The following is a 392,909-nucleotide window of genomic DNA, read 5'->3' as shown; positions in this document are numbered from 1 at the left end:
GCCCCGACTGCGGCTCGGCTGGATCCCCAGCACCTGGCCTACGTCATCCACACCTCCGGCAGCACCGGCACCCCCAAAGGCGTGGCCATCACCCACGCCAACCTGACCGGCTTCCTGCACGCGATGGACACCCTGCACCAACCACACACCGCCCCGCAGACCTGGCTCGCCCTGACCAGCGCCAGCTTCGACATCTCAGTGCTGGAACTGATCTGGACGCTGAGCGCGGGCTGTCGCATCGTGCTGCCCGGCGACACCGACCTGGCCACCGTGATCCGCACCCACCAGGTCACCCACCTGCAGACCACCCCGTCCTTCGCCACCCGGCTGCTGGAAGACCCCGATACCCGATCCGCCCTGAGCTCGCTGCAGACACTGATGCTGGGAGGCGAGGCCTTCTCCCCCGCCCTCCTGACCCACCTACGGGAATTGCCCGCCACTCAGATCATCAACGGCTACGGGCCGACCGAGGCCACCGTCTACGCCACCACCCATGAGCTGGCCACCCCACCCGAAGACGCCCCGATCGGCCTGCCCCTGCCCGGCACTGAGGCCTACGTGCTGGACCGGCACGGCCAGCCCGTACCCACCGGCACCCCCGGCCACCTCTACCTATCCGGCACCAGCCTGGCCCGCGGCTACCTCAACCAACCCGCCCTCACCGCCGAACGCTTCACCCCCAACCCCCACGGCACCCCCGGCAGCCGCCTCTACCACACCGGCGACCTCGCCAAACACCGCCCCAACGGCACCCTCGACTACCTCGGCCGCACCGACCACCAAGTCAAAATCCGCGGCTACCGCATCGAACTCGACGACATCAACGCCACCCTGCTCACCCACCCCCACATCACCGCCGCCCACACCACCACCCACAACAACCAACTCATCGCCTACATCACCACCACCCACCCCCACGACCTCCACCCCATCCACACCCACCTCCGCACCCACCTGCCCACCTGGATGCACCCCACCCACCTCATCCCACTGCCCCACCTCCCCCTCACCCCCAACGGCAAAATCGACCCCACCCAACTCCCCCCACCCCCCACCACCACCGCCACAACCACCACCCACCACCCCCCCACCACCCCCACCCAACAAGCCGTTGCCGAGATCTACCGCCACATCCTCGGCACCCCGGAACCGAGCATCCACGACAACTTCTTCGACCTGGGCGGCCACTCCCTGGCCGCGACCCAGGCCATCTCCCGCATCCACCACGGCCTGCACGCCGACCTCCCGCTGCGGGCCATCTTCGAACACCCCACCATCGCCGAACTGGCAGAACTGATCGATCAGACACGAGCGGAGAACCCGCCCGCATCGACCTTGGAAAACCCGCCTTCGCTGACCTTGTGGCAGGGTGCGCGGCCCGAACGGATCCCGCTGTCATCGGCCCAGCAACGGCTGTGGTTTCTGGATCAACTCACCCCCGGCACCACCACCTACACCGTGGCCGGCATCCTGGCCCTGCCCGCCACCGTGGACCCGACCGTGCTGCAGGCCGCGCTGACCACCATCACCACCCGGCACGAAAGCCTGCGCACCAGCTTCCCCACCGACGCCCACGGCCCCTACCAGCACATCCAGCCCCCCCCCCCCCACCTTCTGCCCCACACCCGCCTGGAACACCCCGACCAGCTCCACGACCTGGCCACCGAGCTGATCGCCCAACCCTTCGACCTGGCCACCGGCCCCCTGCTGCGCACCCACCTGGCCAGCACCGGCCCCACCGACCACCACCTGATCATCGCCGCCCACCACATCATCTGCGACGGCTGGTCACTCAACGTCCTCCTGGACGAACTCACCACCCTCTCCACAGACTTCGGCACCCAGCACAACACAGTGCGACCACTGGCTCCTTTGCCGATGCAGTACGCCGAGTTCACCCTGTGGCAGCAGCACTGGCTCACCAGCCCCGAACGCGAACACGAACTCACCTACTGGCACCACCAGCTCGCCGACCCGCCCCCGGCCCTGGACCTGCCCACCGACCGGCCCCGCCCGGCCATCCCCAGCCACCGCGGCGCCACCCACACCCACACCCTGCCCACCGAACTCAGCACCGCCCTCACCGACCTGGCCCAGCAGCGCGGCAGCACCCTCTTCATGACCCTGCACGCCGCCTTCGCCGTCCTGCTCTCACGCCTCAGCGGTCAAGAAGACCTCATCATCGGCACACCGATCGCCAACCGCACCCACCCCCACCTCGAACCCCTGATCGGCTTCTTCGCCAACACCCTGCCACTACGCACCCGCCTGAGCGACGACCCCACCTTCCACACCCTGCTGGAGCGCACCCGCACCCACACCCTCAACGCCTACCACCACCAGCACCTGCCCTTCGAGCACCTGGTCGAGCACCTGCCGCTGGACCGCGACCCCACCCGCAACCCGCTGTTTCAGGTGATGTTCACCCTCAACCCGGCCCTCCCGGCCACCATCACCCCCCTGACCACCGCCACCGCCAAATTCGACCTCACCCTGACCATCACCCCCACCCCCACCGGACTGCACACCGCCTGGGAATACAACAGCGACCTGTTCGACGCCGAAACCATCACCCGCTACGCCCAGCACTTCCACACCCTGCTCACCCACCTGACCACCCACCCCGACCAGCCCATCACCACCCACCCCCTGCTCACCCCCGCCCAACACCACCACAACCTGCACGCCCACAACCTGCACGCCCACAACCCCGCCCACAACCCCCGCCCCGACACCCCGGCCTTCGCCCACGACCTGATCACCGCCCAGGCCAGCGCCCACCCCCACGCCACCGCCCTCATCGACGACAACGGCCACCACCTCACCTACCACCAGCTCAACCAGCAAGCCGACCACCTGGCCGCACACCTGACCGCCGCCGGCGCCGGCCCCGACACCCTGATCGGCCTGCACGCCCCCCGCAGCCCCGAACTCATCATCGCGCTGCTGGCCACCCTCAAAGCCGGCGCCGCCTACCTCCCCCTCGACCCCACCTACCCCCACCACCGCCTCACCCAGATCACCACCAACGCCAAACCCCTGCTGATCCTCAACCACGCCACAACACCACCCGACCACACCCCCACCCTCGACATCACCACCCTGCTCACAACCCCACCCCCACCCCCGGCCCCGGACCTGACCGCGACTCCGACCCCGACCGCGGACCCAGATCCGACTGCCACCTCGGACCCGACCGCGACACCGGCCCCGACTACGGCCCCAACCCCGACCCCGGACCTGACCGCGACTCCGACCCCGGCCCCGGCCCCGAACCCAGATCCGACTGCCACCTCGGACCCGACCGCGACACCGGCCCCGACTGCGGCTCGGCTGGATCCCCAGCACCTGGCCTACGTCATCCACACCTCCGGCAGCACCGGCACCCCCAAAGGCGTGGCCATCACCCACGCCGGCCTCAGCGCCTCGACCGCCGCGCGCAGCCTGGTCTACGACCGCCCGCTCCGAGGCTTCGTCCTCCTGTCGTCGGTCTCCTTCGACACATCGGTGGCGTCGATCTTCTGGAGCCTGTGCAACGGCGCGGTCCTGCACCTCCCGGCCGAGGGCAGGCAGTTGGAGCTCGACCATCTGGTGGCCCTGGCCAAACGGGACGACGTCAGCCACCTGGTCTGTCTCCCGTCGCTGTACAAGCTCCTGCTGGAGCGCATGCGGGGGGAGCAGGTGGGCCTCGAAACGGTCGTCGTGGCGGGTGAGGCCCTCATGCCCGACTTGGTCGAACGCCACTACGAGCTGCTGCCCGCCGTATCGCTCTACAACGAGTACGGCCCGACCGAGGCGACGGTCTGGAGCACGGTGGAGCTGTGCCGCCCGGGCGACCCGCGGGGGAAGGTGCCGATCGGCCGCCCGATTCCGGGCATCCACGCCTACGTGCTGGACCGGCACGGCCAGCCCGTACCCACCGGCACCCCCGGCCACCTCTACCTATCCGGCACCAGCCTGGCCCGCGGCTACCTCAACCAACCCGCCCTCACCGCCGAACGCTTCACCCCCAACCCCCACGGCACCCCCGGCAGCCGCCTCTACCACACCGGCGACCTCGCCAAACACCGCCCCAACGGCACCCTCGACTACCTCGGCCGCACCGACCACCAAGTCAAAATCCGCGGCTACCGCATCGAACTCGACGACATCAACACCACCCTGCTCACCCACCCCCACATCACCGCCGCCCACACCACCACCCACAACAACCAACTCATCGCCTACATCACCACCACCCACCCCCACGACCTCCACCCCATCCACACCCACCTCCGCACCCACCTGCCCACCTGGATGCACCCCACCCACCTCATCCCACTGCCCCACCTCCCCCTCACCCCCAACGGCAAAATCGACCCCACCCAACTCCCCCCACCCCCCACCACCACCGCCACAACCACCACCCACCACCCCCCCACCACCCCCACCCAACAAGCCGTTGCCGCCGTCTGGCAGGGCCTCCTCCACACCACCACCCCTCACCTCGACGCCAACTTCTTCGACCTGGGCGGCCACTCCCTCCTGTTGATCGAGGCGCACGAGCAGTTGAGGGCGCTCAAGCCGGATCTCCAGGTCATGGACCTGTTTCGCTACCCGACCCTCCGGACCTTGGCCGCCTATCTGGACGGAGACACGTACACCGGCCCCACGGCCGAGAACCTCGACGAGCGGCGCGCCGGGATGTCGCGGCTGAAGCAGCGCCGCCGGCGTCTGCGCGATGAGCCGAAGGAATAGGACACGTGGACCACGAATACGACGACTACGACGACGACTTCATCGCCGTCATCGGCATGGCGGGCAGGTTCCCCGGAGCTCCCGACGTGCGCGCGTACTGGGACAACCTGCTGCAGGGCGTGGACTCGGTCTCCGCCGCCCCGCGGTCCTGGTCGACTCCCAAGGGAGTGCTGGCGGACCACGACCTGTTCGATGCGGAGTTCTTCGGCTTCAGCCCCAAAGAGGCCGAGCGGACCGATCCGCAGCAGCGCCTGTTCCTGGAGTGCGCGTGGGAGGCGTTGGAGCACGCGGGGTACGGCGACGGCGCAGACCGTCCGGTCACCGGGATCTACGCGGGTTCCTCCACCAGCCGGTACATGCTGGACGTCCTGTCCAGCCCGCACCACCGGGACCTGCTCGACGACTCGCAGCTCCTCATCGGCTGTGACAAGGACTATCTGACCACCAGGACGGCGCACAAGCTCGACCTGCGAGGACCGAGCGTGGTCGTGCAGACGGCCTGTTCCACATCGCTGGTCGCCGTGCACATGGCCGTGCAGGCGCTGCTCGCCGGTGAATGCGACATGGCGCTCGCGGGCGGCGTCGCGGTCCGCGGGGCCGAGGGTCTCGGTCGGGGCTCCATCCGGCCCGATGGCATGCTCTCGCCCGAGGGGCGCTGCCGTGCGTTCGACGCGAACGCCACCGGGATGGTCAACGGCGACGGGCTCGGCCTGGTCGTGCTCAGGCGTCTCGAAGATGCGCTGCGGGACGGCGACACCGTCTACGCGGTGGTGCGGGGTTCGGCGATCAACAACGACGGCGCGCTCAAGGCCGGTTTCACCGCACCGGCCATCGAGGGTCAGGCGCGGGTGATCCGCGCCGCCCACGCCGCCGCGGCGGTGGACCCGGCCACGATCGGGTACGTCGAGGCGCACGGGACGGGCACCCGGCTCGGCGACCCCATCGAGGTGGCGGCGCTGGCCGAGGCGGTCGCGGGGGTGGAGCCGGGCGACCGGTGCGCCCTCGGCTCGGTGAAGACGAACATCGGGCATCTCGACGCCGCGGCGGGCGTGGCCTCGCTGATCAAGGTCGTGCTGTCCCTTCGCAACCGCGTCATCCCGCCGACGCTGCACTTCGAGCGGCCCAATCCCGAGCTCCGCCTCGACTCCACCCCCTTCTTCGTGAACACCGAGGCCAGGCCGTGGGAGCCGATCTCCGGCGTACGGCGGGCGGGGGTCAGCTCGTTCGGTATCGGAGGCACGAACGCGCACGTCGTGCTGGAGGAGGCACCCGCCGTACCGCCGTCGGACCGGGGCCGGCCCTGGCAGCTCATCCCCGTCAGCGCGCGGACCGCCGCGGCGCGGGACCGGGCCCTCGCGGCTGTGGGCGATGCCGTACGGGATATGGACGGGCCGGGGTTCGCCGACGCGGCCTACACGATGCAGGTGGGCCGGCATGGGTTCGGGCACCGGGGCGTGGTCGTCGCGCGGTCGGGCGCCGAGGCCGCGGCCGGCATCGCGGCGGGCGACCGTCGGCGGGTCGTCGTGGGCGAGTCGCCTGCGGCGTCCGCTCCGCTGCCGGTGGCGTTCATGTTCTCCGGCCAGGGGACGCAGTACGTGGGCATGGCCCGCGGCCTGTACGAGGCGGAGCCGGTGTTCCACGATGAGCTCGACGCGTGCCTGGACCTCGTCGCCGCCGCGGGCGTGGACCTGCGCGGGGTGCTGTGGCCGGCCGGGGCGGACCTCGACGCCGAGCTCGCCCTGCAGCGCACCTCGATGACCCAGCCCGCGCTGTTCGCGATCGAGTACGCGCTGGCCAGGCTGTGGATGTCGTGGGGGATCGAGCCGGCCGTGCTGATCGGGCACAGCATCGGCGAGCTGGTCGCCGCCTGCGTCGCGGGCGTCATGTCGCGCGAGGACGGCGTGCGGCTGGTCCTGGCCCGCGGGCACGCGATGGCGGAGAGCCCGAACGGTGCGATGACGGCCGTCACGCTGGCCGAGGAGCAGGTGCTCGCCGGGCTGCCGGACGGGGTGGAGATCGCCGCGGTCAACGCGACGTCGCAGACCGTGGTCGCCGGCGACGCCGCGGCGATCGCCGCGCTCGAGGCGGACTACCTCGCGCGCGGTATCGGCTACCGGCGGCTGCGGACCTCCCACGCCTTCCACACTGCTGCGATGGACCGCGCCGCCGAGGCGGTCGCGAAGGCCGCGGCCGGACTGACCCTGTCGCCGCCCCGGCTGGTGGTGGTCTCCAATGTCACCGGCCGGCCGCTCACCGCGGCCGAGGCGACCGACCCGGGCTACTGGGGCCGCCAGGTGCGCGCGACCGTGCGGTTCGCCGACGGCCTCGACGCAGCGGCGGCGGCCGGTGCCCGGCTGCTGGTCGAGATGGGTCCCGGCCGCGCCCTCTGCGATCTGTCGTCCGTACGGGATCCGGCGGTCGCGTTCGCCGCGGCCGTGCCCTCGCTGCCGGGGCCCGCCCGCACCCGGGAGGATCTGGAGGTCATGCTGGGGTCGGCCGGGCGGTTGTGGCTGCACGGTGCCGCCGTGGACTGGACCGCCCTGCACGGCTCCCAGCGGCGCCGCCGGATCGCCATGCCCGCCTACCCGTTCGAGCGCCGCCGCTACACCGTCGAGGGCGGTGCCGATCCGTGGCCGGACGGGGAGGCCGAGACGGCCCCGGCGCTGGACGTCGCCGGATTCAGCGAGACCGAGCAGGTCGTCGCCGGGGTGTGGACGCGCCTGCTGGGCGTCGGCGGGATCGGCAGGGACGAGTCGTTCTTCGACATCGGCGGCCACTCGCTGCTGGGCATGCAGGCACTCGACGAGCTGTCCCGGCTGTTTCAGGTGGAGCTCCCGCTGGCCGCGTTCTACGAGCACCCGACGATCGCCGAGCTCGCGGTCCTGATCGAGGACACGATCCTCTCGACGCTGGATGTGAAGGCATGAGCGCGGTGGAGCGGAGCCGTACGGAAGGGGCACGTGCCGAACTCGCCGCGCGGCTGCGGCAGGCGCGGCTGCGCAGCGCCGGACCGGCCGCCGTCGGTGAGACGATCACGCGCCGCGGCGGCGGGCCGGCGCGGCTGTCCCCCACCCAGGAGCGGTTCTGGCTGCGGCAGAAGCTCTTCCCCGGGGACGTGGCGGGCAACGTGTTCATGGCGCTGCGCCTGCGGGGACCGCTCGACGTCGCCGCGCTGCGTCTGGCCTGCCAGGAGCTGACCCGACGGCACGAGGTGCTGCGGGCGAGGTTCGTGGAGGTCGACGGCGTGCTCACGCAGCAGGTGGCCGACGCGGACGGCCTGGTCGAGAAAGAGTCGGCGGAGGGAGAGCTGGCGCGAATCGCCGCCGAGGAGGCGGGGCGGCCCTTCGATCTGGAGACCGGCCCGCCGTTCCGGGCGGTGCTGGTGCGCGTGGGCGACGACCACCACGCTCTGATGATCACCATTCATCACATCGCCACCGACGCGTGGTCCAACACCGTGCTGCTGGAGGAGCTGGCGGCCTGCTACGCCGCCGCGCGGGACGGACAGCGCGCGTACCCGCCCGCGCCCCGGTTGCAGTTCGCCGACTACGCCGAATGGCAGCGGCGGCGGCTCGCCCCCGAGGACTCGGCCCGCCTGGCGGACCACTGGTCCGAGGTCCTGGCCGGGGCGCCGGGGACCCTGGACCTGCCGACGGACCGCCCGCGGCCGCCCGGTGGGACGAGCCGTTCGGGACGAGTGATCACGACCGTCGACCCCGAGGTGTCGGACCGGTTCGGGCTGTTCTGCGGTTCGATCCGCGTCCCGCTGTTCGCCGGACTGGCGGCGGCGCTGCAGGTCCTGCTGCACCGCTACTCGGGGGCGCGGGACTTCGTGGTCGGCGTGCCGTTCGGCGGGCGGCGGCGGCCCGAGCTCGCCCGGGTCGTCGGCCCGCTGTTCACGACGCTCCCGCTGCGGGCCGACCTGTCGGGGACGCCGTCCTTCCGGGAGCTGGCGCTCCGGGTGCGGTCCTCGGCGGCAGATGCCTTCGCCCACGCGGACGCGCCGGCCGATCCCGCGCCGGTGCGGGGTGCCGAGCGCGCCGCACCGTACGACGTGCTGTTCGCTCTGCAGGACGCGCCGCTGCCGCTGGTCGAGGTGGCGGACCTGGCGGTCGAGCGGATCGAGCTGGGGCCCGGCACGGCCCAGTGCCCGCTGACCTTGTCGATCGTGCCCGAGGCCGGCGGCCTGCGGATCACCACGGACTACGACCGGGAGCTGTTCGACCAGGAGACGGCCGAGCGCGTCGCGTTCCACTACGGCCGCCTGCTGGAGACGCTGGTCACCCATCCCGACACGCCGGTCGGGCGGGTGCCGCTGCTCAGCGAGGACGAGCGCGACACGACGCTGCTGAGCTGGAACGAGACTGCGGCGCCCGCCGGCGATCCGGCCGTGATCCATGAAGCGTTCCTGCGGCAGGCGGACCGGACGCCGGACGCCCCCGCGCTGCGCTGCGGGACCGCGCGCCTGTCGTACGCCGAGCTGGCGGGACGGGTGCGGCGGCGAGCCGGCGAGCTGGTGGCGCTCGGCGTCGGCCGCGGCGACGTCGTGGGCGTGCACGCGGAGCGGACGCCGGAGCTGGTGACGGCGCTGCTCTCGGTGATGGCGGCCGGCGCGGCCTACCTGCCGCTCGATCCGGCCCATCCCGCCGAGCGGAACCGGCGGGCGCTGGCGGACGCCGGCGCCCGGTTCCTGATCGTCGGGCGGGGCCCGGGCACGCGGCTGGACGCACCGGGGGTCCGCGTGCTGGACGCGGCCGCCTCCGGCGGCCCGCGGGCGGACCTGCCCGCCGTGAACGGGCGGGATGTGGCGTACGTGATGTACACCTCCGGCTCGACCGGATCGCCCAAGGGCGTCATGGTCGCGCACGACGGGGTGTGCAACGACCTGGAGTGGCGGCGCCGGGTCACCGGCATCGGCCCCGGCGACCGGCTCCTGCACACCGTCTCGTTCTCCTTCGACCCCTCGGTCTGGCAGCTTTTCGGACCGCTGGCCGCGGGGGCGGAGGTGGTGCTCGCGGGCCAGGAGGACGCCGCCGACCCCGCGTCGGTCGTCTCGCTGGTCCGCGAGCACCGGATCACCGTCTGCGATTTCGTGCCCTCGACGCTGGCCGGGGCGCTCGACGCGGCGAGCCCCGGTGACCTGGGCTCCCTCACCCACGTGTTCTGCGGCGGCGAGCGTCTCCCCCGCGACCTGGCCGCGCGTTTCCACGGGCGGCTGCAGGCACGGCTGTTCAACCAGTACGGCCCGACCGAGGCGACCATCGACACCACCTCGCACCCGGTCACCCCGGCCGACCCCGGCCACGAGACGGCCATCGGCCGGCCGATCGGCAACAAGCGGGTCTACGTACTGGACGACGAACTCCAACCGCTGCCGGTCCGGGTGCCGGGCGAGCTGTGGATCGGCGGGACGGGGCTGGCCTATGGCTACATCGGTTCGCCCTCCGCGACCGCCGACCGCTTCCGCCCCGACCCGTACGGTCCGCCGGGCTCGCGGATGTACCGCAGCGGTGATCTGGCGCGCCACCGGCACGACGGCACGCTGGAGTTCCTGGGCCGCGTCGACGACCAGCTCAAGCTGAACGGCGTACGGATCGAGCCCGGGGAGATCGAGAGCGCGCTGCGCCGGCACCCGGACGTGACCGACGCCGTGGTGGTCCTGCGGGACGTGCGCGGGCGCCCGGCGCTGGTGGGCTACGTGGTCTCCCCCCGCGAAGGGTCCTTCGAGACGTCCTCGCTCCGCGGCCACCTCGTGGAGCGGGTGCCGCCCTCCTTCGTACCCGCCCATCTCGTCCGGGTGGACGAGTTCCCCCGCGGCGTCACCGGCAAGGTCGCCGCGGCCCGGCTGCCCGACCCGCCGGCCGCCGCACCGGTTGCGGGGAACGGGCCCGCGCCCGGCTCCGTCGAGTGGACGCTGGCCGAACTGTGGGCGGAACTCCTCGGCACGGAGACCGTGCCGGGCGACGCCGACTTCTTCCAGCTCGGCGGCGACTCGATGCTCGCCGTACGGCTGGTCGCCGCGGTGCGCGACCGGTTCGCGACGGAGCTGGCTCTGCACGAGTTCTTCACCGCTCCGACGCTGGCGGAGCTGGCGGATCTGGTCCGGGCCAGGGGTGCGGACAGTCGACGACCGGCACCCGCGCCGGTCAGGAGGGATGCCGGCCGGGTCCCGCTGTCGTACGCGCAGGAACGCGTCCACCGGCTCGCCGAGGCGGGCGCCGGAGCCGAGGAACTCCACGTTTCGCTGGTGGCCGGGCTGCGCGGTCCTCTGGACCTCGACGTGCTGCGCCAGGCTCTGGAGACGGTCGTCGCCCGCCACGAGGCGCTGCGGGTCGCGGTCGTGCCTGCGGCCGGCCCCGGCCGCCCGGCCGAGCAGGTCGTGCGCGAGCCGTACCCGGTCCGGCTCGGGCCTGACGCGGCCGAGCCGTCGCTGGACAGCGGTGAGCTGCTCACGGCGCGGGTCACCCGCCTCGGCCCGGACGAGCACGAGCTCGCGCTGACACTGCACCGCATCGCCGTGGACGGCGCCTCGACCGCGATCCTCGTCGAGGAGCTCGCGGCCGCCTACGACGCGCTGCGCGCCGGCCGTACCCCGGAGTCGGCGGAGCTGGGCCTCCAGCACCCGGACTACGCCGCCTGGGAGCGTTCCTGGCTGACCGGGGACGTCGTCGCGGAGGCGGTGCAGGACTGGCTGTCGGGGGGGTGGTCCCCCGCCCCGCCCCCGGCGTACGGCGCCCGCAGGCTGCATCGGGTCTTGACGCTCGACGGCGACACGACCCGCGCGCTCGGCGCGCTGGCCAGAGAGCGGCGGTGCAGCCTGCGCACGGTCCTGCTCACCGCGTGGGCCACCGCGTGCGCCAGGACACTCGGCCGCGACCCGATCGTGTGCGTGCCGGTGAGCGGCCGCGACCACCCGGACTTCCAGCGGGTGATCGGCCGGTTCGTCAACCTGGCGGTCCTGCGCATCGAGCTGGACGGTACCGAGGACCTCGCCCTGCGGATCGAGCGGGTGCGGGCCGCCGCCGTCGACGCCTACCGGCGGCAGGGCTCGCTGCCCTTCAGCGCCCTGGAGCTGGCGGTCGGCGGCGGGCGGGCACCGCTGTTCCCGATGATGTTCGACCTTGACGACCGGGCGACCGGCCTGCCCCGGGTCGGTGGCCTGGACATCGTCGTCCGGCCGCCGCGGGAGCACCGGACGGACTTCGGCCTCGCCCTCCACGCACACCACCACTCCGACACCTTGGAGCTGACCATGCTGCACGACCCGGACGCCCACGGTCCCGAGCCGATGGCCGACCTCTTCGACGAACTCCGCGCGACGCTCGGCCGTGAGGACAGCCGATGACGGCGCCCAGGACGCGACTGGCGGAGATGCTCGGCGGATACCGCCGGACCGCCCTGGTCCACCTCGCGACCCGGCTCAGCCTCCCCGACCTGCTGGCCGGAGGGCCGCGGACCGGCACGGACCTCGCCGCGCTGACCGGCGTCCGCGAGGACCGGCTCCACCAGGTCCTCCGCGCCCTGACCGCCCTGGGCCTCCTCTGCCAGGACGACGAGGAGCGGTTCGCCCTGACCGAGGTGGGCGAGCTGCTGCGCACCGACCATCCGGAGACGTTCCACGGCCAGGCGGTCTACTTCGGTGGCCTCAGCTACCGGGCCTACGCCGGGCTGCCCGAGAGCCTGGCCGACGGCGGCATCGCCTTCGACCACGTCTTCGGCACGGACTACTACGACCATCTCGACCGGCACCCCGACCTGGCCGAGCACTACCACAAGATGATCGCTCTGGCTCCGGGAGCGGCAGAGCTGATCGGCGGCCTGTTCGACTTCACCCCGCACCGCACCATCGTCGACGTCGGCGGCGGCAACGGGTCGCTGCTGGCCGAGATCCTCTCGCTGAGCCCGGCCTCGCGGGGGGTCGTCTTCGACCTGCCGCTCAGCGCGGCGGCCGGAGAGGAGACGCTGGTCGGCCGCGGGATCGGCGACCGCTGCGAGGTGGTGTCGGGCGACTTCCGCGTCTCCGTGCCGCCGGGCGGCGACGTCTACATCCTGTCCCGGGTGCTGGCCAACTGGCCGGACGAGACGGCCGTGAAGATCCTGTCGAACTGCCGGGACGCGATGGGCTCCGACTCGACCCTGCTGGTCTTCGAGCTGCTGATGCCGGAACGCGTGCGGGAGGCGACGTTCGCCGTCGACGGCGACATCAACGCGCTGGCGCACTTCGGCGGTGCCGTGCGCACCCGCCCGCAGTTCGAACGGCTGCTCGCCGAGAGCGGATTCCGCCTCGACGAGGTCAGGGAAGTGGTCGAGGGCACCCACTGGTCGCTGCTGCGCTGCACGCCGGAGGCCGCCCGGTGAAGAGGTTCTCCGGCCCCCCGCTGCTGGGGCTGAACCATCGTTTCCTGCGCGACCCGATCGGCATGTTCATGGAGGCGCACCGGAGATACGGCGACCTGGTGGAGCTCGACCTGGGGGTCTCCGGGCCGCTCTACGCCGCCTTCCATCCCGACGGCGTCAAGCAGACGCTGCTGAAGGGGCGGCGCGTGCACCGCGCGCTGCTCAGGGAGCTCCTCGGCAAGGGACTGTTCACCTCGCCGAGCGGCGACGACTGGCTGCGCCGCCGCCGCCTGATCCAGCCGCTGTTTCGCGAGGACCGTCTGGCGGCGATGGTCCCGCTCCTGCTGCGCTCGCTCGACGAGGTGCTGGAGGGGCACTGGCGGCAGTCCCGCACGATCGACCTCGCCAAGGAGATGAAGCGGGCGACGGTCGCGATGATGATCGACGCGACCTTCGGCAAGCACGGCGACTTCGACCGCCGGGTCGCCCGCGAGGAGCTGAGCTTCCTGCTCGGATACGTGGATGAGCGGCTGTTCACCCTGGTCAAGCCGCCCAGATCCTGGCCCACCCCGGACAACCGGCGCTACCGGCGGTCGATCGGCACGCTCCGCGCCGTCATCGCCGAAGCGGTGCGCGACCGGCGGCGACGCGGCGGGGACGAGCCCACGTTCCTGGACGGCCTGCTGGAGAGCAGGGGTGCCGACCCGTCGGTGCGGTTCTCCGACGAGGAACTCGTCGACGAGGTTCTGTCGATCTTCATCGCCGGGACGGAGACGACCGGCACGGCGCTGACCTGGTCCCTGCACCTGCTCGGCGACGACCCCGCCGTCTCGGCCGCCCTGCGGGACGAGGTGCGGGACACCGTCGGCGGCGGGCCGCTCACGGCCTCGGCTCTCAGCCGGCTGACCTGGCCCAGGGCGGTCGTCCAGGAAGCCGTGCGGCTCTACCCCCCCGCGTGGGCGCTGCGCCGCGTGATCGACGAACCCGTCGAGATCGACGGGGTCGAGCTGCCCGCCGGATCCCGGCTCATCGTCTCGTCCTACGTCACCCACCGGCACCGGGAGGTGTGGGCCGAGCCCGAGCGGTTCGATCCGGCCCGCTGGCTGCCCTCCCGCGCGAACGAACGCCCCCGCTTCTCCTATTTCCCCTTCGGTGCCGGAGCCCACCAGTGCATGGGCAACATGTTCGCCCTGCTGGAGGGCGAACTGATCATCACCCGGCTGGTCCAGAACTTCCGCATGGCGCCGTGGGGAACCGCGCCGGCCGGCACGCGCCCGGCGATCGCCCTGGCCCCCGTCCCCGGTCCCCGACTGGAGGTGACCCCCCTCTGATGAGAACACCGTTGAGCACAAGCGAGGTCTCGCACGCCGGGCAGGTCCTGCAATGGCTGCGCTCGTACGTCTCCGAACCGCACCGGGAGCTCGGGCGGAGCGGTCCCGTCTGCCCTTTCGTGCCGCTGTCGCTGAAGACCGGCGCGCTGACCTTCGTGGTGCATGAGGAGATCGACGGCTCCGACCCGCAAGCGATGTCGGACCTGCTGCGCGCCTACATGGCCGACTTCGCCGCCACCGCGCCGGAGTCGAGCACCGAGCTCAGGCGGAGGAGCCTGATGATCGTCGTACCCAACGTCCCAGACGAGCGCCTGCACGTGCTCGACCTCGTCCACGGCGAGATCAAGGACGAGATGGTGCGCAACAGCCTCATGCTGGGTCAGTTCCACCTCCGGTGCCCCGACACCGCCGTCCGCAATCCCGAATTCCGGGTGTCGATCGCACCGCTGCCGTGCTTCGCCATTCGCCACATGGCGCCGCACGACATTCTTTTTCTGCACGACGAGAAGAGCTGGTTCGTCGAATACAGGCGGAAATTCGGCAACGAATATCTCCTGGGCAGGATAAAGGACCCCCTGATGCTCGACCTCTATCACAGTGCTCAGAACCGACTGGAGGAAGAATGACCCCCACCGCTGGTGCCTTCGATCGGGCACGACTGCCCGTCGTCGGCGTCGTCGCCGCACTACTGCTCTCGGCTTGCGCATCGCTGCCGCCGGAGACCGAGTTCGGGCCCTCGGCCTCGATCACCGCCGGCATGGGCCCGGCAGGCCTGGTGAGCGCCGACGTCAACGGGGACAACAAGCCCGACCTCATCACCGCCGACTTCGGGTCCAACACCATCTCGGTGATGCTGACCAGCGGCAACGGCGGCACGGCCAAGCGCGCGAAGTTCTCCGCCGGTGTCGTTCCCTCCGACCTGGGAGTGGGGGACTTCAACGGCGACGGCAACATCGACGTGGTCACCTCGGACTTCGGGCCGGACAGCGTGTCGGTGCTGCTGGGCGACGGCAAGGGGAGGTTCCGCCCGCCGAAGGCCTACCGGACCGGTGGCGGCGACCCCAACCGGATCATCGTCGCCGACCTCAACGGGGACAAGAACCCCGACGTGGCCACGACCAACTTCCACACCGACAACGTCTCGGTGCTGCTGGGCGACGGCAAGGGCGGGCTCGGCAAGGCGACGGAGTTCCCCGTGGTCTTCGACCCGATCCGGATCGTGGCTGCCGACATCGACGACGACGGCGACTCCGACATCCTGACGGCGAACTTCGGCTCCGACGAGATCGGCATTCTGCTCGGCGACGGCAGCGGCGGTTTCAAGGCCGGGGAGAGCCTGCCGACCGGTGGCGACCCGTCGGCGCTCCTCGCCGCCGACGTCAACGGGGACAAGGTGCTCGACCTGGTCAGCGGCAGTTTCGACGAGCACGACCTGTGGGTGTACCTGGGTGAGGGCGAGGGCCGGTTCTCCTCGCCCTCACGCTACGCGACCTCGGGCAAGGCCCCGTCGGCGCTCCTCGCCGCCGATCTGAACGGCGACGAGATCGTGGACCTCGCGACGGCGAATTCGGCCTCCAACGACGTGAGCGTGCTCCGCGGCGACGGGAACGGGCACTTCAGCGAGGGGGCGACGTTCCCCATCACCGGCAAGGACCCGCGCGGCGGAATCGTGGCGCTCGACCTGGACGGCGACGGCTCCCTGGATCTGGCCACCGCCAATCACAACTCCAACGACGTATCACTTCTCCTCAATCAGGGATCAAGCGACAAGAAGTAACAGCTTTCAGACATATCGGAGTTAACAGTGCACATCGGCGAGCAAGATCCATGTAAAGTCGTGGTCAACCACGAGGGCCAGTACTCGATCTGGCCTCCGGCTCAGGAGAACCCTCCCGGATGGAATGACGCCGGAAAAGAAGGAACGAAGCGGGAATGTCTGGAATGGATTGACGTGAACTGGACAGACATGCGCCCGCTGAGCCTGCGCCGACTCACCGAACCGGCCGAACACGTCACCGGAAACCCTCAGTGACCGACAGGGACGTGCCCCCGGCCGCAGTCCCCAAGCCGAGGAGAGAACAGAGCATGTCAGCCTCTGATGCAAGCGCGGGAACCGAGGAGCAGCGGGCGGGCGCACTCCGCCTGCTGCGCGACAACCCGGGATTCCTGTCGCTGTGGTCGTCACGGGTCGTGTCCGTCAGCGGCGACACGCTCAGCCTCGTCGCGCTGATGCTGCACGTGGCCGAAACGACGGGGCAGGCGATCGCGGTCTCCTTGCTGTTGCTCGTCGGGGATTTCGTCCCTTCCCTGCTCGGCCCGATCACCGGCGCGATCAGCGACCGGTTCGACCTGCGGCGGGTGATGATCACCTGCGAGATCGTCCAGGGCGTGGTCCTGCTGCTGATCGCGCTCTCGCTCCCTCCGCTGCCGCTGCTGCTGGTTCTGGTGGGGGTCCGCGCGATCGCGGGGCAGGTGTTCCTGCCCGCCTCGCGGGCCGCGATCCCGGGCCTGGTCAGGGACAGGGATCTGGAGACCGCCAACTCGACGCTGGGGTTCGGCACCAACGCCGCCGAGGCCGTAGGACCGCTGATCGCGGGCCTGCTGTTCCCCTTCATCGGGGTGCGCGGCGTCCTCCTGGTCGACGCGGTCTCGTTCCTGCTGGCGGGAGCGATCCTGCTCACGCTCAAGTCGCTCCCGCCGGTGCCGGCGGAGGACGGTGAGCGGCTGTCGCTCCTGCAGGACGCCAAGTCCGGCCTGGGCTACATCTGGTCGGCCAAGGCAGTCCGGATCATCGCCCTGGGCTTCTGCGCCATCGTCGCGTTCAACGGCGTCGACGACGTCGCCCTGGTGCTGCTGGCCAAGGTGACCTTCGCGGCCGGGGACTCGGCGGTCGGCCTGCTGCTGAGCGCGGTCGGCATCGGACTGCTCCTCGGGTACGCGCTGATGGCCCGCTACAGCGCCCGCGTTCCGCTGGTGACCCTGCTGGTCGCCGGCTTCGCGGTGAGCAGCCTGGGCAACCTCCTGACCGGTGTGGCCTGGGCGGTCGCCGCGGCGTTCACCACCCAGTTCATCCGGGGGTTCGGCATCGCGGCGATGGACGTGGCCACCAACACGCTGGTGCAGCGCATGGTCCCGCCGCAGATGCTCGGCCGGGTGTTCGGCAACTTCTACGGAGCCGTCGGCGTGGCCGCCGCGTTGTCCTACATCGGCGGCGGCTTCCTGCTCGACGCCACCTCGGCGCCGACGACCCTCATCGTCGCGGGTGCCGGCGGCATGGTGGCGACCGTGCTGGTCGCCCTGACCCTGCCGGGGGTGATGCGCAGGAATCCCCCGGCGATGCAGGACGACCAGCGGAAGGTCAGGGAGTAGCGACGCGCCGCAGGGCTGCGGCGAGCTCGCCGCAGCCCCGGTAACGGTCATCGGGATCGGCCGCCGTCGCCCTGGCGACGATCCGGTCCACCTCCGGCGGGAGGTCCGGGCGCAACGCGGTGAGGGAAAGCCGCCGCGCGCCCTCACGGAAGGGAGCCGCCGCAGTCAGACACGCATAGAGCACGCACCCGAGGGCGTAGACGTCGGCCCGGCGGTCCACCGCCTGCGCGGCCGTCTGCTCGGGCGCCATGTAACCCAGTGATCCGACGAAGAAACCGGACAGGCCGGCTCCCGGCCTCCGCGCGGCGGCCTCGCTCGTGGCGATGCCGAAGTCGCAGAGGTGGCAGTAACGGTCCGCACGCGTGTCGACCAGGATGTTCTCCGGCTTGACGTCCCGGTGGACCAGTCCCCGGGCGTGGAGGTGCTCCAGCGCCTCACCCGTCTGCGTGATCACCGACGCGGCCTGCTGCAGCCGGAGCGGGCCGCGCGACCTGAGCAAGGACCACAGATCTCCACCGTGAATATAGGGCATGACCGCATAAAGCGATCCGCCCGCCTCGCCAAGACGATGGACCGTAATGATGTGAGGGTGGCGGAGAGCCGCCGTCGTGCGCCATTCACGGAGAAACCGCTCGCGAAACATATCGTCCTCCGAATAGGCCGGAAGCAGTGCCTTCACGGCCACCCTCCGACCCAGATGCACGTCTTCTGCCAGGTAGACGGCGCTTGTCGCTGATCGGTACAGCTCTCCTTTGACCAGGTAGTCGGGAGACAGAAAACCACCGTCAGCCATCGAGTTCAATTTGGCAACCCTTCTTTATCATTACAGATGTGCAGGCCGTACAAAATCCTTGAATTCAATTCGAAGGCTATGCAAGGCATTATTCTTGCGCTTAAACTGGCGCCGAAAAATGGCACCGGAAGAGTGGAGGTGGCGATTGTCGCCCGTGCGTAACAAATTATCCCCGGCCGAGCGGGCGGAGTCGGCGACGGACCGCGATGCCGGCGACCTCTCCCCCGAGCTGCTGTCGTCGCCGGTGTGGACGGAGGAGCAGCTCACCCGGGCCGGCATCCCCATCGTCGACGCCCCCTTCGTGAGCATCGGCGGCGGCATGGGGTCCTTCGCGATGGTGGACCTGCTGCGGATATCCGGCTTCCCGCTGGAGTCCGTCAAGGTCCTGACGACCCTCGACTACCCGTGGGAGAACTACGAGTACCTGACCGGGGTCGCCCAACTCCCGCCCGGGTACCGGATCCGCTCCGACTCCGCCTCCTGCCCGGACAACATCTGGGGTTTCCCCAGCTACGCGGTACGGGCCGCCTTCTCCGCCCGCTCCCTCGACGGGTTCATCGCCCCCTTCTGGAACGTCTTCACCGAGAACCTGCTCACCGACTACTGGACCCCGCTGGCGGGGCAGGTGTTCGAGAGCCTCAACCGTGAGGCCGACCGCATCGGCTACTGGCAGACGATCGCCAAGGGGCAGGCGCGGATGGTCCGCAGGCGGGCCGACGGCGGCTACTTCTCCATCCTGACCGTGACCGAGGGCGGCGTCCGCAGGGTCGCCTACCGCAGTTCCTTCGTCCACCTGGCCGTCGGCTACCCGAGCGTGCGCTTCCTGCCCGACCTGCAGTCCTACCGGCAGAAGTACGGCGATGCCTACCGCTTCGTCAACTCCTACGAGCCGCACGAACACGTGTACGACGACCTCGTGAAGCAGCCGGGCACGGTCCTCGTGCGCGGCGGCGGCATCACCGCGTCGGCGATCCTGCACCGCCTGCTCAACGATCGCGAGCGGCTCGGCGCGCAGACCCGGATCGTGCACCTGCTGCGTACCCACGTCGACTCATCCCACGGCCCGTCGATCTTCATGCGGCGGCGGGGCGGCGACGGGTGGGCGTACCAGGGGTTCAACTGGCCCAAGTCGAGCTGGGGCGGGCAGCTCAAGGTCCGCATGGAGAAACTCGACGACGAGGAGCGGCTGCAGCTGTGGAAGACCCTCAAGGGGTCCACCACGCCGTACCGCAAGGGCTGGCAGAAGCAGCTCCGCAGGGGAAGGGCCGAAGGCTCCTACCACACCATGGCCGGCCAGATCGACCATGTCGAACCCGGTCCGGACGGGAGCCTGACCGCCTTCGTCTGGCAGAACGGCTCGGGCGGGGCCACCAGGCTCGACGTCAACTTCATCATCGACGCGACCGGCCTGGTGGGCGATATCAAGGAGCACCGCGTCCTGGCCGACCTGCTCGACCACTCCGGCGCCGAGCGCAACGGCCTCGGGAAACTGCAGGTGTCGCGCACCTTCGAGGTGACCGGCGCCCGCAACGGCGGCGGCCGGCTCTACGCCGCCGGCGTCACGACCGAGGGTTCCTACTACGCCCCCGTGGACTCACTCCTCGGGTTGCAGTACGCGGCCCTGACCATCTGCGACGACCTCGCCCGGCAAGGGTTCTGTCGCCCGATCGGCCCGATCAGGTCGGTCGCCCAGTGGTGGAAGTGGATGAGGAACGTGGCGCCGTGACCCCTACACTCGCAGGCCGCATACAGTCGCGGATCTTCCTGCTCTGCACCGTCGGGCTGGTGTGGACGCTGCTGATCACGCTGGTTCTGCCGGTGGGGTTCGCCCCGCTGAGCCGGACGTACATGGCGACCCTGACCGCGCTGGCCCTCGTCGGGGTACTCGGCACCTTCCTGTGGGAGCCGCTGTACCACCTCCTCCAGCAGTTCCGCTGGGAGAAGGACTGGCCGGCCGTTCTGATCCTCCTTCAGGGACTCCCGGAGGGCTGGCTCGTCTACGTGGTGCTGCGGAACGTCGTCGGCATCCCCGTCGACGTGCTGCCGTTCGTCATCCACTTCGCGACCACCTGGTTCGTGGTGTTCGCCTGTCTTCACGGCCCCCTACGTGTCCCCTTCATCCGTTGGCGCTTCCGTGGCGGGAGATTGATTTGAGAATCGACGAGTACAAACTGTCCGTACAGCCGGGCGAAGGCATCATCGGGCGCTTCCCCTCGGCGGTGTTCCTGCTGGTGAGCGAGGACGACGCGGCCGAGCCCGACAAGCTCATCAGCCTCTTCGACGGCCCGGCGGGACCGGTGGAGGATCTGGGCGACCGGCTGGAGGAACTGCTCACCGCGGACGGCTCCGACGCCATCGCCGCCTTCGCCGCACTGGTCGAGACCGACCAGCGCATGTCGCTGTACCTGCACGGCCCGGTCGAGGTCGTCGCGGACGGGCCCAACGTCGACTTCCGCGCCTGGGGGCCGGGCGAGCGGCCGCTGCTCAAGTACGAGGTGCCAGGCGCCGCAGGATCGCTGTCGGTCCGCTACACCGAAGGTTCGGCGACCGAACGGACCTGGGCCTCTCTCGACTTCCGGGGCGGCGCCGTACCGGGCAACGGATTCGTCCTCAAGCGGCTCGACATGGCCCCATCAGACATGGCACAGCAACCGGACATGATGGACACGGCGATGCTCGCTCCCACCCCCCTCGAGGAGATGACCAGGGAGCAGCCCCGGCAGATGACCAGGGAGCAGCCCCGGCCCGTCCTCCCGACGCCGAGCCGAACGCGGCAGCCGTACATCACCCCGTCGCCGCAGATTTCGCAGACCCTCCCGACGGCTCTTCCGACAGCTCTCCCCGGCCCTGCCGCCTCCCAGGAGACGGTGACGACCGGGCACCCCCGACCCACCTACCTGTCCCGGCTGCTGTCCCGCCTGCTGGTGTCGGCCACCGTCGGAGCCGCATGGACGGCCGCCGTCGCGCCCTTGCTGCCCGGCGGGTTCGCCCCGCTGAGCGAGATCTACACCATGGTGACCATCTCGCTGGGACTGCTGGTGGTGCTCGGGATCGTGCTGTGGGACCCGATCTACACCCTCGCTCAGCGCTCGCGGCGGGAGAAGGACTGGCCCGCCGCCCTGTTTTTGCTGCAGGCCGTACCGGAGGGACTTCTGGCCTACGGCGTGCAGGCACTGGTGCTCGACGCCTTCGTGGTCAGCCAGCCGACGCTGGTCGTCCATCTGGCCACGACGAGCATCCTGCTGGGGCTCGGGCTCTTCTGCCTGAAGTTCCTGGGGTTCGCCCGCCGCAGGCTGCTGCGCTCCGAGACCACGCAGCCGGCGACCATGATGCCCGGGAACACCGCGGCGGCGCCCAGGACAGGCATCTCCCCCGACCCCGCCCAGGCCCCCCTGGTCTGGGGCGTCAACTGCCAGCAGGGACACTTCAACCGGCCGGACGCGCGTTACTGCGGCTCCTGCGGGACCGCCATGCACGGCCTCACCAGGGAACCGTTCCAGGCTCCCCGCCCGGTCCTGGGATACCTGGTCTCCGACGACGGGACCGCGTACGCGCTCGACGCCGACTACGTCGTGGGCCGGGCGCCGCAGTCCGACGAGAAGGTGCGCGACGGCCGCGCCAGAGGCCTGGTCACCGACGGCGACCTGACCGTCGGGGAGGCCCACGCGGACGTGGCTCTCGACCAGTGGGACGTGCTGATCACCGATCGCGGCCAGGGCGTCGGCACCTTCCTCCGCGAGTCGGACAGCACCAACTGGATCCGGCTGACGCCTGGCCAGGCGTTCGCCATGCAGTCGAGCACTCAAATCAGAATCGGCAACCGCGAGTTCGTCTACCACGCCATCAACCGTCGCTGAGCGAGGAGCACCGATATGACCGCAACGTACGACTCCAGCACCACCAAGTCCTTCTACAACTCCTGGGGTTCCAACGAGTGGGAGCGGCTGGAGAGCTCGCTGGAGAACCGCATCAACTACCGGATCCACCGGACCCTGCTCGCCGAGCACGTCCGGCCCGGGGACAAGGTGCTGGAGGCCGGCGCGGGCCCCGGCAGGTTCACCATCGAGCTGGGCAAGGCCGGCGCCGAGGTGACGGTCTGCGACCTGTCCGACGTGCAGCTCGGCATCAACCGCGAGAAGGTGGCGGAGGCCGGGCTCACCGACCGGGTCACCGGCTGGCACCAGGCCGACATCGTCGACCTCTCCCAGTTTGAGACGGCCGCCTACGACGCGGTCGTCTGCGTCGGCAGCGTGCTGAGCTGCGTGCTCGACCGCGTCCCCGACGCCCTGGCCGAGCTGGCCAGGGTGACCAAGCCGGGCGGGGTCGTCATCGTCAGCGTCACCTCGCGCTACGGTTACCTGCGCGCGGGGCTGGGGCCGATCCTGCAGATGGCCGCCGCCGGGCAGCTTCAGGCCATCGACGACGCGGTGGCCAGCGGCGACATCGTCGGGATCAACGCCGAGATGGAGCTGCTGACCACCCACTTCTTCACCTGGGACGAGCTGCGCGGCGCCTTGGAGGACGCCGGCCTCGAGATCGTGACGGCCTCGGCTTCGAACTTCCTGTCCGCGGACTCTCCCGAACTGCGGGCGGAACTCCTGGAGGACCCCGAGGTGATGGAGGCGTTCGTCCGCTGGGAGCTGGAGGCCTGCCGTGCCCCCGGCGCCGTCGACGGGGGCACGCACATCATCGCCGTGGCCCGTCGGCGCGGATGACCGGGGAACCCATCGTGCACGACTACGAGAAGGCGACGTACGGCGAGCGCATCGCCGACATCTACGACGACTGGATGCACAGCGCCTGGGAGCCCAGGGAGACCGTCGACGCCGTGGCGGAATGCGCCGGGGGTGGCGCGGTACTGGAGCTCGGCGTGGGCACCGGCCGGATCGCCCTGCCGCTGGCCAGGGCCGGTCTCAAGGTGACCGGCGTCGACGTCTCCCCCGCGATGCTCGCCAAGCTGCGCGAGAAGGACCCCGACGGCCTGGTCGAGGCGGTCGAGGGGGATTTCACCGAGCTGCCCGTGGACGGGGCCTTCTCCGTCGTGTTCGTGGTGAACTCCCTGCTGCAACTTTCCGATCCGGCCGACCAGATGCGCTGCCTGGTCAAGGTCCGCGAGCGGCTCGAACCCGGCGGCGTCTTCGTCATGGAGGAGGCCAACCCGGCCGCCTTCACCGGCGGCGGGCTCCAGGTGGCCCACATGACCACCGACGAGCTGCACCTCATCGCCTCCGAGTACGACTCCGTCCGACAGCTCTACCGCGCCCAGCACGTGATCCTCCGGAACGACCGGACCCGGCTCAACCCCGTCACCCTGCGCCTCACCTCCCCCGCCGAGTTCGACCTCATGGCGGAGAAGGCGGGAATGCGCCTACGCGAACGCTGGGGCAACTGGGCACGCACCATCCCCTACCTGGCTGAGAGCCGAGCACACATCTCGTTCTACGAGGCCGTGTGAACCCCCCGACAACACAGGAGCACCTCATGACCGCGCAGGACTACGACGCCCTGATCAAGCAGTACGAACAGCTCACCGACATCTCCCAAGTCATCCTGGGCGACAACCTGCACGTCGGCTACTGGGAGGGCGCCGACGGTGACGACTCGATGCAGAACGCCACCGACCGGCTGACCGACCTGCTCATCTCCAAGCTCGACGTCACCCCGGGACAGCGGGTCCTCGATGTCGGCTGCGGCACCGGGCGGCCCGCCGTCCGCCTGGTCAGGACCCGGCAGGTGCGGGTCGAGGCGATGGACCTGGGCAAGCACCAGGTCGAGCAGGCGATCGCCCGCGTCCGCGAGGAGGGGTTGGAAGACTCCATCACCGTGCGGCACGGGGACGCGATGGACCTGGAGGACTACCCCGGCGCGTCGTTCGACGCCGCCTGGGCCATCGAGTCGCTCCCGCACGTGCCCGACCGCGCGCACGCGCTGCGCGAGATCGCCAAGGCGCTGCGCCCCGGCGGGCGCCTGGTGTTCACCATCTGCGTGGAGCTCGTGCCCACCACCGGGGACAAGCGCGCGTTCCTCGACAACTACTACCGGACGTTCAACGCCTCCTACCCGGCCTTCGACAGCCTGCCCGGGCTCATCGAGCAAGCTGGCCTGGAAGTCGTCGAGCTGCTGGAGATCGGCCGGCACGTCTTCGACAAGACGATGGCCGCCGTGGCCAAGGGCTTCCGGGAGAGCGCCGACGAGCTGGAGCGTAGCGTGGGCCTGCCCACCGAGCGCACCGAGCTGATGGCCGAGTCCGCGCTGCGGTTCGGCTCGATGGCCGAGACCGGTTACGCCGTCGCGGTCGCGCGCCGACCGGTCGCGTAGCTCCCACCCCTCCATCTCGTACGGCTGCGCGGCCCGCCCCCGCGGCGGGCCGCCACCTGAGGAGCTCCCCCATGACAGAACACATCGCCCCCGCGCGACCCCTCGGCGCTGCGCGAAGCGACACGCGACGCCACCGCCCCGGCGTCGCGCTCGCCCTCATCCTGACCGCCCAGCTCATGTTCGTCCTCGACGCGATGTTCGTCACCATCGCCCTGCCCGACATCGGCAGAGATCTCGGCATGTCCGCGAACGGCCTGTCGTGGGTGCCCAGCGCCTACGCCCTGGTCTTCGGCGGGCTCCTGCTGCTCGGCGGCCGGGCGGGGGACGCCTTCGGCCGTCGGCGAGTGTTCGCGGCCGGCGTCCTGGTGTTCGCGGTCGCCTCGCTGCTGGCCGGGCTGGCCCCCTCGGCGCCCTGGCTGATCGCGGCCCGCGTGGCGCAGGCGGTGGGGGCGGCGTTCGCCGCGCCCAGCGTGCTGGCTCTCATCATGACCGGTTTCCGAGAGGGCCCCGAGCGCAACCGCGCGCTCAGCGTGTTCTCCGCGCTGTCCGGGTCGGGCATCGCCATCGGCCTGATCGTCGGCGGTGTTCTGACCGACCTGCTGTCCTGGCGGTGGGTGCTGTTCATCAACGTCCCACTGGGCCTGGTCACGGCCGTGCTGACGCCGCGGTTCGTTCTGGACTCCACGCGCCTGCCCGGCCGGCTCGACGTGACCGGCGCGCTCACCTCGACGCTGGGCGTGGCGTCACTCGTCTACGCGGTCATCCGCACCTCGGGCAGCGGGTGGACCGATCCCCTGACCCTGGCCGCCTTCACGGGGGCCGTGCTCATGCTGGGGCTGTTCCTGATCGTCGAGACCAGGGCGAGCCAGCCGATCATGCCGTTGCGGCTGTTCGCCGACCGCGGCCGGGCCGCGGGCTTCCTGGGCATGCTGCTCATCCCGGCGACCATGGGCAGCATGTTCTTCTTCCTCACGCAGTTCCTGCAGACTGCGCTGGGATTCAGCCCGATCCGCACGGGCTTCGCCTTCCTGCCGTTCGCGGTCGGGTTCATCGCGGTCTCCACCGTGACCCCCTGGCTCTCGGTGCGGCTGGGCGCCAGGCCCGTCACCCTGGCGGGCACCCTGCTGGTGGCCGGCGGCACAGCCTGGCTCACCCGGATCTCAACCGCCAGCCAGTACTTCCCCGATCTCGCGGTGCCGATGGCGTTGATCGGCACGGGCTCGGGCGCCGCGTTCCTGGCGCTGAACATCGCCATCATGACGAGCGTGCCCGCCGCGGACTCGGGCGCGACCTCGGGCACGCTGCAGGTCCTGCAGAACGTGGGCGCCTCCCTCGGGCTGGCGATCCTCGTGACGGTGTTCGAGGCCGGCACCCGGGCCGCCACCGGTCCGGCGAACCAGGTCATGGCCGACGGGCTGAGCCGGGCGTTCGGCGTCGGACTGGTCTTCGCGGCCGGCGCGATCCTGGTCGCCCTCACCGTCAAGTCCCGGCCACCGGCCACGTGAGAAACGGAGACCGGTGGATCAGGCGCTTCGGCATGGGCGACGAGGCCCGTGTCCGGCTGGTCTGCTTCCCGCACGCCGGGGGCGCGGCCGGCTACTTCCACGGCCTGGCCGCCGCCGTGCCGTCGGCGGTGGACGTGCTGGGCGTGCAGTATCCCGGCCGCCAGGACCGGCTGGCCGAACGCCCGGTCGACCGGGTCGAGGAACTGGCCGAGCGGATCGCCGAGCGGCTGCTCCCATGGCGCGACGTCCCGCTGGTCCTGTTCGGGCACAGCATGGGCGCGCTGGTCGCCTCCGAGGTGGCCAGGCGGCTGGACCGGGACCCGGCCGGGCTGATCGTCTCCGGTCGGCCGGCGCCGTCGTCCCGGCCGGAGACGGTCTTGCCCGATCGGGACGACGAACTCCTCGCCCACCTGGAGGAGCTGGCCGGCACCGACGCCCGCTTGCTGGCCGATCCCCAGATGCGGCAGATCATCCTGTCCGCGCTCCGTGCGGACTACCGGGCGATCGATGCCTACGAACATGTGCCGGGACCGCCGGCGGGCTATCCGATCAGCGTGATGGTCGGCGCCGCCGACCCGGCGGTCACCCCCGCCGAGGCCGGAGGCTGGCTGGGCCACTCGTCGGCCCCGCGCGCCCTCCGTGTGTTCTCCGGCGGGCATTTCTATCTCGACGCGTGGCCGGCCCCCATCGTCGCGGCCATTGTCGCCGATATTTCAAGTTTCATCGATTTCAATCCGTAGGTTCGGGCCCGGGTCCCAGGCGCCCTACCACCCGACTCCTCCGATCGTTCAGTCCCCCAGGGTGGCGACCATGACGGCCTTGATCGTGTGCAGACGGTTCTCGGCCTGGTCGAAGACGATGGACCGGGACGATTCGAAGACCTCCTCGGTCACCTCCAGCGCCTCGTGGCCGGTCCTGGCGAACAGGTCCCGGCCGACGGCGGTCTGGCGGTTGTGGAAGGCCGGCAGGCAGTGCATGAACTTCACCGCCGGGTTGCCGGTCGCCTCCACCAGCGCGGCGTTGACCTGGTACGGCATCAGCAGCTCGATGCGCTCCTCCCACACCTCCTCGGGCTCTCCCATGGAGACCCACACGTCGGTGTAGAGGAAGTCGACGTCGCGCACGCCCTCGGCGACGTCCTCGGTGATGGTGATGCGTGCGCCGGTGGTCTCGGCCAGTTCCCGGGCGGGTTCGACGACGGCGACCTCGTCGGGCCACAGCGAGCGGGGCGCCACCAGCCGCACGTCCATGCCGAGCATCGCGCCGGTGACCAGCAGCGAGTTGCCCATGTTGTTGCGGGCGTCGCCGAGGTAGGCGTAGGAGATCTGGTGCAGGGGCTTGTCGCTGTGCTCGGTCATGGTGAGCATGTCGGCGAGCATCTGGGTGGGGTGCCACTCGTCGGTCAGGCCGTTCCAGACCGGCACGCCGGAGTGGGCGGCCAGTTCCTCGACGTGGGCCTGCCGGTGGCCGCGGAACTCGATGCCGTCGTACATCCGCCCCAGCACCCGGGCGGTGTCCTTGACCGACTCCTTGTGGCCCATCTGCGAGCCGGACGGGTCGAGACAGGTGACGTGGGCGCCCTGGTCGAAGGCGCCGACCTCGAAGGCGCAGCGGGTTCGGGTGGAGGTCTTCTCGAAGATCAGGGCGATGTTCCTGCCCTTCAGCCGCTGCTGCTCGGTGCCGGCGTACTTGGCGGCCTTGAGGTCGGCGGCGAGCCTGATCAGGTGACGGAACTCCTCCGGGGTGAAGTCGAGTTCCTTGAGGAAGCTGCGGTTGCGCAGGTCGAATGCCATCTCGTGTGCTCCGTGGCGGTGCGGGGTCAGATGCCGTCGCGCTCGATCGGGCAGCTCATGCAGCGCGGACCGCCCCTGCCCCGGCCGAGCTCGCTGCCGCGGATGGTGATGACCTCCACCCCGTTGGCGCGCAGGTGGTTGTTGGTGGTGGTGTTGCGCTCGTAGGCCACCACCACCCCGGGCTCGACGGCCAGCACGTTGCAGCCGTCGTCCCACTGCTCGCGCTCGGCGGAGTAGACGTCCTGGGTGGCGGTCAGCACCCTGATGTCGTCCAGGTCCAGGGCTCGCGCGATGGCCTTGTGCATGTCCTCCGGAGCGTGATCGGTGATCTTGAGTTCCTTCTCGTTGTCACCCGGTTCGATCGTGTAGGAGGGCAGCATGCCCAGACCGGCGAACTTGGTGAAGACGTCCGCGTCCACCTGCGTCATGACCGTGTCCAGGTGCATGAACGCCCGCGCCTTCGGCATGTTCAGCGCGACGATCTTCCTGGCCGCACCCTGGGAGAACAACCGGCACGCCAGCATCTCCACGGCCTGGGGCTGGGTGCGCTCGCTCATCCCGACCAGGACGGCGCCCCGCCCGATGACCAGGACGTCCCCGCCCTCGATGGTGGCCGGGGCGGCGGCCGTACCCGGCATCCAGACGTGGTAGCCGCCCTCGGTGTCCGGGCGGTCGTAGCCGGAGGCGAACATCGGGTGGTAGCGGTAGACGGCCTCGTAGTTGACGGTCTCGCGCTTGCGGGCCTTCTTCTTCATCGCGTTGATCGAGACGCCGCCGTAGATCCAGCAGGAGGTGTCACGGGTGAACAGGTGGTTGGGCAGCGGAGGCAGCACGAAGTCGTCGGCCGTCATCGCGTGGAAGACGACGCTCTCCGGCTCGCACCCCAGCTCCATGATCTCCCGCTTGGTGATGCCGCCGGTGAGGAACCGCGCCAGCATGACGGTGTCCAGGCCGTCCAGGGTGTTGCGGATGGCGTCGGTGGCCATCGGCCCGAGGTAACGCTCGTCGACGCTGCCGTCGAGGATGTGCTTGCGCGCTTCGGGGATGTCGATCGTGGTCCGGATGAGGTCCGACAGCATGTGGACGGTGACGCCGCGGTCGCGCAGGACCTGCTGCCACTCCTCGTGCTCCTCCACCGCGCGCTGCACCCACAGAACGTCGTCGAAGAGCAGCTCGTCCTTGTTGGAGGGGGTCAGCCGCTTCAGCGACAGCTCGGGCTTGTGCAGGATGACCTGGCGCAGCGTGCCGACCTCGGAGTCGACGTGGAACGTCATCGGAGTCCTCCCGTGGTTCGCTTGATTTCCCTCGGCCGTACTCGCCGCGCGAGGCCTTGACCCGGATCCGGACGGGGGTGCCGGCCAGGAGCGTGGGCGTCCCCCGGAAGACCGCGTCGCCGTCGCCGGCGGGGCATGGACCGGATCCGCTGCCGGATCACCCGGAGTCAGCCTCTCATCGTGCATCTCTCCCACATACCCCGAAAAGCGATCACACTTCGCGACCGCCGCCGTCCCCCCTCCTCCCCGTTCCCCGAGGAGGCGGACGGTCCGCCGCTCGGATCCCGTCAGGGCCCGCCCGCCTCCTCCGCCTGACCCGGATCGTCGCTGATGACCACGGCGTTTCCCTTTACGGTGTAGATCAGGTCCTCCTGGCGTCCGCCACCGAGCCCCGTCCCCCAAAAGTTGGGCCTTACCGGAAAGAATCTTTACTATTAACCTCGCCGTGTGGAACTAGAAGTTCGTCATCTACGAGCGATATGCACCATCGCCGAGGCCGGCAGCATCTCCCGGGCGGCGGTCGTCCTGAAGATGTCCCAGCCCGCCCTCGCCGCGCAGCTTCGCCGCATCGAGCGGATGTTCGGCGGACCGCTGTTCGAGCGCGGGCGCGAGGGCGCCCGGCCCACCCAGCTGGGCTCGTGGGTGCTGATCCGGTCCCGATCCCTGCTGCCCGCCTTCGACGAGCTGCGGCGCGACGGCATGCGCTACGCCGGGCAGGCCGCCGAACGCCCCAGGATCCGGGTCGGCTGCATGTCGAGCCATCTGGCGATCACCGTCATCACCTGCCTGAGCGAGCTGTTCCCCGGCGCCGACGTCCTCGCGCGCACCGAGGAGGCCATGGACCTGCTGCCCGGGCTGCTGGAGTCCGAGCGGCTGGAGCTCGCCACCCTCGGCGACTACCCCGGTCACGAGCTCTCCCCGCCGCCGGGCGTGTCCTACGCGAGCATCGCCGACGAGCCGATCTTCGTCGGGCTGGCCGCCTTCCACCCCCTCGCCGGTCGGGAGGAGATCGAGCTGCGGGACCTCGCCGACGAGGACTGGGGAATGCACGCGCTGGCCGAGGCGGGGCACCGCGAGCACTTCTGGACGGCCTGCGCCCTGCAGGGTTTCGAGCCGCGGGTCGCCTACTCCGCCGACCTCAGCCTGGCGCTCGACCTGATCGCCTCGGCCAGGTGCGTGGGCATGTTCCAGGCGACCAGCAAGGGCTATCCCGGAATCGCCATCCGCCCGCTCGCCGGAACCCCGCTGCGCTTCCGGCACCTGGTCGGCTGGACCGAGCAGGGCCCGGTGGCCCGCCTCGCCCCCGAGCTGGTCACGGCGGTCACCACCGCCTACTGGGCCGAGGCGCGGCAGGCTCCCGTCTACGCCGCCTGGCTGGACCGGCACGGCCCTCTGCCCGCACCGGTGTGACGCAACCGTCCGCCCGCCATATCGCGGCGTTATGGAATTTCGTGGGCTACTCGGCCGCGCACTCCCGATGTCAGCTTTGGTCCAGCCCGAACCGTCGGGGGAACGCCCGGCCGGGCGCGGTCGTCGCGCAGTGCGGCCTGCCCGGCCGGGCTCCCCAGGGCTCCTTGCATCCCTCCACCCCCCAAGGGACATCGAGAGGAGTCACCCCGAGTGAATCCCAGAGCTCGGACGGGCGCGGTCGCCGTACTGGCCGCCGTCGCCCTGACCACGACCTCGGCCGTGAGCGCCACAAGCGCGACCGCGGCCCCGGCGGGGCCCGGTACCCCCCGCACCGCCGTCCAGGCACCCCCCGCACCCGACCCCGAATCCCGCAGGCGCGCACTCGCCAGCGCGCAGAGCGCACTGATCGTCGAATCAGCCGCCCTCCGCAAAGGCGCCGGCGACGAATTCCGGCTCAAGGACACCGCCTCGGGCCCCGGCGGCCTGCAGTTCCTGAACTACACCCGGACCTACCGCGGGCTGCCCGTCCACGGCGGCGACGTGATCGTCGCCACCGACGGCACCGGCCGGCAGGTCGGGCTCGTCGACACGGCCCAGACCGTCGAACTGAAGCTGGACACCGCGACCAAGGTGACGGCGGACGCGGCGGCGGTGACGGCCCGCGGGCGGCTGGCCTCCGTCGAGAGCACGGGCACGCCCGCCCTGGTCGTGCACGCGACCACCGCCAAGCCCCGCATCGCCTGGGAGGTGGTGGTCACCGGCCGCACCGAGGAGGCCCCGAGCGTGCTGCACGTCTTCGTGGATGCGAAGACCGGCAGGGTCATCGACTCCTGGGACGAGGTTCGGGCCGGCACCGGTCACGGCTTCTACAACGGCCCCGGGCTGAACGTCACCACCTCCGGCTCGGGCGGCTCCTACTCCATGACCGACGCCACCCGTCCGGGCCTGCGCTGCGGCGGCCAGAACGGCTCGGCCTACACCGGCACCGACGACAACTGGGGCAACGGCCAGGGCACCAACCTGGAGACCGCCTGCGTCGACGCGATGTACGCGGCGCAGAAGGAATGGGACATGCTCCGCGAGTGGTTCCAGTACAACGGCTTCAACGCCGGCGGCGGCGCCTTCCCCGCGCGGGTCGGGCTCAACCAGGTCAACGCCTTCTGGAACGGCTCCTACACCAACTTCGGCCACAACCAGGCCAACAACCAGCAGGCCACCCCGATCGACGTGGTCGCCCACGAGTACGGCCACGCGATCTTCCAGTTCGCCGGAGCCGACGGCGCGGGCAGCGGCAACGAGGCCGGCGGCCTCAACGAATCCACCGGCGACATCTTCGGCGCGCTGACCGAGCACTACGCCAACAACCCCAACGACCCGCCGGACTACCTGGTCGGCGAGGAGGTCAACCTGGTCGGGCAGGGACCGATCCGCAACATGTACAACCCGGGCGCGCTCGGCGACCCCAACTGCTACAGCTCCTCGATCCCCAACACCGAGGTGCACGCCGCGGCCGGCCCGCAGAACCACTGGTTCTACCTGCTGGCCGAGGGCACCAACCCGCCCGGCAAGCCCGCCAGCACCGTCTGCTCCGGCCCGTCGACGCTGACCGGCATCGGCATCCAGAACGCGGGCAAGATCTTCGTGGCCGGCCTGGCCATGAAGACCGCCGGGTCGCGGACCCACGCCCAGGCGCGCGCCCACACGCTGGCGGCCGCCAGGCTGCTGGACCCCAGCTGCGCCCAGTTCAACGCGACCAGGGCGGCCTGGACCGCGGTCAACGTCCCGGCCGGCGCGAACGAGACCTGCACCCCGCAGGGCGGGAACAACGACTACTCGGCCTCGATCAATCCGGCCTCGGCCACCGTGGAGCCGGGACAGTCCGCCACCGCCACCATCAGCACCACGGTGACCAGCGGAAACGCCCAGTCCATCACGCTGCGGACCGGCGCCCTGCCGGCAGGCGTGACGGCCTCCTTCAGCCCTGCCGCCATCAGCTCCGGGCAGACCTCCCGGCTGACCCTGACCACCTCGCCCACCACGCCGGCCGGCGCGCACTCCGTCACGGTCACCCTCGACGGAGCGGACGCCGACAAGCAGCTCGGCTTCAGCCTGGCCGTCGGCGGCGGGCCCGGCGGCGGTGCCCCGGACATCCCGGTCGCCAACGTCACCGCCCACCTGAACCAGCTCCAGTCGATCGCCACCGCCAACGGCGGGACCCGGGTCTCCGGCGGTGCGGGCTACACCGCCTCCCTGAACTACATCAAGGGCAGGCTGGACGCGGCCGGCTTCCAGACCAGGACCCAGCCCTTCACCTCCGGCGGCCGGACCCACACCAACCTGATCGCCGACTGGCCCGGCGGCCCGGCCGGCCAGACGATCATGCTCGGAGCGCACCTGGACAGCGTTCAGACGGGCCCCGGCATCAACGACAACGGCTCGGGCTCGGCCACCCTGCTGGAGGTCGCCCTCGCCCTCTCCGCCCAGAACCCCACGCTCACCAAGCACGTGCGCTTCGGCTGGTGGGCCGCCGAGGAGGCCGGCCTGGTCGGCTCGACCTACTACGTCCAGAACGGCGGGGCGTCCGGCGTCGAGGCGTACCTCAACTTCGACATGACCGCCTCCCCGAACCCGGGCTACTTCGTCTACGACGACGACCGGACGATCGAGGGGCACTTCAAGGAGTTCTACACCTCGATCAACGTCCCGACCGAGATCGAGACCATGGGTGACGGCCGCAGCGACCACGCCCCCTTCAAGAACGCCGGGGTCCGGGTCGGCGGCGTCTTCACCGGAGCCGAGGGCCTCAAGTCCTCGGCCCAGGCCGCCAAGTGGGGCGGCACCGCGGGCCAGGCCTTCGACCGCTGCTACCACTCCGCCTGCGACACCTCCGCCAACATCAGCGCCACCGCACTCGACCGCAACGCCGACGCCACCGCCCACGTGCTGTGGAAACTCGCCGTCGGCGGCACCCAGGAGCCGGAGGACGACTACTCGGTCTCGGTCACCCCGGCCGCGGCCACGGTCGAACCCGGCCAGTCGGCGACCGCGACGCTGAGCACCACCGTCACCTCCGGCGACGCCCAGAGCGTCACGCTGACCGCGAGCGGCGCGCCCTCCGGCGTGACCGTGGCCTTCGGTCCGGCGACGATCACCTCCGGCCAGTCCTCCGCGGTGACGGTCACCACCTCGGCGGGCACCCCGGCCGGGACCCACCGGATCACCCTCAACGCGGACGGCGCCAGCGCCGACCGGTCAGCCACCTTCACCCTCACCGTCGGCGGCGGGCAGGGCGAGACGGACTGGGCGCCGTGGAAGCCGTACGCCGTGGGTGACGTCGTGACCTACGACGGCGTCAGGTACCGGTGCCTGCAGGCCCACACCTCCCTGCCGGGCTGGGACCCGCCGAACGTCCCGGCGCTCTGGCAGCGGATCTGACCGGGACCTGACGCGTCCGGGGACGGCCCCGGACGCGTCAGGCCGGCGGGCCGGTACGGCGGGCGGGCATGGCCGCCCGCCGTACCCTGCTTTCCGCCCTTCGAACTCCGGCGGGGGAGGAGTCCGCTGCGGCCCGGGGGAAGCCGGCCCCCGGCCGTCCCGGCGGTGGCCTACGGTTTCGGCGCCGGTGGGGCCAGCAGGGTGACGTGCACGCAGGTGCCTTGGTGCGGGGTGCTGGTCATGTGCACCTGGCCGCCGTGCAAAGCGATGATCTTCTTGACGATGGACAGGCCCACGCCGATGCCGCTGATCGCCTGGGACTCGGCCTCGGACGTGCGGTAGAAGTCGTCGAAGACGCGCTCGACCTCGCCGTCGGAGACGCCGATGCCGGTGTCGTGGATCTCCACCGACGGAACCGGCCCGTCGGTGACGAGCACCTCGATGCGGCCACCGTCCGGGGTGAACTTGATCGCGTTGTCCAGCAGATGCACCAGGGCGTGCCACAACCGGCCCGCATCGGCCCAGGCCATCACCGGTTCCGGTGCTTCCAGGGTCAGGGTGTGGCGCTTGTGGCGGGCTTTGGCGTCGGCTTCGGCAACGGCCGTGCCGACCAGGGCGACCAGATCGACGACCTCGGGGGCGAACGCGACGGTCTGGGCGCTGAGGCTGGCCATCAGCAGCAGTTCGTCCAGTTTCTCCAGCAACCGGTCCGAGTTGCGTTCGATCACGGTCAGGAACTGTTCGGTGGTGGCGGCGTCCAGGCCGCCGTCCTGGATCAGGTGCAGATAGGAGCGGATCGAGGTCAGCGGGGTGCGCAGCTCGTGGTTGACGCTGCGCAGAAACAGCTGTTTGAGGTCCTCGACGTCCTCCCGATGCCGACGGGCGCGATCGGACTGGTGGTCGTGGTGGTGGCGTTCGACCAGCGCGGCCACGCAGGTGGCCAGCGCCTTCAGCGCGCCGCGCTGTTCGGGGTTCAACCGGCGGGAACGCCGGTCCATCACGCACACCGTGCCCAGGGCGTGGCCGTGGCTGCTGACGACCGGCGCTCCGGCGTAGAAGCGCACGTCCGGGTCCCCGGCCACCAGCGGATCGGTGCAGAACCTCGGGTCGGCCAGGGCATCGGGGATCTCCATCAGCCGCCGGTCGCAGATCGTGTACGGGCAGAACGCGATGTTCCGGTCCATGACCTCCATGCCCACTCCGATACGGCCTCGCAGGTGCTGAAGACGCTCACTGATCAGGTTGACCAGCGCGATCGGGGTGTGGCAGATCCGCGCGGCCAGCTCGGCGACCGCCGTCAGGATCGACTCCAGGGGCGCCTCGACGGCCTCCAGCTCGGCCAGCTCGCGCAGTCGCTCGATCTCGTCGGCCGGGGTCGGGGGCGGTGTGCTCGCCCCCCGGCCGGCGCCTGCGGCGCAGCCGTCCTCTCCCCCACCGGGCTGATCGGCCGTGCTCACCCGCGCGCCAGCCGAGTGCGGATGATGCGGCCGGCGACGGCGTGCGCCCGGTGACCGGCCCGTTCCCGGGGGAAGGCGGTCGGATTCCGGATGCCTGCGTCGTCTTCGACGACCAGCACACTGGACATGGTCTCCTCACTCCCGGCTCCCGACGTGCGCCGCCCCGGGCCCCTGCCGGATAGAGCCGGTGTACCCGGATGATCGACTCACGCACGGCCTGGAAGGTCAAAAATCTTCCTGATCATCCGTCCGTTCCGGGCCGGGCGGCGACCGCCGCTCCCCCGGCAGGATGGCTACGCTGACCTGCCATGCGCATCGCATTGATCGATTCAGGGCTGGGACTGCTGGCGACCGCGGCCGCGTTGCGCACCGCACGCCCCGATGCCGATCTGGTGCTGTCGATGGATCCCGATGGCATGCCCTGGGGCCCTCGCACGCCCGGCGAGGTGATCGACCGGGTCCTGGCCGGAGTCGAAGCGGTCGCCGGCCATCACCCGGACGCCATCGTGCTGGCCTGCAACACCGCTTCGGTGACGGCGCTGGACCGGGTCCGGGAGGAATGCGAGCCGGACGTGGCCGTTGTCGGCACGGTGCCCTCGATCAAAACCGCCGCCGGCGGCCGGCCGGTCGCGGTCTGGGCGACCCCCGCCACCACGGTCAGCGCCTACCAACGCGACCTTGTCGACCGCTTCGCCGCCGGCGTCGACGTCACCCCGGTCTCCTGCCCGGGGCTCGCCGACGCCGTTGAGACCGCCTCCGCCGAGGCGATCACCCTGGCGGTCGCGGCCGCGACCGCCGCCACTCCCTCCGACGTCACGGAGCTCGTGCTCGGTTGCACCCACTACGACCTGGTCACCGACCGGATTCGAGCCGCCTTCGGCCGCGAGATCCGCATCCACACCTCAGCGGCCGCGGTCGCGCGCCAGACGCTGATCCGCATCGGCGCGGAGCCCAAGCCGCAGGCCCCGCCCGTCGGCACGCTGACCGTGCTCCGCAGCGGCCGTCTCACCGCGCTGCCCCAGCACGCCCTGGCCTACCCCGAAGGGCGGCTGCTCTGCCCGCGGCACTGACCGACGCGGGGAACGGTCACCGCCACGCCTGCGGACGAGCCGGCGGGGTGAAACCCGCTGCCGCTCGGCGTGCGGATGACGCCGGCGTCGTCGACCGGTACCGTCGAGGCACCGGCGCCGCCGGTGCCTCGACGTCCTGCGGCATCCCCGCCTATGCCGCGTCCTTGCCCGGCCCCTCCCAGCCCCGACCGCACGAGTCGCTCAGCACCCGGAAGGTGATCCCGGCCCGCCGGAGGCGCTCGATCAGGGCCTCGCCCATCGCCACGGCGGTGGTCACCTGGCCCGAGACATCCGGAAGGTCGTCTTCGGCGAGGCAGAGCGCCGACTCGCCGAGCATCTTCGCGGTCTCGCCGTAGCCGGGGTCGCCGCCCGCGACCTCGGTGACGACCCGCTCGCCGCCGCCCCGCCCGTCGAAAGTGACCTTGAACCAGCTCGCGGCCCGCTGCTCGGGGGTGGGTCCCTCGCCGGGCCGGACACGATCCAGCAGCCACGACCTGGCCGGCGGCAGCTGGGCGAGGGCCGCCAGCGCCCCCGCTCCCGCGGCGAGGCCGAGGGCGGCGGGCAGACGCCTGACCGCCACGTGGTGCCGGTAGGCGAAGTCGGGACCGTAGCGTTCCAGGGCGCGGGCGGAGCGGCCCACGATCTGCGGGTCGATCGTGGGCAGCGGCAGCGCCCAGCCGCCCACGTAGCGGAACGTCCCGGGCATCCCCCGCGCCCTGCGCCCGGAGGGACGATCTTCCACCCTGCGCCGGCCGAGCGCGGCCCGCGCGGTCTGCCGGGCGCGGGAGAGCGCCGTGACGGCCGAGTGCACGGTCCCGCCCGACGGCCTGCCACCGGCCCGCAGGTAGCCGTCGACCCGGATCGCCGCGTCCTCCGGGAGCCGGCCGACGGTGAAGTAGACCCCCAGATCGTGCGGGATCGAGTCGAACCCGCAGGCGTGCACGAGCTTGGCGCCGGTCTCTCTCGCCTGCTCGTGGTATCGGGTGAACATGAGGTCGACGAACTCCGGCTCGCCGGTGATGTCTGCGTAGTGGGTGCCCGCCCGGGCGCAGGCGGCGACCAGCGGCTCGCCGTACGAGATGTAGGGGCCCACGGTGGTGGCGACCACGCGGGTCTGCCGCGCGAGTGCGGCCAGGGAGGCCGGATCGGTCGCGTCGGCGTGCAGCAGGGGGAGGTCGGGCAGGCCGATCCGCTCCCTGACGGCCTCGAGCCCGGCCCGGTTGCGGCCGGCCAGCGCCCAGCGGCGGCCGGGACCGGCACTTCGGGCGAGGTACTCGGCGGTGAGGCCGCCGGTGAACCCGGTGGCGCCGAACAGGACGATGTCGTACGGACGGTCGTCGGTCATGGATGAGAGTCTCCCTCCTCGATGACCACCTTGGTACACGGTCGCCCGAACTCGTCCCAGGAGATCACCGCTTCCCGGCGGGCTCCGGCCGCCGGACGAGTCCACCCCGGCAGCCGGAATCCGCCGGGGTGGCGGAGGGTTCAGCGTTCACGGCCGGGGACCGGGACGGGCAGCCGGGGCAACGCCGCCATCGCGTCACCGCCCGACTCAGGGTCATCGAAGTTGATGACGGAGCGGGCGGGCGGGGCCTTGACCCTGACCTCGGCCCCCCAGCCGCGGAACGTGGCGGTGCTGGTGAAGACCGTGCGCCACCGGTCCCCGCCGGGAGTGCCCGCCGACGCCTCGGTGTAGGAGCCGGTCAGCTTGCGCGTGTTCTGCTGGGCGTCCTGCCACAGCCTCCACCGGATGGCCAGACTGCCCGCCAAGCCGCGCGGCCTGGCTCCCCTCATCGCGCGGTAGGTCGGCGAGACGGCGTACAGCCGCCGGGCCGTGATGGTGCCCTGGTATCGGGTGGTGGACACACCGCCCACCTGCCCGCCCGGGCGCACACGCCGTGTGGTGGCCAGCAGTCCCCTGAGCGTGGCGGGCTCCAGAACGTTGATCATCTGGATGGAGAGCAGACCGGGGTTCTCGAGACGCAGCCAGCTCGTACGGCGGGGACGGTTCGGCAGCAGGCCTTCCATACCGAGGTAGATCCCCTTGCGCAGCAGGATGATCCGCACCGGTTCGTTCAGGTCCCTGACCTCCGGGGGAAGGGTGCGGGGATCGGTCCTGTGCGTCAGGCGGGAGGCGACCACGCCGGAGCGGCCGAACCGGTAGACGCCCTTCACCCGATATCGGTCCACGCCGACTCGCCGGCCGCCGATGAAGTGCCGGGTGGTGACCTTCTCCCGGAACCTGACGCCATGGCCGGCGACGAACTGACTTTTGAGCGCGGCGACCGGTCCCGGCTCGTCGGGACGCGCATGCGCGGACACCGCCGATGCAGACGCGGGCGCGATCACCCCCGCGGCGGTCACGGTGGCGGCGACGGCGACGGCGACGGCGACGGCGATCCACCGCCTCATGAATGTGCTCCCATGGGGCTCCATCCTCCCCGCAGCGATCGCTCCGGCCGGGTGCACCGGTCCCAAGGCCCGCAGACATGTGCTCAAAGAGTTGACCACGACGGCTCCTGGAGGCTCTCCGTCCTCTCCCTCCGACGGGAGGAAGGCCGCCGTCGGCGTGAACCGCCCCGGTCTCCGGTACGTCATGGTCATTGGCGGTCCCGGCAATTCCAGGAGGTCTCATGCGCCGCGTTCTCGGTCTCGCCGCAGGTCTGCTCCTCACCTCCACCGCGCTGGCTCCGGTCGCCCCGGCCGCGGCGGCTCCGGCCGGAACCGCTCGCGACGCGGCCGCCTGCCGTACCGCCGCCGGGAAGTGCGAGCGCGACCCGTTCATCGGCATCACCGTGAAGGTGCGGGCCACGCCCGTGGCCCGGGCCGGAGGCAAGGTCACCTACGTCGTCGACTACTCCCAGGTCTGGACGCCGTCCTTCGCCCCCTACTGGGGGGCGTTCTGGGTCGGGGGCAGGTTCCCCGCGGGAGCGCGCGGCCCGGCCAGGGCCGTCCTCTACGACACGGCGGGCAAGCGCCTGGCCGTCCTGCCGTGCCGGCGCCACGCCGACGGCACCTGGTGCGACGCCCACGTCCAGATGCCGCACCAGGGACGGGTCGTCATGACCGTCCGCCTGCCCGCCGCGGCGAGGGGGAAGGCCGCGGCAAGACTGGGCTTCGACAGCTTCGAGACGCTGAACGAGGCGGAGTACGCCCGGCACTACGGCAGGAAGAGACTGCGGGAGAAGTTCTGCGAGTTCCGCTTCACCAAGACCGCCACCACGAGGGTGGTCGCCGGCTGACCCGTCCCGTGCACCGCCGGGCCGCGGCGCCCGCACCTCGCGATGCCTCCTTGCGGGTGCCGCACCGGCCCCGCCGCAGGCCGGGCCGGTGCGGCACGGGAGCGAACGCGCGCACACCGGTTGGTAGTTTCTTGGTGAGACGACCGGCACAGGGACGAGCGGAGGATCGGCGCGGTGGAAGTCGAGCAGACGGTGCTGCCCGGGATAGGACTGCGGCACGAGTTCACCACGCGCGCCGGACGGCGGATCGGGATCGTGTCCCACCGCACCGGCCGCCGCGATCTGGTGATCTACGATCTCCATGATCCGGACCAGGCCTGTGAGACGGTGAAGCTGAACGACGAGGAGGCCGACGCGCTGGTCGAGCTGCTGGGCGCCCCGCGCATCGTGCAGCGCCTCAACGCCCTGCACCGCGACGTGGAGGGGCTGGTCAGCCTGCAGCTGCCGATCCCGTCCGGCTCGCGTTACGCCGGGCGCCCGATGGGCGAGGCGCGGGTGCGCACCCGCACCGGCGCCTCCATCGTGGCCGTGGTCCGCGCCGGCCAGGTCGTCGCCAGCCCGGGGCCGGAGTTCACCCTCGCCGGGGACGACGTCGTGGTCGTGGTGGGCAGCCCGGAGAGCACCGCCGCCGTCGCCGACATCTTCTCCCACGGATAAGGGCCGCGGGTGCACCACACGGCAATTCTGTTCCTGGAGTTCGGCGCGGTCCTGCTGGGCCTGGGCATTCTCGGGGCGCTGGCCCTGCGCGCCGGCATCTCGCCCATCCCCCTCTACCTGATCGCCGGGCTGGCCTTCGGCACCGGCGGCATCGTGCCCCTGGCCACCAGCGAGGAGTTCATCGCCACCGGCGCCGAGTTCGGCGTCATCCTGCTGCTGCTCACCCTCGGTCTGGAGTACAACGCCGACGAGCTGGTGACCAGCCTGAAGAGCAACGCCGCGGCCGGTCTTGTGGACCTGGTGCTCAACGCCGCGCCCGGCGCGATAGCCGCGCTGCTGCTGGGCTGGGGGCCGGTCGCCGCCGTGGCCATGGCCGGCGTCACCTACGCCACCTCCTCGGGCATCACCGCCAAGGTCCTGTCCGATCTGGGCTGGATCGGCAACCGCGAGACCCCGGTGGTTCTCTCGCTGCTGGTCTTCGAGGATCTGACCATGGCGGTCTACCTGCCGGTGCTGACCGCGATGCTGGCGGGGCTGAGCTTCGCCGGCGGGGCTGCCACCGTGGGCATCGCGCTGGCCACCGTCAGCGTGGTGCTGCTGGTCGCGCTGCGCTTCGGACGCTTCATCGAGGCGTTCGTCTCCAGCCCCAATTCCGAGGTGCTGCTGTTGAAGGTGGTCGGGCTGGCGCTGCTGGTCGCCGGGATCGCCCAGCACCTGCAGGTCTCGGCCGCGGTGGGGGCGTTCCTGGTCGGCATCGCCCTGTCGGGGGAGCTGGCCCACGAGGCGCAGGCGCTGCTGGCCCCGCTGCGCGACCTGTTCGCCGCGGTCTTCTTCGTCTTCTTCGGCCTGCAGACCGACCCGGCGAAGATCTTGCCCATGGCGGGGCTGGCCGCGGCGCTGGCGCTGGTCAGCATGGTCACCAAGCTGCTCACCGGCGTGTACGCGGCCCGGCGGGCGGGCATCGGCCGGGCGGGCCGGGTGCGTGCGGGCATCGCGCTCATCCCGCGCGGCGAGTTCAACATCGTCATCGCCGGGCTGGCGGTGGCCGCCGGAGCCCACCCCGACCTGGGCCCGCTGGCCGCCGCCTATGTCCTGATCCTGGCGGCGTTCGGCCCGCTTGCCGCCCGCCTGGTCCAGCCGTTCCTCACCGCCATCGCCAAACGCGCCTGAGTCCCTTCCGCCCACCACGGGCCGCGGGCGGAAGGGACTCCACGGAGCCGGATCTCACGGTGGGTCGTCCTCCGCCCACGTTCCGTCCGTATCCCGGCCCGGGATTCCTCAGGGGGGCCGCGATCGTGCCGATGGTGACTTCACGACAACGGTCCGCACGACGACGCAGGAGGGAAGGCGATGGAGAGCACGCTCTTGACCCTGCTCTTCCTGCTGTCCACGATCACGGCCTCCGCCGTGGCGGTGGTCGGGTGGCGTCGGCGGCGGGTGACCCACGCGGTCGGCACGCTGGCGGTCGTCGCGGCGGCCATCGCCGCATGGGCCGCCACCGACGCGTTCCTGATCGCGGCCGACGTCCTGGCGACATCCCATCTTGCGCTGACGGCCAAACTCCTCCCGGCGTGCGCCGTCACGGCGGGTTTCTTCTGCCTGTCGCAGGCCGTACTCGATCGCACCTGGCGGCTGTCACGCCGCACGGCCCTGTGGCTGGCGGTGGAGCCCGCGCTCATCGTGACCACTGTGGCGAGCGACCCCTGGCACCACCTGCTCTTCCCCCCGACCGGCCCCGGTCTGCAGGACGTCCGGCAGTCGGGGATCGCCCCGCTGTTCTGGGCGCACACCGCCTACAGCTACACGCTGCTCGCCATCGGCCTGGCGGCTTTGCTGCGGGCGTGGATGCGGGGTCCGCGCTCGCAGCGCGAGCTGTACGGCCTCGTCCTGCTCGGCACCGTCCCCCCGCTGCTGATCAACGTCCTGAGCACGGTGGGGTTCGTGCGGCCGCATCTGACCCCGCTCGGGTTCTGCGTCACCGTGGTCGTGGGTTACTGGGCCCTGGTGCGCCGCGCCCTGCCCGAGCTGGTCTCGGTGGAGCGCAGCCACCTCTTCGACATGATCAGTGACATGGTGATGGCGGTCGACTGCTCCGGCCGGCTCCTGGACCTCAACCCGTCGGCCGAGCGCATGCTCCGGGACCTGGTGCCGGACCTGCCCGAGCGGCTGGCCGGGCTGCCGGTCACGGGGATCCTGGGCGATCCGCCGCTCGGTGACGACATGGAGACCGACTCCACCGTGACCGACGTCAACGGGCGCCGCGTGGACCTGAACGTGCGGGTCAGCGCGCTGCGCAACGGCCAGGACGAGCATGTGGGCTGGGCTCTCGTGACCAGGGATGTGACCGCGCTCAACGCGCAGCGCCGGGAACTGCAGGAGACCAACGATCAGCTGCGCGAGCAGGTGCGCACCGTCGAGGCGCTCCGGGCCGACCTGGCCGAGCAGGCGGTGCGCGACACGCTGACCGGGCTGCACAACCGCCGCTTCCTGATGGAGTCGCTGGGACGCGAGATGAAGCTGGCGGCGGCCGAGGGGACGCCGCTGAGCGTCGCTCTGCTGGACATCGACCACTTCAAGCAGATCAACGACCGTTACGGGCACACCGCGGGCGACCAGGTTCTGATGCGCTTCGCCAAGCTGCTGGGCGGCCGGGTACGGCAGGGCGACGTCCTGGCGCGCTACGGCGGCGAGGAGTTCGTGGTCGTCCTTCCCGGGGCGACGGGAGAGCAGGCCCAGGCGCGGGTGGACGAGCTGCGGCAGTGGGTGACGGCCGGACGGATACCGGCGGGCGGCCACACGCTGTCGGTGACGTTCAGCGCGGGGGTGGCGGCCCTAGACGCGGGGCAGAACCCGGGCGAGTTGCTGCACGTGGCCGACGAGGCGCTGTACGAGGCCAAGCGAGCCGGACGCAACCGGGTGCAGCTGGCGGCTCCGGAACCGGATCCGTCCGCCGCGGCCGCCTGACGGCTCGCGCCGCCCGGATCTGGTAGGCATGGGCGGGTGATGCGCTTCCTGGCCGCCCCGGCGGCCGTCATCCTGGCCCTGACCGCCGCCCCGGTTCCCGCCGCCGGCTCCTCCCCCGGCAAGCCGAGGGTCCCGCCCGGGACGACCGCCGGATACGTGGTCTTCGACCGTCAGGCGGGCAGGATCGTCGCACACCGCTCCGCGCACCGGAAGTTCAGGTCCGCCTCGGTGGTGAAGATCCTGATCGCGATCGACTACCTGGAGTCGCACCCGGCCGTGCCCGAGCGCGACCGCACCCTGCTCAAGGTCATGCTGCGGGTCAGCGATGACGCCGCCGCGACCGTGTTCTGGAACCGCGGCGGCCAGGGCAGGATCATCACGCGGACGGCGCGCAGGCTGGGCCTGACCGACACCGCTCCCCCGCCGGCCGACAAGCCTGGATTCTGGGGTTACACCTCGCTCAGCGCGCTGGACGTCGCGCGTACCTACCGCTACCTGCTCGACCGGGCGGACCCGGAGGTGGGCGAGCTCATCTTCGGCCACCTGCGCCGGGCCGGGCGGTGCGGCTCCGACGGCTTCGACCAGTTCTTCGGGATCCCGCGCGCGGTTCCCGGCCCGTGGGCGGTCAAGCAGGGCTGGTCCGGGTACGGCTCCACGCCTCCGGTCCGCTGCGTCCGTGCGGCCTCGGCCCCTGCGGTCCCTCTCCCGGCACCCGGCCCCGGGACGCGACCTCCCGCCGCAGCCGGGTTCGCGCCGGTCTCCGCCGCGCACGCGCCGGTCGCCCCGGCGGGCGTGCCCGTCCCCGACCTGGGACGACCGGTGCTGCACACCACCGGCCTGGTCGGCCCGGGAGAACGGTGGATCATGGTGCTGCTCACGGCCCATCCCGCCGGGATCGGCTGGCAGCGCTCCACCGAGCGGACCACCAAGCTCGCCGGGGAGCTCTACCGCAGCACGACCGGCTGAGGCCCGTCAGCCTGCGCCGGCAGAACAGGATTGTCAGCACAGGCTGACACAATGGAATTGTCAGCGTAGACTGACATCATGGAAGCGGTTGACGAACTCGCCCGGGCCGCGGGCGGCGGGGACCCGGTCGCCGGCCTGGCGGCTGTGACCGCGCTGCGGCGGCTGCTGGAGGAGCTCGAGGCGGCGCATGTGGTCAACGCCCGCGCGCAGGGCGTGTCATGGGAGACCATCGCCGGCGCCCTCGGCGTGAAAAGACAGTCCGCGCACAGGAAGCACGCACATCGGATCTTCGACGGCGGGAGCTGAACATGTTCACGAGATTCACTCCGCAGGCACGCCGGACCGTGGTCAGGGCCGGTCTGCTCTCCCGAGACAGCGGCAGGGCCGCCCTCGACGAGGACATGATCCTGCTCGCCCTCTCCGAGGACTGGCCGGGGCGGAGCACGGGCGTCACCCCCGAGGCCGTCCGCGCGGAGCTCGCGGAGCCCGGTGCCGGACCGGGCGAGCGCGAGCTGCTCGCCACGCTGGGAATCGACCTGGACGAGATCCGCCGCCGCATCCCGGTCCGCCGCGACGATCCGGCGGTCTGGCGGCTGCGCCGCTCCCGGCTCCGCCCTCTGAACGTGACGCTCGTCGGCCCGGCCGGCGACATACCGCTCACTCCCCGGGCCCGGAAGGTGATCGAGGTGGCGATGTCCCTCGGCGCCCCGGCGACCCGTGAGGATCTGCTGAAGGGGATGCTCGCGGACGGCTCCAACCGCTCGGTCGCGATCCTGCACCGCCTCGGCGTCGATCTCCCCCGGCTCGCAGGGGAGCTGGGTTTCCTCCGCCGACCTGCCTGATCATCGCTGGCAGCCGCCCGCCGTACGGGCGGGAGACGCCGGCCGGCGGGCGGGACCGGGGCCCGGTGCGCCGAATCACTTGGGCCCCTGGACGTCAACCGCTGCGCAGACCTGGTAGGACAGAGGCAGCCCGCCCTGCCACCCGCGGGCGGAGGAGTATGGCATGCCCTTTTTCACTGTCTCATCGGATCTGTACGGCACAACACTCGTAGTCCACGCCAGCGGCGAGCTCGACTACGGTCATGCCCCCGTCTTCCGCAGCGAGATGACCAGGGTCTGGGAGACCGGGGCCCCGGCGACGGTCGTCATCGATCTCACCGCGCTCACCTTCTGCGACTCCGCCGGAGTCGCAGAACTGATCTGGAGCCTCCAGCGGAGCCGCGCCCTGGGCACCCGGCTGATCCTCGCCGGCGTGCACGGCACCCTGGAGCGGATCCTGGCCATCACCGGTCTCCGCCCCTCCTTCGAGGTCTCCCCCACCGTCGAGGAAGCCCTCCGGGAGAGCTGATCCGGCCCGGAGGGATGCCCGGAGAAGTACTCAGCCCTTGCGCTCGATCTTCTCGGCCCCCAGCACGCGCGGCGCGTCCACGATGACGTCGGAGAAGATGTCGACCAGCAGGGCGATCACACCTCCGACCGCGACGATGCCCGCGCCCGCCCAGACCAGCGGCCAGTTGGGGCCGAGGCACAGCGCCACGCCGCCCACCGTGAATCCCGCCAGGATGACGATCACCGCGAGCCAGGACTTGGGGCTTCCTGCGTGACTTCCAGCCATGACGTCTCCCTGTTCCTCTCAATATGAGTCAGATGTCCGCGCCGTTCGCGGCGGCGCCCACCCGGGTCGGCACCCGGCGAGGCTCCTGCGGCTCACAGGCTCCACACGCGGACGCACCACGATCGTAGGCGGTGGGTGCCCCGCCTCGCTCCGCAGGTCCCTTCACCGCGAGCGCCGGTCGCGCGGAGGGCCGTCCGCGACCCGTCCGCGGTCCGTCCGCCGCGGCACCGCGGTGTCCTCGCCCCGGCCGTGACGGTGCCACCGGATGCGGGGGGCCGCCTCCGGGAACGCGGGGAGAGCCTACCCGGATCGGGCGCGGGCAACCCGCCGGGCCCCTCGCGGATGCCGTAAGTTCCCCAAGTATGCAGGACATATGATATTAGGGGGCAAACCACCCGTATCCCCATACCTGGCCGGCTCGAGGAGCTCCATGTTTCACAGCAAGTCCATCGAGGAGCGGATCGCCGAGCGGCAGGCACAGCGTTCCCCTCTGAAAGAGGGCAAGCACTTCGAGCATGGGCCCGCGAAGTTCCTCTTCGTTTTCATCATCGTGTTCGTCGTCGTCGGCCACCTCGCAGGGCTGCTCTTCCTTATGGCCATAGGCGTTCACTGATGGCCGCAGGCGTTCACCGACTCGCCGTCCTGCCGTCCGGAATGTGATTTCGGACATGAGAGGATGATGATCCGGTTGGCCGGAGTCGCACCACCCGTCCAGATCAGGAGGTCCGCATGTCTGACGTCACACCGGAGCCCGAGGGCTCCGAAGACGAACTGAAGCGCAAGTTCCGCGAGGCCCTGGAGCGTAAGAAGATCGCCCAGACGGAGGCGAACGCCGGCAACCGGGGGAAGGGCTCCTCGAAGATCCACGGCGCCCACGGCCCCGTCGGGGGCAAGCGCTCCTTCCGTCGCAAGAGCGGCTGAGCCGGCCCCGCCGCCCGCCCGGGCGCCGCTGCGGCGGGCGGCGGGCGGCGGGCGCCCCCGCCCGCGGCGACCGGGCCGATCGTCGGCCGCGGCGCCCCCCGGGTCGGTGAGTCCTGCCCGCTCTCAGGTCGTGTCCTCGATGATCTGGAACGCCGCGGTGGAACCGGAGGCGGCCGCCTCGATCGCGCTCTGCTCCTCGGTGGTGAGATCACCCGCGGCGTAGAGGCCGGGCACGTTGGTACGGCAGGCCGCGTCGATCTTGACGTAGCAGTCCTCTCGCACGGCCAGGCCGAGGTTCTCCATGAGCCGGGCCACCAGGGGGACCGGCCGCTGGCCGGGCTGCCAGAGCAGGGTCTGCCGGACGACGACCCTGCCGTCGTCCAGTTCGACCGCGTGCAGGTCCCCTTCGGTGTGGTGCAACGTGCGGATCTTGCCCTCCACCACCTCCACGCCGTGCTCCCCCTCCGGCATGGCGCCGTCGGAGAAGACCACCACGTTGTCGCTCCAGGCGGCGAACCCGGCGGCGGCGGTCCGCGCGAACTCCGGGTCGGAGGTGACAACCCCCCAGGCGCGGTCGCGGTTCTCCCAGCCCATGCAGAGCGGGCAGTGGATGACCGTCCTGCCCCAGCACTCGGCGAACCCCTCCACATCGGGGTGAATGTCGGCCACACCGGTGGCGAGCAGCACCCGCCGGGCCCACACCGCAGGGCCGTCCTCGACGGCCACGTCGAATCCGCCCGCCGCGGCGGGCGTCACGTCGGTGGCCACCGCCTCGCGCAGCTCGGCCATGCCGTACTTCTCCAGGTCCTCCCAGGCCCGGCGGCGGTACTCCTCGTGGCTCACCCCGTCCAGCCCGACGATGCCGTGCACCCCGTGGGAGGCGGCGTTGCGCGGCGGCGTCGGCGTCTCCAAGACCACCACGCGGCGCAGGGACCGGCTGAGCGTCATCGCCGCCGTCAGCCCGGCCGGGCCGCCGCCGATGATCGCGACGTCATAGTGCTGCATGCCGGTCTCCCTGCCCGCCCCCGGGCGACCGTCACCTTTTTGAGCCAAGCTCATATTTCTATTGACTCGTTCCTTGACAGGGCAGATCATGAAGCACCCCAGCCCATCCGTGCGCCCAGAGGTGCCCATGGCCATCATCACCAGGCTCACCAGGTCTCTTGCCGTCGCATTCGTCCTCGTCGGGGCTCTGACCATGGCGGGAACCGCCGCCACGGCCACCCCCGCCCCTCCCGAGTCGGAGGTCGGCACCATCGGCGAGCCGCCGGGAAGCGCCGACCCGGTCCGCGGGTTCGTCGACGGACACACCCACCTCATGTCGTATGAGGCGTTCGGCGGCATGCTGCTGTGCGGCAAGCCGTTCGACCCCGACGGCATCGACCACGCCCTGACCGACTGTCCCGACCACTTCCCCAACGGGGAGGCCGCCTGGTTCGAGAACTTCACCCGGACCGGCTCCCCCACCGGCACCCACGACCCGGTCGGCTGGCCGACCTTCCGCAGCTGGCCGGCGAACGACTCGCTCACCCACCAGCAGACCTACCACCGCTGGGTCGAGCGGGCCTGGCGCGGCGGCCTCCGCGTCCTGGTCAACCACCTGGTCGCCAACCGTCAACTGTGCGCGATCTACCCGCTCAAGCGGAACGCCTGCGACGAGATGGACTCACTCCGCCTCCAGGCCCAGCGCACCTTCGAGATGCAGGACTTCATCGACGCCCGCGCCGGCGGCCCCGGCCGGGGCTGGTTCCGGGTCGTACGGTCCCCCGCCGAGGCCCGGCAGGTGATCGCGGCGGGCAAGCTCGCGGTGGTCCTCGGCGTGGAGACCTCCGAACCCTTCGGCTGCCGCCAGACCCTGGGCATCCCGCACTGCACGAAGGCGCAGATCGACCGGGGCCTGGACGAGATGCAGTCGCTCGGTGTGCGCAGCATGTTCGTCTGCCACAAGTACGACAACGCGCTGTGCGGCGTGCGCTTCGACTCCGGCACCCAGGGCGTCATCGTCAACCTGGGCAACCTCCTGTCCACCGGCAGGTTCTGGAGCGCCCGGACGTGCACCGGGCCGGAGCACGACAACACCATCGAGAAGGCCGGGGTGCTCCCGCCCGAGCTGGCCCGGCTGCTGCCCCGGGGCGTCGGGCTGCCGCTGTATCCCCCGGCCCCGCACTGCAACACCAGGGGTCTGACGAGCCTGGGCGAGTACATGGTCAAGGGCATGATGCGGCGCGGGATGATCATCGAGATCGACCACATGAGCGTCAAGGCCGCGGGCCGGACCCTGGACCTGCTGGAGGCCGAGGGATACGCGGGGGTGGTCTCCTCGCACAGCTGGACCGACCCGGGCTACCTCCGCCGGATCTACCGGCTCGGCGGGATGGTCACGGCCTACGGCCACCAGGCCGAGGAGTTCGCCGCGACCTGGCGGGCGAGCCTGCCGCTGCGCCAGGAGTTCGGGCGCCCCGGATACGGCTACGGCCTGGACGCCAACGGCCTGGGCTCGCTGCCCTCGGTCCGCCCCGGCGGCACGGCCGGCCCGGTGACCTATCCGTTCACCTCCTTCGACGGCGCGGTCACGCTGGAACGGCAGCGCACCGGCGAGCGGGTCTGGGACGTCAACGTCGACGGGGTCGCCCACTACGGCCTGGTCCCCGACTGGATCGAGGACATGCGGCTGGTCGCGGGCGACGAGCTCGTCCAGGACATGGCAGCCGGAGCCGAGGCCTACCTGCGCACCTGGGAGGCCGCGGCGTCGCGGGCCCCGTGAGGTGACACGGCCGACCGGCCGGGAAAGCGCTGGCGCCGCCCCGGCCGGTCGGCTACCGTGGCGGGCATGAAGCGCGCCCATGTGACGACGACGCCGGAGACCGTCCCGGCGCGCTGACATCTGTCGTGAAACGAAGCCCCGGGCGAGCGCCCGGGGCTTCGTCGTTGGTCGCTCGCCTTTCCCGAAGCGAGGAGACCGCCATGCTCGACCACCAGTCCGACCAGCACCGGCCCGACCACCGCCGCCTGGGCCGCGAGCTCGACCTGTTCGACACCGACCCGCTGATCGGCAAGGGCCTGCCGTTCTGGCTGCCGGCGGGCGCCGCGGTACGGCACGCGGTGGAGGACTACGTCCACCGGGCCGAGCGGCGCGCCGGCTACCGGCACGTCCACTCCCCCGTCATGGGAAAACGCGAGCTGTACGAGATCTCCGGCCACTGGGCGCACTACCGCGAGGACATGTTCCCGCCGATGACCGTCGGCGGCGAGGAGTTCGTGCTGCGGCCGAGCCTGTGCCCGCACCACGCGCTGATCTTCCGGTCCCGGCCGCGCAGCCATCGGGACCTGCCGCTGCGCCTGGCCGAGCTGGGCGGCATGCACCGCGCCGAACTGTCGGGGGTCCTCGGCGGGCTCGCGCGGGTGCGGGCCGTCCAGCTCAACGACGGCCACGTGTTCTGCGCCGCCGAGGACGCGGGCCGGGAGGTGGCGGCCGCGCTGGCGATGATCGAGGAGGCCCACCGGGCGCTGGGCGTCACCGCCTCCGGTCACCGGCTCTCGCTGCGGGGCGGCGGGGGCAAGTACATCGACGACCCGGCCATGTGGGGACGGGCCGAGGCGATCCTGCGCGGGGCGCTGGAGGAACGCGGCCTGCCGTACGAGGAGGCGGCCGGGGAGGGCGCCTTCTACGGCCCGAAGATCGACGTGCAGGTCACCGATCCGGCCGGGCGCGAGTCGACCCTCTCGACTGTGCAGGTGGACCTGTTCCAGCCGGGCCGGTTCGGCCTGGAGTACATCGGCCCCGACCAGCGCATGCGCCGGCCGGTGATGGTGCACCGCAGCGTGGTCGGCAGCCTGGAGCGCCTGGTCGCCCACCTGATCGAGCTGTACGGCGGGGCGTTCCCGGCCTGGCTCGCCCCGGTCCAGGTGGTGGTGCTGCCGGTCTCCGAGGCCGAGTTCCCCGCGGCCGCGGACTTCCTGCGCTCGTGCGAGGAGGCGGGGCTCCGTGGCGAGCTGGCGGGACCGGAGCACGGCACCCTCGGGGCCCGGGTCAGGGCGGGCAGGCTGGTGCCGTACCAGGCGGTGGTCGGGCCGAGGGAGGCGGCGGCCGGGCAGGTCTCGCTCCGCCTGCGCGACGGCTCCCGCCTGGAACCGCGCCCCGCCGCCGAGGTGGTCGCCCTGCTCCTGCGGGAGGCGGCCCCTCGCTGACGCGGCACGGGTGGCGAGGCATCACACGGGTAATACCCCATAGGGCGTGAAAGCACACAAAAGGCATGCGGTTCTGGGGGAGGGGATCATCGTGGGAGCAGCCAGCATGGGCCGGACCGCATACCCGTCGGCTGCCGGGCTGCGGGACGGGCCGGTGGCCGACGGGCTGCATCGGCTGGTCCGCCTCACCGCCGCCTCGCTGCACGCCCCGGCTGCGGTCGTCTCCCTCAGCGACGGCGGCGGTCAAGTGGTGGTCGCCGCGACGGGCATCGACGACACGGCCAGGCCTGTGACGGCGTCGGTGTGCGCGCGTGTCGCGGCCCGTGACGCGGCATCGGTCGTCACCGACGCCCGCGTCGGCCGGCGTGAGCGGGCGGCGCAGGGGAAGGGCGCGGCCGCCTGGGCGGGGTTGCCGCTGCACGACGCCGACGGGCGCGTGCTGGGAACTCTGTGCGCGCTCGACACCCGGCCGCACGTGTGGGACGCGGCGCAGCTGGCACTGGCCGATGATCTGGCACACCTGGCCGAGGACGAGATCGTGGCCCATCGGCAGGTCTACCGGTTGCGTGCGGTCCTGGAACACGCCTACGAAGCGGTGGTCGACATCGACGCCGCCGGGCGGATACGCACCTGGACCTCGGCGGCCGAGCAGCGCTTCGGCCGGTCCGCGGCCGAAGCGCTGGGCCGGCCGCTGGGTGAGCTGGTCTTCGTGTCCGCTTCGCGGCCGACCTGGCAGTACGCGTTGCAGCAGGTTCGCGCCGACGGCACGGACGTGTCCGTGGAGGCGACGCTGTGCGACCGCGACGGACGGGCCTTCCCCGCCGAGGTGAGCGTCCGCACCGGCATCGCCCCCGTCGCAGCCGACGGGTTCGGCGGGCAGGCCGGGCCCGTGCTGTCGGTGTGCGTGCGCGACATCAGCGACCAGCAGGCCGCCAAGCAACTGGAGGAAGAGCGCACCTTCCTCCGCGCGCTGCTCGACAGCCTGGACGTGGCGGTGATCGCCGCTGCCCCCGATGGACGCGCGGTGTTCGCCAGCCGGACCATGCGGCAACTGCACTCCCACGCGCCGCTGCCTCCCACCATCAAGGGGGCGGCCGCGTCCCTCCACCTGTTCGAGGCCGACGGGCGCACCCCGCTGCGCGACGAGCAGACCCCCCTGGCCTGCGCCCTGGCCGGCCAGTACCTGCAGGGCCGGCAACTCGTCACCCGCCCGCCCGGCCAGACCTCGCGCTACCTGTCGGTCAACGCCCGTCCCATCACCGGTGACGACGGCCGGACGCTGGGAGCGGTGATCGCCGTGCACGACATCACCGCCCAGCGCCGCACGCAGATGCTTCGCCAAGCCCAGCACTCGGTTGCCCAGGCGCTGGCCGAGGCCGCCGACAGCGAGCAGGCCGCCACCGGAGTGCTGGCGGGGGTGGTCCAGAGCCTGGGCTGGGTGTGCGGCGAGTACTGGGAGGTCGAGATCGGCGGCGACGCCATCACCCGGCTCGCCTCCTGGAACACCCCCGGATGGGATGTGTCGCGCTTCACCGGCGACCGGACGCTCACCTTCGAACGCGGCCACGGGCTGGCAGGCCTGGTGTGGGCGCGCGGCGAGGCGATGTGGTCGGCCGACCTGCCGGCCGACCGGCGCGACGTCACCCGCATCCGGCAAGCCCTCCAGGCGGGGCTGCACACCGCGATCGGACTGCCGGTCCACAGCGGGGGCCAGAAAGTGCTGGGCGTACTGACCTTCTTCACCGACGCCGTCCAGGAACCCGATGCCGACCTGACGGACATGCTGAAGGGCATCTGCGCCCAGATGGGCCGTTACCTGGAACGCCGCCACGCCGAGGAGCTCACCGTCGCCCTGGCCGAGAACCGCCGCCAGTTCGAACGTCTCGTCGCCCAGGTCAACGACAACATCTGGACCGCGGAGATCATGGCCGACGGCAAGGCCCGGCCGGTCTACATCAGCGCCTCCGGCCTGGGCGTGCTGGGACAGCGGGTCGCCACCGAGAGCGACGACATGATCGACTTCCTGACCCGCCTGGTGCACCCCGAGGACCGGCCGGCCTTCGACGCCTACTGCCGCACGCTGCGCGGAGGACGGCCCGCCCAGCTGGAATACCGGCTCACCGGCCTGGACGGCCGCACGCGGTGGATCTGGACCCGCGCCCTGCCCCGCCGCGAAGGGGAGCGGTTGTTCGTCGACGGCGTCTCCACCGACGTCACTTCCCGCCACCTCATCGCCGAAGAGCGGGAACGCCTGCTGGCCCGGCAGCAGGAGCAGGTGCGGCGACTGCGCGAGCTGGATGCGATGAAGGACGAGCTGATGGCGCTGGTCACCCACGAGCTGCGCAATCCCATCGGCGCCATCCGCGGCTACGCCGAGATGCTCGCCGACGATACCGGCCTCACCTCCGGGCAACGGCGCTTCGTCGAGGTCATCGACCGGAAAACCGCCCATCTGCAGCACCTGGTCGACGACCTGCTGGAGCTGGCCCGCTTCGAATCCGGCTGCATCGCCCTCACTCCGCAGCCGGTGGCGCTGGGCGAACTGGTCGCCGACGCCGTCGTCGAGCACCGGCCCGCCGCCCAGGCCAAGCGGCTCACCGTCACGGCCGAGGTGGCCGGCGAGCCCACCGTGCACGGTGACCCGGTCCGGCTGCGCCAGGTGCTCGACAACCTGCTGTCGAATTCGATCAAGTACACCCCCGGCGGCGGCAGCGTCGCCGTCACCGTCCGCAGCGACGACAACGGCGGTGGCGGGGAGGACGCCCGTCCTCAGGTCGTGCTCAGCGTCGCCGACTCCGGCATCGGCGTCCCTCCCGAGCAGTACGACCAGCTGTTCACCCGGTTCTTCCGCGCCTCCACGGCCCTCGATGCCGGCATCGAGGGCACCGGCCTGGGATTGTCGATCACCAGGGCCATCGTGGAGGCGCACGGCGGCGCCGTCGCCGCCGCCCCGGGTGCGCAGGGCGGCACCGTCTTCACCGTCCGCCTGCCCGCCGCCCCCGTGGCGTCGTCCTCGCACTGACGGCGTCGGGCCGGGGCCGGGGGTGCCGGAGGCGCACGTCGCAGGTCCGCCTGCTCCGAGATCCCCGTGGATGTCCGTCCCTGCGCGTTCCACTCGGCCTGTCACACCTCTTGTTTTCCCACACACTCGGGTGTAAACAAATGGGAAACAACATGGAAATGGCGGTGAATCACAACTATGTACGCCGAGGAGCGGCAGCAGGAGATCCTGCGGCGCGCGCGGGAGGCCGGGCGGGTCGACGTGGTGACGCTGGCGGAGGAGTTCGCCGTCACCACCGAGACCATCCGCCGCGACCTCACCGCGCTCGAGCGCGCGGGTGTGCTGCGGCGGGTGCACGGCGGCGCCATCCCGGTGGAGCGGCTGGGCTTCGAGCCGGCCCTGGCCGCCAGGGACGAGGTGATGACCCAGGAGAAGGAGCGCATCGCCAAGGCCGCCCTCGGCGAGCTGCCGGACGACGGGGCGATCATCATCGACGCCGGGACGACCACCGCCCGGCTGGTCCAGGCCCTGCCCGCCGACCGGGAGCTGACGGTCATCGTCAACTCCCCGCCCCTGGCCACCGTGCTGGCCGTCCGGCCCAACCTGAGCGTGATCATGCTGGGCGGCCGGGTCCGCGGGCGGACGCTGGCCACCGTCGACGACTGGGCCCTGCGCCCGCTGGCCGGTCTGCACGTGGACGTGGCGTTCATGGCGACCAACGGCTGCTCGGCGGCCAGAGGGCTGACCACGCCCGACCCGGCCGAGGCCGCGATCAAGCGGGCGATGATCGGCGCGGCCCAGCGCAGCGTGCTGCTGGCCGACCACACCAAGTTCGCCAACACCTACCTGGCCCGATTCGCGGACCTGCCCGAGATCGACGTCGTGATCACCGATACCGGCCTGGACGCGGCGATCGCGGCCGACATCGCGGCGGCCGGGCCCGAGGTGGTGCGGGCGTGATCGTCACCCTCACCATCAATCCCAGCCTGGACCGGACGATCGAGGTCGGGTCCCTGACCCGCGGCGCGGTCATCCGCGCCGCCGCGGCCCACCTCGACCCCGGCGGCAAGGGGGTGAACGTCTCCCGCGCGCTGCTGGCCAACCGGGTGCCGTCCTGCGCGGTCGTGCCCTTCGGCGGCGACGAGGGCAGGCGGCTCGTCACCCTCCTCTCGGCCGAGGGCATCGACATGGTGACCGTCCCGGTGACCGGACCGACCCGGTCCAACGTCGCACTGGCCGAGTCCGACGGCACGGTGACGAAGGTCAACGAGCCGGGCACGGCCCTGTCCGCGGCCGAGTTGGACGCGGTGGCCGAGGCGGTGCTCGGCGCCGCGCGCTCGGCGGACTGGGTGGTCGCCTCCGGCAGCCTGCCCCCGCGGGTCCCGGCCGACCTCTACGCCCGGCTCTGCCGCCGCTTCGCCCGCGCCGGGATCCTCGTCGCGGTCGACACCAGCGGGCCCGCCCTGACCGCCGCACTGCCCGCCGGACCCGCGCTGGTCAAGCCGAACCGCGAAGAGCTCGCCGAGGCGACCGGCATGGCGATCACCACGCTCGGCGACGCGGTCGAGGCGGCGCGCAGGCTCCGGGCGATGGGCGCGCGCACGGTCCTGGCCAGCCTCGGCGCCGACGGCGCGGTCCTGCTCCAGGATGACGGGACCTGGTACGGCGAGGGCCCGGTCTCCGAGCCGCGCAGCACCGTCGGAGCCGGCGACGCCATGCTGGCGGGCTTCCTGGCCGCCGGGGCCCGCGGTGAGGAAGCCCTGGCCGAGGCGCTGGCCTGGGCGAGCGCCGCGGTGGCGCTGCCCGGCAGCCGGATGCCCGGCCCCGCGGACATCGCCGCCGTCCGCCGCGACCGCATCCGCACCTCCACCGCCGACCCCGCCCTGCCGCTGCGGCCCGGGGGCTGACAGCGCCGCACCACCACCCCCCTGACCGGTCCCCCCGCCGGTCGCCCCGGAAGGAGCACCACCATATGACCACCGACTACACCCCGGCCGTCCGGGGAACCGGGATGAGAGCCTCCATCCAGCGCTTCGGCGGGCACCTCGCCGGGATGATCATGCCGAACATCGGCGCCTTCATCGCCTGGGGCCTGATCACCGCGCTCTTCATCCCCACGGGCTGGCTGCCCAACGAAAGCCTCGCCGCCCTCGTCGGCCCGATGGTCACGATCCTGCTTCCCGTGCTGATCGGCTACACCGGCGGACGGATGGTCCACGGCCAGCGCGGCGCCGTGGTGGGCGCGATCGCCACCATGGGCGTGGTCGTCGGCTCCGAGGTCCCGATGTTCCTCGGCGCCATGATCGTCGGCCCGCTCACCGCCTACCTGCTCAAGCTGGTGGACGGCTTCACCGAGCAGCGCACCAGGGCCGGCTTCGAGATGCTGGTGGACAACTTCACCGCGGGCATCGTCGGCGGCGCCATGGCGCTGCTGGGCGTGTGGGGCATCGGCCCCGTGGTCCGGGCGGTCACCGAGGCGGCGGGCGACGCCGTCGGCTGGCTGGTGGGCAACAACCTGCTCCCGCTGGCCTCGATCCTGATCGAACCCGCCAAGGTCCTGTTCCTCAACAACGCCATCAACCACGGCGTGCTCAGCCCGCTGGGCGTGGCCGAGGCCGCCGAGCAGGGCAGGTCCATCCTGTTCATGCTGGAGACCAACCCGGGCCCCGGCCTCGGGCTGCTGCTGGCCTTCCTGTTCTTCGGCCCCCGTGCGCTGCGCCCCAGCACCCCGGCCGCGATGATCATCCACTTCCTCGGCGGCATCCACGAGATCTACTTCCCGTACGTCCTCATGAAGCCGCGCCTGATCCTCGCCGTCATCGCCGGCGGCGCCGCGGGGATCCTCACCTTCCTCCTCACCGGCGGGGGCCTGGTGGCCCCGCCCTCCCCCGGTAGCGTCTTCGCCTACCTCGCGGTGACGCCCAAGGGCGGCTGGTTCGCCTCCGTCGCCGGAATCCTCATCGCCACCGCCGTCTCCTTCGCGGTCGCCGCAGTGCTCATGGGCTTCGGCCGGGGCGAGCGCGAGGCCCCCGAAGAGGACTCCGCCCAGGGGCCGGCCGAGCCCGCGACCCCGTCCACCAGCAAGGAGGCATGATCCGTGAGCGGCATCGAGCGCAAGGACATCCGCAAGATCGTCATAGCCTGCGACGCGGGCATGGGCAGCAGCGTCATGCTCGCCACCCAGGTCCGCAGGCAGCTCAAGGGAGAGGGGATCGAGGTGGTGCACACCCCGGTCAACTCCATCCCCGGCGACGCCGACGTGGTGCTCTGCCACGCCGGCCTGGCCGCCCGCGCCAGGGCCGTGATCTCCGCGAAGGCCCCGGACACCGTGCTGATCCCCTTCCAGGTCTTCATCGGCGACCCCGCGGTGACCCGGCTGATCGACGCGATCAAGAAGGGCGGGACCGTCGATGCCTGAGACGGCCCCGCTCCCCCTCGACCCGCGTGCCGTACGGCTGGACGCCACGGCCTCGGGCCGCGACGACGCCATCCTGCAGTGCGGCCGGGCCCTGCTGGAGGTCGGTGCGGTCGAGGCCCCCTACCTCGACGCGATGCTGGAGCGGGAACGCACGATCTCGACCTACGTGGGCGAGGGGGTGGCGATCCCGCACGGCACGCTCGCCGCCAAGGACGTCGTCCGCCACGACGCGATCTGCGTGCTCCGTTTCCCGGAGGGCGTCGACTGGGACGGCGAGCGGGTGACGGTCTGCGTCGGCATCGCCGCCCGCGGCGACGGCCACGTGCGGCTGCTGTCCGAGCTCGCCCGGATCCTGATGGACCCCGGCCGCGCCCGGGCCCTGCGCGAGGCCGCGGAGGTCGCCGAGGTGGTCCGGCTGCTGCAACCGATCGAGGAGGACCAGTGAAGGTCGCCCGTTTCCACGCCCCCGGCGACATCCGCATCGAGGACGCGCCCGAACCCGTGGCGGGCCCCGGCGAGCTGCGGATCCGCGTGCGGAACTGCTCGACCTGCGGCACCGACGCCAAGATCCTCAAGCACGGCCACCACCACATCAGGCCGCCGCGCGTCATGGGGCACGAGATCGCCGGTGAGGTGGTCGACGGGACCGGGCCCTGGGCGCCGGGCGACCGGGTGCAGGTGATCGCCGCGATCCCCTGCGGGACGTGCGGGGAGTGCCGCCGGGGCCGGATGACGGTCTGCCCGAACCAGGAGTCGATGGGCTACCACTACGACGGCGGCTTCGCCGAGTACATGGTGGTGCCCGCGAAGGTCCTGGCCGTGGACGGCGTCAACCGCATCCCGGACGAGGTCGGCTTCGCCGAGGCGTCGGTGGCCGAACCGCTCGCCTGCGTGCTCAATGGCCAGGAGCTGGCCCGGGTCGGCGAGGGCGACGACGTCGTCGTCATGGGCTCGGGTCCCATCGGCTGCCTGCACGTACGGCTGGCCCGCTCACGCGGGGCGGCCCGGGTCTTCCTGGTGGACGTCAACGCCGAGCGGCTGGAGACGGCCGCGGCGCTGGTGCTGCCGGACGCGGCCGTGCACGCCGAGGGCGGTGACTCCGCCGTGGAGCAGGTCCTCAAACTGACCGAGGGCCGGGGCGCGGACGTGGTCGTCACCGCGGCGGCCTCCGGGGCGGCCCAGGAGCAGGCACTGCGGATCGCCGCCCGCCAAGGGCGGATCAGCTTCTTCGGCGGCCTGCCCAAGGACGATCCGATCATCCGGTGTGACTCCAACCTGGTGCACTACCGGGAGCTGACCATCGTCGGAGCCAACGGCTCCAGCCCCGCGCACAACGCCCAGGCGCTGCGGCTGATCGCCGACGGGGCGGTCCCGGTCACCGACCTGATCACCCACCGGCTGCCGCTGCCCGAGGTACTGGACGGGATCGGCATCGTCAGCCGCGGCGAGGCCATCAAGGTCACCGTCGAGCCCTGACCCCGGACCGGGACCGTCCCCCGATCCCCCGAACCACTCCCGGAGAGGAGATCCCAAGATGCCGGAGAGGACAGTCACCGTCGCATCGCGCGCGGGCCTGCACGCCCGTCCTGCCAAGCTCTTCGTGCAGGCCGCGGCGGCCCAGGAGGTGCCGGTGCGCATCCGCGTCGGCGACGGCAGGCCCGTCCCCGCCACCAGCATGCTCGCCGTACTGGCGCTCGGCGTCGTGCGCGGGACGCAGGTCACCCTCGACGCGGAGGGACCGGGTGCGGAAGCCGCGCTCGACTCCCTGGCCGGGCTCCTCGCCCGCGACCTCGACGCCGAGGAGATCTCCGGTGGCTGAGACGAGCGGGTTCCCTGCACCCGGGACCGGACCCTCCCCGGCGACCGGGACGGAGCGGGGCCCGGCGACCGGGACACTGCGCGGTCTGGGCGTCAGCCCGGGACGGGCGGCCGGCCGGGTCTGCCGGATGGCGGGCCCGCCGCGCCTGCCGGACCCGATCGCGGTCGCCGACCCGGCCCGGGAGCTCGGCCTGGCGCTGCGCGCTCTGGAGACCGTCGCCGCGGAGCTGTCCGCGCGTGCGAAGAAGGCCGCGGACTCCGAGGCGGCCGCGATCCTGGACGCGCAGTCGTTCATGGCCGCGGACCCGGAGCTGCGCCAGACGACCGAGGAGAACGTCGCGGCGGGGATGGACGCCGGGCACGCCGTCGACGCCGCGTGCGCCCACCACCGGGAGGCGCTGCTGGCCGCGGGCGGCCACTTCGCCGAGCGCGCCGCCGACCTCGACGACGTCCGCAACCGGGCCGTCGCGGCGGTGCTGGGGCTGCCGGTACCCGGCATCCCCGATCCGGGCCACCCCTTCGTCCTGGTCGCCGAGGACCTCTCCCCCGCCGACACGGTGACCCTGGACCCCGGGACCGTGCTCGCCCTCGTCACCGAGAGGGGCGGGCCGACCAGCCACACCGCCATCCTGGCCCGCGCCCGCGGCCTGCCCGCCGTGGTCGCCTGCCGGGGCGCCATGGAGATCGGCGACGGGACGTGGGTCGCGGCCGACGGCACGACCGGGAGGGTCGAGACCGGCATCGGAGAGGAGACCGCCGCGGGCGTCCGGCGGGAGGCCGCCGCCGAGCGCCGCCGCCTGGCGGCGAGCTCCGGTCCCGGCCGGACCTCCGACGGCCACCCGGTCGAGCTGCTGCTCAACATCGGCTCGGCCACCGACCTGGGCGGCGGAGTGGAGGCCGAGGGCGTCGGACTCTTCCGTACCGAGTTCCTCTTCCTGGGCCGCCGGGACGCTCCCGGGTTCGAGGAGCAGGTCGCCGCCTACGAGGCGGTGCTGCGGGCCTTTCCCGGCGGCAAGGTCGTGATCCGCACACTCGATGCCGGGACGGACAAACCGCTGCCCTTCCTCGGCCTGCCCGAGGAACCCAACCCCGCGCTGGGCGTGCGGGGGCTCCGGGTCGGCCGGGTGCGGCCGGACGTGCTCGACGTCCAGCTCGACGCGATCGCCGAGGCCGCCCGGGCCTGCGGCTCGCGGCCGTGGGTGATGGCACCGATGGTGACCACCGCGGCCGAGGCGGCGGCCTTCGCCGTACGGGCCCGGGAGCGGGGGGTCACCCGCGTCGGGGCGATGGTCGAGGTCCCGGCCGCCGCGCTCTGCGCGGACCGGCTGCTGCGGGACCTCGACTTCCTCAGCATCGGCACCAACGACCTCAGCCAGTACGCCTTCGCCGCCGACCGCCAGCACGGAGAGCTCGCCGACCTGCTCGATCCGTGGCAGCCCGGCCTGCTCCGGCTGGTCGGCGGGTGCGTGCGGGCGGGCCGGGCTGTGGGCAAGCCCGTCGGAGTGTGCGGAGAGGCCGCGGCCGATCCCCTTCTGGCCACGGTCCTGGCCGGCCTCGGCGTCACCAGCCTGTCCATGTCGGCGCCGGCCGTCGCGGCGGTGCGCGAGGCGCTCGCCCGGCGCTCCCTGGCCCGGTGCGAGGCGGACGCCCGTATCGCCCTCGACGCCGACGACCCGGCGGTGGCGCGCGAGGCCGTGGCCCGGGAGGAGCCGGCGTAGACCACCGATCCCCTGAAGCCTCGCGGGAGGGAGACACCTGCCTCCGTTGGCGCTGACCGCCCGGCAGCCGGAGCCGGAGAAGATCGGATTCCATGCCTGAGAGGCGCTGCCCCTCCCGGCGGACGACGGGCGAGGGGCGGATCAGCCCGCGGAGGCCGTACGGACCGGGCCGAACACGGCGCGGGTGTCGATCACCTTGCCGAAGGGCGACCAGCGGCCGTCCTCGAACCTGGACAGCATCATCGACTCGATCGGGAAGCCGTCCCCGGGACCGGTGGAGAGTGTGATCCCGGGAAGCAGGGTGTCGACGGGCACGTCGTCGAGGTGGCGGACCGCCTCGCGCAACCCCTCGCGGGTGGGGCACCGCATCCGCTGGAGCGCCTTCACGAACGCCTGCGCGGCGGTCCAGCCGAACATGGCCTGCTGGCTGGCGGGATCCGCCTCGGGGGCGTACCGCAGCAGGCTCTCGCGGTAGGCCCCGACCGCGGGATCGTCCGCCCACTTCGGATCGGCGGCGTCCTTCTGGTAGGCGGCGCTCATGATCTCCCCCACCTTCCGCACGTCCACACTCGCCATCACGGCCGGAGAGACGGCCACGCTGTTGACGATGTGCAGGGGGTTCCAGGAGGTGATCGCGGCGTCGACGGCGAACGCCTGCGCGGCGAACTTGGGCGTGGTGACGCTCAGCAGGACGTCCGCACCCGAGGAGGCGAGGTTGGCGAGCTGCCCCTGCACGCCCGGATCGGTGACCTCGTAGCTCTGCTCCGCCACGACCCGCACCCCGCTGTCGCGGACCGCGTCGGCGAAACCGTCGCGCAGATCCCTGCCGAAGTCGTCGTTCTGGTAGAGCACCGCCACCGTGGCCTGCGGCGCGGTCTCCTTCAGGTACTGGGCGTAGACCCTGGCCTCGGCCACATAGCTGGGCTGGTAGCCGATGGTCCAGGGGTGCCCGGCGTCGACGCCCCACCGGGAGGCCCCGGTCGCCACGAAGACCTGCGGCACCCGGCGGCGGGCCGCGTAGTCGCGCACTGCCGCGGTCGACGGGGTGCCGACCGTCTGGAAGATCGCGAAGACCTCCTCCAGCTCCACCAGCCTGCGGGCTTCCTCCACCGCGCGGGCGGGCTGGTAGCCGTCGTCGCGGACGACGAACTCGATCCGCCGGCCGTCCACCCCGCCGCCGGCGTTGACGTAGCCGAAATAGGCCCGCACACCCGAGGCGATCGCCCCGTAGGCGGAGGCGGGCCCGGACAGCGGGTAGACGCCTCCCACCCTGATGGCGTCCCGGGTGATGCCGGTGCTCTGCTGCCCGGCGCAGGAGCCGGTGCGGACGACCTCGTCCGCACCGGCCAGACGGCACCCGCCCAGAAGGAGGGCCGGGAGGAGCACGACGACCGCCGGAAGCATCCGCGCTCCGGTTCCTCGCAGCATCCGCGCTCCGGTTCCTCGCAGCATCCGCGCTCCGGTTCCTCGCAGCATCCGCGCTCCGGTTCCTCGCACGGTCACTCCCTCCCGAGCCGGCGCGCCACCGCACCGGCGGCCATGCGCAGCAGCCCGGCCAGGCCGGCCGGGGCCGCGCAGACGACCAGGATGATCACCAACCCCGAGACGAGGCCCGGAACCGCGTCGCCGGCCCCCTGCGCAGCGGCCGGGACGAACGTCATGAAGATCGCGCCCAGCAGCGGCCCGGCCGGCGAGTCCGGCCCGCCGACCACCGCCGCGGCGAGCAGCACGATCGAGAGCGTCACGGTGAAGGAGTCCGGGGAGACGAACCCGACGACCCACGCGTAGAGCGTCCCCGCCACGCCCGCGTACATCGCGCTCCACGCGAACACGAGGGTCCGGTGGGCGGCGATCCGCACACCCAGGACCTCGGCCGCCTCGGGGTTCTCCCGGATCGCCGCCAGTGCCCGCCCGGCACGCGAGCCGAGCAGGTTGCGCACCGCCGCGAACGCCACGGCGGCCACGGCCAGCACCAGCAGGTACAGCCACTGATCGTCGGCGAGCCCGCTCCAGGACGGCGCGGACGGCGCGGACACGGACAGCCCCATCGAGCCGCCGGTCACGGCCCCGAACCTCTTGATCACAGGTGGCACGACGACGGCGATGGCCAAGGTCACCACCGCCAGATACACCCCGCGCAGCCGCAGGGCGGGCAGGCCGAGGGCCAACCCGAGCCCGAAGGCCAGCAGCGCCGAGAGCGGGAGGGCGACCGGGTGCGGCAGGCCGAGCGGGCCCGTCGCGACCGCCGGGACATAGGCGCCGAGCGCGAGGAACGCCCCGTGCCCCAGGGAGATCTGACCGCTCTGGCCGACCACGAGGTTCAGCCCGAGAAGGGCGACGCCGTACACGAGCACCATGGTCAGTTGGAAGACCCGGTACGGGTTCAGCAGGAACGGCACGGCGCACGCGGCCACGGCCAGCACCGCCAGCGTCAGCCGCGGCCAGGGCCACACCTGCCTGCGGTCCCCCGCCTCCCACCCGACCGCCAGCCTGCGCCTGCCGGTCCGCTCGGCGATGTTCACCCCGCCCTCACCCCGCCCTCACCTTTCCCTCACCTTTCCGGAGCCGTCTCCGCCGCGCGCCGGGGCAGCAGCAGGACGGCGACGATGACCAGCAGTGGTACGGCCACCTTGAGGTCTGCGCCGACGAACCCCACGTAGGTTCCGGCCAAGGTCTCGGCGACGCCGAGCCCCAGCCCCGCCGCGACGGTCACCACCGGGTCCCTGAAGGCGCCCAGGACGGCGGCGGCCAGGGCGTATACCAGGACGCCTCCCATCATGTTCGGCTCCAGGAACAGCAGCGGGGCGACGAGCACTCCGGCGACGGCCCCGACCCCGGCGGCGAGCCCCCAGCCGAGGCCGAGCACCCTGCCGACCCGGATGCCGGCCAGCCGGGCCGAGACCGGGTCGGCCACGACCGCCCGCATGATCAACCCGGCACCGGTGTGCCGGAACAGCACATAGAGCGCTAGCATCACGACGGCGACCACGCCGAGCACGCCCAGCGCGGAGAACCCGCTCTGCGCGCTGCCGAAGCCGAGCGCCGCGGGAAAGGGGTTGGGGAAGGAACGGACGGCGAAGGACCACACGAGCCCCGCGGCCGCGTTGACAAAGATCAGCAACCCCACCGTCACGGCCACGAGCGTCAGTTCCCCGCCGCCCTCGACCCGCCGGATGACCAGCCGCTCCACCAGCATGCCGCCGGCGACCGAGACGGCCAGGGTGACCGGAAGCGCAGCCCAGAAGGGCATGCCCGCATCGAGGAGCTGCCAGGCCACGTACGTCGAGAGCATGGCGAGCTCGCCCTGCGCGAAGTTGACGATCCCGGTGAAACGGTGGACGAGCACCAGCGCCAGTGCGAGTCCCGCGTAGACGGCCCCCAGACTGAGCCCCTGGACCACCTGGAGCAGCAGATCGGACATCGGCGGTCACCTCCGCGGGCCGAGGTAGGCGGAGGCGACCCGGCGTCCGGGGCCGAGCCGCCCCGCCTCGCCGGCCAGGGCCAGCCGTCCCGTCTCCATGACGAGGGCGCGGCTCGCGAACTCCAGCGCCAGTTGGGCGTTCTGCTCCACCACGATCACGGTGACCCCGTCGTGGAGGTTGACCGCGCGCAGGACGTCGAACAGCCGCCGGGTGGTGACGGGCGCCAGCCCCCGGGACGGCTCGTCGAGCAGGAGCAGCCGGGGCTGCGCCATCAGTGCGCGGCCGACCGCGAGCATCTGCTGCTCGCCACCGCTCAGGCTCCCCGCGGGCTGGCGCAGGTGAGCCTGCAGGAGCGGGAAATAGGCCAGGACGCGGCGCATGTCCTCGGCCACGTGCGACCTGCGCCGCAGATGCGCGCCGATCCGCAGGTTCTCCTCCACGGTGAGGGGGGCGAACGTGCCCCGCCCCTCCGGGACGTGCGTCACCCCCAGGCGGGCGACCTCCTCCGGAGCCTTCCCGAGGATCTCGGTTCCGCGCAGGCGGACCGAACCGCGGCCCCGCACCATGCCGGACAGCGCTCGCAGCAGGGTCGTCTTCCCCGCACCGTTCGGTCCGAGGACGGCGACCATCTCCCCCTCCCCGACCACGAGTTCGATCCCGTTCAGGACCCGCGCGGGGCCGTAGCCCGCGCGCAGCCCGCTCACCCGGAGGAAGGGCGGCCCGGCGGGCCCTCCGCCCGCCGATGGATCGTTCCCACCCTGCGGGCCGCCATCGGGGAAGGCAGCGGAACGCCTCCGCACCGCGCTCACGGGACGATCCCCAGGTACGCGTCGACGACGGCCGGGTCACGTCGCACCCTGCCCGGCGTCCCGTCGGCGATCTTCTCCCCGGAGTCGAGGCAGACGACCCGCTCGCAGAGGTCCATGACGAACCCCATGTGGTGCTCGACCACGACGATCGCGACGCCGGACTCGGCGTGCACCTCCTGGATGACGCGGGCGAATTCCACCACCTCGTCCTGCGTGAGGCCGCTGACCGGCTCGTCGAGCAGGAGCAGACGGGGCCGTACGGCGAGCGCGCGGGCGATCTCGATGCGTTTGAGCGTCCCGTGCGGAAGGTGCCCGGCAGGATGATCGGCCAGCGGGAGCAGGCCCATCCGGCCCAGGACCTCGTCGGCGATCTCCCTGAGCCGCCGCTCCTCCCGCCGCATCCAGCCCGGCCTGAGCACGGCCGCGCCGAATCCGGAGCGCCCGTGGCGGTGGGCTCCGATCATGACGTTCTCCCGCACCGAGAGCCGGGGGAAGAGGCCGAGATGCTGGAAGGTCCGGGCGATCCCGCGCCCGGCGATCTCGTCGGGGGGCAGCCCGTTCAGGTCCCTGGCCTCGAAACGCATCCGGCCCGACTCCGGGACGCGCCGCCGCGTCAGGCAGTCGAACAGGGTGGTCTTGCCCGCCCCGTTCGGGCCGATCAGGCCGACCAGCTCACCGGGGCGGACCGTGAGGTCGATCCCGGACAGCGCGGTGACGCCACCGAAGCGCACGGTCAGCCCGTCGATCTCGAGTGTCACCGTCTCTCCTGAGGGATAACGACCGGGGCCGGGGTGACGGAAAGGATCAGGGAATTGTCGGGGTGCCGCCCCATGCCGCGCATCGGTGAAATCACCAGTCCCACGAGCACCCGCACCGATGCCGGAGCCGCCCGGCAGCCACCCGACATCGGCTCTTCTCAGACACGACATCCGCGCGTAACACTGGGCCATGCTCTCTGCCTCTCCCGCCACCCGGGCGACCGCGCTGCACGGCCGTGACACGGAGCTGGAAACTCTTCACCGGCTGCTCGGCGGCGCCCTCTGCGGAGCGGGCGGCGCGCTGTTCCTGGCGGGCGCCCCGGGAACGGGCAAGTCCGCGCTGCTCGACTTCGCGGACGCTCTCGCGGCGCGGCTCGCCCCCGAGTTCGTCGTGCTGAGGACCCGTGGAGTCCGCGAGGAGGAGCGCCTGCCGTACGCCGGGCTGCACGCCATGCTCCGCCCCGTCGCCGACCGGCTGCCGTCGCTGCCTCCGGCGCAGGCCGCGGTGCTCCTCGAGGCGCTGGAGCTGGGTACGGCCGGCAGCGGGCTGGCGCTGCCGGCCGCCGTCCTCAATCTGCTGCTGGCCATGGGCCGCCCGGTCCTGGTCTGCGCCGACGACGTCCACCGTCTCGACGCGCCGAGCCGCGAGGCGCTGTTCTTCGCGGCCCGGCGCCTGAGCGGGGGGCCGGTCGTGCTGCTGGCCGCCGGGGAGGACGACGGCGTCCCCGGTGACATCCCCCGGATGCCCCTCGGGGAGCTCGGCGAGGAGGCGGCCCGGCAGGTGATCGACGATCTCGCGCCGGGACTGACCGACGACCTGCGGGCCTCGCTCGCCCAGACCGCCCGGGGCAACCCGCTCGCTCTGCGCGAGCTCGTCGGCTCGCTGAGCCCCGAGCAGCTGAGCGGCGTCGCCCCGCCGCCGGAGACGCCGCCGCCCGGCGGGCGGCTGTGGCGGGCCTACGCCGACCGGATCTCCCGGCTGCCCTGCGACACCGCGGACCTGCTCCTGCTGGTCGCGGCCGACCCGGACCTGGACACGGCCACGCTCCTGCGTGCCGCCGGCCGGGAGGCCGGCGAGCCCGCCGTACCGGGGGCCGCCGGGCCGGGCCGCGTTCTCACCGCCCTGGAGGCGGCCGAGAGGGCGGGGGTCGTCGCTCACCTGCCCGGAGATCGCTACGGTTTCCGGGAACCGGTGATGCGGTCCGTCGTGTACGGCGAGGCCTCCCTCGCCCGGCGGCGCACGGCGCACCTGCTGCTCGCGAGCGTCCTGGACCAGGGCCACCAGCGCCTGAGGCGGGCCTGGCACCAGGCGGCCGCGCTGGACGGTCCCGCCGAGCGGCTGGCCGACGAGCTGGTGGAGGCGCTGGACGGCACGGCCGGGCGCCAAGGCTGTTTCCCCGAGCCGTTCCGCGCCTTCGAGCGCGCCGCCGAGCTGACGGCCCGCGGCGACGTCAGGGCGGCCCGCCTGGCCGCCGCCGCCCGGCACGCCTGGCACGCGGGCCTGCCACAGCGCGCCCGCTCGCTGCTCGCCCGCCTGAACTCCCTGACGGTCTCCGAGGAGGTGCGGGGCCGGGCCGAGCTGGTCCGGGGCAGCCTTGATCTGCGCAGCGGCCGTACGGCCAACGCCTGCAACGAGCTGCTGGCCGCGGCCGAGTGGCTGCTCGACCGCGACCGGGAGCAGGCCGTGCGCGCGCTCATCAGGGCGAGCGAGGCGAGCTACCTGGCCGGTGACACCCACCGTTTCCTCGCCATCACGCGGCGCGCGGCGGCGCTGCGGCACCCGGACGACCCGCCGGCCACCCAGCTCATGTACGAGTACCTGGCGGGCATGGCGGCCACCTTCCGCGGGCGGCACCAGGAGGCGGCCGCGCCGCTGCGCCGCGTGCTGGAACTCGCCCCCTCGGTGGACAGCCCCTCCGTCCTGGTCTGGGCCTGCGTCTCCAGCCTCCTGCTGGGCGACGACGCCCAGGCCCTGAAGCTGTCCACGATGGCCATCGAGACCGCACGCGCCCAGGGAGCGATCTCCATCGTGCCGCAGGTGCTGGAGTTCCTGATCCAGGCGGAGTTGTGGATGGGCCGCTACACCTCCGTCACCGCCAACGCGTTGGAGGGCCTGCGGCTGGCCCAGGAGACCGGCCGGCTCAACAGCGCGGCCCAGCACCTGGGCTGGCTCGCCCTCACCGCCGCCGTGGAGGGCGACGAGGAGACGTGCCGGATCCGGGCCAGGAGCGCGATCGAGCTGGCCGACGCCCACGGCCTGGGCGTCGCCGGCGCACTGGCTAACTGGGCGCTGGCCCACCTGGACGTCGCCGCGGGCCGCCACGCGAGCGCGGCCGGCCGGCTGCGGGCGACGGCCCGGGCCGACGGGACCGGCGGCCACCTGGTCGTCCGGGTCATAGCGACCCCCCATTTCGTCGAGGCGGCCGTACGAACCGGCGACGTCGAGCAGGCCCGGGCGGCGCTGGCCGTACTCGACCGGTGGGCGGACAGCACGGGCAACCCGGACCGGCTGGCGCTGGCCGTGCGCTGCCACGCGCTGCTGGCCGATCCCGGCGAGGCCGAGGAGCGTTTCCGTGAGGCGCTGGAGCTGCACCACCGGGGTTCCTGCGCCTTCGAGACAGCCCGCACGCAGCTGCTGTTCGGCGGCGTGTTGCGCCGCAACCGGCATCCCGGGGCGGCCAGGGAGCACCTGCACGGCGCACTGGAGACCTTCGAGCGTCACGGCGCGCGTCTCTGGGCCGAGCAGGCCCGCGGCGAGCTGCGCGCCTCGGGAGAGTCCCTGCCGTCGGCCCGTTCCCGGACCCGGGCCACCGGGGTGCCGGAGGAGTCGTCCGCGGCCCGGGCGCTGACGGCGCAGCAACTGCAGATCGCCCGGCTGGTCGCGGACGGGGCGACCAACCGGGAGGTGGCCGCCCAGCTCTACCTGAGCCCGCGCACCGTCGAGCACCATCTCAGGAACGTCTTCACCCGGCTCGGCATCCGCTCCCGGGTCGAGCTGGCCCGGATGCTGTCGGGGTGAAGCCCTCGCCGGGGCGGTGAAGGGCTCCGGCGGGGTCCTCTCCTGCTGATCCATACGGCAGACCGGTGATTTCACCGATGCACTGCCGGCTCTGACAGCGCGAAAGTATCCCCGTCAACGATTCCGCAGGAACCACTGAGCATCGTTGCCGCAGGCCGTCGCATCTGGCGGCCGAACGTGCCGGACGGCCGTCAGCGCGGACGCCCGTCACGTGGTTCCCCCTATGACAGGGAGTACGTCACCGTGCAGTCACACCCCCCGATCTCCGCGAGCCGTCCGATGCGGATGCTCGCCAAGCTGACCCTGGCGCTGGCCCTCGTCGGCGGCACCGGTGCGATCGCGCCCACCGCCCAGGCGGCGGCCGGCTACGAGCGCGGCCCGAACCCCACCAGCTCCGCCCTCGAGGCCACCCGCGGCCCCTTCGGCATCGCCAGCACCACCGTCTCCTCGTTGTCCGCCGACGGCTTCGGCGGAGGGACGATCTACTACCCGACGGACACCAGCCAGGGGACCTTCGGCGGCGTCATCATCGCCCCCGGGTACACCGCGAGCAGGTCCACCATGGCCTGGCTCGCCGAGCGGCTCGCCTCCCACGGTTTCGTGGTCTTCAACATCGACACCAACAGCCGCTACGACCAGCCCGACAGCCGCGGCCGGCAGATCCTGGCCGCCGCCGACCACCTGGCCGAGGAGAGCAGCAGCACGGTCCGCAGCCGGCTCGACGCGAGCCGTATCGGCGTCATGGGACACTCCATGGGCGGCGGCGGCACCCTCGCCGCGGCCGACAGCCGCCCGTCCCTGCAGGCGGCCGTCCCGCTCACCCCGTGGCACACCGACAAGACCTGGGGCGACGTCCAGGTGCCGACGATGATCATCGGTGCCGAGAACGACTCGATCGCCCCGGTGGGCTCACACTCCGAGCCGTTCTACGCCAGCCTGTCGGCCGCGCCGGAGAAGGCGTACCTGGAGCTCAACGGCGCCAGTCACTTCGCGCCGAACAGCGACAACGACACGATCGCCAAGTACGGAATCTCGTGGATGAAGCGCTTCGTCGACGACGACCTCCGCTACGACCAGTTCCTGTGCCCCCCGCCCGCACGTAGCACGACCGTCGAGGAGTACCGCTCCTCCTGCCCGCACTCCTAGAGACGACTGACGGCGGCGGCCGCCCTGCCGGGTGGCCGCCGCTTCCGCGTGCTCTCAGGTGAGCAGCCGGTAGAACCGCCAGAAACCGAAGTCCTCGATCGGCAGGACCTCCACGTCCCGGAACCCGGCTTCGACGGCGTAGCGGCGGAGGGTGTCCGGGCGCATCACCGTCCCGGTGCCCGCCGAGGGCTGGTGGGCCATGCCGTCCGGCAGGCAGACGAGCAGGCTGAAGCCGTACAGCAACCGCTCGGTGTCACCGGCCGGGGCGGTGAAGGCCTCGGCGGTGGCCTCGTCCATGACGACGACCGCGCCGCCGGGCCTGATAGCCCGCCGCACCGCGGCCAGGGTCTCCACCGGCCGGGACATGTCGTGCAGGCACTCGAAGGCGAAGATCGCGTCGTAGCGGCCCTCGCCGAGCAACGTGGCGTCGCCGTGGTGGAAGGCGAGGCGCCCCTCGTCGAGGCCCGCCTCCTTGGCGTTGCGGGCGGCCAGCTCGATGGAGGGCGCGTCGACGTCGACGCCCTCGACGGTCGCCTCGGGATAGGCGCGAGCCAGGGCGATGGAGGACCAGCCCCCGCCGCAGCCGACGTCGGCGACCCGCGCGCCGGGACGGCGGAGCACCGCGTCGAGGTCGGCCACCCCGGCCAGGGCCGCCGGGAGCGCGCGCTCGTACCAGGGCCGGTTCATCTCGGCCTGGGATTCACGCATGTCCGCCCCGAACGTGGCCCAGCCGACGCCGCCGCCGTGCCGGTAGGCCTCCAGGAGAGCCGGTGTCTGCACCGCGGCCCCGGCGAGCATGCGGGCCAGAGGGGCGAGGTAGGCCAGGCTCGACTCGTCGGTCAGCACCTCTGCCGCGCCCGGGGGAAGGGCGAAGCGGCCGTCGGGGTCCGCGGTCAGGATGCCGCTGACGGCCTGCTGCTCCAGCCACTCGCGGGCGTAGCGCTCATGGCCGCCCGCGCGGGCGGTCAGCTCCGCGGGGGTGGCGGGACCGTGCGCGGCCAGCGCGCGGTACCAGCCCAGACGGTCGCCGAGGTGGATCGTGAGGATCTCGATCGCACCGAGGGCGGACCGGAACAGGCGGTCGGCGAACTCTTCCGTGGTCACGGGAACGGGCGTGGTCATGGTCGTCTCTCCCTGGGTCATGTCGCTTCGCCGATGGTGGGGAGAGGCACTGCCGAAACGCTGCCACCAGCCTTTCACAGCCGTCCCGCCGTGCGATGCAGGTGTCCGGAGTTACGGCCGGTGCCGTAGTGGCAATAGGGTTTACGAGCTATGACCGGGAACGTAGACAATCATCGAGGTAAGCCCCTTTTGCGGCTGCTTGTCTTCACCGGTACGGCGACGCTTCTGGTCAGCGGAAGCACCGTCGTGACCGGGCCAGCCGCCCCGGTGGCCGCCCCGGTGGCCGTCCCGGTCCTGGCTCGGACCACGCCCCCGCCACCCGCGACATCGCTGCCCTCCCCGCCCACGACGGCCCCTTCGGGGACGCCTCTGCCCACGGGATCCCCGCCGGTGGCCGCTGCTCCCTCCGCCACCGTGCCCTCCGCCACCGTGCCCTCTGCCGCTGTGCCCTCCGCCACCGTGCCCCCGTCCGCCGCCGTCGCCCCCTCCCCCACCGCCACCGCCCTCGCCCCGGTGACCCCCTCCGTCACCGGGCCTCCGGTGCTGGTCACGCCGACCCCGCCGCCGGAGCCGACCACCGGCCCGCAGGGGACGCGCCTGTTCGCCAACGGCCGGCGGCAGCCGCGGCAGGTGTCGGTGCCGGCCTCCGCGAGCGGCCGTTACCGCGTCGCCCCCGGCGAGTCCCGGCCGCCCCGGGGCAAGGGGAAGGTCGTCCGCTACGTGGTCGAGGTCGAGCGGGGCCTCCCGTTCGACCGGAAGGAGTTCGCCCGGGAAGTGCACCGGATCCTCAACGACCGGCGCGGCTGGGGCTTCCGCTTCCACCGGGTTTCACGCGGGCCGGTGCGGATCCGGGTCTCGCTGTCCAGCCCGGCGATGACGGACCGCCGGTGCCTGCCGCTGCGCACCTTATCCATGCTGTCCTGCTGGAACGGCGGGCGCGCGGTCATCAACGCGGTGCGCTGGAACGAGGGCGTACCCGGCTACCGGGGCGACATCGCCTCCTACCGCGAGTACGTGATCAATCACGAGGTCGGCCACGGCCTGGGGCACGGCCACGTCCCCTGCCCCGGCCCCGGCCGGCGCGCCCCCATCATGCTCCAGCAGACCAAGTCCCTGTACGGCTGCCGCCCCAACCCCTGGCCCTTCCCCAAACGCTGACGCCGGGCGCGCGAGGATCCCCGCGCCGGGCGTCCCGCGCCGGGTGTCAGAGCGCCTTGGCGAAGCAGAACGTCGTGGGCACGTTCACGTACTTGCCATAGGGCGGGATCGGCTCATAGCCGGAGCCCCGGTACAGCCGGATCGCCTCCGGCTGGAGGTGGCCCGTGGCCAGGCGGAGCACCGCGTGCCCCTGCGCCCGCGCCAGATCCTCCAGCGCGCCCAGCAGCGACCGTGCGACCCCCCGGCCGCGGTGGTCCGGCACGACGTACATCCGCTTGAGCTCCCCGGTCGCGGAGTCCACCGGCTGCACGGCCCCGCACCCCACGGCCCTGTCGCCGGTCACCGCGACGAGGAAGCGCGCCTCGGGATGCACCCCCGAGCGGCCCTCGGCGCCGTACTTGGCGACCAGTTCCTCGAAGGCCGCGGACACCAGACCGGAGAGGGCGTCGTCGTCCGCAGGCCGTTCCTCGATCAGCATGGTGATCATTTTAGGGATGTCCGCCCACCGGCGCCAGCAGGCCATTCCTCCGGGGATCTTGTCTGTCCGGCCGTCGTCCCCCTTAGATTGATGGATCACCCCAGAGGGAGGATTCGTGGACACAGGGGAAGACGCCGAGATCCTGGACAACCCTACGGACTGGGTGGCCAGGCACATCCGCTCCTACGTCGAGTCGGACGGCGCCAAGGGCCATCTCTACCAGGGCATACCGACCCTGCTGCTGACCACCCGCGGGCGGAGGTCCGGCAAGCTGCGCCGTACCGCGCTGATCTACGGCAGGGACGGCGACCGGTATCTCGTCGTGGCCTCCAACGGAGGGTCGGAGAACCACCCGGCCTGGTACCTCAATCTGGCGGACGACCCGCACGTCGGGGTCCAGGTCGGCGCGGAGAGGTTCGCCGCGCTGGCCCGCACGGCCACGCCGGAGGAGAAGGCCGGGCTCTGGCCGGTGATGGTGGAGGTCTTCCCCACCTACGACCGCTACCGGGCCAAGGCCTCCCGGGACATACCCGTCGTCGTTCTCGAAAGGGCTTGAGGGGTCACCCCCGGGGGGTGGGCTGCAGCTCCCCGCTCGCCAGCCCGTCGAGCACGAGCCGCCCCAGCAGCTCGCCCGCCTCGTTCGCGCGGCGGAGCGCGCTCTCGAAGCGTTCCAGCTGCCGGAACACCTCCCCGTACCGCCGCTGCTCGGCGAGGGAGAGCCGGGGCAACTGCGCGCGGCGTACGTCCATCCGGGAGGCGCCCGAGAGGGAGCCCGCCGACTGCCGGGCCGAGACCTTGAGGAACCCGGCGACGAAGTAGGGGTCGAAGAAGTCCGGGTCGGGCCGGACCAGGGCCAGGTGGGAGCCGAGCGTGATCTCCTCCTCGACCACCCTGGCGGCCGGGGCCCGGCCCGCCACCGACACGACGACGTCGCCCGGGCCGGCGACGACCAGGCCGGGCTCGTCGCCGCCCCGGCCGGTCGGGCTCCGGCCGAGCAGCACGTCCTGGGCGGTCAGCAGTGTCAGCTCACCGCCGGAGGTCTCCATCCGCATCGGGGTCTGCACGATCTGCAGGCTCCCGGCCCTCGCCAGCTCGCCCAGGGTGGCCATGGAGAACGGCTCGTGCGGTGACTCGACGGCCGACGGCGCCAGACCGGCCAGCTCGGCGGCCAGGCTCAGCAGTTCCTCGCGGGCCCTGCCGACGCCGCCGGGGCTGACGGCCGACCGGACCAGGTAGCGCGCGGGGGTGAGGTCGACCTCGTCGTCGAGCAGGTCGATGACCGGGACGGCACGGCTGCCGCCCGCCGTCTCGCGCTGGGGGTCCGCCACGAAGGAGTGCCAGGCCGAGATCACGGACTCCCGCGACCCGGTGGCATCGATCATCAGAACGTGCGAGGGGATCCGGTCACCGGAGTCCGGCCGCCGCAGCAGCCACAGGTGGGGAGGCATGGCCGACTGGGGCGCCGCCCCGGAGGGCAGGGCCACCACCGCGCGCAGAGCTCCGGTCCGGATGAGCTGGGAGCGGACCCGCCGGCCCGACCTGCGGTTCGCCGCCGCGGGCGGCATGAGGACCACCACCTGCCCGCCCGGCCGGGCGTGGGCGAGGCAGTGCTGGACCCAGGCCAGCTCGGACTCCCCGCGCGGCGGCAGGCCGTACTGCCAGCGCGGGTCTCCGGCGAGCTCCTCGTATCCCCAGCCGCGCTCGCTGAACGGCGGGCTGCACAGCACCGCGTCGGCCTGCAGGTGGGGAAATCCGTCACCGGTCAGAGCGTCTCCCGGCCGAACCTCGGCGTCGATGCCGCGCACCGCCAGCCGGGCGCCCGCCAGCCGGGCCGAGGCCTCGTCGCGCTCCTGGCCCACGGCCCGGATCCTCCCGGGGTCGCTCCCCGCGGCGATCAGGAGCCCGCCGTGGCCGCAGGAGGGGTCGAACACCTCGGTGGCCCGCGGCTCGACGAACGCCGCCATGAGCCGGGCGACCTCGGGGGAGATCGCCTGAACCCGGCGCGAGTGCGCCTCGGCGTAGCGGGCGTAGAGGAACTCCACCATCTCCTCCGGCCCGCGGGCCTCGGCGAGCGCGGCGGTGGCGCGGATCAGCGGGACGTCGCTCGTGCCCACCACCAGTTCCGGCAGGGCCTCGGCGACCTCGGAGTCCTCCCCCCGCAGGAGCGACCCCAGCCTCCGGTGCGCGATGGCCGCCGCCAGCCTGCTGACGAGGGAGAGCAGGTGGAGGTCGTCGGCGGAGTTGCGGACCTGCTGCCAGAGGAGCTCGTCTTCGGGGAGCTCATGAAGCTTTCCCTGGGCGCGCAGCCACGCCTCGACCTCGGCGAGTGAGAACAGCGGGCTCGACGCGGTGCCGCCGACGGGTTCGGGGAAGTCACCGAACCGCCTGCGCCAGTTGCTCACCGCGGCCCTGCCGACCCCCGCCAGTCTGGCGATGTCGCCCGCAGTCACCGTCGCGCCGTCCTCCGTGGCCACTCTCACCCCTCCAGTTGATCGGCAGTCTTGGGCCGAGATCCTCGCCGCGATGCCGTACCAACCCGAATACTGGCCGACGAAAGCGGTTCAGGCGTGCATCTTCGCACTCTCCGAAGCCTCTTTCACATCGTTTCGTACCGGTTCAGACAACGGTGGGCGGGGCGGGATCAACGGCGGTGGACGACCGTCCTCTTCGCGCCGCAGGGGAAGACGGGCGATCGGAGCCGCACCCTACCTACTTGATCGATCCCGCGGTCAGACCGCCGACGACCTTCCTCTCGATGAGGGCGAACAGGATGATGACCGGGATCGTGGCGATCACCGAGCCCGCGAAGAGATTCTGCCAGTCGACCTGGTACTGGCCGATGAAGGAGTTCAGCGCCACCGTCAGCGGCTGGTTGGCCGGGGTCGTGGTCAGCGTCAGCGCGACGACGAACTCGTTCCAGGCGGCGATGAAGGTGAAGATCAGCGCGGTCACCACGCCGGGCATCGCCAGCGGGAGCGTGACCCGGAACAGCGCGCCGAAGCGGCCGTTGCCGTCGATGAACGCCGCCTCCTCCAGCTCGCGCGGGATGGAGGAGAAGTAGGCGTGCAGGATCCACACCGCGAAGGCCAGGTTGAAGCCGCTGTTGACCAGGATCAGCGACCAGACCGAGTCGACCAGGCCGAACTGGTAGAACTCCCGGTAGATGCCGACCAGCATCGCGGTGGGCTGGAACATCTGGGTGATCAGCACCAGGACCATGAACGCCGTGCGCCCCCGGAACTCATGCCGCGCCGTGTAGTAGGCGGCGGGCAGGGCCACCAGCAGCACCAGGAGCGTCGATCCGGCCGCGACCTGCAGGGTCACACCGAGATTCTGGGCCAGCCCGCCGGTCCAGAAGTTCGCGAAGTTGGACCAGGCGAACGTCTGCGGCAGGTAGGTCGCCTCGCGCAGTTCCTCCTGCGGGCGGAGGGCGGTGAGGATCATCACGAGGTAGGGGAAGAGGAAGACGAACGCGATCAGGTAGGCGCTTCCCGCGACGAGCGCGGTCCGGGCCGACGGGAGCCGCCGCGCGGGAGCGGGCGGCCGGACCGCCTTCGGGCGGGCCGCGGGGGCGCTCTGGGTGAGGGTCATGAGAGCTCCTTCGCCGGCCTCGTGACCAGGGTGCCGTGCCGGTTGATGACCTCGCTCCGTTCGGTCATGAGACTTCCGTCTTCCACTTGCTGACCTTCAGGAAGATGACGGTCAGGACGATCACCATGCCGAAGTTGACGACGGACATGGCCGCGGACTCCCCGATGTCGGAGCCCTTGAGGATGTACATGAAGATGGTCGAGGTGGCGGTGGAGTAGCCGGGCTGGCCGTGCGTCATGGCCCAGATGATCGGGAAGCTGTTGAAGACGTTCATCACGTTGATGAGCGTCGCCACGACCAGGGCGGGCCGGAGCAGCGGCAGCGTGACCGACCAGTAGGTGCGGAACCTCGACGCTCCGTCGATCTTGGCCGCCTCGTAGACGTCGGCGGGGATCGCGGAAAGGCCGGCCAGCAGCGCGTAGGTGGTGAACGGCACCGAGACGAAGACCGCGACGAAGATCAGCCACGGCATCGCGGTGGCGGCGTTGCCGAGCGGGTCGGCGCCGGCGCCGCCGAGAGCGTCCAGCAGGCCGAGATCGCGCAGGACCATGTTGATCAGGCCGACCTCGGGGTCGAGCATCCACTTGAAGATGATCGCCGTCATGAGCACCGAGGCGGCCCACGGCGCGATCAGGGCCCAGCGGGCGAGGCGGCGGCCGGGGAAGCGCTGGTCGAACAGCTGTGCCAGACCCAGGGAGATCAGCACGGTGATGGTCACCACCGCCACCACCCACACCAGGCTCCTGGCCATGACGCCGCCGAAGTCCGGTTCGGCGAACAGCTTGGTGTAGTTGTCGGCCCCGTTCGCCCCCTGGACCACGCCGAACCGGCTGATCCTCAGGAACGACGACTGGATCATCACCACGACCGGCCAGACCACGACCACGCCGATCAGCGCCACGGCGGGGCCGATCCAGGCCAGCGGGGCCAGCGCGCGCATCACCCGAGCCGGGGTGAGTGTCTGCTGCATAAGTCCTGCTTTCGGTTGGCGCCGGTACGGCATGCGCCCCGAGACGCACGCCGTACCGCTCGCCGGGGATCGGGGCGGGTGGTCAGTTGGCGGTCGCGACCTTCTGGATCGCGCCGAGGACCGCCTTCGGGTCACCGTCGATCGCGCCACCGATGGTCTGCTTGATCTGGGTGTTCACCTCGGACCACTTCGGGTCCTGGAACGGGTAGAACGTCGCGTTGGGCAGGGCGTCCAGGAACGGCTTGAGCTTCTCGTCCGACGACAGCTTCTCGATGCCGGACTTGGTGACCGGGAGCAGCTTGTAGGTGTCACTGATCTTCTGGGCCGCGGTGCCGCCGTAGAAGAAGTCGAAGAACTTCTTGATCTCCTCCTTGCGGCCGTTCTTGTTGAACGCCATGATCCAGTCCTCGACGCCGAGGGTGGTGTCGAGCGGGCCGGTCTTGCCCGGGATGGGCGCGACGCCGAAGTTGGTCAGGCCGCCCTTCTCGAAGATCGGGATCGACATGGGGCCGCCGTTGACCATGCCCACCTTGCCCGCGGCGAAGTCGGCCCAGACGTCCTTGCGGTTCTTGGTGCCGGGGTTGGGGGTGGTCAGGCCGGCCGAGACCATGCCCTTGAGGTACTCGAAGGCCTCGACGTTGGCCGGTGAGTCGATCGCCCAGTTGCCGGAGGCGTCCTTGTAGCCGCCGCCGTTGCCCAGGAACCACAGGAACGACTCGGCCTGGGCCTCCTCGTTGCCCAGCGGCAGGCCGAACGGCTGGGTGACCCCGGCGGCCTTGAGCTTCTCGGCCGCGGCCTTGACCTCGTCCCAGGTCTTGGGGGCCTCGGCGATGCCGGCCTTGTCGAACAGGTCCTTGTTGTAGAACAGCGCGCGGGCGGAGGAGACGAACGGGATGCCGTAGCCGGTGCCGTCGACCTTGCCGAAGTCGGCGAACTTCTCCAGCAGGTCGGAGGAGGTCGCCGGTGAGAGGACCTCGTCGGTCTTGTAGAGCAGGCCGTCCTTGACGAAGCCGGAGTAGTCGCCGGTCTGCAGGATGTCGGGCACCTGCCCGTTCTGCACCATGGTGGCGACCTGCTTGTCGATGTCGTTCCAGTTGATGACCTGGACGTCGACCTTGATGCCGGGGTTGGCCGCCTGGAACTCCTCGACGACGCCCTTCCAGAACTTGTCACCGCTGTTGTCGGCGGTGGGGCCGTCGCCGTAGTCGGCGGCGACGAGCTTCAGCCTGACCTCGCCGCCCGCCGTCGCGTCCCCGCCGGAAGGGCTCTCGGAGCCGCAGGCGGTCAGGACCAGTGCGGCGGACAGCCCGAACGTGACCGCGCCGACGAGTCTCTTTTTCACGTGACTACCACCTTGATCGCTATACGGGCCATACTGGTCCGTACCAGTTGGGATGCCGAGAGACGTCTCGGCCCGTGATGTTTCTGCGATACAGCCGTTCAGAGCTTCGACTGAGAGACCTGAGCCTCTGTGATGCGGACCACGCTAGGCGGCGGCAGTCGATTGGTCCATACCGGGCGGTATCAGTTTCGCAACATCGCACCCCCATTCATAAAACTGGTCTATACCAGCTAGAAGCGAGGCTTGTGATTCCTTGTTTGTTTTTGCGTTGAGGGGCACAGGTTCAATCACTTCTGAGCAGCAGGTCCTCGATGAGACGGACACCCCGGTACCGGCCCCTGCTCGTCCAGCGGGTGGAGCGACCACAGCCGCCGCATCTCCGGACGGGTCTCCAGCAGCCCGGCCTCGGCGAGCACGGCCCGCAGGCGCTCGTCGCCGGGCTCCGGCCGGAACAGCGTGAGGTTGTCCCGGACGGTGGCGGCGAACACCTGCACGTCCTGGGTGACGACGCCGATCCTTGCCCGGACCGACGCGGCCTCGGTCTCGCGCAGGTCCAGGTCCCCCACCCGGACGGCGCCCGCCGTCGGGTCGTACAGGCGGTCCGCCCGGCGGACAACCGGTTATTCGCGGGTCTCCGGCGGGGGCCCGCGGCCCGCGGCCCCGGTCTCCCGCCGCGCGGAGCGAGATCCCCGGGTGAGATGTCCCGTCGTCCGGGCAGGGACAGGCCATGACGACGCAATCTTTCTGGATCGACTCCGCGGCGGGCCAGCCGTACCCGGCGCTCACCGGGGACATCGAGGTCGACGTGGCCGTGGTCGGCGCGGGGATCGCCGGGCTGAGCACGGCCTGGGAGCTCACCCGGGCGGGGCGGTCGGTGGCGGTGCTGGAGGCCGGGCGGGTGACGGAAGGGGTCACCGGGCACACCACGGCCAAACTCTCGGCCCAGCACACCATGATCTACGCGAAGCTGAGCAAGTCGGCCGGGGCCGACGCGGCCCGGCTCTACGCCCACTCCCAGCAGGAGGCGATCGAGCACGTGGCGCTGACCGCCGCCGAGCTCGGGATCGACTGCGAGCTGGAGCGGGTTCCCGCGTTCACCTACTCCGAGTCGGCCGACGGGACCGCGGAGCTCCGCGCCGAGGCGGAGGCCGCGGCGGAGGCGGGGCTGCCCGCCTCGTTCACGACCGAGTCACCGTTGCCCTTCCCGATCACCGGGGCGGTCCGGGTCGACGGCCAGGCCCAGTTCCACCCGCGCAAGTACCTCCTCGGCCTCGTCGAGGCGATGACCTCCCGGGGCGTGCTCGTCTTCGAGGACAGCCGTGTCGTGGCGCTCGACGAGGGCGAGCCGTGCCGGCTGCGGACCTCCGGCGGGGTGACGGTCACGGCCCGGGACGTCGTCGTCGCGACCCACTACCCCGTCTTCGACCGGGCCCTGCTGTTCACCAGGATGGAGCCCCGGCGCGAGCTGGTGGTCGCCGCGGACGTCCCTGCAGGACGCGACCCCGGCGGCATGTTCATCACCTCCGAGCAGAACACGCGCTCGGTCCGCACGGCGCCGTACGGGCAGGGGCGGCGGTTGCTCATCGTCACCGGCGAACCGTTCAAGCCCGGTTCCGGCGGGGTGGAAGAGCGCTTCGAGCGGCTGGCCGCGTGGACCGCCGAGCGGTTCGGCGCGACCGACATCGCCTACCGCTGGGCGGCCCAGGACAACAGCACCACCGACGGCCTGCCCTTCGTCGGCCCGCTGCACCCCGGCGCCCGGCACGCCTACGTCGCCACCGGCTTCGGCGGCTGGGGCATGAGCAACGGCGTCATGTCGGGCCTGCTGATCGCCGAGCTGATCGCCGGACGGGAGCTGCCCTGGGCCCGGCTGTACGATCCACGGCGGCTGCACCCCCTCCGGGAGGCGGGTCCGGCGCTGAAGATGCAGGCCTCCGTCGCGGCGCACTTCGTCGGGGACCGGCTGGGCGCCGGCCCTGCCGACGAGGTGGGGCGGCTCGGCCGCGGCCAGGGCGCGATCCTCAAGGTGGGCGGGAAGCGCTGCGCGGTCTACCGCGACGAGGACGGCCGGGTGCACGCCGTCTCGGCGATCTGCACCCACCTGGGATGCGTGGTGGGTTTCAACGACGCCGAGCACACCTGGGAGTGCCCCTGCCACGGCTCACGGTTCGGCGTGGACGGCTCGGTCCTGCAGGGACCGGCCACCAAGCCCCTCGACCGGTTCGACCTGCCGGACGGCGAAACGCAGGGTGAAGTGGTCGAGTGAGTACGGCAGGTCACGGTCGGATGCGAGCGACCCCGGGGACTCGACCCGGAAACGACCTCTCGCGAGCAGCGCGGCGAGGGTGCCCGTGGTGACGTCCAGGACCAGGTTCTCACCCGCGCACCGCGCCCCGCCCCGGCTGAAGGGGACGATCGACCAGCGGTCGGCGGCGGTGCCGTTCAGCCAGATGTGCGGGGTGAACCGGTTGGCCGACGGGTCGCTCTCCTCGTCCCGGTTGACGAACGCGCTGAAGATCAGGAACGGGGTCTGCCTCGGCAGCGTCCCACCGTCCCAGTGCGTGGCCGAGGTGCTGTCGCGCAGGATCGCCAGCGTGGTCGGCCAGAGCCGCACCGACTCCTGGACGCAGGCGCGCAGGAACGGCCTCTCGGCCGGGGGGCCCGCTTCGCCGGACGGACCGCCCGTCTCGGCGCGGGCGCTGTCCTCGTGCTCCGGGTGGACCGCCAGCAGGGCCAGTGCGCGGAAGAGCGCGATCCCCGCGGCGTCGAAGGCGAACAGCCAGTGCGGCACCTGACCTTCCGGGCGGGTCCGCTCCGAGACGGGGGCCTGCGCCACGAGGGCGGCCAGGCTGCCCGGTTCGGCCCGGTCGAGGTGGATGCGGAGGCGGGAGGTGAAACGCCGGTACGTCCCGCTCCGCCGAGGACGGGCGTAGGACCAGTTGGCGTCGGCCCGCAGCCGGTTGAGCAGGTCGGTGAGCTCGGTGTCGTCGCGGGCGCCGTCGCCCAGCACGATCCGCCGCACGGCGCGCCACCAGGCGGGGGCGAACTCCGCCCAGGTCAGGGTCGGCGCCTGCGCCAGCGGCCCGACCTCCTCCCGGATCACGGCCTGGAAGGTGTCCGAGAGCCGGTGCACGATCCGCCCGCTGTCCAGGACGGTCTCGTTGAAGCGCCGCCGGTCCTCGCGCAGCCGTCCGTGCGAGACCAGCACCGCGTCCGGCTCGAAGTGACCGAGCGCGGCCCGCTTCTCCCGGTTGTCGGTGGCGAACGGCTCGGGAGTGTCGGTCAGCACCCGCCGCACGTCCTCGGGGGTGAGGACGAGGGCCAGGGGCCGGAGCGGGATGCGCACCAGCAGCGGCCCGCCGCCGTACTTGGTGCGCATCCGGTGCAGCAGGCGTACGGCCCGGCGGTCGGCGTCCAGGGCCTGCGCCAGGGCCGTCATGCGAGGCCGCCGCAGGATGACGCCCTGGGCCAGCACGGGCGCCAGGACCGTCGCCCCCAGCCGCAGGCTGTCCACCACCGATGCTCGAGCAATACGTCCCACATCTCCCCCTTATCACCTTGAATGCGATACATCACCTTGAATGCGACACGCGAGATCCGTACCCGGGAACATCGGGCCCACACAACGGGACATCACCCTCGGTTCCGCCCTCCGCGCTCTTGACCGGCGTGCCGGGCGGTCGCATTATTGACATAATGTCTAATAAAATTCCGGAGAAGCCCGTGGCCGCGCGACGGGTCGAGGGCGACGGCGTCGGCCTGGCCGTATACGAGCGGGGCGACCCGGCGCGGCCGACCGTGGTCCTGGTGCACGGCTATCCCGACGACCACCGGATCTGGGAGGGGGTCGCGGCGGAACTCGCCGGGCGCTTCCACGTGGTGGCCTACGACGTCCGGGGGGCGGGGGCCTCCGACCGGCCGCGCGGACGGGAGCCGTACGTCCTCTCCCGTCTGGTCTCCGACCTGCGGGCGGTGGCCGACGCGGTGCGCCCCGGCGAGCCGGTGCACCTGGTCGGGCACGACTGGGGATCCATCCAGGGCTGGGAGGCGGTGTGCACGGCGCCGGACCGCTTCGCCTCCTACACCTCGGTCTCAGGGCCGTCCCTCGACCACGTGGGCCACTGGATGCGGGAGGCGAGCCCCCTGCGGACCCTCCGGCAGGTGCTGTCGTCGTGGTACATCGGGTTCTTCCGGTTGCCGCTCCTGCCGGAGCTGGCCTGGCGGTCCGGGCTCGGCGGGCTGCTGCTCTCCCTCGCCGAGCGGCACCGCCCCTCCTCCCGGCACGACGCGGTGGCGGGCCTGGAACTCTACCGGGCCAACGTCCGCCCGCGCCTGCGCCGCCCGCTGGAGCGGCGCACCGGGGTCCCGGTGCAGCTCGTGATCCCGGCCCGGGACGCCTACGTCACGCCGGAGGCCGCCGAGACCGCCCTCCGGTGGGCACCGGGAGCACGGGTCCGCCGGGTACGCGCCCGGCACTGGCTCCCGGCGACCCACCCCGCCCTGCTGGCCCGGCTGGTGGCCGAGCACGTCGAACACGCCGTCGCGGACGGGCGGACCGCCTGATCCGCGGGCGCTCGACGTCAACGGGGCCGGGATCCGCCCTTCCACCGCGACGAGCGGAACAGGTCGCGGCGCTGCAGGAGGTAGGCGAGCTTGGCGGCGGCGACGCGGACGGCCTCCTCGTGACGGGGGCGCTTGGCGGGGACGGCGGTGCTCCAGCGTTCGAGCACGCGGGTCATCTCCTCGGCGACCTCGCCGATCACGCGGTAGCGGGTGCTGAAGGCGTAGAGGTCGCCGTGGACCTCCTCGACCAGTTCCTCGTCGACCCGGCGGGTCAGCGGCTTGATCTTCTGGAGGATGCCGGCCTCCATCGCCGGGGTCACCGGGGCGCGGCGGGCGTCGTCCTCCGGGACCATGATCAGCGCACGTACCCGGGCCAGGGCCAGGGCTCGCTCCGGCTGTGGGGTCGCGGCGTGTCCGGCGAGATCCAGCAGGCGGCGCAGGGTCTCCTGCGTCTTGTCGTCGAACATCAGAAAACCCGTCCCCGTCGCGTGGTGTCGGTAGATGTTATTCGACCAGGGCGCAGCGGGTTCCGGTGCAGGTGGTCGGCATGCATCGGTTGCGGTGGGCGCACGCCGAGACGGCGGCCCTGCCCTTTTACCCGGCAGGCGCCTGGGAGCAAGAGGCGCCCGGCGAGGGCGGCACATCGTAGACGACGGGGCGCTCCAGGTCTCGCCATCCATCGAATCCGGCATTCATAACCTAATCGCCCTTCTTATCCACGTTTATCTGAATAAAGTTCGGCGTTATCGGACGGTGACCACCCCCTTCGCTGAAGGGCGGAGGCGAGGGGACGGAGCGGCGGACGGCCATGGATCCGATCGGCGACGATCTGCTGAAGGTCATGGTGGCGGAGCTCGGATACCGGGAGCGCCCCGGACAGCACACCAAGTTCGGCGAGTGGTACTCCACCGAGGTCGTCCAGGACGCCCAGTACCGGACGGCCCCCTGGTGCGACATGTTCATCGCCTGGGCGGCGGAGCGGGCGGGGGTCGAGCAGTACGTCGGCCAGTTCGCCTGGACTCCCTCCCACGCCCGCTGGTTCGAGACCCAGGGCGCCTGGTCCAGCACGCCGGAGCCGGGAGCACTGGTCTTCTTCGACTGGGCCGGGGGCGAGGACATCAAGGGCATCGACCACGTCGGCGTCGTCGAGCGGGTCGAGGGTGGAACGATCCACACCATCGAGGCCAACGTCGACCGGGTCTGGCTCAAGCGCAAGGTCCGCGACGAAAGCGACGTCGTCGGCTACGGCCTGCCGCGCCAGATCAAGGAGCGCCTCTCACAGAGCTCCGCCCAGGAGGTGCGGGAGCCCGGCCCGAAGGCGGTGGAGGTGCACTCCTCTCCCGCCGCCGACTCGGTCTCACTGACCCTGTACAACCCCGGGGGGACGTTCCCGCTCCTGGAACCCGGGCCGCTGGGGACGCTGATCGCCCTCGTCCTGGGCTGGACCTTCCTCGTGGCCCGCTGGCAGCCCCGCCCCCCGGGCGGCGGCAGGCATCGCAGGCACGCGCAGCGGGCCCAGCGGCCCCGCGTCCCGGGCGGATCCGCGAGCGCCGAGGAGACCCGCAGGGGCTCCGGAACCGGGAAGGACCGCACGGGTTCCCCCGCCCCTCCCGAGTTGATTAATTAGGATAGGCAAAGCTAAGTTGCTCTCACCGGCATCTCCGAGTGAAAGCAGTCATCGTGAGCAGCGAGCAGACCCTGGAGCGGGCCGCCGAAGGCGCCGCGCAGGAGGCGGCGGAGATCCCCGCCTACCGCCCCTTCCACCTGCAGGTCCTGCGGACGTCGCGGCTCAGCCCGAGCTTCGTGCGGGTCACCTTCACCGGCGACGACCTGGCCGGCTTCGCCGACAACGGCTTCGACCAGCGGATCAAGGTGATCCTCCCGCTGGCCGACGGCACCTTCACCCCGCTCGGCGACGGCGCCGACTGGTACCTGCGGTGGCGGGCGCTGCCGGAGGCGCTGCGCAACCCGATCCGCACCTATACCGTGCGCGCCCTGCGGCAGGCGCCGCGCGAGCTCGACGTGGACTTCGTCCTCCACGGCGACATCAGCCCCGCCTCCCGCTGGGCGACCTACGCCGCCCCCGGTGACCGGGTCGTCGTGGTCGGCCCCAACGCCGCCTGCCATGGCCCGACGGGCGGCCAGGAGTGGGCTCCCCCGCCCGGGGCGGCCCGCCTGCTGCTGGCCGGTGACGAGACCGCGGTCCCGGCGATCGCCGCGATCGCCGAGTCCCTCTCCGGGGACGTGCGGGCCCGGGTGCTGCTGGAGGTTCCGCAGGCCGCCGACGCGCTCCCGCTCAGCGTCCCGCCGGGGGTCGAGGTCGCCTGGCTGCCCCGCGAGGGGGCCCGCCACGGCGAGCTGCTCGTGCCCGCCGTACGGGAGGCCCTCTCCGGGCTCCAGGCGTCCGGCGGTGCGGCCGGCCCGCTGGAGGACGTCGACGTGGACGCCGAGATCCTCTGGGAGGTGCCCGAGCCGGTCTCCCACGGCGGCGACGGGTTCTACGCCTGGCTGGCCGGGGAGGCCGGGGTGGTCAAGGCGCTGCGCCGCCTCCTGGTGCAGGAGGCGGGGATCGACCGCTCGTCGGTGGCGTTCATGGGCTATTGGCGGCAGGGCCGATCCGAGGCCGGCTGACGCTCCTCCCCGTCGGCGGGGCGAGCGGCTCGATGGGGGCCCGCCGTTCTCGTCCCGCGCCCACGGCTCCGGACGGGTCCCGCCGTTCCCGCGGCCACCCGCAGCCGGCCCCCGGCGGCGATGACGGAGTCCGCGACGCGGAGCGGACCGCCCGCGAGACATGCGCGTTCACCGGGAAGCCCCCCGCGCTCGCCGCAGCAGACGCACCCACAACGACCAGCGTGCGGGACGGCGGCTGAGGCGGCCGGCCGCGATGCGTTCGGCGTTGTCGAAGAGGTCGTGCATCAGCGCCTCGTGCATCCAGCGGATCACCAGTGGCCACAGCATCCTCATGCGGCCCTGCGCGGTGCCGGTGAGCGTGTGGGTGAGGCGGCAGCGCTCCGGGCCTTCGGCGGTGACGAGGAGTTCGTGGTAGCCGTCGATTCCCGTAGCCGGATCGAAGGCCAGGCGGACGCGGCGGCCAGGTTCGTAGTCGGTGACGCTGTAGCGGATCGGGCCGTGACCGCCGCGCGAGCCGGGAGTCAGGCCCGCGTCGAGGATGAGAGGCGGCCACGCCGGTTTCGGCCAGAGCCGGTCGCCGTCGGTTCCCAGCCGGTCCAGCAGTGTGCTCAGGCGCTCAGCGGGCGCGTCGATGAGCCGGTGCTGGATGTTGCGCATCCGAATCCTCCATACGGTGGCGTATTCATACGGTACCGTATTGTCGTGACCTCCAGACGTCGGCGGTTGTCCGCCCACGACTGGGCGGAGGCGGCCCTCGAAGCGCTCGGCACCGGCGGGGTGGCGGCCGTCGCCATCGAGCCGCTGGCCGTCCGCCTCGGCACCACCAAGGGAAGCTTCTACGCCCACTACGCCAACCGCGAGGCACTCGTGTCCGCCGCGCTGACGCTGTGGGAACAGCGCTCCACCGAGGCCGCGATCAGCACCCTGGAGACCGAGCCGGATCCCGAGGCGCGGCTGCGGAGATTGCTGACCCAGGCGGCCCGCCGCGCCGGCCAGAACCTGAGCGAGACCAACATCATGGCGTCGGCCGGACACGAGCCGGTGGCCGCCGTCGTGCGACGGGTGATGCAGCGGCGCGTCCAGTACCTGGTCTCGCTGTTCGAGCAGGTCGGGTTCCCCCGGACCGAAGCCGTCCACCGCGCGGCGCTGGCGCACACCGCCTATGTCGGGCTCATCGAGATGATGGCCCGCCTGCCGGGCGCACTGCCCATCGACAGCCCCGGCGCAACCGCCGGGTACGTCGAGTCCGTCGTCGCCCTGCTCCTGCACCGCACAGGAGGCGGCGACCCGCAGGAGAAGCCCGAAGGGCTCCTGCCCTGAATGCGGGCAGCGGACGGGTGATGTCGCCGGCCACCGCCGCGTCCCCCCTGCAACAGGAGGACGAGGTCATGGTGCTCTGCGGTGCCGGATTTCACCGGGGAGTTCGAGACGCGTCCAACCGTACGGCCGGGCGGCGGTGAGGCCGATGACGAGCCGTTCCGCCGCCGGGTGCGGGATTCTGGCCGGCGACCGATGGACGCACCGGGACTGATCGGCCCGGAGAGGCACCGGCTGCGGTCGCGTGAACCCGCGGACATGTGCGCGTCGACCCGGAAGACGAAGGTTCAGGTTTCCTGCACGGCCCGGAGGGCCGCAGCGACGAGCATCTCGACGGCATGCTGCTGGTCCTGCGTGGTGCAGCCGAGTTGCTCTGCGTATCTGCTGGTCAGCAGGGTCCACGTCGCTGCGGGGCCGTACTGGGCGAGAAGCCTCTCCGCCTCCCCGACCACCAGGTCGAAGCCGCTGCTCGCCTCCTGGAACTGCTGGCCGGCCACCGCGAAAGCGACGGCGAGCCCATCCCTGTCGTCTTCCATGCGCATCTCCCTTCGAGGCCCTCATCCTGACAGCCTGGCAGCGGTGCGGTCCCAGCGGCTCCGGAGGAGCCGGTGAACGACAGGTGCGCGGGGCTGAGCGGCACGGTGCGGGCCTGTCGGCGCTCGGCGCGAGCGAGGCCCGAGGGCGAGGGCGATCTGGCAGACCGGGCTGGACAGAGTCCTGCCCCAGCGGGTTGACCTTCCCCCAGGTCCGGTGTCCGTTCTCAAACGATCTGAGCCACGAGCCAGGCAACGCTGTGACCCGCGGTGGCTCAGATCCCGCGAGAAACACACCGGCCGTCCTTCTCATCCGGTCTGAGCCATTGGGGCAAGACTCTTCGGCCGGGCACACCGGCAGGCCCGCAGCAGGAGACGCCGCCCGTCACCGCTCCACCGGCAGGGCGACGGTGAAGACGGTGCCGCCGCCCTCCCGAGGGGCGGCGGTGATGGTGCCGCCGTGGGCGGTGACGATCGAGCGGACGATGGCCAGGCCCAGACCGGTGCCCTTGATCCCGGCGTCTTTGGCGGTGGAGGCCCGGAAGAACCGGGAGAACAGGTGCTCGTACTGCTCGGGCGGGATGCCGATACCGGTGTCGGCGACGGCGAGCACGGCCATCGCACACTGATCCTCGTCCTGGCCGGAGTCCTGGCTGGCGTTTCCGACGGCCGCCGCGGTGGCGGTGACGGTGACGGCACCCTGGTCGGGGGTGTACTTGATCGCGTTGGACAGCAGGTTGTCCAGCACCTGGCGCAGCCGCAGCGGATCGGCGTGGATCGGCAGCCGCGCCGGTAGCCCGGCGGTGAGGGTGAGCTGTTTGACCTGGGCGGCGGGCCGGTGGTCCTCCAGAGCCTGACGGGTCAGCCGGGCCAGATCGACCGGCCGCAGGTCGATGGACAACTGGCCGGTGTCCAGCCGGGCCAGGTCCAGCAGGTCGTCGACCAGACGTTGCAGCTGGGCGCTTTTACGGTCGATGACGTCGACGAACGTCTGCTGGCCCGAGGTCAGGTCCGCATCGTCGGCCAGCATCTCGGCGTAGCCGCGGATGGCGCCGATCGGGTTGCGCAGCTCGTGGGTGACCAGCGCCATCAGCTCGTCCTTCATCCGGTCCATCTCCCGCAGCCGCCGCACCTGCTGTTGCTGCTGGACCAGCAGTTGCTCGCGCTGCTCGGCCAGGCGGTGGCGTTCGGTCACGTCGGTGGAGATGCCGTCGATGAACAACCGGCCGTCGTCGCGGCGCGGGGTGGCACGGATCCAGATCCACCGGATGACGTCGTCCAAGCCACGGATGCGGCACTCGATGTCGGCCCGCTCACCGCGGCCCAGCGCCGCGGTGAAGGCGGCGTAGGCGGTCCGGTCGTCGGGGTGGACGCGGCGGGCCAGCACCTCGGCCAGATCCGCGTCCTCGGGCAGTGGGCGGCCGAGCAGCGGGGCGGCGTTCTGGCTCTGGTACACCGAGTGCATCGAGCCGTCGGGGGCGACCTCGGCGGTCCACACGTTGTCGTTGATCTGGGTGATGACCTGTTCGAAGTGGCGGCGGCTGGTGGCCAGCGCCGCGGCCAGCTCCTCAGCCCGGCGCCGTTCCATGTACCGGCTGACGTGGGCGCAGATGCCATCCAGCAGCCTGGTCAGGTCGTCCTCGGCCGGCTGGACGGTGTCGGTGAAGAAGGTCAGCACACCCAGCACCTGACGCCCGCTGCGCACCGGCAGGCCGATGGCGGCCCGCAGGCCGGCCTGCAGCGCCTGCTGTTTGCTGATGATGGCGCGCGGATCATCGGCCAGGTCACTGATCCACAGCTCATGGCCACCGGCCCACGTGGTGCCGGCCACGCCCTGGCCGGGGTGCATTATGTCCGGCCGGCTGGCCAGGAAGGCCGACAGATCCCGGCCCGGCGCCGTCCAGGAGCCGATCCGGGCGATCGCCGCCTGGTCGGGGGTGACCTGCCAGTACTCGCCGCAGCTCCAGCCCAGCGCCTCGGTGACCGCGGCGACCACGGCGACGGCGGCCTGCTCGGCGGAGGTGGCGTCGGCCAGCACGTGGGCCACCGCGTGCTGGGCATCGGCCAGCACGCCTGCCCGGTGGGTCTCGGTGATGTCGTCCAGGACCACCATCGCGCCCAGGCGCTGCCCGTCCGGGGCATCGATGGGCCGGCCGGTGACGGCGAAGCGGTGCGGGCGTCGGCCGGGCGGGTGCACGGTCACCTGCTCAGCGTTAATGTGTTCCCCGGCCAGCGCCCGCGCCAGCGGCACCTGCTGCGGCTTCAGCGGAGTGCGCCCGTCGGCGGCATACAGGTGAAAAGCGGCGGCGATGTCGCGGATGTGCAGGCCGGGGATGTGCGGGCGGGACTGGCGCATCGGCTGGTTGAACACCACCACGTACCCGTCGGCGTCGCAGGCCACCACCCCCGAGGCCAGGCTGTCGAGCAGGGTGTGCAGGAACATCTGCTGCCGCTCCGGCGGCATGCGGGCTAGGGCGGCAGGATCCGGTTCCCCTGCCGGTGCCTGCGGTCCCGAAGGATCCAGCGGCCGATCCTCATCCTGCTCTGGCTGCCCGCCCATGACGCTCATCCCCCCGACATCACCAGCACCCTTCTCGTCCCCCCTGCCCCCGATCGCAACCCCACCGCTCAGCCACGGCGTCTTCTGCGCTCAACAAGTGGCTCAGATGGCTGACAAAACCGGCCCTATGACTCAGATCGAGTGATAATGGTCAACTTTCCATAAAATGGACACTTTAGGCCTCGCAGTCGGATACATCCCTCTTTGCTAGCTAGCTGGCTTGGAGTATGCAGTTCACAGCGTTGCCAGCAGACGGATCAGAGTCCCCTGTCGGCGTCCCGACCGTCGTGCTCGGCGGCACGGAAGCCGAAGCGTTCGAGGTCATCGGCCGTGCCGCCGCGTTGACCGCCGCGGGCATCCCGTTCGGGCACCGCGACGACGACCACGACCGGTCGATCCAGCTCGTGTTGGCCGGGCGCGGACCGCTTACCGCTTGGTGTAGTCCCGGGTGTACCAGCGCTCCGGGCGCACGCGGACCATGACCATGGTGCCGGCGACATCCTTCGTGGCCTCAAGGTACTGCGCGGCGCCTTCGGGGCCCAGGTAGCGCTCGGCCAGCGTTCTGCGATCTTCCGGCCGTACCGGGTCCTGGACCGCCACGACCGGCCCTCCACCGAGGCGTACCGGTAGGACGGCTCCCCGTCCTGCGCGACCAGGCTCACCCGGCCCGCCTTCCGGACCAGCTCCATCTTGCGACTGTCCCGGGCGGTGATGAAGGCGATGTCGCCGCCGGGCTCGTACAGGTACCAGACCGGTATCGCCATCGACGCTGGGTTCCGCTACCCCGTGCCGAACTGGAGAGGAGATCCCGTACCTCGTCCAGTGCGGCGGCGGATGGGGGATCCGTACTGACATCAGCCAGGCACATGATCACTGGCAACAACCGGGTGGGCAACAGTGGCTGGGGTCGCCCGCAGCGATGTCCCAGGATCCCGGCTGGACTCGAGCAGGCCCGCCACCCACGGCCGCCGCCAGGTCGCCCCGAGGTCTGGCTCCACCAACGCATCCGGCGCCGCGAGCAGCCCGGGGCCGGCCTGCTCAGTGCGCTTGCTACCCGCTCCGGAGCGACGCATCCGGCCGGCGGACGGCACCCTCGTTTGAACGGTCTCACATCGAGTAGGCGCCGGAGGCGAGGGCGATGACGCCGACCACGGTCATCAGCAGCGCCGAACCGGGGTGCATGGCGATCGAGATGCGGATGTCCTGCTTCTTCCAGGCGAGCCAGACGCCCGGGTAGAGGAAGACGAGCTTCGACAGGACCGTCCAAGGCGCCCAGAAGTGGTACACCGAGAAGAAGAAGGTGTTGAAGAACGGAGCCCACTTGCCGAGCTGCGGGAGGCGGGGCAGCAGAAAGCCGCGGAAGTAGTACTCCTCGAGCAGGGGCAGGGTGAAGCCGGTGAACGGCGCGCAGATGAGCAGCGTGGTGAGCACGAGTTGCTGGGAGTAGCCCTGCAGGTAGGCGGTGCCGTCGGGGCCGGCGCCCTGGTAGTCCACCCAGGTGAAGAACCAGTCGTAGACGATGGCATCCAGCGGGAGCAGCGAGAGCGAGACCACGGTCATCCACACCAGGCACACGGCCCCGAGCCAAAAGACCTTGCCGCGCGAGACCGGCTTGTCGCGGTAGTGGATGACGCCCTTCATCGTGAAGCGGCCGGTCTGCTTCCTGCCGAGCCACAGCAGGAATAGCTGGAGCGGGAAGAGCACAACCGCAAGGGCGATGGCCCAGGCCAGGAAGATCGGGAAGTCCATCGTCCGGACCAGGGGAGCGGCGATGAACGCGTACACCGCGACGATGACTGCGCCGGGTGCCAGGTGCAGTGCGATGGAGAACGGGATGGAGTGACGCTCGGCGAGGAGCTTGGCGACGAAGCCTGTTGGCTGGGCGCCTCGGGTGTCGGCCGAGGGCCGCATTGCTGTATCCATGCCGAGAACTGTGGCCCTATCACCTAACACGGACCTGACATCGCTCTGATACGGCGTCGAGTCGCCGTGGAAGGCACAAGTCATGGCGGGTGCGGCGATCAGTGGTGCCGAGCGTCATTGACATCAACCGGCGCACGACACGACGACGCCCGGCATCACTGACGACAAGTCCGCGCGAGGCACTGACGACAATCGGCTCTGGCCCGCTTTCGATGATTGGGCGACAGAGCGTGATGCGGGGTCAGCGATAGTGGAGTACGCGGATGCGGAGCAGGCCGAAGGTGACGCGACCGAACATCCGACGCTCCAGAAATTTGATCTTGTTGACGATGCCCTCGACCGCGCCGCTGCGGTAGGGGCGGTGTCAGCCCGGCGGCCACCCCGGCGTGGTCGCGGCGCAGGCCCGGCGAGGCGCGACAGCGAATGTCAGTAGTCGGCGAGCGTTGACGGCCTCACCGGATGTCGAAGCCGGTGAGGCCGTCAGCAGGCTCGTCATCGGAGCCGACGCGCGGCTATCCGACAGGCGTGAAGGTGATCCGGGATCGCACGGGTCGGAAGCCAGCGCGTTCCAGCCCGGCCACCACCCCTGCGAGGCACGCGTCCACGTCGGCCACCACCTCGTGGGCGCCGCCGGCGTGCAACACTGCGACGACGTCGGCCAGCAGCGCGTCCAGCGCGTCCGGATCGGTCAGACCGAGATAGGCGATCATCGGGTGACAGACGTCGCCCGCAGCCGCTGCGAGGCCAACCGGTGCACCGTCGCGCAAGGCGACCCGCCAAGTCTGCGGCGGACCGGGAAGCCACGCCAACGGGGCGGTGGCCAAGTCGATACCGGCAACCGCCCGGGCCGTCTCCGCCCCGGTCAGAATCTGCGGGGCAGCGGTCCTGGCAACCAGTGTGGTGATCTCCGCACGGTCGGTGGCCGGGCGGAAAGCGTACCGGCCCGGTGGCACCGCCCTCGGCGTACCGGTCCAGGCAAAACGCAGCCGTTCGCCCTGCTCGGCCAGCCCGGCGAGCCGCGCGGCCGCCATCGGCGGCATGGCAGCCGGCTCGTGCCGCCAGTTCGGTGGCATCGCGGCGTGGTAGAGCGTCGGACCGCCGAGCGTCGCGTGCGCAGCTCGCAGCAGCTCGGCGCCCACTTCGGGCTCGGCGCTCAGATCGAACCATTCCAGCCACGGGCGGCCGACCGAACCCGGCGGCAGGACCCAGGCGGCGCGGCCGACCACCTGGCCGCCGCGCAGGGCAACCCAGGTGCGCTCCGGCCGATAGCCGCCGCTGGCGATGCCGTCGATGTAGCTGTTCTTGGGCACCTCGGGCAGTGGGTCGGGCATTGATGTGAACAGGTTTTCCTCGCCCGCGACGAGCGGACGTATGACCAGATCGGTCAAGGCGTGATCCTTTGGCAGCGAGCGCCCCGGTCAGACCCGCGAGTACGCCGGGATGCGGGAAGGGCGCAGAACATCGGACATGGTGTTCTGACCTCCTTCCAGCTCATCGGCGTGCCAGAAACCTACTCGATGACCGCTGAGGAGAACAATCCCCCATGGGGGAGCTCACCCTGGCCACCGATCACCGAGAGCGAGCCAGAGCCCGAGTTCTGGCCCCTCCTCGACGACGGTCACGTGCTCATTACCGTCGCCCGCCGAACTGCCAGTCGTGGACCTCGATGTCGGCGTACCGGTCCAGGGTCAGGATGGCGCGTGCCGCGTCCGGGTCCGGCGCCCGGACCAGTGCCGCCGTACCCAGCCAGGTGGTGCTGTCGTCGGACAGCAGCGGCCCGTACGCGATCAGCTCGTCCCGGTCGGGCGGCGGGACAAGGTCGGCAGCCTGTCCGGAGCCGAGGCCCAGCACCAGATACCGGTTGCCGCCGTCCCTGCCGCCGGGGAAATCCCACATGGTGCGCCCCAGCACGTTGCGCCATCGGCGCAACACCACGTCCCGGTACACACCGGCCTGGTAGTTGGGCTCATCGAAGACGAATGCGCGTGCGGTGGCGAGGTCCGGCAGGTCGACGATGTGCACGCTGCCGGTGGCCGTCTCGCCGTCGGGGGTTAAAGTGGGGCCGCGGGCGATCAGCTCCGCTGAGTACCGGTCCATGTAGGACCAGTGCTCCTCCACCAACTGGTCGCGGAGGGTCGCGGAGCCGGGGCGATCACGGTGGTAACAGAAGAACTCCATGCCGAGTAGCTACCATGGACCGCAGCGACATCTCCATTCCGGTCATCTGAGCCATCGGCCGTCCGCGGTGGCCGTACTGCGCCCTGGGCGAGGCGATCAACGGTCCCGGCGGCTACTTCGGCTGGAACCTCGCCGCGCTCGATGACTGCCTGCGCGGCCGGTGGGGCGCCCGGCCGCCGTTCCGGCTCATCCGGCGCCACGCCGAGGGGGCCCGCCGCCACCTCGTGCCGGGCTATGACCGTCCGCCCTACACCCAGCGGACCTGGGGCCCGGCGATCGGCCTGCAAGAGGCGGTCCCCCGGTGAGGCGGCCGCGCCGGTCGCGTCCTGCGATCGGCGCGGCCCTCGGATCCGTGCGCATGGGTGCCGGGCTCACCCGGCCGTGCAGGACACCTGGGGAGCGGCGGGGGCGGAGCCTGCGGCGGTGAAGCCGAAGGAGGTGCTCGTCCCCGCCGCCAGGGAGCCGTTCCAGGAGACGTTCTTCGCGGTCACGGCGGAGCCTGACTGCGTGACCGTGGCGTTCCACACCTGACTCACCCGCTCCTCACCCGAGGTCCAGTTCGCGGTCCAGCCGGTGATCGGCGAGGTGCCCGTGTTCTTGACGGTCACATCGCCCTGGAAGCCGCCCGGCCACTGGTTGACGACTTTGTACGTGGCCGTGCAGCCACCGCCTGTGGTGGGGGTGGCCGTGGGAGTGGGGGTGGGGGTAACGGTCGGGGTGGGGGTAACGGTCGGGGTGGCCGTCGACGCGGGCCCGAGCAGGGGGGTCAGAGCGGGGAACCACCGGTCGGCGATCTTCCGGTCCCCCGACGCGTCGGGGTGCACGCCGTCGCCGGTGTCGGTGGAGGTGTCGAAGCCCGTCCACTGGTCGACCACCACGATGGGCGACCTGGCGGTGGTCTTGTCCGCGGCCCAGCCGGGGATCGCGGCGTTGAGCGCCGACACGCGCCGGGCGCATTCGCCGCACGAGCTGGGGTTCATAGGGATGATCTGGGCGACCAGGACCTTCATGTCGGGGTTGCTCGCGCGCATCTGGTCGACCAGCTTGCCGTAGGCGGCCAGGATGGTCGAGGGAGAGCGGTTGCTCCACACGTCGTTGGTGCCGAAGTGCATCAGCACGATGTCGGGACGGGCGGCCGACAGCCAGGCGGGAAGCTGGTTCTGGTCGGCCACATTGGTGACCAGGGCGCCGCCGTGGCCCTCGTTCTCGCCGTCGTGGGCGAAGCCGCACCCCTGGGGGGGGCAGCGTGCCGACGAAGTCCACGTCCGTGAGGCCTGCCGCCTGGAGCCGCTGCCAGAGCAGGGCACGCCAGCAGCCGGGTGAACCGGTGATCGAGTCTCCCAACGCCATGATCCTGGTCGCCTCGGCCCCGGCGGACAGGGCGGTGCTCGCCGTACCCGCCAGGAGGAGTCCGAGGCCGGCGACCGCCGCCGCCAGAACCGTCGCAATCGCCTTACTCCATCGCATTTCCGCTCCTTGCCGTCGCCCGCGCCGATGGTAGGCAGCCCATCGGGAAACGGGAAGCGGCCGGTCCACCGGCATCGCGCCGACCTGCGGCGCGGTCTGCCGAGGGCCTGTAAGTTTCAGCCGTCCCCGCCCGGGCGACAGGGTGACGCCCCCCGGAAGGCTCGGGCGGCTCCCGGCCGGCGGCTCCGCCGCGCCCGGCACCCCGTCGAGCCCGCCAGTCCTTGATCTACTTCTGACGCGGCCCTCGGGCCCGGCGGGCGTAGTCGTCGAGGCGGGCGGCCAGCTCCTGCGGGCGGGAGAGCATGACCATGTGACTGCCGCCGATCTCGTCGGGTGTGATGCCCAGGCGCTCGCGTGCGACCTCGCGCATGAACTCCGGGCGGAAGAACCGGTCGTCGCGGCAGATCAGGAGCCTGGTCGGCACGTCGGGCCAGGCCTGCAGCGGCCAGGGCTCGACCAGCGAGCGCTCGGCGTGGCCCTGGCCGCGTCCCATGACCTCGGCGGCCAGCTCCGGCGGGAGGTCGTGGCAGAACGTCGCGACCGGGTCGTCTCCCCCGGGGTCCTCGAAACCGGTCTCGGTCCACCAGTCGCCCGGCGGCTCGCCCGGCGCGGGGATCATGCCCGCCAGCAGCACCAGCAGATCGGCCCGGACCCGGTCGCACACCAGCGGGCCGACGAACCCGCCCCAGGAGTGGGCCACCACGACCAGGTCGGTGCGCTCGCCGACGGCGTCGACCACCGCGTCGGCGAGCTCGGCCAGCCCCGCCGTCTCCTCCGCGAGCGGCAGGTCGACGGCGACGACCTCGTGCCCCCGTGCGCGCAGCTCGGGATCGAGCAGGTGCCACTGCCAGGCGACGCCCCCGCCGCCGTGGATCAGAACGAACGTGGCCATCGTCTTGCCGTCCTCTCCGGTGCGAACGGCGGAGCCTCCCGCCGTTCCGTCGCGCGTGGGACGATTCTGGCCGCCGCCACCGACAGTTCCGCGCCGCCGCCCGCGCCGGGAGCCGCCCGCCTGCGCCGTCCTCATCACTCCGCTCCCCGCCGGGCGTCCCGGACCGGAGGCGTGGCTCACCAGGCCAGAGGGAGCCGCTCGGGTGAGCGGTGGAGCATGGTCGGAGCCATGGTGACCGGCTCGTTCCCCGCCGGCCGCAATCCCGGCAGCTCGCGGACGAGCAGTTCCAGGGTGATCCGGACCTGGTGGCGGGCCAGCTGCGAACCGGGGCAGCCGTGCACGCCGTGCCCGAAGGACAGGTGACGGGCGGAGGACTCGCGCGTGATGTCGAACCTCTCCGCGTCGTCGTGCACGGCCTCGTCCCGGCCCGCGGAGCCGTACGCCGCGAAGACGACGTCACCTGCCTTCAGAGGGGTTCCCGACAGCTCCAGCGACCGGGTGACCGTACGGCGGAAGCCCTGCACAGGGGCGTCGTAGCGGGCGGCCTCCTCGATCGCCGCGGGGATCAACTCCGGCCGTTCGCACAGCAGCTCCCACTGGCGGCGGTCGCGCAGCAGGTGAAGCAGGCTCGTGCCGAGCAGCGCGGTGGTGGTCAGGTGTCCCGCGAGCAGGAGGTTCTGCAGGTTCGACACCACCTCCCCGCGCTGCTCGGCGGTCGGCTCGCCGTCGCCCGGCGCGAGCGCCCGCACCATCTCGCTGGTCACGTCCTCGCGCGGCTCCCTCCTGCGGCTGCGGGCGTAGCCGTCGAGAAGCCGCTGCAGGGCGACGACCCTGCGCGCGGCGTCCACCTGCTCCTCCTCCGCCAGGGGCCGGAACAGCAGATCCTCGGCGTGCTCGCCGCCGAGGATCGCCTCCTGCACGTCGCCCGGGTCCAGGCCGAACAGGTGGCCGATGACGTCGGCCGGAAGCGGCCGGGCGTAGGCGGACATCCACTCGACCTTCCCGGCGCCGGCGAAGGAGCCGATGAGCGCCGCGGCGCGCCCGGCGACGAACGGCAGCGCGGCGGCGACCCGGGCGGGCGAGAAACCTCTGGTCAGGGGCCGGCGCAGGCGCTGGTGTTCGGGTCCGTCGGCGGTGAGCACGACCTTCCCCCCGCCCACTCCCCCGGCCAGTTCGGCGAGCGCGGCCCGCCCCGGCACGACGTCCGGCCGCAGCGCGCCGGCCGAGGAGAAGTCCTCCGGCCTGGACAGCACCTCGCGCACATCGGCATGTCTGGCGACCAGCCACGCGTCGAGTTCGGGGACGAAGGTGAGACCCGGTGCCCGCCTGGCATCGGCGTAGACGGGGTAGGGGTCACGGTAGAACGCGTCGAGTCTGTCCACGGCCTCCATCCTGGGCGGCGACGTGCGAGCCGTACAAGATCCGGAATTTCCTGACTCGTCGTGAGATGAGTAGGCGAACCAAGCGATTCGGCTCAAGGTTCCCGGCGCGGCGCGGAGTCACCCGCGCCCCTCCTCCAGGTCCCCCTCCGCCTTGAGGTAGACCTCCTGGAGGCCGGCCAGGATGTCGGGATCCGGCTGCTGCCACATGCCCCGTTCGGCGGCCTCCAGCAGGCGCTCGGCGATGCCGTGCAGCGCCCACGGGTTGGACTCGGCCAGGAACGCCTGGTTCTCCGGGTCCAGCACGTACGCGGCCGCGAGCCTGTCGTACATCCAGTCGGCGACGACGCCGGTGGTGGCGTCGTAGCCGAACAGGTAGTCGACGGTGGCGGCGAGCTCGAAGGCCCCCTTGTAGCCGTGCCTGCGCATGGCGGCCAGCCAGCGCGGGTTCACCACGCGGGCGCGGAAGATCCTGGAGGTCTCCTCCGAGAGCGTCCGGGTGCGCACGGCCTCGGGGCGGGTGCTGTCGCCCACGTAGGCGGCCGGGGCCCGTCCGGTGAGGGCGCGGACGGTGGCGACCATGCCGCCGTGGTACTGGAAGTAGTCGTCGGAGTCGGCGATGTCGTGCTCGCGGGTGTCGACGTTCTTGGCCGCCACGGCGATGCGCCGGTAGGCGCTCTCCATGTCCTCGCGCGCCGGGACTCCGTCGACGCCCCGGCCGTAGGCGAACCCGCCCCAGACCGCGTAGACCTCGGCGAGGTCGGCGTCGTCGCGCCAGTTGCGGCTGTCGATGAGCGGCAGGAGCCCCGCGCCGTAGGCCCCGGGGCGGGAGCCGAAGATCCGGTAGGCGGCCCGGTCCCCTCGGCCGGCGTCGGCCAGCACGTGGGCCCGGACGTAGTTGTCCTCCTCGGGCTCCTCCAGCGCGGCGACCAGCCGCACGGCGTCGTCGAGCATGGCCACGACGTGCGGGAACGCATCCCGGAAGAAGCCGCTGATGCGGACCGTGACGTCCACCCGGGGACGGCCCAGCTCGCCGGCGGGGATCGCCTCCAGCCCGGTCACCCGCCGCGAGGCCTCGTCCCAGACGGGCCGGACGCCGAGCAGCGCGAGCACCTCGGCCACGTCGTCGCCCGCGGTGCGCATGGCGCTGGTCCCCCACACCGACAGCCCCACGGACCGGGGCCACTGGCCCGTGTCGGCCCGGTAGCGCTCCAGCAGCGAGTCGGCCATGGCCTGCCCGGTCTCCCACGCCAGCCTGCTCGGCACGGCCTTGGGATCGACCGAGTAGAAGTTCCGGCCGGTGGGCAGCACGTTGATCAGCCCGCGCAGCGGGGAGCCGCTCGGCCCGGCGGGCACGTACCCGCCGTCGAGCGCGTGCAGGATCGCGCCGATCTCGTCAGTGGTCCGCGCCAGCCTGGGCACCACCTCGGTCGCGGCGAACCGCAGGATCCGCTCCACCGCTCCCCGATCCGCCAGGTCCGCCCGGCCGCCCGTGAGAACGGCCTCGGTCACCCCGGCGGCGGCGCCGGGATCCCAGCCCCGGGCCTCCATGGCCTCCACCAGGGACCGGGCCACGGTCTCGGCCTCGTCGACGCCGGTACGGCTCGCGGTGCCGTCCTCCGCCAGGCCCAGTGCCTCCCGCAGGCCGGGAAGCGCCTGGGTCCCGGCCCAGAGCTGACGGGCCCGGAGCATGGCCAGGACCAGGTCGACGCGGGCCGGGCCCTTCGGGGCCGCGCCGAGGACGTGCAGGCCGTCGCGGATCTGGACGTCCTTGACCTCGCAGAGCCAGCCGTCCAGGTGCAGCAGGAAGTCGTCGAACTCGGCGTCGTGCGGGCGGCCCTCGACCCCGAGGTCGTGGTCGAGCCTCGCCGCCTGGATCAGGGTCCAGATCTGGGCGCGGATCGCGGGGAGCTTGGCCGGGTCCATGGCGGCGATGGAGGCGTGCTCGTCGAGGAGCTGCTCCAGCCTGGCCAGGTCTCCGTAGGCGTCGGCGCGGGCCATCGGCGGAACCAGGTGGTCCACCAGGGTCGCGTGCGCGCGGCGCTTGGCCTGGGTGCCCTCACCGGGGTCGTTGACCAGGAACGGGTAGATCAGCGGCAGGTCGCCGAGGGCGGCGTCCGGTCCGCAGGAGGCCGACATCCCGGCCGACTTGCCGGGCAGCCACTCCAGATTGCCGTGCTTGCCGACGTGCACCACGGCGTGCGCGCCGAACCCGTCGGCCAGCCAGCGGTAGGCGGCCAGGTAGTGGTGGCTGGGCGGCAGGTCCGGGTCGTGGTAGATGGCGATCGGGTTCTCGCCGAAGCCGCGCGGCGGCTGGACCATCACCACGACGTTGCCGGCCCGGAGCGCGGCCAGCACGATCTCGCCCTCGGGGTCGCGCGAGCGGTCCACGAACAGCTCGCCGGGGGGCGGGCCCCAGTGCCGCTCGATCCCGTCGCGCAGGTCGCCGGGGAGCGTGCCGTACCACTCGGCGTAGGCTCTCGCCGCGATGCGCACCGGGTTGGCGGCGAGCTGCTCCTCGGTGAGCCACTCCTGGTCCTGCCCGCCGGCGGCGATCAGCGCGTGGATGAGCGCGTCGCCGTCCTGCCCGGCCACACCGGGCAGCTCGCCGTCCGCCCCGATGTCGTAGCCGTGCTCGCGCATCGCGGCCAGCAGCCGCACCAGGCTCGCGGGCGTGTCCAGGCCGACGGCGTTGCCGACGCGCGAGTGCTTGGTGGGGTAGGCCGAGAGCATCAGCGCGATCCGCCGCTCCGCCGCCGGGACGTGCCGCAGCACGGCGTGCCGGACCGCGATCCCGGCCACCCGCGCGGCCCGCTCGGGGTCGGCGGCGTAGACCGTCAGCCCGTCGGGATCGATCTCCTTGAACGAGAACGGCACCGTGATGATCCGGCCGTCGAACTCGGGGATCGCGACCTGGGTGGCGGCGTCCAGCGGCGAGAGGCCGTCGTCGTTGGCCTCCCACGCCGCGCGGCTGCCGGTCAGGCAGAGCCCCTGCAGGATCGGCACGTCCAGCTCGGCCAGCGCCCCGACGTCCCACGCCTCGTCGTCGCCGCCGGCCGACGCGGTCGCCGGGCGGGTGCCCCCGGCCGCGAGCACCGTCACCACCAGGGCGTCCACCTGCCGCAGCGTCGCGAGCAGCTCCGGCTCCGCGCTGCGCAGGGAGGCGCAGTAGACGGGCAGCGCGCGCCCGCCCGCGTCCTCGATCGCCGCGCACAGGGTCTCGACGAACGCGGTGTTCCCGGCCACGTGGTGGGCCCGGTAGTACAGGACGCCGACGACCGGCCGCCCCTCTCCCCCGCGCGGCTCGCGCTCCAGCACCCCCCACGGCGGCGTGGGCTCGGGCGCGGCGAAACCGTGGCCGGTGAGCAGCACGGTGTCGGACAGGAACCGGTGGAGCTCGGCGAGGTTGGCGGGGCCGCCGTGGGCGAGGTAGGCGTGCGCCTCGGCGCAGACGCCGCCGGGCACGGTGGACAGCTCCATCAGCTCGGCGTCGGGCGCCTGCTCGCCGCCGAGCACGACGACGGGCCGGTCTCCGGCCAGCAGGGCGTCCAGGCCCTCCTCCCAGGCGCGGCGGCCGCCCAGCAGCCGGACCACCACCAGGTCCACGCCCTCCAGCAGCGGCGGCAGGTCCCCGGCGGCGAGCCGGGCGGGGTTGCCCAGCCGGTAGGCGGCGCCGCTGGCGCGGGCGCTGAGCAGGTCGGTGTCGGAGGTCGAGAGCAGGAGGATCACGCGCCACGCTCCACAAGGGTCGCGGCGGGGGACGGCGAAAAGCGCACAGCGGGTTCCTCCCTCGGGGTCCTCGCCCCGGGTCGTCGTCGGACGCGACGGCTGGAGTCTCCTGGCTCCCGGATCAGTGCTCCCCCCGGCCTTCCCACCCGTCCGGGCGGTGGCCGTGGTGGGGTTCGCTCCCCGGTCACAGTGGCGGGACCGCGCCGGATTCGCACCGGCTTCCTCCCTCTGCCATCGATCACCATGAGACTACGGCAGACCGATCCTCACAAGAAACTGGCATTAGCATCCCCTCCGTGGTCAATGTTGACTTATCCGGACGAACCCGGCTTGACGCATGTCCGGGAGCCCTCCAGGTCCATGCCGCCGCCGACGGGGGGCTGGCGCGCGTCCGGGTTCCCGGAGGCAGACTCACCGCAGCCCAGCTGCGCGAACTCGCCCGGGCCGCCGCCGGGCACGGTACGGGCGTCATCGAGCTGACCTCCCGGGCGAACGTCCAGGTGCGCGGTCTGCGAACCGGGACGGGCACCGGGGGCGTTCCGGAGGACGGCGAGCGGCTCCCCGAGCCGGACGCACGGATCCCGTCCGGATTCGCGGCCCGGATGGCGCGCGCCGGGCTGCTGCCCTCTCCCACCCACGAACGGGTCCGCAACATCCTGGCCTCCCCGCTGACCGGCTGCGACGGGGCGGGCACGGTGGACGTCGGCCCGCTGGTCTCCGAACTGGACCGGCTGCTGTGCGCCCGTCCCGCCCTGGCCGCCCTCTCCGGCAGGTTCCTGTTCGCTCTCGACGACGGGCGGGGGGACGTCGCCGGGCTCGGCGCCGACGCCGGGATCCTTCCCGTCGGCGCGGACGGGACCGGACTGGTCGTCGCAGGTGCCGACAGCGGCCTTCGGGTTCCCCTCGACGCAGCGGTGCCCGCCCTGCTCGCCGTGGCCGAGGCGTTCCTCGCGGAGCTCGCGGAGCTCGCGGATTCGGCCGACCGGGAGGTCACCGCCTGGCGGATCAAGGAGCTCCCGGACGGCCCCGCCCGCGTGACGGCCCGCGTCCGCGCCGCTCTGAGCGCGCGGGTCCGGGAGCCGGTACGGCTCCGCCCCGCCGTCGCGGGGCCACTGGGCGTCCTCCCCGGCCGGGACGGCCGCGTCGCCCTGGGGGTGGGGGCGCCGCTGGGACGCCTGACCTCGGCCCAGGCGGAGCTGCTCGCGGACCTCGCCGGTTCCGCCTCTCCGGACGGCGCACGCTCCGGCGGCGAGGTACGGCTCACGCCGTGGCGCGGAGTGGTGCTTCCCGGTCTGGCCGGCCACGAGGCCGGCGCGGCGATCACCCGGCTGGCGGACGCCGGGCTGGTCACCGGCCCGGGGTCGCCGTGGGCCGGTGTGAGCGCCTGCACCGGCCGTCCCGGCTGCGCCAAGTCCCTGGCCGACGTCCAGGCCGACGCGGCTCTCGCGGTCGCGGCCACCGCCGGCTCCGGCTCCGGGCACGGGGGCGGTACGCTCCCGGTGCACTGGGCGGGCTGCGAACGGCGCTGCGGTCGCCCCAGGGGGCGGGTCGTGGAGGCGGTCGCGACCGGTGACGGCTACCGGGTGGAGCTGGGCGGCCAGAGCCTGGCCTGTGCGGACATCGAGCAGACCGCGGCCGCGGTGGCGGCCGCCAGAGGGGAAAAGTGATCGACTACATCCGCGACGGCGCGGAGATCTACCGCCGTTCCTTCGCCACCATCCGCGCCGAGGCCGACCTCGCCGGGCTGCCCGGGGACGTCGCCCAGGTGGCGGTCCGCATGATCCACGCCTGCGGCATGGTGGATCTCGTCTCCGACCTCGGCTGGTCGCCCGGCGTCGTCGCGACGGCCCGGACCGCGCTGCGCGCCGGGGCCCCGGTGCTGTGCGACGCCATGATGGTGGCCTCCGGGGTCACCCGCCGCCGCCTCCCCGCCGGGAACGACGTCGTCTGCACGCTCGGCGATCCGCGGGTGCCGGAGCTGGCCGAGCGACTGGGCACCACGCGCAGCGCCGCCGCCCTGGAACTGTGGCGGGACCGCCTGGAGGGCTCCGTCGTCGCGATCGGCAACGCGCCGACCGCGCTGTTCCGGCTGCTGGAGATGGTCGAGGAGGGCGCCGGGCGGCCGGCCGCCGTCCTGGGCGTCCCGGTCGGCTTCATCGGCGCCGCCGAGTCCAAGCAGGCTCTCGCCGAGCATCCGGCGGGCCTGGAGTACCTGGTCGTGCACGGCCGCCGCGGCGGCAGCGCGATGACCGCCGCCGCCATCAACGCGATCGCCTGCGAGGAAGAGTGAGATCGGTATGACTGACCAGATTGCGGGCCGGACTGCGGGCACGGCGGGGCGGCTGTGGGGAGTGGGGCTCGGGCCCGGCGATCCGGAGCTGGTGACGGTCAAGGCGGCCCGGCTGCTCGGCGAGGCCGACGTGATCGCCTACCACAGCGCGCGGCACGGCCGGAGCATCGCCCGCTCGGTCGCCGCGCCGTACCTCCGCGAGGGCCAGATCGAGGAGGCCCTCATCTACCCGCTCACCACGGAGACCACCGACCACCCCGGCGGTTACCAGGGAGCGATCGACGACTTCTACGCCGAGTGCGCGCTGCGGCTGGCCGCCCACCTGGACGCCGGGCGCGACGTCGTGGTGCTGTGCGAGGGCGACCCGCTCTTCTACGGCTCCTACATGCACATGCACAAGCGCCTGTCGCACCGGTACGTCACCGAGGTGGTCCCCGGCGTGACGTCGGTCAGCGGGGCGGCGGCGGTCCTCGGGCGGCCGCTGGTCGAGCGGGACGAGACGTTGACGATCCTGCCGGGCACCCTCTCCGCCGAGGTGCTGGCCGAGCGGCTGGCGGCCACCGACTCGGCGGCGATCCTCAAGCTCGGCCGGACGTTCACCAAGGTCCGCGGGGCGCTGGAGAAGGCGGGCCGCCTCGGCGAGGCCTGGTACGTGGAGCGCGCCACCACCGGCGCCCAGCGTCTGGCCCCGCTGGCCGAGGTGGACCCGGACAGCGTGCCGTACTTCTCGCTGGCCCTGATCCCCAGCCCGGTCAACGCGGCGATGCCCGCACCGGATGCCGGACCGGCCCGTACGGCGGACGCCGGGACGGACGGCCGGGGCCTGTCCGGTGAGGCCGTCCGGGCGAGCACGGCGGGCACGGCCGGGCGGGGGGCCGGGGCCGGCGAAGTCGTGGTGGTCGGGCTCGGCCCGGCGGGGAGGCCGTGGCTGACCCCGGAGGCGCAGGAGGCGCTGGCCGCCGCCGACGAGCTCGTCGGGTACGGCCCCTACCTGGACAGGGTCCCGCCCAACCCGCGCCAGCGCCGCCACGCCACCGACAACCGGGTGGAGGCCGAGCGGGCCGCGCACGCGCTGGAGCTGGCCATGGCCGGGTCCCGGGTCGCGGTGGTCTCCTCCGGCGACCCCGGCGTGTTCGCGATGGCGAGCGCCGTGCTGGAGGTGGCCTGCGAGCCCCGTTTCTCCGGGGTCCCGGTACGGGTGCTGCCGGGCCTGACCGCGGCGCACGCCGTCGCGAGCCGGGCGGGCGCGCCGCTGGGGCACGACTACTGCGTGCTGTCGCTTTCGGACCTGCTCAAGCCGTGGGACGTGGTGGCGGGACGGATCAGCGCGGCGGCCAAGGCCGACCTGGTGCTGGCGATCTACAACCCGGCGTCGAAGAGCCGGACCTGGCAGGTGGCCGCCGCCCGCGACCTGCTGCTGGAGCACCGTGCGCCGCAGACCCCGGTCGTCATCGGCCGGAACGTCGGCGGGGCGAAGGAGAGCGTGACGGTGACCACCCTCGCCGACCTGGACCCGGCGGCGGTGGACATGCGCTGCCTGCTGCTGGTCGGCTCCTCGACCACGCGGGTGGCCGACCGGGGTGACGGCCGCCGGGTGGTCTTCACCCCCCGGCGCTACCCGGCATGACCCGCCGCGCTCCCCACGGCCTCCAGCCAGCCGGCCGCCGCTTCGACGGTCTGCACCGCGGGCACGCCCGCGGGCACGGGCGGGCGCCGTACGACCACGACCGGCAGGCCGAGCTCGCGGGCGGCGTGCAGCTTGGCCGTGGTCATCCGCCCGCCGCTGTCCTTGGTGACCAGCACGTCGATCCGGTGCTCGCGCATCAGGGCGAGCTCGCCCTCGACGGTGAACGGGCCCCGGCTGAGCAGCACCTCCACCCGGCGCGGGAGCGGGGGCTCGGGCGGGTCCACCGAACGGGCCAGGAACCACAGCCCGTCCAGCCCCGCGAAGACCGGCAGGCTGCGGCGTCCGGTGGTGAGGAAGACCCGCTCCCCCAGGGCGGGCAGCAGCTCGGCCGCGGCCTGCAGCGACGGCACCGGACGCCAGTCGTCGCCGGGGCCCGCCTCCCAGCCGGGCCTGCGCAGGATCAGCAGGGGAAGCCCTGTCATCCGGGCCGCCTCGGCCGCCGAGGCGCTCATCCGGGCGGCGAACGGGTGCGTCGCGTCCACGACGGCGCCGATCCGGCGCTCCGCCAGCCAGGCCGCGAGCCCTGCGGAGCCGCCGAAGCCGCCCTCGCGCACCTCGCCCACCGGCAGTTTCGGATCGCGCACCCGTCCGGCCAGCGAGGACACCACATGCGTCCCGGGCCGCCCGTCGAGCGCGGCGGCCAGCCGCCGCGCCTCGTCGGTACCGCCCAGCACCAGGACGTTCAGCACCCCGCCACCTCTCTCCCGCCTCCTGCCCCGCGGAACGGCCGGGGCCTTCCGCGTTCCCGCAACTCTGGGACACCATTGCGGCCCCGCAACTCTGGGACACCATTGCGGCCCCGCAACTCTGGGACACCGTACCGGCAGGCGGACGGACCGTGAGCGCGCCCCTGCGCCACGGCTGGACCACCGGCGCGTGCGCCACCGCGGCGACCACCGCCGCCTACACCGCGCTGCTGACCGGCGGCTTCCCCGACCCGGTGGAGATCACCCTGCCCCGGGGACAGCGCCCGGCGTTCGCGCTGGCCCGCGAGGGCCTGACGGACGGTACGGCGACGGCCTCGGTGGTCAAGGACGCCGGTGACGACCCCGACGTGACGCACGGCGCGCTGATCTCCTCGACGGTGCGGCACGGCGCCCCGGGCACCGGCGTGGTGTTCGCCGCGGGTCCCGGCGTGGGGACGGTCACCAAGCCGGGCCTGCCGCTGGAGGTGGGCGAGCCGGCGATCAACCCGGTGCCCCGGCGGATGATGCGCGAGCACGTGGCCGCGGTGGCCGCCCGGCACGGCGGGACCGGGGACGTGGTCGTGGAGATCTCCGTCGAGCACGGCGAGGAACTGGCCAGGAAGACCTGGAACCCCCGGCTGGGCATCCTGGGCGGGCTCTCCATCCTCGGCACGACCGGAGTCGTGGTGCCGTACTCGTGCTCGGCCTGGATCGACAGCATCCGCCGCGGGATCGACGTGGCCCGCGCCGCGGGGTACACGCACGTCGCCGGGTGCACCGGGAGCACCTCGGAGCGGGTCGCGGCCGAGCTGTACGGCCTGCCGGAGGACGCCCTGCTCGACATGGGCGACTTCGCGGGCGCGGTGCTGAAGTACCTGCGCAGGCATCCGGTCCCCCGGCTGACGATCGCGGGAGGCATCGGCAAGCTGTCCAAGCTCGCCGACGGCCACCTCGACCTCCACTCGGGCCGCTCCCAGGTCAGCCCGGAGCTGCTCGCCGAGCTGGTACGCGAGGCGGGCGGGGACGGGGAACTGGCCGGGCGGGTCCGTGCCGCCAACACCGCCCTGCACGCCCTGCGCCTGTGCCAGGAGGCCGGCCTCCCGCTGGGGGACCTGGTCGCCGCGCGTGCCCGCCGTACCGCCGAGGGCGTGCTCCGGGGGGCCCCGGTCGCCGTCGACGTCGTGGTCATCGACCGTGCGGGCGTGATCGTCGGCCGCGCCTGACGGTGCTCGCCCGGGCCACCGCGCCTCGAATCCGCACCGGGCTCGGCGGCGGGCGTTTCACCCTGTACAGCCGTTGAGACCGGACTAGGATGCCCTCGAACTAGTGTCCGATGCCCGTGGATGCGAGGCAAGGACGTCGCCGCCCCCGCCGCCCGGCGTCACGAGCCTTGAGAAGGAGCGATCGCATGACCGAGTCCGCGACCCACACCCTTGAGGTGCCCGGTGCCGTCGTCCGCTACGACGTACGGCAGGCAGAGGGGGACGCCGCGCCGATTCTGCTGATGATCGGATCGCCGATGGACGCCAGCGGGTTCACCACCCTGGCCGGGCACTTCCGGGACCGTACGGTGGTGACCTATGACCCGCGCGGGGCCGGGCGGAGCGAGCGGACCGACCGCGGCGGCGAGTCGACCCCCGATCAGCATGCGGACGACCTGCGCCGGCTGATCGACGCTCTCGGCGGCGGGCCGGTGGACATCTTCGCCAGCAGCGGGGGCGCCGTCAACGCGCTGGCGCTGGTGGCCCGGCACCCGGAGCAGGTCAGCACGCTCGTGGCGCACGAACCGCCGGCCGTCCAGGTCCTGCCGGACCGGAAGCAGGCGCTGGCCGCGGTGGCCGACATCCGCCGGACGTACGAGCGGGACGGCTTCGGACCGGCGATGGTGAAATTCATCGCGATCACCAGCCTGCGCGGAGAGGTTCCGGCCGACTTCGCCGGTCTGCCCGTTCAGAGCCCGGCGGATTTCGGGATGCCGACGGAGGACGACGGCTCCCGTGACGACGTGCTGTTCGGGCAGAATCTCATGACGTGCACGCACTACGAGCACGACTTCGACGCGCTGCGCGGCGCGTCGACCCGCATCGTCGTCGCCGTCGGAGCCGAGTCGGAGGAGACCCTGGCCTACCGCGCGGGCGTGGCGGTCGCCGAACGGCTCGGCGTGGAGCCGGCGGTCTTCCCCAGCCACCACGGCGGTTTCCTCGACGGTGAGTTCGGCATGAAGGGAGACCCGGACGCCTTCGCCGTCGCGTTGCGCCAGGTCCTGGCCGAGTAGGACCGCGACCGGCGGCGATCCGAGCGGGCCGGGGTGCCGAGGTCGTCCGCCCTGAGGGGATGCGCGCCCCGCCCGATCGACTGCTCGGCCGGGAAGCCGAACCGGCGCTCGACCCGGCTGGCCGCCACGAGGCGAAAAGGCCGCGGACCGCACCGGATGAAGGCCCCGGTACGGCGGACCACGACCCGGCCCGGTTTCCCACCGGCCTGTTATGACCGGAATCGACAGGGAACCGAGGGGAGGGTAGAGGAAAACCGCAGGCAGGAGTGACTATGAGGGAGCACGCGCCGGAGCACGATCCTCATTCGCGGTTCGAGGACGAGGGGATTCCGGATCTGCAGGACGGCACTCCGCAGCAGCAGTGGGCGGTGGACCCGCAGGAGGCTCCGCTGCCCGGGGACCGGCCCATGGCCGTCGACGATTTCGGGACCACCGTCGACGAGCAGATCCAGGGCGAGTCCCTGGAGGGCCGGATCCGCAGGGAGGAGCCCGAGGAACAGCCGATGTTCGGGGTCGCCGACGAACCGGCCGGCGGGCCCCGCGGTGACCGGGACGACCTGGAGATGGGGTCCGAACCCCGCCAGACGGCCGAGAGCGGCCTGGGCGTGGGCTCCGACCTCGACACCGACTACGAACCGGACACCGGTGTCGACCAGGACTGGCCCGCCCAGCCCGAAGAGCCGTCGGGCGCCGTCTGGGACGAACCCCGCCAGGCGGGCCGGCTGGTCGCCCCCGATGAGGGCGTCCGGCAGGACACCGAGACCGACCTGGTAGCCGAGGAGGTGGGCCCGGACGCGGGCGGCTACTCGGCGGAGGAGGCCGCCATGCGGGTGGAGCCGGAGTGAGCGGCGCGCGGGACGGCCGTCGAGCGGGAGGGAGCACCGTGAACGAGGACAAGCGGGAGAAGGAAAGGGAGAGCCTGAAGGGCACCACCTTCGACCCCGAGCTGCACAACATGGGCGGCGACATCGGCCCGGCGTCGATCCGCGGCTCCAACGCCAAACCGGGTGGGCGCCCCGATGACGACGCCGAGCCCAAGAGCGGCTGGTCCCGGTCGATGGGGTACGTCGCCGGCCGCGACGACGAGCAGCCCGGGACGGCGGGCTCGGACGAGAAGGCGGTGGGCGCGCGGACCGACGAGATCGAGGGGCACACCGAGACGGTGGCCGGCCCGAGCCCGCGTCCCATGCCCGGGGACGAGGGCGAGCCCTTGGACAACCCGGACGCCGGACGCCGGGCGAAGGGCCCGGTGGAGGGCGGTCCGGGCGACGACGGGCCTCTGCCTGGCCGTACGGCCTCGCCCGCCGGCGGGCAGGTGGGAGCCGACCTGGACTGGGTCGCCTCCGACGAGGAGGATCCGGACGCCGGATCCGGCCGGACGGCGGAGGACGACGGCGGCTACCTGCCCGGCGAGGGGACCGGCCGCCCCGTCACCTGAGCGCGGACGGGTGCGGCGGCGCGGCGGAAGCGGCCGGCACTCCGCTGCGCGGCCCGCCCGAGGCAGGCGTGCCCGCAGAACCGGCGATCAGGGGGTCAGGCCGTGTCGCCGTCCGGCGCCCGCCTGCGCGGCAGAGCCCGGCGCCGGTCGCGAAAGCGCCTCAGCGCAGCGTGATCCCCTTGATGATCCCGGCCAGTTCCGCGACGAGCGGCTCGCTGGCCATCACCGTGATCACGACTCCCTTCCGCTCGACCCAGCCGGCGTACCGTCCGTGACCCAGCGCGCCATCTCCTTCCTTGGTGAGCACCGTGCGCCCGCCGATCCTGATCTGCCGCATATCGTCCGAGAAGGTTCCCTCGACGAAGGGGACCCCGCTCAGCTGGGCCGGTCGGGCGGCTTCGGGCCAGCACGCGACCCGCACCCACAGCAGCCTGTGCGCCCGATCGGTGTCGTCGCGGTCGTCGGACCAGACATAGCCGTACTCACCCAGGCCGTCGTGCTTGTAGACGTTGACCCGCCCCCAGGAGAAGCCTTCCGGGATGCGGCCGACACGAAGCCCTCTGACCGCCTTCGCACCCCTCGGCGGCCGGTCGACCCGGTTCTTCGCGGATCGCTGGACGTCGGCCTCGGCAGGGACCGGACAGGCGGACTCCGTGCCGGCCCGGGCCGGTGATGCGGCCACGATGCCGCCCATGGCCAGCGTCAGCGCGGCCAGGGCCTGACATGTTCTTCTCATGGATCGTTTGGACTGCGGCGCGCGGCGAAAGGTTCACCGTTCGGGGTCCGGGCGTGTCATCGGAGAGCGGCGGGCGCCTGCGACGGTCAGGGCCTCGCGGTCAGGAGTCCCGCGGTGGGTCGGGGTGGCCGGCGGCTCGTTCGGGGAAGGGGCCGAGTCCGGCCAGGTAGCTGCGGCCGACCGCGACCAGGATGAGCGAAGACGTGCTGCGCGATTAGTCGCGCATGATTCGCGAGACCGCTCGAGACGAATGCACACCGAGCACGGATTCTCCGATTTCCGCCTTCCCGTTCCAGCCTTCCGATGAATCGCCGAGAACCGGTCCCGCGGAAGACGAAGGAGAGATTTCACTTCTTGCTTCGCATCCCGCTCCCTCAACAACAGACAAGCTGCCGACCTGGGTATATGCAACCCCATGAACCGCCTGTACCGTCGCGTCGATGGGCGTGGCGGCCATTCTCCCCACCCATTTCCTCCGGCTTGCGCCTCAGGCGAATCTTTCCTCTCTGTGCAATAGGACGCAGATCGGGAGCCACTCCCGGGCTGTACTGGATTCGGGTCAGGCACCCGCGGTGAATCACCGTCGCGGGTGCACCACCATCGATGCACCAGAGAGGCAGAAATGTACCCGAACACAGAAACGCACCCGAACGCGGCGATCACCGCTCACCGGCGGTCCCGCTCGATCCGCAGGACCGTGGCCCAGGCGCTGGCCGTCGGCGCGCTCGCGGCCGTCTCGGTACTGGCGCTGGGCGGCTCCGCGCACGCCGCCACCGGCGTCACCGTCTCCGGGAGCACCTTGCTGGTCAACTCCGGAAACGTCGCCGACCGCATCACGATCAGGAAGCTGGGCACCGTCCCCGACTTCTTCGAGGTGGCCAACACCGCCGACTCGATGACCGCCGGCGGCACCTGCACCAAGATCACCTCCACCACGGTCAGATGCCCGGTCATCGGGGTGAACGGCATCCAGGTCAGCACCCAAGGCGGCGACGACATCGTCACCAACTCCTCCGGCGTGAACCTGCGCGGGTTCATGGGGGCGGGCGGCGACGAGTACACCGGCGGCTCCGGCAGGGACATCGTCAACGGCGACGACGGTGACGACCTCCTGCGCGGCGGCGGCGGCAACAACGACATCGTGAGCGGAGACGCCGGGTTCGACCGCGGCAGCGGCGGCCCGGGCGTCAACGACGTCTGCGAGACCGAGTTCCGCAGCAGCACCTGCGAACTCTGACACCGGGGCCGGCCCAGGCGCCGGGCCGGCCCTCGTCCATGGGCCCGCCGCACCCGGCCCGCCACCGTCCGGACGCCGCGGACAAGGACGGCCGCCTCCAGAACCTCCAATCGTCAACTGTGGGTTGACGATCGGTGTTCGTCAACCTATGGTTGACGCATGACGGAACCCACACGCACGACCAACGCAGTACGGCTCGACGACCTGATCGAGGCCATCAAGAAAGCGCACTCCGGCGCCCTCGAGCAGCTCGCCGGTGCGGTCGTCGCCGCCGACTACCTCGGGGACGTGGCCGACCATCTGATCGGCCACTTCGTCGATCAGGCGAGGCGCTCGGGCGCGTCCTGGACCGACATCGGCAGGAGCATGGGGGTCACCAAGCAGGCGGCCCAGAAGCGCTTCGTGCCCAAGGCCTCCGGCGAACCGTCCGGCCTCGACCTCGACCAGGGGTTCACCCGGTTCACCCCGCGGGCGAGGAACACCGTGATGGCGGCGCACAACGAGGCCCAGGCCGCCGGCAACGACGAGGTCCGCCCCGAGCACCTCGTGCTGGGACTGCTGAGCGAGCCGGACGGGCTCGCCGTGAAGGCGCTCGTCGCACAGGGGGTGCCGCCGGAAGCCGTCCGGCAGGCCGTGACCGCGGCGCTGCCCGCGGGGGTCGACCGGGTGCCCGGCCTCATCCCGTACGACTCCGGGGCGCGCAAGGTGCTGGAGCTCACCTTCCGGGAGGCCCTGCGGCTGGGTCACAACTACATCGGGACCGAGCACATCCTGCTCGCGCTGCTGGAGCTCGAGGACGGCACCGGCGTGCTCGCCGGCCTCGGCGTCGACAAGGCGAGAGCCGAAGCCGACATCGCCGCAGCCCTGGCGGCCTTCGTGGCCGCCCAGAAGCAGGAGTGACCTCCGAGCGGCGTCGGGCGGATCTCCCGGGCGGCCCGGAAGATCCGCCCCGCGGACGGCCCCCGGGTCCGGCGGCCGTCAGCCGAGCCGCTTGTAGAAGAAGCTGCAGTCCCGCAGGCGGCCCGCCGGGTCGGCGGCGTAGTCGGGGACGACGCCGTAGCGGGTCCAGCCGGCGGAGCCGTAGAGGCTCTCCGCGTGGCTGCCGGTCTCGGTGTCCAGCAGCAGCAGGGACACTCCGGCCTGGACGGCCGCCCGCTCGGCGGCGGTGAGGAGGTCGCGCCCCACACCCCGGCCGCGGGCGTGCCGGTGGACCATCAGCTTGACGACTTCGGCGCGGTGCCGTCCGTTGGCCTTGCCCTCGAAGGCCAGACTGACGGTGCCGTTGACGCCTTCAGGGCCGCGGGAGACCCAGACGACGAGGCTGCCGTCGGCCACGGCGGGCGCCCGGGTGTGCCACCAGTCGGCCGCCGAACTCCGGTCGAGGGACGCGAGGAAGCCGAGGGAGGCGCCTCCGTCGACGGCGTCGGCGAGGAGCTCGGCGAGCTCCTTCACGTTGTCGCGGAAGTCGCCGGCGGACAGGCGGGTGATCGTGTGCGTCATGCGGATCCTTCGCTGGTCACGGCAGGACGACCATCAGGGCGTAGCGAACCGGTTCGGAGCCCGGGCAGCGGAAGCGCGAGCGGCCCCACAGACGGAACCGCAGGCAGTCACCCGCCCGGACCCGGTGCGCGTGGCCGTCGGCGGTGACCTCGAGCGTCCCGTGCAGCACCCAGATGTGCTGCTCCAGCCCCGGTACGGGCGGCCCCTCGTAGGAGATGTCCGCGCCCGGGCTCAGGACTCCCTCGATGATCTCGCCGCGCAGGCCGGCGTGGGGTGGGGACACCGAGCGCCGGACGAATCCCGACGCCTCGTCCCGCCACACCGTCTGCTCCCCCGCGCGCACCAGCAGCGGCGGCTCCGGCTCCACCTCGGCCAGGAGCCTCGACATCGTCCGCCCGTAGGCGGCGCACAACCTGCCCAGCAGGGCCGCCGTCGGGCTGATCTCCGCACGCTCCAGCCGAGACAGGGTCGAGCGGCTCACTCCTGTCCGCTGCGCCAGCTCCTCCAACGACCAGCCACGCTCCACCCGGAGCTCCGCGAGGCGGGCCGCCAGCCGGACCTCGACTTCCTCGGGCTCGGGCCCCGGGGACGGCCCAGTCCTACCTTCTCTCACATGAGAGACAATATCCCAAATATGGGACACCTCTCCATGGCGGTGACCGTTGACGCGGCGTCAGGTCACGCGAACATGCGTGCCGGTGGGCCCGGTACCCCACGCCGCCTCTCTTCGCGGGTCGGGTGCTCCCAGCCGGCGACGATCCCGGCGGCTGAGGCGGTGACCCCCGTTCGGGGTGCCGGCTTTACCTCCTTCACCCCCGCCTTTCCTGCCCTGGGGTCATGGGCCGGATCGACCACCAGCGCCGACGTCCGCGAGTTCCTCAGCTCACGGCGGGCGCGCCTCACCCCGCAGCAGGCAGGGCTACCCGTCTACGGCGGCAACCGCCGCGTCGAGGGACTGCGGCGGAAGGAGGTCGCGATGTCGGCGATCGTCAGTGGCCGTGGCGCTTGCTGCTCCGTCGCCGGTACTCGTTCTTGTTCGCCCCCGACGGGGTCTTGTGGTCCGAGCCAGCCTTGGCGCTGGGGCGGTTCGGGTCCGTGGCCGCCTTGGACCGGGTTCGCTGCTTGGCGTTCGGGTCCGATGAAGTCGACTTCTGCTTGTTCATGTCCTGGGTGTACCCGCAGGGCCGGGATTCTTTCGGCAACCGTCTCCGCCAGCTCGGCACTGGCCCCTGCGGCCTCGCGCATGACGTCCGACCTGCGGTCTTCCCCTCGTAACGTGGAGACCGAACCGGAAGGGTTCAGTGGCAGCAGCCACGCGACGGCGCTTTGATCCGGGGTTCCGAGGAGCCCCCAGCAGGAGGTGACCACCGGATCCCGGCGCAGGCCCTCCCGGTGCGCTGCGGCCGGAGGCCCCGGGCGGGGGCCCGGACCGGGTCCGCACGAGCGGTCAGCGGCACTGGAGCACGGCGCCCGCCCTGGGCGTGACGGCTCCGTAGTAACGGACCTTGGCACAGTTGACGGTGTTGCCGTCGACCACGACGTCGGTGATCGGAGCGCCCGCCGCGTCGGCCCTGATCGCCAGGGCGTCACGGTCCCCGATGCCGCTCACCCGGTTGCCGGTGATCTCGACGGTCGCCAGCGGCTGGTTCTGGATCGACTTCACGTAGATTCCGCCCGCGCAGCCGGTCACGGTGTTGCCGGTGATGCGGACGTTCTTCGCGTTGAGCGTGCCGATCGCGTCCCAGCGCGTGTTGGCGACGGTGTTGTTCTCGATGCGGACGTTGGCGTGAACGTGACCCGCGTAGGCGGTGTGGGAGCCGGTGAACTGCCCCCACCCGGCCTGTGATCCCGAGGTGTCGCAGACGTTGCCGGTCAGCAGGATGTCCCGGCAGGGGGTGCGGTCTTCGAGGCCGGCCCAGGCGGTGCCCTCGGCCGCCAGGTCGAGCTGGACGGCCTCGCCGTGCCACAGACCCACACCGGGATCGGCGATCCAGCCTTTGAGGGCGCAGCCGCTGACCGTGCCGCGCCGGACGGCGTTCAGCTCGATCGCGTGCCACCACTTGACGTTCCAGATCGTTACGTTCCTGACCAGCACATCGCTGGTGTGGACGAAGGTGAGCACATTCATCGCGGGAGCCTGGGAGAGCACGCCACGCTGGACGAAGTCCCAGACCGGATCCCAGCTGCCACCTGTGACCGCGATGTTGCCGCGCCCGGAGTAGCCGCCGGTCGTGTCGGCGACCGAGTTGAGCAGCATCGTGTGCTTCACACCGGTGGCGGGGAAGCGGGCGACGATCCTGGCCTCGGTGGCGTCGAGATGGGTGCCGCCATGGATGATCAGCGGTCTGGTGAGCAGGTAGGTGCCCTTGGGCACCTTGGCGATGCGACGGCCGGCCGCGTCCGTGGTGCCTGCGCCGTCGCGGGCGGCGTCGAGCAGTCTCTGGATCACCGAACCACTGACGTAGTCGGGCAGCGCGGTGGGACCGGCGGCGCCCAGCGTGCCGGCGACGGCGACCCCCGCGGCGCCGCCGAGGAAGGCCCTTCGATTGATCATTGCTTTGAATCGCCTCCGATTGAAAGGACGGGGCCTGGCCGTATGCCGTTCGTTGCCGCTCTGGTCGCGGATGCCGTAGCGATGTGAAACAGCCGGGCGATCAGCTCGGCGATCCGGACCAGAGTCCAGCGCCGGCCTTCCGGCCGACCACGCCTGGCCGGTTCGGCCTGCAGTTCGGCTTCCAGCCGGCCGGGCTTCTGGAGACCGGCTCCCGCAGCCCCCTCCGGACTTCCAGGTCCGGCGCCAACGGCTGGCCGGACCGATGGGACCCGCGGCTGCCGGGCCGCTCGCGACATCCCGTTCGGGGACATATGGCCGCGCGTAGCCGTACCACCTCATGTCGGGTGTCAGCCGGCCATCCTCGAGATATCCCGTGAACTCGATATCAGACATCGGTTTATGGAGCGGACATGAACGACTCCGGTCATCTCACTTTCGAGTCACAGCACGTTGCGGGACCGCCTCCGGCCCCAGCCGCCGTCGAGGCAGTCCCACCGGACGGCATAAGCACCGTTGGCGGCACCGGAATTATCGGTCACCAGAAACTTGACGCTGCCGCCGTTGGCGACTCGAATTGTTTCGCTTACGGGAAGCCGTTCATCTGAGGAACTCACTCCCGCTTCGGCCGCCGGCGCCTGCGGCGCCTGTGTCGTCACCACTGCGGACGCGACGGCGGGGCGGACACCGCAGGGAAAACTTGGGCTGTCTCATCGGGTCCCTCCAGTGGGCGAGGCCTGCTGAACGCGTCTTTCCCGGCGAGCCGGCGGAGCACGCCCATTTCCGTCTCTTACCCGATGGCCGTTCAGGGAATTATCGAGAACTTTAGGGGAGGAAAGTCAGAGAAGCCATACCGCGCTAGTTTGAAAAACTCCTCCACCTAGTGGTGTACACGCCCCCTGACCGCTCCTCCTCGCCAGCGAAGAAGAGGCGTACCAGCACGTACGGGACCGGCGGCCGGCCCCGGCGCACACCACTGGGGTCTGACCGACCAGGCCCCAGGTGGTGCCGATAAACCGGGCGCTGCACCGACAGGCCCAGCTCGCGCGGCAGCCGCACGGCCGATGCCACCGACAGGGCGGTCCCGCGCCAGGCGGCGATCACCAGCGCCACCAGTGCCCGAGTCCGCAACACCACCACGCTGCCCGGCACCTGCCAGGGCGTCCCGGCGGTTGCCGTGGACACCCCGAATCCAGCTGGGATCCGCGCAGTCCTGTTCAGAGGATGAAAAGGGGGCACTGTGCTGACCTGTCGGCTGCGATGCAAGCCCGACCAGGCCCACCGCAGGTTGTCCGGAATCACCGTGCGATTTCGGGACTATAGAGAGCCTCGCCGAACGATCAAGCCCCCAGACACCAGTCGACAGGCGTCATGTCGGCGCGGTACCAGACACACGGCCAGTAGCTGTCATCGGGGAAGTAGCGGCCGCTGACGTCCTGGAAATGGACTTCGAAGTCCGCCGACCGGTACACGATCAGATTGGTGGGCACTATCGCGTCGGGGAGGCCCGCCCGCTCCTCCTCGGATTCGGTGCCGTCGACGCACCTGTTCCAGAGGAAGTCGGTGCCGGCGCGGCTGATGCGGTCGAACGCCGCCAGAAGCCGGTGGGTGTGCGGAAGCAACTCGGCGACCTTCTCCGGTCCGGCATGATCGAAGCCCACCCACAGGTCCCGGCCCGCGGCCGGGACCTGCACCGTGCCCTGCACGACGTCGTCGATGTGGTGCCCGCCCAGCATGGGCTCGGCGAGTGACGCGTACGTGCCCGGCGGTGGCGGATGAGGCGGCAGCAGGTGGGTCGCCAGGAACGCCTCTTCGAGGTGTTCCTGGTAGGAGGGATTGTGCTCCGCAGGAAGGATCTTCGGGTAGGCCGCGAACTGCCGCGGCGTGCCGTGCACGGATCGTCCGTCGGTGCTGGTCAGGATGAAGTGTTCGCGGTCGTGGTCGATGCGGTGCACCGGCCACGAACGGGGCAGTTCCACGCGCGTGATGCCACGCGGGTATGCGAGCGTTCCCTGCTGTGTTCCGTCGGCGGTGACCTCCACCAGGAACACGCTGCACAGCTCGGCGGCGATGCAGAAGACGCCGTCCGGTCCGGCAAGATCCCGCACTTGTGTGTCATCCCCGTTCAGCGCCGCGGCGAAGACGCTGCAATCAGGCGTGATCGGTTTCACCCGGCCAGGATAGTTGTCCGGCACCGGTCGTCGCGTGCCGTGACCCCTGGCGGGCACCCGGTTGGTGGGCTCTGGCCCCCTCTCGATGACGGGTGGCCTTGTGCGAGAAAACCCGTCCAGGAGAAGCCTGGATGCGGGTTTCGGCCTCCTACGGGTGCGTTTCCTGTCGCCTGGCGACCGCTCTCCCTCACCCCCGCTACCGCAGTCATCGAAAGTGGACCAGAGCCCGAGTTCCGGCGCCAGATGTCGCTGAATTCGGGCGCCAGCGAGATCTTGCCGATCTCGATGTTCGTGAGTTTCGGCGCCACCGTCACCTGGGACGCCCTCGCCCGTCGTCGAACGGGCTCCCCGCTCACCCATGGTGACGAGCCGCTCGGGCGGCCCGCATCTTGTCTGCGGTAGGTAAGGGCGTTGCCATGTGACGCCGAGCCGCCGTAGCAGCTTGATGCGAGTAATCAAGTTGACACTTTATAAAGCAGATGTTTGAGTATCTGCATGGGAACCATAGTCGAGGATCAGCAGCTCGATGCCCTGTTCACAGCGCTCAGCGACCGCACCAGGCGAGACATCGTGGCCCGGCTGAGCAAGGGCGAGGCGACGGTCAAAGAGCTGGCGGAGCCGTACGCCATGAGCATGCAGGCCGTGTCGCATCACATTCGGGTGCTCGAGCGGTCCGGCCTGATCAGCCAGGGACGGCACCGGCAAACCCGGCCATGTCGGCTCGAACCCGCGGCGCTCGAGGCCGCGCTCTCATGGGTCGAGGAGAGCCGGCGGGCGTGGTCAGACCGGATGGACCGGCTAGAGACGCACCTCGCCCGCCTGCAGGAGGGCGAGAATCAGTGAACGCCGACGAACTCGTCTACCGGCGGGTCTTCCGCGCGCCGCGCGAGCTGGTGTGGCGGTGCCTCACCGAGCCCGCCGAGCTCGCGCGCTTCTGGGGCCCGAGCGGCATGGCCACGCCGATCGACGGCATCGTCGTCGAACTTCACCCCGGTGGCCGGTTCGAGACCCTGATGCTCGGCGAGTACGGCAGCCATCGGATGGTTGCCACCTTCACCGAGATCGTCCCGCCCGAGCGGCTTGCCTGGGTCGAGTCAGCGACCGGGATGCACACCACCAGCACGCTGGAAGACCTCGGCGATGGCAGAACTGCGGTCGTCATCCACCAGCGCAACGTACCCGAGACGATGCGTACGCCCGAGTCCCGCGCTGGCTTTCTCACCTCCCTCGACAAGCTCGAGGAACATCTGGCTCACCTCATACAAGGGGAGCGATCATGACCGACCTGCAGTCCTGGGTGGCGCCGACCTACAGTGGGCTCGCCGATTCCCTCGCCGCCGCGCCCGTCGAGACGTGGGACGCCTCGTCGCTGTGCGAGAAGTGGCTGGTGCGCCATGTGATCGCGCACGTGACGATGCCGATGCGGCTGACTCCCGAGCAGTTCGGGGCTGAGATGGCGGCGGCCGGCGGCGACTTCACCGTACTTTCCGACACCGTGGCCACGCGGGACGCTGCGCTGCCCGTCGCCGACCTCCTCGTCCAGCTCCGATCGCCGAGACTGCACGCGTGGCAGCCGCCGGGCGGCGGTGCAGCCGGCGCACTGAGCCATGCCGTCATTCACTCCCTGGATGTGACGATCGCGCTCGACCGGCCCGCGATCGCACCGGCAGAGGCTGTGACCGCCGTCCTCGATCAGCTCACCGCCGCAAACGGCACCTTGTTCGGCATCGACCTGACCGATGTCCGGCTCGAGGCCGCCGACACCGATTGGAGCTGGGGAAACGGCCGGCTCGTTCGCGCCGACAGCGGCTCTCTGGTGGCACTTCTGAGCGGCCGAGCCCTGCCCGACGGCCGGACACTGCCCCACGGCTGACACCCAGGGCCGACACACCCTCCCGTGGGGACCAAGGGCATATGTCTGCAACGTCCAACACGGCCTCCACGTTGGCCCGATGTCCGCTCATCGGTAAAAGTACGCATCGACCCATCGTTCACCATCACGCTGCCGCCCACGGAGAGTGGCCTCGCAACCCTGCGCTAACCTCGTCGCTGCCTTAGCCATGGTCAACAAGTGGCGCTCGTTCTCACGAGCATTCGCGCGGGACGGGCCGGAGAGGTGGCGCCGAAAGTGACGAACATCTGGCTCCCGTTCTCGCGGATAAAATCAAGGAGCTGGAGGCCGCCCGGGATGAGATCTCCCGCCGCATGGACCTGACCCCGGACCGGCGCCAGGTCGAGCACCAGGCCCGCGCCGAGCACGCAGACCACCGGCGCCAGGCCCCGCCACCGGAGCCGAAGCGGCCCACGCCCGGCCGTACGGCCAAGCGCGGCCGCAGCGCGGAGCCATACCGGCCGCCGCACTCCCGCCGCGACGGACCCGGTCAGGGCCGGCGAAGCGGTTTCGGCCGGTAATCCGCAGGCCGTACCGCCATCGGTAAGGCCAGCATTTCTGTAGGCGGAAATGCTGGCGGTACGCATGCACGGCCGCCTCGTCACCTCTGTCCAGGTCATCCTCGGTCGTTTCTTCGGCGAGAAAGGCCCGAAGCTATTCCTCCAGGGATAAGCCGAACCGGCGGATGCGGTCTGCTTCCTCTGGATCGCCTTGATCGGCCAACGCGGTGACCAGTTGGTCGGCCAGGCGGTCGGCGGAGAAGGAGTGGCCGGCGTCGATGTGGGGGCGTAGGACGGTGATGGCGCCGGTGTAGTCACCGCGCTCGGCCAGCACGCCGGCTAGTGTCCTGAGTCAGTAGTTCGTCTAGTGTTCGGTTATGGCGCGTCCTGGACCGAAGCTCGCACCACTGGATTTGACCGCCAACGAGCGGACAGAGCTTGAGCGCTGGGCGCGGCGACGCAAAGGCGCCCAGGACATGGCCCTGCGAGCCCGGCTGATCCTGGCGTGTGATGCGCCGGCGAGGACGGGCTCCCCGTCTCCACGAAGATCGTCGCTGATCAGATCGGGGTGTCCCGGGAGACGGTGTCGAAGTGGCGCAGACGGTTCCTGTCCGACCGGCTGGAGGGCCTGTCGGACGAGCCACGCCCAGGGCGGCCGCGCACCGTCAGCGACGAGCAGATCGCCGAGCTGATCGCGCGGACGCTGGAGACCAAGCCGAAAAACGCCACCCACTGGTCGACGCGGTCGATGGCTCGGCAGGTGGGCCTGTCGCAGTCGACGGTCTTTCGGGTGTGGCGGACCTTCGGCCTGCAGCCCCACCGCTCGCAGACCTTCAAGCTGTCGACCGACCCGTTCTTCGTCGACAAGGTGCACGACGTGGTGGGCCTGTACCTCGATCCGCCTGAGCGGGCCGTGGTGCTGTGCGTGGATGAGAAATCGCAGATCCAGGCCCTGGACCGGTCTCAGCCGGTGCTGCCGATGATGCCCGGCGTTCCCGAGCGGGCCACCCACGACTACATCCGCTCGGGAACCACGACGCTGTTCGCCGCCGTCGACGCGGCCTCGGGCAAGGTGATCGGTTCCCTGCACCGGCGGCACCGGGCGGTGGAGTTCAGGAAGTTCCTGATCAAGCTGGACAAGGAGGTTCCCGCGGATCTCGACGTCCACCTGGTTTGCGACAACTACGCCACCCACAAGACCCCCGTGATCAGGAGGTGGCTGCTTGCGCACCCGCGGTTCCACATTCACTTCACCCCGACCGGCGCGTCCTGGCTGAACCTGGTCGAGCGGTGGTTCGCAGAACTGACGACCAAGTGGATACGGCGGGGCGTGCACAGGTCGGTCCAGGCGCTGGAGAAAGACATCCGCGCCTGGATCACCATCTGGAACGAGGACCCGAAACCGTTCGTGTGGACCAAGGCGGCCGAGGAGATCCTCGACACTCTCGCCTCCTACTGTCGGCGAATTACTGACTCAGGACACTAGGCCGGGTCGCGGTACATCGGTGCCGGCTCTCCGTAGTGCACCCGTCGAACAGCACCGGGCAGGGCTTTGGTCAGAGCCTGGGACGCGTCGACGGAACATCCGACGGTGAACTCGACCTCCTCGTCGACCTCGCAGGCCAGGCACCAGGCCTGATCTTCGGGCCACACGAGGTGTGGGTCTTGATAGCCCCGCGCAGAGCCGTACCAGGCGAGGGCGGGCGCGTCGCTCAGTACGTCGACAGGGCCGGTGAAGAGCAGCATCTCTCGATTCGGAATGGCCACCTGTGGCGCTTCAGGAGCCGGCGGGCGCCCGCCCCACCCCTCCCAGATCGCCGCATATCCGCTGGACGGCGTGGCCGTGTATGCCGCGAGAGTCGCGAGTGCCACGCGAACGGCGCGATCTTCTCCCTCCGGGTCGACACTCTCCACCCCATGGGCAAAGGCGATACGCACGTACACGTCGAAGCCCGGTGGGCCGTAGCGAACAAGATCCCACCAATCGACATCAGCCCGGAGCAGCCATCGAGCCGCGTCGGCATTCGGAGCGGGTCGCACCTCGGTCATGTCCTCAGTCTGTCGCAACCGCAGGCGGTAACCGAGACGGGGCTTGAAATGCGCCCGTCAGCCGGTCAGCCCTGGCGGCGGACGGGTAACGGGAAGTCCTTCCCCGTGAATTGGCTGATGCTCATTCCTGGGCGGGCGGGAACCGCTTCAGCAAGGCCAGGACCCGCGCGTGGAACTCCCGATGGCTGATCGGCTTGAGGACGAAGTCGTCGGCCCCCGACCAGGCGGCCTCCTGCGCGGCGTTGTTGACACCGTCGCTCACCCAGGCGGTCACCATCAGCACCGCCGCCTCCGCCGTCTCGGGCGCGGAACGCAGCCGCCGACAGATCTCCGTCCCCGGCAGACCCGGCAGCCGCCAGTCCAGCACCACCAGGTCTGGGCGCACCTGCCGGGCCAACTCCACGGCTTGGGCACCATCCGCCACGGCGTGCACCCGGCAGTCGGCCTGCTTCAACAGCCGGACCAGCAACTCCCGGTGATCGGGGTCATCTTCGACGAGCAGCGCAACCGGCATGTCCCTCCCGTATCCCTCCACCGGCCCCTACCCCTGCGGGCCTCCTCATGAACCCCCTGACCAGGCGGTTCCCTAGGGCTGGGTCGATACAAGCCTGAGAGGCCTGCGGGAGGCGAAGCACTCAAGGGTCCAAAGAAGCGGGGTCGTCCACCCGCTGCGCGGCGCGGGAGGGGTCACCTGCACGCCAGGCGATGCCTACCGCACCGCGACTCTTGTCTCGGCGACAGACGGCCTACCGTCCGGGGATGAGCGGGAGGCGAACGACACGGGTCCGCGAACACATCCGAAGACTCAAGGACGGACGGACGATCAGGGTGCGGGCGCATGACCGCACCATCTCCCCGGGCGCCGTGGCGGCGGAGGCGGCTTCATCATCGCGGCCCTCCTCGCCTTCGCCCTGTTCTCATCGTGCAGTGCCTCTGTGGGTGCGCCTGAGCAATCACCGATTCCAACGGTGTCCACACAGACGCAGGGGGCATCGATGCCTGATCCGACCACTGAAGCCCCGCCGCCTGAGCCATCGACCGAACCCCCGCCTCCTGATCCCACCTGACCAGCGGTTGAGCCTGGCCGCTCGGGTTGGGCTTGTGCAAGGCCGCGTACCAGCGCCCCGACACTGCAAGGTGATTCCGGACAACCTACGGCGGTTCTGTCCGGACCTACATGGCGTGCCGGCAAGAAACGTGTCATGAGCCCCAAACGAGCATGATCAGGGGAACAAGTCCCAGGATCGGCCAGACCGTTTCTCTTCAGGAAATGGCCCTTCCGCGAAGTAATGTGGCTGCATGCTGTCCTCCACCTCCAGCGCGGCGTCCCTGCTCGCCGGGTAGGATCACGCCGAAATCACTTCACGAAAGGTGGTCGGGCTTCCCGAACGCCTCGATCCGGCCGACGACAGCCTCCCAGTCTGGACGGAGCGCTACCTCGATCTCGCCGTGCGCGGAGTCCGCTCAGCTGAGGTCACCGCCAAGATCTCCCGGCACCTGGAGCGCTTCGGCGCCTGGATCACCGGCGGCCTCGGGCACGACCGGCTCTCGGCCGTCACCCCGCGCGAGATCACAGCCTGGCGCGACCACCTGGCCGCCGCCGGCAACTGCGGCCGCGACAACATGCCCGCGCCGATGGCGCCAGCGACCGTCAACAACCACCTCGCGCACCTGTAGCGCTGTTCACCTGGATCACCCCCCCGAAGGGTTGCTGCGCCACGGCGACCCGACCAAGAAAGTCCCCCGCTACCACTGCCTGCCCCGCAGCCGCGAGCGCTGGCCGCCACCCAGGTGCGCACCGTCAAGAACGTCGTGGACCGGATCGAGACCTTCCACGAGCTCAAGGGCCGCCGTCACCGCGGCGCCGCCACACCCCGGGTGCACGCCCACGCTCGCCCGCTGCGGGACCGGGCCATCATCTACCTGCTGTTCGGCACCGGGCTGCGCCGCGCGGAGCTGGTCGGCCTGGACCTGGACCAGCTGGAGCCGGCCGTCCCCGAGCGGCTGCGCCAGGCCAAGAAGGCGCGCCTTGTCGGCGTGCGCGGCAAGGGCCGCACCAGCCGCACCGTGTTCCTGGGCCGCGACGCCCAGATGCCCGACCCCGACCGCAAGCTCGGCACCCTGCGCCCGCACGACGCCCGGCACACCTTCGCCTACGGCCTGTCGCAGGCCTCCGGCCACAACCGCGCCGAACTCGAGCGCCGCCTCGGCCACGCCAACGACCGCTACCTGCGCCTGTACACCAACCCACCCGACGACATCGCCGCCGACTACGTCGAAGGCCTATGACCGCGACACCTGGTCACACCTCAACACGACGGGCAGCGTAGCCATCCGCCCAGTCGACGATCCGGTCGGCGAGTGCTATGACGGCAGCCGCGACGCCGGGAGCGCCTGGACCGCCGGCTGCGTCGATGACGCTGAGTGTGAGCCGAGTATGGAACACCGCTTGGCCTGGCGTCGGTTCGACCAAGCTGTACCGATACCACATCACCATGGTGGTGGCGCGCTCCGCGCCGGCTGCTGATCCAACTCAACCGCCACCAGATCTCGGCCCGCCGGGGCGCGATCATCTGACGCGGCCACCATCGCCAGCGCCGTTGCGTTGCTTCCTGGACTTCCCGGTGGCGCCTACGACCCCGTAGCCGATACTCGGGCGCGACGCTCAGGAGTCGCGGCGGACATTCCTTCGCGGCGCGATGAAGACGGCCCAGGCGGCCACCCCCAGGCCCGGACCGAAGGTCGAACCTAGCCCGACACCGTAAGTGAAGTTGTCGAAAAAACCCCCGACGATGACGCCGACGAGGAGGCCGAAGGCAGCGCCAAATGCGATCCAGATCCCGAGATTTGCCCAGATCCCGAGACCTTCGGCGGGCGGGGGCGTGTTGTTGTTCGTCATTGCATCTCTCCTAAGGACGGGGGCGGACAGGGCTGACAATCTGGCGGCCCATCACGGCGGATGTTGGCGTTCGCGTTGTCCGGTGTCCGGCGGCAGCTCCACCCGCAGCAGATTCCCCGGGGTGATTTCCAGCGCTTCGGCCGGCGCGCGGATGTCGGATCGCCGCTCCAGCGGGCGGATGCCGCGCTCAATCTCAGACAGCCATCCCACCGACCGGCCGGTGAGGCCGGCCACGACCTGGAGCGTGAGCCCGCGGGCCTTGCGGCGCGGCGTGCGTTCTCGCCGATCCGGCGGGCTTCGTCCTTGGGAGTGGGCGCCATGGGGGACCTCCTGCTCTGGCTCCAGACTACGCGCGGCGGGTACGGCGGCGCTGGTCTCTCGGCGCTGTCGGCCGTTCGTCGTACCGTGAAGGACGAAGTCTTCCCCGCCGTCGTCCTGGAGGTCGCCGTGGTCCGCATCGCTCCGCCGGGGGCCGGCGCCTCCGCCAGCGCCCGCTACCGCCGCGAGCTCGCGGCCGACCGTCCCCGGATGCTGCTGGTGTGCCTGCTCGCGGCGGTGTCGGCCGCCGTGGTGGTGGGCGTGCCGCTGGGCTGGGTGGCAGCGGCGGTGCCTGGGCACCGACACCGAGCACCTGGCCGTACTCGCGACCGAGCTCGCCGACGCCTGGCGAGCGGTCACCGCCTCCGCCCCGGACACCGGTGAGCCGCCCACCGGATGGGAACCGGGTCTGGCCGACATCGCGCGCCGGATCGCCTCGCTGGCCGCCACGGTCAGCAGCACCGCCCACGGCCACCAGGCCACCGCCGCCGACTACCGGCACGCCGCCCGCGTGGCCGGAATTCGTCGCGGCGAGGCCTCCGCCGCGGTGGTCGACGAAACCTGACCGGTCCGGCGATGGAATCCCGGAAATGGAAACCCGTTTATGGGCTCACCTGGACGAACGGCACAGACATGCTCCGGGGAGCCTGCCGGGACGGCTCCGGTCGACCTGCCGCCGGCCCCGAGCGACACGGCGTCGACCGGCAGGCTGTTCTTCGGTCTTCGTCTTGGTTGTTCTCTGACGTAGGTCCGCGCCATCCCGCGCATGGAGATCCGGGCATGGAATCCCGTTGATGGGCCTGGCCAGGCTCTACGTCCTGGCCAGCACCGGTTCCGGCAGACGCCGAAGCACCGTCTCCCACATCATCCGGCCCACCTCATCGCGGCTCCGCTCCCGGGTGGCGTACCCGGCCGCCAGCAGGTGTTCCAGGGCGGTGGCCAGGGCCTCGCGGCCCTCGCCGCGCATCTGGTGGCGCGCGTCCAGCCCGGCGACCCCGCCGGTGACGACCACCTGGTGGGTTCCGGCCGGGGCGTAGGCGAGCTGCGCGGCCAGCAGTCCGCGGGCCCGAATTGATCGGCCAACTTTTTGATCACCGTGCGGGCTTGGCTTGGCTGGGCAACCGCGTCGTCGTACACCCCGATGAGGACGGTGTTGCCGGTCTTCATGCAGAAGACTCCACCAGCCCCCATCTTGCCGCTGATGATGCGGTCGTCTGATCAAACGACGAAGTACTTAGTACCACCGACGCGGATACCGTCCGTGATCAGGTTCGGGTCCTTGAACCCGGAAATGATCGCCCGCGTCTCCTCGGGGCTGACAGAGAGACCGGGGCTGGTGGCCCAGACGGTGCCGTCATGTCCACAGATCGCCGCCTTGGCGATGTAGCCGCTCGCTACCAGTTGCGCCACATGCGGTTGCCAACTGTCCACGATCCCAACCTCCCTCGTGTAGGTCCTCGCCGGACGCGGGACTCGTCACATTGACAATCTCATGCTGGCGCTCGCCCGTGAGGAAGTGGCCTCCAACCCGCGCGAAGATCCGAACCCCGAACAGCTCCTAGGCCGTTACGGCAGGACGCAGTCGTAGTTGCCGCCGATCAAATCCGTAATCCTGCAGTCCCCCAGAAGATCCACAAGCGGGGTCTGGACCTGGACGTCGATGTCGACGTCGGCAGCGTGCGCGGGGCTCGCCGGTCCAATCGCGATCAAAGCAGCGGTACCCAGGACAAGGCTGAGGATGGAAACGTTACGGCTGCGCATGCAGGACTCCTCATAGGTCGGGAAGACACTTCTCGTAGTGGATCAGTAACAAAGGGTGGTCGAGGCCGCTGCTGCGCGCAAGGCCTGGAAGGTGACAGATGAATCACTAGCCAGAGCGCTGGTCCACCCGCCGCGAGCGCCCGGAGCTGGCCGCGACCATCGCCCGGATGCAGGTGGGCGACACCCTGGTCATCTACAAGCCCGACCGCATCGCCCGCTCGGTGAAGGAGTTGCTCGTCTTCCTCGAAGACGAGCTCGCGCCGCGCGGCATCAACCTGCACATCTTGTCCGGGGTGTGCGCCGGGGTGCACCGGCCCGGCGGGCAGTCCATCGCCGACAAGATGCTGTTCCTGGTCGCCGCGATGGCCGCGGAGATGGAGCGCGACCTGATCCGCGAGCGCACCATGGACGGCCTGGCCGCGGCGGCCGCCCAAGGGCGCCGCGGCGGCCGGCCGCCGGCGATCGACGCCGACACGCTGGCGGCCGCCCGCGCCCGCCGGGCCCGCGGCGAAACCATCCCCGCCATCGCGCGTGCCCTCGGCGTCGGCCGCTCCACGCTGTATCGGGCGTTCGAAGACGACGACCCGCTCGTCGCCGTCCAGCGCCAGGAGACCGCCTCCCGCCCCATCGGCGACGGACCCGCAACCGTGCCCGTGCCCGGTCCGGCCGTCTGGGATTGGGAGCGGGTACGCCCGGCGCCGCGCCGACTGGCCGACGGCTACCGGGTGGCACAGCGGTCCGGCGACGGGCGCCGCTACCTCCTGCCGCCCGGCAGCGAGGTGCCGATCGGCTACGTCGAGACCGACGGCACCCGCTGGAGGGCCCGCACTCCCGAGCACGAACCGGTCGAGCTGGACGCCGTCGACGGCGCGCACGCCCGCCAGGCCGACGCCCTGGCCGCCTTGGCCCCCGCCCTGGCCCCTCACCGCGAGGGCTGAGCGTCGACCGGGGGCCGCCCACGTGGCCGCAGCGGCCCCCGCATCCCCCAGAACCCACGACGACCCGAAGGGACACCTCCATCATGGCGAAGTTCTCCACCGTCGCGGAGATCTGCGAGATGGTGCTGATCGCCGCACGACGCTGACCCCCGGAGGCCACCGGCATCGCCGAGGTGGGGTCAAGCGACGCGTTCACAGCCAGGGCCCGGCCCTGTCGCCGCGGGCCGCCCCCCACCCACTGTCAACGACCCGTTGACAGTGCGGGTGCGGTGCGGGTGGCCAGGCGATCGGCGCGCTGGGCGGCGCCCTAGCGGGTCGTGCCCAGGGCCTCGCCGTCGCTGATCACCAGTCGGAAGGTGGCCGGCTCGACGTCGTCGACCACCTCCAGGACCAGCAGGCCGCCAGACCAGGGCTGCCCATGACCGGTCAGCCTGGCCCGAGTACCCGACCCGCGCAGGCTTGGGGGAGCTGGGGACGGGCCGGGGGGTCGCGCGGCGGGGAGTGACGACGGTGCGCATGATCGATGATGTTGGTGCTCGTGTGCTCGCGTCAGGGGACGAGTAGGTTGATGGCGACGCCGATCGGGACGGACATGGCAGCGCCGAGAGCGAAGAACAGCCACTGTTGACGGCGCTCAGCACGGATGGTGGCTTTGGTCTCGCCGACGAGGATGTGTCGGATCTTCTCGGCCTGCTCCTGGTTGATCTCTAGGAGCCGCTGCTGTTCTTCGGCCTGAGCGATGATGGCTTCGCGTGCGGCCTGCTGGGCGGCGAGGTCGCGTTGGAGTTCGTCCATGAGCCGGGCGGCCTCGGTGAATGCGGCGTTGACGGCTGCGATCCGGCGGCCGAGGCGTTCGCGGGGAGGATCTTCGATCTGCTCAAGGCGGCGCTCAAAGCGGTGCAGGAACAACACCACAACGATGACACCAAGTACAAAGATGGCGAGGCTGACGGCCCACAGGCCTCCCTGCGGGGCTTCGCTGATGACGCCGGCATGGGAGGTGGATCCTGGGCCCGCAGGTGATGCCGCGAGCATGATCAGCAGTTTCCGGCGCATGCTCTGTATTGGAGCGTGAGCGGGTCGGCGGTGAGAGCGATGTGATCGAACCGCGACGAGGTTGTTGGTCGGCCCGCGAGGGAGGGCGGTGGCGCTCCGCCGATGAGGTGGAGGGCAGGACATGGACGGCCTGGCCGCGGCTGCCGTCCAGAGCCGCCGCGGTGGCCGGCCCCCGGCGATCGACGCCGACAAGCTGGCGGCCGCCCGCGCCCGCCGACAGCGCGGGGAGAGCATCCCGGCCATCGCGCGTGCCCTCGGGGTGGGTCGCTCGACGCTGTATCGGGCACTGGAAGACGACCCGGTCCCGGTCCCGGTCGCTGCCGCGTCGAGCACGGCGCCGCCCGCGGCCGCCTCCGCCGAGGGGGCGCACGCCGACGTCATCACCTACGCCCTGCACCGGAGTCTGCGCCCCCAGGTCCGCGCCGAGGTCATGGGCGAGCTGAGCCCGCGCGAGCGCGAGGAGGTCGAGGCCGCACTCGACCGTCACCGCGAACGCCTGCACCGGCAGCGCTGAGCAGACGATTGGCCGGGGGCCGCTTCGGGAACGGCCCCCGGACGACGCAATCATTTCTCATTTCCAGAACTTGACCTCGGGATAGCGCCGGGACGGCCTCTCCAGCAGTGGTTGAGGCCGTTGGCGAAGGTGCAGGTCGACGAAGGCGCCGACGTAGTTGCGGGTGATCTCCACTGCACGCGGGCCGGGGATCGGGCCGGGGCTGATCCGGTCGGCGAGCAACGGGAAGTCGCTGAAGGACAGGTGATCCATGCCCTCGACCGTGAGCCAGCGCTTCCACCCGGTCATGCGTGGCCAGTCACGCCCCCACGTGGCGTCCCGCCCACCGGGCTTGTGGCTGTTGGCTCCCATCATGAGGAACGGCCGGGAGAGTCCCCTGTCCGGGAGCGGGATGTGCAAGCCGCCGTCCAGGTTGATGCCGGCGCGTACCCGGGCATCGGTGAGCATGGTCCATGCCGAGCTCGCGCCGCCCAGGGAATGGCCCGCCATCGCGATCCGGGACGGGTCGATCAGGCGGGCGCCCTTCCACGCGGGGTCGGGCCCGAGCAGCCGGTCGAGCACGAAGGAGACGTCTGCGGCACGGCCTTTGGTGGCCTTCTTCCCGAAGCCGGGAGAGTCCAGGGATCGGCAGGCGACACAGGTGGTGGTGTGCCCGTCGGGGAAGGTCGTTCCGGCCGACTCGTAGGTGTGGTCGATGCCCGCCACCACGTACCCCCGGCTCGCCAGGTCCTCGGCCAGGGTCGTCAGCGAACTGCGGGGCGCGCCGAAGCCGGGTGACAGGACCACCAGGGGCAGGCGGCGGTTGTGTCCGAGCGCAGGGGCGTCGGTGAAGGCGTTGGTCCGTGCCCCGCTCAGCGCGTCGGCCGGCAGGCCCTCGATGTGCTGCTCCTTCAGGTTCTCCAGGAGCAGTTGCGCCTCCCGCGCCGTCATGTACGGCGCCCGCCGCCCCTGAGCGGTTCGGGAGGGATACCACAGCGAGACCATCAGCTCGCGTACGGTCTTCTCGGCCACCCACGGGTCGGGCCGGGACTCGTCGACCAGGTGCAGGCTGGTCGTGCCCACGGGATGCGGACCGGTGGGCTCGGACAGGACCAGGGCCGGGACGCGCTCGGCGGCGGCCGCCGCAGGCGCGGTGAACGTCAGCAGTACGACAGCGGCTGCCAGAGCGCTGCGAAGAACGGATGTCGGCATGTGAAGGATCTTCGCGGCGTCCGGCATCGGACGCTTCGGCCGAATGGGCGACCGGAGAACTGCGACTTTCGTGGATGGGGTACGACGGGGGTCGCAGGCAGGCGTTGCGGGCCTTCTCCGTATGGCTCTGCAGGCGCGAGGCAGCGGACTGGACATCCGGCAGCGAACCACCCCGGGGACGAGGACCGTCCTGACCGTCATTCCCGAAGCTGCACGATGGTTCCGAACAACCTCGGGTGGCCCCCTTCGGATCCGCACCGCGGCTCGCCGGTCAGCACCCGCGAGGGGGTACAGCCTTCTGCGACCGCTCGCGTGCTGGCCGACCCATGCGCTGGCGCGGCCGTACGCGAGGCCCTAGCCAACGGCCCCAGCCTCCCCGCCGGCGAGCTGCTGGCCGTGGCGGACGGCCGGACACCGCGATCCTGCGCGAGCACGTGGCTGGCGTCGACCCCGGCGCGGACGCCGTGCTCACACCCGAGGAGGAAGCGGCCTACCAGCGCCTGGCCACCCGTCTCAACGGCGTGTGGGGGCGGGGCAGCGCCGTCGACCGGCTCTTGTACTGAGCTACCCGCACCAGACGCCCCGCCCGGCGCGAGCCGTACGGCGGGGTGTCGCCATGTCCATGACTGGACCATCGCATTCGCGCCGGACCGCGGCGCCGTACTGCTGCAGCGGGCGGCCCCCGTCGTGCGCCAGGGCGCCGAGCTGTACGCGGCCGACCCCACCCTGACCGGCGGCCCGACCGATCGGACGCGGGAGCTGGACCTGCTGAGCGAGCTGGCCCGCCAGATCATCGCCCTGGTGCGCAGCGCCGCCACCGGCGCCGCCGCCTCCCGCTGGCCGGTCGAGAACCGGTGGGCCGATCCGCGCACCGCCGTTTTCTGATCTGGTCGCGGGCCGGGGTATGGAGCAAGCTGCACCAGGTCGTGCTCGACCGCCTGGCCGTGGCCGATCTGCTCGATCTGTCCCGCGTCGTGCTGGACTCCGCCTGCGTGCGGGCGAAAAAGGGGGCGACCATACAGGTCCGAGCCCCGTGGACCGGGGCAAGCCAGGTTCGAAGATGCACATCCTGTCCGACCGGTCCGGACTGCCCCTCGTGGTTGGTGTCTCATCTGGTATCGAGCAGGCCATAAGTCTTGGTACTTGCCGGGGCGGTGGGGTCATGCTGGGAGCATGGCCAGAAAAGGTCGCAGAGCCACGTTCGAGGAGGAGATCTTCGCGCTGAGGCCGCTGGAGCAGCGGTATGTCACCGGATCGGGTGGCCGAGGCGCCGGGCGTGGGCCGCGAACCGATCTTCCGGTGGAACGCCAGGTGCGATCGGGCGGCACCGAGGCGTTGCGGATCAAGAAGGCGCAGGGCCGGCCACGACGGCTGCCACCGGACCAGGAGCAGACCCTCAAGACCGAGGGCCGGTTGCGCCTGTTCTTCTTGCCCGCCTACGCACCCGAGCTCAACCCCGATGAGTCGGTCGATCAGAACGTCAGGGCGCGGACGGCCCGCGCGGCGGTGGCCGATGAGCACGAGCCGGCCGCGGCCATGCGTTGCGGCATGCGCCGGCTGCAAAAAGCGCCCAGACATCGCGGGGGCCTTCTTTGCCGGTCCTCATCCGGCCCACATCAGCCCGTAGCGCCAATAGTCCCCAAACTTATGATCAGCTCAGTATGACTCGATTCTTGACCTGCGGGCAGAACCGGTCTGCGCTCAGCCCGGCGTGGCGCCGACTGCAGCACCTCTGGTGCCGGCGTTCGCAAATGCGGTGCCCGTAGTCGTTGCGTGCTCGGGCTGCCGGGCCCGGCGGCCGCCCCAGACGAACAGATAACGGCGGATGATCTGCACCGTCGGCGCGGTCAGCGGATGGAAGGTCACCACGATGTGCTGGCCGATGCCGTCGGGGGCTTCGCGCACGATGGTGACTTTCCCGATATGGCTCAAGACCCCGGTGCTGAGCACCACCTGGATGTGCAGCTCCTCGCCTACGGCGATGTCGGAGGCCGGCGCCCAGCAGCGCAGTGCCTTTTCGCTCAGGTCCAGCAGTGTGCTGTCGAAGGTGACGGCGGGCTGGGCGGCCAGGGTGGAGATGCGCATCTTCTCCCCGCCGCCGCCGCGCTCGTGCTGGCGGCGGCCGGCCTGGCGCGGCTCACCCAGCGGACGCAGGCGCCAGCGCTCCGATGAACCGGTGGTGATGTCCTCCAGCAGGACCGGCAGCACGACGCGACCGCCCTCGTCGATCCAGAACACCGTCAGGTGGCTACCGACCTCGGCGGCCACCAGCCTCTTGGCGTCGGCGGGCGCGGCGATGACGATCGCGTCATGGGTGATCGCCTCCAGCCGGGAGCGGTGCCCGCTGTCGTCATCGACGCAGACATACAGGGCGCTTTTCGGCAGGGGAAGCTGAGTCATGAGACGACACCCTTGTGATCACGGGGAATGAGGATGAGAGCGGAGCCTGCAGCGGGCGGCGCGGTGGCGTTGTCCGCTACCGGCCCGCTCGGCTCACGCCCCTATGGGGCCTGTCGGATGGTGCACTCATGCAGGGTAGGCGAGCACATTGTGTGCTCCGCCCATCACTTAGAGCGTTTTCCGTTCGCCCGACGCGAGGGCCGGGGGTGTTGCGGGATGTCTGCACCAACGAGCACCGCGCCCGCCGAAGCGGCGGGGCCCGCGCCGATGCGCTCCCCGCCTTCCCGCCTGTCCCGAAGACGATCACTTCAGGGGCGCCGGAAACTTTGGGACTGCTCGAGATCACCCCGAATGTGACTATAAGTGTACGAATAGCTACTAGGGGTAGCTAGAGCTGTAGACCCCCGGAACATGACAACGGCGACCTTCACAGAGACAGGGATGGCATGATCAAGATCGGGATCGTTCTGGGGAGTACCCGGCCCGGCCGCATCGGACAGGCGGTGGCGCAGTGGGTGTACGATTTCGCCGCCAAGCGGACCGATGCGAGCTTTCAGCTGGTCGACATCGCCGACTACGGCCTGCCGCTGCTGGATGAGCCGGTGCCGCCGTCGATGGGCCAGTACAGCAAGGAGCACACCCAGCGCTGGGCTGCCAGGATCGCCGAGTTCGATGGCTACGTCTTCGTCACCCCGGAGTACAACCACGGCCCGTCCGGAGCGCTGAAGAACGCCCTGGACTACCTGTACGCCGAGTGGAACAACAAGGCTGCCGGGTTCGTCGGTTACGGCAGCGCCGGAGGCACCCGCGCGGTCGAGCAACTGCGGCTGGTCATGGCCGAGCTGCAGATGGCGACCGTACGCAGCCAGGTGGCACTGTCGCTGTTCACCGATTTCGAGAACTTCTCGACCTTCAAGCCGGCCGCCCACCACGAACAGCCCTTGGCCACGATGCTTGACCAACTGGTCGCCTGGAGCCAGGCGATGAAGTCGGTGCGGGGACAGCACCACATGGAAACGTACCGCTCCTAGCCCACGCTCGTGACGCCTGCCCCGGCGCTTACACGACGGTGCCGCGCCCAGTCGCAGGGCCTGCCTTCACGCAGAGGGCCGTCCTGAGAACGTTGGATTCCGGGCCGGCGCACAGGCAGGTGAAAGACCGATCAGCGCCGTCCGGCCATCGGTGCCACACGGCCGGCTGCGACGTCGAAGCCGAGTATCGGGTACCGGGAGAAGCCCTCTGGGGTCATCAGCACCGGTTTGCCCAGACGACGGCCGATCGCCCGCAGGAAGCCGCACAGCACGTCCAAGCGCTCCTGGCCCTGCAGGTCCCGGAGGTCGACATCGAAGTCGATGTGCTCTTCCGCGTGGGGAAAGAAGTTCACCAGGATGCCGGGGTTCGGCCAGACCTTCAGCACGCGGCCGGCCTGGTCACGCACGGCGAACATCGCTTCCGCAGGGGGAATCCGAAGCACGATGCCGTCGACCGAGTATTCGTGCCGCCAGCCGTTGGAGCGCACGAGGTCGAAGACGGCCTGCCAGTCCTCAGCCGAGGTGCCCGGGACGCGCCCGTCCGGCAGCACGCCGTTCGTCTCGGGGTCGAAGAGGTCCTCGATCTCCTCCCACCGCAGATCCGTCACCGCTTCATCATGCCGGACGCCGTCAGCGGCCCGATACCACTCTGCTCGGTACTCGCGGGCTGTCGCCGGCCCGGAGCGGTCGTCACAGCGCATTCATCCCCTTGGGATCGGTGGCTGTCGGGGCCGGGCCCGAACAGAGCTCGACTGCTTCGTTGACGCGCCGGATGCGGCACGGACAGGCCACCGTGACCAGAAGCGGTCAGCGCCTGGGGTCTTCTGCGTTCTCGTTCACCCCGGTGGCTCGCGGCCGGCGGAGGGCCCCGCAACCGCATGCGCGTCCACCAGATGGACCGCCACGACCAGGGCCTGGGCGTGGTTGCCGGAGGAGACCGTTACCGGCCCGCTCGCCCGTGTACGCCCGGCGCCCCGGCCGCGACGGGCCAGCCGGCGAACGCAGATGTGACTTTTTTCACGCCCACCCTGGGATCCGCAGCCTTCGAATCGGTTGCGGTCGATAACGCCGTATTCCAAGCTCGACGAGGATCCACAGACGAAAGGCGGCCCGCATGCGCACCCTCAGCCCGGACGAACTCGACCGCCTGATGCGCTCCCACCACCGCCTGAGAGTCTCGATGCTGGTCACGATCGCCGTGATCATCGCCGTGCTCGTCCTCCTGGTGCTCGCCGACGTGCCATTCCCCTCCGGAGTCGGTGTGGGCCTCGGCGTGGGCGTCGGGTTGCTCCTGCTCGTCCCGCAGCGGCGCCTGCTGAAGGAACTGGGGCTCAGCAATGTGCAGGCGAAGGCGATCATCGAAGCCGAGCGGGAACGCCGCAGCGGCCTCGCCGACCTTCCGCCGGAGGCACGGGCCAGACGTGAGGCGCGGCGGGCGGCGGTCTTCCTGGCCGCGGGCCTGGTCCTGGTGGCCGTCTTCGCCGTCTCGGCCGTCTACTTCGTCGGCCAAGCCGGCCAGACGGTGGAGGAGGACGCTCCGACCGACCCGTGGTTCGCCATCAGCTTCTTCGCGGGCTTCGCCGCCCTGTGCACCGGACCCGCCTTCCTCTGGCAGGCGAAGCTGCACAGGGAGAGCGCCGGCTCCTGGCGTGCGGCGGCCGGGGACGACACCCCCTGACGGACCCGGTCTCACATCCGCGAAGCGGGGCCCGCTCCGGACGGTCCCGGCGAGCCGGGCCCGGATCGAAAACGGCCCGCACGCCCCGGCCATCCCTCACGCCGTCGACGAGCGATTCGGTGACGCGACACCGGGATGTCGAGCTGGGCAGCCGACGACTACTACGGCGAGCATCCCCGCGCACCCGGTCGCCCATCATCAGGACGGAACCGGCGGAGGGGCGGACCAGGTGAGCCGGAAAGGGGCGCGCCGCAGGTCGGACGAATGTACGGCGTGCGGATCACCGACTGCCCGATTCCGCCTCGGCCGCCCGGACGCGAGGTTACTGCCGGTCCTGGGTGTCCCCGGAGGGGTGGGCGTGCGCGAGGGCCGCGCCAAAGCAGAGCGACAGCGCGAGCCCCAGGAGGAGGTTGTGGAGGGCGGCGCCGAGGCCCATTCCGATCGCGAGGCCGGAGGCCATGCCGGCGGTCCGGTCGGGGACGGTGTTCTTCGCCGTGTCCTTGCCGGGGTTCTTCGCGTTGTTCGTCATGGCTCGATCTTCGGAGAGGAGGACGGGCCCGGCGTAGACGTCGAAATCACCAGTAGGTGATGACAAAAGTCATGACGCTCGCCGTACGTTCGCCTGACCTGCGGCGTACCCCTTTCCGACCTACGCTCACCGATTTCCCGTCTTCCCGGCTTGACCCTGCCCCTAGGTCAGGGTTCGACGATGGCTTCATGACCAACAACGCACTGCACACCGTCGAAGCCCCCATCCGCGAGCGGATCGCGGCCTACTGCGAGGCCAACGGCGTTCCCGGGTTCGTCACCGGCGTCTACCACGGCGGCGAGCAGATCATCGTCGCCCACGGCGCCGCGAACGTCGCCACCGGCGCACCGATGCTCCAGGACACCGGATTCCTGCTCGGCTCCGTCACCAAGGTCCTGACCACCACGCTGGTCCTGCAGCAGGCCGATCGCGGGCTGCTGGACCTCGACGCACCGGTCGTGAAGTACCTTCCCGAATTCGCGCTGACCGTACCGGGTGCGGCGGACAGGATCCTGGTCCGGCACCTGATCGGCCACACCAACGGCATCGACGCGGACCTGTACTTCCCCGGCGACAAGGGCCACGACGCCCTGAAGGCCTACGTCAAGGGCCTGGCGAGCAGCTGCGGCACCCTGTTCGAGCCCGGCGAGCAGCTCAGCTACTCCAACGGCGGCATGATCGTCGCGGGCCGCCTGCTGGAAGTGGTGACCGGCCTGCCCTTCCACGACCTGCTCGCACGCGAGATCTACGCCCCGGTCGGCATGAAGGACTCCAGCACCTCCGCCGAGCAGGCCATCCTGCGCAGCACGGCAGTCGGCCACTTCCTGGACCTCGAGACCATGGCGCCCAAGCCCACGAACATGTTCACGCTCCCCGACGCCTGGGGCCCGGCCGGTGGCACGCCGATCGGCACCGTCGCCGACCTGCTCGCCTTCGGGCGCACCCACCTCGCGGGCGGGGTGTCCCCGTCCGGCACGCGCGTCCTTTCGGCCGAGTCGACCGCCCTGATGCGGCAGGTCTCGTACGACATGGACAGCCCCAACACCCCGCCGATCGGCCTGGGCTGGGTGCTGTACCCGTTCGGCGACACGACCGTGCTGGCCATGTCGGGCGCCTCGCCCGGCGGTGTCTCCCTCCTGTGCGTGCTCCCGGAGCACGACCTGGTCTTCACCGCCTACGGCAACAACCCGGGGGCGATCATGCTGCAGGACCAGATCCTGCAGTGGCTGCTGAGCGAGCACCTCGGCGTCCGGATCCCCGCTCTGGTCACCGGACCGGAGCAGGACATCGATCTGACCCCCTACGTGGGCACCTACCGCTCCAACCAGCTCCGCGTCGACGTCAGCATCGTCGACGGCCAGATCGAGGAGCGGACGACCTACGAGCCGGCGGACGAGTCGCAGGAGCGCATCTTCACCGAGTTCGCCGGCGGCACGACCTCCGCCCCGCCGCAGCGCTACGTGCCGATCCGGCCGGGCCTCTTCGCGCCTGCCGGCTACCCGCTGGAGGCGTTCGACGGCTACCTGCGGCTGCTGCTCGTCTCCTTCCACGACGTCCGCGACGGCCAGGCGCGCTTCCGCAACGGCGGCGGCCGCCTGACCCGCCGGACGTGACCCCTCCGCGTGACAGGATGTCCTGCATGCTCACGATCGGCCAGCTCGCGGACTACGCCGGAGTGACCATCAAGGCCATCCGCCACTACCACGAGCGCGGTCTGCTCACCGAGCCCGGCCGCGACTCGTCCGGCTACCGGCGCTACACCGCCGAGCACGCCGTCAAGCTCGTGAAGATCAGGACGCTGGCGCACGCGGGGGTGCCGCTGGCCCGCATCAGGGGCCTCCTCGACGCCGACACGGCGACGTTCGCGGCGGCCGTCGCCGAGATCGATCACGACATCGAGGAACGCATCGCGCAGCTGGGACGAACCCGCGACCAACTCGTCCAGCTGCGCGGCGGCGATCGGCTCTTCGTCTCCCCCGAAGTCGCCGACTATCTCGACGACCTGCGCGAACTCGGCGTCAGCGAGCGCGCGATCCGCGTGGAACGCGACGGCTGGATCCTCATGCAGACGGCCTCGCCCGAGGACGCCTCCCTGTGGATCGCCGAGAAACGCGAGCTGATGGCCAATCCCGAGTTCTGTGCCCTCTATCTCGACTATGACGCCGCCTATGACTGGTCGCCGGACGATCCCCGCCTGCCCGACCTCGCGGACCGTACCCGGAACTGGTTCACCGATCACCCCGGCCGATCCGAGAACGGCCCCGTCCACAACCCGGCCATCGCCCGGTTGGCCGCGCAATCCCAGCCCGGAGCCTCATCCCCGGCGTGGGACCGCCTGGCTCAGCTCATGACGGGCTAGCCTCGATTGTGTGCTGCGCGGTCGGGAGTGTCTGATCTCCGGCGGATCTCATCTCGGCCTGACCGGCCGAGCGTGATGGCGCAGCAAGCCGAACGACCAGGACGATAGACCCCCAGAATCTCCGAAATCTCATCGGCACCCGATCGTCCCCGTCGGGGACGGCCTGTTCGGCCGGGACGCCGGGTGCTCCGACGGCGACGTCGGCTCGGTGCCGCCTGCGCCGCGGCCCGACGGCTCCTCTTCCAGCCGGCCTGGCGAGCGCCGGAGAGCGTCTCACGCTCGGCGGGGCTGAGCGGGCTGGACGGCACCGTGCCCGGACGGCCCGGATCGCGGTCGTCCACCAGTACGACCGCGATCCCGGGCGCGGTCTTCGGGAACGCAGGACCTCAACGAGCGCGCAGCCGGAGCGGACCCGGGGAAGAGCAGGCAAGCCAGGAGAGCCGGTCCGGTGGCCGCTCGTGTGCCGGTACGGCGCTCCGGCTCCACCTCGGTTCGATGAGGCGGGTTCGCCGCGATCAGCGAAGTCCGGTAAAGCGCCGAGCGGCCCGGGCCGGCCGCCTGCCACGCGTTCCTGACGGCCGGAGACACGCCGGTAGCGCCCTCGCCGCGGCGGCCGCGTACATCCGCGGGCTCGTCGCCGCCGGCATCCACGAGGGCCGGGCCGTTCGGCGCCCGTCCCGAGCCTGCCATGGAGCCTGACGCGCCGGACCGCAGCTCGGAGAACCCTCCGCCGGCCTGGGGCCGCGAGCTGTCGCTTCGCAGGGGCACCGAGAGGCATCCCGGCCAACCCTATGAGTCTTCCGGCGTACTCGACCCGCCCTCTCAAGCGTGCAGCCCGCAGGAGCCGGTTGACAACGCATAGGACGCTTGTCCTAATATCCCGGCTAGGACAAGCGTCCTAGGAAGATTCCATGAGAGGCCCGCAGCGAGGAGGTACGAGGCAGTGGGCGGTGCGACAACCCGAGCCCATATCGTCGAGGCAGCCGATCAGCTGTTCTACCGGCAAGGTTACGAGAACACGTCCTTCGCGGCGATCGCGGAGGCCGTTCACATCTCGCGGGGGAACTTCTACTACCACTTCAAGTCCAAGGACGACATCCTGGACGCGGTGATCGCCGTGCGGTTGGACGGTACACGGCGGATGCTCGAACAGTGGGAGGCCGAGGAGGCCGACCCCGCCGACCGCATCCGCAGGTTCGTCGAGATCGTGGTGACGAACCGCGCCGACATCCAGAGCTACGGCTGCCCGGTGGGCACCCTGACCACGGAGCTGGCCAAGCTCGGCCACCCCGCGCTGGGCGAAGCCAATGGCCTGTTCACGCTTTTTCGGGCATGGCTGCGCGAGCAGTTCACGCAGTTGGGGCACGAGACGGAGGCCGACGCGCTGGCGATGCACGTTCTGGCCTTCAGCCAGGGCGTCGCCACGCTGGCGCACGCCTTCGGGGACGAGGACTTCATCCGCCGCGAAGTGCAGCGGATGCATGACTGGCTGAGCCAGTACTCCGCGGGCGCCCGGCGCACCACACACGCCGCGTCCGAGGACACCGCGTCGGCGAACGCCTGACGCGACCGAGTTCAACGATCTGAGAGGGATCACATGTTCGTGGTGTTGCTGCGGTTCTCCGCCAACAGGGGTGCTGCCGAACAGCACATGTCCGGCCACCAGGAGTGGATCGAGCGCGGTGTCGACGACGGCGTGTTCCTGCTGGTCGGCGGCATCCAGCCCGGGCTGGGCGGCGCGATCGTGGCACACGACACGTCCCGGCCGGAACTGGAGGAGCGCGTGGCGGCCGACCCGTTCGTCGCAGAGGACATCGTCAGCGCGGAGATCGTCGAGATCACGCCATGGCTGGCCGACGACCGCCTGAAGTTCCTGCTCGCCTGAACCCGACGCGGCCGGGCCGCCGCATGCGCCCTGCCGGAACCGGCCTGACGCCACCTCGGCAGGTGGCCGGTTCCGGCAGGGCGACGACCGGAGGCGAACCGGACACCGGCGTCTGCGGGCCGGGCGCGGGACGCCGCCGGAGCCTGTGCTCGCCTGTTATGACGCAAGGACCGTGATGAGATGACCGTACCGATGCCCGACCCGGGCATGCCGCGCTGCTCGTGGAGCGGTGCCGCACCGGAGTTCCTGGCCTACCACGACACCGAATGGGGCTTCCCCGTCGGTGATGACCGTCGCCTGTTCGAGAAACTGTGCCTGGAAGGCTTCCAGTCCGGACTCAGCTGGCGCACCATCTTGGTCAAGCGGGAGAACTTCCGCGCGGCCTTCGACGGCTTCGACATCCCCAGCCTCGCCCGCTTCACCGAACACGATGTCGAGCGCCTGCTGCAGGACGCCGGCATCGTACGGCACCGCGGCAAGATCGAGGCGGTGATCGGCAATGCCCGCCGCGCCGAGGAACTGCTGGACCGGGAAGGATCGCTGGCCGCCTTCGTCTGGCGCTACGAGCCCGCTCCGGCGGACCTGCCCGAACCCCAGAGCGTGTCCACCTCCCCCGCATCGACCGCCCTGTCGAAAGACCTGAAACGCAAGGGGTGGAAGTTCGTCGGGCCCACGACGATGTTCGCGTTCATGCAGGCCATGGGCCTGATCAACGATCACGTCGAAGAATGCGTGATCCGCGCCGAGGCCGAGCGGCGGCGTGAGGCGTTCACCCGTCCCGGCCGGTGAGGCATCCACCGAGAACCACGACCAGAAAAGGTACGCCGTACATGACTCGCAAGCCGACCATCGCCATCGCCCACCACTCCGGCCATGGCCACACCGAGCGCCTGGCCGAGGCGGTCAGAGCCGGCGCCGTCGACGCCGGCGCAGACGTCACGACAGTGCGCGTCGACCACGTCACCGCCGAGCAGTGGCAGGCCCTCGACGCAGCCGACGCGATCATCTTCGGCTCGCCGACCTACATGGGCACCGCTTCCGGGGTCTTCCACGCCTTCGCCGAGGCGACCAGCGGGCGCTGGCAGGCCCAGGCCTGGAAGGACAAGCTCGGCGCGGGTTTCACCAACTCCGCGTGCAAAGCCGGAGACAAGCACTCCACCCTCGCCTACTTCGCCACTCTCGCCGCCCAGCACCAGATGACCTGGGTGAATCTGGGTCTGCCCCCGGGCTGGTACACCAGCGCCGGAAGCGAGAACGACCTCAACCGCCTCGGATACTTCAACGGCGCCGCTGCGACCACCCCGGCCGACCTGCCGACCGACGCGGTGCACAAGGCCGACCTCGCGACCGCCGAGCGCCTCGGTGCCCGGGTCGCCCATCACGCCGCCGTCGTCCTCGCCGGCCGCGCGGCCTTGGGTGTCTGATCGTCCGTCCGACCGACACCGCCTCGACCGGGACCCGGCCGGGACCCGATCGGACCGGACCGACGGCGGGTGCTCCCGCGTCCGCCGTACGGCGGCGGCCGCGGCTCAGTCCGTCACCGCTCGTCCGGCTCCCCGCTCCGCCCCTCCTCGACCGGTTCGGGCCCGAGGCCGAACGTCGTGTCCGCCAGCTCGTCGTCGGGCACCCGGCCCGTCGGCGGCTGGCCCGCCGTACCGCCGGGGCCGCCCCCGCCCGTGGTGCCGATCCCGCCCACGCCCGCGCGGCCTGCGATGTCGGCGTCCGCCTGCTCGGCGGAGCCCTGCCGGGTCGCCCGGACACCGGGCGTGCGGTCCTTGAAGCGAGGGTCGTCGGATGCGTCCGTCGCGAGTTCCTCGGCGAGTTCCTTGGCGCTTTTCTCCTGAGCCATACCGGCGCCCTACCCGGCGGCTCCGCCCCGTACCGCCGTTCCACCCTGGTTTGACCTGAGAAATCCGAAAGCTCTACCGCGGGAACCGCCCGCGCACGGAGGCCAGAGCAATGAGATCGCCGCCGGAAGAGAAAACTTCGTCGTTCCCGCCGCGTCCACCGTGCGCTCCACCGGCTCCCTGTGATCTTTTCGGCGGGTGACGCCGCCGGGAACCGGCCGGCGGGCGGCGCCGGGACACCGGTTTCAGGACGGATCGCGAGGCTCGCGGAGAGCACGGAGGGGGAGATCGCGCTGGCCGGTGGACCGGACACGCACGACGTCGACGAGGTGCTCCAGCAGGCGCTGTCCCGGTTGACGCTGCTCAGCGAGGTGACGGCGGCCTTGTCCAGCACGTTGTCCACCGACGAGGCGGTCCGCAGGCTCTGCCGGATCCTGGTGCCGCAACTGGCCGACTGGTGTGCGGTGGACCTGCTGGACGAGCACGAGCACCTGCAACGGGTGGCAGTGGCGCACCGGGACTCCGCGCAGGCGCCCACCGGCCGGTTCGAGGGTCCGCTGCCACCGGTCCGCGAGGACACGACCGGTCCGCTGGTCCAGGTGCTGCGCGGGGCCGGGCCGCTGCTGCTGACCTCCTTCCCGACCGCGCGGCAGGCCGGTGACCCGCTGCACGCCGTACAGGCGGAGCTCTTCCAGCGCATGGGTGCGAACAGCGCGATCATCGCCCCGCTGCGTGTCCGCCGGCAGGTACTCGGCGCGCTGACCGTCGTCCGGATCCGCCCCGAACGGCCGCTGACCGCCGACGACCAGTCCCTGGTCCAGGACCTGGCGCACCGCGTCGCCCTGGCCGTGGACAACGGCCGCCTCCACCAGGCGGTCCAGCACATCGCCGAACGGCTGCAGCGCTCGCTGCTGCCGGACCGGCTGCCCGAGGTCGGCAGGCTCCGTCTCGCCGCCCGCTACAGCCCGGCCCACGAGACCGCCGAGGTGGGCGGGGACTGGTACGACGCCTTCGTCGTCCCGGGAGGTGAGCTGGCTCTGATCATCGGAGACGTGGCGGGCCACGACCTGCCCGCCGCGGTGATCATGAGCCAGCTGCGCAACATGCTCCGCGCCCTGGCCTGCGACCGCCAGGAGCCGCCGGGAGAGATCCTGCGCCGCCTGGACGCCGCCAACGAGATCCTGTACGGCATGCACACCGCCACCTGCCTCTACGGCCTGGTCAAGGGGGGCGAGGACGGGCCGTGGGAGTTCCGCCATTCCAGTGCCGGCCACCTGCCGCCGCTGCTGGTGACCGGTGAGGGTGAGACCTGCTACCTGGAGGACGGCGCAGGGCTCCTGCTCGGCGTGGACCCGGGCGTCTCGCGGCGCAACGCCTTCGACGCGCTGCCTCCCGGATCCACCCTGCTGCTCTACACCGACGGACTGGTCGAACGTCCGGAGGAGCACCTGAGCCACGGCATGACCCGGCTGCGCCAGCACGCCGCCGCCCTTGCGCGCGAGCCCGTGGAGACCTTCTGCGACGGGATCCTCTCCGCCCTGGGCACCTCGAACGACGACATCGCGCTCACCGCCCTGCGGATCCCGCCCGCCGGGCCCTGACGGCCGTCAGGGCCCGGCGGGCGGCCCCCGACGTCTCAGTCGCGGCAGCGGGCCGCAGAGTACAGATGGCTGTCGGGGAACTCCGAGGCGGTCAGGACCCGGCCGACGACGATCACCGCGGTGCGCAGTACGCCCGCGGCCCGGACCTGTTCCGCGATGTCGGCGAGGGTTCCGCGCAGGACGACCTCGTCGGCCCGGCTGGCCCTGGCCACCACCGCCACCGGGCAGTCGGCGCCGTAGTTGGGGACCAGGTCTCGGGCGACCTCCTCGATGCGCTGCACCGCCAGGTGGAGCACCATCGTCGCCCGGCTCCTGCCGAGCGTGTCCAGGTCCTCGCCCTCGGGCATGGGAGTGGCCCGCGCCGAGGTCCGGGTCAGCGTGATCGTCTGGCCCACGCCGGGCACGGTCAGCTCCCGTTTCAGCGTCGCCGCGGCGGCGGCGAAGGCCGGCACGCCGGGGATCACCTCGTAGGGCACCGCAGCCGCGTCGAGCCTGCGCATCTGCTCGGCCATGGCGCTGAACACCGACGGGTCGCCGGAGTGCAGCCGGGCCACGTCCTGCCCGGACCCGTGGGCGGCGAGCATCTCCGCCACGATCTCCTCCAGCGTCATCCGCGCGGTGTCCACCAGCCGGGCGCCGGGCGGGCAGCTCTCCAGCAGCTCGGCGGGGACCAGCGACCCGGCGTAGAGGCAGACCGGCGAGGCGGCGATCGCCCGCTGCCCCCGCACGGTGATCAGGTCGGCCGCACCGGGTCCCGCTCCGATGAAACGGACCGTCATCGTTCGTCCTCCGGCTTGACCGCGGTCCAGATCGTCACGGGCATCAGGGGCTTCCACCCGGTGAAACCGCCCACCGGGGCGGCCCTGCTGACCGCCAGCCGCACCAGGTCCCCGCCCAGCTCGCCGTACCAGGAGGCCAGGACGGCCTCGGACTCGACGGTGACCGCGTTGGCCACCAGGCGCCCGCCGGGCCGCAGCGCCGCCCAGCACGCCTCCACCACACCGGGCACGGTCACCCCGCCGCCGACGAAGACGGCGTCGGGCGGTTCGAGCCCGGCCAGCGCGGCGGGGGCGGAGCCGTTCACCACGTTCAGCCCGGGGACGCCGAGCCCGGCCGCGTTCCTGGCGGCCCGGGCGGCGCGCTCGGGGTCGCGCTCCACGGCCACCGCCCGGTTGGCCCGGTGGCCGCGCATCCACTCGATCGCGACGCTGCCCGCCCCGGCGCCGACGTCCCAGAGCAGCTCACCGGGGACGGGCGCCAGCCGGGAGAGGGTCACCGCGCGCACCTCGGCCTTGGTGAGCTGGCCGTCGTGCTCGAACGCCCCGTCCGGCAGGCCGGGCACGCACGGCAGCGGCACCGCCCCGGGCTCCGCGCGGCACTCCACGGCGACGATGTTCAGGTCCTGGGCCGCCGGCAGGGCCCAGCGGGCCGCCGTGCCGGAGACCACCCGTTCCTCCGGGCCGCCGAGCCGCTCCAGGACGGCCATCGGGCTGGGGCCGTACCCTCGCGCGGTGAGCAGGGCCGCGACCTGTGCGGCGGAGCGCCCGTCGGCGCTGAGGACCAGGATCCGGCGGCCCTCGTGCACGGCGGTGTGCAGCGACTCGACCGGTCCCGTCACCAGGCTGACGACCTCGACCTGATCGGCGGCCCAGCCGAGGCGGGCGCAGGCCAGCGAGACGGAGGAGGGATACGGCAGCACCCGGACCCGTTCCGGGCCCAGCAGGCGGACCATCGTCGTGCCGATGCCGTGGAACATGGGGTCGCCGCTGGCGAGCACGCACACCCGGCGGCCCTGGTGGGCGGCCATCAGGGCGGGCAGGGCGGGCAGCAGGGGCGAGGGCCACACCACCCGCTCGGCGGTGGGCTCGGGGACCAGGGCGAGCTGGCGCGCGCTGCCCATGAGGACCTCGGCGGCGTGCAGCTCCCGGCGGGCGGCCTGCGACAGGCCGGCCCAGCCGTCGGCGCCGATGCCGACGACCGTGACGGTGCCCGCAGCGGGTACGGCGAGGGCCCGGGAGCCGGCCACGGGCCCGGTGACGGCCTCAGACATTGCCCATCACCCGGGTGACCCGGATCTCGATCACGACGCGGGACGGGTTCTCCCTGGGCGGCTTGTAGCGCTCGGCGTAGCGGCGCTCGGCGTCGGCGACCGATCCGGAGTCCGCGCGGACCACCGCGCGTCCCTCCAGCGTCGACCAGCGCCGCCCGTCCACCTGGCAGACTGCGACCACCGCCCCCTCGGCTCCGGCGGCCAGGACGTTGCGGACCTTCCGGGAGTCCTTCGAGGAGATCACCCGGGCCGTCGCGGTCTCCGGGTCCAGAGTGACCCCCACCGGGACGACGTGCGGGGTGCCGTCGGCCCGCACGGTGGTCAGCGTGCACAGATGACGCTCCCGCCAGAAGGCGCGGAACCCGCCTCCGAGATCGTTCAACACCGGCCCTTCCCGTTGTCACGGTTCAGGGCGACATGTTAGCCGTCGTACCGATCTCCCGTTTCCCCGCCGAGCACGTCGGCTCCGGGGCGCCCGCCTCCGCGGGAGACCGCGGAGGCGGGCCCGCGCGGTTCAGCTCCCCGGATTGAAGATCATCTTGTCGGGGGCGATCCGGACCGTGATGCGCTGCTCGCCCGGCTGACGGTAGGGATAGGTCTCCACGCCCAGATATTTCTTGGCCAGGCCGTCGATGACCTCGTCGGCGCCCTCCAGCTCCAGCCGGGCGGTTCCGGAGACGCTCACCAGGTGGAAGGCGTCCTTCGGGTCCAGGACGCTCACCGAGACCTGGGGGTTGGCGCGCAGGTGCCGCTCCTTGGCCCGGCCGACGGCCGTGTTGAACACGACGTCGTCGCCGTCGACGTCCACCCAGACCACGGTGCTGTGCAGCGAGCCGTCGGGGCGCAGGGTGGTCGCCCAGCCGTGCACCGGCTGCCGGAGCAGTTCCTTGGCTTCCTCGGTCAGCTGTCCCACGGGAACCTCCACGATTTCAGTGTCATGCGTGCGCGACGATCGAACCTCGCGGGACGGTGACCCGTTCCGCTCCGCCACGCGTTCCGGATACCCGCATTCCCCTTTTCCACCCCTCCGTTTACGCGAGCCGTCCGGCGCACGCCGTACGGCTCGCCCGAGCGGCAGTCGCACGCCCGTCCTCATACGCGGCCTCCTCCTGGGTAGAGGGGGGCGGTGACAGAGCTTCGCCAGAGCGATCCCGCCGAACCCGGCATCCGCCGCCGCCGCAGGGGCCGGGGCTTCAGCTACCACCATCCGGACGGACGGCAGGTCCGCGACCGGCGTACCCTCGCGCGGATCAGGGCACTGGCGCTCCCCCCGGCCTGGACCGACGTCTGGATCTGCCGCACGCACGACGGGCACATCCAGGCCGTCGGCACCGACTCGGCCGGGCGGCGGCAGTACCGGTACCACGACATCTGGCGCACGGAGCAGGACCGGATCAAGTTCGACCGGGTGCTGGAGATGGCCGAGCGGCTGCCGGCGTTCCGCGAGCGTGTCGCCGGGCACCTGGAGGGGACGGAGCTCTCCCGCGAGCGGGTGCTCGCCGCAGCGGCCCGGATGCTCGACATCGGCTTCTTCCGGGTGGGCGGCGAATCCTACGACTCGTTCGGGCTGGCCACCCTCCGGATGGAGCACGTCACCTGTACGGCGGGCCGCGTCGTCTGCTCCTACCTCGCCAAGGGCGGCAAGCCGCGCGAGGTGACGATCGCCGACCCGGACGTGTGCGCGGTGGTCTCCTCCCTGCGCGCGAGCGGGGAGGAGGGGGAACTGCTGCGCTACGAGAACGGCTCCGGGTGGACGGACGTGCGCAGCTCCGACATCAACGCCTACCTGCGCGAGACGTTCGGGTGCGAGGTGTCGGCGAAGGACTTCCGCACCTGGCACGCGACTGTGCTGGCCGCGGTGGGCCTGGCGGTATCCTCCCCGGTCCGGTCGAGGACCGGCAGGCGGCGGGCGGTGTCCAGGGTGATGCAGGAGGTGGCCGGCTATCTGGGGAACACCCCGGCCGTGGCCCGCGCCTCCTACGTGGACCCCCGCGTCGTCGAGGCCTACGAAAGGGGGCGGACCATCGACCGCGCGCTCACCGCGCTCGGCGCCGAGGCCGATTCCGGGCAGCTGGCCACGCGGGGCGGCGTGGAGCGGGCAGTCATCTCGCTGCTGCGCCGGTCGCGATCCGCCGCCTTCACCAACCGCCGATCATGATTTCCCCGCCCCGATTTTGCCGACTTTTCTCCCCCCAAATCGTATGAAGCCGACAGGCAGGGGCATCCGAATGAGCAGTTGGGCCGACGGTAGTCGGGTTTCTCCCGGACTCATTGGATTCGCCATGCCTTCTCACACTGATATTTCTTTCATCACTCACTGGTCCCGCCAGGCCGCCTGTCTCAGCGAGGATCCGGAGCTGTTCTTCCCCATCTCGCCGCAGGGGCCGGGCCAGATGCAGCACGAGCACGCCAAGGCCGTCTGCCGCCGCTGCCCGGTGCGCGCGCAGTGCCTGGACTACGCGATCAACACCCACCAGGCACACGGGGTGTGGGGCGGAACCAGCCCCGACGAGCGGGCCGCCACCGCCCTGTCCAGAGCCGGGCAGAGAACCGGCACGTGACACCCGTGCCCCGGCGCATCCCGGATCCGGTCACGGACCCACGGGACGGCCGTTACCCGTCGACCCAGGCGAGGGTGCGCTGCACGGCTTTCTTCCAGTTCCGGTACTCCCGTTCCCGGACCGCCTGGCCGATCTGCGGCCGCCACTCGGCGGCCTTGTGCCAGTTGCCGCGCAGACCGGCGATGTCCGGCCAGTAACCGACCGCCAGCCCCGCCGCGTACGCCGCCCCCAGACAGGTGGTCTCGGCGACCATCGGCCGCACCACCGGGACCGCGAGCACATCGGCCAGGGTCTGCATGAGCAGGTTGTCGGCCGTCATACCGCCATCGGCCCTGAGCACCGTCAGCGGCAACCCGCAATCGGCGTTCATCGCGTCCACGACCTCGCGGGTCTGGAAAGCCGTGGCCTCCAGCGCCGCCCGGGCGATGTGGCCCTTGGTGATGTAACCGGTCAACCCGGCGATCACACCCCGCGCGTCGCTGCGCCAATAGGGGGCGAACAGGCCGGAGAAGGCGGGGACGAAGTAGCAGCCGCCGTTGTCGTGCACGGTTTTGGCCAGCGTCTCGATCTCCGCGGCGCTGGAGATCAGGCCGAGGTTGTCGCGCAGCCACTGCACCAGCGAGCCGGTCACCGCGATCGCGCCCTCCAGCGCGTAGGCGGCCGGGGCCTCACCGATCTGGTAGGCGACGGTGGTGAGCAGGCCGTGGTGGGAGGCGACCGGCTCGGCGCCGGTGTTCATCAGCAGGAAGCTGCCCGAGCCGTAGGTGGACTTGGTCTCCCCGGGGGAGAAACAGGTCTGGCCGAACAGCGCCGCCTGCTGGTCACCCAACGCCGCAGACACCGGGATCTCACCGAAGTATCCGTACACCTCGGAGGAGGGACGGATCTCCGGGAGCATCGCCCGCGGCACGCCGACGGCCTCGAGCAGCTCCTCGTCCCACCGCAGGCTGCGCAGGTCCATCAGGAGCGTACGGCTGGCGTTGGTCACATCGGTGACGTGGCGGCCGGTGAGGTTCCAGATCAGCCAGCTGTCCATGGTCCCGAACAAGACGTCGCCGCGCTCGGCGCGCTCGCGCAGGCCCGGCGTCTCATCCAGCAGCCAGCGGATCTTCGGCCCGGAGAAGTAGGTGGCCGGCGGCAGGCCCGCACGCCCGCGAAACAGCGGCTCGTGACCGGCCAGGTCGCGCACCAGCGCGTCGGTCCTGGTGTCCTGCCAGACGACCGCGTTGCAGACGGGCCGGCCGGTGCGCCTGTCCCACAGGACGGTCGTCTCCCGCTGGTTGGCGACGCCCAGCGCGGCGATCCGGCCGGCGTCGAGGTCACAGCGGGCCAGGGCGTCGTCGAACACGCCCCGCACCGCGGCCCAGATCTCCTCGGCGTCGTGCTCCACCCAGCCCGGCCGGGGGAAGATCTGCCGGTGCTCGCGCTGGGCGACGGAGACGATCCGGCCGTCCCGGTCGAACACCATGCACCGGCTTGACGTGGTGCCCTGGTCGATGGCGGCGACATACTGCGACACGGACCCCTCGCATGGTGGCTTGAATGTTCGGCATTACCGAACAGCACGGAAATGCTATGGAATTATCGCCCCGTGTCAACCGCCACGCGAGCGTCCGCTCCGAGGCGGCGGAATCCGGGCGGGGACTATCTGTCCAGGTCATGAGTGATCGCTCTGGCCGCGTCCCGCACGTAGGACAGCAGGTCCATGCGAGGCTCGCCGTCCAGGACCAGCCGTTCGACGGCCCCGCGGATGCCGATCGCGCCGACGGTGACGCCCTGCCCGCCCCGGATCGGGGCCGCCATCGAGACCTCGCCCTCCACGAACTCCTCGAGGTCGGCCGCCCATCCGCGCCGCCGCACCCGTTCGAGGTCCTCCTCCAGGTCGCCCGCGGTGACGAGCGTGCGCCCGGTGAGCCGTTCGAGCGGGTCGGGGACGGGGACTCCGTACGGGTCGAAGGCGAGCAGGGCCTTGCCCAGGGCGGTGGCGTGCACCGGCAGGAGAGCGCCCACCTGCAGCGCCTGCATGCTGTCGTCGGGCCGGAAGACGTGGTGGACGACCAGGACCTGCCCCTCGTGCAGGGTGCCGATCCACACGCTCTCCCCGCTCCGTCCGGCCAGCGCGTCGGCCCAGTTGAGCGAGCGGGTGCGCAGCTCGTTGACGTCGAGGTAGCTGCTGCCCAGGTGCAGAAGCGTGCCGCCGAGACGGTATTTGCCGGTCTTGCCGTCCTGCTCGACGAAACCGACGTGGACCAGCGTGCGCAGGATGCCGTGGAGCGTGCCCTTGGGCAGCCCCATCGCCCGCGCGAGCTCCACCACGCCGAGCTGCCGGCGCCCCGCGGCGAGCAGTCGCAGGATCGCCGCCGCGCGCTCGACCGACTGAATCGTCTCCGCCACGATCTACATCGTAGTGCAGTTCGGCTTTGCCGAACGATTCACCGACCGTCGGATCACATCTCGATCCAGGTGGCCCGAGCGGCTCCGACCAGCCTGCCGTCCACCTCGTACACCGCCGAACTCGCGAAGAGCTTACGCCGCTCCCGTCCCTCCTTGCGGGCGACGACCACGTAGGTCCTGCCGGGGACGGCCTGCCGGTACGTCCGGGCGGTGAGCCTGCCCAGCATGGCCGCCTCTCCCGGTTCGAGGTGCGCCCAGCCCGAGGGACAGTCGAGCGCTCCCCACACGTGGGTCAGCGGCAGGGTCGCCGACCACTCGGCCAGCCCCGGATGGGCGAACCAGGAGGCGGCCACGGTGTCCGGGCCGGAGGCCCCCGGGCGGATCCGCAGCCCGTCTCCGGGCTCCCGGTGACCGCAGACGAAGCAGCCGGGGAACGGATGCTCGACGGCTCCCACGAAGTTCCGTTCCGCCTTCGTGGCTTGATAGAGCGAGACGAACGGCGGCGCCACCGGGTCCTCGTCCACCGGCCGGGCCTCGGCCAGCCGCTCCGTCCCGTGGAAGAGCCCGACCCGGCCGCCCTCGCGCTCGATCCGCAGACCGGTGCCGGGCGGCGCCGGGGCCAGCAGCGTCACCTCGACGGCCCTCCCGGCCTGCAGGTAGCTCGCCATCAGGCCCGAGACCCATCCCCCGTTCACCACGCCCGCCGGACCGCGGTACCGGTCCGGCACGCTGAACTCCTGCATGAGGGCCTTCATCGCCTTCCCCTCCATTCTCACCGAATGGTGATCAGGGTGGCCTCGCGTGCTTTCATCCGGCTGTCACGCCGCTGTCGCACCGGCGCCGCCGGGCCGCGCGGTCTCCTTCCAGCCTCGCACCCGGCCGGAGACGGACCGAACAGGGGCGGCCGTTGCGGAATCCGTGCCCCAAACGTTCACCTCCATGTGATGACGAGCCCTGCTCACAGCGGGCATACTCCTCCACGTGCAGCGCCGTTACGCCTTCCTCGATCATCCGGGCCCGCTCGCCTTCGCCCACCGGGGCGGGGCCTCCGAGGGCAGAGAGAACACCCACGCGGCCTTCGCGCGCGCGGTGGAGCTCGGTTACACCTACCTGGAGACCGACGCCCACGCCACCGCCGACGGCGTGCTGCTGGCCTTCCACGACCACACGCTGGACCGGGTGACCGACCGGAGCGGCCGGATCGCCGCGCTGCCGTACCGGACGGTGCGCCAGGCACGCATCGGCGGGGTGGACGAGATCCCGCTCATGGAGGACCTGATCGGTTCCTGGCCGCAGGCGCGCTTCAACATCGACGTCAAGGAGGCCGAGGCCATCGCGCCGCTGGCCGAGGTGGTCAGGCGGACCAACGCCTACGACCGGATCTGCCTGACCTCCTTCTCCGACGAGCGGCTGGAGCGGGCCCGCGCCGCCATGGGCCGCGACGTGTGCTCCTCGCTCGGCCCGCGTGGCGTCGCCGCCCTGCGCGCGGCCGCCGCCACCTCCGCCTACGGCCGCCTGCTCACCCGCCTGGCCCGCGCCGGGGTGCCGTGCGCGCAGGTGCCGGTCGGCTTCCGCGGCCTGCGGGTCACGACCCCGGCCCTGATCCGTACGGCGCACGCCCTCGGCATGCAGATCCACGTGTGGACCGTCAACGACACCCGGCAGATGGAGCGCCTGCTCGACATGGGCGTCGACGGCGTGATGACCGACAACATCTCCGGCCTGCGCGCCGTGCTCACGTCGCGCGGTCAGTGGCATCCGGGACGGCTCGCCGCCTGACACCGCGGCGCGGGCCGCATCGGCCGCGACGCCCCCCGGCGCTCCCCACCCGGTCGCGCCGCCCCCCGACCCCCGAGCGAACCGAGGACCCCCCCATGACCGCCGCACCGGCCGTCGAAGAGACCCCCCAGTCCCGCCGCCGCGAGCAACGCGGCTGGTACTGGTACGACTGGGCCAACTCGGCCTTCCCCACCACGGTTCTGACCGTCTTCCTGGGGCCGTACCTGACGACGGTCGCCGAGTCCGCCGCCAAGGCCGCCGGGTCGCCGTACGTCCCGGTGTTCTGGTTCGACGTGCGGCCCAGTGCCTACTACTCCTTCGTGGTCGGCGCCGCCGCCGTCCTGCAGATCATCCTGATGCCCATGGTGGGCGCCCTGGCCGACCACACCGGCCGGAAGAAGGAGATCATGGGGGCCTTCGCCTACCTCGGCGCGGGGGCGACGGTCTGCTTCTGGTTCCTGTCCGGCGACCGCTACCTGCTGGGCGGCGTGCTGTTCCTGGTCGCCAGCGTCGCCTTCGCCGCGGCGTTCGTCGTCTACAACTCGTTCCTGCCGGAGATCGCCACCGCCGACGAGCGCGACGGGGTCTCCGCGCGGGGCTGGGGCTTCGGCTACCTCGGCGGCGGCCTGCTGCTGGCGATCCACCTGGCGCTGTTCCTGAAGCACGAGTCCTTCGGCATCGCCGAGGGCGACGCGGTGCGCCTCGCGCTGGCCTCCTCCGGCCTGTGGTGGGGCGGTTTCACGATCATCCCGATGCTGCGGCTGCGCAACCGGCGCATGCCCGACCGAGGCTCCGAGACCACCGGGCAGGCGCTGACCGGCAGCTTCCGGCAGCTCGGCCGCACCCTCAGGGACCTGCGCAACTACCCGCTGACGCTGGCCTTCCTGGTCACCTACCTGATCTACAACGACGGCGTGCAGACGGTCATCTCCTTCTCGGCCACCTACGCCGACAAGGAACTCGGGCTGGACCAGACGGTGCGGATCGCGGCGATTCTGATGGTGCAGTTCGTGGCCTTCGGCGGCGCGCTGCTGCTGGGCCGGCTGGCGGCGTCCTTCGGGGCCAAGCGGGTCGTGATGTCCGCCCTGGTGGCCTGGACCCTCGTGGTGGCCGCGGCCTACTTCCTGCCCAAGGGGTCGGCGACGGCGTTCTTCGCGCTCGGCTTCGCCATCGCGATCGTGATGGGCGGCACCCAGGCGCTGTCGCGCTCGCTGTTCTCCCATGTGATCCCCAGGGGCAAGGAGGCGGAGTACTACAGCCTGTACGAGATCAGCGACAAGGGCTCGACGTTCCTGGGCTCCTTCACCCTCGGCCTGGCGCTCCAGCTGACCGACAGCTACCGGCTGGGCATCCTCACACTGGTGATCTTCTTCGTGGTCGGCCTCGCCGGCCTGGCCGCGATCAACCTGCCCCGGGCCATCCGCGCGGCCGGAAATCCGGTCCCGGAACGCATCTGAAACCCGCCCGAAAAGGGCTCCCCGTGGATCCCATGGAAAACACGCGATTGGATCACGTCGTGTGTGGGAATCCACACACGGTATCAAGCGTTGTACGCCGTGGGAGACGAACCCCTCACGACGGGGCCCTCAGGAGGCATTAAGACATGGGCGAGCGTGCGCTGCGCGGTACCCGACTCGGGGCGACCAGCTACGAGAACGACCGCAACACCGATCTGGCCCCGCGCCAGGAGGTGTCCTACATTTGCCCGAAGGGCCATCGATTCGACGTCCCGCTTGCGGCCGAAGCCGAGATCCCGGCGACGTGGGAGTGCCGCATGTGCGGCGTGACCGCCCTGCGGGTGGACGGCGAGCTGCCCGAGGCCAAGAAGTCCAAGCCCCCGCGGACCCACTGGGACATGCTGCTGGAGCGCCGCACGATTGAGGACCTGGAGGAGGTGCTCAACGAGCGCCTGGCGATCCTGCGCGCCCAGCGCCGCAAGAGCGCCTGACCCTCCGGGCGGCGGGTCACAGACCGGAGAGCCTCCGGCACCCTCGTGGTGCCGGAGGCTCCGGCTTTTCCGGGGCCTTTCCGCGGGGTCACGGGGGCTCTCCCGAAGTCGCGAGGGGCCGAAGGAGGCCGCCCACCGGGACCGCTCCTCCCGGCGCCGCTCCCCCGGGTCCGCAGGGCGGGCGCTGCCCGCACCCCGCACCGGCGGGTCAGGGAGCAGTGGCCCGCTGGTGCGGGTACACATGGTCCAGCAGGTGACCGGGGGGCAGGACGCACCGGCGGCGCGCCTCCTCGTGGGGGCAGCGGGAAGCCTCACCGCGGCGTGGCAGTGCCACGGACTCCGCGATCCCGGACACGCCGCGGACTCCGTTCTCGACATCCGTCATGAACGCTCCCAACCGAATGACCCAGCGGCGGTGGCCGTGGACGTGAAAGCCTAACGTCGCCCGGAAGAAACCGCCATAACATCCCGTTTGACGGGATCCGCAACGACCGCTGTCAGAGAGGGCCCTGCTTGGCCCGCCGCACGGCGGGAAATGATGCGGGAGTGATCCCTGCTGTCATCAGCGTCTCGGTGGAGGCGGAGGCGAGCCCCGCGCGGGTGTTCGCCGTACTCACCGACTGGCCCCGCCACGACGAGTGGATGGTCCTGACCCGCGCCCGTGTCACGGCCGGTGACGGCCGGAGCCCCGGGAGCAGGCTGGCGGCCTTCACGGGAGTGGGACCGGTCGGGTTCCTGGACCTCATGGAGATCGTCGAGTGGGACCCGCCGGCGGCAGTGGCAGTCCGCCACGCCGGACGGCTGGTGCGCGGCACCGGGATCTTCCGGGTGCTGCCGCGCCAGGGCGGTGGCAGCACGATCATCTGGGAGGAGGAGCTCGACCTGCCGTTCGGCCCGGTCGGGAGGGCCGGCTGGCCGCTGCTGCGGCCGGTCTGCGAGGCGCTGTTCCGGCTCTCTCTGCGCCGACTGGCCGATCTGAGCACGGACTGAGGCACGGCGGCTTCTGGATGGCGCTCGGCGCGACCGCGGGGCTCTTCGGGCCGCTCGCCTTCCTCTGGGCGGTCGCCTGGGCGGGCCCGGGCCGATGACACCTCGCGACGTCGTCGAGCCCTGATCGGGGAGGTCACGCATCGTCCGGCAGCGGTTCGCCGGTCTCCAGCAGCGACTTCAGGCTCGCCACCACGTTCGGCCAGCCGTGGCTGACCATCTCGGCCAGGTTCGATCCGGGCTCGAAGCCGTCGTGCACGACGGTGAGCTTCACGACCTGCGCGGCCTCCTCGATCGTGAAGGTGACCTTCGAGCGGGCCTCGCCGGACAGCCGGGCGAGCAGCTCCTCGTCCCAGCCGAAGCGCTTGGCGAGCTCCGGGGTGATGGCGTGCCAGGTGTAGGAGAGCCGGCTGTAGGGTTCGGCCTCCAGCACGACCTGCTCCGGGTCGCTGATCAGCACGCCGTGGTTGTCCCAGGTCATCGGCGAGCCGACGGACCAGTCCGTAGTGAACTCCGTGGCCCAGTAGCGGCGGGTGAAGGCGGGCTCGGTCAGCGCCTGCCAGAGCTTCTGCGGGGTGGTGCGGATGTAGGTGGTGTAGACGAAGGTCGGCGCGTCCATCGGGGTCTCCTCCAGGGCGAGTTTCAGGTCCGCCAGGGCTTGGACCCTGGCCCGGTCGTAGCGGCTGATCCACCGGTGGGCGATCTCGTGCACGGGCGCGGCGTTGAGGTAGTGCAGCTTCTCCCGGCCCCGCCGCACGGTGGTGACGAGCCCGGCCTCCTCCAACACCGCGAGGTGCTTGCTGACGGACTGCCTGGCCATGTCGAGGCCGGCGCACAGCTCGCGCAGCGTCTGCCCGTTGCGGGCGTTGAGCGAGTCGAGCAGCGCGCGCCGGCTCGGATCGGCCAGCGCCTTGAACACCTCGTCCATGCCCGCCCCCGTACCCAGGTTCCGCCTACCGATATGCAGCCCTTTGGCTGCCTTTAATTTAGGCAGCCGGAAGGCTGCATGTCAAGACGCGCGGCTACGGTGGGCGGGTACGGGAGCTGATCGTCCTCGGCGCGTCCTCGCAGGTGCCGGCGTGCACGCGCACACCCGGCGGCCGGTCGTCGGACTCCGGGCCGCTGCAGGTTCGCCCCGACTTCGTTCACGGGCCTTACGTATGCTTCACCCGGTATCTCCTCGAACAGCGATCGTCCCCCTCGCGTGGAGAAGTGACCGACGCGCACGCCCCTCCACGTGCGGCCGTCACCTCGTTCGGATGGCCGCTCCCGGGCCGGCCGTTGACGGCCACGTAGCGCGGCTGACCGAGGCCCATCAGGCCGAGCTCACACGACACACGCTTAACAACCTCTGACGAAGACGGATGACGTGGCAGCGCGACGATGCACACGCCGAGGTTGAGGAAGGCTTCATGGATGCCGGTGCGGCGTCCGCATCAGAACCAGTTCATACCGTATGCGTCAGAGGTTCTAGCCGTTCGGGAGGTCCCGGCCCTCCCGGGTGGCCTGGCCGGTGGTGTCCTCCCGGATGACCTCGCCGTGGATGACCGGGCCGGAGCCGCCCGGCCGCGCGTGCGCGGCCGCGTCGAACACCTCGAAGGGCGACCGGGCCGAGCCCGTCGGGCCCGCACCGAACGGCATGCCGAGACCGGGCCCTCCCCCGGCCCCGGCCAGGGTCCGGACCCGCCGGGCGAGGAACCAGGAGCCCAGCCTGCGCATCAGCGGCCGGGTGAACGGCAGCACGAGCAGGAAACCGACGATGTCGGTGAAGAAGCCGGGGGTGAGCAGCAGCGCGCCGCCTGCGATGATCATCGCACCGTCGGCGAGCTCCCGGTCGGGTATCCGGCCACCCCGCAGCGCCGTCTGCAGACCCTGCCAGGCCCGGCGGCCCTCCCGGCGGACGATCCAGGCGCCGAGGAGGCTGTCGGCGAGCAGCACCGCGATCGTGAGCGGACCGCCGATGATCTGGCCGACCTGGATCAGTGCCCAGATCTCCAGAACGGGGACCACCAGGAACGCCAGGAACAGGAGAAGGCGCATCGTTTCCTCACTAGGGCGGAAGCCGTACGACAGTGACAACGCCTGGGGACGCCGCCGCGTTCCGCTGTGTCCATGGCGACGCTGCGCGTCGCGGCTCGGGGGCTGGTAACCGGCTCCCGCCCTCGTCACGTCCTCACTCCGCTGCGGGCGCTCCTCCGTTGGCTCACCGGCGCCCCGAGCGGGCTGCGGGCGCTCAGCGGGTACGGCGCAGCCTCCGGGGCAGACCGGAGACTCCCCACACCGTGACCCGCCACAGGGCCTCGGTGATGACGCTCCTGCTCATCTTGCTGGCGCCGACGGTGCGTTCCACGAACGTGATGGGCACCTCGGCCACGCGCAGGCCGTGCCGGGCCGTGCGCAGGGTCAGGTCCACCTGGAAGCAGTAGCCCTGCGAGTCGACGTCGTCCAGGCCGATCTTCTCCAGGGTGGAGGCGCGGTAGGCGCGGAAGCCCGCCGTGGCGTCGCGGACCGGGAGGCCGAGCATCATCCGGGTGTAGACGTTGGCGCCGCGCGAGAGGAACTCCCGGGAGTGCGGCCAGTTGACCACCTTGCCGCCGGGGACGTAGCGGGAGCCGATCGCCAGGTCGGCCCCGCCGGTCAGCGCCTCCAGCAGCTTGGGCAGTTCCTCGGGCTGGTGCGAGCCGTCGGCGTCCATCTCCACCAGGACGTCGTAGCCCTCGGCCAGACCCCAGCGGAAGCCCGCGATGTAGGCGGCGCCCAGCCCCTGCTTGCCCAGCCGGTGAAGCACGTGCACATGGTCGTCCTGCGCCGCCAGCCCGTCGGCGATTTCGCCGGTGCCGTCAGGGCTGTTGTCGTCGGCGACCAGCAGGTGAGCCTCGGGAACCGCCGAGCGCACCCGCTCGACGATCATCGGCAGGTTCTCCCGCTCGTTGTACGTCGGAACGATGACGAGCACCCGGCCGAGCGTCCGCTCCATCACGCGTCTCCCACCTGCTGACCACCTTCTCGGTTCGCGGAGCGCGCCAGGCCTCGCCTCCGGAGCACCGGAGCCGCGCCCGCCGCGACTGTACCCACCAGTATCAAGGCCCATTCGGGCAGCGCGCCAACCCTGGTTGCCACCGTGGAGGCCGTACGGACCGGAACGGTCAGCACGGTCATGTCGGGGACCAGCTCGCGGGTCTGCCAGACAACCTCCCCCTCCGGGGTCACGGAGGCGGAGATACCGGTGATCGCCGCGGTGACCACCGCGCGGTTGTGCTCCACGGCACGCAACCGGGACATGGCGAGCTGCTGGGCCGGCAGGTTGGTCAGCGCGTAGGTCGCGTTGTTGGTCTGCACCACCAGCGGGCTGGCGCCGGTCCTGGCGGTATCCCGGACCACGCCGTCGAAGGCGACCTCGTAGCAGTTGACCGCCCCGACGGTCACCGGCCCCATCTTCAGGTCGCCGTCGCGGGTTCCGGGCACCGACTGCTTGCCGACCAGCCCCGCCCGCTCGAAGAGGGCGAGGACGAGCTCCTTCATCGGTGTGAACTCGCCGAACGGCACCAGCTTCTGCTTGTCGTAGTAGGCGCCGGGGCCGGTGACCGGGTCCCAGACCAGGCTTCGGGTGGCGCGGTTGCTCTCCCCGATCCCTACCACGGCACCGACCAGGACGGGCACCCCGATGTCCTTCACCGCGGCGTCGATCTCCTGGCGGGCGAGGGCGCTGCGGTAGGGGTCGATGTCGGTGGAGTTCTCCGGCAGCACGACCAGGTCGGGGCGGGGCATCCTGCCCTCCCGTACGGCTCGCGCCATCTCGTGGAGCTTGGTCGTGTGGTTGCGCAGGACCACGGCGGGCTCGTCTCCCAGCGGGTGCATGCCCCGGCCGGGCACGTTGCCCTGGATGACCCCGATGGTCACGCTCCTGCCCTCGTCGCCCGGACGGGGTACGGCGAAGGCCGCGGCCGGGACGGCCAGCGCCCCTGCCAGGGGAAGGGCGAACGCCCGGTCCCAGCGGCGCGACGGCCCGGCGGGCCGCTGGGACCGGGAACCGGGGAACCGAAGCGCCCGCGAGGCGGCGAGGGCGAGCAGGCCGCCGCAGAGCACCACCGCGAAGCTCACCAGCGGGGCCCCGCCGAGCGCGGCGTACGGGGTGAAGACCGATCCGCCCTGGCTGAAGGCGACCCGCACCCAGGGGAATCCGCCGAAGGGGAACACGCCGCGGGCCCACTCCATCGCCACCCAGAGCGCGGCGCTCCACAACGGCCACAGGGGCAGCCCGGCGACCAGGGCCGCACCGGCGCCCCAGGCGGCGTAGAAGAGGACTTCCACGGCGACCAGGCCCAGCCAGGCGTCCACACCGATCGGGCTGACCCAGTGAAGGCCGGGCAGGAGCAGGCCGAGCCCGGTGACGGCGCCCAGCCAGGCGGCGCGGCGGGGACGGGCGCCGTGCACCGCCAGGACGGTGAGGGCCGCACCGGGCGGTGCGAGGAACCACAGGCCGAGCGGGGGGAAAGCGAAGAAGAGCAGCAGTCCTCCGGCGGCGGCCATCGCCGCCCTGACGGGGGCGTCCCGCAGCGGAAGGCGGACAGGAGCCGTTCGCGGACCGCCCGGAGGCTCCTGCGCCGCAGCGGTCCCGGTCTCCCGGCTCCCACCGGCGGCCCCGGAGGCGTCCGCGGGTTCCGCCACGGATCCGTCCCCCGACGGGGGGGCCGTCTTCTCCTGGACCACGGGCGGGGCTCCTTGCGATGGCGGGCTGGCTAGCCCGAACGGTACCGCCCCGCCCGGCCCGGCCCAAAAGCGAGCCTCACATTCCATGCGAGGGGGCGCCGGTGAGCCAACGGAGGAGCGCCCGCAGCGGAGCGAGGACGTGACGAGGGCGGGAGCCGGTTACCAGCCCCCGAGCCGCGACGCGCAGCGTCGCCATGGACACAGCGAGGACGTGACGAGGGCGGGAGCCGGTCACCACAGCTACGGGGCGGCCTCCAGAGCGGACGGATGCCCTGGAGACCACCCCGGCACCTGCGGCGTGGCACGGGAGCGGGAAGAGGGTCCGGACGGACCCTTCGGACCGGTTCCGTCCCGTCGGCGGCGGGCGCGGATTGCCGTTGTCTACTGGGTGTCCAGACCCCTCCTGGGTCCAATTCCCCCGCCCGGCTGGGGTGCCCCGACCCGGCGGATCTCCGGCTCTGCACCTGGCTGTACGGGCGGAGCGGTGCTCCGCCGCGGACGCAGGAACCGGCGATGCCGGGGACGGCCAGCCGGCCAGTCCCGTGCTGGACTGGGCAGCAAACTACCGACCCGGGTCCAGATGTCAACCCCGTCACCAACTGCGGAAACGTCAGGTTTCCGCAGCTAGGACATGATCGACGAGAGCTACCAATGCTCTCATGCGATCCGGCGCCGCTCAAGCCGGGCGAGCGGTTCGGGCAAAGCGGTGTCGTGGATCACACCAAGGTGCCGGGTGGCCCGGGTCAGGGCGACGTAAAGGTCGCTCGCCCCCCGTGGGGACTCCTCCAGCATCAGGCCTGGTTCCACCACGATGACCGTGTCGAACTCCAGCCCCTTGGCGTCGGCGACGCTCAGGACCGCCGCCGGGGCGTCCAGGGCGGCCATGCCGGGCCCGGCGACCGCGCCGGGCACCGAGGCCGCCACCAGCGCGCCGAGCTCTTCCTTGAGGGACTCGGGGACGAGCACGGCCAGGCGCCCGCCCTCGGCCACCCCGGCCCGGACCGCCGGCACGAGCGACTCGATCGGGGAGGCGGCCCAGGGACGCGCGCCGGTCTCCCGGACCGAGGAGGGCGCGCTCAGCCCGGGGCCGACCAGCGGCAGCACCGCGGCGGCCACGGCCATCAGCTCGGAGGGGGTGCGATAGTTGACGGTGAGGCTCTCGGCGCGCCAGCGCCCGGACACGTAGGGGTCGAGCACCTGGCCCCAGGAGCGCGCCCCGGCGGGCGAGGCGGTCTGCGCCAGGTCGCCGACGATCGTCATCGACCGGGTGGGGCAGCGGCGCATGACCATCCGCCAGTCCATCGGCGAGAGCTCCTGCGCCTCGTCCACGATGACGTGGCCGAAGGCCCAGGTACGGTCGCCGGCGGCCCGCTCGGCGGTGGTGAGGTAGAACTCGTCGCCCAGGTGGCGCGCGGCGAACTTCTCGGCGTCCATGATGTCGGACAGACCGGTCAGCTCGAGGACCTCCTTGGCGTAGGCGAGCTGGGCCCGTCCCTCCTCCTGCTCGGCGGCGCGGGCCGCTGCCTGCTCCTCCTCGGCCATCCACGCCCCGGCCCGCAGGACCGCGGGGTCGATCTCGCCCAGCAGCTCGGCGGCCTCGTCCAGCAGCGCCACGTCGGACTCCGACCACCAGTTCTCGCCCTTGCGGGGCGGCTCGCGCAGCAGCAGCTCGCGCTCGTCCGCGCTCAGCTCCGTGGCGGCGTAGTCGAGCCGCTCACGGGAGGTGAACAGCCCGATGAGGAGCTGCTGCGGCGTCGTGTAGGGCCACAGCCGGTTCAGCGCGGCCTTCACCGGCTGCTCGGTGCGCAGATCCTCGCGGAGGTCGGCCAGCTCGTCATCGTCGATCATGCCCTTGCCGAGCTGCTTGGCCGCCTGCCGGGCGAGCGCGTTGAGCAGGTGACGGACGAAGACCGCGCGGGCCTCGTTGTGGGTCCTGCGCGAGCGGGCGGCCCGGTTGCGGGCGGCGTCCAGGGTGCGGCCGTCGAGCCGGAGGGTGTATCGGTCCAGCTTGATGTCGATGGGCTTGCGCGGCACGCGCTGACGCTCCCGTACGGCCCGGGCCACCACCTGGACCATCCGCTCGTCGCCCTTGAGCGCGGCCGTCTCGGGCCGCTCCCTGACCGCCGGGGTGACCCCCGGATACAGTTCGCCGACCGTGGACAGCAGCACGTCGGTCTCGCCCAGCGAGGGCAGGACCTGCTCGATGTAGCGCAGGAACGTCAGGTTGGGGCCCAGGATGAGCACGCCCCGGCGGGCCAGCTTCTCACGGTGGGTGTAGAGCAGGTAGGCCGCCCGGTGGAGGGCGACCACGGTCTTTCCCGTGCCGGGGCCGCCCTGCACGACCAGCACGCCGTTCAGGTCCGAGCGGATGATGCGGTCCTGCTCGGCCTGGATGGTGGCCACGATGTCGCGCATCCTGCCGGTACGGCGGGCACCGATGGAGGCCAGCAGCGCGGCCTCGCCGTTGAGCGTGGCCACGTCCTCGTCGGTGAGGCCGTCGAGGTCGAGCAGGTCGTCGTCGACGCCGATCACGGTGCGGCCCTTGGTCTGCAGGTGGCGCCGGCGGGTGACGCCCATCGGCGCGGCGGGGGTGGCCCGGTAGAAGGGCTGCGCCACCGGGGCCCGCCAGTCGATCAGCAGCCGCCGCTGCTCGTCGTCGGCCAGGCCGATGCGCCCGATGTAGAGGGAGATGTGGTCGGCGTTGTCGAGCCGCCCGAAGCACAGGCTGTTCTCCACCGCCCAGAGCCGGGCCAGCCGCTCGGCGTACATCCCGGCGAAGGTGTCGCGCTCCGAGCGGTTCTGGTGGGTGCCGCCTCCGCCCTGGGCCAGCACTTCGTCGAGCTGTCGCTGAGTGCGTTCACGCAACAGGTCGAGTCGCCCGTAGAGGGAGGTGACGTACTCCTGCTCCCTGGCGAGCTCGATTTGACGGGGTGCCGTCGCTCCATTATCGTTGATAGTAATGGGGTACTCCGGGCTAAGTTAGCTTATTGTGCTGAGCTGGCTGATTGTGCTGGTTGTTGTGACAAACCATCACCTTAGCAGGTCCGTTGAGACGCTTGCATTCCCTTCCTCTTGCTGACGCCATCACAGGTTGATTGCGGCCACCCTTTGGTGCTTGACGACTTCACCTGGGGCTCCTTAGATTCATCCGAAGTTAGGAAAGTTTCCTAACTCTGGTGAACCAGATGAATCTGGAGGGGTCGTGGCACAGCCGACACCGGGCACACCGAGTCTGCTCCGCGCGATCAACGACCGCGCCGCCCTGCAGGCGCTCCTGGAGCGCGGGCCGCTGACCCGCCCGGAGATCGGCACCCTGACCGGCCTGTCCAAACCCACCGCCTCCCAGCTCCTCGCCCGCCTGCAGGACGCGGGGCTCGTCGTGCTGGACGGCGTCCGCGAGGGGTTGCCGGGCCGTACGGCCGAGGTCTACCGCCTCAATCCGGCGGTCGCCTACGTCGCGGCCCTGGACGTCACCCCCTCGCGCATCGAGGCCAGGGTCGCCGACATCACCGGGTCGGTGATCGGCGAGCACCGGCTGCCCACCCCGGGGCGCTCCGGCGGGGACATCGTGGGCAGGCTGCGCGCCGCACTCGACGGCGCCGGGGCCCCGCACGACCTGCGGCGCGTGGTGATCGGCATCCAGGGTGCCCTGGACCCGGTCACCGGGAGGCTCGGCTACGGCGGGCACATCCCCGGCTGGCACATCCCCGACCTGGTCCCCACCCTCCGCGACGGTCTCGGCGTCCACGTCGACATCGAGAACGACGTGAACCTGGTCGCCCTGTGCGAGCAGGCCCGCGGTGTGGCCCGGGACCGCCGGGACTTCGTGCTCCTGTGGGCCGACGACGGCCTCGGCTCGGCGCTGGTGCTCGGCGGGCGGCTGCACCGCGGCGCGACCGGCGGCGCGGGCGAGGTCGGCTACATGCCCGCGCTCGGAGCCCCCACCGTCCGCGACGTCGGGCGCAGCGCCGACCACGGTTTCCAGGCCCTCACCGGCGGCCCCGCCGTGCTCAGGGTCCTCCGTTCGTACGGCGTGCGCGGCGCCGACTTCACCTCGGCCGTGCGCAACGCCGTACAGGCCTCGGAGGGCACCGGGATGCGGGCCGATGACGCCCGTGCCGGGCTCCGCGACGTCGCCACCCGTCTCGCCGTCGGCCTGGCCGCGATCACCGCGGTCGTCGATCCCGAGCTCGTCGTGCTGGCCGGGGGCACCTTCATGGCCGGCGGCGAGACACTCCGCGAGCTCGTCGAACACGAGCTGCACACCCTGACCATCCCCCGTCCCCCGTTGCTGCTGTCGGCCGTCGAGGGCAACCCGGTCCTCGCCGGTGCCCTCGACCTGGCTCTCGCCACCACCCGCGACGAGGTCTTCAGCTCCACCGTCCCTTCCTGATCCTCCCGATTCCCCCCATACGCGAGGAGGCGACTGTCGTGAACCGACGGTTTCTCACCTTCGCCGTGGCCGCCGTCGCGGCCACGGCCCTGACCGCCTGCACCGCGGGCAAGGATGGCGCACCCGCGCTCGGCTCCCAGCCCAAGGCCTCGGGCTCGGCCGCCGCGGCCCTGCCCGCCGCGACCATCGAGCTCTGGCACGGCTTCACCGCCGACAGCGAGGTGAAGGCGTTCGAGGACGCCGTCGCCGGGTTCCGCTCGAAGTTCCCGCAGATCACCGTCAAGCTCACCAAGGGCGTGCAGGACGACCAGATCACCCAGGCCGTCCGCGGCGGCAGTGCGCCCGACGTCGCGGCCTCCTTCACCACCGACAACGTGGCGCAGTGGTGCCGGAGCGGGGTGTTCCAGGACCTCACCCCGGTGATCGAGCAGGACGGCATCGACCTGAGCGTGCTGCCCGCGGCCTCGCGCTCCTACACCGAGTTCGACGGCAAGCGCTGCACGATGCCGATGCTCGCCGACGCCTACGGCCTCTACTACAACAAGGCGCTGATGAAGGGCGAGCAGCCGCCCAAGACCCTGTCCGAGCTGACCGAGCTGGCCAAGAAGCTCACCGTCCGCGACGCCGACGGCACCATCAAGGTCGCCGGATTCATCCCGAGCGTGCAGTACTACGAGAACTCCCCCTCCCACCTGGGTCCGATGGTCGGGGCGAAGTGGTACAACGAGGACGGCACCTCGGCCATCGGCTCCGACCCTGCCTGGAAGAAGCTCCTGACCTGGCAGAAGGAGCTCATCGACTGGTACGGCCACGACAAGCTCGACAGGTTCCGCAAGGGCCTGGGCGACGAGTGGAGCGCCGAGCACCCCTTCCACAAGGGCAAGGTCGCCATGGTGCTGGACGGCGAGTGGCGCAACGCCATGATCGCCAACGACGCCGAGGACCTCGACTACGGCACCGCCCCGCTGCCCGTCGCCGACGACAGGCCCGAGCTGTACGGCAGCGGCTTCACCGCGGGCACCGTGATCGGCGTGCCCAAGGGCGCCAAGCACCCGCAGCACGCCTGGGAGCTGGTGAAGTATCTGACCACCGACACCCGGGGCCTGGTCACCCTCTCCAACGCGCTGCGCAACGTGCCGACGACCAAGGCCGCGATGGAGTCGCCGGACCTGAAGAAGGACGCCAACTTCCAGACCTTCCTCGACATCTTCGCCCACCCGAAGACCAGCACGCTTCCCTCGAACGTCAACAGCGTCTTCAACCAGGAGGCCTTCACCACCTTCATCGCCGAGTGGGAGAAGGGCTCGGTGAAGGACCTCGACGCGGGCCTGGCCGGGGTCGACAAGCGCATCGACGACAAGCTGAAGCTCTCCGGGGGCTGATCCTCGATGAGCACCCAGACGACCCGGCGCAGCGAACGCGGCGCACCGGGGGGAACGAGCCGGGCGCGCAGCGAACGAGACGCGGTGAACGACCGGTGAGCGCAGTCCTCGCGGCGCCGCGCGCACGGCGCCGCGAGGGCCTGCGGGCCCTCGTGTGGCTGTCGCCCTGGCTGGTGGGATTCGCGGTCTTCTTCGCCTATCCGCTGGTCGCGACCGTCTACTTCTCCTTCCACCGCTACGACCTGTTCACGCTGGAGTTCATCGGCCTGGACAACTACCGCTACCTCCTGACCGACGAGCGGGCCCTGATCTCCATCGGGAACACCCTGTGGCTGGTCGCCTTCATGGTCCCCGCCCAGTTGCTCTTCTCCCTGGGGCTGGCCCAGCTGGTCACCCGGCTGAAGGCGGGCGCGGGCTTCTTCCGGACCGTCTTCTACCTGCCCTCGCTGATCCCGACGGTGGCCGGCACGGTCTCGTTCGTGTTCCTGCTGAATCCCGCGACCGGCCCGGTGAACCAGTTCCTGGAACTGGTCGGGATCACCGGTCCCGACTGGTTCGGCGACAGCGACTGGTCCAAGCCGAGCCTGACCCTGCTGGGCCTGTGGGGCGCGGGCAACACCATGGTGATCTTCCTGGCCGCCCTGCTGGACGTGCCGAAGCACCTGTACGAGGCCGCCGCGCTCGACGGGGCGGGGGCCTGGCGGCAGTTCCGCAGCATCACGCTGCCGACGATCTCCCCGGTGCTGATGTTCTCCGCGGTCACCGGTGTCATCTACGCCCTGCAGTACTTCACCCAGGCGATGATCGCCGCCCGGGTCGCCTCGGGCTCCACCGACTCCCCCGGCAGCGCCTTCGTGCCCGGTTATCCGGAGATGTCCACGCTCACCCTGCCCCAGTGGCTGTTCCACGCGGGCTTCCGCGACTACTCCATGGGGTACGCCTGCGTGCTGGCCCTGCTGCTGTTCGCCGCGTCGATGGCATTCACACTGATCCTGCTGCGCCGCTTCCGCGCCTTTGACCGGGAGGTCTCGTGAGCACGGCACTGGCCACCCGCTCCCCCGCACCGGCCTCCCGTTCCCGAGCCCGGCGCGCCCCGGGCACCAGGGGCCGCAGAACCCTGTACTGGATCGCCACCCACGCCCTGGCCCTCGCACTCGCGATCATGTTCGTCGCGCCGCTGTTCTTCATCGCGCTCACCGCGCTGATGACCGACCAGCAGGCGCTGACCAGCGAGCTGTGGCCGAAGACGTGGAACTGGGACAACTTCGTCACGATCTTCACCGGTTCCCCGCTGCTGCGGTGGATCGGGAACACGATGCTGTACGCGGGCCTGGGCACCGCGTTCATGCTGCTGTCGTCGATCCCGGTGGCCTACGCGCTGGCCCGCTTCCGCTTCCCCGGACGCAGGCTCGCCTTCCTGGCGGTCATCGCGATGATGATGCTGCCGCCGCAGGTGGTCGCCGTCCCGGTCTACCTGATCTGGGCTCGGGCCGAGCTGACCGGCACGCTGTGGCCGCTGATCCTGCCGATGCTGCTCGGCGACGCCTTCTCCATCTTCCTGCTCCGGCAGTTCCTGCTGACGATCCCCAAGGACTACACCGACGCCGCCCGGGTGGACGGCTGCTCGGATTTCACGACGCTGGCGCGCGTCATCCTTCCCATGGCCCGGCCCGCGATCGCCGCGGTGGCGCTGTTCCAGTTCTTCTACTGCTGGAACGACTACTACGGCCCGCTGCTGTACGCCTCCACGAACCTGGACAACTGGACGCTGTCGATCGGACTGGCGTCGTTCAAGGCCCTGCACAGCGTGCAGTGGAATCTCACCATGGCGGCGACCCTGCTCGTCATGGCACCTGTGATCATCGTATTCTTCCTCGCCCAGAGAGTCTTCATCGAGGGCGTCACCTTGACAGGAGTAAAAGGTTGAAACTCGCCGTTGTCGGGGGCGGCTCGACGTACACGCCCGAGCTGATCGACGGATTCGCGCGGCTGCGCGACGAGCTCCCGCTCACCGAGATCGCGCTGGTCGACCCGGACGCCCACCGGCTCGACCTGGTCGCGGGCATGGCCCGCCGGATGCTGGCGCACGCCGGGCATCCGGCGAAGGTCGTCGCGACCGCCTCGGTCGAGGAAGGGGTCGCCGGAGCCGAGGCCGTACTGCTGCAGTTGCGCGTCGGCGGCCAGGCCGCCCGCAACGTCGACGAGACGCTCCCGCTGGAGTGCGGCTGCGTCGGCCAGGAGACCACCGGTGCGGGCGGCCTGGCCAAGGCGCTGCGCACGGTGCCGGTGGTGCTGGACATCGCCGAGAAGGTCCGCGAGCACGCGCCCGGCGCGTGGATCGTCGACTTCACCAACCCGGTCGGCATCGTCACCAAGGCGCTGCTGGACGCCGGGCACCGGGCCATCGGCCTGTGCAACGTGGCCATCGGCTTCCAGCGCCGCTTCGCCGCCAAGCTGGGCGTCGCCCCCGAGCGGATCTCCCTGGGCCACGTCGGCCTGAACCACCTGACCTGGGAGCGCGCGGTCCATCTCGACGGCGAGGACGTGCTGCCCGCGCTGCTGGAGTCGCACGGCCAGGAGATCGCCGACGACGTCGGCCTGCCGGTGGACCTCATCCGCCGCCTGGGAGCGGTGCCCTCCTACTACCTGCGTTACTTCTACGCCCACGACCTCGTGGTGGAGGAGCAGCGGGCCAAGCCCTCGCGGGCGGCCGAGGTCGCGGCGATGGAGGCCGAGCTCCTGGAGCTGTACGCCGACCCGTCGGTCACCACCAAGCCGGAGCTGCTGGGCAAGCGCGGCGGCGCGTTCTACTCCGAGGCCGCGGTGGCGCTGATCGCCTCGCTGCTCGGCGACCGGGGCGACACCCAGGTGGTCAACCTCCGCAACGACGGGGCTCTGCCGTTCCTGGCCGACGACGCCGTCGTCGAGGTGCCCGCCACCGTCACCGCCGCCGGGGCCGTGCCGCTGGCCGTACCGGCGGTCGAGCCGCTGTACGCCGGCCTCATCGCGCACGTCACCGCCTACGAGACGCTGGCGTTGCGGGCCGCGCTGCACGGCGGCGAGGACCGGGTCGCCGACGCGCTGCTGGCCCACCCGCTCATCGGCCAGGCCTCACTCGCCGACGACCTGGCCCGGCGCCTGATCGAGGCCAACCGCGGGCACCTGGCCTGGGCGAGCGCGTGAGGACCGTCCTGGCCGTCGACGGCGGCAACAGCAAGACCGACGTCGCGCTGGTCGGCGAGGACGGCTCGGTCCTGGCCACCGGCCGGGGTGCGGCCTTCGAACCGCAGAGCGCGGGAGTGGGCGTCGCGGTCGACGTGGTCGGCGAGATCGTACGGCGCATGCTGGGCCCGGAGACGGCCGCGCCGTACGCCGACCATGTGGCCGCGTACGTGGCCGGGGCGGACCTGCCGGTCGAGGAGGAGACCCTCCGCGACGAGATCCTCGCCCGGGGGTACGGCCGGAACGTGGTCGTCGGCAACGACACCTTCGCGCTGCTGCGCGCCGGGGCCTCCGGTCCCTCGGGGGTGGCCGTGGTCTGCGGAGCGGGGATCAACGCGGTCGGGGTCTCCCCCACCGGCGAGATCGCCAGGTTCCCCGCCCTCGGGAAGATCAGCGGTGACTGGGGCGGCGGCATGGGACTGGGCGAGGAGACGCTCTGGCACGCCGTGCGCTCCGAGGACGGCCGCGGTCCGGCCACCGCCCTGGAGCACGCGGTTCGCGAGCACTTCGGCGCCCGCACCGTCGAGGAGGTCTCCCTCGGCCTGCACTTCGGCGACCTGCCCCACCTCAGGCTGCACGAGCTCGTGCCGGTGCTGATGGCGACCGCCGCCTCGGGCGACGCGGTGGCGCGCTCCCTCATCGCGCGCATGGCCGACGAGGTCACCGTGCTCGCGGTGGTCGCACTGAGCCGCCTGGACCTGCTCGGCACCCCGATGGAGGTGGTCCTGGGCGGTGGCGTGCTGACCGCCCGCGACCCGCTGCTGAGCGAGATGCTCGAGGAGCGCTTCGCCGAGCGGGCGCCCCAGGCCAAACTGGTCGTCGCCGACGTCCCGCCGATCGTGGGCGCCGCCCTCCTCGGCCTGGACGCCCTCGGCGCGGGCGAGGAGGCCAAGGCCCGCCTGCGAGCCCGCTTCCACGCCATGGCATGACGCGAGGGGCGGGAACGGCGGCCTGACACGCCGGAGCGGCGGGCCCGATCCTGCGGCCGTGCCTCGCATGGCCGCAGGAGGCCGCCGTCTCTCACGGTCGGGGTCGCCGGGCCCCCGCGCCCGGCCGCATGAGAGGCCCCCGCAGCCGGAAGGGCCGACGGGTGGGGGCAGATCATCGGCCGCACACCACCGGAGTTGAGAACTTCCTGGCGGTAGCAACCTTCCTGCACCTTTTGCGCACTTCTCCCGCCACCTCCGGCGGGCTTACTAGAAAGCGAAAGGCCGAACCGCGGCCACGCTCTTCCAGCCAAGGGGCGCCCAGAAGGACCGCAAAGGATCACCGAAATGACCGCCATCGCCACCCTCGCCACCGTCTTCCGCATCCTGACCGTCGCGCTCGGCCTCCCGCTGGCCGTCGCCGCGATCATGGCTTTCGGTGACGCGGCCGGTGAGCGGTCGTCCGTGACCCACCCGCAGGGCCAGGTCGAGGCGGCGGTCCTGCTGACCGCCGACGACCTGCTGGAGCTGACCGAGAAGGAAGTCGTCGAGAAGCACAAGACCAAGGGCGGCTCCAAGACCCGCGCATGATCCCACCTGTCCGGACCGCGGGCACCGGTCCCGCCCGGAGCCCGGCAGGATCGGAGCCCGGAGGGTTACGCCTTCTCCTCCTCGGACCCCGCCTCGATCAGCTCGGGGGCCCGGTGCTCGTACGGCGTGCTGAGGACGACCGTGGTCCGGGTGGAGACGTTGGCCGCGACGCGGATCTGGCTGAGCAGTTCTTCCAGCGCGCCGGGCGAGGCCACGCGCACCTTGAGGATGTAGCTCTCGTCGCCCGCGACGCTGTGGCAGGCCTCGATCGCGCTCAGGTGCGCCAGCCGTTCGGGGGCGTCGTCGGCGGCGGCGGGGTCGATCGGCTTGATGGAGACGAACGCGGTGAGAGGGAGCCCGACCGCCTCGTGGTCCACCAGCGCCGCGTAGCCCCGCAGCACCCCGCGCTTCTCCAGCCGGCGCACCCGCTGGTGCACCGCCGACACCGACAGCCCCGTCTCCCGGGCGAGGTCGGTGAAGCTCATCCGGCCGTCCTTGGCCAGCAATGTCACGATCCGGCGGTCGATCTCCTCCACCCGCCCAAGGTAGCGTGATCCCGGACGCCCTGTGACCGGCCCATGGTCACGATCCGGCTCCGTCGCACGTCACCCGCCGCCCGCCGCGCACAGGACGGGCGCGCTCCGAACCCTCCCAGGCGTCCGCGCCCCGGCACCGGCGGCCCGCGGCCCGAAAGGGGTGAGCGCCGTCCCGGGCCCGAGGGAACAACCCCGCCCCCGAACGCGTCTATAGAGGTAGTCGCGTAGGCGCCGCCGTCCCGGTGGCGCCCGACCGCAGGATGTCATACCGTGCCCGAAGAAGGGTGCCTGGCGTTCGCCCCGATTGGAGGTCCCGCGTGGACCTATCCGTGATCAGTCACGAGAGTCCCGCCGTCCACCGGGTGAGCGGAGAGATCGACATCTCCACCGCACCCGTGCTCCACGCCCGCCTGCAGAGCGCGCTGACCGCCGGCGGCAGGCTTCTCGTCGACCTGTCCGGAGTCACGTTCATGGACGCCCGCGGCCTCGGCACGCTGGTCGCCGTCAACAACACGGCACGCGAGCTCGGCGGCACCGTCCAGCTCATCGGCGTGCCGGCCGCCGTCCGGCGCCTCCTGCGCCTGACCGGCCTGAACCGCCTGTTCACCCTGGAGCCCGCCCTGCTCTGCGCCTGACGGCGCGTACGTCCCGGCGCTCCCGGCCGCCCAGGTCGTGGCCGTTCGGGTCCGCTGCGCCCCGGAACCCGGGCGGCAGCCGTGAGCGCCCGCGGTCCCGGTCCGGCGCGGCCCTCAGAGCGATCGGGTCAGAGCGATCGGGCGAGCCTGAAGCCGAGGTCGTCGATGCGGAGGGCCGGGTGACTCTTGCGGCGGCACGACGCCCGGCATCCGCGGGGCAGGTCGGACCAGCTTCCCCCGCGGAAGACGCGGTAGGGGCCGTAGACGCCGGGATCGTAGAGGTCCCAGCACCACTCCCACACGTTGCCGATCATGTCGTGGAGGCCCCACGCGTTCGGCGCCCTGGTCGCCACGTCGTGCACCTCGCCGCCGGAGTTCCCGCGGTGCCAGGCGATCTCGTCCAGCTCGCCGTAGCGGACGCCGGAGGTCCCGGCCCGGCAGGCGTACTCCCACTCCGCCTCGGACGGCAGCCGGTAGCCTCCGGCCTCCCGGTCGCAGACCACGTCCTGCCCGTCGGGGTCCTCGCCCGGCGAGTAGCAGCGGTCGAGCCCCGTCGTCTCCGAGAGCAGGTTGCAGAACCGGACGGCGTCCTTCCAGGAGACCTCGGTCACCGGCGTCCGAGGCCCCGCCGGACTCGCCGGGGCCTCACCCGTGACGGCCTGGTACAGCTCGCGGGTCACGGGGTGCGGCGCCAGCAGGAAGGCCGCGACCTCGACCCTCCAGTTCGTCCTGGTGCCCTCGTCCCGCAGGTGGACCACCCCGGCGGGGACCTCGATCATGCGCTCGGCGGCGGGGGCCGGCCCCGCCGAACCGCCGGATCCCACGGGTGCTATCCCTTGGCGAGGGCGCGGCCGATGACCAGGCGCTGGACCTGGTTGGTGCCTTCGACGATCTGCAGGACCTTGGCCTCGCGCATGTAACGCTCGACCGGGAAGTCCTCCACGTAGCCGTAACCGCCGAGCACCTGCACCGCGTCGGTGGTGACCTTCATGCACATGTCGGTGGCGAACAGCTTGGCCATCGCCGCCTGCGTGCCGTACGGCCGGCCCGCGTCGCGGGCGCGGGCGGCCTCGAGATAGAGGGCGCGGGCGGCGGCGATCTGGGTGGCCATGTCGGCCAGCATGAAGCCGACGCCCTGGAAGTCGACGATGCGGGAGCCGAACTGGCGGCGCTCCCGCGCGTAGGAGGCGGCGGCGTCGAAGGCGGCCTGGGCCAGGCCGACGGCGCAGGCGGCGATGCCGAGCCTGCCGCCGTCCAGGGCGGCCATGGCGATGCGGAAGCCCTCCCCCTCGGCGCCGATCAGCGCGTCCGGTGCGAGCCGCACCCCGTCGAAGCGGACCTGCGCGGTCGGCGAGGACTTCATGCCCATCTTCCGCTCGGGCTCGCCGAACGACAGGTTCTCGGCGGAGGCGGGCACGTGGAAGCAGGAGATGCCGCGCGCCCCGTCGGGGGAGGTGCGGGCCATGAGCGTGTAGAAGTCGGCGGCGCCGCCATGGGTGATCCAGGCCTTCACACCCTCCACGGCGTAGCCGCCGGCGTCGCGCACGGCCCTGGTGGTCAGGGCCGCGGCGTCGGAACCGGAGTGCGGCTCCGACAGGCAGTAGGCGCCCAGCAGTTCCCCGCCGAGCATCGCCGGCAGCAGGCTCTCGCGCTGCGCGTCCGTGCCGTAGGCCGCGACCGGGAAGCACGACAGGGTGTGCACCGAAAGGCCCAGGCCGACCGCGAGCCAGCCCGCGGCGAGCTCCTCGATCACCTGGAGGTACACCTCGTACGGCTGCGCGGCCCCGCCGTGCTCCTCGGGGTACGGCAGGCCCAGGAGCCCGGCCGCGCCGAGGGTGGTGAACACCTCGCGGGGGAAACGCGCGGCGGACTCGTCGGCCGCCGCGCGGGGCGCGACCTCCTTGCCGATCAGGTCACGGACCAGATCCAGCAGGTCGTGGGCCTCGGGGCTCGGCAGGACACGCTCAACGGACATCTCCGCACACTCCAGATCATGGGCGTGGAACACGAAAGAGACGGGGCGACCGGGATCGCCGGTCACCCCGATTGTGGCATCGGGCGCCCGCTTCCCGAACCGCCGGGGAACACGGGCGGAGACGGCTCCTAGACGATCACGAGCTCGCGGGGACGGTGGTTGACCCGCTCGCCGCCGTCCTCGGTGCAGATCAGGATGTCCTCGATGCGGGCGCCGTGCGCGCCGGGCAGGTAGATGCCCGGCTCGACGGAGAAGGCGAAGCCGGGGGCCAGCGGCTCGGCGTTGCCCGTCACGATGTAGGGCTCCTCGTGGGTCTCCAGGCCGATGCCGTGACCGGTGCGGTGGATGAAGTACTCGCCGTAGCCCTCGGCGGCGATCACCTCGCGGGCGGCGGCGTCGATCTCCTCGCACGGCACGCCGGGCCGTACGGCGGCGCAGGCGGCCTCCTGGGCGCGCTGGAGCACGTCGTAGTACTTCAGGAAACCCGCCGGCGGCTCCCCGACCGAATAGACCCGGGTGGAGTCGGAGCAGTAGCCGCTGGGCATCTGGCCGCCGATGTCGACCACGACCGGCTCGCCGGCCTGGATGACCCGGTCGGACAGTTCGTGGTGCGGGCTGGCGCCGTTGGGTCCCGAGCCGACGATGACGAAGTCGACGGTCGCGTGGCCGGCGGCGATGATGGCGTCGGAGATGTCCCTGCCCACCTCGCGCTCGGTCCGGCCCGCCTTCAGGAAGGCGGGCACCTGCGCGTGGACGGCGTCGATCGCGGCGCCCGCCTCCCGCAGCGCGGCGGCCTCGGCCGGGCTCTTGCGCATGCGCAGGCCCCGCAGGACGGTCCCGGCCAGTACCTGCTCGGCGCCGGGCAGGGCCTCGCGGAAGCGCAGCGACTGCATCGCCCACATGCGGTCGGCCAGCCCGACCCTGCCGACCGCGCCCAGCCGGGCGGCCACGGCCGCGTAGGGGTCGTCCGTCTCCTCCCAGGGCACGAACTCGACGCCGAGCCGCGACGCCGGGGAGTGCTCGGCGGCGGCCAGCTCCAGGCGAGGCACCATCAGGAAGGCGTCGCCCTCGGCGGGCAGCACCAGGCAGGTGAGCCGCTCCAGCGGCAGCGCCTCGTAGCCGGTCACATAGCGCAGGTCGGGGCCGGGGGTGAGCAGCAGCGCGTCGAGCCCGGCGGCGGCGGTCGCCTCCCGGGCGGCGGCCAGGCGGGCGACGGGATACAGGTCAGAGGACTCCTTTGTCACATGGACCAATCTAATCCGGGAGGGATCAACGACGCACCGCCCCCGGCGCCACGGCTGAAATCCCGAAAGGTTGGCGCTGGTACGAACCCGTCACTACACTCCGTGCAATGACGTTCACGTTTCGCCGACAGAGCGTCCGCGTCGACCTCCCTGGCTGAAGGCCCCGAAAAGCTTCGACGGCCGTGAAGACAGGGCACCACCCCCGCAGAGCGGTCCCGGAAGCACCCGTCGCCGGCGTCTCCGTCCGCCCCGGCGCGCCACCGGCCACATCCTCGGCACGAACAAGGACGAACCATGCAGACCGTATGCCTGGCCCTCCCCGGCCCGGAGACCCGCCCGTACCCGGTGGTGATCAGGTGACCGGTCCGGCGTCCCCGGCCACCGTCCCCACGATGGAACGGCCCGGCGACGAGCCGGCCGGGCGCGCGGCCGCCGAGAGCGGGGTCCTCGCCGCCCGGCTCGCCTGCGCCGAGCGGGCCGCCTCCGACTCCCGGCAGCGGCTCCTGGAGATCAGCGAGCAGGCGGCCGAGGAACGGCACGTGAGCACCGCCCTGCGCGAGGCGGTCATGCCCGGTCCCGGCACCACGATCGACCTCCCGCACGCTCGTGTCACCGTCCGCTACGTCCCGGCCAGCGCCCGGACGGGCCTCGGCGGCGACTGGTACGACGCCGGCCTCCTGCCCGACGGGCGGGCGGTGCTGGCCATCGGCGACGTGGCGGGGCACGGCCTGCCGACGATCGCCCGGATGACCCGGCTCCGCCACGCCCTGACCGGCCTGGCCATGACCGGCGCGTCCCCCGGGCGGCTGCTGGCCTGGCTCGACGGGCTGGTCCTGCAGCGCATGCCCGAGACGACGGCCACCGCGGTCGTCGGGCTCCTCGACCCGGCCACCGGCGTGTTCACCTGGGGGCAGGCCGGGCATCCGGCGCCGGTCCTGGTCCGCGACGGAGCCGCCGTCCAGCTCGACCCGCCCGCCGGGGTGCTGCTCGGCAGCGGCTGCGGCCTGCCGTACGAACCGGCCGAGGTCCGCCTGCGCACGGGGGACCGGCTGCTGCTGTTCACCGACGGGCTGGTCGAGCGGCGCGCCCGCGACATCGACGAGGGCCTCGCGCTGGTCCTGGACGCGGCGGAGGGTCTCCCCCGCGGCGATCTGGGCACCGGGCTGGACCGGCTGATCGAGACGGCCTGCGGGGGCATTCCCGAGGATGACGTCTGCCTGCTGGCGGTCGACGTGCTCGGATAGCGCCCGGACGGCAGCCCGCCCGGGGCCGCGAGCCCGTCACCGGGGGCGGCTCCGGCGTCCGGGGCCGCGCCCGCTCTCCGGGACCCGGCCCCGGAGCGCCTCCCGGATGTCAGCGCCGGTTGGTTGAATGGGCGCCATGCCCGGACTGATGATTCTCGACACGCCCTCCCTCTACTTCCGCGCCTTCTACGGGGTACCGGAATCGGTGACCGCCCCGGACGGGATGCCGGTCAACGCGGTCCGCGGCCTCGTCGACATGATCGCCATGCTGGTCCGGGACCACTCCCCCGACGAGCTGGCCGCCTGCATGGACGCCGACTGGAGGCCCGCCTTCCGGGTCACGGCCATCCCGTCCTACAAGGCTCACCGGGTCGCGGCGGACGGCGGGGAGGAGATCCCGGACACGCTCGCCCCGCAGGTGCCGGTGATCGAGCAGGTCCTGGACGCGGCGGGCCTCGCCCGCCTGGAGGTGGCCGGCTACGAGGCCGACGACGTCATCGGCACGCTCACGGCCCGCTCGGCCGGCGGGGTGGACATCGTCACCGGTGATCGGGATCTGTTCCAGCTGGTGGACGACGTCCGGCCGGTCCGCGTCCTTTACACGGTGAGGGGAGTCAAGAACGTCCAGCCCGTCGACGAGGCCGCCGTCGCCGAGAGATACGGCATCCCGGGCCGCGCCTATGCCGACTTCGCCGTCCTGCGCGGGGACCCCAGCGACGGCCTGCCCGGCGTCCCCGGGGTCGGCGAGAAGACCGCCGCGGCGCTGATCACCCGGTTCGGATCGCTGACGGCCCTGCTCGCCGCCGCGGACGGCGACGGCGGCGGGCTGACCGCGGCCCAGCGGGCCAAACTCGCCGCCGCACGCGACTACCTCGCCGTCGCCCCCGAGGTGGTCCGGGTGGCGGCCGACGCGCCGGTCCCGGAGATGGACCTCGTCCTCCCCGTCAAACCCCGCGACCCGGGGGCGCTGGAGGCCCTCGGCACCCGGTACGGCCTCGGCGGCCCGCTCAAGCGGCTGGCCGCCGCCCTCTCCTGGCAGGACTGACCGACCCGGCCGGCCCTGCGGCGGGCCTGTCCGGCGCGGCCCGGGGCGGACCCACCCGGCTCAGCCCAGGCGGGCGAGCGCCTGCCGGGCCTCGGCCGCCACGCCGCGGCGGGCGCCCTCGTCCCCGAGCTCCAGCACGTGCCGCAGGGCCAGGCCGTAGGCGTGGTCGAAGGCCCGCTCGGCGGGAAGGTCGATGTCCGGGGCGATCCCGACGCCCTCCCAGTTGGTGCCGGTGACCGGATTGATCGCCCGGCCGGAGGGCACCGCCGACTTCAGGTGGGCGTCCACCCGGTAGCGCACGCCGGGATGGGCCCCTCCCCTGGTCCGCTCGCCGACGACGGTGGCGCGCTTGCGGGTCTGCAGGTCGTAGGCGAGTTCCTCGGCCCCGGAGAAGGTCGTTCCGCTGGTGAGCACGTAGACCGGCTTGGTGCCGCCGAAGCGCGGTCCCGGCACGAAAGGCAGCGTCCAGGACTGGGCGGTGTCGCCGCTCGGGCGGTCGTAGATGTCGTTGAGGTGGGTCGCCTCGTCGAACAGGTAGCTGCACAGCAGCGCGACCATCGCCGGGTCGCCGCCGCCGTTGCGGCGCACGTCGATGATCAGTGCGTCGGTGAAGGCCACCAGGTTCATCGCGGCGATCGCGGCCTGCCCGGCGACATCGGCGCGCGCCATCTGCCGGGTGTCGAGATAGCCGACGTTGCCGTCGAGCCGCTCGACGCGCGCGAACCCGTGCCCGGCGAGCTCGGTCTCGGCACGGTAGAGGGCGGCGTCGAAGAACTCGTCGCCCTCCTGCTCGGGGATCGGGTCGACGCTGTAGAGCAGGCGCAGGTGCTTGTCCCCGTTGACCGACTGCAGGTCCTCGGTCACCGCGGCGGCGAAGGCCTCGTCGTCCGCCAGTCCCGCGTAGCGGCCCTCGTCCAGCCGGGCGCGGAGCACGCCCACGATGTCCCGGGCCACCTCGGGGAAGACGTAATAGGTGAGCACCTGGTCACAGAGAAGATTGATATGACCGGATCGGCGATCTTTAGGCATGAGCGTTCACCTTAGGGGCATCCGAGGGAAGTCAGCCAGCGGATTACCCGCCCATCCAGAGTGTCCGATGAGGCCGACATGACGAGGAACGGTAGGTTGATCGCCGTGCCGTACACGAGCATCCGAGTGTCCGGAGAGTCCCGTCCGAGACTCGACGATGGTTTCGAGCGGATCCGCCGGGAGCTGAAGCTGCCGGCGGAGTTCCCCCGCGCCGTGATCGACGAGGCCGAGTGGGTCGCCGAGGTGCCCCGGCTGCCCGGAGCCGACCGGACCGACCTGCCGTTCATCACGATCGACCCGCCCGGTTCCATGGACCTCGACCAGGCCCTGCACCTGGAAGAGCGCCCCGGCGGCTACCGCGTGTGGTACGCCATCGCCGACGTCGGCGCGTTCGTCCGCCCGGACGGGGCGATCGACCGCGAGGCGCGCGAGCGGGGTGAGACCGTCTACCTGCCCGACGGGCGGATCCCGCTGCACCCGCCCGTCCTGTCGGAGGGCGCGGCCAGCCTGCTGCCCGGCGCGACCCGTCCGGCCGCGCTGTGGTGCATCGATCTGGACGCCGAAGGCCGGACCGTGGGCGCCGACGTGACGCGGGCGCTGGTGCGCAGCCGAGAGCGGCTCGACTACGACTACGTCCAGACGGCCGTGGAGACCGGGACCGCCGACGGCACGCTGCGGCTGCTGGCCGAGATCGGCAGGCTCCGGCTGGAGCTGGAGCGGGCCAGGGGCGGCGTCGCGCTGCCCACCCCAGAGCGGAGGGTGGTCCCCGACGGGGACGGCTACCGGGTGGTGGTCCGCAGGCCGCTGGAGTCGGAGGCGTGGAACGCGCAGATCTCCCTGCTGACCGGCATGGCCGCCGCCACCATGATGCTGGACGCCGAGATCGGCCTGCTGCGGGTGCTGCCGCCCGCCCCGGACGCCGAGGTGGCCCGGGTCCGCCGGATGGCCGACGCCCTCGGCGTGCCGTGGGCGTCGGAGGACTCCTACGGCGAGGTCGTGCACGCCCTCGATCCCGCGGTCCCCGAGCATGCCGCGTTCCTGCAGGAGTCGATGGTGCTGCTGCGCGGGGCCGACTACGTGGCGTTCAACGGCGAGCCCCCGGCCGAGGCGGCCCACGCGGCGGTGGCGGCGCCGTACGCGCACGTGACCGCCCCGCTGCGCCGCCTGGCCGACCGCTACGCCACCGAGGTGTGCCTGGCGATCGCGGCGGGCGAGCCGGTCCCCGACGAGGTGCAGCGGGTCATGGGAGGGCTGCCGGAGAGGATGCGGGCCACCGGGCGACGCGCGGGCGCGGCGGAGCGGGCGTGCGTGGACCTGGTGGAGGCGTTCGTGCTGCGCGAGCGAGTGGGCCAGACGTTCGACGCGGTGGTCATCGACACCGAGGAGGGCAGGCCGGGAGGTCAGGTCCAGATCTCCGACCCGCCGGTGGTCGCCCGCTGCGACGGCGAGCGGCTCCCTCTGGGCGAGCGGGTCCGGGTACGGCTGACGCGCGCCGACCCCGCCACCCGCGAGGTGCGTTTCAGCCTGGCCTGACGCGGGAGCGGCCCCCTTCCGCGGTCGGGCCCGTCCCGCACCGGCGGACGGACAAGGCCGCGTCCGGGACTCCGGACGCGGCCTCGTTCAGCGGGGGTCGGACTCTCTGGCGGAAGCGCTCCTTTCGTGGGTGGATCCGATGGGGTGGATCTCTCGGGGCCGATCCGGCGGGACGGGGCAGGGCCGGCCTGATGGGGCGGATCTCTCTGAAGGAAAACGAACCGACAGGTCTCGACATGGGGATTTCCGCTCCGGCCCGCCGGAAAACAGACCTCGGGGTTACGTTGCGCTCACTCTGCGTGACAAGGTGTTGGCCGGACGGCCACAGCCGACCACCACGAGGCGCGGCCCGCCCCCGGCCGCCGGTGACCTCCCGGAAACCGGGAGACGCGGTCGCCCCGGCCCGGGGGACCGGTCAGTTGACGGAGGAGTAGGCCACCACGCCACGCCGGAGCGCGTCCATCGCCTTGCCCGCGGTCTGCCTGATCTTGCTGTCCCGGGGGGCCGCGTCGGAGATCTGGCCGAGCAGGTCGAGCAGTTGCTTGATCCAGCGCACGAAGTCGCCCGCGGCCAGCTCCGAGCCGTTGATCCCGTCACCGAGCACGGCGTCCAGGCTGTGGCCCTTGGCCCAGCGGAAGGCCGCCCAGGCGAAGCCGAAGTCGGGTTCCCGGATGAACGACAGCCCGTGGTCGCTCTCGATCGCCTCCAGCTCGCCCCAGAGACGGACCATCGTCGCCAGCGCCTGCTGGGCGCCGCCCGCCGGAATCCTCGGCTGGCGGGCCTCGTCGGCCTGGCGGGACTCGAAGACCAGCGAGGACACGCAGGCGGCCAGCTCGGCCGGGTCGAGATCGTTCCAGAGTCCGGCGCGCAGGCACTCGGCGGTGAGCAGGTCCAGCTCGGTGTAGAGCTGGGCCAGGCGGCGGCCCTCGGCGGTGACGGTCTCGCCGTCGAGGTAGCCGAGCTGGTCGAGCACCCCGCAGACCTTGTCGAAGGTGCGGGCGATGACGTGGGAGCGCCCCTCGACCCTGCGGCGCAGGCCCTCGGTCTCGCGCAGCAGCTTGTAGTAGCGCTCGGCCCAGCGGGCGTGGTCCTCCCGGTCGTCGCAGCCGTGGCAGGGGTGCCTGCGGATGTCGCGGCGCAAGCGCAGGATCTCCTCGTCCTCAGCGGCGTGGTCGCGGGCGCGCGGCGGCTTGCCGAAGTCGCGGTCGCCGATCTTGGCGTGCATGGAGGAGACCAGGTTGGCCCGCTCCTTCGGGGAGCGGGAGTTGAAGTTCTTCGGGATGCGCAGACGCTCGACCGGCTCCACCGGGACCGGGAAGTCGGCCGCCGAGAGCTTCTTGACCTGCTTGCCGATGGTGAGCACCAGCGGGGACGGCCCCTCGCCCCGGGAGTTGAGGCCCGGGTCCAGCACGACCGCCAGCCCGGCGCGGCGCCCGCCGGGGATTCGGATGATGTCGCCGGGGCGCAGCGCCTCCAGTGAGCGCAGTGCCTGCGTCCGGCGGGCCGCGCCGCGCTGGCGCGACAGCTCGGCCTCGCGGTCCGACAGCGCCCTGCGCAGCGCGGCGTACTCGGGGAAGTCGCCCAGGTGGCAGGTCATCGCCTCCTGGTAGCCCTCCAGCGCCTCCTCGTGGCGGCGCAGCTGCTTGGCGATGCCGACCACCGCGCGGTCGGCCTGGAACTGCGCGAAGGAGGACTCGAGCAGCGTCCTGGCGCGCTCCCGGCCGACCTGGCCGACGAGGTTGACCGCCATGTTGTAAGAGGGGCGGAAACTGGAGCGCAGCGGGTAGGTGCGGGTGCTGGCCAGGCCCGCGACGTGCAGGGGGTCCATGCCGGGCTGCCAGTGGACCACCGCGTGACCCTCGACGTCGATGCCGCGCCGCCCGGCCCTGCCGGTGAGCTGGGTGTACTCGCCGGGAGTGAGGTCGGCGTGGGTCTCGCCGTTCCACTTGTCGAGCTTCTCGATCACCACGGAGCGGGCGGGCATGTTGATGCCCAGCGCGAGGGTCTCGGTGGCGAACACGGCCTTGACCAGACCGCGGGTGAACAGCTCCTCCACGACCTCCTTGAAGGTCGGGAGCATGCCCGCGTGGTGGGCGGCCAGGCCGCGCTCCAGGCAGTCGCGCCACTCGAGGTAGCCGAGCACGGCCAGGTCCTCGTCGGGCAGGTGGGCGGTGCGCTCGTCCACGATCTGCCGGATCTCGTGGCGCTCGGCGTCGGTGGTGAGCCGCAGTCCGGCGTAGACGCACTGCAGGACGGCCGCGTCGCAGCCGGCCCGGGAGAAGATGAAGGTGATCGCGGGCAGCAGGCCCTCCGCGTCGAGCCGCTCGATGGCCTCGGCCCGGTTGGGCGGGCCGGGCCGGCGCGGGCGGGGGTAGCCGCGGCGGCCCCTGCCGTAGGCCTGGCGCTCCTCGTCGCGGGACAGGCGCAGCAGGTTGGGGTTGACCAGCGGCCGCTCGCCGTGCTCGTCGGTGACGAACAGGTCGTAGATGCGGTGGCCGACGAGCATGTGCTGCCACAGCGGGACCGGGCGGTGCTCGTCGACGATGACCGACGTGTCGCCGCGGACGGTGCCGATCCACTCGCCGAACTCCTCGGCGTTGCTGACCGTGGCCGACAGGGCGACCAGCCGCACCGACTCGGGCAGGTGGATGATCACCTCTTCCCAGACCGCGCCGCGGAACCGGTCGGCCAGGTAGTGCACCTCGTCCATGACCACGAAGCCGAGCCCGGTCAGGGTGTTGGACCCGGCGTAGAGCATGTTGCGCAGCACCTCGGTCGTCATGATGACGATCGGGGCCTCGCCGTTGACGCTGTTGTCACCGGTCAGCAGGCCGACCTTGGCGGCGCCGTACCGCTTGACCAGGTCGTTGTACTTCTGGTTGGAGAGCGCCTTGATCGGGGTGGTGTAGAAGCACTTGCGCCCCTGCTCCAGCGCCAGGTGGACGGCGAACTCACCCACGACGGTCTTGCCGGATCCGGTGGGGGCGGCCACCAGCACCCCGTCGCCGGCCTCCAGCGCGCGGCAGGCGTCCAGCTGGAAGTCGTCCAGCTGGAAGTCGTAAAGAGCCCGGAACGAGGTCAGCGCCGGCCCGCTCTCGGCCTGGCTCTGACGGAAGGCGGCGTAGCGTTCCGCAGGCGTCGTCATACCTTCAGCCTACCGATATCGCAATTCCGGTCCGTCCGCCGTGCGACGGGACCGGCGTTCACACCGGAGGGCTCAGGTCAGCACCCGCAGCGCGCCGGGGACGGCCTCGCAGACCAGGGGGGTCGGGCCGATCCGCTCGCCGTCGGCGTAGGCGACCACGTCGGGCGCCTGCAGCTCCACCCTGCGGGCCCGCGTGATCGTGACGGCGGGGTGGCCGACGTGGGTGCCCTTGTAGACGCTGGGGAAGGCGCGCAGGAACCGGCCCTTGGGCACGGCGCCGAGGATCATCACGTCCAGCAGGCCGTCGTCGGGCACGGCGTCCGGGCAGACCCGCATCCCGGCGCCGTAGGAGCGGGTGTTGCCGACCGCGACGAGCATGGCCTCGCGCTCGACCACCTCCCCGTCGAGGTCGATCCGGAACGGGATCGGCGTGAAGCTGCGCAGTTCCTCCACCAGCGCCACGAGGTACTTGGCCATGCCGGGCGGCCAGGACAGCCGGTTGGCCCGCTCGTTGACCCGGGAGTCGAAGCCGCAGCAGAGCACGCTGGCGAACCACTCGTCCTGGCCGACCCTGGCGGCGTCGACCGTGCGGACCCGGCCGCGCAGCACGACGTCGGCGGCGGCAAGGGGGTCCTTCTTCGGCAGGCCGAGCGCGTCGGCGATGTCGTTGCCGGTTCCGGCGGGGATGATGCCCAGCGGCACGTCGGTGCCGGCCACCGCCTGCACGGCGAGATGGACCAGGCCGTCGCCGCCGAAGGCCACGAGCGCGTCGGGCCGCTCGGCGACGGCGGTGCAGGCGCGCTCCAGGGCGTCCTGGGGGGAGTCTCCGACGATCACCGAGACCTCGGCGCCGCCCCGCCGGAGCCGGTCGAGGGCCGGGGCGAGCAGGCCGCGCGAGCGGCCGCCGCGGGCGGCGGGGTTGACGAGGACGGCGATCTCTCCGGGCACAAACCGGAACTTATCGCCTACCGGGCCGGATCGGTGCCGTTCGTATTCAAATCGAGAGGAGAGTCATCGCCCGGGAGGCCGGCGTCGTCCGGGAGCTCGGAGGCCTCGTCGTCGGAGAGGTGGGAGAAGTCCTCGCCCTTGGGAGCCCTCTTCTCCCGCAGGTGCATGACCCCCTCGGCGAGGGCGAACAGGATCACCATCGGCAGCGCCAGCGCGATCATCGTGAACGGGTCGCCGCCCGGAGTGGCGATCGCGCCGAAGACGAACATGATGAAGATGACCATGCGCCGGTGCTTGGCGACCGTGGCGCGCGGCAGGACCCCGATGACGTTGAGGAAGACCATCAGCAGCGGCAGCTCGAAGGAGATGCCGAACACGATGAGGAGCACCAACACGTAGCCGAGGTACTCGTCGAGCGTGATGGTCGTGACCGCGTTGTCCGGCGCGAAGCCGAGCAGGATGGCCAGGCCCGTGTCCATCACGAAGTAGGCCAGGGCGGCGCCGGCCAGGAACAGGGGGACGGCGATCGCCAGGAACGTCAGCGAGTAGCGCTTCTCGTTGCGGTAGAGGCCCGGCGTGACGAACGCCCAGATCTGGTAGAGCCAGAGCGGGGAGGTGACGACCAGTCCGAACATCGCGGCGACCTTGAGGTTCACGAAGAACGACTCGAAGACGCCGAGGATGAGGAACGTGCACTCCCCCCGCAGTTGCTGCGACTGCTGCAGGCCGCAGTAAGGCCCGGAGACGAAGGTCCAGATCGGGTCGAAGAAGACGAACCCGAGGACGATCCCCGCGACCAGGCCCAGCAGGGCGACGACCAGCCGGTTGCGCAGCTCGCGGAGATGCTCCATGAGCGGCATGCGCCCTTCGGCCGCGTCCTCGGACGACACGGACCCGTTACGGCCCGGCTTGGGCCATTTCAGCAGTGCCATTCGCGAATCCCGCTCCGAGGAGTGAAGTGATCAGGTGGTGGGCTGAAGCCTACTGCGGCTTCTGGGCACCGGCCTGAGCGCGCAGCCTGGCGGCCTGCTCCTCCAGAACGCGGGCCTGCTCCTCGGCGGACGGCTCGGCGGCCGGCGCCGGGGTCGCGATCTGCTGCGGAGCCGGGGCCACCTGCTGCGCCTGCACGACCGTGGCGGGCTCGTCGTCGTCGCGGAGCTTGGCGGTCTCCGACTTGAAAATGCGCAGCGACCGGCCGAGCCCGCGAGCGGCCTCCGGCAGCTTCTTGGCACCGAACAGCAGCACCAGGATCAACCCGATGATGATCAGCTCAGTGGTTCCCAGGTTGGGCATGACACATCCTTAAGCCGAGCGACATGCAGTCTCTGTGCCGATCGTACGCTGCCCGGGGTGCAGTCTCACCCCTCCCGCGCCTGAATTGTCCCCTTATTGCTGATGAACCCCCTCTACCGGGATGAGGAAAGCGGCGGTAACGATTCGGTCCGGGCCGGGAAAACCGGCCCGCGACGGCCCGCCGTCGTCTCGGAGCCCCGTTCCCCGCTCTTCAGCCCGCCCTGCCGGAGACGGACTCGTAGCGGCTCAGCGCCGCCGCCGCGGCCTCCCGCACGGTCTCGGCCAGCGAGACGGGGGAGACGACCCGGCCGGTGTCCCCCAGCCGCAGCGCCAGCCGGAGCAGCCAGCCCTGGTCACGGGCGCGCAGCGCCACCCGCAGCCGGCCCTCGCCGAGTTCCTCGACGTGCTCGCACGGGTAGTACTCCGCCACCCAGCGGCCCGCGGGGGTGAGCTCCAGTTCCACCAGCTCGTCGGTGGGCGAGGGCCGGAACACCCCGGGCGTCACCTCGTCGGGGACCGCGTCCGCCGGCGGCGCCGCGGTCACGTCGAGCACCTCCACCGAGAGCATCCGGTCCAGCCGGAACAGGCGCACCGCCTCCGCCCGGTAGCACCAGCCCGACAGGTAGGAGCGCCCGTCCACCACGACCAGCCGCATCGGGTCGACCTCGCGCGGGGTGATCTCGTCGCGGCCCGGCACGTAGTAGCGCAGCGAGAGCCTCCGGCCGCGCCGCAGCGCCTCGTTGACCGCGGGCAGCGCGTCGGGGGTGGCGTCCACCTCGACCGCGACCTGGCTGCTGACCGTGGCGGCGCCCTCCCCCGCGGCCTGCTCGAACTTGGCGATGACCCGCGAGAGCGCGTCGCGCTCGCCGAACTCCGGCATCTCGGCGAGCATCCGCAGCGCCACCAGCAGCGCGCTGGCCTCGTCCACCCCCAGGCGGAGCGGGCGGGCGATCGTGTCGGCGTTGTCGATGACGATCTCGCCGCCGTCCCAGGAGACGTCGATCAGGTCGCCGGGGGTGTGGCCGGGCAGCCCGCACATCCACACCAGCTGCAGGTCGTCGATGAGCTGCTTCTCGCTCAGCCCGAAGATCTTCGCGACCTCGGGCACCTGCGCCCCCGGATGGGACATCAGATAGGGCACGAGGGCCAGCAACCTCGGCAACCGGTCGGCCGTGCTCATCTCGGGCTCACCGCGCCGCTCACCGCACCGGTCTCCCTCGGGCTCTTCACTCGCTCGCACTCCTCGTTCGCTGCGGCCGGGCCGTTCACGCCAGGGCCCCCTTCAACCGGCGGATCACCGCATCGCGGGCGTCCGGCGGCCCGATCACCTCGGCGTCGGCGGCGAACCCGGCGACCCACCCGGCCAGCCGCTCGGAGTCGGAGAAGGCGAGCTCCAGCTCGTCCCAGCCCTCACCGGCGGGCCGTACGGCCTTCGCCACCTGGCGCAACCCCTGGCAGGCGCCCTCGCGGACCCGGATGACGGCGGCGCGCTCCACCATCGGGCCGTCGTCACGGTAGCCGACCATCTCCTTGAGGTCGACGCCCTCGGGCACCGTCACGGTCCCCGGGCGGCCCGCGGGGACGACCGGCCCGCTGATCCGGCTGAGCCGGAAGACCCGGGGCGCGTCGCGGTCGCGGTCGTGGCCCACCACGTACCACCGGCCGCGACGGCTGACCACCCCCCACGGCTCCACCGTGCGGGTCAGCACGCTCTCGCCGGCCGCGACGCGGTAGGGGAAGCGGACCGGACGGCGGTCGCGCACGGCCTCCCACAACGCCGGGAAGGCGGGATCCTGGGTGTCCACCCGCAGCTCCAGCGCGCCGCCGAGCATGCCGCCGGTCTCGTCGGTCTCCACTCCCCCGGCGCGCAGCTTCAGCAGCGCCCCGCTGGCCGCCTCGGCCAGGCTGGCCCGCTGCCACACCCGCGCCGCCAGGCCCACCACGGCGGCCTCGTCGGGCTCCAGGGTGATCTCCGGCAGCTCGTAGGCCTGCCGGACGATCCGGTAGCCCGGATCCTCCTCCCAGGGGTCCTTCTGGACCTCGATCGGAATGCCGATCTCGCGCAGCTCGTTCTTGTCCCGCTCGAACATCCGCTGGAAGGCCTCGTCGTTGGCCGAATCGTAGCCGGGTACGGCATGGCGGATGTGCTCGGCGCTCAGCGGCCGCCTCGTCGCGAGCAGGCAGATCACAAGGTTCAGCAACCGCTCGGTCTTCCGGCGCGACATCCGGCCTCCCTCCCTGTTCAAATGACGCTACTCTGCCCCCCGTGATCAGATGGCGCAGGGGCGAGGTCGTGCGGATCCGGCGCGAATGGCCGGGGGCGGTGGAACTCGACGTCGTCACCGGGGAGGGCGGCGCGCGTGCACTCGCCTATCCCGCCCTGGTCGGACGCCCGGAACCCGGCGACACGGTCCTGTTGAACACGACCGCGCTCGCGATGGGTCTCGGTACGGGAGGTTACGCCATGGTGGTGGCGATCCCCGACCGATTGCCGGAAGATCCAGACGGACCCGGACATCTGGTGAAGGCACGCTACACCCCGCTGCAGGCCACCGTGCTCGGCGCCGACGAGCAGGACTCCCCCCACCACGAGGTCCTGAGGGAGGCCGACTCCCTGGACGGCATGCCGGTCGTCGTCGCCGACCTGCACTCGGCGCTCCCGGCGATCCTGTGCGGCCTGTACGGCTCCCGCCCGCGCGCCCGCGTCGCCTACGTGATGCTCGACGGGGGCGCGCTGCCCGCGTGGTTCTCCATGTCGTGCGCGCAGCTGAAGGAGGCGGGCTGGCTGGGCGGGACGGTGACTGTCGGCCAGGCCTTCGGCGGTGACGTGGAGGCGGTCACCACGCACACCGGCCTGCTGGCGGCCCGGTACGTCCTGGGGGCGGACGTGGCGATCGTCACCCAGGGGCCGGGCAACCTGGGCAGCGGCACCCGCTGGGGGTTCTCCGGAGTCTCGGCGGGAGAGGCGGTCAACGCCGCCGCGGCGCTCTCCGGCCGCCCGGTCGCGGCGCTGCGGGTCAGCGAGGGTGACCTGCGCGAGCGGCACCTGGGCCTGTCCCACCACTCTCTGACCGCCTACGGCCGGGTCGCCCTGGCCCCCGCCCTGGTGGCGGTGCCGGAGCTGCCGGGCGACTTCGGCGGCCGGGTGGCCGAGCAGGCCCTGCCGCTGGGTGATCGGCACGAGCTGGTCCCGGTCTCCGTGGACGGGCTGCACGAGGCGCTGAAGGACTCACCGGTGCGGCTGTCCACCATGGGACGGGGCCTGGAGGAAGACCTGGCCTACTTCCTGACCTCTGCCGCGGCGGGCAGGCTGGCGGCCTCGCTGCTGCCTCCGGCGGACCCGGCGGCCTCCGCCTCGTAGAAGTCCTTGAAGGTGAAGGCCTCCGGGGTGGGGCCCTCACGCCTGAGCAGCTCCAGCCGCTCCATGCCCTCCGCGAGGGAGGGGATGTACCCCTCGGGGATCCACCACATCACCGAGTACGGCTCCGCGATGTGCAGGAACCACTCCCTGCGCCGCTGCAGCACCGGCAGGTGCGCGCTGCGGTAGACGAAGTTCCACAGGGCCTGGCGCGACTCCCAGACCGAAAAGTTGATCACCAGGTCGTCACCGTAGTCGTGGTGGACCGTCTCCCGGGGGTCCTCGCTCTCCTTGAGCCGCCACACGAACCCGGGCGCCTCGTCGGAGACCTTGTTGATCGGTTCGAGGAGGTCGACGAACTCGGCGATCTCCGGGGAGTCCAGGGGAGCCCGCAGACGGGCGGCGTTCAGCTGTGCCAGATGCATGACCTCAGCAGACCATCCCCGGGCCTTCTATGTCAATTCTCATTATTTATAGAGAAGCTCACGCAGCACTCCCCCGGCCGCGGATCGAGTCTGGCCCGCGCGGGATCGGTCCCGATCCCCTCCAGCAGCCCTTGGCAGAGCGCCAGGTTCATCGAGCAGACCAGCAGCGGGTGCTCCTCGGACAGCACGTGGAACGGGCAGTTGCGCAGGCGCAGGCTTCCGTCCTCCTCGTAGGGTTCGTAGCCGCGCCGGCGCAGCGTCTCGCCGAGGTCGTCCCCCCGGCCCGCGAGCCTGCCGCCGGCCTTCCGCGCGGCCTCCTCCGCCCGCTCGTCCCCGCCGAGCAGGTCCACCACCTCGGCCAGCACCAGCGCGAGCGTGCGGTAGTCCCTGGCCGGGACGCTCACCTGCCACTCCCCCGCCGCCCGCCGGTAGACCTTCGCCGGGCGCCCGCTGCCCGGCCCCGTCTTCTCTCCCAGCCGCTTGAACCCCGCCTCCAGCAACCCCACCTCGACCAGTTTGTCCAGGTGGAACGCGGCGAGCGTGCGCTGCACCCCCACCGCCTCGGCGGCCTCGTTGCGTCCGACCTCCCGCCCCCGGGAGATCACGTACTCGTAGACCGCCCGCCGTACGGGATCATGCAGGGTCGCCACCGCGCCGAGGTCATCGCTGCTCACAGCCCGGAGTCTAGGCCCGCCCGGCCGTACGGCGGGCGGGCCGCGTCCCCGGCGGCCCTCAGTAGGCCGCGAGGACGTCGACGACGAAGACGAGGGTGTCAGCGGGCTTGATCAGAGGCGGCAGGCCCTTGTCGTAGCCGAGCCCCGGCGGGAGAACCATGACGACGCGGCTGCCCACCGGGACGCCGGTCAGCGCCCGGTCCCAGCCCTTGATGACGCTGCCGTTGCCGATCGTGAAGGATTTGGGCCGCCCGGCCGCCCAGGTGGACTCGAAGGAGGTCGCCGCTCCCCAGACCCTGCCCTCGTACTGGGTGACGACGAGCTGCCCCGGCTTGACCTTCGCGCCCTTGCCGTGGACGAGGATCTCGGCCCGGAACCCGGCCGGGGGCCCGGCCTTCGGGAGGGTGAGGGCCGGGCGCTCGCCAGGGCCACCGGTGACCCTGACTCCGGCCAGCTCGCCGGGGCCGCCGGCGCCGGTCGCGGCGGCCCCGGGAGAGAAGGCACCGAGCACGTCGATCACGTAGAACAGCGCGTCGCCGGCGGTCATCCCGCCGGGCGGGTTGGGACCGTAGCCCTCCCCCGGCGGGATGGCGGCGACGACGCGGCTGCCCACCCGGTGGCCGCGCAGCGCCTTGCTCACGCCGGTGATCGACTGGCTCAGCGGGAAGGAGGCCGGGGCTCCCTGGTTGAAGCTGGAGGCCAGCAGCCGGTTGTCCTCCCCGTCCCACACGTGCGCGGTGTAGTGGGCGACGACCAGGTCGTTCGCCTCGATCACGTTGCCGGTGCCGGTCATCTGCTCGCCGACCTGCAGGTTCACCGGGGGCTCGCCCTCAGGGAAGGTGATCGCCGGCTTGGCTCCGAAGGAGCTCTCGGCCCGCACGCTCTGGGCGACCTCGCCGTCACCGGACGTGCAGCCGGCGGCGGACGCGAGGAGGACCGCGGCCACGGGCGCGGCGAAGCGCCTGCGGGAGGACCTGACGGGGAGCACAGCGGAGGGCGCAGCGGTGGACACGGCGGGGGGCACGGCGGGGGGACCACCGGAGGGCACAGCGGTGGACACGGCGAAAGACGCGGTGAGCAGGGCCCGAATACGCATCCGACTCCCCTGGTTCGGCGGATCCGCTCACCATAACGCCCTATTGGGAGAAATGTCAGTAGCCCGGCCGCGCCGAGGCGCGGCCGGGCTACTGGGGCCGGGGGCGGGCAACCCGGCAGGGCGCCGGAGCCCCGCCGGGCGCCCTGCGTCACGACGGGCCGGAGGGACGCCGGGCGGGCGCCCCTCCGACTCCGGGATGCTCAGTAGGCGCCGACGATGTCCACGAGGAAGACGAGGGTGTCGGTGCCCTTGATGTCCGGAGCGCGGCCCTCGGCGCCGTAACCGAGGTCCGGCGGGATGCTCAGCAGCACCCGGGTGCCGACGGGCAGGCCGACCAGCGTGTCGTCCCAGCCCTTGATGACCTGGCCGACGCCGATCCCGAAGGTCGCCGGCTCACCGCGGTCCCAGCTGCTGTCGAACTGCTTGTCGGTGCCCCAGATCTTGCCGATGTAGTGGGCCATGAGCTTCTGCCCGGACTTCACGACCGGGCCGGTGCCCTTGATGACGACCTTGCTGACCAGTTCCTTGGGAGCCTTCTCGCCGGTCTTCGTGGTCAGTGTGGGAGCCTTGCCGGCCTCGGGGTTCTTCACCGTGATCCCCTTGACTCCGGGGTCGACGGCCTTGCCCTCGACGGTGACGGGCTTGGGCGCCTTCGGCTCCAGCCCGACCATGTCCAGCACGAACACCTGGGTCAGCTTGTCCTGCCCCTGCTGCTTGGCGGTCTCGAGCTGCTCCTTGGTCAGGCTGTCGGGGGCCACGACCGCGAGGTGACGGCCGCCGGGCTTGGCTCCGACGAACACGTCCTTCAGGACCGACGGCAGCTGCTCGCTGACCGCGATGGTCTCCGGGTTGCCCGCGTCGTAGGTGGAACCGACGGGGGCGTTGGTCTTGCCGTCCCAGGTGAAGACCGTGTAGTTGACGAGGACGCTGTCACCGATCTTGAACTCCGTGCCGGAGCCGTCCTTGACCGTCTCCTCGGAGGACTTGGTGGCGGGCGCGCCCGACGGGAACACCACGCTCGGCTTCTTGCCGATCTCACCCGTCACCTTCAGGCCGCTGCCACCGGCGGGCCGGTCAGGCTCCTCGGTGCCGCACGCTACGGCGAACAACAGGGGCACGGCGGCCAGTACGGCCAGGCTGCGGCGGCGCATTCGGTATCCCTCAAGCAGACGTCAGGTTCGCGCCACCCTATCCGACACCGGTGTACGGGCGCGGTAAGGAAAAGGGAGGGCATCGCGGCCCGGCCGCCGGCCCGGGCCGCGGCGGCCGTCACATGCCCGCGATGAGCTTGTCCACCCGCTCGTCCACGCTGCGGAAGGGGTCCTTGCAGAGCACGGTGCGCTGCGCCTGGTCGTTGAGCTTCAGGTGCACCCAGTCGACGGTGAAGTCGCGCCGCTTCTCCTGCGCCCTGCGGATGAACTCCCCGCGCAGCCGCGCCCGGGTGGTCTGCGGCGGCACCGACTTGGCCTCGAAGATCTTCAGATCGGAGGCCACCCGCTCCACCGCGCCGCGCTTCTGCAGCAGGTAGAACAGGCCGCGGCGGCGGTGCACGTCGTGGTAGGCCAGGTCGAGCTGGGCGACCCTGGGGCTGGAGAGCGGCAGGTCGTACTTTCTGCGGTAGCGCTCGATCAGCTGGTATTTGGTCACCCAGTCGATCTCCCGGGCGACCAAGTCCAGGTTGCCGGTCTCCACCGCCCTGAGCGTGCGCTCCCACAGCTCCAGCACCCGGTGGCTGATCTCGTCACCACCGCGCCGGTCGACGAAGTCCCGGGCCTTGGCGAGGTATTCCTGCTGGATCTCCAGCGAGGACGCCTCCCGCCCGTTGGCCAGGCGCACCCGGCGGCGACCGGTCATGTCGTGGGAGACCTCGCGGATGGCCCGGATCGGGTTCTCCAGCGACAGGTCGCGCATCACGGTGCCCGCCTCGATCATGCGCAGCACCAGATCGGTCGCGCCGACCTTGAGCAGCATGGTCGTCTCGCTCATGTTGGAGTCGCCGACGATGACGTGCAGGCGGCGGAAGCGCTCGGCGTCGGCGTGCGGCTCGTCGCGGGTGTTGATGATGGGGCGGGAGCGCGTGGTGGCGGAGGAGACGCCCTCCCAGATGTGCTCGGCCCGCTGGGAGACGCAGTAGACCGCCCCGCGCGGCGTCTGCAGCACCTTGCCCGCGCCGCAGACGATCTGCCGGGTGACCAGGAAGGGGATCAGCACGTCGGCCAGGCGGCCGAACTCGCCGTGCCGTCCCACGAGGTAGTTCTCGTGACAGCCGTAGGAGTTGCCGGCGGAGTCGGTGTTGTTCTTGAACAGGTAGATGTCTCCGGCGATGCCCTCCTCGCGGAGCCGCTTCTCGGCGTCCACGAGCAGGCCCTCCAGGATGCGCTCGCCCGCCTTGTCGTGCGTGACGAGTTCCACGACGTTGTCGCACTCGGGGGTGGCGTACTCCGGGTGGCTGCCCACGTCCAGGTACAGGCGTGCGCCGTTGCGGAGGAAGACGTTGCTGGACCGTCCCCAGGAGACGACCCGGCGGAACAGGTAGCGCGCGACCTCGTCGGGCGACAGCCGCCGCTGTCCCCTGAACGTGCAGGTGACGCCGTACTCGTTCTCAAGCCCGAAGATGCGACGGTCCATCATTCTCCTAGCGAGGGGACTGCCGGGTCCGCCCGGCAGAGGAATCGCTTCCCTGTTGCGGTCCACACCTTTGAAACGGTCAGGGTCCGGCCGTCGCCTCCCCCGGTCGAAGGTGGCGAGAAGCCGCTCCCTGCAGGGAGCGGAGGGGTCACTGCCTCACACTATTCGCCGAGCCTCTCGCGTGGGAGGGATGAGTGGGGTTTTCGGTCGCGGATCTTATGCCCCCGCCAACGGGGGCGTAAGCAGGTTCACGGAGGGGAGATTCTCCTTTTCCCACCGGCCCCTGTGAGGTCCGGCCTGCCGCGAGCGGCGCGGCGGTGGCACGACGGGGGCCCGGTGGGGGCACGACGGGGGCACGACGGAACCCGCCGCACCCCCCGCCGGGCAGGTCAGGCGCCGGAGCCGGTGTCGATGTCGCCCTCGGGACCGGTGGCCGGGGTGTCGGCCGCCCCGGAGCCGGTCTCGGAGACCGTCCCCGAAGCGGAGGCGGGCTCCGCGGGGGCGGCCCCCGCCTGGGAGAGCAGTTGCTCCAGCCTCGGACCGCTGAGCCGCTGGAATTTGCGGTGCGGCCGGTTGCGGTCGAGCACGGCCACCTCGAGCTGGTTGACCGGAGGGCGCTCGCCACCCGGCTCGGTCAGCGCGACCAGCGCCGTCTCCAGCGCCTCGGCCAGCACCATGCCGTCGCGGTAGCGCTCCTTGAGGCGGGTGCCGACCGCCTCGGCCTGGCCGCCCATCGCGGCCGTGCCGTGCTCGTCGAAAACCGAGCCGTCGAAGGTCAGCCGGTAGATCGCGTCGCCCTCGGGGGTGTCGCCGACCTCGGCGACGACCACCTCGACCTCCATCGACTTGATCGACTCGGTGAAGATCTGCCCGAGGCTCTGCGCGTACAGGTTGGCCAGACCGCGCGCGGTCACGTCCGTGCGGTCGTAGGTGTAGCCGTTGATGTCGGCGTAGCGGATGCCGCCCAGCCGCAGCGCCTCGAACTCGTTGTAGCGGCCGACCGCGGCGAAGCCGATCCGGTCGTAGATCTCACTGATCTTGTGCAGTGCCCGGGAGGGGTTGGGCGCGACGAACAGGATGCCGTGCTCGTACTGGAGCACGACCACGCTGCGGCCTCGCGCGATGCCTTTGCGCGCGTAGTCGGCCTTGTCCCGCATGATCTGCTCAGGGGACGCATATCCAAAAGGCATGGACACCGGGGTGGTCTTCCTCTCGTGTTAGCGCAGCGGAGCGACGGGGCCGTCGGGGTCGGTCATCCGGGCGTCCACCGTCGTGCGCACGTGTTCGGCGACCTCGTCGTCGGACAGGCGGCGGAAGCCGTCGGCGGTGATCACCGCGACCACCGGCCAGATCCTGCGGGTCACGTCCGGCCCACCGGTCGCCGAGTCGTCGTCGGCCGCGTCGTAGAGCGCCTGGATGAGGGTGAGCACGGTGTCCTCGGGGGAGGACCCCTCACGGTAGAGCTTCTTCAGCGCACCGCGCGCGAAGATCGAGCCGGAGCCGATCGCGTGGTGGTGGAACTGCTCGTAGGGCCCGCCGCCGACGTCGTAGCCGAAGATCCGGCCCCCGTCGACCTCGGGGTCGTAGGCGGCGAACAGCGGCACCACCACCAGACCCTGCATCGCCATCGCGAGGTTCCCGCGGATCATCGTGGCGAGCCGGTTGGCCTTGCCCGCCACCGAGAGTGTGCGGCCCTCCATCTTCTCGTAGTGCTCCAGCTCCACCCGGTAGAGGCGGGCCATCTCGATGCCGGTGCTCGCCGCCCCGGCGATGCCCATGCACGAATAGTCGTCGGTGCGGAAGACCTTCTCTATGTCCCGCTGGGAGATGATGTTGCCGGAGGTCGCCCGGCGGTCACCGGCCATCACCACGCCGCCGGCGCAGGTCGCCGCGACGATCGTGGTGGCGTGTGGAATCCGGTCGCCGACCGGGGCCGCCAGAGTGTCGTTCCGGCCGGGCAGCAGCTCCGGCGCGTAGGACCCGACGAACTCGGTGAACGAGGAGTTGCCGGTGTTCGTGAAGATATGACTCACCATGCCGGCGGGCAGGTCCCTGTGCGATGCCACGCGACTCCCTCCAAAGGTGCATTCCTTTAAGGTCCGACCCTACTCACGTTGCTGTGGTGCATGCACTTCCCTCGATCAGCCCAGCGCGAACCCTCCCCGTTCGCGTCCCGGAATCTTTACGCGCGAGTACGCCCGTGTAATTGTCGAGTTGTCGTGACATGCCGCACCTCCCTGGGAGGTCACCGTGAGACGCTCGCCCCGATCCGCCCCCCGACCCACACCGGTCGCGGCACTGACCGCGGTCCTGGCGGCGGCCGTCCTGGCTCTGGCCTCCTGCGGATCCGACGCCCCGGCCGAGGACGGCTCGGTCACCCTGACCATCACGGCCAACGCGATCTCCGGCGGCAAGAACGCGGCGAGCGCCGACTGGATCAAGCAGTGGGTGATCCCCCGGTTCGAGGCCGCGCAGAAGGCCGCCGGGCGCGACGTACGGGTGCTGTTCCAGCCCAACGGCGTCGACGACGAGCAGTACAAGACCAAGATCGCCCTGGATCTGAAGTCGAGGACCGGCGCCGACGTGATCGACGTCGACGGGATCTGGGTTGGCGAGTTCGCCCAGGCCGGATACATCAAGCCGCTCGCCGAGGTGGGCGGGCCCGGCGTGGACGCCTGGGAGGGCTGGAGCCAGATCCCGCAGGCCGTACAGGGGCTGGGCATCTTCGACGGCAAGAAGTACGGCCTGCCGCAGGGCACCGACGGCCGGGTCCTCTATTACAACAAGCGGCTGTTCGCCGAGGCGGGGTTGCCCGGCTCCTGGCAGCCGAAGAGCTGGCAGGAGATCATCGACGCGGGCACCGCGCTGAAGAAGCTGCCCGGCGTCACTCCGATCCAGATCAACGCGGGCACCGCGATGGGCGAGGCGACCACGATGCAGGGCGCGCTGCCGCTGCTGGCCGGGACCGGCACCGAGGTCTACTCGAACGGCAAGTGGACCGGCGCCTCCCAGGGGCTCAAGGACGTGCTGGCGTTCTACCGGCAGATCTACGGCGGCGGCCTGGGCGACCCAAAGCTGCAGCAGGAGGCCAAGGGCCGCGACAAGTCCTTCGCCGAGTTCGCCGACGGGAAGATCGGCATCCTGGCCGAGGGCGACTACTTCTGGCGGGCCGTCGTCGAGCCGAAGGCGGGCGTGGCGCCGATGGCCGACCGGGACCAGGTCGTCGGCTATGCCAAGATCCCGGCCAGGGAGCCCGGTGCCGGGATCCGCGGCCAGGACTTCGTCAGCATGTCCGGCGGTGCCGTACGGGTGCTGAACCCCTTCTCCAAGAATCCGCGGCAGGCGTGGGAACTGCTGGCGTTCATGCACTCGGCCGAGGCGCTCAAGGCGGAACTCGCCGGGGCGGCCCGCGTCACCTCCCGCACCGACGTCAACGCCGAGGTCCTCTCCGGTGACCCGATGCTGACGTTCATCGCCGATGAGGTCCTGCCCGTCACCGCCTACCGCCCCGGTCTGGCCGTCTACCCCCAGGTCTCGGCCGCCCTGCAGGAGGCCACCGCCGCCGCGGTCTCCGGCACGCCGCCCGAGGAGGCCGCGAGTGCCTACCGGGCCAAGGTGGAGGGGATCGTCGGTGGCCCCGGCAACGTCGCCGACTGACCCGCGAGGCGCAGCGTCGCCGTGAACACAGACGCGGCAGGGCTGGGGAAGAGGCGGGCCGTCGGGTTCGTTCTGCCCGCGCTCGTGCTCATCGGGGTCTTCCTGGTCTTCCCGGCACTGTGGACGATCTATCTGGGGCTCACCGACTACCGGCTGACCGGGCTGGCCGCCGCCGACCCGCAGGTGGTGGGGGTGGAGAACTACACCACCGCCCTCGGTGACGACCGGTTCCGCAACTCGCTGTGGCTGAGCGTGCAGTACGTGCTGGGCTCGGCCGTGATCGGCCAGGCCGGGCTGGGGTTCGCGATCGCGTGGATGCTGCGCGGCCGGCGGGGGCCGGTGCGGCGGGTCGTCGAAGGGCTCGTGCTGCTCTCCTGGATCCTGCCGAGCTCGGTCGTGGCGTTCCTCTGGATCGCTCTGCTGGACCGCGACGGCGGCACCCTCAACGCCCTGCTGGGCACCCCGGGCGCCGCCTGGCTGCTCGACCACCCGATGCTGTCGATCATCGTGTTCAACACCTGGCGGGGCACCGCGTTCTCGATGATGCTCTACGCCGCCGCGCTGGAGACCGTGCCCCCGTCCCACCTGGAGACCGCCCGCCTGGCCGGCGCCTCCGCCTTCCAGCAGCTACGCGATGTGGTCCTGCCCCGCATCAAGGGCCACGTCCTGACCAACATGCTGCTGATCAGCCTGTGGACCTTCAACGACTTCACGCCGTTCCTCATCACCGCGGGCGGTCCGGAAGGGCGCTCGGAGATCCTGCCGTTCTACGTCTACACCACCGCGCTGCGCGGCGGGCAGCTCGGCTTCGGCGCCGCCGTCTCCTTCCTCATCCTCCTGATCAACCTCGTCTTCGCGCTGGCCTATCTGCGCCTGCTCCGCAACCGCGCCCCCGCCTCCGCCCTCGCCCCCGGCCGCCGGGAGGCCTCCGGATGAACGCCGTCCGCCACGCCCTCGGCCGGATCGCCGCGGCCGTCTTCCTCGCCCTCGTCGCCGCCTTCTTCGCCCTGCCGATGCTCTGGCTGGCCTCCGCCCCCTTCGACGCCCACCCCTCCATCACCGTCTCCATCCCGGAGTTCACCCTCGCCAACTTCCGCGCCGTCCTCGACAACCCCTACGCGCTCGGCTCCATCGGCAACTCCGTCATCCAGGCCGGCGGCGCCGCGCTCATCGTGGTCGTCCTGGCCGCGCTGGCCGCCTACGCCCTGTCCCGCGTCCGGGTGCCCGGCCGTGACGTCCTGCTGTACGTGCTGCTCCTGCTCTCCTCCGTCGTCACCGGCACCGCCGCGATGGTGCCGATCTTCGAGCTGGCCTCCCGGCTCGGCCTGATCGACACCCATCTCGGCGTGATCCTCGTCGTCTCCGGCGGCCTGCTCCCCGCGGCGATCTTCATCCTGAAGGACTTCATGGACGCCACCCCCACCTCCTACGAGGAGTCCGCCCGGGTGTTCGGCGCCTCGCCGCTGCAGATCCTGCGGCACATCGTGGTCCCGGTGGTGCGTCCGGGTCTGGCCACCATCGTGGTCTGGGCCGTGGCCAGCGTCTGGGGCGGCTTCCTGATGCAGTACATCCTGCTGCGTGATCCGGCCAAGTCGCCCAGCGCGGTGATCCTCTACACCCTCTACACCGAGGGCGGCCAGCCCAACCTCGACCTCATCTCCACGTTCTCGCTGCTCTACTCGCTGCCGGTGGTGGTGATGTACCTGTTCGTCAGCGGCCGGTACGGCTTCCGCCTCCACGGAGGGCTCAAACAGTGACGATCTCCCTGCACGGCCTGACCAAGGTGTTCACCGGCGGGGTCCGGGCGCTGGACTCCCTCGACCTGGAGGTCGGCGAGGGCGAGTTCTTCGCCCTGCTGGGCCCCTCCGGCTGCGGCAAGACCACGCTGCTGCGCAGCATCGCCGGGCTGGAGACGCCCACCTCCGGCACGATCGCCATCGGCGGGACCGACGTGACCGCGCTCCCGCCGGGCCGGCGCGACGTCGCCATGGTCTTCCAGGACTACGCCCTCTTCCCGCACATGGACGTCACCGCCAACATCGCCTACCCGCTGCGCATCCGCAAGGTGCCGCGCGCCCGCCGGGAGGCCGCCGCGGCCGAGGTCGCCGGCCGGCTCAGCCTGTCGGAGCTGCTCGGCCGCCGTCCGGGGCAGCTCTCCGGCGGCCAGCAGCAGCGCGTCGCCCTGGCCCGCGCCATCGCCTGCCGCCCCAAGGTGTTCCTCTTCGACGAGCCGCTGTCCAACCTCGACGCCCGTCTGCGCCTGGAGGCCCGCACCTTCCTCAAGCGGCTGCAGGACGAGCTCGGCGTCACCACCGTCTTCGTCACCCACGACCAGGGCGAGGCCCTGGCCCTGGCGCACCGGATCGCCGTCATGGACGCCGGGCGGATCACCCAGGTCGGCGCCCCCGCCGAGATCTTCCACCGGCCCGCCACCACCTTCGTCGCCTCCTTCATCGGCTCCACCCCGATGAACCTGCTGCCCGGCAGGGTCGTCGGGGGAGGCTCCGGTCGCGCTCTCCACGTCGCGGGAGCCGTCCTGCCCGCCCCGCCCGGCCTGCCGGACGGGGCGGAGGTCGTGTACGGCGTCCGCCCCGAGTACGCCGACCTGTCGGCGACTCCGCGCCCGGACGGCTTCCCCGGCTCCGTCGCCGTCCTGGAGAGCCTCGGCCCCTCGACCCTCGTCACCCTGGAGAGCGGGGACCGGCTCGTCCAGGTCGTCGTCCCCGAGGGGGAGGAGCCCTCGATCGGCGCCCCGGCCTGGGCCGTTCCCCGGCCGGGGCGCGCGCTGGTCTACCGCGACGACCGGCTGGTCGGCCCGGAGGAGAACGCCGAGGCAGGGGGGCGAACGTGAAGGCGCCGAGACGTGGGGGCCGACGTGAGAGCGCCGACGTGAGAGCGCCGACGTGAGGGCCCGCTACGAGGGTGCTGGCATGAGGGCGCTGTCATGAGGGCGCTGCGCCGCACCGGCCACTGGGCTCTCGCCGACCGCGTCGCCGGCCCGGTCCGGGGGGTTCCGTTCGAACTGCCCGCCGACGCGCGCGCCTTCACCGTCCGCCTCGCCTACGACCGCACGGCGGGCGTGCTCGACCTCGGCTGCCTCGGGCCGCAGGGGTTCCGCGGCTGGTCCGGCGGAGCCCGCTCCGAGTACACGATCACTCCGGCCTGGGCCACTCCCGGCTACCTGTCCGGTGAGCCCGAACCCGGCGTCTGGCACGTCCTGCTCGGCCTGCACCGCGTCCCGCCCGGCGGCCTGCCGTACCGGCTGCGGATCATCCCGCACCTGTCGCCGCCCGCCGTCCCGCCGCCGCTCCGGCGCGGCCTGCGGCCCCCTCCCCCGCTGCGCGAACCCGCCGCGGCCCGGCGCGGCCTGCCCGCGCTGGGCGGGCTGCGCTGGCTCGCCGGGGACCTGCACACCCACACCGTGCACTCCGACGGCTCCCTCACCGTCGCCGAGCTGGCCTGCCTGGCCGCCGACAGGGGCCTGGACTTCCTCGCCGTCACCGACCACAACACCGTCAGCCACCACGCCGAACTGCCCGCCGCGGCCGCCTACGCCGCCATCACCCTCCTGCCCGGGCAGGAGATCACCACCGATCTCGGCCACGCCAACGCCTTCGGCGACCTCGGCTGGATCGACTTCCGCGAGCCGCCCGGCGCGTGGGCGTCCACCGTACGGGAAAGAGGCGGGGTGATGTCGATCAATCATCCCGTCGCGGCCGACTGCGCCTGGCGCCACCGCATGGCCGAGCGGCCCCCGGTCGTCGAGGCCTGGCACTGGAGCTGGCTCGACCGCACCTGGGGCGCGCCGGCGGCCTGGACCCAGGCGTGGACGGAGAGTCCCGTCATGATCGGCGGCAGCGACTACCACCGGCCGGAGGAGGGCCATCCGCCGGGCGAGCCGACCACCTGGGTCCTCTGCGGCGACTCTCCCGGCGGGCTCCTCGACGGGCTCCGCGCCGGTGCCACCGCCGTCTCCGCCACCCCGGACGGGCCGCTCCTGCTCCGCCACGGCGACGACTTCCTCGTGCTGGACGCCGACGGTCTCGTCCTGCGCGGCCCCGTCACCCAACGGGTGATCATCGGTGACCGGGCCGTGCTCCCCGCCCGGCCGGGCCCCCACCGGCTGGAGACCTTCCGCAACGAGGTGATGGCCCTGTGCAGCTGAACTCCGCGCACCCCGTGAACGTCGCGGTCGCCGGCCTGGGCGTGGCGGCGCAGGTGATGTACCTGCCGCTGCTGGCCAGGCGGCCGGAGCTGTTCCGCGTCACCGCCGTGTGCGATCTCGACCCCGCCCAGGCCGGCCGCATCGCCCGGTACACCGGCGCGCTGCCCTTCTCGGACCCGTGGGTCATGCTCGGCCACGGCGGGTTCGACGCGCTCATCGTGCTCACCGCCGGGTCCCACGGACCGCTCGTCGCCGCCGCGCTCGCCGCCGGCACCGCCGTACTGTGCGAGAAGCCCCTCGCCTACAGCCGCGCAGAGGCGACCGCCCTGAAGAACGAGACGCGGCTGATGGTCGGCTACATGAAGCAGTACGACCCCGCCGTCCGGCGCGCCGCCGCCCTCCTCGGCGGACGGGCCGTCCGCCACCTCGACGCCGCCGTCCTGCACCCCACCGGCGAGGCCCAGCTCGCCTTCGCCCACGTCCACCCGTCCCGGCCCTCCCCCGAGGCCCTCGAACCGTGGCTGCGCGCCGACGAGGAGGCCCTCGACGCCGCGCTCGGGCCCGCCGCCCCGCAGTCCTGGCGTTCCCTCTACGCCGATGTGATCCTCGGCAGTCTCTGCCACGACCTGGCCCTCATGCGGACCTTCAGCGGCCCGCCCGTCACCGTCGAGCACGCCGCCGTCTGGGAGGGCCCCTCCGTGGAGGTCTCCGGCGCGCTGGAGCAGGGCCGGTACGGCCTGCGCTGGCACTACCTGCCCGGCCATCCCGCCTACCGCGAGACCGTCACCGTCCATCACGAGGAGGGCTCGCTCGAGCTCGTCTTCCCCTCCCCCTATCTGATGAACGCCCCCACCGTCCTGACCTCCACCTCCCTTTCCGGGACGACCGAGGTCAGGGCCGTCCACCGCGACGTGTCCGAGGCGTTCGAGCTCCAGCTGGAGGCGTTCCACGCCCTGGTGACCGAGGGAACGCCCCCGCTCACCGGACGCGACGGCGCCCTCGCCGATATCGTGACCGCGCAGCGAATCGTCGCAACGGCCGCCGGAGACGCCATAGGGGGCGAGGCACGTGACTCCTGAACCTGTCGCCGACCCTGTCGGCGAGATCGTGGTCGTCCCGCACACCCACTGGGACCGCGAGTGGTACCTGCCGTTCCAGCGTTTCCGGCTCGGCCTGGTCCGCATGCTCGACGAGGTCCTCGGCGTCATGGCCGCCGACCCCGGCTACCGCTTCACCATGGACGGCCAGCTGGCCGCGCTGGAGGACTATCTGGAGATCCGGCCCGAGCGGCTGCCCGAGATCAGGTCGCTCGTCTCCGAGGGCCGCCTCGCCGCCGGGCCGTGGCTCATCCTCGCCGACCAGTTCCTGTGCGCCGGGGAGACCCTCATCCGCAATCTCGAGTACGGCGTGCGCGGCGCAGAGGCGCTCGGCGGTGCGATGCGTGTCGGCTACCTGCCCGACCAGTTCGGTCACTGCGCCCAGATGCCGCAGATCCTGCGCCAGGCCGGCTTCGAGCACGCCTGTCTCTGGCGCGGCGTGCCCGCCTCCGTCGACCGGGACGCCTTCGCCTGGACCGGTGCCGACGGCACCACCGTCCGCACCCAGTATCTCCCCGGCGGGTACGGCAACGCCGTCGCCCTGTTCAGCGGCCCCGCCGAGGCCATGCCGGACCGGCTCGCCGCCTTCGCCGGGACCCTGCGCCCCTGGCACCCCGACGGCCCGCTGCTGGCCATGTACGGTGCCGACCACAGTGCCCCGGCCGCAGGCATCACCGCCGCCGGGCTCCGGCTGGCCACCCTCGGCGAGTACGTCACCGCGCAGGACCCGTCCGCCACCGGCCTGCCCGCCGTCACCGGCGAGCTGCGCTCCCACGCCCGTGCCAACATCCTGCCCGGCGTCATCTCGGCCCGCGTCCCCGCCAAGCGGGCCATGGCCCGCGCCGAGCGCGTCGTCACCCGCTACGCCGAGCCGCTGGCCGCCCGCTGGCTGCCCGGCGACACCGCCGCCGCCAAGCTCCTGGACATGGCCTGGCGCCGCCTCATCACCTGCAGCGGCCACGACTCCATCACCGGCTGCGGCGCCGACGAGACCGCTCAGCAGGTCGCCGCCCGCATCGCCGAGGCCGAGCAGATCGGCCAGGCCGTCGTCGACATGGTCAGCGCCTCCCTGGCCGACCGGGCCGCCCGCGACGCCCTCGTCGTGGTCAACCCCTCGCCCTTCACCCGGACCGCGCTGGTCCTCGCCGACCTGCCCGAGAGCCGGGCCCGCCTGCTCACCTCCGGCGGCGGGCAGGTCCCGCTGCAGCGCCTCGGACTGGCCCCCACCCTGCTCGACGAGAGCGTCATGGACGACCTCACCCGGCTTCTCGGCCGGATCCACGAGCGCGAGCTGTTCGGCCAGGAGATCATCTCCTGGGACGTCTCCGGGAGCACCCCGGACGCCGCCGGCGGCGGTGAGAACGTCTTCACCATCGTGGTCGGCCGTCACGCCACCACCGGCTACGACTACGCCGATCTGCGCCGGTCCGTCCTCGGCGGCGCCACGGCCCACCCCGGCCCCTGGCGCGTCCGCACGCTCGCGGAACCCGTCGTCACCGTCGCCGCCCACGTCACCGTCCCCGCGCTCGGCCGCGCCGTCCTCACCTCCGCGCCCCCGTCCGCGGGCGGGGACCTCCCCGGTCCCCGCCGCGACGGCGCGGCGGGCGACCCCGGCACGGCCCCCGCGGGCGCCGAGGGCGCTCCCGCCGGCGTGGCGCGCGCCCCCGGCTGGTCGCGGCCCGGCGGCGACGCCGTCCTCGACAACGGCCTCCTGCGCGTCGCCGTCGCCCACGACGGCACCCTGTCGCTGCACTCGCTCCTCCCCGGTGGCGCCGAGGCCCGCGGCGTCGGCCGGATCGTCGACGGAGGCGACGCCGGCGACACCTACAACCACGCGCCGCCCCGCCGCGACGTCCTCTCCGACGCCCCCTCCTCCGTCGAGATCGAGAGCGTCCACGCGGGCCCCCTCGTCTCGGTGCTGGAGATCCGCCGGACCTACGACTGGCCCGTGGAGTCCTCCGAGGACGGCCGTGCCGCCACCACCGAGACCGTCACCGTCACCACCCGCGCCGAGCTCCGCGCGGGCGAGCCGTACCTGCGGCTGGAGACCTCCTTCGACAACCGCACCCGTGACCACCGCGTCCGCTGGCACGCGCCGCTGCCCCGGCCCGCCACGGAGTCCTTCGCCGAGGGACAGCTCGCGGTCGTACGGCGCGGCCTGACCGGCGAGGGCGGCTGCGGCGAGGAGCCCCTGCCCACCTTCCCCGCCGAGGGGTTCGTCTCCGCCGGAGGCCTGGCCGTCCTGCTCGACCAGGTCACCGAATACGAGCTGACCGGCGGGGAGCTGGCCCTCACCCTGCTGCGCTCCGTCGGCCACCTGTCCAGGAACCGCAACGCCTACCGCGACGAACCCGCCGGCCCCCAGCTCCCCACCCCGGACGCCCAGTGCCCCGGCCCCACCACCATGCGCTTCGCCGTGCTCCCGCACGAGGGTGCCTGGGACGAGGCCGGCCTGCCGCGGCTGGCCGAGGAGTATCGTCATGAGCTGCTCGCCGTCCCAGGCTCGGGCCGGAACGTCGCCTCCGGCCGTGAGGACGCCCCCCTCGACGTCGGAGGCGACGGTGTGGTCCTCACCGCCCTGCGCGAGCGCGACGGCGCCCTCGAACTCCGCCTCGTCGCCGAGCACCCGGCCGCCACCGAGGCCGTCGTCCGCGGACCCTTCACCGCCACCCGCCGCGCCGGCATCCTCGGCACGGCGGGCGAGCGGCTGGAGATCACCGGCGGCGCCGTACGGCTACCGCTGCGCCCTTTCGAGATCGCGACCGTCCACCTGACCCCCGCCCGCTGACGGACCGGTCATCCGGCGGCGCCCCGCCTCCTGCAGTGAGGCGCCGACCCGTCCTCGGCCGCCTGCCGCTCTCGGCAGGACGCGGCGTCATGTCCGCGCAAGCGCGGTTGCAGTACGACGCCGGTCCGTCAGGCGACCGCTTTCGACGTCAGAACGCACCGGTGTGCTTCCGCCTGCTGCGGTCTCCGCAGATCGTGGAATTGACCGGCGCGTTCGGCGAATTCGCCCTCCCACCCGCCTCCTGATGCCTGCTTACCCTACTGTCCACCTTTTTGGACGTAGCTGCGCACGAATTCCTCTGCGTTCTCTTCGAGAACCTCGTCGATCTCGTCCAGGATCGCGTCCACGTCGTCAGAGAGCTTCTCGTGGCGCTCCTGAACGTCCGTGGTCTCCTCGACCGCGACCTCATCGACCTCGCGGTCGCTCCGGCCGGTCTGCTTCTGCCCGCCGGTGTCCTTGCTTGCCATCTACGGCACCTCCGCCTGGGGGACGTCTGTAGTTCATATCTTCCCCGAACCGGCAGACATTTCGCGCGGATCGCTCCACGATCTTCGCCGGCCGTCCCGGGATCCCTGACGCCAGACAACCTCCCCCGCGACCTCCAGGGCAAATCCTTTCTCCCCTTGACTAGATAGGAGCACTATCCAATAATTGGCTAGCGTAGCTATCCAACAGGAGGACCTCTCATGTCACCCTCATCCCTGACCACCGCCGGCACGCTCCTGATCACCGTGCCCGCCGTCGCCTTCGGCGGGGTGTCGCTGCTCGCCCACATCACGCGCAACATCCCCGGCTACCTCGACAACCCCGTACGGAGGGGCCTGTGGCGGGCCGGGCACGCCCATGCGGGCGTGCTGGTGCTCTTCGCGCTGGTCGCACTGCTCTACATCGACCAGGCGGACCTGTCCGAGGGGCTGAGGAGCCTCAGCCGGATCCTGATCGTGGCGGCGCCGATCCTGATGCCGCTCGGCTTCTTCCTGTCGGTGGTGCGCCCTTCGGACACCAGGCCGAGCAAGCTGATCTGGCTGGTTCCGCTGGGCGGGGCGTCCCTGGCGGCCGGAACCCTGATCTTGGGGATCGGTCTCGTCTGAGCTCCCTTACGTTGTAGATTCATGCCCATTTGGCAGGATCTACCCGTTTTGGACCGTTCCAAGTAGGCCTTCGGTGCCGATTGCTGAGATCATGCCCTCGTGAGCCCCATCATCGACAACCGCTACCAGCTCATCGCCCCCGTGGGAAAGGGCGCCACAGGCGTCGTGTGGCGTGCCTACGACCTACTGCTGGAGCGCGACGTGGCGCTCAAGGAGATCGCGCTGCCGCCGGGACCGGGTGCCCGCGAGCGGCGGCGGAAGGTGGTGCGGGAGGCCCGGATGGCCGCCCGGCTGAGCCATCGGGGCATCGTGACGGTGCACAATCTGGCCGAGGAGGCCGAGCGGCTCTGGATCGTGATGGAGTTCCTGGAGGCGCTGACGCTGCACGACACGCTGGTCCAGGCGGGCCCGCTCCCGGTCGAGCTCGTGGCCAAACTCGGGCGGCGGCTTCTGGAGGCGCTGCGGCACGCCCATGACGGCGGGGTGGTCCACCGGGACATCAAGCCGGCCAACATCATGCTGACGGGCGACCGGGTGGTGCTCGCCGATTTCGGGTTCGCGGCGTTCGAGGGCGCCGCGACGACCTCGATGCGCGGCACCCCGGCGTTCATCGCCCCGGAGATCCTGCAGGGCCGGGGCGGGACGCGCGAGGCGGACATGTGGTCGTTCGGGGCCACGCTGTACATGGCGGTGGAGGGCAGGACGCCGTTCCGCACGGTGAACTCGATGGCCGCGCTGATAGAGGCGCTGCAGGAGCCCCCGCGTGAGCCCCGGCGGGCGGGCGCGCTGGAGCCGGTGCTGCGGGGCCTGCTGCGCAAGGATCCGGCGGCCCGGCTGAGTTCCGAGCAGACGTATGCCATGCTCGTGAATCTGCGCAGGCACAGCGCCGCGTAAGGCGTTTCCGGCCGTTCCTTCCGGCAGTCCGCTCCGGGGCGGAAAATAAAATAATACTCCACCCGCGCATGCGACTGAATTGTTATGCGTAACACCTGGGGCCTTCACCCCCTGCACCGTTCCAGATGAAAATATGAATCGACCGTGAGACCCGGTTTCTAGGCGTGTCAGGTGGTTCATGGAGACGGGGATGGGGAATTCGCGACCACTCGGGGGACGTTATCAGCTGCTTTCCCCCGAAGGCAGGGACGGCGTGGGCATCATGTGGCGCGCGCACGACCTGCGGCTCCGCCGGGATGTTTCGATCAAGGAGATTCAGCCGCCGTTCCGCGCCGACCGCGCGGACCTGCACGACGCGCGGCGCCGCGCCCTGCGTGAGGCGCGCTCGGCGGGGCGGTTGAGCCACCCCGCGGTGATCTCGGTGCACGACCTGCTGGAGGAGCGGGGGCGGCTCTGGATCGTGATGGAGTCCCTGGAGGCTCTCACCCTTGAGGAGACGGTCGGCCACCTGGGTCACCTGCCGATCCACTGGACGGCGTGGATCGGGTTCCAGCTGCTGGCGGGGTTGCGGCACGCGCACGGAGCGGGCGTCCTGCACCGGGACATCAACCCCGGCAACATCCTGCTGACAGGTGACCGGGTGGTGCTTTCGGACTTCGGCATCGCGGCGTTGAACGGCGATCCCAGCGCGTCGACGACGGTGCCGATCAGCCGCGCTCCGGGCTACGTCGCCCCGGAGCGCCTGCGCGGCAGGCGGGCGAGCCCGGCGGCGGATCTGTGGTCGTTCGGGGCCAGCCTGTATTTCGCGGTGGAGGGCCGCCCTCCCTACGAGGGGCAGGACGCGCTGGCCGTGCTGGGCAGGGCGATGGCCGGAGATCCGGATCCCCCGGTGAAGGCGGGACCTCTCCGCAGGGTCCTGAAAGGGTTGTTGCGGCGTGATCCGGCCGATCGCATCACCGCCGACCACGCGGCGCGCATGCTGTCGGAGATCCTCCGGCTGGAGGGGGTGACGGTCGCCCCGCCCCGGCTGCCGGCGACGCGGCTCCCGCCGGGCACCTTCATCGTGTAGGCCGCGGAAAACCGCTCAGGAGCCGCTCCCACGTGCCGATGGACACCTCCGAGGAAGAATCGCCGGTACCGGGGGGATGAGGCATGAGAGCCGCGCAATGGCGGCGCGTCACGGCGCTTCGCGACGTCTTGGCCCGCACCCTGACGGACCCGTTGTTGTCCGTGCTCGCCGTGCTGGTCGTGTTCGCCGCGGTGTGGTTCGCCGTCAACTTCGCTCGCCCCCTGGCCTTCCCCGTCGTGGCGTGGACGCCGGGGCCGCTCTCCTTCACGCTGGCCGCGTTCGCGGCCGCACGCGCCGGAAGGACCGTCGCGCTGGCCGCACCCGCGCGGTCGTTCTGGCGGCGTCTCAGCGTGGCCGCGGGGCTGATAACGGTGGCTCTGATCAGCAACGCGCACGACGCGCTGACCGGGTCGGGCCCGCAGATCCAGTACGTCGGACCGCTGACCATCGGGTTGTATCTCGGTGGCGTCCTGGTCGCGCTCTGGGCGTTGGCGCGACTGCCCGAGGCGTCGCGCTCGCGTAAGACGCAGTTGACTTTGGGACTCGACGCGGGTGTCGTCATGCTCGCCGCCGCACTGTTCGCCGGCTACTTCACGGTGCGCAGCTCATCGCAGCTGTCCGCGCTGACGGGCTCGGTCTGGTGGGGCCTGACGGTCGTCACTCTGGGTTTCGTCACGATACTCGCCGCGGTCAGGCTGGCACTGGCGGGAAGCGCCCCGCTGGACCGCCTCGCCCTCTCGGTCCTGGGGCTGGGAGTCCTGGCGGGGGCGCTGGGTGGCGCCCTCACGCCTCTGGTCGAGGCCAAACCCCATCTGCACGTCGGGCAGGTCAGCGTCCCGATCGCCGCGTTCCTCTTCGCCCTCTCAGCCGGGCTGCAGCGGAGCGTCGCGGCCAGGCCCGCGCCGCTCCCGCGGCGGCGGCGGCCGTTCAGCCTGCTGCCGTACGCCGCCATCGCGGCGACGGACGCCCTGCTGCTGTTCTCGACGTGGCCGGCGGGCCCGGAGATCCGGGTGATCGTGATCGGCGCGATCACCCTCACCGGGCTCGTGGCGGTGCGCCAGATCACTGCCTTCTACGACAACGCGAACCTGCTGGCCCGGCTGGACGCCAGCATGCTGGAGCTGGGCCGGCACGAGCAGCGGTTCCGCTCACTCGTGCAGAACTCCTCCGACGTCATCACGATCAACGATGTGAGCGGGAAGTACACCTACATCAGTCCGAGCGTCGAAGCCATCCTCGGCATTCCGACCGATCAGTGGCTGGGCCGGTCCGTGCACGAGTTCGTCCACCCGGACGACCGCGGAGTCATGCGGGAGATGGGCGACCTGCTCCGGAAGCGCCCCGGCACCACCGCCACCTGCCAGGTCCGCATGCGCCACGCGGACGGGAGCTGGCGCTGGGCGGAGGTCGTCAGCACGAACCAGATGGACGATCCCAGCATCCGCGGCATCGTGAGCAACACGCGTGACATCACCGAGACCAGGCGATTCCAGGACCAGCTGGCCCATGAGGCCACCCACGACGCGCTGACCCTGCTGGCCAACCGGGCCCTGTTCACCGAACAGGCCGTGGGCGCGCTGGCGGAGTCCCCGCACCGCGGCGTCGCGCTGGCCCTGATCGACCTGGACGACTTCAAGACCGTCAACGACCGGCTCGGCCACGCGGTCGGCGACGCCCTGCTGGTGGCCGTGGCCGACCGGCTGCGCGAATGCGTACGGCGCGGCGACACGGTGGCGCGGCTGGGCGGCGACGAGTTCGCGGTGCTGCTGCGCGACGTCACCTCCGCCGAGGCCGACCGGATCGCTCAGGAGATCATCGCGGCGCTCGGCGCCCCGGTAGGTGCGAGCGGTCACGAGCTGCTGGTGCAGGCCAGCATCGGCCTGGTCGACGGCGGGTCCGGCATGGACGCCAGCGAGCTGCTGCGCCGCGCCGACGTGGCCATGTACGCCGCCAAGGAGCAGGGCAAGAGCCGTTATGTGCGCTATACCGACGACATGGACACCCGGGCGGTGGAGCACGCCCGGGTGGGCGCGGAGCTGCGGCACGCGCTGAGCGCCGGGGAGCTGTTCCTGCTGTACCAGCCGGTGGTCACGCTGCCCGGCGGGGGGCTGTCGGGGGTGGAGGCGCTGGTGCGCTGGCGCCATCCCGAGCGGGGTCTGGTCTCTCCGGCGGAGTTCATCCCGGTGGCCGAGCGCACCGGGATGATCGTGGAGGTGGGGGCCTGGGTGCTGGGTGAGGCCTGCCGGCAGATGGCGGCCTGGAAGCAGCGCTACGGCGATGCGGCGCCGGCGAAGATGAGTGTGAACGTCTCGGCCCGGCAGTTGCGTGAGCCGGCGTTCGGGCAGACGGTGGCCGAGGCGCTGGAGGCGACCGGGCTGCGTCCGGCCGACCTGCTGCTGGAGATCACCGAGACGGCCGTGTTCGACGGCGGGCCCGCGCTGGAGACGGTGCACACCCTGCACGCGCTCGGCGTCAATCTGGCGCTGGACGACTTCGGCACCGGGCACTCCTCTCTGGGCCTGCTGCGCACCTGCCCGGTGGACGTGCTGAAGGTCGACAAGCTGTTCGTCGACGGGGTGACCGGCAGCGTGGAGCAGGCGGCGATCGCGACCTCGATGGCGCACATCGCCCAGGCGATGCGGCTGCGGGCGGTGGCCGAGGGCGTGGAGACCGCCGACCAGGCCCGGCGGCTGTACCAGCTGGGCTACCGGCTGGCCCAGGGCTTCCACTTCGCGCGGCCGCTGCCGCCCGAGGAGATCGAGCCCTGGCTGGCCGAACGCGCGGCCGGCGACGGTCCCGACAGGTGGGCGCCGTCCTCCCTGGCCGGCTGAGCCCCGCCCACGGCGGCGGCGCGCGTCACGGTCCGGGAACCGGTGACCGGCATGCCCGGGTGAACCGGGTGGCCAGATGCGGGCTGCCCGCCCAGTGCAGGTGCAGGTAGGAGGCGGTGACGCGGCCGGCGGCGAACCCCTCGGCCCCGCCCCGCCAGCGGAACAGCGGCCGGTCGGGGGCGGGGGCGACGGCGGTGCGGTGGAATTCGTGGCCGCGGTACCGCTCGCCCTCCCTGGTGAGCACCGAGTCACGTACGGCCACCGCGTCGCGGTAGCCCAGGGTGAGCGTGCCGGTCATGGCCGCCTCGGTCTCCAGGATCCCGCACATCGGCTTGCCGTCGAGCGACCGCGCGAGGTAGAGCAGACCGGCGCACTCGGCCGAGATCGGGCCGCCGAACGCGGCGACCTGCGCGCGCAGCGGCTCGTTGGCGGAGAGCTCGGCCGCGTAGACCTCGGGGAAGCCCCCGCCGATGACGAGTGCCTGCGCGCCCTCGGGCAGGGTCTCGTCGGTGAGCGGGTCGAAGGCGGCGATCTCCGCTCCGGCCGCGGTCAGCAGCTCGGCCTGTTCGGTGTAGCCGAAGGTGAAGGCCGGTCCTGCGGCGACGGCGATCCTGACCCCTCCGGATCCGGTGACGGGCTCGCGGGGCTCGGGACTCCACGGGCGGGCGGCCAGGGGCGGAGCCGTACGCGCCAGCCGCATGAGCTCCTCCAGGTCGCAGGAGGCGGCGACGAGGGCCTCGGCGGCGTCCATCGCCTCGTCCGCCCTGGCGCGGCGCTCGGCGGCGGGGACCAGGCCCAGATGGCGGGAGGGCGTGGCGACGGCGTCGCTGCGGCGGAGCGCGCCGAGGACGGGCACCCCGCTCTCGGCGAGGGCCTCCCTCAGGAGTTCCTCGTGCCGCTCGGAGCCGACGCGGTTGAGGATCACCCCGCCGAACCTGAGCCGGGTGTCGTAGGAGGCGAAGCCGTGGACCAAGGCCGCCACGGAGCGGCTCTGCCGGGCCGCGTCGACCACCAGGACGACCGGGGCGTCCAGCAGCCGGGCCACGTGCGCGGTGGAGGAGAACTCGCCCGAGCCGGCCCCGTCGTACAGGCCCATCACTCCTTCGACGACCGCGACGTCCGCGCCCGCGGCGCCGTGCAGGAACAGCGGCGCGACGAGTTCCTCGCCCACCAGCCACGGGTCGAGGTTGCGTCCGGGGCGGCCGGTGGCGAGGGCGTGGTAGCCGGGATCGATGTAGTCGGGTCCGACCTTGTGCGGGGAGACCGCGTGGCCGCGGCGGGCCAGCGCGGCCATCAGTCCGGTCGCGACGGTGGTCTTGCCCGCGCCGGAGGCCGGCGCCGCGATCACCAGTCTCGGTATCGGCTCGGGCCGGATCACCATTCGATGCCCTTCTGCCCCTTCTGACCGGCGTCCATGGGGTGCTTGACCTTGCCCATCTCGGTGACGAGGTCGGCGGCCTCGACCAGGCGCGGGTGGGCGTCGCGGCCGGTGATGACGACGTGCTGGTTGCCGGGGCGCGACGCGAGGGCGGCGATCACGTCGTCGACGTCGATCCAGCCCCACTTCACCGGGTAGGTGAACTCGTCGAGCACGTAGAGGCGGAAGGTCTCGGCCGCCAGGTCGCGCTTGATCTGCTCCCAGCCCTCGCGCGCGTCGGCGGCGTGGTCGGCCTCGCTGCCGGGGCGCTGGATCCAGGACCAGCCCTCCCCCATCTTGTGCCAGGAGACCGGTCCGCCCTCGCCCGACGCGCCGAGGACCCGCAGCGCGCGTTCCTCCCCGACGCGCCACTTGGCGGATTTGACGAACTGGAACACCCCGATCGGCCAGCCCTGGTTCCACGCGCGCATGGCCAGGCCGAAGGCCGCTGTGGACTTGCCCTTGCCCGGCCCGGTGTGGACCATCACCAGCGGCCGGGTACGGCGCTGCCGGGTGGTCAGGCCGTCCTCGGGAACGCTGACCGGCTTTCCCTGTGGCATGTCATGCCCCCTTCTGCGTGCTCATGCGGCGGTCCGCCGCTCCCGGACCAGCCCGGCGAGATCGGTGAGGTCGTCGAGGCGCACGGTCTCCGCGCCCATCCGGCGGGCGAGGGAGCGGGCCAGGCCGAGGCGGACGTGCCCGCTCTCGCAGTCGACCACCACGCTCGCCACCCCGGTCAGCAGCCCGGCCGCGCGGTGCGACTCCTCGACGGTGCCGGAGGTGGCGCGGCCGTCGGTGACCAGGACCAGCAGCGGCCGCCGGGCCGGGTCGCGCAGGCGTTCGGTGCGCAGCACCTCGGCTGCGCGCAGGAGCCCGGCGGCCAGCGGGGTCCGCCCGCCGGTGGGCAGCTCGCGCAGCCGGGCGGCGCCGGCCTCGACGGAGGAGGTGGGCGGCAGGACGAGGTCGGCGCGAGCGCCGCGGAAGGTGATGAGGCCGACCTTGTCGCGGCGCTGGTAGGCGTCGAGCAGGAGGCTGAGCACGGCCGCCTTGACCGTTTGCATGCGCCGGCGTGCCGCCATGGACCCGCTGGCGTCGACGACGAGCAGCACCAGGTTGCCCTCACGGCCCTCCCGGACGGCCTCGCGCAGGTCGTCGCGGCGCAGCAGCAGGCCGGGGCCGGTCCTGCCGCGTTCCCCCTGGTACGGCGCCGCGGCGAGGACGGTCGCCGGCAGATGGACGGAGGCGGGACGGCCGTCGGGCACGCGGGCTCCGATGGTGCGGCCGAGGGGGGTCCGGGCCCGGGAGCGGCGGCCCGGGGCTCCGGCGCCGACTCCGGGGACGGTGAACAACCGGGTCCGGCGCAGCGGCCCGGCCTCGGCGATCCGCTCACCGTGTCCGTGCCCGGTCTCCGGATCCTGGGCCGGCGGGCGTCCGGCGGCGCAGTCGTGGCCCGCCGTCTCGGACGGGTCTCCGTCCCCGTCGGCCGGAGGCCCCACGGGACCGTGCTCCGCCGTCGCGGGCGGGTCGTCGTGCCCGCCTTCGGTCTCCGGGGAGACCGCGGCGTCGCCTCCGCCGGATGCCGGGGCGTCGTCTCCGGAGGAGGGGGCGCCGTCCGCCCCGGGCGACCGGCCGGTCTCCGGGCCGCCGTCCTCGGTGGGGCCCCCGGCACCGGGACCGCCCTCCGGGCCGTCGTCCTCCGGGTCGTCGGGCACCTGGGCGAGGAGGTCGTCGAGGCGGGACTCGTCCAGGCCGGGGGCGTCGAAGGGATCGCGGCGGCGGCGGTGCGGAAGGGCGAGCCTGGCGGCCTCGCGGACGTCCTCGGCGGTGACCCTGGTACGGCCCTGCCAGGCGGCGTGCGCGATGGCCGCGTTCGCGGTGACCAGATCGGCGCGGAGGCCGTCGACGTCGAATCCCGCGCAGACCGTGGCGATCCGCCGCAGCGCGGCGTCGGGCAGGACCACGTGGGGGACGCGGGCGCGAGCCTGGGCGATCCGGGCCGCCAGCGCCGCCTCCTGGACGGCCCAGTCCGCGGCGAAGGCGGCAGGGCCGGCCTCGAAGGCCAGGCGGCGCCGTACCACCTCGGCCCGTTCCGCCGGGTCCCGCGAGGCCCTGACCTCCACGGTGAGGCCGAACCGGTCGAGGAGCTGCGGGCGCAGCTCCCCCTCCTCGGGGTTCATCGTGCCCACCAGGAGGAACCGGGCGGCATGCCGTACCGAGACGCCCTCGCGCTCGACGTAGCAGGTGCCGAGCGCGGCGGCGTCCAGGAGCAGGTCGACGAGATGGTCGTGGAGGAGGTTGACCTCGTCGACGTAGAGGACGCCGCGGTGGGCCCCGGCGAGCAGCCCGGGCTCGAAGGCTTTCACTCCCTCGGTGAGGGCGCGTTCGATGTCGAGCGAACCGGCGAGGCGGTCCTCCGAGGCGCCGACGGGCAGCTCGACCAGGCGGGCGGGGCGCGGGCTCGCGCCCCCGGTCCCGTGCGGCCCGTCGGGGCACCCGGGATCGGGGGCGGCCGGGTCGCAGGAGAAGCGGCAGCCGCGCACGACCTCCACGGGAGGCAGCAGCGCCGCCAGCGCCCGCACGATCGTGGACTTGGCGGTGCCCTTCTCGCCCCGGACGAGCACGCCGCCGACGCGCGGGGAGACGGCGTTGAGGATCAGGGCGAGCTTGAGGTCGGCGAGCCCCACGACCGCGGTGAAGGGGTAGCGCGCGTCCCGCGCCGCCGAGGCCGTGACCGGGGCGGCCGTCGAGGTCGCTGCGGAGGTGTCGGGCACCGTCGGGGTCTCCTTGAAGTTCGTCATTCGGGGTAGCCGAGCCGCCAGCGGCCGCCGCGGCCGGTGAGCGTGACGCGGGCCAGCGGCGCGACGTCGACGCGCCAGAAGGACCGGGCGGGGGCGTCGAGGGCGTGGACGACGGCGGCGCGGATGACCGCGGGGTGGGTGACCGCGACGGCCCTGCCCGGTGCCGCTGCGGACAACCAGTCCGCCACCCGGCTGATGAGCCCGAGGAGCGGCTCCCCGCCGTGGGGTGCGGCGGCGGGATCGGCGAGCCAGGCGGCGAGCGCCTCAGGCTCGGCGGCCTCGACCTCGGCGAGCGTCATGCCGCGCCAGCGGCCGTAGTCGCAGTCGGCGAGCAGCGGATCGGGTTCTCCACCGGCCGGCAGGCCGAGAGCCGTCGCGGTCTGGACGCAGCGCCGCTCGGCGGCGCAGGCCACCCGGACGCCTCCGGACCGCGGCGCCAGGCCGCCCTGCCCGGCCTGTGCCTCCGGGTCCCGCCCCGCTTCCGCCGCCAGGCCGATGAGGGGGGCCAGGGCTGCGGCCCGGCGCAGGCCGCGCTCGTCGAGCGGCTCGTCGCCCGGGAAGGCGGCCCGCGCGATCGCCCGGGTCGAGGCGTGGCAGACCAGCGTCAGGCGGGCGACCCCGCCGGCCCCCGTCACGCCGCGGCGGACGCGGGCGGTGCCGGGGTCCGCTCGCGCGAGGCGAGAGCGAACAGCGTGCCGACACCGAGCCAGAACACCGCCTGGGTGCCCAGCGAGGCGATCCGGAAGTCCCACAGCAGGTCGGCGGGGAAGCCCGCGGGCACCTCGGCGATCTCCGGCAGCAGGATCCAGGCGGCTGCCACGGGCAGCAGCGTCACCGCGCCCGCGGCGGGCCAGCGCACCCGGGGGTCGGAGTCCGCGGCCAGGCGGTGGGTGGCGGCGCCCGCGGCGGCGGCGAGGATCCCGACGGCCACGGCGACCAGGTAGAGCACGGTGCGCTGGTCGATCGTATCGGGGTCGCCGACCGCGGGCGGGTTGGCGGGATATTTCAGGAAGGGGACGAGGACGACGGCGGCGAACGCGGCGGCCGCGAGGACGACCGCGAGCGCCGGTTCGGAGCGGGGTCCGGCCCGGCCGCGCACGGCCGCGTAGACGAGGGCGAACAGGCCGCCGATCGCCACGCCGTACAGTGCCAGGGCGAGGAAGAGCCCGAAGCGCTGCCCGCCCCTGCTGACGAGGGCGTCCTCGCCGTGGGAGTGGTCTGCGGGCTCGGCCGCCGGGTGGGGGTGGGCAGCGGTTCCGGCCGCCTCCTCCAGCGCGACGGCCCGCTCGATGTGCGGCTCGCCCACCGCGTAGGCGAAGACGGCCGCGAGCAGCCCGGCGAGCAGCCCGGCGAGCATGCCCCGGACCAGGAGTCTGGTGATCACGTGTGGCTCAGTGGCACGGCACGCCGAGCAGGTGGCGCCCGTCGTGCATGAGTTCGTGCAGGTAGTTCCCGGCCTGCGAGATCGCGCCCTGGTCGAAGGCGACCAGGTAGGCGACGAGCAGCAGCACCGGTACGGCGAGCAGCCAGCGGGTGAGCGAGGTCCACGGAATGGGCCGGGTCTGCGGAGCCGAGATCTGGCTCACGGCTACCTCCTTCAGGGATTGCGCGTCCCTCTCGTCGGTGGTGGCGGCCGAGTGACCTGGCTCCCGCCCCTGAGGGCTGGTTACAGTGGCGCGACCGCACCGGAATCTCACCGGATTTCCCTCGCGCCGCCACAAAACATCCGGAACGTATCCCGTGATCCTCTTCCCCGTCAATCCACCCCGCTCACCATAGGGGTGACAAAAACGACTTATGACATCAATTCCGACCTATCGGACTACAGCGGGGGTCCTGCCACGCCCGGCGGCTTCCGGAGGCCGGACGGCGGCGTCCCGCGCAAGCGCGGGCAGGCGGAACCCGGGGACCCGCGTGGGCCCCCGGGTTCCGCCTCGGCGGCTCGCTACTCGCCGGTGAGCGCGGTGACCAGCTCGGCGGCGGTGCGGCAGCGGTCGAACAGCTCTCCCACGTGGGCCTTGGTGCCGCGCAGCGGCTCCAAGGTCGGGACGCGCTGCAGGGACTCGCGGCCGGGGATGTCGAAGATGACCGAGTCCCAGGAGGCGGCGGCGACCGAGTCGCTGTACTGGCTCAGGCAGCGGCCGCGGAAGTAGGCGCGGGTGTCGCTGGGCGGGACCTCGACGGCGCGCTGCACCTCCTCCTCGCTGACCAGGCGCTGCATCCTGCCCCGGGCGACCAGGCGGTTGTAGAGGCCGCGGTCGGGGCGGATGTCGGAGTACTGGAGGTCGACGAGTTGCAGCCGGGGGTGCGACCAGGGGAGGCCGTCACGGTTGCGGTATCCCTCGAGGATCTCCAGCTTGGCCACCCAGTCGAGCTCCCCGGCCAGTTGCATGGGATCGTCGGCCAGGCGGGTGAGAACCGACTCCCAGCGGTCCAGGACGTCCTTGGTGGGCTCGTCGGCGCCGTTGCCGCTGCGGGTCTCGGCGTACTTCCTGGCCAGCTCGAGGTACTCCATCTGGAGCTGGAGCGCGGTGAGCCTGCGCCCGTCCCGCATGGGGATCTCGTATTTCAGCGTGGGGTCGTGGGAGACCGCGCGCAGCGCCTGGACCGGGTTCTCCACGGCGAGGTCGCGGGTGAAGTAGCCGTCCTCGATCATCGCCAGGATGAGGGCGGTGGAACCCAGCTTCAGGTAGGTGGAGATCTCCGACATGTTGGCGTCGCCGATGATGACGTGCAGCCGCCGGTACTTCTCCGGGTCGGCGTGGGGCTCGTCCCGGGTGTTGATGATCGGCCGCTTGAGCGTGGTCTCCAGGCCCACCTCGACCTCGAAGAAGTCGGCCCGCTGGCTGATCTGGAAACCCTCGCCGCGCGAGTCCTGGCCGATGCCGACCTTGCCTGCGCCGGTGACGATCTGCCGGGAGACGAAGAACGGCGTCAGGTATCTGACGATGTCGGCGAAGGGCGTGGCCCGCCGCATCAGATAGTTCTCGTGGCAGCCGTAGGAGGCGCCCTTGTTGTCGGTGTTGTTCTTGTAGAGCTGGATGGGGGCGTTGGACGGGATCGCCGAGGCGCGGACGGCGGCGTCGTGCATGACCCGCTCCCCCGCCTTGTCCCAGATCACCGCGGCCCGCGGGTTGGTGCACTCGGGCGTGGAGTACTCGGGATGGGCGTGGTCGACATAGAGCCGCGCACCGTTGGTGAGGATCACGTTGGCCAGGCCGAGGTCCTCGTCGGTGAGCTGGCTGGCGTCGGCCACCTCCCGGGCGAGGTCGAAACCCCGCGCGTCGCGCAACGGGTTCTCCTCCTCGAAGTCCCACCGCGCCCGCCGCGCCCGGGCCGCCGAGGCGGCCAGGTAGGCGTTCACGACCTGAGAGGAGGTCACCATCGCGTTGGCCCCCGGCTGTCCGGGCACGGAGATGCCGTATTCGGTCTCGATGCCCATCACTCGCCGTACCGTCATGCGCACCCTCTGTTCATCCGGGGCTATCTTGTCCGCCGTGTATATCCCCGAGCCTAGACCTTTCACTATGCCCTGTGGTCGGACAGTTATGGCACCGAAGCCTTTTCGCCCGGGGCGCGCGGCATCGGGGGGACGACGGCCCGGTCGGCGGCCCGGCGCCGCCGCCATGCCTTGACCAGTTCCTGGACCGGCCGTTCGGCGATCCGGTAGACCGCGTACGAGAACGCCGTCGCGGCCAGGACGGTGACGGCCGCGGTGAGCCAGGGCGGCAGCGTCTCCCGGAGCGCCGGGACGATCAGTACGGCCGCCGCGGTGTGGAACAGGTAGAGCGGGTAGGTGATCGCGCCGAGGACGATCAGACCGCGCCAGCGCAGCCATCCCAGCCAGCCGAGCGCCACCATGGCCATGAGCGCGTAGAAGGCGATCACCGTGGCGACGACGGCCCACGCCGGCACGGGCATGGCGGCGTAGCCGACCAGCTCGATCCGGCCGGCGACCCGGTCCAGAGCGGCGCTGACGGCCAGGCCGGCGCTGATCCCGGCCGCGCACCACAGCACCAGCCGGGGACCGTACCTGGTCATCAGGTAGAAGGCCATGCCGCCGACGAAGTAGGCCGCGTATTTGGGCATCACGAGCAGCTCCACCCAGTAGTCGTCGCTGCCCGCGAAGAACCCGGCCGCCAGCAGCCAGACGCCCATGAAGACCAGGCACCGGCCGAGCGTCACCCCGAAGACCACCAGTACGGAGATCAGGAGGTAGAACCGGAGCTCGACCCAGAGCGACCAGTACACACCGGTGGCGTCGTAGACGCCGAGCAGGCGCTGGAGCATGGTCAGGTTGACCGCGTACCCTCCCGCGTCCAGCTTGGGGTCCAGCGCCGTGGCCGAGGTGAGGCCGTACAGGGCCGCGGTGGCGCCGACGCTGACCCAGTAGGCCGGGTAGAGCCGGACCACGCGGGAGAGCGCGAAGGAGCCCAGGCCCCGGCCCCAGATGCTCATCAGGATGACGAAGCCACTGATCATGAAGAACAGCTCGACGCCGAGGATGCCGAGGCCGGACACCGTGGATATCGCCGGGAACAGCTCGGCGGGGGTCTCACCCCAGATCGAGCGGAAGGCGATGAAGTAGTGGAAGGCGAGCACCGCCAGCGCGGCGACGAAGCGCAGGAGGTCCAGCTCGGCGAGGCGACCGCCGCCCTCCCCGGCCGCTCCGCGGGATCGCGTACCGGTCAACGGGCAGCCCGCCCGAGATGTTCACGCACGCCCCTTGGACGGAGAGCCGATCAGTTGGGTTCCCTGTGACGCTGTTCCACTTTTGTGACGGATGTGAAAGTCCGCAGCCCTGGAGGGCGGAGCGGCGCGGCTCGGAAAACGGAGCGGCGCGGCTCCCCGATCGGGGAGCCGCGCCGCCCTGACGGCACCGCCGGCGGCGCAGAACGCCGCCCGAAGCGCGTTAGAGGTACTGGCCGGTGTTGGCCACGGTGTCGATGGAGCGACCGGCCTCGGCGCCCTGCTTTCCGGAGACGAGCGTGCGGATGTAGACGATCCGCTCGCCCTTCTTTCCGGAGATCCGGGCCCAGTCGTCCGGGTTGGTGGTGTTGGGCAGGTCCTCGTTCTCGGAGAACTCGTCCACGCAGGCGGTCAGCAGGTGGTTGATCCGCAGACCCTTCTGCCCGGTCTCGAGGAACTGCTTGATCGCCATCTTCTTGCCGCGGTCGACGATGTTCTGGATCATCGCTCCGGAGTTGAAGTCCTTGAAGTACAGGACCTCCTTGTCACCGTTGGCGTAGGTGACCTCCAGGAAACGGTTCTCCTCACTCTCGGTGTACATCCGCTCGACGACCCGCTGGATCATGCCCGCGATCGTGCCCTCCCGGTTGCCGCCGTGCTCGGCGAGGTCGTCGGGGTGGAGCGGGAGATCGGGGATGAGGTACTTCGAGAAGATGTCCTTGGCCGCTTCGGCGTCCGGCCGCTCGATCTTGATCTTGACGTCCAGGCGACCGGGCCGCAGGATCGCCGGGTCGATCATGTCCTCGCGGTTGGAGGCGCCGATCACGATCACGTTCTCCAGGCCCTCGACACCGTCGATCTCGCTCAGGAGCTGGGGAACGATCGTGTTCTCGACGTCGGAGGAGACGCCCGAGCCGCGGGTCCGGAAGATCGAGTCCATCTCGTCGAAGAACACGATCACCGGGGTGCCCTCGGAGGCCTTCTCACGAGCCCGCTGGAAGACCAGGCGGATGTGCCGCTCGGTCTCACCGACGTACTTGTTGAGAAGCTCGGGACCCTTGATGTTGAGGAAGAAGCTCTTGCCGGACTGGCCGGTCTTCTCCGCGACCTGCTTGGCCAGGGAGTTGGCGACCGCCTTGGCGATGAGCGTCTTGCCGCAGCCGGGCGGGCCGTACAGCAGCACGCCCTTGGGCGGGCGGAGCTTGTGCTCGCGGAAGAGGTCGGCGTGCAGGTAGGGAAGCTCGATCGCGTCCCTGATCTGCTCGATCTGCCGCATGAGCCCGCCGATCTCCTCGTAGGAGATGTCGGGCACCTCCTCCAGGACGAGCTCCTCGACCTCGGACTTGGGAATGCGTTCGTAGACGTAGCCCGAGCGCGGCTCCAGAAGCAGCGAGTCGCCGGCCCGGATCGGCTGGTCGCGCAGCGACTCGGCCAGCTTCACCACCCGCTCCTCGTCGGCGTGCGAGATCACCAGCGCGCGCTGGCCGTCCTCAAGGAGCTCCTTGAGCATCACGATCTCGCCGATCTCCTCGAAGCCGAGGGCCTCGACGACGTTGAGCGCCTCGTTGAGCATGACCTCCTGGCCACGCTTGAGCGCCTCGACGTCCACCGCCGGGCTGACGTTCACGCGGAGCTTGCGGCCCCCGGTGAAAACCTCCACCGTGCCGTCTTCTCTGGCCTCCAGGAAGACACCGAAGCCGGATGGCGGCTGCGCCAGCCGGTCGACCTCCTCCTTGAGGGCGACGATCTGGTCCCTGGCCTCCTTGAGGGTCGCCACCAGACGCTCGTTCTGTCCGGTGACGGCCGCGAGGTTCGCCTGGACCTTGTGGAGGCTCTCTTCGAGAACCCTGACCTGCCGGGGAGACTCCGTCAGCTTCCGACGCAGCGCGGTGATCTCCTCCTGCAGGAAGGAGACCTGTGTTGTGAGGTCGGCGACCTCCCGTTCGCGCTGCGCGGCTCGAGCCTCAGCGTCGTCGCGAGCTGCCACGCCGTCACCTCCTTCCCAGTCGAGACCGACTACTTAAGACCCTACCCATCTGAGGGCTGTCCGTTACCTGGCCGGGCAGTGTTCGTATGGCTACGTTAAGCGATCAATGATTAATCCCTTATGGTGCGTTTAGCGCTGAGAGCATGAGAACACGACGTTCCGTTCCCTGTATACCCCGACATATGGCGTGGCCGAATTGTCATGAGACGGGCATCACGGAGAGGTCGTGGAATCCTCCCCATATGCCCCCTTCGCCGGCCGCCTGCGCCGGGGTGGTGGGGTCACCCCGTCCGCCATGCGACGGGCGGTGACGAGGAACCCGGTGTGCCCGACCATCCGATGGTCGGGTCGTACGGCGAGCCCTTCGACATGCCAGTCGCGAACCAGGGTCTCCCACGCGTGGGGCTCGGTGAAACTCCCATGTTCGCGCAAAGTTTCCACCGTGCGGGAGAGCTGCGTCGTGGTGGCCACGTAGCAGCAGATCACGCCGCCGGGGGTGAGGGACTTGGCCGCCGCGTCCACGCACTCCCAGGGGGCGAGCATGTCCAGGATGATCCGGTCGACGTCGGTCTCGTCGAGCGCGTCGACGAAGTCGCCGACGACCAGTCGCCACTGGTCCATCGGCCCACCGTAGAACTTCTCCACGTTCTTGGTGGCGACCTCGGCGAAGTCCTGCCGCCGCTCGTAGGAGGTGACCTTCCCCTCCGGGCCGACGGCGCGCAGCAGATAGCAGGTCAGCGCACCGGAGCCGACCCCGGCCTCCACGACGCGCGCGCCCGGGAAGATGTCGGCCATGCCGACGATCTGGGCGGAGTCCTTCGGGTAGATGACGGCCGCGCCCCGCGGCATCGACAGCGTGTAGTCGGCCAGGAGGTGCCGGAACGCCAGATACTGGGTGCCGCCGGAGGAGCGCACCACCGAGCCCTCAGGCTGCCCGATCAGGTCGCTGTGCGGGATGAAGCCCTTGTGCGTGTGGAAGACCCCGTCCTCCTTCAGCGTCACCGTGTGGCGCTTGTTCTTGGGGTCGGTGAGCTGAACCTGATCCCCGGCCTGAAACGGCCCATGCCTGCGAAAACCCATGTCCGCAAGGGTATCGGCGCGCGAACGCCGCCCGGCCCGCTGCGCCGTCCCCCGCTACGGCGGAGCCCGCCGAAAAGAGGTCGCCTGTTTCCGCCCGTTCCTGGTACCAGTGGGGAATGTTCCCTCGAGAACCCGTTCCCGCCGGCCCCGTCCTCTTGCGCGGGCACGGCCCCGCCGATGCCGACGAGATCGCCCGCGCCTGCGCCGATCCCGGGATCGCCAGGTTCATCCCGGCCGTGCCGGCGCCGTACACCCGCGACGACGCGCTCTCCTACCTGAAGTCCGCCGGGCAGACGTGGGAGGCGGGAGGCGCCGAGTTCGCCGTCGCCGACCCCGGCACCGGCGCATGGCTGGGCAACATCGGGCTCAAGCCGCCCGGCGCGCGCGGCAACGCCGAGATCGGCTACCTGGTCGCGCCCTGGGCCCGGGGGCGCGGGGTGGCCACGGCCGCCACCCGGGCGCTGACCGCCTGGGCCTTCGCCCACGGGGTGCACCGCGTGGACCTGCTGGCCGCCGTGGAGAACCTGGCCAGCCAGAGGGTCGCGCTCGCCGCCGGGTTCCAGCGCGAGGGCGTGCGGCGCGGGGACGAGCCGCTGCGCGACGGCTCCCGGGGCGACCTGGTCTCCTTCGCCCGGCTGAGCACCGACTCCGGCGAACCGGTCCGGCCGTACCTGCCCTTCCTGCCCGGCGGCTCGCTCTCCGACGGGGTGGTGCGGCTGACGCCGCTGGGGCCCGCGGACGCCGCCGGCTACCACGCGCTGGAGAACCTCCCCGAGATCGTGAAGCACAGCGTCCCCCCGGAGGCTCCCGGCATGGCGGAGGCCGAGAAGTCCTGCCGCGAGGCGGGCATGCTGTGGCTGGAGGGCTCGCGGGCGGAGCTCGTGATCCGCGACGCGGGCACCGGCGCGTTCGCCGGGCACATCCAGCTCAGCAACGTCGTCCCGCCGCTGGGAGAGGCCATGACGGGCTACAGCCTGCTGCCGCAGTTCCGCGGCAGGGGTTTCGCCACCCGCGCGGTGGGCCTCCTGGTGGAGTGGGCCTTCACGCACACCTCCCTGGCCCGGATCGTCGCGGGCACCTCCCCGGAGAACATCGCCTCGCACCGGGTGCTGGAACGGGCGGGCTTCACCCGGGAGGCGCTCGTGCGCGGCCGGCTGCCGGGCTCCGGCGGCACCCGGCTCGACGACCTGCAGTGGTGCCGTCTGCGGCCCGCCGGCTGATCGCCGGCCCCGGGGCGCAGCCCCTTCCCTCACTCGGTCCGCCGTCCCACCGCCGGGCGCTCCGCCCCCCTTCCGTCCGGCGGCCGGCCATCCGGCTCACCAAACTCTTCCGTCACACGTGTCCCACATCCCGCATCCGGGCTGGCCAAGAGCGATTTGCGGGGTAATACTCCGAATCGCGCCACCCCGGCCCACCACTTCGGTGGGTGCACCCGGCTCGACGAAGAGAGGGAAAGGGATGAGCATCACCCATCAGATCGGTTTGGATCCCGGCGCCGTCCTGTGGTGCGACGGGCCTCAGGACTCCTTACGGGGCCTGATCGAGGTCTTCTCCGGACTCGACGCCGAGAGCATGATCGAACAGGTGGTCGCGGCGGCGGCGACGGTGTGCGCCACCGGTTACGCGGGGCTCGTCGAGGTCGATCCGGTGGAGGAGCGCGCGTCCCTGGTCCACCTGCACGCCCCGCCCGGCGACCCGCTGGCCGTACGGCGCTGGCTGCGCGACGGCACGGCGCTCAAGACCCTGGCCACCCGCCACCGCCCCGTCTCCCTCTCCAGGGACCCCGCCCTGGGCCATCCCGGCTTCCTGGCGGTCCCCGTGCCGCTGACCACCCGGGGAGGGGCCTCCCTGTGGGTGGCCGGACGCCCCTTCGACCACCGGGACGAGGACCTGCTCGTCCGGTTCGCCACCGCGGCCGGGCGGGCCCTGGAGGCGGCCCACGGGTTCGAGGCCGCCACCCGGATCCTCCGCTCGGTGCACGCCTTCACCCGCCCCGCTCCGGGGCCGGAGGATTCTTGATCAGTCGGCGCCGAACTTGGCCCTCAACCGGGCGAAGGCGGCGTCGGTGCCCTGCAGGGCCCGGTCGATGTCGGCGTCGGTGTGGGCGGCGGAGATGAACCAGTTGTGCCAGGGGTGGAGGTAGACGCCCTCCTCGAGGCAGGCGGAGGACCAGAACATGCCCTTCTCCAGGGTCGCGTCGCTCTCGAAGGAGAGCCACGGGATCTGGACCGGGCCGGTCTGGCTGATCACGAAGCCGTGCGCGGCGGCCTGGGCGGCCAGGCCCTCGCGCAGGCGGGTGCCCGCGCGTTCCATGAGGGCGACGCCGCCGATGGCGTGCAGGGTCTCGATGGTCGCCTTCGCCGCGGCCATCGGGGCCGCGTTGAACCAGAACGAGCCGGTGGAGTAGATCGTCTGGGCCGCGTCGCGCAGGGCGTCCGCACCGGTGACGGCGGCGATCGGGTGGCCGTTGGCCATCGCCTTGCTGAAGGCGTACAGGTCGGGGCGGACCCCCAGGGTCTCCCAGGAGCCGCCGAGGTCCAGCCGCCAGCCGCCGCGCACGTCGTCGATCACCAGGGCCGCGCCGAGCCGGTCGGCCAGGGCGCGCAGGCCCCGGGCGAACTCGGGCCTCGCGAGCTCCTGGTCCTCGAAGGAGTCGTGCTTGAAGGGCGTGACGATGATCGCGGCGATGTCCGGACCGCCGGCTCCCTCCGCCTGCGCGGCGGCGGCCTCGGCGCTGGCGAGGTCGTTGTAGGTGAACTCGATCAGGTCGGCCCGCTCGCTGGGCGTGGTGCCCGACGGGCTGGGTGTGCACCAGGGGTCGGCGCCGTGGTAGGAGCCGTGGGCCATGAGCACCTTGGTCCGGCCGGTGGCCGCACGGGCGACCATCAGAGCCTGGGTGGTGGCGTCGGTGCCGTTCTTGGAGAACATCACCCAGTCGGCCTGCGGGATGGTCTCCACCATGAGCTCGGCGAGCTCCACGTAGACCGGGCCGGGGCCGTTGAGGCAGTCGCCCTCGGCGAGCCGGGCCGCGACGGCGGCCTCCACCGCCGGGTGACGGTGGCCGAGCACGATGGGGCCCCACGAGCACATGAGGTCGACGTACTCCCGGCCGTCGGCGTCGAACTGGCGGCAGCCCTCGCCGCGGACGAAGAACTGGGGGTAGCCGGGACCGTGCAGGGCCGCGTTGAGGTGGCCGTACATGCCGCCGGGGACGACCCGGGCGGCTCGTTCACGGAGGTTCGCATCGGTGGACATCTCTCGGGACATCGCCTTTCGTGTCGTCGCCTGTCGGATGAGCGCGTCTGGCGCGCCGGGGCCGTACCGGAGCGGGCCGGGTCGGTACCGGATGAGGGCCGGATGAGGGCCGGATGAGGGCCGGATCAGAGCCGTGACAGGTCGAGGCCGTCCAGACCGGCGTCGGAACCGAGGCCCCCGGCGACGCGGGCGGCCACCGCGGTGCCGAGCGAGGCCGCGCCGAGGACGTCGCGCCCGGCGGCCAGGCCGGCGATGAACCCGGCGCAGTAGGCGTCGCCGCAGCCCGTGGTGTCGACCACCGGCACGTCGAGGGCCGGGATGCGGGCGATCCCGGAGGCGGTGGCGACCAGGCTGCCCTCGCCGCCCAGGGTGACCAGCACGCCCTTCGGCCCGTCGCCCAGCAGCTTGGCGGCGGCCTCCTCCGCGTCGGCGGCCCCGCTCATCATGAGCGCCTGCTCCTCGTTGGGCAGGAGGTAGTCGACGTGGCGCAGAAAGACGCGTGCTCCCTGCATCAGGTCAGGCATATTGGACAGTAGGTCCATTGTGACGACCGTCCCCGCGCCCCGAGCCTCGTCCAGCAGGGCGAGGAAACCGGGGTCGTGCAGGCCCCAGGTCACGTCCATGCCGCCCAGGTGCAGGATCTTCGCCCCCCTGATGCGGGCGGGATCCAGGTCGGCCGGGGACAGGCCGAGGTTGGCGCCGGGCACGTGGAAGGAGGGGCGCCCGCCGTCGGGCCGGATCGGCAGGATCGAGGCGGCGGTCTGCTCACCGGGCTTGCGGACGATCCCGCTCACGTCCACCCCGTGCCGCGCCATGACCATCAGGAGGAAGTCGCCCAGCTCGTCGTCGCCGACCGCTCCGGCCGAGGCGACGGCGACCCCCAGTTTCGCGAGGTCGACGGCGGTCCCCGCCGCCGCGCCCGCCGCGGTGATCCGGATCTGCTCCAGCAGCCGGGTGTCCTGCCCGTCGGGGATCGACTCCACCGGGCGGGCGAGCACGTCCACGATGTGCACCCCCAGGGTGACGACACTCATGACGAGCCCTCCTCATGTCCAAGGTCCTGAGCGGATAATAGACGGGCGACCGAATACCATGTCAACGAGCAAGCGGGAGGAGCGGGAAAGTGCCGAAGATCGTCAATCACCGGGAGCGCCGCGAGGAGGTCGTCGAGGCCGCCCGCCGCATCATCCTGCGCGAAGGCATCGAGGCGGCGACCACCAGGGCCATCGCCAAGGAGGCCGGCTACTCCAACGGAGTGCTCACCCACTACTTCGCCGACAAGGACGAGATCATGCTCTCGGCGCTGCGCTCCTCGCACCGCCGCATCGTGGAGCGGCTGCGCGCCAAGCTCGCCGGTCTCGCCGGTCTGGCGGCCCTGCGCGAGCTGCTTCTCGACAACCTGCCGCTGGACGACGAGCGCGCCCGGGAGAGCGGCCTGGAGGTCGGGTTCTGGGGCCGGAGCCTGACCAGCCCCGCCCTGCTGGAGGCCCAGCGGGCCGAGGCCGGCGAGCTGCGCTACCTGGTGCGCAGCCTGCTCGGCGCGGCGGCCGCCGACGGCGAGATCGCCACCGGCGAGGACCTCGACGACGTCGCCGAGCGGTTGCTCGCCCTGGTGGACGGGCTCAGCCTGCATCGGCTGCTCTACCCCGACCGCCTGGGCGCCGAGCGGGCGCAGCGGCTGCTGGAGGCCGAGCTGGACCGGCTCCGGCGCCCCGCCGGGCCCTGAGGCGCACGAGCGCCCTCAGGGCCCGGGGAACCGGCGGCGGACACCGGAGACGGGGGTCAGATCAGCGCGTAGATCCGGTCGGCCACACCCCTGGCCGTGGGCCGCTTGACCGCGTCCCCGATGCAGGACCGGACCAGATCCTCCAGCTCGGGGCCGAGCTCGCCACGGACCTCGGGCGGAGTGCTGTTGATCTTGCGCAGGGTCAGCAGCGGGTCGTGGACGGGCAGTTCCCCGTAGAGCCCCGTACCGCCCGCCGCCCAGTGGAGCGTCGCACCGAGCGACCACACGTCCGAGGCCGGGGTGGGCCTGTCTCCCTGCAGCACCGCCGGGTCGGTGAACTCCACCGATCCGAGCCCGCCCATCCCGGTCACCGTCGCGCCCGGCGCCAGCACCTGCGACAGGCCCAGGTCGGAGAGCTTGCCCCCGGTCTCGGTCAGCAGCACGTTGCCGGGGGTGATGTCGCGGTGCACGATGCCCTCCTCGTGCAGCGCCTGCGCGGCGTGCGCGGCGCAGGCGACGGCGCGCAGCGCCCCCTCCCGTGAGGGCGGCTCGGCCGGGCGGCTCAGCGAACCCGCGGGAAGATACTCCATCGAGTAGTAGAACACCCCGCCCTGCTGGCCCGCGTCATAGAGCGTCACCAGGTACGGCGAGCGCACGGCGGCGAACGCCTTCAGCTCGCGGGTGGCCCGCCGGAAGGCGTCGGCCCCGGTGCCGCCCAGGACCTTCACCGCGACGAACTCGGCGTCCACCGGCAGCCGGTCGGGCTTCCTGGCGAGATGGAACTCCCCGTGGTTGCCCTCCCCCAGCGACCGGATGAACTCGTAGTCGGCGATGCCCTCCACCGGCGCTCTCCCCTCCGTGTCTCAAACGACCCTCCCGACGACATCCCTCTCACGGTAACGTCGCCATGGTCATTGTCGGGGCTTTTCTTTGCTTACGGGAAGGTGCTCGCCATTGCTGCGCATGGACCTGCTCCTGCTCGATCTGGTGATCGTCTTGACCGCTGCGCGGCTCTTCGGGGCGGCGGCCAGGCGGCTCGGCCAGCCGCCGGTGGTCGGCGAGATCCTGGCGGGCATCCTGCTCGGACCCACCCTGCTCGGCCCGTTCCTGGGCGACGCCCTGTTCGGCCCGGAGATGAAACCCCCGCTGCAGGCACTGGCCAATGTCGGGCTGGTGCTGTTCATGTTCGTCGTCGGCCTGGAGCTGGACCAGAAACTGGTGCGGGGCAAGGGCCGGATCGCGGTGACCGTCGCCCTCGGCTCCACGGTGCTGCCCTTCGCGCTGGGCTGCGGGCTCGCGCTGGTCATCGCGGACGAGCACGTCGGCGGGGAGAAGACCCTGCCGTTCACCCTGTTCATGGGTGCGGCGATGGCCGCGACCGCCTTCCCCGTCCTGGCCCGCATCCTCACCGACCGGGGAATGCAGCGCATCACGCTCGGCGGCCTGTCGCTGGCCGCCGCCGCGGTGATCGACGTGCTCGCCTGGACCGTGCTGGCCGTGGTGGTGGCCATCGCCGGGGCCGGCGACGCCGAGGGGCAGTGGAAGGTCGCGCTGGCGCTGCCGTACGCCCTGGTGATGTTCCTGGTGGTCCGGCCGCTGCTGGCACGGCTGGTGCCCGCCCACGAGAAGGCCGGGCGGCTGACGCCGGCCCTGCTCTCGCTGGTGCTCATCGGCCTGATCGGCTCGGCCTGGGCCACCGAGTGGATGCACGTGCACTTCATCTTCGGCGCGTTCCTGTTCGGCGCGGTGATGCCCCGCGAGGGCGCCGAGCGGCTCAACCACGAGATCCTGGAGCGCCTGGAGCAGCTCGCCGTCCTGCTGCTGCTGCCGATGTTCTTCGTGGTGGCCGGGCTCAACGTCAACCTGCGGCAGCTGGACCTGTCGAGCCTCGGCACCCTGGCCGCGATCCTGGCGGTGGCGATCGGCGGCAAACTGCTGGGCTCCTACGCCGCGGCCCGGACGCAGGCAGTGCCCGAGCGGCAGTCCTGGGCGCTGGCCACCCTGCTGAACACCCGCGGGCTCACCGAGATCGTCATCCTCACCGTCGGCCTGCAGAAGGGCGTGCTCGACAACGAGCTGTACTCGCTGATGGTGGTGATGGCCCTGATCACCACCGGGATGACCGGCCCGCTGCTGCGCAGGATCTACCCCGACCGGCGGGTGGCCCGCGACATCGCCGAGGCCGAACGCGCCGCGCTGGGCACGACCGCCGCGCACCGGGTGCTGGCCGTCGTCCCCGCGCCGCCCGCCGAGCAGGGGGCCCTGGTGGGCCTGGCCGCCGACCTGGCCCGCGTCGCCTCCCCCTCCGAGGTGGCCCTCACCCACCTGCGCCCCTACCCGAGCGGCCGGTTGGAGGTCGGCACCGGCCTGTCGTCGGAGCTCGCCGAGATGGCCGGGACCCTCCAGGAGCTGGAGGAGCTCGCCGTCGTGGTCCGCGCCCGGGGCTCGGAGGCCCGGGTGGTGAGCCGGTTCGCCACCGACGTGGCCGCAGAGCTGTCCGAGGTGGTCGCCGGGGCCCGGCCCGACCTGCTGGTGCTGCCCGCGGACACACCCGGCCACGCGGAGATCCGGGCCGCCGCGGAGTGCCGGGTGGTGACCGTGCTCTCTCCCGGCGATCCCGGGGCCGCCGGCTCTGAGACGGGGCCTGTCGCGGTGCACGCCGGCCGGGGAGGCTCCGACGCCGCCGTCCACGTTGCGCTCGTGCTCGCCCTGCTGAGCGACCGGCCGCTCGTGCTCACCGGCGGCCGCGCCTCCGGACTGACCCGGCGGCTGGCCGGGTTGGGGGTGGCGGCCGTCGAGGGCGAGGTCCCGCCCGGTGCGCTCGTCGTGGCCCCCGACACCTCAGCCGCCCCGGCCGGCACGCACCTGCTGGTCCGCGCCGAACAGGATCCCGACCCGGTCGACTGGGCCGCCGCGGTCGCCGCCCTGCGCCCCGCGGCCGCGCCGGCGCCGCGCCCCTGACCGCGACCCGGCCGGCGGGGAGGGTCACGGCCCTCCCCGCCGGCTTTCTAGCCGTTGCGGTGCGACTCGTAGCGCATGGTGCGCGAGACGCCGATCCGCACGGTCGTGCCGGGCGCGACCGTGACCGGCTCGTTCGGCGGGATGTCGTAGAAGTTCGGGTCGCCCGGGGGCTGGATCTGGGTGCCGTTGACCGATCCCAGGTCGACCAGGTTGACGTCCCAGCCGTCCAGCGCGACCCGCAGGTGGCGGCGGGAGACCGAACCGTCGGGGCTGGTCACCTTGGCCGGGCGGACCGAGCCGTCGGCCACCTCCGGAGCCCGCTCCGGATCGCGGCCGAGCAGGTAGTCGGTGTCGAGGCGCAGCGTCATGCCGTCGTCCAGCAGGAGCACGCCCAGCGGCGGGCGCGGCCCCTTGTAGGGGACGAGCGTGCGCTGGACCAGCGCGATTCCGCAGACCGCGCAGTACGGCACCCGCGGGTCGTTGAAGTGGTCGTTCTTGCAGTCCACCCCGTAGACCAGGGGGCGCGACTCGGGCTCGGGCTGCGCCGGCAGGTCGGGCGCGGTCTGCGAGGGGCCGCCGGGACCGGGGGTCAGCAGCTCGTACTCGAACGATTCGTTGCGGAAGTCGACGGGGTCGCCGCCCATCCCGTTGGCGCGGGCGGTCTCGATGTCCTCGTGCCCCGCCATGACCGGGCCCGGGCCGGAGACCGCGCCCTGCGGCGGGATCTGCGGCATGGGCTCGGAGTGCCATCCCTGGGCGACGGGGGCCTGAGGCTCCATGGAGGGCGCCGAGTAGGGGTCGGCGGGGCCGAGCGGGTACGGCGGCGGTCCGGGCGGGGCCGTCTCCATCGGAGGCGGAGGCGCGGACCGCTCCATCGGGGGCGCGGACTGCTCCACGGGGGCCGGACGGGGGTCCACGGGCGGCGGTCCCCAGTCGGGAACCGGCGGAGGGCCGGGCACGGCGGCCTCCGCGGAAGGCATGGAGGACTCGGGCGCGGGCTGTGCGGCGCGCGCGGGAGGCTCGGGAGGGGCGGTCATCGGCTGCTGCGCGGGCCGCGGCGCCTCGCCCGCCTCGGACAGGTCGCACTGGACCCCGCCTCCGACGATCACTCCGCTGTCCAGCCGGGCGAGCCGCCGCGCCTCGCCCGCCTCGGGCAGGCGCAGCTCCACCCGGGTGACCGGGCCGGGCACCAGCCGGTCGGACCAGGTGAGGGCGTCGCGTCCGGCGAGCCGGACCTCCCCGCCGGAGCCGGTGACCGACGCGAACGCCGGGCCACTGACCAGCACGGCCACTCCCTCGGGCACGGGACCGGCGACGGCGCACGCCACCGGCTCGCCCATCATGGAGGCCAGCAGCTGGGCTACGCGCCGGGCCAGCGCCCGTCCGTCCCCGCCCGAGGCGGCGGTCTCCCGGACCGCCCCCAGCAGGTCCTCCGCCACGGCCTCGGCCGCGTCGCACACCAGCAGCAGCCCGCCCACATGGGCGACCAGCCCGTTGCCCGGAAGCGGACGCACCGCTCCGAAGCCCTGGTCGGTCACAGAACTCTCCCTCCCCGGAAACGCCACCGGATGAACGGCACCCTCATCGGACCGTTCGCCACCAGCCACATCGATACCCAGACGACCGTGAAGTGTGTCCAGAACGCAGCCGACGGGATCGGATCGATGAAGTCGACCGCACCGGACCGTAGCAAAAAGTACAGCAGAAGACCTTCGGGTACGAGCGTCAGCAAACCGAACATGGTCGGCCAGTCCTTCTCCCACCGGAACTGCATGAGGAAGTGGTAGAGAAGTTCCCAGGCGATGCCCAGGACTCCCACCGCCACCAGGACCAGCAGGCCGGTCGTGTAACGCTCGCCGAGCGGCCCGGTCACGCCGGGCACGATCGGCATGACCAGCAACGTGATGACCACGCCGACGGTCGCCAGCAGGAACAGGCGCGTCTGGATGCGCCCGATCAGGGTCGGAACCACGGAAACACCTCTTCCTCACACCGGCGAGTTGATGACCCACTTGAACCACTGCGCGGTCGAGCGCAGCGGTCCCATCTTCCGGACGAACTTACGCCTGGCCAGGTCGTCGGCGATCTCCTGGGCCGCGATCTGCAGGCCGAGGAAGGTGTCGACGCCGGGGAAGTAACCGCCGAGGGTGGCCGAGCCGGAGGCGTACAGGGCGCCGTCGCCGTTGGCGGTCCCCTTCACCTCGAAGTGGCGCTCCACCTCCAGCCGCCCGATCGGGTTGCGGAAGGCCCCGCCGTACTTGAGCAGGTCCGCGAAGACGCGGTGCTCGGCGATGTCGGCCTCCAGGCCCGTGCAGTCGATGATGTAGTCGGCCACCGGCTCGCGGACGATGCCGTCGCTGCTGCGCACGTAGCTGACCAGCCGGCCGTCGGGGGCGCGCTCCACCCGGTCCACCGTACCCTGCACGGCGTGGTAGTAGCCGCCTTCACGCCCGGCGCGCATCTGCTCCTGCCAGCGCCGCCGGTAGGGGGTGTTGGTCCCGCCCATCTCCTTGTACTTCTTCGCCCGGTCGGCGCCCTCCAGCTTGCGCATCTGGGCCTTGAGCTGGCCGCCCCACACGGACTTGGGGTAGTTGAAGCCCTGGTAGGCCCAGCCGTTGCCGCCCTTGCGCCGCGACCACAGGTTCGGTCCGTGGGAGCCGGTGACGAAGGTCCGGAAGATGTGGATGATCTGGGTCTTCAGACCGAGCCTCTCCCTGTCGTCGAACAGGCGCTGGAGCACCCGGGAGGCGACGATGCCGCCGCCCCGGATGACCACCGTGCCGGGCCGGGTCTTGAGGAACTCGTAGACCTGCTCGTGCGGCTCGTAGGCGTTGACCACGTGCTGGTAGTCGGAGTGTTTCGTGCGGAACTCCTGCAGGTCGGGCAGGAACTTCAGGCCCGGGTAGCCGACCGCGATGTGCACGAACCGCGAGCGGAAGACGATGCGCTTGGTGGGCGCGGCGCCCTCGGGCGGGGTGACCACGGTGAAGTAGCCGCCTCCGGATCGGCGGCGCACCATCCGGACCTGCCCCTTGACCAGCATGTCCCAGTAACCGATGCGCTTGGCCTCGCGCTCCAGGTTCTCGAAGACCGTCCCGGCGCGCGGCGTCCAGTAGTCGTTGAGGAGGGGCTCGGTGAGCAGCTGCCACAGGTAGGCCGGGTTCTTGTCCTTCCAGGCCTCCTCCAGCGCGTAGGAGGGGAACCCCCAGAGGTTGTCGGGGCGCGAGGAGGAGTCGGAGCGGATCCGCTCGCTCCGGGGGATCTGAGAGCACCTGGTGAGGAACTCGTAGGTCTGCCACGGGTGGTCGATATTGGACACGACCCGCATCTGCGAGGTCGGGACCCCGTAGATCCGCAGGTAGTCGAGGGTCACGAAGGAACCGATGCCCCCGCCCACGGTGAGGAAGGGGATGTCGTACATCGGGATTCCAGCGGACGCGACCATCTGATCCGTCCATTCCGGAGCGTCGAGCAACTCCGGCGTCAGGTCACCGGCCGGGGCCGGCGTGTGGGGGGGTACCAATTGATGCGTCCCTTAGCTCCGTGGCCAACCGGGTCAGTTGACCAGAACATTAGTGCCGGTGCGCGCCGAAAACGAGGGGACGAACAGGGCACTCTCCCCCGATCCCGATCTCCCGTCGTCCGCTGCCGTTTCCCCGCACCTGTTCAGACGCCCGGGGGACGCGCGAGGTTCGCTCAGACACCGGTGAACACACGGTTCACGTCCGAGGTGGCGAGCACGCCGAAGATCTCCCCGCCCCGCTCGACGAGGAGGTACTCTCCGGCGGGAGCGCCTCGCATGGCGTCGATCAGGGACTCTCCCGTCAGGTCGGCGGGCAGCACCAGTTCCGGCTGGAGGCTGCGCGCCAGCGAGCCGACCGTCACCCAGGGACGGCGGCTCTCCGGGGTGGCCTCCACGGCGACCTCGTTAACGATCCCGGTCGGGCGGCCCTCGTGGTCCACCACGACCATGGCCCCCGCCTGCGCCTCCGCCGCACGGCGCAGCGCCTCCGCCAGCGGCACGTCGGCGGTGACGGCGATGGCCCGGCGGGCGAGGGCGCGGGCGTTGACCTGCGGCAGGCGCGCCCGCATCCGGGCTCCGCGCAGGGCCTGGGTGGCGCCGAACCAGATGAAGGAGGCCAGCAGCACCGACCAGATGAGCATGCCCCAGCTCGGCTCCTGGCCGCTCATCAGCGACAGCACGATGGGCCAGGCGACCAGCAGGACGGCGAGGAACCGGCCCACCCAGGCCGCCGCGACCGTCCCGGAGCCGGAACTGCGGGTGACCTTCCACACCCCTGCCCGGAGCATGCGGCCCCCGTCGAGCGGAAGGCCGGGCAGCAAGTTGAAGATCCCGACGATCAGGTTGGCGAGCCAGAGCTGGAAGGTCAGCACGCCGAGGATGGTGTTGGGGTCAAGGAACTGCTCCAGGGCGTAGCCGGCGCCGCCGAGTCCCAGCGACAGCAACGGCCCGGCGAAGGCCACCATGAACTCCCGGCCCGGGGTCTCCGGCTCGCGCTCGATCTCAGAGACGCCGCCGAGCAGGTAGAGCGTGATGCGCCGGACCGGCAGGCCGTAGGCCTTGGCCACCACGCAGTGCGCCAGCTCGTGCAGCAGCACCGATGCGTACAGCAGCACCGCGAAGGCGAGCGCCACCACGTAGGACAGCTCGGTGCTCAGGTCGGGCAGCCGCGACAGCACCGCGGGCTGGAAGGTGAAGGTGATGAACGCCGCCACGATGAACCAGGTCGGCGAGACGTAGACCGGGATGCCGAACGGGCGCCCCATCCGCAGCCCCGGGTTGTCCTGGCGCGGGCTCTCGCTGCTCACCGCTGGCTCACCACTCCTCGGCTCACTTCCTCGGCTCATTCAGCCTTCCGGCCTCGATGCTACGCGCCTGCGGGCGCCCTGGCCGCACGGTGCCGCGACGCGGAAGGCGAACCATGCCGCGATGCGGGGCGCGAACTGTCACCGGGGTGACCTACAGTGCGGACATGTCGCTGACCGAGCCCACGATCATCGGAGCGCTGTCGCCGTCCCGCGCCGGTGACTTCATGACGTGCCCGCTGCTCTACCGGTTCCGGGTGATCGACCGGCTGCCCGAGCCGCCGTCGCCCGCGGCCGTGCGCGGCACGGTGGTCCACTCGGTGCTGGAACGCCTCTACGACCTGCCCGCCCCGGCCCGCACCGTCGCCGCGGCCCTGGACCTTCTGGAGCCCCAGTGGAACCGGCTCCTGGACCAGGAGCCCGCCTACGGCGAGATGTTCTCCGGCGAGGAGGAGCGGGCCGCGTGGCTGGACCAGGCCCGCGCCCTGCTGAAGCGCTACTTCGCGCTGGAGGACCCCAGCCGCCTGGAGCCCGCCGAGCGGGAGCTGTACGTCGAGGCGGTGCTCGACAGCGGCCTGGTCCTGCGGGGTTACATCGACCGGCTGGACGTCGCGCCCACCGGCGAGGTCCGCGTGGTCGACTACAAGACCGGCAGCGCGCCGGGGCCCGCCTTCGAGGCCAAGGCGCTGTTCCAGATGAAGTTCTACGCGCTGGTGCTGTGGCGGCTGCGCGGCTCGGTGCCCCGTCTGCTCCAGCTGATGTACCTGGGGGGCGCCGGCGAGATCCTCCGCTACTCCCCCGACGAGGCGGACCTGCGAGCCACCGAGCGCAAGGTGCAGGCCCTGTGGAAGGCGATCGAGCGGGCCCTGGACACCGGCGAGTGGGTGGCCAGGCCCAGCCGCCTGTGCGACTGGTGCAACTACAAGGAGCTGTGCCCGGAGTTCGGGGGCACTCCCCCTCCTGTGCCCGCACGGCAGCCGGGCGACACGGTGCGCAGCACCCGTGGCTCCCGCGGCGGCCCCGCGCCCAGGGCCGCCACCGACGAGATCTGAGCGCCGGGTCCGCCCCCGCGACCGGCCGGGCGCCTGGTCCGGAGTCATCCGCGGGGATGAGGGGGATATCCCCCTCCAGCAGGGTGGCCCGGGAGGCAGGACGCCTAAATTGATTGTGTGCGCAACACCCTGGCCGGCCGGCGGCCCTGGCTCCGTGACCGTCCCCTGATCCCGGACGCGATCCTCGCGGTGCTGCTGGCGGCCGCCTCGGTCCCCTTCGCCCGCACCGCCACCCCTCTCGGCGGCCCGCCCGTCCCGGTCGAGCCGAGCCTGCCGGCCCTGGTCCTGATCGTGACCGGCTGTCTGTCGACGGTGCTGCGCCACCGCCGTCCGTTCACGGCGCTGTTCCTCGTCACCTTCATCGAGGTGGTGCTGGCGGTCTTCTCCCAGGGAGGCTCCCTGCTCTGGCTCGCCTCGCTGGTGCTGGTCTACACGGTCGCCGCCGGCCGCGGCCTGGCACTCAGCCTGTGCGCGCTCGCGGTGAGCTTCACCGGCCGCCTCGTCACCGCGACGGCCCGGGGTGATCTCGGCGACTGGACCGCGCAGCTGCTCGTGGCCGTCCTCACCATGGTCTTCTGGCTGGTCGGCCGGAGTCTGCAGCTTCGCCGGGCCTACCTGTCGGAGCTGCGCGACCGCGCCGACCGGACGGCGCGCGCCAGGGAGGCCGACACCCGGGCGGCCAGGGCGGAGGAGCGCTCCCGCATCGCCCGCGAGCTGCACGACGTGGTCGCCCACCACGTGAGCGTCATGACCGTGCAGGCCGCCGCGGCACGCCGGGTGCTGCCGAGCAACCCGGACGGGGCCCGCGAGGCGCTGTCGGCGATCGAGGAGACCGGCCGGGCCGCGATGGCCGAGATGCGCAACATCGTGGGCGTGCTGCGGACCGACCCGGCCTCCCCCGCCGAACGGGGGCCGCAGCCGGGCGTGCAGGAGGTCCCCGCGCTGGTGGAGCAGATGTGCGAGGCGGGCCTGCGTACGGACCTGCGCGTGGAGAGGGCCGGGCACGACGGCGCCCAGGAGAGGTGCGACACCCTGGACGGGCTCCCGCCGCTGCCTCCGGGGATGGACCTGGCCGCCTACCGGCTGGTCCAGGAGGCGCTCACCAACAGCCTGCGGCACGCGGGAGCGGACGCGCGCGCCTGGGTGACCGTACGGCACGGGCCCGGCGAGCTGGTCGTCCACGTCGAGGACGACGGCCAGGGCCCTCGGGCCGCCCGGGCCGCCGGCGGGCGGGCCACGGCCGAGCGGATCGGGCACGGGCTGGTCGGAATTCGCGAGCGGGTCGCCCTCTATGGTGGAATCCTGAGGATCGGCCCGCGCCCCGGGGGCGGATTCGAGGTAAGAGCCCGCTTCCCGATCAAGGACTAGTGATGACGATCAGAGTGCTGCTGGTGGACGACCAGCCACTGCTGCGCACCGGTTTCCGCCTCATCCTGGAGGCCGAGCCCGACATCACGGTGGTCGGCGAGGCGGGGGACGGCAAGGCCGCCCAGGACCAGTCGCGGGCGCTGCTGCCCGACGTGGTGCTGATGGACATCCGGATGCCGGGCGTGGACGGCATCGAGGCGACCCGCCGGATCGTCCGCGAGGCCGTCGGCGGCGCCCACGTGCCCAAGGTGCTGGTGCTGACCACCTTCGACCTGGACGAGTACATCGTGGAGGCGCTCCGCGCCGGTGCCAGCGGCTTCCTGCTGAAGGACGTCCCCCCGGACGAGCTGGTGCAGGCCATCCGGGTGGTAGCCGCGGGCGACGCCATCGTCGCGCCGAGCGTCACCCGGCGGTTGCTGGACAGGTTCGGCTCCCGGCTCCCCTCCGCCCACCAGCAGTCCACCCCGGCCCGCCTGGACCGGCTCACCGACCGCGAGCTGGAGGTGTTGCGGCTGATCGCGCGCGGCATGTCCAACGCGGAGATCGCCGCCGAGCTGGTGGTGAGCGAGACGACGGTCAAGACCCACGTCGGCAACGTGCTGACCAAGCTGAGCCTGCGCGACCGCGTCCAGGCCGTCGTCCTCGCCTATGAGACCGGCCTGATCACTCCCGGCGCCATCCCCTAGCGACTCGGCGCCCTCACCGCCGCCCCGCGCTCCTCGGAGACGACTCGGCGCGGCGGTCTGGCCGGACGGGCCGGCGGATCTTCGCCGGCGCTCTCCAGCAGCCGTTCCACCAGCGGGTTCCGGTCGTTCACCCGCCAGGCGACGGCGGCCCGCGTGCGAGCGGCGCTGGACTCGATCCTGCGGAAGGCGACGCCTTCGAGGCGGATGCGCCGGATGCTCTCGGGGGCCAGCGAGACGCCCAGACCGGCTCCCACCAGCGCGCAGACGGTCTGCCACTCCACCGCGCGCTGCGCCACCCGGGGAGTGAAGCCCGCGGCGTGGCACAGGTCTGCGATCTGGTCGTGGAGCCCGGGTCCGACCGCGCGGGGCAGGAGCACGAAGGGCTCCCCGGCCAGCTTCGCGACGCGGACGGAGCGCTGGGCCGCCAGCGGATGCGCGGATGGCAGGACGGCCACGAAACCCTCGGTCAGCACGGTTCTGAAGCCCAGACCGGGTTCGTCGGACGGCGGTTCCCGCAGGAGGCCGACGTCGATGGTCCTCTCGTGCAGGGCGGCGATCTGAGGCGCGGTGGTCATCTCGTGGATGTCCAGGCGCACACCGGGGAATCGCTCCCGGTAGGTGCGCAGCAGGCCCGGCAGGACCGTGAGGGCCAGTGAGGCGGCGAAGCCCAGCCGGATCCGGCCCGTCTGCCCGCTGGCGGCCGCCCGTGCCGCCGCCAGGCCGCCGGCCAGCTCCGTGATCGCCCGCCGGGCGGCGGGCAGCAGCTCCCGGCCCGCCGGGGTGAGGGTGACCCGTCCCGGCCCCCGCTGGAACAGGGGGTGGCCGATCTTGTTCTCCAGGCGGCGGATCTGCTGGCTCAGCGGCGGCTGGGCGATGCCCAGGCGCCCGGCCGCGTGGCCGAAGTGGAGCTCCTCGGCGAGCACGACGAACGCGTGCAGTTGCGGGAGGGGCAGTTCGGGGCGTTCCATACCTCTAGAGATATCAGCCCATGGCAATTGCTGTATTGGACGTATAACCGCTGATCACTTAGCGTTCGGCCCATGACAGAGCGACGTGCGATCCTCAGCGGTTCGGCCTTCGAGGAGCAGATCGGCTACGCCCGGGCCGTCGTCGACGGCGACTGGGTGCACGTGTCGGGGACGACCGGTTTCGACTACACGACCATGACGATCTCCGACGACGTGGTGGAGCAGGCCGAGCAGTGCCTGCGCAACATCGAGGCCGCGCTGGGCGAGGCGAAGTGCACCTTCGCCGACGTCGTGCGGGTGCGGTACCTCCTGCCGGACCGGGCGGACTTCGAGCCCTGCTGGCCGGTGCTGCGCCGGTGTTTCGGCGAGGTCCGGCCGGCCGCCACCATGCTGGTGTGCGGCCTCGCCGACCCCAGAATGAAGATCGAGATCGAGGTGTACGCGCGGGCGGCCGCATGGCGCTCTCCGTGACCGGCGCGGGAACGGGGCCTCCCCGCGCCGGGGAAGGCGGGCCTCAGTACCGCGGCAGGTGCGGGAGGCCCGCAACGATGCGGGTCAGGGCCGGGCGGCTGTCACCGCGGCGCCAGGCGACGGCGGTGGTGCAGCGGCGGTCGCCCGTGAGCCTGACGAACACCACTCCGCTGCGGGCGTAGTGCTCGTCGGTGCCCTCCGACAGCAGCGCGATGCCCCGGCCGGCCGCGACGAGCTCCAGGGTCTCCTCCAGCGCGTCGGAGCCGACCTCTCCTGCCACGTCGTCCACCCCGATGGAGCCGGGATGGCGGAAGGCCCGCCAGACCGGGTCGGGGCTGCGGGGCACCACCCAGACCCGGCCGTCCAGCTCGGCCGGATCCACCTCGGCCAGCCCGGCGAGCGGGTCCCCGACCGGCACCGCGACGGCCCGCCGGTCGGTGCCGAGCAACCGCACCTCCAGGATGTCGCCGGTGGTCAGAGGCGGCCACACCACGGCCAGGTCGCTGGCTCCGGTCAGCAGGCCGCAGGACGGGTCGGCGAAGTCGAAGCGGCGCAGCCGCACCTCTCCGTCGCAGGCCCGCCGTACCAGGCCGAGCAGCCCGGCGGTGAGCGGGCCCGCCGCCTCTCCCATGAATCCCACGGTCAGCCCGGGGGCCTCCCCCGCCAGCTCGGCCGCCAGTTCGTCGGCGGCGCCGACCAGCGAGGCCGCGCGGGCCAGAACCCTGCCGCCCAGCTCGGTCGGGCGCACGCCCTCGCGGTCGCGGACCAGCAGGGGCCGCCCCGCCGCGGCCTCCAGGCGTCTGACGGCGGCGCTCACGGTCGGCTGGCTGACTCCGAGAAAGAGCGCCGCCTCCCGGAAGGATCCGGAGCGGGCGACGGCGACGAACGCCCGCACGGCGGGGAGAGTGATGTCCACCCTGTAAAGATAGCCATCGGCTATCGCCATAGCCGCAAACTATTGAGCAGGGAGGGCACCGTTCTCCGACAATCGCCTCATGCCAGAAATGATCCGTGAACTGACCGTTGACGACCTGGAAGCCTGCCTGGACCTCGCCGACGGCCGCAACTGGGGCCGGGAGGAGCGCAAGTGGCGGTTCCTGCTGGAAGGCGGGGAGGGATACGGGATCACGACCCCCGCAGGTGAGCTGGCGGCGACGACGGTCCTGACCCGGTACGGCCTCCGCACGGCCGCGATCAGCATGGTGCTGGTCGCCGAGCGGTACGGCAGGCAGGGGCTGGGCGGGCGGCTCGTGAGCCACGTGGCCGAGCGGGCGGACGGGGCCACCGTGTTCCTGAACGCGACGGCGATGGGGCGTCCGCTCTACGAACGGCTCGGCTTCCGGGCGACGGCCGCGGTCGCCATGCACCTGGGCGTCTTCACCGGCCGGGCGGCCGGCGTCTCCCGCCCGGCCACGCCCGGGGACCTGAAGGAGATCGCCGACCTCGACGCGGAGGTCATGGGCGCCGACCGGTCGGCGCTCCTGACGAGGTACGCCGCGTTCGCCGAGGAGCTCCGGGTGATCGACGACGGCCGGAAGATCACCGGTTACGCCGGAAGGTGGCGCAACGTGAACAACACGGTCATCGGGCCTGTCGTCGCCGCGGACCTCGCCGGAGCCCGAGCCCTGATCGCCGACCTCGCCTCCCGGACGGAGGGTCCGGTCCGGGTGGAGGTGGAGGAGGACCGCGCGGAGCTGGCGGCGTGGCTGGACGACCACGGCATGCCCGCGGGCATGCGGACCTCGGACATGGTCCTGGGCGGCGGGCCGCTCCCGGGCGACCGGAGCCGGTTCTTCGCTCCGGTCATGTCCGCGCTGGGCTGAGCGGGAGGCGAGCGGGGAGACCGTCCTCCTCCGGGGCGGCCGCGCAGGCGGGTCCGCGGGCCGAGGGCCGAGGGCCGAGGGCCGAGGGCAACCGTTCCGCAACCGTCCCGCTACCGAAAGTGCGGCCCTCCGGTGTTTGCATGGACGGATCTCCCCGCCGTACGAGTGTCCCCGCCCGCGTGTGGCGGTCGCGGCATCACCTGGACAAGAGGCCATGAACCGTTCGCCCACCACCGCCACGTCCGCGCGGGTACCGGAGCCGCCGCGGTCGCGCGGGCTCCCGGCGTGGATCTGCTGGCTCGCGCTCGGCACCGCCCTGGTCGGCCTGCACTACGCGCTGCCGCTGCTCGGCGCGTCCGAAACATGGCAGGGGATGGTGTACTGCCTGGTCAGCGGAGGTTCCGCGGTCGCCATGGCCGTCGGGATCCGGTCGAGGAAGCCCCGGGCCGCGTCCGCCTGGTGGCTGATGACGGCCTCCCAGGTCATGTTCACCGCGGGTGACGTCTCGTACTACGTCGTCACGGCGCTCGGCGACGACGCCGACTACTCGCCGCTGCCCAACACCCTGTACCTGCTGCAGTACCCCCTGATGGTGCTGGCGCTGATGGTGCTCATCAGAAGCCGCACGCCCGGGCGCAACCTTCCCGCGGTGATCGACGCGGCCATCATCACGGTCGGCGCCGCCCTGCTGTACTGGATGTTCCTGATCGGCCCCATGGTGACCGCCTCGGACATGTCCGTGATGGAACGGCTCGCCACCGTGGCGTTCCCGGTGATGGACCTGCTGGTACTGACGGTGGCGCTGCGCCTGATGTTCGGCGGGGGCTCCCGGGGAGGCTCCTACCACCTGCTGATCGGCTTCCTGTGCCTCGTCCTGCTGACCGACACCGTGTACGGGCTCCAGACCCTGGTCGGTGACTACGTCTCCGGCACCTGGCTCGACCTCGGCTGGCTGACGGGCTACCTGCTGCTCGGCGCGACCGGCCTGCACCCGTCGATGGCGCGGCTGGGCGACCGGCAGGAGCAGCAGCCCGTGAACGCCACCGGCTACCGCCTCGCCCTGCTGGCGAGCGCGACCCTCATGGTTCCCGTGGTCCTGATCGTGCAGTTCCTCCAGCACGGCGACTTCAACCTGCTGATGGTGGCCTCCGCCTCCACCGCCCTGTTCCTGCTGGTGCTCGCGCGCATGTCGGGCCTGCTCGCCGCACAGCGGCGGCTGGCCATGACCGACGTGCTCACCGGCCTGCACACGCGGCGGTCCCTGCAGGAGAGGATGGCGCGCGAGGCGTCCCGCCCGGGCCGCCGGAGCACCGCGCTGGGACTCCTGCTCGTCGACGTGGACCACTTCAAGCGGGTGAACGACACCTACGGGCACCCGGCCGGGGACGAGGTCCTCACCGAGACGGCCCGGCGCATCCTCGCCGCCTGCCGTACCGAGGATCTGGCGGCCCGGTTCGGCGGCGAGGAGTTCGCGGTCCTGGTCCCGCGTGCCACGGCCGAGGGCCTGGCACTGCTCGCCGAGCGCATCCGCGCCGCGGTGGCGGACGAGCCGGTGACCGTCGGCGGGGCCGTCCGCATCTCCGTCACCGTGTCCGTGGGCGGAGCGGTCGTGCCCCTGCACGCCGCGACGGCGGACGAGCTCGTCCAGGTGGCGGACGGCGCTCTCTACAAGGCCAAGCACTCGGGCCGGAACCTGGCCCTGATCGGCCCCGTCGCCGGCGGGTGCGACCCCGCGGACCGCAGGTTCCGCCCGGCGGCCTGATCCCGGAGCCGTCAGGACGGGAGTCCTCAGGGCGACGGGGTGCCGACCTCGGTGGCGGTGGGGTCGTGGGCGCTGGCGGCGGCCCGGATGGAGCCCGCCGCGATCTCCTCGGCCCAGTGGCAGGCGACCTTCCGGCCGGGACGCGCCTCCCGCAGGCCGGGCGGCTCGTCGGCGCACCGCGTGGGCTGGCGGAACGGGCAGCGGGTGTGGAACCGGCAGCCGGGCGGGATGTTCATCGGGGACGGCAGGTCGCCGGTGAGCAGGATCCGCCGCCTGCGCTCCTCCACCTCGGGGTCCGGGATCGGGATCGCCGACATCAGGGCGATCGTGTAGGGGTGCAGCGGCTGGGCGTACAGCGCGTCGGAGGAGGACTCCTCCACCAGCGCGCCCAGGTACATCACCCCGATGACGTCGCTGACGTGCCGGACGACGGCCAGGTCGTGGGCGACGACGACGTAGGTCAGGCCGAGTTCCTTCTGCAGGTCCTCCAGGAGGTTGACGATCTGCGCCTGGATGGAGACGTCCAGCGCGGAGACGGGCTCGTCGGCGATGATCAGCTCGGGGTTCAGGGCGATCGCCCTGGCGATGCCGATGCGCTGACGCTGCCCTCCGGAGAACTCGTGCGGATAGCGTCCGGCGGCTCCGGAGGGCATCCCCACGAGGTCGAGCAGCTCGCGCACCCGGCGTGATCTGTCACCGGTGAAGCCGTGGGCGCGCAGCGGCTCGGTGAGCGCCGACTCCACGCTCTGCCGGGGGTTCAGGCTGGCGAGCGGGTCCTGGAAGACCATCTGCATGTGCCGGCGGAGCCGGCGCATGTCTTCGGGACTCTGACCGCCGATGTCGGCGCCGTTGAACAGGACGGTTCCGGAGGTGGGCTCCACCAGGCGCAGTACGGCCTTGCCGAGCGTGCTCTTGCCGCAGCCGGACTCCCCCACCAGGCCGTATGTCATGCCGCGGGCCACGTCGAGGTCGACGCCGTCCACGGCGCGCACGTGGCCGGCGACGCGCCGCAGCAGCACGCCCCGGTGGACGGGGAAGTGCACCTTGAGACCCCGGACGGACAGCAGCGGCTCGCCGGACGCCACGGGATCGGCCGGGGAATCACTCGGGAAGCTCATCGAGGGACCACCTTCGCCTCCGGGGCGGATCGCAGCGGGTTGACACAGCGCAGGGCGTGACGCTCCCCCACGAGCTCGGGAGCCTCGGGGGTGCACGCCTCGATCCGGTTGGGGCAGCGGGGCGCGAACGCGCAGCCCGTCGCCCACGGGATGGTGTCGCGCGGTGATCCCTTGATGGGCTCCAGGCGCGCGCCGCGCGGCTGGTCCAGGCGGGGCACCGAGGCGAGCAGGCCACCGGTGTAGGGATGGCGGGGATCGCGGAACAGGTCGTGCCGGGGCGCCCGCTCGACGATGCGGCCGGAGTACATGACGTGGACCGTGTCGCACATCCCCGCGACCACCCCCAGGTCATGGGTGATCAGGATGAGGGCGGTCCCCGACTCGGCGACCAGCGTCCTGAGCAGTTCCAGGATCTGCGCCTGGATGGTGACGTCCAGGGCGGTGGTGGGCTCGTCGGCGATCAGCAGCCTGGGGCGGCAGGCCAGCGCGGTCGCGATGAGCGCGCGCTGGCGCATGCCCCCGGAGAGCTGGTGGGGGTACTCCCGCAGTCTCCTGGACGGGTCGGGGATGCCCACCCTGCGCAGCAGGTCCGCCGCCTCCCGGCGGGCCTCGCCGTTGCTCAGGCCCCGGTGGCGGGTCAGCACCTCGGTCACCTGCGTGCCGATGGGGACCACGGGGTTGAGGGAGGTCATCGGGTCCTGGAAGACGACGGCCAGCTCCCGGCCGCGCAGGGCGCGCAGCTTGTCGGGGGGCAGGGCGAGCAGTTCGGTCCCGTCGAAGGCGACGCTCCCCTCCACGCGCACGCCCCGTTTCGGCAGCAGGCCCATGATCGCCAGAGAGGTGACGGACTTGCCGCACCCCGACTCCCCCACCAGGCCGACGGTCTCGCCGGGGGACACGGAGAAGCTGACACCGTCCACGGCGCGCACGTCGGCGCGGCCCCGCTGCCGGAAGACCACGGTCAGGTCCTCCACGTCGAGAAGGCTCGCCGGACTCGTCGGGCTCACCGCGTCACCGCCGGTACTTGGGGTCGAGGGCCTCGCGCAGCGACTCCCCCAGCAGGGTGAAGCCGAGCGCGGCGACGATGATGGCCAGCCCGGGGAAGACCGCCAGCAGCGGCGCGCTGGACAGGTACCGCTGGGTGTCGGCCAGCATCCGGCCCCACTCGGGAATGCTCGGGTCGTTGCTGGACAGGCCGAGGAAGGCCAGGCCCGCCGCGTCCACGATGGCCGTCGCCAGGGTGAGCGTGCCCTGCACGATGACCGAGGTCAGCGAGTTGGGCAGGATGTGGCCGAGGACGATCCGGCGCCGCCGCACCCCCACCGCGGTGGCGGCCAGCACGTAGTCGGAGCCGCGCTGGGCCAGCATCTGGCCGCGGAGCAGCCGGGCGAAGATCGGCATGTTCACCACCGCGATGGCGATCATCACGGCGTCCAGGCCGGAGCCGAGCATCGCGGCGACGCCGATGGCGAACAGCAGGCCGGGGACCGAGAGCATCATGTCGACCAGGCGCATCACGACACCGTCGACCCATCCGCCGAAGGCCCCGGCGAGCAGGCCGAGCAGCAGCCCGCCGGTCATGCCGAGCAGCAGCGAGACCACCCCGATGACGAGGGACCAGCGGGCCCCCCACAGGACCCGGGTGAACTCGTCGCGGCCCAGGTCGTCCAGGCCGAACCAGTGTTCGGCGGACGGGCCGGGGATGGAGGTGGGGGTGACCTGGCCGACCGGTTTGTCCGGCGGGTACGGCGCCAGCCAGGGTGCGAGCAGCGCGACGGCGACGAACAGCACGACCAGGACCGCGCCCGCGATCGCAACCGGGTTGCGGCGCAGCCGCCGCCAGGCGTCCCTGCCGAGGCTCCCGCCCGCCTCCTCCGGCGCGACGGCCTCCATCTGGGCCAGGCTCATGCTCTCCTCCTCTCCCGGCGGCCGTGCCCGCTCACGCGACCTCCTCCGGCGCTCGCGCTCGCGACGCCGCTGCGCCCATGACTTGCTCGCTCACGCCGCCCTCACCCTCGGGTCGATGAGCCCGTAGGCGACGTCCACCAGCAGGTTGACCAGCACGAAGATCACCGCGGTGAACAGGATGAACCCCTGCAGCACCGCGTAGTCCCTGGCGACGATCGAGTCGGCCATGAACTTGCCGAAGCCGGGGAAGGCGAAGACGGTCTCGGTCAGCACGGCGCCGCCGAGCAGCAGCCCGACCTGGAGCCCGATGATCGTGACGACCGGCAGCAGGGCGTTGCGCAGCACGTGCCGCCCGCGGATCGTCGCGGGCGCCAGCCCTTTGGCCTCGGCGGTGCGCACGTAGTCCTCGTGGAGCACGTCCAGCACCGAGGCCCTGGTGATGCGCACCACGATCGCCAGCGGGATGGTCCCGAGCGCGACGCCGGGCAGCACCAGGTGGGCCAGCGCGTCCCCGAGCGCCTCCGGGTTCCCGGTGACCAGGCCGTCCAGCACGTAGAACCCGGTCGGGTGCTCGGCGTCGAGCAGCGGGTCCTGCCGCCCGTCGGTGGGCAGGATCCCCAGTTTCTCGGCGAAGGCGAACTTGAGCATGTAGCCGAGGAAGAAGACCGGGATCGTGATGCCGAACAGCGATCCGGCCACCGAGAGGTGGTCGAGCCAGGTGCCGTGGCGGCGGGCGGCGAGGTAGCCGACCGGCACGCCCACCCCCACCGCGAAGATCATCGCGGTGAGGGCGAGCTCCACGGTGGCGGGGAAGGTGCGCAGCAGCTCCTCGACGACGGGGTGCTGGGTCCTGCTGGACACCCCGAGGTCGCCGCGGAAGACGTTGCCCACCCATGTGAGGTACTGCTCGTACCAGGGCCGGTCGAGGCCGTAGAGCTTCTTGACCCGCTCCACGGCCTCGGGCGTGGCCCGCTCCCCCAGCAGGGCCTCGGCGGGCCCTCCCGGCAGTGCCCTGACCCACAGGAACAACAGGACCGACAGGCCCAGGAGGATCGGCACGAGCAGCGCCAGCCGTCTGACGACGAACCCCAGCATCGATCAGTTCAGCGAGATCGAGGCGAACTTGTCGTTGAGCACCGGACTCGGCACCCAGCCCTGGACGTTCTTGGCCGCGGCCGAGAACGACGGGCTCTGCGCGTACGGCACGCCGGGCACGAATTCGGCGATCAGGGCGTTGGCCTTCTTGTACAGCGCCTCCCGCGCGGCCTGGTCCGGTTCCTTCTCCGCGTCGGCCAGCACCTTGAAGATCTCTTCGTTCCTGAACGACCACTGGCTGGAGAAGGACTGGAAGAACGTGCCGAGGAAGTTGTCGGGGTCGCCGAAGTCGCCGTTCCAGCCGAGCAGGAAGAGCGGGCAGTCACCGGCCTGGGTGGTGTTGAGGTAGTCCGGGCTCCACGGCGAGGTCTTCGGTGTGACCTTGAAGCCCGCGGCCTCCAGGTCGGCCTTCATCAGCTGGAAGTTGCCGGCCGGGTCGACCATGTAGGCGCGGCTGACGCCGCTGGGGTAGCAGAACTCCAGCGTGGGGGCGGAGACGCCCGACTCGGCGATGAGCTGCTTGGCCTTGTCGACGTTGTAGTCGTACTTGGTGAAGTCCTCGGTGTAGCTCCACAGGCTGTCCGGCATGAAGGCGTTGGCCACCTTGGCGCCGGTGCCGTACTTGGTCTTCACGACGTTCTCTCGGTTGATGGCGTGGGCGATCGCCTGGCGGATCTTCTGGTTCTTCATGATCTCGGTCTTCTGGCTGAAGCCGAGGTAGCCCATGTTGAACGGCGCCCGCTCCAGTACCTGCGCCCCGGAGCTCTTGAGCGACTCCAGGTCGGCCGGGTCGGCGTAGTCGAAGGCGTGGACCGAACCGGCGCGCAGCGCCTGCGCCCGGTCGGCGGCCTTCTCGATCGGCCGGAATATGATCTTGCTGAGCTTGGCCTTCTCGCCCCAGTAGTCGTCGTTGCGGACGAGTTCCAGCTTGTCGCCCCGGGTCCAGCCGCCGAACTTGAACGGCCCGGTGCCGACCGGGTGCTCGGTGCCGAAGGTCCCGGTGAACTGCGGCGACTCGGCGGTTCCGCTCACCTCGTCGGCCTTGTGGTCCTTCAGCGCCTTGGGGCTGGCGATGCTGAACGACGACAACGTCAGCGCCGACAGCACCACGGCGGACGGCTCGGTGAGCTTGAGCTCGACCGTGCTGTCATCCTTGGCCGTGCAGCCGCCGTACAGGCTCTTGGCGAGGGTGTCGGACTCGTTCTTGGCGAAGCCCCGGAAAACCGTCACCCAGTAGTAGGAGACCGAGTCCGCCTGCGCCAGGCCGGTGAAGTTGTACCAGCGGTCGAAGTTGGCGCACACGGCCGCGGCGTTGAACGCCTCGCCGTCGTGGAACTTCACCCCCTGGCGAAGCTTGAACGTGTAGGTCCTGGCGTCCTTGCTGACCTCCCAGCTCTCCGCGAGCCCGGGTGCGACCCCCGTACCGCCCTCCTCGGTGGCCACCAGCGTCTCGAAGATCTGGTTGGTCACCCGGGAGGACTCGCCGTCGCTGTGGAAGGCCGGGTCGAGGATGGCCGGGTCCGCCGAGGAGGCGAAGATGAGGGTCGAGCCCTCCGCCGCCTCCGTCCCGGTGGCTCCCGGCTTGGGATCGTCTCCTCCGCCGCACGCCGCCGCCGGGATGACCAGGGCGAGGCCCGCCATCACCGCCGCCGTCCTGCGCAGGGGCATACCGTCTCGTCGCATGCTGCACCTCATCGCCGTGTCGCGGCCGGATCCGGCCGCCGTGCGGACTCCCCGTGATCGCAGGATCTACGCGGGCGGCAGCTCTGACCACCCCCGGCATGAGGCTGTGGCGTAAATGTGACAGTCGGTTGACCTGAACAGTAAGCAAGCGTTTCAACCGGTACGGCACCGGACCCCGGACACGCGGACGCCCGCCGGGCCGGGGCTCGTGTGAGCCGCGACCCGGCGGGCGTCCTCGGGATGAGCGGAACCGGGCGTGCCGGACGCTCAGCCGACCACCTTCTTCGGGTGCAGGGCGTCTTCCACGTTCTGGGCGATCTTCGCGGCGGCCGGAGCCGACACCTTGTCCGCGTTCTCCGGGAAGTGGCAGGCCACCTGGTGGCCGGGGGCCAGCTCCACCAGCGGCGGCTCCTCCGTCTTGCAGATCACCTGGGCCTTCCAGCACCGGGTGTGGAAGCGGCAGGCGGGCGGCGGGTTGAGCGGGCTGGGCACGTCGCCCTGGAGCCGGATGCGCTCGCGGTCCTTGCGCCGGGCCGGGTCCGGGATGGGCACGGCGGACATCAGCGCGTTGGTGTACGGGTGCATGGGCGACTCGTACAGGCTCTTCCGGTCGGCCAGTTCGACGATCTTGCCGAGGTACATGACCGCGACCCGGTCGCTGATGTGCCGGATGACCGACAGGTCGTGCGCGACGATGACGTAGGTCAGGCCGAGCTCGTTCTGCAGGTCCTCCAGGAGGTTGACCACCTGGGCCTGGATCGAGACGTCGAGGGCGGAGACCGGCTCGTCAGCGATGATCATCTTCGGCTTGAGCGCGAGGGTGCGGGCGATGCCGATGCGCTGGCGCTGACCGCCGGAGAACTCGTGCGGGTAGCGGTTGTAGTGCTCGGGGTTGAGCCCGACCAGCTCCAGGAGCTCCTGGACCGCCTTCTTGGTCCCCTGCTCGGTCTGGACGCCCTGGATGCGGTAGGGGGCGCCGACGATGGCGCCGACCGTGTGCCGGGGGTTCAGCGACGAGTAGGGGTCCTGGAAGATCATCTGGATGTCGCGGCGGAGCGGCCGGATCTTCGCCTGCGACATGTGGCTGATGTCGTGGCCCTCGAAGAAGATCTTCCCGGCGGTGGGCTCCATCAGGCGGGTGACCAGGCGGCCCGTGGTGCTCTTGCCGCAGCCGGACTCGCCGACCAGGCCGAGCGTCTCGCCCCTGCGCACGTCGAAGCTGACCCCGTCGACCGCCCTCACCGAACCGACCTGACGCTTGAGCAGGCCCTTGGTCACCGGGAAGTGCTTCTGCAGGCCCTGGACGGACAGCAGCGCGTCGGGAGCGTTCACGCCCTCGTCCCCCTTGTCGGCCCTGTGGCTCACTGCCCCTCCATCATCGGCTTGATCTCGTTCTCCCAGATGCCCCGCCGCTCCTCGCGCGGCATGTGGCAGCGGACCAGGTGACCGCCGTCGGTCTCCAGGAGCTGCGGCACCTCGGTGGTGGCCTTGCCCGCCGTACGGCCCGAGTAGGGGCAGCGCGGGTTGAAGGCGCAACCGGACGGCACGTTGATCAGCGAGGGCGGGGAGCCCTTGATCGGCAGCAACCGCTCGGTGGGCTCCCGGTCCAGGCGCGGCATCGATCCCAGTAGACCCCATGTGTAGGGGTGCTCGGGCCGGTAGAAGATGTCGTCCGCCGAGCCGTACTCGATGCACTTGCCGCCGTACATCACCAGGATGTCGTCCGAGAGCTCGGCGACCACGCCGAGGTCGTGGGTGATTACGATCAGCGCGGAGTTGAACTCGCGCTGCAGGTCCAGCATGAGGTCCAGGATCTGCGCCTGGACCGTCACGTCGAGCGCGGTGGTCGGCTCGTCGGCGATCAGCAGCTCGGGGTCGCACGACAGGGCCATGGCGATCATGGCGCGCTGGCGCATGCCGCCGGAGAACTCGTGCGGGTAGCTGTCGACGCGCTTGTCCGGCTGCGGGATGCCGACCCGGCCGAGCATGTCGATCGCGTGCTTGCGCGCGACCGCCTTGCTGACGTTGTGGTGGATCCGGTACGCCTCGATGATCTGGGCGCCGACCGTGTAGAACGGGTGCATCGACGAGAGCGGGTCCTGGAAGATCATCGCCATCTTCTTGCCGCGCAGCGTCCGGACGTGGTCCGGGCTGGCGCCGACGAGCTCCTCGCCGTCCAGCCAGATCTCACCGGAGATCTTCGCCCGGCCGCCCTTGTGCAGGCCCAGGATGCCGAGGCTGGTCACGCTCTTGCCGGAGCCCGACTCCCCCACGATGCCCAGGGTCTTGCCCCGTTCGAGCTTGAAGGACAGGCCGTCGACGGACTTGACCAGGCCGTCCTCGGTGGGGAAGTGGATGCGCAGGTCGCGCAGTTCCAGGAAGGAGCTGGGCGGAGGAGTGCTCATGACAGCCTCACCCTCGGGTCGACCACCGCGTACAGAACGTCCACGATGAGGTTGGCCAGGACGATGAAGAACGCCGCGAACAAGGTGACGCCCAGCACGACGGGCAGGTCGTTGCCCCGGATCGCGTCGATGACCAGCTTGCCGATGCCGGGGATGGAGAAGGTGCTCTCGGTGAGCACCGCGCCGCCCAGCAGCAGGCCGAGGTCGAGGCCGAAGATGGTGAGGATGGGGGTGAGCGTGGCGCGCAGGGCGTGCTTGGTGACGACCGTGCGCTCCTTGAGACCCTTGGCGCGGGCCGTACGGATGTAGTCCTCGCCCATGGTCTCCAGCATGCCCGCCCGGGTGAGCCGGGCGTACAGGGCGGCGTAGAGGAAGGCCAGGGTGATCCAGGGCAGCACGAGCGCCTGGAACCACATCACCGGATCCTCCGTGAAGGCGGTGTAGCTGCCGCCGCCGGGGAAGATCCCGAGCGTGTAGGCGAACAGGGAGAGCGAGACCAGGCCGGTGAAGTAGATCGGCAGCGAGACTCCCGCCAGCGCCACCGTCATCGCCGCCCGGTCGACCGCGGTGCCGCGTTTCAGCGCCGAGACGACGCCGATGCTCACGCCGGCGACGACCCAGGTGATCGCCGCGCCCAGGGCCAGCGACACGGTCGCGGGGAGCCGGTCGAGCAGCGTCGGCCAGACCGGCTGGTTGTTGTTGAACGAGAAACCGAAGCAGGGAGCCGGGCACTCGGCCTTCCTCGGCCCGAGCGAGTAATCCTGGCCGGCGACGATGCCCTTGGCGAACCGCCCGTACTGCACGATGAGCGGGTCGTCCAGGTGGAGCCTCTTGACAGCGCCCTGGATCGCCTCGGGTGTGGCGTCCCGCCCGACGTAACGCGACGCCATGCCCTCGGGGGTCTGTCCCAGGGCACGCGGGATGAGAAAGAAGATCGCGAAGGTTGCCACGCTGACGATGACGAGCATCAGCACAGCGGCGATCACGCGGCGGACGATGAAAGCGACCACGATCGTTCGGCCGGGGCGCCCGGGAGGATCACTCCCGGGCGCCCTAGGCCTTCACCTGCCTTTGGCTAGCTAGGGAGGACTACTGCTTGACGCCGAGCCACGTGTAGTCGTACATGCCGTAGGCCGGGTGCACGTACACGTTGGTCAGGCTCTCCGGGCGGAAGAGCAGGGTCTTCTCGTAGACGAACGGCAGGAAGGCCGCCGACTCCATGACCTTCTTGTCGACCTCGGCCCAGATCTTGTTGCGCTCCGCGGCGTCGGTGGTCTGGATGCCCTTGTCGAGCAGCTCGTTCACCGCCGGGTCGTTGAGCTCCATCATGTTGTAGTTGCCGGAGGCCTTGATGAAGCGGCCGTCGACGATCTGCGACAGGAAGCCGAAGCCCGAGGGCCAGTCGGCGCCCCAACCGGCGATCATGATGCCCAGGTTGTTCTTGTGCACGAAGTCCGGCTTGCCGGCGTACTGCGCGCTCCAGTCACCCGAGGGGTACTTCTTGATCGAGGCCTTGATGCCGACCTTGTCCAGCGAGGCCTGCAGCGCCTCGGCGACCTGGACCTCCTTGGTCCGGTCACCGCGGACCGCGATGTTGGTCTCGAAGCCGTCGGCCTTGCCGCAGGCCGTCAGGGCCTCCTTGGCCTTGGCCACGTCGCCCTTGTTGTCGGCGCCGTTCGGGAACAGGTCGAACTGCTGGTAGCCGACCGTGGTCGGGGTCATCAGCGTGCTGCCGATGTCACCGCCGAGCGGACCGCCCCACGGCGCCTGGGTGGCGACCTGGTCGGTGGCGTACTGCACGGCCTTGCGGCACTCGATGTTGTCGAACGGGGCGACCTTGGTCGACATCATCGCGTAGCGGTTGAAGGGCGTGTACGGGTTGTCCGTGGAGTCCTTCAGCTTGGGGTCGCCGACGATCTTCGCGCGGGCGGCGGTCTGCAGGCCGGTGCCGCCGAGGTCGACGTGGATCTGGCCGGCCAGCAGGCGCTGGTCGATGTCCTCGGCGCTCTGCTTCATCTGGACCTCGATGCGGTCCGGGAGCTGCTTGCGCGTGGTGTCGGTGGCCGGGTCCCAGTGCTCGTTCTTGACGAGGTTGAACTGCTTGCCGACCTCGTAGCTCTCGATCTTGTAGGGACCGGTCGAGGCGACGGTCTTCTCGTACTCCAGGCCGGTGTCCTTGGCCTGCGGCACGGGAGCCGACTGCGGGTTGGCGACCAGGAAGTCGAACTCCGAGAACGGGGCCTTGAGCTTGAAGACGATGGTGTAGTCGTCCGGGGTCTCGATGCCCTTGAAGTTGTCGAGGTTCTTGTCCTTGTAGGGACCCTTGTAGTCACCGGCGTCGAGGTACTCGGCGAAGTACTTCGGACCGTCGGTGAGCTCAGCGGAGAAGTTGCTCCGGGCGATGGCGTACTTGACGTCCGCGGCCTTGACCTCGGTGCCGTCGTCGTACTTGATGCCCTTCTTGAGCTTGTAGGTCCAGGTCTTGCCGTCCTCGCTGGCCTCGCCCAGGCCCTCGGCGAGGTCGGGCACCAGCTTCAGGCCCGCCTCACCCGGCTCGGCGGAGTAGGTCAGCAGCGGGCGGGCGTACAGACGCGTGAAGTTCCAGTTGAACGCGTAGTAGGTGTTGCCCGGGTCCATCGAGTCGGGCTCGTCGGAGTAGGCGAACTTGAGCGTGCCGCCCTTGGCGTCGGAAGCGTTGACGACCTTGGTGTAGCCGTCGTTGTGCTTGGCGGCCGAGGTCCCGGTGCCGGTGTTGCCCGTCCCGGTGTTCTTGTCGCCGCCACCACCGGCCGTGCCGCCGCAGGCGGCGAGGCCCATGGCCAGCGCGGTACCCAGCGCGGCGAGCGCCAGAGCGTTGGTCTTCCTCATCGTGGTTGTACACCCCTTGTCATGAGTGACGGTGATATCGAGGCGCGGAAGCGTTGTCGCGCTACCGGGCTCGCGGGTCGAGGGCGTCCCGGAGCCCGTCGCCCAGGAGGTTGAAGGCCATCACGGTAACGAAGATCGCGAGGCCCGGGACGATCATGAAGTGTGGTGCGATCTGGTAGTAGTCGACCGCGCGGGTGAGCATGCCGCCCCAGGAGGCCTGAGGCTCGGCCACGCCCACGCCCAGGAACGACAGCGCGGCCTCGAAGAGGATGTTCGAGGGGATGAGCAGCGTCGAGTAGACCAGGATCGGCGCCACGAGGTTCGGGAAGACCTCGCGGAAGATGATGTAGCCGTTGCCCGCGCCCAGCGACCGGGCGGCGTCGACGAACTCGCGCTCGCGCAGCGACAGGGTCTGGCCGCGCACGATGCGTGCGATGTAGGGCCAGTTGAAGAACCCGATGATGAACACGATCACCGCGACCCGCAGGCCGTTGCCGCTGAGGCCGAGCGCCTTGTCGGGAACGGCGCCGACGATCGCGATCGCGAACAGCAGCAGAGGGAAGGCGAGGAAGACGTCCATGAGCCGGCTGATGAGCGTGTCGACCCAGCCTCCGAAGAAGCCGGCGAGCACGCCCAGCAGTGAGCCGATCACCACCGAGACCAGCGTGGCGAGGAAGGCCACCAGCAGCGAGATCTGCGCGCCGGACAGGATCCGGGCGAACAGGTCGCGGCCGTTGACCGGCTCCAGCCCGAACGGGTGCTCCAGGCTCATGCCGCCCCAGGTGCCGAGCGGAGCGCTGGTCATGGGGTCGATGAGATCGTTGTTGGGCAGGTTCGGCGGGTCGCCGAAGAGCGCGATCAGCCCGCCGAACGGACGCTCGGCGAAGATGGCGATCAGCGTCAGGAACACCACGACGAAAGCGCCGACAAAGGCCGCTTTGTCGCGTTTCAGCCGCATCCATGCGATCTGACCGAGCGAACGGCCTTCGATGGCCTTTCCGCCCGCCCCTTCAAGCACGGCCTCCGGCTGGGCCTCCATGGCCTGCCCGGAGACATCGAGCGGTGCGGTCATACAGTGGCCCCCTGGATCCCAGACGACGTTGTCCGAAGAACGCGCCCCCGGGTCGGGGTATCGCGCCCTGAGTCTACGGTCCTGTTTTGGTAGTCCCGTTCCGGAGAATCTATGGGCTGATCTGCGCTGACCAGTACTTTAGGGGGCTATGTGGCTTAACTGTGATTCACGTGAAATTCATTCGTTCTGATCTTGGTTCGAATGTCTGGAAGACGTTCCGCTTCTGTCGCGATTTTGTGACACACCGGTGGCGGCGGGAGGATCGAACGTCCCGGAGTCATCCGATCCCCCGACGCTTGAGGATCGCCTCGATGTCGGAGAAGTCGTCGTCACCCCTGGAACCGGCCGCCTGCCCCGGCTTGGGCGCGGCTCCGGGGACGCGCTGCGGCAACGGCTGCGTGACGGCCTCCTTCTTCTGCACGGCGGGGGCCGCCGGAGCCGCCGGAACCGAAGAGGGCGCGGACTTCCGAGCGCGGCCCGTACGGCGGGCCCGCAGCACGCCGGAGACCAGGAACAGCACCACCGAGACACCGGCCAGGGCCACCCCCGCCCACACCATCGGGTTGAGCACGAGCCCGGCGACGAACCCGGTGACCGCCGTGCCGATCTGCCAGACCGTCGGCAGCGCGCCGGTCAGGTAGGCCGCCAGCGGCAGCAGCGACCACGCCGCCATGCGCAGCCCGGCCGCGGCCCCCCGGCGGCGCAGCAGCAGGAAGCTCAGGACCAGCCCCACCCCTGTCAGTCCGGCGCACAGCGCCAGCCACGGAATCTGGGCATATGTCAGCATGGCGGAACCACCCCTCGTATCGGCTTGCCTTCCTCCATCCTGGCATGCCGAGGCGCGGTGGATCCTCCTCCTTTGGGAGGGATCATCCCCTAGGGGTCGCGGGTTCTCCGCCGGGTGGAGGGCCGGGGCCGGCCTCCGGGTCACATCGCCTGCGCGAACAGCTCCCGCAGGGTCTCGACGCCGATCTCACGCAGCGACGTGACGATGAGGCGGCCGGGGGCGTGCGGGACCGGCAGCACGCTCGGCACGGCCACCACCCGGCAGCCCGCGGCGGTGGCCGCCGTCACCCCGTTCGGGGAGTCCTCCAGCGCGACGCAGCGGACCGGGTCCGCACCGAGCAGCCGGGCCGCCGTCAGATAGGGCTCCGGGTCGGGCTTGGTCCTCGCCACGTCCTCACAGGTCACCACCTGGTCGAAATGGTGCCTGCCGATGGCGCCGTCCAGGCACGCGTCGGCGATCACCCGGGCCGAGGAGGTGACCAGGGCGGTGGGCAGGCCCGCCTCCCGTACGGCCGCCAGCAGCTCGGCCGCGCCCGGCATCATCTCCACGCCCTCGGAGAGCCTGCGGATCATGCCCGCCAGCAGCCAGGCCTCCACGTCCTCCGGAGCGGCGGCGGCGCCGGAGACCCGGAGCATGTAGGCCACCGTGGACGGCATGGAGCCGCCCACGAGGTGCTCCTGGTCCGCCGGGGACCAGTCGCCGCCGAGCCGCTCCATCACCTCGGTCTCGACCTGGAACCAGATCTTCTCGCTGTCCACGAGCAGCCCGTCCATGTCGAAGAGGACCGCGTCCATCCCCGAAGGTCCTCTCTGGTCAGACGTTGAAGTAGTTGGCCTCGGGGTGGTGGACGATCAGAGCGGAGGTCGACTGCTCGGGGTGGAGCTGGAACTCCTCCGACAGGTTCACCCCGATCCGCACGGGGTCGATCAGCTCCATCAGCTGGACCTGGTCCTCCAGGTTGGGGCAGGCCGGGTAACCGAAGGAGTAGCGGCAGCCGGTGATGTTGACCTTGAGCATGTCCTCCAGCGCCTCGTCGCCGCCGATGCCCAGCTCCGAGCGGACGCGCGCGTGCCAGTATTCGGCCAGCGCCTCGGTGAGCTGAACCGACAGGCCGTGCAGCTCCAGGTAGTCGCGGTAGGCGTCCTTGGCGAACAGCTCGGCCGTGGCCTCGGAGATCTTGCCGCCCATCGTGGCGACCTGGAAGGCGACCACGTCGACCTCGCCGGAGTCCTTCGGGCGGAAGAAGTCGGACAGGCACAGGTGCCGGTCGCGGCGCTGGCGCGGGAAGGTGAAGCGGGTCCGCTCGTTGCCCGCCTCGTCCAGGATGATCAGCGAGTCTCCGTCGCTGACGCACGGGAAGTAGCCGTAGGCGACCGCGGCCTCCAGCAGGCCCTCGGTCTGCATCCGCTCCAGCCACATCCGCAGCCGCGGCCGGCCCTCGGTCTCGACCAGCTCCTCGTAGGAGGGCCCCTCGCCGCCGCGGGCGGACTTGAGGCCCCACTGGCCCATGAAGGTCGCCCGCTCGTCCAGGAACGCGGCGTAGTCGGCCAGCGGGATGCCCTTGATGATCCTGTCGCCGAAGAACGGCGCGGCGGGCACCGGGTTGTCGGCGGCCACGTCGGAACGGGCCGGCAGGTCCTCCACCGCGGTGCGCTGCAGGACCGCGCCGGTCTTGACCCTGCGCTGGCGCAGCGGCGGCAGGGAGGCGCCGTCCTCGCCGCGCTTGACCGCCATGAAGGCGTCCATCAGGCGCAGGCCCTCGAAGGCGTCCCGGGCGTAGCGGACCTCGCCCTGGAACAGTTCGGCGAGGTCCTGCTCGACGTAGGCGCGGGTGAGGGCGGCGCCGCCGAGCAGCACGGGGAACTTCTCGGAGATGCCCCGGGAGTTCATCTCCTCGAGGTTCTCCTTCATCACCACCGTGGACTTCACCAGCAGCCCGGACATGCCGATGACGTCGGCCCTGGCCTCCTCCGCGGCCTCCAGGATGGCCGATACCGGCTGCTTGATGCCGAGGTTGACGACCTCGTAGCCGTTGTTGGACAGGATGATGTCGACCAGGTTCTTGCCGATGTCGTGCACGTCGCCCTTGACGGTCGCCAGCACGATGCGGCCCTTGGTCTCGCCCTCGACCCGCTCCATGTGCGGCTCCAGGTAGGCCACGGCGCTCTTCATCACCTCGGCCGACTGCAGCACGAACGGCAGCTGCATCTCGCCGGAGCCGAACAGCTCGCCGACGGTCTTCATGCCGTCCAGCAGGACGTCGTTGACGATCTCCAGGGCCGGGCGCTGCTCCAGGGCCGCGTCGAGGTCGGCTTCCAGGCCCTTCTTCTCGCCGTCGACGATGCGTCGCTTGAGCCGCTCCCACAGCGGCAGCCCGGCCAGCTCCTCCGCCTTGCCCGCCTTCATCGCGGCCGCGTCGACGCCCTCGAACAGCTCCATGAAGCGCTGCAGCGGGTCGTAGCCCTCGCGGCGGCGGTCGTAGACCATGTCGAGGGCGACCTGGCGCTGCTCGTCGGGGATGCGCGCCATCGGCAGGATCTTGGAGGCGTGCGCGATCGCCGAGTCCAGCCCGGCGTTGACGCACTCGTTGAGGAAGACGCTGTTGAGCACCATGCGGGCGGCGGGGTTGAGCCCGAAGGAGATGTTGGACAGCCCGAGCGTGGTCTGCACGGCCGGGTAGCGCCGCTTGATCTCGGCGATGGCCTCGATGGTCTCCAGCCCGTCGCGCCGGGTCTCCTCCTGGCCGGTGGCGATCGGGAAGGTGAGGCAGTCGACGATGATGTCCTCGACCCGCATCCCCCAGTTGCCCGTGAGGTCCTCGATGAGGCGGGTGGCGATGCGCACCTTGTCGTCGGCGGTGCGCGCCTGGCCCTCCTCGTCGATGGTCAGCGCGACCACCGCGGCGCCGTGCTCCCGGACCAGCTCCATGATCTTGGTGAAGCGGGAGTCCGGGCCGGCTCCGTCCTCGTAGTTGACCGAGTTGACGACCGCGCGCCCGCCGAGCATCTCCAGCCCCGCCTCCAGCACGGCGGGCTCGGTGGAGTCGAGCATGATCGGCAGCGTGGAGGCGGTGGCGAAGCGGAACGCCAGCTCCCGCATGTCGCCGGCGCCGTCACGGCCGACGTAGTCGACGCACAGGTCGAGCAGGTGCGCGCCGTCGCGGGCCTGGGCCCGGGCGATCTCGACGCACTCCTCCCAGTTCCCGGCGAGCATGGCCTCGCGGAAGGCCTTGGAGCCGTTGGCGTTGGTCCGCTCGCCGATGGCCAGGTAGGAGGTGTCCTGCCGGAAGGGCACGTGCTGGTAGAGAGAGGAGGCGCCGGCGTCGGGCCGCGGGCGGCGGGCGGCGACCTCCTGGCCGCGGACCCGCTCGACGACCTTGCGCAGGTGCTCGGGGGTGGTGCCGCAGCAGCCGCCGACGATCGACAGGCCGAAGGCCCGGGTGAAGTTCTCGTGCGCGTCGGCCAGCTCGTCGGGACCGAGCGGGTAGTAGGCGCCGTCGGAGGTCAGCACCGGCAGCCCGGCGTTGGGCATGCAGGAGAGCCGGACCCGCGCGTGCCGGGCCAGGTAGCGCAGGTGCTCGCTCATCTCGGCCGGACCGGTGGCGCAGTTGAGCCCGATCACGTCGACGCCGAGCGGCTCGATCGCGGTCAGCGCCGCGCCGATCTCCGAGCCGAGCAGCATCGCGCCGTTGGTCTCGATGGTGACCTGGGCGATGATCGGCACGTCCCGGCCCGCGTCGGCGATGGCCCGGTGCGCGCCGACGACCGCGGCCTTGACCTGGAGCAGGTCCTGCGAGGTCTCGATGATCAGGGCGTCGGCGCCGCCGGAGATCAGGCCGGCCGCGTTGTCGTAGTAGGCGTCGCGCAGCTCGCCGTACGGCTTGTGCCCGAGGGTGGGCAGCTTGGTGCCGGGGCCGATGGAGCCCAGCACGAAGCGGGGCCGGCCGGGGGTGGACCAGTGGTCGGCGGCCTCGCGCGCGACCCGGGCGCCCGCCTCCGAGTAGGCGAAGACCCGCTCGGAGATGTCGTACTCGCCCAGCGCGGCGAGGTTGGCGCCGAAGGTGTTGGTCTCCACGCAGTCGACCCCCACCTCGAAGTAGGCGTCGTGCACGGCCCGGACGATGTCGGGACGGGTGACGTTGAGCACCTCGTTGCAGCCCTCGTGGCCCTCGAAGTCGTCGAGCGTGACGTCGTGGGCCTGCAACATCGTCCCCATGGCCCCGTCGGCGACCATCACTCGCTCGGCCAGGACTTCACGGAAGGACGGCGCGTTTGTCATGGGGCAAAGCTTACTGGGAACCGGCCGGGCGCTATCGTTCATGGTGGCAATTGAACTCCAAGTCCAATTACCCTCCCCGTGAGCGCGCTCCGGGCCCGATCCCCTGCGAGGTACCCGATGGCGACCTACCAGACCATCCTCGTCGGCACCGACGGCTCCGCCTCCTCCTTCCGGGCGGTCACGGCCGCCGCCTCCCTCGCCGCCGCGACCGACGCCACCCTGGTCCTGGCCTGCGCCTACCTTCCGATGCGCGAGCGCGACCGCAGCGCCGCCGCCGACGTGCTCGGCGAGCTGTCCTACAAGGTGAGCGGCTCCACCCCGGCCGACGACGCGCTGCGCGCCGCCCGCGAGCACGCGGTCGCCGCCGGGGCACGGAAGATCGAACTGGCCGCAGAGGAGGGCGAGGCGGTCGACGCGCTGGTCACCCTGGCCGGCAGGCACCGGGCGGACCTGCTGGTCGTCGGCAACCGGGGGCTCAACAGCCTCGCCGGGCGGCTGCTCGGCTCGGTGCCCTCGGCGGTCTCCCACCGCGCCGGCTGTGACGTATTGATCGTCCACACCACCACCGGGAGGTGACGCGGAGGCCCCCTCACCGCATAGGCTTATGCCGAGGTAGGACGAGGCGGCAAAGAGGAGGCGGCGCGTGATCGAACTCGAAGGTCTACCCGAGCTCGTCGACCCGGTGCTGATCGCCGCGTTCGAGGGGTGGAACGACGCGGGCGAGGCCTCGAGCGGAGTGGTCGCGCACCTCGAGAGCGAGTGGAAGGCCACCGAGCTCGTCTCCCTCGACCCGGAGGACTACTACGACTTCCAGGTCAGCCGCCCGATCGTCGAGATGGGCGAGGGACTGACCCGCTCGATCACCTGGCCCACCACCAGGCTCCTGGTGGCCAGGCCGCCGGGCAGCAGCCGCGACGTGGTCCTGCTGCGCGGCATCGAGCCCAACATGCGCTGGCGCTCCTTCTGCGCGGAGATCGTCGCGGTCTGCCGCGAGCTGGGCGTGGAGCTGGCGGTGCTGCTCGGCGCGCTGCTCAACGACTCGCCGCACACCCGCCCGGTGCCGGTCGTCGGCGCGGCGACCGACGAGGGGCTGGCGCGGGCGATCAACCTGGAGCTGACCCGCTACGAGGGCCCCACCGGCATCGTCGGCGTGCTGCAGCAGGCCCTCGGCGCCGCAGGCCTGCCCGCGGTCTCGCTGTGGGCCTCGGTCCCGCACTACGTGGCCCAGCCGCCCAACCCCAAGGCGACCCTGGCCCTGCTGAGCCGGATGGAGGACCTGCTCGACATCCCGATGCCGCTGGGCGATCTGGCCGAGGAGGCCAGGGCCTGGGAGCACGGCGTCGACGAGCTGGCCGCTCAGGACACCGAGGTCGCCGACTACGTCAGGGAGCTGGAGGAGCGCAAGGACGCCACCGAGCTGCCCGAGGCGAGCGGGGACGCCATCGCCGCGGAGTTCGAGCGCTACCTGCGCCGCCGCGACCGCGACACCGACGGCTGAGGGGCACAGGCGGCCGAGCGGCCCGGGCCCTCCGTGGCCGGGTGCCGCCGGGCACCCGGCGGGGCGGCGGGCGGCCGTGACGGAGGCGGCCGAAACACACAGCACATAGTTACCATCGTTTACACCATTTCTCCCTGGTTTCGGGTAATAATCAGTCTCCAGCCGCTCCGCCCGGTTCACCCGGAGCTCGGAACGCCCGTCCACAACGCTTTCGTAACCAGGAGAAACACGTCTCGATAAACATCGATGAATGGCGCCATCACCACGCCGACCCTTGTCCATGTGACTGCGCACGTTAGGGCAACCATGGCGACTCCCCAGCTCGACCCGCACCAGAAAGCACAGGAGACGCGACGCCGCGTTCTTGAGATGGCCGTATTCATGAAGCGCGAGGACGGTGAGGCCGGCATGCTCCAGGGTTCCGGGCCCTATCCGGGCCTGCGGGGGGCCGTCACCCCCGGGCAGGCGGTCGACATGTTCCTCGCCCTGCTCCAGGACCGGCTCCCGGTCTGGCTGAAGATCCTCGACGACCTCATGCACCTGGTCGGCAAGGGCCGGGTCGGCGAGAACCTCCTGCCCATCGCGCGGGCGGGCATCGACTACTACGCGGAGGTCCAGTCGGCGGCGCTGCCCGCCTTCACCTCCCCCTCGGTCACCGTCCGCTTCCGCGAGGCGATGAAGGACACCGAGCTCGGCCCCATGTCGGAGGTCGTCCCGCTGACCGAGTACCTGGCGGCCGAACAGCGCGCAGGGCGGATCGCTCCCGGCGTCGACCCGCTGGCCAGCGCCCGCCTGTTGCTCGCCGGCTGTTTCCGGCACGCCTACTACGAGTTGTTCGTCGGCACCGACTTCGTCCCCTCCCGGGACGACAGCGCCGAGGAGATCGTCAGAGAGCTGCGGCTTGAGCCTCCCGATCACAGGCCAGCCGATACCCCCGCTTGACGACCGTCTCGACGATCCCGGCCGGGCCGAGGGCGCGGCGCAGCCGGGTGACGGCCATCTCGACCGCGTGCTCGGCCGAGTCGCGCGACGGCCCGCCGGGCAGGACGGTCCGCAGCTCGGAGCGGGCCACCACGTGACCGGGTTTGTCGGCCAGGCGCTTGAGCACCGCCATCGGGGCGGGCGGCAACGGCCGGAGCTCGCCGTCCACGACGACGGCGTGGCCGCGGATCTCCAGCGTGTGACCGCCGGCGACCAGCCGGGTGACACCGTGCTCGGGCAGGTGCCGGGCGAGCGCGCGGGCCAGCGAGCCCAGGCGGGAGCGTTCGGGCTGCACGGTCGGCACGCCGCGGGTCTCCAGCGGCTCCGCGGTGACCGGGCCCACGCAGGCGGCGACCACCCGGCCGGCGAAGGCCGCGAGCAGCGCCTCCTCCAGCCCGTCGGCGCGGGCCGCGCCGAGCATGGCCAGCACCGCCGGGGCGCTGGTGAAGGCCACCGCGTCCACCCCGCCGGAGATCGCCTGGCTGATCAGGCGGCGTAGCGGCGAGGGGTCGCGGTAGGGCAGCCACCGGTAGACCGGGACCTCGATGACCTCGGCTCCGGCCTCGCGCAGCGCGGCCACGAAGCCGGTCAGCGGCTCCCCGTGCAGCTGCACCGCGATCCGGCGGCCGCGCAGGTCCTGGGCGAGCAGGTGCTGCTTGACCTCCTCGCACGACTCGGTCGCCGGGGTCCAGTGGTCGTTCAGCCCGGCCGCCCTGACCGCGCCGCGCGCCTTGGGCCCCCGGGTCAGCAGCCGGGCCGAGGCCAGGTGCGCCGCGAGGTCGCCCGACAGGCCCCAGCCCTCGGCCGCGGCCATCCAGCCGCGGAACCCGACCCCGGTAGTGATCACCACGTCGTCGATCGGACCCTCCAGGCTGGCCCGGGTCGCGGCCAGCAGGTCGGCGTCCTCGGCCAGCGGCACCAGCCGGATCGCCGGCGCCGAGACCACCCGCGCGCCCCGCCGTTCCAGCAGCGCGCAGAACTCCTCCCGCCGCCGGGTCGCGGTGACCCCGATGGTGAATCCTGCCAGCGCGTCGGATGCCGTCTCGGGCGAGGTCCCGCTCCCCTCCGGGACGGGGACGCTCACGGCGCGCTCACCTCCACCGTGCCGCCGGCGACACGGACCGGATAGGTCGGCACGACCACCTCCGCGTCGTCCAGGCACACGCCGGTGAGCAGGGAGAAAACCTGCTTGTGCATGGGCGAGGAGACGGTCGGCTCCTCGCCCCGGGTGCCCACGATGCCCCGGGACAGGACGTAGGCGCCGCTGAACGGATCGTAGTTGCCGAGCGCGTACAGGCTCCCGTCGAAGGTGCGGAACACCGCGATCTGGCGCCCTCCCACCAGGACGCAGGCTCCGCGCTCGGGCATCAGGTCGGTGTAGGCGCAGACCGGGGTCCAGCCGGTGCTCCGCGAGCTCTCGCGCAGGTCTCCGTGCAGGTCTTCGCTCAGAACGGTCATCGGGAATCCTTCCTTACTCCGGTCGGTGTGGGTCGGGCGCGTCAGGACCGGACCGGCTCCAGCGGGATCAGGACCGGCTTGACCTGGTCGCGCTCGGGCACGAAGGCGATCGACGGGTCCGGCGTGCCGGGCGCGTTGACGAAGGAGACGAAGCGCCGCAGCCGGTCCTGGTCCTCCAGGACCGCGCGCCACTCGTCGGCGTACCCGGCGACGTGCCTCTCCATCTGCGCGTCCAGCTCGGCGCAGATGCCCAGGGAGTCCTCCAGGACGACCTCCTTGACGTAGTCCAGGCCCTGGTTCTCCAGCCAGACCGAGGTGCGCTGGAGCCGGTCGGCGGTGCGGATGTAGAACATCAGGAACCGGTCGATCACCCGGATCAGCTCGTCGGTGGACAGGTCGGAGGCGAACAGGTCGGCGTGCCGGGGGGTGAAGCCGCCGTTGCCGCCGACGTAGAGGTTCCAGCCCTGCTCGGTGGCGATGATCCCGAAGTCCTTGCCCCGGGCCTCGGCGCACTCGCGGGCGCAGCCGGAGACGGCCGACTTCAGCTTGTGCGGCGAGCGCAGTCCCCGGTAGCGCAGCTCCAGCGCGATGGCCAGGCCCACCGAGTCCTGCACGCCGTACCGGCACCAGGTCGAGCCGACGCAGGACTTCACCGTGCGCAGGGCCTTGCCGTACGCGTGGCCGGACTCGAAGCCGGCGTCGACCAGGCGCTTCCAGATGAGCGGGAGCTGCTCCACCCGGGCCCCGAACAGGTCGATCCGCTGTCCGCCGGTGATCTTCGTGTAGAGGCCGAAGTCACGGGCGACCTCACCGATCACGATGAGCTTGTCGGGGGTGATCTCCCCGCCCGGGATGCGCGGGACCACCGAGTAGGTGCCGTTGCGCTGGATGTTGGCCAGGAAGTGGTCGTTGGTGTCCTGCAGGGCGGCCTGCTCGCCGTCGAGGATGTGCCCGCCGTGCAGCGAGGCCAGGATCGAGGCGACGGTGGGCTTGCACACGTCGCAGCCGCGCCCGCTGCCGTGCTCGGCGATGAGTTGCGAGAACGTCGTGATGCCGCGCACGCGCACGATGTCGAACAGCTCGGCCCTGCTGTAGGTGAAGTGCTCGCACAGGGCCTTGGAGACCTCGACGCCCGACTTGACGAGGATCTGCTTGAGCATCGGGATGCAGCTGCCGCAGGTGGTGCCCGCGCGGGTGCACTCCTTGATCCCCGCGACGTCGGTGAGGCCCTTCTCGGCGATGGCCGAGCAGACCTGGCCGTGGGTGACGTTGTTGCAGGAGCAGACCTGAGCGTCGTCGGGCAGGTCCATGTTCGCCGGGCCGCCGGTGAACAGCAGCTCGCTGGGCGAACCCGGCAGCTCGCGGCCGACGAAGGGCTTCAGGGTGTTGTACGGCGTGGCGTCGCCGACGCAGATGCCGCCGAGCAGGGTGCGGGCGTCGTCGCTGACGAACAGCTTCTGGTACACGCCGGTGACCGGGTCCATGAACGTCACGTCGAGCGCGCCGTCCATCGCGCCGAACTGGGCCACCTCCACGCCCAGCAGCTTGAGCTTGGTCGACAGGTCCGCGCGGGCGAAGGCCCCCTCGCCCCCCAGGATGCGGTCGGCGGCGACCTCGGCCATGGTGAAGCACGGCCCCACGAGGCCGTAGACCACGCCGTCGTGCAGCGCGCACTCGCCGACGGCGTAGATCGCCGGGTCGCTGGTGCGCATGCCGTCGTCCACCACGATGCCGCCGCGCTCGCCGACCGCCAGCCCGCTGGACCTGGCCAGCTCGTCACGGGGGCGCACGCCCGCGGAGAAGACCACGACCTGTGCCTCGATCGTCTCCCCGTCCGGCTTGACCAGACCGGTGACGCGGCCCTCCGGCCCGGCCACGATCTCCTTCACCCCGGCGCCGGTGTGCACGCCCAGGCCCAGCGCCTCGATGTGGCCGCGCAGCACGGACCCACCGCCCTCGTCGACCTGGCGGGGCATGAGCCAGCCGCCCATCTCCACCACGTGCGTCGACAGTCCCAGCCCGCGCAGCGCGTCGGCCGCCTCCAGTCCGAGCAGCCCGCCGCCGATCACCACGCCGGCCGTGGCGCCCCGCGAGGCGTCCCTGATGGCGTCCAGGTCGTCGAGGGTGCGGTAGACGAAGCAGCCCTGGAGGTCCTTGCCCGGCACCGGCGGCACGAACGGGCTGGACCCGGTGGCCAGGACGAGGATGTCGTACGGCTCGGCGTGCCCGTCGGCCGTCGTGACGACCTTTCCCTCCCGGTCGATCCCGGTGACCCGGGCGCCGAGCCGGAGCGTGACGCCGTCGGGAACCGGATAGGTGAGGTCCTCGGCGCTCTTGCCCGCCAGGTAGGAGGTCAGCGCCACCCGGTCGTACGCGGCCCGGGGCTCCTCCCCCAGCACCGTGATCGCCCCGTCGAACCCCCGGTCCACCAGCGTCTCGATCAGCCGGTACGCCGTCGGCCCGTGTCCCACCACAACCAGCCGTGCCCCGGTCGCGCTCGCCTCCTCATTCGCTCCGCTCACTGCGTCGGCTCGCCGCTCCGGCGTCATGCTTGCGCTCTCCTCACCGCGATCCATGGTCGCGCTCGTCTCGTCGGTCCCGCTCAGCTCCGTCATGCCGAGACCCCTTCCTGTTCGCACAGCCAGCCGATGATGCCTTCGACCGCGTCGCGGCAGCCGCCGCATCCGGTCGTGGCACGGGTGGCGGCGGCCACGGCCTCCACGTCACGGGCGCCGGACTCCCAGCAGGCCCGGATCTGTCCCTTGGTCACGTTGTTGCACTGGCAGACCTTGGCCGCGTCCGGCATGCGGACCGGACTGTCGGCGACCGACGCCCCGGCCAGGCCCGGGAACAGCAGGCCCGCCCGGTCACCGGGAAGCGGCCCGCCCCGGTCGAACAACTGGGTGAGCGTGCCCACCGCCGCGGTCTCCCCGAGCAGGATCGCGCCGACCAGGCGGCCGTCGCGGATGACGAGCTTGCGGTAGGTCCCCCGGGCCCGGTGGCTGAACCGGACCACCTCGGCCGAGGTGTCCGACGCCTCGTCCACGTGGGTCTCGCCCATCGCGGCCAGTTCCACACTCTTGGCCTTCAACCGGGTCACCAGCCTCGACCCCCGGTAGCGCGCGCCCTTGTCGGCGCCGCTCACCAGGTCGGCGACGACGGAGGCCTGCTCCCAGGCCGGGGCGACCAGCCCGTAGACGGTGCCCGAGTGCTCGGCGCACTCGCCGATCGCGAAGATCGACGGGTCGCTGGTGCGCAGCTCGTCGTCGACGACGACCCCGCGCGCCACCTCCAGCCCCGCCGCCCTGGCCAGGCCGGTCACCGGCCGGACCCCGCACGCGAGCACCACCAGATCGGCCTCGACGGTCTCGCCGCCCGCCAGCCGCACGCCCTCGTCCAGGATCTCCTCGACCACGACACCGGTCCGGATCTCCACGCCCAGCCCGGCCAGGGTCTCCCCCAGCACCAGCCCCGCCTCGGCGTCCAGCTGCCGCTCCATCAGGTGCCCGGCCAGGTGGAGCAGGGTCACCGGGAGCCCGCGCCCGGCCAGCCCTCGGGCCGCCTCGATGCCGAGCAGCCCGCCGCCGACCACGACCGCGCGCCGCGCCGCGGAGGCCGCGTTCAGGATCGCCTGGCAGTCGTCCAGCGTCCGGAAGGCGATGGCCCGCTCCGCACCGGCCACCGGCGGCACGATGGCCTCGCTCCCGGTGGCCAGCACCAGCACGTCGTACGGCTCCGCGTGGCCGTCGGCGGTCCTCACGACCCCGGCCTCCCGGTCGATCTCCGTCACCTCGACGCCCAGTCCGGCCGTCACGCCGTGGTCGGCGTACCAGGCCGGATCGAGCAGCCGCACCTGGTCCGGGACCATGGTCCCGGCCACCACGTTCGACAGCAGCACCCGGTTGTACGGCTGCCAGGTCTCGGCGCCGAAGACGGTCACCTGCACGTCCTTGTCCCGGGCGCGGACCTCGCTCACCAGACGGGCGCCCGCCATCCCGTTGCCCACCACCACCAGCCGGGTCATCCGACACGCTCCACTCTCACGGCGCACACTTTGAACTCCGGCATCCGCGACACCGGGTCGAGCTCTGGGTTGGTCAGCAGGTTCGCTCCGGCCCAGTGGAAAGGCATGAAGACGGTGTCCGCCCGGATCGCCGGGTTGATCTTGACCACGCCCTCGGTCTCGCCGCGGCGGCTGACCACGCGCAGCATCTGGCCCGCCGACACCTCCAGGCGTTCGGCCAGGTCCGGGTGGACCTCCACGAACGTCTCGGCGACCACCGCGTTGAGCGCGGCGATCCTGCGGGTCTGGGCCCCGCTCTGGTAGTGGGCGAGCACCCGGCCGGTCGTCAGGTACAGCGGGTACTCCTCGTCGATGTCCTCGCCCGGCGGGCGGTGCTCGACGGGGACGAACCTGGCACGGCCGTCGGGGGTGGCGAAGCGGTCCAGGAAGGGCCGGGGCGTGCCGGGGTGGCCGGTGTCCGGGCAGGGCCAGAAGACCCCGGTCTCGGCGGCGATCCGCTCGTAGGTGATTCCGGCGTAGTCGGCGATCCCTCCGGCGCTCGCCCGGCGGAGCTCGTCGAAGACCTCGCGCGGCTCCGTCGGGAAGGCCCGCACCGGGTCGAGCGAGGCGGGGGCGCCCAGCCGTACGGCCAGAGCCTGGATGATCTCCAGGTCGCTGCGCACCTCAGGCGGCGCGGCGAGGGCACGGCGGCGGAGCAGGACCCTGCCCTCCAGGTTGGTCATCGTGCCGCCCTCCTCGGCCCACTGGGTCGTGGGGAACACGACGTCGGCCAGGGCCGCGGTCTCCGACAGCACGAGGTCGGAGACCACCAGCAGGTCGAGGGAGTTCAGCCGTTCGGTCACGTGCCCGGCCCGGGGCGCGGAGACCACCGGGTTGGAGCCGAACAGCAGGAGCGCGCGCGGGCCCGCCTCGGTACCGAGGGCGTCGAGCAGCTCGTAGGCCGAGCGCCCGGGACCCGGGAGGTCGTCCGGGTCGACTCCCCAGACCCGCGCCACGTGCTCGCGGGCGGCGGGGTCGTCGATCTTCCGGTATCCGGGGAGCTGGTCGGCCTTCTGGCCGTGCTCGCGTCCGCCCTGGCCGTTGCCTTGACCGGTCACGCATCCGTATCCGGATCCGGGGCGGCCGGGCAGCCCGAGGGCGAGCGCCAGGTTGATGAAGGCGGTCACCGTGTCGGTGCCCTTGGCGTGCTGCTCGGCGCCGCGTCCGGTGAGGACCGCCGCCCGGCGGGCCCGGCCGAGGACCGCCACCGCCCGGCGCATCAGGGAGACCGGTACCCCGGTGAGCCGCTCCACCCGCTCGGGCCACCAGGCCGCGACCGAGGTGCGGACCGCGTCGAAGCCGTTCGTCCGGGCGGCCACGTAGTCCTCGTCGACGTGGCCTTCGGTGATCACCAGGTGCAGCAGGCCGAGTGCGAGCGCCAGATCCGTGCCGGGAGCCGGCTGCAGGTGGAGGTCGGCCTGGCGGGCGGTGGCGGTGACCCGGGGGTCGATGACGATCAACTGCCCGCCGCTCTCGCGCATCGCGCTCAGGTGGCGGACGAACGGGGGCATGGTCTCGGCCATGTTGCCGCCCGCGAGCAGGACAGCGTCCGCCCCGGCCAGGTCGGTGATCGGGAAGGGCAGGCCGCGGTCCATGCCGAAGGCGCGGTTGCTCGCGGCGGCCGCCGAGGACATGCAGAACCGGCCGTTGTAGTCGATCTGGCTGGTCCGCAGCACCGTCCGGGCGAACTTGCCGAGCAGGTAGGCCTTCTCGTTGGTGAGCCCGCCTCCGCCGAACACGGCCACGCCGTCGGGGCCGTGTTCGGCCTGCACCGCGCGGATCCGGCCGGCGACGAAGTCCAGCGCCTCGTCCCAGCCGACCGGCTCACCGTGCAGGAGCGGGGTGGTCAGCCGCTGCCCACCGGTGAGCAGCTCTCCGGCGGTCCAGCCCTTCTGGCAGAGTCCTCCGGCGTTGGCCGGGATGTCCTGCCGAGGGGTGATGGTCACCGTCCCGTCCGGGCCCTGCTCCGGCGCCTCCACGGCGACGTTCATCCCGCACTGCAGCGCGCAGTACGGGCAGTGGGTCGCCGTCGGCGCCTTCACAGGCGTCAGGACGGGAAGTGAGAGCGGCATGCGTCCGATAGTGCTTTCGAGCGGTTTCACCGCGGGGTCCCTTCTGTTACCGCTGTGCTACAAGCCGCCAACCGCGTTCACATTCGCGATCCGCCGGCGGTGAGCCCGGAGCCGGTCCGGGGGCGCCCGGACATGTGCGGCGGGCTCAGACGCGCGCGGCGGCCAGGCTCGGCACCGAGCCGACGGTCCGCAGGTAGCAGGCCCAGGTCAGCACCGCGCACAGGCCGTAGAAGGCGGCGAAGGCGGCCAGCGCGGCGCCCGCGCCCCCGGTGGCGGCGATGGAGCTGCCGAACCCGCGGTTGATGAAGAACCCGCCGAAGGCGCCGACCGCGGAGATGATCCCGACCGCGGCGGAGGCGTTGCGCTTGCCGACCGCCAGGGCCTCCTCGTAGGCGAGCGTGCCGGGGGCGATGCCGGCGGTGGCCTTGGCCCGGAAGATCGCCGGGATCATCCGGTAGGTGGAGCCGTTGCCGACGCCGGTCGTGGCGATCAGCAGCATGTAGGCGCAGAAGAACAGCGTGAAGGAGCCCTGGGCCAGGCCCTGCCACACCAGCGCCACCGCGCCCGCCATCGCGCCGAAGTTGACGAGCGTCACCCGTGCTCCGCCGATCCGGTCGGCGAGCCAGCCCCCGGCCGGACGGATCAGTGAGCCGACGAGCGGGCCGAGGAAGGCGAGGGTGATCAGTGAGGCCTGCTCGGGGAACTGGCTCTTGATGAGCAGCGGGAAGGCGGTGGAGTAGCCGATGAAGGAGCCGAAGGTGCCGATGTAGAGGACGGCCATGATCCACGTCTGGGCCCGGCCGGCGATCTTCAGCTGCTCCCGGGGGTTGGCCTTGGCCGAGGTCAGGTTGTCCATGAAGAAGTAGGCGCCCAGGGCGGCGGCCAGGATGAACGGGATCCAGAACAGCCCGGCGGCGGCCAGGCCGAACGCGCCGATGACCAGCGGCATGACGAGCTGGACGGAGCTGACGCCGATGTTGCCGCCCGCGGCGTTGAGACCGAGCGCGGAGCCCTGCTTGGACTGCGGGTAGAAGTAGGTGATGTTGGCCATGCTGGAGGCGAAGTTCCCGCCGCCCAGGCCCGCCGTGGCCGCGATCAGCAGGAACACCCAGTACGGCGTGGCGGGGTTGCCGACCGCCACGGCCAGCAGCACGGCCGGGATGAGCAGCATCAGCGCGCTGAAGACCGTGAAGTTCCGGCCGCCGAATTTGGCGGGGCCGAAGGTGTAGGGGATGCGCAACGCCGAACCGATCAGGTTGGGCAGGGACACGATCCAGAAGAGCTGGTCGGTGCTGAACTTGTAGTCACCGAGCTTGACGGTCACGATGCTCCAGACCGTCCAGAGCGTGAACCCGAGGTGCTCCGCGAAGATCGAGAAGATCAGGTTCCGCCGCGCGACCTTCTTGCCGTCGTTCTCCCAGAAGCCTGGGTCGTCGGGCCGCCACTCGCTGATCCAGCGCTTCGCCATGGTTCCTCCTGCTGCGGTTTTCGGGGGATCGGTCCCGAAATCTAGGAGGAAGGGATTACGCACGTTCACTCAATGTGATGGTGCGGGGTTACGTGTGCCTAACCGTTGTAATAAGCAATGCATACGTCGCACGCCCGCAACATTCCGGAAACATGACCGGAACCCCAGGCCGGGTTGAAGGAGACCGACAATGGGAATCATACGCACGCCGTTTCGTCGTCCCGGGGAGTGCGCGTGACCGTCCAGCCGATCCGCCTGTTCGGCGACCCCTCGCTACGGACCGTAGCCGAGCCCGTGACCGCCTTCGACCGCGAGCTGCGCGGGCTGGTCAAGTCCCTCATGGCCACCATGCGCGCCGGCGCGGGCCGCGCGGGCCTGTCGGCCCCGCAGATCGGCGTCCCGCTCAGGGTCCTCGTCTACGAGTTCGACGGCAGCTCCGGCCACCTGGTCAATCCCCGCCTGGAGCTGTCGGAGCGGAGGATCGTGGCCGACGAGGCCTGTCTGTCCGCCCCGGGCCTGTGGTGGCCGCTGGAGCGTTCCTACATGGTCACCGCGCGCGGCCGCGACATGTTCGGCAAGCCGGTGACCGTGCGCGCCCTCGGCGTGCTCGCCCGGGTTCTGCAGCACGAGGCCGACCACCTCGACGGTGTGCTGCTCGCCGACCGCCTGCCCGCGGAGGAGCGCGCCCGCTTCCTGCAGGCGGCCTCCTCCTGAGCGGCCCCGGGCCGTCCCCTCCGGGCGGCCCGGGGCAGTGCCGGCCGGTCACGTCCCGGCCGGCGTCACACCAGGCGGTGGGTCGTCATGCGGTGGGTCGTCATGCGGTGGGTCACAGTCCGACACCGAGCAGGGCGTCGGCGACGTCCCTGACGAGGGCGGGCGCCTGCGGGTCGGTGCCGCCCTCCGACAGCGCCCGCTCGGCCCAGCCGTCGACGACGGCCAGGGCGCCGGGGGTGTCCAGGTCTTCGGCCATCCGGGCGCGGACCTCCCGCAGCAGGCCCTCCGCCCCGGGGCCGGTCTCCAGACCGGTCGCCGAGCGCCAGCGCGCCAGCCGTACCTCGGCGGAGGCCAGCTGATCGGCGGTCCACTCCCAGTCGGCGCGGTAGTGGTGCGCGAGCAGGGCCAGCCGGACGGCCATCGGGTCGGTCTCCCGGCGCAGCCGGGAGACGAAGACCAGGTTGCCCTTGGACTTGGACATCTTCTCGCCGTCGAGGGCGACCATGCCGGCGTGGACGTACGCCTTGGCGAAGGGCCACTCGCCGGTGGCGACGTGGCCCTCGTGGGCGCCGCACTCGTGGTGCGGGAAGATCAGGTCGGAGCCGCCGCCCGCGACGTCGAACCCGCTGCCGAGGTTGGCCAGCGCGATCGCGGTGCACTCGATGTGCCAGCCCGGCCTCCCCTGCCCGAGCGGCGAGGCCCAGGACGGCTCACCCGGACGCTCGGCGCGCCAGAGCAGCCAGTCGAGCGGGTGCTTCTTGCCCTCCCGGCCGGGGTCGCCTCCGCGCTCTCCGAACAGGGCGAGCATCCGCTCCTCGGAGTAGCCGGAGACCGCGCCGAACTTGGGGGCGGCCGCGGAGTCGAAGTAGACGTCGCCGTCGAGCTCGTAGGTGGCGCCCTTGTCGCGCAGGCGCTCGATCAGCGCCGCGACCTGGCCGATCACCTCGGTGACGCCGACGTACTCGCGCGGCGGGAGGATCCGCAGCGCCTCCATGTCGGTCCGGAACAACTCGATCTCGCGCTCGGCGAGCTCCCGCCAGTCCTGGCCGGTCTGCTCGGCCCGCTCCAGCAGCGGGTCGTCGACGTCGGTGGCGTTCTGGGTGAAGTGCACCTCGTGCCCGGCGTCCTTCCAGACACGGCCGACCAGGTCGAAGGCGAGATAGGTGTTGGCGTGTCCCAGGTGGGTGGCGTCGTAGGGGGTGATGCCGCAGACGTACATCCGCGCGGTGGGGCCGGGCCGGGTGGGGACGACCTCTCTCACAGCGGTGTCGAACAGCCGCAGCGGAGCACCAACACCGGGAAGCCGAGGGACCTTCGGCGCAGACCACGATCTCATGTAGCGAGCCTATCCAGCAGACAGACCACCCGGATCATCCCGGGCGGTTGAGGGCATTCACCACAACCTCCGGGACGGGCCCGATCATTCCGGCAGGGTGATCCGGCGGAAGGACTGCGGGTCGTGGGGGGCGCCGGTGAAGTCGTAACGGATCCCGGCCGGGGTGACGGCGAGCAGGGTCACCGAGAGGGAGCCGTAGACCCTGCCGTCGGGGAGCTCGCGACGGACGATCATCGCCCGCGGGTCCTCGGCCGCCAGGCCCGCCCCGGTGGCGAGGAACGCCCACTCCTCCCAGGGGCCGTCCAGCGCCGAGGGGCGGGCGGCCTCGGCGAACAGAGGGCGGAAGAACGCGACGCGCCCGTTCTCGTCGCCCTTCTCCCAGCCGCTGTTGACGATCATGTGGGTCCCGGCCGGGAGCCGCTCCTCCCGGAGCTCGGCGCCGTCCCAGTGCCACATGCATGCCCCGCCCGGGTCGGCCAGCACGAGGTGGAAGGGGTCGTACCGGGCCGGGTCCAGATCGGGCAGCCGTCCTTCGGCCGCCACCAGCAGCGGGAGCTCGCCCCGGGAGCGGCGGCCGGTCTCGGGGGCGAGCACGCCGTGGCCGTTGAGCAGCGCCCCGGCCCGCCTGGCCGCCGGATCGACCGCCAGCCAGGTCCCGCCCGCCTGGAGATCACGCCCGCCGACCAGTCCGGGCCAGTGCTCGGCAGGGGGCAGCCAGGGGCGGCCGGTGAACTCGTCGCGGACCCCGACCAGGATCAGGGGGATCTCGGCGTCCGGATCGATGCTGACGGCGACCGTGCACATGCCCGGCAGGTTACGCCTCCCGCCGCAGGCCGCCTCGGACGGGTGGCGAGGCGGCGCGGAAGGCGAGGTCAGATGGGGGGCCAGGGGATGGCGGGCCAGTCCTGCGAGGGACGCGGGTGCACGCCGGTGTCCAGAAGCCTGCGCACCCGGGCCCAGGTGGCCTCGACCTCGGCGAGGGTGACGAGCTCCCGCAGCCGGCGGCCCAGGCGACCGTGCTCCAGATCGCGCTCCAGGCGGGCCAGGACGTTGACGGCCTCGCGGGGCAGGGGTTTGCCGCGCCACTGCCACAGCACGGTGCGGAGCTTGTCGTCGGTGGAGAAGCAGACGCCGTGGTCCACTCCGTAGACGTGGCCGTCGGCGAGCGGCAGCAGGTGGCCGCCCTTGCGGTCGGCGTTGTTGACGACGGCGTCGAACACGGTCATCCGCCGCAGGGCGGGCTGGCGGCCGCGGATCAGGGCCATCAGGTCGGCCTCGGGATCGGTGTCGATCCACAGCTGGCACATCCCCGGGCCGAAGGGTCCGTCGCGGTAGACCGTCGGCGGGACGATCCGCCAGCCGGTCGCGGCCGAGACCTCGAAGGCGGCGACCTCGCGGGCGGCGAGGGTGCCGTCCGGGAAGTCCCAGAGCGGCCGCTCGCCCCGCACCGGCTTGTAGACGCAGGCCGCCGCGAGCCCGCCCAGCCGGACCGAGCAGTAGAGGGTCATGTTCGTCGCCTCGACCAGGCGGCCGGCGACCTCGATGTGTCCGTCGCGCAGCAGCCGCAGCGCCGTCTCGTCGTCCAGGCCCGCCGCCGGCACCGCGCTCAGCGTGGGTTCGCTCTCCGCGCTCATCCGCCTCCTCCACCCGATGAAGCGCTCTTACCCCGGTAACCGTTGAGCCGCACACAGATATGCCCGTCGGCGTCGAGCGGCTGCCCGCACAGCGGGCAGGGCGGGCGCCCGGCGGCGACGAGGGCCAGGGCGCGCCGGCTGAAGGCCCTGGCCTCGGCGGGGCCGATGCGGACCCGGAGCAGCGCCGGCTCGGCGAGGGGCGGCTCGAACTCCTCGTCCTCCGGGACGGCCTCCTGCGCCTCGATCACCACCTGGGACGTCTCGGCGTCCCAGACGAGGGTCATGGTGCCGACCCGGAAGTCCTCACTGATCGGCACGTCGAGGGGGGCGGTGTCGGCGGGGCCGGCCGGGGCCGCGGGAGCCGGGGCGCCACCCCGCCGCACGACCTCGTCGAGCAGGTCGTCGAGACGGTCCGCGAGGGCGGCCACCTGGAACTTCTCCAGCCCGACGGTCGTCAGGCGGCCCTGTCCCCGCGCCTGCAGGAAGAAGGTCCGCGCGCCGGGCTGCCCCACGGCACCGGCGACGAACCTCTCGGGTGGGTCGTAGTCGAACACCGGCATGTCTCGACCTTACGTGGTCCCGGATCCACCGCCGACTGCGGCATCGCTCCCGGTGATGTTTTCTCCCCCGTCCGCGTGATCCGAACCCTCGGCGGGCCTCAGTCCTGTCGTATCTCCGCCCGTGTCGTTGAGCCTGAGGACGAAGGGGCGCACGGGGGTGTAGCGAATGGCGGTGAGCGAGGCGGGGTCGGCCGCTATCCGCTGGAAATGGTCAAGGTGGAGGCCCATGGCGTCGGCGACGATCGCCTTGATCACGTCTCCGTGGGTGCAGACGAGGTAGACGGCGCGGGGTCCCAGCCGGTCGTTCCACTCCCGTACGGCGCTCACCGCGCGGTACTGCACCGAGGATAGGGATTCTCCCCCGGGGAACGTCACCGCGCTCGGGTGGGCCTGCACGACCGGCCAGAGCGGGTCCTTGGCGAGCTCGGCGAGCGGGCGGCCGGTCCAGTCGCCGTAGCGGCACTCCCCGAACCGGTCGTCGGTCAGCAGCTCCACGGAACGCCCGCCGGCGACCGCGCGGGCGGTCTCCTGGCAGCGCTCCAGCGGACTGGAGACGATCGCGTCCAGCTCCAGGGGCGCCAGCCGTACGGCCAGCGCCTCCGCCTGGGCCCTGCCCGCCTCGTTGAGGTGGACGCCGGGCGTCCAGCCGGCGAGCACCGGGCCGGTTAGCGGGGTCAGACCATGTCTTGCCAGCAGCAGCGTCGTCACGGCGCCAAGTCTTGCAGCAGTCGCTCCCTCATTTTTAACCACCCTGGCGGTAATCTGGCCTGATCATGGAGCATCGCTATGTCGGCCGGAGCGGCCTGTCGGTGTCCCGCCTCGGGCTCGGGACGATGACCTGGGGACGGGACACCGGTGCCGAGGAGGCCGCGGCGCAGCTCCGCGCCTTCGCCGAGGCGGGCGGCACGCTCATCGACACCGCCGACGTCTACACCGCCGGTGAGGCCGAGCGGCTGCTCGGGCGGCTGATCCGCGACACGGTTCCGCGCTCGGAGCTGGTGCTGTCCACCAAAGCCGTGCTCACCCCCGCCGGGCGGCGCCCGCGCGACGCCTCCAGGAGGCATCTGATCTCCGCCGTCGACGCCTCCCTGAACCGCCTGGGGGTCAACGAGGTGGACCTGTGGCAGGTGCACGCCTTCGACCCGGAGGTCCCGCTGGAGGAGACCATGGCCGCGGTGGACGCGATCGTCTCCTCCGGGCGGGCCGCCTACGCCGGGGTCTGCGACTACACCGGCTGGCAGCTCGCCGCGGCGGCCGTCGGCCAGCGCTCCGTTCCCGGCAGGGCGCCCATCGTCGCCGCCCAGGTCGAGTACTCCCTGCTGGACAGGGAGCCCGAGCGCGATCTGCTGCCCGCGGCCGAGCACGTCGGCGCCGGGGTGCTGGCCTGGTCGCCGCTGGGCCGCGGGGTGCTGACCGGCAAGTACCGCACGGGCATCCCCGCCGACTCCCGGGCGGCGACCCCGCACTTCGCCGACTTCGTCACGCCCTATCTCGACGAGCGGTGCCGCCGGGTGGTGGAGTCGGTGACGACCGCGGCCGAGGGGCTCGGGGTGTCGCCGCTGGCGGTGGCCCTGTCGTGGGTCCGGGACCAGCCGGGTGTGGCCGCGGCCATCGTGGGCGCGCGCACCCACACCCAACTGGCCGGGATCCTCGAGACCGAGGATCTGACGCTGCCGGTGGCGATCAGGGAGGCGCTGGACGACGTGTCGGCGGACTGAGGCGGGGATGAGGCCGGAGAGAAGCCGGGGCCGGGCCGGAAAGGGATCGTCCGAACGAGAGTCTTTCTCGCGTGTCACTAGTCGATACCGAATCGCAACTTTCCGTGGAAAAACCCGGCCTCCACACAAAACTGTCATTCAGGTGACAGGAGGGGTCAGCCGGGTAGCGGCGCGGTTCCGTCGTTGATGTGCGGAGGGGGAAAGGTGCGATCTGCGATCTCAGCCGGTGCGCTGGCGCTGGCTCTGGGCGGTGGGATCCCCATGATCGCGGGAGTGCCCATGGACGCCGCCCGGCAGCCCGACTGCGGCAACGGCGGCGGATTGCTGGGCGGGCTCACCGGCGGGCTCTGCCAGGTCGTGGACGCGGCCACCGACGTCGTGGACGGGCTGACCGACGACTCCCTGGCACCGGTGACCAAGGGCGTCGACGGCACCACCGGGGCGGTCCTGGGCGGCGGCGAGAGCGCGCCGCGCGAGGAGCCGAAGGCCACGACCCCCGCGGCTCCGGACGTGGCGGAGAAGCCCGCCGAGAAGAAGGGGCTGCTGCCCAAGGTCCTCGGCGGCACCTGCCTCCCGTTGGTCGCCTCCTCCGGGTGCGACGCCTCCGAATCGGCTCCCCCGCCGGACTCGGCGGCTCCGCCGGACGCCGCCGAGTCCGGTTCCACCCGCGACGGCAGGACGAAGAAGGACAGGGGACCGGAGCGGGAACGGAAGACGGTCCCGCCGTCCCAGGGCTCCCCCGCCCGGCCCGAGACCCGGACGCACACCACGGAGGTGAGCGATCCCGTGCTCCCCGAGCCGCCCGTCATCGACATCGAGGCGCCCCGGCTGGACTCGCTGCTGCCCGGACCGCTCATCCAGGAGTTCCAGAACCGGATGCCGGGCAGGCAGACCGTCACCCCCACGCGGCGGTCCGACCCGCTGGGGACCGCCCTCACCACCGCCCTGCTGGTGGCGGCGGTCCTGGCCGTCCGCATGATGTACGGCAGGCGGGCCGCCGGGAAGTCGTCGATCCCCTTCGAGCCCCTCAGCGCAGGCCGCCACCGCGTCGCCTGACGAGCAGGATCCCGCTCCCACGCCGACGTGGACCGTTCCACCGCGCCGCGACGTCACCGAGACGTCACCTGGACATCCCTGCGGCGTCCCTGCTGCCGCCCGCCGTACGGCGGTCCGGAGCGGCCGGTCCGCCGTACGGCGGGCGCCCTACGCGCCGATCGCGTGCACGCCGCCGTCGACGTGCACGATCTCGCCGGTCGTCGCCGGGAACCAGTCCGACATGAGCGCGAGGCAGGCCTTGGCCGCCGGGACGGTGTCGGTCAGGTCCCAGCCGAGCGGCGCCTTCTCCGGCCAGCTCTCCTCGAACTCCTTGAAACCGGGGATGCTCTTGGCCGCCATGGTGCGCAGCGGGCCGGCCGCGACCAGGTTCACCCGGATGCCGTGCTTGCCCAGGTCGCGGGCGAGATAGCGGGCGCAGGACTCCAGACCCGCCTTGGCGACGCCCATCCAGTCGTAGACGGGCCATGCCTTGGTCGCGTCGAAGTCCAGGCCGACGACCGCGCCGCCCTCCTTCATGAGGGGCAGGCAGGCGACCGCCAGCGACTTGAACGAGTAGGTCGAGACGTGGACCGCGGTGGCCACGTCCTCCCACGGGGTGTTCAGGAAGTTGCCGCCGAGGCAGCTCTGCGGGGCGAAGCCGATCGAGTGGACCACACCGTCGAGTCCGTCCAGGTGCTCGCCGACCCGGTCGGCGAGGGAGTCCAGGTGGTCGGTGTTCTGCACGTCCAGCTCGATCACCGGCGGCGGCTCCGGGAGCCGCCTGGCGATGCGCTGGACCAGGCTGAGCCGGCCGAACCCGGTCAGCACGATCGTGGCGCCCTCCTCCTGGGCCAGCTTGGCCACCGAGAAGGCGATCGAGGCGTCGGTCAGGACGCCGGTGACCAGGAGTCGTTTGCCTTCAAGGATTCCCATGAATGCCGTCCCTCGTGAGTGTGGGGTCGTTGTGTTCCGGCGGGCGGGGGGCCGCCCGTCTCCCGTCTTCGCTCCGAAGGCGGGAGGCCGCTCCCCGGCGGGGGCGGGGAGACGCTGTCAGTGGCCCATGCCCAGGCCGCCGTCGACGGGGATCACGGCCCCCGTGATGTAGGCGGCGTCCGGGCCCGCCACGAAGGCGACCACCTTGGCGATCTCCTCGGCGGTCGCCTGCCGGCCGAGCGGGATGTTCTTGCGGATCTGCTCCTGGTAGGCCTCGTCCAGCGCGGCCGTCATGTCGGTCTCCACGAAACCGGGGGCGACGACGTTCACGGTGATGCCGCGCGAGCCCAGCTCCCGGGCGGCCGAGCGGGCGAAGCCGATCATCCCGGCCTTGGAGGCGGCGTAGTTGGTCTGCCCGGCCGAGCCGAGCATCGCCACCACCGAGGAGATGAGCACGATCCGGCCGCGCCTGAGCCGGAGCATGCCGCGGGTGGCGCGCTTGGCCACCCGGTAGGCGCCGGTCAGGTTGGCGTCGATGACGTCGGTGAAGGTCTCCTCCTTCATCATCGGCAGCAGCGTGTCCTTGGTGATGCCGGCGTTGGCCACGAGAACCTCGACCGGGCCGTGCTCGGCCTCGGCTTTCTCGAACGCGGCGTCGACGTCGGCCGTGCTGGTCACATCGCACCGCACGCCGAACAGCCCCTCCGGGGGCTCTCCGGAGCGGTAGGTCACGGCGACGGCGTCACCGGCCTGGGCGAGTTCACGGGCGATCGCGAGGCCGATACCGCGATTGCCACCGGTTACGAGAACAGATCGGGCCATGGAACCGACGCTATCGGCTACCCGGCGGTAGTCCTCTTGTCCGTGAGGGACAAGATCACAGGGCTAGGATCGTTGACATGCGCCAGATCGATCCCGACTTCCTCGCCCTGCCCATGAGGCGGATGGCGGACGCGGCCCTGCAACGCGCCCGTGACCTCGGTGCCGAGCATGCCGACTTCCGGCTCGAGCGCGTCCGTGCGGAGACCCTGCGCCTGTCGGACGCCAAGCTCGAGGGCTCCATCGACGCCGACGACCTCGGCTACGCCGTACGGGTCGTCAAGAACGGCACCTGGGGTTTCGCCGCAGGCATCGAGCTCACCCCCGAGGCCGCGGTGAAGGTGGCCGAGCAGGCGGTGGAGGTCGCCGTCATCTCCGCCGCCGTCAACCGCGAGCCCATCGAGCTGGCTCCCGAGCCCGTCCACTCCGGCGTCACCTGGGTGTCGGCCTACGAGGTCGACCCGTTCGACGTGCCGCTGCCCGACAAGGTCGCACTGCTCGCCGACTGGTCGGCCGGCCTGCTGAAAGACCCGCGGGTGGACCACGTCCAGGCCTCGCTCATGCAGGTCAAGGAGCAGAAGTTCTACGCCGACACCGCCGGCACCTCCACCACCCAGCAGCGGGTGCGCCTGCACCCGGAGCTGGAGGTCATGCGGGTCGAGGGCGGCCTGTTCGATTCGATGCGCACGATCGCCCCTCCGGTCGGCCGGGGTTACGAATACCTCACGGGGACCGGCTGGGACTTCCCCGCCGAGCTCGCCACCCTCCCCGAGCTGCTGGCCGAGAAGCTCAAGGCGCCCTCCGTCGAGGCGGGCGTCTACGACCTGGTCATCGACCCCTCCAACCTCTGGCTGACGATCCACGAGTCGATCGGGCACGCCACCGAGCTCGACCGCGCCCTCGGCTACGAGGCGGCCTACGCCGGCACCAGCTTCGCCACCTTCGACCAGCTCGGCAGCCTGGTGTACGGCTCGCCGGCGATGAACGTGACCGGCGACCGCACGGTCGAGCACGGCCTGTCCACCATCGGCTACGACGACGAGGGCGTGGCCACCCGGCAGTTCGACATCGTCTCCGGCGGCATCCTGGTCGGCTACCAGCTCGACCGGCGGATGGCCCTGATGCAGGGGCTGGGCGCCTCCAACGGCTGCGCCTTCGCCGACTCCCCCGGCCACATGCCGATCCAGCGCATGGCCAACGTCTCGCTCCAGCCCGCGCCGGGCGGCCCCTCGACGGAGGAGCTCATCTCCGGCGTGGAGCGCGGCGTCTACATCGTGGGCGACAAGAGCTGGTCCATCGACATGCAGCGCTACAACTTCCAGTTCACCGGGCAGCGGTTCTACCGCATCGAGAACGGCAGCCTGGCCGGGCAGCTGCGTGACGTCGCCTACCAGGCGACCACGACCGACTTCTGGCGCTCGATGGAGGCCGTCGGCGGCCCGCAGACCTACGTGCTGGGCGGCGCGTTCAACTGCGGCAAGGGCCAGCCCGGCCAGGTCGCCCCGGTCAGCCACGGCTGCCCGTCGGCGCTCTTCCGCGGCGTCCGCGTCCTCAACACCGTGCAGGAGGGCGGGAAGTGAGCGAGCAGGCCGGCAAGCAGAGCACTCTGGCGAATGCCTCGACGAGCCACCAGGCGAGGAGCGGAATGAGTCCCCAGGAGATGATCGAGAAGGCGCTGGAGCTGTCCACAGCCGACGACACCGTCGTCATCGTGGACGAGGGTTCCAGCGCCAACCTGCGCTTCGCGGGCAACACCCTCACCACCAACGGCGTCGCCCGCTCCTCCCAGCTGACCGTGATCTCGATCGTCGGCAGGGGCGTGGGCGTGGTCTCGCGGGCGGCGGTCCGTCCCGACCAGCTCGCCGACATCGTGGCCGCGGCCGACCACGCCGCCGAGGACGCGCAGCCGTCGGAGGACGCCCGGCCGCTGCCCTCCGGCACGGTCTCCGCCGACTGGGACGTCCCCGCCGAGCCCACCACGATCGCCGTCTTCGGCTCCTTCGCCCCCGCGCTGGGCGAGGCCTTCGCCGCAGCAGAGGCGGGCGGGCGCAGGCTGTACGGCTTCGCCGAGCACATCGTCACCACGACCTTCGTGGGCACCTCCGCCGGGGCCCGGCTCCGGCACACCCAGCCCACCGGCCGCCTGGAGCTGAACGCCAAGTCGCCCGACATGAAGCGCTCGGCCTGGACCGGGGTGGCCACCCGCGACTTCACGGACGTCGACGTGACGGCGCTGGACGCCTCGCTGGCCCGGCGGCTGGAGTGGGCCAAGAACCGCATCGACCTGCCCGCGGGCCGGTATGAGACGCTGCTGCCGCCGAGCGCTGTGGCGGACCTGATGATCTACATGTACTGGACGGCCGGGGCCCGCGACGCCCTGGAGGGCCGCACCGTCTTCTCCAAGCCGGGGGGCGGCACCCGCGTCGGGGAGAGTCTCTCCGGCATCCCCGTCCGGCTGTACAGCGACCCGGCCGCCGCGGGCATCGAGGCCTCGCCGTTCGTGGTCGCGCACGCCTCCAGCCGGCAGAGCTCGGTCTTCGACAACGGGCTGCCGCTCACCCCGACCGACTGGATCGCCGACGGCACCCTGGCGCGCCTGGTCCAGACCCGCCACTCGGCCGAGCTGACGGCGATGCCCGCGACCCCCGCGATCGACAACCTGATCATGGAGGGCCCGTCCGGCGGGAGGTCCCTGGAGGAGATGATCGCCTCGACCGAGCGGGGGCTGCTGCTCACCTGCCTGTGGTACATCCGCGAGGTCGACCCGCAGACCCTGCTGCTCACCGGCCTGACCCGTGACGGCGTCTACCTGGTGGAGAACGGCGAGGTCGTCGGGGAGGTCAACAACTTCCGCTTCAACGAGAGCCCGGTCGACCTGCTCGGCCGCATCACCGAGGTCGGCTCGGGCGAGCAGACCCTGCCGCGCGAGTGGAACGACTACTTCACCCGCACGGTGATGCCGGCGGTCCGGGTGCCGGACTTCAACATGTCGACGGTCAGCCAGGCCAGCTGAGAGGGCGGCCCCCGGGCGGGCGTCAGCGCTGGACGAGCGGGATGGTGTGCACCCGCCCCCAGCGCTTGGCGGTCACCACGCGGGCCGTGGCGTCCGCCAGGTCGTAGACGACCGACCAGCGGGTGTGCCCCTGGGCGACCCGCTGGAGCAGGGCCATCCCGTCCCGCCAGCTCCGCGCGGCGGGAAGGCCCTCGTCGAGCTCGCGGTAGCGGGCGTCGGCCGCGCGCTCCCGCTCGCCGGTCCCGGTCATGGTGAAGTTGGTCAGCACCCGGTCGTCGATGACGCTGAGCCTGCCCTCGGCGTACTCGACGACCGCCGATCGCCCGGTGGCGTCGGCGATGAGGTAGTGGAGCTGCGGGCCCCCGGTGAAGTCGACGTCGTAGCGGCGCACGATGGCCAGGGCCTCCTCCACGGTGGCGGCCCTGTCGAGGATCATCCGGATGATCCGTACGCTGCCGAGGGCCGGGCGGCCGGCCGTCCGGGGCGGGAGCTCGCCGTCGGGGACCGCGGCCATGCCGACGGCCAGTCCTTTGTCGTTGACCCCGTCGAACGGGATGAGGACGGCGTGGGCCATCCGGCGGCGGGCGCGCGGGTCGTCCAGGTCGGGCGGAGTCGCGCTGCCGAGCGCGTAGGACAGGTCGACCAGGGAGAGGGAGGCGTGGCCGCCGGGCGGGTCGGCATGCACGACCATCGCCGGGCTGGGGTTCCAGTCGAAGTTCCGGCCGAACAGCGGCCGGTCTCCCGGCCCGGCGGCGGGCAGGGAGAACAGCGAGCACGCCCAGCCGTCGGCGGGCGCGGCGAGCTCCTCCTCGGTGAGCGGCGCCTCCACGTCGTAGGACCCGTGGAAGGTCATCTCGTACAGCGGGAGGTCGTCCACCCGCCGCAGGCTCTCGACCGTCCGGCGGATGTCGGCGGCGCTCTGCGTGAGAGGCCCTCCCCGCCGCTCGGTCCCGGTCTGCGTGGAGCCGGTCTGCGTGGAGCCGGCCGGTACGGCGTCGCGGGCCGCAGGTGCCGAGCAGCCTCCGGCCGTCAGCACGGCCAGCGCGGCCAGCACGGCGCCCAGGCTCTGGCGCGGGTTCCCCATGAGGATCAGTCTGCTTCACCGGGAGCCCGCCGTACAAGGTGTCGGCGGGAGGGCTCAGCCGTCCTCGAGGCGGAAGCCGACCTTCATGCCGACCTGGAAGTGACCGATCTCGCCGTCGACGATGTGGCCGCGGACCTCGGTCACCTCGAACCAGTCGAGGTGGCGCAGGGTCTGCGAAGCACGGCGGATGCCGTTGCGGATGGCCGTCTCGAGGCTCTCCCCCGACGTGCCGACTATCTCAGTCACCCGATACGTTCGATCTGTCATGTTCCCTCCTTACCCGGAAGCCACGAGCACATGACCGTTCGCGCCCGATCGATCAGAGGTCTACGTTGGAAAGTGTGAAGGGGTGGCACAGGCATCAGGTGGTTCACCAGGTGACCGATGCCCGGCCCTCGCTGAGCGAGGACATCGGCAGACGGGAGCGGAACTACCTGATCAAGATGGGGATCCGGCTGCTCTGCCTGGTCCTCGCCTTCACCGTGCCCGCTCCCATGCCCGTGCGGATCCTGCTCTTCGCCGGCGCCGTCTTTTTGCCGTACGTTGCCGTGATCGGGGCCAACGCCCCCCAGCGCAGACCCTCCGCCGACTCCGGCTTGACCGAGACCGGCCAGAACGAGATCCCACGGCACCGACGCGAGATCGGGTCGTGACTAAGTCTTGACGCATCTCAGGGGTTGTAGGTGTACGCTTTAGACAAGTGCCCTGGTCCCCCGTCGGGGCACGTGCCGGCGTTCCGGGCCCCCGTCGGAACGCCGATGAAGCGGCGCCGGGTGGTTTGCCCCCGTAACCACCCGGCGTCGCCCTTTTCTCCAGGTTTTCGCGCGGCCCAGCCCTCGTCGCCGCCGGGCTCTACTGGTCGCCCAGGGTCTCGGTGGTCGCCCGCTCCCAGTCGCCCGCCATCCTGACCAGCCGCTCCACCGCGTCGGGCGGTGCAGTACCCGCTCCCTGCGCCAGGCCCAGCAAATAGGCCGTCAGCGGCGCGGCGGGGCGGGCCACACCGTGGGCGACCTCCTTGGTCAGGTCGAGCAGCACGTCCCGGTCCACCTTCGCCGGGTCGACGCCGAGCTCTCTGCAGACCAGCGCGGTCCACTCCGCCAGCACGTTCACCTTCTGCTCCTCACATGCTCCAGATCGTCCAACGTGTCGCAGTCGAACCACGGCTCCCCGGCGAGATGGACCGGGACCGGGTCCAGCGGGCCGAGGAGACCGTGCAGCGACCGCCCCCGGTAGCCGTCGAGCGCCTCGGCGAGCACCGCCGTGCGCCAGGCCCCGGCCAGCCACTGCATCCGCCCGGTGTCGTCGACGAGCACCGCTCCCGCGCCGCCGAACTCGCCCGCCGCCTCGAGCAGGGCCGAGACGTGCCCTGCGGCCAGGAGCGGCAGGTCCGCGGCGAGCAGCACCACCCACGGAGCCGTCACCTCCGCCAGTCCTGCCCGCAGCGCCGGAACCGGCCCGCCCCCCGGCGGGTCCTCCTGAAGGAGGATCGCGTGGTTCAGGCCGGGACGCGCGGGGCCCACCACGACCAGCCGGTCGGCCCCGGACGCCGCCCCCGCGACCCGCTCGATCATCGGCATGCCGCCGACCACCATGCCGGGTTTGTCCCGCCCGCCGAGCCGTGAGGCCCGCCCGCCCGCGAGGATCAGCGCGTCGTAGCCGCTCATGGTCCGAGGCTAGCCGCCCAGCCGATCACACCTCGCACCGGGCTCGCGTGATCTCCGTCTGGCAGGACCCGGACGTGGAGGGTCCGCCGACGACCGTCTGGCGAGGCGCTGCTAGTGAGCCGGTCTTGAGATCCTGTCGCAGTAGCGGCAGATACGGTCGATGATCTGGTCGGCAGTCTTGGTCCACCGGAACGGCTTGGCATTGTCGTTCCAGAACGCGATCCATTCCTCCAGAGCGGTCGTCAGCGCCCCCAGGGAGCAGAACACCCCACGCTCCAGGCAGCGTCGCTGCAACTCGGCGAACCAACGTTCGACCTGGTTGATCCACGAGGCATAGGTTGGGGTGAAATGCAGCGTGAAGCGTGGATGGGCCAGCAGCCAGCGGTGCACCAGCGGCGCCTTGTGCGCCGCGAGGTTGTCGCAGATCACATGGACCTGCAGGTCGGGTTCGACCTGCAGGTCCATCTCGGCCAGGAAGTCGCGGAAGTCGATCGCGCGGTGCCGGGCCGACAGTTTGCTGATCACCTGGCCGGTTGCGGTGTTCAGCGCGGCGAACAGGTCCACAGTGCCGTGCCGGATGTAGTCGAAGCTGCGCCGCTCCGGGGTCCCGGGCAGCATCGGTAGGACGGGCGCAGTCCGTTCCAGGGCCTGGATCTGGGGTTTTTCATCCATCGAGAACACCACCGCGCCGGCCGGCGGGGCCAGATACAGTCCGACCACGTCCCGGATCTTGTCGATCAGCAGCGGGTCCGGGGAGATCTTGAAGTCCTCGGTCCGCCACGGTTGCAGGCCGAACGCCCGCCAGATCCGCAGCACACTGGTCGGGGAGATGCCCACCTTCCGGGCCAGCTCGCGTTTGGACCAGTGGGTGGCTCCGGCAGGGACTTCTTCCAGCGTGCGCACTACCACCTCCTCGACCTGGGCGTCGGTGATGGTGCGCGGCACGCCGGGCCGGGGCTCGTCATGCAGTCCGTTCAGCCGGGCGGACAGGAACCGGCTGCGCCAGCGGGCCACGGTTTTACGGTGGATCCGTAAGCGTCCGGCCACCGCCATGTTGCTGCCGCCCTCGGCGCAGGCCAGCACGATCCGTGCCCGCAGTGCCAAGCCCTGCGCGGTCGTACGGCGTTTCACCCACCCCTGCAACGTCGAGCGTTCGAGCTCGGTCAGCACCAGCGGCTCCAGTCGTGGATCACTCATCCCTCCAGCAGAACGCGGCGCGGAGGTCTCGTCACCTCGCGCTGCGGCCTGAAACACAATTCACCTCATGTGGTGACACCACAGCTCAAGACCGGCTCACTAGCCGCCGATGGCCGACATCGGACGAGACGGCTGCAGGAACGAGGGATCGTCGATGCCGTGTCCGGCCTTCTTGGTCCGGACCGCCGCCGTCCAGCGCTCGGCGAGCTCGTCGTCGGAGGCCCCCGCGCGCATCGCCCCCCGCAGATCGGACTCGTCGGTGGCGAACAGGCAGTTGCGGATCTGGCCGTCGGCGGTGAGCCGCACCCGGTCGCAGGCGCCGCAGAACGGCCGGGTGACCGAGCCGATCACTCCGACCCGGGCCGGACCGCCGCCGACGAGGAACAGCTCCGCGGGAGCGCTGCCACGCTCGGCGGTGTCGTCCTCGGCCAGGTCGAAGGCGTCCTTCAGCATCACGAGGATCTCGTCCGCCGTGATCATGTTCTCCCGGCGCCAGCCGTGCTGGGCGTCCAGCGGCATCTGCTCGATGAAGCGCAGCTCGTATCCCCGCTCCAGGCAGTAGCGCAGCAGCCCGGCGGCCTCGTGGTCGTTGATCCCGCGCATCAGCACCGCGTTGACCTTGACCGGCCGGAGCCCGGCGGCGTCGGCCGCGGCCAGGCCGTCCAGCACGTCGGCCAGCCGGTCGCGGTGGGCGAGCTTCTTGAACGTCTCCCGGTCGAGGGTGTCGAGCGAGACGTTGACCCGGTGCAGGCCGGCCTCGGCGAGCGGGGCGGCCAGCCGGGCCAGCCCGATGCCGTTGGTGGTCAGGGAGACCTGGGGGACGGGCGTGAGCGCGACGGTGCGGGCCACGATGTCGACCAGCTCACGACGGAGCAGCGGCTCACCGCCGGTGTAGCGGACCTCGGTGATGCCCAGGCGCTCCACGCCGATCGTCACCAGCCGGACGACCTCATCGGCGGTCAGCAGCTCCGGCTTGGGGAGCCAGTTGAGCCCTTCCGGAGGCATGCAGTACGAACAGCGCAGGTTGCACCGATCCGTCAGAGACACCCGAAGATCGGTCGCCACCCGCCCGAACGAGTCCTGCAACACGGGGCGTCCCCTCCATCCATCCTGGCCTGACAGGAAGCCAGCCTACGGCCGCCCGCCCCTCTCGCCCAAACACATGTTCCATCCGCTGACAACAGTCCCGCCGGACGGATGATTCCTTGGAGGATCACCCGAGCCGCGCCGCGCCCGGCCCGCCGTCACCGGCGGAGATGTGACCTGCCCCTGGGACAATAGGCCGATGTGACCGGATCATGGGGGTGGGACCTGCTGATCGCCGTGGTGATCACGCTGTCGGCCACCTGGCTGGTGCTGATCGCGGCGCTGGCCGTCGCGGCGCCGCGCGGCGGCCTGCTGCGTGAGGCGCTGCGGCTGCTGCCCGACGTGCTGCGCCTGGTGCGCCGCCTGGCCGCCGATCCCGAGCTGCCGCGCGGCGTGCGTGTGCGGCTGGCGCTGCTGCTGGCCTATCTCGCCTTCCCGATCGATGTGATACCCGACTTCATCCCCGTCCTCGGTTACGCAGACGACGCCGTCATCGTCATCGCGGTGCTGCGCTCGGTGGCCCGCCGCGCCGGACTGCACGCCGTACGGCGGCACTGGCCCGGCACCGACGAAGGCTTCGCCGCCCTGGTCCGGGTGGCCGGACTCGGCGAGCCGCCCACGGCCTCTTGACGAATCGCGCTTCGGCCCCGCACCGCCCTCAGCCGTACAGTCGACGATCTGGCCGGCGCCGGCTGACGGCCCGCCGTCGCCCGGGAGCCGCCTGGGCGGAAGGGCGGTGGATCACTGCGCGGTGCGCCCGTCACCGGGTCCGCCGACGGCTGCGGCCACGGTTACGGCTGGGACGGGGTGCCCTTCGAGGCGCTCCACCAGGTGCAGGTCGACCTCCGAGTGGCGGCGGGAGCGGTTGGGCAGAGTGTTGGTGACCAGCACGATCAGGCAGCCGAGTCCGGCGTACAGGCCCAGTGTCAGCAGCGGGCCGCTGATGTCGGCGGTGGGAAAGTACATGCTGTCGCGCACTGCGCTGACTCCGGCGCCGGGCGGTAGCGCCTGGCCGATGGCGCGGGCGGGGTCGGGCAGGAACTCGGGCAGGACGCCGGCGCCGGAGATGACGGTGCCGACGGTGAAGTAGCCGAGGCCCAGGAGCGCGCCGGCCGGGCCGATGAGCGCGACCGCCCCGGCGGTGGAGGCGGTGATCGCCAGGGAGATCAGGGTGAACTCGGCCAGCAGCCGCCCGGCATCGGCGCCGGTGCCGACGTCGAACCAGCTCATCGTCCACAGCACCACCGCGGCCGAGCCCAGAGCGTAGACGACGAGCGTGGCCACATGTCCCAGCCCGCGCTGGTGGGAGCGGGGCGTGAGGGGGATGAGCCGGCCCAGGCCGGTGGAGGCGATGGTGCCGCCCAGGACCAGCGCCTGGACCAGGAAGCCGAGGGCGGCGCCGTTGCGGTCGGCGGCGGGCAGGGGGACGACGTCGGTGACGGCCGGTGGGGCGGTCAGCGCCGCGACGGTGGCGGCGGGGACCGGCCGGCCCTGGTCGACGAGGGTTCGGACCTGCTTGCCGGTCTGCTCGGCGATGGCGGTGATGAAGGTGGTGCGCAGCAGATTCGCCGCCGACGGCCCGGCGGCCGAGGCGAGGTACAGGGTGGGGCGCTCGGCGGTGAGGTCCACGCCGCCGTAGACGTCCTTGCCGCGGATGGCGCCGGTGAGCCGTTGCGGTGAGTCGTAGACGGTGACGGCGAACGCGCCGTCCTTTTCCAGCTGTGCGGTCAGCGCCTGCCGCTGGGCGGGAGCGCCGACCACACCGACCGGCAGGTCGTGCGGGGAGGGAGCATGCCCGACGCTGAGGTAGTAGGCGTTGAGTGCGAGCTGCAGCATGATGCCCAGGACGGACACGGCCAGGGCGAAGCGCGTGAACTGCCGAGCCGAGGTGATGCGGCCGGTGTCGGTTTGACGGCGCGCGGGCTCGGGCGCGGTGGCGGAGGTCGGCATGGCGGCGGGCTCTTTTCCGTGACGGAACACGAACATTCTGTCACGGACAGTAGCAATTGTGTGACAGGCCGTTTCCCTGGCCCGCTCCTCGCCGCCCCGGCCGGCTCTCGGGAGGAGAACCGGCCGGGGCCCCGACGGCTACTCGATGGAGCAGATGGGAGCACCGTCGTAGAAGCAGGTGGCGTTCTCGACGCTGGAGAACTTCGTCCACTTGAACGCGGAGACCCACTGGCTGCTCGTGCCGCCCCACCGCTCGACCTTGTAGCGCTGCTCCACCATGACGGCGTCGGTGTCCCAGTTCCTCCCGTTGATCTGGTCGTCGGACTTGCCGGAAGGCAGCCAGTAGGTCCGGCAGTTGTAGGTCGCCCCGCCGTCGACGGAGCACCGCTCGTTCAGATTGGAGCCGGAGAATGTAGCGATCTTGACGGTGTACCCGGAGGAGAGCCGGTTGGTGACGTCACCGTCCAGCGCGCCGGCCTGGGCCTGTGCCGGGCTGAGGATCGCGGCGGGAAGGCTCACGCTCGCGATGGCGAGAACCGTCATCAGCCTCTTCTTCATCTCTATCTCTCTTCCTTGGGGATCCCTGGTCGTTTCGACACGAGATGTGGAATTTCCTCTTACCTGATGTGAAAGGCTGCCCTGCCCGCTGATCAACCCGCAAGCGATCGCGCCGATGCGGGACACCCGGGACAGTGGAGCGGCCGCCGACCTGGGGTGATCCGAAGCCCGTGGGACAGCGACCGGGTGGGGAACGGGCCGCCGGGAGGGCGCCGGGCTCCGTCGAGGATGTGCCGCCACCGGCTCAAAAGCCGATCGGCGAGCGCGGCTTCCCGGGCAGCGGATCCCGCCCCTTGCGGCGTCCGCCAGGACCGCTCCGGAGATCGGCCCGGGAGGACGTGATGACTCATGCCACAGGGCGGGGCCCGTTCAGGGTGCCCCCGGCGTCCTGACGGGAGGCGGCACCGGTCGCACCGGCGCCGTCGAACGCGCCGGGGACCGCAGGCCCGGGCCGGTCACGCAGGACCGCCGCCGAACCCGATCTCGTTCCCCTCGGGGTCGCGGTAGATGACCTTCCGCACGCCGTTGGAGTAGGTCTCCCGCTCCGCGGGGTCGAGCCCTCGCTCGGTGATCTGCGCGACGCGCGTGTCGAGGTCGTCGACGAAGAGCGTGTGCATGGCGTGACCGGCGTGCCCGGGCCGGTGCTCGACGAACACGAACCGGTGCTCCGCGAGCTCCCACACCGCCTCGGTGTCGTTGGGGAAGAACGTCGGCGGGGAGCCCAGCAGCCGTTCGTACCATTTCAGGGCCGCCGCGTACTCGCCGACCGGGATTCCTGCGAACAAGTCGAGGGCCATGCCGCGATCCTACGGAACCCCGTGCGCTTCGCCCGGTTCCCATGCCCCCGCAGGCCCGGCCGTGCCCGGATCATCACATACGCCCAGCCGATGGGCAACGGCCGCCGTGCCGCTCCAGCCCGGGAAAGCCGGGAGCTCCGCAAGAGCACGTTCCGGACACATGACTAGCCGGCCGTGAAGGCCCCGTCCAGGACGCTCCGGTAGACGGCGAGCGTCTCCTCGGTGGTCCGGTTCCAGCTCAGCCGTTTCCGGACGAACCGCTCGCCCTCGACCGCGAGCGACTCCCGCGCCCCCGGGTCCGCCATGAGCTCGATCACGACCCTGGCGATGTCGTCCGGATCGTCCCCGCGTACGAAGCGTGCCGCGGGACGGGCCGGGTCGCCGAGAAAGATCCGGGAGAAGCCGTGACCGAGGATCGTCGGCTTCCCCATGGCCATGGCCTCGGTCGCCACCAGGCCGAACGGTTCGAAAAGCGAGGGGAAGACGCAGGCGTCGGCCATCTCGTAGTACTCCAGCAGGTCCTCGCCACCGACCCACCCGCCGGATGTGCGGACGTGCCCGGCCAGCCCCGCCTCGGTGACGATCCGCTGCACACCCTCCTCATCGCCCTCGCCGACGATCACCAGGCGCAGCCCCGGCACCGCGGCGACGATCCGCGGCATGGCCTCAAGCAGCTGGTAGATCCCCTTCTGCCGTTCGATCCTGCCGACGAACAGCAGAGCCGCGTCACCGGACCCGATGCCGAGCCGGGCGCGCAGGCCGTCGGCTCGCGCCCGCAGCGCCTCCGCTCCCGGCCCGTCCCCGGTGAGCAGCCGCTCGAACGTGCCGCCCAGGCAGACCACTTCGATCGACGAGCGGTCCCAGCCGGCGGCGGCGAGCTGGTCGCGCACCTCCGGGGTGGGGACCACGATCCGGCGGGCGACGCGCGCCAGCCACCGCTCGACCACGGCGAACAGTCCCCTCGCCCCTGCGGTGCCGTGGCTGCGGTTGACGCCGTACTCGGTGGTGTGAACGTGGAAGACGACGGGGAGCCGCAGCAGGTGGTGGCAGAGGAGGCCGGCGAGGAAGTTGGTGGAGTCGTGCACCACCACCAGGTCGGGCCGCCCGTTCCGCCCGGCGGAGAGCAGACGCAGGAAATACCGCCAGTTGCTGACCACGACGTTCAGCGCGAGCAGGGCGAAGTCGAGCCTGCGGGTGCGGTTGAGCCGGCGGCGACGGCTGATCGCGCCGAATATCCGGTCTCTCGGCCGGTGAACGACCACGCCTCCGACGCGCTCGAAGGCCGGCAGGCGGCCGTCGTTGAGCGTGAAGACGATCAGGCGGTGCCCCTCGGCCATGCGGGGGGCGATCTCCGCGATGTAGCGGCCGAGCCCCGCGGTGATGTTCGGCGGGAACTGGTTGATGATGTGAGCGATCTTCATCGCCGGACCTCCGAATGGCGGACGCTCGGCGTCTGCGCCCGCGGCCGGTACACCCGGGCGGAGACGATGACCACGACCGCGATGAGAGCGAGATTGCACAGGATGAACGCCACCAGCCCGCCGACCAGGCCCTGCCAGGCGATGAGCGCGGCCTGGCAGGCGAGCACGGGCGGCGCCGCGGCGGCCTGGGCGATGATGAGCGCCTTGGCGCCCCGCACCCCGTCCATCGACAGGGCCGCCGAGTAGAGGTTGAAGACCGTGTGGGCGCCGATGCCCAGGGCCGACAGGGCCATGAGGCCGAACGAGTACGGATACTCGTCCCGCAGGAGGAGGAAGAACACCGCGCTCGCTGCGAACGACAGCAGGGCCGTCGCCGCGAAGACGGCCGGGGACAGCCGCCCGATGCGCCGCAGCGCCGCGGAGGTGTCCATGACGGCCAGCGTGGGCAGCAGGACCAGGCCGATGCCGTCGGCGACCACCACTCCCAGGAGCCGCTTGGGAAAGTTGTTGTAGATCGAGTACACCCCGACCTCGGACGGGTCCGCCCAGTGGTTGAGGAAGATCACGTCCACGCCGAAGAGCACGGCGCTGAGGCCGCCGAGGGCGGTGAGGTAGGCGCCGTGCCGGTACAGCGAGCGGGCGAGCGGGCGCGACCAGGAGCGCGGGTCGATCCGGAAGCCGATCGCGGAGACGAGGGCGAAGAGCAGGTTCGTGCCGATCAGCGCCAGCAGGTACCAGTCAACGCTCCTGACGTCGAGCACGAACAGGCAGTAGGCCGAGACTCCCAGGTAGACGAAGGCAACGACGATCTTGAGTCCGGAGGTGAGGCCGTACTTCCGCAGGCCTCGCAGGAAGCTCTCTGTGAGGTAGTTCACCGCCATCGCCAGGGCGAGGGCCAGTGCGAGGCAGAGGGTGCGCAGGTCCACACCCAGCACGGTGGTCAGGGCGGGGGCGGCCAGGAGACCCGCCAGGGCCAGGCCTGTGCCCAGCACGAGGGTGGACAGCAGTGCCGTGGTGATCAGGGCGCGGTGTTCCTCCGTCCGGGCTCGCGGGAGTTCCTGGTACATGACGAAATGCAGGCTCATCACCATGCCGACGGTGACGATCAGCGCGATCGACAGGACCAGGGTGAAGCGCCCGAACTCGGCGGCGCTGACTCCCCAGGCGACCAGCAGCGTGGTCGAGGCCGAGACGCCGCTGGCGATCGCGTTGACGGCCATCGGGGCCGCGACGGCCCAGCGCCGCCCGCCGAGCCGGAGGGGCGTGCGGGAGGTCACCGCGCCGCCCCGGCGCAGAAAGGCAGCGATGCCGCCCCGGCGCCGGGAGATCACCGTGCCGCCCCGGTGCGGAGAGGCCGCCGCGCCGCCTCGGCGTAGGCGGCCAGGGTCCGCTCGGCCGTGCGGGACCAGCTGTAGCGCTCCCGCACGTACGCGGCGCCGCGGGCGGCGAGCCGCGCGGCCTCCGCCGGATCACCGAGGCAGTGCGACAGGGCGTCGGCCAGTTCACCGGGGCGGTCGCGCGCGTAGCGCAGCGCCCCGTCCCCCACAACCTCGGGAGAGTAGCCCGGGCCGACGACCACCGGCCGGGCCAGGGCCATGGCCTCCACCGCGACCAGCCCGAACGGCTCGTACACGGACGGGAAGGCGCACACGTCGGCGGCGAGGAAGTGCGCGAACAGCTCGGCCGAGTCGAGGAAGCGGTAGTCGGCGACCACGTGCTCGCCGGCGCCGGTCTCGTCGATCAGCTGCGCGACGGCCGCGTTGTCGTCGGTCTGCGGCAGCTGCGTGCCGATGATCACAATCCGCAGGTCGCCGTACTTCTCCGCCAGCAGCGGCACCGCCCGGAGGAGGGTGTGCACGCCCTTGTGCGGGGACAGGCGCCCGGCGAACACCACCAACCGGCCCTCACCGCCCGGCAGGTAGCGGCGCCGTACCCGCGAGGCGATGCGGGCGCGCTCGTCGCCGGGCAGCGCGGCCAGCCGCAGCAGCTCCGGCTCCTCGAAGCCGTGCGGCAGGACCCGCAGCCGCTCCCCCGGCCAGCCGCGGGCCGCGAGATCGTCGCGGACGCTCGCGCTCGGCACGATGATCAGGTCCGCCAGGCGGGCCTGCGCCGCCTCCACCGCGTCGAGACAGGCCGCCTGCAGGGAGGGGCCTGCGGACGGGTCGGCGTTGAGTTCCCGGGTGTGGACGTGGAAGACCACCGGCAGGCGGCCGAGCAGACGGCACAGGATACCGGCCGGGGAGCCCATCCAGTCGTGCACGGCGACGACCGTCCCGGACCGCTCGGCCCCGGGCCGGCCCGCCTCGGCGCGAAGGATGCGGCTCGCGACGCGCACGTTGAAGGCGAGCAGCCCGGCGATCCTGGCTGCCTGCCGGAGCACGCGCGGGGTGCGCGAGTTCCTGGCGTGGTCGCTGCTCGCCGTGGTCAGCCGGTGCAGCGTGACGTCGCCGCGGCGCTCGATCCGGGGCGACCGGCCCCTGCGGGCGGTGCCGTACACCGTGACGGGGACCCCGCTGCGGCGCAGGGCGTCCATCATGCGTTCGGCGTAGCGGCCGAGCCCGCCCACGACGTCGGGCGGGATCTCCGAGCAGACGACATGGACCCGGCGGAGGGTCCCGGGGCCGGAGGTCAGCTCGTGCATCGCAGGTACGCCCTACGGGTGAACTCCAGGTCGGCGGGGGTGTTGATGCCGCGGGCCTCGTCGGGGTCGGTGACCGGCACCACCGTGGTCCGCCAGCCGAGTTCCCGCGACAGGTACGGGAGGAACGGCAGGAAGTTGACCTCGCCGGTGACCGTCCCGGTCCTGGCCGCAGCCAGGTAGCGCGGCCAGGACTGGGCCAGCCCGTCCACGCTGAGGCAGAAGACGCCGACGTCGCTGAGCCCGCCGGGGCGGCACTCGTCCCCCTCCCTGGACATGCGCACCCGCAGCAGGGCCGACGAGTCCGCGTCGTATTCGTACTCGACGTAGGGGTCGGGCAGCGCGACCAGCGGAAGGGTGAGGCCCGGCCCTCCCGCGGCGGTGCTCTCGCGATGTGCCCGCACCACCTCGCCGACCGTCCGCGAGGACAGGTTCGCCTGGTCGCCCCAGACGACCAGCATCGCGTCGTGGCCCGCCCAGTACGGCACAGCGGCCCCGAAGACGGCGTCGCCCATGCCCGTGGGCTCCTCCTGGACGCTGACGGAGACCTCTCCCCGTTCGATCGCCTCGGCCGCCAGCCTCTGGAAGGGCGCCTTCCCCGCCGGGGAGAGCACCACGTGGACGTGCTCCGCCCACGGCGTGAGGCGGCGGCGCAGCAGGTCCCACACGGTGACGCCGTCGGCTATCTCCAGCATGATCTTCGGGATGCCGAGGCCGAGCCTGGACCCCTGCCCCGCCGCGGGGACCACCGCGCAGACACGTTCGTCACCCAAGGGTGTTCTCCTCCATGTCCGGAGACTCCATATCCGAAGCCTCCATGCCACTTATGCCGTCTGTATCGCTCATATCGCTCACGCCGAGAAGGGAGATGATCTCTTCCAGGTCCCGTACCGGCACCGCCCCGGCGGCCGGGGCGGTGCCGTGCACCTGGAGCGTGAGAAGACCCGCGCCGACGGCGGAGGCCACCCCGTGGGCGGAGTCCTCCAGCACGACGGCACCGGCGGGATCGACCGCCCACAGGTCGCACGCCTGCCGGTAGAAGCCCGGATCGGGCTTGCTGCACGCCACGTCGTCGGCGGTCAGCACGCCGCGGAAGTATCCGGTCAGCGCGCATGCCTCCAGGACGCGGGTGACCGAGTCGCGGCTCCCGCTGGTGACGAGGTAGGCCGCGTGCCCACGGTCGGCCAGGAGCGTCAGCAGCCGGTACGCCCCGGGCAGGACCGCCACCGCCCCGTCCCGGACGTACGCCCGGTACAACCGCTGCTTGCGCCTGATCACCCCCGTGACGAGGAGCGGATCCACGCCCAGTCCCTCCACCACCTGCCGGGTGCTCGCCCCCATGTGGGCGCTGTAGTCGAAGGAGCCGGGCAACTCGGGGGAGATCTCGGCAAGCGCGGCGCGGAAGGCGGCCTCGTGGGCGGGGGCCGAGTCGACGAGTGTGCCGTCCAGGTCGCACAACCAGACGCGCCGCCCGGCGAGCGCCGCGGCCGTGCGACGCGCGACCGCGTTCATCCGGCACCCAGCAGGGAGGTCTCGCCGACGATGCGGGCCAGCGCGGCCACCGTGCGGGTCCCGGAGTGCACACCGGGCCGCCGCGGGTCCTCCAGATCGGCCGTGATCCATCGTGCCCCCGCTCCGTCCCCGCAGTCCCCCAGCTCTCCGGAGCCCTCGGCGCCCTCGGCGCCCTCTGTCCTGACGGGTCCCGCGCGGTGACAGAGGACATGGGTGACCATGCGCCGCTCGTTGCGGGGATCGCCGAGGTAGCGCAGGGTTCGGTCGACGAGTGCGCGGGCGTCGAGGCCCTGGACGTCGTGGTCGTCCCTGACGTTGACGACGAACACCTTGGCGGTGGCGCGGCCGGCGGCGATCGCGTCGGCGATCCCGGGGGTGAGATAGCTCGGCAGCAGCGACGAGTGCGGTGTGCCGGGCCCGTACACGATCAGGTCGGCACGCACGATGGCGTCCCTGGCCTCCGGATTGAGGGAGACCTCGGCGCCGCCGCGGGCCAGGGCGCGTCGCCGGTGCTCGTCGGGGAGCGTTTCGAGTACCGCCCGCCGCCGCGGGGTGATCGGCCTGTCGAGGAGGAACAGGTCGGAGATGGCGACCGGGTCCTGCGGGGCGACGATGTCGGCCTCGTCCGCCAGGAGCCGGCCGTCCTTCTTGAGCGCCACCAGGAAGGCGTTCTCGCCGCCCGTCACGTTGACGAGCCGCGCCGGCGACTCGAACGTCTCGGTGCAGGAACGGATCGCGGCGTTGAAGTCCCGGCCCAGCCTCAGGTACGCACCCGCGAACACGAGGTTGCCGAGCGCGCAGTCCCCGAGATCGAGTCCGGGCCGGCCGTCGAGCATTCCCGTCATGACGCGGAGGTCGCGCACCACCGCTGCCCTCGTGTGCGGCGGCAGCATGCCGTACACCCTGCTCCGGGCCAGCCCGTCCACGAGGTCGTGGAGATCCTGCCGGGTGGCCCGGGCGGGCAGCCGGTGGTCGAGCACGCCCCTCAGCGCCGCCTGACGCGGATCGTCCCCGTGGAGGTGCAGCAGGAGGTTCTTGCGGAAGTCCGAGGGGCCGAGCATGCCCGGCAGGTAGCGGCGCAGCGCCCCGGTGGACTGCCCGTTGTCGTATCCGTTGATCACCACGGACAGACCGAGGTCCGGCACGCGCAGCAGGCCGCGGGCGATGCTGGCGCCGCCTCGCCCTCCGCTGAACAGGACCACCGACGCCCGGTCGAGGTACGGCGTGGTCATCGGACCTCCAGCGCAGGGTCGGCGTGTTCGCCGGAGACGGCGGGCACGGCCGGCGGCCGCAGCACGCCCAGGCGGAGCAGCCAGCGCCGGTATCCCAGGTAGCCCACGAACAGGGCCCGGTCGCGCGCCCCCCGCCAGAACCGCCACCCCCGGCTGCCGCCGCCGCGCTGCCGGTGTTCTATCGGGATCTCGATCCAGTCGTGGCCGGCCTCGACGACCCGGGCGGTGATCTCGGTCGAGCAGTTCATCCCGCCGGATTCCAGCGGCAGCGCGCGGAAGAGCGGGCCGTACACCACCTTGAAGATCGAGTTGAAGTCGCGGTACCGGGTGCGATGGAGCAGATTTCCGATGGCGCCGCTGAGCGCCGACCCCCACCGGTACGGCAGGCCGTCCGCCTTCCGGATCCTGGCCCCGGAGAAGGCCGCTCCTTCGCCGTCGCGGATGCGGTCGAGAAATCTACCCAGATTGGCGATCGGGAACTGACCGTCGGAGTCGAGTAGCACGACCCAGTCGAGGCGGGTGGCGGCGATCGCGGCGGCGATCGCCGCGCCCGCGCCGCGGTTGTGCTCGAAGCCCACCACGACGAGCTCGGGGCATCCCTTCCTCAGGTCTTCCAGGATCGCGCGGGTGGCGTCGGTGCTGCCGTCGTCGCAGACGACGATCTCCCACGCACCGATCGCCGGGTGGCCTTCCAGGTAGCTGCGCCACTCCTCCACCGCCGCCGCGATGTTGTCGGCCTCGTTGAAGGCGGGTGCCGCGACCGAGAGCCGGACTGTCCGGGATGCGATCGGGACTTGCGACATGTGCTCGCCCTTCGTGGTCATTCCGGGCCGCCGTCCGATGCGGCGCCGAGCAGGGAATCGATCCGGCGATTGATTGGGAGCGCTCCCACAAGCGTCACGGCGGAGCCGCCGGTCATGTGGAACCGCCTGCCGGTGCGACGCCGGGCAGGGAGTCGGCCCGACAGCCCACTGGGAGCGCTCCCAAAATGGTCATGACGGAGCCGCCGGTCATGTGGAACCGCCTGCCGGTGCGAGGCCGAGCAGGCGATCGATCCAGCGGTCTACTGGGAGCGCTCCCACAAGAACGATGGCGGGGACGTGGGCCAGGGTGAACAGAACGGTCGCCCCATAGGAGATCGGCCCGCCCGTGAAGATCGAAATGTGCGGCGCGTCGATGACCCGGGGCAGCTCTACCGGGTTGACGAGGAACCACATCAGGTCGAGGAAACCGGAGAACACGATGACGATGCCGTTCACCGCGATCTTCAGGCAGGCACCCGGACTTCCGCCCCCCAGCCGGTAGGCGGCCGCGACGGTGAGCACGATCCCGGGATAGAGGAGCAGGTAGACATGCGTGTAAAAGCTGTCGCCCTGGGCGCGCGCCACATCCCCGTAGTAGAAGTAGCTGATCCGAGGGATGACGTATCCGGTGAAGAACACGAAGGGGACGTACAACAGCCAGTGGAGGCGCGGCGCCGACCAGGGAAAGAACGCGATCGCCGCACACAGGCAGGCGAACGCGGCCAGCTTGACTCCGAGTTCCCATACCGCTTCTATCTCCCGGCCGTGCGGTGTGGCCAGCCACGTGAACGCGGCTCCGGCACTGCCGGCGACCAGGGCGACCCACCACAGGTGCCGCGCCCATGTCCGCTCCGACCTCAGGACGGCGCCCTGAGGATGCCGCGGAGATCCGGTGTCCGAAGCGCCGCCGCGGAGGAGGCCGAGGGAAGGAGTCCCCCTCTTTACTGCCATGACTTCAGCGCCTTTCTTCCGTCGCCAGCGCTCTGGCACCCTTTCGGACCTGAGACGCCGGCCGCCCCGCCGGGACCCGAGAGAAGATCACGTCCGCGGTGTGCGGTGGCCGAGGTGCCGAGTGGGGCGTGGACGGGGGGTGTTCGGCTCCGGCCCCTCCGGAGAGGTCCGGCTGATGGGTGAGACAGGGGGAGCACCGAGCGAAGGAGTGCCTCACTCGGCATTCCGCGAGAAAGTTGCCGCAAAAGATCATAGTGCTTTCAGTAACTTTCGGAAAGGCCCGACAATCCAGACTCTGCCGGAATGCATCCTTCCGTAAGTCCACACTGATGTCTCCCGAATTGGGCGAATCTTCTGGATCTAGATAACCCTATAAATCAGGACAAAAGGGTATTGTGGCAAGACTCGGGCATCGTCCGTCCGGGCGCTCCCCGGAGGCTGCGAGGGCATGGCGAGTGAAACGCGGACTCTCACCGCAGGTCCTCACAGGGCCGCCGCCACACCTCGTCACGTGGCGAGTCCGCGAGAGCACACGACGGGCCGACGGCCGCGACAGCGCGCACACCGGCAGGGCCTGAACGCGAGCCGTCAGGAGGTGCCGCCGATGCGCGAGGGCTGCGCCTCGAACCGTTCGGCGGCGGCGTGCGTACCGAGGTCACCCGCGGTTCCGGTTCCCGCGTGGCAGCCCTGACGATGACGTTCGAGCCCATCGAATCCGCCCGGCAACGCCGGCGCTTGGTCAACGCGCCCCGCATGGTCGCTGTCGTGCGTGCCGGAGCCCGCTTCGAACGCGGCGCACCCGTCGAACGTGACGGGATCGGCGCGGCATGACCGTCCATGCCGAACGCCCGCTGCTCTTCCTCGACGTCGACGGACCGCTTCTCCCGTTCGGCGAGGACCCGCAACACCCACCGCGGGGTACCGCACCGGATTCGCGCTTGGCGCGGCTCACCTCCGAGGTGGGGCGTCGGCTGGCGGCGCTGCCGTGCGAACTCGTCTGGGCGACGACCTGGGAAGAAGAGGCGAATACCGAGCGTTCGCGGTGAAGCGTTCACCGTCCGCTGAGGCTGTGGCGGCTCCGGTGCCGTGGCGGCAGAATGCTCGCATGCAGCCGATCTTCATCCTCGTGCACAGCCCGTCCGTCGGCCCTTCGACCTGGCATCCTGCCGCCGAACAGCTGACCGCGGCTGGACATCACGTGCGTGTGCCGTCGCTGCTGCACGTAGGTGCCGGTGATCCGCCGTTCTGGCCCCGGGTCGTCAGCGCCATCCGCAACGACCTCGAACGGCTTCCGGTCACCAGCCCCGTCATACTGGTGGCGCACAGTAATGCGGGTTTGTTCCTCCCGGCGATCCGCTCAGCCCTCGACCATCCGGTGACCGGCTCGATCTTCGTCGACGCCGCACTGCCGGCACGGACCGGGCCTACCCCTGTCGCCTCACCTGCGATGCTGGAGTTCCTCCGCCCGATGGCCGTGAACGGCGTGTTGCCCCGCTGGACCGACTGGTGGGACGAAGCGGACGTCGCGCCCATGTTCTCCGATCCGGAGATGCGGCGGACGGTCGTCGGGGAACAGCCCATGCTGCCGCTGTCCTACTACGAGCAACGCATCCCGGTCCCCGACGGCTGGGACGACCATCCCTGCTCCTACCTGCTGTTCGGCCCCCCGTACGACGACCTTGCCGCCGAGGCACGTGAACGCGGCTGGCGTGTGGCACACCTGCCCGGTGCGCACCTTCACCAGATCGTCGACCCCGCCGGCACCGCCCAGCACCTCATCGAACTCGCCGCCAGTCGTTGATCCACTTCTGAAACAGCCCCCGGCAGCGCACGCCCGATCCACTTCTCCGGCATGTGTGGAAGCTGTCGGAGACCCTCTTCACCCCTCCGGACTCCGCGATGCCCCCCTCGTTCGTACTGCTCGCGCTGGAATGCCACGGATGACGGATGTCACGACGACCCGGTCCGCGAGCGTGAGAACCGGCAGCGACACCACCGCGGAGAAGGCCGCGCAGCCCGCCCTGTCTTCTCCCGTCGCGCCCGTCCTGACCGGAACCGGCTCAAGAACGCCGGCCCAGCGGACCACTCAGTCGCCGTCCGCCCGAACGGCCCGACCCCAGCCCCGGCCACGGGTCACCCCCGGCTGTCGACCCTCTGGAACGTCCGGACGACCCGCTCGGTGATCTCGTCGACCCGGGCGTGGTCGAGGTCCCTCAGCCCGCCTGCGGTGACCTCGATCTCCTTGTCACCGTCGACGATCCTGACACTCACCTCTCCGGTCCGGGTGCGCAGCCAGGCGACCACCACCGCGGACGTCGAGGCGAGCGCGCCTCCCGATTCCAGCAGGACCTGCAGCGCCCCGGTGACCGGTCCCGGCGTCCCGGGATCGGGGGGCCGCTCCTCCATCACCACGCGTCCGCGCAGGTCCGTCTCCTCTTGCAGCCACGCGTACAGATCCCTGAGCTGGTCATCGCGCCCTGTCTCGGCGTTCACCATGACATGCATGACATTTCCCCCGTCTCATCTCCAACGTAGACAAGGGCACAGCCGCGAGTGAACTCCACCCCCGTCACGGCGCGGTAAAGAGGTCCCCTCACAGCGGCGTGAAGAGGTCCTCGGCATGGTCGGCGGCGCCGAGCCGGTCGCCCGCCTTTGCGCACTCTCGATACACGCCCGAGACGCAACATCACTGTGCGGAATCAGTGTCACCGATCCAGACCGAGGCGTTCCCCCGCCGTCACGGCCCGAAAAGGTGGACCACATCGCGAAGCCACCGGCCTGCCTGGAACCGGACCAGGCGAGCCGAGGGAGGACCACCTCATCATCAAGGCCTGCGTAAGGTTCAGCATGAAGGCCTGCGTAAGGTTCAGCATGAAGGCCTGCGTAAGGTTCAGCATGGCTGCTTCCCTGGTCGTCGATTCCCCCCGCACGTCGCCGCGGCGTAGCTGGTGGCGGTTGGTGCTCATCGGGCCGGTGCTCGCCGCGTCGGTGCTGACGGTGCTCGCTGCGGCGACCCCCGGCGGCAACACCCCGCTGATCATCGCGGCCGTCCCCGCATGGCTGCTGTCCTTCTGCGCGTGGGTGGCGCTCCTCGCGGTTCGTCCCCACGGACGTGACCGGCGGCTCTGCCTTCTGCCGCTTGCCGGCGGACTGGTCTTCGCCATTGCCGGTTCAGGAATTCCGCTGCACGTCGCCTTCGCGATGTCCGAACCCGCTCTGACGAGGTACGCGGCCTCTCTGCCGGAACGGCAACGCTGGATCTTCCACGAGGAACAAGCCGGAGCATTCACGATCGACCAGGTCCGACGCTGGAATGGGGTCACAGAGCTCGGTACGGCGGGCTCCGGCGGGATGCTGGAGCAGTGCGGATTCGTTCACGTCCCTGCCGGGCGCGTGCAGGAGCTCGGAGCATCTCAGATCACACATCTGACCGGCGACTGGTACGCCAGGTGCGTCGACTTCGACTGACCGTCCTCCCCGATGCCGTACCCGCAAGCGCCCATGCGCCGAGGACACAGCGACCAGGCACTGCTTCACAACTCATCACATAGGGCTTGATCTGGGATTTCTCCGGAATGTCCATGCGGCTCGGTGGTACTCGTCGGCCAGCCCGCCGATCTCGTCGCGATCACATACGAAGCGATGAAAGACGCCGAGAGCCCGCACCGCAGGTCAGCGGGGGTTCCACCGCTGCGGCGCAGGTTCTCAGACCTTGTCAGCCCTTGATGCAGATGAGCTGGCGCAGGTGGGCGACGACCTCGACCAGGTCGGTCTGGGCGGCCATGACCGACTCGATGTCCTTGTACGCCCCGGGGATCTCGTCGATCACCCCGGTGTCCTTGCGGCACTCGACGCCCTCGGTCTGGGCCTTGAAGTCCGCCAGGGTGAACGTCTTCTTGGCTTTGTTCCGGCTCATCCGGCGACCGGCACCATGTGAGGCCGAGTTGAACGCCGCGGCGTTCCCCCGGCCCTTCACGATGTAGGTGCCGGTCGCCATCGAGCCGGGGATGATGCCGAACTCGCCGGATCCCGCGCGGATCGCGCCCTTGCGGGTGACGAGCACATCCACGTCGTCGTACCGCTCCTCGGCCACGTAGTTGTGGTGGCAGGAGATCGGCTGCTCGAAGGTGATGCCCGGCAGGTGGCGGCGGAGCACGTCGCAGACCAGGGCCATCATGACCGCCCTGTTGCGGCGCGCGTAGTCCTGCGCCCAGAACAGGTCCCGCCGGTACGCCTCCATCTGCGATGTGCCCCCGACGAACACCGCGAGATCCCGGTCCGGCAGATCCTGGTTGTGCGGCAGCCCTCGTGCCACCTCGATGTGATGGTCGGCCAGTTCCTTGCCGATGTTGCGCGAACCGGAGTGCAGCACGACCCAGACCACGCCCTCATCGTCGGCGCAGACCTCCAGGAAGTGGTTGCCTCCCCCGAGGGTGCCCATCTGCACTTCGGCCTTCTCCCGCCGGCCCCGCACGGACGGGGCCAGCTCGTCGAAGCCCTTCCAGAACTCCGCCCAGCCCGCGCCCTTGAGCTCCTGCAGCGTGGTCGGGTCGACCGGCCGCTTGTGGTGCCCGAATCCGACCGGGACCGCCCGCTCCAGCTTCGAGCGCAGGTATCCCAGGTTGTCGGGCAGGCTGTCGGCCGTGTAGGAGGTCTTCACCGCGGTCATGCCGCAGCCGATGTCCACGCCCACCGCCGCGGGCGAGACCGCGTCGCGCATGGCGATGACCGAGCCGACCGTGGCACCCTTGCCGTGGTGCACGTCCGGCATCACCGCGACGCCGTGCACCCACGGCAGGTCGGAGACGTTGCGCAACTGCCGCATCACGTCGGGCTCGACTTCGGCCGGCTCGGCCCACATGCGGATTGGCGCCCGGCCACCTGTCACCTCGTTGTACGTCATCCTCACGTCGCCTCCCTCCGGCACGTCAGTCGGTCGCGGACGAGGTCAATAACGCCAGAGACACACTGCCCACGCAACTGAATTAACCACTCACAATGGCCGTGAACAGCCAAAACGTCCTTAAATCTTCCTGTACGGCCCCGCCGGAGCACGTCTGCACGCCCGCCGCCGGACCTGCTGCTCGCCGACGCGGTGTCCGTACCGTTCCTGGTGTACGGCGTCTCCTGGTGTACGGCGTCCCGGTCGCGGTTCGGGCCGCGGCGGGAATTCTCACCGAGGACAACGCAGAGCGCCTTCGCCTGCTGAGGCAGTGGGTCGACGCGGCCGGTGGTGCACCGGAGCCCGGCAGGATCAGGGCGCGGTGATCCCGGTGCCCTGTGCGAGCAGGAGGAGGACGTCGACGGCGGCCACGGCGATGGCCGCCGCGAACGGGGCCCGGGGTGACCGCCCTCCCAGCAGCGGGCCCGCGGCCGCGAACGCGCAGGCCGCCGCGAGGGCGGCCCAGCCCGCCGCGCCGGGCGAGCCGTCCGGGGCCAGGACGAGCAGACCGGTCGCCGCGAGCAGCGGGAGCGGGATCAGCGCGCGGACCCGCGCGGGGCCGAGCCGCTGCGGCCAGCCGCGGACCCCGGTGGCGAGGTCGTCGGAGATGTCGGGCAACACGTTGGCCAGGTGGGCCCCGCAGCCGAGCAGCGCCGCCGCCAGCACCGCCCACCAGGCCGGCCACGGCCTCTCCGGCAGGCCGAGCGCGACGAACGCCGGTAGCGAGCCGAACCCCACGGCGTAGGGGACCCAGGACAACACGGTGGCCTTCAGGCCGAGATCGTAGGCCCAGGCGGCACCGACGCCGGCGAGATGCACGGCCCCGGCCGCCGGGCCGGAGGCGAGGGAGAGCGGCACGCAGAGCGCCAGGGCGACGATCGCGGCGGCCCACACCGTCCGGCCGCCCACCGCGCCGCCGACGATCGGCTTGTCCGCCCGTCCGGCCGCGCGGTCCCGTCCGGCGTCCACCGCGTCGTTGCACCAGCCGATGGAGAGCTGCCCGGCGAGTACGGCGGCGGCCACCGCGGCGCACCCGGCCGCGTCCCGCCCGCTCGCCGTGGCCAGCGCGGCGGTCAGGACGGTGACCGCCGCCGTCGGCCCGGCATGGCAGGCCCGCGCCAGTCCCAGGGCCGCCGTCAGAGGGGACCGATGGCCGCGACCGCGCCGGCTCGTCGTCACGGAGCCGATCCTAGAACGTCGTACGGCGAAGGCATGACGTCCGGCCGGATGGGCACAGTGCCGGTGTTCCGCTGTCCGTCCATCCGGGGGTGCCCAGATTGAGCCGTATCGCCGCCGTCCGGGGGGCGCTGCCGCCGAACCGCTATTCCCAAGACGAGATCGCCGACGCCTTCGCCCGGATGTGCCTGCCGGAGGGGACCGGCCGGGCCCTGCTCGACCGGCTGTACGCGGGCGCGCGCGTCGAGCACCGCCATCTGAGCCTGCCGCTCGACCGGTACGACAAGCTCGACGGGTTCGGGGCGGCCAACGACGCCTTCATCGAGACTTCCCTGGAACTGGGCGCGGAGGCGGTCTGCGGCGCGCTGGAGGCGGCCGGGCTCGCACCGGAGGACGTCGACATGATCCTGTGCACCTCGGTGACCGGCATCGCCGCGCCCTCGCTGGAGGCCCGGCTGGCCGGCCGGATCGGCCTGCGCCCCGACGTCAAGCGGGTGCCGGTGTTCGGGCTGGGGTGCGTGGCGGGAGCGGCGGGGATCGCCCGCGTGCACGACTACCTGCGGGGCTGGCCGGACCACGTGGCCGTGCTGCTCTCGGTCGAGTTGTGCTCGCTGACGCTGCAGCGCGAGGACGCCTCCGTCGCCAACATGGTGGCGGGGGCGCTGTTCGGCGACGGCGCGGCCGCCGTGGTGGTCTGCGGCGCGGAGCGGACCCCCGGGCCGCACAGGCCGCCAGGGCCGGCGCGGGTACCGGAGCCGCCCGGGACGGCGGGTTCGTGGGGACCGACCGTGGTGGCCGCCCGCAGTCACCTGTACCCCGGCTCGGGGCAGGTGATGGGCTGGGAGGTCCGGGACACCGGTTTCCGGGTGGTGCTCGACGCGGGCGTCCCGGACGTCGTGCGCACCCATCTCGCCGCCGACGTGCACGGGTTCCTCGCCGACCACGGACTGACCTCCGGCGACGTCACGGCCTGGGTCTGCCATCCCGGCGGCCCCAAGGTCCTGGAAGCGGTCGCCGAGACGCTGGAACTGCCGCCCGGCGCGCTGGACGTCACCTGGCGCTCCCTGGCCGAGGTCGGCAACCTCTCCTCCTCCTCGGTGCTGCACGTCCTGCGGGACACGATCGCCCTGCGGCCGCCGCCGGGCACCCCCGGGCTGATCATCGCGATGGGCCCCGGCTTCTGTTCCGAGCTCGTCCTGCTGCGCTGGTAAGGGTCGTCGATGCACTGGTATCCGGCACTCATCGTCCTGATCGCGGCCGAGCGCCTCGCGGAGCTGGTCGTCTCCCGCCGCAACGCCCGGTGGAGCCTGGCCCGCGGCGGGACGATCGCCGGGCGCGGGCACTATCCGTGGATGGTCGCCCTGCACACGGGCCTGCTGGCGGGCTGCCTGGCCGAGGTGTACCTGGCGGGAAGGCCCTTCGTCCCGGCGCTGGGCTGGCCGATGCTCGTCCTCGTGGCCGCCTCCCAGGCGCTGCGCTGGTGGTGCGTGGCCACGCTGGGGCGGCAGTGGAACACCGAGGTGATCGTGGTCCCCGGTCTGCCGCGGGTGACCGGCGGCCCCTACCGGTTCTCCTGGCTGCCCCACCCCAACTACGTGGCGGTGGCCGTGGAGGGAGCGGCACTGCCGCTGGTGCACGGGGCATGGATCACCGCCCTCGTCTTCACCGTCTGCAACGCCGCGCTGATGGCGGTGCGGATCCGGTGTGAGGACGCCGCGCTGTCCGCGCTCGCACCGGCGTCGGACCCGGACTCCGCCGGCTCGCAGGACGGGGGCGCAGGCCGGGCGCGTCCTCGGGGCACGGGCCAGGCCGGCGGCCGGGCTCCGGTGTGATCGACGTACTGGTCGCCGGCGGCGGCCCGGCTGGCCTGGCGACGGCCATCCACGCGGCCGCGGCCGGCATGGAGGCGGTCGTGGTCGAGCCCCGCCCCGGGCCGGTGGACAAGGCGTGCGGCGAGGGCCTGATGCCCACCGGGGCCGCCGCCCTGCGCTCGATGGGCATCGATCCCGGCGGCCGGCCGCTGCGGGGAATCCGCTACCTCGACGGGCGCCACGAGGTGCAGGCGGCCTTCCGCGGCGGCCACGGGCTGGGCGTGCGCCGTACCGCGCTGCACGCCGCGTTGTCTCGGCGTGCAGCCGAACTGGGCGTGCGGATCGTCCAGGGGCGGGTCTCCGCGGTACGGCAGCACTCGGGCGGCGTCGAGGCGGCCGGATTCCGGGCCCGCTGGCTGGTGGCCGCGGACGGGCTGCACTCTCCGTTGCGCGCCCAGTTCGGGCTGGAGCTGCCCGCCCGGGGAATGCGCAGATACGGCCTGCGCCAGCACTATCCGATCGCGCCCTGGACCGACTTCGTCGAAGTCCACTGGGCGGCGGACGCCGAGGCGTACGTGACCCCGGTGAGCGAGAACCTGGTGGGTGTGGCGGTGCTGACCACCCGGCGCGGCGGTTACCTGGACCGCCTGACGGCGTTCCCCTCGCTCCTGGCCCGGCTCGACGGGCCTGCCGCGACCCGGGTGCGCGGTGCCGGTCCGCTGCGCCAGCGGGTCCGGGCCCGGGTCGCCGGGAGGGTGCTGCTGGTCGGTGATGCCGCCGGTTACACCGACGCGCTCACCGGCGAGGGGATCTCGCTCGCGCTGCTGTCGGCGCGGGCCCTGGTCCGCTGTCTGCGGGCGGGCGCCCCGCAGGACTACGAGACCGCCTGGCTCCGGTTGTCGCGGCGTCACCGGCTGCTCACCGGCGCGCTCCTGTCGGCCCGGCGGCATCCGGCGGCGGCCCGGCTGATCGTCCCGGCCGCGCAGCGGATGCCGGCCCTGTTCGGCGCGGCGGTGCGGGCGCTGGCATGACCGTCCGCCGTCGTCCGGTGGCGGGAAGAAGAACCGCCCGGCATCCCTGCGGGGATGCCGGGCGGTCTCCGGTGCCGGGCTTCGCCCGGTCAGATCAGGTGAGGGCGGGTCAGTGGTAGACCTTCACCCAGTCCCTGGCCTCGGCGCCGCTCAGGCCCCTGGCACCCTCGAAGATGACTCGCCAGGTGCCGGAGACACGGGCCGGGAGCTCCGTGTAGAAGCGCCCGTCGGGACCCGTCCCGATCGACTCGACGTAGTGCCACTTGTGCTTGCCGGCGACGCGGAACAGCACGACGATCTTCTGTCCGCCCGCGTTCCCGTTCCAGGTCCGCCTCGTGCGCTCGTCGCACGGGACGTGGACGGTGGTCACGTCCGCGCCGCGACCGCGCTCGGACGGGGTGCACTCCTCTTCGATCTGGAGCTGGCCCGCCAGCGAGATCTTGTGGTGCCTGCGGACCGGGTTGGGGTCCGCGTGGAAACCGACGATACGAGTGGTCGTGTCGTACTGCGGGTGCCCCGCGGTGGCGGCCGCGGCCTGCGCCGGAGCGGCGATCGCGAGCGCGGAGACGCTCAGGGTCGCCGCGGCCAGAGCCGTGGCAAGGCGTCGCATCATATGGAAACTTCCTCTCCCCGTGAAGAGGCGCGCCCCGGGACGGAGCACGCCTACCGTCAAAGACGCTTCAAGGTAGAGAAAAGTTGCCGCAAAGGACAGGTAAAACTATTCCATTTTGGAAACGTTGGTTAAGTTTTGTGACTATTAATGGTTAATTGTCCCTTTTGTCGACCCGGAGAACCCGGCTCGAGTCGGCGGCGAAACGCCCCGTCCCCGGGAAGCGGACCCGCCAGTCCCCCCGCCGGTGCCCCTCCACTTTCCTGACGAAATAGCCCAGACGGTCCGTCACGGCCCCGGCCACCCGCCCCCATGCCTCCTCGCCGTCCCGCCGATACAGGATCTCCACCGGCTGACCGGCGAAGGGGGCGTAGTCCGTGTACCCCTGAGGATCGACCCGCCGCAGCACCCCGCCGACCCGGACGCCCCCTTCTCCCCTCACAACCTGGACCGACGTGAGCACGGTCGCCCGTTTCAGCCAGAACTCGGCGTACCGGACGGCCGTGGCGCCCTCCGCACCCCTGGCGGTGGCGGTGATCGTCCAGCGTCCGGCGGGGTAGCGGCGGTTCAGCCGCCGCTCCGGCAGGAAACGCCAGGTCTCCCACTCCGCGCCGGTCCGCCCGAGGCGCACCGGCGCGCCCTCCACCCGCGGGACGGCCACCCGCCCTGAGGCCGTCCGGGAGTCTCCGGATCCACGGCCGGCCGGCGCGTCCGTGCCGGGCACCGCGCCGGGTTCGACCTGGATCGTCACGCCGTCCGGGCCGGAGACCCCACGGGCGACCACGTCGATCACCAGCCGTACGGCGCTGCCCGGGCGGACCACCGGCGCCGCGGGGCTCAGGGTGATCGAGCGGATCACCGGCCCGGTCGCGGGGGGCCGGGCAGCGGCCACCGGGACGGTCGCGGTCGCCGCACCCGCGGCGGGCAGCGCACAGGCCGCCGCGGCCAGGAACGCGAGAAGAGCTCTAACGGTCATGATCAGGACGCTAGGAACCGGCCGGCAATGACCATGGGAGCGACACACGCCCGGTTGGGCAAAACAGCGGAAAAGGCGCCCGGCCTTCCCGAGGAGGAGGCCGGGCGCCGCGCGAGCGGCCGGTCAGCCCTCGTACATCCCGGCGATGACCTCGGCGTACTTGGCGTGGATGACGCGCCTCTTGAGCTTCAGGCTGGGGGTGAGCTCCTCGGTCTCGGCCGTCCACTCCACCGGGAGCAGCCGCCAGCGCTTGACCTGCTGGACTCGGGCGAGCTTCTCGTTGGCCGTCTCTATCGCGGCCTCGACGGCCTTGAGCACGTCGGGGTGCTCGGCGAGCTCGGCCAGGGTGGTGAACTCGATGCCGTTGGCCTGCGCCCAGCCGGGAGCCACCTCGCCGTCGAGGGTGAGGATCGCCACCGGGTACGGCCTGCCGTCTCCGAAGGCGAGGGCCTGGCCGATGAGGGGGTGCTCCTTGAGGTAGTTCTCGATGTTGGCCGGGGAGATGTTCTCGCCGCCCGCGGTGATGATGAGTTCCTTCTTCCGGTCGACGATCTTGACGAAGCCGTCCTCGTCGATGGAGCCCACGTCACCGGTGTGCAGCCAGCCGTCCTCGTCCAGCAGCTCTGCGGTCGCCTCGGGCCGGTTCAGGTAGCCGGCGGTGTTGAGCGGGCTGCGGGTGAGGATCTCGCCGTCCTCGGCGATGCGGACCTCGACTCCGGGCTCGGCGCGGCCGACGGTGCCCAGCTTGTAGTGCTCGGGGCTGTTGGCGGTGAACGCGCCCGTCGTCTCGGTCATGCCGTACACGTCGAGGATCTTCAGGCCGAGACCGGCGAAGAACCGCTGGACCTCGAGCGGCATCGGGGCCGCGGCGGTGGCCAGCCAGCGGGCGTTGTCGAAGCCGATCATGGACCGGATGATCGACAGCAGTGCGGCGTCGGCCTGGTCGTATGCCTGCTGGATCTCCGGCGTGACCGTGTGACCGTACTGGCACGCCTCGACGTAGGCCAGCCCGGCGGCCATGGCCGCGCGCACGCCCTCCTGCTGCTCCTCGGGCTGGGTCGCCAGCAGGGCCTGCAGGCGTGCCATCATCTTCTCCCACACCCGGGGGACGCCGAAGAACATGACCGGCTTGACCTTCCCGAGCGTCGCGCCCAGGCTCGCCAGGTCGGTGCAGAAGTGCACGTGGGAGAGCTTGAACAGCGGCAGGTACAGGCTGAGCACCCGCTCGGCGATGTGCGCGTAGGTGAGGTAGGAGATCTGGGTGCCGAGGGTGGGCAGCGAGGTCATCCGGTCGGTGGCCCCCACCTCGAAGCACACGTTGGCGTGGGTGAGCGGCACGCCCTTGGGATTGCCGGTGGTGCCCGAGGTGTACAGGACCGTCAGGACGTCGCCGGCCCCGACCGCCTGCCAGCGGGCGTCGACGGCCTCCGGGTCCTCGGCCAGGCGCTCGCGGCCCAGTGCCAGGAAGTCGTCCCAGCCGATGAACCGGTCGTCACCGGTCGGGGCGCCCTCCAGCATCACGACCTTCGCCAGGCCGGGCAGCTCTCCGAGGACCGGCTCCCAGCGGGTCAGCTCGGCCGGACCGCCCAGCACCGCGACCTTCGCGCCGACGTCGCCGGCGACGAAGGCGACCTGGTCGGGGGCGAAGGTGGCGTAGACCGAGCACGGCACGGCCCCGGCGTGCACGGCGCCGAGATCGGCCAGCACGTGCTCGCTCCGGTTGACCATCATCAGCGCGACGGCGTCACCGGGCCCGACACCGAGGGCGGCGAACCCGGCCGCGATCTCCAGGACCCGCTGCCGCGCCTCGGCGTAGGTCAGGGTGGTCCAGCCGTCGCCGGCGGGATCGGAGTAAGCGGGCGCGTCGGGATGACTTTCGGCCGCCTCCTTCAGCTGTGCGCATACGGTACGGCCTGCGATCGTCTCCTCGATCGACGTGCGTTCCGCAAGGACATCACCCATGACGCGCCTCCAGAAAGTGCTTACTTGCACGGTGGGATGCATCGCACCACACCCGGTCAGCGCAGGCAAGAGCCGCGAGGCAAGAAGCGGCGAGTCCTCCGGGGAAGGCTTCACCGCGACACGTACAGTCACCTTCCGGATGCGGCGCGGAGTCGCCGGGCCGACTCCCTCCGAAGAGGGCGGGCAGGCACCTTCGGCAACCATAGGACCAATCATGGGATGATTGTTCTGTGAACCAGCTGCTCGATCTCGTGGGAATCTTCGTCTTCGCGCTCTCCGGCGCCCTCGTCGGCGTCCGCAGGCGGCTGGACGTGGTCGGCATGGCCGTGCTGGCCGCGATGACCGCACTGGGCGGCGGGATCCTGCGGGACCTGATCCTCAACGTGCCGCCCGCCGCGTTCTCCAGCGTCGGCTACGTCCTCACCCCCCTGATCGCCACGGCGATCGTGTTCTTCTGGCATCCGCAGGTGGAGCGGGTGATGCCCGTCGTGAACGTGTTCGACGCGGCCGGTCTCGGCCTGTTCTGCGCGGTCGGCACGGAGAAGGCGATGGACTACGGCCTCAGCCCGCTGCACGCCGTCCTGCTCGGGGTGACCACGGCGGTCGGCGGCGGCGTGCTGCGCGACATGCTGGCCGGCCAGATCCCCACCCTGTTGTACGACCGCCAGTTCTACGCCGTGCCCGCCATGCTCGGCTCCGCGGTGATGGCCGTGCTCTACGCCCTCGAACTGCACGGCTGGCCCGCCACCCTGGCGGCGGCCGTCCTCGCCTTCGTGCTCCGGATCGCCGCCGTGTACTTCCGGCTCCAGGCTCCCCTCGCCCGGGGCGTCGCGGCGCGGGATTGAGCCGCCCGGCGCGGGAACGGGGCACCCGCGCCGGGAACCGGCCGCCGGCGCGGGGAGCACGGGAGCACGGGAGCACGGGGAGGATGTCACAGCGCGGGGGTGAGCGGCTCGGCCGGGCGGGCGCCGTACGAGCCTCTGATCCTGGCCTCGGCGATGCGCTCCACCGCCTCGGCGACGATCTGCGGCGGCTGGGTGAACGGCAGGCGGAGCCGGCGCTCCAAGGCGCCGTCCACGCCGAACCAGGTGCCGGGCGCGAGCCGTACCCCGTGGCAGGCCGCGGCGTCGGCCAGCGCGCCGGCCGACGGACCCTCCAGCCGGACCCAGAGCGAGCCGCCGCCCGCCGGGACCGTGAACCTCCAGTCGGGCATCCGCTCCCCCAGCGCCGACACCAGCGCGTCCCGGGAGACTCTGAGGGTGCGCCGCCGCTCGGCTCTGGTCTCCTCCATGTCCTCGAACAACCGGGTCACGACCAGCTGCTCGAAGAGAGGGCTGGCGATGTCCACGGCCGCGCGCAGCACCGCCAGGCGGCGGACCACGGCCGCGCCGGCGCGGACCCAGCCGATGCGCAGCCCTCCCCACCACAGCTTGGACGCCGACCCGACGCTGATCACCCGGTTGTCGGTGTCGAACGCGGCCAGCGGCGCGGTCCGGGGCGCCTCGTCGATCGCCAGTTCGCTCCAGGTCTCGTCCACGACCAGGGTGGTGCCGTGCTTGCGGGCCGCGCCGACCAGCCCGGCCCGCACGGCGTCGTCCATCAGGTGCCCGGTCGGGTTCTGGAAGTCGGGGATCACGTAGGCGAGGCGCGCGGCCGACTGGCTCATCGCGGAGGCGAGCAGGTCCAGGTGCCAGCCGTCCTCGGCGAGGCCGACCGGGACGATCCGGGCACCGCGCATCCTGGCCAGGTCGATCACGTGCGGGTAGGTGGGCGACTCGATCACCATCGGGTCGCCGGCCGAGAGGAACATCGTGATCAGCAGGTGGATCGCCTGCTGGGCCCCGGTGGTGACGAGGATCTGCTCGGGCCGGGTGGCCAGCCCGCGCGCGGTGTAGCGGGCCGCGATCGCCTCGCGCAGCGGCGCGATGCCGACCGGGTCGTAGCCCATGCCCAGCGCGTAGCGCGGGTAGTGCTCGCTCGCGTGGGCGATCGCCGCGGGCAGCGCCGAGGTCGCGTGCGGCGCGGCGCAGTGCAGCGGCAGCAGGCCGTCGTCTCCGGCCGCGATCCACGGGTTCTCGATGCCGAGCGCGCCGGGGTCGGGCAGCGCGGTCCAGCTCCCGGCGCCCTGGCGGCTCTCCAGGTAACCCTGCTCGCGCAGACGGTCGTAGGCGGCGGTCACGGTGGTACGGCTGACGCCCAGGGCCTCGGCGAGGTGCCGCTCGGCAGGCATCCGCACCCGGACCGGAAGCCGGCCGTCGAGGATCAGCGAGCGCACGGCTCCGGCCAGCACCCGGTAGTAGGGCCGCGCGCCGGGGTCGATCGCGAGGAGGCGGGCGAGCTGGGGTCCACTCAGGTACCGGTCCATGCGGGCCAGCATAAAGCCACTTTCGCTGATTGGACCTTTCAGTCATGATGGATAACCCGGACGATTAGCTCATTATGAGCGAACTCTCCCTGCCCACCCTCGGCTCCCTCCCCAACCGCCTCGTCCGCCTCTACTCGGGACTGGCGCTCTACGGCGTCGGCATCGGCCTGCAGATCGAGTCCGCCCTCGGCGGAAGCCCCTGGGACGTGTTCCACCAGGGCCTCTCGACCCACTTCGGCCTCTCGGTCGGCACCTGGATCATCATCGTGGGAGCGTTGGTGATGGTGCTGTGGATCCCCCTCAGGCAGCGGCCGGGCATCGGCACCCTCAGCAACGTCGTCTTCCTCGGACTGTTCGCCGACGCGGCCCTGTGGCTGGTCCCCACCCCGGAGCCCCTCGCCGTCCGCTGGGCCTGCCTGCTGGCCGGCGTCGTGGCCACCGCCGCGGCGACGGCCCTGTACATCGGGGCGGGCCTGGGCCCGGGCCCGCGCGACGGCATCATGACCGGGCTGGTCCGCCTGGGCCTCTCGATCCGCCTGGCCCGCACCCTCATCGAGGTGACCGTGCTGGCGACCGGCTGGCTGCTCGGCGGCACCGTGGGCGTCGGTACGGTGGTCTTCGCCCTCGCCGTCGGCCCCCTCGCCCAGTTCTTCATGCCGCGGCTGAGTTTCTCCCGATCGACCGCGCAGGACTGACGATCACCGTCGCGGGTATTAGCGTCGGATCATGCGGATCGAGGACTACGCCCTCATTGGCGACATGCAGTCGGCCGCCCTCGTCGGGCTGAACGGCTCAATCGACTGGCTCTGCCTCCCCCGGTTCGACTCTCCCTCGTGCTTCGGGGCGCTGCTCGGCGACGAGGGCCACGGGCAGTGGTGGCTCGGCCCCGCGGGTTCCGGCCATGCCCCCGCGACCCGGCGGCGCTACCGGGGCGAGACCCTGGTGCTGGAGAGCGAGTGGGACACCCCCGGCGGCACCGTCCGGGTGATCGACTTCATGCCCGCCCGGCAGACCAACCCCGACCTGGTCAGGATCGTCGAAGGCGTCTCCGGCACGGTGGAGATGTCCACGGAGATCCGCATCAGGTTCGACTACGGCCGGATCGTGCCCTGGGTGCGCCGCGACGGCGACCTGCTGCACGCCGTCGGCGGCCCCGACTCCGTCTGGCTGCACTCCCCCGTGCCGCTGCACAGCGACGGATACTCCCACGAGGGGACCTTCCAGGTCTCGGCGGGCGAGCGGGTGGCGTTCCTCTTCACCTGGCACCCCTCCCACGAGCCCCGGCCCGTCGAGATCGACCCGTTCGAGCAGCTGACCGAGACCGAGGCGCTGTGGGCCGAGTGGGTGGAGCAGTGCTGCTACAAGGGGCCCTGGCGCGAGGCCGTGGTCCGCTCCCTCATCACGCTCAAGGCGCTCACCTACGCCCCCACCGGCGGCATCGTCGCGGCCCCCACCACCTCCCTGCCCGAGGACCTGGGCGGGGTCCGCAACTGGGACTACCGCTTCTGCTGGCTGCGTGACGCCACCATGACCCTGGAGGCCCTGATCGGCGCCGGCTACCTGCAGGAGGCCCGTGACTGGAGGGCCTGGCTGCTGCGCGCCATCGCCGGCCGGGCCGAGGACCTGCAGATCATGTACGGCGTCGCCGGAGAGCGCCGCCTGCCGGAGATGGAGATCGGCTGGCTGCCCGGCTACGAGGGGTCCCGGCCGGTCCGGATCGGCAACGGCGCGGTCAACCAGCTCCAGCTCGACGTCTACGGCGAGGTGATGAACTCCCTGTATCTCTCGCGCACCTCGGGCATGGAGCCGGACCGGCGGGCCTGGACCATCCAGCGGCGGCTGATCGGCTACGTCGAGGACCACTGGGACGAGCCCGACGAGGGTCTGTGGGAGGTCCGCGGGCCCCGCCGCCACTTCACCCACTCCAAGGTGATGTGCTGGGTCGCCCTGGACCGGGCGATCAAATACGTGGAGGTCCTCGGCCAGGACGGCCCGGTGGAGCGCTGGAAGGAGGTACGCGCCCGGATCCACGCCGAGATCTGCGACAAGGCCTTCGATCCGGTGCGGGGCACCTTCACCCAGGCGTACGGCTCGCAGGAGCTCGACGCCGCCCTGCTGCTCATCCCCATCGTCGGCTTCCTGCCGCCGGAGGACCCGCGCGTGATCGGGACCATCGAGGCGGTCGAGCGCGAGCTGCTGGTGGACGGGTTCGTGTTGCGCTACCCGGTGGCCAGGGACAACGACGTGGACGGCCTGCCCGGCGGTGAGGGCTCCTTCCTGGCGTGCAGCTTCTGGCTGGCCGAGGCCCTCGCGATGATCGGCCGCAGGGAGGATGCGGTCGAGCTTTTCGAGCGCCTGCTGGCCCTGCGCAACGACGTCGGCCTGCTCTCCGAGGAGTACGACCCGCGCTACGGCCGCCTGGTCGGCAACTTCCCGCAGGCCTTCAGCCACGTCCCGCTGATCCACACCGCCCGCGCGCTGAGCTGAGGCGGGGCTCCGTGCCCTCGCGCGGCACGGGGCGCCGCGGGACATCCCGGCCGGCGCGGACAGCCGTTCGCGGCGCACGGGGGCGCCGATGGCGGAATACACCCCCACCGGGACCCGCTGGTCCGGCGGCCGCGCCCTGGCCGCGGCTGCGCGACAGGCCCTGCGGCCACGGCCCGGAGTACGCCAGGCGGCGACCCGTGGCGAACCGGCCCCCGGTCGCCTCCGGAGGCCCCGCCCTCCGCCGGGGAAGGCGTTCGGAAAAATCTTGAAACCCGCTGTAACAATCCGCCGCGGTCGCCACTCTTATCTGACGAACCCACCCTGAACAGAACGGAACACCAGGTCATGAGCGACTTCGACGTCACCACCACCGACTACGTCGACTACGACGGCGACGGCGCCACCGACGCCCAGCTGATCGACACCGACGGCGACTTCGTGGCCGACGAGGAGCGCTACGACGTCAACCACGACGGCGTCACCGATGTCGTCTACCTCGACCACGACGGCGACGGCTACGTCGACGAGGTCCGCGTCGACCTCAACGGCGACGGCGTCTCCGACTACACCGAGTACCAGAGCCCGTTCCCGACGGTCTGATCACAGCATCCGGCATGAGCCCGTGCGGCCCGGCTCCGGGGAATCCGGAACCGGGCCGCACGGGCCGCCGACGAGGAAGGCGACCGATGACAGACCGACGTGCGCTCCTCCCCCTGTTGCTCCTGGGCGGCCTCGCACTGACCGGCTGCGGCCCGGCGGGGCCCGGCGGAGGCGCGGCGGGTCCGGGCGGGGAGGCCGTCACCGCGGTCACGCAGCCGGCGCCCGCCCCGACCGCCGAGGCGGACGGGGGCGGCGTCGCGCCCCTGCTGCCCAGGGGCGAGACCGGTGTGGCGCAGACCCCCGGCGGGGCGGGGGCCGCGCAACCCCCCGGCGAGGCCGGGCGGCCGCCGGAGAAGCCGGCCGACAGGCCCGGCGTCCAGGAGGCGCCGGGCCTGTTCGGGCTGCCGTTCCCGGCCCTGATGCTCGCCCTGGCGGTGGGAGCCGCCGTGCTGATCGCCGCGGCGGTCCTCCTGTGGCGGCGGAACAGGGACGTTCCCTCCACCGCCTGGCAGGGCGGGCCGGGGCTGCCGGAGCCCCCGAGGCCCGCCGCCGCACCGCCCGCCGTACCGTCCAGCCCGGCCGTACAGCCCGCTTCGCCCGTCAGACCGTCCGAAGCGCCCGTACCGCAGGGATCACCCGTACCGTCTGGAGCACCCATGCCGTCCGCCGTACCGGCCGCAGAGCCCGGTCCCGCCGCGTCCGACCCGCTGCAGGAGGTCCTGGAGGAGGTCGCCGGGAGCGGGATCAGCCAGGCGCTCACCCAGCAGGTGGAGCGCCTGTTCGCCGGTGGCCGCCCGAGCAGGGAGGTCCTGGTGGAGGCCTGCATCGGTTACCGGGACCAGATCGCCGAGCGCCACCCCCGGCTGGCCGGCACGCTCCTGGACGGGCTGAACCGGGCCGGGGTCCGGGAGATCGTCGCAGACGGGCAGCGCTTCGACCCGCGCCTGCACGAGGCGTTCGGCACCGAGCCGACCGACCGGCCCGAGTTGCACGACATCGTCGCGGAGACCGTCAAGCACGGGTACGCCGACGGTGACCGCGTGATCCGCGTGCCGCAGGTGGCCGTCTACCGCCACGAACCGGCCGCGGCACCCGACTCGCCCGGGGCCGGGCGGTGAGCGGCTCAGCCGCCCCCGAGCTCGGCCTGGAGCCGCTGCCTGGCCCGGTGGATCCACACCTTCACCGTGTTGATCGGGACCTCCAGTGCGGCGCCCACCTGCTCATAGGTGAGCCCGCCGGCCCACAGCAGCAGCGCCTCCCGATGGGAGTCGGGCACCGTGGCCAGTGCCCGGCGCAGATCGGCCAGCTCGGCGACGGTGTCCTCGAAGGGCTCGGTGACCGCCGACTCCTCGCCCACCTCGTCGAAGATCATCCCCATGGGGGCACGGCGCCGTACCACCGCACGCGCGGCGTTGCGCGCGATGGCGAGGACCCAGGCTCGGAAGGGCGCCTTGCCCTCGAAGGAGGCCAGGCCCTTCCACGCGGCGAGCTGCGTGTCCTGCAGCGCGTCGAGCGCGTCGGCCCGGTTCTCGGTGAGGTGGTAGCAGACGCCGAAGGCCTGGCGCTGCGCCGTGGACCACAGTTCGGCGAAGGCGGACTCGTCACCCGCCCGCGCCGCGACGACGAGAAGGCTCTCGTCGTCAACGGCACTGCTCAACGACCCGCTCGTCATCGGTCACCCGTCCTCCCGAGGTGGAAATCAGCCAATGACATCACGCCGCACGTTTGCCCGGTATGAGGTAGGCCGCCATGATATTGGACCGTAACAATACAGAGTTCGGAGCGGGCTCCGATGAGTCAGACGACCTGACTGAGCTGCATCGACTCCTCTTCGAGACGGTTCCCGGGCCGACCGAGGAGGAGAGCGCGGACATGTTCGCGCAGACGTTCTCCTCGGACGAAGCCGACCTTTCCCTCCTGCCCGGCCAGGACGTCTTCTCCGGCGAACCCGCCCCGGACGCCGGGGAGCCCGGCCCGTTCGGCGAGGACGGGCCCTTCGGCGAGGGGAGCCCGTGGGAGGTCCGGGACGCCGGCCACGAGGACTACGCGGATCACGGCGACGACCCCTATTCCCCGGACGACGCCCACGACGGCTGGGATCCGGTCTTCGGAGGTGACGTGTGACCACGGCCGGACCCGCGGAGCTGCTGCGCCGCCTGTGCGACGGCACCTCGGCCAGGCTCGCCGGAGCGGAGCTGCGCGAGCGGGTGGCGCGGGTGCGCGCCGACCTCGACGCGCCGCTGCGGGTCGCGGTGGCCGGCGCGGTGAGCAGCGGGAAGTCGACCCTGGTCAACGCCCTGCTGGGACTGCCGGTCGCCCCGGTGGACGCGGGCGAGTGCACCTTCGTGGTGACCCAGTACGAATACGGCGAGGACGACGGGCGCATCACGGTCGAGCTCGCCGACGGCGGGGTGGCCTACTCCCGGCTGCTGCCCGGTCACCGGCTGCCCTCCGACCTCGGTGTGGACGTGGCCCGGATCCGGCGGCTGCGCGTCGCGCTGGACCTGCCGTCGCTGCGCACGGTCACCATCATCGACACCCCCGGCATGAACACGGTGACGGCCGTCAACGAGCGGGCGGCCCGGAGCATGCTCTTCGGCTCCGGCGACGAGGACGACCGCGCGCAGGCGATGATCTACGTACTGCGCTACGTTCAGAAATTCGACGACACCACCCTCGCCGAGTTCCGCGGCCTCACCGACGCCTGCGGCATGAGCTGCGTCAACACCCTCGCCGTGCTGGGTCAGATCGACCGGCGCGGTGACGAGGACGACCCCTGGCCGACCGCCCGGCGGCTGGCCACCGGCGGCTACCGGGACCTGCGCACCTCCGTCTTCGACGTGGTGCCGGTGATCGGCCTGCTGGCCGAGACCGCCCGCGCCCGCCCGCTGGACGGCGAGGAGGTCGCCGCGCTGTCCCGCCTGGCCCAGCTCGACGAGGACGATCTCGAGGACTACCTCCTCGACATGGAGGACTTCCGCACGGCGCCCGACCTGCCCGTCCCGGCGGAGGTACGGCACCGCCTGGTGGAACGGCTGCACCGCTACGGCATCCGCGTCGCGGTGGACGCGTTGCGCCGGGGCGAGCTGAGCGACGCCGCCGCGCTCACGGCCCTGCTGCTGGAGCGCTCGGGATACGCCTCGGCGGGGCGTGCGGCGACGGGTTCGGTCGCCGCGGGCCTGGCCCACTTCGCCCGCCGCGCCGAACAGCTCAAGTCACTCGACGCCGTGACCCGGCTCCGTCAGATCGCCCGCGCGCCCGCGCTCGGCTCAGACCGCGCCACCCTGGACACCCTGGCGGCCCAGCTCGACGAGAACCGGCCGATCGCGACCGCCCTGGGCGGCCTGCGGATCTTCACGGCGGCCGAGGCGCTCGGCAGGGGAACCCTGGTCCTGAGCGAGGACATGACCGCCGAGTTGCTCCGACTGGCCCGCCACGACGACCCCGCCGGGCAGTTCGGCCTGCCCGCGGGGGCCTCCCGGCAGGAGATCGCCGCCGCGGCCACGGCGGCGACGACACGCTGGCGCACGCTCGCCATGATGAACGAGGGCCGCACCGCCGGGCACCGGGCCAGGGACGTGCTGACCGTCCTGGAGGACATCGTCATCGCGGCGCTGGAGGAGGACACCGGCCCCGCCGCGGCGGCGGGTGACCCGCTCCCCCCGGTCCGGGTCGACTCCGCCGCGATCGAGGTGCTGCGCGCGGCCCCGATGGTCCCCGCCGACGACAAACGGGCGCTGGAGCTCCTGCTCGCCGGGACCGAGCTGGCGACCCAGCTCGGCGCTCCGCCGGGTGCTCCGCGTGCCGAGGTCGCCGGCTACGCCGCCGCGCTGGGCGCCCGGTTCCGCGCCCTGACCCACCGGCCGATCTCGCTGCGGCAGCGGCGGGCGGCGGAGGCCCTCTGCGACACCTACGAGGCCATCTGGTCCCGCTACCACCAGGACGGCGCGTCCTGACCTGGTGATCACGAGCCCCGCCGGTCCCGACAGGAGAGACAACTTGACCTCCTCCCCATGGATGGATCCAGGGGATTCCGGCCCTCACGGGTCGAGTTTCCCGCCTCACCGCCAGTTGCCCGCCGGGCGTGCGCCCTTGGGGTCGTGCCCCGGCTCCCCAGGCGTTTCACCTCTCCGCCGGTCCGGCGGAGAGGGCAAAGCAGATCGTGCATACGGCGGCTTGGTTGTCGCCGCCGTCGAGCACGCCACCGAACTCCGCAGAACTGCGCCGCGTTTCCTACCCAGAGCTGAAGCCTGGGATATCCACGCTGGAGGAATCCGATGACGACCCCCGACCAGAACGGCCCGGTGGCCCGGTTGCTGCGCTACGCCAACGAGGTCCACTCGCTGGCGAGCCGGTGCGGCCGGGCGGACCTGGCCGAGGTGCTTGCCGCCTGCGCGGCCCGGTGGAAGGACGAGTGCACCGACATCGTGGTCGCCGGTGCGCAGAAGCGGGGTAAGAGCCGCCTGCTCAACACCCTGGTCGGCCATCCCGACCTGGTCCCGGTCGACGCCGACGTCGCCACCAACTGCTTCCTTTCGCTGCGCCGCGGCCCCAAGCTGGCCGCCGTCGTGCACCGCAGCACCGAGAACGGGCCCGTCCAGACCCCGATCACCATCGAGTCGATCCCCGACTACGCCTCGATGCGCGGTGACGCCGGAAAGCGCCGCGACGTGGTCAGCGTGGACATCACCCTCGACAACCCCCTCCTCGACGGCCTGCGGCTGCTCGACACCCCCGGGGTGGACAGCCTCACCGTCGGCCACCGCCAGGTGACCGTCGCCATGCTCCAGCGGGCCGACGCCCTGCTGTTCACGCTCAGCGCGCAGGACCAGCCCGTGCTCCGCCACGAGCTGGAGTTCCTGGCCGAGGCGGCCGAGCGGGTACAGGCGATCGCGTTCGTGCTGACCAAGGTCGAGGACTCGGCCAACTGGCGGAGCCTGATGGAGGAGAACCAGGCCCGGCTGCGGACCTTCGTCAACGAGGCGGTCGCGGAGAACCCCGCCCGGGCGGTGACGCTGAACCCGCTGCTGTCGGCTCCGTGGATCCCGGTGAGCTCCAAGCTCGCCGAGGCCGCCGAGGCCAAGCGCCGGGAGGGACGGCAGGAGCGCGCCGACGCGCTGCGGGCGCGCAGCGGCATGGACGTGCTGGAGCGGCACCTGCGCGGGTTCGCCGAGGGCCGCGACTCCGCCCGGGGTGCCACCGTGGTCGCCGCCGCGCTCTCGGTGCTGGGTTCTCTGGCGACCGGGGCCAAGGACGACGTGGCCGTGGGCTCCGACGACGAGGGCGATATCACCGCCCGGCTCGCCGAGGTGGAGGCCGGGCTGGAGCGGCTCACCGAACTGGCCGCCAAGCGCCGGGCGGGCGCGGTGGCCAACACCTTCCTCGGCCGCGAGGTGGCGGGCATCGTGGCGGCACGGGTGGCCGAGGTCCGCCAGCCGTACGAGAACGCGATCTCCACGCTGAAGAAGCAGGAGCAGATCGACCGGTACATGGCGGAGCTGCCGCTGAGCGTGCAGCGCTCGCTGGAGGCCATCTGGTCGCAGATCGTCTACGACGTGGAGATGCTCTCGCGCACCACACTGGACGCCTTCGCCCGCGACCTCGGCCTCGACCCGGTGGACCTGGAGGCCGACCGGCGGATGCTGCCCAACCTCTCGCAGGTCCAGGTACGGGGCGACATGGCCGCGGGCGCCCCGGAGAGCGTGGACATGGTCCGCGACGTGCTGCCGTCGGCCTCGATCGGCCTCTCCCTGGGCGGTTTCGCCGCGACCCTGCTCGGCCCGGTGGGCTTCATCCTGGTCGCCCCGGCGATCGGCGCGGCCATCTTCATGGGGCGCCGCTCGATGGAGAAGGTGCAGCGCAACCAGGCGGCGCTGCGCAGCGCGCTGCGGGACCAGTTCTCGCTGGTCTCCCGGGAGATGACGCTCGACCTGGAGCGGATGGTCGCCACCTGGCGGGTCAACGTCGAGCAGGTCGCGGACGAGAGCCTCATGCGGCGGCGCAAGGAGCTGGAGAGCCGGCGCGCCGAGCTGAAGGCCGCCTCCGCGCGCTCGGCGGAGGACCGCCGCAAGGCGCGGCAGTCCGGGCAGGACCGGATCACCGCGATCGACACCCTCACCAAGCGCGGTCACGAACTGCGCAAGGAGCTCGCGACCGCAGTGGCCGCCCTGGGCGGCGGCGTCTAGGGCCTGCCCCGGCCCGATCGCCGGCGGCCGCGTCACCGGGAACCGGTGCGCCGCCCCCGCCGCCGGCGATCCCCGGGTGAACGGCCTCGCGGCCGCGATACGCGAGGCCGTCACCGCCCTCCGGCGCCGTGATTGCGCTTTCCGGCCTCGGAGACGTGAGAAAAGTCTCAGACCGTCGGCTCCCGTGCCGAGAGAGAGGCATGCGATCCGCCACCATGCGAGCTGCCGGGACGGGCTCACGCCTGTTCGCGGCGTTCGCGGTGGTGAGTCTCGTGCCGGTGATCCTGCTGGGCGTGATGCTGGTACGCGGCCACACCGAGGACGCGGTGACGGAAGGGCTGCAGCGCGGGCGCGCCCAGGCGGACCTCATCCAGGACATGGTGATCTCACCGGCGATCACCACCGACGATCTCGCCCTGTCCGCCGCGGAGCGGCAGCGGATGCGCGCGGCGATCCGGGCGGCGGTCTTCCACGGGTCGGTGGCCCGGCTGCTGCTGCGCGATCTCACCGGGCGCGTGGTGATCTCGGACAGCGAGTCGCCCCATGCGGCGCCGTCCGACGCCGACGGCCTGGCCGCCGCGGCGGCGGGACACACCCGCGTCTCCGTTCTCGGCGATCCGCTGGCCCGCTCCGGCGCGCCCGGCATGATCTGGGTGGCCCGGCCCGTGCGTTCGATCGCCGGCGACAGGGTGATCGGGACACTGGAGCTGTACCTGCCCTACGACGCCATCGCCGCGCAGGCGCAGGAGCGGCTCCAGCACGCGTACTGGCGCCTGGGCCCCGGCCTGGTCGGCCTGTACGTGGTGCTGATCGCCATCGCCTGGTGGACCAACCGGAAGCTGCGCCGCCACGCCCGGCAGCACGAGCACGCCTCCCTGCACGACCCCCTGACCGGCCTGGCCAACCGCAAGCTCTTCCTGCAGAAGGCCGAGCACGCCCGCAGGCGGGCGGCGCTGGAGGAGCACGGAGCGGTCGTGCTGGTGGACCTGGACTATTTCAAGCAGGTCAACGACACCTTCGGCCATCCTGTCGGTGACGAGCTGTTGCAGGCCGTCGCGCAACGCCTGTCGGCGGGGCTGCGCGGCAGCGACACGGTGGCCAGGCTGGGCGGTGACGAGTTCGGGCTCCTGCTGCCCAACGTGCCCGACGCGGATGTGGCGGTGCGCCTGGTGGAGCGCATCCGCGCCCGGCTGACGCAGCCGGTGCAGGTCGGCGCCCACACGCTGCCGGTGCACGCCAGCTTCGGCATAGCGCTCTATCCGGAGCACGGCGACACCGTCGACGCCTGGATGCGCTGCGCCGATACGGCGATGTATCGGGCCAAGCGGGGCGGCATCGTGCTGCACGACCCCGACGTGACCGGCGGGGACGGCCCGCACGACGAGGACGGCTCCGTTCGGCTGCCGGTCCCGGACGGCCGGCAGGAGATACCGGCATGAAGCGCTTCCTGGGATCGCTGGGACTGATCAGCGTGCTGCTGTGCGCGGGCTTGACGCTCCCCTCCGACACCTCTGCCGGGCGGCGGGACCGTCCCACGGTGCGCATCGGCCTGCACTCCTGGGTCGGCTACCACGCCAACGCCCATGTCGTGAAACATCTGCTGCAACACGGGCTCGGCTACCGCGTGGAACTGGTGCCCCTGGACGAGGAGCAGGGATGGCGGGCCCTGGACGCGGGCTCCATCGACGCCCTCGTGGAGAACTGGGGCCACGACGACTGGGCGGCGCGCTACATCCGTCAGCGCGCGACGGTGATCGACGGCGGTCCCACCGGGAACACCGGCACCATCGGCTGGTACGTGCCCGACTACCTCGTCGAGCAGTACCCCGACATCACCGACTGGCGCAATCTCAACCGCTACGCCCACCTGTTCGCGGCTCCGGAGAGCGGCGGCCGGGGGCGGCTCCTCGCCGCCTCCCCGACATACGTCACGCACGAGCAGGCGCTGATCAAGAACCTCGGGCTGAACTACACCGTCGTGTTCGCCGGTTCCGAGACCTCTGAGATCGACAGGGTCCGGCAGCTGTACGCCCGGCGCGAACCCATGCTGTTCTACTTCTACGAGCCCCAGTGGCTGACCTGGCGCCTGCAGTTCCAGAAGATCAAGCTGCCGGCCCACCGTGCCGGGTGCGACGCCGACCCGGCGGCCGTCGCGTGCGACTATCCCACCTACCGGCTCAACAAGCTGTTCAGCCGCGCCTTCGCCGACGGCGGCGGCCCCGCGTACCACCTGCTGCGCGAGTTCCGCTGGACCAACGCCGACCAGGACATGGTCGCCGCGTGGATCGCCAGCAAGCGCATGTCCCCGGAGAAGGCCGCCGAATACTGGGTCCGTGCCCACGAGGACGTGTGGCGGCCCTGGCTTTCGGCCGCGCGTCGAACGGCGGCGGGCGACGGGTGAACCCGCCGAGGTGTTCGTCACCGCGGCGGGCCTTCCTACAGCGGCAGGTGCACCAGGGCGGCGGGCTGGTCGCGCGCGGTTCCCGTGGCGTCGTCGGGGTTGTGCAGGCAGAGCAGGCCGGTGGCGACCCGGGCGACCGGCTCGAACGTCCCCGAGGTGCGGTGCACCTCCCGCGCTCCGGCTGGGGTGACGTGCAGGAGCCTGCTGCGGCCGGCGTCCCGCATCGTCATCCACATGGAGTCGCCGTCGGCGACCATCCGCGGGCGCTCCCAGCGGTACCGGGAGGTGAGGTGACCCGAGAGGGTGGCCGACTGCTTGCCCATCAGGAAGGCCACCGAGTGGGAGCGCTCGTCGAAGACCCCGACCGACCAGCCCCTGGCGGGGCTCACCTGGTCGGTGCCGACCGCGTAGATCTGGTTGCCGGCCGGGAACCAGCGCAGCGCGCCGGCCCGCGGGCGCGGCAGGACCGGCACGGTCCGGCCGTCCGCGGTGTCGGCCTCCAGCCCCGCCGAGCTGGCCGTGAACCACCTGCCCTTGTGCAGGACGACCTGGTGCAGCCAGCTCTGCCCGGCATCGCGCACCGTCGGGCGCACGATGCCGCCCGGGTCGATCAGGCACAGTACCTGCCACGGCCTGAAGTTCTGGTGCTGGTTGGCGAAGAGCGGCTTGGTGCTGCTGAACTGCCCGAGCACCACGGTGCAGCCCGGCGCCCCGACCGAGGGCGACGGCTCGGTGCCGCCGGGTCCCTCCTGGTCCAGCAACCGCCGGGACCGGTTGTCCTCGTTCACGAACCACTGGGCGTAGGCGCCCAGGTCGCGGGGCCGGGGCTCCTGGAAGAAGAACCCCCCGCCCAGGTCGAGCTCGATCATCGCCAGGTGGCCGGTCTCCCCCCAGGGCAGCCCCATCGTGCCGTCGACCGAGAGGACCTGTCCGGGCTGGTAGAAGACCCAGGCCGTGGGACCGTGGGCCAGCACGGTGGGGTTCCCCCACATCTGCAGCGGGTGCGTGGAGCGCACGGCCAGCTCCGGGGTGAGCGTGCGGGCCAGCGTCTGCGCCGGGCCGACCTGCTCCACCGTGACGACTCCCTCGCTCGAGGCGGCCCACTCCACCAGCCGGCCGAAGGCGAACTCGCGGTCGTGGCGGCCACCGAGCCCGTCGAGCCTGCGCAGGAAGTGGCCGTTCTCGAACGCCTGGTGCACGAAGACCCGGCCGCCCTCGACGCTCGCCTCCAGCACGCCGTCCATCACCTTCTCGATCCCCTTGGCGGTGGGGCCGCCCGGAGCGGGAGCCGTACCGGCGGGGAGGTGATGTCCACCGGTCTGGCCGCCGCTGGGACCGGTGAAGGCCTGCTGGCCGCCGCTGGAGCCTGGGACGGCCTGCTGGCCCCCGGTCGGGCCCGGGACGGCCTGGTGCCCCCCGGTCTGGCCGGTCCGCCCGGTCACGGCCAGCGCCACCCCGCCCGTCGCCCGCGGGCCGGTGGTGTCGGGCCTCTCGACCTTGAGCTTCCAGGCGAGCTGCGCGGCGCCGTAGGCGACGACGATCTTCGGGTCGTCGTAGGTGCGGACCAGCTCCCCGTGGCGATCGCGCACGACCTGCTGGACCAGCGGCATCCTGCTGGCGCCCCCGGTCATGAAGACCGCGCCCAGTTCGTCGCCCCGGATCCCGGCACCGCGGATGGTCTCGTCCAGGATGTCGACCGTCTTGACGATCTCCTCGCCGATGAGCCCCTCCAGGTCGGCCCTGCTGATGTGCACATCCTCGTTGATGCCGACCACGTAGTGGGAGGAGGTGTCGAACTTCGACAGGGCCTCCTTCGCCTCCCGGGCCATCTTGAACAGGTCGGCGGCGTAGCTCAGGTACCGCCGTTCCGCGCTGGTGGTGACCTGCTGCCACCACTCGGCGTCGAGCCGCTCGATCTGCGTCCCGAGGAACGCGAAGACCTGCTCGTCGAAGCTCTCGCCGCCGATCTCGTCGTGTCCGCCCGGCTCACCGACGACCTTGAAGTCACTGCCGTCCACGGTGAGCACGGCGGCGTCGAACGTGCCGCCGCCGAGGTCGTAGACGGCCAGGTGGGATCCCGGGGCCACCCGCCCGGAGGAGGCGAAGTAGCGGGCCGAGGCCACGGGCTCGTCGATGAGCACGATCCGCACGCCGCGTACCACCTTCTTCGCGGCCGCCACCAGCACCGCCTTGCGCTCGGCGCTCCAGGCGACCGGGTGGGTCAGCGCGATGCAGTCGGGCGCGGCCCCGTCGAAGCGCCGCCGGCCCTCGCTCACGAACAGCTCCAGCAGCGCCGCCATGGCGTCGGTGACGTCCACCGGGACCCCGCCGAGCAGCATGCGGCCACGGCCGACGTAGCGTTTGGGGTTGCGCTCGACGCGCTCGGGGCTGATGCCGATCCCCCGCTGGGCCACCCTGCCGGCCACCAGCGTCCCGCGCTCGTCCAGCATGACGGCGGAGGGGATGCGCCGTTCCCCCTCCACCTCAAGGATGTCGAAGCGCCCCTCGGCTGCTATCACCCCGGCGGAGAAACTCGTCCCGAGGTCGACACCGAGGCACCACTGCGCCATTTCTCACTCCTCGTCGATGCGAACCCGATCACCCCGCACCACCACCGCATTCCCTCGCGGGCGGGCACCCGGGAACGATCCAGGGTATGCGAAAGGACTGTCGGCACGGATTCGGAGCAGGAGACCATCTTCCTACGATCTGCGGAGAACTCGTGATTTCCCCGGCTCCGGAACCCTCAGCTCCCCGGAGCCCCTCCGCCGAGGCGGCCGGCCAGGGCGGCGAGAACGCGGGCGAACTCCGGGGGCGGGGACACGACCAGCCGGGTCTGCCCCTCCTGGTTGACCAGGTCGGCCCTGATCAGGGCGAGCCGGCCTCCGTGCCACCAGTAGACCTGGGAGCTGAGCGGATCGGTGCCGCGATCGAACTCCCGCTGGGCCAGCAGCCGCAGCCGCTCGATCGCCCGGATGACGCCGATGCCCTCAACCGGGTGGACGATCAGGGTCCGCGGGTCGGGCAGGGTGACGAGAACGCCGTCGTCGGGGACCGGCAGGTAGTCGGCGAGGCGGCGCAGATGTGCGGCGGCGCTGGAGGTGGGGCCGGTCAGCCTCAGGATCGCCACCCCGTCGAGGTCGCCGGCGTCCACCGAGAGCAGCTCGTCCCGGCAGGCGTTGTCCAGTGCCAGGTCCAGGGCCTGGGCCGCGGTGATCGGCCAGCAGCCGGCCTCCTCCGGGCGGACCGGGCGCCCGGCGGCGCCGTACCCGACCGTGAGCACCTCGACCAGGTCGGCGGTGAGGTGGCGTCCGACCACGTGGCCCGAGACCAGGTCGTCGTCACGCTGGACGCGGGTGCGCAGCAACGGCCGGACCTGGGCCAGGTCGCAGGCGTCCAGCGGCTCGTCCGCCGTGATCAGGGTGTGCGACAGGTGCTCGGAGACGAGCATCGGCCAGTCCTCGCGGGAGCGGCGGGCGGCCTCGGCGCGCAACCCGGCCAGCCGTACGGTCACCTCACGCGGGCCCGACAGGACGAGGGTGCGGCCGTCGGGAGCGAAGGAGCAGGTGTAGCCGAGGGAGTCGGCGACGAGCCCGAGCAGCGAGTCGAGGTCGACGTCTTCGATCGCACGCGGCGGTGCCTCGGACGGCGCCCCGGATGGGGTCCCCGACCGCCGGTCGCGATGCCGCCGGAACAGCCTCACGCGTGCATCCCCTCTGCCGGTTTTCTCCCCTTTCTAGACTGCCCTCTCGGAAGTGTGGATTGACCAGGCCAGAGAGCACGATTCCGCATCAATAGCACCAAGTGCCCCTAACGGCAGGCTGAGCTGCGGCATCCCGTGCCCAACCGGCAGCCCGGCGATCACCGGCACGCCGAGCGGCGCGAGCCGCTCCTCCAGCACCGGGTAGGGGTCGCCGCAGTCCAGCCACGAGCCGAGCACGAACCCCGCCGCCCCGTCCAGCGAGCCCGCCTGGAACAACTGGGTGAGCATCCGGTCGATCCGGTAGGGCGCCTCGCCGACGTCCTCCAGCAGCACGATCCGCCCTCGTGCGTCCATCTGGTACGGCGTGCCGCACAGGGCGGCCAGCAGCGACAGGTTGCCCCCGGTGACGGGGGCCGCGGCGGCGCCTCCGGCGATCACCCGGTCGCCGGTGACGGGCGGGGCGTCGGCGAACAGGGCCGCGGTGAAGTGCTCGAAGGTGCGAGGCTCGGGCCCGCCGGGGTCGCTGAACGTGGCGCAGGCGGGCATGGGGCCGAACCAGGTCATGACGCCGAGCTCGACGGCGAACGCCCGGTGCAGGGCGGTGACGTCGCTGGAGCCCGCCAAGGTCTTCACTCCGGCCGCCCGCATGGCGTCCCAGTCGACCAGGTTCAGGATCCGGGTCGCGCCGTAGCCGCCCCGCGCGCACAGCACGGCCGCCACCGCCGGGTCGCACCAGGCCTCCTGCAGGTCGGCCGCCCGCGCGGCGTCGGACCCGGCCAGGTAGCGGTCGCGTTCCAGCACGTGCGCCCCGGTGACGACCTTCAGGCCGAGCCCCCGCAGCACGCGGACGCCGCGCTCCAGCCTCAGCGGGTCGGGCGGCCCGCAGGGGGCCACCACCGCGACCGTGTCACCCGGGCGCAACACGGGCGGAACGGCCGCGGCGGGCGTGGTGATCGCGGCACCGGGGTCCCGGGCGAGCGCGAGGCCCGCCGCCTCCACCCTGGCCTGCATGGGCGTGGCCGGTTCGTTCACCCGGGAAACGGTGCCACACTGGGGTCAGATATGCGACCTCCGACCCACATCCTCGTGGTCAACGGCATCAAGGTCCGCCGGCCGGTGTTCGTGCTCGCCGCCCCGCACTCCGGCGCGGACCTGCTTGCCCGCGCCCTCAAACGCTCCCCGGGCTTCCACGTCACCATGGGCCGTGCCGCCGTGGCCCACGTCGTGCACGCCTTCGCCCGCCGCCCCTCCATCACCCGGCGCGGTCTGGGCGCCACCCGCGTGCTCCGCGACGCCATGGCCGAGTCCTGGCAGATCCTGCCGGGAGCCTGCCGCGAGTGCCCGGCCCCGTGCCGGGAGGCGGGCGGCGTGACGGGCACGGGTCCGTGCGCCGTCCCCGGGACCGTCGCCCGCTTCGGCGACGCCAGCCCCGACCTGCTCTACAGCGCTCAGGTGCTGCTCCAGGCCTTCCCCGACGCCCGGTTCGTCCAGCTCATCCGGGACGGCCGCGACGTGGCCGCCGACATGCTCGCCGACCCGGCGGCCCTGTCGTGGTTCAGACCGGCCATGCTGAGCGACGAGACCGAGTTCCCCAACGCCTTCCTCGGCGTCAACTCCGCCGGGAACGTCGACCGGTGGAAGACCATGTCCACGGCCGGCAAGTGCGCGCTGCGCTGGCGCGGCGCCGTACGCCTCTCGGCCGAGCTCCACCAGGAGCTGCCCCGCGAGCAACTGCTGACCCTGCGCTACGAGGACATGACCGCCTCCCCGGGTGAAACGGTCGACGCCCTCTCCCGCTTCCTGGAGACGCACGTGTCCAAGGTGGCCCTGTACGGCAGGAGCGTCCCGAAGGTCGGCATCTGGCGCACCCGCCTGCGGCCCGAGGACGCCGCGCTGGTGGAGAAGGTCGCCCGCGAGGAGCTCGCCCGCCTGGGCTACCGGTGACCGGCCCGCCGGGCCTCCCCTCAGGCCGGGCCTCCCGGCCTGTCAGTGCTCCCGGCTGAACTGGGTGCGGTAGAGCTCGGCGTAGACGGCGCCCTTGGCGAGCAGCTCGTCGTGGCGGCCGCGCTCGACGATCCGGCCGTCGGAGACCACGAGGATCTGGTCGGCCTCGCGGATCGTGGACAGCCGGTGCGCGATGACCAGCGAGGTCCGCCCGGCCAGCGCGGTCTTCAGCGCCCGCTGCACCGCGGCCTCCGACTCCGAGTCCAGGTGCGCGGTGGCCTCGTCGAGCACCACCACCCCGGGCGCCTTGAGCAGCAGCCTGGCCAGGGCCAGGCGCTGTTTCTCGCCGCCGGACAGCCGGTAGCCCCGGTCGCCCACCACGGTCTCCAGCCCTTCCGGCAGGGACTCGACCAGTTCGGCGATCTGCGCCGCGCGCAGGGCCTCCCAGATCTCGTCCTCGCTCGCCCCCGGCCGGGCGTAGCGCAGATTGGCCCCGATGGTGTCGTGGAACAGGTGGGCGTCCTGCATGACGACGCCCACGGTGTCGCGCAGTGAGCCGAGGGTGACCTCCCGCACGTCCACGCCGTTGATCCGGACCGCGCCGTCGTTGACGTCGTACAGCCGCGAGACCAGCGAGGTGATGGTCGTCTTGCCCGCGCCCGAGGGACCGACCAGCGCGACCAGCTCGCCGGGGCGGGCGGTGAAGCCGATCCCGCGCAGCACCTCGTGGCTCTGCCCGGCGTCGGGCCTGGCCACCGCCTCCAGCGAGGCCAGCGAGACCTCCGAGGCGGCCGGGTAGCGGAAGAAGACGTCGTCGAACTCGACCGTCGCCGGCCCCGCGGGGACGGGCCTCGCCCCGGGCTTCTCGGCCACCATCGGCTTCAGGTCGAGCACCTCGAAGACCCGGTCGAAGCTGACGAGCGCGGTCATCACGTCCACGTGCACGTTCGACAGACTGGTCAGCGGGCCGTACAGGCGCATCAAAAGCGCGGCGAGCGCGACCAGGGTGCCGACCTCGAAGGCGCCGTTCACGGCCAGCACGCCGCCCGCGCCGTACACCAGCGCGGTGGCGAGCGCGGCGATCAGGCCCAGGGCGACCCGGAACACCGTCCCGTACATGCCGACGGTGACGCCGACGTCCCTGACCCGCCCGGCCCGGCGCCCGAAGACGGCCGCCTCCTCGTCGGGCCGGCCGTACAGCTTGGCGACCATCGCGCCGGCGACGTTGAACCGCTCGGTCATCATGGAGCTCATCTCCGCGTCGAGCTCCATCTGCTCGCGGGTGAGCCCGGACATCTTCCGACCGACCCACTTGGCCGGGAAGATGAAGATCGGCAGCAGCACCAGGGCGACGGCCGTGATCTGCCAGGACAGCGCGATCATCGCGCCGAGCACCAGCACCAGCATCACCACGTTGGACACGACCGACGACAGCGTGCTGGTCAGTGCCCGCTGCGCGCCGATCACGTCGGTGTTCAGCCGGGAGACCAGGGCGCCGGTCTGGGTGCGCATGAAGAACGCGACCGGCATGCGCTGCACGTGGTCGAAGACCTCGGTGCGCAGGTTGTAGATCAGGCCCTCGCCGACGCGGGCGGAGAACCAGCGCTGGGCCAGGCCGAGCGCGGCGTCCACGACCGCGAGCCCGGCGATGACCAGGGCGAGCCTGACGACGAGTCCGGCGTCCCCCTTCTCGATGCCCTCGTCGATGATCGCCTTCATCAGCAGCGGATTGGCGATCACGATGACCGAGCCGAGCACGACCAGCGCCAGGAAGGCGACGATCTGCCGGGAGAAGGGGCGCGCGTAACGGGCGATCCGCTTCACCGTGCCCGGCGCGAGGCGCTCCTTGGTCACCGAACTGTCGCGCCGAAGCGAGCGCATCGCCTGGGGGCCGAAACCCCCTCCCATCATCGCCATCAGGCCTCCTCTCCCGGTGCGAGCGCCGCAGGAGACCACGCGATTCCCCGGTCAGCTCCGGGCGAACACGATCACGCGGCTCCGCGGGCACGGACCGTGCCCGCGGAGAGCGGGGTCAGCCGAAGAGCGCCTTGATCCGCGCCATCTGCTCCTGGCGCTCGGCGGCGCACTGCTCCTCCAGCGTCCGTCCCTGGGCGCCCTGGAGCAGCCGCTTGGTCGCCGTCGCGGCGTCCCTGTTGGTCGCCAGCAGCGCCGCCGACAGGTCGCGTACGGCCTGCCTCAGCTCGCCGGGGGCGACGACCAGCTCGGCCAGGCCGATCCTGGCCGCCTCCTGTGCCTCCACGACCCGCGCCGTGAGGCAGATCTCGACGGCGCGGGACAGCCCGACCAGGTCGACCAGCGGCTTGGTCCCCGTCAGATCGGGGACCAGGCCGAGCGCGGGCTCCTTCATGCACAGCTTGGCGTCGTCCGCCAGGATCCTCAGGTCACAGGCGAGCGCCAGCTGGAATCCGGCGCCGACGGCGTGTCCCTGAACGGCCGCCACCGAGACGATGTCCGGGCGCCGCAACCACAGGAACCCCTTCTGCGCCTGCGCGATCCGCTCGTCGAAGGCCGCGCCGCCGAGGGTCGCGGTGCTCGCGAACGAGCCCTGACCCGGGACACCCTCAGGGGTGAACATCCGCAGGTCGATGCCCGCCGAGAAGGACGGCCCCTCACCTTGGACCACGACGACTCTCACCTGCTGCGGCAGGTTCTCACCGATCTGGGCCAGTGCCGACCAGGTGGCGAACGTCTGTGCGTTCCGCTTGTCCGGCCGGTCCAGCGTGATCGTCGCGATCTCGCCGTCCACCTCGTAGCGCAGCCCGATCTCCGCGAGGGAGATCTCCTCCGCACTCCCCCCAGGTGCCACGTCCACCATCGCTCGCTCTCCCATACAGGTCGCCGTCCGTTCCGCCCGAGCCTATCGAACTCTCCAGAATGAGGTTCTACAGGCTCGGGCGGACGGCTTGGACGAGCGGCTGCGGTCGCGCGTTCCGATGCGGGGTCAGCGCTTGGACTTGCCCCGGGTGGCGCCGCCGCGCCCGCGCAGAGTCACGCCGGACTCGCTCAGGATGCGGTGGATGAAGCCGTACGACCGGCCGGTCGAAGCGGCGAGCGCCCGGATGCTCTCACCCGAGCTGTAGCGCTTCTTGAGATCGGCGGCCAGTTTTTCACGGTCGGCCCCGGTCACCCGGGTGCCCTTCTTAAGAGTCTCGGCCACGAGTACCTCCTGTAGTGCCAGACTTCCGCAGCGTTACTCCGCCATGATCAGTCATTTCTGCGGGATCGGCTACCTACTCCCAGGGAAAAGATCCGTACCCGCTCAAAATAAGATCAGGCAAGTGCCACAAGATCGGAAAATTCGTCGCTCCACGCGTCTTCAACTCCGTCAGGCAGCAAGATCACCCTATCGGGCTGCAGAGCGTCCACAGCACCCTCATCGTGCGTAACGAGCACAATCGCCCCAGAATAGGACCTTAGAGCCGAAAGAACCTGCTCACGGCTGGCCGGATCGAGGTTGTTGGTGGGCTCGTCCAGCAGCAGGACGTTGGCCGCCGAGAGCACCAGCGTGGCCAGGGCGAGCCGTGTCTTCTCCCCGCCGGAGAGCACACCCGCGGGCTTGTCGACGTCGTCGCCGGTGAACAGGAACGAGCCCAGCACCTTGCGCAGCTCGACGTCGGGCAGCTCTCCCCCGGCCGAGCGCATGTTCTCCAGCACGGTGCGCTTCGGGTCGATCGTCTCGTGCTCCTGGGCGTAGTAGCCCAGTTTGAGCCCGTGACCGGGCCTGACCTCACCGGTGTCGGGCTTCTCGATGCCGCCCAGGATGCGCAGCAGCGTGGTCTTGCCCGCGCCGTTCAGGCCCAGGATGACGACCCTGGACCCCTTGTCCACGGCAGCGTTGACGTCGGTGAAGACCTCCAGGGAGCCGTACGACTTCGACAGGTCCGTCGCCGTGATCGGAGTGCGCCCGCACGGCGCGGGCTCGGGGAAGCGCAGCTTGGCGACCTTGTCGCTGCGCCGCTCCACCTCCAGGCCGGACAGCAGCCGCTCGGCGCGGCGCTGCATGTCCTGCGCAGCCTTGGCCTTGGTGGCCTTGGCCCGCATCTTGTCGGCCTGCGCCATCAGCGCCGTGGCCTGCTTCTCGGCGTTGGCGCGCTCGCGCTTGCGGCGCTTCTCGTCGGTCTCCCGCTGCGCCAGGTAGGCCTTCCAGCCGACGTTGTAGGTGTCGATCACCGCGCGGTTGGCGTCCAGGTGCAGGACCCTGTTTACCGTCGCTTCAAGGAGGCCCACGTCGTGGCTAATAATGATCAAGCCACCCTGATGCGACCGCAAAAAGTCACGAAGCCAGCTGATCGAGTCCGCGTCGAGGTGGTTTGTGGGTTCGTCGAGAAGGAGAGTCTCGGCCCCGCTGAACAGGATCCGGGCCAGTTCCACGCGCCTGCGCTGGCCTCCGGAGAGGGTCTCCAGCGGCTGGACCAGCACCCGGTCGGGCAGGCCGAGGCTGGAGGCGATCGAGGCCGCCTCCGACTCCGCCGCGTATCCGCCCAGCACGTGCAGCCGGTCTTCCAGCCGCCCGTAGGCGCGCACCGCGCGGTCCCTGGTGCGCTCGTCCGCCGAGGACATGCCGAGCTCGGCCTCACGCAGCTCGCGCAGCACCTCGTCCAGCCCGCGCGCGGACAGGATGCGGTCACGGGCGATCACCTGCAGGTCACCGGTGCGCGGATCCTGCGGCAGGTAGCCCACCGAGCCGGTGATGGTCACCGTGCCCGCCGCGGGGATGCCCTCGCCGGCCAGCACCCGGGTCAGCGTGGTCTTGCCCGCGCCGTTGCGGCCGACGAGCCCGATCTTGTCACCGGGGTTCACCCGGAACGACGCACCCTCGATGAGCAGGCGCGCCCCGGCGCGCAGTTCGATGTCAGAAGCTATGATCATGGTTGGGGAACACTCCCAGACTGGAGATACACAGGTATACGTCGCTGTGACCGAGCCCGCCGCGCCCTGTGTCTCCCGGCTCTCGGCTCGGCCCCGGCCGCCTCGTCACGGGTGGCGTCAATCGGGGGTGCGCATACCGATCAGTGTACGGCGCGCGCACGCCCCTCATCCCCTCGATCAACCGGGGTCGACGACCTTGATCCTGACCGCGCGGAACTGGGCGGGGGTTCCGGTGAGCACCGCGAGCCTGGGGTCGGGGACCGTCAGGAAGGGCTCGGCCTCCAGCGCGAAGACCGGAGCGAGGCGGCGATCGGCCCGCAGCGCGTCCACCGCGCGCCGGTCGCCGCCGAGGATCACCGCCTCCAGCTCGGCCACGTGCGGACCGAGGATCCGCAACGCCACCTCGGCCGCCGCGTCGTGCGCCAGGTCCACCTGCTTCTCCCTCCGCCGGGCGAAACGCCGCTGCGACCAGCCTCCCGCGGCGCTGCGGCCGTGGACCTGCCGCGAGCCGACCTTGGAGGAGACGAGCTCGTCGCCCTGGAAGATCCCGGCCGCGTGACCGCCGAGCCGCACCAGCAGCACGCCGATCCGGCGCTCCCTGCGCGCGTGGGTGGTCAGCCTGGCCAGCGGGCCGCCGCCGGCGGCGGTCAGCGGGGGGAAGGGCACCAGGCACTCGGCCACCGCCCCGTCGGCGCCCTCGATCCGCACGGCCTCCTCCCCTGCGGTCACCGAGATCGGGCCGTGCCGCTCGGCGAAGCCGTCGATCCAGCGGCCGAGCCGCTCCGGCCCCACAGAGACCCAGCGTCCTCCCCCGGCGGCCGGTCGTGACGTCATGCCCCGGACCCTACCGGCCCGGCGGTCCCCGGCGGCTCCCGCCTCCAACAGACGGAGAACTATGGATGAACAACGCTGCACAGCACTTATGCAGGAGAAGGGGAATGTTCCATCCTCTCTACGTGTCGACCAATACACAGCTTCTCCCGCCGTCGGCGACGGCGACCACGGCGACGCCCGGAACGGCCACCGCAGCGGCCCCTCCGGTCACCGTCGCGGGCGTCACGCCGATCGTCGACCTCGACACGGGCGGAGTCGTCGCGCTACAGGCGGTCGGCGGCGACCTGGGAGACGGCGGCTCAGGCCACGGAGACGTCGTCGCCCTCGCCAGGACCGTCCTCGACGTCTCCAGGAGCGAGGCGCTGCTCCCCCTGGTCCTCACTCTGCCCACCGCCGCGGTGATCAGCGGCTCGGCCGCGCTGGCCCCGCTCCACGAGGCCCTGCGCCTGTCCGGCCGGCGTCCTCGGGAGATCATCCTCATGCTCCGGGGCGGGTTCGCCGAGACCGACCGGCGGGCCCTGGTCGTCGGGCTGGACGGCCTGCGCGCCATCGGGTACCTGATCGCGGTGGGCGACCTGGGCACCGCGCACCTCCCGCTGGACCTGCTCACCGACACCTCGCCGTACCTGACGGTGCTCTCCCCCCGGCTCATGGCGCGGATCCCGCACGACCCGCGGCGCGCGGCGCTGGCCGGGTCCCTGGCGGCCCTCGCCAGGAGCGTGGGCGCCCACGTGCTCGCCCCCGGCGTGACCGGGGAGGCGCAGCTGTCGGCGGTCCGCTCCTGGGGGGTGCGGCTGGCCCAGGGCCCGCTGCTGGCCCCGGGCCCTTCGGGGCGGATCCACGTGCCGCCGCCGGTCGTCGAGGCCGAGCCGGCGCAGCTCCTGCTCGGCCCGCGCGTCCAGGAGTTCCTGCTGCCCGCGGTGACCCTCCCGGAACAGGCCACCTCCGAGGACGCCGTGGAGGTCTTCAGCAGCGAGCCCTCCATCACCAGCGTGATCCTGGTGGACGAGTACCAGCGTCCCAAGGGCAGCCTGGACCGCAGCCGTTTCCTGCTCTCCATCGCCAGCCGCTTCGGCCACGCCCTGCACGGCAAGAAACCCGCCGTCCGGCTGGCCGACACCGTCCGCGCCGTCCCCAAGACCACGCCGGCCATCGCCGCCATGCAGGTCGCCGGGCGCGACGCCGAGCGCGTCTACGACGACCTGGTGGTCACCGACGAGGTCGGGCGCTGCATGGGCATCGTCCGCGTCTCCGACCTGATCCGCCAGGTGGCGGGCATGCAGCGCTGAGAGGGGCGCTTCCCCCGGGAACGCCCGGCCCGGGAGCCGCGAATCTCCGGGCATCGTCACCGGCACCGTCCTTTACAATGTAGATTCTCAGCTCGGGATCGCGGATCCGCCCGCCGCGCCGCCCCGGGCATCCCCCTCTCCCCTTGGCAGCCCCGCATGATCCCGGTAGGAAGGGACCACAGGCGCCGCAGGCGGCCGCGGACGGCCGCAAGGGACGGCAGCGGGAGACAGGGGAACTGCCACGATGCGAGAGCGCGACCCCTCCGTGGGACGCAGGGCCCTGCTCGGCGCGGGACTGGCCGCCGGGGCCGGGGCGGCGCTGGCGGCGTGCACCTCCGGTGGGCCCGCGGAGCCCGCCGCCGCGTCCACGCCGCCGGTCGGCTCCGCGCCGCCGTTCGACCCGGCGAGCTGGGAGTCGGTGCGCGCCCAGTTCTCCCTCGACCCGGCACACGCGCAGTTCGCCGCCTACGTGCTCGCCGCCCATCCCGCACCGGTACGGCGAGCCGTCGAGGAGCACCGGCGCGGCCTGGACACCGACACCGAGGCCTACCTGAACGGCGCGGACCGCGACGGGGCCGTGCGCGAGGCCGCCGCGGCCTACCTGGGCGGCCGGGCCGACGACGTGGCGCTCACCGACAGCACCACCATGGGCCTGGGCCTGCTCTACGGCGGCCTGCGTCTGCTGCCGGGCCAGGACGTGCTCACCACCGAGCACGACTTCTACGCAACCCACGAGAGCCTGCGGCTGCTCGCCGAGCGCACCGGGGCCGAGGTCCGCCGGGCGCGCCTGTACGGCGATCCCGCCGCCGCCTCGGCCGACGAGATCGTCTCCCGCCTGAAGGCGACGCTGCGTCCCCGGACCCGGGTCGTCGCCGTCACCTGGGTGCACTCCGGCACCGGGGTGCGCCTGCCGATCCGGGAGATCGCCCGGATGGTCGCCGAGGCCAACGCCTCCAGGGACGACAGGGACCGCGCCCTGCTGTGCGTGGACGGCGTGCACGGGTTCGGAGCGCTGGCCGACGGGGTGCAGGACCTGGACTGCGACTTCCTGGCCAGCGGCACCCACAAGTGGCTGTACGGCCCGCGCGGCACCGGCGTCCTGTGGGGTCGCGCCTGGGACGCCCTGCGGCCCGTCATCCCGAGCTTCTCCCAGCCGGCCTTCTCGGGATGGATCGGCGGGCACGACCCGTCCGGTCCCGGCGGGATTCTCGGCACTCCGGGCGGCTACCACAGCTTCGAGCACCGCTGGGCGCTCGGCGAGGCCTTCGCCTTCCACCAGGCGATCGGCAAGGACCGGGTGGCCGCGAGGATCGCCGAGCAGGCCACCCGGCTCAAGGAAGGACTCGCCGCGATCCCGAGCGCCCGCCTGATCACCCCCAGGGACCCCGGGCTCTCGGCCGGGCTCGTCTGCTGCTCGGTCGCCGGCGTCAATCCCGGCCTGGCCGTGGCCCGCCTGCGTGAGGAGCACCGGGTCATCGCCAGCGTCACCCCGTACCGCGAGACGTACCTCCGCTTCGGCCCCGGCATCGTCACCACGCCCGAGGAGGTCGACCGGGCGGTCAGGGCGGTCGCGTCGCTCCGATAGCCGTATGCTACGACTTAGGTATACCTAAGTCGGACGACGGGGGAGCGCACATGGCAGAGGGCAGGCCGGCCCGGAAGGCGACCCGGGGCGAGGTGCTCCGCACCGAGCGGATCACTCCTCACATGATCCGGGTGGTGCTCGGCGGCGAGGGGCTCCGCGGCTTCGGCGCGGGCGAGTTCACCGACCACTACGTGAAGCTCCTGTTCGCCCCGGAGGGGGTGACCTACCCGTCCCCCTTCGACATGGAGGCGATCCAGCGCGACCTGCCCCGGGAGCAGTGGCCCACCACCCGGACCTACACGGTCCGCGCATGGGACCCCGAGGCGGTCGAGCTGACCCTGGACTTCGTCCACCACGGCGAGAGCGGCCTGGCCGGGCCGTGGGCCGCCCGAGTCCAGCCGGGTGACGAGATCTGGTTCTTCGGCCCCGGCGGCGCCTACGCGCCCTCTCCGGATGCGGACTGGCACCTTCTCGCGGGCGACGAGAGCGCGCTGCCCGCCATCGCCGCCTCCCTGGAGCGCCTGCCCTCCGGAGCCCTCGCGCACGTCTTCGTCGAGGTGGCCGGCCCCGAGGAGGAGCAGCGGCTGGACTCCCCCGGTGACGTGAAGATCGTCTGGCTGCACCGCGGCGACGCGCCGATCGGCGAGGCGCTGGTCGCCGCCGTCCGCGAGCTCGACTTCCCCGCGGGGACCGTGCACGCCTTCGTCCACGGCGAGGCGAACTTCGTCAGGGCCCTCCGCCGCCACCTGCGCGCAGAGCGCGGCATCCCGCTCTCCCAGCTGTCCATCTCCGGCTACTGGCGGCTCGGCCGCGACGAGGACGGCTGGCAGTCCTCCAAGCGCGAGTGGAACAAGCAGGTCGAGGAGGAAGAGGCCGCGGCACTCTCCTCGTGACCGCGCCGCGCGCCCGGCTCGCAGGCCTCGGCCGTGCTCCGTCCCCGGAACGGTGGTGACGACCGCTCTCCGGGGGGACGGGCCCGGCCGAGCACACAGCGCTGAGCACACAGCGCTGATCCAGGAACCCGGGCGGGGCGGGTTCCCCGCCGTGCCGGCCCCTTCTCGGCGCCGCATCGCGGCGGTCAGCGTGCGGTCACAGCCGGGCCGCGTAGATGGCGGTGACGAGGATGGCCTTGGCGCCGATCTCCCAGAGCTGGTCCATCACCTGCTGGTGGCCCTTGCGCGGCACCATGGCCCGGACCGCGACCCAGCCCTCCCGGTGCAGCGGGGAGACCGTGGGGCCCTCCATGCCGGGGGTGAGCGCGATGGCCTCCTCGATCCGCTCGACCCGGATGTCGTAGTCCATCATCACGTAGTCGCGGGCCACCAGCACGCCCTGCAGGCGGCGGACGAGCTGCCCGACCCCCTGGTCCTCGCCGGTGTCCACCGGCCTGATCAGCACGGCTTCCGAGTGGGCGATCGGCTCGCCGAACACCTCCAGGCCCATGTTGCGCAGGGTGGTCCCGGTCTCCACGACGTCGGCGACCGCGTCGGCCACGCCCAGCCGGATGGCGGTCTCGACCGCGCCGTCCAGCTTGATCACCCGGGCGTCGACGCCCTGCTCGGCGAGGTAGCCCTCCAGCAGCCCGGCGTAGGCGGTGGCGATCCGGCGGCCCTTCAGGTCGGCGACGGACGCGAAGCCGTCCGGCGGGGCGGCGAAGCGGAAGGTGGAGCGGCCGAAGCCGAGCGGCAGGACCTCCTCGACCCTGGCGCCCGAGTCGTGGAGCATGTCGCGGCCGGTGATCCCGGCGTCCAAGGTGCCCTCGCCGACGTAGACGGCGATGTCCTTGGGGCGCAGGAAGAACAGCTCGCAGGAGTTGTCGGGGTCGATGACCACGAGCTCCTTGGTGTCCCTGCGCGGGCGGTATCCGGCTTCCTTCAGGATGGTCTGGGCGCCCTCGGAGAGGGCGCCCTTGTTGGGGACGGCGAGACGCAGCATGGCGGGGGTTCCTTACCTGGACGGGTCTGCTCTGTGAGGCGGGAGGCCGGGCTCACCGGCTCACAGATGCTTGTAGACGTCGTCCAGCCCGATCCCCTTGGCGATCATGAGGACCTGCACGTGGTAGAGGAGCTGGGAGATCTCCTCCGCGGCCCGCTCGTCCGACTCGTGCTCGGCCGCCATCCAGCTCTCGGCGGCCTCCTCCACGACCTTCTTGCCGATGGCATGGACCCCGGCGTCCAGCGCGGCCACGGTCCCCGACCCCTCGGGCCGGGTGCGCGCCTTGTCGGACAGCTCGGCGAACAGCTCTTCGAAGGTCTTCATCGTCTCTCTCGGCGGTCGTCGGATATGCCTGCCAAGCCTAACGGCCCCTCGCCCTGCCACGTACGCCGGTCCACACAGTGGGACCGTTCACGACGCGCAGCACCGGGTGGCCGACGAGCGCCTCCGGGTCGGGGGAACCGGTCACGCGGAAGGCGGCGGTCTCGCCGGGCAGGAGGGTGAGGAGCATGTCGTCCACCTCCGAGGCGGGGTCGAGACGGTCGGGGAACAGGCACAGGTCGCGCAGGACGGTCCGGGCGGTGACGGTCACCTCCAGGCCGCCGGGGACGGGGGCCGCCTCGGCGTCGTAGGCGGCCGGCGGGAAGGCCACCTGCGGATCCTCCGCGAAGAAGCGCACGGTCCGCAGATCTCCCAGGCGTACGGCCAGCAGCTCGGCGGCCGGGTCCCGGGGCACGGCGACGGAGGCGGGCAGCGGCACCCGCTCCACCGAGCGCGGGGCCGCGTCCACCGCGGCGGAGGCTCTGGCCAGCACCTTTCCGGTGAGGCTGTGCCGTACCAGGGAGAGATTCCCCGTCCACGGCTCGTCGGTGTCGTTGACCACCGCGACCGCGCCGTCCTGGACGGTGAGCAGGCGGTCGGCGTAGGCGCGGCGCAGCGCGTACCACAGCGGCTTGCGGCGGCCCGACCCGTCGATCGCCGACCACGAGACCGCCGGCCAGCAGTCGTTGAGCTGCCAGACGATCGTCCCCGCGCAGTACGGCGCCAGCGCCCGGAACCGTTCGATGCCGAAGGCCACCGCCCTGGCCTGGTTGAGCTGGGTCAGGTAGTGCCAGTCGTCGAAGGTCTCGGGCCGGGGCAGGTGGCCGCCCAGGCCGGCCAGGAGCTTGGCGTGGCCGTCGGCGGCCTTCTGGTGGTGCGCCAGGCCGGGCGAGTCGGGGGTCAGCGGGTCGTCGGAGAGCGCCTCCCGCAGGGTGGCGAGGACGGGCGGGCCCTGGAAGCCGAACTCGGCGACGAACCGGGGGGTGTAGGCGGCGTAGCACGTGTAGTCCTCGCGGTTCCACACGTCCCAGATGTGCACGGTGCCGCGGGCCGGGTCGTTGGGCGGCAGGTCCGGGGCGCCGGAGTAGGGGCTGCCGGGCCAGTACGGCCGGGCCGGGTCGACCTCGGCGAGCACGGCGGGCAGCAGCTTGTAGTAGAAGCCCGCCCCCCAGCTGCGCTCCCCCAGTTCCCGCTGCCAGCCCCAGTCGGCGTGGCCCTCGATGTTCTCGTTGTTGCCGCACCACAGCACCAGCGAGGGCCGCCGGGCCAGCCGGGCCGCGTTCTGCCGGACCTCCGCCTCCACCTCGCTCCAGAACGGCTCCTCCTCGGGGTAGGCCGCGCAGGCGAAGGGGACGTCCTGCCAGACCATCAGGCCCAGCTCGTCGGCGAGGTCGTAGAAGTCCTCGCTCTCGTACATTCCCCCGCCCCAGACCCGCAGCAGGTTGACGTTCGCCTCGGCCGCCCGGCCGAGGCGGGCGGCCAGGCGGTCGCGGGTGACCCGGTGCGGGAAGCAGTCGTCGGGAATCCAGTTCGCCCCGCGCACGAACACCGGCACCTCGTTGACCAGCAGGGTGAAGGCCCCACCGGCCCTCTCCAGCCGGACGGAGCGGAACCCGATCAGCCCGCGCCATACGTCCAGCGGCCGGGTCCCGCCTCCGGCCCGGGTCTCCTCCGGATCGAGGCGGACCGTGAGCTCGTGGCGGTGCTGCGGGCCGTACCCGCGCGGCCACCACAGCCGCGGCCCCGGAACCTCGACGGTGATCACGGCCTCGGACTCGCCGGGCGCCAGCCGTACCGCCGCGGAGGCCTCCGGGACGCCCGTGATCCCGGCGGTCACCGTGAGGGGCGTCCGCGCCGCGCGCTCGACCCGGACGCGCGCCTCGACCCGGCCGGCCCCTCCCTCGGCGCTCGCCAGGGCGACGACCTCGGCCAGGCGCGCCCCGCTCCAGGAGTGCAACCCGATCGGCCGCCAGATCCCGGCCGTGACCAGCGCCGGGCCCCAGTCCCAGCCGAAGTTGCAGGCCATCTTGCGGATGAACTGGTAGCGCTCGGCATAGGCTCCGGGCCGGTCGCCGAGCTCCGCCCGGCGCTCGGCGATGTAGTCGTACGGCGAGCCGAAGTGCACCCGGAGCGTGTTCTCCCCCTCGCGCAGCAGCTCCCGCACCGGGAAACGGTAGGACCGGTGCTGGTTGGCGGTGGTGGCGACCTCGGTGCCGTTGAGGACGATCGTGGCGACGGTGTCGAGCCCCTCGCAGACCAGGTCGGTCCGCTCGTGCCCGTCGGGGGCCCAGGTGAAGGTCGTCTCGTAGCGCCACGCGGTGCGGCCGATCCAGCCCAGTCGGTTCTCGTTGTCGTCCAGGTAGGGGTCGTCGATCAGCCCGGCCGCCAGCAGGTCGGTGTGCACGCATCCGGGCACCGTCGCCGGGACGGCGCGGAGCTCCCCCGGCGCCGCCTCCGTTCCGGCCGTTCCCGTCACGGCCGACAGCGTCCAGCCGTCGTGCAGCGGCCGCAGCGCTCCCGGGGGCTGCGGGATCTGCGGGGTCCGGAGGGACTCGGCGGTACGCGGGATCGTCAACTCACGCTCCTCAGCTCCGGCGCCGGGACGCGCCGCACGAAGTGGCCGGGTTCGGCCTCGACCAGGACGGACGGCTCCGGCGTGTCCGGGACGGGCTCCTGCGGGACGCCGTCCCAGCGGGCGGTGAGCCGCGGCACCGAGTCCAGCAGCCTGGCCGTGTAGGGATGCAGCGGGTTGCCGAAGACCAGCCCGGTCGGACCGGACTCGACCACCCGGCCGCGGTGCAGCACCACGGCCCGCTCGCTGACGTAGTTGCCCAGCGACAGGTCGTGGGTGACGAACAGCACGCCGAGGCCGCGGGACTTCAGGTCGGCGAGCAGGTTGAGCACGTCGATGCGGGTGGAGGCGTCGAGCATGCTGGTGATCTCGTCGGCCACCAGGAACCGCGGCCCGAGCAGGAGCGCCCGGGCGATCAGCAGGCGCTGCAGCTGGCCGCCGCTGAGCTGGTGCGGATACTTGCCCAGGACCAGGGCGGGGGCGAGCCGGACCGCCTCCAGCGACTCGGCGACCTTCTCCTCCCACTGCGCGCCCGCGGTCCCGGGGAAGTACTCCTCCCGGATCATCTGGAGGACCCGGTCGACCTTGAAGATCGGGTTGTAGCAGCTGAAGGGGTCCTGGAAGACGCCCTGGACCTGCCGGTAGTAGTCCTTGCCCGGCCGTACGGGAGCCCCGTCGAGCGTGATCGATCCGCCGGAGACGGGGGTCAGTCCGAGAATCATCCTGCCGACGGTGGTCTTGCCGCTCCCGCTCTCCCCGATGAGCGAGACCACCTCGCCGGGGACCAGGTCGAGGCTCACGCCGTCGACGGCGGTCAGGGTCCGCCCGCCGAACGCCCCCACCCGGTAGGTCTTCGTCACCGCGTCGAGTCTGAGCATCATGACCTCCAGCAGGAGACGTGGTGGCCGGGGGCGACCTCGACGGCGGGGGGTTCTTCGGCGCACCGGTCGAACGCCAGGGGGCAGCGGTCCCGGAAGCGGCACCCGGCGGGCGGGTCGAGGAGCGCGGGCGGGCTGCCGGGGATGCCGGAGAGCCTCCGGTCGGAGTAGCGGACTCCGACCTCCGGCAGCGAGGAGATCAGCAGCCGCGTGTAGGGGTGCCGCGGCCGGGTGACGATCGTGTCCGCGGGAGCCTTCTCGGCGAGCTTCCCGGCGTACATGACCATGATCGTGTCGGCGATCTGGTAGGTGAGCGAGATGTCGTGGGTGATGAAGACCATGCTCCTGACGAACCCCCGTTCCCGGAACTCCGTGAGCGTCCTGGCCACCGCCTTCTGGGTGGAGACGTCCAGCGCGGAGGTGATCTCGTCGGCGATCAGCAGCGAGGGGTCGAGCAGGGTGGAGATCACCATGACCATGCGCTGCTTCATGCCGCCGGACAGCTCGATCGGGTAGCGCTCCAGCACCGTGTGAGGGAGCTCCACCAGGTCCAGGCGGCGGCGCAGCTCCGCGCCGTCCGGCTCGGCCCCGCGGGCCCGCAGCAGTTCGTCCACCATCCGGCCGATCTTCCTGGTGGGGTTCATGGCGCTCATCGCGTACTGCGGGATGATCGACACCTCGCGGAACCTGAAGCGGTCCATCGCCCGGTCGTCGCCGATCGGCAGCTCCGCTCCGTCGAGCTCGGCCGTGCCCCCGGCGTGCCTCATCCGGCCGTCCATCCGGATGAGGCTCTTGCCGAGGGTGGTCTTGCCGCACCCCGACTCCCCCGCCAGCCCCAGGATCTCCCCGTCGCCGACCTCGAAGGTGACGCCGTCGAGCGCCTTCACCTCGCCCTTCAGGGTCCTGTAGTGGACCCGCAGGTCGTTCACCCGCAGCGCCATGGCCCCTCCTCCGCCCGCGGCCCGTCCGGTCCGCCCATCACAACTCCCGCAGCCTGGGGTTGAACACCTCGTCCAGCCCGACGTTCATGACGTACAGCGCGCCGACGATCACGGTGATCCCGGCCCCCGGCGGGATGAACCACCACCACATGCCCAGGTGCAGAGCGCTCCACCGGGCCGCGTTGTTGAGCATCAGGCCGAGAGAGACCCCCTGGGTCGGCCCCAGGCCGATGAAGTCGAGCGAGGCGGCGATCAGGACCGACCCGCCGAACAGCAGGATGAACGTCATGAACAGGTAGGAGCTCATGTTCGGCGCGATCTCCCGGGTGATGATCTTCCAGGTGCGCACCCCGCTCAGCCGGGCCAGGTCGACGAAGTCCCGTGAGCGCAGCGAGAACGTCTGGGCGCGGATCGCCCTGGCCGCCCACGGCCAGGAGGTGAGCCCGATGAACAGCGCCTGCACGCTCACGCTGCGGACGCCGAGGTAGGCGTTGACGACCAGCAGGACGGCCAGCGCGGGCAGGACGAGGACGATGTTGGTGAGCATGTTCAGCACCTCGTCGACCAGCCCGCCCCGGTAGCCGGCGGTGAAGCCGACGGCCATGCCGATGAGCGCGGCCAGCCCTCCGCCGAGCAGCCCGACCAGGAAGGTGACCCGCAGGCCGTACACGAACTGGGCGAAGACGTCCTGGCCGAACATCGTGGTGCCGAACCAGTATTCGCCCGAGGGTGCCTGCGCCGGGGTGCCGACGTAGGCGTTGGGGTCGCCCTCGGCGAGCGCGGGGCCGAGCAGGGCCAGGGCGAGCAGCGGCAGGAGCACGGCCAGCCCGACCAGGAGCTTGCCGTTGCGGACGGCGAAGTGCAGCGCCTCGCGGTTCACGCCGCCTCGCCTCCCATCCCGGTCCTGATCCGCGGGTCGACCAGGACGTAGACGACGTCGATGACGAAGTTGGCGATCAGCACGCCCACCACGATGAACAGGAAGGTGCCCTGCAGCAGGAAGAAGTCCTGGTTCTGGATGGCCTGGAGGATCAGGTGTCCCAGGCCGGGATAGGAGAAGACGATCTCGGTGACCAGGGCTCCGGCCACGAGCACGCCGAGCTGCAGGGCCAGCCCGGTGATCTGCGGCAGGACCGCGTTGCGGAAGGCGTAGCGGCGGATCAGCCGCCGCGGCGCGCCGAGCGCGGCCAGGTAGTTGGCGTAGTCGGCTTCGAGCTCATAGATGATCATGTTGCGCATGCCGATCGCCCACCCGCCGAAGGCCACCAGGAACAGCGAGAGGAACGGCAGGACCCAGTGGAGCGCCAGGCTGCCGAGGAACTCGGCCGACCATCCGGGCCGGAGCGCGAAGCCGTAGCCGCCCGCGACGGGGAAGATCCCCGCCACCACGCCCAGCCCCCACGCCATCAGGATGGCCAGCCACATGTACGGCGTCGCGGTGAGCACGTAGCCGACGGGCAACGCCGTGTTCTCCAGCCACCTGCGCCGGGCCGCGAACGCCCCGAACCGGTTCCCCGCCCACCAGCTCAGCAGGATGGCCGGGACGAGAAGGGCCAGCGTGTACGGCACCGCCCGGACGATCACGTCGGTCACCGGGGTGGGGAAGAGCCAGACGCTGATGCCCAGGTCGCCCCGGAAGAGCGCGGCCCAGAAGTTGGCGTACTGCTTCCAGAGCGGCAGGTCGAACCCGAACAGGCTCGTGTAGTGGGCGCGCATGGCCTCCACGGCGGCGGGCTGCGAGACGTTGGCCCTGGCGATCATGCTCTGCACGGGATCGCCGGGCATGAAGCGCGGGATCATCCAGTTGACGGTGACGGCCACCAGGAAGGTGAGCCCGTAGACCAGCAGTTTCCTGCCGAAGTAGCGTCGCAAGCGATCCTCCGGAATCGGCGCGGTGAGGGCTCCGTCCCCGCCGGCGAGTCCCGTCCGGGAGCGGAGGTGAGGATCGCGGAGGTCAGCCTCCGGCCGGCTTCAGCTCGGTGAGGGTCAGCACGCCGCCCAGCTCCAGCCAGTTGCGCCACATCGTCGGCGGGGACTTGGGCGTGCCCGGGGCCGAGGAGGGCCAGTTCGTCCAGACCGCGCTGCTGGTCTGGGCCCACAGGCCGTTGTACCAGAGCGGGATCACCGGCATGTCCTCCAAGTGGATCTTCTGCAGTTCCGAGGCGACCCGCTTCATCCCCTCGACGTCGCCGACCTTCTTGCCGTCGAGCTCCTGGACGAGCTCCCAGGCCCTCTTGTTCTCGTAACGGCCGAAGTTGACGGTGTTCTGCACCTTGTTGACCGGGAGCTGGAAGATGTAGTCGTAGTACATCCACGGGGTGTTGGACAGCTGGCGCTCGTTGTTGAGCAGCATGTCGAACTTGTTGTTCCCCCGCTGGTCGACCAGGGCGTTGAAGTCGGGGAACTCGGCGGTCAGGTCGATCCCTGCGGCCTTGGCCCCCTCGGCGATGACCCGGGCCGCCTCCATCCAGTCGGTCCACCCCGCCGGGACGATGATCTTCAGTGAGGCCTTGGAGCCGTCCTTGTTCTCCACCAGCCCGTCGCCGTCGGTGTCCTTGTATCCTGCGTCGGCCAGCAGCTTCCTGGCCTTGGCGGTGTCGAAGGAGAAGCCCTTCTCGCCCACCACGGCCCGGTCGACGTACTTGTCCCACTGGGGCAGCAGGCCGGTCGGGCTGGCGGCCTTGACCAGGTTGCCGTAGACGCCTTCGACGATCTTCTTGGTGTCGACGGAGTTGGCGACGGCCTTGCGGAAGGCGGGATCGTCCATCGGCTTCTTGGTGGTGTTGAGGACCAGCCAGGCCGTGTTGGCCGAGAGCATGTACGGCGGCTCGGGATAGTAGGTCTGCACGCCGAAGTCGCCGCCGGCCAGGTTGGCGATGCCGGGCAGGAAGTTGTTGCTGAGATCCAGCCCCTTCTGCAGCAGCAGGCCCATCGCCACCTCGTTGCTGGAGTTGACGATGTCGACGATGTACTTGGGCTTGACGTCCTTGCCCAGGGCCGCCGTGGCCCACCATCCGTCGCGCTTCACCCACGCCATGCGGTCCTGGTCGTGGCTGTGGTAGGCGTACGGCCCGGTGCCGACGGGCTTGTCGTTGGTCCCGTTCATCACCTCCTCCTCCGAGCGCCCCTCCCACAGGTGCTTGGGCACGATCGCGTTGTTGTAGACCCAGTTGGCCCACTGCTGGTGGTTGGCCTCGGAGAAGGTGAAGCGCACGGTCGCGGCGTCGACGGCCTCGGCCTTCTCCAGCCAGGTCCACAGGTTGGCGTAGGGGACCGTCTTCATCTTGCCGAGCTCGACGGTGAAGACCACGTCGGCGGCGGTGAAGGGCTTGCCGTCGGCCCAGGTGACGCCCTTGCGGAGTTTCAGCTCGTAGGTCTTCTCGCCGGTCCAGGCACCGCTGTCGGCCAGCCAGGGGGTGAACGTGTCGGTCTGCGGGTCGTACAGGAACAGCGTCTCGTAGACCAGCCCCTTGGTCCCGGTGGCCGAGTCCCAGGTCCGCAGCGGGTTCCAGTTGGCGGGCGGGCCCCACTGGGTGCCGCTGGTGTAGAGGGTCTCGTTGCGCGGGAACGCGCCGCCCCCGCCGCCCGGCTGGGGGGCCGCGCTCCCGGACGCCGCGGGCGCCGTGCTGGGAGCCGAGGGCCCGCTGGAGCCGTCCGTGCAGCCGGCCGCGGCCAGGCAGCCCACCACGCCGAGGACCAGGAACCGCCGTCGAGTCCGCATCGTGCTCTCCTCTCAGCATGGGAGCGCTCCCACCGATACACGCGACCGCATGCGATCCTGAACCGGGTAAGTACCGCGACCGTAAGTTCCCTGTGGATGCGTGTCAATAGGGAACTGGACCGGTTCAGTTACACTCGGGCCGACACGAGGAGGGGCATGAGAAGACCGACGATCGCCGATGTCGCCCGGCAGGCGGGGGTCTCCAAGGGGGCGGTCTCCTACGCCCTCAACGGCCGGCCCGGCGTGTCGGAGAGCACCAGGGCGAGGATTCTGGCGGTCGCCGAGGAGATCGGCTGGCGTCCCAGCAGCGCCGCCCGCGCCCTGAACGGCGCGCGGGCCCACAGCGTCGGGCTGGCCCTGTGCCGCCCGGCCCGCGTGCTGGGCATGGAGCCGTTCTTCATGGAGCTGATCAGCGGCATCGAGGGCGAGCTGGCGGCACGCTCCTACGCGCTCATGCTGCAGGTGGTGGCCGACCACGGGCAGGAGGTGGCCGTCTACCGCCGCTGGTGGGGCGAGGGCCGCGTCGACGGTGCGATCCTGGTCGACCTGCACCTGGACGACCCCCGCGTGCCGGAGCTGGAGGCGCTCGGCCTGCCCGCGGTGGTGGTCGGCCACCCCTCCCACGCCGGTTCCCTGGTGCCGGTGTGGTCCGATGACGGCGCCGCCGTACGGGAGACGGTCGCATATCTCCTCACCCTGGGACACCGCAGGATCGCCCGTGTCGCCGGCCTGCCCGAGCTGGTGCACACCGCCCTGCGCGACCGGGCGTTCACCGAAGCCTGCGAGGGCCTCGCCGAGCACGTCACGGTGCACACCGACTACACCGGCGAGGAGGGCGCCCGCGCCACCCGGCGGCTGCTCAGCTCCCCCGCCCGGCCCACCGCGATCGTCTACGACAACGACATCATGGCTCTGGCGGGCCTGTCGGCCGCGCAGGAGCTGCGCCTGGACGTACCCGGCGACCTGTCGATCGTCGCCTGGGACGACTCCCCCCTGTCGCAGGTGGTGCGGCCGCCGCTCACCGCGCTCAGCCGCGACATCCCGGCGTACGGCGCGCACGCCGCCCGCCGCCTGCTGGCGCTCGTCGCCGGAGAGGAGCCGGGCCCCTTCGAGGACGCCGCGGCCCGGCTCACGCCCCGGGGCAGCACCGCTCCCCCGCCCGGTCTCCCGTGAGATCCGCCGCCGGCCCCGGCGCCCGCCTCCGGCGATCGCGGCAGGCCCGCCGCACCTGGCCGTGAACGGCCGGAAGGGCCGGTACGGCGGGTGCCGTACCGGCCCTTCCGGGTCCGGTCAGATGGTCAGCGGCCGTAGCGGGCACCGCCGGAGTGGTCGCCGTGCGGGCGTCCGCCACGGAAGCCGCGGTTGTCGCCCCGGCCCTCGGAGCGGCCCTCGGCGCGGAACGGCTCACCGCTGCGGTAGCCGCCGCTGGGACGCTCGGAACGGTAGCCACCGCCACCGCCCTGGTAGCCGCCGGAACGCTCGCCCGCCGGGCGCTCGGAACGGTAGCCGCCGGAGCGGCCCTCGGCGCGGAACGGCTCACCGCTGCGGTAGCCGCCGCTGGGGCGCTCGCCACCGCGGTAGCCGCCGCTGGGACGCTCGGAACGGTAGCCGCCGGAACGCTCGCCCGCCGGGCGCTCGGAACGGTACTGGCCGCGCAGCTCGTTCACGTTGCCACCGCCGTTGCCGCGGTAACCGCCCTGGCGCTCACCGCCGCGGCCGTCGTCGCCCCGGTAGCCGCCGCGGTCCTCGCCGGCGGAACGCTCGCGGGGCTGGTATCCCTCACCGCCGCCGTGACCGGGACGGTCGCGGAACCGGCGCGGGCCGCGACCGCCGCCGCCGCCGAAGCCCTCACGGCGCTGGCGCTGCTTCGCGGCGGGGGCCGAGGGCTCCCAGACCGGGATCGACTCGCCGCTGGGCGTGCGCGCCCCGGCGACCTCCTCCAGGCGCGGGTGGCCCGGGGTGGCCTTGAGGCGGAACGGCTTGATGCCCGCGCGGCGGGTCATCGCGTCGGTGGAGCGGCGCTCGTTGGGGAGCACCAGCGTCATGACGGTGCCCTTCTCCCCGGCGCGGGCCGTACGGCCACCGCGGTGCAGGTAGCTCTTGTGGTCCTGCGGCGGGTCGACGTGCAGCACCAGGCTGATGTTGTCGACGTGGATGCCGCGGGCCGCGACGTCGGTGCAGACCAGGACGTTGATCGCACCTTCCTTGAACTCGGCCAGGATGCGGGTGCGCTGGTTCTGGCGCTTGCCGCCGTGCAGGCCGCCGGCCTTGACGCCGACCTGGGCGAGCTGCTTGCACAGGCGGTCCACGCCGTGCTGGGTGCGGACGAAGATGATCGTCCGGCCCTCGCGGTTGGCGATCTCGGCGGTCACCGGGAACTTGTCGTCGCGGTGCACCTCGAGGACGTGGTGCTCCATGGTGTCCACCGAGGAGGCCGCCGGGGCCATCGAGTGGGTCACCGGGTCGGTCAGGAATCGCCGGACGAGCTTGTCGACGTCGCCGTCGAGGGTGGCGGAGAACAGCAGGCGCTGGCTGTCGGCCGGGGTCTGCTGCAGGATCGCGCTGACCACCGGGAAGAAGCCGAGGTCGCACATGTGGTCGGCCTCGTCCAGGATGCTCACCTGGACCTCGTCCAGCGCGCACTCGCCCTGCTGGATCAGGTCGGTCAGGCGGCCGGGCGTCGCCACGACGACCTCTACCCCGCGGCGCAGGGCCTCGATCTGGCGGCCCATGGACATGCCGCCGACGACGGTCTTCATCCGCAGGGACAGGCCGCGGCCGAGGGGCTCGAGCGCGTCGGTGACCTGCATGGCCAGCTCGCGGGTCGGCACCAGGACGACGGCGAGCGGGTGGCCCGGGCGGGCCTTGCGCCCGGAGATACGGGCCATCATGGGAAGACCGAAGGCCAGCGTCTTGCCGGATCCGGTCTGGCCGCGGCCGAGCACGTCGATGCCCGACAGGATGTCGGGGATGGTGGCGCGCTGGATCGGGAAGGGGCTCTCGATGCCCTGGCGGGAAAGCCCGGTCACGAGGGGCTTGGGCAGGCCGAGCAGGGTGAACTCGGACACGCCGGCGGGAGCCTCGGTGAGCTCGGTGTTTTCGGGCAGGGCAGCGTCAAGCATGGTCACGAAGGTTCGTGCCTTTCGATAGAAGAACGGGGCACGTCACTTCTGCGAAAGGACGAGCCTAGAGCGCGCGGCAATGAGCCGCGCTCGATCGACGCCCACATGAGGGGCGGTAGTGCGGTGCAAGTCGAGGCGCACCGCACGGGGCGGGTCTAGCTTACCCGCACGCAGTCAAACCACGATCAAGCATTCCCGGCGTTCGCAGTGCCAGGTCGGTCGGGGCGTCCGCCGTCAGGCGGACGCTTGTCCGTCGGTGGAGTCAACACTCCGAGCCGGGTTTTTCTTCCCGGCATCGGGCACATCCTCTCACACAATCCGGTACGGTTCACAACTCACGAGGTGCGAACCGTACCTCGAAGGGCCGGATCAGACGTTGAAACCGAGCATCCGGAGCTGGTCACGGCCCTCATCGGTGATCTTGTCCGGGCCCCACGGCGGGAGCCAGACCCAGTTGATCTTCACGTCGGAGACCATGCCGTCCAGCGCGGAGTGCGCCTGCTCCTCGATCACGTCGGTCAGCGGGCAGGCCGCGCTGGTCAGCGTCATGTCGATGGTGGCGATCGGCGGGGCGCCGGCCTCGGCGGGGTCGAGGTTGACCCCGTAGATCAGGCCGAGGTCGACGACGTTGATGCCGAGCTCGGGGTCCACGACGTCCTTGAGGGCCTCCATGACCTCGTCAAGGGTGGTCTCGCCGTCGTACGCCGAGGTCGGCGTCTCCACGGGCTTGCTCATGATGCACTCCTCACAACCGCGTCCTTGTAGGCCATCCACGCCAGCAGCGCGCACTTGACCCGCGCCGGGAACTTGGCGACCCCGGCGAACGCCACGGCGTCGCCGAGCACGTCCTCGTCCGGCTCAACCTGGCCCCTGCCCTGCATGAGCCGGGTGAACTCCTCCACCACCGCGAGCGTCTCCGGCACGGTCGAGCCGGTCGTCAGCTCGTGCAGGACCGAGGCGGCGGCCTGGCTGATCGAGCAGCCCTGGCCGTCGTAGGAGACATCCTCGACCTTGCCGCCGTCGCCCACCTTGACCCGCATGGTGATCTCGTCCCCGCAGGTCGGGTTGACGTGGTGGACCTCGGCGTCGAAGGGGTCACGCAGACCGCGCCCCTGAGGATGCTTGTAATGCTCCAGGATCAGCTCCTGGTACATGGACTCGGCGATCATAGGCTTGGGCTCACTCGTCCGTTCGGCTGCTCCGGCATCGCTACGCGAACACCTTCCGCACGTGGTGGAGGCCGCGGACCAGGGCGTCGATCTCGGCCGGGGTGTTGTAGAGGTAGAAGGAGGCCCGCGTGGTGGCGGGGATCCCGAACCTCAGGTGGAGCGGACGGGCGCAGTGGTGTCCCACGCGCACGGCCACGCCGAACTCGTCGTCCAGGATCTGGCCGACGTCGTGCGGGTGGATCCCCTCCAGCGTGAACGAGACCGTTCCTCCGCGGTCTTCCAGGCCGGTCGGGCCCACGACCTTCAGACCTGGCACCTCGCCCAGTTCCTGGAGCGCGTAGCGGACCAGCTCGCGCTCGTGGGCGGCGATGGCCTCCATCCCGACCGACGCCAGGTAGTCCACCGCGGCGCCGAGGCCGATGGCCTCGACGATCGGCGGGGTGCCCGCCTCGAACTTGTGCGGCGCGGGCGCGTAGGTCGAGCGGTCCATCCAGACCGCCTCGATCATCTCCCCGCCGCCCAGGAACGGCGGCATCGCCTCCAGCAGCTCCGCCCGGGCCCACAGCACGCCGATGCCGGAGGGACCGGCCGCCTTGTGCCCGGTGAAGGCCAGGAAGTCCACGCCCAGCGCGGCCACGTCCACCGGCTTGTGCGGGACCGACTGGGAGGCGTCCAGCATCATCAGCGCGCCCACCTGGCGGGCCCGGGCGAGCACCCGGGCGACAGGGTTGACCGTGCCGAGCACGTTCGACTGGTGCGCGATCGACACGATCTTCGTGCGCTCGGTGACCAGCTCGTCGAGGTTCGACAGGTCGAGGCGGCCCTCGTCGGTGACGGAGAACCACCGCAGCGTCGCGCCGGTGCGCCGCGCGAGCAGCTGCCACGGCACGATGTTGGAGTGGTGCTCCATCTCGGAGATGACGATCTCGTCGCCGGGCCCCATCATGAACCGGGGGTCCTCGTTGATGGGGTTGCCGAAGGCGTAGGCCACCAGGTTGAGCGCCTCGGAGGCGTTCTTGGTGAAGACGATCTCGTCACGGCTCGGCGCGCCGACGAAGGAGGCGACCTTGTCCCGGGCCGCCTCGTAGGCCTCGGTGGACTCCGCGCCCAGCACGTGCATGGCCCGGCCGACGTTGCCGTAGTGCATCGACAGGTGCTCGCGCATGACCTCGATCACCTGGGCCGGCTTCTGCGAGGAGTTGCCCGAGTCGAGGTAGACCAGGGGTCTGCCGCCGGGCAGCTCGCGGGAGAGGACCGGAAAGTCCTTCCTGATCCTCTCCACGTCGAACTCTGTGCTCATCGGTCGCTCACCGCTCCTCATTCGCTTCGCGGACGGCCTCGTCCCTCAGCCGGCCACTCCGCTCACCGCGTCGGCCTCGCTCCGCGCTCATCGGTCGCTCACCGCTCCTCATTCGCTCCCAGGCTTACGCGGAGGCCTTGGTGTAGGCCTCGTAGCCCTCGGCCTCGAGCTTGTCGGCGAGCTCGGGGCCACCCTCCTCGACGACCCGGCCGGCCGCGAAGACGTGGACGAAGTCCGGCTTCACGTACCGCAGGATGCGGGTGTAGTGGGTGATGAGGAGCACACCGGTCTCGCCGGAGGAACGGAAGCGGTTGATGCCCTCGGAGACCACGCGCAGCGCGTCGACGTCCAGGCCGGAGTCGGTCTCGTCGAGGACGGCGATCTTCGGCTTGAGCAGTTCCAGCTGGAGGATCTCGTGGCGCTTCTTCTCGCCTCCGGAGAAGCCCTCGTTCAGGTTGCGCTGGGCGAAGGCCGCGTCGATGGACAGGGCGTCCATGCCGGCCTTCAGGTCCTTGGCGAACTCGCGGAGCTTGGGAGCCTCACCGCGCACGGAGGTGACCGCCGAGCGCAGGAAGTTGGAGACGCTGACGCCGGGGACCTCGACCGGGTACTGCATGGCGAGGAACAGGCCGGCGCGGGCGCGCTCGTCCACGCTCAGCTCCAGCAGGTCGACGCCGTCCAGCAGGACCTGTCCGCCGGTGACGGTGTACTTCGGGTGGCCGGCGATCGCGTAGGCGAGCGTGGACTTGCCCGAGCCGTTGGGGCCCATGATGGCGTGGGTCTCGCCGGCCTTCACGGTCAGGTTGACGCCGCGCAGGATCTGCTTGTCCTCGACGGCGACCTGGAGGTCGCGGATCTCAAGAGTGGACACTTATGACTCCTTCGAGAGCGAGACGAGCACGTCGTCGCCGTCGATCTTGACTCGGTAAACGGGAACAGGCTTGTTGGCGGGCGGGCCGGTGGGCTTGCCCGAGCGCAGGTCGAAACACGAGCCGTGCAGCCAGCACTCCAGGCTGCCGTCGTAGACCTCTCCCTCGCTGAGCTTGACCTCGGCGTGGGAGCACACGTCGTGCAGGGCGTAGACCTCCTCGCCCTGGCGGACCAGGGCGACCGGGGTCGTGCCGACCTCCACGCCGATCACGCCCCCGTCGGGGATGTCGGCGACCTTGCAGGCTTTCTCGAACGTCACTTCTCGAGCTCCGCCTCAACCTTGGCGAGCACCCGCTCACGAAGCTCGGGAAGCTCGATCTTCTCCAGCAACTGTGCGAAGAAGCCCCGGATGACCAGGCGGCGGGCCTCGTCGAACGGGATGCCGCGGGCCTGGAGGTAGAAGATGTGCTCGTCGTCCAGGCGGCCGGTGGCGCTGGCGTGGCCCGCGCCGGCGACCTCGCCGGTGAGGATCTCCAGGTTCGGCACCGAGTCGGCGCGGGCGCCGTCGGTGAGCAGGAGGTTCCGGTTGAGCTCGTAGGTGTCGGTGCCCTCGGCCTCCACCCGGATGATCACGTCGCCGATCCAGACCGCGTGGGCGTCGTCGCCCTGCAGCGCGCCCTTGTAGACCACGTTGCTCTTGCAGTTGGGCTGGGAGTGGTCCACCAGCAGGCGGTGCTCCAGGTGCTGGCCGGCGTCCACGAAGTACAGGCCGGTCAGGTCGGCGTCGCCGCCCGGGGCGGAGTAGGAGACCGACGGCGAGAGCCGGACCACGTCGCCGCCGAGGGTGACCACGAAGCCGCGGAAGGTGGCGTCCTTGCCGAGCCGGGCGTGGTGCTGGGAGACGTGCACCGCGTCGTCGGCCCAGTCCTGCAGGCTGACGACCTTGAGGGTGGCTCCGTCGCCCACGACGAACTCGACGTTGTCGGCGTAGACCGCGCTGCCCCGGTGGTCCAGGACGACGACGGCCTCGGCCATCGGCTCCAGCCTGACCACGGTGTGGCCGTAGGCCGTGCCGCCGCCGCCGGTGAAGGTGATCACCGTCGGCTTGGAGGCGACCGCCTCGCGCGGGACCGTGATGACGGTGGCCTTCTCGAAGGAGGCGTAGGCCTGGGCGCTGACCCGGTCGGAGGGCACGTAGGCCTTGCCGATCCGCTCGTCGTCGCGGCCCACGGTCTCCACGACGGCCTCGGGGGCGGCGTCCACCGAGACGGCCACGGCGCCGGAGGCGGCGGCGGTGCCGTCGTGCAGGCCCTTGAGCCGCGACAGCGGCGTGAAGCGCCACTCCTCCTCCCGGCCGGTCGGCACCGCGAAGTCGTCCAGCTCGTAGGAGGACTTGCGCTGGAGGGTCGACGAGGGGGTTGTTGCGAGACCCATCAGCCGACGGCCCCTTCCATCTGCAGTTCGATCAGGCGGTTCAGCTCCAGGGCGTACTCCATCGGGAGCTCGCGGGCGATCGGCTCGACGAAGCCGCGCACGATCATCGCCATCGCCTCGTCCTCGTCCAGACCGCGGCTCATCAGGTAGAAGAGCTGGTCGTCGGAGACCTTGGAGACGGTGGCCTCGTGCCCCATCGAGACGTCGTCCTCGCGGACGTCGACGTAGGGGTAGGTGTCGGAGCGGCTGATCTGGTCGACCAGGAGCGCGTCGCACTTGACCGTGCTGGCGCTGCCGTGGGCGCCCTCCTCGATCTGGACCAGACCGCGGTAGGAGGTACGGCCGCCGCCACGGGCGACGGACTTGGAGATGACGGTGGAGCTGGTGTTCGGCGCGAGGTGCACCATCTTGGCCCCGGCGTCCTGGTGCTGGCCCTCGCCGGCGAAGGCGACGCTCAGCGTCTCGCCCTTGGCGTGCTCGCCCATCAGGTAGACGGCCGGGTACTTCATCGTGACCTTGGAGCCGATGTTGCCGTCGATCCACTCCATGGTCGCGCCCTCGTAGGCCACGGCGCGCTTGGTGACCAGGTTGTAGACGTTGTTCGACCAGTTCTGGATGGTCGTGTAGCGGCAGCGGGCGCCCTTCTTCACGATGATCTCCACGACGGCGCTGTGCAGCGAGTCGGAGGAGTAGATCGGCGCGGTGCAGCCTTCGACGTAGTGGACGTAGGAGTTCTCGTCCACGATGATCAGGGTCCGCTCGAACTGGCCCATGTTCTCGGTGTTGATCCGGAAGTAGGCCTGGAGCGGGATCTCCACGTTGACGTTCGGCGGCACGTAGATGAACGAGCCACCGGACCAGGTCGCGGTGTTGAGCGCGGCGAACTTGTTGTCGCCGACCGGGATGACCGAGCCGAAGTACTCCTTGAAGAGCTCCTCGTGCTCGCGCAGGCCGGTGTCGGTGTCGACGAAGATGACACCCTTCTCCTCAAGGTCCTCACGGATCTTGTGGTAGACGACCTCGGATTCGTACTGGGCGGCGACGCCGGCGATCAGGCGCTGCTTCTCCGCCTCGGGGATGCCGAGCTTGTCGTAGGTGTTCTTGATGTCCTCGGGCAGCTCGTCCCAGGAAGCGGCCTGCTTCTCGGTGGAGCGCACGAAGTACTTGATGTTGTCGAAGTCGATGCCGGAGAGGTCGGATCCCCAGCTCGGCATGGGCTTCTTGCCGAAGAGTCGCAGGCCCTTCAGACGCAGGTCCAGCATCCACTCCGGCTCGTTCTTGAGCGCGGAGATGTTACGGACGACCTCCTCGGACAGGCCGCGGCGGGCTGCGGCGCCGGCCACATCAGAGTCGGCCCAGCCGAACTTGTAATTCCCGAGGCCTTCCAGCTCCGGGCGGTCGGTGACAGTCACCTTCCGGTCTCCTTGCTCGATTCGTCGATCGTTCTAGGACGGGGTGGGCTCACGTGGGTGGTGCACACCCCGTCGCCGTGGGCGATGGTCGCGAGCCGCTGCACTGGCGTGCCGAGAATTTGCGCGAACGCCTCCGTCTCGGCCTCGCACAGCTGCGGGAACTCCGCGGCCACGTGCGCCACCGGGCAGTGGTGCTGGCACAACTGCTCGCCTCCGAGACTGGCCTTGCTCGCCGAAGCGGCGTAGCCGTCGGCCGAGAGCGCCTCGGCCAGGACGCGCACCCGCTCCTCAGCGGGGACGTCGTCCATCTCGGGTCGCAGGCGGCCGACCAGGCCGGACACCTGCGACCGGGCGAACTCGGCCACGGCTTCCTCGCCCGCGCGCTCGGCCAGGAAGCGCAGGGCGCTCCCGGCCAGACCGTCGTAGGCGTGTTCGAAGGCGCTCCGCCCGGCATCGGTGATGGCGAACAGTTTCGCCGGTCGCCCCCGTCCACGCTGGCCGCGCGGGCGCGCCGTACGGGGCTCGATCATCCCGTCGGCGAGCAGCGCGTCCAGATGGCGGCGGACGGCGGCGGGGGTGAGCCCGAGCCGTTCGCCGAGGGCGGCGGCGGTGATGGGTCCGTGTTCCAGGATCAGCCGGGCGACACGCGCTCGCGTGCCGCTCTCGGCGGACACTCCGGAGGACCGCGCGACGGCGGTCTCCTCGGTGCCCGGAATCCCTTCCACGTATTTCACAACATCAGTGTGGCGTAATTCCTTCCCCGCTGCCAAACCGGTGGAGGTTTCCAGGAAATGCAATTCATCACCCAGGTAAGCCTTACCTAAGCTGCGGAAACGGCCCCCGTCGGCCTGCGCAGCCCGGCGAAGGCGGCGAAGGCCGCCACCGCGAACCCGGCCAGCACGGTGGCCATCGGCAGTGCCGACCCGTCGCCCAGTCCCACCAGTGGGGCGGCGAGCGCGCCGAGCGCGAACTGCAGGACGCCCAGCAGCGCCGAGGCGCTCCCGGCGACCTGCGGGGGCTGGCCGGCCAGCGCGAGCGCGCCGGCACCCGGCAGCACGAGGCCCGCGCCGCACATCATCACGAACAACGAGGCGACCAGCGCCGCAAGCGGGAGGTCGAGGAGGGCGGTGACGGTCACCGCGCCCGCCCCGGCCACGTAGGCGAACAGGCCGATCACGATCAGCCGCGCGGGCGCCACCCGGCGCCCGGCGAGCCGGCCGCCGATCTGGGCGGTGACCGTCAGGCCGATCGCGTTGAGCGCGAACACCAGCGAGAAGGTGCGCGGCGAGGCGCCGTACACCTCCTGCAGGACGAACGGCGAGCCGGAGATGTAGGCGAACATGCCGCCGAACCCCAGCCCGCCGGCGAGCGCGCTGGACATGAAGGGCCGGCTGCGCAGCAGCTTCCCGAAGGTGGCCAGGGTCTTCCTCAGGCCGCCGGCCTCGCGCCTGTGCGCGGGGAGCGTCTCCCGCACCCCGGACAGCGCGGCGGTCAGCAGCACCAGCCCGCCGGCGCTCAGCGCCACGAAGATCCCGCGCCAGGAGGTGTGGGAGAGCAGCTCCGCGCCGAGGATCGGGGCCAGGATCGGCGCGAGCCCGCTGACGAGCATGAGGGTGGCGAAGATGCGCGCGATGGCGGCGCCCTCGTAGAGGTCGCGGACGACCGCGCGGACGATCACCAGCGCGGCGCCGCCCGCGATCCCCTGGAGCAGGCGGAACCCGATCAGCCCGTAGACGGTCGGGGAGAACGCGCACAGCAGGGAGGCCGCGGCGTAGGCGGTGATGCCGGCCACCAGCGGGACGCGGCGCCCCCGCACGTCGCTGAGCGGGCCCGCGATGACCTGCCCCGCGGAGACGCCGACGAGGCAGGCGGTCAGCGTGAGCTGCACCTGGGCCTGACCGGCGCCCAGTTCCCCGGCGATGGCGGGGAAGGCCGGCAGGTACATGTCGATGGAGAGCGGGCCGATCGCCGAGAGCGCGCCCAGGACGAGCAGGAGCAGCGTCCGGCGGCGCCCGCCCGATGAAATGCCGGACTCCTCCGGCGCGGCGTCGGCCGCGGTCATTCCCGATCCCCTATTCCTCACAGGCCACGAGGACCCGTAAGGGCCAATGCTCCGTAACGGGGATAAGGTCTGCCTATATTCCCTAAAGCGGATTTTCCCGGAAAACGATCAGGGGATCCGCTCCCAGTCCAGCACGACGACCGCGAAGATGGCGAACTCCGGATCGGCCATCACCGCGACCGCGCCCGCCGGGGTCATCACCGGCTCGGTGAAGATCCGGCCCCCCAGCTCGCGGACCTTCGCCACGGTGGCGTCGGCGTCCGCGACCGCGAAGTAGGTCCTCCAGTGCGACGGCACCTCCGCCGGGACGTCGGGGCCCATCGGCACCATGCCCGCCGCACGGCTGCCCTGCGCCCGCCACTCGGTGTACTCCATGCCGGCGACGCCGGCGTCTCTGGCCTCCCAGCCGAAGACCGCCTGGTAGAAGGAGCGCGCGATGACCGTGTCCCGGCAGGACAGCTCGCACCAGGCGAACGCGCCCGGCTCCGAGACGAGCTCGGCGCCGTGGTCCTCGCCCGGCTGCCACACGGCGAGGAAGGCGCCCAGCGGATCCTGGAAGGCGGCCGTCACGCCCCTCTCCCGGATCGCCACCGGCTCCAGGACCACCTCTCCCCCGGCCGCGCGCACCCGCGCCATCGTGTCGGCGGCGTCGTCGACGGCCACGTAGGTGTTCCAGGCGGCGGGCGCGCCCGGGCCGAGGCTCGGCGTGATCCCGGCCACCAGCCTGCCGTTCTTGGTGAACCTGCCGTACCCGCCCGACTCCGGCTCGGCGTCGAACATCGCGTCCCAGCCGAAGAGCTCCCGGTAGAACCCGACCGACAGGGCGACGTCGGTGCTGGAGAGTTCGACCCAGCACGGGACGCCGGGCCTGTGACCGCTGCGCTCTGGCACCCGACCTCCTCGATGTCGCAACCCGGGACGGGGACAGCGTGACATGCGCCGACGAGGGCGGCAGGGGGACGATCAGCGGACTTGGCGGGATCGGCCCGAAGCCTTTTACCGGACATGGGGCGGCCCGGGCGGAAGGGCGGGAGCGGACCCGGCCGGAGGAGTCCCTAAACTCGTGGCCATGGACTCCCCAGCCGTCGAGATCATCGACCTGGTCAAGAGGTACGGCCGAACGACCGCGCTCGACGGCCTGACCCTCAGCGCCGCCCGCGGCGCGGTGACCGCGATCCTGGGCCCCAACGGCGCGGGCAAGACCTCCACCGTCGAGATCTGCGAAGGCTTCCGGCGGGCCGACGGCGGCACCGTGAACGTGCTCGGCCTCGACCCGTCCAGGCCGGAGCTGCGGGCGCGGGTGGGCGTGATGCTCCAGGCGGGGGGCGTGCCCCCGGCCATGCGCTGCGGGGAGTGGCTGCGGCTGATGTCCCGTTTCCACACCAGCCCGCTCGACCCGGCGGCGCTGCTGGAGCGGCTCGGGATGACCGAGCACGCCCGCACGCCGTACCGGAGGCTCTCCGGTGGCCAGCAGCAGCGCGTCTCACTGGCGGGGGCCGTCGTCGGCCGTCCCGAGCTGGTCTTCCTCGACGAGCCCACCGCCGGGCTCGACCCGCAGGCCCGGCACGCCTGCTGGGAGCTGGTGGGCGATCTGCGGGCCGCCGGGGTCTCGGTGGTGCTCACCACCCACCACATGGACGAGGCCGAGAAGCTCTCGGACCACGTGGTGATCATCGATCACGGCAGGGTGGTGGCCGAGGGCACGCCCGCCTCCCTCACCGGAGCCGAGCGGCAGCTGCGCTTCCGCGCCCGGCCGGGGCTCGCCCTGGACGAGCTCCTCACCGCCCTGCCCGCGGGAAGCGCGGCCAAGGAGTCCCCTTCGGGGCACTACATCATCGAAGGGCAGGTCGGCCCCGAGTTGCTGGCGACCGTGACGGCCTGGTGCGCCGCCGAGGGCGTCACGGCCGACGATCTCAGCATCGAGCGCCGCACCCTGGAGGACGTCTTCCTCGAACTGACCGGCCGGGAGCTGCGATGACCACGACCACAGGACCGGCCGGGGCCGGCAGGCCGGACCTCACGCCGGCTCCGGGCGCCGCGCCGCTGTCCCGGATGGTGTCGGCCCAGGCGGGCGCGGAGATCCGGGCGATGCTCCGCAACGGCGAGCAACTGCTGCTCACCATGATCATTCCAGTGCTGCTGCTCGTCGGCTTCTCCGCCGCGCCCCTGGTGAACGTGGGCGGCGGTCCCCGGGTCGACTTCATGACCCCCGGCGTGCTCGCACTGGCCGTGATGTCCACGGCCTTCACGGGGCAGGCCATCGCGACCGGCTTCGAGCGCCGGTACGGCGTGCTGAAGCGGCTGGGCGCCTCCCCGCTCTCGCGGAGCGGGCTGCTGCTGGCCAAGACGCTCGCGGTCGTCGCGGTCGAGGCCGTCCAGGTCGCGATCATCAGTGGAGTGGCGCTGGCCCTGGGCTGGCGGCCCGGCGGCTCGCCGCTTGCGGCGCTGGCGCTGATCCTGCTCGGCACCGCCGCCTTCAGCGGGCTGGGCCTGCTGATGGCCGGCACGCTGCGCGCGGAGGCCACGCTGGCCGGGGCGAACCTCGTCTACCTGCTCATGCTCGGCTGCGGCGGGGTCATCTTCCCGCTGGAGGCCTTCCCCGACTCGGCGGAGCCGGTGCTGGCGCTGCTGCCGATCTCCGCGCTGGCCGGCGGCCTCCGGGCCGTCCTGGCCGACGGCGGCGGAGTGCCGTTCACCGCCCTGGCGATCCTGGCCGGCTGGGCCGCGGGCTCCCTGCTGCTGGCCTCCAGGACCTTCCGCTGGGAGTGACCTGAATCACGCCGCGGGGATGAAGGAGATCTTTTAGCATCCCCCGGGTGATCACTACCGGAACGCGGCCCGCGGCCGCTCCGGCGACACGACACACGGGGCGGACTTTATGGCCGTACGCGGCCACGGGGATCATCGCAACGCTCGTCGCCGTCGCCGGCTCATCGACGGCATCGCTCTCCTCGGACGAGCTGGCCACCCACAGCGCGGCCCGGCGGGGCCTGGCCGGGTTGTGGGAGCTCGCGCAGCACATCGACGGGCACTTCCTGCCCTACTACGGGTTCATGCACCTGTGGCTGCAGTTCGGCCAGGCCGAGTGGTGGATGCGGCTCCCTTCGGCCCTCGCGACCGGCGCGGCGGCCACGCTCGTGGCGGCTCTCGGCCGCCGCCTGCACTCCCTGCCCGCCGGGCTGCTGGCCGCCGCCGTCTACACGGCCCTGCCCTCGGTCTCCTACCACGGGCAGAACGCCCGCTCCTACGCCTTCGCCGCCGCCGCGGCGGTCCTGGCCACGTGGGCGCTGCACCGCGCGGTCGCCGAGCCCGCACGCCGGGGCCGGTGGGCGGGCTACGCCGCGGCCGTCGCGCTGCTCGGCTCCACCCAGGTGTTCGCCCTCCTCACGCTCTCGTCCCATCTGATCGTCGCGACGCTGTACGGCAGGGGCGTGCTGATTCGGATCCTGCCGGCCATGGCGGCCGGCTGCGTTCCCGGCGCCGTGTGGCTGGCGGTCGGGTTCGCCGAGAGGCACGCGATCAGCTGGATCAGGCTGCCGCAGCCCTCGGTGTTCCTGGCGCTGCCCAAGATGGTCGGGGGCACCCCCACGGCGGGCTGGGTCCTGCTGGGGATCGCGCTCCTCGCCCTGCTTCTGCGGGCACTGCCCGCCGTGGGGGGCCGGGCCGGGGGCGGGCCGCGCGCGCCCCTTCCCTGGCTCGCGGCCCTGACGGGCTGGGCCCTGCTCCCGCCCGTGCTGCTGTTCGCCGCGTCCCACCTGATCTCCCCGGTCTACGTCGACCGGTACCTGTTCGCCACCGTGCCCGCGTACGCGCTGCTGGCCGGGATCGCCCTCGCCTCGGTCCCCCGGCCCGTCACGGCGCTCGCGCTGGCGGGCGTCGTCGCCGGGGCGGTGCCCGGGCAGTTGGACGTCCGCGAGCCGGACGGGCGCCACGAGAACTTCCCCCGGGCCGTGCGCCTCGTCCAGCAGCAGGCACGCCCCGGTGACGCGATCGTCTACGGGCGGTCCTCACTGCGGGAGGGCTTCCTGTACTACGACGGCGGCACGCTGCCCGACGACGTGCTCCTGACCGGGTCCGATCCCCTGCCGGAGTCCTTCCACTACCCGGAGCGGGACGACGTCTCCGCCACCGTCGAGGGGCGCGAACGGGTCTGGGTCGTCTGGCGCGGGGGCAGCGAGGCCGCGGCGGGCGTCGGGAGGGTCGCCGCGCTGGTCGAGGCGGGGTTCACCCGGACCAGGGCCTGGCGCACCGGACGGGTGCCCGGCATGACGGTCGCCCTGTACAGCAGGGAGCCCGAACGCGGCCGATGACCTCGCCGGCCGGGCGTCCCGTCTCGCATCACGGACGCCCGGCCGGAGGCGACCCCGGCTCCAGTAAGGTGTGTGGAACCATTTAGGACATGTCTTGCAGATCGTGCCGCGGTGGGCCGCCTCCTGGACGACCGCCGCAGGCAGCAGACCCGGCAAGACCCGGCAAGCACGCCCGAACCTCAGGAGGAGTCCCGTGACCGCCGACGCCCTGACGGGATCCGCCGAGCCGTACCGGCGGGGCCTGCCCCGGCCGGGCGCGCTGCTCAGGGCGGCCTCCGACGCCGTCCCCCCGTCCGGCCTGGTCCTGCTGGCCATCCTGTCGGTGCAGATCGGCGCGGGCTTCGCCAAGGAGCTGTTCTCGCAGCTGTCGCCGAGCGCGGTGGTGTTCCTGCGGATCGCGATGGGCGCCCTGGTGCTGGGCGTGGTCGCCCGGCCCCGGCTGAAGGGGCTGACCCGGGCCGACCTCGGAGTGGGCGTAGCGTTCGGCGCGACGCTCGGCCTGATGAACCTGTCGTTCTACGAGGCGCTGGCCAGGCTGCCCATGGGGATCGCCGTGGCGATCGAGTTCCTCGGCCCGCTCGGCGTGGCGGTGGCCGCCTCGCGGCGGCGGCTGGACCTGCTGTGGGTGGCGCTGGCGGGCTCCGGCATCGCCCTGCTCGCGCCCTGGGGCCAGGCGGCGGGCCTCAGCCTGGTCGGGATCGGCTTCGCGCTGATCGCCGGAGCCTGCTGGGCGGCCTACATCCTGCTCTCGGCGGCCGTGGGGCAGCGCTTCCCCGGCACCGGGGGCGTCTCCTTCGCGATGATCGTCGCCGTCCTGCTGGTCGCTCCCGTCGGGATCGGCATGGGCGGAGCCGACCTGCTCCAGCCCGAGCTGCTCCTGATCGGCCTGGGCGTCGGGCTGCTCTCCTCCGCCATCCCCTACGCGATCGAGCTTGAGGCGCTGCGCAGGATGCCCAAGCGGGTGTTCGGCATCCTGATGAGCCTGGAGCCGGCGATGGCGGCGCTGGTCGGGCTGGTCGTCCTGGGCGAGGTGCTGAACGTGCGCGAGTGGGCCGCCATCGGGTGCGTGGTCATCGCCAGCGTGGGCGCGACCCGCAGCCCTCACTGAGCGCCCCGCCCGCCACGACGGGCCGCCGCCGGTCGCGACCTGCCCGGCGCCACGGCATGGCGAGCGCCGCGACATGGCGAGCGCCGGGGCATGGCGAGCGCCGCGGCGCGGTTCACACCTCCTGCGGGCCGTCGGCCCAGATGCCCCGGACGTGCCGGATGTGCTCGCGCATGAGCCGCTCGCAGCCGCCGGTGTCCCCGGCGGCGAGCAGGTCGAGCAGGTCGAGGTGCTCGCGGGCGGAGTCGGACAGGACGCCCCGCTCGCGCAGGGCACCCAGGCCGTACAACCGGGCCCGGGTGCGCAGGTCGCGCACCACCTCGACCAGGTGGGCGTTGCCGGCCAGCGACAGCAGGGCGAGGTGGAAGCGCAGGTCGGCGTCCACGTAGCCGAGCAGGTCGCCCTGCTCGGCCGCCTCGACGATGCGACGGGCGAGCGGGCGCAGCTCCTCGAAGCCCTCCGCGCGGGAGGCGTCCGCCAGCCGCGCCACCGTGGGCACCTCGACGAGCCGGCGGATCTCGGTGAGTTCGTCCAGGTCGCGCCCGGACAGCTCGGTGACCCGGAAGCCCTTGTTCCTCACCGCCTCGACCAGGCCCTCCTTGGTCAGGTCGAGCATCGCCTCGCGGACGGGCGTGGCGGACACGCCGAACTGGGCGGCCAGCGCCGGCGCGGAGTAGACCACGCCGGGGCGCATCTCCCCGGTGATCAGAGCCGCTCGCAGCGCGTCGGCCACCTGCTCCCGCAGGCTCTGCCGCCCGCCCACGACCGGCAGGTCGAGCCGGTCATGTGCCGTAGGAGCCATCCCAGCGCCTCTCATCTCCTCGCCTCGCGTCCCGCGGGCGGCGGCCATTGTCTCAGACGAGCCGGGGGAGGGATCAAAGGAGAAACCCCTCGGGGAAGGGATCGCGGGGGTCGAGGAAGTACTGGGCGGTGCCCGTCACCCACGCCCGGCCCGTGATGGCGGGGATCACCGCGGGCCGGCCGGCGACGGAGGTCTCCCCCACCAGCCGGCCGGTGAACCGGGTGCCGATGAACGACTCGTTGACGAAGCCGTCACCGAGGGCGAGTTCGCCGCGGGCGTGCAGCTGGGCCATCCGGGCGCTGGTGCCGGTCCCGCACGGGGAGCGGTCGAACCAGCCGGGATGGATGGCCATGGCGTGCCGGGAGTGCCCGGCGTCCGAACCGGGGGCGGCGAGGTAGACGTGGTGGCAGCCCCTGACCCGCTCGTCGAGGGGGTGCACCGGCTCGTCCGCCTCGTTGACCGCTTCCATGATCGCCAGCCCCGCGTCGAGGAGCCGCTGCCCGTGCGCGCGGTCGAACGGCAGGCCGAGGTCCTCCAGCCGGACGATCGCGTAGAAGTTGCCGCCGTAGGCCAGGTCGTACACCACCTCGCCGATCCCCGGCACCTTGACCACCCGGTCCAGACCGACGCTGAAGGAGGCCACGTTGGTGATGGTCACCTCGGTGGCGGCGCCGTCCTCGACCCGCACCTCGGCGACGACCAGCCCTGCGGGGGTGTCCAGGCGGACGACGGTGACCGGCTCGGTAACCTCGACCATCCCGGTCTCCACCAGGACGGTGGCGACGCCGATGGTGCCGTGCCCGCACATCGGCAGGCAGCCGGAGACCTCGATGTAGAGCACGCCGTAGTCGGCGTCGGGCCGGGTGGGCGGCTGCAGGATGGCCCCGCTCATCGCCGCGTGGCCGCGCGGCTCGTACATGAGCAGCGTGCGGACGTGGTCCAGGTGCGCCATGAAATGCTCGCGCCGCTCGGCCATGGTCGCGCCGGGGACGACTCCCACCCCTCCGGTGATCACCCGGGTGGGCATGCCCTCGGTGTGGGAGTCCACCGCATGGAAGACCCTTTTCGTCCTCATTGTCGCTCTCCTTGCGCGATGTGCTGCTAGCGGAGTCCCTCGGCGAGGGCCTTCTCGGTGGCGGCGCGGACGGCCGCCTCGTCCTCGGGGGCCAGCGGGAGCCGGGGCGGGCGGCACGGGCCGCCCCGGCGGCCGGCCAGGTCCATGGAGGCCTTGATGGCCTGGACGAAGACGGTCTTGGAATCCCAGCGCAGCAGCGGGTGCAGCGCCCGGTAGAGCGGGAGCGCGGTCGCCAGGTCCCCGGCGGTCGCGGCCCGGTAGAGCGCCGCGCAGGACTCGGGCAGCGCGTTGGGGTAGCCCGCCACCCACCCGGCCGCGCCGGCCACGGCCAGCTCCAGCAGCACGTCGTCGGCGCCGGCCAGCAGGTCCAGGCCGGGGGCGAGTTCGGCGATCTCGTAGGCCCGCCGGACGTCGCCGCTGAACTCCTTGACCGCCACGATCAGGCCCTCGGCGTGCAGCCGCGCGAGCAGCGCCGGGGTGAGGTCCACCTTGGTGTCGATGGGATTGTTGTAGGCGACCACCGGCAGGCCCGCCCGCGCCGCCTCGCGGTAGTGCCCGATCACGGCCCGCTCGTCGGCCCGGTAGGCGTTGGGTGGCAGCAGCATCACCGCGTGGCATCCGGCCTCGCGGGCCTGCTCGGCCCAACGGCGGGCCTCCAGGGCGCCGTAGGCGGCGATCCCCGGCATGACCCGGTCTCCGCCGACCGCGGCCACCGCCACCCGGACCACCTCGGCCCGCTCCTCGGGCGTCAGGGTCTGGTACTCGCCCAGCGAGCCGTTGGGCACCACCCCGTCGCAGCCGCCTTCCACCAGCCACCGGCAGTGCCCGGCGTAGGCGTCGTAGTCGATCGAGAGGTCGTCGTTCATCGGCAGTGCGGTCGCCACCATCACCCCGTGCCAGGGTTTCACGCGGCTCGTCATCATGGTCGTCCTTCCGGAGAGGGGGTGGGGGAGGCCGGCGGGGCGAGGCCCCCGGCCGAGGAGGGAGGGGGCGTTGCGGGAGGCTCGCCCGCCGGAGGGTCCGTGGCGAGCCGGGCGAGGTCGCCGAGCCGGACGGGCTGGGCGATCGCCCGACGGGGCGCCGGCGGGCTCCCGCCGGGCGGGGAGTCCTCCCCGGCCAGGCACGAGACGGCGTAGCCGCACATCCGGCCCTGGCACCAGCCCATCCCGGCGCGGGACAGCAGCTTGACCGAGCGCGCGTCGGTGGCCCCCAGCTCCCGCGCCTCGCGCACGGCCGCCAGCGGCACCTCCTCGCATCGGCAGACCAGGGTGTCGTCGCGGAGCCACTCCCGCCAGCCGGGGCGTACGGGGTAGGTCTCCAGCAGCACCCGGGCGAAGGCGGCCAGGCGGTCGCGCCGCCGGGCCAGGGCGGGGTCGGGGGGGATCCGGCGGCCCAGGTCGGCGGCCGCCGAGCGGCCCGCCAGCCTTCCTTCGGTCTCGGCCAGTACGGCGCCGCCGACGCCGGTGGTCTCCCCCGCCGCGTAGACACCGGGCACGCTGGTGCGCATGCCCGCGTCCACGGCGACGACGGGGTCCCCGTGACCGGCCCCATGCCCGCCCTGGTCGACGCGCAGGGCGCAGCCGAGCTGGACGGGCAGGTCGAGCCGGGGGACGAAGCCGTACCCGGTGGCGAGGGTGTCGCACGCGACCGTGCGGGTGCCGACCGGCCGCCAGTCCCGGTCCAGGTCCGCGATCGTGACATGGGTCAGCTCGTGCTCGCCGTGCGCCTCGACCACCGCCTGGCGGCCCCGGTACGGCACCCGGTGCCGGGCCAGGCGCAGGCCGTACCCGAGCGCCTCGGCGGCCTTGCCCGCGGCGAGGAACGGGTGTCCGGCGAGGCCGAACCGGCCGGCGGCCTCGTGCACGCCGAGCACGCGCGCGCCCGCGGCGGCCAGACCGGCGGCGACCGGGAGCAGGAAGGGCCCCGTCCCGGCGACGACGACCCTGCGGCCCGCGACGACGAGGTCGCCCTTGAGCAGCGCCTGGGCTCCTCCGGCGGTGAGCACGCCCGGCAGGTCCCAGCCGGGGAAGGGCAGCGGCCGGTCGTGCGCGCCGGTGGCGATCAGCAGCCGGCGTGCGGTGATCGTGCGGGGCCGCTCCTCCCGGTCCCCCTCCATGCACCGTACGGCCAGCGTCCCGCCCGCCTCCGCGTCGCGCTCGACCGCCCAGACGCGGTGGCCGGTCAGCACGTCGGCCCGGGCGGCGAGGCTCTCGCACTGCCGGGTGAACCGGTCGAGTCCGCCGGAACCTCCGGGGGCGGGGTGGAGCGCGCCGGGACGGGCCGCGCGGAACCCGCCGGGAAGGCGGCGGAAATACTGCCCGCCCAGACGCGGGGCGGCGTCGAGGAGGACCACGCCGAGCCCGGCGAGCGCGGCCGTCAGCGCGCCCGCCACCCCGGCGGGCCCGCCGCCGATCACCGCGAGGTCGTAGTCGGGGGTCATCGCCCGCCCTCCCGGTTCCCGCCGCCATCGCCGGCACCATCGCCTGCACCTGTGCTCGCACCGCCACCGCCACCGGCGCCCTGTGCCTCCCCGCCGCCGGTGGTCACCCGGTCGCCGGGCCGGGCCTCGGTCTGACAGGCCCGCAGGGACGGGACTCCGTTGACCGTGACCAGGCAGTCGAAGCAGACGCCGATGCCGCAGAACAGACCGCGCGGGCGGCCTCCGAACCGGGTGGTCCGCCAGGAGCGGACGCCCGCGCCGTACAGGGCGGCCCCGATGCTCTGACCGGGGACCACGGGGACGGCCGCGCCGTCCACGCTGATCTCGAACTCCGGCTCGGGGCGGGCCCGCACCAGCCGGAGGGAGGGGTTCACGGGCGCCCCGTCCCGGGGGCCGGGTCCTGAGCGGTGCCACACGGTCACGGGCGTTCCTCCTCGTCGAAGCGGTCCGGGCGGAAGGGGGTGAGATCCAGGTCGGGGCGGAGGCCGGCCAGGGCCTGGGCCAGCAGGTGGCCGGTGGCCGGTGCCAGGCCGATGCCCGCCCCCTCGTGGCCGCAGGCGTGGTAGAGGCCCGGGGCCCGGGGGTCCCGGCCTATCACCGGCAGGTGGTCGGGGCAGTAGGGACGGAAGCCGCAGTAGGCCCGGATCGCCCGGCGCTCGGCCAGGGCGGGGAAGAGGGCGACGGCCTGCGCGGCGAGCCTGCCCAGCACGGCCGGCGAGACGGTCCGGTCGAAGCCGGCCCGCTCGCGGCTGGCGCCGATGAGCACCGGCCCGGCCGGGGTCCCCTCCACGACGGCCGACGTCTCCAGGCCCGCGGAGTCACTGGCCACCGCGGTGACGTACGCGGCGGTGTAGACCTTGTGCCTGATCAGCGGCTCCTCCAGCGGCTCCGTGACCAGGATGAAGCCGCGTCTGGGCAGCACGGGCACATGCGTCCCGGCCAGCGCGGCGACCTCACCGCCCCAGGTCCCGGCGGCGTTGACGACGGCTCCGGCGGAGATGTCGCCGCGGTCGGTCCTGACACCGGTGACCCGGTCACCGGCGCGGACGAACCCGGTGACGGTGACGCCGGTGCGCAACGTCAGGGCGCCGCGGCCGAACCTCTCGGCCCCCCTGCGGATCAGCTTCGCGGCGGCCAGCGCGGGCTGGACCTGTGCGTCCTGCGGGTAGAACACGCCTCCGGCGAGTCCCCCCGCCAGGTGGGGCTCGTAGGCGCGCAGCCGGTCCGGCGTGACGGTCACGTGCTCGACGCCCTGCCTCGCGGCCAGGTCCACGAGGGACTCCATCGCCCGCGCCGTCTCGGCGACCACCAGGCCGCCCTTGGACTCGAACTCGAACCCGCCGCCCGCCCCGGCCCCCGGGAGCCTTCCGCCGGCGCCTCCGGAGGCCGCCGGGCGGTCGTCCTCCTCCGGCCCGGAAGCCGCCAGCTCGCGCCAGAGGCGGTTGGAGAGCAGGGCGAGTTCGAGCTCGGGGCCCGGCTCCTTGTCGGAGACGAGGATGTTGCCCTCGCCCGCGCCGGTCGTGCCGCCCGCCACCGGCCCGCGGTCCACGACCGCCACGTCGAGCCCGGCGCGCGCCGCGTAGTAGGCGCACGCGGCCCCGACGATCCCGGCACCGATGACGACGACGTCCGGCACGTCCCACCTCTCTTCCACGGCTGGCCCTCAGTAAAATGTCACATACTTCTGCTGGGATCAATAGGGCGGGGCGACCGGGTCAGCGGCGGGACCGCCGCCTCCGCCGCCTACGATGTGAGCCGTGAAGCAGCTCCTCGACCCGATCCGTCGGCACGCCGCGAACCTGTTCCGGACCGTCTGGTCCCCCACGGCGGCCACCATGCGGTGGTGGGCCCTGGCCGCGGTGGTCGTCAACGCGGGCATCACGGTGACGGGCGCGGTGGTGCGGGTGACCGGGTCGGGGCTGGGCTGCCCCACCTGGCCCCGGTGCACCCCGGACAGCTTCGTCCCGGCCGCCCACGACGGGATCTCGCCGCTCAACACGGCGATCGAGTTCGGCAACCGGCTGCTGACCTTCCTGGTGCTGGTCGTGGCGGCGGCCTGCGTGGTCGCCGCGCTGCGGCTGCCGTCGCGCCGCCGCGACCTGGTCCGCCTGGCCTGGGTGCAGCCGGTCGGCGTGGCCGTCCAGGCCCTGTGGGGCGGCGTGGTGGTGCACAGCGCGCTCAACCCGGTCACCGTGAGCGTGCACTTCCTGTTCTCCGTCGGCATGATCGCCGCCGCCTGCGCGCTGTACGCCCGGACCGGGGAGGGCGACGCTCCGGCGCAGCGGCTGGTCCACCGCGACGTCCGCACGCTCGGGCACGTCCTGGTCGGCGCGGTGCTCCTGCTGATCATCGCGGGGATGGTGGTGACCGGCACCGGGCCGCACTCCGGCGACGAGACGGCCTCCCGGTTCGACTTCGACATCGAGACCGTGGCCAGGATCCACGCCGACGCCGCCTACCTCGTGGTGGGGCTGACGTTCGCGCTGCTGTTCGCGCTGCACGTGACCGACGTGCCCGGACGCGCCCGGCGGGCGGCGCTGACGCTGCTGGCCGTGGAGCTGGCCCAGGGCGTCATCGGCTACGTCCAGTACTTCCTGGCCGTCCCCGCGTTCCTGGTGGGCCTGCACGTGCTCGGCGCGACGCTGGTGTGGATCTGCACGTTGCGGGTGGTGTTCGCGATGCGGACCCGCGGCCCGCTCGACGCCCCCGCCGCCGGGGCGGACAGGCTCGACCCCGTCCCGGCATAGCGAACGGAGCTGCGCCGTCCCGGTGCAGCGGACAGAACGGCGAATCCGATGCCCTTTTCGCGGAAGGTCCCCCTCTCACGCAAGGTCCTGCGCCGCTCCTACCAGGCGGCGGTGCTGCTGAGCGTGCTGGCGATGGCCCCGCTCACCTGGGCCTGGCTGTCCAGCTCGGGACACCGCGCGGTCGCGGGATCCTCCCCCGGCTGGATCTCGGAGGTGCCCGAGGCCCCGGCGGCGCTGGTGCTCGGCGCGGGCGTTCACGGCGCCCACCCCTCCGCCATGCTGGCCAGCCGGCTGGACATCTCCGCCGAGCTGTACCGGGCGGGCAAGGTGCGGGCGATCCTGCTCTCGGGTGACAACAGCAGGAAGGACTACGACGAGCCGACCGTGATGCGGGACTACCTGATCGCGCGCGGCGTCCCCGCCCGGGCGCTCGTCCTGGACTACGCGGGCTTCGACACCTGGGACTCCTGCGTGCGCGCCCGCGACGTGTTCGGCGCCACCAGGGTCACCGTGGTCACGCAGGCGTTCCACCTCCCCAGGGCGGTCGCGCTCTGCCGTACGGCGGGCCTGGAGACCTTCGGCGTCGGCGACGACTCCGCCAGGCGGTGGGCCGCCCTCACCTACGGCTACGCGGCCCGCGAGTTCGTCGCCTCGGCCAAGGGCTTCCTGGACTCCGTGGTGCTCGACTCCGCCCCCGTCTTCCCCGGCCCCCGAGAGACGACCCTGGAGGCGGCGCTCCGGCCGGAGGACCCGAGCGGCCCTCCGGGGGTGCCGGCCCCCCTCGGCCGGCCCGGGACCCCTCAGCCGGGGGCCTGAACGCCCCGCCCGGAGGCAGGGAAGCTCCGCCGGGCCTCGGCCATGCACGTCAGCAGCGCGTGCTGCTCGTCGTTGAACGTGCGTTCGTCGATCACGCGGCGGACGGCCCGCTCGTGGAGCAGGCCGAGCTCGGTGGCGGCGAGCTGGTAGTCGCTCATCGCCCGCAGGCCGGGCCGTCCGCCGTAGGTCCTGGCCCACTGCCGGGCCTGCCGCCGCCCGGGCAGCGAGGAGAGCATGTGCACGTCGTACGGGGCGACCAGGCCGGTGGCCTGGTAGGCGGGCAGGTAGCTCTGGATCAGGCCGACGATGCGCTGCCGGTCGCGGACGACGACCGCGACCAGCACGAACAGCACCACCATCAGCAGAAGGTAGGCGAGAGCCAGACCGGCGAAGCCGACATAGGAGGCGAAGCCATTCCAGATGCCGTGCAGCAGCATCGCCCCGATCCAGCCCGCGGCGATGACGCCGGCCCTGCCGGGACCGTGCCGCTGCGCCGCGTAGGCCACCGCGACACCGATCATGGAGGTGAACAGCGGGTGCGCGAACGGCGACAGGATCCCCCTGAGCACGACGGTCACCGCCAGGCCCCGCGCCCCCGTCTCGTTGAGGGCGGACACGTAGTAGCTGACGTTCTCGCTCATCGCGAAGCCGAGGCCGACCATGCTGGCGTAGATGACGCCGTCGGTGGGCCCGTCCAGCTCCGCTCTCTTGAACCTCAGCAGGCCCAGCAGGACCAGCCCCTTCATCGTCTCCTCGACCACCGGGGCGCCGAAGGTCGCGGCGAGGTTGTACGCGTCGGCCTGCTCGATCATGACGGTCTGCCGGAGATAGAACAGGTTGAGCGAGTTGATGACGCCCGCCACCAGGACGGCCACGCCCGCCCCCCAGCCGAAGGCGAAGACCAGGTTGCTGCGCGGCTCGGGTTCCATCCGGTCCAGCGCGAGCACCGCAGCCAGCAGCACCGGGACCGGCGCGAGCGCCAGCGCCAGCGCGATGAAGAAGCGCACCGGATCGCCGTTGAGCACGTCGAAGGAGAGCGACGCCAGCCCGCACAGCCCCGTCACGACGAGCCCGGAGATCAGTGCGACGGAGGGGCGGTCCTTGAACACCCACCGAGGATCACGGCTCGACATGGAGAAACCGTAACCGATCGCCGACCCGGTGTCCCCTGCCCGGCCGGGACGGGAGTCCGCCCCGGCGTCGTCCGGGACCGGCCCGGACGGGCTCAGACGAGCATGGAGTCGATCGCGACGGCGAGGAAGAGCAGCGCGAGGTAGGCGTTGGACCAGTGGAAGAACCGCATCGGGCGCAGGTCGACTCCGGTCCGCCCTGCGTTGAGGCGGCTCAGCAGCCCGTGCGCCTCCCACAGGCAGACCGCGCCGAGCACCGCGGCCACGACCGGGTAGAGCGGCGTGGTGCCGGCGACCGGCCACAGCAGCAGCGAGCAGGCCACGGTCGCCCAGGTGTAGGCGATGCTCTCCAGCACCACTCGGCGCTCGGTGGCGACCACCGGGAGCATGGGGACCTTCGCCGCGGCGTAGTCCTCCTTGTAGCGCATGGCCAGGGCCCAGGTGTGCGGGGGCGTCCAGAAGAACACCACGCCGAACAGGACCACCGGTGCCCAGCTGAGACCGCCGGTGACGCCCGCCCAGCCGATCAGCACCGGCATGCAGCCCGCGATCCCGCCCCAGACCACGTTCTGGGCGGTGCGCCGCTTCAGGATCATCGAGTAGACGAGGACGTAGAAGAGGTTGGCCGCGAGCGAGAGACCGGCGGCGAGCCAGTTGACCGTCAGGCCGAGGCCGAGGGTCGACAGCACGCCCAGGACGATGCCGAAGATCAGCGCGTTGGCCGGCGGGACCTGCTCGCGGGCGAGCGGTCGGCGGCGGGTGCGGCGCATCGCGGCGTCGATGTCGCGGTCGACGTAGCAGTTCAGCGCGTTGGCGCTGCCCGCCGAGAGGGTGCCGAACACCAGGGTGTTGACGGCGGTCCAGAGCGGCGGCAGCCCCTTGGCCGCCAGGAACATCACCGGCAGCGTCGTGATCAGCAGCAGCTCGATGATCCGCGGCTTGGTGAGTGCGACGTAGGCCTTCACGACCTCGCCGAACGAGCGCGGCGCGGCGTCGGCCGCCGCGCTCTCCTCGAGCGGGGACGCCGGTTGCTTGTCGGTCAGCACCATCTAGGGAGCTTCCAGCACGTGCGGGGTCAACGCGTAACCTCTGATCAGACGGATCCGTGATGCGGGCGGTGGTACGGACGGCGGCCGGCTCGAGGGCCGGCTCGGTGGCCGGACTGCGGCCGACTTTCGTGCACCTCACTGTAGTTGCACCGGTGGCCGGTCCCGGCACGGGGGCACGGGCCGCGTGACACGGCATCCGATATGCGGTGTTTTATCCATGCTCCTCATGGCTCCTGGCGACTCGCCCCGGCTGGACCTTGCGCCACGGTGGCGGGGCCGAACCGTTAGGGTCCGGTGTGGGCGGGAAATGCCAAACCAACGGCACCATCACAACTAGATCCGGAGATCGAGCACTTGAGCAGCGAACTCGTGCCAGCCCTCGAATGGAGCGACCTGGACCGACAGGCGGTCGACGTCGTGCGGGCCCTGGCGATGGACGCGGTGGAGAAGGCGGGTTCGGGTCATCCCGGCACCGCGATGAGCCTGGCACCCGCCGCATATCTGCTTTTCCAGCGCACCATGCGACACGATCCGTCCGACCCCACGTGGCCGGGCCGGGACCGTTTCGTTCTGTCGTGCGGCCACACAAGCCTGACCCTCTACGTCCAGCTCTACCTGTCGGGATACGGCCTGACCCTGCACGACCTGGAGATGCTGCGGCAGTGGGACAGCCGCACCCCGGGTCATCCGGAGTACGGCCACACCGCCGGCGTTGAGACCACCACCGGCCCGCTCGGGCAGGGCATCGGCAACGCGGTCGGCATGGCGATGGCCGCCCGCCGCGAGCGCGGCCTGTTCGACCCGGACGCCGCGCCGGGCACCAGCCCGTTCGACCACATGATCTGGTGCATCGCCTCCGAGGGTGACATCGAGGAGGGCATCAGCCACGAGGTCAGCGCCCTGGCGGGCCACCAGAAGCTGGGCAACCTGGTCGTCGTCTTCGACAGCAACCACATCTCCATCGAGGACGACACCCAGATCGCGCTGAGCGAGGACGTCGTCAAGCGCTATGAGGCGTACGGCTGGCACGTCCAGACCGTCGACTGGACCAAGACCGGCGAGTACGCCGAGGACGTCCAGGCGCTGAACCAGGCGCTGGAGGCCGCCCGCGCGGTGACCGACAAGCCGTCGTTCATCCGGCTGCGGACCGTCATCGGCTGGCCCGCGCCGAACAAGCAGAACACCGGCAAGATCCACGGTGCGGCGCTGGGCGCGGAGGAGATCGCCGCGACCAAGAAGATCATGGGCATGGACCCGCAGAAGTCCTTCGACGTCCCGGACGAGGTCCTGGAGCACGCCCGCAAGGTCGTGCAGCGGGGCCGCGCCGTCCGCGCCGATTGGGACAAGGCCTTCGCACGCTGGCGGGAGGCCAACCCCGAGCGCGCCGCCGAGTTCGACCGGATCTCCAAGCGGGAGTTCCCCGAGGGCTGGTGCAAGGCGCTGCCGACCTTCGAGACCGGCTCGTCCGTCGCCACCCGCAAGGCCTCCGGCGAGGTGCTCACCGCGCTCGCGCCGGTCCTGCCCGAGCTGTGGGGCGGCTCCGCCGACCTGGCCGAGTCCAACAACACCACGATGAAGGGCGAGCCGTCCTTCATCCCCGAGGAGTTCCAGACCAGGGAGTTCCCCGGCGGGCCGTACGGCCGGACCCTGCACTTCGGCATCCGCGAGCACGGCATGGGCGCGATCCTCAACGGCATCGCCCTGCACGGCGGCACCCGCCCCTACGGCGGCACGTTCCTCGTCTTCAGCGACTACATGCGCCCCGCCGTACGGCTCGCGGCGCTGATGAAGCTGCCGGTCACCTATGTGTGGACGCACGACTCCATCGGCCTGGGCGAGGACGGCCCGACCCACCAGCCGGTCGAGCACCTGTGGACGCTGCGCGCCATCCCCGGCCTGGACGTGGTCCGCCCGGCCGACGCCAATGAGACCGCCGCCGCCTGGCGCATCATCCTGGAGCACACCGACCGCCCCGCCGCGCTGGCGCTGACCCGGCAGAACCTGCCGGTCTACGAGGGCACCGCGGACGCCTGCAAGGTCGCCAAGGGCGGTTACATCCTGCAGGACGCCTCCGACGGCCAGCCGCGGGTGGTCCTGATCGGCACCGGCTCCGAGGTCGAGCTGGCCGTCAAGGCCCGCGAGATCCTGGAGGCCGACGGCGTCCCGACCCGCGTCGTGTCGATGCCGTGCGTCGAGTGGTTCCAGGCCCAGGACTCCGCCTACCAGCAGACCGTCCTGCCGCCGTCGGTCCGGGCGCGCGTCGCCGTCGAGGCGGGAATCGCCCTGGGCTGGCGGGAGTTCGTCGGCGACGAAGGGGTAGTGGTGAGCCTGGAGCACTTCGGCGCCTCCGCCCCCTACAGGACCCTTTTCGAGCAGTTCGGCCTGACTGCCGAGCGCGTGGTGGCCGCAGCCAAGGGCAGCCTCGCCAAGACCGGTGCCGACAAGGGCGAGACGACGGGAAACTGATCATGAGTGACATCCTGAAGAACCTCTCCGGCCACGGCGTGTCCATCTGGCTGGACGACATCAGCCGCGAGCGCCTGCGCACCGGCAACCTCGAGGCCCTGATCCGCGACAAGAGCGTGGTCGGCGTCACCTCCAACCCGACGATCTTCGCCTCCGCGCTGAGCAAGGGTGACGCCTACACCACCCAGCTGCACGACCTGTCCGTCCGCGGCGTGGACGTGGAGGAGGCGGTCCGCGCGATCACCACCTACGACATCCGCTGGGCCGCCGACGTGCTGCGCCCCGTCTACGACGCCACCAGCGGCGTCGACGGCCGCGTCTCCATCGAGGTGGACCCGCGCCTGGCCAGGGAGACCGACAAGACCATCGCCGAGGCGCGCGCGCTGTGGTGGATGGTCGACCGGCCCAACCTGTTCATCAAGATCCCGGCGACGGTCGAGGGCCTGCCCGCGATCACCCAGGCCATCGCGGAGGGCATCAGCGTCAACGTCACGCTGATCTTCTCCCTGGAGCGCTACCGCGCGGTGATGGACGCCTGGCTGGCCGGTCTGGAGCAGGCCAGGGCCGCCGGCCTGAACCTGTCCACGATCGAGTCGGTGGCCTCCTTCTTCGTCAGCCGCGTCGACACCGAGATCGACAAGCGCCTCGACAAGATCGGCTCGCCGGAGGCCGCGGCGCTCAAGGGCAAGGCCGCGGTCGCCAACGCGCGCCTGGCCTTCGCCGCCTTCGAGGACGTGATGAACTCTCCGCGCTGGCGGGAGCTGCAGGCCGCCGGGGCCCGCCCCCAGCGCCCGCTGTGGGCCTCCACCGGCACCAAGGACCCCAACTACCCCGACACCCTCTACGTGGACGAGCTGGTCACCGCGGGCACGGTCAACACCATGCCGGAGAAGACCCTCGACGCCACCGCCGACCACGGCAGGATCACCGGTGACACGATCCGGGGCTCCTACGAGCAGGCGTGGAACACCATGGCCGCGCTCAAGGACGCCGGCATCGACTACGACGACGTCGTGCGGGCGCTGGAGGAGGAGGGCGTGCAGAAGTTCGAGGCGTCCTGGACCGAGCTGCTGGCCACCGTCAGCGCCGAACTCCGGAAGGCGTGAGTCCCATGGCAGTGCCCACGGCATCCGTGACGTTCAACGAGGACCGCCTGGCTGAGCAGACCGCCGAGCTGGCCAGGACGCTCGTCGCCGAGCAGGTCCACGAGCGCCTGGCGGGCGGCGACGCCGCCCTGTGGGGCGAGGAGGCGCAGGCCGAGGCGGCCGTCCGGCTCGGCTGGCTCAACCTCCCCCTCACCAGCAGGGAGCTGCTCCCCGAGATCGGCAAGCTGGTCGAGCGGGCCCGCGCCGAGGGCCTGGACCACGTGGTCCTCGCCGGGATGGGCGGCTCCTCCCTGGCGCCCGAGGTCATCTGCGCCACCGCCGACGTGCCGCTGACCGTGCTCGACACCACCGACCCCGGGCAGGTGCGCCGCGCCCTGGCCGACCGGCTCGACCGGACCATCGTCGTGGTGGCCAGCAAGAGCGGCGGCACGGTCGAGACCGACAGCCACCGGCGGATCTACGAGAAGGCCTTCCGCGACGCCGGGATCGACCCGGTCGGCCGGATCGTCGTCGTCACCGACCCGGGTTCGCCGCTGGAGCAGGCCGCGATCGAGGCGGGCTACCCGGTCATCCTGGCCGACCCCAACGTGGGCGGCCGGTACAGCGCCCTGTCGGCGTTCGGCCTGGTGCCCAGCGCGCTGGCCGGAGCCGACGTCGAGAAGCTCCTCGACGACGCCGCCGCGGTGCAGCCGCTGCTCTCCCAGGGCGAGGGCAACCCCGGCCTGGAGCTCGGCGCCGCCCTGGGCGCCGCCGCGATCAACGGCCGCGACAAGCTCCTCCTCGAGGACAGCATGTCGGAGATCAACGGCCTGCCCGACTGGATCGAGCAGCTGGTCGCCGAGTCCACCGGCAAGTCCGCCAAGGGCATCCTGCCGGTCGTCGGCGCCGACCCCAACGAGGCCGACGACGAGCTGGTCGTCGGGATCGAGTCCGACGGCGCGGTGACGGTCAGCGGCCCGCTGGGCGCGCAGTTCCTCGTCTGGGAGTACGCAACGGCGATCGCCGGACGGGTCCTCGGCATCGACCCGTTCAACCAGCCGAACGTGACCGAGTCCAAGGAGAACACCGGCGCGCTGCTGGCCGCCGGCGAGCTCCCCTCGGCCGCGCCCGCCCTGGTCGACGGTCCGGTCGAGGTGTACGGCGCGCAGGCCGAAGGCGCCAAGGACCTGCCGGAGGTGCTCACCAGGCTGCTGGAGGCCATCCCCGACGACGGCTACCTGACGATCATGGCCTACCTCGACCGGGAGGCGGCTTTCGACGCCCCCGTGGCCGAGGGCGCCTCGTTCGAGGCCATGACCGACGCCTGGAGCGCGGCCGACCCGGCCACGCTGCGCAGCCTGCTCGCGATCAGGACCGACCGGCCGGTCACCTTCGGGTGGGGCCCCCGGTTCCTGCACTCCACCGGCCAATACCACAAGGGCGGCCCGCAGAACGGCGTGTTCCTGCAGATCACCGGGGCGAACGAGAGCGACCTGGAGGTTCCCGGCAAGCCGTACACTCTGGGCCGCCTCCAGCTCGCCCAGGCCCTGGGCGACCAGGGCGCCCTGGTCAAGCGCGCCCGCCCGGCCGTACGGCTGCACCTGACCGATCGCGCGGCCGGAGTCGCGCGCCTGCTCGCGGCAGCGCGGGAGGTCTGATGACGGAGGGAAGCCCGGGGAGGCTCCCCGAGCAGGCGGCGCACGTCGAGGAGGCCGTACTCGCCGCCTCGACGGCAGCGGTCGCCGCCACCACCGATGCGGTGGTGGCGGCCAACCCGCTGCGCGACCCCAGCGACAAGCGCCTGCCGCGGGTGGCGGGGCCGTGCGTGCTGGTGCTGTTCGGCGTGACCGGTGACCTGGCGCGCAAGAAGCTGCTGCCGGCGATCTACGACCTGGCGAACCGGGGGCTGCTGCCCCCGGGCTTCTCTCTGGTCGGCTTCGCCCGGCGCGAGTGGCGTGACCAGGACTTCGCGCAGCTCACGTATGACGCGGTCAAGCAGCACGCGCGGACGCCGTTCCGCGAGGAGGTCTGGAAGCAGCTCTCGGAGGGCATCTTCTTCTGCCCCGGTGAGTTCACCGACGACGGCGCGTTCGACGCGCTGGCGATGATGCTCAAGGAGATCGACGAGACCCGGGGCACCGGCGGCAACTACGGCTTCTACCTGTCGGTGCCGCCGAAGTTCTTCCCGGTCGTGGTCGAGCAGCTCAAGCGGACCGACCTCGCGCACGGCCCGGACTCCTCCTGGCGCCGGGTGGTGATCGAGAAGCCGTTCGGGCACGACCTGAAGAGCGCGCACGAGCTGAACGCGATCACCAGCGCGGTCTTCCCGGAGAGCTCGGTGTTCCGCATCGACCACTACCTGGGCAAGGAGACCGTCCAGAACATCATGGCGCTGCGGTTCGCCAACAACCTGTTCGAGCCGATCTGGAACCGGGGATACGTCGACCACGTCCAGATCACGATGGCCGAGGACATCGGCATCGGCGGCAGGGCGGGTTACTACGACGGCATCGGCGCGGCCCGCGACGTGATCCAGAACCACCTGCTCCAGCTGCTGGCGCTGGTCGCGATGGAGGATCCGACCTCCTTCGAGGCCGACTCGCTGCGCCGGGAGAAGGAGAAGGTCCTCAAGGCGGTACGGCTCCCGCAGGACCTGGCCCGATCGACCGCGCGCGGACGCTACGCGGCGGGCTGGCAGGGCGGCCAGCCGGTCATCGGCTACGCGGAGGAGGAGGGCATCCCCGCCGACTCCATCACCGAGACCTACGCCGCCATCAAGCTGGAGATCGCCAACCGGCGCTGGGCCGGCGTCCCGTTCTACCTGCGCACCGGCAAGCGGCTGGGCCGCCGGGTGACCGAGGTCGCCGTGGTGTTCCAGAAGGCGCCGCACCTGCCGTTCAGCAAGGACGACACCGAGATCCTGGGCCACAACGCGCTGGTCATCCGGGTCCAGCCGGACGAGGGCATCACGGTGCGGTTCGGCTCCAAGGTCCCGGGCACCGCGATGGAGGTCCGGGACGTCTCGATGGACTTCGCCTACGGCGAGTCGTTCATGGAGTCGTCCCCGGAGGCCTACGAGCGGCTCCTGCTGGACGTGCTGATCGGCGACCCGCCGCTCTTCCCGCACCAGCGGGAGGTGGAGCTGTCGTGGAAGATCCTCGACCCGATCGAGGAGTTCTGGGCCTCGCAGGGCGTGCCGGAGGACTACCCGGCGGGCACCTGGGGTCCCGCCTCAGCCGACGAGATGATGGCCCGCGACGGACGCGTCTGGAGGAGGCTGTAGATGACGAGCTTCATGCTCAGCGACACGACCGCCTCGAAGATCTCATCGCAGCTCACCCATCTGCGCCACCAGATGGGCAGCCCGGCGGTCGGCATGGTGCTGACGCTGGTGGTGGTCTGCGACGAGAGCGACCAGTACGACGCGGTGCGCGCCGCGACCGAGGCCGCCAGGGAGCACCCCTCCCGGATCCTGGTCGTCATCGCCCGTGATCCCGCCGAGCCGAACCGGCTGGACGCCGAGCTGCGCGTCGGCGAGTCCACCCCGGGCGAGGTCATCCTGCTCCGCCTGTACGGCGAGCTCACCCGGCACGCCGACTCGGTGGTCAGTCCTCTGCTGCTCACCGACACCCCGGTGGTGGCCTGGTGGCCGCGGGAGTGCCCGGACGTCCCGGCCAAGGACCCGATCGGGGCGCTCGCCCTGCGCCGGATCGTCGACGCCCGGGCGGCGGCGGGGCCGGTGAAGGCGATCGCGAGCCGTGCCGGCAGCTACGTCCCCGGCGACACCGACCTGGCCTGGACCCGGCTGACGCCGTGGCGCAGCCTCCTGGCCGCCGCGTTCGACCAGCCGGTGGGCAAGGTGAAGAAGGGCGTGGTGGAGGCCGCGGCCGGCCACCCCAGCGCGCCGTTGCTGGCCGCCTGGCTCGGCGAGCGGCTCGGCGCCCCGGTGAAGGTCGTCGAGTCCGACGGCCCCGGGCTCACCAGGGTGATGCTCTCCACGGTCGACGGCGACATCACGATCATCCGCTCGGAGGCCCGGCTGGCCAGGCTGTCCCGTCCGGGCCAGCCGGACCGCCAGGTCGCCCTGGCCCGTCGTGCGACCTCGGAGCTGCTCGCCGAGGAGCTTCGGAGGCTGGACCCCGACGAGGTCTACGAGGCCGCGATCCGGCGGATCTCGAAGTCGAGCAGGTCGTCGTGACGTGAGGAGCGCCCCCGATCCGCCGCGGGCGCTCCCACCGAGTTTACGGATCTTCGCATCCCCGAGCCCGAGAGAGAACGTGCAGTGAGTGTTCCCAACGTCGTCGTCCACCGTGACGCCGACATGCTCGCCAAGGCCGTCGCCGCCCGGGTGATCACCCGCCTCGTCGACGCGCAGTCCGCCAAGGGCTCGGCCTCCCTGGTCCTGACCGGCGGGACCGTGGGCATCGCCACGCTGGCCGAGATCGCCGCCAGCCCGGCCCGCGACGCCGTCGACTGGCGCAACCTGGACGTCTGGTGGGGTGACGAGCGCTTCCTGCCGTCCGGAGACGCCGAGCGCAACGAGACCGGCGCCCGCAAGGCCCTGCTCGACCACGTCGACCTCGACCCGGAGCGCGTGCACGTGATGCGCGGCCCCGACTCGGGGATGACGGCCGAGGAGTCCGCCGACGCCTACGCCGAGGAGCTGCGCCGCGCGGCGCGCCCGGAGGACCACGGCCCGGCGCCCTCGTTCGACGTGCTGCTGCTGGGCATGGGCCCGGACGCGCACGTCGCCTCGCTGTTCCCGGAGATGCCCGCGCTGCACGACACCCGCCCGGTGGTGGCCGTGCACGGCTCCCCGAAGCCGCCTCCCACCCGGATCTCGCTGACGCTGCCGGTGATCCAGGGGGCGCGCGAGGTGTGGGTGGTCGCGGCGGGCGCGGACAAGGCGGGGGCCGTACGGCTGGCGCTGTCGGAGTCGGGGCCGATGCAGGTCCCGGCGGCGGGGGCGCGCGGCCGCCGGCGCACCCTGTTCCTGCTGGACCGCGGCTCCGCCGCCAAGATCCCCGCCTCCCTCGGCCGGATCTCCTCCCCCTGACCGCGCTCTCCCGGCGTCCGCGGGCCGCTCCAGGGGAGCGGGTCCCGGCGTGGGAGGAGTCAGCTGCCGACGATGGCCGCGGTGACGGCGTCGGTCAGGTGTTGCCCGGCGTCGTGGGCGCTCATCCCGCAGTCGATTGTGAGCTGTTCCCAGACCGGGACCGAGGTCATCGCCCAGGCCAGGTCGGCGGCGGTCTCCGGGGCCAGGCCGGGCCGGAGCAGGCCGGCCCCGCCCAGCCTCCGGGCGGCGACCAGGAAACCCTCGCGGAGCTCGCCCATGCGGTCCTCCCAGGCCGCGGCGGTGTCGGGGTCGTCGCGGCGGGAGGCGAGCAGCGCCGAGGCGACCGGGCGGATCCGGGCCGCGTAGCGGAGCCAGGCGAACAGGAACGCGCGCAGCGCCTCGACGGGGTCCGGGACGGCCAGGGCCCGTTCGCAGCGCGGGCGGATGCCGTCGACGTCGTCCATGTGCCGCACGAGGGCCATGAGCAGGCTCGCCCGCGAGGCGAAGTGGAGGTAGACCGCCTGGCGGGAAACGCCGGTCTCGCGGGCCACGTCGGCCATCGTGAACCCGGCGCCGTGCTCGGCGATGAGCCGCTCGGCGGCCTGGAGGATGCGGGCTTGCGTGCTTGACACGCGTCAAGCATACCTCTAGCTTGACACGCGTCAAGCAGTGTTCCGGCGGAGGGGGACCCATGAGCAGCACTCACCCGGCGGCCGTCGCCGCGCTCGCCGCGATGGAGGCGGTCGGCGCCGGCGACCGGGACGCCTGGCTGGCCTGCTACGCTCCGGACGCCGTGCTCCACGACCCGGTCGGCGGCTCACCGCTGGACCCCGGGGGGACGGGGCTGGCGGGGCGGGAGGCCCTCGAACGGTTCTGGGAGCTCACCGTCGCTCCCAACGACGTCCGGTTCGACGTCACCGCCATTCATCCGGCGGGCGACGAGGCGGCGGTCGTGGCCTCGGTGGCGATCCGGTTCCCCGGCGGCGCCGAGGTGCACTACGACGGCGTCTTCGTCTACCGGGTCGGCGGCGACCGGCGGATCAGCTCGGTGCGCGCGTACTGGGATCTGCGGCGGGTGCTGTCCGCGCTCGGCCTCTGAGCCCCGCCGGACCACGGGCGGTCGCGGCGGGCACGGACAGGGGGGCACGGACAGGGTGGGAGCCGGCCGTCAGGCGTCCCGGCGGCGTGATCTCCCGTGGTGGTCCAGCAGCCGGGCGAGCAGCTCGGTGAACTGGCGGCGCTCGATCCGGGTCAGCGGGGCGAGCACGTCGTCTTCGATGGCGGCGAGTAGTTCGTCGAGCCTGTGCAGCTGGCGGCGGCCCTGCCCGGTCATGGTGATGACGTTGCGGCGGCGGTCGGCGGGGTCGGGCGCGCGTTCCACGAAGCCCCGGTCGGCCAGCTCGTTGATGACGGCGACCAGGTCGCTGCGGTAGATGCGGGTACGGCGGCTCAGCTCCGCCTGGCTCGCCGGGCCGGACTCCTCCAGCGTCGCGAGAACGGCGTAGTGCCACTGGCGGGCGTCCGCACCGGCCAGCCCCTCCGTCACCAGGCGGTCGGAGTGCAGCGCGGTCAGCGCCAGGAGCCGGGTGGGCAGGTTCCTCAGCCGGGCGGGGGTGGCCTCCCCGCCCGAGAGGTCCGCCGTGTCGGGCGCGCCGCTGTTCATGCCGGTGATCCTACCCCGTTGCGTTAGTCCGGCTAACAATATAAGTTCGTTCGTGCGACGAACGTTAGCCCGACGAACAAATGGAGAGGACACCCATGCCTTCGATCGACGTGCTCGACGCGGCGATGTACTACGAGGACAGCGGGAGCGGCGCCCCCTTCGTCTTCCTGCACGGCAACCCCTCCTCCTCCCACCTGTGGCGCAACGTGCTGCCCGGCGTCGGCGGGCCCGCCCGCCTGCTCGCCCCCGACCTCATCGGCATGGGCCGCTCCGGCAAGCCCGGCGGGCCGTACCGCTTCGCCGATCACGCTCGCTACCTGGACGCCTGGTTCGATCGGCTGGGGCTGGAGGACGCGGTGCTCGTCGGCCACGACTGGGGCGGGGCGCTCGCCTTCGACTGGGCGGCCCGCCACCCCGGCCGCGTCCGCGGCGTGGCCTTCCTGGAGACCTTCGTCCGGCCGATGTCCTGGAGCGAGCTGGGTCAGGGCCCGCGCTCCCGGGCCGAGGCCGTGCGGGGCCCGCAGGGCGAGTCGCTGGTCCTCGACCAGAACTTCCTGGTGGAGACCGCGTTCACCGGAGGGGTGCTGACGCCCCTGAGCGAGGAGGAGATGGAGCCGTACCTGGCGCCGTACCCCACCCGCGAGAGCCGCCGCCCGCTACTGCAGTGGGCGCGCTCGCTGCCGCTCGACGGGGAGCCCGCCGACGTGGCCGGGCGGGTCGAGCGCTACGGCGCATGGCTCGCGGGCAGCGACGGCGTCCCCAAGCTGCTGCTCACCTTCGACTCCTCGCCCACCCTGCTCATCAAGGAGGAGATGGCCGCCTGGTGCGCGGCGAACATCGCCGGCCTGGAGATCGAACACTGCGGTCCGGCCGGTCACCACGCGCCGGAGGACCAGCCCGAGGCCATCGCCGCGGCGATCACCGCCTGGGCGGCGCGGCACCGGCTGGGAGAGCCGGCACCGGGAAAGACGGCTTCCGCGGGCGCTTCCACGGGGACCACCAGTTCGCATGGCCGGCCAGGCGCATGACGGCCGGCACGAGCAGCGCGCGGATCAGCGTGCAGTCCAGGAGTACGGCCAGCGCCAGGCCAACCCCGACCATCTTGAGCAGGACCAGGCCGGAGGTCGCCAGGGAGGCCATCACCACGGCGAAGACCACGGCCGCCGAGGTGAACAGGCGGCCGGTGTGCTCCAGTCCCAGGGCCACCGCGGTGACGGTGCTCCCGGTCCGCCGGTACTCCTCCGTGATCCGGGACAGCAGGAAGATCTCGTAGTCCATGGACAGCCCGAAGGCGATGCAGAACATCAGGACGGGCACCAAAACGTCGATCGTACCCGTCACGGTGAAGCCGCCGACCAGCCAGCGCAGGTGGCCCTCCTGGAAGACGTGGACCAGCGCGCCGAACGTCGCGCCCAGACTGAGGACGTTCAGCAGCAGGGCCTTGGCGGCCAGGACCACGCTGCCGGTCATCCCGGCGATCAGGACGAAGGTGGTCAGAGCGATCAGGGCGAGTCCCGTGGGCAGGGTGTCGGCGATGGCGAGCCGGATGTCCCGGAGCTGCGCCCCCGGGCCGCCCACCAGCGCCTCCGCCGGAGCGGGGACGGCCCGCAGGTCGCCGGCGAGCTCGCTGTTGTCCACCGAGTAGGGCTCGTGCGCGGTGGAGACCGAGAG

Annotated in this window: 359 protein-coding genes, 4 pseudogenes and 2 riboswitches (1 of these 365 cut by a window edge); of the genes and pseudogenes, 167 read left to right on the top strand and 196 right to left on the bottom strand. The window is 71.8% G+C overall.

Annotated features, from left to right (window positions below; translation table 11 throughout):
- The 9 genes from HS041_RS36630 to HS041_RS36590 all read left to right on the top strand — a co-directional run.
- The coding region (locus HS041_RS36630; protein WP_196445461.1) for an AMP-binding protein at positions 1-4,737 on the top strand (4,737 nt) is incomplete at its 5' end.
- Between the two features lie 5 nt (positions 4,738-4,742).
- On the top strand, positions 4,743-7,664 hold the full coding sequence (locus HS041_RS40320) for a type I polyketide synthase (protein ID WP_196445460.1): 2,922 nt from the start codon (positions 4,743-4,745) through the stop codon (positions 7,662-7,664).
- Positions 7,661-12,082 (top strand): non-ribosomal peptide synthetase, encoded by a 4,422-nt coding sequence (locus tag HS041_RS36620; RefSeq protein WP_196445459.1) that lies wholly within the window; start codon positions 7,661-7,663, stop codon positions 12,080-12,082. Before HS041_RS40320 ends, HS041_RS36620 begins: the two co-directional genes overlap by 4 nt.
- On the top strand, positions 12,079-13,095 hold the full coding sequence (locus HS041_RS36615; RefSeq protein ID WP_196445458.1) for a methyltransferase: 1,017 nt from the start codon (positions 12,079-12,081) through the stop codon (positions 13,093-13,095). The genes HS041_RS36620 and HS041_RS36615 overlap by 4 nt, the downstream gene beginning before the upstream one ends.
- Entirely contained in the window at positions 13,092-14,405 is a 1,314-nt protein-coding gene (locus tag HS041_RS36610; protein ID WP_196445457.1) for a cytochrome P450, read from the top strand. The genes HS041_RS36615 and HS041_RS36610 overlap by 4 nt, the downstream gene beginning before the upstream one ends.
- Positions 14,406-14,416: 11 nt before the next feature.
- A complete protein-coding gene (locus HS041_RS36605; RefSeq protein WP_196445456.1) occupies positions 14,417-15,031 on the top strand; it encodes a DUF6875 domain-containing protein in 615 nt (204 codons plus the stop codon).
- Positions 15,028-16,182 (top strand): FG-GAP repeat domain-containing protein, encoded by a 1,155-nt coding sequence (locus HS041_RS36600; protein WP_196445455.1) that lies wholly within the window; start codon positions 15,028-15,030, stop codon positions 16,180-16,182. Before HS041_RS36605 ends, HS041_RS36600 begins: the two co-directional genes overlap by 4 nt.
- A 27-nt stretch (positions 16,183-16,209) precedes the next feature.
- Positions 16,210-16,437, top strand: coding sequence for an MbtH family protein (locus HS041_RS36595; RefSeq protein ID WP_307845632.1), 228 nt, complete (start codon positions 16,210-16,212; stop codon positions 16,435-16,437).
- A gap of 53 nt (positions 16,438-16,490) precedes the next feature.
- Positions 16,491-17,774, top strand: a complete 1,284-nt coding sequence (locus HS041_RS36590) for an MFS transporter (protein ID WP_196445454.1) — start codon at positions 16,491-16,493, stop codon at positions 17,772-17,774.
- Here HS041_RS36590 and HS041_RS36585 read toward each other — a convergent pair.
- Positions 17,764-18,567 (bottom strand): serine/threonine-protein kinase, encoded by an 804-nt coding sequence (locus HS041_RS36585; RefSeq protein WP_196445453.1) that lies wholly within the window; start codon positions 18,565-18,567, stop codon positions 17,764-17,766. The genes HS041_RS36590 and HS041_RS36585 overlap by 11 nt on opposite strands.
- 154 nt (positions 18,568-18,721) lie before the next feature.
- Here HS041_RS36585 and HS041_RS36580 point away from each other — a divergent pair, with 154 nt between their 5' ends.
- From HS041_RS36580 to HS041_RS36545, 8 genes are all read left to right on the top strand, one after another.
- On the top strand, positions 18,722-20,293 hold the full coding sequence (locus HS041_RS36580) for a hypothetical protein (protein WP_196445452.1): 1,572 nt from the start codon (positions 18,722-18,724) through the stop codon (positions 20,291-20,293).
- Positions 20,290-20,721: a hypothetical protein gene (locus tag HS041_RS36575; RefSeq protein WP_196445451.1), complete on the top strand. Its 432-nt coding sequence runs from the start codon at positions 20,290-20,292 to the stop codon at positions 20,719-20,721. Before HS041_RS36580 ends, HS041_RS36575 begins: the two co-directional genes overlap by 4 nt.
- Positions 20,718-22,424, top strand: coding sequence for a hypothetical protein (locus HS041_RS36570; protein ID WP_196445450.1), 1,707 nt, complete (start codon positions 20,718-20,720; stop codon positions 22,422-22,424). The genes HS041_RS36575 and HS041_RS36570 overlap by 4 nt, the downstream gene beginning before the upstream one ends.
- Before the next feature lie 15 nt (positions 22,425-22,439).
- Positions 22,440-23,282 (top strand): class I SAM-dependent methyltransferase, encoded by an 843-nt coding sequence (locus HS041_RS36565; protein WP_196445449.1) that lies wholly within the window; start codon positions 22,440-22,442, stop codon positions 23,280-23,282.
- The gene (locus tag HS041_RS36560) at positions 23,279-24,022 is read left to right on the top strand and encodes a class I SAM-dependent methyltransferase (protein WP_196445448.1); all 744 of its coding nucleotides are present in this window, start codon (positions 23,279-23,281) and stop codon (positions 24,020-24,022) included. The genes HS041_RS36565 and HS041_RS36560 overlap by 4 nt, the downstream gene beginning before the upstream one ends.
- A gap of 26 nt (positions 24,023-24,048) precedes the next feature.
- A complete protein-coding gene (locus tag HS041_RS36555; protein ID WP_196445447.1) occupies positions 24,049-24,885 on the top strand; it encodes an SAM-dependent methyltransferase in 837 nt (278 codons plus the stop codon).
- A gap of 71 nt (positions 24,886-24,956) precedes the next feature.
- Complete coding sequence (locus HS041_RS36550; RefSeq protein WP_196445446.1) at positions 24,957-26,390, top strand: MFS transporter; 1,434 nt, start codon at positions 24,957-24,959, stop codon at positions 26,388-26,390.
- Positions 26,387-27,130, top strand: a complete 744-nt coding sequence (locus tag HS041_RS36545; RefSeq protein ID WP_307845631.1) for a thioesterase II family protein — start codon at positions 26,387-26,389, stop codon at positions 27,128-27,130. Before HS041_RS36550 ends, HS041_RS36545 begins: the two co-directional genes overlap by 4 nt.
- A gap of 48 nt (positions 27,131-27,178) precedes the next feature.
- Here HS041_RS36545 and argF read toward each other — a convergent pair whose 3' ends face one another.
- A complete protein-coding gene (gene argF, locus HS041_RS36540) occupies positions 27,179-28,183 on the bottom strand; it encodes an ornithine carbamoyltransferase (protein WP_196445445.1) in 1,005 nt (334 codons plus the stop codon).
- Positions 28,184-28,209: 26 nt separating this feature from the next.
- Positions 28,210-29,457 carry an arginine deiminase gene (locus HS041_RS36535; RefSeq protein WP_196445444.1) on the bottom strand — a complete coding sequence of 416 codons (1,248 nt, stop codon included), beginning with the start codon at positions 29,455-29,457 and terminating at the stop codon, positions 28,210-28,212.
- Positions 29,458-29,904: 447 nt separating this feature from the next.
- On the opposite strand from HS041_RS36535, the gene HS041_RS36530 reads away from it, so the two are divergent.
- Both HS041_RS36530 and HS041_RS36525 read left to right on the top strand, forming a co-directional pair.
- On the top strand, positions 29,905-30,867 hold the full coding sequence (locus tag HS041_RS36530) for a LysR family transcriptional regulator (RefSeq protein ID WP_196445443.1): 963 nt from the start codon (positions 29,905-29,907) through the stop codon (positions 30,865-30,867).
- Positions 30,868-31,077: 210 nt separating this feature from the next.
- On the top strand, positions 31,078-34,302 hold the full coding sequence (locus tag HS041_RS36525) for a M28 family peptidase (RefSeq protein ID WP_196445442.1): 3,225 nt from the start codon (positions 31,078-31,080) through the stop codon (positions 34,300-34,302).
- Positions 34,303-34,472: 170 nt separating this feature from the next.
- On the opposite strand, the gene HS041_RS36520 is transcribed toward HS041_RS36525, so the two are convergent.
- Both HS041_RS36520 and HS041_RS39645 read right to left on the bottom strand, forming a co-directional pair.
- A complete protein-coding gene (locus HS041_RS36520) occupies positions 34,473-35,759 on the bottom strand; it encodes a GAF domain-containing sensor histidine kinase (RefSeq protein WP_196445441.1) in 1,287 nt (428 codons plus the stop codon).
- Entirely contained in the window at positions 35,756-35,887 is a 132-nt protein-coding gene (locus tag HS041_RS39645; protein WP_255530243.1) for a hypothetical protein, read from the bottom strand. Before HS041_RS39645 ends, HS041_RS36520 begins: the two co-directional genes overlap by 4 nt.
- Before the next feature lie 180 nt (positions 35,888-36,067).
- Here HS041_RS39645 and HS041_RS36515 point away from each other — a divergent pair, with 180 nt between their 5' ends.
- The gene (locus HS041_RS36515; RefSeq protein WP_196445440.1) at positions 36,068-36,829 is read left to right on the top strand and encodes a glutamate racemase; all 762 of its coding nucleotides are present in this window, start codon (positions 36,068-36,070) and stop codon (positions 36,827-36,829) included.
- A 151-nt stretch (positions 36,830-36,980) separates the two neighbouring features.
- On the opposite strand, the gene HS041_RS36510 is transcribed toward HS041_RS36515, so the two are convergent.
- Positions 36,981-38,174: a saccharopine dehydrogenase family protein gene (locus HS041_RS36510; protein ID WP_196445439.1), complete on the bottom strand. Its 1,194-nt coding sequence runs from the start codon at positions 38,172-38,174 to the stop codon at positions 36,981-36,983.
- A gap of 140 nt (positions 38,175-38,314) precedes the next feature.
- Positions 38,315-39,241 carry a hypothetical protein gene (locus tag HS041_RS36505; protein ID WP_196445438.1) on the bottom strand — a complete coding sequence of 309 codons (927 nt, stop codon included), beginning with the start codon at positions 39,239-39,241 and terminating at the stop codon, positions 38,315-38,317.
- A gap of 221 nt (positions 39,242-39,462) precedes the next feature.
- On the opposite strand from HS041_RS36505, the gene HS041_RS36500 reads away from it, so the two are divergent.
- The 8 genes from HS041_RS36500 to HS041_RS36465 all read left to right on the top strand — a co-directional run bounded on the left by HS041_RS36500 (position 39,463) and on the right by HS041_RS36465 (position 46,008).
- Positions 39,463-40,071: a hypothetical protein gene (locus tag HS041_RS36500; RefSeq protein WP_196445437.1), complete on the top strand. Its 609-nt coding sequence runs from the start codon at positions 39,463-39,465 to the stop codon at positions 40,069-40,071.
- A gap of 174 nt (positions 40,072-40,245) precedes the next feature.
- Positions 40,246-40,728, top strand: coding sequence for a cation:proton antiporter regulatory subunit (locus HS041_RS36495; RefSeq protein WP_196445436.1), 483 nt, complete (start codon positions 40,246-40,248; stop codon positions 40,726-40,728).
- A gap of 9 nt (positions 40,729-40,737) precedes the next feature.
- Complete coding sequence (locus HS041_RS36490) at positions 40,738-41,898, top strand: cation:proton antiporter (RefSeq protein WP_196445435.1); 1,161 nt, start codon at positions 40,738-40,740, stop codon at positions 41,896-41,898.
- 180 nt (positions 41,899-42,078) lie between these two features.
- Entirely contained in the window at positions 42,079-43,692 is a 1,614-nt protein-coding gene (locus HS041_RS36485; RefSeq protein ID WP_196445434.1) for a histidine kinase N-terminal 7TM domain-containing diguanylate cyclase, read from the top strand.
- A gap of 39 nt (positions 43,693-43,731) precedes the next feature.
- The gene (locus tag HS041_RS36480; protein ID WP_230880359.1) at positions 43,732-44,658 is read left to right on the top strand and encodes a serine hydrolase; all 927 of its coding nucleotides are present in this window, start codon (positions 43,732-43,734) and stop codon (positions 44,656-44,658) included.
- A 78-nt stretch (positions 44,659-44,736) separates the two neighbouring features.
- Positions 44,737-44,964, top strand: coding sequence for a helix-turn-helix domain-containing protein (locus HS041_RS36475; RefSeq protein WP_196445432.1), 228 nt, complete (start codon positions 44,737-44,739; stop codon positions 44,962-44,964).
- A 2-nt stretch (positions 44,965-44,966) separates the two neighbouring features.
- Positions 44,967-45,500, top strand: a complete 534-nt coding sequence (locus HS041_RS36470) for a Clp protease N-terminal domain-containing protein (protein ID WP_196445431.1) — start codon at positions 44,967-44,969, stop codon at positions 45,498-45,500.
- 163 nt (positions 45,501-45,663) lie between these two features.
- Positions 45,664-46,008 carry an anti-sigma factor antagonist gene (locus HS041_RS36465; protein WP_196445430.1) on the top strand — a complete coding sequence of 115 codons (345 nt, stop codon included), beginning with the start codon at positions 45,664-45,666 and terminating at the stop codon, positions 46,006-46,008.
- A 30-nt stretch (positions 46,009-46,038) separates the two neighbouring features.
- Here the strand turns inward: HS041_RS36465 and HS041_RS36460 are convergent, their stop codons facing one another.
- Positions 46,039-46,275, bottom strand: coding sequence for an HGxxPAAW family protein (locus HS041_RS36460; RefSeq protein ID WP_196445429.1), 237 nt, complete (start codon positions 46,273-46,275; stop codon positions 46,039-46,041).
- Positions 46,276-46,705: 430 nt separating this feature from the next.
- Here HS041_RS36460 and HS041_RS36455 point away from each other — a divergent pair, with 430 nt between their 5' ends.
- Positions 46,706-46,888: a hypothetical protein gene (locus HS041_RS36455; protein WP_196445428.1), complete on the top strand. Its 183-nt coding sequence runs from the start codon at positions 46,706-46,708 to the stop codon at positions 46,886-46,888.
- 116 nt (positions 46,889-47,004) lie between these two features.
- Positions 47,005-47,196 carry a DUF5302 domain-containing protein gene (locus HS041_RS36450; RefSeq protein WP_196445427.1) on the top strand — a complete coding sequence of 64 codons (192 nt, stop codon included), beginning with the start codon at positions 47,005-47,007 and terminating at the stop codon, positions 47,194-47,196.
- A gap of 123 nt (positions 47,197-47,319) precedes the next feature.
- Here the strand turns inward: HS041_RS36450 and HS041_RS36445 are convergent, their stop codons facing one another.
- A complete protein-coding gene (locus HS041_RS36445; protein WP_196445426.1) occupies positions 47,320-48,201 on the bottom strand; it encodes an NAD(P)/FAD-dependent oxidoreductase in 882 nt (293 codons plus the stop codon).
- A gap of 127 nt (positions 48,202-48,328) precedes the next feature.
- Here HS041_RS36445 and HS041_RS36440 point away from each other — a divergent pair, with 127 nt between their 5' ends.
- From HS041_RS36440 to ptsP, 11 genes are all read left to right on the top strand, one after another.
- Positions 48,329-49,960: an amidohydrolase family protein gene (locus HS041_RS36440; protein ID WP_230880265.1), complete on the top strand. Its 1,632-nt coding sequence runs from the start codon at positions 48,329-48,331 to the stop codon at positions 49,958-49,960.
- 200 nt (positions 49,961-50,160) lie between these two features.
- Positions 50,161-51,384 (top strand): threonine--tRNA ligase, encoded by a 1,224-nt coding sequence (thrS, locus tag HS041_RS36435; RefSeq protein ID WP_196445425.1) that lies wholly within the window; start codon positions 50,161-50,163, stop codon positions 51,382-51,384.
- Positions 51,385-51,490: 106 nt separating this feature from the next.
- The gene (locus HS041_RS36430) at positions 51,491-54,406 is read left to right on the top strand and encodes a PAS domain-containing sensor histidine kinase (RefSeq protein WP_196445424.1); all 2,916 of its coding nucleotides are present in this window, start codon (positions 51,491-51,493) and stop codon (positions 54,404-54,406) included.
- Between the two features lie 177 nt (positions 54,407-54,583).
- On the top strand, positions 54,584-55,345 hold the full coding sequence (locus tag HS041_RS36425) for a DeoR/GlpR family DNA-binding transcription regulator (RefSeq protein ID WP_196445423.1): 762 nt from the start codon (positions 54,584-54,586) through the stop codon (positions 55,343-55,345).
- Positions 55,342-56,292: a 1-phosphofructokinase gene (pfkB, locus tag HS041_RS36420; RefSeq protein ID WP_196445422.1), complete on the top strand. Its 951-nt coding sequence runs from the start codon at positions 55,342-55,344 to the stop codon at positions 56,290-56,292. The genes HS041_RS36425 and pfkB overlap by 4 nt, the downstream gene beginning before the upstream one ends.
- Positions 56,293-56,357: 65 nt before the next feature.
- Positions 56,358-57,479, top strand: a complete 1,122-nt coding sequence (gene mtlA / locus HS041_RS36415) for a mannitol-specific PTS transporter subunit IIC (protein ID WP_196445421.1) — start codon at positions 56,358-56,360, stop codon at positions 57,477-57,479.
- A gap of 3 nt (positions 57,480-57,482) precedes the next feature.
- Complete coding sequence (locus HS041_RS36410) at positions 57,483-57,803, top strand: PTS lactose transporter subunit IIB (RefSeq protein ID WP_196445420.1); 321 nt, start codon at positions 57,483-57,485, stop codon at positions 57,801-57,803.
- On the top strand, positions 57,796-58,248 hold the full coding sequence (locus HS041_RS36405; RefSeq protein ID WP_196445419.1) for a PTS mannitol transporter subunit IIA: 453 nt from the start codon (positions 57,796-57,798) through the stop codon (positions 58,246-58,248). The genes HS041_RS36410 and HS041_RS36405 overlap by 8 nt, the downstream gene beginning before the upstream one ends.
- Positions 58,245-59,279: a zinc-dependent dehydrogenase gene (locus HS041_RS36400; protein ID WP_196445418.1), complete on the top strand. Its 1,035-nt coding sequence runs from the start codon at positions 58,245-58,247 to the stop codon at positions 59,277-59,279. Before HS041_RS36405 ends, HS041_RS36400 begins: the two co-directional genes overlap by 4 nt.
- A 58-nt stretch (positions 59,280-59,337) precedes the next feature.
- The gene (locus HS041_RS36395; RefSeq protein ID WP_196445417.1) at positions 59,338-59,622 is read left to right on the top strand and encodes an HPr family phosphocarrier protein; all 285 of its coding nucleotides are present in this window, start codon (positions 59,338-59,340) and stop codon (positions 59,620-59,622) included.
- Positions 59,615-61,339 (top strand): phosphoenolpyruvate--protein phosphotransferase, encoded by a 1,725-nt coding sequence (gene ptsP, locus HS041_RS36390; RefSeq protein ID WP_307845630.1) that lies wholly within the window; start codon positions 59,615-59,617, stop codon positions 61,337-61,339. Before HS041_RS36395 ends, ptsP begins: the two co-directional genes overlap by 8 nt.
- 141 nt (positions 61,340-61,480) lie before the next feature.
- On the opposite strand, the gene HS041_RS36385 is transcribed toward ptsP, so the two are convergent.
- From HS041_RS36385 to HS041_RS36365, 5 genes are all read right to left on the bottom strand, one after another.
- Complete coding sequence (locus HS041_RS36385) at positions 61,481-62,767, bottom strand: ABC transporter substrate-binding protein (protein ID WP_230880264.1); 1,287 nt, start codon at positions 62,765-62,767, stop codon at positions 61,481-61,483.
- A 71-nt stretch (positions 62,768-62,838) separates the two neighbouring features.
- A complete protein-coding gene (locus HS041_RS36380) occupies positions 62,839-63,861 on the bottom strand; it encodes a branched-chain amino acid ABC transporter permease (protein WP_196445416.1) in 1,023 nt (340 codons plus the stop codon).
- Between the two features lie 29 nt (positions 63,862-63,890).
- Complete coding sequence (locus HS041_RS36375; protein WP_196445415.1) at positions 63,891-64,760, bottom strand: branched-chain amino acid ABC transporter permease; 870 nt, start codon at positions 64,758-64,760, stop codon at positions 63,891-63,893.
- 6 nt (positions 64,761-64,766) lie between these two features.
- Positions 64,767-65,465, bottom strand: coding sequence for an ABC transporter ATP-binding protein (locus HS041_RS36370; protein WP_307845629.1), 699 nt, complete (start codon positions 65,463-65,465; stop codon positions 64,767-64,769).
- A 101-nt stretch (positions 65,466-65,566) separates the two neighbouring features.
- Positions 65,567-66,328, bottom strand: coding sequence for an ABC transporter ATP-binding protein (locus HS041_RS36365; RefSeq protein WP_307845628.1), 762 nt, complete (start codon positions 66,326-66,328; stop codon positions 65,567-65,569).
- A gap of 190 nt (positions 66,329-66,518) precedes the next feature.
- Here HS041_RS36365 and HS041_RS36360 point away from each other — a divergent pair, with 190 nt between their 5' ends.
- Both HS041_RS36360 and HS041_RS36355 read left to right on the top strand, forming a co-directional pair.
- Complete coding sequence (locus tag HS041_RS36360) at positions 66,519-69,347, top strand: AAA family ATPase (RefSeq protein WP_196445414.1); 2,829 nt, start codon at positions 66,519-66,521, stop codon at positions 69,345-69,347.
- Between the two features lie 279 nt (positions 69,348-69,626).
- Entirely contained in the window at positions 69,627-70,493 is an 867-nt protein-coding gene (locus tag HS041_RS36355; protein ID WP_196445507.1) for an alpha/beta hydrolase family protein, read from the top strand.
- A 54-nt stretch (positions 70,494-70,547) separates the two neighbouring features.
- On the opposite strand, the gene HS041_RS36350 is transcribed toward HS041_RS36355, so the two are convergent.
- Positions 70,548-71,615, bottom strand: coding sequence for a class I SAM-dependent methyltransferase (locus HS041_RS36350; RefSeq protein WP_196445413.1), 1,068 nt, complete (start codon positions 71,613-71,615; stop codon positions 70,548-70,550).
- 189 nt (positions 71,616-71,804) lie between these two features.
- On the opposite strand from HS041_RS36350, the gene HS041_RS39855 reads away from it, so the two are divergent.
- A complete protein-coding gene (locus HS041_RS39855; protein ID WP_304609572.1) occupies positions 71,805-72,773 on the top strand; it encodes a DUF3152 domain-containing protein in 969 nt (322 codons plus the stop codon).
- 46 nt (positions 72,774-72,819) lie between these two features.
- Here the strand turns inward: HS041_RS39855 and HS041_RS36340 are convergent, their stop codons facing one another.
- Complete coding sequence (locus HS041_RS36340) at positions 72,820-73,251, bottom strand: GNAT family N-acetyltransferase (protein WP_196445411.1); 432 nt, start codon at positions 73,249-73,251, stop codon at positions 72,820-72,822.
- 115 nt (positions 73,252-73,366) lie between these two features.
- Between HS041_RS36340 and HS041_RS36335 the strand changes: the two genes are divergently transcribed.
- A complete protein-coding gene (locus HS041_RS36335) occupies positions 73,367-73,807 on the top strand; it encodes a nitroreductase family deazaflavin-dependent oxidoreductase (protein WP_307845627.1) in 441 nt (146 codons plus the stop codon).
- 4 nt (positions 73,808-73,811) lie between these two features.
- On the opposite strand, the gene HS041_RS36330 is transcribed toward HS041_RS36335, so the two are convergent.
- The 5 genes from HS041_RS36330 to HS041_RS36310 all read right to left on the bottom strand — a co-directional run bounded on the left by HS041_RS36330 (position 73,812) and on the right by HS041_RS36310 (position 79,720).
- Positions 73,812-75,731: an N-6 DNA methylase gene (locus HS041_RS36330; protein ID WP_307845626.1), complete on the bottom strand. Its 1,920-nt coding sequence runs from the start codon at positions 75,729-75,731 to the stop codon at positions 73,812-73,814.
- A gap of 229 nt (positions 75,732-75,960) precedes the next feature.
- Positions 75,961-76,842, bottom strand: coding sequence for a carbohydrate ABC transporter permease (locus tag HS041_RS36325; protein WP_196445410.1), 882 nt, complete (start codon positions 76,840-76,842; stop codon positions 75,961-75,963).
- Between the two features lie 64 nt (positions 76,843-76,906).
- Positions 76,907-77,812, bottom strand: coding sequence for a carbohydrate ABC transporter permease (locus HS041_RS36320; protein ID WP_230880263.1), 906 nt, complete (start codon positions 77,810-77,812; stop codon positions 76,907-76,909).
- Between the two features lie 82 nt (positions 77,813-77,894).
- Positions 77,895-79,154, bottom strand: a complete 1,260-nt coding sequence (locus HS041_RS36315; RefSeq protein ID WP_307845625.1) for an extracellular solute-binding protein — start codon at positions 79,152-79,154, stop codon at positions 77,895-77,897.
- A 287-nt stretch (positions 79,155-79,441) separates the two neighbouring features.
- Entirely contained in the window at positions 79,442-79,720 is a 279-nt protein-coding gene (locus tag HS041_RS36310) for an ABC transporter ATP-binding protein (protein WP_196445409.1), read from the bottom strand.
- A gap of 161 nt (positions 79,721-79,881) precedes the next feature.
- Here HS041_RS36310 and HS041_RS36305 point away from each other — a divergent pair, with 161 nt between their 5' ends.
- Entirely contained in the window at positions 79,882-81,420 is a 1,539-nt protein-coding gene (locus HS041_RS36305) for an FAD-dependent oxidoreductase (protein ID WP_196445408.1), read from the top strand.
- Here the strand turns inward: HS041_RS36305 and HS041_RS36300 are convergent.
- Entirely contained in the window at positions 81,316-82,695 is a 1,380-nt protein-coding gene (locus HS041_RS36300; protein WP_196445407.1) for a cytochrome P450, read from the bottom strand. The genes HS041_RS36305 and HS041_RS36300 overlap by 105 nt on opposite strands.
- A gap of 182 nt (positions 82,696-82,877) precedes the next feature.
- On the opposite strand from HS041_RS36300, the gene HS041_RS36295 reads away from it, so the two are divergent.
- Positions 82,878-83,717, top strand: coding sequence for an alpha/beta fold hydrolase (locus HS041_RS36295; RefSeq protein WP_307845624.1), 840 nt, complete (start codon positions 82,878-82,880; stop codon positions 83,715-83,717).
- Positions 83,718-83,734: 17 nt separating this feature from the next.
- Here the strand turns inward: HS041_RS36295 and HS041_RS36290 are convergent, their stop codons facing one another.
- The gene (locus HS041_RS36290; RefSeq protein WP_196445405.1) at positions 83,735-84,184 is read right to left on the bottom strand and encodes a hypothetical protein; all 450 of its coding nucleotides are present in this window, start codon (positions 84,182-84,184) and stop codon (positions 83,735-83,737) included.
- 341 nt (positions 84,185-84,525) lie between these two features.
- On the opposite strand from HS041_RS36290, the gene HS041_RS36285 reads away from it, so the two are divergent.
- Both HS041_RS36285 and HS041_RS36280 read left to right on the top strand, forming a co-directional pair.
- A complete protein-coding gene (locus HS041_RS36285) occupies positions 84,526-85,344 on the top strand; it encodes a CHAP domain-containing protein (RefSeq protein ID WP_196445404.1) in 819 nt (272 codons plus the stop codon).
- A gap of 53 nt (positions 85,345-85,397) precedes the next feature.
- Complete coding sequence (locus HS041_RS36280; protein ID WP_307845623.1) at positions 85,398-86,348, top strand: siderophore-interacting protein; 951 nt, start codon at positions 85,398-85,400, stop codon at positions 86,346-86,348.
- Positions 86,349-86,516: 168 nt separating this feature from the next.
- Here the strand turns inward: HS041_RS36280 and HS041_RS36275 are convergent, their stop codons facing one another.
- Positions 86,517-87,005, bottom strand: a complete 489-nt coding sequence (locus HS041_RS36275) for an SRPBCC family protein (RefSeq protein WP_196445403.1) — start codon at positions 87,003-87,005, stop codon at positions 86,517-86,519.
- Positions 87,006-87,050: 45 nt separating this feature from the next.
- Between HS041_RS36275 and HS041_RS36270 the strand changes: the two genes are divergently transcribed.
- On the top strand, positions 87,051-87,668 hold the full coding sequence (locus tag HS041_RS36270; RefSeq protein WP_196445402.1) for a TetR/AcrR family transcriptional regulator: 618 nt from the start codon (positions 87,051-87,053) through the stop codon (positions 87,666-87,668).
- A 284-nt stretch (positions 87,669-87,952) separates the two neighbouring features.
- Here HS041_RS36270 and HS041_RS36265 read toward each other — a convergent pair whose 3' ends face one another.
- The 7 genes from HS041_RS36265 to HS041_RS36240 form a co-directional block, all read right to left on the bottom strand.
- Positions 87,953-88,201, bottom strand: a complete 249-nt coding sequence (locus HS041_RS36265) for a hypothetical protein (protein WP_196445401.1) — start codon at positions 88,199-88,201, stop codon at positions 87,953-87,955.
- 382 nt (positions 88,202-88,583) lie between these two features.
- Complete coding sequence (locus HS041_RS36260) at positions 88,584-90,662, bottom strand: sensor histidine kinase (RefSeq protein WP_196445400.1); 2,079 nt, start codon at positions 90,660-90,662, stop codon at positions 88,584-88,586.
- 353 nt (positions 90,663-91,015) lie between these two features.
- Positions 91,016-91,144, bottom strand: a complete 129-nt coding sequence (locus tag HS041_RS39640; RefSeq protein WP_255530242.1) for a hypothetical protein — start codon at positions 91,142-91,144, stop codon at positions 91,016-91,018.
- A gap of 40 nt (positions 91,145-91,184) precedes the next feature.
- Positions 91,185-91,358 carry a hypothetical protein gene (locus HS041_RS36255; protein ID WP_196445399.1) on the bottom strand — a complete coding sequence of 58 codons (174 nt, stop codon included), beginning with the start codon at positions 91,356-91,358 and terminating at the stop codon, positions 91,185-91,187.
- 507 nt (positions 91,359-91,865) lie between these two features.
- Entirely contained in the window at positions 91,866-92,681 is an 816-nt protein-coding gene (locus tag HS041_RS36250; RefSeq protein WP_196445398.1) for a CPBP family intramembrane glutamic endopeptidase, read from the bottom strand.
- Positions 92,682-93,193: 512 nt separating this feature from the next.
- Entirely contained in the window at positions 93,194-94,069 is an 876-nt protein-coding gene (locus tag HS041_RS36245; protein WP_196445397.1) for a GNAT family N-acetyltransferase, read from the bottom strand.
- A 241-nt stretch (positions 94,070-94,310) separates the two neighbouring features.
- A complete protein-coding gene (locus HS041_RS36240; protein ID WP_196445396.1) occupies positions 94,311-94,859 on the bottom strand; it encodes a YciI family protein in 549 nt (182 codons plus the stop codon).
- 53 nt (positions 94,860-94,912) lie between these two features.
- On the opposite strand from HS041_RS36240, the gene HS041_RS36235 reads away from it, so the two are divergent.
- Positions 94,913-95,164 carry a barstar family protein gene (locus tag HS041_RS36235; protein WP_196445501.1) on the top strand — a complete coding sequence of 84 codons (252 nt, stop codon included), beginning with the start codon at positions 94,913-94,915 and terminating at the stop codon, positions 95,162-95,164.
- 66 nt (positions 95,165-95,230) lie between these two features.
- Here the strand turns inward: HS041_RS36235 and HS041_RS36230 are convergent, their stop codons facing one another.
- The 4 genes from HS041_RS36230 to cobN form a co-directional block, all read right to left on the bottom strand.
- Positions 95,231-96,166 (bottom strand): cellulose binding domain-containing protein, encoded by a 936-nt coding sequence (locus HS041_RS36230; RefSeq protein ID WP_307845622.1) that lies wholly within the window; start codon positions 96,164-96,166, stop codon positions 95,231-95,233.
- A gap of 386 nt (positions 96,167-96,552) precedes the next feature.
- Positions 96,553-97,218 carry an alpha/beta fold hydrolase gene (locus HS041_RS36225; RefSeq protein WP_196445395.1) on the bottom strand — a complete coding sequence of 222 codons (666 nt, stop codon included), beginning with the start codon at positions 97,216-97,218 and terminating at the stop codon, positions 96,553-96,555.
- A gap of 176 nt (positions 97,219-97,394) precedes the next feature.
- Positions 97,395-98,609: a cytochrome P450 gene (locus HS041_RS36220; protein ID WP_196445394.1), complete on the bottom strand. Its 1,215-nt coding sequence runs from the start codon at positions 98,607-98,609 to the stop codon at positions 97,395-97,397.
- Positions 98,610-98,717: 108 nt separating this feature from the next.
- The gene (gene cobN, locus HS041_RS36215; RefSeq protein WP_196445393.1) at positions 98,718-102,326 is read right to left on the bottom strand and encodes a cobaltochelatase subunit CobN; all 3,609 of its coding nucleotides are present in this window, start codon (positions 102,324-102,326) and stop codon (positions 98,718-98,720) included.
- Between the two features lie 80 nt (positions 102,327-102,406).
- A riboswitch (cobalamin riboswitch) is annotated at positions 102,407-102,605 on the bottom strand.
- 17 nt (positions 102,606-102,622) lie between these two features.
- Between cobN and HS041_RS36210 the strand changes: the two genes are divergently transcribed.
- From HS041_RS36210 to HS041_RS36200, 3 genes are read left to right on the top strand one after another with little or no spacing between them, the layout of a single operon-like run.
- A complete protein-coding gene (locus HS041_RS36210; protein WP_196445392.1) occupies positions 102,623-103,993 on the top strand; it encodes a ferredoxin-like domain-containing protein in 1,371 nt (456 codons plus the stop codon).
- Positions 103,990-104,616, top strand: coding sequence for a precorrin-8X methylmutase (locus HS041_RS36205; RefSeq protein WP_196445391.1), 627 nt, complete (start codon positions 103,990-103,992; stop codon positions 104,614-104,616). The genes HS041_RS36210 and HS041_RS36205 overlap by 4 nt, the downstream gene beginning before the upstream one ends.
- A 7-nt stretch (positions 104,617-104,623) precedes the next feature.
- Entirely contained in the window at positions 104,624-106,243 is a 1,620-nt protein-coding gene (locus HS041_RS36200; RefSeq protein ID WP_196445390.1) for a precorrin-2 C(20)-methyltransferase, read from the top strand.
- On the opposite strand, the gene HS041_RS36195 is transcribed toward HS041_RS36200, so the two are convergent.
- Positions 106,231-106,989, bottom strand: a complete 759-nt coding sequence (locus tag HS041_RS36195) for a cobalt-precorrin-6A reductase (protein WP_196445500.1) — start codon at positions 106,987-106,989, stop codon at positions 106,231-106,233. The genes HS041_RS36200 and HS041_RS36195 overlap by 13 nt on opposite strands.
- A gap of 152 nt (positions 106,990-107,141) precedes the next feature.
- Between HS041_RS36195 and HS041_RS36190 the strand changes: the two genes are divergently transcribed.
- The 4 genes from HS041_RS36190 (at position 107,142) to HS041_RS36175 (ending at position 110,702) form a co-directional block, all read left to right on the top strand.
- Positions 107,142-108,212: a cobalt-precorrin-5B (C(1))-methyltransferase gene (locus HS041_RS36190; RefSeq protein WP_196445389.1), complete on the top strand. Its 1,071-nt coding sequence runs from the start codon at positions 107,142-107,144 to the stop codon at positions 108,210-108,212.
- Between the two features lie 185 nt (positions 108,213-108,397).
- Positions 108,398-109,264: an alpha/beta fold hydrolase gene (locus tag HS041_RS36185; RefSeq protein WP_196445388.1), complete on the top strand. Its 867-nt coding sequence runs from the start codon at positions 108,398-108,400 to the stop codon at positions 109,262-109,264.
- Positions 109,265-109,536: 272 nt separating this feature from the next.
- Positions 109,537-110,109 (top strand): DUF5709 domain-containing protein, encoded by a 573-nt coding sequence (locus HS041_RS36180; protein ID WP_196445387.1) that lies wholly within the window; start codon positions 109,537-109,539, stop codon positions 110,107-110,109.
- Between the two features lie 38 nt (positions 110,110-110,147).
- Entirely contained in the window at positions 110,148-110,702 is a 555-nt protein-coding gene (locus tag HS041_RS36175; RefSeq protein WP_196445386.1) for a hypothetical protein, read from the top strand.
- 160 nt (positions 110,703-110,862) lie between these two features.
- Here HS041_RS36175 and HS041_RS36170 read toward each other — a convergent pair whose 3' ends face one another.
- The gene (locus tag HS041_RS36170; RefSeq protein WP_196445385.1) at positions 110,863-111,438 is read right to left on the bottom strand and encodes a hypothetical protein; all 576 of its coding nucleotides are present in this window, start codon (positions 111,436-111,438) and stop codon (positions 110,863-110,865) included.
- A gap of 622 nt (positions 111,439-112,060) precedes the next feature.
- On the opposite strand from HS041_RS36170, the gene HS041_RS36165 reads away from it, so the two are divergent.
- Together HS041_RS36165 and HS041_RS36160 are read left to right on the top strand one after the other, a co-directional pair.
- Entirely contained in the window at positions 112,061-112,675 is a 615-nt protein-coding gene (locus tag HS041_RS36165) for a hypothetical protein (RefSeq protein ID WP_196445384.1), read from the top strand.
- Between the two features lie 159 nt (positions 112,676-112,834).
- Complete coding sequence (locus HS041_RS36160) at positions 112,835-113,575, top strand: Clp protease N-terminal domain-containing protein (RefSeq protein ID WP_196445383.1); 741 nt, start codon at positions 112,835-112,837, stop codon at positions 113,573-113,575.
- Between the two features lie 78 nt (positions 113,576-113,653).
- Here the strand turns inward: HS041_RS36160 and HS041_RS36155 are convergent, their stop codons facing one another.
- The 5 genes from HS041_RS36155 to HS041_RS36135 all read right to left on the bottom strand — a co-directional run bounded on the left by HS041_RS36155 (position 113,654) and on the right by HS041_RS36135 (position 118,897).
- Positions 113,654-114,175: a GNAT family N-acetyltransferase gene (locus tag HS041_RS36155; RefSeq protein WP_196445382.1), complete on the bottom strand. Its 522-nt coding sequence runs from the start codon at positions 114,173-114,175 to the stop codon at positions 113,654-113,656.
- Positions 114,176-114,191: 16 nt separating this feature from the next.
- Positions 114,192-114,788: a helix-turn-helix domain-containing protein gene (locus HS041_RS36150; protein ID WP_196445381.1), complete on the bottom strand. Its 597-nt coding sequence runs from the start codon at positions 114,786-114,788 to the stop codon at positions 114,192-114,194.
- Positions 114,789-115,164: 376 nt separating this feature from the next.
- Positions 115,165-115,338 carry a hypothetical protein gene (locus tag HS041_RS36145; protein WP_196445380.1) on the bottom strand — a complete coding sequence of 58 codons (174 nt, stop codon included), beginning with the start codon at positions 115,336-115,338 and terminating at the stop codon, positions 115,165-115,167.
- Positions 115,339-115,622: 284 nt separating this feature from the next.
- Complete coding sequence (locus HS041_RS36140; RefSeq protein WP_196445379.1) at positions 115,623-116,729, bottom strand: right-handed parallel beta-helix repeat-containing protein; 1,107 nt, start codon at positions 116,727-116,729, stop codon at positions 115,623-115,625.
- A 1,337-nt stretch (positions 116,730-118,066) separates the two neighbouring features.
- On the bottom strand, positions 118,067-118,897 hold the full coding sequence (locus HS041_RS36135) for a hypothetical protein (protein WP_196445378.1): 831 nt from the start codon (positions 118,895-118,897) through the stop codon (positions 118,067-118,069).
- 495 nt (positions 118,898-119,392) lie between these two features.
- Between HS041_RS36135 and HS041_RS36130 the strand changes: the two genes are divergently transcribed.
- From HS041_RS36130 to HS041_RS36120, 3 genes are read left to right on the top strand one after another with little or no spacing between them, the layout of a single operon-like run.
- A complete protein-coding gene (locus tag HS041_RS36130) occupies positions 119,393-119,740 on the top strand; it encodes an ArsR/SmtB family transcription factor (protein ID WP_196445377.1) in 348 nt (115 codons plus the stop codon).
- Complete coding sequence (locus HS041_RS36125) at positions 119,737-120,177, top strand: SRPBCC family protein (protein ID WP_196445376.1); 441 nt, start codon at positions 119,737-119,739, stop codon at positions 120,175-120,177. The genes HS041_RS36130 and HS041_RS36125 overlap by 4 nt, the downstream gene beginning before the upstream one ends.
- Positions 120,174-120,770, top strand: a complete 597-nt coding sequence (locus HS041_RS36120) for a maleylpyruvate isomerase family mycothiol-dependent enzyme (RefSeq protein ID WP_196445375.1) — start codon at positions 120,174-120,176, stop codon at positions 120,768-120,770. The genes HS041_RS36125 and HS041_RS36120 overlap by 4 nt, the downstream gene beginning before the upstream one ends.
- Positions 120,771-121,442: 672 nt before the next feature.
- On the opposite strand, the gene HS041_RS36115 is transcribed toward HS041_RS36120, so the two are convergent.
- Positions 121,443-121,622, bottom strand: coding sequence for a hypothetical protein (locus HS041_RS36115; protein WP_196445374.1), 180 nt, complete (start codon positions 121,620-121,622; stop codon positions 121,443-121,445).
- A 43-nt stretch (positions 121,623-121,665) separates the two neighbouring features.
- On the opposite strand from HS041_RS36115, the pseudogene HS041_RS36110 reads away from it, so the two are divergent.
- A pseudogene (locus HS041_RS36110) lies at positions 121,666-122,774 on the top strand (IS630 family transposase).
- On the opposite strand, the gene HS041_RS36105 reads toward HS041_RS36110, so the two are convergent.
- Complete coding sequence (locus HS041_RS36105) at positions 122,771-123,337, bottom strand: hypothetical protein (protein ID WP_196445373.1); 567 nt, start codon at positions 123,335-123,337, stop codon at positions 122,771-122,773. The pseudogene HS041_RS36110 and the gene HS041_RS36105 sit on opposite strands and share 4 nt — an antisense overlap.
- A gap of 121 nt (positions 123,338-123,458) precedes the next feature.
- A complete protein-coding gene (locus HS041_RS36100) occupies positions 123,459-123,851 on the bottom strand; it encodes a response regulator transcription factor (protein WP_196445372.1) in 393 nt (130 codons plus the stop codon).
- Positions 123,852-124,708: 857 nt separating this feature from the next.
- Here HS041_RS36100 and HS041_RS36095 point away from each other — a divergent pair.
- Together HS041_RS36095 and HS041_RS36090 are read left to right on the top strand one after the other, a co-directional pair.
- Positions 124,709-125,014 (top strand): hypothetical protein, encoded by a 306-nt coding sequence (locus tag HS041_RS36095; RefSeq protein WP_196445371.1) that lies wholly within the window; start codon positions 124,709-124,711, stop codon positions 125,012-125,014.
- 114 nt (positions 125,015-125,128) lie between these two features.
- The gene (locus HS041_RS36090) at positions 125,129-125,626 is read left to right on the top strand and encodes a hypothetical protein (RefSeq protein WP_196445370.1); all 498 of its coding nucleotides are present in this window, start codon (positions 125,129-125,131) and stop codon (positions 125,624-125,626) included.
- A gap of 376 nt (positions 125,627-126,002) precedes the next feature.
- Here the strand turns inward: HS041_RS36090 and HS041_RS36085 are convergent, their stop codons facing one another.
- Positions 126,003-126,236: a hypothetical protein gene (locus tag HS041_RS36085; RefSeq protein ID WP_196445369.1), complete on the bottom strand. Its 234-nt coding sequence runs from the start codon at positions 126,234-126,236 to the stop codon at positions 126,003-126,005.
- 51 nt (positions 126,237-126,287) lie between these two features.
- The gene (locus HS041_RS40315) at positions 126,288-126,581 is read right to left on the bottom strand and encodes a helix-turn-helix domain-containing protein (protein ID WP_307845633.1); all 294 of its coding nucleotides are present in this window, start codon (positions 126,579-126,581) and stop codon (positions 126,288-126,290) included.
- A gap of 60 nt (positions 126,582-126,641) precedes the next feature.
- Here HS041_RS40315 and HS041_RS40310 point away from each other — a divergent pair, with 60 nt between their 5' ends.
- A complete protein-coding gene (locus HS041_RS40310) occupies positions 126,642-126,938 on the top strand; it encodes a hypothetical protein (RefSeq protein WP_196445367.1) in 297 nt (98 codons plus the stop codon).
- A 427-nt stretch (positions 126,939-127,365) separates the two neighbouring features.
- On the opposite strand, the gene HS041_RS40305 is transcribed toward HS041_RS40310, so the two are convergent.
- From HS041_RS40305 to HS041_RS36060, 3 genes and pseudogenes are all read right to left on the bottom strand, one after another.
- Positions 127,366-127,566, bottom strand: coding sequence for a hypothetical protein (locus HS041_RS40305; protein ID WP_307845634.1), 201 nt, complete (start codon positions 127,564-127,566; stop codon positions 127,366-127,368).
- A 68-nt stretch (positions 127,567-127,634) separates the two neighbouring features.
- A pseudogene (locus HS041_RS40300) lies at positions 127,635-127,985 on the bottom strand (profilin); the annotation flags it as partial.
- 135 nt (positions 127,986-128,120) lie between these two features.
- Positions 128,121-128,315: a hypothetical protein gene (locus tag HS041_RS36060; protein WP_196445364.1), complete on the bottom strand. Its 195-nt coding sequence runs from the start codon at positions 128,313-128,315 to the stop codon at positions 128,121-128,123.
- A 140-nt stretch (positions 128,316-128,455) separates the two neighbouring features.
- Here HS041_RS36060 and HS041_RS39635 point away from each other — a divergent pair.
- Positions 128,456-128,743 (top strand): annotated as a pseudogene (locus HS041_RS39635) (recombinase family protein); the annotation flags it as partial.
- Complete coding sequence (locus HS041_RS36055) at positions 128,720-129,253, top strand: helix-turn-helix domain-containing protein (RefSeq protein ID WP_255530258.1); 534 nt, start codon at positions 128,720-128,722, stop codon at positions 129,251-129,253. The pseudogene HS041_RS39635 and the gene HS041_RS36055, both read left to right, overlap by 24 nt.
- Before the next feature lie 549 nt (positions 129,254-129,802).
- Here HS041_RS36055 and HS041_RS36050 read toward each other — a convergent pair.
- A complete protein-coding gene (locus tag HS041_RS36050) occupies positions 129,803-130,309 on the bottom strand; it encodes a hypothetical protein (protein ID WP_196445362.1) in 507 nt (168 codons plus the stop codon).
- A gap of 121 nt (positions 130,310-130,430) precedes the next feature.
- Here HS041_RS36050 and HS041_RS36045 point away from each other — a divergent pair, with 121 nt between their 5' ends.
- Positions 130,431-130,823: a helix-turn-helix domain-containing protein gene (locus tag HS041_RS36045; protein ID WP_196445361.1), complete on the top strand. Its 393-nt coding sequence runs from the start codon at positions 130,431-130,433 to the stop codon at positions 130,821-130,823.
- 57 nt (positions 130,824-130,880) lie between these two features.
- Here the strand turns inward: HS041_RS36045 and HS041_RS36040 are convergent, their stop codons facing one another.
- Complete coding sequence (locus HS041_RS36040) at positions 130,881-132,014, bottom strand: alpha/beta hydrolase family protein (protein WP_196445360.1); 1,134 nt, start codon at positions 132,012-132,014, stop codon at positions 130,881-130,883.
- Positions 132,015-132,448: 434 nt separating this feature from the next.
- On the opposite strand from HS041_RS36040, the gene HS041_RS39630 reads away from it, so the two are divergent.
- The 3 genes from HS041_RS39630 to HS041_RS36030 all read left to right on the top strand — a co-directional run bounded on the left by HS041_RS39630 (position 132,449) and on the right by HS041_RS36030 (position 133,679).
- The gene (locus HS041_RS39630; protein ID WP_255530239.1) at positions 132,449-132,577 is read left to right on the top strand and encodes a hypothetical protein; all 129 of its coding nucleotides are present in this window, start codon (positions 132,449-132,451) and stop codon (positions 132,575-132,577) included.
- A 124-nt stretch (positions 132,578-132,701) separates the two neighbouring features.
- Entirely contained in the window at positions 132,702-132,899 is a 198-nt protein-coding gene (locus tag HS041_RS36035) for a hypothetical protein (protein WP_196445359.1), read from the top strand.
- A 288-nt stretch (positions 132,900-133,187) separates the two neighbouring features.
- Positions 133,188-133,679, top strand: a complete 492-nt coding sequence (locus HS041_RS36030) for a hypothetical protein (protein ID WP_196445358.1) — start codon at positions 133,188-133,190, stop codon at positions 133,677-133,679.
- Positions 133,680-133,715: 36 nt separating this feature from the next.
- Here the strand turns inward: HS041_RS36030 and HS041_RS36025 are convergent, their stop codons facing one another.
- The gene (locus HS041_RS36025) at positions 133,716-134,414 is read right to left on the bottom strand and encodes a PilZ domain-containing protein (protein WP_196445357.1); all 699 of its coding nucleotides are present in this window, start codon (positions 134,412-134,414) and stop codon (positions 133,716-133,718) included.
- A gap of 446 nt (positions 134,415-134,860) precedes the next feature.
- On the opposite strand from HS041_RS36025, the gene HS041_RS36020 reads away from it, so the two are divergent.
- Positions 134,861-135,445 carry an NADPH-dependent FMN reductase gene (locus tag HS041_RS36020; protein WP_196445356.1) on the top strand — a complete coding sequence of 195 codons (585 nt, stop codon included), beginning with the start codon at positions 134,861-134,863 and terminating at the stop codon, positions 135,443-135,445.
- A 131-nt stretch (positions 135,446-135,576) separates the two neighbouring features.
- Here the strand turns inward: HS041_RS36020 and HS041_RS36015 are convergent, their stop codons facing one another.
- Positions 135,577-136,146: a hypothetical protein gene (locus tag HS041_RS36015; protein WP_230880260.1), complete on the bottom strand. Its 570-nt coding sequence runs from the start codon at positions 136,144-136,146 to the stop codon at positions 135,577-135,579.
- A 413-nt stretch (positions 136,147-136,559) separates the two neighbouring features.
- On the opposite strand from HS041_RS36015, the gene HS041_RS36010 reads away from it, so the two are divergent.
- A complete protein-coding gene (locus HS041_RS36010) occupies positions 136,560-137,123 on the top strand; it encodes a hypothetical protein (protein ID WP_196445355.1) in 564 nt (187 codons plus the stop codon).
- Positions 137,124-137,445: 322 nt separating this feature from the next.
- Here HS041_RS36010 and HS041_RS36005 read toward each other — a convergent pair whose 3' ends face one another.
- Positions 137,446-137,652: a hypothetical protein gene (locus HS041_RS36005; protein WP_196445516.1), complete on the bottom strand. Its 207-nt coding sequence runs from the start codon at positions 137,650-137,652 to the stop codon at positions 137,446-137,448.
- 188 nt (positions 137,653-137,840) lie between these two features.
- Here HS041_RS36005 and HS041_RS36000 point away from each other — a divergent pair, with 188 nt between their 5' ends.
- From HS041_RS36000 to HS041_RS35975, 6 genes are all read left to right on the top strand, one after another.
- Positions 137,841-139,265, top strand: a complete 1,425-nt coding sequence (locus tag HS041_RS36000) for a serine hydrolase domain-containing protein (RefSeq protein WP_196445354.1) — start codon at positions 137,841-137,843, stop codon at positions 139,263-139,265.
- A gap of 26 nt (positions 139,266-139,291) precedes the next feature.
- Complete coding sequence (locus tag HS041_RS35995; protein ID WP_196445353.1) at positions 139,292-140,011, top strand: MerR family transcriptional regulator; 720 nt, start codon at positions 139,292-139,294, stop codon at positions 140,009-140,011.
- A 943-nt stretch (positions 140,012-140,954) separates the two neighbouring features.
- On the top strand, positions 140,955-141,575 hold the full coding sequence (locus HS041_RS35990) for a TetR/AcrR family transcriptional regulator (protein ID WP_196445352.1): 621 nt from the start codon (positions 140,955-140,957) through the stop codon (positions 141,573-141,575).
- A gap of 33 nt (positions 141,576-141,608) precedes the next feature.
- The gene (locus HS041_RS35985; protein ID WP_196445351.1) at positions 141,609-141,896 is read left to right on the top strand and encodes a YciI family protein; all 288 of its coding nucleotides are present in this window, start codon (positions 141,609-141,611) and stop codon (positions 141,894-141,896) included.
- Between the two features lie 180 nt (positions 141,897-142,076).
- Positions 142,077-142,685, top strand: coding sequence for a DNA-3-methyladenine glycosylase I (locus HS041_RS35980; RefSeq protein WP_196445350.1), 609 nt, complete (start codon positions 142,077-142,079; stop codon positions 142,683-142,685).
- Positions 142,686-142,726: 41 nt separating this feature from the next.
- Positions 142,727-143,320 (top strand): flavodoxin family protein, encoded by a 594-nt coding sequence (locus tag HS041_RS35975; RefSeq protein WP_196445349.1) that lies wholly within the window; start codon positions 142,727-142,729, stop codon positions 143,318-143,320.
- Positions 143,321-143,433: 113 nt separating this feature from the next.
- Here the strand turns inward: HS041_RS35975 and HS041_RS35970 are convergent, their stop codons facing one another.
- A complete protein-coding gene (locus HS041_RS35970) occupies positions 143,434-143,745 on the bottom strand; it encodes a hypothetical protein (protein WP_196445348.1) in 312 nt (103 codons plus the stop codon).
- Between the two features lie 180 nt (positions 143,746-143,925).
- Between HS041_RS35970 and HS041_RS35965 the strand changes: the two genes are divergently transcribed.
- Positions 143,926-145,344 carry a PP2C family protein-serine/threonine phosphatase gene (locus tag HS041_RS35965; RefSeq protein ID WP_196445347.1) on the top strand — a complete coding sequence of 473 codons (1,419 nt, stop codon included), beginning with the start codon at positions 143,926-143,928 and terminating at the stop codon, positions 145,342-145,344.
- Positions 145,345-145,379: 35 nt separating this feature from the next.
- On the opposite strand, the gene cobM is transcribed toward HS041_RS35965, so the two are convergent.
- The 4 genes from cobM to HS041_RS35945 all read right to left on the bottom strand — a co-directional run bounded on the left by cobM (position 145,380) and on the right by HS041_RS35945 (position 148,307).
- A complete protein-coding gene (cobM, locus tag HS041_RS35960) occupies positions 145,380-146,123 on the bottom strand; it encodes a precorrin-4 C(11)-methyltransferase (RefSeq protein ID WP_196445346.1) in 744 nt (247 codons plus the stop codon).
- Complete coding sequence (gene cbiE, locus HS041_RS35955) at positions 146,120-147,394, bottom strand: precorrin-6y C5,15-methyltransferase (decarboxylating) subunit CbiE (RefSeq protein WP_196445345.1); 1,275 nt, start codon at positions 147,392-147,394, stop codon at positions 146,120-146,122. Before cbiE ends, cobM begins: the two co-directional genes overlap by 4 nt.
- Positions 147,387-147,776: a TIGR03618 family F420-dependent PPOX class oxidoreductase gene (locus HS041_RS35950; RefSeq protein ID WP_230880259.1), complete on the bottom strand. Its 390-nt coding sequence runs from the start codon at positions 147,774-147,776 to the stop codon at positions 147,387-147,389. The genes cbiE and HS041_RS35950 overlap by 8 nt, the downstream gene beginning before the upstream one ends.
- Positions 147,777-147,908: 132 nt before the next feature.
- Positions 147,909-148,307 carry a TIGR03618 family F420-dependent PPOX class oxidoreductase gene (locus HS041_RS35945; protein WP_196445343.1) on the bottom strand — a complete coding sequence of 133 codons (399 nt, stop codon included), beginning with the start codon at positions 148,305-148,307 and terminating at the stop codon, positions 147,909-147,911.
- A 213-nt stretch (positions 148,308-148,520) separates the two neighbouring features.
- Between HS041_RS35945 and HS041_RS35940 the strand changes: the two genes are divergently transcribed.
- Together HS041_RS35940 and HS041_RS35935 are read left to right on the top strand one after the other, a co-directional pair.
- Complete coding sequence (locus HS041_RS35940; RefSeq protein WP_196445342.1) at positions 148,521-149,552, top strand: DNA topoisomerase IB; 1,032 nt, start codon at positions 148,521-148,523, stop codon at positions 149,550-149,552.
- A gap of 124 nt (positions 149,553-149,676) precedes the next feature.
- Positions 149,677-149,955, top strand: coding sequence for a WhiB family transcriptional regulator (locus HS041_RS35935; protein ID WP_196445341.1), 279 nt, complete (start codon positions 149,677-149,679; stop codon positions 149,953-149,955).
- Between the two features lie 52 nt (positions 149,956-150,007).
- Here HS041_RS35935 and glpK read toward each other — a convergent pair whose 3' ends face one another.
- From glpK to HS041_RS35920, 3 genes are all read right to left on the bottom strand, one after another.
- On the bottom strand, positions 150,008-151,474 hold the full coding sequence (gene glpK / locus HS041_RS35930) for a glycerol kinase GlpK (protein ID WP_196445340.1): 1,467 nt from the start codon (positions 151,472-151,474) through the stop codon (positions 150,008-150,010).
- Between the two features lie 125 nt (positions 151,475-151,599).
- Positions 151,600-152,349 (bottom strand): IclR family transcriptional regulator, encoded by a 750-nt coding sequence (locus tag HS041_RS35925; protein ID WP_196445339.1) that lies wholly within the window; start codon positions 152,347-152,349, stop codon positions 151,600-151,602.
- A 53-nt stretch (positions 152,350-152,402) separates the two neighbouring features.
- Positions 152,403-153,104: a hotdog family protein gene (locus HS041_RS35920; RefSeq protein WP_196445338.1), complete on the bottom strand. Its 702-nt coding sequence runs from the start codon at positions 153,102-153,104 to the stop codon at positions 152,403-152,405.
- Positions 153,105-153,330: 226 nt separating this feature from the next.
- Here HS041_RS35920 and HS041_RS35915 point away from each other — a divergent pair, with 226 nt between their 5' ends.
- The 3 genes from HS041_RS35915 to HS041_RS35905 all read left to right on the top strand — a co-directional run bounded on the left by HS041_RS35915 (position 153,331) and on the right by HS041_RS35905 (position 156,076).
- A complete protein-coding gene (locus tag HS041_RS35915) occupies positions 153,331-154,128 on the top strand; it encodes a glycerophosphodiester phosphodiesterase family protein (RefSeq protein ID WP_196445337.1) in 798 nt (265 codons plus the stop codon).
- 95 nt (positions 154,129-154,223) lie between these two features.
- Entirely contained in the window at positions 154,224-155,585 is a 1,362-nt protein-coding gene (locus HS041_RS35910; protein ID WP_196445336.1) for an MFS transporter, read from the top strand.
- Between the two features lie 146 nt (positions 155,586-155,731).
- A complete protein-coding gene (locus HS041_RS35905) occupies positions 155,732-156,076 on the top strand; it encodes an RNA polymerase-binding protein RbpA (protein WP_196445335.1) in 345 nt (114 codons plus the stop codon).
- Positions 156,077-156,284: 208 nt separating this feature from the next.
- On the opposite strand, the gene HS041_RS35900 is transcribed toward HS041_RS35905, so the two are convergent.
- On the bottom strand, positions 156,285-156,461 hold the full coding sequence (locus HS041_RS35900) for a hypothetical protein (protein ID WP_196445334.1): 177 nt from the start codon (positions 156,459-156,461) through the stop codon (positions 156,285-156,287).
- 161 nt (positions 156,462-156,622) lie between these two features.
- Here HS041_RS35900 and HS041_RS35895 point away from each other — a divergent pair, with 161 nt between their 5' ends.
- A complete protein-coding gene (locus tag HS041_RS35895) occupies positions 156,623-157,066 on the top strand; it encodes an SRPBCC family protein (protein ID WP_196445333.1) in 444 nt (147 codons plus the stop codon).
- A 133-nt stretch (positions 157,067-157,199) separates the two neighbouring features.
- Here the strand turns inward: HS041_RS35895 and HS041_RS35890 are convergent, their stop codons facing one another.
- The 5 genes from HS041_RS35890 to HS041_RS35870 form a co-directional block, all read right to left on the bottom strand.
- Complete coding sequence (locus HS041_RS35890; protein WP_196445332.1) at positions 157,200-157,991, bottom strand: ArsR/SmtB family transcription factor; 792 nt, start codon at positions 157,989-157,991, stop codon at positions 157,200-157,202.
- A gap of 542 nt (positions 157,992-158,533) precedes the next feature.
- Complete coding sequence (locus tag HS041_RS35885; protein WP_196445331.1) at positions 158,534-159,103, bottom strand: FxsA family protein; 570 nt, start codon at positions 159,101-159,103, stop codon at positions 158,534-158,536.
- A 193-nt stretch (positions 159,104-159,296) separates the two neighbouring features.
- The gene (locus tag HS041_RS35880) at positions 159,297-160,040 is read right to left on the bottom strand and encodes a polyprenol monophosphomannose synthase (protein ID WP_196445497.1); all 744 of its coding nucleotides are present in this window, start codon (positions 160,038-160,040) and stop codon (positions 159,297-159,299) included.
- Complete coding sequence (lnt, locus tag HS041_RS35875) at positions 160,040-161,731, bottom strand: apolipoprotein N-acyltransferase (RefSeq protein ID WP_307845621.1); 1,692 nt, start codon at positions 161,729-161,731, stop codon at positions 160,040-160,042. Before lnt ends, HS041_RS35880 begins: the two co-directional genes overlap by 1 nt.
- A 699-nt stretch (positions 161,732-162,430) precedes the next feature.
- A complete protein-coding gene (locus HS041_RS35870; RefSeq protein WP_196445496.1) occupies positions 162,431-164,728 on the bottom strand; it encodes a HelD family protein in 2,298 nt (765 codons plus the stop codon).
- Positions 164,729-164,975: 247 nt separating this feature from the next.
- On the opposite strand from HS041_RS35870, the gene HS041_RS35865 reads away from it, so the two are divergent.
- From HS041_RS35865 to HS041_RS35835, 7 genes are all read left to right on the top strand, one after another.
- Positions 164,976-166,166 carry an ROK family transcriptional regulator gene (locus HS041_RS35865; protein WP_196445330.1) on the top strand — a complete coding sequence of 397 codons (1,191 nt, stop codon included), beginning with the start codon at positions 164,976-164,978 and terminating at the stop codon, positions 166,164-166,166.
- 38 nt (positions 166,167-166,204) lie between these two features.
- Positions 166,205-167,548, top strand: a complete 1,344-nt coding sequence (locus HS041_RS35860; RefSeq protein ID WP_196445329.1) for an ABC transporter substrate-binding protein — start codon at positions 166,205-166,207, stop codon at positions 167,546-167,548.
- Between the two features lie 95 nt (positions 167,549-167,643).
- Positions 167,644-168,582, top strand: coding sequence for a carbohydrate ABC transporter permease (locus HS041_RS35855; RefSeq protein ID WP_196445328.1), 939 nt, complete (start codon positions 167,644-167,646; stop codon positions 168,580-168,582).
- Entirely contained in the window at positions 168,579-169,475 is an 897-nt protein-coding gene (locus tag HS041_RS35850) for a carbohydrate ABC transporter permease (RefSeq protein WP_196445327.1), read from the top strand. The genes HS041_RS35855 and HS041_RS35850 overlap by 4 nt, the downstream gene beginning before the upstream one ends.
- Positions 169,472-170,731, top strand: coding sequence for a 6-phospho-beta-glucosidase (locus HS041_RS35845; protein ID WP_196445326.1), 1,260 nt, complete (start codon positions 169,472-169,474; stop codon positions 170,729-170,731). The genes HS041_RS35850 and HS041_RS35845 overlap by 4 nt, the downstream gene beginning before the upstream one ends.
- Positions 170,728-171,699 carry an N-acetylglucosamine kinase gene (locus HS041_RS35840; RefSeq protein ID WP_196445325.1) on the top strand — a complete coding sequence of 324 codons (972 nt, stop codon included), beginning with the start codon at positions 170,728-170,730 and terminating at the stop codon, positions 171,697-171,699. The genes HS041_RS35845 and HS041_RS35840 overlap by 4 nt, the downstream gene beginning before the upstream one ends.
- A gap of 345 nt (positions 171,700-172,044) precedes the next feature.
- Entirely contained in the window at positions 172,045-172,287 is a 243-nt protein-coding gene (locus HS041_RS35835; protein WP_196445324.1) for a hypothetical protein, read from the top strand.
- A gap of 65 nt (positions 172,288-172,352) precedes the next feature.
- Here the strand turns inward: HS041_RS35835 and HS041_RS35830 are convergent, their stop codons facing one another.
- Positions 172,353-172,823, bottom strand: coding sequence for an Lrp/AsnC family transcriptional regulator (locus tag HS041_RS35830; protein ID WP_196445323.1), 471 nt, complete (start codon positions 172,821-172,823; stop codon positions 172,353-172,355).
- A 317-nt stretch (positions 172,824-173,140) separates the two neighbouring features.
- Between HS041_RS35830 and HS041_RS35825 the strand changes: the two genes are divergently transcribed.
- Positions 173,141-173,458, top strand: a complete 318-nt coding sequence (locus HS041_RS35825; protein WP_196445322.1) for an STAS domain-containing protein — start codon at positions 173,141-173,143, stop codon at positions 173,456-173,458.
- 128 nt (positions 173,459-173,586) lie between these two features.
- Here HS041_RS35825 and HS041_RS35820 read toward each other — a convergent pair whose 3' ends face one another.
- From HS041_RS35820 to HS041_RS35810, 3 genes are all read right to left on the bottom strand, one after another.
- Positions 173,587-174,237, bottom strand: a complete 651-nt coding sequence (locus tag HS041_RS35820; RefSeq protein WP_196445495.1) for a formylglycine-generating enzyme family protein — start codon at positions 174,235-174,237, stop codon at positions 173,587-173,589.
- Between the two features lie 50 nt (positions 174,238-174,287).
- Positions 174,288-175,433, bottom strand: a complete 1,146-nt coding sequence (locus tag HS041_RS35815) for an acyl-CoA dehydrogenase family protein (protein ID WP_196445321.1) — start codon at positions 175,431-175,433, stop codon at positions 174,288-174,290.
- A 128-nt stretch (positions 175,434-175,561) separates the two neighbouring features.
- Positions 175,562-176,677 (bottom strand): M24 family metallopeptidase, encoded by a 1,116-nt coding sequence (locus HS041_RS35810; protein ID WP_307845619.1) that lies wholly within the window; start codon positions 176,675-176,677, stop codon positions 175,562-175,564.
- Between the two features lie 356 nt (positions 176,678-177,033).
- Here HS041_RS35810 and HS041_RS35805 point away from each other — a divergent pair, with 356 nt between their 5' ends.
- Together HS041_RS35805 and HS041_RS35800 are read left to right on the top strand one after the other, a co-directional pair.
- Complete coding sequence (locus HS041_RS35805; protein WP_307845618.1) at positions 177,034-177,921, top strand: PP2C family protein-serine/threonine phosphatase; 888 nt, start codon at positions 177,034-177,036, stop codon at positions 177,919-177,921.
- Between the two features lie 136 nt (positions 177,922-178,057).
- Complete coding sequence (locus HS041_RS35800) at positions 178,058-178,966, top strand: 5'-3' exonuclease (protein WP_196445319.1); 909 nt, start codon at positions 178,058-178,060, stop codon at positions 178,964-178,966.
- Between the two features lie 60 nt (positions 178,967-179,026).
- Here HS041_RS35800 and HS041_RS35795 read toward each other — a convergent pair whose 3' ends face one another.
- Positions 179,027-179,947: a S41 family peptidase gene (locus tag HS041_RS35795; RefSeq protein WP_307845617.1), complete on the bottom strand. Its 921-nt coding sequence runs from the start codon at positions 179,945-179,947 to the stop codon at positions 179,027-179,029.
- 126 nt (positions 179,948-180,073) lie between these two features.
- On the opposite strand from HS041_RS35795, the gene HS041_RS35790 reads away from it, so the two are divergent.
- Positions 180,074-181,528: an RNB domain-containing ribonuclease gene (locus HS041_RS35790; RefSeq protein ID WP_196445317.1), complete on the top strand. Its 1,455-nt coding sequence runs from the start codon at positions 180,074-180,076 to the stop codon at positions 181,526-181,528.
- A gap of 415 nt (positions 181,529-181,943) precedes the next feature.
- Here the strand turns inward: HS041_RS35790 and HS041_RS35785 are convergent, their stop codons facing one another.
- The 6 genes from HS041_RS35785 to HS041_RS35760 form a co-directional block, all read right to left on the bottom strand.
- Positions 181,944-184,673, bottom strand: coding sequence for a DEAD/DEAH box helicase (locus tag HS041_RS35785; protein WP_196445316.1), 2,730 nt, complete (start codon positions 184,671-184,673; stop codon positions 181,944-181,946).
- Positions 184,674-184,745: 72 nt separating this feature from the next.
- Positions 184,746-185,621 (bottom strand): diacylglycerol kinase, encoded by an 876-nt coding sequence (locus HS041_RS35780; RefSeq protein WP_196445315.1) that lies wholly within the window; start codon positions 185,619-185,621, stop codon positions 184,746-184,748.
- A gap of 17 nt (positions 185,622-185,638) precedes the next feature.
- Positions 185,639-186,553 carry a twin-arginine translocase subunit TatC gene (tatC, locus tag HS041_RS35775; protein ID WP_196445314.1) on the bottom strand — a complete coding sequence of 305 codons (915 nt, stop codon included), beginning with the start codon at positions 186,551-186,553 and terminating at the stop codon, positions 185,639-185,641.
- 49 nt (positions 186,554-186,602) lie between these two features.
- Positions 186,603-186,914: a Sec-independent protein translocase subunit TatA gene (gene tatA, locus HS041_RS35770; RefSeq protein WP_196445313.1), complete on the bottom strand. Its 312-nt coding sequence runs from the start codon at positions 186,912-186,914 to the stop codon at positions 186,603-186,605.
- A 211-nt stretch (positions 186,915-187,125) separates the two neighbouring features.
- Positions 187,126-188,094 carry a helix-turn-helix transcriptional regulator gene (locus tag HS041_RS35765; RefSeq protein ID WP_196445312.1) on the bottom strand — a complete coding sequence of 323 codons (969 nt, stop codon included), beginning with the start codon at positions 188,092-188,094 and terminating at the stop codon, positions 187,126-187,128.
- Between the two features lie 85 nt (positions 188,095-188,179).
- Positions 188,180-189,139, bottom strand: coding sequence for a helix-turn-helix transcriptional regulator (locus tag HS041_RS35760; protein WP_196445311.1), 960 nt, complete (start codon positions 189,137-189,139; stop codon positions 188,180-188,182).
- Between the two features lie 41 nt (positions 189,140-189,180).
- Between HS041_RS35760 and HS041_RS35755 the strand changes: the two genes are divergently transcribed.
- Positions 189,181-190,275 (top strand): DUF3866 family protein, encoded by a 1,095-nt coding sequence (locus tag HS041_RS35755; RefSeq protein WP_196445310.1) that lies wholly within the window; start codon positions 189,181-189,183, stop codon positions 190,273-190,275.
- Here the strand turns inward: HS041_RS35755 and HS041_RS35750 are convergent.
- From HS041_RS35750 to prcB, 7 genes are all read right to left on the bottom strand, one after another.
- Positions 190,194-190,697 carry a DUF3291 domain-containing protein gene (locus tag HS041_RS35750; protein ID WP_196445309.1) on the bottom strand — a complete coding sequence of 168 codons (504 nt, stop codon included), beginning with the start codon at positions 190,695-190,697 and terminating at the stop codon, positions 190,194-190,196. The two genes, HS041_RS35755 and HS041_RS35750, sit on opposite strands and share 82 nt — an antisense overlap.
- A gap of 32 nt (positions 190,698-190,729) precedes the next feature.
- Positions 190,730-191,371: a helix-turn-helix transcriptional regulator gene (locus HS041_RS35745; protein WP_196445308.1), complete on the bottom strand. Its 642-nt coding sequence runs from the start codon at positions 191,369-191,371 to the stop codon at positions 190,730-190,732.
- Between the two features lie 58 nt (positions 191,372-191,429).
- Positions 191,430-192,467, bottom strand: a complete 1,038-nt coding sequence (locus HS041_RS35740) for an FKBP-type peptidyl-prolyl cis-trans isomerase (RefSeq protein ID WP_196445307.1) — start codon at positions 192,465-192,467, stop codon at positions 191,430-191,432.
- Between the two features lie 200 nt (positions 192,468-192,667).
- On the bottom strand, positions 192,668-193,618 hold the full coding sequence (locus HS041_RS35735) for an FKBP-type peptidyl-prolyl cis-trans isomerase (RefSeq protein WP_196445306.1): 951 nt from the start codon (positions 193,616-193,618) through the stop codon (positions 192,668-192,670).
- A 118-nt stretch (positions 193,619-193,736) separates the two neighbouring features.
- Positions 193,737-195,095: a Pup--protein ligase gene (pafA, locus tag HS041_RS35730; protein WP_196445493.1), complete on the bottom strand. Its 1,359-nt coding sequence runs from the start codon at positions 195,093-195,095 to the stop codon at positions 193,737-193,739.
- Between the two features lie 389 nt (positions 195,096-195,484).
- Positions 195,485-196,285, bottom strand: coding sequence for a proteasome subunit alpha (gene prcA / locus HS041_RS35725; protein WP_196445305.1), 801 nt, complete (start codon positions 196,283-196,285; stop codon positions 195,485-195,487).
- 27 nt (positions 196,286-196,312) lie between these two features.
- On the bottom strand, positions 196,313-197,161 hold the full coding sequence (gene prcB / locus HS041_RS35720) for a proteasome subunit beta (protein WP_307845616.1): 849 nt from the start codon (positions 197,159-197,161) through the stop codon (positions 196,313-196,315).
- 184 nt (positions 197,162-197,345) lie between these two features.
- Between prcB and HS041_RS35715 the strand changes: the two genes are divergently transcribed.
- From HS041_RS35715 to HS041_RS40295, 7 genes are all read left to right on the top strand, one after another.
- Positions 197,346-198,752, top strand: a complete 1,407-nt coding sequence (locus HS041_RS35715) for an extracellular solute-binding protein (RefSeq protein ID WP_307845615.1) — start codon at positions 197,346-197,348, stop codon at positions 198,750-198,752.
- A gap of 21 nt (positions 198,753-198,773) precedes the next feature.
- Positions 198,774-199,688, top strand: a complete 915-nt coding sequence (locus HS041_RS35710; protein WP_196445304.1) for a carbohydrate ABC transporter permease — start codon at positions 198,774-198,776, stop codon at positions 199,686-199,688.
- Positions 199,685-200,509 carry a carbohydrate ABC transporter permease gene (locus tag HS041_RS35705; RefSeq protein ID WP_196445303.1) on the top strand — a complete coding sequence of 275 codons (825 nt, stop codon included), beginning with the start codon at positions 199,685-199,687 and terminating at the stop codon, positions 200,507-200,509. The genes HS041_RS35710 and HS041_RS35705 overlap by 4 nt, the downstream gene beginning before the upstream one ends.
- On the top strand, positions 200,506-201,603 hold the full coding sequence (locus tag HS041_RS35700) for an ABC transporter ATP-binding protein (protein ID WP_307845614.1): 1,098 nt from the start codon (positions 200,506-200,508) through the stop codon (positions 201,601-201,603). The genes HS041_RS35705 and HS041_RS35700 overlap by 4 nt, the downstream gene beginning before the upstream one ends.
- Before the next feature lie 93 nt (positions 201,604-201,696).
- Complete coding sequence (locus HS041_RS35695; RefSeq protein ID WP_196445302.1) at positions 201,697-202,917, top strand: CehA/McbA family metallohydrolase; 1,221 nt, start codon at positions 201,697-201,699, stop codon at positions 202,915-202,917.
- Positions 202,908-203,996, top strand: a complete 1,089-nt coding sequence (locus tag HS041_RS35690; protein WP_307845613.1) for a Gfo/Idh/MocA family protein — start codon at positions 202,908-202,910, stop codon at positions 203,994-203,996. The genes HS041_RS35695 and HS041_RS35690 overlap by 10 nt, the downstream gene beginning before the upstream one ends.
- Entirely contained in the window at positions 203,986-206,802 is a 2,817-nt protein-coding gene (locus HS041_RS40295; protein WP_196445301.1) for a glycoside hydrolase family 38 N-terminal domain-containing protein, read from the top strand. Before HS041_RS35690 ends, HS041_RS40295 begins: the two co-directional genes overlap by 11 nt.
- Positions 206,803-207,059: 257 nt before the next feature.
- Here HS041_RS40295 and HS041_RS35680 read toward each other — a convergent pair whose 3' ends face one another.
- Complete coding sequence (locus tag HS041_RS35680; RefSeq protein WP_196445300.1) at positions 207,060-207,269, bottom strand: ubiquitin-like protein Pup; 210 nt, start codon at positions 207,267-207,269, stop codon at positions 207,060-207,062.
- Positions 207,270-207,488: 219 nt separating this feature from the next.
- Here HS041_RS35680 and HS041_RS35675 point away from each other — a divergent pair, with 219 nt between their 5' ends.
- The 4 genes from HS041_RS35675 to HS041_RS35660 all read left to right on the top strand — a co-directional run bounded on the left by HS041_RS35675 (position 207,489) and on the right by HS041_RS35660 (position 212,687).
- Positions 207,489-207,893, top strand: coding sequence for a hypothetical protein (locus HS041_RS35675; RefSeq protein WP_196445299.1), 405 nt, complete (start codon positions 207,489-207,491; stop codon positions 207,891-207,893).
- 99 nt (positions 207,894-207,992) lie between these two features.
- Positions 207,993-208,787 (top strand): serine/threonine-protein kinase, encoded by a 795-nt coding sequence (locus HS041_RS35670; RefSeq protein ID WP_196445298.1) that lies wholly within the window; start codon positions 207,993-207,995, stop codon positions 208,785-208,787.
- Positions 208,788-209,049: 262 nt separating this feature from the next.
- Entirely contained in the window at positions 209,050-209,856 is an 807-nt protein-coding gene (locus HS041_RS35665) for a serine/threonine-protein kinase (protein ID WP_230880316.1), read from the top strand.
- An 83-nt stretch (positions 209,857-209,939) separates the two neighbouring features.
- Positions 209,940-212,687 (top strand): putative bifunctional diguanylate cyclase/phosphodiesterase, encoded by a 2,748-nt coding sequence (locus HS041_RS35660; RefSeq protein ID WP_196445296.1) that lies wholly within the window; start codon positions 209,940-209,942, stop codon positions 212,685-212,687.
- Positions 212,688-212,712: 25 nt separating this feature from the next.
- Here the strand turns inward: HS041_RS35660 and HS041_RS35655 are convergent, their stop codons facing one another.
- From HS041_RS35655 to HS041_RS35610, 10 genes are all read right to left on the bottom strand, one after another.
- Complete coding sequence (locus tag HS041_RS35655) at positions 212,713-214,038, bottom strand: cobyrinic acid a,c-diamide synthase CobB (RefSeq protein WP_230880315.1); 1,326 nt, start codon at positions 214,036-214,038, stop codon at positions 212,713-212,715.
- Between the two features lie 23 nt (positions 214,039-214,061).
- On the bottom strand, positions 214,062-214,664 hold the full coding sequence (gene cobO, locus HS041_RS35650) for a cob(I)yrinic acid a,c-diamide adenosyltransferase (RefSeq protein ID WP_196445294.1): 603 nt from the start codon (positions 214,662-214,664) through the stop codon (positions 214,062-214,064).
- Between the two features lie 21 nt (positions 214,665-214,685).
- A complete protein-coding gene (locus tag HS041_RS35645; RefSeq protein ID WP_196445293.1) occupies positions 214,686-216,902 on the bottom strand; it encodes a magnesium chelatase subunit D family protein in 2,217 nt (738 codons plus the stop codon).
- Positions 216,899-217,537, bottom strand: a complete 639-nt coding sequence (locus tag HS041_RS35640) for a histidine phosphatase family protein (protein WP_196445292.1) — start codon at positions 217,535-217,537, stop codon at positions 216,899-216,901. The genes HS041_RS35645 and HS041_RS35640 overlap by 4 nt, the downstream gene beginning before the upstream one ends.
- Entirely contained in the window at positions 217,534-218,286 is a 753-nt protein-coding gene (locus HS041_RS35635; protein WP_196445291.1) for a CbtA family protein, read from the bottom strand. Before HS041_RS35635 ends, HS041_RS35640 begins: the two co-directional genes overlap by 4 nt.
- A 7-nt stretch (positions 218,287-218,293) precedes the next feature.
- Positions 218,294-218,488 carry a CbtB domain-containing protein gene (locus HS041_RS35630; RefSeq protein WP_196445290.1) on the bottom strand — a complete coding sequence of 65 codons (195 nt, stop codon included), beginning with the start codon at positions 218,486-218,488 and terminating at the stop codon, positions 218,294-218,296.
- A gap of 40 nt (positions 218,489-218,528) precedes the next feature.
- Positions 218,529-218,621, bottom strand: a riboswitch (adenosylcobalamin (AdoCbl) riboswitch).
- Positions 218,622-218,847: 226 nt separating this feature from the next.
- Complete coding sequence (gene dop / locus HS041_RS35625) at positions 218,848-220,362, bottom strand: depupylase/deamidase Dop (protein ID WP_196445289.1); 1,515 nt, start codon at positions 220,360-220,362, stop codon at positions 218,848-218,850.
- 86 nt (positions 220,363-220,448) lie between these two features.
- Complete coding sequence (locus HS041_RS35620) at positions 220,449-221,594, bottom strand: acyltransferase family protein (RefSeq protein ID WP_196445288.1); 1,146 nt, start codon at positions 221,592-221,594, stop codon at positions 220,449-220,451.
- A 220-nt stretch (positions 221,595-221,814) separates the two neighbouring features.
- Positions 221,815-223,578, bottom strand: a complete 1,764-nt coding sequence (gene arc / locus HS041_RS35615; protein WP_196445287.1) for a proteasome ATPase — start codon at positions 223,576-223,578, stop codon at positions 221,815-221,817.
- A 213-nt stretch (positions 223,579-223,791) separates the two neighbouring features.
- Positions 223,792-224,658 (bottom strand): tRNA (adenine-N1)-methyltransferase, encoded by an 867-nt coding sequence (locus HS041_RS35610; protein WP_196445286.1) that lies wholly within the window; start codon positions 224,656-224,658, stop codon positions 223,792-223,794.
- 116 nt (positions 224,659-224,774) lie between these two features.
- Between HS041_RS35610 and HS041_RS35605 the strand changes: the two genes are divergently transcribed.
- Both HS041_RS35605 and HS041_RS35600 read left to right on the top strand, forming a co-directional pair.
- The gene (locus HS041_RS35605) at positions 224,775-225,878 is read left to right on the top strand and encodes a GNAT family N-acetyltransferase (RefSeq protein WP_196445285.1); all 1,104 of its coding nucleotides are present in this window, start codon (positions 224,775-224,777) and stop codon (positions 225,876-225,878) included.
- Between the two features lie 238 nt (positions 225,879-226,116).
- Positions 226,117-226,677 (top strand): hypothetical protein, encoded by a 561-nt coding sequence (locus HS041_RS35600; protein WP_196445284.1) that lies wholly within the window; start codon positions 226,117-226,119, stop codon positions 226,675-226,677.
- Here the strand turns inward: HS041_RS35600 and HS041_RS35595 are convergent, their stop codons facing one another.
- Both HS041_RS35595 and HS041_RS35590 read right to left on the bottom strand, forming a co-directional pair.
- A complete protein-coding gene (locus HS041_RS35595; protein WP_196445283.1) occupies positions 226,678-227,913 on the bottom strand; it encodes an aminotransferase class III-fold pyridoxal phosphate-dependent enzyme in 1,236 nt (411 codons plus the stop codon). It lies immediately after the preceding gene.
- A 125-nt stretch (positions 227,914-228,038) separates the two neighbouring features.
- Positions 228,039-228,947 (bottom strand): carbohydrate kinase family protein, encoded by a 909-nt coding sequence (locus HS041_RS35590; protein ID WP_196445282.1) that lies wholly within the window; start codon positions 228,945-228,947, stop codon positions 228,039-228,041.
- 89 nt (positions 228,948-229,036) lie between these two features.
- Here HS041_RS35590 and HS041_RS35585 point away from each other — a divergent pair, with 89 nt between their 5' ends.
- On the top strand, positions 229,037-229,639 hold the full coding sequence (locus HS041_RS35585; RefSeq protein ID WP_196445281.1) for a TetR/AcrR family transcriptional regulator: 603 nt from the start codon (positions 229,037-229,039) through the stop codon (positions 229,637-229,639).
- 56 nt (positions 229,640-229,695) lie between these two features.
- Here the strand turns inward: HS041_RS35585 and HS041_RS35580 are convergent, their stop codons facing one another.
- Positions 229,696-230,481, bottom strand: coding sequence for a serine/threonine-protein kinase (locus tag HS041_RS35580; RefSeq protein WP_196445280.1), 786 nt, complete (start codon positions 230,479-230,481; stop codon positions 229,696-229,698).
- A 121-nt stretch (positions 230,482-230,602) separates the two neighbouring features.
- Between HS041_RS35580 and HS041_RS35575 the strand changes: the two genes are divergently transcribed.
- Positions 230,603-232,600, top strand: a complete 1,998-nt coding sequence (locus HS041_RS35575) for a cation:proton antiporter (RefSeq protein ID WP_230880309.1) — start codon at positions 230,603-230,605, stop codon at positions 232,598-232,600.
- Positions 232,601-232,647: 47 nt separating this feature from the next.
- Here HS041_RS35575 and HS041_RS35570 read toward each other — a convergent pair whose 3' ends face one another.
- From HS041_RS35570 to HS041_RS35555, 4 genes are all read right to left on the bottom strand, one after another.
- Positions 232,648-234,138 carry an FHA domain-containing protein gene (locus HS041_RS35570; protein WP_196445278.1) on the bottom strand — a complete coding sequence of 497 codons (1,491 nt, stop codon included), beginning with the start codon at positions 234,136-234,138 and terminating at the stop codon, positions 232,648-232,650.
- Entirely contained in the window at positions 234,135-234,572 is a 438-nt protein-coding gene (locus tag HS041_RS35565) for a hypothetical protein (protein ID WP_196445277.1), read from the bottom strand. Before HS041_RS35565 ends, HS041_RS35570 begins: the two co-directional genes overlap by 4 nt.
- Before the next feature lie 15 nt (positions 234,573-234,587).
- Positions 234,588-236,021, bottom strand: a complete 1,434-nt coding sequence (locus HS041_RS35560) for a hypothetical protein (protein ID WP_230880255.1) — start codon at positions 236,019-236,021, stop codon at positions 234,588-234,590.
- A gap of 275 nt (positions 236,022-236,296) precedes the next feature.
- Entirely contained in the window at positions 236,297-237,388 is a 1,092-nt protein-coding gene (locus HS041_RS35555; protein WP_196445488.1) for a site-2 protease family protein, read from the bottom strand.
- 206 nt (positions 237,389-237,594) lie between these two features.
- Here HS041_RS35555 and HS041_RS35550 point away from each other — a divergent pair, with 206 nt between their 5' ends.
- The 3 genes from HS041_RS35550 to HS041_RS35540 all read left to right on the top strand — a co-directional run bounded on the left by HS041_RS35550 (position 237,595) and on the right by HS041_RS35540 (position 240,533).
- Positions 237,595-238,479: a RecB family exonuclease gene (locus HS041_RS35550; protein ID WP_196445275.1), complete on the top strand. Its 885-nt coding sequence runs from the start codon at positions 237,595-237,597 to the stop codon at positions 238,477-238,479.
- A 117-nt stretch (positions 238,480-238,596) separates the two neighbouring features.
- Positions 238,597-239,847 carry a sensor histidine kinase gene (locus tag HS041_RS35545; protein WP_196445274.1) on the top strand — a complete coding sequence of 417 codons (1,251 nt, stop codon included), beginning with the start codon at positions 238,597-238,599 and terminating at the stop codon, positions 239,845-239,847.
- Between the two features lie 2 nt (positions 239,848-239,849).
- Entirely contained in the window at positions 239,850-240,533 is a 684-nt protein-coding gene (locus HS041_RS35540; protein WP_196445273.1) for a response regulator, read from the top strand.
- Here HS041_RS35540 and HS041_RS35535 read toward each other — a convergent pair.
- Positions 240,530-241,501, bottom strand: coding sequence for a LysR family transcriptional regulator (locus HS041_RS35535; protein WP_196445272.1), 972 nt, complete (start codon positions 241,499-241,501; stop codon positions 240,530-240,532). The two genes, HS041_RS35540 and HS041_RS35535, sit on opposite strands and share 4 nt — an antisense overlap.
- A 72-nt stretch (positions 241,502-241,573) precedes the next feature.
- On the opposite strand from HS041_RS35535, the gene HS041_RS35530 reads away from it, so the two are divergent.
- Entirely contained in the window at positions 241,574-241,972 is a 399-nt protein-coding gene (locus HS041_RS35530) for a RidA family protein (RefSeq protein ID WP_196445271.1), read from the top strand.
- Between the two features lie 43 nt (positions 241,973-242,015).
- Here the strand turns inward: HS041_RS35530 and HS041_RS35525 are convergent, their stop codons facing one another.
- Entirely contained in the window at positions 242,016-242,888 is an 873-nt protein-coding gene (locus HS041_RS35525; protein ID WP_196445270.1) for a LysR family transcriptional regulator, read from the bottom strand.
- Positions 242,889-242,967: 79 nt separating this feature from the next.
- Between HS041_RS35525 and HS041_RS35520 the strand changes: the two genes are divergently transcribed.
- Both HS041_RS35520 and HS041_RS35515 read left to right on the top strand, forming a co-directional pair.
- The gene (locus tag HS041_RS35520) at positions 242,968-243,795 is read left to right on the top strand and encodes a GNAT family N-acetyltransferase (RefSeq protein WP_196445269.1); all 828 of its coding nucleotides are present in this window, start codon (positions 242,968-242,970) and stop codon (positions 243,793-243,795) included.
- A gap of 214 nt (positions 243,796-244,009) precedes the next feature.
- Positions 244,010-245,557: a GGDEF domain-containing protein gene (locus HS041_RS35515; RefSeq protein ID WP_196445268.1), complete on the top strand. Its 1,548-nt coding sequence runs from the start codon at positions 244,010-244,012 to the stop codon at positions 245,555-245,557.
- Between the two features lie 26 nt (positions 245,558-245,583).
- Here the strand turns inward: HS041_RS35515 and HS041_RS35510 are convergent, their stop codons facing one another.
- The 13 genes from HS041_RS35510 to metH all read right to left on the bottom strand — a co-directional run bounded on the left by HS041_RS35510 (position 245,584) and on the right by metH (position 262,771).
- Entirely contained in the window at positions 245,584-246,675 is a 1,092-nt protein-coding gene (locus tag HS041_RS35510; protein WP_196445267.1) for an ABC transporter ATP-binding protein, read from the bottom strand.
- Positions 246,672-247,682, bottom strand: a complete 1,011-nt coding sequence (locus HS041_RS35505) for an ABC transporter ATP-binding protein (RefSeq protein WP_307845612.1) — start codon at positions 247,680-247,682, stop codon at positions 246,672-246,674. Before HS041_RS35505 ends, HS041_RS35510 begins: the two co-directional genes overlap by 4 nt.
- 4 nt (positions 247,683-247,686) lie before the next feature.
- Positions 247,687-248,583: an ABC transporter permease gene (locus tag HS041_RS35500; RefSeq protein WP_196445266.1), complete on the bottom strand. Its 897-nt coding sequence runs from the start codon at positions 248,581-248,583 to the stop codon at positions 247,687-247,689.
- A gap of 90 nt (positions 248,584-248,673) precedes the next feature.
- Entirely contained in the window at positions 248,674-249,678 is a 1,005-nt protein-coding gene (locus HS041_RS35495; RefSeq protein ID WP_196445265.1) for an ABC transporter permease, read from the bottom strand.
- 3 nt (positions 249,679-249,681) lie between these two features.
- A complete protein-coding gene (locus HS041_RS35490) occupies positions 249,682-251,361 on the bottom strand; it encodes an ABC transporter substrate-binding protein (protein WP_196445264.1) in 1,680 nt (559 codons plus the stop codon).
- 267 nt (positions 251,362-251,628) lie between these two features.
- Positions 251,629-252,726 (bottom strand): ABC transporter ATP-binding protein, encoded by a 1,098-nt coding sequence (locus tag HS041_RS35485; RefSeq protein ID WP_307845611.1) that lies wholly within the window; start codon positions 252,724-252,726, stop codon positions 251,629-251,631.
- On the bottom strand, positions 252,723-253,766 hold the full coding sequence (locus tag HS041_RS35480; RefSeq protein WP_196445263.1) for an ABC transporter ATP-binding protein: 1,044 nt from the start codon (positions 253,764-253,766) through the stop codon (positions 252,723-252,725). The genes HS041_RS35485 and HS041_RS35480 overlap by 4 nt, the downstream gene beginning before the upstream one ends.
- Positions 253,763-254,776 (bottom strand): ABC transporter permease, encoded by a 1,014-nt coding sequence (locus HS041_RS35475; protein ID WP_196445262.1) that lies wholly within the window; start codon positions 254,774-254,776, stop codon positions 253,763-253,765. Before HS041_RS35475 ends, HS041_RS35480 begins: the two co-directional genes overlap by 4 nt.
- Positions 254,777-254,855: 79 nt before the next feature.
- On the bottom strand, positions 254,856-256,634 hold the full coding sequence (locus tag HS041_RS35470; protein WP_196445261.1) for an ABC transporter substrate-binding protein: 1,779 nt from the start codon (positions 256,632-256,634) through the stop codon (positions 254,856-254,858).
- 61 nt (positions 256,635-256,695) lie between these two features.
- Complete coding sequence (locus tag HS041_RS35465; RefSeq protein WP_196445260.1) at positions 256,696-257,706, bottom strand: ABC transporter permease; 1,011 nt, start codon at positions 257,704-257,706, stop codon at positions 256,696-256,698.
- Positions 257,707-257,983: 277 nt separating this feature from the next.
- Positions 257,984-258,493 (bottom strand): cellulose synthase, encoded by a 510-nt coding sequence (locus HS041_RS35460; RefSeq protein WP_307845610.1) that lies wholly within the window; start codon positions 258,491-258,493, stop codon positions 257,984-257,986.
- A gap of 140 nt (positions 258,494-258,633) precedes the next feature.
- Complete coding sequence (locus HS041_RS35455; protein ID WP_196445259.1) at positions 258,634-259,287, bottom strand: HAD family hydrolase; 654 nt, start codon at positions 259,285-259,287, stop codon at positions 258,634-258,636.
- 19 nt (positions 259,288-259,306) lie between these two features.
- Positions 259,307-262,771, bottom strand: coding sequence for a methionine synthase (gene metH / locus HS041_RS35450; RefSeq protein ID WP_196445258.1), 3,465 nt, complete (start codon positions 262,769-262,771; stop codon positions 259,307-259,309).
- Positions 262,772-262,888: 117 nt separating this feature from the next.
- Between metH and HS041_RS35445 the strand changes: the two genes are divergently transcribed.
- The 3 genes from HS041_RS35445 to HS041_RS35435 all read left to right on the top strand — a co-directional run bounded on the left by HS041_RS35445 (position 262,889) and on the right by HS041_RS35435 (position 265,211).
- On the top strand, positions 262,889-263,347 hold the full coding sequence (locus HS041_RS35445; RefSeq protein ID WP_196445257.1) for a universal stress protein: 459 nt from the start codon (positions 262,889-262,891) through the stop codon (positions 263,345-263,347).
- Between the two features lie 67 nt (positions 263,348-263,414).
- On the top strand, positions 263,415-264,269 hold the full coding sequence (locus HS041_RS35440) for a PAC2 family protein (RefSeq protein ID WP_196445256.1): 855 nt from the start codon (positions 263,415-263,417) through the stop codon (positions 264,267-264,269).
- A gap of 282 nt (positions 264,270-264,551) precedes the next feature.
- Positions 264,552-265,211, top strand: a complete 660-nt coding sequence (locus HS041_RS35435) for a hypothetical protein (protein WP_196445255.1) — start codon at positions 264,552-264,554, stop codon at positions 265,209-265,211.
- Here the strand turns inward: HS041_RS35435 and HS041_RS35430 are convergent.
- From HS041_RS35430 to HS041_RS35405, 6 genes are all read right to left on the bottom strand, one after another.
- Positions 265,156-266,334: a uroporphyrinogen-III synthase gene (locus tag HS041_RS35430; protein WP_196445254.1), complete on the bottom strand. Its 1,179-nt coding sequence runs from the start codon at positions 266,332-266,334 to the stop codon at positions 265,156-265,158. The two genes, HS041_RS35435 and HS041_RS35430, sit on opposite strands and share 56 nt — an antisense overlap.
- Positions 266,331-266,708 (bottom strand): nitrite reductase small subunit NirD, encoded by a 378-nt coding sequence (nirD, locus tag HS041_RS35425; RefSeq protein WP_196445253.1) that lies wholly within the window; start codon positions 266,706-266,708, stop codon positions 266,331-266,333. The genes HS041_RS35430 and nirD overlap by 4 nt, the downstream gene beginning before the upstream one ends.
- A gap of 41 nt (positions 266,709-266,749) precedes the next feature.
- On the bottom strand, positions 266,750-269,257 hold the full coding sequence (nirB, locus tag HS041_RS35420) for a nitrite reductase large subunit NirB (RefSeq protein ID WP_196445484.1): 2,508 nt from the start codon (positions 269,255-269,257) through the stop codon (positions 266,750-266,752).
- A 62-nt stretch (positions 269,258-269,319) separates the two neighbouring features.
- Positions 269,320-270,732: an FAD-dependent oxidoreductase gene (locus tag HS041_RS35415; protein WP_196445252.1), complete on the bottom strand. Its 1,413-nt coding sequence runs from the start codon at positions 270,730-270,732 to the stop codon at positions 269,320-269,322.
- Positions 270,729-272,843, bottom strand: a complete 2,115-nt coding sequence (locus HS041_RS35410; protein ID WP_196445251.1) for a molybdopterin oxidoreductase family protein — start codon at positions 272,841-272,843, stop codon at positions 270,729-270,731. The genes HS041_RS35415 and HS041_RS35410 overlap by 4 nt, the downstream gene beginning before the upstream one ends.
- A 145-nt stretch (positions 272,844-272,988) precedes the next feature.
- Positions 272,989-274,311 (bottom strand): MFS transporter, encoded by a 1,323-nt coding sequence (locus HS041_RS35405; RefSeq protein WP_196445250.1) that lies wholly within the window; start codon positions 274,309-274,311, stop codon positions 272,989-272,991.
- Positions 274,312-274,545: 234 nt separating this feature from the next.
- Here HS041_RS35405 and HS041_RS35400 point away from each other — a divergent pair, with 234 nt between their 5' ends.
- Positions 274,546-275,025: a peptide deformylase gene (locus HS041_RS35400; RefSeq protein ID WP_196445249.1), complete on the top strand. Its 480-nt coding sequence runs from the start codon at positions 274,546-274,548 to the stop codon at positions 275,023-275,025.
- A gap of 112 nt (positions 275,026-275,137) precedes the next feature.
- Here the strand turns inward: HS041_RS35400 and mshC are convergent, their stop codons facing one another.
- From mshC to HS041_RS35375, 5 genes are all read right to left on the bottom strand, one after another.
- Positions 275,138-276,361: a cysteine--1-D-myo-inosityl 2-amino-2-deoxy-alpha-D-glucopyranoside ligase gene (gene mshC, locus HS041_RS35395; protein ID WP_196445248.1), complete on the bottom strand. Its 1,224-nt coding sequence runs from the start codon at positions 276,359-276,361 to the stop codon at positions 275,138-275,140.
- Between the two features lie 84 nt (positions 276,362-276,445).
- The gene (locus tag HS041_RS35390; protein WP_196445247.1) at positions 276,446-277,165 is read right to left on the bottom strand and encodes an NRDE family protein; all 720 of its coding nucleotides are present in this window, start codon (positions 277,163-277,165) and stop codon (positions 276,446-276,448) included.
- Positions 277,166-277,233: 68 nt separating this feature from the next.
- Positions 277,234-277,995, bottom strand: a complete 762-nt coding sequence (locus HS041_RS35385; protein ID WP_196445246.1) for an SCO1664 family protein — start codon at positions 277,993-277,995, stop codon at positions 277,234-277,236.
- Positions 277,992-278,555: a DUF3090 domain-containing protein gene (locus tag HS041_RS35380; RefSeq protein WP_196445245.1), complete on the bottom strand. Its 564-nt coding sequence runs from the start codon at positions 278,553-278,555 to the stop codon at positions 277,992-277,994. The genes HS041_RS35385 and HS041_RS35380 overlap by 4 nt, the downstream gene beginning before the upstream one ends.
- A gap of 9 nt (positions 278,556-278,564) precedes the next feature.
- On the bottom strand, positions 278,565-279,263 hold the full coding sequence (locus tag HS041_RS35375) for a histidine phosphatase family protein (RefSeq protein WP_196445244.1): 699 nt from the start codon (positions 279,261-279,263) through the stop codon (positions 278,565-278,567).
- Positions 279,264-279,328: 65 nt separating this feature from the next.
- Between HS041_RS35375 and HS041_RS35370 the strand changes: the two genes are divergently transcribed.
- Positions 279,329-280,273, top strand: coding sequence for an aldo/keto reductase (locus HS041_RS35370; RefSeq protein WP_196445243.1), 945 nt, complete (start codon positions 279,329-279,331; stop codon positions 280,271-280,273).
- Between the two features lie 204 nt (positions 280,274-280,477).
- Complete coding sequence (locus tag HS041_RS35365) at positions 280,478-281,329, top strand: hypothetical protein (RefSeq protein WP_196445242.1); 852 nt, start codon at positions 280,478-280,480, stop codon at positions 281,327-281,329.
- Between the two features lie 147 nt (positions 281,330-281,476).
- Here HS041_RS35365 and fabI read toward each other — a convergent pair whose 3' ends face one another.
- Positions 281,477-282,241 carry an enoyl-ACP reductase FabI gene (gene fabI / locus HS041_RS35360; protein WP_196445241.1) on the bottom strand — a complete coding sequence of 255 codons (765 nt, stop codon included), beginning with the start codon at positions 282,239-282,241 and terminating at the stop codon, positions 281,477-281,479.
- A gap of 117 nt (positions 282,242-282,358) precedes the next feature.
- Positions 282,359-283,063 carry a 3-oxoacyl-ACP reductase FabG gene (fabG, locus tag HS041_RS35355; RefSeq protein ID WP_196445240.1) on the bottom strand — a complete coding sequence of 235 codons (705 nt, stop codon included), beginning with the start codon at positions 283,061-283,063 and terminating at the stop codon, positions 282,359-282,361.
- Between the two features lie 77 nt (positions 283,064-283,140).
- Between fabG and HS041_RS35350 the strand changes: the two genes are divergently transcribed.
- Together HS041_RS35350 and HS041_RS35345 are read left to right on the top strand one after the other, a co-directional pair.
- Positions 283,141-284,640, top strand: coding sequence for a TldD/PmbA family protein (locus HS041_RS35350; protein ID WP_196445239.1), 1,500 nt, complete (start codon positions 283,141-283,143; stop codon positions 284,638-284,640).
- A 65-nt stretch (positions 284,641-284,705) separates the two neighbouring features.
- Positions 284,706-286,073, top strand: coding sequence for a metallopeptidase TldD-related protein (locus HS041_RS35345; protein ID WP_196445483.1), 1,368 nt, complete (start codon positions 284,706-284,708; stop codon positions 286,071-286,073).
- A gap of 22 nt (positions 286,074-286,095) precedes the next feature.
- On the opposite strand, the gene HS041_RS35340 is transcribed toward HS041_RS35345, so the two are convergent.
- Together HS041_RS35340 and HS041_RS35335 are read right to left on the bottom strand one after the other, a co-directional pair.
- Complete coding sequence (locus HS041_RS35340; protein ID WP_196445238.1) at positions 286,096-287,157, bottom strand: linear amide C-N hydrolase; 1,062 nt, start codon at positions 287,155-287,157, stop codon at positions 286,096-286,098.
- A gap of 54 nt (positions 287,158-287,211) precedes the next feature.
- Positions 287,212-287,424, bottom strand: coding sequence for a dodecin (locus HS041_RS35335; protein WP_184941372.1), 213 nt, complete (start codon positions 287,422-287,424; stop codon positions 287,212-287,214).
- A 110-nt stretch (positions 287,425-287,534) separates the two neighbouring features.
- On the opposite strand from HS041_RS35335, the gene HS041_RS35330 reads away from it, so the two are divergent.
- On the top strand, positions 287,535-287,810 hold the full coding sequence (locus HS041_RS35330) for a DUF3099 domain-containing protein (RefSeq protein WP_307845609.1): 276 nt from the start codon (positions 287,535-287,537) through the stop codon (positions 287,808-287,810).
- A gap of 199 nt (positions 287,811-288,009) precedes the next feature.
- On the opposite strand, the gene HS041_RS35325 is transcribed toward HS041_RS35330, so the two are convergent.
- The 4 genes from HS041_RS35325 to moaA all read right to left on the bottom strand — a co-directional run bounded on the left by HS041_RS35325 (position 288,010) and on the right by moaA (position 291,107).
- Entirely contained in the window at positions 288,010-288,267 is a 258-nt protein-coding gene (locus tag HS041_RS35325) for a DUF6457 domain-containing protein (protein WP_196445236.1), read from the bottom strand.
- Complete coding sequence (gene mobA, locus HS041_RS35320; protein WP_196445235.1) at positions 288,264-288,821, bottom strand: molybdenum cofactor guanylyltransferase; 558 nt, start codon at positions 288,819-288,821, stop codon at positions 288,264-288,266. The genes HS041_RS35325 and mobA overlap by 4 nt, the downstream gene beginning before the upstream one ends.
- A 111-nt stretch (positions 288,822-288,932) precedes the next feature.
- Complete coding sequence (locus HS041_RS35315; RefSeq protein WP_196438539.1) at positions 288,933-290,018, bottom strand: IS630 family transposase; 1,086 nt, start codon at positions 290,016-290,018, stop codon at positions 288,933-288,935.
- A gap of 99 nt (positions 290,019-290,117) precedes the next feature.
- Complete coding sequence (gene moaA / locus HS041_RS35310) at positions 290,118-291,107, bottom strand: GTP 3',8-cyclase MoaA (RefSeq protein WP_196445234.1); 990 nt, start codon at positions 291,105-291,107, stop codon at positions 290,118-290,120.
- A 198-nt stretch (positions 291,108-291,305) separates the two neighbouring features.
- On the opposite strand from moaA, the gene HS041_RS35305 reads away from it, so the two are divergent.
- Positions 291,306-291,734, top strand: a complete 429-nt coding sequence (locus tag HS041_RS35305) for a YkvA family protein (protein ID WP_196445233.1) — start codon at positions 291,306-291,308, stop codon at positions 291,732-291,734.
- A gap of 111 nt (positions 291,735-291,845) precedes the next feature.
- Here HS041_RS35305 and HS041_RS35300 read toward each other — a convergent pair whose 3' ends face one another.
- The 11 genes from HS041_RS35300 to HS041_RS35250 all read right to left on the bottom strand — a co-directional run bounded on the left by HS041_RS35300 (position 291,846) and on the right by HS041_RS35250 (position 303,005).
- The gene (locus HS041_RS35300) at positions 291,846-293,054 is read right to left on the bottom strand and encodes an ABC transporter permease (protein WP_196445232.1); all 1,209 of its coding nucleotides are present in this window, start codon (positions 293,052-293,054) and stop codon (positions 291,846-291,848) included.
- A gap of 138 nt (positions 293,055-293,192) precedes the next feature.
- The gene (locus HS041_RS35295) at positions 293,193-293,612 is read right to left on the bottom strand and encodes a hypothetical protein (RefSeq protein ID WP_196445231.1); all 420 of its coding nucleotides are present in this window, start codon (positions 293,610-293,612) and stop codon (positions 293,193-293,195) included.
- A gap of 455 nt (positions 293,613-294,067) precedes the next feature.
- Entirely contained in the window at positions 294,068-294,409 is a 342-nt protein-coding gene (locus HS041_RS35290) for a VOC family protein (protein ID WP_196445230.1), read from the bottom strand.
- A gap of 164 nt (positions 294,410-294,573) precedes the next feature.
- Positions 294,574-295,830: a glycosyltransferase family 4 protein gene (locus HS041_RS35285; protein ID WP_196445229.1), complete on the bottom strand. Its 1,257-nt coding sequence runs from the start codon at positions 295,828-295,830 to the stop codon at positions 294,574-294,576.
- Positions 295,827-297,107, bottom strand: coding sequence for a lipopolysaccharide biosynthesis protein (locus HS041_RS35280; RefSeq protein ID WP_307845608.1), 1,281 nt, complete (start codon positions 297,105-297,107; stop codon positions 295,827-295,829). Before HS041_RS35280 ends, HS041_RS35285 begins: the two co-directional genes overlap by 4 nt.
- A gap of 50 nt (positions 297,108-297,157) precedes the next feature.
- The gene (locus tag HS041_RS35275) at positions 297,158-298,471 is read right to left on the bottom strand and encodes a glycosyltransferase family 4 protein (protein WP_196445228.1); all 1,314 of its coding nucleotides are present in this window, start codon (positions 298,469-298,471) and stop codon (positions 297,158-297,160) included.
- Positions 298,459-299,241: an NTP transferase domain-containing protein gene (locus tag HS041_RS35270; protein ID WP_230880250.1), complete on the bottom strand. Its 783-nt coding sequence runs from the start codon at positions 299,239-299,241 to the stop codon at positions 298,459-298,461. Before HS041_RS35270 ends, HS041_RS35275 begins: the two co-directional genes overlap by 13 nt.
- Positions 299,234-299,980 (bottom strand): HAD family hydrolase, encoded by a 747-nt coding sequence (locus HS041_RS35265; RefSeq protein WP_196445227.1) that lies wholly within the window; start codon positions 299,978-299,980, stop codon positions 299,234-299,236. Before HS041_RS35265 ends, HS041_RS35270 begins: the two co-directional genes overlap by 8 nt.
- Entirely contained in the window at positions 299,977-301,212 is a 1,236-nt protein-coding gene (locus tag HS041_RS35260; RefSeq protein ID WP_196445226.1) for a 2-phospho-L-lactate transferase CofD family protein, read from the bottom strand. Before HS041_RS35260 ends, HS041_RS35265 begins: the two co-directional genes overlap by 4 nt.
- Positions 301,209-302,015 (bottom strand): glycosyltransferase family 2 protein, encoded by an 807-nt coding sequence (locus HS041_RS35255; protein WP_196445225.1) that lies wholly within the window; start codon positions 302,013-302,015, stop codon positions 301,209-301,211. Before HS041_RS35255 ends, HS041_RS35260 begins: the two co-directional genes overlap by 4 nt.
- 207 nt (positions 302,016-302,222) lie before the next feature.
- Positions 302,223-303,005, bottom strand: a complete 783-nt coding sequence (locus HS041_RS35250; protein ID WP_307845607.1) for a hypothetical protein — start codon at positions 303,003-303,005, stop codon at positions 302,223-302,225.
- 603 nt (positions 303,006-303,608) lie between these two features.
- Between HS041_RS35250 and HS041_RS35245 the strand changes: the two are divergent.
- The 3 genes and pseudogenes from HS041_RS35245 to HS041_RS35235 all read left to right on the top strand — a co-directional run.
- A pseudogene (locus tag HS041_RS35245) lies at positions 303,609-303,797 on the top strand (IS256 family transposase); the annotation flags it as partial.
- Positions 303,794-304,012: a hypothetical protein gene (locus HS041_RS35240; RefSeq protein ID WP_196445223.1), complete on the top strand. Its 219-nt coding sequence runs from the start codon at positions 303,794-303,796 to the stop codon at positions 304,010-304,012. The pseudogene HS041_RS35245 and the gene HS041_RS35240, both read left to right, overlap by 4 nt.
- A gap of 59 nt (positions 304,013-304,071) precedes the next feature.
- Positions 304,072-304,767 (top strand): alpha/beta hydrolase, encoded by a 696-nt coding sequence (locus HS041_RS35235; protein ID WP_196445479.1) that lies wholly within the window; start codon positions 304,072-304,074, stop codon positions 304,765-304,767.
- 332 nt (positions 304,768-305,099) lie between these two features.
- Here HS041_RS35235 and HS041_RS35230 read toward each other — a convergent pair whose 3' ends face one another.
- Complete coding sequence (locus HS041_RS35230) at positions 305,100-305,471, bottom strand: effector-associated constant component EACC1 (RefSeq protein ID WP_196445222.1); 372 nt, start codon at positions 305,469-305,471, stop codon at positions 305,100-305,102.
- 390 nt (positions 305,472-305,861) lie between these two features.
- Here HS041_RS35230 and HS041_RS35225 point away from each other — a divergent pair, with 390 nt between their 5' ends.
- Positions 305,862-306,434 carry a hypothetical protein gene (locus HS041_RS35225; protein WP_196445221.1) on the top strand — a complete coding sequence of 191 codons (573 nt, stop codon included), beginning with the start codon at positions 305,862-305,864 and terminating at the stop codon, positions 306,432-306,434.
- 247 nt (positions 306,435-306,681) lie between these two features.
- On the opposite strand, the gene HS041_RS35220 is transcribed toward HS041_RS35225, so the two are convergent.
- Together HS041_RS35220 and HS041_RS35215 are read right to left on the bottom strand one after the other, a co-directional pair.
- A complete protein-coding gene (locus HS041_RS35220; RefSeq protein WP_196445478.1) occupies positions 306,682-307,869 on the bottom strand; it encodes an RtcB family protein in 1,188 nt (395 codons plus the stop codon).
- A 351-nt stretch (positions 307,870-308,220) separates the two neighbouring features.
- Positions 308,221-309,087, bottom strand: coding sequence for a UbiA family prenyltransferase (locus HS041_RS35215; protein WP_307845606.1), 867 nt, complete (start codon positions 309,085-309,087; stop codon positions 308,221-308,223).
- Positions 309,088-309,185: 98 nt separating this feature from the next.
- On the opposite strand from HS041_RS35215, the gene HS041_RS35210 reads away from it, so the two are divergent.
- The 3 genes from HS041_RS35210 to HS041_RS35200 are packed head-to-tail and all read left to right on the top strand — an operon-like array spanning position 309,186 to position 311,926.
- On the top strand, positions 309,186-310,295 hold the full coding sequence (locus HS041_RS35210) for a type III polyketide synthase (RefSeq protein ID WP_196445220.1): 1,110 nt from the start codon (positions 309,186-309,188) through the stop codon (positions 310,293-310,295).
- A 9-nt stretch (positions 310,296-310,304) separates the two neighbouring features.
- Positions 310,305-310,916 carry an isoprenylcysteine carboxyl methyltransferase family protein gene (locus HS041_RS35205; protein ID WP_196445219.1) on the top strand — a complete coding sequence of 204 codons (612 nt, stop codon included), beginning with the start codon at positions 310,305-310,307 and terminating at the stop codon, positions 310,914-310,916.
- Positions 310,913-311,926: an NAD(P)/FAD-dependent oxidoreductase gene (locus HS041_RS35200; RefSeq protein WP_196445218.1), complete on the top strand. Its 1,014-nt coding sequence runs from the start codon at positions 310,913-310,915 to the stop codon at positions 311,924-311,926. The genes HS041_RS35205 and HS041_RS35200 overlap by 4 nt, the downstream gene beginning before the upstream one ends.
- Before the next feature lie 109 nt (positions 311,927-312,035).
- Here the strand turns inward: HS041_RS35200 and HS041_RS35195 are convergent, their stop codons facing one another.
- From HS041_RS35195 to HS041_RS35185, 3 genes are all read right to left on the bottom strand, one after another.
- The gene (locus HS041_RS35195; protein WP_196445217.1) at positions 312,036-312,539 is read right to left on the bottom strand and encodes a hypothetical protein; all 504 of its coding nucleotides are present in this window, start codon (positions 312,537-312,539) and stop codon (positions 312,036-312,038) included.
- 151 nt (positions 312,540-312,690) lie between these two features.
- Complete coding sequence (locus HS041_RS35190) at positions 312,691-313,512, bottom strand: hypothetical protein (RefSeq protein WP_196445216.1); 822 nt, start codon at positions 313,510-313,512, stop codon at positions 312,691-312,693.
- Positions 313,513-313,635: 123 nt separating this feature from the next.
- The gene (locus HS041_RS35185) at positions 313,636-315,474 is read right to left on the bottom strand and encodes an AMP-dependent synthetase/ligase (RefSeq protein ID WP_196445215.1); all 1,839 of its coding nucleotides are present in this window, start codon (positions 315,472-315,474) and stop codon (positions 313,636-313,638) included.
- Between the two features lie 230 nt (positions 315,475-315,704).
- Between HS041_RS35185 and HS041_RS35180 the strand changes: the two genes are divergently transcribed.
- On the top strand, positions 315,705-316,319 hold the full coding sequence (locus HS041_RS35180; protein WP_196445214.1) for a trimeric intracellular cation channel family protein: 615 nt from the start codon (positions 315,705-315,707) through the stop codon (positions 316,317-316,319).
- A gap of 86 nt (positions 316,320-316,405) precedes the next feature.
- Here the strand turns inward: HS041_RS35180 and yczR are convergent, their stop codons facing one another.
- Positions 316,406-317,839 (bottom strand): MocR-like transcription factor YczR, encoded by a 1,434-nt coding sequence (yczR, locus tag HS041_RS35175; protein WP_230880249.1) that lies wholly within the window; start codon positions 317,837-317,839, stop codon positions 316,406-316,408.
- A gap of 74 nt (positions 317,840-317,913) precedes the next feature.
- On the opposite strand from yczR, the gene yczE reads away from it, so the two are divergent.
- From yczE to grpE, 4 genes are all read left to right on the top strand, one after another.
- Entirely contained in the window at positions 317,914-318,534 is a 621-nt protein-coding gene (yczE, locus tag HS041_RS35170; RefSeq protein WP_196445212.1) for a membrane protein YczE, read from the top strand.
- Between the two features lie 31 nt (positions 318,535-318,565).
- Entirely contained in the window at positions 318,566-320,326 is a 1,761-nt protein-coding gene (locus tag HS041_RS35165) for a glycoside hydrolase family 15 protein (RefSeq protein WP_196445211.1), read from the top strand.
- Positions 320,327-320,671: 345 nt separating this feature from the next.
- On the top strand, positions 320,672-320,926 hold the full coding sequence (locus HS041_RS35160) for a hypothetical protein (protein WP_196445210.1): 255 nt from the start codon (positions 320,672-320,674) through the stop codon (positions 320,924-320,926).
- An 86-nt stretch (positions 320,927-321,012) separates the two neighbouring features.
- Positions 321,013-322,044, top strand: coding sequence for a nucleotide exchange factor GrpE (gene grpE / locus HS041_RS35155; protein WP_196445209.1), 1,032 nt, complete (start codon positions 321,013-321,015; stop codon positions 322,042-322,044).
- 5 nt (positions 322,045-322,049) lie between these two features.
- On the opposite strand, the gene HS041_RS35150 is transcribed toward grpE, so the two are convergent.
- Complete coding sequence (locus HS041_RS35150; protein WP_230880248.1) at positions 322,050-322,583, bottom strand: RNA polymerase sigma factor; 534 nt, start codon at positions 322,581-322,583, stop codon at positions 322,050-322,052.
- A gap of 215 nt (positions 322,584-322,798) precedes the next feature.
- Here HS041_RS35150 and HS041_RS35145 point away from each other — a divergent pair, with 215 nt between their 5' ends.
- The 5 genes from HS041_RS35145 to HS041_RS35125 all read left to right on the top strand — a co-directional run bounded on the left by HS041_RS35145 (position 322,799) and on the right by HS041_RS35125 (position 329,512).
- Positions 322,799-323,050 carry a hypothetical protein gene (locus HS041_RS35145; RefSeq protein ID WP_196445207.1) on the top strand — a complete coding sequence of 84 codons (252 nt, stop codon included), beginning with the start codon at positions 322,799-322,801 and terminating at the stop codon, positions 323,048-323,050.
- A complete protein-coding gene (locus tag HS041_RS35140) occupies positions 323,047-324,882 on the top strand; it encodes a dynamin family protein (RefSeq protein ID WP_196445206.1) in 1,836 nt (611 codons plus the stop codon). The genes HS041_RS35145 and HS041_RS35140 overlap by 4 nt, the downstream gene beginning before the upstream one ends.
- 321 nt (positions 324,883-325,203) lie before the next feature.
- Positions 325,204-327,111, top strand: a complete 1,908-nt coding sequence (locus tag HS041_RS35135) for a dynamin family protein (RefSeq protein ID WP_196445205.1) — start codon at positions 325,204-325,206, stop codon at positions 327,109-327,111.
- A 200-nt stretch (positions 327,112-327,311) separates the two neighbouring features.
- Positions 327,312-328,550 carry a GGDEF domain-containing protein gene (locus tag HS041_RS35130; protein WP_196445204.1) on the top strand — a complete coding sequence of 413 codons (1,239 nt, stop codon included), beginning with the start codon at positions 327,312-327,314 and terminating at the stop codon, positions 328,548-328,550.
- The gene (locus HS041_RS35125) at positions 328,547-329,512 is read left to right on the top strand and encodes an ABC transporter substrate-binding protein (RefSeq protein ID WP_196445203.1); all 966 of its coding nucleotides are present in this window, start codon (positions 328,547-328,549) and stop codon (positions 329,510-329,512) included. Before HS041_RS35130 ends, HS041_RS35125 begins: the two co-directional genes overlap by 4 nt.
- A gap of 35 nt (positions 329,513-329,547) precedes the next feature.
- Here the strand turns inward: HS041_RS35125 and HS041_RS35120 are convergent, their stop codons facing one another.
- The 3 genes from HS041_RS35120 to HS041_RS35110 all read right to left on the bottom strand — a co-directional run bounded on the left by HS041_RS35120 (position 329,548) and on the right by HS041_RS35110 (position 334,247).
- Complete coding sequence (locus HS041_RS35120) at positions 329,548-332,082, bottom strand: Hsp70 family protein (protein ID WP_196445202.1); 2,535 nt, start codon at positions 332,080-332,082, stop codon at positions 329,548-329,550.
- A 176-nt stretch (positions 332,083-332,258) separates the two neighbouring features.
- Positions 332,259-333,215, bottom strand: a complete 957-nt coding sequence (locus HS041_RS35115) for a hypothetical protein (protein WP_196445201.1) — start codon at positions 333,213-333,215, stop codon at positions 332,259-332,261.
- 33 nt (positions 333,216-333,248) lie between these two features.
- A complete protein-coding gene (locus HS041_RS35110) occupies positions 333,249-334,247 on the bottom strand; it encodes a S66 peptidase family protein (protein ID WP_307845605.1) in 999 nt (332 codons plus the stop codon).
- Positions 334,248-334,277: 30 nt separating this feature from the next.
- Here HS041_RS35110 and HS041_RS35105 point away from each other — a divergent pair, with 30 nt between their 5' ends.
- Positions 334,278-335,159 (top strand): sulfotransferase family protein, encoded by an 882-nt coding sequence (locus tag HS041_RS35105; protein ID WP_196445200.1) that lies wholly within the window; start codon positions 334,278-334,280, stop codon positions 335,157-335,159.
- 42 nt (positions 335,160-335,201) lie between these two features.
- On the opposite strand, the gene HS041_RS35100 is transcribed toward HS041_RS35105, so the two are convergent.
- The 5 genes from HS041_RS35100 to HS041_RS35080 all read right to left on the bottom strand — a co-directional run bounded on the left by HS041_RS35100 (position 335,202) and on the right by HS041_RS35080 (position 340,883).
- Entirely contained in the window at positions 335,202-337,076 is a 1,875-nt protein-coding gene (locus HS041_RS35100; protein WP_196445199.1) for an ABC transporter ATP-binding protein, read from the bottom strand.
- A gap of 115 nt (positions 337,077-337,191) precedes the next feature.
- Complete coding sequence (locus HS041_RS35095) at positions 337,192-338,010, bottom strand: enoyl-CoA hydratase/isomerase family protein (protein WP_374058923.1); 819 nt, start codon at positions 338,008-338,010, stop codon at positions 337,192-337,194.
- A 111-nt stretch (positions 338,011-338,121) separates the two neighbouring features.
- Positions 338,122-338,337 carry a helix-turn-helix domain-containing protein gene (locus tag HS041_RS35090; protein WP_068924102.1) on the bottom strand — a complete coding sequence of 72 codons (216 nt, stop codon included), beginning with the start codon at positions 338,335-338,337 and terminating at the stop codon, positions 338,122-338,124.
- Positions 338,338-338,450: 113 nt separating this feature from the next.
- Positions 338,451-340,049: an ABC-F family ATP-binding cassette domain-containing protein gene (locus HS041_RS35085; RefSeq protein ID WP_196445198.1), complete on the bottom strand. Its 1,599-nt coding sequence runs from the start codon at positions 340,047-340,049 to the stop codon at positions 338,451-338,453.
- Between the two features lie 177 nt (positions 340,050-340,226).
- On the bottom strand, positions 340,227-340,883 hold the full coding sequence (locus HS041_RS35080) for an acVLRF1 family peptidyl-tRNA hydrolase (protein WP_196445197.1): 657 nt from the start codon (positions 340,881-340,883) through the stop codon (positions 340,227-340,229).
- A gap of 122 nt (positions 340,884-341,005) precedes the next feature.
- Between HS041_RS35080 and HS041_RS35075 the strand changes: the two genes are divergently transcribed.
- The 3 genes from HS041_RS35075 to HS041_RS35065 all read left to right on the top strand — a co-directional run bounded on the left by HS041_RS35075 (position 341,006) and on the right by HS041_RS35065 (position 344,650).
- Positions 341,006-342,172, top strand: coding sequence for an EAL domain-containing protein (locus HS041_RS35075; protein ID WP_307845604.1), 1,167 nt, complete (start codon positions 341,006-341,008; stop codon positions 342,170-342,172).
- Positions 342,173-342,416: 244 nt separating this feature from the next.
- Positions 342,417-343,757, top strand: a complete 1,341-nt coding sequence (locus HS041_RS35070; RefSeq protein WP_196445195.1) for an aminotransferase class V-fold PLP-dependent enzyme — start codon at positions 342,417-342,419, stop codon at positions 343,755-343,757.
- Between the two features lie 50 nt (positions 343,758-343,807).
- Positions 343,808-344,650, top strand: coding sequence for a siderophore-interacting protein (locus HS041_RS35065; protein ID WP_196445194.1), 843 nt, complete (start codon positions 343,808-343,810; stop codon positions 344,648-344,650).
- 196 nt (positions 344,651-344,846) lie between these two features.
- Here HS041_RS35065 and hisG read toward each other — a convergent pair whose 3' ends face one another.
- From hisG to HS041_RS35025, 8 genes are all read right to left on the bottom strand, one after another.
- Positions 344,847-345,692 carry an ATP phosphoribosyltransferase gene (gene hisG, locus HS041_RS35060; protein WP_196445193.1) on the bottom strand — a complete coding sequence of 282 codons (846 nt, stop codon included), beginning with the start codon at positions 345,690-345,692 and terminating at the stop codon, positions 344,847-344,849.
- 60 nt (positions 345,693-345,752) lie between these two features.
- Complete coding sequence (locus tag HS041_RS35055) at positions 345,753-346,016, bottom strand: phosphoribosyl-ATP diphosphatase (protein WP_196445192.1); 264 nt, start codon at positions 346,014-346,016, stop codon at positions 345,753-345,755.
- A gap of 37 nt (positions 346,017-346,053) precedes the next feature.
- The gene (locus HS041_RS35050; RefSeq protein WP_196445474.1) at positions 346,054-348,525 is read right to left on the bottom strand and encodes a glycoside hydrolase family 2 protein; all 2,472 of its coding nucleotides are present in this window, start codon (positions 348,523-348,525) and stop codon (positions 346,054-346,056) included.
- A gap of 59 nt (positions 348,526-348,584) precedes the next feature.
- Positions 348,585-349,463 carry an ABC transporter ATP-binding protein gene (locus HS041_RS35045; protein ID WP_196445473.1) on the bottom strand — a complete coding sequence of 293 codons (879 nt, stop codon included), beginning with the start codon at positions 349,461-349,463 and terminating at the stop codon, positions 348,585-348,587.
- Entirely contained in the window at positions 349,463-350,404 is a 942-nt protein-coding gene (locus HS041_RS35040) for an ABC transporter ATP-binding protein (RefSeq protein ID WP_196445191.1), read from the bottom strand. The genes HS041_RS35045 and HS041_RS35040 overlap by 1 nt, the downstream gene beginning before the upstream one ends.
- Positions 350,405-350,441: 37 nt before the next feature.
- Positions 350,442-351,284, bottom strand: coding sequence for an ABC transporter permease (locus tag HS041_RS35035; RefSeq protein ID WP_196445190.1), 843 nt, complete (start codon positions 351,282-351,284; stop codon positions 350,442-350,444).
- Entirely contained in the window at positions 351,281-352,276 is a 996-nt protein-coding gene (locus HS041_RS35030) for an ABC transporter permease (RefSeq protein WP_196445189.1), read from the bottom strand. Before HS041_RS35030 ends, HS041_RS35035 begins: the two co-directional genes overlap by 4 nt.
- Before the next feature lie 82 nt (positions 352,277-352,358).
- Positions 352,359-354,125 (bottom strand): ABC transporter substrate-binding protein, encoded by a 1,767-nt coding sequence (locus tag HS041_RS35025; protein WP_196445188.1) that lies wholly within the window; start codon positions 354,123-354,125, stop codon positions 352,359-352,361.
- Between the two features lie 156 nt (positions 354,126-354,281).
- Between HS041_RS35025 and HS041_RS35020 the strand changes: the two genes are divergently transcribed.
- Positions 354,282-355,298: a LacI family DNA-binding transcriptional regulator gene (locus HS041_RS35020; RefSeq protein ID WP_196445187.1), complete on the top strand. Its 1,017-nt coding sequence runs from the start codon at positions 354,282-354,284 to the stop codon at positions 355,296-355,298.
- 125 nt (positions 355,299-355,423) lie between these two features.
- On the opposite strand, the gene HS041_RS35015 is transcribed toward HS041_RS35020, so the two are convergent.
- From HS041_RS35015 to HS041_RS34965, 11 genes are all read right to left on the bottom strand, one after another.
- A complete protein-coding gene (locus HS041_RS35015; protein WP_196445186.1) occupies positions 355,424-357,247 on the bottom strand; it encodes a DEAD/DEAH box helicase in 1,824 nt (607 codons plus the stop codon).
- Positions 357,248-357,616: 369 nt separating this feature from the next.
- Positions 357,617-357,982: a metal-sulfur cluster assembly factor gene (locus HS041_RS35010; protein ID WP_184941519.1), complete on the bottom strand. Its 366-nt coding sequence runs from the start codon at positions 357,980-357,982 to the stop codon at positions 357,617-357,619.
- Positions 357,979-358,416, bottom strand: a complete 438-nt coding sequence (sufU, locus tag HS041_RS35005; protein ID WP_196445185.1) for a Fe-S cluster assembly sulfur transfer protein SufU — start codon at positions 358,414-358,416, stop codon at positions 357,979-357,981. The genes HS041_RS35010 and sufU overlap by 4 nt, the downstream gene beginning before the upstream one ends.
- A gap of 40 nt (positions 358,417-358,456) precedes the next feature.
- Positions 358,457-359,716, bottom strand: coding sequence for a cysteine desulfurase (locus HS041_RS35000; RefSeq protein ID WP_196445184.1), 1,260 nt, complete (start codon positions 359,714-359,716; stop codon positions 358,457-358,459).
- 124 nt (positions 359,717-359,840) lie between these two features.
- Entirely contained in the window at positions 359,841-360,587 is a 747-nt protein-coding gene (gene sufC, locus HS041_RS34995) for a Fe-S cluster assembly ATPase SufC (protein ID WP_196445183.1), read from the bottom strand.
- On the bottom strand, positions 360,588-360,905 hold the full coding sequence (locus HS041_RS34990) for a Rieske (2Fe-2S) protein (RefSeq protein WP_196445182.1): 318 nt from the start codon (positions 360,903-360,905) through the stop codon (positions 360,588-360,590).
- Positions 360,902-362,020, bottom strand: coding sequence for a Fe-S cluster assembly protein SufD (gene sufD, locus HS041_RS34985; RefSeq protein ID WP_196445181.1), 1,119 nt, complete (start codon positions 362,018-362,020; stop codon positions 360,902-360,904). Before sufD ends, HS041_RS34990 begins: the two co-directional genes overlap by 4 nt.
- Positions 362,020-363,432 carry a Fe-S cluster assembly protein SufB gene (sufB, locus tag HS041_RS34980; RefSeq protein WP_196445180.1) on the bottom strand — a complete coding sequence of 471 codons (1,413 nt, stop codon included), beginning with the start codon at positions 363,430-363,432 and terminating at the stop codon, positions 362,020-362,022. Before sufB ends, sufD begins: the two co-directional genes overlap by 1 nt.
- Entirely contained in the window at positions 363,429-364,166 is a 738-nt protein-coding gene (locus HS041_RS34975) for a helix-turn-helix transcriptional regulator (protein WP_374058922.1), read from the bottom strand. The genes sufB and HS041_RS34975 overlap by 4 nt, the downstream gene beginning before the upstream one ends.
- An 86-nt stretch (positions 364,167-364,252) precedes the next feature.
- A complete protein-coding gene (locus HS041_RS34970) occupies positions 364,253-365,494 on the bottom strand; it encodes a multidrug effflux MFS transporter (protein WP_196445179.1) in 1,242 nt (413 codons plus the stop codon).
- A 108-nt stretch (positions 365,495-365,602) separates the two neighbouring features.
- Positions 365,603-366,385 carry a VOC family protein gene (locus HS041_RS34965; RefSeq protein WP_196445178.1) on the bottom strand — a complete coding sequence of 261 codons (783 nt, stop codon included), beginning with the start codon at positions 366,383-366,385 and terminating at the stop codon, positions 365,603-365,605.
- 178 nt (positions 366,386-366,563) lie between these two features.
- Here HS041_RS34965 and HS041_RS34960 point away from each other — a divergent pair, with 178 nt between their 5' ends.
- The 4 genes from HS041_RS34960 to HS041_RS34945 all read left to right on the top strand — a co-directional run bounded on the left by HS041_RS34960 (position 366,564) and on the right by HS041_RS34945 (position 370,912).
- On the top strand, positions 366,564-367,472 hold the full coding sequence (locus HS041_RS34960) for an ABC transporter ATP-binding protein (RefSeq protein WP_196445177.1): 909 nt from the start codon (positions 366,564-366,566) through the stop codon (positions 367,470-367,472).
- Positions 367,469-368,263 (top strand): ABC transporter permease, encoded by a 795-nt coding sequence (locus HS041_RS34955; protein WP_196445176.1) that lies wholly within the window; start codon positions 367,469-367,471, stop codon positions 368,261-368,263. The genes HS041_RS34960 and HS041_RS34955 overlap by 4 nt, the downstream gene beginning before the upstream one ends.
- A 47-nt stretch (positions 368,264-368,310) precedes the next feature.
- A complete protein-coding gene (locus HS041_RS34950) occupies positions 368,311-369,804 on the top strand; it encodes a glycosyltransferase family 39 protein (protein ID WP_307845603.1) in 1,494 nt (497 codons plus the stop codon).
- A gap of 193 nt (positions 369,805-369,997) precedes the next feature.
- A complete protein-coding gene (locus tag HS041_RS34945) occupies positions 369,998-370,912 on the top strand; it encodes an EamA family transporter (protein ID WP_196445175.1) in 915 nt (304 codons plus the stop codon).
- 112 nt (positions 370,913-371,024) lie between these two features.
- Here HS041_RS34945 and HS041_RS34940 read toward each other — a convergent pair whose 3' ends face one another.
- From HS041_RS34940 to HS041_RS34915, 6 genes are all read right to left on the bottom strand, one after another.
- A complete protein-coding gene (locus tag HS041_RS34940) occupies positions 371,025-371,711 on the bottom strand; it encodes a GntR family transcriptional regulator (protein ID WP_196445174.1) in 687 nt (228 codons plus the stop codon).
- 73 nt (positions 371,712-371,784) lie between these two features.
- Positions 371,785-372,786, bottom strand: coding sequence for a proline racemase family protein (locus HS041_RS34935; RefSeq protein ID WP_196445173.1), 1,002 nt, complete (start codon positions 372,784-372,786; stop codon positions 371,785-371,787).
- Positions 372,787-372,812: 26 nt separating this feature from the next.
- Positions 372,813-373,709, bottom strand: a complete 897-nt coding sequence (locus HS041_RS34930) for a dihydrodipicolinate synthase family protein (protein WP_230880245.1) — start codon at positions 373,707-373,709, stop codon at positions 372,813-372,815.
- Complete coding sequence (locus tag HS041_RS34925; RefSeq protein ID WP_196445172.1) at positions 373,706-375,226, bottom strand: FAD/NAD(P)-dependent oxidoreductase; 1,521 nt, start codon at positions 375,224-375,226, stop codon at positions 373,706-373,708. The genes HS041_RS34930 and HS041_RS34925 overlap by 4 nt, the downstream gene beginning before the upstream one ends.
- A complete protein-coding gene (locus HS041_RS34920; protein ID WP_196445171.1) occupies positions 375,223-375,600 on the bottom strand; it encodes a (2Fe-2S)-binding protein in 378 nt (125 codons plus the stop codon). Before HS041_RS34920 ends, HS041_RS34925 begins: the two co-directional genes overlap by 4 nt.
- A 44-nt stretch (positions 375,601-375,644) precedes the next feature.
- Positions 375,645-376,880, bottom strand: a complete 1,236-nt coding sequence (locus HS041_RS34915) for an NAD(P)/FAD-dependent oxidoreductase (protein ID WP_307845602.1) — start codon at positions 376,878-376,880, stop codon at positions 375,645-375,647.
- Positions 376,881-376,983: 103 nt separating this feature from the next.
- On the opposite strand from HS041_RS34915, the gene HS041_RS34910 reads away from it, so the two are divergent.
- On the top strand, positions 376,984-377,973 hold the full coding sequence (locus HS041_RS34910) for a COX15/CtaA family protein (protein WP_307845601.1): 990 nt from the start codon (positions 376,984-376,986) through the stop codon (positions 377,971-377,973).
- Between the two features lie 48 nt (positions 377,974-378,021).
- Complete coding sequence (locus tag HS041_RS34905) at positions 378,022-378,789, top strand: SanA/YdcF family protein (RefSeq protein WP_196445170.1); 768 nt, start codon at positions 378,022-378,024, stop codon at positions 378,787-378,789.
- On the opposite strand, the gene HS041_RS34900 is transcribed toward HS041_RS34905, so the two are convergent.
- Positions 378,774-379,922 (bottom strand): PrsW family intramembrane metalloprotease, encoded by a 1,149-nt coding sequence (locus HS041_RS34900; protein ID WP_196445169.1) that lies wholly within the window; start codon positions 379,920-379,922, stop codon positions 378,774-378,776. The two genes, HS041_RS34905 and HS041_RS34900, sit on opposite strands and share 16 nt — an antisense overlap.
- Before the next feature lie 92 nt (positions 379,923-380,014).
- The gene (locus HS041_RS34895; protein WP_196445168.1) at positions 380,015-380,968 is read right to left on the bottom strand and encodes a heme o synthase; all 954 of its coding nucleotides are present in this window, start codon (positions 380,966-380,968) and stop codon (positions 380,015-380,017) included.
- A gap of 432 nt (positions 380,969-381,400) precedes the next feature.
- On the opposite strand from HS041_RS34895, the gene tkt reads away from it, so the two are divergent.
- From tkt to pgl, 6 genes are all read left to right on the top strand, one after another.
- Entirely contained in the window at positions 381,401-383,434 is a 2,034-nt protein-coding gene (tkt, locus tag HS041_RS34890) for a transketolase (protein WP_230880281.1), read from the top strand.
- A 2-nt stretch (positions 383,435-383,436) separates the two neighbouring features.
- Positions 383,437-384,540: a transaldolase gene (tal, locus tag HS041_RS34885; protein ID WP_196445166.1), complete on the top strand. Its 1,104-nt coding sequence runs from the start codon at positions 383,437-383,439 to the stop codon at positions 384,538-384,540.
- Positions 384,541-384,545: 5 nt separating this feature from the next.
- Positions 384,546-386,177 (top strand): phosphoglucose isomerase-related protein, encoded by a 1,632-nt coding sequence (locus HS041_RS34880; protein WP_196445165.1) that lies wholly within the window; start codon positions 384,546-384,548, stop codon positions 386,175-386,177.
- Entirely contained in the window at positions 386,177-387,802 is a 1,626-nt protein-coding gene (zwf, locus tag HS041_RS34875) for a glucose-6-phosphate dehydrogenase (protein ID WP_230880244.1), read from the top strand. Before HS041_RS34880 ends, zwf begins: the two co-directional genes overlap by 1 nt.
- The gene (locus HS041_RS34870; RefSeq protein ID WP_196445164.1) at positions 387,803-388,717 is read left to right on the top strand and encodes a glucose-6-phosphate dehydrogenase assembly protein OpcA; all 915 of its coding nucleotides are present in this window, start codon (positions 387,803-387,805) and stop codon (positions 388,715-388,717) included.
- An 84-nt stretch (positions 388,718-388,801) separates the two neighbouring features.
- Positions 388,802-389,575, top strand: coding sequence for a 6-phosphogluconolactonase (gene pgl / locus HS041_RS34865; protein ID WP_196445163.1), 774 nt, complete (start codon positions 388,802-388,804; stop codon positions 389,573-389,575).
- A 59-nt stretch (positions 389,576-389,634) separates the two neighbouring features.
- On the opposite strand, the gene HS041_RS39000 is transcribed toward pgl, so the two are convergent.
- Positions 389,635-390,207, bottom strand: a complete 573-nt coding sequence (locus HS041_RS39000; RefSeq protein WP_307845600.1) for a TetR/AcrR family transcriptional regulator — start codon at positions 390,205-390,207, stop codon at positions 389,635-389,637.
- Positions 390,208-390,266: 59 nt separating this feature from the next.
- On the opposite strand from HS041_RS39000, the gene HS041_RS34855 reads away from it, so the two are divergent.
- Complete coding sequence (locus tag HS041_RS34855) at positions 390,267-390,674, top strand: nuclear transport factor 2 family protein (RefSeq protein WP_196445162.1); 408 nt, start codon at positions 390,267-390,269, stop codon at positions 390,672-390,674.
- Positions 390,675-390,743: 69 nt separating this feature from the next.
- On the opposite strand, the gene HS041_RS34850 is transcribed toward HS041_RS34855, so the two are convergent.
- Positions 390,744-391,238 carry a MarR family winged helix-turn-helix transcriptional regulator gene (locus HS041_RS34850; RefSeq protein WP_196445161.1) on the bottom strand — a complete coding sequence of 165 codons (495 nt, stop codon included), beginning with the start codon at positions 391,236-391,238 and terminating at the stop codon, positions 390,744-390,746.
- A 95-nt stretch (positions 391,239-391,333) separates the two neighbouring features.
- On the opposite strand from HS041_RS34850, the gene HS041_RS34845 reads away from it, so the two are divergent.
- Positions 391,334-392,266, top strand: a complete 933-nt coding sequence (locus HS041_RS34845; RefSeq protein WP_196445160.1) for a haloalkane dehalogenase — start codon at positions 391,334-391,336, stop codon at positions 392,264-392,266.
- On the opposite strand, the gene HS041_RS34840 is transcribed toward HS041_RS34845, so the two are convergent.
- Positions 392,157-392,909, bottom strand: the end of a protein-coding gene (locus HS041_RS34840) for an MMPL family transporter (RefSeq protein ID WP_196445159.1). The gene runs 1,524 nt beyond the window's last position; 753 of the gene's 2,277 nt are visible here — the last part of the coding sequence; its start codon lies off the right edge, out of view; it ends in the stop codon at positions 392,157-392,159. The genes HS041_RS34845 and HS041_RS34840 overlap by 110 nt on opposite strands.

Source organism: Planomonospora sp. ID67723, assembly GCF_015711605.1.
Lineage (GTDB): Bacteria > Actinomycetota > Actinomycetes > Streptosporangiales > Streptosporangiaceae > Planomonospora_A.
This window is presented reverse-complemented; position numbering and strand designations above follow the sequence as displayed.

Bases quoted from the DNA above. Each gene is read 5' to 3' on its own strand.
- HS041_RS36620 (WP_196445459.1), top strand. From the start codon at position 7,661: ATGAGCGCGGTGGAGCGGAGCCGTACGGAAGGGGCACGTGCCGAACTC.
- HS041_RS36615 (WP_196445458.1), top strand. From the start codon at position 12,079: ATGACGGCGCCCAGGACGCGACTGGCGGAGATGCTCGGCGGATACCGC.
- HS041_RS36600 (WP_196445455.1), top strand. From the start codon at position 15,028: ATGACCCCCACCGCTGGTGCCTTCGATCGGGCACGACTGCCCGTCGTC.
- HS041_RS36590 (WP_196445454.1), top strand. From the start codon at position 16,491: ATGTCAGCCTCTGATGCAAGCGCGGGAACCGAGGAGCAGCGGGCGGGC.
- HS041_RS36585 (WP_196445453.1), bottom strand. From the start codon at position 18,567: ATGGCTGACGGTGGTTTTCTGTCTCCCGACTACCTGGTCAAAGGAGAG.
- HS041_RS36565 (WP_196445449.1), top strand. From the start codon at position 22,440: ATGACCGCAACGTACGACTCCAGCACCACCAAGTCCTTCTACAACTCC.
- HS041_RS36560 (WP_196445448.1), top strand. From the start codon at position 23,279: ATGACCGGGGAACCCATCGTGCACGACTACGAGAAGGCGACGTACGGC.
- HS041_RS36555 (WP_196445447.1), top strand. From the start codon at position 24,049: ATGACCGCGCAGGACTACGACGCCCTGATCAAGCAGTACGAACAGCTC.
- HS041_RS36550 (WP_196445446.1), top strand. From the start codon at position 24,957: ATGACAGAACACATCGCCCCCGCGCGACCCCTCGGCGCTGCGCGAAGC.
- argF (WP_196445445.1), bottom strand. From the start codon at position 28,183: ATGGCATTCGACCTGCGCAACCGCAGCTTCCTCAAGGAACTCGACTTC.
- HS041_RS36535 (WP_196445444.1), bottom strand. From the start codon at position 29,457: ATGACGTTCCACGTCGACTCCGAGGTCGGCACGCTGCGCCAGGTCATC.
- HS041_RS39645 (WP_255530243.1), bottom strand. From the start codon at position 35,887: ATGTCCAGTGTGCTGGTCGTCGAAGACGACGCAGGCATCCGGAATCCG.
- HS041_RS36515 (WP_196445440.1), top strand. From the start codon at position 36,068: ATGCGCATCGCATTGATCGATTCAGGGCTGGGACTGCTGGCGACCGCG.
- HS041_RS36510 (WP_196445439.1), bottom strand. From the start codon at position 38,174: ATGACCGACGACCGTCCGTACGACATCGTCCTGTTCGGCGCCACCGGG.
- HS041_RS36505 (WP_196445438.1), bottom strand. From the start codon at position 39,241: ATGAGGCGGTGGATCGCCGTCGCCGTCGCCGTCGCCGTCGCCGCCACC.
- HS041_RS36500 (WP_196445437.1), top strand. From the start codon at position 39,463: ATGCGCCGCGTTCTCGGTCTCGCCGCAGGTCTGCTCCTCACCTCCACC.
- HS041_RS36485 (WP_196445434.1), top strand. From the start codon at position 42,079: ATGGAGAGCACGCTCTTGACCCTGCTCTTCCTGCTGTCCACGATCACG.
- HS041_RS36480 (WP_230880359.1), top strand. From the start codon at position 43,732: ATGCGCTTCCTGGCCGCCCCGGCGGCCGTCATCCTGGCCCTGACCGCC.
- HS041_RS36475 (WP_196445432.1), top strand. From the start codon at position 44,737: ATGGAAGCGGTTGACGAACTCGCCCGGGCCGCGGGCGGCGGGGACCCG.
- HS041_RS36470 (WP_196445431.1), top strand. From the start codon at position 44,967: ATGTTCACGAGATTCACTCCGCAGGCACGCCGGACCGTGGTCAGGGCC.
- HS041_RS36465 (WP_196445430.1), top strand. From the start codon at position 45,664: ATGCCCTTTTTCACTGTCTCATCGGATCTGTACGGCACAACACTCGTA.
- HS041_RS36460 (WP_196445429.1), bottom strand. From the start codon at position 46,275: ATGGCTGGAAGTCACGCAGGAAGCCCCAAGTCCTGGCTCGCGGTGATC.
- HS041_RS36455 (WP_196445428.1), top strand. From the start codon at position 46,706: ATGTTTCACAGCAAGTCCATCGAGGAGCGGATCGCCGAGCGGCAGGCA.
- HS041_RS36450 (WP_196445427.1), top strand. From the start codon at position 47,005: ATGTCTGACGTCACACCGGAGCCCGAGGGCTCCGAAGACGAACTGAAG.
- HS041_RS36445 (WP_196445426.1), bottom strand. From the start codon at position 48,201: ATGCAGCACTATGACGTCGCGATCATCGGCGGCGGCCCGGCCGGGCTG.
- HS041_RS36440 (WP_230880265.1), top strand. From the start codon at position 48,329: ATGGCCATCATCACCAGGCTCACCAGGTCTCTTGCCGTCGCATTCGTC.
- thrS (WP_196445425.1), top strand. From the start codon at position 50,161: ATGCTCGACCACCAGTCCGACCAGCACCGGCCCGACCACCGCCGCCTG.
- HS041_RS36430 (WP_196445424.1), top strand. From the start codon at position 51,491: ATGGGCCGGACCGCATACCCGTCGGCTGCCGGGCTGCGGGACGGGCCG.
- HS041_RS36425 (WP_196445423.1), top strand. From the start codon at position 54,584: ATGTACGCCGAGGAGCGGCAGCAGGAGATCCTGCGGCGCGCGCGGGAG.
- mtlA (WP_196445421.1), top strand. From the start codon at position 56,358: ATGACCACCGACTACACCCCGGCCGTCCGGGGAACCGGGATGAGAGCC.
- HS041_RS36405 (WP_196445419.1), top strand. From the start codon at position 57,796: ATGCCTGAGACGGCCCCGCTCCCCCTCGACCCGCGTGCCGTACGGCTG.
- HS041_RS36395 (WP_196445417.1), top strand. From the start codon at position 59,338: ATGCCGGAGAGGACAGTCACCGTCGCATCGCGCGCGGGCCTGCACGCC.
- HS041_RS36385 (WP_230880264.1), bottom strand. From the start codon at position 62,767: ATGCTGCGAGGAACCGGAGCGCGGATGCTTCCGGCGGTCGTCGTGCTC.
- HS041_RS36375 (WP_196445415.1), bottom strand. From the start codon at position 64,760: ATGTCCGATCTGCTGCTCCAGGTGGTCCAGGGGCTCAGTCTGGGGGCC.
- HS041_RS36360 (WP_196445414.1), top strand. From the start codon at position 66,519: ATGCTCTCTGCCTCTCCCGCCACCCGGGCGACCGCGCTGCACGGCCGT.
- HS041_RS36355 (WP_196445507.1), top strand. From the start codon at position 69,627: ATGCGGATGCTCGCCAAGCTGACCCTGGCGCTGGCCCTCGTCGGCGGC.
- HS041_RS36350 (WP_196445413.1), bottom strand. From the start codon at position 71,615: ATGACCACGCCCGTTCCCGTGACCACGGAAGAGTTCGCCGACCGCCTG.
- HS041_RS36340 (WP_196445411.1), bottom strand. From the start codon at position 73,251: ATGCTGATCGAGGAACGGCCTGCGGACGACGACGCCCTCTCCGGTCTG.
- HS041_RS36325 (WP_196445410.1), bottom strand. From the start codon at position 76,842: ATGACCCTCACCCAGAGCGCCCCCGCGGCCCGCCCGAAGGCGGTCCGG.
- HS041_RS36320 (WP_230880263.1), bottom strand. From the start codon at position 77,812: ATGCAGCAGACACTCACCCCGGCTCGGGTGATGCGCGCGCTGGCCCCG.
- HS041_RS36305 (WP_196445408.1), top strand. From the start codon at position 79,882: ATGACGACGCAATCTTTCTGGATCGACTCCGCGGCGGGCCAGCCGTAC.
- HS041_RS36290 (WP_196445405.1), bottom strand. From the start codon at position 84,184: ATGTTCGACGACAAGACGCAGGAGACCCTGCGCCGCCTGCTGGATCTC.
- HS041_RS36285 (WP_196445404.1), top strand. From the start codon at position 84,526: ATGGATCCGATCGGCGACGATCTGCTGAAGGTCATGGTGGCGGAGCTC.
- HS041_RS36275 (WP_196445403.1), bottom strand. From the start codon at position 87,005: ATGCGCAACATCCAGCACCGGCTCATCGACGCGCCCGCTGAGCGCCTG.
- HS041_RS36265 (WP_196445401.1), bottom strand. From the start codon at position 88,201: ATGGAAGACGACAGGGATGGGCTCGCCGTCGCTTTCGCGGTGGCCGGC.
- HS041_RS36260 (WP_196445400.1), bottom strand. From the start codon at position 90,662: ATGCCGCCGGAGCGGCAGCAGATGTTCCTGCACACCCTGCTCGACAGC.
- HS041_RS36250 (WP_196445398.1), bottom strand. From the start codon at position 92,681: ATGGATACAGCAATGCGGCCCTCGGCCGACACCCGAGGCGCCCAGCCA.
- HS041_RS36240 (WP_196445396.1), bottom strand. From the start codon at position 94,859: ATGGAGTTCTTCTGTTACCACCGTGATCGCCCCGGCTCCGCGACCCTC.
- HS041_RS36225 (WP_196445395.1), bottom strand. From the start codon at position 97,218: ATGGCCACGTTCGTTCTGATCCACGGCGGCGGGGGCGTCGCCTGGCAG.
- HS041_RS36220 (WP_196445394.1), bottom strand. From the start codon at position 98,609: ATGGAGGCCGTGGACAGACTCGACGCGTTCTACCGTGACCCCTACCCC.
- HS041_RS36200 (WP_196445390.1), top strand. From the start codon at position 104,624: ATGACTGACCAGATTGCGGGCCGGACTGCGGGCACGGCGGGGCGGCTG.
- HS041_RS36185 (WP_196445388.1), top strand. From the start codon at position 108,398: ATGACCGAGTCCGCGACCCACACCCTTGAGGTGCCCGGTGCCGTCGTC.
- HS041_RS36180 (WP_196445387.1), top strand. From the start codon at position 109,537: ATGAGGGAGCACGCGCCGGAGCACGATCCTCATTCGCGGTTCGAGGAC.
- HS041_RS36170 (WP_196445385.1), bottom strand. From the start codon at position 111,438: ATGAGAAGAACATGTCAGGCCCTGGCCGCGCTGACGCTGGCCATGGGC.
- HS041_RS36165 (WP_196445384.1), top strand. From the start codon at position 112,061: ATGTACCCGAACACAGAAACGCACCCGAACGCGGCGATCACCGCTCAC.
- HS041_RS36160 (WP_196445383.1), top strand. From the start codon at position 112,835: ATGACGGAACCCACACGCACGACCAACGCAGTACGGCTCGACGACCTG.
- HS041_RS36155 (WP_196445382.1), bottom strand. From the start codon at position 114,175: ATGACGCACACGATCACCCGCCTGTCCGCCGGCGACTTCCGCGACAAC.
- HS041_RS36145 (WP_196445380.1), bottom strand. From the start codon at position 115,338: ATGAACAAGCAGAAGTCGACTTCATCGGACCCGAACGCCAAGCAGCGA.
- HS041_RS36140 (WP_196445379.1), bottom strand. From the start codon at position 116,729: ATGATCAATCGAAGGGCCTTCCTCGGCGGCGCCGCGGGGGTCGCCGTC.
- HS041_RS36130 (WP_196445377.1), top strand. From the start codon at position 119,393: ATGGGAACCATAGTCGAGGATCAGCAGCTCGATGCCCTGTTCACAGCG.
- HS041_RS36120 (WP_196445375.1), top strand. From the start codon at position 120,174: ATGACCGACCTGCAGTCCTGGGTGGCGCCGACCTACAGTGGGCTCGCC.
- HS041_RS36105 (WP_196445373.1), bottom strand. From the start codon at position 123,337: ATGACCGAGGTGCGACCCGCTCCGAATGCCGACGCGGCTCGATGGCTG.
- HS041_RS36100 (WP_196445372.1), bottom strand. From the start codon at position 123,851: ATGCCGGTTGCGCTGCTCGTCGAAGATGACCCCGATCACCGGGAGTTG.
- HS041_RS36085 (WP_196445369.1), bottom strand. From the start codon at position 126,236: ATGACGAACAACAACACGCCCCCGCCCGCCGAAGGTCTCGGGATCTGG.
- HS041_RS36060 (WP_196445364.1), bottom strand. From the start codon at position 128,315: ATGCGCAGCCGTAACGTTTCCATCCTCAGCCTTGTCCTGGGTACCGCT.
- HS041_RS36055 (WP_255530258.1), top strand. From the start codon at position 128,720: ATGGACGGCCTGGCCGCGGCGGCCGCCCAAGGGCGCCGCGGCGGCCGG.
- HS041_RS36050 (WP_196445362.1), bottom strand. From the start codon at position 130,309: ATGCGCCGGAAACTGCTGATCATGCTCGCGGCATCACCTGCGGGCCCA.
- HS041_RS36045 (WP_196445361.1), top strand. From the start codon at position 130,431: ATGGACGGCCTGGCCGCGGCTGCCGTCCAGAGCCGCCGCGGTGGCCGG.
- HS041_RS36040 (WP_196445360.1), bottom strand. From the start codon at position 132,014: ATGCCGACATCCGTTCTTCGCAGCGCTCTGGCAGCCGCTGTCGTACTG.
- HS041_RS36030 (WP_196445358.1), top strand. From the start codon at position 133,188: ATGGCCAGAAAAGGTCGCAGAGCCACGTTCGAGGAGGAGATCTTCGCG.
- HS041_RS36025 (WP_196445357.1), bottom strand. From the start codon at position 134,414: ATGACTCAGCTTCCCCTGCCGAAAAGCGCCCTGTATGTCTGCGTCGAT.
- HS041_RS36020 (WP_196445356.1), top strand. From the start codon at position 134,861: ATGATCAAGATCGGGATCGTTCTGGGGAGTACCCGGCCCGGCCGCATC.
- HS041_RS36015 (WP_230880260.1), bottom strand. From the start codon at position 136,146: ATGCGCTGTGACGACCGCTCCGGGCCGGCGACAGCCCGCGAGTACCGA.
- HS041_RS36010 (WP_196445355.1), top strand. From the start codon at position 136,560: ATGCGCACCCTCAGCCCGGACGAACTCGACCGCCTGATGCGCTCCCAC.
- HS041_RS36005 (WP_196445516.1), bottom strand. From the start codon at position 137,652: ATGACGAACAACGCGAAGAACCCCGGCAAGGACACGGCGAAGAACACC.
- HS041_RS36000 (WP_196445354.1), top strand. From the start codon at position 137,841: ATGACCAACAACGCACTGCACACCGTCGAAGCCCCCATCCGCGAGCGG.
- HS041_RS35995 (WP_196445353.1), top strand. From the start codon at position 139,292: ATGCTCACGATCGGCCAGCTCGCGGACTACGCCGGAGTGACCATCAAG.
- HS041_RS35985 (WP_196445351.1), top strand. From the start codon at position 141,609: ATGTTCGTGGTGTTGCTGCGGTTCTCCGCCAACAGGGGTGCTGCCGAA.
- HS041_RS35980 (WP_196445350.1), top strand. From the start codon at position 142,077: ATGACCGTACCGATGCCCGACCCGGGCATGCCGCGCTGCTCGTGGAGC.
- HS041_RS35975 (WP_196445349.1), top strand. From the start codon at position 142,727: ATGACTCGCAAGCCGACCATCGCCATCGCCCACCACTCCGGCCATGGC.
- HS041_RS35970 (WP_196445348.1), bottom strand. From the start codon at position 143,745: ATGGCTCAGGAGAAAAGCGCCAAGGAACTCGCCGAGGAACTCGCGACG.
- cobM (WP_196445346.1), bottom strand. From the start codon at position 146,123: ATGACGGTCCGTTTCATCGGAGCGGGACCCGGTGCGGCCGACCTGATC.
- cbiE (WP_196445345.1), bottom strand. From the start codon at position 147,394: ATGTCTGAGGCCGTCACCGGGCCCGTGGCCGGCTCCCGGGCCCTCGCC.
- HS041_RS35935 (WP_196445341.1), top strand. From the start codon at position 149,677: ATGCCTTCTCACACTGATATTTCTTTCATCACTCACTGGTCCCGCCAG.
- HS041_RS35920 (WP_196445338.1), bottom strand. From the start codon at position 153,104: ATGAAGGCCCTCATGCAGGAGTTCAGCGTGCCGGACCGGTACCGCGGT.
- HS041_RS35910 (WP_196445336.1), top strand. From the start codon at position 154,224: ATGACCGCCGCACCGGCCGTCGAAGAGACCCCCCAGTCCCGCCGCCGC.
- HS041_RS35905 (WP_196445335.1), top strand. From the start codon at position 155,732: ATGGGCGAGCGTGCGCTGCGCGGTACCCGACTCGGGGCGACCAGCTAC.
- HS041_RS35900 (WP_196445334.1), bottom strand. From the start codon at position 156,461: ATGACGGATGTCGAGAACGGAGTCCGCGGCGTGTCCGGGATCGCGGAG.
- HS041_RS35890 (WP_196445332.1), bottom strand. From the start codon at position 157,991: ATGGACGAGGTGTTCAAGGCGCTGGCCGATCCGAGCCGGCGCGCGCTG.
- HS041_RS35885 (WP_196445331.1), bottom strand. From the start codon at position 159,103: ATGCGCCTTCTCCTGTTCCTGGCGTTCCTGGTGGTCCCCGTTCTGGAG.
- HS041_RS35880 (WP_196445497.1), bottom strand. From the start codon at position 160,040: ATGGAGCGGACGCTCGGCCGGGTGCTCGTCATCGTTCCGACGTACAAC.
- HS041_RS35835 (WP_196445324.1), top strand. From the start codon at position 172,045: ATGACCGCCATCGCCACCCTCGCCACCGTCTTCCGCATCCTGACCGTC.
- HS041_RS35820 (WP_196445495.1), bottom strand. From the start codon at position 174,237: ATGATCGAGGTCCCCGCCGGGGTGGTCCACCTGCGGGACGAGGGCACC.
- HS041_RS35815 (WP_196445321.1), bottom strand. From the start codon at position 175,433: ATGTCCGTTGAGCGTGTCCTGCCGAGCCCCGAGGCCCACGACCTGCTG.
- HS041_RS35800 (WP_196445319.1), top strand. From the start codon at position 178,058: ATGCCCGGACTGATGATTCTCGACACGCCCTCCCTCTACTTCCGCGCC.
- HS041_RS35790 (WP_196445317.1), top strand. From the start codon at position 180,074: ATGACGAGGAACGGTAGGTTGATCGCCGTGCCGTACACGAGCATCCGA.
- HS041_RS35785 (WP_196445316.1), bottom strand. From the start codon at position 184,673: ATGACGACGCCTGCGGAACGCTACGCCGCCTTCCGTCAGAGCCAGGCC.
- tatC (WP_196445314.1), bottom strand. From the start codon at position 186,553: ATGGCACTGCTGAAATGGCCCAAGCCGGGCCGTAACGGGTCCGTGTCG.
- tatA (WP_196445313.1), bottom strand. From the start codon at position 186,914: ATGCCCAACCTGGGAACCACTGAGCTGATCATCATCGGGTTGATCCTG.
- HS041_RS35765 (WP_196445312.1), bottom strand. From the start codon at position 188,094: ATGAGCACGGCCGACCGGTTGCCGAGGTTGCTGGCCCTCGTGCCCTAT.
- HS041_RS35760 (WP_196445311.1), bottom strand. From the start codon at position 189,139: ATGTCGCGCCGGAAGACCGAGCGGTTGCTGAACCTTGTGATCTGCCTG.
- HS041_RS35750 (WP_196445309.1), bottom strand. From the start codon at position 190,697: ATGCATCTGGCACAGCTGAACGCCGCCCGTCTGCGGGCTCCCCTGGAC.
- HS041_RS35740 (WP_196445307.1), bottom strand. From the start codon at position 192,467: ATGCGTATTCGGGCCCTGCTCACCGCGTCTTTCGCCGTGTCCACCGCT.
- HS041_RS35735 (WP_196445306.1), bottom strand. From the start codon at position 193,618: ATGCGCCGCCGCAGCCTGGCCGTACTGGCCGCCGTGCCCCTGTTGTTC.
- pafA (WP_196445493.1), bottom strand. From the start codon at position 195,095: ATGGACCGTCGCATCTTCGGGCTTGAGAACGAGTACGGCGTCACCTGC.
- prcA (WP_196445305.1), bottom strand. From the start codon at position 196,285: ATGCCTTTTGGATATGCGTCCCCTGAGCAGATCATGCGGGACAAGGCC.
- HS041_RS35705 (WP_196445303.1), top strand. From the start codon at position 199,685: ATGAACGCCGTCCGCCACGCCCTCGGCCGGATCGCCGCGGCCGTCTTC.
- HS041_RS35695 (WP_196445302.1), top strand. From the start codon at position 201,697: ATGAGGGCGCTGCGCCGCACCGGCCACTGGGCTCTCGCCGACCGCGTC.
- HS041_RS35680 (WP_196445300.1), bottom strand. From the start codon at position 207,269: ATGGCAAGCAAGGACACCGGCGGGCAGAAGCAGACCGGCCGGAGCGAC.
- HS041_RS35675 (WP_196445299.1), top strand. From the start codon at position 207,489: ATGTCACCCTCATCCCTGACCACCGCCGGCACGCTCCTGATCACCGTG.
- HS041_RS35665 (WP_230880316.1), top strand. From the start codon at position 209,050: ATGTGGCGCGCGCACGACCTGCGGCTCCGCCGGGATGTTTCGATCAAG.
- HS041_RS35660 (WP_196445296.1), top strand. From the start codon at position 209,940: ATGAGAGCCGCGCAATGGCGGCGCGTCACGGCGCTTCGCGACGTCTTG.
- cobO (WP_196445294.1), bottom strand. From the start codon at position 214,664: ATGCCACAGGGAAAGCCGGTCAGCGTTCCCGAGGACGGCCTGACCACC.
- HS041_RS35645 (WP_196445293.1), bottom strand. From the start codon at position 216,902: ATGACGAACTTCAAGGAGACCCCGACGGTGCCCGACACCTCCGCAGCG.
- dop (WP_196445289.1), bottom strand. From the start codon at position 220,362: ATGACGGTACGGCGAGTGATGGGCATCGAGACCGAATACGGCATCTCC.
- HS041_RS35610 (WP_196445286.1), bottom strand. From the start codon at position 224,658: ATGGGTTTTCGCAGGCATGGGCCGTTTCAGGCCGGGGATCAGGTTCAG.
- HS041_RS35605 (WP_196445285.1), top strand. From the start codon at position 224,775: ATGTTCCCTCGAGAACCCGTTCCCGCCGGCCCCGTCCTCTTGCGCGGG.
- HS041_RS35600 (WP_196445284.1), top strand. From the start codon at position 226,117: ATGAGCATCACCCATCAGATCGGTTTGGATCCCGGCGCCGTCCTGTGG.
- HS041_RS35595 (WP_196445283.1), bottom strand. From the start codon at position 227,913: ATGTCCACCGATGCGAACCTCCGTGAACGAGCCGCCCGGGTCGTCCCC.
- HS041_RS35590 (WP_196445282.1), bottom strand. From the start codon at position 228,947: ATGAGTGTCGTCACCCTGGGGGTGCACATCGTGGACGTGCTCGCCCGC.
- HS041_RS35575 (WP_230880309.1), top strand. From the start codon at position 230,603: ATGGACCTGCTCCTGCTCGATCTGGTGATCGTCTTGACCGCTGCGCGG.
- HS041_RS35560 (WP_230880255.1), bottom strand. From the start codon at position 236,021: ATGTACGACATCCCCTTCCTCACCGTGGGCGGGGGCATCGGTTCCTTC.
- HS041_RS35555 (WP_196445488.1), bottom strand. From the start codon at position 237,388: ATGGGGCGCCCGTTCGGCATCCCGGTCTACGTCTCGCCGACCTGGTTC.
- HS041_RS35550 (WP_196445275.1), top strand. From the start codon at position 237,595: ATGTCGCTGACCGAGCCCACGATCATCGGAGCGCTGTCGCCGTCCCGC.
- HS041_RS35540 (WP_196445273.1), top strand. From the start codon at position 239,850: ATGACGATCAGAGTGCTGCTGGTGGACGACCAGCCACTGCTGCGCACC.
- HS041_RS35535 (WP_196445272.1), bottom strand. From the start codon at position 241,501: ATGGAACGCCCCGAACTGCCCCTCCCGCAACTGCACGCGTTCGTCGTG.
- HS041_RS35530 (WP_196445271.1), top strand. From the start codon at position 241,574: ATGACAGAGCGACGTGCGATCCTCAGCGGTTCGGCCTTCGAGGAGCAG.
- HS041_RS35520 (WP_196445269.1), top strand. From the start codon at position 242,968: ATGCCAGAAATGATCCGTGAACTGACCGTTGACGACCTGGAAGCCTGC.
- HS041_RS35515 (WP_196445268.1), top strand. From the start codon at position 244,010: ATGAACCGTTCGCCCACCACCGCCACGTCCGCGCGGGTACCGGAGCCG.
- HS041_RS35510 (WP_196445267.1), bottom strand. From the start codon at position 246,675: ATGAGCTTCCCGAGTGATTCCCCGGCCGATCCCGTGGCGTCCGGCGAG.
- HS041_RS35500 (WP_196445266.1), bottom strand. From the start codon at position 248,583: ATGAGCCTGGCCCAGATGGAGGCCGTCGCGCCGGAGGAGGCGGGCGGG.
- HS041_RS35495 (WP_196445265.1), bottom strand. From the start codon at position 249,678: ATGCTGGGGTTCGTCGTCAGACGGCTGGCGCTGCTCGTGCCGATCCTC.
- HS041_RS35490 (WP_196445264.1), bottom strand. From the start codon at position 251,361: ATGCGACGAGACGGTATGCCCCTGCGCAGGACGGCGGCGGTGATGGCG.
- HS041_RS35480 (WP_196445263.1), bottom strand. From the start codon at position 253,766: ATGAGCACTCCTCCGCCCAGCTCCTTCCTGGAACTGCGCGACCTGCGC.
- HS041_RS35470 (WP_196445261.1), bottom strand. From the start codon at position 256,634: ATGAGGAAGACCAACGCTCTGGCGCTCGCCGCGCTGGGTACCGCGCTG.
- HS041_RS35465 (WP_196445260.1), bottom strand. From the start codon at position 257,706: ATGACCGCACCGCTCGATGTCTCCGGGCAGGCCATGGAGGCCCAGCCG.
- HS041_RS35460 (WP_307845610.1), bottom strand. From the start codon at position 258,493: ATGCTGACATATGCCCAGATTCCGTGGCTGGCGCTGTGCGCCGGACTG.
- HS041_RS35455 (WP_196445259.1), bottom strand. From the start codon at position 259,287: ATGGACGCGGTCCTCTTCGACATGGACGGGCTGCTCGTGGACAGCGAG.
- metH (WP_196445258.1), bottom strand. From the start codon at position 262,771: ATGACAAACGCGCCGTCCTTCCGTGAAGTCCTGGCCGAGCGAGTGATG.
- HS041_RS35445 (WP_196445257.1), top strand. From the start codon at position 262,889: ATGGCGACCTACCAGACCATCCTCGTCGGCACCGACGGCTCCGCCTCC.
- nirD (WP_196445253.1), bottom strand. From the start codon at position 266,708: ATGACCGTTCTGAGCGAAGACCTGCACGGAGACCTGCGCGAGAGCTCG.
- nirB (WP_196445484.1), bottom strand. From the start codon at position 269,257: ATGACGCCGGAGCGGCGAGCCGACGCAGTGAGCGGAGCGAATGAGGAG.
- HS041_RS35415 (WP_196445252.1), bottom strand. From the start codon at position 270,732: ATGACCCGGCTGGTGGTGGTGGGCAACGGGATGGCGGGCGCCCGTCTG.
- HS041_RS35410 (WP_196445251.1), bottom strand. From the start codon at position 272,843: ATGCCGCTCTCACTTCCCGTCCTGACGCCTGTGAAGGCGCCGACGGCG.
- HS041_RS35405 (WP_196445250.1), bottom strand. From the start codon at position 274,311: ATGGCGAAGCGCTGGATCAGCGAGTGGCGGCCCGACGACCCAGGCTTC.
- mshC (WP_196445248.1), bottom strand. From the start codon at position 276,361: ATGAGATCGTGGTCTGCGCCGAAGGTCCCTCGGCTTCCCGGTGTTGGT.
- HS041_RS35390 (WP_196445247.1), bottom strand. From the start codon at position 277,165: ATGTGCACGGTCGCCGTCAGCATCGATCCGGACGCCGAGATCCCCCTG.
- HS041_RS35385 (WP_196445246.1), bottom strand. From the start codon at position 277,995: ATGAGCGCGGAGAGCGAACCCACGCTGAGCGCGGTGCCGGCGGCGGGC.
- HS041_RS35380 (WP_196445245.1), bottom strand. From the start codon at position 278,555: ATGCCGGTGTTCGACTACGACCCACCCGAGAGGTTCGTCGCCGGTGCC.
- HS041_RS35370 (WP_196445243.1), top strand. From the start codon at position 279,329: ATGGAGCATCGCTATGTCGGCCGGAGCGGCCTGTCGGTGTCCCGCCTC.
- fabI (WP_196445241.1), bottom strand. From the start codon at position 282,241: ATGGGAATCCTTGAAGGCAAACGACTCCTGGTCACCGGCGTCCTGACC.
- fabG (WP_196445240.1), bottom strand. From the start codon at position 283,063: ATGGCCCGATCTGTTCTCGTAACCGGTGGCAATCGCGGTATCGGCCTC.
- HS041_RS35350 (WP_196445239.1), top strand. From the start codon at position 283,141: ATGCGCCAGATCGATCCCGACTTCCTCGCCCTGCCCATGAGGCGGATG.
- HS041_RS35345 (WP_196445483.1), top strand. From the start codon at position 284,706: ATGAGTCCCCAGGAGATGATCGAGAAGGCGCTGGAGCTGTCCACAGCC.
- HS041_RS35340 (WP_196445238.1), bottom strand. From the start codon at position 287,157: ATGGGGAACCCGCGCCAGAGCCTGGGCGCCGTGCTGGCCGCGCTGGCC.
- HS041_RS35335 (WP_184941372.1), bottom strand. From the start codon at position 287,424: ATGACAGATCGAACGTATCGGGTGACTGAGATAGTCGGCACGTCGGGG.
- mobA (WP_196445235.1), bottom strand. From the start codon at position 288,821: ATGAGCGGCTACGACGCGCTGATCCTCGCGGGCGGGCGGGCCTCACGG.
- HS041_RS35315 (WP_196438539.1), bottom strand. From the start codon at position 290,018: ATGAGTGATCCACGACTGGAGCCGCTGGTGCTGACCGAGCTCGAACGC.
- HS041_RS35300 (WP_196445232.1), bottom strand. From the start codon at position 293,054: ATGCCGACCTCCGCCACCGCGCCCGAGCCCGCGCGCCGTCAAACCGAC.
- HS041_RS35295 (WP_196445231.1), bottom strand. From the start codon at position 293,612: ATGAAGAAGAGGCTGATGACGGTTCTCGCCATCGCGAGCGTGAGCCTT.
- HS041_RS35290 (WP_196445230.1), bottom strand. From the start codon at position 294,409: ATGGCCCTCGACTTGTTCGCAGGAATCCCGGTCGGCGAGTACGCGGCG.
- HS041_RS35285 (WP_196445229.1), bottom strand. From the start codon at position 295,830: ATGAAGATCGCTCACATCATCAACCAGTTCCCGCCGAACATCACCGCG.
- HS041_RS35275 (WP_196445228.1), bottom strand. From the start codon at position 298,471: ATGCACGAGCTGACCTCCGGCCCCGGGACCCTCCGCCGGGTCCATGTC.
- HS041_RS35265 (WP_196445227.1), bottom strand. From the start codon at position 299,980: ATGAACGCGGTCGCGCGTCGCACGGCCGCGGCGCTCGCCGGGCGGCGC.
- HS041_RS35260 (WP_196445226.1), bottom strand. From the start codon at position 301,212: ATGACCACGCCGTACCTCGACCGGGCGTCGGTGGTCCTGTTCAGCGGA.
- HS041_RS35255 (WP_196445225.1), bottom strand. From the start codon at position 302,015: ATGTCGCAAGTCCCGATCGCATCCCGGACAGTCCGGCTCTCGGTCGCG.
- HS041_RS35240 (WP_196445223.1), top strand. From the start codon at position 303,794: ATGACCGTCCATGCCGAACGCCCGCTGCTCTTCCTCGACGTCGACGGA.
- HS041_RS35235 (WP_196445479.1), top strand. From the start codon at position 304,072: ATGCAGCCGATCTTCATCCTCGTGCACAGCCCGTCCGTCGGCCCTTCG.
- HS041_RS35230 (WP_196445222.1), bottom strand. From the start codon at position 305,471: ATGCATGTCATGGTGAACGCCGAGACAGGGCGCGATGACCAGCTCAGG.
- HS041_RS35225 (WP_196445221.1), top strand. From the start codon at position 305,862: ATGGCTGCTTCCCTGGTCGTCGATTCCCCCCGCACGTCGCCGCGGCGT.
- HS041_RS35220 (WP_196445478.1), bottom strand. From the start codon at position 307,869: ATGACGTACAACGAGGTGACAGGTGGCCGGGCGCCAATCCGCATGTGG.
- HS041_RS35205 (WP_196445219.1), top strand. From the start codon at position 310,305: ATGCACTGGTATCCGGCACTCATCGTCCTGATCGCGGCCGAGCGCCTC.
- HS041_RS35195 (WP_196445217.1), bottom strand. From the start codon at position 312,539: ATGATGCGACGCCTTGCCACGGCTCTGGCCGCGGCGACCCTGAGCGTC.
- HS041_RS35190 (WP_196445216.1), bottom strand. From the start codon at position 313,512: ATGACCGTTAGAGCTCTTCTCGCGTTCCTGGCCGCGGCGGCCTGTGCG.
- HS041_RS35185 (WP_196445215.1), bottom strand. From the start codon at position 315,474: ATGGGTGATGTCCTTGCGGAACGCACGTCGATCGAGGAGACGATCGCA.
- yczR (WP_230880249.1), bottom strand. From the start codon at position 317,839: ATGGACCGGTACCTGAGTGGACCCCAGCTCGCCCGCCTCCTCGCGATC.
- yczE (WP_196445212.1), top strand. From the start codon at position 317,914: ATGAGCGAACTCTCCCTGCCCACCCTCGGCTCCCTCCCCAACCGCCTC.
- HS041_RS35165 (WP_196445211.1), top strand. From the start codon at position 318,566: ATGCGGATCGAGGACTACGCCCTCATTGGCGACATGCAGTCGGCCGCC.
- HS041_RS35160 (WP_196445210.1), top strand. From the start codon at position 320,672: ATGAGCGACTTCGACGTCACCACCACCGACTACGTCGACTACGACGGC.
- grpE (WP_196445209.1), top strand. From the start codon at position 321,013: ATGACAGACCGACGTGCGCTCCTCCCCCTGTTGCTCCTGGGCGGCCTC.
- HS041_RS35145 (WP_196445207.1), top strand. From the start codon at position 322,799: ATGTTCGCGCAGACGTTCTCCTCGGACGAAGCCGACCTTTCCCTCCTG.
- HS041_RS35135 (WP_196445205.1), top strand. From the start codon at position 325,204: ATGACGACCCCCGACCAGAACGGCCCGGTGGCCCGGTTGCTGCGCTAC.
- HS041_RS35130 (WP_196445204.1), top strand. From the start codon at position 327,312: ATGCGATCCGCCACCATGCGAGCTGCCGGGACGGGCTCACGCCTGTTC.
- HS041_RS35125 (WP_196445203.1), top strand. From the start codon at position 328,547: ATGAAGCGCTTCCTGGGATCGCTGGGACTGATCAGCGTGCTGCTGTGC.
- HS041_RS35120 (WP_196445202.1), bottom strand. From the start codon at position 332,082: ATGGCGCAGTGGTGCCTCGGTGTCGACCTCGGGACGAGTTTCTCCGCC.
- HS041_RS35105 (WP_196445200.1), top strand. From the start codon at position 334,278: ATGCGACCTCCGACCCACATCCTCGTGGTCAACGGCATCAAGGTCCGC.
- HS041_RS35100 (WP_196445199.1), bottom strand. From the start codon at position 337,076: ATGGCGATGATGGGAGGGGGTTTCGGCCCCCAGGCGATGCGCTCGCTT.
- HS041_RS35095 (WP_374058923.1), bottom strand. From the start codon at position 338,010: ATGGGAGAGCGAGCGATGGTGGACGTGGCACCTGGGGGGAGTGCGGAG.
- HS041_RS35085 (WP_196445198.1), bottom strand. From the start codon at position 340,049: ATGATCATAGCTTCTGACATCGAACTGCGCGCCGGGGCGCGCCTGCTC.
- HS041_RS35080 (WP_196445197.1), bottom strand. From the start codon at position 340,883: ATGACGTCACGACCGGCCGCCGGGGGAGGACGCTGGGTCTCTGTGGGG.
- HS041_RS35070 (WP_196445195.1), top strand. From the start codon at position 342,417: ATGCGAGAGCGCGACCCCTCCGTGGGACGCAGGGCCCTGCTCGGCGCG.
- HS041_RS35065 (WP_196445194.1), top strand. From the start codon at position 343,808: ATGGCAGAGGGCAGGCCGGCCCGGAAGGCGACCCGGGGCGAGGTGCTC.
- hisG (WP_196445193.1), bottom strand. From the start codon at position 345,692: ATGCTGCGTCTCGCCGTCCCCAACAAGGGCGCCCTCTCCGAGGGCGCC.
- HS041_RS35055 (WP_196445192.1), bottom strand. From the start codon at position 346,016: ATGAAGACCTTCGAAGAGCTGTTCGCCGAGCTGTCCGACAAGGCGCGC.
- HS041_RS35045 (WP_196445473.1), bottom strand. From the start codon at position 349,463: ATGCTCAGACTCGACGCGGTGACGAAGACCTACCGGGTGGGGGCGTTC.
- HS041_RS35040 (WP_196445191.1), bottom strand. From the start codon at position 350,404: ATGGCGCTGCGGGTGAACGACCTGCGGGTCCACTACAGGACCCTGAAG.
- HS041_RS35025 (WP_196445188.1), bottom strand. From the start codon at position 354,125: ATGCGGACTCGACGGCGGTTCCTGGTCCTCGGCGTGGTGGGCTGCCTG.
- HS041_RS35020 (WP_196445187.1), top strand. From the start codon at position 354,282: ATGAGAAGACCGACGATCGCCGATGTCGCCCGGCAGGCGGGGGTCTCC.
- HS041_RS35015 (WP_196445186.1), bottom strand. From the start codon at position 357,247: ATGCTTGACGCTGCCCTGCCCGAAAACACCGAGCTCACCGAGGCTCCC.
- HS041_RS35010 (WP_184941519.1), bottom strand. From the start codon at position 357,982: ATGAGCAAGCCCGTGGAGACGCCGACCTCGGCGTACGACGGCGAGACC.
- sufU (WP_196445185.1), bottom strand. From the start codon at position 358,416: ATGATCGCCGAGTCCATGTACCAGGAGCTGATCCTGGAGCATTACAAG.
- HS041_RS35000 (WP_196445184.1), bottom strand. From the start codon at position 359,716: ATGAGCACAGAGTTCGACGTGGAGAGGATCAGGAAGGACTTTCCGGTC.
- sufD (WP_196445181.1), bottom strand. From the start codon at position 362,020: ATGGGTCTCGCAACAACCCCCTCGTCGACCCTCCAGCGCAAGTCCTCC.
- HS041_RS34970 (WP_196445179.1), bottom strand. From the start codon at position 365,494: ATGACCGCGGCCGACGCCGCGCCGGAGGAGTCCGGCATTTCATCGGGC.
- HS041_RS34960 (WP_196445177.1), top strand. From the start codon at position 366,564: ATGGACTCCCCAGCCGTCGAGATCATCGACCTGGTCAAGAGGTACGGC.
- HS041_RS34955 (WP_196445176.1), top strand. From the start codon at position 367,469: ATGACCACGACCACAGGACCGGCCGGGGCCGGCAGGCCGGACCTCACG.
- HS041_RS34940 (WP_196445174.1), bottom strand. From the start codon at position 371,711: ATGGCTCCTACGGCACATGACCGGCTCGACCTGCCGGTCGTGGGCGGG.
- HS041_RS34935 (WP_196445173.1), bottom strand. From the start codon at position 372,786: ATGAGGACGAAAAGGGTCTTCCATGCGGTGGACTCCCACACCGAGGGC.
- HS041_RS34930 (WP_230880245.1), bottom strand. From the start codon at position 373,709: ATGATGACGAGCCGCGTGAAACCCTGGCACGGGGTGATGGTGGCGACC.
- HS041_RS34925 (WP_196445172.1), bottom strand. From the start codon at position 375,226: ATGACCCCCGACTACGACCTCGCGGTGATCGGCGGCGGGCCCGCCGGG.
- HS041_RS34905 (WP_196445170.1), top strand. From the start codon at position 378,022: ATGCCCTTTTCGCGGAAGGTCCCCCTCTCACGCAAGGTCCTGCGCCGC.
- HS041_RS34900 (WP_196445169.1), bottom strand. From the start codon at position 379,922: ATGTCGAGCCGTGATCCTCGGTGGGTGTTCAAGGACCGCCCCTCCGTC.
- HS041_RS34895 (WP_196445168.1), bottom strand. From the start codon at position 380,968: ATGGTGCTGACCGACAAGCAACCGGCGTCCCCGCTCGAGGAGAGCGCG.
- tkt (WP_230880281.1), top strand. From the start codon at position 381,401: ATGGACGCGGTGGAGAAGGCGGGTTCGGGTCATCCCGGCACCGCGATG.
- tal (WP_196445166.1), top strand. From the start codon at position 383,437: ATGAGTGACATCCTGAAGAACCTCTCCGGCCACGGCGTGTCCATCTGG.
- HS041_RS34880 (WP_196445165.1), top strand. From the start codon at position 384,546: ATGGCAGTGCCCACGGCATCCGTGACGTTCAACGAGGACCGCCTGGCT.
- zwf (WP_230880244.1), top strand. From the start codon at position 386,177: ATGACGGAGGGAAGCCCGGGGAGGCTCCCCGAGCAGGCGGCGCACGTC.
- HS041_RS34870 (WP_196445164.1), top strand. From the start codon at position 387,803: ATGACGAGCTTCATGCTCAGCGACACGACCGCCTCGAAGATCTCATCG.
- HS041_RS34855 (WP_196445162.1), top strand. From the start codon at position 390,267: ATGAGCAGCACTCACCCGGCGGCCGTCGCCGCGCTCGCCGCGATGGAG.
- HS041_RS34850 (WP_196445161.1), bottom strand. From the start codon at position 391,238: ATGAACAGCGGCGCGCCCGACACGGCGGACCTCTCGGGCGGGGAGGCC.
- HS041_RS34845 (WP_196445160.1), top strand. From the start codon at position 391,334: ATGCCTTCGATCGACGTGCTCGACGCGGCGATGTACTACGAGGACAGC.